The 461,373-nt window shown below is 64.2% G+C and carries 336 protein-coding genes, 3 tRNA genes and 1 pseudogene (1 of these 340 only partly in view); 164 read left to right on the top strand and 176 right to left on the bottom strand.

The annotated features are described in order from the left end of the window. The 7 genes from rfbB to H7A19_07235 all read left to right on the top strand — a co-directional run. Positions 1 to 882, top strand: the 3' portion of a protein-coding gene (gene rfbB, locus H7A19_07265; GenBank protein MCP5474629.1) for a dTDP-glucose 4,6-dehydratase. Its footprint begins 186 nt before the window's first position; only the last 882 of its 1,068 coding nucleotides appear in the window; the start codon falls outside the window, past its left edge; the stop codon is at positions 880 to 882. Then, positions 879 to 1,763 carry a glucose-1-phosphate thymidylyltransferase RfbA gene (gene rfbA, locus H7A19_07260; GenBank protein MCP5474628.1) on the top strand — a complete coding sequence of 295 codons (885 nt, stop codon included), beginning with the start codon at positions 879 to 881 and terminating at the stop codon, positions 1,761 to 1,763. The genes rfbB and rfbA overlap by 4 nt, the downstream gene beginning before the upstream one ends. Continuing rightward, complete coding sequence (gene rfbC, locus H7A19_07255; GenBank protein MCP5474627.1) at positions 1,760 to 2,311, top strand: dTDP-4-dehydrorhamnose 3,5-epimerase; 552 nt, start codon at positions 1,760 to 1,762, stop codon at positions 2,309 to 2,311. Before rfbA ends, rfbC begins: the two co-directional genes overlap by 4 nt. A 3-nt stretch (positions 2,312 to 2,314) precedes the next feature. Further along, a complete protein-coding gene (rfbD, locus tag H7A19_07250; protein ID MCP5474626.1) occupies positions 2,315 to 3,277 on the top strand; it encodes a dTDP-4-dehydrorhamnose reductase in 963 nt (320 codons plus the stop codon). Next, a complete protein-coding gene (locus H7A19_07245) occupies positions 3,271 to 4,683 on the top strand; it encodes a mannose-1-phosphate guanylyltransferase/mannose-6-phosphate isomerase (protein ID MCP5474625.1) in 1,413 nt (470 codons plus the stop codon). Before rfbD ends, H7A19_07245 begins: the two co-directional genes overlap by 7 nt. A 94-nt stretch (positions 4,684 to 4,777) precedes the next feature. Further along, positions 4,778 to 5,467, top strand: a complete 690-nt coding sequence (locus tag H7A19_07240; GenBank protein MCP5474624.1) for a response regulator transcription factor — start codon at positions 4,778 to 4,780, stop codon at positions 5,465 to 5,467. Positions 5,468 to 5,475: 8 nt separating this feature from the next. Then, the gene (locus tag H7A19_07235) at positions 5,476 to 5,763 is read left to right on the top strand and encodes an Hpt domain-containing protein (GenBank protein MCP5474623.1); all 288 of its coding nucleotides are present in this window, start codon (positions 5,476 to 5,478) and stop codon (positions 5,761 to 5,763) included. 127 nt (positions 5,764 to 5,890) lie between these two features. Here H7A19_07235 and H7A19_07230 read toward each other — a convergent pair whose 3' ends face one another. Genes H7A19_07230 through H7A19_07215 form a run of 4 tightly spaced genes read right to left on the bottom strand, consistent with a single transcriptional unit; the run spans position 5,891 to position 9,278 of the window. Further along, on the bottom strand, positions 5,891 to 7,354 hold the full coding sequence (locus H7A19_07230; protein ID MCP5474622.1) for a hypothetical protein: 1,464 nt from the start codon (positions 7,352 to 7,354) through the stop codon (positions 5,891 to 5,893). A 5-nt stretch (positions 7,355 to 7,359) separates the two neighbouring features. Next, entirely contained in the window at positions 7,360 to 8,043 is a 684-nt protein-coding gene (gene mtnC / locus H7A19_07225) for an acireductone synthase (GenBank protein ID MCP5474621.1), read from the bottom strand. 60 nt (positions 8,044 to 8,103) lie between these two features. Further along, on the bottom strand, positions 8,104 to 8,649 hold the full coding sequence (locus tag H7A19_07220; GenBank protein MCP5474620.1) for a cupin: 546 nt from the start codon (positions 8,647 to 8,649) through the stop codon (positions 8,104 to 8,106). Further along, on the bottom strand, positions 8,646 to 9,278 hold the full coding sequence (locus H7A19_07215) for a methylthioribulose 1-phosphate dehydratase (GenBank protein MCP5474619.1): 633 nt from the start codon (positions 9,276 to 9,278) through the stop codon (positions 8,646 to 8,648). Before H7A19_07215 ends, H7A19_07220 begins: the two co-directional genes overlap by 4 nt. Before the next feature lie 181 nt (positions 9,279 to 9,459). On the opposite strand from H7A19_07215, the gene H7A19_07210 reads away from it, so the two are divergent. From H7A19_07210 to H7A19_07200, 3 genes are all read left to right on the top strand, one after another. Further along, entirely contained in the window at positions 9,460 to 9,807 is a 348-nt protein-coding gene (locus H7A19_07210) for a high-potential iron-sulfur protein (GenBank protein MCP5474618.1), read from the top strand. A 100-nt stretch (positions 9,808 to 9,907) separates the two neighbouring features. Then, positions 9,908 to 11,389 carry a DNA recombination protein RmuC gene (gene rmuC / locus H7A19_07205; protein ID MCP5474617.1) on the top strand — a complete coding sequence of 494 codons (1,482 nt, stop codon included), beginning with the start codon at positions 9,908 to 9,910 and terminating at the stop codon, positions 11,387 to 11,389. Positions 11,390 to 12,223: 834 nt separating this feature from the next. After that, complete coding sequence (locus H7A19_07200) at positions 12,224 to 15,457, top strand: hypothetical protein (GenBank protein MCP5474616.1); 3,234 nt, start codon at positions 12,224 to 12,226, stop codon at positions 15,455 to 15,457. A 460-nt stretch (positions 15,458 to 15,917) separates the two neighbouring features. Here the strand turns inward: H7A19_07200 and H7A19_07195 are convergent, their stop codons facing one another. From H7A19_07195 to H7A19_07185, 3 genes are all read right to left on the bottom strand, one after another. Further along, positions 15,918 to 17,081, bottom strand: a complete 1,164-nt coding sequence (locus tag H7A19_07195; GenBank protein MCP5474615.1) for a collagen-like protein — start codon at positions 17,079 to 17,081, stop codon at positions 15,918 to 15,920. Positions 17,082 to 17,237: 156 nt separating this feature from the next. Next, positions 17,238 to 17,579, bottom strand: a complete 342-nt coding sequence (locus H7A19_07190; GenBank protein ID MCP5474614.1) for a hypothetical protein — start codon at positions 17,577 to 17,579, stop codon at positions 17,238 to 17,240. Between the two features lie 86 nt (positions 17,580 to 17,665). Continuing rightward, positions 17,666 to 20,368, bottom strand: coding sequence for a proprotein convertase P-domain-containing protein (locus H7A19_07185; protein ID MCP5474613.1), 2,703 nt, complete (start codon positions 20,366 to 20,368; stop codon positions 17,666 to 17,668). A gap of 201 nt (positions 20,369 to 20,569) precedes the next feature. Here H7A19_07185 and H7A19_07180 point away from each other — a divergent pair, with 201 nt between their 5' ends. The 4 genes from H7A19_07180 (at position 20,570) to H7A19_07165 (ending at position 27,825) form a co-directional block, all read left to right on the top strand. Continuing rightward, positions 20,570 to 21,148 (top strand): sigma-70 family RNA polymerase sigma factor, encoded by a 579-nt coding sequence (locus tag H7A19_07180; protein MCP5474612.1) that lies wholly within the window; start codon positions 20,570 to 20,572, stop codon positions 21,146 to 21,148. Further along, a complete protein-coding gene (locus H7A19_07175; GenBank protein MCP5474611.1) occupies positions 21,145 to 23,622 on the top strand; it encodes a serine/threonine protein kinase in 2,478 nt (825 codons plus the stop codon). The genes H7A19_07180 and H7A19_07175 overlap by 4 nt, the downstream gene beginning before the upstream one ends. Positions 23,623 to 23,928: 306 nt before the next feature. Then, on the top strand, positions 23,929 to 26,580 hold the full coding sequence (gene gyrA, locus H7A19_07170) for a DNA gyrase subunit A (protein MCP5474610.1): 2,652 nt from the start codon (positions 23,929 to 23,931) through the stop codon (positions 26,578 to 26,580). Between the two features lie 252 nt (positions 26,581 to 26,832). Continuing rightward, positions 26,833 to 27,825 (top strand): TerC family protein, encoded by a 993-nt coding sequence (locus tag H7A19_07165; GenBank protein MCP5474609.1) that lies wholly within the window; start codon positions 26,833 to 26,835, stop codon positions 27,823 to 27,825. 111 nt (positions 27,826 to 27,936) lie between these two features. On the opposite strand, the gene H7A19_07160 is transcribed toward H7A19_07165, so the two are convergent. From H7A19_07160 to H7A19_07130, 7 genes are all read right to left on the bottom strand, one after another. After that, on the bottom strand, positions 27,937 to 29,754 hold the full coding sequence (locus H7A19_07160) for a wax ester/triacylglycerol synthase family O-acyltransferase (protein ID MCP5474608.1): 1,818 nt from the start codon (positions 29,752 to 29,754) through the stop codon (positions 27,937 to 27,939). A 314-nt stretch (positions 29,755 to 30,068) separates the two neighbouring features. Further along, positions 30,069 to 30,512, bottom strand: a complete 444-nt coding sequence (locus H7A19_07155) for a hypothetical protein (protein ID MCP5474607.1) — start codon at positions 30,510 to 30,512, stop codon at positions 30,069 to 30,071. 78 nt (positions 30,513 to 30,590) lie between these two features. Then, positions 30,591 to 32,993 carry a serine/threonine protein kinase gene (locus H7A19_07150; protein ID MCP5474606.1) on the bottom strand — a complete coding sequence of 801 codons (2,403 nt, stop codon included), beginning with the start codon at positions 32,991 to 32,993 and terminating at the stop codon, positions 30,591 to 30,593. Positions 32,994 to 33,667: 674 nt separating this feature from the next. Then, positions 33,668 to 35,440 carry an acyl-CoA dehydrogenase family protein gene (locus H7A19_07145; GenBank protein MCP5474605.1) on the bottom strand — a complete coding sequence of 591 codons (1,773 nt, stop codon included), beginning with the start codon at positions 35,438 to 35,440 and terminating at the stop codon, positions 33,668 to 33,670. Positions 35,441 to 36,023: 583 nt separating this feature from the next. Further along, positions 36,024 to 37,208 (bottom strand): cupin domain-containing protein, encoded by a 1,185-nt coding sequence (locus H7A19_07140; GenBank protein ID MCP5474604.1) that lies wholly within the window; start codon positions 37,206 to 37,208, stop codon positions 36,024 to 36,026. Then, a complete protein-coding gene (purB, locus tag H7A19_07135; GenBank protein MCP5474603.1) occupies positions 37,205 to 38,566 on the bottom strand; it encodes an adenylosuccinate lyase in 1,362 nt (453 codons plus the stop codon). The genes H7A19_07140 and purB overlap by 4 nt, the downstream gene beginning before the upstream one ends. Before the next feature lie 304 nt (positions 38,567 to 38,870). Beyond that, on the bottom strand, positions 38,871 to 39,167 hold the full coding sequence (locus H7A19_07130; GenBank protein MCP5474602.1) for a hypothetical protein: 297 nt from the start codon (positions 39,165 to 39,167) through the stop codon (positions 38,871 to 38,873). Between the two features lie 559 nt (positions 39,168 to 39,726). On the opposite strand from H7A19_07130, the gene H7A19_07125 reads away from it, so the two are divergent. Next, on the top strand, positions 39,727 to 40,155 hold the full coding sequence (locus tag H7A19_07125; protein ID MCP5474601.1) for a DUF3011 domain-containing protein: 429 nt from the start codon (positions 39,727 to 39,729) through the stop codon (positions 40,153 to 40,155). Between the two features lie 224 nt (positions 40,156 to 40,379). Here the strand turns inward: H7A19_07125 and H7A19_07120 are convergent, their stop codons facing one another. Continuing rightward, positions 40,380 to 41,159 carry a GntR family transcriptional regulator gene (locus H7A19_07120; GenBank protein MCP5474600.1) on the bottom strand — a complete coding sequence of 260 codons (780 nt, stop codon included), beginning with the start codon at positions 41,157 to 41,159 and terminating at the stop codon, positions 40,380 to 40,382. Between the two features lie 155 nt (positions 41,160 to 41,314). Here H7A19_07120 and mtnA point away from each other — a divergent pair, with 155 nt between their 5' ends. Then, positions 41,315 to 42,358 carry an S-methyl-5-thioribose-1-phosphate isomerase gene (gene mtnA, locus H7A19_07115; protein MCP5474599.1) on the top strand — a complete coding sequence of 348 codons (1,044 nt, stop codon included), beginning with the start codon at positions 41,315 to 41,317 and terminating at the stop codon, positions 42,356 to 42,358. Positions 42,359 to 42,530: 172 nt separating this feature from the next. Here mtnA and H7A19_07110 read toward each other — a convergent pair whose 3' ends face one another. The 4 genes from H7A19_07110 to H7A19_07095 all read right to left on the bottom strand — a co-directional run bounded on the left by H7A19_07110 (position 42,531) and on the right by H7A19_07095 (position 46,654). Continuing rightward, positions 42,531 to 43,541, bottom strand: coding sequence for a hypothetical protein (locus tag H7A19_07110; protein MCP5474598.1), 1,011 nt, complete (start codon positions 43,539 to 43,541; stop codon positions 42,531 to 42,533). Between the two features lie 70 nt (positions 43,542 to 43,611). Further along, the gene (locus tag H7A19_07105) at positions 43,612 to 44,541 is read right to left on the bottom strand and encodes a triacylglycerol lipase (GenBank protein ID MCP5474597.1); all 930 of its coding nucleotides are present in this window, start codon (positions 44,539 to 44,541) and stop codon (positions 43,612 to 43,614) included. A gap of 251 nt (positions 44,542 to 44,792) precedes the next feature. Beyond that, positions 44,793 to 46,304, bottom strand: coding sequence for a hypothetical protein (locus tag H7A19_07100; protein MCP5474596.1), 1,512 nt, complete (start codon positions 46,302 to 46,304; stop codon positions 44,793 to 44,795). Beyond that, the gene (locus tag H7A19_07095; protein ID MCP5474595.1) at positions 46,301 to 46,654 is read right to left on the bottom strand and encodes a 4a-hydroxytetrahydrobiopterin dehydratase; all 354 of its coding nucleotides are present in this window, start codon (positions 46,652 to 46,654) and stop codon (positions 46,301 to 46,303) included. Before H7A19_07095 ends, H7A19_07100 begins: the two co-directional genes overlap by 4 nt. A 128-nt stretch (positions 46,655 to 46,782) precedes the next feature. On the opposite strand from H7A19_07095, the gene H7A19_07090 reads away from it, so the two are divergent. Beyond that, entirely contained in the window at positions 46,783 to 47,370 is a 588-nt protein-coding gene (locus H7A19_07090) for an NfuA family Fe-S biogenesis protein (GenBank protein ID MCP5474594.1), read from the top strand. Between the two features lie 100 nt (positions 47,371 to 47,470). Here the strand turns inward: H7A19_07090 and H7A19_07085 are convergent, their stop codons facing one another. From H7A19_07085 to H7A19_07060, 6 genes are read right to left on the bottom strand one after another with little or no spacing between them, the layout of a single operon-like run. Continuing rightward, the gene (locus H7A19_07085) at positions 47,471 to 48,001 is read right to left on the bottom strand and encodes a Slp family lipoprotein (protein MCP5474593.1); all 531 of its coding nucleotides are present in this window, start codon (positions 47,999 to 48,001) and stop codon (positions 47,471 to 47,473) included. Between the two features lie 53 nt (positions 48,002 to 48,054). Further along, positions 48,055 to 50,049 carry a DUF3488 domain-containing transglutaminase family protein gene (locus tag H7A19_07080; protein ID MCP5474592.1) on the bottom strand — a complete coding sequence of 665 codons (1,995 nt, stop codon included), beginning with the start codon at positions 50,047 to 50,049 and terminating at the stop codon, positions 48,055 to 48,057. After that, complete coding sequence (locus H7A19_07075) at positions 50,030 to 51,004, bottom strand: DUF58 domain-containing protein (protein MCP5474591.1); 975 nt, start codon at positions 51,002 to 51,004, stop codon at positions 50,030 to 50,032. The genes H7A19_07080 and H7A19_07075 overlap by 20 nt, the downstream gene beginning before the upstream one ends. A 43-nt stretch (positions 51,005 to 51,047) precedes the next feature. After that, the gene (locus H7A19_07070) at positions 51,048 to 51,995 is read right to left on the bottom strand and encodes a MoxR family ATPase (GenBank protein MCP5474590.1); all 948 of its coding nucleotides are present in this window, start codon (positions 51,993 to 51,995) and stop codon (positions 51,048 to 51,050) included. Between the two features lie 39 nt (positions 51,996 to 52,034). Continuing rightward, a complete protein-coding gene (gene maf / locus H7A19_07065) occupies positions 52,035 to 52,625 on the bottom strand; it encodes a septum formation protein Maf (GenBank protein ID MCP5474589.1) in 591 nt (196 codons plus the stop codon). Then, positions 52,621 to 53,133: a hypothetical protein gene (locus tag H7A19_07060; GenBank protein ID MCP5474588.1), complete on the bottom strand. Its 513-nt coding sequence runs from the start codon at positions 53,131 to 53,133 to the stop codon at positions 52,621 to 52,623. The genes maf and H7A19_07060 overlap by 5 nt, the downstream gene beginning before the upstream one ends. A gap of 238 nt (positions 53,134 to 53,371) precedes the next feature. Here H7A19_07060 and H7A19_07055 point away from each other — a divergent pair, with 238 nt between their 5' ends. The 24 genes from H7A19_07055 (at position 53,372) to H7A19_06940 (ending at position 78,933) form a co-directional block, all read left to right on the top strand. Continuing rightward, complete coding sequence (locus tag H7A19_07055; GenBank protein MCP5474587.1) at positions 53,372 to 53,878, top strand: DUF177 domain-containing protein; 507 nt, start codon at positions 53,372 to 53,374, stop codon at positions 53,876 to 53,878. Between the two features lie 33 nt (positions 53,879 to 53,911). Beyond that, complete coding sequence (gene rpmF / locus H7A19_07050; GenBank protein ID MCP5474586.1) at positions 53,912 to 54,112, top strand: 50S ribosomal protein L32; 201 nt, start codon at positions 53,912 to 53,914, stop codon at positions 54,110 to 54,112. Positions 54,113 to 54,165: 53 nt separating this feature from the next. Next, positions 54,166 to 55,140: a ketoacyl-ACP synthase III gene (locus H7A19_07045; GenBank protein MCP5474585.1), complete on the top strand. Its 975-nt coding sequence runs from the start codon at positions 54,166 to 54,168 to the stop codon at positions 55,138 to 55,140. A 26-nt stretch (positions 55,141 to 55,166) separates the two neighbouring features. Further along, positions 55,167 to 56,111 carry an ACP S-malonyltransferase gene (gene fabD, locus H7A19_07040; protein MCP5474584.1) on the top strand — a complete coding sequence of 315 codons (945 nt, stop codon included), beginning with the start codon at positions 55,167 to 55,169 and terminating at the stop codon, positions 56,109 to 56,111. Continuing rightward, positions 56,111 to 56,845: a 3-oxoacyl-ACP reductase FabG gene (gene fabG / locus H7A19_07035; GenBank protein MCP5474583.1), complete on the top strand. Its 735-nt coding sequence runs from the start codon at positions 56,111 to 56,113 to the stop codon at positions 56,843 to 56,845. The genes fabD and fabG overlap by 1 nt, the downstream gene beginning before the upstream one ends. A 57-nt stretch (positions 56,846 to 56,902) precedes the next feature. Beyond that, positions 56,903 to 57,142, top strand: a complete 240-nt coding sequence (gene acpP / locus H7A19_07030) for an acyl carrier protein (GenBank protein ID MCP5474582.1) — start codon at positions 56,903 to 56,905, stop codon at positions 57,140 to 57,142. Positions 57,143 to 57,244: 102 nt separating this feature from the next. Further along, positions 57,245 to 58,489, top strand: coding sequence for a beta-ketoacyl-ACP synthase II (fabF, locus tag H7A19_07025; GenBank protein MCP5474581.1), 1,245 nt, complete (start codon positions 57,245 to 57,247; stop codon positions 58,487 to 58,489). A 320-nt stretch (positions 58,490 to 58,809) separates the two neighbouring features. Beyond that, positions 58,810 to 60,150 carry an aminodeoxychorismate synthase component I gene (locus H7A19_07020; protein ID MCP5474580.1) on the top strand — a complete coding sequence of 447 codons (1,341 nt, stop codon included), beginning with the start codon at positions 58,810 to 58,812 and terminating at the stop codon, positions 60,148 to 60,150. Continuing rightward, positions 60,147 to 60,932, top strand: coding sequence for an aminodeoxychorismate lyase (gene pabC / locus H7A19_07015; GenBank protein MCP5474579.1), 786 nt, complete (start codon positions 60,147 to 60,149; stop codon positions 60,930 to 60,932). Before H7A19_07020 ends, pabC begins: the two co-directional genes overlap by 4 nt. After that, the gene (gene mltG / locus H7A19_07010) at positions 60,929 to 61,966 is read left to right on the top strand and encodes an endolytic transglycosylase MltG (GenBank protein MCP5474578.1); all 1,038 of its coding nucleotides are present in this window, start codon (positions 60,929 to 60,931) and stop codon (positions 61,964 to 61,966) included. Before pabC ends, mltG begins: the two co-directional genes overlap by 4 nt. Positions 61,967 to 62,180: 214 nt before the next feature. After that, positions 62,181 to 63,185 carry a DNA polymerase III subunit delta' gene (holB, locus tag H7A19_07005; protein ID MCP5474577.1) on the top strand — a complete coding sequence of 335 codons (1,005 nt, stop codon included), beginning with the start codon at positions 62,181 to 62,183 and terminating at the stop codon, positions 63,183 to 63,185. Beyond that, positions 63,182 to 63,541: a PilZ domain-containing protein gene (locus H7A19_07000; protein ID MCP5474576.1), complete on the top strand. Its 360-nt coding sequence runs from the start codon at positions 63,182 to 63,184 to the stop codon at positions 63,539 to 63,541. The genes holB and H7A19_07000 overlap by 4 nt, the downstream gene beginning before the upstream one ends. Positions 63,542 to 63,666: 125 nt before the next feature. Further along, the gene (locus H7A19_06995) at positions 63,667 to 64,191 is read left to right on the top strand and encodes a hypothetical protein (protein ID MCP5474575.1); all 525 of its coding nucleotides are present in this window, start codon (positions 63,667 to 63,669) and stop codon (positions 64,189 to 64,191) included. Beyond that, complete coding sequence (locus tag H7A19_06990) at positions 64,191 to 66,698, top strand: EAL domain-containing protein (GenBank protein MCP5474574.1); 2,508 nt, start codon at positions 64,191 to 64,193, stop codon at positions 66,696 to 66,698. The genes H7A19_06995 and H7A19_06990 overlap by 1 nt, the downstream gene beginning before the upstream one ends. A gap of 62 nt (positions 66,699 to 66,760) precedes the next feature. Next, a complete protein-coding gene (gene rpoE, locus H7A19_06985; GenBank protein ID MCP5474573.1) occupies positions 66,761 to 67,426 on the top strand; it encodes an RNA polymerase sigma factor RpoE in 666 nt (221 codons plus the stop codon). A 5-nt stretch (positions 67,427 to 67,431) separates the two neighbouring features. Continuing rightward, positions 67,432 to 68,067, top strand: a complete 636-nt coding sequence (locus H7A19_06980) for a sigma-E factor negative regulatory protein (GenBank protein MCP5474572.1) — start codon at positions 67,432 to 67,434, stop codon at positions 68,065 to 68,067. 40 nt (positions 68,068 to 68,107) lie between these two features. Then, positions 68,108 to 69,001, top strand: coding sequence for a MucB/RseB C-terminal domain-containing protein (locus H7A19_06975; GenBank protein ID MCP5474571.1), 894 nt, complete (start codon positions 68,108 to 68,110; stop codon positions 68,999 to 69,001). A 135-nt stretch (positions 69,002 to 69,136) separates the two neighbouring features. After that, a complete protein-coding gene (gene lepA, locus H7A19_06970; protein MCP5474570.1) occupies positions 69,137 to 70,930 on the top strand; it encodes an elongation factor 4 in 1,794 nt (597 codons plus the stop codon). Positions 70,931 to 70,955: 25 nt separating this feature from the next. Continuing rightward, positions 70,956 to 71,780 carry a signal peptidase I gene (gene lepB / locus H7A19_06965; GenBank protein ID MCP5474569.1) on the top strand — a complete coding sequence of 275 codons (825 nt, stop codon included), beginning with the start codon at positions 70,956 to 70,958 and terminating at the stop codon, positions 71,778 to 71,780. 4 nt (positions 71,781 to 71,784) lie between these two features. Then, a complete protein-coding gene (locus H7A19_06960) occupies positions 71,785 to 72,165 on the top strand; it encodes a DUF4845 domain-containing protein (protein MCP5474568.1) in 381 nt (126 codons plus the stop codon). Further along, positions 72,165 to 72,839: a ribonuclease III gene (gene rnc / locus H7A19_06955; GenBank protein MCP5474567.1), complete on the top strand. Its 675-nt coding sequence runs from the start codon at positions 72,165 to 72,167 to the stop codon at positions 72,837 to 72,839. Before H7A19_06960 ends, rnc begins: the two co-directional genes overlap by 1 nt. Then, on the top strand, positions 72,836 to 73,732 hold the full coding sequence (era, locus tag H7A19_06950; protein MCP5474566.1) for a GTPase Era: 897 nt from the start codon (positions 72,836 to 72,838) through the stop codon (positions 73,730 to 73,732). The genes rnc and era overlap by 4 nt, the downstream gene beginning before the upstream one ends. Positions 73,733 to 74,102: 370 nt before the next feature. Beyond that, on the top strand, positions 74,103 to 74,795 hold the full coding sequence (recO, locus tag H7A19_06945; GenBank protein MCP5474565.1) for a DNA repair protein RecO: 693 nt from the start codon (positions 74,103 to 74,105) through the stop codon (positions 74,793 to 74,795). A gap of 190 nt (positions 74,796 to 74,985) precedes the next feature. Next, positions 74,986 to 78,933 carry an Ig-like domain repeat protein gene (locus H7A19_06940; GenBank protein MCP5474564.1) on the top strand — a complete coding sequence of 1,316 codons (3,948 nt, stop codon included), beginning with the start codon at positions 74,986 to 74,988 and terminating at the stop codon, positions 78,931 to 78,933. Positions 78,934 to 78,977: 44 nt separating this feature from the next. On the opposite strand, the gene H7A19_06935 is transcribed toward H7A19_06940, so the two are convergent. Then, the gene (locus H7A19_06935) at positions 78,978 to 79,232 is read right to left on the bottom strand and encodes a DUF4282 domain-containing protein (GenBank protein MCP5474563.1); all 255 of its coding nucleotides are present in this window, start codon (positions 79,230 to 79,232) and stop codon (positions 78,978 to 78,980) included. Positions 79,233 to 79,283: 51 nt separating this feature from the next. Continuing rightward, complete coding sequence (locus H7A19_06930; protein ID MCP5474562.1) at positions 79,284 to 80,096, bottom strand: hypothetical protein; 813 nt, start codon at positions 80,094 to 80,096, stop codon at positions 79,284 to 79,286. 89 nt (positions 80,097 to 80,185) lie between these two features. Here H7A19_06930 and rlmD point away from each other — a divergent pair, with 89 nt between their 5' ends. From rlmD to H7A19_06895, 7 genes are all read left to right on the top strand, one after another. Next, positions 80,186 to 81,484 carry a 23S rRNA (uracil(1939)-C(5))-methyltransferase RlmD gene (rlmD, locus tag H7A19_06925; protein ID MCP5474561.1) on the top strand — a complete coding sequence of 433 codons (1,299 nt, stop codon included), beginning with the start codon at positions 80,186 to 80,188 and terminating at the stop codon, positions 81,482 to 81,484. Positions 81,485 to 81,518: 34 nt separating this feature from the next. Further along, positions 81,519 to 81,992 (top strand): CYTH domain-containing protein, encoded by a 474-nt coding sequence (locus H7A19_06920; GenBank protein MCP5474560.1) that lies wholly within the window; start codon positions 81,519 to 81,521, stop codon positions 81,990 to 81,992. Beyond that, positions 81,989 to 83,008, top strand: coding sequence for a beta-N-acetylhexosaminidase (gene nagZ, locus H7A19_06915; GenBank protein MCP5474559.1), 1,020 nt, complete (start codon positions 81,989 to 81,991; stop codon positions 83,006 to 83,008). The genes H7A19_06920 and nagZ overlap by 4 nt, the downstream gene beginning before the upstream one ends. Then, positions 83,005 to 83,544 (top strand): hypoxanthine-guanine phosphoribosyltransferase, encoded by a 540-nt coding sequence (locus tag H7A19_06910; GenBank protein ID MCP5474558.1) that lies wholly within the window; start codon positions 83,005 to 83,007, stop codon positions 83,542 to 83,544. Before nagZ ends, H7A19_06910 begins: the two co-directional genes overlap by 4 nt. Further along, positions 83,541 to 84,290 (top strand): S-methyl-5'-thioinosine phosphorylase, encoded by a 750-nt coding sequence (locus tag H7A19_06905; GenBank protein MCP5474557.1) that lies wholly within the window; start codon positions 83,541 to 83,543, stop codon positions 84,288 to 84,290. The genes H7A19_06910 and H7A19_06905 overlap by 4 nt, the downstream gene beginning before the upstream one ends. A gap of 60 nt (positions 84,291 to 84,350) precedes the next feature. Then, a complete protein-coding gene (locus H7A19_06900) occupies positions 84,351 to 85,940 on the top strand; it encodes a wax ester/triacylglycerol synthase family O-acyltransferase (protein MCP5474556.1) in 1,590 nt (529 codons plus the stop codon). Positions 85,941 to 86,367: 427 nt separating this feature from the next. Continuing rightward, a complete protein-coding gene (locus H7A19_06895) occupies positions 86,368 to 87,744 on the top strand; it encodes a proprotein convertase P-domain-containing protein (GenBank protein ID MCP5474555.1) in 1,377 nt (458 codons plus the stop codon). An 81-nt stretch (positions 87,745 to 87,825) separates the two neighbouring features. Here the strand turns inward: H7A19_06895 and H7A19_06890 are convergent, their stop codons facing one another. Next, the gene (locus H7A19_06890; protein ID MCP5474554.1) at positions 87,826 to 88,674 is read right to left on the bottom strand and encodes a hypothetical protein; all 849 of its coding nucleotides are present in this window, start codon (positions 88,672 to 88,674) and stop codon (positions 87,826 to 87,828) included. A gap of 155 nt (positions 88,675 to 88,829) precedes the next feature. Beyond that, on the bottom strand, positions 88,830 to 91,019 hold the full coding sequence (locus tag H7A19_06885; GenBank protein ID MCP5474553.1) for a TonB-dependent receptor: 2,190 nt from the start codon (positions 91,017 to 91,019) through the stop codon (positions 88,830 to 88,832). Positions 91,020 to 91,345: 326 nt separating this feature from the next. Between H7A19_06885 and H7A19_06880 the strand changes: the two genes are divergently transcribed. Then, complete coding sequence (locus H7A19_06880; GenBank protein ID MCP5474552.1) at positions 91,346 to 91,789, top strand: phasin family protein; 444 nt, start codon at positions 91,346 to 91,348, stop codon at positions 91,787 to 91,789. Between the two features lie 55 nt (positions 91,790 to 91,844). Here the strand turns inward: H7A19_06880 and H7A19_06875 are convergent, their stop codons facing one another. Then, a complete protein-coding gene (locus H7A19_06875; GenBank protein ID MCP5474551.1) occupies positions 91,845 to 92,483 on the bottom strand; it encodes a TetR/AcrR family transcriptional regulator in 639 nt (212 codons plus the stop codon). A gap of 22 nt (positions 92,484 to 92,505) precedes the next feature. Beyond that, on the bottom strand, positions 92,506 to 92,769 hold the full coding sequence (locus H7A19_06870) for an acyl-CoA-binding protein (GenBank protein MCP5474550.1): 264 nt from the start codon (positions 92,767 to 92,769) through the stop codon (positions 92,506 to 92,508). A 203-nt stretch (positions 92,770 to 92,972) separates the two neighbouring features. Here H7A19_06870 and H7A19_06865 point away from each other — a divergent pair, with 203 nt between their 5' ends. After that, a complete protein-coding gene (locus H7A19_06865; protein MCP5474549.1) occupies positions 92,973 to 94,964 on the top strand; it encodes an SDR family oxidoreductase in 1,992 nt (663 codons plus the stop codon). 263 nt (positions 94,965 to 95,227) lie between these two features. Here H7A19_06865 and H7A19_06860 read toward each other — a convergent pair whose 3' ends face one another. The 4 genes from H7A19_06860 to recC all read right to left on the bottom strand — a co-directional run bounded on the left by H7A19_06860 (position 95,228) and on the right by recC (position 105,616). After that, on the bottom strand, positions 95,228 to 96,751 hold the full coding sequence (locus H7A19_06860) for an aminotransferase class V-fold PLP-dependent enzyme (protein ID MCP5474548.1): 1,524 nt from the start codon (positions 96,749 to 96,751) through the stop codon (positions 95,228 to 95,230). A 275-nt stretch (positions 96,752 to 97,026) separates the two neighbouring features. Then, a complete protein-coding gene (gene recD / locus H7A19_06855) occupies positions 97,027 to 98,742 on the bottom strand; it encodes an exodeoxyribonuclease V subunit alpha (protein ID MCP5474547.1) in 1,716 nt (571 codons plus the stop codon). After that, on the bottom strand, positions 98,739 to 102,260 hold the full coding sequence (gene recB / locus H7A19_06850; GenBank protein MCP5474546.1) for an exodeoxyribonuclease V subunit beta: 3,522 nt from the start codon (positions 102,258 to 102,260) through the stop codon (positions 98,739 to 98,741). The genes recD and recB overlap by 4 nt, the downstream gene beginning before the upstream one ends. Next, positions 102,257 to 105,616, bottom strand: coding sequence for an exodeoxyribonuclease V subunit gamma (gene recC, locus H7A19_06845; GenBank protein ID MCP5474545.1), 3,360 nt, complete (start codon positions 105,614 to 105,616; stop codon positions 102,257 to 102,259). Before recC ends, recB begins: the two co-directional genes overlap by 4 nt. A 451-nt stretch (positions 105,617 to 106,067) precedes the next feature. Between recC and H7A19_06840 the strand changes: the two genes are divergently transcribed. Next, positions 106,068 to 107,585, top strand: a complete 1,518-nt coding sequence (locus H7A19_06840; protein MCP5474544.1) for a glycosyltransferase family 39 protein — start codon at positions 106,068 to 106,070, stop codon at positions 107,583 to 107,585. A 140-nt stretch (positions 107,586 to 107,725) separates the two neighbouring features. On the opposite strand, the gene H7A19_06835 is transcribed toward H7A19_06840, so the two are convergent. The 8 genes from H7A19_06835 to H7A19_06800 all read right to left on the bottom strand — a co-directional run bounded on the left by H7A19_06835 (position 107,726) and on the right by H7A19_06800 (position 125,236). Further along, positions 107,726 to 110,821: an efflux RND transporter permease subunit gene (locus H7A19_06835; GenBank protein ID MCP5474543.1), complete on the bottom strand. Its 3,096-nt coding sequence runs from the start codon at positions 110,819 to 110,821 to the stop codon at positions 107,726 to 107,728. A 34-nt stretch (positions 110,822 to 110,855) separates the two neighbouring features. Further along, positions 110,856 to 111,962, bottom strand: coding sequence for a hypothetical protein (locus H7A19_06830; protein MCP5474542.1), 1,107 nt, complete (start codon positions 111,960 to 111,962; stop codon positions 110,856 to 110,858). Further along, a complete protein-coding gene (locus tag H7A19_06825; protein ID MCP5474541.1) occupies positions 111,959 to 113,419 on the bottom strand; it encodes a TolC family protein in 1,461 nt (486 codons plus the stop codon). The genes H7A19_06830 and H7A19_06825 overlap by 4 nt, the downstream gene beginning before the upstream one ends. A gap of 76 nt (positions 113,420 to 113,495) precedes the next feature. Next, a complete protein-coding gene (locus tag H7A19_06820) occupies positions 113,496 to 117,227 on the bottom strand; it encodes an AAA family ATPase (GenBank protein MCP5474540.1) in 3,732 nt (1,243 codons plus the stop codon). Then, entirely contained in the window at positions 117,227 to 118,450 is a 1,224-nt protein-coding gene (locus tag H7A19_06815; GenBank protein ID MCP5474539.1) for an exonuclease SbcCD subunit D C-terminal domain-containing protein, read from the bottom strand. Before H7A19_06815 ends, H7A19_06820 begins: the two co-directional genes overlap by 1 nt. 246 nt (positions 118,451 to 118,696) lie before the next feature. Beyond that, positions 118,697 to 119,611 carry a glutaminase gene (locus H7A19_06810; GenBank protein MCP5474538.1) on the bottom strand — a complete coding sequence of 305 codons (915 nt, stop codon included), beginning with the start codon at positions 119,609 to 119,611 and terminating at the stop codon, positions 118,697 to 118,699. Between the two features lie 277 nt (positions 119,612 to 119,888). Then, complete coding sequence (locus H7A19_06805; protein ID MCP5474537.1) at positions 119,889 to 124,067, bottom strand: hypothetical protein; 4,179 nt, start codon at positions 124,065 to 124,067, stop codon at positions 119,889 to 119,891. 158 nt (positions 124,068 to 124,225) lie between these two features. After that, positions 124,226 to 125,236, bottom strand: a complete 1,011-nt coding sequence (locus tag H7A19_06800; protein ID MCP5474536.1) for a LysR family transcriptional regulator — start codon at positions 125,234 to 125,236, stop codon at positions 124,226 to 124,228. Positions 125,237 to 125,320: 84 nt separating this feature from the next. Here H7A19_06800 and H7A19_06795 point away from each other — a divergent pair, with 84 nt between their 5' ends. Then, on the top strand, positions 125,321 to 126,070 hold the full coding sequence (locus H7A19_06795; protein MCP5474535.1) for an SDR family oxidoreductase: 750 nt from the start codon (positions 125,321 to 125,323) through the stop codon (positions 126,068 to 126,070). A gap of 469 nt (positions 126,071 to 126,539) precedes the next feature. On the opposite strand, the gene H7A19_06790 is transcribed toward H7A19_06795, so the two are convergent. From H7A19_06790 to H7A19_06775, 4 genes are all read right to left on the bottom strand, one after another. Beyond that, positions 126,540 to 129,698, bottom strand: coding sequence for a hypothetical protein (locus H7A19_06790; protein ID MCP5474534.1), 3,159 nt, complete (start codon positions 129,696 to 129,698; stop codon positions 126,540 to 126,542). A gap of 214 nt (positions 129,699 to 129,912) precedes the next feature. Continuing rightward, positions 129,913 to 131,115: an alginate export family protein gene (locus H7A19_06785; protein MCP5474533.1), complete on the bottom strand. Its 1,203-nt coding sequence runs from the start codon at positions 131,113 to 131,115 to the stop codon at positions 129,913 to 129,915. A 252-nt stretch (positions 131,116 to 131,367) separates the two neighbouring features. After that, positions 131,368 to 131,739 (bottom strand): hypothetical protein, encoded by a 372-nt coding sequence (locus tag H7A19_06780; protein ID MCP5474532.1) that lies wholly within the window; start codon positions 131,737 to 131,739, stop codon positions 131,368 to 131,370. Continuing rightward, complete coding sequence (locus tag H7A19_06775; GenBank protein ID MCP5474531.1) at positions 131,723 to 132,292, bottom strand: sigma-70 family RNA polymerase sigma factor; 570 nt, start codon at positions 132,290 to 132,292, stop codon at positions 131,723 to 131,725. The genes H7A19_06780 and H7A19_06775 overlap by 17 nt, the downstream gene beginning before the upstream one ends. A 297-nt stretch (positions 132,293 to 132,589) precedes the next feature. On the opposite strand from H7A19_06775, the gene H7A19_06770 reads away from it, so the two are divergent. The 6 genes from H7A19_06770 to H7A19_06745 all read left to right on the top strand — a co-directional run bounded on the left by H7A19_06770 (position 132,590) and on the right by H7A19_06745 (position 137,884). After that, entirely contained in the window at positions 132,590 to 133,018 is a 429-nt protein-coding gene (locus H7A19_06770; GenBank protein MCP5474530.1) for a hypothetical protein, read from the top strand. Then, the gene (locus H7A19_06765; protein ID MCP5474529.1) at positions 133,015 to 134,523 is read left to right on the top strand and encodes a hypothetical protein; all 1,509 of its coding nucleotides are present in this window, start codon (positions 133,015 to 133,017) and stop codon (positions 134,521 to 134,523) included. Before H7A19_06770 ends, H7A19_06765 begins: the two co-directional genes overlap by 4 nt. Before the next feature lie 535 nt (positions 134,524 to 135,058). Next, positions 135,059 to 135,589 carry an FMN-binding protein gene (locus tag H7A19_06760; GenBank protein MCP5474528.1) on the top strand — a complete coding sequence of 177 codons (531 nt, stop codon included), beginning with the start codon at positions 135,059 to 135,061 and terminating at the stop codon, positions 135,587 to 135,589. Further along, positions 135,589 to 136,485, top strand: coding sequence for an FAD:protein FMN transferase (locus H7A19_06755; protein MCP5474527.1), 897 nt, complete (start codon positions 135,589 to 135,591; stop codon positions 136,483 to 136,485). The genes H7A19_06760 and H7A19_06755 overlap by 1 nt, the downstream gene beginning before the upstream one ends. Continuing rightward, entirely contained in the window at positions 136,485 to 136,943 is a 459-nt protein-coding gene (locus H7A19_06750; GenBank protein MCP5474526.1) for a DUF4405 domain-containing protein, read from the top strand. Before H7A19_06755 ends, H7A19_06750 begins: the two co-directional genes overlap by 1 nt. Before the next feature lie 11 nt (positions 136,944 to 136,954). Then, positions 136,955 to 137,884: a transporter gene (locus tag H7A19_06745; GenBank protein MCP5474525.1), complete on the top strand. Its 930-nt coding sequence runs from the start codon at positions 136,955 to 136,957 to the stop codon at positions 137,882 to 137,884. Between the two features lie 18 nt (positions 137,885 to 137,902). Here the strand turns inward: H7A19_06745 and H7A19_06740 are convergent, their stop codons facing one another. The 6 genes from H7A19_06740 to H7A19_06715 all read right to left on the bottom strand — a co-directional run bounded on the left by H7A19_06740 (position 137,903) and on the right by H7A19_06715 (position 149,085). Next, positions 137,903 to 139,537 (bottom strand): hypothetical protein, encoded by a 1,635-nt coding sequence (locus H7A19_06740; protein ID MCP5474524.1) that lies wholly within the window; start codon positions 139,535 to 139,537, stop codon positions 137,903 to 137,905. 184 nt (positions 139,538 to 139,721) lie between these two features. Further along, positions 139,722 to 141,638, bottom strand: a complete 1,917-nt coding sequence (locus tag H7A19_06735) for a hypothetical protein (protein MCP5474523.1) — start codon at positions 141,636 to 141,638, stop codon at positions 139,722 to 139,724. Then, positions 141,631 to 142,347 carry a response regulator transcription factor gene (locus H7A19_06730; protein ID MCP5474522.1) on the bottom strand — a complete coding sequence of 239 codons (717 nt, stop codon included), beginning with the start codon at positions 142,345 to 142,347 and terminating at the stop codon, positions 141,631 to 141,633. The genes H7A19_06735 and H7A19_06730 overlap by 8 nt, the downstream gene beginning before the upstream one ends. Beyond that, entirely contained in the window at positions 142,344 to 144,416 is a 2,073-nt protein-coding gene (locus H7A19_06725; GenBank protein ID MCP5474521.1) for a VCBS repeat-containing protein, read from the bottom strand. The genes H7A19_06730 and H7A19_06725 overlap by 4 nt, the downstream gene beginning before the upstream one ends. 254 nt (positions 144,417 to 144,670) lie before the next feature. After that, positions 144,671 to 146,281: a hypothetical protein gene (locus tag H7A19_06720; protein MCP5474520.1), complete on the bottom strand. Its 1,611-nt coding sequence runs from the start codon at positions 146,279 to 146,281 to the stop codon at positions 144,671 to 144,673. Continuing rightward, complete coding sequence (locus H7A19_06715; GenBank protein ID MCP5474519.1) at positions 146,278 to 149,085, bottom strand: hypothetical protein; 2,808 nt, start codon at positions 149,083 to 149,085, stop codon at positions 146,278 to 146,280. Before H7A19_06715 ends, H7A19_06720 begins: the two co-directional genes overlap by 4 nt. A gap of 245 nt (positions 149,086 to 149,330) precedes the next feature. On the opposite strand from H7A19_06715, the gene H7A19_06710 reads away from it, so the two are divergent. Both H7A19_06710 and H7A19_06705 read left to right on the top strand, forming a co-directional pair. Continuing rightward, a complete protein-coding gene (locus H7A19_06710) occupies positions 149,331 to 151,019 on the top strand; it encodes a molecular chaperone HscC (GenBank protein ID MCP5474518.1) in 1,689 nt (562 codons plus the stop codon). Between the two features lie 5 nt (positions 151,020 to 151,024). After that, positions 151,025 to 152,707 carry a hypothetical protein gene (locus tag H7A19_06705; GenBank protein MCP5474517.1) on the top strand — a complete coding sequence of 561 codons (1,683 nt, stop codon included), beginning with the start codon at positions 151,025 to 151,027 and terminating at the stop codon, positions 152,705 to 152,707. A 45-nt stretch (positions 152,708 to 152,752) separates the two neighbouring features. Here H7A19_06705 and H7A19_06700 read toward each other — a convergent pair whose 3' ends face one another. The 3 genes from H7A19_06700 to H7A19_06690 are packed head-to-tail and all read right to left on the bottom strand — an operon-like array spanning position 152,753 to position 154,913. Beyond that, complete coding sequence (locus H7A19_06700) at positions 152,753 to 153,496, bottom strand: nitroreductase (GenBank protein ID MCP5474516.1); 744 nt, start codon at positions 153,494 to 153,496, stop codon at positions 152,753 to 152,755. Beyond that, on the bottom strand, positions 153,493 to 154,371 hold the full coding sequence (locus tag H7A19_06695; GenBank protein MCP5474515.1) for an alpha/beta fold hydrolase: 879 nt from the start codon (positions 154,369 to 154,371) through the stop codon (positions 153,493 to 153,495). The genes H7A19_06700 and H7A19_06695 overlap by 4 nt, the downstream gene beginning before the upstream one ends. After that, positions 154,368 to 154,913: a TetR/AcrR family transcriptional regulator gene (locus H7A19_06690; GenBank protein MCP5474514.1), complete on the bottom strand. Its 546-nt coding sequence runs from the start codon at positions 154,911 to 154,913 to the stop codon at positions 154,368 to 154,370. The genes H7A19_06695 and H7A19_06690 overlap by 4 nt, the downstream gene beginning before the upstream one ends. A 526-nt stretch (positions 154,914 to 155,439) precedes the next feature. On the opposite strand from H7A19_06690, the gene H7A19_06685 reads away from it, so the two are divergent. Both H7A19_06685 and H7A19_06680 read left to right on the top strand, forming a co-directional pair. Continuing rightward, on the top strand, positions 155,440 to 156,615 hold the full coding sequence (locus H7A19_06685; GenBank protein ID MCP5474513.1) for an acyltransferase: 1,176 nt from the start codon (positions 155,440 to 155,442) through the stop codon (positions 156,613 to 156,615). 114 nt (positions 156,616 to 156,729) lie between these two features. After that, a complete protein-coding gene (locus H7A19_06680) occupies positions 156,730 to 157,539 on the top strand; it encodes a hypothetical protein (protein ID MCP5474512.1) in 810 nt (269 codons plus the stop codon). Between the two features lie 102 nt (positions 157,540 to 157,641). Here H7A19_06680 and H7A19_06675 read toward each other — a convergent pair whose 3' ends face one another. Together H7A19_06675 and H7A19_06670 are read right to left on the bottom strand one after the other, a co-directional pair. Further along, the gene (locus H7A19_06675; protein ID MCP5474511.1) at positions 157,642 to 159,573 is read right to left on the bottom strand and encodes a VWA domain-containing protein; all 1,932 of its coding nucleotides are present in this window, start codon (positions 159,571 to 159,573) and stop codon (positions 157,642 to 157,644) included. Between the two features lie 154 nt (positions 159,574 to 159,727). After that, positions 159,728 to 162,124 carry a hypothetical protein gene (locus H7A19_06670; protein MCP5474510.1) on the bottom strand — a complete coding sequence of 799 codons (2,397 nt, stop codon included), beginning with the start codon at positions 162,122 to 162,124 and terminating at the stop codon, positions 159,728 to 159,730. Positions 162,125 to 162,563: 439 nt separating this feature from the next. Between H7A19_06670 and H7A19_06665 the strand changes: the two genes are divergently transcribed. Both H7A19_06665 and H7A19_06660 read left to right on the top strand, forming a co-directional pair. Next, positions 162,564 to 163,115 carry a sigma-70 family RNA polymerase sigma factor gene (locus H7A19_06665; protein MCP5474509.1) on the top strand — a complete coding sequence of 184 codons (552 nt, stop codon included), beginning with the start codon at positions 162,564 to 162,566 and terminating at the stop codon, positions 163,113 to 163,115. Further along, entirely contained in the window at positions 163,112 to 165,703 is a 2,592-nt protein-coding gene (locus H7A19_06660; GenBank protein MCP5474508.1) for a serine/threonine protein kinase, read from the top strand. Before H7A19_06665 ends, H7A19_06660 begins: the two co-directional genes overlap by 4 nt. Before the next feature lie 264 nt (positions 165,704 to 165,967). Here the strand turns inward: H7A19_06660 and H7A19_06655 are convergent, their stop codons facing one another. Further along, on the bottom strand, positions 165,968 to 168,022 hold the full coding sequence (locus H7A19_06655) for an amidohydrolase family protein (GenBank protein MCP5474507.1): 2,055 nt from the start codon (positions 168,020 to 168,022) through the stop codon (positions 165,968 to 165,970). A gap of 306 nt (positions 168,023 to 168,328) precedes the next feature. Here H7A19_06655 and H7A19_06650 point away from each other — a divergent pair, with 306 nt between their 5' ends. Further along, the gene (locus H7A19_06650; protein ID MCP5474506.1) at positions 168,329 to 169,537 is read left to right on the top strand and encodes an FAD-dependent monooxygenase; all 1,209 of its coding nucleotides are present in this window, start codon (positions 168,329 to 168,331) and stop codon (positions 169,535 to 169,537) included. A gap of 21 nt (positions 169,538 to 169,558) precedes the next feature. Here the strand turns inward: H7A19_06650 and H7A19_06645 are convergent, their stop codons facing one another. The 4 genes from H7A19_06645 to H7A19_06630 form a co-directional block, all read right to left on the bottom strand. Further along, a complete protein-coding gene (locus tag H7A19_06645) occupies positions 169,559 to 170,197 on the bottom strand; it encodes a hypothetical protein (GenBank protein MCP5474505.1) in 639 nt (212 codons plus the stop codon). A gap of 217 nt (positions 170,198 to 170,414) precedes the next feature. After that, positions 170,415 to 171,257 carry a phytanoyl-CoA dioxygenase family protein gene (locus tag H7A19_06640; protein ID MCP5474504.1) on the bottom strand — a complete coding sequence of 281 codons (843 nt, stop codon included), beginning with the start codon at positions 171,255 to 171,257 and terminating at the stop codon, positions 170,415 to 170,417. Between the two features lie 259 nt (positions 171,258 to 171,516). Continuing rightward, complete coding sequence (locus H7A19_06635) at positions 171,517 to 172,959, bottom strand: peptidase (GenBank protein MCP5474503.1); 1,443 nt, start codon at positions 172,957 to 172,959, stop codon at positions 171,517 to 171,519. Positions 172,960 to 172,970: 11 nt separating this feature from the next. Further along, a complete protein-coding gene (locus H7A19_06630; protein MCP5474502.1) occupies positions 172,971 to 173,411 on the bottom strand; it encodes a hypothetical protein in 441 nt (146 codons plus the stop codon). Positions 173,412 to 173,690: 279 nt separating this feature from the next. On the opposite strand from H7A19_06630, the gene H7A19_06625 reads away from it, so the two are divergent. Then, entirely contained in the window at positions 173,691 to 174,143 is a 453-nt protein-coding gene (locus tag H7A19_06625) for a GNAT family N-acetyltransferase (GenBank protein MCP5474501.1), read from the top strand. 53 nt (positions 174,144 to 174,196) lie between these two features. Here the strand turns inward: H7A19_06625 and H7A19_06620 are convergent, their stop codons facing one another. Then, positions 174,197 to 177,508 (bottom strand): hypothetical protein, encoded by a 3,312-nt coding sequence (locus H7A19_06620; protein ID MCP5474500.1) that lies wholly within the window; start codon positions 177,506 to 177,508, stop codon positions 174,197 to 174,199. Between the two features lie 233 nt (positions 177,509 to 177,741). On the opposite strand from H7A19_06620, the gene H7A19_06615 reads away from it, so the two are divergent. After that, complete coding sequence (locus tag H7A19_06615) at positions 177,742 to 179,058, top strand: APC family permease (GenBank protein ID MCP5474499.1); 1,317 nt, start codon at positions 177,742 to 177,744, stop codon at positions 179,056 to 179,058. On the opposite strand, the gene H7A19_06610 is transcribed toward H7A19_06615, so the two are convergent. Further along, positions 179,043 to 179,333 carry a hypothetical protein gene (locus tag H7A19_06610; GenBank protein MCP5474498.1) on the bottom strand — a complete coding sequence of 97 codons (291 nt, stop codon included), beginning with the start codon at positions 179,331 to 179,333 and terminating at the stop codon, positions 179,043 to 179,045. The genes H7A19_06615 and H7A19_06610 overlap by 16 nt on opposite strands. 451 nt (positions 179,334 to 179,784) lie before the next feature. Between H7A19_06610 and H7A19_06605 the strand changes: the two genes are divergently transcribed. Both H7A19_06605 and H7A19_06600 read left to right on the top strand, forming a co-directional pair. Further along, complete coding sequence (locus tag H7A19_06605; GenBank protein ID MCP5474497.1) at positions 179,785 to 180,156, top strand: hypothetical protein; 372 nt, start codon at positions 179,785 to 179,787, stop codon at positions 180,154 to 180,156. A gap of 3 nt (positions 180,157 to 180,159) precedes the next feature. After that, the gene (locus H7A19_06600; protein MCP5474496.1) at positions 180,160 to 181,002 is read left to right on the top strand and encodes an MBL fold metallo-hydrolase; all 843 of its coding nucleotides are present in this window, start codon (positions 180,160 to 180,162) and stop codon (positions 181,000 to 181,002) included. A 155-nt stretch (positions 181,003 to 181,157) separates the two neighbouring features. Here the strand turns inward: H7A19_06600 and H7A19_06595 are convergent, their stop codons facing one another. The 3 genes from H7A19_06595 to nhaC all read right to left on the bottom strand — a co-directional run bounded on the left by H7A19_06595 (position 181,158) and on the right by nhaC (position 184,711). Continuing rightward, positions 181,158 to 181,895, bottom strand: a complete 738-nt coding sequence (locus tag H7A19_06595) for an HAD family hydrolase (protein MCP5474495.1) — start codon at positions 181,893 to 181,895, stop codon at positions 181,158 to 181,160. Beyond that, positions 181,892 to 182,827 (bottom strand): aminotransferase class IV, encoded by a 936-nt coding sequence (locus tag H7A19_06590; protein ID MCP5474494.1) that lies wholly within the window; start codon positions 182,825 to 182,827, stop codon positions 181,892 to 181,894. Before H7A19_06590 ends, H7A19_06595 begins: the two co-directional genes overlap by 4 nt. 396 nt (positions 182,828 to 183,223) lie before the next feature. After that, positions 183,224 to 184,711 (bottom strand): Na+/H+ antiporter NhaC, encoded by a 1,488-nt coding sequence (nhaC, locus tag H7A19_06585; protein MCP5474493.1) that lies wholly within the window; start codon positions 184,709 to 184,711, stop codon positions 183,224 to 183,226. A 275-nt stretch (positions 184,712 to 184,986) separates the two neighbouring features. On the opposite strand from nhaC, the gene H7A19_06580 reads away from it, so the two are divergent. Together H7A19_06580 and H7A19_06575 are read left to right on the top strand one after the other, a co-directional pair. Beyond that, positions 184,987 to 185,904, top strand: coding sequence for an N-acyl homoserine lactonase family protein (locus H7A19_06580; protein ID MCP5474492.1), 918 nt, complete (start codon positions 184,987 to 184,989; stop codon positions 185,902 to 185,904). A gap of 188 nt (positions 185,905 to 186,092) precedes the next feature. Continuing rightward, a complete protein-coding gene (locus tag H7A19_06575) occupies positions 186,093 to 187,703 on the top strand; it encodes an amidohydrolase family protein (protein ID MCP5474491.1) in 1,611 nt (536 codons plus the stop codon). 24 nt (positions 187,704 to 187,727) lie between these two features. On the opposite strand, the gene lepB (H7A19_06570) is transcribed toward H7A19_06575, so the two are convergent. After that, complete coding sequence (gene lepB / locus H7A19_06570) at positions 187,728 to 188,549, bottom strand: signal peptidase I (GenBank protein ID MCP5474490.1); 822 nt, start codon at positions 188,547 to 188,549, stop codon at positions 187,728 to 187,730. 179 nt (positions 188,550 to 188,728) lie between these two features. Here lepB (H7A19_06570) and H7A19_06565 point away from each other — a divergent pair, with 179 nt between their 5' ends. Next, positions 188,729 to 190,078 carry a chloride channel protein gene (locus H7A19_06565; GenBank protein ID MCP5474489.1) on the top strand — a complete coding sequence of 450 codons (1,350 nt, stop codon included), beginning with the start codon at positions 188,729 to 188,731 and terminating at the stop codon, positions 190,076 to 190,078. A gap of 134 nt (positions 190,079 to 190,212) precedes the next feature. Here the strand turns inward: H7A19_06565 and H7A19_06560 are convergent, their stop codons facing one another. Then, a complete protein-coding gene (locus H7A19_06560) occupies positions 190,213 to 190,776 on the bottom strand; it encodes a DNA-3-methyladenine glycosylase I (GenBank protein MCP5474488.1) in 564 nt (187 codons plus the stop codon). Positions 190,777 to 190,831: 55 nt separating this feature from the next. Beyond that, a complete protein-coding gene (locus H7A19_06555) occupies positions 190,832 to 191,773 on the bottom strand; it encodes a helix-turn-helix transcriptional regulator (protein ID MCP5474487.1) in 942 nt (313 codons plus the stop codon). A 52-nt stretch (positions 191,774 to 191,825) separates the two neighbouring features. Here H7A19_06555 and H7A19_06550 point away from each other — a divergent pair, with 52 nt between their 5' ends. Next, on the top strand, positions 191,826 to 192,605 hold the full coding sequence (locus H7A19_06550) for a CPBP family intramembrane metalloprotease (protein ID MCP5474486.1): 780 nt from the start codon (positions 191,826 to 191,828) through the stop codon (positions 192,603 to 192,605). A gap of 93 nt (positions 192,606 to 192,698) precedes the next feature. Here H7A19_06550 and H7A19_06545 read toward each other — a convergent pair whose 3' ends face one another. From H7A19_06545 to H7A19_06535, 3 genes are all read right to left on the bottom strand, one after another. After that, entirely contained in the window at positions 192,699 to 193,061 is a 363-nt protein-coding gene (locus tag H7A19_06545) for a hypothetical protein (protein ID MCP5474485.1), read from the bottom strand. Next, positions 193,058 to 195,598 (bottom strand): serine/threonine protein kinase, encoded by a 2,541-nt coding sequence (locus H7A19_06540; GenBank protein ID MCP5474484.1) that lies wholly within the window; start codon positions 195,596 to 195,598, stop codon positions 193,058 to 193,060. The genes H7A19_06545 and H7A19_06540 overlap by 4 nt, the downstream gene beginning before the upstream one ends. Before the next feature lie 335 nt (positions 195,599 to 195,933). Further along, positions 195,934 to 197,994 (bottom strand): S9 family peptidase, encoded by a 2,061-nt coding sequence (locus H7A19_06535; protein ID MCP5474483.1) that lies wholly within the window; start codon positions 197,992 to 197,994, stop codon positions 195,934 to 195,936. A 340-nt stretch (positions 197,995 to 198,334) separates the two neighbouring features. Between H7A19_06535 and H7A19_06530 the strand changes: the two genes are divergently transcribed. Both H7A19_06530 and H7A19_06525 read left to right on the top strand, forming a co-directional pair. Then, a complete protein-coding gene (locus H7A19_06530) occupies positions 198,335 to 198,700 on the top strand; it encodes a YciI family protein (protein MCP5474482.1) in 366 nt (121 codons plus the stop codon). A gap of 3 nt (positions 198,701 to 198,703) precedes the next feature. Continuing rightward, entirely contained in the window at positions 198,704 to 199,972 is a 1,269-nt protein-coding gene (locus H7A19_06525; GenBank protein ID MCP5474481.1) for an RNA polymerase subunit sigma-70, read from the top strand. Here H7A19_06525 and H7A19_06520 read toward each other — a convergent pair. From H7A19_06520 to H7A19_06505, 4 genes are all read right to left on the bottom strand, one after another. Beyond that, positions 199,934 to 200,686 carry a DUF4197 domain-containing protein gene (locus tag H7A19_06520; protein MCP5474480.1) on the bottom strand — a complete coding sequence of 251 codons (753 nt, stop codon included), beginning with the start codon at positions 200,684 to 200,686 and terminating at the stop codon, positions 199,934 to 199,936. The genes H7A19_06525 and H7A19_06520 overlap by 39 nt on opposite strands. A gap of 144 nt (positions 200,687 to 200,830) precedes the next feature. Further along, a complete protein-coding gene (locus H7A19_06515) occupies positions 200,831 to 201,304 on the bottom strand; it encodes an SRPBCC family protein (protein MCP5474479.1) in 474 nt (157 codons plus the stop codon). Positions 201,305 to 201,322: 18 nt separating this feature from the next. Continuing rightward, complete coding sequence (locus tag H7A19_06510) at positions 201,323 to 201,676, bottom strand: DUF1428 domain-containing protein (GenBank protein ID MCP5474478.1); 354 nt, start codon at positions 201,674 to 201,676, stop codon at positions 201,323 to 201,325. Between the two features lie 38 nt (positions 201,677 to 201,714). Further along, a complete protein-coding gene (locus tag H7A19_06505; protein ID MCP5474477.1) occupies positions 201,715 to 204,774 on the bottom strand; it encodes a diguanylate cyclase in 3,060 nt (1,019 codons plus the stop codon). A gap of 192 nt (positions 204,775 to 204,966) precedes the next feature. Between H7A19_06505 and H7A19_06500 the strand changes: the two genes are divergently transcribed. Together H7A19_06500 and H7A19_06495 are read left to right on the top strand one after the other, a co-directional pair. Next, positions 204,967 to 205,749 (top strand): sulfite exporter TauE/SafE family protein, encoded by a 783-nt coding sequence (locus tag H7A19_06500; protein MCP5474476.1) that lies wholly within the window; start codon positions 204,967 to 204,969, stop codon positions 205,747 to 205,749. Beyond that, the gene (locus tag H7A19_06495) at positions 205,746 to 206,174 is read left to right on the top strand and encodes a protein tyrosine phosphatase family protein (GenBank protein ID MCP5474475.1); all 429 of its coding nucleotides are present in this window, start codon (positions 205,746 to 205,748) and stop codon (positions 206,172 to 206,174) included. The genes H7A19_06500 and H7A19_06495 overlap by 4 nt, the downstream gene beginning before the upstream one ends. 81 nt (positions 206,175 to 206,255) lie before the next feature. Here H7A19_06495 and lysM read toward each other — a convergent pair whose 3' ends face one another. The 6 genes from lysM to H7A19_06465 all read right to left on the bottom strand — a co-directional run bounded on the left by lysM (position 206,256) and on the right by H7A19_06465 (position 215,378). Next, complete coding sequence (lysM, locus tag H7A19_06490; GenBank protein ID MCP5474474.1) at positions 206,256 to 206,852, bottom strand: peptidoglycan-binding protein LysM; 597 nt, start codon at positions 206,850 to 206,852, stop codon at positions 206,256 to 206,258. Between the two features lie 82 nt (positions 206,853 to 206,934). Then, a complete protein-coding gene (locus H7A19_06485) occupies positions 206,935 to 208,137 on the bottom strand; it encodes a hypothetical protein (protein ID MCP5474473.1) in 1,203 nt (400 codons plus the stop codon). An 82-nt stretch (positions 208,138 to 208,219) separates the two neighbouring features. After that, positions 208,220 to 209,797, bottom strand: a complete 1,578-nt coding sequence (locus H7A19_06480) for a GNAT family N-acetyltransferase (GenBank protein ID MCP5474472.1) — start codon at positions 209,795 to 209,797, stop codon at positions 208,220 to 208,222. Between the two features lie 75 nt (positions 209,798 to 209,872). After that, on the bottom strand, positions 209,873 to 211,429 hold the full coding sequence (locus H7A19_06475) for a hypothetical protein (protein ID MCP5474471.1): 1,557 nt from the start codon (positions 211,427 to 211,429) through the stop codon (positions 209,873 to 209,875). Between the two features lie 97 nt (positions 211,430 to 211,526). Then, the gene (locus H7A19_06470; GenBank protein MCP5474470.1) at positions 211,527 to 212,426 is read right to left on the bottom strand and encodes an aldo/keto reductase; all 900 of its coding nucleotides are present in this window, start codon (positions 212,424 to 212,426) and stop codon (positions 211,527 to 211,529) included. Between the two features lie 84 nt (positions 212,427 to 212,510). After that, positions 212,511 to 215,378, bottom strand: coding sequence for a diguanylate cyclase (locus H7A19_06465; GenBank protein ID MCP5474469.1), 2,868 nt, complete (start codon positions 215,376 to 215,378; stop codon positions 212,511 to 212,513). Between the two features lie 172 nt (positions 215,379 to 215,550). On the opposite strand from H7A19_06465, the gene H7A19_06460 reads away from it, so the two are divergent. Next, positions 215,551 to 217,383, top strand: coding sequence for a hypothetical protein (locus H7A19_06460; GenBank protein ID MCP5474468.1), 1,833 nt, complete (start codon positions 215,551 to 215,553; stop codon positions 217,381 to 217,383). Positions 217,384 to 217,431: 48 nt separating this feature from the next. On the opposite strand, the gene H7A19_06455 is transcribed toward H7A19_06460, so the two are convergent. The 6 genes from H7A19_06455 to H7A19_06430 all read right to left on the bottom strand — a co-directional run bounded on the left by H7A19_06455 (position 217,432) and on the right by H7A19_06430 (position 228,193). Next, entirely contained in the window at positions 217,432 to 219,825 is a 2,394-nt protein-coding gene (locus tag H7A19_06455; protein ID MCP5474467.1) for a hypothetical protein, read from the bottom strand. A 461-nt stretch (positions 219,826 to 220,286) separates the two neighbouring features. Further along, a complete protein-coding gene (locus H7A19_06450; GenBank protein MCP5474466.1) occupies positions 220,287 to 222,755 on the bottom strand; it encodes an ABC transporter permease in 2,469 nt (822 codons plus the stop codon). 512 nt (positions 222,756 to 223,267) lie between these two features. Beyond that, the gene (locus tag H7A19_06445) at positions 223,268 to 224,890 is read right to left on the bottom strand and encodes an NAD(P)-binding protein (protein ID MCP5474465.1); all 1,623 of its coding nucleotides are present in this window, start codon (positions 224,888 to 224,890) and stop codon (positions 223,268 to 223,270) included. After that, a complete protein-coding gene (locus H7A19_06440; GenBank protein MCP5474464.1) occupies positions 224,890 to 225,897 on the bottom strand; it encodes a pyruvate ferredoxin oxidoreductase in 1,008 nt (335 codons plus the stop codon). The genes H7A19_06445 and H7A19_06440 overlap by 1 nt, the downstream gene beginning before the upstream one ends. A gap of 468 nt (positions 225,898 to 226,365) precedes the next feature. Next, positions 226,366 to 227,619 (bottom strand): pyruvate ferredoxin oxidoreductase, encoded by a 1,254-nt coding sequence (porA, locus tag H7A19_06435; protein MCP5474463.1) that lies wholly within the window; start codon positions 227,617 to 227,619, stop codon positions 226,366 to 226,368. Then, the gene (locus H7A19_06430) at positions 227,612 to 228,193 is read right to left on the bottom strand and encodes a 2-oxoacid:acceptor oxidoreductase family protein (protein MCP5474462.1); all 582 of its coding nucleotides are present in this window, start codon (positions 228,191 to 228,193) and stop codon (positions 227,612 to 227,614) included. The genes porA and H7A19_06430 overlap by 8 nt, the downstream gene beginning before the upstream one ends. A 217-nt stretch (positions 228,194 to 228,410) precedes the next feature. Here H7A19_06430 and H7A19_06425 point away from each other — a divergent pair, with 217 nt between their 5' ends. From H7A19_06425 to H7A19_06400, 6 genes are all read left to right on the top strand, one after another. Beyond that, positions 228,411 to 229,403: a hypothetical protein gene (locus tag H7A19_06425; protein ID MCP5474461.1), complete on the top strand. Its 993-nt coding sequence runs from the start codon at positions 228,411 to 228,413 to the stop codon at positions 229,401 to 229,403. Between the two features lie 148 nt (positions 229,404 to 229,551). After that, positions 229,552 to 230,058: a hypothetical protein gene (locus H7A19_06420; protein ID MCP5474460.1), complete on the top strand. Its 507-nt coding sequence runs from the start codon at positions 229,552 to 229,554 to the stop codon at positions 230,056 to 230,058. Beyond that, positions 230,045 to 230,632: a hypothetical protein gene (locus H7A19_06415; protein ID MCP5474459.1), complete on the top strand. Its 588-nt coding sequence runs from the start codon at positions 230,045 to 230,047 to the stop codon at positions 230,630 to 230,632. The genes H7A19_06420 and H7A19_06415 overlap by 14 nt, the downstream gene beginning before the upstream one ends. Further along, positions 230,629 to 231,093 (top strand): hypothetical protein, encoded by a 465-nt coding sequence (locus tag H7A19_06410; GenBank protein MCP5474458.1) that lies wholly within the window; start codon positions 230,629 to 230,631, stop codon positions 231,091 to 231,093. Before H7A19_06415 ends, H7A19_06410 begins: the two co-directional genes overlap by 4 nt. After that, positions 231,090 to 234,194 carry a hypothetical protein gene (locus H7A19_06405; GenBank protein ID MCP5474457.1) on the top strand — a complete coding sequence of 1,035 codons (3,105 nt, stop codon included), beginning with the start codon at positions 231,090 to 231,092 and terminating at the stop codon, positions 234,192 to 234,194. Before H7A19_06410 ends, H7A19_06405 begins: the two co-directional genes overlap by 4 nt. 70 nt (positions 234,195 to 234,264) lie before the next feature. Then, positions 234,265 to 235,392 carry a zinc ribbon domain-containing protein gene (locus H7A19_06400; protein ID MCP5474456.1) on the top strand — a complete coding sequence of 376 codons (1,128 nt, stop codon included), beginning with the start codon at positions 234,265 to 234,267 and terminating at the stop codon, positions 235,390 to 235,392. Between the two features lie 257 nt (positions 235,393 to 235,649). Here the strand turns inward: H7A19_06400 and H7A19_06395 are convergent, their stop codons facing one another. Beyond that, positions 235,650 to 236,246 (bottom strand): hypothetical protein, encoded by a 597-nt coding sequence (locus H7A19_06395; GenBank protein MCP5474455.1) that lies wholly within the window; start codon positions 236,244 to 236,246, stop codon positions 235,650 to 235,652. Then, complete coding sequence (locus tag H7A19_06390; protein MCP5474454.1) at positions 236,246 to 236,803, bottom strand: hypothetical protein; 558 nt, start codon at positions 236,801 to 236,803, stop codon at positions 236,246 to 236,248. Before H7A19_06390 ends, H7A19_06395 begins: the two co-directional genes overlap by 1 nt. 269 nt (positions 236,804 to 237,072) lie before the next feature. On the opposite strand from H7A19_06390, the gene H7A19_06385 reads away from it, so the two are divergent. The 3 genes from H7A19_06385 (at position 237,073) to H7A19_06375 (ending at position 239,618) form a co-directional block, all read left to right on the top strand. Further along, a complete protein-coding gene (locus H7A19_06385) occupies positions 237,073 to 237,549 on the top strand; it encodes a hypothetical protein (GenBank protein MCP5474453.1) in 477 nt (158 codons plus the stop codon). 13 nt (positions 237,550 to 237,562) lie between these two features. Beyond that, a complete protein-coding gene (locus H7A19_06380) occupies positions 237,563 to 238,573 on the top strand; it encodes an aldo/keto reductase (GenBank protein ID MCP5474452.1) in 1,011 nt (336 codons plus the stop codon). A gap of 550 nt (positions 238,574 to 239,123) precedes the next feature. Then, positions 239,124 to 239,618 (top strand): hypothetical protein, encoded by a 495-nt coding sequence (locus H7A19_06375; protein ID MCP5474451.1) that lies wholly within the window; start codon positions 239,124 to 239,126, stop codon positions 239,616 to 239,618. A 645-nt stretch (positions 239,619 to 240,263) separates the two neighbouring features. On the opposite strand, the gene H7A19_06370 is transcribed toward H7A19_06375, so the two are convergent. The 5 genes from H7A19_06370 to H7A19_06350 form a co-directional block, all read right to left on the bottom strand. After that, positions 240,264 to 241,661: an insulinase family protein gene (locus H7A19_06370; GenBank protein ID MCP5474450.1), complete on the bottom strand. Its 1,398-nt coding sequence runs from the start codon at positions 241,659 to 241,661 to the stop codon at positions 240,264 to 240,266. Between the two features lie 10 nt (positions 241,662 to 241,671). After that, positions 241,672 to 243,057 carry an insulinase family protein gene (locus H7A19_06365; GenBank protein ID MCP5474449.1) on the bottom strand — a complete coding sequence of 462 codons (1,386 nt, stop codon included), beginning with the start codon at positions 243,055 to 243,057 and terminating at the stop codon, positions 241,672 to 241,674. Positions 243,058 to 243,151: 94 nt separating this feature from the next. After that, positions 243,152 to 244,846, bottom strand: coding sequence for a hypothetical protein (locus H7A19_06360; protein ID MCP5474448.1), 1,695 nt, complete (start codon positions 244,844 to 244,846; stop codon positions 243,152 to 243,154). 150 nt (positions 244,847 to 244,996) lie between these two features. Beyond that, positions 244,997 to 245,932 (bottom strand): SDR family NAD(P)-dependent oxidoreductase, encoded by a 936-nt coding sequence (locus tag H7A19_06355; GenBank protein ID MCP5474447.1) that lies wholly within the window; start codon positions 245,930 to 245,932, stop codon positions 244,997 to 244,999. Positions 245,933 to 246,566: 634 nt separating this feature from the next. Then, positions 246,567 to 247,370: a cadmium carbonic anhydrase gene (locus tag H7A19_06350; GenBank protein MCP5474446.1), complete on the bottom strand. Its 804-nt coding sequence runs from the start codon at positions 247,368 to 247,370 to the stop codon at positions 246,567 to 246,569. A 307-nt stretch (positions 247,371 to 247,677) separates the two neighbouring features. On the opposite strand from H7A19_06350, the gene H7A19_06345 reads away from it, so the two are divergent. Next, the gene (locus tag H7A19_06345; GenBank protein ID MCP5474445.1) at positions 247,678 to 250,137 is read left to right on the top strand and encodes a hypothetical protein; all 2,460 of its coding nucleotides are present in this window, start codon (positions 247,678 to 247,680) and stop codon (positions 250,135 to 250,137) included. Positions 250,138 to 250,679: 542 nt separating this feature from the next. On the opposite strand, the gene H7A19_06340 is transcribed toward H7A19_06345, so the two are convergent. Next, positions 250,680 to 253,439: a hypothetical protein gene (locus tag H7A19_06340; protein ID MCP5474444.1), complete on the bottom strand. Its 2,760-nt coding sequence runs from the start codon at positions 253,437 to 253,439 to the stop codon at positions 250,680 to 250,682. 274 nt (positions 253,440 to 253,713) lie between these two features. Between H7A19_06340 and H7A19_06335 the strand changes: the two genes are divergently transcribed. The 7 genes from H7A19_06335 to H7A19_06305 all read left to right on the top strand — a co-directional run bounded on the left by H7A19_06335 (position 253,714) and on the right by H7A19_06305 (position 267,197). Beyond that, complete coding sequence (locus H7A19_06335; protein ID MCP5474443.1) at positions 253,714 to 254,391, top strand: ABC transporter ATP-binding protein; 678 nt, start codon at positions 253,714 to 253,716, stop codon at positions 254,389 to 254,391. Between the two features lie 187 nt (positions 254,392 to 254,578). Then, positions 254,579 to 256,444, top strand: coding sequence for an HlyD family efflux transporter periplasmic adaptor subunit (locus H7A19_06330; GenBank protein ID MCP5474442.1), 1,866 nt, complete (start codon positions 254,579 to 254,581; stop codon positions 256,442 to 256,444). After that, positions 256,441 to 257,649 (top strand): hypothetical protein, encoded by a 1,209-nt coding sequence (locus H7A19_06325; GenBank protein ID MCP5474441.1) that lies wholly within the window; start codon positions 256,441 to 256,443, stop codon positions 257,647 to 257,649. Before H7A19_06330 ends, H7A19_06325 begins: the two co-directional genes overlap by 4 nt. Next, entirely contained in the window at positions 257,646 to 258,872 is a 1,227-nt protein-coding gene (locus H7A19_06320) for an ABC transporter permease (protein MCP5474440.1), read from the top strand. The genes H7A19_06325 and H7A19_06320 overlap by 4 nt, the downstream gene beginning before the upstream one ends. Positions 258,873 to 259,140: 268 nt before the next feature. Next, positions 259,141 to 260,949: a hypothetical protein gene (locus H7A19_06315; GenBank protein MCP5474439.1), complete on the top strand. Its 1,809-nt coding sequence runs from the start codon at positions 259,141 to 259,143 to the stop codon at positions 260,947 to 260,949. Then, the gene (locus H7A19_06310; protein MCP5474438.1) at positions 260,946 to 261,428 is read left to right on the top strand and encodes a hypothetical protein; all 483 of its coding nucleotides are present in this window, start codon (positions 260,946 to 260,948) and stop codon (positions 261,426 to 261,428) included. Before H7A19_06315 ends, H7A19_06310 begins: the two co-directional genes overlap by 4 nt. Positions 261,429 to 261,959: 531 nt before the next feature. Next, positions 261,960 to 267,197 (top strand): hypothetical protein, encoded by a 5,238-nt coding sequence (locus H7A19_06305; GenBank protein MCP5474437.1) that lies wholly within the window; start codon positions 261,960 to 261,962, stop codon positions 267,195 to 267,197. 57 nt (positions 267,198 to 267,254) lie between these two features. On the opposite strand, the gene H7A19_06300 is transcribed toward H7A19_06305, so the two are convergent. Further along, positions 267,255 to 267,932, bottom strand: coding sequence for a GNAT family N-acetyltransferase (locus tag H7A19_06300; GenBank protein MCP5474436.1), 678 nt, complete (start codon positions 267,930 to 267,932; stop codon positions 267,255 to 267,257). 216 nt (positions 267,933 to 268,148) lie between these two features. Between H7A19_06300 and H7A19_06295 the strand changes: the two genes are divergently transcribed. Beyond that, positions 268,149 to 268,442 (top strand): hypothetical protein, encoded by a 294-nt coding sequence (locus tag H7A19_06295; protein MCP5474435.1) that lies wholly within the window; start codon positions 268,149 to 268,151, stop codon positions 268,440 to 268,442. Between the two features lie 68 nt (positions 268,443 to 268,510). Here H7A19_06295 and H7A19_06290 read toward each other — a convergent pair whose 3' ends face one another. After that, complete coding sequence (locus H7A19_06290) at positions 268,511 to 269,797, bottom strand: PD40 domain-containing protein (protein MCP5474434.1); 1,287 nt, start codon at positions 269,795 to 269,797, stop codon at positions 268,511 to 268,513. Positions 269,798 to 270,014: 217 nt separating this feature from the next. Continuing rightward, positions 270,015 to 270,845, bottom strand: coding sequence for a calcium-binding protein (locus H7A19_06285; protein ID MCP5474433.1), 831 nt, complete (start codon positions 270,843 to 270,845; stop codon positions 270,015 to 270,017). 115 nt (positions 270,846 to 270,960) lie between these two features. On the opposite strand from H7A19_06285, the gene H7A19_06280 reads away from it, so the two are divergent. Continuing rightward, positions 270,961 to 271,386, top strand: coding sequence for an MAPEG family protein (locus tag H7A19_06280; protein MCP5474432.1), 426 nt, complete (start codon positions 270,961 to 270,963; stop codon positions 271,384 to 271,386). Positions 271,387 to 271,721: 335 nt separating this feature from the next. Here the strand turns inward: H7A19_06280 and H7A19_06275 are convergent, their stop codons facing one another. Together H7A19_06275 and H7A19_06270 are read right to left on the bottom strand one after the other, a co-directional pair. Continuing rightward, positions 271,722 to 273,092, bottom strand: a complete 1,371-nt coding sequence (locus tag H7A19_06275) for a hypothetical protein (GenBank protein ID MCP5474431.1) — start codon at positions 273,090 to 273,092, stop codon at positions 271,722 to 271,724. A gap of 168 nt (positions 273,093 to 273,260) precedes the next feature. Further along, the gene (locus H7A19_06270; GenBank protein MCP5474430.1) at positions 273,261 to 274,181 is read right to left on the bottom strand and encodes a hypothetical protein; all 921 of its coding nucleotides are present in this window, start codon (positions 274,179 to 274,181) and stop codon (positions 273,261 to 273,263) included. Positions 274,182 to 274,372: 191 nt separating this feature from the next. Between H7A19_06270 and H7A19_06265 the strand changes: the two genes are divergently transcribed. Continuing rightward, entirely contained in the window at positions 274,373 to 276,982 is a 2,610-nt protein-coding gene (locus H7A19_06265; GenBank protein ID MCP5474429.1) for a winged helix-turn-helix domain-containing protein, read from the top strand. 475 nt (positions 276,983 to 277,457) lie between these two features. Here the strand turns inward: H7A19_06265 and H7A19_06260 are convergent, their stop codons facing one another. The 4 genes from H7A19_06260 to H7A19_06245 form a co-directional block, all read right to left on the bottom strand. Next, positions 277,458 to 277,988, bottom strand: a complete 531-nt coding sequence (locus tag H7A19_06260; protein ID MCP5474428.1) for a hypothetical protein — start codon at positions 277,986 to 277,988, stop codon at positions 277,458 to 277,460. A gap of 329 nt (positions 277,989 to 278,317) precedes the next feature. After that, positions 278,318 to 280,600 carry a penicillin-binding protein 1C gene (pbpC, locus tag H7A19_06255; protein ID MCP5474427.1) on the bottom strand — a complete coding sequence of 761 codons (2,283 nt, stop codon included), beginning with the start codon at positions 280,598 to 280,600 and terminating at the stop codon, positions 278,318 to 278,320. A gap of 640 nt (positions 280,601 to 281,240) precedes the next feature. Further along, positions 281,241 to 286,208, bottom strand: a complete 4,968-nt coding sequence (locus tag H7A19_06250; protein MCP5474426.1) for an alpha-2-macroglobulin family protein — start codon at positions 286,206 to 286,208, stop codon at positions 281,241 to 281,243. Positions 286,209 to 286,994: 786 nt separating this feature from the next. Continuing rightward, a complete protein-coding gene (locus H7A19_06245) occupies positions 286,995 to 287,480 on the bottom strand; it encodes a DUF1566 domain-containing protein (protein ID MCP5474425.1) in 486 nt (161 codons plus the stop codon). A 334-nt stretch (positions 287,481 to 287,814) separates the two neighbouring features. On the opposite strand from H7A19_06245, the gene H7A19_06240 reads away from it, so the two are divergent. Further along, on the top strand, positions 287,815 to 288,306 hold the full coding sequence (locus H7A19_06240) for a DUF1579 domain-containing protein (GenBank protein ID MCP5474424.1): 492 nt from the start codon (positions 287,815 to 287,817) through the stop codon (positions 288,304 to 288,306). Positions 288,307 to 288,398: 92 nt separating this feature from the next. On the opposite strand, the gene H7A19_06235 is transcribed toward H7A19_06240, so the two are convergent. The 10 genes from H7A19_06235 to H7A19_06190 form a co-directional block, all read right to left on the bottom strand. Continuing rightward, a complete protein-coding gene (locus H7A19_06235) occupies positions 288,399 to 288,935 on the bottom strand; it encodes a hypothetical protein (protein ID MCP5474423.1) in 537 nt (178 codons plus the stop codon). A gap of 16 nt (positions 288,936 to 288,951) precedes the next feature. Beyond that, the gene (locus H7A19_06230) at positions 288,952 to 289,587 is read right to left on the bottom strand and encodes a hypothetical protein (protein ID MCP5474422.1); all 636 of its coding nucleotides are present in this window, start codon (positions 289,585 to 289,587) and stop codon (positions 288,952 to 288,954) included. A 316-nt stretch (positions 289,588 to 289,903) separates the two neighbouring features. Further along, on the bottom strand, positions 289,904 to 290,464 hold the full coding sequence (locus H7A19_06225) for a GrpB family protein (protein MCP5474421.1): 561 nt from the start codon (positions 290,462 to 290,464) through the stop codon (positions 289,904 to 289,906). Beyond that, a complete protein-coding gene (locus H7A19_06220) occupies positions 290,457 to 290,888 on the bottom strand; it encodes a GNAT family N-acetyltransferase (protein MCP5474420.1) in 432 nt (143 codons plus the stop codon). Before H7A19_06220 ends, H7A19_06225 begins: the two co-directional genes overlap by 8 nt. 141 nt (positions 290,889 to 291,029) lie before the next feature. Further along, complete coding sequence (locus tag H7A19_06215) at positions 291,030 to 291,716, bottom strand: hypothetical protein (protein ID MCP5474419.1); 687 nt, start codon at positions 291,714 to 291,716, stop codon at positions 291,030 to 291,032. A 152-nt stretch (positions 291,717 to 291,868) separates the two neighbouring features. Next, entirely contained in the window at positions 291,869 to 292,390 is a 522-nt protein-coding gene (locus H7A19_06210) for an FHA domain-containing protein (GenBank protein MCP5474418.1), read from the bottom strand. A gap of 3 nt (positions 292,391 to 292,393) precedes the next feature. Continuing rightward, positions 292,394 to 295,561: a hypothetical protein gene (locus H7A19_06205; protein ID MCP5474417.1), complete on the bottom strand. Its 3,168-nt coding sequence runs from the start codon at positions 295,559 to 295,561 to the stop codon at positions 292,394 to 292,396. Positions 295,562 to 295,880: 319 nt separating this feature from the next. Continuing rightward, positions 295,881 to 297,611 (bottom strand): hypothetical protein, encoded by a 1,731-nt coding sequence (locus tag H7A19_06200; GenBank protein ID MCP5474416.1) that lies wholly within the window; start codon positions 297,609 to 297,611, stop codon positions 295,881 to 295,883. Between the two features lie 231 nt (positions 297,612 to 297,842). Continuing rightward, complete coding sequence (locus H7A19_06195) at positions 297,843 to 299,600, bottom strand: hypothetical protein (GenBank protein ID MCP5474415.1); 1,758 nt, start codon at positions 299,598 to 299,600, stop codon at positions 297,843 to 297,845. 174 nt (positions 299,601 to 299,774) lie between these two features. Then, positions 299,775 to 301,511: a hypothetical protein gene (locus H7A19_06190; GenBank protein MCP5474414.1), complete on the bottom strand. Its 1,737-nt coding sequence runs from the start codon at positions 301,509 to 301,511 to the stop codon at positions 299,775 to 299,777. A 156-nt stretch (positions 301,512 to 301,667) separates the two neighbouring features. On the opposite strand from H7A19_06190, the gene H7A19_06185 reads away from it, so the two are divergent. From H7A19_06185 to H7A19_06175, 3 genes are read left to right on the top strand one after another with little or no spacing between them, the layout of a single operon-like run. Continuing rightward, on the top strand, positions 301,668 to 302,945 hold the full coding sequence (locus H7A19_06185; protein MCP5474413.1) for a hypothetical protein: 1,278 nt from the start codon (positions 301,668 to 301,670) through the stop codon (positions 302,943 to 302,945). Between the two features lie 21 nt (positions 302,946 to 302,966). Then, a complete protein-coding gene (locus H7A19_06180; GenBank protein MCP5474412.1) occupies positions 302,967 to 303,485 on the top strand; it encodes a sigma-70 family RNA polymerase sigma factor in 519 nt (172 codons plus the stop codon). A gap of 34 nt (positions 303,486 to 303,519) precedes the next feature. Further along, a complete protein-coding gene (locus H7A19_06175; protein MCP5474411.1) occupies positions 303,520 to 306,351 on the top strand; it encodes a serine/threonine protein kinase in 2,832 nt (943 codons plus the stop codon). A 220-nt stretch (positions 306,352 to 306,571) separates the two neighbouring features. On the opposite strand, the gene H7A19_06170 is transcribed toward H7A19_06175, so the two are convergent. The 4 genes from H7A19_06170 to H7A19_06155 all read right to left on the bottom strand — a co-directional run bounded on the left by H7A19_06170 (position 306,572) and on the right by H7A19_06155 (position 314,831). Continuing rightward, a complete protein-coding gene (locus tag H7A19_06170) occupies positions 306,572 to 309,094 on the bottom strand; it encodes a M4 family metallopeptidase (protein MCP5474410.1) in 2,523 nt (840 codons plus the stop codon). A 559-nt stretch (positions 309,095 to 309,653) separates the two neighbouring features. Next, entirely contained in the window at positions 309,654 to 311,930 is a 2,277-nt protein-coding gene (locus H7A19_06165; protein ID MCP5474409.1) for a M4 family metallopeptidase, read from the bottom strand. A 912-nt stretch (positions 311,931 to 312,842) separates the two neighbouring features. Beyond that, positions 312,843 to 313,742 (bottom strand): dienelactone hydrolase family protein, encoded by a 900-nt coding sequence (locus H7A19_06160; GenBank protein MCP5474408.1) that lies wholly within the window; start codon positions 313,740 to 313,742, stop codon positions 312,843 to 312,845. A gap of 105 nt (positions 313,743 to 313,847) precedes the next feature. Beyond that, a complete protein-coding gene (locus H7A19_06155; protein ID MCP5474407.1) occupies positions 313,848 to 314,831 on the bottom strand; it encodes a hypothetical protein in 984 nt (327 codons plus the stop codon). A 117-nt stretch (positions 314,832 to 314,948) separates the two neighbouring features. Between H7A19_06155 and H7A19_06150 the strand changes: the two genes are divergently transcribed. After that, positions 314,949 to 315,815 (top strand): alpha/beta hydrolase, encoded by an 867-nt coding sequence (locus tag H7A19_06150; protein MCP5474406.1) that lies wholly within the window; start codon positions 314,949 to 314,951, stop codon positions 315,813 to 315,815. Positions 315,816 to 316,014: 199 nt separating this feature from the next. On the opposite strand, the gene H7A19_06145 is transcribed toward H7A19_06150, so the two are convergent. The 3 genes from H7A19_06145 to ppa form a co-directional block, all read right to left on the bottom strand. Beyond that, positions 316,015 to 317,508 (bottom strand): DUF4403 family protein, encoded by a 1,494-nt coding sequence (locus tag H7A19_06145; protein MCP5474405.1) that lies wholly within the window; start codon positions 317,506 to 317,508, stop codon positions 316,015 to 316,017. A gap of 300 nt (positions 317,509 to 317,808) precedes the next feature. Beyond that, entirely contained in the window at positions 317,809 to 319,284 is a 1,476-nt protein-coding gene (locus H7A19_06140; protein MCP5474404.1) for an anthranilate synthase component I, read from the bottom strand. A 611-nt stretch (positions 319,285 to 319,895) separates the two neighbouring features. Beyond that, positions 319,896 to 320,444 carry an inorganic diphosphatase gene (ppa, locus tag H7A19_06135; protein MCP5474403.1) on the bottom strand — a complete coding sequence of 183 codons (549 nt, stop codon included), beginning with the start codon at positions 320,442 to 320,444 and terminating at the stop codon, positions 319,896 to 319,898. Positions 320,445 to 320,904: 460 nt separating this feature from the next. Here ppa and serS point away from each other — a divergent pair, with 460 nt between their 5' ends. The 9 genes from serS to H7A19_06090 all read left to right on the top strand — a co-directional run bounded on the left by serS (position 320,905) and on the right by H7A19_06090 (position 332,528). Then, on the top strand, positions 320,905 to 322,386 hold the full coding sequence (serS, locus tag H7A19_06130) for a serine--tRNA ligase (protein ID MCP5474402.1): 1,482 nt from the start codon (positions 320,905 to 320,907) through the stop codon (positions 322,384 to 322,386). A 329-nt stretch (positions 322,387 to 322,715) separates the two neighbouring features. Continuing rightward, positions 322,716 to 324,656, top strand: a complete 1,941-nt coding sequence (locus tag H7A19_06125; GenBank protein ID MCP5474401.1) for a S9 family peptidase — start codon at positions 322,716 to 322,718, stop codon at positions 324,654 to 324,656. Positions 324,657 to 325,282: 626 nt separating this feature from the next. Next, entirely contained in the window at positions 325,283 to 327,163 is a 1,881-nt protein-coding gene (gene thiC / locus H7A19_06120; protein ID MCP5474400.1) for a phosphomethylpyrimidine synthase ThiC, read from the top strand. Positions 327,164 to 327,359: 196 nt separating this feature from the next. Further along, the gene (locus tag H7A19_06115) at positions 327,360 to 327,692 is read left to right on the top strand and encodes a zinc ribbon domain-containing protein (protein ID MCP5474399.1); all 333 of its coding nucleotides are present in this window, start codon (positions 327,360 to 327,362) and stop codon (positions 327,690 to 327,692) included. An 18-nt stretch (positions 327,693 to 327,710) separates the two neighbouring features. After that, entirely contained in the window at positions 327,711 to 327,920 is a 210-nt protein-coding gene (locus tag H7A19_06110) for a hypothetical protein (GenBank protein MCP5474398.1), read from the top strand. A 176-nt stretch (positions 327,921 to 328,096) separates the two neighbouring features. After that, positions 328,097 to 329,494 carry a UDP-N-acetylmuramoyl-L-alanine--D-glutamate ligase gene (locus tag H7A19_06105; GenBank protein MCP5474397.1) on the top strand — a complete coding sequence of 466 codons (1,398 nt, stop codon included), beginning with the start codon at positions 328,097 to 328,099 and terminating at the stop codon, positions 329,492 to 329,494. After that, positions 329,491 to 330,174, top strand: coding sequence for a cytochrome b/b6 domain-containing protein (locus H7A19_06100; protein ID MCP5474396.1), 684 nt, complete (start codon positions 329,491 to 329,493; stop codon positions 330,172 to 330,174). Before H7A19_06105 ends, H7A19_06100 begins: the two co-directional genes overlap by 4 nt. Before the next feature lie 324 nt (positions 330,175 to 330,498). After that, positions 330,499 to 331,968 (top strand): hypothetical protein, encoded by a 1,470-nt coding sequence (locus H7A19_06095; GenBank protein ID MCP5474395.1) that lies wholly within the window; start codon positions 330,499 to 330,501, stop codon positions 331,966 to 331,968. 278 nt (positions 331,969 to 332,246) lie between these two features. Then, positions 332,247 to 332,528, top strand: a complete 282-nt coding sequence (locus H7A19_06090; GenBank protein ID MCP5474394.1) for a DUF427 domain-containing protein — start codon at positions 332,247 to 332,249, stop codon at positions 332,526 to 332,528. Here H7A19_06090 and H7A19_06085 read toward each other — a convergent pair. Further along, a complete protein-coding gene (locus H7A19_06085; protein MCP5474393.1) occupies positions 332,518 to 333,687 on the bottom strand; it encodes an aminotransferase class V-fold PLP-dependent enzyme in 1,170 nt (389 codons plus the stop codon). The genes H7A19_06090 and H7A19_06085 overlap by 11 nt on opposite strands. A gap of 37 nt (positions 333,688 to 333,724) precedes the next feature. Between H7A19_06085 and H7A19_06080 the strand changes: the two genes are divergently transcribed. Beyond that, the gene (locus tag H7A19_06080; GenBank protein MCP5474392.1) at positions 333,725 to 334,984 is read left to right on the top strand and encodes an ergothioneine biosynthesis protein EgtB; all 1,260 of its coding nucleotides are present in this window, start codon (positions 333,725 to 333,727) and stop codon (positions 334,982 to 334,984) included. 2 nt (positions 334,985 to 334,986) lie between these two features. Continuing rightward, entirely contained in the window at positions 334,987 to 335,958 is a 972-nt protein-coding gene (gene egtD / locus H7A19_06075) for an L-histidine N(alpha)-methyltransferase (protein ID MCP5474391.1), read from the top strand. 87 nt (positions 335,959 to 336,045) lie between these two features. On the opposite strand, the gene H7A19_06070 is transcribed toward egtD, so the two are convergent. Then, positions 336,046 to 336,465 carry a hypothetical protein gene (locus tag H7A19_06070; GenBank protein ID MCP5474390.1) on the bottom strand — a complete coding sequence of 140 codons (420 nt, stop codon included), beginning with the start codon at positions 336,463 to 336,465 and terminating at the stop codon, positions 336,046 to 336,048. Positions 336,466 to 336,671: 206 nt separating this feature from the next. Here H7A19_06070 and H7A19_06065 point away from each other — a divergent pair, with 206 nt between their 5' ends. Next, positions 336,672 to 337,745 carry a putative zinc-binding metallopeptidase gene (locus H7A19_06065; protein MCP5474389.1) on the top strand — a complete coding sequence of 358 codons (1,074 nt, stop codon included), beginning with the start codon at positions 336,672 to 336,674 and terminating at the stop codon, positions 337,743 to 337,745. Positions 337,746 to 337,786: 41 nt separating this feature from the next. Here H7A19_06065 and H7A19_06060 read toward each other — a convergent pair whose 3' ends face one another. Then, positions 337,787 to 337,945 carry a hypothetical protein gene (locus H7A19_06060; protein MCP5474388.1) on the bottom strand — a complete coding sequence of 53 codons (159 nt, stop codon included), beginning with the start codon at positions 337,943 to 337,945 and terminating at the stop codon, positions 337,787 to 337,789. A gap of 187 nt (positions 337,946 to 338,132) precedes the next feature. On the opposite strand from H7A19_06060, the gene H7A19_06055 reads away from it, so the two are divergent. Beyond that, positions 338,133 to 338,927, top strand: coding sequence for a hypothetical protein (locus tag H7A19_06055; GenBank protein MCP5474387.1), 795 nt, complete (start codon positions 338,133 to 338,135; stop codon positions 338,925 to 338,927). On the opposite strand, the gene H7A19_06050 is transcribed toward H7A19_06055, so the two are convergent. Further along, positions 338,911 to 340,098, bottom strand: a complete 1,188-nt coding sequence (locus tag H7A19_06050; GenBank protein MCP5474386.1) for an MFS transporter — start codon at positions 340,096 to 340,098, stop codon at positions 338,911 to 338,913. The genes H7A19_06055 and H7A19_06050 overlap by 17 nt on opposite strands. Before the next feature lie 316 nt (positions 340,099 to 340,414). Continuing rightward, positions 340,415 to 341,797 (bottom strand): IS1380 family transposase, encoded by a 1,383-nt coding sequence (locus tag H7A19_06045; GenBank protein MCP5474385.1) that lies wholly within the window; start codon positions 341,795 to 341,797, stop codon positions 340,415 to 340,417. Between the two features lie 462 nt (positions 341,798 to 342,259). On the opposite strand from H7A19_06045, the gene H7A19_06040 reads away from it, so the two are divergent. Continuing rightward, on the top strand, positions 342,260 to 342,829 hold the full coding sequence (locus tag H7A19_06040) for an energy transducer TonB (GenBank protein ID MCP5474384.1): 570 nt from the start codon (positions 342,260 to 342,262) through the stop codon (positions 342,827 to 342,829). Positions 342,830 to 342,915: 86 nt separating this feature from the next. On the opposite strand, the gene H7A19_06035 is transcribed toward H7A19_06040, so the two are convergent. Beyond that, on the bottom strand, positions 342,916 to 345,102 hold the full coding sequence (locus H7A19_06035) for a S46 family peptidase (GenBank protein ID MCP5474383.1): 2,187 nt from the start codon (positions 345,100 to 345,102) through the stop codon (positions 342,916 to 342,918). Between the two features lie 318 nt (positions 345,103 to 345,420). Then, positions 345,421 to 346,347, bottom strand: coding sequence for a class A beta-lactamase (gene bla, locus H7A19_06030; protein MCP5474382.1), 927 nt, complete (start codon positions 346,345 to 346,347; stop codon positions 345,421 to 345,423). A 330-nt stretch (positions 346,348 to 346,677) separates the two neighbouring features. Here bla and H7A19_06025 point away from each other — a divergent pair, with 330 nt between their 5' ends. The 3 genes from H7A19_06025 to H7A19_06015 all read left to right on the top strand — a co-directional run bounded on the left by H7A19_06025 (position 346,678) and on the right by H7A19_06015 (position 349,594). After that, complete coding sequence (locus H7A19_06025; GenBank protein MCP5474381.1) at positions 346,678 to 347,652, top strand: NAD(P)-dependent alcohol dehydrogenase; 975 nt, start codon at positions 346,678 to 346,680, stop codon at positions 347,650 to 347,652. A gap of 178 nt (positions 347,653 to 347,830) precedes the next feature. Then, complete coding sequence (locus H7A19_06020; protein MCP5474380.1) at positions 347,831 to 348,361, top strand: shikimate kinase; 531 nt, start codon at positions 347,831 to 347,833, stop codon at positions 348,359 to 348,361. A 351-nt stretch (positions 348,362 to 348,712) separates the two neighbouring features. Continuing rightward, positions 348,713 to 349,594, top strand: coding sequence for a hypothetical protein (locus H7A19_06015; GenBank protein ID MCP5474379.1), 882 nt, complete (start codon positions 348,713 to 348,715; stop codon positions 349,592 to 349,594). Between the two features lie 90 nt (positions 349,595 to 349,684). On the opposite strand, the gene H7A19_06010 is transcribed toward H7A19_06015, so the two are convergent. From H7A19_06010 to ruvA, 6 genes are all read right to left on the bottom strand, one after another. Then, complete coding sequence (locus H7A19_06010; GenBank protein MCP5474378.1) at positions 349,685 to 350,563, bottom strand: VOC family protein; 879 nt, start codon at positions 350,561 to 350,563, stop codon at positions 349,685 to 349,687. A 275-nt stretch (positions 350,564 to 350,838) separates the two neighbouring features. Beyond that, on the bottom strand, positions 350,839 to 351,564 hold the full coding sequence (locus H7A19_06005) for an ankyrin repeat domain-containing protein (GenBank protein MCP5474377.1): 726 nt from the start codon (positions 351,562 to 351,564) through the stop codon (positions 350,839 to 350,841). A 77-nt stretch (positions 351,565 to 351,641) separates the two neighbouring features. After that, positions 351,642 to 351,731 (bottom strand) — tRNA-Ser (locus H7A19_06000). 428 nt (positions 351,732 to 352,159) lie between these two features. Continuing rightward, positions 352,160 to 352,885 carry an rRNA pseudouridine synthase gene (locus H7A19_05995; GenBank protein ID MCP5474376.1) on the bottom strand — a complete coding sequence of 242 codons (726 nt, stop codon included), beginning with the start codon at positions 352,883 to 352,885 and terminating at the stop codon, positions 352,160 to 352,162. Next, positions 352,885 to 354,651 carry an SLC13 family permease gene (locus H7A19_05990; GenBank protein MCP5474375.1) on the bottom strand — a complete coding sequence of 589 codons (1,767 nt, stop codon included), beginning with the start codon at positions 354,649 to 354,651 and terminating at the stop codon, positions 352,885 to 352,887. Before H7A19_05990 ends, H7A19_05995 begins: the two co-directional genes overlap by 1 nt. Before the next feature lie 9 nt (positions 354,652 to 354,660). Continuing rightward, positions 354,661 to 355,263 carry a Holliday junction branch migration protein RuvA gene (gene ruvA, locus H7A19_05985; protein ID MCP5474374.1) on the bottom strand — a complete coding sequence of 201 codons (603 nt, stop codon included), beginning with the start codon at positions 355,261 to 355,263 and terminating at the stop codon, positions 354,661 to 354,663. Between the two features lie 204 nt (positions 355,264 to 355,467). Here ruvA and H7A19_05980 point away from each other — a divergent pair, with 204 nt between their 5' ends. Both H7A19_05980 and H7A19_05975 read left to right on the top strand, forming a co-directional pair. Then, entirely contained in the window at positions 355,468 to 356,493 is a 1,026-nt protein-coding gene (locus H7A19_05980; GenBank protein MCP5474373.1) for a hypothetical protein, read from the top strand. A gap of 258 nt (positions 356,494 to 356,751) precedes the next feature. After that, positions 356,752 to 358,332, top strand: a complete 1,581-nt coding sequence (locus H7A19_05975) for a VCBS repeat-containing protein (GenBank protein ID MCP5474372.1) — start codon at positions 356,752 to 356,754, stop codon at positions 358,330 to 358,332. A 143-nt stretch (positions 358,333 to 358,475) separates the two neighbouring features. On the opposite strand, the gene H7A19_05970 is transcribed toward H7A19_05975, so the two are convergent. Together H7A19_05970 and H7A19_05965 are read right to left on the bottom strand one after the other, a co-directional pair. After that, a complete protein-coding gene (locus H7A19_05970; protein MCP5474371.1) occupies positions 358,476 to 359,138 on the bottom strand; it encodes a phasin family protein in 663 nt (220 codons plus the stop codon). Between the two features lie 128 nt (positions 359,139 to 359,266). Beyond that, a complete protein-coding gene (locus H7A19_05965; protein ID MCP5474370.1) occupies positions 359,267 to 360,589 on the bottom strand; it encodes a patatin-like phospholipase family protein in 1,323 nt (440 codons plus the stop codon). A gap of 141 nt (positions 360,590 to 360,730) precedes the next feature. On the opposite strand from H7A19_05965, the gene H7A19_05960 reads away from it, so the two are divergent. Together H7A19_05960 and H7A19_05955 are read left to right on the top strand one after the other, a co-directional pair. Next, positions 360,731 to 361,690 carry an alpha/beta fold hydrolase gene (locus tag H7A19_05960; GenBank protein MCP5474369.1) on the top strand — a complete coding sequence of 320 codons (960 nt, stop codon included), beginning with the start codon at positions 360,731 to 360,733 and terminating at the stop codon, positions 361,688 to 361,690. 46 nt (positions 361,691 to 361,736) lie between these two features. Continuing rightward, entirely contained in the window at positions 361,737 to 362,474 is a 738-nt protein-coding gene (locus H7A19_05955; protein MCP5474368.1) for a hypothetical protein, read from the top strand. On the opposite strand, the gene H7A19_05950 is transcribed toward H7A19_05955, so the two are convergent. After that, positions 362,447 to 362,725 carry a polyhydroxyalkanoic acid system family protein gene (locus tag H7A19_05950; GenBank protein MCP5474367.1) on the bottom strand — a complete coding sequence of 93 codons (279 nt, stop codon included), beginning with the start codon at positions 362,723 to 362,725 and terminating at the stop codon, positions 362,447 to 362,449. The two genes, H7A19_05955 and H7A19_05950, sit on opposite strands and share 28 nt — an antisense overlap. A gap of 42 nt (positions 362,726 to 362,767) precedes the next feature. Here H7A19_05950 and H7A19_05945 point away from each other — a divergent pair, with 42 nt between their 5' ends. The 4 genes from H7A19_05945 to H7A19_05930 are packed head-to-tail and all read left to right on the top strand — an operon-like array spanning position 362,768 to position 368,336. Next, a complete protein-coding gene (locus H7A19_05945) occupies positions 362,768 to 363,556 on the top strand; it encodes a hypothetical protein (GenBank protein MCP5474366.1) in 789 nt (262 codons plus the stop codon). Continuing rightward, complete coding sequence (locus H7A19_05940) at positions 363,546 to 366,335, top strand: protein kinase (protein MCP5474365.1); 2,790 nt, start codon at positions 363,546 to 363,548, stop codon at positions 366,333 to 366,335. Before H7A19_05945 ends, H7A19_05940 begins: the two co-directional genes overlap by 11 nt. 16 nt (positions 366,336 to 366,351) lie before the next feature. Further along, positions 366,352 to 367,440, top strand: a complete 1,089-nt coding sequence (locus H7A19_05935) for a hypothetical protein (GenBank protein MCP5474364.1) — start codon at positions 366,352 to 366,354, stop codon at positions 367,438 to 367,440. 41 nt (positions 367,441 to 367,481) lie between these two features. Next, a complete protein-coding gene (locus H7A19_05930) occupies positions 367,482 to 368,336 on the top strand; it encodes an FHA domain-containing protein (protein ID MCP5474363.1) in 855 nt (284 codons plus the stop codon). Here H7A19_05930 and H7A19_05925 read toward each other — a convergent pair. Continuing rightward, positions 368,309 to 368,626 (bottom strand): antibiotic biosynthesis monooxygenase, encoded by a 318-nt coding sequence (locus H7A19_05925; protein ID MCP5474362.1) that lies wholly within the window; start codon positions 368,624 to 368,626, stop codon positions 368,309 to 368,311. The two genes, H7A19_05930 and H7A19_05925, sit on opposite strands and share 28 nt — an antisense overlap. A 47-nt stretch (positions 368,627 to 368,673) precedes the next feature. Between H7A19_05925 and H7A19_05920 the strand changes: the two genes are divergently transcribed. Continuing rightward, the gene (locus H7A19_05920; GenBank protein ID MCP5474361.1) at positions 368,674 to 369,531 is read left to right on the top strand and encodes a GNAT family N-acetyltransferase; all 858 of its coding nucleotides are present in this window, start codon (positions 368,674 to 368,676) and stop codon (positions 369,529 to 369,531) included. Here H7A19_05920 and H7A19_05915 read toward each other — a convergent pair. Beyond that, complete coding sequence (locus H7A19_05915) at positions 369,528 to 370,052, bottom strand: GGDEF domain-containing protein (protein ID MCP5474360.1); 525 nt, start codon at positions 370,050 to 370,052, stop codon at positions 369,528 to 369,530. The genes H7A19_05920 and H7A19_05915 overlap by 4 nt on opposite strands. Before the next feature lie 137 nt (positions 370,053 to 370,189). Between H7A19_05915 and H7A19_05910 the strand changes: the two genes are divergently transcribed. Continuing rightward, positions 370,190 to 371,350, top strand: a complete 1,161-nt coding sequence (locus H7A19_05910) for an AAA family ATPase (protein ID MCP5474359.1) — start codon at positions 370,190 to 370,192, stop codon at positions 371,348 to 371,350. A gap of 1,039 nt (positions 371,351 to 372,389) precedes the next feature. Here the strand turns inward: H7A19_05910 and H7A19_05905 are convergent. Both H7A19_05905 and H7A19_05900 read right to left on the bottom strand, forming a co-directional pair. Then, positions 372,390 to 374,156 (bottom strand): ABC transporter ATP-binding protein, encoded by a 1,767-nt coding sequence (locus H7A19_05905; GenBank protein MCP5474358.1) that lies wholly within the window; start codon positions 374,154 to 374,156, stop codon positions 372,390 to 372,392. 135 nt (positions 374,157 to 374,291) lie between these two features. Beyond that, positions 374,292 to 374,930: a heme-binding protein gene (locus H7A19_05900; protein ID MCP5474357.1), complete on the bottom strand. Its 639-nt coding sequence runs from the start codon at positions 374,928 to 374,930 to the stop codon at positions 374,292 to 374,294. Between the two features lie 268 nt (positions 374,931 to 375,198). On the opposite strand from H7A19_05900, the gene H7A19_05895 reads away from it, so the two are divergent. Next, complete coding sequence (locus H7A19_05895; GenBank protein ID MCP5474356.1) at positions 375,199 to 376,476, top strand: dicarboxylate/amino acid:cation symporter; 1,278 nt, start codon at positions 375,199 to 375,201, stop codon at positions 376,474 to 376,476. 462 nt (positions 376,477 to 376,938) lie between these two features. Continuing rightward, entirely contained in the window at positions 376,939 to 379,965 is a 3,027-nt protein-coding gene (locus H7A19_05890) for a hypothetical protein (GenBank protein MCP5474355.1), read from the top strand. A gap of 106 nt (positions 379,966 to 380,071) precedes the next feature. Here the strand turns inward: H7A19_05890 and H7A19_05885 are convergent, their stop codons facing one another. Both H7A19_05885 and H7A19_05880 read right to left on the bottom strand, forming a co-directional pair. After that, entirely contained in the window at positions 380,072 to 382,243 is a 2,172-nt protein-coding gene (locus H7A19_05885; protein ID MCP5474354.1) for a DUF1996 domain-containing protein, read from the bottom strand. Then, a complete protein-coding gene (locus H7A19_05880) occupies positions 382,240 to 382,593 on the bottom strand; it encodes a hypothetical protein (GenBank protein MCP5474353.1) in 354 nt (117 codons plus the stop codon). The genes H7A19_05885 and H7A19_05880 overlap by 4 nt, the downstream gene beginning before the upstream one ends. Positions 382,594 to 382,766: 173 nt before the next feature. On the opposite strand from H7A19_05880, the gene H7A19_05875 reads away from it, so the two are divergent. Further along, complete coding sequence (locus H7A19_05875; GenBank protein MCP5474352.1) at positions 382,767 to 384,233, top strand: HAMP domain-containing protein; 1,467 nt, start codon at positions 382,767 to 382,769, stop codon at positions 384,231 to 384,233. Next, the gene (locus tag H7A19_05870) at positions 384,233 to 384,928 is read left to right on the top strand and encodes a response regulator (GenBank protein MCP5474351.1); all 696 of its coding nucleotides are present in this window, start codon (positions 384,233 to 384,235) and stop codon (positions 384,926 to 384,928) included. The genes H7A19_05875 and H7A19_05870 overlap by 1 nt, the downstream gene beginning before the upstream one ends. A 532-nt stretch (positions 384,929 to 385,460) precedes the next feature. On the opposite strand, the gene H7A19_05865 is transcribed toward H7A19_05870, so the two are convergent. Together H7A19_05865 and H7A19_05860 are read right to left on the bottom strand one after the other, a co-directional pair. Next, entirely contained in the window at positions 385,461 to 385,796 is a 336-nt protein-coding gene (locus H7A19_05865; protein ID MCP5474350.1) for a hypothetical protein, read from the bottom strand. Between the two features lie 122 nt (positions 385,797 to 385,918). Next, on the bottom strand, positions 385,919 to 388,333 hold the full coding sequence (locus tag H7A19_05860) for a hypothetical protein (protein MCP5474349.1): 2,415 nt from the start codon (positions 388,331 to 388,333) through the stop codon (positions 385,919 to 385,921). Positions 388,334 to 388,688: 355 nt separating this feature from the next. Between H7A19_05860 and H7A19_05855 the strand changes: the two genes are divergently transcribed. From H7A19_05855 to H7A19_05820, 8 genes are all read left to right on the top strand, one after another. Beyond that, a complete protein-coding gene (locus H7A19_05855; protein MCP5474348.1) occupies positions 388,689 to 389,051 on the top strand; it encodes a GntR family transcriptional regulator in 363 nt (120 codons plus the stop codon). Further along, the gene (locus tag H7A19_05850; protein MCP5474347.1) at positions 389,048 to 389,932 is read left to right on the top strand and encodes an ABC transporter ATP-binding protein; all 885 of its coding nucleotides are present in this window, start codon (positions 389,048 to 389,050) and stop codon (positions 389,930 to 389,932) included. The genes H7A19_05855 and H7A19_05850 overlap by 4 nt, the downstream gene beginning before the upstream one ends. Next, positions 389,929 to 390,615 carry an ABC-2 transporter permease gene (locus H7A19_05845; protein ID MCP5474346.1) on the top strand — a complete coding sequence of 229 codons (687 nt, stop codon included), beginning with the start codon at positions 389,929 to 389,931 and terminating at the stop codon, positions 390,613 to 390,615. Before H7A19_05850 ends, H7A19_05845 begins: the two co-directional genes overlap by 4 nt. A gap of 209 nt (positions 390,616 to 390,824) precedes the next feature. After that, positions 390,825 to 391,991, top strand: coding sequence for an acyltransferase family protein (locus tag H7A19_05840; protein MCP5474345.1), 1,167 nt, complete (start codon positions 390,825 to 390,827; stop codon positions 391,989 to 391,991). A gap of 79 nt (positions 391,992 to 392,070) precedes the next feature. Beyond that, the gene (locus tag H7A19_05835) at positions 392,071 to 392,535 is read left to right on the top strand and encodes a hypothetical protein (GenBank protein ID MCP5474344.1); all 465 of its coding nucleotides are present in this window, start codon (positions 392,071 to 392,073) and stop codon (positions 392,533 to 392,535) included. A gap of 223 nt (positions 392,536 to 392,758) precedes the next feature. After that, complete coding sequence (locus tag H7A19_05830) at positions 392,759 to 394,168, top strand: B12-binding domain-containing radical SAM protein (protein ID MCP5474343.1); 1,410 nt, start codon at positions 392,759 to 392,761, stop codon at positions 394,166 to 394,168. Further along, on the top strand, positions 394,165 to 394,710 hold the full coding sequence (locus tag H7A19_05825) for a sugar transferase (GenBank protein ID MCP5474342.1): 546 nt from the start codon (positions 394,165 to 394,167) through the stop codon (positions 394,708 to 394,710). The genes H7A19_05830 and H7A19_05825 overlap by 4 nt, the downstream gene beginning before the upstream one ends. A gap of 258 nt (positions 394,711 to 394,968) precedes the next feature. Then, positions 394,969 to 396,249 (top strand): amidohydrolase family protein, encoded by a 1,281-nt coding sequence (locus tag H7A19_05820; protein ID MCP5474341.1) that lies wholly within the window; start codon positions 394,969 to 394,971, stop codon positions 396,247 to 396,249. 316 nt (positions 396,250 to 396,565) lie between these two features. Here H7A19_05820 and H7A19_05815 read toward each other — a convergent pair whose 3' ends face one another. After that, positions 396,566 to 397,072: a helix-turn-helix transcriptional regulator gene (locus tag H7A19_05815; protein ID MCP5474340.1), complete on the bottom strand. Its 507-nt coding sequence runs from the start codon at positions 397,070 to 397,072 to the stop codon at positions 396,566 to 396,568. A gap of 479 nt (positions 397,073 to 397,551) precedes the next feature. On the opposite strand from H7A19_05815, the gene H7A19_05810 reads away from it, so the two are divergent. The 3 genes from H7A19_05810 (at position 397,552) to H7A19_05800 (ending at position 401,195) form a co-directional block, all read left to right on the top strand. Beyond that, the gene (locus tag H7A19_05810; protein MCP5474339.1) at positions 397,552 to 398,082 is read left to right on the top strand and encodes a DUF2306 domain-containing protein; all 531 of its coding nucleotides are present in this window, start codon (positions 397,552 to 397,554) and stop codon (positions 398,080 to 398,082) included. A 106-nt stretch (positions 398,083 to 398,188) separates the two neighbouring features. After that, positions 398,189 to 399,082, top strand: coding sequence for an alpha/beta fold hydrolase (locus H7A19_05805; GenBank protein ID MCP5474338.1), 894 nt, complete (start codon positions 398,189 to 398,191; stop codon positions 399,080 to 399,082). 106 nt (positions 399,083 to 399,188) lie between these two features. Next, the gene (locus tag H7A19_05800) at positions 399,189 to 401,195 is read left to right on the top strand and encodes a serine hydrolase (GenBank protein ID MCP5474337.1); all 2,007 of its coding nucleotides are present in this window, start codon (positions 399,189 to 399,191) and stop codon (positions 401,193 to 401,195) included. 446 nt (positions 401,196 to 401,641) lie between these two features. Here H7A19_05800 and H7A19_05795 read toward each other — a convergent pair whose 3' ends face one another. Beyond that, positions 401,642 to 404,083, bottom strand: coding sequence for a hypothetical protein (locus H7A19_05795; protein MCP5474336.1), 2,442 nt, complete (start codon positions 404,081 to 404,083; stop codon positions 401,642 to 401,644). Between the two features lie 780 nt (positions 404,084 to 404,863). Here H7A19_05795 and H7A19_05790 point away from each other — a divergent pair. Together H7A19_05790 and H7A19_05785 are read left to right on the top strand one after the other, a co-directional pair. Then, positions 404,864 to 405,415 carry a sigma-70 family RNA polymerase sigma factor gene (locus H7A19_05790; protein ID MCP5474335.1) on the top strand — a complete coding sequence of 184 codons (552 nt, stop codon included), beginning with the start codon at positions 404,864 to 404,866 and terminating at the stop codon, positions 405,413 to 405,415. Beyond that, positions 405,412 to 408,177 (top strand): serine/threonine protein kinase, encoded by a 2,766-nt coding sequence (locus tag H7A19_05785; protein MCP5474334.1) that lies wholly within the window; start codon positions 405,412 to 405,414, stop codon positions 408,175 to 408,177. The genes H7A19_05790 and H7A19_05785 overlap by 4 nt, the downstream gene beginning before the upstream one ends. Before the next feature lie 173 nt (positions 408,178 to 408,350). On the opposite strand, the gene H7A19_05780 is transcribed toward H7A19_05785, so the two are convergent. The 3 genes from H7A19_05780 to H7A19_05770 form a co-directional block, all read right to left on the bottom strand. Next, positions 408,351 to 411,677 (bottom strand): hypothetical protein, encoded by a 3,327-nt coding sequence (locus tag H7A19_05780; GenBank protein ID MCP5474333.1) that lies wholly within the window; start codon positions 411,675 to 411,677, stop codon positions 408,351 to 408,353. A gap of 461 nt (positions 411,678 to 412,138) precedes the next feature. Further along, positions 412,139 to 412,489 (bottom strand): DUF2200 domain-containing protein, encoded by a 351-nt coding sequence (locus H7A19_05775; protein ID MCP5474332.1) that lies wholly within the window; start codon positions 412,487 to 412,489, stop codon positions 412,139 to 412,141. Between the two features lie 209 nt (positions 412,490 to 412,698). After that, entirely contained in the window at positions 412,699 to 415,539 is a 2,841-nt protein-coding gene (locus H7A19_05770; protein MCP5474331.1) for a hypothetical protein, read from the bottom strand. A gap of 844 nt (positions 415,540 to 416,383) precedes the next feature. Here H7A19_05770 and H7A19_05765 point away from each other — a divergent pair. Continuing rightward, a complete protein-coding gene (locus tag H7A19_05765) occupies positions 416,384 to 417,010 on the top strand; it encodes a CPBP family intramembrane metalloprotease (protein ID MCP5474330.1) in 627 nt (208 codons plus the stop codon). A 206-nt stretch (positions 417,011 to 417,216) separates the two neighbouring features. Beyond that, positions 417,217 to 417,729, top strand: a complete 513-nt coding sequence (locus H7A19_05760) for a hypothetical protein (GenBank protein MCP5474329.1) — start codon at positions 417,217 to 417,219, stop codon at positions 417,727 to 417,729. A gap of 720 nt (positions 417,730 to 418,449) precedes the next feature. Here H7A19_05760 and H7A19_05755 read toward each other — a convergent pair. The 3 genes from H7A19_05755 to H7A19_05745 form a co-directional block, all read right to left on the bottom strand. Continuing rightward, a complete protein-coding gene (locus H7A19_05755) occupies positions 418,450 to 420,189 on the bottom strand; it encodes an AAA family ATPase (GenBank protein MCP5474328.1) in 1,740 nt (579 codons plus the stop codon). A 103-nt stretch (positions 420,190 to 420,292) separates the two neighbouring features. Beyond that, complete coding sequence (locus tag H7A19_05750) at positions 420,293 to 420,862, bottom strand: hypothetical protein (GenBank protein ID MCP5474327.1); 570 nt, start codon at positions 420,860 to 420,862, stop codon at positions 420,293 to 420,295. Between the two features lie 313 nt (positions 420,863 to 421,175). Beyond that, positions 421,176 to 422,240 carry a hypothetical protein gene (locus tag H7A19_05745; GenBank protein MCP5474326.1) on the bottom strand — a complete coding sequence of 355 codons (1,065 nt, stop codon included), beginning with the start codon at positions 422,238 to 422,240 and terminating at the stop codon, positions 421,176 to 421,178. Positions 422,241 to 424,344: 2,104 nt separating this feature from the next. Between H7A19_05745 and H7A19_05740 the strand changes: the two genes are divergently transcribed. Further along, positions 424,345 to 424,818 carry a hypothetical protein gene (locus H7A19_05740; GenBank protein MCP5474325.1) on the top strand — a complete coding sequence of 158 codons (474 nt, stop codon included), beginning with the start codon at positions 424,345 to 424,347 and terminating at the stop codon, positions 424,816 to 424,818. 387 nt (positions 424,819 to 425,205) lie between these two features. After that, positions 425,206 to 425,607, top strand: coding sequence for a hypothetical protein (locus H7A19_05735; protein ID MCP5474324.1), 402 nt, complete (start codon positions 425,206 to 425,208; stop codon positions 425,605 to 425,607). Between the two features lie 436 nt (positions 425,608 to 426,043). Here H7A19_05735 and H7A19_05730 read toward each other — a convergent pair whose 3' ends face one another. After that, a complete protein-coding gene (locus tag H7A19_05730) occupies positions 426,044 to 428,953 on the bottom strand; it encodes a serine/threonine protein kinase (GenBank protein MCP5474323.1) in 2,910 nt (969 codons plus the stop codon). Between the two features lie 109 nt (positions 428,954 to 429,062). Between H7A19_05730 and H7A19_05725 the strand changes: the two genes are divergently transcribed. Continuing rightward, entirely contained in the window at positions 429,063 to 429,599 is a 537-nt protein-coding gene (locus H7A19_05725; protein ID MCP5474322.1) for an RNA polymerase subunit sigma, read from the top strand. Between the two features lie 44 nt (positions 429,600 to 429,643). On the opposite strand, the gene H7A19_05720 is transcribed toward H7A19_05725, so the two are convergent. From H7A19_05720 to H7A19_05705, 4 genes are all read right to left on the bottom strand, one after another. Further along, positions 429,644 to 431,104, bottom strand: coding sequence for a hypothetical protein (locus H7A19_05720; GenBank protein MCP5474321.1), 1,461 nt, complete (start codon positions 431,102 to 431,104; stop codon positions 429,644 to 429,646). A gap of 26 nt (positions 431,105 to 431,130) precedes the next feature. Next, on the bottom strand, positions 431,131 to 431,385 hold the full coding sequence (locus tag H7A19_05715) for a hypothetical protein (GenBank protein ID MCP5474320.1): 255 nt from the start codon (positions 431,383 to 431,385) through the stop codon (positions 431,131 to 431,133). 730 nt (positions 431,386 to 432,115) lie between these two features. After that, positions 432,116 to 432,580, bottom strand: coding sequence for a hypothetical protein (locus tag H7A19_05710; protein MCP5474319.1), 465 nt, complete (start codon positions 432,578 to 432,580; stop codon positions 432,116 to 432,118). A 162-nt stretch (positions 432,581 to 432,742) separates the two neighbouring features. Beyond that, positions 432,743 to 434,203: a sel1 repeat family protein gene (locus H7A19_05705; GenBank protein MCP5474318.1), complete on the bottom strand. Its 1,461-nt coding sequence runs from the start codon at positions 434,201 to 434,203 to the stop codon at positions 432,743 to 432,745. A gap of 334 nt (positions 434,204 to 434,537) precedes the next feature. Between H7A19_05705 and H7A19_05700 the strand changes: the two genes are divergently transcribed. Beyond that, positions 434,538 to 435,092 carry a TetR/AcrR family transcriptional regulator gene (locus H7A19_05700; GenBank protein MCP5474317.1) on the top strand — a complete coding sequence of 185 codons (555 nt, stop codon included), beginning with the start codon at positions 434,538 to 434,540 and terminating at the stop codon, positions 435,090 to 435,092. Positions 435,093 to 435,155: 63 nt separating this feature from the next. Then, positions 435,156 to 436,322: a DUF418 domain-containing protein gene (locus tag H7A19_05695; GenBank protein MCP5474316.1), complete on the top strand. Its 1,167-nt coding sequence runs from the start codon at positions 435,156 to 435,158 to the stop codon at positions 436,320 to 436,322. A 421-nt stretch (positions 436,323 to 436,743) separates the two neighbouring features. Here H7A19_05695 and H7A19_05690 read toward each other — a convergent pair. Next, positions 436,744 to 436,860, bottom strand: a pseudogene (locus H7A19_05690) (DUF4172 domain-containing protein). Positions 436,861 to 437,026: 166 nt separating this feature from the next. Between H7A19_05690 and H7A19_05685 the strand changes: the two are divergent. After that, positions 437,027 to 438,034, top strand: coding sequence for a hypothetical protein (locus H7A19_05685; protein MCP5474315.1), 1,008 nt, complete (start codon positions 437,027 to 437,029; stop codon positions 438,032 to 438,034). Between the two features lie 572 nt (positions 438,035 to 438,606). Here the strand turns inward: H7A19_05685 and H7A19_05680 are convergent. The 4 genes from H7A19_05680 to H7A19_05665 form a co-directional block, all read right to left on the bottom strand. Then, on the bottom strand, positions 438,607 to 438,903 hold the full coding sequence (locus H7A19_05680) for a type II toxin-antitoxin system RelE/ParE family toxin (GenBank protein MCP5474314.1): 297 nt from the start codon (positions 438,901 to 438,903) through the stop codon (positions 438,607 to 438,609). After that, positions 438,903 to 439,163 (bottom strand): type II toxin-antitoxin system ParD family antitoxin, encoded by a 261-nt coding sequence (locus H7A19_05675; protein ID MCP5474313.1) that lies wholly within the window; start codon positions 439,161 to 439,163, stop codon positions 438,903 to 438,905. Before H7A19_05675 ends, H7A19_05680 begins: the two co-directional genes overlap by 1 nt. Before the next feature lie 626 nt (positions 439,164 to 439,789). Further along, a tRNA-Ala gene (locus tag H7A19_05670) sits at positions 439,790 to 439,865 on the bottom strand. 246 nt (positions 439,866 to 440,111) lie between these two features. Further along, positions 440,112 to 441,197: a ribonuclease D gene (locus H7A19_05665; GenBank protein MCP5474312.1), complete on the bottom strand. Its 1,086-nt coding sequence runs from the start codon at positions 441,195 to 441,197 to the stop codon at positions 440,112 to 440,114. Between the two features lie 45 nt (positions 441,198 to 441,242). Here H7A19_05665 and H7A19_05660 point away from each other — a divergent pair, with 45 nt between their 5' ends. Further along, positions 441,243 to 443,147, top strand: coding sequence for a formylglycine-generating enzyme family protein (locus H7A19_05660; GenBank protein MCP5474311.1), 1,905 nt, complete (start codon positions 441,243 to 441,245; stop codon positions 443,145 to 443,147). A gap of 455 nt (positions 443,148 to 443,602) precedes the next feature. Here H7A19_05660 and H7A19_05655 read toward each other — a convergent pair whose 3' ends face one another. Next, the gene (locus tag H7A19_05655) at positions 443,603 to 443,992 is read right to left on the bottom strand and encodes a YchJ family protein (GenBank protein ID MCP5474310.1); all 390 of its coding nucleotides are present in this window, start codon (positions 443,990 to 443,992) and stop codon (positions 443,603 to 443,605) included. A gap of 100 nt (positions 443,993 to 444,092) precedes the next feature. Between H7A19_05655 and H7A19_05650 the strand changes: the two genes are divergently transcribed. Further along, on the top strand, positions 444,093 to 445,313 hold the full coding sequence (locus H7A19_05650; protein ID MCP5474309.1) for a threonine synthase: 1,221 nt from the start codon (positions 444,093 to 444,095) through the stop codon (positions 445,311 to 445,313). 282 nt (positions 445,314 to 445,595) lie between these two features. Beyond that, a complete protein-coding gene (locus H7A19_05645; GenBank protein ID MCP5474308.1) occupies positions 445,596 to 446,903 on the top strand; it encodes an amino acid permease in 1,308 nt (435 codons plus the stop codon). A 163-nt stretch (positions 446,904 to 447,066) separates the two neighbouring features. Here H7A19_05645 and H7A19_05640 read toward each other — a convergent pair whose 3' ends face one another. From H7A19_05640 to arsC, 3 genes are read right to left on the bottom strand one after another with little or no spacing between them, the layout of a single operon-like run. Beyond that, on the bottom strand, positions 447,067 to 447,597 hold the full coding sequence (locus tag H7A19_05640; GenBank protein MCP5474307.1) for a DsrE family protein: 531 nt from the start codon (positions 447,595 to 447,597) through the stop codon (positions 447,067 to 447,069). Further along, positions 447,594 to 448,073 carry a hypothetical protein gene (locus H7A19_05635; GenBank protein MCP5474306.1) on the bottom strand — a complete coding sequence of 160 codons (480 nt, stop codon included), beginning with the start codon at positions 448,071 to 448,073 and terminating at the stop codon, positions 447,594 to 447,596. The genes H7A19_05640 and H7A19_05635 overlap by 4 nt, the downstream gene beginning before the upstream one ends. Before the next feature lie 59 nt (positions 448,074 to 448,132). After that, complete coding sequence (gene arsC / locus H7A19_05630; protein MCP5474305.1) at positions 448,133 to 448,534, bottom strand: arsenate reductase (glutaredoxin); 402 nt, start codon at positions 448,532 to 448,534, stop codon at positions 448,133 to 448,135. 174 nt (positions 448,535 to 448,708) lie between these two features. On the opposite strand from arsC, the gene H7A19_05625 reads away from it, so the two are divergent. Continuing rightward, on the top strand, positions 448,709 to 449,905 hold the full coding sequence (locus H7A19_05625) for a hypothetical protein (protein MCP5474304.1): 1,197 nt from the start codon (positions 448,709 to 448,711) through the stop codon (positions 449,903 to 449,905). Between the two features lie 37 nt (positions 449,906 to 449,942). Here H7A19_05625 and H7A19_05620 read toward each other — a convergent pair whose 3' ends face one another. Together H7A19_05620 and H7A19_05615 are read right to left on the bottom strand one after the other, a co-directional pair. Next, positions 449,943 to 450,332 (bottom strand): hypothetical protein, encoded by a 390-nt coding sequence (locus H7A19_05620; GenBank protein ID MCP5474303.1) that lies wholly within the window; start codon positions 450,330 to 450,332, stop codon positions 449,943 to 449,945. Beyond that, on the bottom strand, positions 450,329 to 450,952 hold the full coding sequence (locus H7A19_05615; protein ID MCP5474302.1) for an HD domain-containing protein: 624 nt from the start codon (positions 450,950 to 450,952) through the stop codon (positions 450,329 to 450,331). Before H7A19_05615 ends, H7A19_05620 begins: the two co-directional genes overlap by 4 nt. Positions 450,953 to 451,311: 359 nt before the next feature. Between H7A19_05615 and H7A19_05610 the strand changes: the two genes are divergently transcribed. Continuing rightward, positions 451,312 to 451,998, top strand: coding sequence for a glutathione S-transferase N-terminal domain-containing protein (locus H7A19_05610; protein ID MCP5474301.1), 687 nt, complete (start codon positions 451,312 to 451,314; stop codon positions 451,996 to 451,998). Positions 451,999 to 452,231: 233 nt separating this feature from the next. On the opposite strand, the gene H7A19_05605 is transcribed toward H7A19_05610, so the two are convergent. The 3 genes from H7A19_05605 to H7A19_05595 all read right to left on the bottom strand — a co-directional run bounded on the left by H7A19_05605 (position 452,232) and on the right by H7A19_05595 (position 455,865). Further along, a tRNA-Leu gene (locus H7A19_05605) sits at positions 452,232 to 452,318 on the bottom strand. A gap of 731 nt (positions 452,319 to 453,049) precedes the next feature. Beyond that, positions 453,050 to 454,870: an ATP-dependent DNA ligase gene (locus tag H7A19_05600; GenBank protein ID MCP5474300.1), complete on the bottom strand. Its 1,821-nt coding sequence runs from the start codon at positions 454,868 to 454,870 to the stop codon at positions 453,050 to 453,052. Continuing rightward, positions 454,870 to 455,865: a ligase-associated DNA damage response exonuclease gene (locus tag H7A19_05595; GenBank protein ID MCP5474299.1), complete on the bottom strand. Its 996-nt coding sequence runs from the start codon at positions 455,863 to 455,865 to the stop codon at positions 454,870 to 454,872. The genes H7A19_05600 and H7A19_05595 overlap by 1 nt, the downstream gene beginning before the upstream one ends. Before the next feature lie 119 nt (positions 455,866 to 455,984). Between H7A19_05595 and H7A19_05590 the strand changes: the two genes are divergently transcribed. Next, positions 455,985 to 456,662 carry a helix-turn-helix transcriptional regulator gene (locus H7A19_05590; protein MCP5474298.1) on the top strand — a complete coding sequence of 226 codons (678 nt, stop codon included), beginning with the start codon at positions 455,985 to 455,987 and terminating at the stop codon, positions 456,660 to 456,662. Positions 456,663 to 456,775: 113 nt separating this feature from the next. Further along, the gene (locus H7A19_05585) at positions 456,776 to 457,849 is read left to right on the top strand and encodes a M50 family metallopeptidase (protein MCP5474297.1); all 1,074 of its coding nucleotides are present in this window, start codon (positions 456,776 to 456,778) and stop codon (positions 457,847 to 457,849) included. Between the two features lie 240 nt (positions 457,850 to 458,089). Here H7A19_05585 and H7A19_05580 read toward each other — a convergent pair whose 3' ends face one another. Continuing rightward, on the bottom strand, positions 458,090 to 458,896 hold the full coding sequence (locus H7A19_05580; GenBank protein ID MCP5474296.1) for a methyltransferase domain-containing protein: 807 nt from the start codon (positions 458,894 to 458,896) through the stop codon (positions 458,090 to 458,092). 568 nt (positions 458,897 to 459,464) lie between these two features. On the opposite strand from H7A19_05580, the gene H7A19_05575 reads away from it, so the two are divergent. Both H7A19_05575 and H7A19_05570 read left to right on the top strand, forming a co-directional pair. Beyond that, positions 459,465 to 459,857, top strand: a complete 393-nt coding sequence (locus tag H7A19_05575; GenBank protein ID MCP5474295.1) for a DUF952 domain-containing protein — start codon at positions 459,465 to 459,467, stop codon at positions 459,855 to 459,857. After that, positions 459,850 to 461,292, top strand: a complete 1,443-nt coding sequence (locus H7A19_05570) for an NAD(P)/FAD-dependent oxidoreductase (GenBank protein MCP5474294.1) — start codon at positions 459,850 to 459,852, stop codon at positions 461,290 to 461,292. The genes H7A19_05575 and H7A19_05570 overlap by 8 nt, the downstream gene beginning before the upstream one ends. Positions 461,293 to 461,373: the final 81 nt, after the last annotated feature.

Below are 461,373 nucleotides of genomic sequence, written 5' to 3'. Positions count from 1 at the left end.
GACGGCGAGCTGATCGCACGGCTGCTGGCTGAGCACCGGCCGGATGCCATCGTCAATTTCGCGGCGGAGTCGCATGTCGACCGCTCCATCGAGGGGCCCGCGGCCTTTGTGCAGACCAATGTGGTGGGCACCTTGAATCTGCTGCAGTGCACGCTGGCGCACTGGCGCGGGCTCGATGAGTCGGCACGCGCAGCCTTTCGCTTTCTGCATGTGTCCACCGATGAGGTCTACGGCTCGCTGGGTGACTCGGGCAAGTTCACCGAGACCACGCCCTATGCGCCGAACTCGCCGTATTCGGCCAGCAAGGCGGCCTCGGATCATCTGGTGCGGGCCTATCACCACACCTACGGGCTGCCGGTGCTGACCACCAATTGCTCGAACAACTACGGGCCTTTCCAGTTTCCGGAAAAGCTGATTCCGCTGATGATCCAGAAGGCGCTCACGGGGCAGCCACTGCCGGTGTATGGCGATGGCTTGAACGTGCGTGACTGGCTCTATGTGGGCGATCACTGCGCGGCCATCCGCGCGGTGCTGGAAGGCGGTCGGGTGGGCGAGGTCTACAACGTCGGCGGCGATGCCGAGTGCCAGAACATCACGGTGGTGCAGCGCATCTGCGATCTGCTGGACGAACGTCGGCCGCTGGGCGATGGCCGCGCACGCCGTGAGCTGATCACCTATGTGGCCGATCGGCCGGGACATGATCGGCGTTACGCCATCGATGCCAGCAAGCTCAAGTCCGAGCTGGGCTGGAAACCCAGCGAGAGCTTCGAGAGCGGAATCGCCCGCACCATTGACTGGTATCTGGAAAATCAGGATTGGTGCGAGCACATCCGCGATGGCAGCTACCGTGGCGAACGCCTCGGGCTGGTGGCTTCGACATGAAAACCAAAAGCGCACGTCGCGGCATCATTCTGGCCGGTGGCGCCGGCACCCGTTTGCACCCACTGACCATTGCGGTGAGCAAGCAGCTGCTGCCGGTGTATGACAAGCCGATGATCTACTACCCCTTGAGCGTGCTGATGCTGGCTGGCATCAGTGAGATTCTGGTGATCAACACGCCGCACGAGCAGGCGCTGTTCCAGCGGCTGCTGGGCGATGGTTCGCAGTGGGGTCTGAACATCCAGTACGCCGTGCAGGATCAGCCCAATGGACTTGCCGAGGCCTTCATCATCGGTCGCGAGTTCGTGGGTGATCGGCCCTCCTGCCTGATTCTGGGCGACAACATCTTCTACGGGCAGGGCCTGTCGCAGATGCTGGCGCGGGCGGATGCGCGCACCTCGGGGGCTTCGGTGTTCGGCTACTACGTGCGTGACCCCGAGCGCTACGGCGTGGCCGAGTTCGGGGCCGATGGCAAGGTGCTGTCGATCGAGGAAAAGCCGGCCAAACCCAAATCCAACTACGCCGTCACCGGCCTCTATTTCTACGACACCCGCGCCTGCGATTTTGCTGCCAACCTCAAGCCTTCGCCGCGTGGCGAACTGGAGATCACCGATCTCAACCGCTGCTATCTGCAGGACGACAGCCTGCAGGTGGAACGCATGGGTCGCGGCTATGCCTGGCTGGATACCGGCACCCATGATTCGCTGACGCAAGCCGGCAATTTCATCCAGACCATCGAAGAGCGTCAGGGCCTGAAGATTGCGTGCCCCGAGGAAATCGCCTTCGAGCAGGGTTGGATCGATGCCGCGCAACTGCTGAAACTGGCCGAGCCGCTGGCCAAGAGCGGCTATGGCGCCTACCTCAAGAATCTGGTGCGCGCATGAAGGTGCTGGACACCCCGCTGCCGGGCGTGAAGCTGATCGAGCCGGCCGTCTATGGCGACGCCCGCGGCTATTTCTTCGAGGCGTTCAACCGCGGCCGTTTTGGCGAGCACGGCCTGCCGACGGATTTTCCGCAGGCCAACACCTCTCGCTCCGCCCGCGGTGTGCTGCGTGGATTGCACCATCAATGGCCCAAGCCGCAGGGCAAGCTGGTGTCGGTGCTGGAAGGCAGTGTCTTCGACGTGGCGGTCGACATCCGCCGCAGTTCCGCTACTTTCGGACAATGGTTCGGTGCCGAGCTCGGCGTCGATAATCACCGCATGATGTATGTGCCGCCCGGCTTCCTGCATGGTTTCGTTGTCACCAGCGAGTACGCCACCTTTTCCTATCTGTGCACCGAGTTGTATGACGCCAGCTGCGATCGATCGGTGGCCTGGAATGATCCGGATATTGGCGTCGAATGGCCCACGCAGTCGCCGCTGCTGTCGGGCAAGGATCAGCAGGCGCCGCGACTCAAGGATGTGGCGCTGCATGATCTGCCGGAGCTCTGAACCATGCGTATCCTGATTCTGGGCGCCGCCGGGCAGGTGGGGTTCGAGTTGGTGCGCAGCCTGTCGGGCATGGGCGAGATCGTGGCCGCCGACCGCCTGGTCGATGCCGCGCTGGGTGTGGATCTGGCGCTCGACATCGGCGATCTGGCGACACTCAAGTCGCGGCTGCTCGAATTGGCACCGGCCGTGATCATCAATGCCGCTGCCTACACCGCGGTTGATCTGGCCGAGGACGAGCCGGAGATCGCCAATCGCATCAATCATCTGGCGTTGGCGGAGCTGGGTGCGGCGGCGAAACAGCTGGGCGCGCTGGTGGTGCATTACTCCACCGACTATGTCTTCGCCGGTGGCGATCAGAGCCCGCTGCGTGAGGATCACGCCACCGGGCCGGTCAGCGTCTACGGTGCTTCCAAGCTGGCCGGCGAGCGCGCTTTGGCGGATTCGGGCTGCGCCCATCTGCTGCTGCGCACCGCCTGGGTGTACGCCGCGCGCGGCAAGAACTTCCTGCTGACCATGCTGCGCGCCGCGGCCGTGCGCGATGAGCTCAGCGTGGTCGACGACCAGATCGGCTGTCCGACCACGGCGCGGTTCCTGGCCGATACCACGGCCTCGATGGTGCGGCGCTGGCTGGCCGCCGCGGCGGCCGATCGTGCGGCGCTGGAAGGCCCCTGTCATGTGGTGTGTGCGGGTCAGACCAGTTGGTGCGGCTTTGCCCGCGCCATCATCGAGCAGGCTCATGATCTCGGCTTGCTGCCGCGAGTCACGCCCGTGCGCGCCATCGCCACGGGTGAATACGCGGCGAAGGCACAGCGACCGGCATACTCGGTGCTGGATACCCGCCGCTTGTCGGCCATTTTCGAAATCACGCCGCCGGCCTGGCGCTTGGGCCTGCGGCAAACGCTGCTGGAACTGGCGCAGGCGCGGCAAGCCCTGACCGGCGCTGGCTTTGAGGTGAAACGATGTTGATTCCCGTGATTCTGTCGGGCGGTGCCGGCACCCGTTTGTGGCCGGTGTCGCGCAAGACCTATCCCAAGCCTTTCATGCAGATGGGCGATGGGCAGTCGTTGCTGCACAAGACCCTGGCCCGGGCGCAATCGGTGGCCGATGGGCCGGAGGTGATCACGGTCACCTCGCGCGACCATTACTTCATCACCCGCGACGAGTATCGCGGTCGCATTGACGATGCCGATGCGCGCTTCCTGCTGGAGCCGCTGGGGCGCAATACGGCCCCGGCACTGGCGATGGCGGCACTCGACATCGCCCGTCGTCACGGCCCCGAGGCGCAGATGCTGGTGTTGCCGGCGGATCATCTGATTCGCGATCTGGACAGCTACGGCGCTGCCGTGCGCTCCGCCCGGGCGCTGGCGGCCGAGGGCTATCTGGTCACTTTCGGCATTCAGCCGGATCGTCCGGAGACGGGCTTCGGCTACATCCGTGCTGGCAATGCCCTCGGGCACGGTCACAGCATCGAAGCCTTCGTCGAGAAGCCGGATCTGGCCACGGCCGAGGGCTATGTGGCCAGCGGCGACTACTACTGGAACTCGGGCATGTTCCTGTTTGCCGCCGGCACGCTGCTGACCAGCATGGAACAGACCTGTCCGGAACTGCTCAGCGCCGCCCGTGCCTGCTACGCCAAGGTGCCGGCGGATGCCCGGCCGATTGAATTCGATCGCGACAGTTTTGCGCTGTTGCCCGACATTTCGGTCGACTACGCGGTGATGGAAAAGGCCGCACGCCGAGCCATGGTGCCGGCCAGTTTCGACTGGAATGACATCGGCTCGTGGAAGGCCATCAGTGATCTTGATCCCGGCGACAACGACGGCAATCGCACCGTCGGGCCGGCGGTGCTGGTGGATTCGCGCAACTGCTATGTGCAGTCCAAGGGCCGCCTGGTGGCGGCGGTGGGCGTGGATGACCTGGTCATCGTCGACACCGGCGATGCGGTGCTGGTGAGCACCCGAAACAAGGCCCAGGCGGTCAAGCAGGTGGTCGACGAGTTGCGCTCGCAGAATCACGAAGCGGCCAATGTGCATTCGACCGTGCATCGCCCCTGGGGCAGCTACTCGGTGATCGAGGACGCACCTGATTGCAAGGTCAAGCGGCTGGTGGTGAAACCCGGCCATGTGCTGTCGCTGCAGATGCACCATCGTCGCAGCGAACACTGGACGGTTGTGTCGGGCGTCGCAAAAGTACGGGTCGGCGATCGCGAATTCCTGCTCAAGAGCAATGAATCAGTGCATATTCCGGTGGAGACGCTGCACCGCCTGGAGAACCCCACGGATCAGGATCTCAGTCTGATCGAGGTGCAATGCGGCGACTACTTCGGCGAGGACGATATCGTTCGCTACGAAGACCGTTACGGTCGCGTTTGAACAAGAAGCGCTACAGAGTCTTGCCTTCGTTCAGGTAAACTCGCAACATTCATGTACAGTCAGAATCGCGCGAAGCGACGGGAGTGCCAACTAGATGCGTATTGATCTGCTCGAAGATGATCCAGACCAGGCCGAAATGATCAGCCACTGGTTGACGGAGGAAGGTCATGACGTGCGTTGGTACAAATCAGGTGGCGATCTCACCCGTGCCCTGCATCGCGACGTGCCCGATGTGTTGCTGCTCGATTGGGTGTTGCCCGAGTCCAGCGGCATGGATGTGCTGACCTGGGTGCGTCAGAGCTTTCTGGGGCGTATCCCGGTGGTGTTCATCACTGCCCAGGATTCGGAAGAGAACGTGGTGGCGGCATTGCAGGCCGGTGCTGACGACTATCTGGTCAAGCCCCCGCGTCGCCGCGAGCTGATGGCCCGCGTGCAGGCGGTGGGTCGCCGCGCAGGCGCCATTCAGCCGGCCGAAGTGTTGGCCGGATGTGATCCCTACACGGTCGATGTGGGACATCGTCAAATCAGTTTGCGCGGCAAGCCGGTGGAGCTGACCAGCAAGGAATTCGATCTGGCGGCCTACATGTTCGCCAATGCCGGACGCCTGGTGAAGCGCGGCGTGCTGCTGGAGCGCGTCTGGGGTCGCAGCCAGACCATCACCACCCGCACCGTGGATGCCCATATCAGCCGAATCCGCAAGAAGCTGGAGATTGACGAGCCGAATGGCTGGCGTCTGATTTCGGTGTACCAGCACGGCTATCGCCTTGAGCGTTCGGGTACCTGATCGCGGCAATGGCAGATTCCGTTCCTGAACCGCTGCGCCAGCGCTACATCGGCAGTTTTGCCGAGAAGCAGGCCACACTGGAGGCGGGACTGAGCCAACTCAGTGCGGATCCGCTGGGTGCCATGTCGCAGCTGCGCGCCGCGGCTCACAAGATTTCCGGTTCTGCCGGCATGTACGGATTCGAAGACCTCGGGCAGCAGGCCCGGGCCGTGGTGCATGCCATCGACGACGGCAGCGGCTCGGCACTGGTGGTCGAATTGGTGCGTGTGCTCATCGACGAGATGAAGCCCGCATAGGCAAACCTTGTCGCACCTAACTCGGTCTTGTAGCCCAGGTAAGCGCCAGCGCAACTGGGACGATGGGCCGTAGAGCCCCGGGTGCGCCTTCGGCTTACCCGGGCTACAATAGCGCGATCTACCATCGTCAATTGTCCGGCTGCGTCCTTGACGCACACGCCTTATCGTCGCGCTTGCACGCGGCCTTCGCCACTGTCGGCACAAAGGCCACCGCTTTCGCTGGCGCCAGGCTCTGTGCCCAGGCATCCAGTTTCGGGCCGATCAGCGCACCCATCTGCATCTGGGGCTCGGAGGCTTCGAAATCGTCGGCCAGTTCCCGCTCATGCACGCTCTCCCGCGCCAATTCGAAGGCGGCGGTGAGCGAGCGCGTCTGATTCAAGGCTTCAACCAGCAGGGCCCGACCGAAATAGGTGAGTTCGCTGTCGTCGCCGCAGCCGAAGGAGGGTCGATCACGGCGCGCGGCGGTCATCACCAGTGTCATCGGTGAGGCCAGATCGTCCATGAATCCGCCTGAATAGCAGGCCGACACCACGATCACGCGCCAACGGATGCCAGCCGCGTCCAGGGCTTCACGCAGATCGCCGGGGCGGATCCCGTCCAGCGCCAGCGGCTGCAGATCCACGTACAACTCATGGTCGGCGCTGCCGTGGGTGGTCAGGAACAGCACCAGCAGATCCTCGTCTGGATCCATCTTCGTGGCGATGCCGGCCAGCGCCAGCTTCAGATTGCTCAAGTTCGCCAGTGGCCATTGTTCGGTGGTGTCGGGGTGATTGAGCAAGGTCAGCGTGCGCCCGGCCATGCCGAAGCGTTCGGCAAACAGGGTCTGGGCGTAGCTGACTTCATTGCGGAACACGTCTTCGTTGGCGTCGGCGCCAAAGGCCAGCAGATAGGCGTCGGTCTGCCCGGGCACGCCCGGGCGCAAGGCCGATACGGCATCGGCAATCATCTGCGGCTGGCGATAGATCAGCGCTTCGGCGCTGCCGCGCACCCTGCGCGCAGGGGCAGTGTCGGCATCGCTGTAAGCCATGGTTTCAGGGTCGTAGCGGGGATACCAATAGGCCAATGGGTTGATCAGGAAGAAGGGCGCGGTGGTCAGGGCCGCCGCCAGCACGCCGGCACCTGCACGCTTCCACCAGCGCCATTCGGGCAACGCAAAGCCGACGATGCGCAGCAGGCTCAGCGTCCACCACAGGCAGCTCGCCACCACGATCAGCCATTGCGCGTGCTCGTCCCAGTGATCCAGTTCCTGCAGCCCCAGGCGCACGCCGAACAGTGCCAGGCTGATCCATAGACCCGCGGCACTGGCCAGTACCGCGATCGACCAGGTCATCACCCGCTGACCGGACCAGCTTCCGATCAGCGCAGCCGCAGCCAGCGCCAACAGGGCGCTGAAGGCATCGCTCTGCAGACCGTCCAGGTAGAAATCCGCAGCGTCGGCCAGCAACAAGCGGTCACGGCCGATGGAGATGGCCACGCTGAGCAGCAGCAAACCCCAGAAATGCGAAGCCGGGCGCACCCGCAGCGTGGTCGCTGGGCGCACGCCGAAGGCCAGCAGGAATCCCGCGCCCAGCGTGCGCAGCAAGGCCCGCATGAGAATCAGAATCCGAGTTGGTCGAAGCTGCCGACGGCATCGTGCTCCGCTACTGCCGTGGTGCCCTCACGCACGATCTGGACCGTTTTCCAGCCTGCTGCGCGCGCGGCATCGAGCTCAGCCCCGATGTCCGACAGAAACAGGATGCGATCGGCCGGAACGGCGATGGCCTCGGCGATGCGCCGATAGGAATCGACCTCGCGCTTGGGGCCGGTGGTGGTATCGAAATGATCGCGGAAGCAGGGCCGCAGATCGCCGTCCTGAGTGTGCCCGAAGTACAGCTTCTGGGCCTGAATGGAGCCCGAGGAATAGACATACATCGGCAATCCCTCGGTCTGCCAGCGGCGCAAGGCCGCGACCGCATCGGGATAAACGTGGGCAACGAACTCGCCGCTGCGGAAGGCGTTCTCCCAGACCTGGCCCTGCAGGGCTTTCAGCGCGGTGTGCTTGCGATCAGCATCGATCCAGTCGATCAGGGCGCCACTGACGGCGTCCAGGTCGTCGCTGGCACAGCCGATTTCGGTAGCGATCTGCGCTATCCACGGCAGCACTTGCGGGTCCTTCGCGTGCGCCTGCAGATAGCCAGGCAGCGCCTGCCGCGCGTAGGGAAACATCACCTTCTGCACGAAGCTGATATCGCTCGTGGTGCCCTCAATATCGGTCACCAGCGCATCGGGACGTACGATCATGGATGCTTCCTGAGCTGCGGCAAGTGCAAGTTGCGAGGGGCGGGCAGGGGCGTCGACGCCTCAGACCCCGATCCGCGTGAAGCGTTCGGCAATGGGGTCGCCGGTGAATTTGGCCACCCAGCCGGCCGGGTTGGTGAAGATCCGGATGGCCACGAAGGCGGGTTCCGGACCCATGTCGAACCAATGCCTGGTGCCGGCGGGCACGCTGATCAGATCGTCCTTCTCGCACAATACCTCGTAGACCTCACTGCCGATGTGCAGCGTGAACAGTCCGGCGCCGGCCACGAAGAAGCGGACTTCATCTTCGTCGTGGGTGTGTTCGCTCAGGAATTTCTGCCGCAGGGCCACCTTGTCCGGGTGCCCGGGTGTCATGCTGATGACGTCTACCGATTTGTAGCCGCCTTCTTCCATCAGCCGGTCGATATCGCGCTGGTAGGCCGCAAGCACCTGTTCCTGCGTATCGCCGGGCTGAATCTCGGCATCGGCCAGCCAGCGGTCCAGGCGGATTCCGGCAGCCGCCAGGTGGCGGCGGATTTCCGTGAAATCGCTGCTCTCCAGTCGGGCCTCGATGGGCTGGTTTTCATCGTAAACACGCATGTGCGTCATCGTTGCATCTTCCTCAGTTCCAGTTCGCAATTCAGCAAGAACTCGAAGGCGTCCAGATGTCTTCGAGCACTCAGCATATCCTCCCCCCAGGTATAGATACCGTGGCCGTCGATCAGGTAGCCGTGGGTGATGGGCGTTTGCTGCAGGTAGCGATCGATCAGTTCAGCCAGTTCCTGCATGTCCTGACTGTTGGGAAACACCGGTACCTGCATGCGCGCGTCGTGCGTGGTGTAACCGGCAAAAGCCTTGAGCAGTTCATAGCCCGCCAGTTCCAGCTGGCCGGCCTGCGCCCACAAGCGGCTGGCCAGGGTCTGTGCCAGCGAGTGCGTGTGCAGCACCGCGCCGGCCTCGGGGTAGCGCCGGTAGATCTGGCAATGCAGCAGGGTCTCGGCTGACGGACGAGCATCGGTATTGACCGCCTTGCCGGCCAGATCGCAGACCATGATATCAGCAGGCGACAGCTTGCCCTTGTCACGCCCGGAAACGGTCACTGCAAGTCGATCGGCACAGAGGCGCATCGAGAAGTTGCTGCTGGTGGCTGGCGTCCAGCCGCGCTGGGCGAAATCCCGGCCGGCCTCCACGATCTGCCCAGCGCATTCGGCAAATTGGGCGGGGGAAAAATCGGACATGTATCAGGAACTCCTAAACGAGAATGATTCGCGATTCTTCCGCGATCTCCTGCGAAATATAACCGACCGTGCCGACATCTACGTCACTTGAGTTAGGTCATGCTGGCGTTCAGGCTGAACGTGGACAATTATGGTCCAGCATCGATCACCGTATCTGTTTCCACTGTAGAAGGACTTTGCCATGTCGCAACAGGATTTCAATGCCACTCGTCGCCGCTTCTTCGGCCAGGTCGCAGCCGCAGGTGTGGGTGTTGCCGCCGGCGTCGCGTTGACCAGCCAGAGCTTTGCCCAGGGCGCATTGCCGGAACTCGGAGAGACCGAGCCGACCGCAGCAGCACTGGGCTACAAGGCCGACACCACCAAGGTGGATGCGGCCAAGTATCCGAATCACAAGCCGGAGCAGGCCTGCGCCAACTGCAATCTGGTCCAGGGCAAGGACGGCGATGCGCTGCGTCCGTGCGCGATCTTCCCTGGCAAGGGCGTGCACCCCAACGGCTGGTGTGCCGCCTACGTGCCGAAGAAGGCCTGAGCCCACGATAGTCCTGAGACTGCGTGCCCGTTTGGGCATGCAGTCTGCTCCCCGGTTCCCGATGACTTAGACTGCCGCCTTCCTGGTCGTCGGCGTCATCATGTTTGACACGCTTCCGGCGCACTTGGCTGCGCTGATCGGCTTTTTGTCCGGCTGTCTGGCGCTCGGTCTGCTGGCGCTGCTTGCGGGTGCTCGGCTCCTGCGCAAACGCCAGCATGAAGCTCATGAGTCGCGGCAAAGTGAAATTGACGCGCTGACGGATCACAACGCCGAGCTGCGCCAGCAACTCGACTCCCGCGAACAGGAGCTGCTGCGCGAACGTCAGCGCAGTACCCGCTACGAACAGCAGTTGCAGCTGACCATGCGCGAACATGGCGAACTGCGCGGGCGTCTGGCGCGGCTGGAACTCACTGATCAGACCCTGACGCGGCGCGAACGCGAGCTCGACGAGCTGCGCGAGCGCCACAGCAAGGCCTTGGCGCAGATCAGCACGCTGGAAACCCGGTTGTCCGATGAGCTGCGCGCCGCGGCAGAGAAGCTCGACTTCCTTGGGCGCGTACGCCAGGAATTCAGCGACAGTTTCAAGGTGCTGGCCGGCGAAGTGCTGCATGAGCGCAGTCAGGCGCTGGTGGCCGACAACAGCGCCCAGATCGGCAGCCTGCTGAATCCGGTGCGCGAGCAGTTGAAGACTTTTCAGGACGCCGTCCAGCAGGCCTATGTGCAGGAAGCTCGAGAGCGTAGCTTGCTGGCGCGCGAGATCGACGCGCTGAAGACCCTGAACCAGCAGCTCAGTGGCGAGGCCCTGAACCTGACCCGGGCACTGCGCGGCGATACCCGCGTGCAGGGGGCCTGGGGCGAGCTGATCCTCTCACGCATCCTGGAGGCCTCGGGCCTGGTCGAGGGCCGCGAATACACGACGCAAGTCGTGCTCCGCGATGAAGACGGCAGCCGGCCGCGCCCGGATGTGATCGTGCATCTGCCGCAGGAACGCGATCTGATCATCGACGCCAAAGTCTCGCTCACCGCCTACGAACGCTGCGTCAATGCCGAAACCGAGCTCGACCGCGCTGCCGCACTCAGTGAACACCTGGGATCGCTGCGCCGGCATGTCGATGGCCTCAGCCGCCGCGACTACGCCGCACTGCTGGACGGCCGCGCGCTCGATTTCGTGCTGCTGTTCGTGCCGGTGGAATCGGCACTGATCGAGGCCGTGCGTGCCGATCCGGGGCTCTACGAGTATGCGCTTAACCGCAACATCGCCATCGTCTCGCCCTCGACCCTGTTGGCCACGCTGCGCGCCGCCAGTCATCTGTGGAAGCAGGAACAGCGCAACCGCAACGCTCAGGACATCGCCCAGCGCGCCGGCAAGCTCTACGACAAGTTCGTCGGATTCGTCGCCGATCTCGACAGCGTGCGTCTGGCCTTGAGCCGTGCTCAGAGCGAACTCGACCAGGCTTACGCCAAACTCAGCACCGGCAAGGGCAATCTGGTGCGCCAGACCGAACAGCTGCGCGAACTGGGTGCGCGGCACCAGAAGGCGTTGCCGGCGGATCTGGTGGCTGATGCGGGTGACGAGGAGTAGGTTGAGGGTGTGACATCGCCGATCGCTGGCAAGCATGGAGCGGCTTTGAGGAGGGACGCGCGCCTGCGCGGCCGCTCTGGCTCTGCGAGAGGGCAAGAGCGGCGCCGCAGCCACCTGTTTCGGCCCGAAACTGCCCACGGGCGATGAACCGCAAGTTCGCCCGTAGGAGCGACCTCGCGTCGCGACCGGCACCGCGACGACCCCGTCCTGAGGCAGGTCGCGGCAAGAAGCCGGACGCAGAGAACACGAAGGAAAAGCAGAGAGAACACGAAGAAGAGCGTGAACATCTTCGATCTGCCCGGAAAACGGTCGTGCGTAGCCCGTTGTGCCGCGCAGCGGCTCAGCGGAGCGCTTTCGCGTCACCGCCCGCAGAGCGCTGCGCGCACTTCGAGCTACGACAGGCGGATTTGCGCCAAATTCGTCAAATCAACAACTTGCGATATGGGTTCATGGAGAGCGAAGCGAAGCAATCCAGGGACGTGCCGCAAAACACTGGATTGCTTCGTCGCCACGCTTCTCGCAACGACGCATCAATAACTTGTCACATGGGTTCATGGGGAGGCTGGGAGCGTCGGTCGGACGGACCTCGAAGTCGTGGCTCCGCTCGCCCATCAAGCTATGACCAAGGGACGGCTTGGTGGCGAACGCCGCGGATGAGTTGAACAATCGTCATTTTGTGTGATCAGATCGCGACCCCGAGGTCCAGTCGTGTGTCGCATGTCATTTGTCTTGCCGCCAAAAGCGGCTGATTCGAGGTCGATTCCTTGGCGCGCCTGCGGGTTGTTGCTGACGTGGGTGCTTTCGTGCCAGCCGTTATTGGCGTGGGATTCCTCGGTGCCGGTCACGGTCAATGCGACGACTGCTGCGCCAAAGGTGCGGCAGCTGATCGGCGCGGCCGACGGCGGCTATTGGCTGGTCGCGGAGCACGGATCGGTGGTCCATAGCCTGGATCGCTACCGGGCTGATGGCAGTCTGGCAGGTCGCAGCTTTGAGTCAGAGGTGCGCGAATGGACCAGCGGCGACTCGTCATTCGATCGGCTATTCGAGCAGGCCGACGGCACGGTCGCCGCATTGTCCGGAGTTGATGTGTTGCTGAGCTTCGGCGCTGATGCGCAGCCGCTTTGGCAAAGCGAGTTCAGTCGCGATCTGGTGTATTGCCGCAATGCGGTCAAGACGCCCTCGGGCGCATGGTGGCTCAGTTGCCAAGACGACCTCCCGGACGTGGGTTTGCATCGGCATGATCGTATGGGGCGTGATCTGGGTCGCTTCGGGCCGGCAGTAGGCGAGTTCTCTGCGCGTTCCCGGGCTGTCGCCGTACCTGGCAGTGAAGCGGTCTGGATTGGCGGTCAGGTGCAGGGCAGGCCTGCGGTGCTCCAGATCGATGACGGCGGCGGCGAGGTCTGGCGTTGGCAGGCACCCGATGACTGGCCGTTTGGGAGAGTTTCGCTGCTGGAGCGGCGCCCCGCGGGCGGCGTGCTGGCCTTCACCGACAACTTCGGCAGCGGTAGCCACTTGCAGGCGCTGGATGCGGCCGGAATACCGCTGTGGACCATGATCGATGACGCGCTGTTGCTCGGAAACACCCACGCGATGTACGTCAGCCCGGCGGGCGTCGTGGCCTTGCTCACGCAGTTCAGCAACCAGCGGCAGCGGTTGACGTTGGTCGACGCCGCAGGGTCGAGAAGGGGGAGTCTTGATCTGCCCGAGGGCCTGAATTGTGGCGAGAGACTCGAGTCTTGCAGCGTGCGCTTTGGCGACGACGGACAGGTGCGTCTGGTTGCGTCCATCTCGTTGGAGACGGCTCAGCGATTGCGATTGCTACTGCTGTCGCCGACTGCGCAACTTCTGGACGACCAGCTATTGCCGGACATCCTCAATCCGCAGGAAGTGATGACGTCCGCGCCGGCATTTCTGGTTCGTGCAGAGGATCGCGCCTGGCGCGTACTGGATTCGGGGCAGGTGCAGCAATTGCCGGTGGCGCCTGCCGATTCCGCTCAACCCAGTGTCCTCGGTGAGTACCAGGATGGAGATGACCGGATCATCGGCTTGGGCAGGCCGGACGAACTCGTCATAGCCAAGATTGGCGCCGAAGGACAATTGCTCTGGCAGCAACGGTGGGCCGCCGATCCCTGGGTGGAACTGTCTTGGTCGGACCGTGCCGTCCAGATCGGTGGGTCATACGTCTGTGTGGACGACGAGCGCGCCTATTCCCATGAAACCGTGTTGCGTTGTCTGGATCGAGCCACTGGCGAACTGCGTTTCGAACACCATTTCGTCGAAGGACTTCCCCGTGCCTGGGGTGTGTTTGCCAGTGGCGTTCTGGCCTATGTCGATGTCGGCGTCGACGGGCAGCTGTTAGTGCGTCGACGCAACTTGGCGGATGGTTCCGAAGTCGGCGTGCTGGAGCTTCCGCCTTTCGTTGTTTCTGAATACTTGATCTACCCGACGGGGCCGCGGTTGCGCGTAGACCCCTTCGACGGGCAGTCCATGGCTTTGGTGGGCGACGCGAGTGGTTTGCCGGGCACCACCGTTGCCGTGTTTGCTGACGATGACGAAAGCGCACGGGTGCTGAACCTGCAGAAGTCACCCTACGAATTCTGGCCAAAAGGCGAGCGCCTGTTCGCGGTACAGCAAGTGGCGGGCAGTCAAAGCTGGCTTTCTGGCCTTCGAATTCAGGTTGTGAATATTGCGGATGCCACCGAGGTCGTTGATGGCCTTCTGGCCAACGATGTATTCCCGCCGCAGCTTGCATTGCGCAAATCTGCGGGACCGGACCATCTGCACTTGTTGATTGAAGGTGTAGAGGGGCAAGCAGCCGGCGGCGTGGCCTCAGGGACGCGGTTGATCGCCTTGCCCCGCGACGGTTCGAGCATAGCGTGGAGCCGGGACATCCCCACAGTGTCCGGATCGGTGGTCGATCTGGCCTCCGTAGCCTCGCGAAATGCGGCCTTGGTGGTCGGAAAAAATGGCGGCGCCTTGCAGTTGTCCCTGTACGACAGTACCGATGGCGCCTTGCTGGAAACCCGCGCCTACCCTTGCGGCGGCGGTCAGAACTGTTTTGCCCGTGCGCGTTCGTTGAAACCCGTGCAGCAGCGCTATCGGATTCTGAGCAATAGCCTCGCCAGCCAGGGTGGCAGAACACTGATCGCTCACTCGGTAGACCTGGCCGGCAACCGCGACGTCAGCGTAGACCAGAGCGGCATCACCGGCGTTTGGTACAACCCGATCACCTCCGGGCAAGGCTTTCTGCTGGACTTCCTGCCTGACTCGCAGACAGTGTTTGCGCCGTGGTTCACGTTCGCCGACCAGCAGCGCTACCAAGATCAGTCAGCGGTGCGCTGGTACTCGCTCTTTGGCCTGCCCGCGCCCGGTGCCAAGCGGGTGGCGCTGGACATCCTGCGCAACGCCGGCGGCAGCTTCGCGGGTGGGCCCGAAACCACCAGCATTGTCGTGGGTACGGCCGAGCTGAGTTTTCACGATTGTGATCACGCCACGCTGTCGTATCAGTTCTATCCACCCTTCGAATCGGCTCGCATGGGCAGCATGCCGTGGCAGCGGATCGGATCACGCGTGCGCCCCTGCAATCTTGCCGACGGCAGCATTCAATCGCCGCAACTGATCGCACCGGATTCGCAGGGCTTCAGTCTGCGACAGTCAGGCACCTGGTTTGATCCGATCAGCTCGGGGCAAGGCATGAAGATCGAGGTGCTGCCCGCTTCAGCCCAGCAATCCGGACTGCTGTTTGCGGCCTGGTTCACCTACGACCCGCAGACGCCGGGAGACGATGCTGCGGCTCAAGACTGGCTGATCATGCAGGGCGATCTGGCCACGGCGCAGCAGGGAGTGGTCCAGGTGCCCGTGTTTCGTGTTGTCGGTGGTGAACTCGATCGTGTCGCGACCAGCAATCTGTTTCAGATCGGCGTCGCACAGTTCCAGTTTCAGGGCTGCGATCGACTGCGAGTGCAATACCAGTTCGATGTCAGTGCCGAAGCCGCGGATCACGTCGGACTGAACGGCGTGTTGAATCTCGAACGCATTGGTGGCTGTGGGGTGGCGGGGAGCCACTAGCCCGCATTTCTCACACCTGTTGCGGAAGATCGCGCAGGGCTTTGCGACTAGCGCAAGGCGCGACGACGAGGAATGGTGATTCCATTGCGAGGAGGAGCAACGCAGCGATAGTCGCAAAGAACGCGCGAGGTCCGCAAAGCGGGCAGATGCAGCCGTACACTCTCCCATTGCTGTGTGGCCACCGATTCGCCTTGCGCCACAACGGGATCACGGCATCTGCTCGCGCAGGTGTGAGAAATGGGGGCTAGCCTGCGGGTTCCCTGGTAGGAGCGCCCTTGCGGCGCGATCGCTGTTGCGGTGCGCAGCGAGCGGTCGCGCCGCAAGGGCGCTCCTCAAGGCATGTCGATGTCACACGGCTGCTCACGCGGCTGGAAATACGTGCACCAGTGCCGCAACTGCTGCCCGCGAAACCCGTTCAGAGGATCGCTGGCTTGGTTGCGAGGCGGCTGCTACCACGGGCTCACTGCAGTCGTATGACGTTGATATAGGAAACGTCCATGCTTGCCGAGTTGCCGGACGCCGGAGCGGCGGACGACTCAAAGGCCTTCAATGCAAGGCAGGTGCCTGCATTCATGTACAGGATTTCTCTACCACTGACGCTGTAGTAGAGCTGGGAATCCAGAATCATGCTTTCATATGCCAGCGCAAAGCCCGCCGTAGCTGATTGAAGCGCGGTGATGCTGCAGGCAGCGCCGCCCCCGCCACTGCGGGTGAAAAAGGTTGCCAACAGGACGATGTCCGGGTTGGCATCTACAAAGTAGTTGATCGAGTAGCTGATTTCGTAGACTCCGCTGGTCTGCACATTGATGACGGTAAAGCCCGAGCTGTTGTCGGCCGAAAGATCCGGGCTGGTGTCATTGATATCCAGGAATTCGGCCGTTGCCCCGCCGGTGGTTGCGAAGTTCGTGCTGTCGCTACCGCGTATTGCCAAGGCACCGAAGCCGGGCCCGGCCGGTCCCTGAGGTCCGGTCGCGCCCTGCACCCCCTGAGGTCCCTGCGAACCGGTAGCCCCCTGCGGCCCTTGCGGGCCCTGAGGGCCTGCCGGTCCGGTCGCACCCGTCAGCCCCTGCGGTCCGGCCGGACCGGTAGCGCCGATGGCTCCGGTCAAACCGGTGGGACCTTGCGGGCCCTCAGGTCCAGCCGGTCCCTGCGGACCTGCAGGACCCACCGGCCCGATGATGCAACTGACGCTGCCGTCGGCGTTGATCGTTCGGATGGCCTGATCTGCGGCGCAGCTATTGACCACGCGACGCTGTACCTGGTTGCCATCCACGTCCACCGCCCCGACACTGCCGTCGGCAATGCTGGTCGAGCCGATGCTGTTGGGCGACACGCTCACCGCTTCCACCGCCATCCCGGCAATTTGCGCCTGCGGCGTGGGCGTGATTCGGGTCGCGGGGGACAGCAGAGTGTAGCCGCCGGTCGAACTGCCCGGGCGGATGCCGATCTGCAGCTGGAAATCGCCGCTGGTCACGGCCGCACCGAAGTCCAGATCGACCGTGAATACGCCCTGGATGACGGCCACATCCTCAAGCAGCACCGGGCTGCCCACGGCTACCCCAGCTTGAGTCTGCAGTTCGAACTGCAGATCGTAGCTGCCGTTGGCCGCTTGTCCAGAATCCATCAGGCTGCCCTGGTAGCTGAAACTGTTGCTGAGCGCGAGCGCGGGGTTCGACAAACCCAACAACAGCGCCCAACTCATCGCTGCCAAACTGGCTGCCAGTCCACTATTGCGTGTCATCTGAATTCTCCTCACTGAATTGACTGATGGCAAAGTCGGCTAGTCTTCGAAGCCGTTGGCGAACAAATCCTCGCCGCGCGGAACGGATGGGCCATGGAAGCCGCCCGATAGCTGGTAGGCGCCGCCGGTGGCCGCAAGCGGATCCACGGCGGGTTGGGCCACGGTTCCGGTCAGCGCGTATGAACCCCCGGTCGCCAGCCCTGCGCCACCGGCAATCGCCTGTTTGGCGAGTACATAGGGTCCGCCGGCGGGTGGCGGCGAGCCCTGGGCCCAGGCAACACCGCCGGAGAGCGCGATGGCTGCCAGCAGCGATATCCAGATCGGTCGCCGTGCAGGGCGGGCACCCGTCCATGCTGCACGATCACGCAATGCTCGATTCATGGTGAGTTCCTGATTCAAGGTCATCGGCCCATGCAGGCCTGCTGGGTAGTAGCGTGATCTGGTGCCAAACTGGCTCATCCAATCGGCTACTCGAAGCCGTTGGCGAACACGTTGTCGGGTTCGGCCTCGAAGGCGCCGATATCGGTGCCGTCGCCGACATTGGCCAGTGGCAGGTCGATTGGCCGCGCCACGCCGCGTTGATCGGTGAGTACCCCGCTGCCGCCACTGTCGCCGGCATCGACGGCCGCGCTGCTGGCGATCAGTCCATGGGTGGGCGTGGTGCCGCCATTCAGGGCCAGCGGCAGCAACTGCGGGTTGATGTTGTTCTGATCGCTGACCTGATCGAAGAAGCTGCCATCATTGGTATTGCTGAGGTTGTAGCCGCGGGAGCGAAGGCTGGCGACACCGGTGGAGGCGAAGGTACCGAGATTGTTGGGCGCGTTGTCGGTAACGATGGTGTTGCGCACTTCGGCCGTCGCGCTGTCGCCACCCAGGGACACGCTGGCGATGCCGCCGGTGGCGGTTCCGGCGTTTTCGGCCACAGTGCTGTTGATCAGCTCGATGGACGAACTGGCGCCGGCGTCGGCCAGATTGAGGATGGCGCCATCGGTGCCCCCGGCCGTATTGCCGCTGATCGTGGAGTTGACGATGCGCAGCGGCAGCGCGCCGCTGTTGCGCACATAGATGCCGGCTGGTCGTCCGGGGGTGGTGTTGCCGTTGAAAGTACTGTCGAGGAATGTGCCCCCGGCGCTGAACAGGGAGACACCAGCGCCGCCCGCGCCGGCGAAATTACCGAGCACGTGCACGCCGGCCAGCGTGAGCGGACTCTGGCTGTCGATGCCGCCACCAAAGCCATTGACGCTGCCATTCTGCAGCTTGATGCCGGTGAGCGCCGCCACTTCCAGCCCTGAGCTGATGGTGAACAGGCGGAAGAGGGGCGCGGTACTGCCTCGGCGTATGGAGAGCTTGTCGGCGCCAGGGCCGCTGATGGTGATCGCTTTGTTGATATCGGGCAGCGCTGACTCCAGTGTGATCGCCCGGGGGCTGGCGAACAATCCATCGAGAAATACGATGTCGTTGAGTTCGGTATCGGCATTGGCGGCGACAATGGCATCGCGCAGACTGCCGATCCCGCTGTCGTTGGTGTTGATGACGGTGAAAGACCGCATCTCGACGGCGCCGATATCGGCGCCGTCACCGCCGTTCGATGCGGCGGGTGCGCCCCAGGGTCGCGGCCGGCCGCGCTGATCGATGACCGAACCCGATGTGTTTCCGGCATTCAGCGCCGCACTGCCGCCCAGCAGCAAATGAGTGGGCGTGCTGCCGCCCAGCGGGGCCAGCGGCCCGAGCTTGGGATCACCGGTCACATCGGTGCCGAGGGTGGTCAGCGCGCCGTTGTAGTCCTCGCTGAGGTTGAATCCCAGCGAGGTGATGGTGGCCGTGCCGCCGCTGGACACGCCGGTCTGGAAATTGGCGGCCCCATCGTTGGCGACGATGCTGTTGCGGATCCGCGCGCTGGCGCTGCCTGGCCCATCGGCACGCACATACACGCCGTTGGCTTCGCCATTGCCCCCTCGATTGTTGGCGACGGTGCTGTTGATCACCTCCAGGTCAATGCTGCCGTTATCGGTCGCAAGGAAGACACCGCCGGCCGCAAAGGCGTAGTTGCCTGAAATCGTGGAATTCAGGATACGCAATGGCCTTCCGTTGCCGCCAAAGGCATAGATGGCCCCGGCCAGCGCCGGACTGGTGTTGCCGCTGATGGTGCTGTCGATGATCTGGCCGCCGGCGAAAACGAAACCGATACCGGCGCCACCGATTTCAGAGCGATTGCCGCTCACATGCATGCCGGACAGGGTCAACGTGCTCCTGGTGGAGATGGCGCCACCGACACCGCCCACGCGCCCACCGTTGGTAGTCATGCCGCTCAAGCTGACGCCGGCCACGCCTTGAGCAATCTCGAAGATGCGCATGTCGCCGGCCGTGGCGGCGGGTCGGATGGTCAGGAACGCTGCGCCAGGCCCCTGGATCGCGATCGACTGATTGATCACCGGCAGTGGCGTCAGCAGTTCTATTGTGCGCGCCGATGCGAAGAAAGGTGTGGCAAAGCGGATGTAATCGCCACTGTTGGCGGCCAGGAGTGCACCGCGCAGGCTGCCCGAGCCACTGTCGTTGGCATTGGTGACGGTGCGGGTGCTGCCGACGAGGGTCAGATTGAGCGTGGCGGCACTGACGGCGCCGGTATCGGTATTGTAGCCATCCTCGAAACGCAGAATCCACCGGCCGTTGGCAGGCGTCGACAGAAACTGCGTGTTGATCGAGGTGACCGGCGGCGGGTTGCTGACGCCGGCGCCACCCGAGATCACGGTTCGGTAAGACCCGCCCGGCACTGGATTATTGGCCGCACCAATCCACCAATTGCCGGCAATCGCGGGATCGTCGGTGAAGGTGTAGCTGCCATCGAGATCGGAGGAATATCCGAAACTCGACGCGTCGAGCGCCCCGGTGCGGGCAAACAGCAGATGGCTGTTGCCGTTCGGCGCAATCAGCGTGACCCGCAAGTCTCCGACATAGGCATGGGTGGCCGTGAAGCTCACCGTGACTTGCGACACCGTGCGCAGCAAGCCCACGTCAAAATAGACATCTCGCGGTGGGCCATAGCGCTCTAGGCCGGCAGGAAGGCCATCCGGAATCGCGCCCACGTTGGTCCCGGTGTACGACTGCGCCGCACACGGCAGGCTGAGCACGGCGGCCAGGGCGGTGATCGTCAGTATCAGCAGTGCTTTCATCGAATTCCCCATGATTCGTGGCGACAGATACGTCACCAACCTGAGCGGACAAGCGCGATCTGGCGGAAAACTGGCGCATGGACTGTGCTTGACCAGAGATCGGCTGCTAACATCAGGACGACACCTGGGAAATCCCTGACTGGACAACATGACAGAGGCTTCCGCGGAGGATTGCGGGCATTGCGACAGCAGGGCGGCACGGTGAGCGGCGCCCCATACCCTCTCGGAGACAACCCGGAGTCGGCCGCCGAACAGGGCATTTGTTCGGGACAACTGGTGGCGGACCTCTACCAGAGCCTGCGGCGCATGGCCCATCGGCAATTGCGCGGAGAGCATGCCGGACACAGTCTCAACACCACGGCGCTGGTGCACGAAGCCTGGCTCAAGCTGGCGGCAAGCTATCCTGATCTGCGCTTTGCCGATGAGCGCGAATTCCTGGCGCTGTCCGGACATCTGATGCGCCGGGTGCTCACCGATCATGCCCGCCGGTCGCATCAGCTCAAGCGCGGGGGCGATCAGGTGCGAGTGACGACCTTCAACCAGGGCCTGGACGCGCCTTCGGTGGACGTTGAAGCCGAGGAACTGCTCGCGCTCGATCTGGCGCTCACGCGTCTGCAGGAACTGGATCGGCGCCAGGTTCAGGTGGTGGAGTTGCGCTATTTCGCGGGTTTTTCCATCGAGGAGACAGCGCAACTGCTGGACCTGTCGGCGGCAACCGTCAAGCGCGAATGGGCCATGGCCAGAGCCTGGCTGCGCAACAGCTTGCGAGAGGACGCGTGAATCCCGAGCAGTGGTCCCGGGCCAAGGCGCTGTTCGGCACGCTGATCGAGCGTGATCCCTCGCAATGGTCGGAGCTGCTGTCGGGCGAACGCGACCCGGCGATCGCCGCGGAAGTCGAGCGCCTGCTGGCCGCCCATGCCACCGGCGCCGACTTCCTTGAGGTGTCGCCAGCCACCTCGGCGCCGGAAAACGATCCTCTGCTGGGACAATCGCTGGGGCCCTTCCTGATCGAGTCCCTGCTTGGTGAAGGCGGCGGCGGTCGGGTCTATCTGGCGCAACGCGAGGACATCGGCGGGCAGGTCGCGTTGAAAGTCCTGCGAGCGCGATTTGCCAGTAGCGAAGCCCGCCGGCGGTTTCAGGCCGAACAATCCATCCTCGCCCGCCTTGATCATCCCAATATTGCCCGTCTGCTGCAGGTCGGCATCACCGATGACGGCACGCCCTGGTTGGCCATGGAGTACGTCGAAGGACGGCCATTTGCCGAGGCCATGGCGGCCTTGCCCATCCGCGACCGGGTGCGCCTGATCATCAAGCTGCTGGCTGCGGTCGACTACGCCCACCGACAACTGGTGGTCCATCGCGACATCAAGCCCGGCAATATTCTGGTCGATGCACGAGGGGAACCGCGCCTGCTGGACTTCGGCATCGCCAAGCGTCTGGACGATGCCACCCATACCCAGGCCGAATTTCAGCCGCGCACGCCGGCCTATGCCTCACCCGAACAGATCAGCGGTGAGCCGATCAGCGTAGCCAGCGATGTCTACACCATGGGCGTGCTGCTCTACGAAGCCCTGAGTGGCCATCATCCGTGGGTGGACTCGGGCAAGAAGCTGGACGATGCCATCCTGGCCAGCGAGGCAGTGCTGCCATCAAGCTGGCTCAAGGGCCCGGAACGGCGGCAATTGCAGGGTGATCTGGACGCTATCGTGCTGCAGGCCATGCGCCGCCAGCCGCAGGCGCGCTACCCCAGCGCCGCGGCCATGGCCGAGGATCTGCAGTGCCATCTCGATCACCGACCGGTGCAGGCGCAGAAGCAGACCTGGAGGTATCGCTCGCAGCGCTTCCTGCTGCGCAATCACCGGATGGTGGCGGCTGCCGCACTGCTGGCCGTACTGCTGGGAGTGGCGCTGGTGCGCGAGCACCGCCTGCAGGCGGCAGCCGCCCTGGAAGCGCAGAAGGCCAATCAGGTCGCCGAATTCATGCTCGACGTCTTCGCTGCCGGTGACGCGCTGGGTACCGGTTTCACGATCGACAAGGAATCCACGGTGCTCGACCTGATGGCGCGCGGCGTGACCCGACTGGAGTCCTTGCAATCGGCGCCGCTGGTGCGTGCCGATCTCGCCCAGAAGATGGGCCAGGTGTATTGGGGATATTCCGAATACGGTGCGGCGGAGAACTTGTTCAAGCTGGCGCTGACCCTGCGCAAGGCCGAATTGGGCGCCAGCGACCAGACCGCCGAGAGCTACCTGATGCTGGGGAGAGTCTACGAACGCACCGGTCGTTACGACGAGATGATCGTGGCGATGCAGACCTCTTACGACATGCGCTTGCAGGCGCTGGGGCCGGACGATCCCAGGACCATCCACAGCCTGCACCGCGTCGGGGCGGCCTATTACCAGCTCCAGGATCTGCCGCGCGCCAATGCCATCGCGCTGCAGGCGATCGAGGCCTGGCGCGAACATCTGCCGGAAAACAGCCTGGAGATGGCCAATTCCTACACCATTCACGCGCTCAGCGAGCTGCGCATGGGGGGATTCGAGCAGGCGCTGCAAGCCATCGACGAGGCCCTGATCCTGCGCCGGTCGGTACTGCCCGATGAGCACAGTCTGATTGCCGAAGGCTTGACCAATCGCGCGAGGTGCCTGCATGCGCTCGGTCGCAACGACGAGGCCATCGCCAGTCTGCGGCAGTCGATGGCCATCAACGAGCGCATCTTCACCGGGGATCACTGGGATCGGGTGCTACTGTACGAGAAGCTGGTCGCGTATCTGGTGGCCCGCGGAGACCTGGCCGAGGCCGAACAAATCGTCGACAAGGCGCTGGCGATGGCTGGCCGGCTGCACCAGCGCACGCCGAATCCCGAACTGGTCGATCTGGCCAGGCAGGCCAGGATCACGGTGCTGCGAGCCCAGGGACAGTGGCAGCAGGCACTGGAACTGGCCCGTGAGGTGCTGCAGTCGCGCCTGCGGACGCTGCCGCCGCTGCACAGCAATATGCTGACCACACGCAGCGTGCTGGCCGACTTGCTGCGCTGCAGCGGCGAGACCGAGCAGGGGCAGGCCGAGTTGGCCCTGACGCTGGAAGCCTGGCGTCAGCGACCGATGGTCTATGTGCCGGAGCTCGACAAGACCATGCGCGGCTTTGCCGAGGACGGACACTGCGCCTGGTTGAGCACGGCCTGGCCAGAGGCGATACCGCCACGGATGGCGGCGGCGCTCGCCCGCGATCGGCGGCTCTGTGGAGCCCAGGGGTAGGCAAGCCAATGCCAACTCGCCTTGATGGGAGCCCCGCTGGCCCCTGACGGTGCGCTGGTTCGCGTATCAAACCGGGGGCAGGGGACCCACGTCGCGGCACTGTCAGATCATGGTTCGTGATTGGGCGCCGGTCCCTTCCCCTTTGCCCACGCCTGCATCCGCCCGCTTTGCGGCCCACGCGCATGCGCGCGAGGCGGCGTGTTACAATCCCGGGCTTGCTGCGCGGTGGATTTGCGTTGCCGGCCGCAGGCCTGAAGGCAACGGGAACCATCGGCAAACGCCGCTCAAAATCACCGGAGTGTGAGCATGGCTGATCTGGCCAAAGAGATCCTGCGCGTCAACATCGAAGACGAGATGCGGCAGTCCTATCTGGACTACGCGATGAGCGTCATTGTCGGGCGTGCGCTGCCCGATGTCCGTGATGGCCTGAAGCCGGTGCATCGGCGCGTGCTGTACGCGATGAAGGAACTCGGCAACGACTACAACAAGCCCTACAAGAAATCGGCCCGCGTGGTCGGTGACGTCATCGGTAAATACCATCCGCATGGCGACACCGCCGTTTACGACACCATGGTGCGCATGGCCCAGCCCTTCTCGCTGCGCTACATGCTGATCGATGGTCAGGGCAACTTTGGTTCGGTCGACGGTGATCCGCCGGCCGCGATGCGTTACACCGAAGTGCGATTGACGCGTCTGGCGCATGCGCTGATGCGTGACATCGACAAGGATACGGTCGATTTCCAGCCCAATTACGACGACAAGGAGCTGGAACCAACGGTGATGCCTACCGTGGTTCCGAACCTGCTGATCAACGGTTCTTCGGGCATTGCGGTGGGCATGGCCACCAATATCCCGCCGCACAATCTGACCGAGGTGATCAATGCGCTGATCGCGCTGATCGCCGAGCCTGACCTCAGCATCGAAGATCTGATGCAACACATTTCGGGGCCGGACTTTCCGACCGCGGGCATCATCAACGGCTCCTACGGCATCCGCGAGGCCTACCGTACCGGCCGCGGCCGCATTCTGGTGCGCGGCAAGGCCGACATCGAAACCGAGGGCAATCGCGAAGCGATCATCATCACCGAGCTGCCCTATCAGGTGAACAAGGCGCGGCTGATCGAGAAGATCGCCGAGCTGGCCAAGGCCAAGGAAATCGAGGGCATCGCCCCCGATGGCCTGCGCGACGAGTCCGACAAGGACGGCATGCGCGTGGTCATCGAGGTCAAGCGCGGCGAGAACGCCGAGGTGCTGCTGAACAAGCTGTACAAGCAGACCCAGCTGGAGACGGTGTTCGGCATCAATGTCGTGGCCCTGGTGGGCGGACAGCCGAAGACGCTGAATCTGAAGGAAATCCTCGACGCCTTCCTGCGCCATCGCCGGGAAGTGGTGACCCGCCGGACGATCTTCGATCTGCGCAAGGCGCGTTCGCGTGCCCACGTGCTCGAAGGTCTGACCGTGGCGCTGGCCAACATCGACGAGATGATCGAGCTGATCAAGTCGAGCAAGGATGCCCACGAGGCCCGCGAGCGCATGCTGGCCAAGCGCTGGGAACCGGGTCTGGTGCGGGCGCTGCTGGCATCGGCGGGTGCCGATCGCTCGCGCCCGGAGGATCTGTCGCCGGAAGAGGGTCTGTTCGAAGACGGCTATCAGCTGTCGGAGATCCAGGCCAAGGAAATCCTGGAGATGCGCCTGCAGCGCCTCACCGGTTTGGAGCAGGAAAAGCTCACCGATGAGTACCGCACCATCCTGGCCGCCATCACCGAGTTGTTCCGCATCCTCGAAGAACCGGGTCGGTTGATGGAAGTGATCCAGGAAGAGCTGGTAGCGATCCGTGACGAGTTCGGCGACGAGCGCCGCACCCGCATCGAGCATTCGCAGTCCGACCTCGACATCCTTGACCTGATTCCGCCCGAGGATGTGGTGGTCACGCTGTCGCATTCGGGCTACATCAAGCGCCAACCGCTGACGGTGTATCGCTCGCAGCGGCGCGGCGGTCGGGGCAAGTCGGCCACGGCGCTGAAAGACGAGGATTTCATCGAGCGGCTGTGGATTGCCAACACCCACGACACGCTGCTGGCCTTCACTGGCCATGGCCGGGTGTTCAAGTTGCCGGTGTATCAGGTGCCCGAAGCCAGTGCCGGCTCGCGTGGTCGGCCGATCGTCAACATGCTGCCGCTGGAAGCCGGTGAGAAGATCCAGGCAGTGCTGCCGATCCATGAATTCGCCGATAACCTCTATGTGTTCTTTGCCACCCGTCAGGGTGTGTGCAAGAAGACCACCCTCAGCGATTTTGCCAATGTGCGTGCCAATGGCATTCGCGCGGTCGAACTCGATGACGGCGATGGTCTGGTCTCCGTGGCCCTGACCGACGGCAGCCGCGACATCATGCTCTTCGGCAGCCATGGCAAGGCCGTGCGCTTCTCCGAGGACGAGGTGCGCTCGATGGGTCGAACGGCCCGTGGCGTGCGCGGGATGCGCTTCGGCGAGAGCGCCGGCGAGGACGCTCGCGTTGTGGCCATGATCATGGTCGACGGGGATGGCGACATCCTGACCGCCACCGCGCGCGGTTACGGCAAGCGCACGGCGGTGGCCGAATTCCCCACCAAGGGCCGCGGCACCCAGGGCGTGATTGCCATCCAGACCAGTGAGCGTAATGGCGAACTGGTCGGAGCCATTCAACTCACCGATGCCCACGATGTGATGCTGATTTCCGATCAGGGCACTCTGGTGCGCACGCGGGCCTCGGAGATCTCCCAGGTGGGTCGCAATACCCAGGGCGTGACCCTGATCCGCTTGCCGGAAGACGAGACTCTGGTGGGTCTGGAGCGTCTGGATGCGCTAGCCGAAGACGATGAGGATCAGGTCGACACCGGCACCGCGGGTGATTCAGGTGCGACCAACGCGGCTCCCGATGCGCCCCCGGGCAGCGATCCGGAAGCGCCGCCCTCGGCCTGAGCCAGGACTGGCCGCGCGCTCGCGCGGCCGTCTCGGCGTTTGCCTTTGTCGTGGAGCTCCTGGTCACGTAGTCCGCCCGTGCGGACAACGTGATACACCTCAATGGGGTCTTCGGCTTGCGTTGGCGCGGCCTTCACGTGCGCTCCTGAAAACTTCACATCCGCGATGACCGGGCCCCTCTGGCAGTGTGCAATGCACTGCGATGTCGGCATCGAGTGACTCCCATCACCGAATCCGACCCTTGAGGACGCTATGGATGCGCTTTCCTTGTTCCTGTTGAATGATTTTCTGGGCCAGGCCACCTGGCTGTGGCTGGTGTTCCTGACCATCGTCGTCGGCCTGCTGGCTTTCGATCTTGGCGTGTTGCACAAGGATCAGCGTGAAATCGAGGTGGGTGAGAGCCTGTGGTTGTCGGCGGGCTACATCAGCGTAGCCCTGATCTTCGGTGCCTGGATCTGGTCGCATCTGGGCGCAACTGCGGGAATGGCCTACTACACCGGCTTTCTGATCGAAAAATCGCTGTCGATGGACAATGTCTTCGTCATTGCCCTGATCTTCAGCTACTTCGCCATTCCCCGGAAATACCAGCATCGGGTGCTGTTCTGGGGCATCCTCGGGGTGATCGTGTTGCGCGCGCTGATGATCGGCCTCGGCGCTGCACTGGTCAGCGAGTTCAGTTGGGTGCTGTATCTGTTCGGTGCCTTCCTGATTGCCACCGGCATCAAGATGCTGATCGTGGCCGACAACATGCCCGACATCGAGAACAACCCGATCCTCAAGTTCCTGCGTCGTCGTTTGCGGGTGACCGAGCAGTTGCATGGTCAGGATTTCGTGGTCCACAAGCCCGATCCCGTCACCGGTGCGCCGGTGCGCTACGCCACGCCGCTGCTGCTGGCGCTGATGTTGATCGAACTGGCCGATCTGGTGTTTGCCGTCGATTCGATCCCCGCGATCTTTGCGATCACCCAGGATCCTTTCATTGTCTACACCTCCAACATCTTCGCCATTCTGGGGCTGCGCGCGCTGTACTTTGCGCTGGCGGCGATGATCCACCGCTTCCATTACCTCAAATACGCGCTGGCGCTGGTGCTGGTCTTCATCGGCAGCAAGATCTTCCTGGTCAACATCATCGGCAAGACGCCGGCCTGGATCTCGCTGTCGGTGACCATCGGTCTGCTGGCCGCCGGCGTGGGTTACTCGCTGTATCGCACGCGTGGCCAGAACACGCCTGCCGCGGCGCATTGATGTTTGCGAGTGGCTTGCCCTGAAAGTAGGTCACGTTGACCGCAAAGCGGTCTACGTGACAACAGAGAGACCAGGTTGCGCGGGCCCCTGCGGGCCTGCGTGACCCGATACTCAGTCGGCTGTATCCGTCGCCTCGACGGCCACCGGCACGGCGGTCGCCTTGGCTGACTTCTTGCGCGGAGCCTTGGTGGTTGTGGCCTTGGGCGCCGGTTTGACAGCCGCCTTCCTGGCTGCTGCTTTCGGCTTGCCGGCTCTGCCTGTCGTCGCCTTGGGCTCGGCGGCCTTGCGCTTCGCGGTCTTGGGCTTGGGCGCTTCGGTAGTCGCCGCTGCCGGCGCCGCCGATGCCTTCGGTTTGCCGGTCACTTTCCCGGGTCTTGCTGCATCCGATTTCTCGTCGACTGAAGTCGCCGGCTCGGCCTTGCTGGCAGCCTTGCTGCCGCGCTTGGGCGCAGGCTGGGTCACCTTCGCAAGCGTCGCCGTCGCCGCAGCCTTCTTCGCCCGGGATTTGCGCACCGGCGCCGGTTTTTGCGAGGCACCGAGCAGCAGTGTTTCCAGCTCTTCCAGGGCCTTGCCGGTGTAGGTGGCCAGCCGCTGCATGTGCGGCAGGGTGTCGCGGCAGCCGGTAAAGCCAAAGGCCAGATTGCCGGCATAGCTCTGGCAGGTGATGTTCAGCGCCTGCCCGTGGGTCACCAGTGATACCGGATACGCGGCCTCCAGACGGGCGCCGCGGTAGTACAGCGGCTTGTCGGGGCCGGGGACGTTGGAGATCGTGATGTTGAACATCGGCCTGGTGCGTCCGCCGACGCCGCTCAGCAGCGACAGCATGTACGGCGCCATCAGCAGCATGGTGTATTGCGTCATGGCCTTCTTCGGCAGGCTTTGCACATGGTTCTTGGCCCGCCGGGTGGACGCGGTGATGGCCTCCAGGCGCTCGCGCGGATCGTCGATGTCGGTGCCGAGGGTGGAGATGATGAAGGTGATGGCGTTGCCCATGCCCTCGTCGTCCTTGGGCCGAACCGAGACCGGAATACCCGCGGTCAGCGGCTTGTCCGGCAGTTCGCCCAGTTCCACCAGGAAGCGCCGCAGCGCGCTGCCGCACAGGGCCAGCACCACATCGTTGACGGTGGCGCCGCCAGCATCGGCGAGCTTCTTCAGGCGTGCCAGTTCAAAGCGTTGAGTGGCAAAGCGCCGGGCGCCGTGGATGCGGCCATTGATGATCGAGGTCGGGGTGTCGAAGGGAACCTGCAGGGTCTCTTCCTTGTTGCGCAAGGCACCGATCATCGAACCGAAGGCGCGGGCAATATCGGGCAGTGATCCGACCTGATCCCGAACCATGTCGGCCACGCCGGCGATGACCTGGGCCGGCGTCGGTGCCGGCTTGCGCCCGCGCCGACCGCCGCGCTGGGCTGGCGCGCCTGCTGCCCAGAAGGCCGGCAACTTGCGGCTGGATTTCTCGTCGCCGGTCATGGCCCGTTCCAGCAACTTGATGCCGCCGATGCCATCGACCAGCGAATGATGCATCTTCACGTACAGGGCGAATTCGTTGTTGGCCAGGCCCTCGATCAGGTTGCATTCCCAGGGCGGCCGGGTCAGGTCCAATGGCTGGCTGTGCAGGCGCGCGATCAGCTGCCCGAGTTCGCGCTCGCCGCCGGGCTTGGGCAGCGCCGAATGGCGCACGTGGTGTTCGAGATCGATATCGCTCTCGATTTCCCAGGCAGGCATCAGCCCCTTGAGGCTGGTAGCGCGCAGGCGCTGATTCCACGGCGCCGTGAACTTGCGCGAACTGCGGAAATCGGCCATCAGCTTGCGCAGATAATCCGGCGCTGCGTCTGCCGGCAGTGAGAAGCGCAACAAGCCGCCGACGTGCATCGGCGTGTCGCGCGATTCCACCATCAACCAGGAAGCGTCGAGCGGATTCAGCGTCTTGATGGTCATCGGCAGATTCCAGCGTGAGAGTCGTCGACTAGCATGCTATCGATCGGCTGTGGATGCCAGCCCGGGTAGGATGGTTGTCGGTTGTCGGTTGTCGGTTGTCGGTTGTCGGTTGTCGGTTGTCGGTTGTGGTTTGTGGTTTGTGGTTTGTGGTTTGTGGTTTGTGGGAGCGGACTCTGTCCGCGATGGCTGTGGATAGCGATAACGCCACCAGCCGGTTCACGCGGAGACTCGGAGAAAAGCAGGAGCCGGCTTTGGTAGGTACAGACTTGTCTGGACGCTCTTGTGTCGGACTGCGATCGCCTCCAGCCTTATCGCCGTTTGCTGGCCTCACGGGCTGACGCGTGAGCACTTGCAACCAGATCAGTCGGCAAACGTAACCGGGCTATGCTCGGTCGGCCCACTTCCATGCGAGTCATGTCGTAAAGAAGCCATCGGGTTTCCTTGCCGATCGTGATATCGGACCACGGTATACGCAGTGCCGAGTGTCCGACCCTGAAAATCCACATGACATCCAGGTACAGATAGCGATCGTTGTGCGCCACGCGCAGCACATGGTTGTACCCAGCCCAACCCACCATGCCGCTGACACCACTCCGCGCCGAGTCGGGAATCGGGCGCGGCACCGCATAGGCCTGTGCCAGCCGCCGCCAGCCGCTGGCCAGCGCCACGATCCAGATGGTGGCGCACCAGAATCCGACAAAGGCGATGGGCGCCAGTATCAGGATCAGCGTTGTCAGCTTGGTTTCGTCCACGGCCCTGTTTCCGGGGGAGGTGAACCGATGGTAGCGCAGGGGCGATCGAAAAAGGCGTGCAGCCATCCACGGGCGCTTTCAAGGCGTGGCAATCGTCTGCCGAGCCGGCTGCTGCGTAGTCCAGGACGCCACCCTGCCTGCAAGCTGGCTACGGAGTTCAGCCAGCCCGGGCGGTATCCGGTCTTGCGCGAAAGACTTCAGGCCCTGGTCGCTGATCAGGGTCAGCAACCTGCTGCGTAGCGACTTGCCCTCTGCATCGGCGATCACGGCGTCGGTCAGCCAGACACTCAGCGAGATCTGTATCACCGGTTGGGTCGCAGAAGCGGACAGCTGTGTCGCCTCATTGATGGTTGATCTGGCTTGATCCAGTCGGTTCTGGCGCAGGTAGGCGTATGCGAGAAAGCGCTTGATGTTGGCTTGCACATTGAGGTTGCCTTGAAGGTGCGTGGCGGCGATCTGCCAGCAGGTCTGGGCCAATGCTTCCGCTTCCTGCCAATGTTCCAGGCGTACTTCACATCGCGCCGTGTTCCAGGCCGCGTTGTAGGCGTAACTTCCGTAGGTTTCCAGGTTTTGCACATGGCTGAGGGCTTCATGGCCCTTGGCCGCGCATTCGGCGTAGCGACCCTGCCGGAAGTAGAGCGATCCCCAGGTGTCTGCGATCTCGGTTCTGACATAAGCTGGAATGTCTGCTCGCTGGCTCGCGTCTATGGCCGAAATCACCGCTTGCGCTGCCGTCAGCGTGCTTTCCGCGGCTGACATATCCTGGTCAAAGAGCTGGGCAATGGCCAGATTCATGCTGCCCTGCACCCAGCGCAGACTCTCGCGCCCAGCCAGTCTTTCGGTGGCCGCCAGGGTTCTTTCCGCCAATTGGCGAGCCTGTGGCCTGCGGAAGGTAAGTGCTTTCCCCGTCATCTGCCGCAGGACTTCCAGTTCCAGCACCGGAATCGCGTTGTCTTCGGCGAATTTCAGGGCAACGGCGAAAGTCGCTTCAGTCGCAGCGACATCTCCCCGGCGGTACTCCGCCATGCCCTTGATGAGCATGCTGGCCCCCATGCGTTCCCGGGAAAATGCGCTCTCCATTCGATTGGCATCGATCACGGCAATTGCAGCCTGTTCCGCCCGGGGAATGTCGCCGCCCGAGAAGGCACATTCGGCCTCGACTGAAAGGCGATACAACGCCGGGAAATCCAATGCGGACAGGTCGGAATACTCTGCTGGTGATCGCTCGATCATCGCGAGACAGCGCTTGGTGTCGCCAAGGCTGTAGAAAATGGATGCCAGCGTCGCCTCCAGCATGACCCGATCACCCTTGGCCATGGCCGCATCGTCGACCAGCGCGCTCACCGCGCGATCCATCGCCGCAGCCACGGTCAATGGCTCGGCGTCGGCGGGTGCGGGACTGCTGCTGATGCTGAAGGGGTCGGCCTGGGTCAGGGTCTTGACCAGAAATGACAACACATTGGAAGCACGTTTCTCGTTCTGGACGGCAATGTCCCGCTCTGCCGCGAGCCGTATCGTGAAGAAGACGATCAGGGAAATGATCAGTGTCGAAGCCGCCAGCGCCAGCAAGCTGGTGACCAGATTTCTGGATAGAAAATGGCTTAACGTGCTCCGCAGGTTGCCGCTTTCGGCGAGCAATGGACGCCCATCGATGACCCTGGACAGGTCGGCACGCAAATCGGAAACGGCGCGATAACGATCTTCCGGTGCCTGTTCCGTGGCACGCTTCGCGATCGCCGCCAGATCCCGGGACATCAGCCGGCCTCGTGATTCCCCGGCACTGACATCAGGGAGCAGTTCCAGCAGGATCAGCCCCAACTGATAGATGTCCGACAGTGTCGTGATTTCGCCACCCTGCAACTGTTCGGGACTGGCGTAGCCGGGCGTCATGTGGCGGTCTGGCACGCCTTCACAGGCTGGATTGAAGGCAATGCCGAAGTCCAGCAGTCGCGGGTGGCGATGAGCGTCGACAATGATGTTGGCCGGTTTCAGGTCGCGATGGATGATCAGGCGCGCATGGGCATATTCCACCGCCGAGCAGAGCTCATCGAAGAATCTGAGTTGTTCGCGCCAATCGGTGTGATTCTCCGCGCAATAGCGGTCCAGCGGCGTACCCTCGACATAGCCCATGGCGAACCAGAGGATCTCGTCACTCTCCTGTCCCGCTTCAATGAGGCTGACGATGTAAGGGTGATTGAGTGAAGCCACGACTTCCATTTCGCGCTGGAAGCGCTCATGCGCGATGGACGCCTTGCGCACCACCTTGATGGCGGCATGCTGCTCAATTTCGGAATCCTTGCGGACGGCACGGAACACGGTGCCGGAGCCGCCGGAGCCGATGCGTTCGAGCAGTGACCAGGAGCCGAGCCGGGTTCCCGCCGGAAGTTCGACGGCATCGGCAGACTTGTTCAGGAGATCGCTGAACAAGCGGCCGCCAAGTGCACCGCCTGTTTCGAAACTGAACCGGAATTTGCCGTCCACGGTGTCGGATTCCAGAAGTGCGCAATGGGCAAAGACCAAGCCTGCCGAGACAACTCCCCGGTGAGACTGATCATGGACCCATTATCGGCAAGCTTTTGCCGCCATTGATATCGGATTTGGCCAGATGGATGCGACGGCGCACTTGGGGGGATCGTCGGCAACGATGGGTTAGCCCGCATTTCTCACACCTGCGCGTGCAGATGCCGCGATTCCGTTGTGGCGCAAGGCGAATCGGTGGCCACACAGCAATGCCAGAGCGTACGGCTGCATCTGCCCGCTTTGCGGCCCTCGCGCGTTCTTTGCGACGATCGCGGCGTTGCTCCTCCTCGCCATGGAATCACCATGTCTCGTCGTCGCGCCTTGCGCTAGTCGCAAAGCCCTGCGCGATCTTCCGCAACAGGTGTGAGAAATGCGGGTTAGGACCATTTTTCTGCATGCTGGTGCGCGTTACCGCCGCTCTTTGTCAGTTCCCGGATCGGATTTGATCCGGATAAATTGATTGGCGCCGTGCTGACGGCGATCGGCATTGAGGGTGATCCGGACGACCTCTGCGAGTGCGCAGTTCCGGCCAACGCCCGTCACGTAGTCGCTGCGCGACAACGTGACCTACGAAGGCAGGGGAACCGGGCGTCGCTTTTCTCTCCTTTCTTTTCCCCTTTCCCCTTTCTCCGCTTCTAGATCACATCCCAGGGATAGGCGCCGTTGTCGAGAATGAAACCGGCCAATGCATCGCGATCCTCGTCTTCGTTCTTCGCCATGCCGCGCACATTGCCGGCCATGCGGCGCTTGGCTTGCTGGGCGAAAGTGGCGGCGATGGTCACGGCCTGCTGGCCGTTCCTGGCGTCACTCTTGCTCAGGGCATCGGCGCGCGCCAGGGTGCACAGGCCGACGAAAAGGTCGATGGCGACGTCACCCACGCGCTTGAGCTGATATTGCTCGTCGGCGATCTTCTTGCCGTGCATGCGCAACAGCATGTCGCCGGCCTTGGACAGTTCGACCACATATTTCTCGTAGATCTCGGCGGCAGGCTTCAGGCGCGGGTCGAGCTTGGACAGGATCTTGTCGTTGCCGAAGCCGGTGCTCTCGCGCAGGCGCTTGCTGGCGTACCCGGAGAGCACGCCAAAGCCCTTGATCGGGTTGTTGAAGATGTCGCCGACGGCGCTCTTCAGCTCCGACAGGGACGAGCCGACGTCCTTGAGACCGGACAGGGCAACGTATAGCCGCAGGATCTCGTTGGTGCCTTCGAAGATCGACAGGATGCGGCTGTCGCGGGTGACCTGCTCGTAGGGGAACTCCTTCATGAAGCCGTTGCCGGCGGCGATCTGCAGGGCCTCGTAGGCGCTGCGCTGGATGGCTTCGGAGGCGAAGACCTTGCTGATCGCCGCCTCGACCGAATAGTCATCGCAGCCCGAATCGATGTAATGAGCCACCATCCAAACCGCGCTCTCGGCGGCGAAGCAATCGATGGTCATCTGCGCAATCTTCTCGCGCACCAGGCCGAATTCGGCGATGGCCTTGCCGAACTGCTTGCGGTCCTTGGCCTGGGCAGTCGCCAGCTGGATCAGGGTCTTCATGCCACCCACGGCGCCACCACCGAGTCCGGTGCGGCCGTTGTTGAGGATGCCCATGGCCACCTTGAAGCCCTTGCCCTCTTCGCCGAGCATGTTCTCTGCCGGAACCCGTACATCCTGGAAGGCCACAGTGGTGGTTGACGAGGCGCGGATGCCCATCTTGTCCTCGTGCGGGCCGTGGCTGACGCCCGGCCAGTCGGCCTCAACGATGAAGGCCGTCATCTTGCCGTCGGGCGAATCGGTCTTGGCGAACACCGTGTACAGCTGGGCGATGCCGCCGTTGGTGATCCAGATCTTCTCGCCGTTCAGGGTCCAGCTGCCGTCCTCGTTCTTCTTCGCCGTGGTGCGGATCGAGGCCGCGTCCGATCCGGCGCCCGATTCGGTCAGGCAGAAGGCGGCAATCATCTCGCCGCTGGCCAGTCGGGGCAGGTAGCGCGCTTTCTGCTCGTCATTGCCCGACAGCAGGATTCCCTTCATGCCGATCGAGGAGTGCGCGCCGATGGTCAGCGACACCGAGCTGTCGTGGCGGCTGGTTTGCGAGAGCACCCGGGCATAGGCGGCGTTCGACAGCGCCATTCCGCCATGTTCCTCGGGAATGATCAGGCCGAACAGCCCCATGTCGCGCAGGCTCTGGATGAATTCGGCCGGCTGATGCGCGTCCTTGTCCCACTGCTTGAGATCAGCATGCTGCGGCGACAGGAAGTCGTCGATGGAATCGGCCATCATCCCCAGCAGTTCCCGATCGCGCTCGCGCATCTGCGGATACGGGAACAGGTTCTCTTCCAGAATCTCCCCGAAAAACAGGTTCTTGGCCGCGCTCTCGTGGGTCAGCAGAGTGCTTGCTGCAGCGACAGGCTGCTCGGTGGTCTCGTTCATGACACGGCTCCCTCGGAACGCTGGTTATGCCTCCGAGTGTCTCCGGTCTCGGGCGAGTGAGCAAGCAGGACTGAGTGAAGATTCAGCACGGTGGTGACACTGAGGTAGGGCAGAACCCGCCTGCCGTGGATCTACACGAGCGATATCGTCCGAAGGCGGATTCCGCCGATGTGCTTCTGGATTGCTTCCCCCCGGATCAAGTCCGGGGTCGCAATGACGCCGCTTCAACGTCACCGCGCAGGCCAAGCCGCGGCCGCCGGCGCGAACAACCCTGGCGCACATCCCGATCCGCCGCGCGCCGGAGCCGCGCTACCTCACACGCTGGTTCATGGCCTGTCCGCAGTGTCGGGCTGAAACAGGTGGCTCTCCATGAACCCATACCGTAAGTTGTTGATTTGCTGTTGTAGGTCATGTTGCTCGCGTAGCGAGCTACGTGACGCAACTCGATGTCACGTAGTCCGCTGACGCGGACAACATGACCTACGACGGCGGGTTCATGGCCCATGGGCAGTTTCGGGCCGAAACTGGTGGCTCGCAATGACGCCCTGTTTCATGGCCCAACCCTGCGCATCGGCCTGCGCACCTACTGCCAGCTCAGCCAGCCGCGCCGGGTGAGCTCAACCACGCTGGCCCGATCAGCCTCGTCCAGACCGGCGAAGCAGGCCTGATCGATCTGGCAGTTCAGCGCGGTGCACAGGCGCGCCAGTTCGAGCGTGACCGGGATCGATTCGCCATTGCCGTGCAGCGTGGCGCCACCACGACCGGCGGCGTCGGTGGTGAAGTTCAGACGCACGCTGGAGGCCGGCACCAGTACACCTTCTCGTTCCAGGCGGCCGCTGATCTGCGCAGGACTGATGCGGCGCGGCCTCGGCCGTTCCGCGGCCCGATACAGGCTGAGAAAGCGTCCGAACCAGTCGCCGAGCGCAGCGTCGTCGAGCTTCATGGCCTGGCTCAGCGTCTGCCTGAGCCGGGTGAGCGCGGCATGGTCGATGGCGCCTGGGTCCTGAGTAGGCGCCAGATCCGGATCTGCGTAACGCAGTTCCTCGTCCAGCTTGAGGGCCTGCTCGGCAGCAAAGCCGGCGAGCAGTTCGCCGGCGCTGGGTGCGCGCATGCCGATCGAAAAGGTCAGGCAGTCGTTCTCGGCTTCGCCGAAATGGGGAACGCCCGGCGGCAGATAGAGCATGTCTCCGGGATCCAGCAGCCACTCGTGGCTGGCCTCGAACTGCTGCAACAGTCGGATGGGCGCATCGTCGCGAAAGGCCAGGGATGGATTCGGGCGGGCGTCGATCTGCCAGCGCCGCTGGCCCATGCCCTGCAGCAGAAACACATCGTACTGATCGACATGGGCACCGACCGATCCGCCGGGTGCCGCATAGCTGACCATGATGTCATCGACACGCCAGCGCGGCAGGAAGTCGACCAGGCGCAGCAGTGCGCGGACTTCCGGATCCCAGCGATCCATGTCCTGCACCAGCAGGGTCCAGTCGCGCTTGGGCAGCTTGGCGAAGCGGGCCTCGGCGAACGGGCCGTTTTCCAGATGCCAGCGATCGCGTTTGCGATCGAAGCGAACGATGCGACCAAGGGTGCCGTCGATGCAGGCGAGGCCCGCCAGATCATCAGGTGTCAACGGGCTGACGAAGTCCGGAATGGCGCCGCGGATCAGCAGCGGTTGCTTCTGCCAGTAGTGACGCAGAAAAGCCGCCACCGGCATTCCCAGTGCATGCCGTGCGCTGGCGCGCACCTCGATGTCCGGCGCGCTGGTGCTCATGTGCGGCGAGCCAGCGTGGCCGCCAGGCCGATATAGCTGCCAGGGGTCAGATCCAGCAGCCGCTGTTTGGCGTCGGCGGGCAACTCCAGGCCTTCAATGAATTCGCGCATGGCCTGTGCCTCGATGCGATTGCCTCGGGTCAGCGCCTTCAGCTGTTCATAGGGCTGCGGCAAGCCATAGCGGCGCATCACGGTCTGCACCGCCTCGGCCAGGACTTCCCAGGCGCCGTCCAGATCAGCGGCGACGCGGTCTGCGTCAGGACGGAGCTTGCCCAGACCGCGTTCGAGCGAGCGCAAGCCGATCAGCAGATAGCCAAAGGCACTGCCGAGGCTGCGCATGACTGTCGAATCGGTGAGGTCGCGCTGGAAACGGCTGATCGGCAGCTTCTCGGAAAAGTGACCGAACAGCGCATTGGCCAGTCCGAAATTGCCTTCGGCATTTTCGAAGTCTATCGGATTGACCTTGTGCGGCATGGTTGAGGAACCCACTTCGCCCTCGACCTGGGCCTGGCGGAAATAGCCGACCGAGATATAGCCCCAGATATCCCGGCAGAGATCGATCAGCACGGTGCCCAGCCGACTGCAGATGTCGCACAGTTCGGCAACGAAATCGTGCGGCTCGATCTGGGTGGTGTGCTCATTCCAGACCAGGCCCAGCGACTCGACGAAGGCCCGCGACAGGGCCGGCCAGTCGACTTCCGGATAGGCGATGAGATGAGCGTTGAAATTGCCCACCGCGCCATTGATCTTGCCCATCAGCGGCTGCGCTTCCAGTTGCCGGAACTGGCGTTCGATGCGTGCGATGACGTTGCGGATTTCCTTGCCCATGGTGGTCGGCGAGGCGGTCTGGCCGTGGGTGCGCGACAGCATCGGCAACTCGGCGGTGTCCTGGGCAACGGTTCGAAGTCCGCCGAGCACGCGCGTCAACGCCGACACCAGCACGGTCTCGCGCACATCCTTGAGCATCAGCGCGTAGGCCAGATTGTTGATGTCCTCGCTGGTGCAGGCAAAGTGCACGAACTCGGCCACCGCCTTGAGTTCGCCATGCTGCTGCAACTGGCGCTTGATCCAGTACTCCACGGCCTTGACGTCATGGGCGGTGCTGGCCTCGATGGCCTTGACCTCGCCGGCCTTGGCAGCATCGAAGTTTTCGCCGAGTTCGCGCAGGAAACTGATCGCAGCTGTCGACAGTGGCGGAACTTCGGCGATCGCCGGCTCGGCCGCCAGCGCCTCCAGCCAGCGCAGCTCGACCAGCACCCGTCGACGAATCAGACCGGCTTCGCTGAAGATCGGACGCAGGGACTCGGTTTGGCGCTGGTAGCGGCCGTCCAGCGGGGAAAGCGCAGTCAGAGCAGTCATCGGGAATCCGGAAGGCAGGCACAGAGGGCCAGCATGATAGGGGGTTTGCCAAGCGCTTGTGGGTTGCCGTGGCAGAGCCGCGCTGTTGCAGGTCCAGACTGGTCTGGACGCTCTCCTTGCACGGGGAAGAGAAGCTGATGTAGGTCCAGACTGGTCTGGACGCTCTTCTTGTACGAGGAAGAGAAGCGTCCAGACCAGTCTGGACCTACGAAGCCCGTAGCCTTTCCCGTCCCCCGTCCCCCGTCCCCCGTCCCCCGTCCCCCGTCCCCCGTCCCCCGTCCCCCGTCCCCCGTGCACCGCTGCCTCACTGCACTCCGGGGAAACTGTCCACGTACTTGATCGTGAAGTCGGGGAAGGAATCGACGAACTGGATGGTGAAGTCGGGAAAGCTCTCCACCATCTTCCATTTGCCGGGTGCGTCGGGAAAGCTCTCGACCAGCTTGACGTGCAGATCAGCGAAGGACTCGACGATCTTGACCTTGTAGTCGGGAAAGCTGCTGACGACCTTGACCTTGCCATAGAGCCTGCTCAAGTCCGGCTTTTCCGCTCGCGCAGATCGAGGCGCCCCGAGCGCCAGAGCGAGCAGCAGCTGTTGTTGCAGCCAGGAGCGGCGGGTCAACATGGCAGGCCTCCGTGTGCGCCGGATGGTGCAAGCATGCGCCATGCGGGCCGGACGCCGGCTGAAGGCGGGCGCTCTTTCAAGTCCGGAGGTGTCTGGGGGCTCCAGTCGACATCGCGGAGCAGCGAGCTCCGCTGGGTCCAGGCTTGTCTGGACGATCTTTCTGCACGTGGAAGAGCAGCGTCCGCAGAAGTCTGGACCTACCAACGCACTGCGCCCCGTGGATGCTTGCGTTGCCAACCTGCGCCCAGGGACTCGCGTAAGCTACAGCTGAAGCAATGCCCGGATATCCACCGTCAGCCGCGCTGGGTTCAGGCGCGGCTGGCGACACTGCAGTGGTCTGCAACCGAACAGGGCGGCCAGACCTGCTGATGACCCTGCGGGAATCAAGATCATGATGACAGCTGCACGCGGATGGTTTTTGGCCCTGGCGACCCTGTTTTCAGGCGTGGCCTATGCGGATCGTGACTACGATGACGTGTTCAAGTGCGAATCCAAGGATCGGGAGCCCAGCTATTGCCGCACGGAGACACGTGGCGATGTGGTCCTGGTTCGGCAACTCAGCAAGAAGCCCTGCATCGAGGGCAACACCTGGGGCCATGATCGTCGCGGCGTCTGGGTCAGTGGTGGCTGCCGCGCCGAGTTTGCAGTGGTCTCCAGGTACGGGCGCGACCGCGGGTACAACGACGATCGCGCCTACGATCGAGCCCGTGACAACGACCGCGGCTACCAGCGCGACCGCGGCCTGCCCGATCCGAATGATCGCGGCGGACGCGGTGGCAGTCAGCTGGTCAAGTGCGAATCGCGCGATCGCGACTACAACCATTGCAATGTCCGGGTGCGCGGCCGCGTGGAGCTTTCCCGGCAGTTGAGCGATACCCGCTGCGTCTACGGCCAGACCTGGGGCAGCGATCGCGATGGCGTCTGGGTTCGAGGTGGATGTCGCGGCGAATTCGTGGTTTACGACTGATTGGGGCACGTTCAGCAAACATATCGCAAGTCATTGATTTTAGGGCACGAGGGCGAGAGGGCACGAGGGCACGCAAGATCAAGAGCTCGCGGTGAGGCCGCCTTTGCGCGCCCTCGTGCCCTCGCGCCCTTCAAAGTTTGTTGCGCGAACAAGCGCACCGCCCGGGGCGACCGGGACTCCCACAGCGAATGCCGACATCTCGGGCTCCGCCGCGCGGGCGATGCTCAACGCTTGCCTCGCACCAGCACATCGGAAGACGACAGCTTCATGTGGTACTGGAAACGATCCGGGCGATAGCAGGCAATCAGAAAGTCGATCGGTCGGCCGCGCTGGTCGAAAGCCGTGCGGGTGACCTGCAGCAGGGGATCGCCGACCCGCACCACCAGTCGTTGCGCCAGGGTGGTGTCGGCGGCCACGGCGGTCAGCACCTGATCGACACTCTGCAGATGCACGCCGAGCTTGCGGAACAGGTCCAGCCGGCTGTGGGTCTTCAGGGCCTCGTGTTCCATGCCGGTGCCGATCGGGATGGTCCAGCTGGTGTAATGGGCAAATGGCAGGCCTTCGCTGAGACGTACCCGCACCACGCGCTCAACCGCTTGATCGGCGTCCACGCGCAGGGCCTCGGCAACGGCAGCGGGAGGCGTCACCCGGGCAAATTCGATCAGGCGCACCTGGGTCTCGCGACTCATCACCTTGAGGCTGTCGAGCATGTTGTTCAGCGGTGCTCGCAAGACCTTGGGCTCGTACTTGTAGGTGACATGGGTGCCGCGCCCGCGGTGGCGGGAGACATAGCCTTCGGCCTCCAAATCGTCGAGCGCACGTTTGACCGTGATCCGCGAGACATTGAAGAACAAGGCAATGTCCTTCTCGGCGGGAAGAAGAGTGCCCTGGCGCAGATCTCCGCCCTCGATCTTGCGCTTCACCACCAGATAGAGCTGATGGTAGAGCGGGGCAGGTTGATCTGGGCGCAGATTGGCGCGGTCCTCGGCGTTGAACAGGCGCATGGGCGTCGGTCGGAAGCGCTGTGAAACGCCTATAGATATACCATTGCGAGTCCACGGACTGTGTCGGCGTCGTCATGGCACTTGCCAGCCAGATGCGGCAGCATGCGCGTTGGCGGCGCCTTGGCCGTCCCTGCTTCTGAACCCTGACGAGAACCATGTCCCGCGAATTGCTCAAACCCTACGACCGCGTGCGCGCCCTGCGCTTTGATCAGCGTGGTCTGGCCCTGCTCGATCAGCGCATCCTGCCGCAAACCACCAACTGGCTGCAGATGTCCGACGCCGATGCGGTGGCCGATGCCATACGGGCACTGATCGTGCGCGGTGCGCCGGCCATCGGCATTGCGGCGGCCTACGCGCTGGTGCTGACGGCGCGCGTCATCGCCGATCGATCTGAACAAGAGCGCAGGGCTGAGTTTGCAGCCGTCGCTGCACGCCTGCGCGCCGCCCGGCCCACGGCCGTGAATCTGATGTGGGCCATCGATCGCATGCTCGAACGTTGCGGTGCCGATCCGGATCCGGCACGGGTGCTGGCCGAGGCCGAGGCCATCGACGCCGAAGATCTGGCCGCCAATTACCGCATGGCCATGACCGGTGCCGGGTTCATCGGGCAGGGGAGCGGCGTGCTGACCCATTGCAATACCGGCTCGCTGGCCACCGCTGGACTGGGCACCGCGCTGGGCGTGATCCGGGCCGCGTTCGCACAGGGCAAGCTGTCCCAGGTCTACGCCGGCGAAACCCGGCCCTGGCTGCAGGGCGCAAGGCTGACCGTGTGGGAGTTGCTGCAGGACCAGATTCCCGCCTGTCTGATCGGTGACAGCGCCGGTGCCTGGCTGCTGGCGCAGGGCAAGGTGCAATGGGTCATCGTCGGCGCTGACCGCATCTGCGCCAACGGCGATACCGCCAACAAGATCGGCACCCTGTCGCTGGCCGTGGCCGCGCGTCACTTCGGTGCCCGATTCATGGTCGTCGCGCCGACCTCCACGGTTGATTTCGGCACGGCCGACGGTTCCGCCATCCATATCGAGGAACGTGATCCGCGCGAGCTGACCGAATATGCCGGCGTGCGTGTCGCCGCGCCCGGTGTGGCCGCCTGGAATCCAGTCTTCGATGTGACCCCAGCGTCGCTGATCGATGTCATCGTCACCGAACGCGGCGCCGTCGAGCGCCCCGATGCGGAGCGCATGCGGGCCTTGCGCTAGCTCATGGAAACAGCATTTTCGTCCGCAAAGGACGCAAAGGACGCAAAGAAGAGCACGACTCAGATTTGCTCAAAGAGCTTGCGGATTGGAGTCGATACTCACCCCACAACGCTTCTCTTCGCGTCCTTTGCGTTCTTTGCGGACTAGTGATCTTTTCTCGCCTACGAGAAAGTCACAGGCCCCCAACATCCTCGAGCGATCGGATGCGGCGTTGCTCGGCTTCGCTGAAATGCGCGGTCAGATAGGCTGACAGCGCGGCCTCACGGGCGGCGGCCTCGGCGGATTGCCAGCGGGCGCGTTCGCGCTGGTAGGCGGCGACGCGCTGGTCCCACGCGTTGCGTTCGCGGTCGAGCAGTTCCATGCGCGCGGCGGCTTCTTCGCCAAAGCGTTCGCTGCGCAATCGGTAGCGCTCGTCGGGGTTGCTGGAAGAGGTATCGATGGCGTCGGCGTCGGCGATGTCGGCGTCGGTCTTGAGCTGCTGGACATAGGGTTCGCGTGCCGATTCCGGCAGAGCCTGCAGCAGTTCGCGCTCGCGGGCGGCGCGCTCTTCGGGGGTCAATCCGGTTTGCTCTGCCAGATCGCGGCGGTCCAGTGTGTAGCGCTGATAGGCCTCTTCGTCGGCAAAGAAGGCCTCGGCCATATCGGTGCCCAAATGCTGACGCCGCAATTCGCTCAGCGCCGCCAGGCGCTCTCGGAAAGGCAGCTCGTTGAGCCGGTTGGCGGCAGTGTCGACGGCCTTTAGATAGCGCAGATAACGCTCGAACGCGGCCAAGGCCTGAGTCTTGCCTTCGGGCGTGGTCAGTTGATCGAGTCGAGTGGCCAGCAATTGCCTGATCTGGGTGATCGAGAGTTCGCCCACGCTGCTCAGCACCTGATCGAACAGCCGTCGCAAGGACAGGCTTGGGATCAGCTGACCGTTGGCATCCAGGTCCACGCTGCCGTCGATCTCGGTATCCGCCAGCGAAGGGGGTGTGAGAGTCCTGGTGGCCGCTTCAGGGTCTGCCTCGATCTCTTGCGCTGGCGCTTCAGCCGGTCTGGCCTCCGTCATCGAAGCCATTTCTCCAGGCGGTGCTGGGGAACCGTCGTTGGCATCGACCCACTCGGGCACACTGGAAAAGCGCTGCCACACCAAGGCGGCAGCGATCAGCACGACGAGAACGGCCAGTGGCTTACGCAAGGACATGGCGGCAGGCAGAATCTTCGAATCGCGCGGCCTCGCGCCCATCCCGCGCGAGGCCGCCGATCCGGTGAACTCAGAGTCCGGCGTTCTTCAGTCGATTGGCATGGCTGCGATACACCGAGGCCGGGCTGGACGAGAACAGACCGCGCAGGCCGAAGACCTGATTGACCTCGTCGAGGTGGTTCCAGGGATAGTTGTCACGCAGCACCACGCCCCAATGGCTGGAGCACTTCCCCACCAAGCCGTCGTTCTGCTCCCAGCCAAAGAACAGGCTGCCGGCGCCCAGCAGTGCATCGGAGGCGTCGAAGACGTTGGTGAGCACGCTGGTGCCGCCCATGGAGTAGTAGCGCACGCCGTTGACCACGGCGGCGCCCTGCCCACAGGCACTGGTGGGCTTGCCCTGTGGGTGCTGGTTGTTGAAGGCAGCCGAACCGGCGCTGTTCAGAGACGCCAGCGCGCCAAGCGCGTTCTGCGGATCGTTGTCACCCGAGAGCACTTCGATGAACACGCTGAGCGCATTGACGAAGCCGGCCAGGGTGGCCTCAAGCCAGGAGCCGGGAGGCGCCACCGTCGACAGGCCATCGGCAACCTTGCTGCCGGTGTGCGGCGCGCCGATGCTGGTCATGGAGGCCACCAGATCCGGTCGGACCGAAGCCACATAGCGGACGGTAGGCCCGCCATGGCTATGACCGATCAGATTGAATTTGCTGTGGCCGTACGTGGCGCGGAGCTGATCGAGATAGCGGATCAGCTGTTCGCCACGGACCGCGGAATAATTGCTGGACGAGACATTGGCGACATAGACCTTGGCGCCGCCGGAGCGAAGTTCACCAGGCAGGCCGTAAAAGTAGTCATAGATGCCAAGCAGGCTGTCGAACCCGAGCAGGCCGTGGACCAGCACGATCGGATGACGGGTCTTGGTGTAGGTGTCGGCGGCAAGCGCAGGCAGCGCCAGCCCCACGGTGAAAAGGACAACGGCAATACGGAACAAAGAGCGCAACATGACATTCCTCCCCAGGAATCGCGGCTGACCGGCGCACGTCGGACCTGCCTCCCCAGCAGGTAGCGATAGACTATACGGTAGCGTATGGAGTAAGCAATGGGTCAGGTTGGGTTCATATTGGCGCGCTGGCCCGCATAAGGCTTCGCCAACCCGCGGCGGTGCTGATGATGGCGCCTGTCCGAATCCGCATCAGGAGCGCTGTTGTAGGTCCAGACAAGTCTGGACCTACGGAAGCCTGTTGGCGGCGACCCTCACTGCACCTGGAAATAGCGCAATCCGGTCTCTGCCGAGTACAGCCAGTCCGGCGGCAGGCAGCTGATCAGCAGCAGCCCCAGCAGGTAGTGCGTGAGCAGTATCGGCAGCCAGCTGTGGTGCTGCCGGAAGTGACGGGTCCACCACCAGGCTCCGAGCAGCGTCAGGCACATCAGGGAGAAATTCGGCGCATGCGCCAGCCCGAACAGGCAGGCCGCCACTACCGGTGCCTGGCTTGGCGCCAGCGCTACCAGACGTGGCCAGATGAAGCCGAGCAGCAGGGCTTGCTGCAGCAACACAAACGGCAGGTAGCCGACGATGCGTTGCAGCCCGGGCTTCTGCCAATGGGCAGTCAGCGCCGCCACCAGCAGCAGGGTTGCTGCTGCGAAGAGCAACATTGGTATCGCGGCTTTCCAGGCGGCTCGGGCGCCGAGGAAGGAACTGCCGCGCAGGTGCAGACCGGAGAGCTGAAACAGCAGGGCTGCAGTCAGCCAGGCGCGGCTGTCCGGCGGCGCTTCCTCGCCCAGTCCCAGTCCCAGATTGAGGGCCAGAATGGGCGTCAGGCCGATGATGAGGTCGATCAGCGCCGGTGCTCGGACACTGGCTTGGCGACGCCAGCGCCACCAGAGCGCCAGCAGCGTGTAGGCCAGCACCAGCCCCCAACCCGGAGACCAGCCCAATGGGGGCAGGCGTGATTCTGGCGGGGCTTCGGGCCGGCCGCGCCAGGCCGGCCAGAACAGGGTTTCGGCATCGATCTGCCGGAGCTGGTCGCGCAGCGCAAGATTCTGTTCCGGCCGTGTGCTGACGAGGTCCAGCAATACGCCGATTACGGGTCGCCCCTGACCAGAAACCGGCGCATCCGAGCGCAGGCGTGCAGCCGCATCGGCAGTACCCAGCCATTGGATGCCAGCCGGTTCACCGCTGTGACCAGGGCGGCGAAAAAGCACTTGATCGAGAGCGATCTGCAGGCCCGCAGGGCCGGAGAAATAGAGACGGAACTCGCCCACCAGGCCGCTGCTGCCGCCCCAGGGCTGAGGCGCGCCGCCCGCGTGGGGTCTGAAATCGAGCTGGTCCAGTGACAGCTTCAACGAGTTCCAACCGGGCGCCAGGTCCAGGGTGGCGGTGAGCTGATCAAGGCGGCCTGGCTGGTCAAAGATCAGGTGCAGCCTGGCCGCGGTGCTGCTGCGTACACGGGCATGAAACTGCGTGTAGCGGCCGGCGTTCAGTGCCAGGCCGCGCAGGTTCAGGCGCACATTGGCTTGCCCCGAAGGCAGCGTCGCCGAGTAGATGCCGTCGGCCCAGGTCGAATCCTGCGCACCGTTGACATCGCCTCCGATGAGATCGCGCGCCTGATCGAAATCGAAGGACAGACGACTCTCGCCGCGGTCAATGCGCTGCAAATCACGCAAGCCCTGGGCCACCAGATAGTGGTCGAGTGCCAGACCGGCGAGCAAGAAGGCGCTGGCCACCAGCAGGCCTGCGATCAGACTCGATCGCAGGCCGCGGATCACTCGCGATCGGCCCCGGAAGCCGCGTAGAGGGCGTCGGTCTTGGAAGCGCAGATGAAGTCATTCAGCGACAGGCCGCCGACATCGTGAGTGTTGAAGTGCACGCTGCAGCGGCCGTAGCCGAGCTCCAGATCCGGGTGGTGGTTCTCCGCTTCAGCCATCGCCGCTAGGACGTTGACGAAGGCGACCGCGGTCAGGAAATCAGGGAACTTGAAGTTGCGCACGATCGAATGACCGTCGGCGCTCAGTTCCCAGCGCGGCAGTTCGGCCAGCCATCGATGGGTCTCTGACTTGGGCAATCGGTCAGCCTCGCCCTGACGGGCTTGGCAGTGCATCTTGGCTAGTTCGGTCATGAGGGCTCGCGACTCTTTCGATTCAGGGTGCGGAACTGGCCGCGGTGGCATCATACCGAGTCCTGTCGGAGATCCCTGCTGCGACCGGCGGGGAAGACTGCCAACCGCAATTCGAGTTCTGGAATTTCATGATTGATATCAGCGACAGCGCCCGCGACTACTTTTCCAAACTGCTGGCCCAGCAAAGTGTGCCTGGCCTCGGCATACGACTGCTGGCGATCAAGCCGGGCACGCCGGCCGGCGACTGCAGACTGGAGTTCTGTGAGGCTGCAGAGGTCAGAGGCGATGATTTCGTGGTCGATTGCGATGGCTTTTCGATCTACATCGACAGCGCCAGCGCACCCTTTCTCGACAGTCTCAGCATCAGCTATGAGCAGCAGCGCACCGGTGGTCAGTTGACCATCCGCGCACCCAAGCTCAAGGGCAGCGTGCCCGGTGCCGAAGCCAGTCTGGTCGAGCGCGTGCAGTATGTGCTGGATACCGAGATCAATCCGGGCGTCGCCAGTCATGGCGGCCGCGTCAGCTTGGTCGAGATCAGCCGCGAGGGCGAGGTGGTACTGCGCTTCGGCGGCGGTTGTCACGGCTGCGGTCAGGTCGATGTCACCCTCAAGCACGGTATCGAAAAGACCCTGCGCGAGCGCGTACCCGAGGTCACTGCAGTGCGCGACAGCACCGACCATTCCAGCGGCACGGCGCCGTATTACAAGCGGGATTGAGCTTGCGAGGGCACGAGGGCGGGAGGGCACGAGGGCACGCAAAGCCAACAGCCCGCGTTGCTCCGGCTCCTTCGTGCCCTCTCGCCCTCGTGCCCTCGTATCACCGCCGCTCGTGCGGCCGCGCGAGCGGCCACGGATACATCACCACCGGCGCCGGGCCCCACCAGGGTCCGAAGAAGGGGTCGGAGTGAATCCGGATCTGCTCGATCTCCGGCCGTTCCGGCCACAGCAGCAGAGCATCGACGCTGACCTTGGGCATGCGGTAGCTGTAGTCGCCGATCTGGCGTGTCACTTCGCCGTCGACGCGGCCGGTGATGGTGACTTCACGACCGCTGATGAACACGGCAGGATCAAGGAAACCGCTCTTGCAGGCGCGGAAGCGGCCGATGTCGGCATCGAGATCCAGCGGCCTGGCGCTGGCGTCCAGCGGCATCCCAAGCACTTCCAGGCAGGTTTGCCCCGATTCGGGCAGTACGTCGATGACGCGTCCGCCCCAGCGCACGGCCTGTGAGTTGCCATCGGCCTGTGCCGGTGTCGAGGTCGGGAAATCCCCGCGCAAGGGCTCCGGGATGCTGGCACAGCCGGACAGCAGCACCAGTGTCGAGGAAAGCAGCAGTGAAGTTCTGATCATGGCACCACACTCGATCGGACGGTGTCCAAATTAGCATGCCCAGGCCTAACCGATCACGAACGCCGATCACGGCGCGCACGCCGGAATTCGTCCACGGCCGTACGCAAGGAGGCCGTACTTCCCGGACTGGGCGGCGCATATCGGGCCGCTTCGTAGGCGGCAACCACGCGGCCGATGGCGTCGGCCAATGCCGGCAGGGCTGCTGCCGCCCGCCGGCCCAGGTCGGACGCCCCTTCGTTGGCAGCCGAGTCGATGCCAGCGCTGCGCAACTCCCGCAGAAAACGCCCATAGAGGCGCAAGGCCGGATCGCGGGGCTCCCGCCGCCGTTGCAGCAGGAAAACTACGGTGGTCAGCAGCCCGAACAGGATCAGGCCGCCGCCCATCCAGGCGCTCAGCTGACGCCAGTCTCCAGGATCGATGCCGAGGTCGGCAAAGAAACTCTGTTGACTGAGGCTGTCGAAGCGCACCACCGTCCGGTTCCACCAGGCCTGCAGGGCGTCGGCCCGATTGCGGAGCGCGTTCAGCCAGGGGCTGTCTCCGGCCAGGGTCTGTCCGCCGAAGGCAGCGCCGCTCTGGTCGACCCGCTCGGGGGCAATGGCCGCGGTCGGGTCAACCCGGACCCAGCCCCGACCCTCGATCAGGATTTCGGCCCAGGCATGGGCATCGGAATTGCGGATCAGCCAATAGTCGCCGATATCGTTGTAGCTGCCGCCCAGGTAGCCCGTCACCACCCGCGCCGGCACGCCGGCACTGCGCATCAGCACCACGAAGGCGGCGGCGTAGTGCTCGCAGAAGCCCTCGCGGGTCTCGAACAGGAATTCATCCATGCGATGGGCGCCTACCAAGGGTGGCGGCGTCAGCGAGTAGCCGAAATTCTCGGACTGGATGTACTGCAACGCGCGCTGGGCCAGAGCCAGGCGGTCGTCGCCAAGCTCTTCGCGCCAGCTTTGTGCCAAGGCTGCTGTGCGAGGATTGGAGTTTTCCGGCAGACGCAATCCATCGGTTATCTGGGTCGCCGGGGCTGTGCTGACCGGTACCGGTTGTTCCAGCGCTGACGCTGCTTCATAGGCATAGATGTCGCGAACGGGGCGATCGCGCGTGACCACACCCTCGTAGTTGCGGCTGCTGCCAGAGGGAAATCCGGTGGCGAAGTCCAGCGGAAACAGCCAGCGCCGGTCAGTCGCATCGAGCATGACCTGATAGCGCACATCGCCAGGGCTGCCCGTTTGCGGGCCCCTCACGCGAGCTGATGGGTCGCCCCGTTGGCTCAAATCACTTCGTGTCCAGGTTGTGCCGTCGAATCGCCACAGCACGGGTCCGCGCCAATACATCGATGCCTTGGGCGGTGTGCGGTTGGTGAACGTCACCCGCATCACCGGCGTGTCGTCACCCAGCAATTCGGTGATGTCGCCCGGCGACATGCTGTCGGAAATTCCGGTACGCGCGCTGCTGCGGTCGTCGCGCGTGCCCCAGAGTGGCTCGCTGAGTCGCGGCACCGACAGGAACAGGAACGCGGTCAGCGGCAGTACTACCAGCAGCAGCAACAGAAAGTCGCGCCCGAGTGTGCCGAGTTGGGAGCTCAGGCCGCCGCGGGTGCCCGGGGGCGCACTGATCTCGTTGAGTGCCAGAAACACCAGCAGGATCGGCAGCAGCGAGTACAGCGTGATACCGATGCCCTGGGTGAACAGGAATTGCACGCTGATCAGGAACAGCGCCACGACCATCAGGATCAGGCCGTCACGACGGCGTTCCGACTCGATCAGCTTGAGTGTGCACAAGCCGATCAGTGCCGCAGTGCCCGACTGCTGGGCAAAGGGTGAGCCGAAGTGCATCACCACCAGAGTCAGCACGGCAAATACCAGCGGCAGCTTGATCCACACTGGCCAGGCCCGGGCAAAGGCGCGGCGCTGCAACCAGCGCGCCAGCACCAGCGTGGCCAGACCGCCAGAGTACCAGATCGGCAACCACAACCAATGGCCGCTGATAGCCATGACAAAGGCCAGCAGCGCCCAGTCGAACTGGCGTGGGCTAAGTATCGGCGAGCGCATGCAGTGCCAGTGCCTTGAGGGCGCGCAACCGGTGGGCCGGGCCGTGATCAGGTCCCAGACTCTGCCCAGGCAGAATCAGGCGGTAGCGCATGCCGGCGCGCTCGGCCTCCAGTACCCACCGGGTCAGTCGCGATAGCCGCCGTTCCAGGTCCAGGCCCTCGATGCGCGAGAAATCCAGTACCGTCTCACGCGACTGCGGTGCTTCCAGTTGCCGAACCAGCAGTTCGCCGGTACGCGCACTGGCTTTCCATGCGATCAACCGGGTGGCGTCGCCCAACTGGTATTCGCGCAGCGAGCGCAGATCCTCGTCGCCGGGGTCGGTGCCGCCAATGCGCCCGGCATCGGGCGTGCGCGGCAAAGGTGCCGGTGGGCTTTCCGCACGCGGGTAGATCAGGGTACGCACATCCGAGTGCAAGTAGCTCCAGGCGTGGAACAGGCCAAAAGGCCAGACCGTCGAGATCCGCAGCGGCTCCGGCGAAAACCAGCCGCGCCGGCAGCCCGACAGCGAGAATTCGACCTGAGTGGTGCTGCCGGCAGCGATCTCGACGTGACGCAGTTCATCTCCCAGCTTCAGGCTGACGGCAAAGCGCGTGCGGTTGTCCTCGGCATGCAGATGAAAACTCAGGTGCAGAGGCTCACCGGCGTGCGTCGGGTCGGCGCCGACCTGCACCAGACTGAGACGGTCCAGGTTTCGAAAGGTCTGCAGCATCGACACCGCGCCGAGACTCACGGCCAGCAGCCCAACCAGCAGCGCACTGTTGTTGTTGTAGTTCAGGGCGCCGGCGAGGATGGCGGTGATCATCACCGCGAAGAACAGCCCGAAGCCGCTGGGGACGATGTAGACCCGACGCTGGCTCAGCGTGATCGGCAGTGCTTCGAATCGGTGGCGGCGGGTCAGATTGGGCAGGCGGCGATCCAGCGCAGCCCAGGCGCTTTCGCGCCAGCGGGCGAACATGGATTTTCTCGGTTTTGCCGCAGCGGTGGCCATCTGCGCCGTCTCAGGGGATTGCCACCTGCGCCAGCAGATGGCGCGCAATGGATGCGCCATCGCCGCTGGCATCCGGATTCAGCACCAGACGGTGACGGGCGACCGCCACAAAGACCGCCTGCAGATCCTCCGGCAGCACATGGGTACGACTAGCCAGCAAGGCATGCGACCGGGCCGCACGCAGCAGCGCGATGCCGGCCCGCGGCGACAGCCCGATGCGCACCCGAGGCTCGCTGCGTGAAGCAGCGATCAGGGCATAGGCGTAGTCGATGGCGGCCGGGCTGGTGTGCAGTGTCAGCGCCGCCTCGCGCAGTTGCAGCAGGCGCTCGGCACTGAGCAGGGGCTTCAGCTCGGTCAGCAGGAAACGTCGCTCGCGCGCCGCCAACAGGGCTTTCTCGGCACGCTCGTCGGGGTAGCCGACGTTGAGCGAGAACATGAAGCGATCGAGCTGTGATTCCGGCAGCGGAAAGGTGCCACTCTGCTCGAGTGGATTCTGGGTGGCGACCACGATGAAGGGCTCGGGCAGACGGTGGCTGGCGCCGTCGACTGTGACCTGCTGCTCGGCCATGGCTTCGAGCAGGGCGCTCTGCAGCTTGGGCGTGCCGCGGTTGATTTCATCGGCCAGCAGCATCTGGGTGAAGATCGGCCCGGGATGGAAATCGAAGCGTCGGGTTTGTGGGTCGAATACCGATACGCCAATCAGATCGGCGGGCAACAGATCGCTGGTGAACTGCACGCGTCCGAAGCTGAGGTCGAAGGTGGCTGCCAGCGCCTGGGCCAGCGTGGTCTTGCCGACGCCCGGCAAGTCCTCCAGCAGCAGATGGCCGCCGGCCAGCAGGCACACCAGCGTCAGCCGAACTTCCGCCGCTTTGCCCAGCAGTACCTGATTGATCTGGGCTTCGGCGGCATGCAGGGGGGCCATCAGCTCTCGGGCCAGTGTGGCAGCGGCATCGGCCATGAGTCCTTACCTCCGTTGATGTGTGCCATGTCGGGCGAGTCAGACCTTGGCGACGCCCAGATGCCGCAGAATCCGGCACAGCGCCAGCAATGGCAAGCCGATCAGCGCGCTGGGATCTTCGCTGGTGATGCGTTCGAACAGCGTGATGCCCAGACCCTCGACTTTGAACCCGCCTGCACAATCGTAGGCGGGCTCGGCCGCCACGTAGCGTTCGACCTCGGCCGCCGTCAGCTCGCGCAGCTGGCAGACGGTCAGATCCATATGCTCGTGGATCGCGCCGCTGGGCTCGATGACTGCAAGCGCCGTGTGGAAGTGCAGCTCCCGGCCGCTGCAGGACAGCAGCTGGGCGGATTGGGTGGCCGCCGATCCGGGCTTTCCCAGCACTCGGGAATCGCAGGCGGCGACCTGATCGGCGCCGATCACGATGGATCCCGGCGCTTGCGCGGCTACCACACCCGCCTTCAGCACCGCCAGTCGTCGTGCCATGGCCGCTGGCGCTTCGCCGGGCAGGCGCGATTCGTCGATGTCTGGCGCCTGCGAGCGGCAGTGCAGCCCCAGACGTTCGAGTTGCTGGCGCCGATAGCGCGACCCAGAGGCCAGAATCAGTTCGGGCGCACTCACGGCCTCAATGCAGCGTCGGCGGCTGACCGTCGCCGTCGCTGCCGCCGATGCCGTAGGCACTGGCGATCAGTGCCGACACCGGATGGGTTTCTGACGAGGCCTCGGCCAATTCCTCGCCGGCTGCCTCCAGCTTGGTCATGTTCTCCGCCAGCGTTGCCCGCGAGCGCTCCATGTCCTGACGGGTACGGCGCAGCTGCGCCAGCGGCGCGGTGTCGCCGTTGTCGCGCAGCCAGAGCCGCTGCTGCAGAAGATCGCGCAGCGCCTTCTGCACCAGAGGGTCAAGGTTCAACGAGGCCAGCGCCTGGGTCGTGAGCGTGCTTGGCAGCGTCGACACCCAGCGATGCATGGTCTTCATGCGCTCGCGGCAGGCGTACAGCTCTCGCTCCAGCGCGTCGGCACTGTCCATGATCGAGCGCAGCGTGTCCTGGCGTCGGCGCAGCTGCAGCAGGCGCCAGAGCAGGCCGATCACGACCAGAGAGGCCAGCGTGAGCGCCGCAATCAGGAATTTCAGGAGCATGGGAACCTCGTGCCAGATTGACCCCGATTATGCAGCGGGATCGCTGACAGGGCATCAGCGACAACTGAACCACAAAGAGTGTTCAGAATCCGTCGTTCCCGAGCTGCTTCCCAGGGTCTGCAAACGGCCTCCACGGTCTTCCGGCAAGGCCGCAACTTGAATCGCGGCTGGCCGTCTGACGCCGGATTCACGCGTGGCGATTGACAGGGAAGGTCGAACTCCCTACGATTCCGCGGCTATGCTTGCGCCATTGCCTGATCGCATTGATGTTGAGCGGGCGGTGTCGACCGGCAGAATCTACTCCGGTACGTTCCAGCTCGCGGCTCTTACGCGCCTGACGGAATTGTTGGCGGATGGCCGCGGTGAGGTGCGCTACGAACTCAAGTTCGGACGCAACGTCATTGGCCAGAGAATGGTGGAACTGCGCGCTGAAACCGCGCTGCCGCTGATCTGCCAGGCAAGTCTGGACCGATTCGAGTTGCCGGTTCAGATCGACACCCGCATCGGTTTCGTCAAGAGCGAAGAAGATGCGTCGGGATTGCCGGAGGGTTATGAGCCGGCCTTGACCGACGAGGGCATGGTCGATCCGGCAGCGTTGATTGAAGATGAGTTGATATTGGCGGTGCCGGTGATACCCAGAAATCCGGAAGCCATTGTGGATTTACCGGCTGATGAGCCGGAGAGTGCTGAAGCTACCGACCGACCGAATCCTTTTTCGGCGCTGGCGGCACTGAAGCGCAAGTAGTCGAACAAGGACGATTCAGGCAAGGAGTCAGAGATGGCCGTTCAAAAAAGTCGCAAATCACCCAGCAAGCGCGGCATGCGCCGTTCCCATGACGCCCTGAGCGCGGCGACTTTGTCGACCGATCAGACCACGGGTGAAACGCATCTGCGTCATCACATCACCAAGGATGGCTACTATCGTGGTCGCAAGGTGATTGATCGCAAGGTCGCCGAAGTCGAGTCCAGCGAAGGCTGAGACTGCGCCGGGGGCCCCAGGGCCCCAGTCCCCACACGAGCGTACCCAAACTGATGCAAGCACTCTCTGCCCGGATCATCGGGACCGGCAGTCATCTGCCGGCCCACATTCTGACCAACGCCGAGTTGGAAAAACGGGTAGAGACCAGCGATCAGTGGATACGCGAGCGTACGGGTATCGAGCAGCGGCACATCGCTGCTGAAGGCGAGACCACCAGTGATCTGGCTGTAGCCGCTGCCGAGAAGGCCATGGCCACGGCTGGTGTGACCGCGGCCGAACTGGATTTGATCATTGTCGGCACCACCACGCCGGACGTGATCTTCCCGAGCACGGCCTGTCTGGTGCAGCACCGCATCGGCGCCAAGGACTGCCCGGCCTTCGACGTCAACGCCGCCTGCACCGGTTTCCTCTACGCCCTGTCGATCGCCGACAAGTTCATTCGTACCGGCGCCGCGCGTACCGCGCTGGTGATCGGTGCCGAGACCCTGTCGCGCATGCTCGACTGGAGTGACCGCGGTACCTGCGTGCTGTTTGGCGATGGCGCTGGCGCGGTCGTGCTGCGCGCCGACACCCGGCCCGGCATCGTCTCCACCCATATCCATGCCGATGGCCAGTACAAGGAATTGCTGCACAACCCGGTCGGGGTTTCGCGCGGTTTCAAGGACGAGCCCAATCACGGCGTGCGCGTGCTGATGCAGGGCAACGAAGTGTTCCGGGTGGCCGTGCGCACGCTCTCGCGCATCGTTGACGAAACTCTGAAGGCCAACGATCTGGAAAAGGATGCGATCGACTGGCTGGTGCCGCACCAGGCCAATCTGCGCATCATCACGGCCACGGCCAAGCACCTCGGCATGCCGATGGAGCGGGTCATCGTGACCGTCAACAAGCACGGCAACACTTCTTCAGGATCAGTGCCCCTGGCGCTGGATCACGGCATTCGCAACGGGCTGATCAAGCCTGACCAACTGCTGCTGCTCGAAGCCTTCGGGGGTGGATTCACCTGGGGCTCGGCGCTGATCCGTCTCTGATCAGCTGCCAGCGTATCGAGGACCTGATGATTCGCAATGATCTCGCCATGCTGTTCCCCGGCCAGGGCTCACAGTCGCTGGGCATGCTGGCCGCGCTGTCGCTGGCGCATCCGCAGGTGCGTGCCACCTTCGACGAGGCCTCGGCCGCCATTGACCTGGACCTGTGGGCGCTGAGCCAGGAAGGTCCGGAAGCTGAACTGAACCGCACCATCAACACCCAGCCGGCGCTGCTCGCCGCGGGCGTGGCGGTCTGGCGCGCCTGGATGGCGGCCGGTGGCGCTGAACCGGCGGCGATGGCTGGACACAGTCTGGGTGAATACACGGCCTTGGTCTGCGCCGGGTCGCTGTCATTGGCCGATGGTGCGCGGCTCGTGCGCGAGCGCGGACGGCTCATGCAGGAGGCCGTGCCCGAAGGTGTGGGCGCCATGGCGGCCGTGTTGAATGCCGATCTGGATCTGCTGACTGAAGTCTGCGAGTTGGCCTCCTCCACGGACGAACCGGTGGTACCGGCCAATCTGAACGCGCCGGGGCAGATCGTGCTCTCGGGCGCAGCCGCAGCGCTCGATCGCGCTCTGACCCTGCTCGCCGAGCGCGGCGTCAAGCGCGCCATCCGCCTGCCGGTCAGCGTGCCCTCGCATTCGCCACTGATGCGTAGCGCCGCCGAGCGGCTCGGCGCCTATCTGGCCGGTGTCGCCATCCAGCCCCCGCGGATCCCCGTGATCCACAATGCCGATGTCAGCAGCCACGGCGATGCAGATGCGATCCGCGCCGCCCTGGTGCTGCAGCTGTCGGCACCGGTGCGCTGGATCGAAACCATACAGAAGCTGGTGGCCGGTGGGACCATGCGCGCGCTCGAGTGCGGACCCGGCAAGGTCCTGACCGGTATGGCCAAGCGCATCGCGCCGGATTTGCAGATGCAGGCGATCGCCGATCCGGCGGTGCTGGCAGCCACCCTCGCGGAGATGCAGTGATGAATTCGCCCAACGGCATTGCCCTGGTCAGTGGCGCCAGCCGCGGCATTGGCGCCGCCATTGCCCATGAGCTGGCCAGCAACGGCTACTACGTCATCGGCACGGCGACGTCCGATGCTGGCGCGGCCACGATTTCGGAGCACCTCGGCGGTCACGGCTGCGGACGGGTGCTGGACGTGTCGCTGCCTGAGTCCATTGATGCGCTGATCAGCGCGGTCGAGACCGAGTTCGGTCCGATCCGGGTGCTGGTCAACAATGCCGGTATCACCCGCGACCAGCTCCTGTTGCGGATGAAGGACGAGGACTGGACCACGGTGATCAACACCAATCTGGCCTCGGTCTTCCGCATGTCCAAGGCCGTACTCAAACGCATGCTGCGCGAGCGCCAGGGCCGGATCATCAGCATCGCCTCGGTCATCGGCCTCACCGGCAATGCCGGGCAGGCGAATTACGCCGCCGCCAAGGCCGGCATCATCGGTTTCACCAAATCACTGGCGCGCGAGGTCGGTAGTCGCGGCATCACCGCCAATGTGGTCGCGCCCGGCTTCATCGATACCGACATGACCCGGGCGCTGCCGGAAGCGCAGCGTCAGGCCTTGTTGGCTGATGTGCCGCTGGCGCGCTTCGGCGCCGCCGAGGATATTGCCAAGGCCGTCGCCTTTCTGGCGTCGCCGGCCGCGGCCTACATCACCGGCGAAACCCTGCACGTCAACGGCGGCATGTACATGCCGTAGCGGCAGGCGGCACCATTCACTATCATTCCCATTCTTTTCGGCAGGAACAAACAAGCCATGAGCAGCATTGAAGATCGCGTCAAGAAGATCGTTGTTGACCGTCTGGGCGTCAAGGAAGACGAAGTGAAAGCCAACTCCTCCTTCGTGGACGATCTGGGTGCGGACTCCCTGGACACCGTGGAGCTGGTCATGGCGCTCGAGGAGGAATTCGAGTGCGAGATTCCGGACGAGGAAGCCGAGAAGATCACCTCGGTGCAGCAGGCCATCGATTACATCAAGGCGAACGTCAAGGCCTGAGGCCTGACGCAGTTTGCGGCCCGGGGCGCGACTTGGCTCGCGCCACTCGGGTCGCTGTCTGTCGCCGCCTGAGCGGCGGCCGCACAAGTTCGGGAGGATCTTATGCGTAGCGCTCGTCGCGTCGTAGTGACCGGGCTCGGCATCGTGTCGCCGGTCGGTAGCGAAATTCCCACGGCCTGGGACAATGTGCTCAATGGTCGCAGCGGCATTGGACCAATCACGCATTTTGACGCGTCGGCCTTTTCCACGCGTTTCGCCGGCCAGGTGCAGGGCTTTGACGTCAATACCTGGATCTCGCCGAAGGATTCGCGGCGCATGGATCCCTTCATCCACTACGGCATTGCGGCTGGTACCCAGGCGTTCCGGGATGCCGGATTCGATCAGGTGCCGGAGGCGCTGCAGTCGCGTTTCGGGGTCATGGTTGCAGCCGGTATCGGCGGCATTTCGACCATCGAGAAGACCACGCTGACCTGGCGTGATGGTGGCCCGCGCAAGATTTCCCCCTTCTTCGTGCCGGGCACCATCATCAACATGGTCGCCGGGCACCTGGGGATCAATCTGGGGCTCAAGGGCCCGAATCTGTCGATCGTGACCGCCTGCACCACCGGCACCCACAATATCGGTGTGGCGGCGCGTCTGATTGCCTACGGCGATGCCGATCTGATGATTGCCGGCGGCGCCGAACACGCGACCACGCCAACCGCCATCGGTGGCTTCGGTATGGCCCGGGCGCTGAGCGAGCGTAACGATGATCCGCATGCGGCCAGCCGGCCCTGGGATCAGGACAGAGATGGATTTGTGCTCAGCGACGGCGCCGGCGCCCTGGTGCTGGAGGAATACGAGCACGCCAAGGCCCGCGGTGCCCGGATCTACGCCGAACTGATCGGATTCGGCATGAGCGACGATGCCTACCACATGACCGCGCCGCCGGAAGACGGTGCCGGTGCGGCTGCTTCGATGAAGGCAGCGCTGGAAGATGCGGCCATCAGCCCGGAGCAGATCCAGTACGTCAATGCCCACGCTACCTCGACACCGCTAGGCGACCGTGGCGAGATCATTGCCATCAAGACCGCCTTCGGCGCTGCCGCGACCAAGCTCATGGTCAGCTCCACCAAGTCGGTCACCGGGCATCTGCTCGGCGCAGCCGGTGCGGTTGAAGCCATCTTCAGCATCCTGGCGCTGCGCGACCAGACCGTGCCGGCGACCATCAATCTGCACAAACCGGATGAAGGGATCGATCTGGATCTGGTGCCAAACACCTCACGGCAGGCGCCGCTGGATATCGTCATGTCCAATTCCTTCGGTTTTGGCGGCACCAACGGCACGCTGATCTTCAAGCGTGTCTGAGGTGCGGCGACTGGCCGGCCGAGGGTGCCGCGCTGCGGCGTCCCGGCCCGGCTGGCAAATCGATGAAGAGCAGTTGTCCGCAAAGGACGCGAAGGGCGCAAAGAGCTGCAGGTAGGGCTTGCTCAGGTTCGTTCGTATTTCCCCGGACCTGGGTCATTGCGACCCCGGCCTTGATCCGGGGGAAGCAATCCAGGTGCATTCGCGAGTTCCCCTGGATTGCTTCGTCGCTACGCTCCTCGCAATGACGCCTCAAGGACCGGGCAGCGCCGAGGAATGCGGGCTAGACTCCGCTTCCTTTCGCCAAATACCGTCCTGGAACGATGTCGGCCGAGCCCGCACTGGATGCCATCGACCTGCAGAAGCTGCGCCAGTTGCTGGGCCCGGAGCAGGCGCCGGCGCTGTTGCTGAGCGCGGCGGCGGGGCCGCAGGGGCAACTGGATCTGCTGCCGCTGGTCCGGGAAGCGCCGCTGTACGTGCCCTATCCGGGTGCGGCCGGTCACAGTGAGCGCCTGGCCGAGTTCGCCGTGCGGCTGGACCAGATGCCGGTAGGCTCAAGCGGCAGCGGCACCGATTTCTCTTGCGGTGGCTGGCTGGTCTATCTGGCCTACGAATTCGCCTCGGTGTTCGAATCCCACGTGCGCTCGCGCGAGCCCGAACTGGACGAACCGCTGGCCTTGCTGTGGCCGGTATCGGCGGCAGTGGTCCGCGATCGCCAGACCGGCCAGACCACGCTCACCGGCCGTGATCTGGATTGGTGGCGGGATCGCCTGCAGCAGGCGCTGGCGGCAAGGGCTACCGCGCCGGCGGCTCAAGGCGAGGCCAGCGACCTCGTGCTGGAACTGCAGGAGGATGACCCTCAGGCCTTTCTCGACGGCGTGGCGCGCATCCACGAGTACTTGCAGGCCGGCGATGTGTTCCAGGTCAACCTCTCGCGGGCGTGGCGTGGCCAGTCGCAGCAGACGATCGATCTGAATGCGCTGTTCGAGCGGCTGTGCGCCGCCAATCCGGCACCATTCGCCGGGGTGCTGCAACACGGTGACTGGGGATTGGCCTCCTCGTCCCCGGAACGGCTGGTCTCGGTTCACGGCGATCTGGTGCAGACCCGGCCTATCGCCGGTACCCGCCGGCGCGATCCGGACGCCGCGCGCGACGCCGAGTTGCTGGCGGAGCTCACCCGCGATCCCAAGGAGCGCGCCGAACACATCATGCTGATCGATCTGGAACGCAATGATCTGGGTCGGATCTGCGTGCCGGGCACGGTCGAAGTGGATGAGCTGGGTGTGGTCGAGAGCTACACCCATGTGCACCATCTGGTGTCCAATGTGCGCGGTCAACTGCGGCCGGGCACGAGTGCCTGGGATCTGCTGCGGGCGACCTTTCCGGGTGGCACGATTACCGGCTGCCCCAAGGTCCGCTGCATGCAGATCATTGCCGAACTGGAGCCTGTCGGTCGTGGTGCCTATACCGGTGCGCTGGGCTATGTCGGTGCTGATGGCAGTGCCGATTTCAATATCCTGATCCGAACCATGGCCTGCGCAGGCCGACAACTGGTGTTCAGGGCCGGCGCCGGCATCGTTGCCGATTCCATCGCCCGTCGGGAGCTGGGTGAAACCCGCTCCAAGGCCAAGGGGCTGCTGCGAGCTCTCGGAGTGGAGCTGTGAACGCCGTGTCGGGCCTGGCGGCCGACCGCGGCCTGCACTACGGTGATGGTTTGTTCGAGACCCTGCGATTCGTCGGCGCCAGCGCGCCGCTGTGGGACTGGCATCGGCAACGGCTGGCCATGGGCTGCGCGCGTCTGGGCTTCCCAGAGCCCGATTGGCGCCGTCTGCAGCGACGTTTGGCGCGAGCCGCCAGACCTCACGCCGCGTCGATCGCCAAGCTGATCTGGACTGCAGGTAGCGCGCCGCGCGGTTATGCTCGGCCCGATCGCGTCGTCGGCCGGGCACTGATCCAGACTCAAGCCTGGACGGCGATGCCATCGCGGTTGCTGAATCTGCGCTGGTGCCAGACCCGTCTGGCCTTGCAGCCGGCCCTCGCCGGGCTCAAACATCTGAATCGCCTGGAACAGGTATTGGCGCGGGCCGAATGGCGCAGCGCGGACATTGATGAGGGATTGATGCTGGACATGCAGGGCAGGGTGGTCGCGGCAACGTCCGCGAATCTGTTCATCCGCGAGCGCGGCCGTTGGCTCACGCCCGATCTGAGCAACTGCGGGATAGCCGGTGTTGCCCGCCGCTGGATGATGGCTCAGCGCGAGGTCGTCGAAACTGCACTGGATCCCGGGCAAGTCAAGGCTGCAGAGGTGGTGGTGCTCAGCAACGCCGTGCGCGGTCTGCGTCAAGTTGGTGCTCTCGACGAGCGCCGCTGGTCGGCAGCCGCCGAGGTGTGGGATCTGCAATCCACCTGGGAGCGCCAGTTCTCAGCCTCGGCAGAGCTGCCATGAGCTGGGCTCAGCCTGCTGCCATCGGCGGCCGCGTGCGCTGGTTGTTGCTTCTGGCCTGTGTCGCTCTGGCCTTGTCGCTCACCGCCTGGATCGGCTGGCGCGAGTTTCATCGCTTCGAATCCGCCGAACTCAGCCAGGCCGGGCAGGTGGTCGAGTTCAAGCGTGGCATGCGCCTGCGCGACCTGGTCGATGAACTTCAGGCGCGGTCGATCAGCCCGGCACCCTACTGGCAATGGCGGCTGCTGGCCGAGCGCCTGGGCCTGTCGCCGCGGCTGCAGGCGGGTGAATACCGGGTCGATCCGGGCATGAGCCCGCGGGCGCTGCTGCAGGCCATCGCTGATGGCCGCGTGGTTCAGTATCGCGTCACCATCCTGGAGGGCACTCGGTTTCGGGACCTCCGAATTGCGCTGGCTGACGTGCAGCCGCTGGAACAGACCATCGGCGGGCTCGACGATGCCGGCGTGCTGGAACGCATCGGTGCCAGTGAAGTCCATCCTGAGGGATTGTTCCTGCCGGATACCTACTTTTTCCCACGCGGATTCAGTGACCTCGATCTGCTCAAGCGCGCCTACTGGGCGCAAAAGACCCTGCTGGAGAGACAGTGGGAGTCGCGCGCGCCCGAGCTGCCCCTGAGCGATCCCTATCAGGCCCTGATTCTGGCCTCGATCATCGAGAAGGAAACCGGTCGCTCCGGCGAGCGCGCCGAGATCGCCGGCGTCTTCGTCAACCGCTTGCGCCAGGGCTGGCGCCTGCAGACCGATCCCACCGTCATCTATGGACTGGGCGATGCCTTCGACGGCAACCTGCGGCGCGTGGATCTGGAAACCGATACCCCCTACAACACCTACACCCGATTCGGCCTGCCGCCGACACCGATTGCGTTGCCGGGCCGCGCAGCCATCGCCGCGGCGCTGCAGCCGGCCAGAACCGAAGCCATGTTCTTCGTCGCCCGCGGCGACGGCAGTCACGTATTCTCGCGCACGCTGGAGGAGCACAATCGTGCCGTCCGGCGGTTCCAGCTGGGGTTGCAGTGAGGCCGGCATGGCGGCGTGCTGGCGAGTTGGGGTTCCGTGGCGGTGTCGCGGCGCCAGCGCTGCAGGGGCAGGGGGCAGGGGGCAAGGGTCAGGGGCCCAGTATTGCTGCATGGTCGGATCATGCGAAGAGTCTGGATACCTGCCCCCCGCCCCCTGCCCCTCTTTGTCGAGGATGAAAGTCAATGGTTTACCGCATGCTTTCTGAGGCCATCTAGTGGCAGCCGAAACCCCAATCCTCGACCCGCGTCTACTCTTGCCCTGGCACGAGTCGCCGCGCAAGCGCTTCGCCGACAGCCTCGCTCGTGGTCAGGTGGCGCACGCCTTGCTCGTGCACGGCGAGGGCGGATTGCACAAGGTCCATCTCGCGCGTCAGTTGGGACAGGCACTGCTGTGTCAGCGGCCGGCATCGGGCAGCGCCTGCGGGCACTGTCACAGCTGCCTGCTGTATCAGGCCGGCAACCATCCCGACTGGACCGAGATTCAGCCAGTCGAATCAGCGTTCATCCGGATCGATCAGATTCGCGAGCTTTCGGGGCGGTTGTCGATGCGCCCGCAGATCGCGCAGCGTCAGGTCGCGCTGCTGTGGCCGGCGGAACAGATGAATGCGGCCTCTTCCAATGCGCTGTTGAAGACCCTGGAGGAGCCTGCTGCCGATACCCATTTGCTTCTGGTCAGCGATCGGGCCGGTCAGCTGTCGGCCACCATACGCAGTCGCTGCCAGCGCATGCCGATCCCTGGCAGCAAGACCTCGGAGACGGTCGCCAGCGTCGCGCAGATGGCCGGGGTCAGCACGGCGCAGGCGCAGGCGGCGCTGGAACTCAGTGGTGGTGACCCGGAACTCGGGCTGCATTGGCTGACACCCGAACACTGGTCAGCCCTGGTGGCGCTGGCCGCGCAACTGGTGGAACTGGCTCACGGCCGCCTTGATGCCCAGACCTTCGCTGGCAGCTATCGCAAGGAAGGCGTGGCCCTGCTGCAGCGCTGGTCCAGACTCATCGCGCTGATGCTCGGCAGCCCCCAGGTCGAGGCAGGCGCCTTCAAGCCATTGGTGGCACTCGCCGGCGCCGTGCAATACACCACTCTGTTGCCCCTGGCCACGCAACTGGAGCGTGCGCGTGGCATGATTGGCAGCGGAGTTCGAGAAGATCTGATGGTTTACGATCTGGCGCTGCGCTGGTCGGAAGCCTTCACCACACAGGGACGCAGGCGCGAATCATGAGTACCGGACCGGGAATTCCACGTCAGGGCATCTTGTCGCTGTCGATCAAGGACAAGGGCGCGCTGTACCAGGCCTACATGCCCTTCCTCAAGGGCGGCGGCATTTTTGTGCCTACCCAGAAGCGCTATGGCATCGGCGATGAAGTCTTCATCCTGTTGTCGCTGATGGAGGAGAAGGATCGCATGCCGGTCGCGGGCAAGGTGGTCTGGGTCACCCCCAACGGCGCCCAGGGCAATCGCACGGCCGGCATCGGCGTGCAATTCAGCGAAAACTCCGATGGTGAGGCCGTTCGCACCAAGATCGAGACCATGCTGGCGGGTACGCTGAGCTCCGAGCGCCCCACCCATACGATGTAATGAATCCGCCGCCTGGGGCGGCTGCAAGCGCAACACATTGCGCCGATAAGGCCATCGAGCCTTGATCCCGGCAGGATGGGGATGACTGCGGCATATACTCAAGATCAGGCGCTCCGGATCCGATCATGTCTTCATCGGCGACACATGCCTCCGAAATTCTGCTTCGTACCAGCGGCGATGCCCGGGTTCCCGAGCGTCTGTACGACCAGATGCTCGACAGTGACAGCAATCTGGTTCTGATCGAATCGCCTTTTGCCGATGACTTGATGGCTTATCTGCGGCAAATGGCGCAGCGTCGTGGTCATTCGATCTACGCCTGGGATACCGAAGGTGGCCTCGCCAGTCTGCGCGAGCACGGGATCACGGTGGCCGGCAGCAAACGCTTGTCCGAAGCGCTGCGCTTCGTGCTGCAATCGGGGCATTTCGGGGTCTACATCTTTCCGGCCGACAGCGGCGAACTGACCCCGCAGGTGCTGGCGCTGATGCGGCAGATCGCCCGCGGCAAGGAGGGGGGTGACAAACGCGTCGTCATCCTTGGCAGTGCTCTCGATCTGCCTTTGCCGCTGCAGAAACTGTCGAGCTTGATACTGCATCGGCACGGTCCTTCCGAACGCTTGAGACTGCGCGATGGGCGCTGGATCCGAGACTGATGCCTGACACTGTCCACAACGCCGGAGTCCTGATTGTTGCCAGCAACCGCGACGACCGGCGCGTGCTTTTCGACTCCTTCGATGGTGCCGAATTCGAGGCCATCTACACCGCCCGCGATGTCGCCCAGGCACATGCGCTGCTGGCACAGGATCCGGAACTGGCACTGATCTTCGTCGAGTTTCTAGATCCCTATGCCGAAGCCGAGGGGCTTTGCCGCCTGCTGGCTGGTCATCCGCGCTGGCGCCTGGTGCCGCGCGTGGGCGTACTGCCTGCCGGTGCACTGCCGCCCGGTGCTCCGGGCGGGCCCAACGCGCCCGTCGCCGCCTGGGTGCGCAGCCCCATCAATGCCGCTGAAGCGATGCGACAGGCGCGCGAGCTGATTGCACCGCCGGCTCCGGTTGTCGATCGCAGCGATGCCGGCTGGATTGAGCAACTGGAGGTGCCGGCATTGATCGTGGATGTCGGCAACGACAAGGTGCGTGGCGTCAATCAGCGAGCCTGTCAGCTGTTGCGCGGCGATGCCGAGCAGATCACGGGCAGTTCGGCGCGTGCCCTGATCGGGCATCTGCCGCCGGTGCGCGACGAGGGCATGGGTCTGGGGGAGGGACGCATCGAAGCCCACGGCGATCCCCGCCTGGTGGGTCTGGCCACGGTAGGCTATGGCGGCAGCAATGGCCGTCTGGTCTTGCTGACGGCCAGTCCACAGGCTGAGTCGCCGCTGGAGATGCTCGCCGCCATGGCCCGAACTGGGCTCGACACCCAGGGCGTGCAGCCGGTGCTCAAGCGTCTGATCGCCGACTATGGACTCGATTTTTTTTACGTCTGTGTCGAGCGTGGAGGTACCGAGGCCGAGCCGCAGGTCATGGCCGCATTCCCGCGCACCGCGCAGGGCGCCTTGCACGCGGTCTGGCAGACAGAGCTCTATCGCCGGGTACTGGCCGGCTCGGAATTCAACGCCGCGGAGGATGCGGTTGCCCGGCTGAGCGAGCCATTTTTCAAGCAGCTGCGCTTGAACAGCGTTCAGGCAGTCCCGCTCTACGGCGATGGCCAGCGCGCCTTCGGTGCCCTGATCGCAGGTGGGCGCAAGCCGCAGCCGCGCGCGCCCGAACTGCTGGCCGTTCTGCGGCTGGTCGGCTCGCATCTGGCCATGCAGTCGCTGGTGGCGCGCTTTCGCTCTGACAGTCGTTTCCAGGGACTGCACGACTCTCTCACGCGACTGCCCAATCGCTTGTTGTTCAACGACCGCCTGCAGTCGGCTATCGCCGAAGCCGGTCGCAGTGGCGAGTTGTTTGCCGTGCTGTTCGTCGATCTGGACCGCTTCAAGACCATCAATGACAGTCTCGGGCATTCCGTGGGCGATCAGGTGCTGGGCGCCGTCGCCAAGCGCCTGCGGGCCACGGTGCGTGCATCCGATACTGTATCGCGGTACGCCGGTGATGAATTCACTCTGATCCTCAGGCACATCGTCAACCGCGAAGACGTTGCCCGGATCGCCGACAAGATCGTCAAGGTGCTGGAAACGCCGCTGACGCTGACCGATGGCCGCGAGTTGCAGATCACCGCCAGTCTGGGCATCAGCTTCTACCCGGAAGACGGCAAGGACGGCGAAACCCTGCTCAAGCATGCCGATGTGGCGATGTACAGCGCCAAGGGCCTGGGACGGAACACCTATCAGGTGTACGTCGCAGTGCCTGAAGAGTCGCATCGCCAGCGGCTGGATCTGGAAACCAAGCTGCGCGTGGCCGAGCGCAACAACGAGTTGCGTGCCTACTACCAACCCCAGGTGGATGCGCAGACCGAAGACATCATCGGCATGGAATCGCTGATCCGCTGGGAGCACCCGGAACTCGGTCTGATCAGTCCCGGCTTCTTCATTCCGATCGCCGAAGACACCGGGCTGATCGTCCCCATCGGCGAGTGGATCCTGCGCACTGCCTGCGCCGATGCCAAACGCTGGCTGGACATGTTCGACGTGCCCTTGCGCGTCAGCGTCAACCTGTCGGCTTTGCAGTTGCGTCAGCCGAACCTGGTCGAAGTGGTCTCGCGGGCGCTGCAGGACACCGGTCTGCCGGGCGACAATCTCGACCTGGAAGTGACCGAAAGCATCAATATCAAGGACATCCCGAATCTGATGGAAGTGCTTGGCCAGTTGCGCGAACTCGGCTGCCATATCGCCATCGACGACTTTGGCACCGGGCAGTCCTCGCTCGACTACATCAAGCGCTTCCCGGCCGACCGGATCAAGATCGATCAGACCTTCGTGCGCAACATTGGTGTCGATCCGGCAGACGAGGCCATCGTGCGCGCCACCATCAACATGGCCCGCAACATGAACCGCATCGTGGTTGCCGAGGGCGTCGAGACTGAGGATCATCTGCGCTTTCTGCGCGAGTATGGGTGTCAGGAATTGCAGGGCTATCTGTTTGCCCGGCCGCTGCCGGCGGCGAGTTTCGAGAATCTGCTGAGTGAGCGAGCACGACTGCTGGCAGAAATGGCGGATGAATAGGAACTTTCCGCGTTGAGGCTGGTCAGACTCGGCAATCATCGACAATCGAGGATGCCGGGCTCATGGGGTTGAATCTGAGTTGGTCCGCGCCAACGCCGCGGTCGGCACCACCGGCCGCCGGGCTGGGGGCTGCATTCACAGGAGTTGCAGTGGAAGAGGCAGCAATCGATGCGGCCCTGGTGGAGCGCGTCCAGGCGGGCGACAAGCTCGCCTTCGATCTGTTGGTGCGCAAGTACCAGCACAGGATCATCGCGCTGATCCAGCGCTTTGTCCCGGACTGGCACGAAGCGCAGGACGTGGCCCAGGAGGCTTTCATCAAGGCCTATCGCGCCCTGCCGAATTTTCGCGGCGACAGCGCTTTCTATACCTGGCTCTACAAGATCTCCGTGAACACGGCCAAGAACTTCCTGGTGTCGCAATCGCGGCGTCCACCGATGGACGACATCCTGCTGGAAGATGCGGTGCATCACGAAGCGGCCGGGCGCATGCATGAACGGGCCACGCCGGAAAATGAATTCTTGCGCGAAGAAGTGGAACGCACGGTCATCGCCGCGGTCGAAGAACTGCCGGAAGAAATCCGGACGGCGCTGACCTTGCGCGAAATCGATGGTCTGAGCTACGAAGAGATCGCGCAGATCATGAATTGCCCGATAGGAACGGTGCGCTCGCGCATCTTCCGTGGGCGCGATGCGGTGGATCGTCGGATTCGGCCGCTGGTGGAGGGTTGAGAGCGATGAGTGAAGATTTGAGAGAGCAACTGTCGGCGCTGATGGATGGCGAACTGGGCCGGGACGAGCGCGCATTCCTGATGCGGCGTCTGGAGCACGACGCCGAATTGCGGGCCGCGTGGACCCGCATGCATCTGATCCGAGACGTCATGACCCATCGGCCGGGTGGCTCGGCGACGCTGAATCTGGCGGATGGCGTGATGCAGGCGCTGGCGGAGGAAGAGCGGGGCATGCCCAAGGCCAGGGCTGCAGCATCCGGACCGGCCTGGCGGCCTTGGGCGGGTCTGGCGGTGGCGGCTTCGGTGGCGATGGCGGCGGTGTTTGCCGTGGCTCCGGATCGTGCTCTCGAGTCCGGACCGTCGCTGGCAGAGTCTGCCCCGGCGACGCGCGCGGCCTTGCCGGTGGGCGTGCCCGGGCCGATCGTGCCCAGCCTGCAGGATCTGGGCAGTGGCGTGCAGCCGGTGGCCGGTGAGCGTTCACGGGTGTTGAGCGCCTCGCCGATGCCGATGAGTGCCGAGCAGATGTTGTTGATGCGGCACGGACAGGTGGTCGATGGTTCCTGGTGGGTGGGCGGTACCCAGCCGGTATATGCGCAGCCCGAGCAGCGCATGGTCGTGCCGGTGTCGGTGAGCGGCGAATAGTCCAAGGGTGTCCGTGCGCGTGCAGACATCGATATCGAGCATGGGCGCCTGGGTGCTGTGGTGGTGCGCGATTCTGGTTTCAGCTCCGCTGCTGGCCCAGACCAACGGCAGTGAGGACTGGCGTGCCTGGGCGGCGCGCATGGACAAGGCCCAGCAATCGCTGAACTACGATGCCACCATGGTCATCGACGTCGGCGACAACAACTGGGATCTGGTGGAGCTGTCGCAGCGCGTCGGGCCCGGTGGGCCAGAACAGCAGTGGGTCAGCCTGAATGGCGCCGGGCGTCGGCAGCTGCGCACCTCGCAGGGCATTTCGGTACTCGGCCCGGAGGGCGATCAGCGCATCGGTCGTGGCGCGCAGCTGCGCCTGGGCGAGGCCTCGGAGCAGTTGGCGAGTTCCTATCGGATCAGCATGGAAGGCACTGACCGCGTGGCAGGCCGCCAGGCGGTGCGCATGGTCCTGCAGCCACTGCAGCCTGATCGCTATGGTTTGCACCTGTGGATAGACGCCGATACGGGCCTGCCACTGCGGAGTGAGAGAATCGGTGCCAACGACGCCATGTTGGAGCGGCGCATGGTGACGCGTCTTACCGTGCGTGGTTTTGCGGGCACGCGCCCGCCGATGCCTGCGCTCGGCAGCGCCCAGGGGGCCGGATGGAGCCTGCCCAGCGGATTTCGCCTGGTCGGTTCGGCCCTGGCGGTACCTGGTCTCGCTGGCGCCCGCCAGTGGGTGATCTCCGATGGCGTGGCCTGGGTGTCGGTCTATCAGATGACCTTGCCATCGGGACTCACGCTGGACCGTAACGGTTGGCGCCGGGGAGCGATGAGTCAGGTCACGGTGCGTGACGGCGATCACTGGTTCTACGTGCTCGGCGATCTGCCACCGGAAACCCTGATTCGGGTAGGTCAGGCCGCCATTGCGGCTGAACCCTGACCGATGTCCAAACCGTTATTCACCTCCGGCGACGCCTGTTGGAGTCGCGGCTCAGGGGTGGCTCGTGCTTTAATCGCCAGTTTCCCCCAAGCCCCCTGGTTGCCGATCCGACGCGGCCGGCGGAGCGCATGAGCCATGAATCACATACGTAATTTTTCAATTATCGCGCACGTCGATCACGGCAAGTCGACCCTGGCCGATCGCTTCATCCAGATCTGCGGCGGCCTGGCCGATCGTGAAATGGAGGCGCAGGTCCTCGACAGCAATCCGATCGAGCGCGAGCGTGGCATCACCATCAAGGCGCAATCGGTGTCGCTGCCCTATCTCAGCGATGATGGCCAGACCTACGAGCTGAATTTCATCGATACGCCCGGGCATGTCGATTTCTCCTACGAGGTATCGCGCTCGCTGGCGGCCTGCGAAGGTGCGCTGCTGGTGGTGGATGCGGCCCAGGGGGTCGAGGCCCAGAGCGTGGCCAACTGCTATACCGCCGTCGAGCAGGGCCTGGAAGTCGTGCCGGTGCTGAACAAGGTGGATCTGCCCTCGGCCGAGCCCGACCGCGTGCGCCAGGAAATCGAGGACGTCATCGGCATTGATGCCACTGACGCCATCGAGATCAGCGCCAAGACCGGGCTCAACGTGCGCCAGGTGCTGGAGGCCATCATCCAGCGTATTCCGCCGCCGGCCCAGCCTGCCGATACCACGCTGAAGGCCTTGATCATTGATTCCTGGTTCGATAACTACCTCGGCGTGATCTCGCTGGTGCGTGTGGTCCAGGGTGAGATCACCGTCGGCGACAAGATTCTGGTGATGTCCACCGGGCGGACCTGGTATGTCGAACAGGTGGGCGTGTTCACGCCCAAGAGGGTGCGTCGCGAGAAGCTCAGCTGCGGCCAGGTGGGATTTGTCTGCGCCGCGATCAAGGAAGTGCACGGAGCGCCGGTCGGCGATACCCTGACCAGCGCGGCCAAGCCGGCCAGTGAGGCACTGCCAGGCTTCCAGAAGATCAAGCCGCGGGTCTTCGCCGGCCTGTTCCCGACCGAGGCCGACGACTATCCGGCCATGCGCGAAGCCCTTGAGAAGCTGACATTGAACGATTCGGCGCTGCAGTTCGAGCCCGAATCCTCCGAGGCCATGGGTTTCGGATTCCGCTGCGGCTTCCTCGGCATGCTGCACATGGAGATCGTGCAGGAGCGCCTGGAACGCGAATACGATCTGGACCTGATCACCACCGCACCCACGGTGATCTATCAGGTACTGCGCAAGGATGGCTCGATCTTCGAACTCGACAATCCGGCCAAGATGCCGGTGGCCAGCGAGATGGAGGAGATTCGCGAGCCGATCATCGTGGCCAACATCCTGGTGCCACCCGACTACGTCGGACCGGTGATCAAGCTCTGCGAGGAAAAACGCGGGCGCCAGAAGGGCATCAACTATCTGGGCACCCAGGTGCAGATCAATTACGAGATGCCGCTGGCGGAAGTGGTGCTGGATTTCTTCGATCGCCTGAAGTCCGCCAGCCGTGGCTACGCCTCCTTCGACTACCATCTCGATCGTTTCGAGGCAGGTCCCTTCGTGCGTCTGGATATCCTGATCAACGGTGACCGCGTCGATGCGCTGTCGCTGATCGTTCATCGTTCGCAGGCAGACCGAAAGGGCCGCGATCTGGCCGAAAAGATGCGCGAGCTGATTCCGAGGCAGATGTTCGATGTCGCCATCCAGGCCGCGGTTGGCGCCCAGATCATCGCCCGGTCCACGGTGAAGGCGCTGCGCAAGAACGTGCTGGCCAAGTGCTACGGGGGTGACGTTTCGCGCAAGCGCAAGCTGCTGGAAAAGCAGAAGGCCGGCAAGAAACGCATGAAACAGGTAGGTCGGGTGGAGATCCCTCAGGAGGCATTCCTGGCGGTGCTCCAGGTGGATGATCGATAGGCTTCAGGGACGATAGGACGGGAACATGGATTTCGCGCTGATCTTGGTGATCTTGACCGGTTTGACCGGCGTGGTGTGGTTGATCGACAGCCTGTTCTTTCGACGGCGGCGGCTGGCACTCCAGGGCGCAGGTCACGGTACTGCCGGCGAACTCCAGGCCGGTGCAGCCCCGGCCACGCGCGATCCGGTGATCGTGGAGTACTCCAAGTCCTTCTTTCCGGTCATCCTGGCCGTGTTGTTCATCCGGTCATTTCTGGTCGAGCCCTTCACCATCCCATCCAGTTCCATGGTGCCCACGCTGCTGATCGGCGACTTCATTCTGGTCAACAAGTATGCCTACGGGATTCGGCTGCCGGTCATACACACCAAGATCTTCGAAGTCTCGGAGCCCAAGCGCGGTGAAGTGGTGGTCTTCCGGCCGCCGCACCATCCGGACAAGAACTACGTCAAGCGTCTGGTCGGATTGCCGGGTGACAAGATCACCTACATCAACAACACGCTCTATGTGAACGACATTGCCATGCCGCAGACCTCGGTTGGTCGCTATTTCGCGGATGGCAGCAACAGCGAGTCCACGGGCGCTGAACTGCGCACCGAGATGTTGATGGATGTGCCGCACCAGATCCTGTTGGCTGGCGGTCAGGGGCTGGTGCCGGGCGGCACCTTCGTCGTTCCGCCAGGGCACTATTTCATGATGGGCGACAACCGTGATAGAAGTGAGGACAGTCGCGTCTGGGGCGTGGTTCCGGAAGAAAACCTGGTTGGACGCGCGTTTTTTGTGTGGATGCACTGGGACTGGAAAATCCGGGGCTTTGTGGCCTGGAATCGTATTGGCATGAAAGTGGGGTGATGCGATGGCTACTGCAGCAAGACAGCGCGGAATAACCTTGATCGGTTTCATCATCGTTTTGGCGGTCGTCGGATTCGCGATGTTCATCGGCGCCAAGCTGTTCCCGATGTACAGCGAGTACATGGCGGTCAAGGCGGCCATGTTGCAGGTCAAGAACACGCCGGGCTCGGCGCGCATGAACCCCGATCAGGTCTGGAACATCCTGACCCGCACCTTCGAGACCGGATACGTCGAAAGCGTCACCCGGCAGAATGTGCAGCTGGTGCGCCAGAACGGCTATGTGCTTCGGATCGCCTACGAAGTCCGCAAGCCGCTGGTCTACAACCTGGATGTGGTGGCCAAGTTCGATCATTCGGTGGACCTGACCCGGAGCGGCGAGCCCTAGTGCAGTCCAATCCGCTGCGGCGCTTCGGCGTCGATTTTGCCGATCCGGCGCTGCTGGATCGCGCTCTGACGCATCGCAGCGCAGGACAGGCCAATTACGAGCGCCTGGAGTTTCTCGGTGACGCCCTGATCAATACTGCGGTCAGCATCGAGCTCTACCAGCGCTACCCGCGCTCGCCGGAGGGCGATCTGACCCGTCTGCGCGCGGCGCTGATTCGCGAATCCAGCCTCGCCGATCTGGCGCGGGGTATCGGTCTGTCCGACTACCTGCGCATGGGCGGCGGCGAGTTGAAGAGCGGCGGTTACCGGCGTGACTCCATCCTCGCCGACACGCTCGAGGCGCTGGTTGCGGCGGTTTATCTGGACTCGGGCTGGGACCGCTGTCAGGGTCTGATTCGACAGATGTTCGCCGGGGCCATTGACGCGGTTGATATCAACGCGGTCAAGGATGCCAAGACCCGGCTGCAGGAATGGTTGCAGGGGCGCGGCATGCCCTTGCCCGACTATCAGCTGATCGATACCGAGGGCAAGGATCACGACAAGACCTTCAGGGTCGCCTGCCGAATAGCTGATCTCGATCTGTCCGCGGACGCGCAAGGGCGCAGCCGCAAATCGGCGGAGCAGGCCGCTGCGGCTGCGGTGCTGGAACACATAGAACGGAGTCAGCCTCAGTGAATACCGCTGTCAGCCACCGCGCCGGATTCGCGGCCCTGGTGGGTCGTCCCAATGTCGGCAAGTCGAGCCTGCTCAATGCCTTTGTCGGCGCCCATCTGGGCGCGGTCTCGGCCAAGCCGCACACCACCCGTCAGCGGCTGTTGGGTGTGCGTACCTTTGACAGTAGTCAGATCGCCTTCGTCGACACGCCGGGAATCCAGAAGCGTCGCCCCACCGCCGTGCACAAGGCCATGGATCGGGCCGTCGACCAGGCCGTGGCGGAGGTCGATCTGATCGCGCTGGTCGTCGAGGCCGGCATCTGGAAGCCTGGAGACGAGGCCGCGCTGGCGCATGCCCAGGAGACCGGATTGCCGATTGCCCTGATCATCAACAAGATCGATCTGCTGAAAGACAAGACCAAGCTGCTGCCTTTCATCGACAAGGTTGGCAAGCTGCATGATTTCGCTGTCGTCCTGATGGTCAGTGCACGTCGCGAGCAGGGCACCGAGGATGCCTGTCAGCGCCTGGCGGCGCTGTTGCCCGAGCGCGAGCCCCTGTTCGAGGCCGATACCCTGACTGATCGCAGCGAGCGTCACCTGGCGGGCGAGTTCGTGCGTGAGCAACTGATGCGTCAATTGGGCAATGAAGTGCCCTATGCCTGCGCTGTCGAAGTCGAGGCCTTTGAGCTGGTCGGGCAACTGCGCCGCATCGCCGCCACGATCTGGGTCGAGCGCGACGGCCAGAAGGCGATCGTCATCGGCGAGGGCGGCGAGCGCCTGAAGCAGATCGGCAGCGCCGCGCGAATGCAGATGGAAAAACTCTTCGGCGGCCGTGTCCACATCGAGATCTGGGTCAAGGTCCGAGCCGACTGGAGCGACAACGAACGCTCGCTGCGGCAGCTGGGATTCGACTGAGCCGAGGTTGTACGGAGGCGTGCGGGCTCGCCTGGATTCGCTGTCAATGCGCATGTCTTGGCATCAACAGGGGCAGGGGGCAGGGGCCCAGCCTTTCCGCATGGTTGGTGGTTGCGTCGCGGTTCGCAGTTTATCGGTCGAAGTTCCGCCCATGGCGAAGTCAACAGGCAGGCCATGACTAGTGAAAGACTCGGTAGCTCACGTTGGTGCGACTGTTCGCACGGCACGCGAAGCGCAGACGGGAGGCGTATTGCCGTGCTGCGCCGTCTGCCCTTGCAACGGGATAGGACACCTGCCCCCTGCCCCCTGACCCTGGTTTGTACTTCGCGAAACGGCGAAGTCTGGAATCACCGCCGGTTTGGTACCTGCCATGCGCATCAATGACCAGCCCGGCTTCGTCCTGCATCGACGCCAGTATTCCGAGTCCAGTCTGCTGCTGGAGGTGCTCAGTCGCGACCATGGGCGTATCGGACTGATTGCCCGCGGTGCGCGTGGGTCGAAAAGTGCGCTGCCTGCCTTGTTGCAGCCCTTCCAGCAGCTGCAGCTGGATTTCATGGGCACCGGGGAACTGCAGCGGCTCATTCGTGCGGAGCCCCTGGGCGCCGCACTGGAACTGCGCTCCGAGCGTTCCCTGGCCGGGCTCTATTGCAATGAACTGATGGTGCGGCTGCTGCCGCGCGGGGATGCCTGCCCCTCTCTGTATCAGCGCTACGCGGGCGTACTCGAGACTCTGGTGGACTGTGCTGCCATCGCCTGGCCCCTGCGCCTGTTCGAACGCGATCTGCTGGCTGAACTCGGCTATGCCGCAGATTTTTCGGAAGATGCCGAGGGCATGGCCATCGAAGCCGGCGCCCGCTACCGTTTCGAGGCCGACAGCGGCTTCCTGAAGACCAGCGGCCCTTCCGGCTACAGCGGCGCCGCTCTGTTGGCCATGAGCCAGGGCTCCGAGCCGGCGGCCCCGCAGATGCGTGAATTGCGACTGCTGTTCAGGGAACTGATCAGCCTGCACCTTCGCGGCGAAACGCTGCGCTCCTGGAGTCTGCTGGCTGAACTGGGACGCTAGCCCGCATTTCTCACACCTGCGCGGGCAGATGCCACGGTTCCCTGGGCGGTACAGCCTGGGCGCACTGCGGTAGCCCGAGGCATTCAGGCACGGAGCTTCACGGTGCAATTCGACCGGCCGCCTGCGGGATCGTGCGGTTAGGAGTTCACGATCGTTTCGGATAGTAGCTTCCTACTGTTCGAGGTTCGCCGTGAATTCCCTTCGTGTCCTGTTTCTGATCGCTGGATGCCTGCTGCTGCCCACCGCGCACGCAACCGTGCAGTGCGTCAACACCAGCACCGCAATCGTCAATGCCTTTGCGCAAGCCAACCTCGCCCCCGGCGGGACGGTGCAGGAGATCCGGGTACGGGTCGGCACCTATACCTTCGCCAACAGTCTCTCCTTCGGTTCCAGTGGCCCGGACGACAAGACTTTCGAACTCACTGGCGGCTGGAACAGCGACTGCAGTGCGCGCACCATCAATCCGGCCAACACGATCTTCAACGGCTCGGGCCAGGGTGGTACGCAGTTTGCCTTTTCCGGGAATCAGCGCAATTTCCGCATTGAGGGTATCCGCTTCCAGAACTTCGGCAGCTTCTTTCTCTTTGAGAATATCTGCCCATTTGGTCAGTCCTGTCCGGACACCGACTCCGTCAAGGTGCGCTACAACCATTTTCGACTGGGCACCGAGGTGCTGATCGTGGCCAACGATGCCCAGACATACCTGGTGGCCAACAATCTGTTCGAGGGGATTCAGGGGCCGCCTGCCGGCAGCAATTCCGAAGCCACCATCGAGCTCGGCTACGCCAATCAGGATTCCCTGCCACAGGTCGTGTTCAATACGTTTTCGCTCCAATGTGCGGCCAACAAGCCGGCTCTGATGCTCCAAAGTGAGCGCGACAACTCACTCTTTTCGCACAACATCCTGCAGAGCACGGGATGCAACGAGTCACTTCGAATCAGCAGTGCAGGCAACGGCAAGGCCTGGCGCCTGAAGAACAATCTCTATCCGGCGGTGAATACCGGGCTACCGCCGGCAGGTGGCTCCAGCGGAAACCTGGTCGGCATCAATCCGCAGTTTGTAAGCAGCAGCGATTTCCATCTGCGCGAAACTGCGCCAGTTTCGCCCGCCATCAACGCCGGGCAAACCTCGGTACAAGCCTCGCAGGATCTGCTCGCGGTGCCGGCACAGGATCTGGATGGACCCGCCGGTGGTCGACTGGTCGGCAGCAAATACGACATGGGCGCTTACGAATCGGCCGTCAATGACGCCAGCATCATCGTGGTCACCAACAACAACGACTCGGGTAGCGGGTCCTTGCGGGAAGCCATCACCTCGGCCAATGCCGTGCCCGGATTGCAGAAGATTCATTTCAACATTCCCGGCGGTTGTACGACACCAGACATCATCAGTTTGCAGTCGCTGCTTCCGGACATCACCGACAGCCTGGAAATCGACGGCTACAGCGAACCGGATGCCTCGCCCAATACGCTCAGCGTGGGCAGCGATGCAGTGATCTGCATTGTGCTCTTCGGCCTGAACGCCAGCCTGACGCATGCCCTGCAGGTACCCGATTCAGCGTCGGCGGGAACCTCGCTGACGGTCAAGGGCATCGGCTTTTCCTCGTTCGAGAGTGCCGTGGCGATCCGCTTGCGCGGTGGCAGCAACCATCGAATTCAGGGCAATGCCATTGGCGGTGTCGGCCCGGGAGGGCTTGGAAATCTGTTTTCCAATGCCATTGGAATCCAGGTACGTGGCAATGCCCAGAATGCGCTGATCGGCGGACCGGAGCCTGAGGACCGCAACAGCATCGGGGAGGCCACGACCAGTGCGATCAGTCTGCTCGACGCCAGCAGCGGCGGCCATACCATTCAGAACAACTACATCGGTCTGAGTGCGAGCGGATTGGCGGCAAGCCCGATCGGCAATGGTTCAACCGGCAATGGCATCTTCGCCTCCAACAGTCCCGACATCCGCATCCTCGACAACGTCATCGCCGCAGTGCCCGACGGCGGTGCAATCTCCATCAGCGGTAGTACGGCGACGGGCTATGAGATTGCTCGAAATCGAATCGGAACGAGCGCCAGCGGGGTTCCTGCTGCCGCATTTCGCAATGGCACCGGAATCCTGATCACCAACGGTTCTGGCGGGCACCAGATCGGTGGCGTGCTGAATCAGTCCGTATCCAACACCATTACCAACAGCGATGGCCCGGGCGTGCACCTTACATCCAGCGCCGGCACCGGCAACTCGATCAGGCCCAATCGCATTTTCGCCAACGGAATCAGCGGCACTGGCCTGGGCATCGATCTGGGAGATCTGGGTCCCTTGTCGAATGACCCCGGCGACGGCGATGGCGGGCCGAACAATGGCCAGAACAAGCCGGTGCTCAGCGATTCGCAGTTGAATCCGGATGGCACCCGTCAGGTCACTGGCTTGCTCAATTCGCAGAACGGCAGCTTCATCATCGATATCTATCGGTCTCCGGATTGTCCCGCCAGTGGCGGAAACATGCTGAATCTGGTGGCCACCGAGTTTGTCACCAATGTGCTGGGTTCGGTCCCATTCAGCGCCACCATCCCCGGCGGCTCTCCAGGTCTGCTGACAGCGGTGGCAACCCGCATCTCCACCGGCGACACCAGCGAGGTCAGCGACTGCTTGCTCGAGCGCCACGAGACCGTGACCACGATCACCAGCGACACGCCGGATCCCAGCCAGAACGGCCAGACCATCACCGTGAACGTCCAGGTCACCAGTCCCACCGGTGGAACGCCCACCGGCACAGTTGCCATTTCCGGCCCTGCCGGTACTTCATGCAACGCGGTCCTGGGTGTCAACGGCAGCGGCAATTGTCAGCTGCCCAGCAATTCCATCGGCAGTTTTTCGCTCAACGCCGACTATCCGGGCAATTTCGTGTTTCTTCCGAGCAACGCTACCGAGCTCCACGCCTACACGGCCGCCAACTCGGTGACCACGATCCTCAGCGACAGCCCGGATCCATCGCAAGTTGGCGAGCCCTACACCGTGACCGTCCAGGTTCGACGCCAACACGATAGCGCCATCCTCGATGGCGGCACCGTCACCATCAGCGATGGCACAGGCCAGACCTGTCAGACAGCCCCATTGGTGAACAGCATGGCCAGTTGCGAGCTCACCAGCGTCACTGTAGGCAGCAAGACCCTGACGGCGACCTACGCCGGTACCCTCACTAATCTGTCGAGCAGCGGTACCGCCACGCACACGGTGCTCGCAGCCGCCACCACCACCACCATCACCAGCGATACCCCGGATCCGTCCCTGGTGAACCAACCGTATACGGTGGCCGTCACGGTCAGCAGCAACCCCGGGGCGGGCACACCCACCGGTTCCGTATCGGTCAGTGATGGCAGTGGAGCGGGCTGCAACATCATCCTCAGCAATGGCGCGGGGAGTTGCCCGCTCAGCTCGACCAGTGCGGGCCTGAAGACCCTGACTGCCAGCTACACATCCCAGGGACAGGCTTTTGCTGCCAGCTCCGACACTGAAGCTCATACCGTGAACCCGGCACAGCCGGCGGCCACCACGACCTTGATCACCGGTCAGGCGCCGAATCCCTCGGTAGTGGGACAGCCGTACACGGTCAGCGTGACCGTGAGCAGCGCTGGGGGTACCCCGTCTGGCACGGTCACCGTCAACAATGGCGCCGGAGTCGGCACCAGCAGTTGCGAGATCACGCTGGCGGGCGGCAGCGGCGGTTGCCAGATCGCCAGCCTGCACGCTGGCAATCAATTGCTGACCGTATGCATGCAGACCAACAGCAGCTTCGCCGGCAGCTGCGATTCGGCATTTCACACCACGAGCAAGGCTGACACCGAGCTCAATTTCGGGGCGATCACCCCAAGCACACCGACTGTAGGTACTCCAACCACGGTCAATGTCACCGTCAGCGTGCAGGCCCCCGGCAGCGGCACGCCCACCGGAACGGTTCAGATCAGCGCCAGCCCCACGGAAACCTGCACGATCACGCTTCCGGCAAGCAGTTGTGCCCTGAGCTTCACCAGTGCTGGCGTACGCACCCTCACCGCCAGCTATTCTGGCAGCGCCGATTTCAATGCGGCCTCGCGGCCATTCACCTTGACCGTCTCGGCAGACGCCTTGTTCGCCAACGGCTTTGAGTAGGGTGTGCCGCCAGGGCTGCGAGTGGCTTCGCAGCCCTGGCGAGGCTAGCTGCGGTCCGCCAGTCGCTGGATGTTCTCGTTGATCTTGAACAGCACCATGATCAACTCGCAATAGATGCGCGCTCCCAGCGCGGCCAGGGGCACGCCGATGATCACGGTGATCAGGCGCATGCCGAAACCGCCCTGGCCGGCGACCAGGGTAAACAGGCCACCCAGTGCGATCAGCGCCAGGGCCAGCCAGTAGATGAGCGTGACGATCTTGGGGGTGATCATCGAGTCGAAATGCAATAGATCACGCATGGTCTTGCCTCCTTGGAGTGAGATGGGACTAGCAGGTCTTGCCCGACCATCTTAACCCAGGCCCGACTCCAGCAGGTCCGGGCTTTTCGCCGGGGCGGTCTGGGCCCTGCCCGGATGGTCGGCGGCACTGACCGTCGCCGAGGTGCTGTGCTCCAGTGCGGACAGGGTCTGGGCGAGCGTCGTCTCGAGGCGCCGCTGCTGGGCGTCACCGAGGTCATGGCCAGCGCGCAGGGCGGACTCGAGTTCGCTGCTGATACGTCCCAGTCGAACGCAGCCGGTGAGGGCGCAGGCGGCGCTCAGGCGGTGCAGTTGGCCGAGTGAGGCCGGCAAGGCCTGCGGCTGCTGCAGCATCGAGATCCAGCCCTGCGCTGTCTGCAGTTCCTTCAGCAGCATCAGACGCAGCGATTGCAGCGTCTGGATGCGACCACCCAGGCGGGTCAGGGCAGGCTCGTCGCTGAGGATGGCAAGTTCGGCGGCTTGAGCCGGGGCGGGATGTTCGGGAATGGGCGAGGCGCCCGCGATGTTGTCCGCCTCCAGCCACTGCAGCAGCGAGTCCTGATCGACCGGCTTGCGCAGAAAGACCACGCCGTCGGGCATCTCGGCGCCCGAGAGTTCGTCCCCGGATGTCAGCAGGACCGGCCGCGGCAAGGCCTGCGAGCGCTGTTGCAACCACTTCAGTCCATCCCCATCGGGCAGACGCCGGTCCACGATGATCCGGGCGAACTCGCCGTCGCTCAGCTGCGATTCCGCCTGTGCCAGAGAGCCACTGAGTACCGCGACGTGACCGCGCGCACGCAACAGTTCCAGCAGCCAGGTGGCGGCAATGGGGTCGTCGTCGATGATCAGGCAGGCGCGGGCGGGCATGGGCGCAGGATAAACCCCGTCGGCTCAATGTGACAAAAGGTCGCGCGGGCGCGATCAGTGCGCTAGATTCCCGCGATTCGAATAACGGGCTGGACTGCGCCTTGGAACTGCTGATTCAGGATCTCTCCCATGACGGACGCGGCATTGCCCGGGCCGGGCAGAAGGCCGTGTTCGTCTCCGGCGCCCTGCCGGGCGAACGCGTGCTTGCGCACGTGGTCAAGCGCCATCGCCAGTATGACGATGCGGTCGCCGACGAGATCCTGGAAGCCAGCCCTGATCGCATCCAGCCGCATTGCGCCCATGCCCAGATCTGTTCGGGCTGCAGCCTGCAGCATCTGTCGCCGCAGCAGCAGATCGAGTTCAAGCAGAAGCACCTGATCGACAATCTCGAACGCATCGGCAAGGTTAGCCCACAGCGCCTGCTGGCGCCGCTGCAGCGCGATATCTGGGGTTACCGGCGCAAGGCCCGGTTGTCGGTGCGTCACGTCGACAAGAAGGGCAAGGCGCTGGTCGGTTTTCGCGAGGCCAACGGACGCTATGTGGCCGAGCTGCAGAGCTGTCCGGTGCTGGATGTGCGGGTGGGGCCGCTGCTGGGGGCGCTGTCGGCGCTGGTGACGGAGATGGATGCGCGCGCCTCGATCCCGCAGATCGAGGTCGCCGCTGCCGAGCGCGCAGTGCTGGTGTTTCGCCATCTGCATCCGCTGTCGGCCGGCGATCGTTCCCGTTTGCGTCAGTTCGGGCTGGACCATGGGCTCGACATCGTGCTGCAACCGGCCGGCAATGACAGCCTGGTCGATCTCGATGGCGCTGCGCCGGCGGTGCTCAGTTACGCCATCGATGACACACTGTCGCTGGAATATCTGCCGCTGGATTTTGTCCAGGTCAACGACAGCATCAATCGCGCCATGATCGTGCAGGCGCTGGACCTGCTGGCCGTGGGGCCGAACGATCGGGTGCTCGATCTCTATTGCGGGCTGGGTAATTTCACGCTGCCGCTGGCGCGTCGGGCGGCCTCGGTCTTTGGTGTCGAAGGCGATGCCGGTCTGATCGAGCGCGCTCGTGCCAATGCCAGCCGCTGTGGCATCGGCAACATCGACTATGCCGTCGCCGATCTCAGCCTTGATCACAGCGGCGCCGCCTGGGCGCAGGGTGATTACACCCGCTTGCTGCTGGATCCGCCCCGTGCCGGTGCCGAAGCGGTGTTCGACTATCTGCCCGGATCCGGCGTGGAACGACTGGTGTATGTCTCCTGCCATCCCGGCACACTGGCCCGGGACACCGCGGTGCTGGTGCAGCGCAAGGGTTTCGATCTGGTCGCCGCCGGGGTCATGGACATGTTTCCGCACACCGCCCATGTCGAGAGCATGGCGCTGTTCGTGCGCCGTTGAGCCATCCACCGCCGCAGTCGACGAGGACGCCCTCATGGCCATCGAAATCGAACGCAAATTCCTGCTGAAGGGTGACGCCTGGCGCAATCAGGTGCAGCGCAGCGCCTACATGGCCCAAGGTTATCTGGGGGGCACGCGGGCCTCGGTTCGGGTGCGGGTCAGCGGTGATGTGGCCTGGCTCAACATCAAGAGTCAGACCCGTGGCAGCACCCGGCTGGAGTTCGAGTACCCGATTCCGCGCGCCGATGCTGACGTTCTGCTGGAACAGCTTGCGGATGGTCCGGTGGTCTCCAAGACCCGGCACTATGTGGAGATCGACAGCCATGTGTTCGAGATCGACGAATTCGATGGCGCCAATCAGGGGCTGATCGTCGCCGAAATCGAGCTTGGCAGCGCCGACGAGGCATTCCCCAGGCCGTCCTGGCTGGGGCTTGAGGTCACCGATGACCTGCGCTACTACAACCTCAGTCTGGTCAAGCAACCCTACAGCCAGTGGGAGCAGTCATGAGTGCACTGATGATCGGAATTGCCGGTGCCGAACTTGCCGCGCACGAGCGCGAGTGGCTGGCGCATCCGGCCGTGGCTGGCGTGATCCTGTTCAGTCGCAACTACGCGGATCGGGCGCAACTTGCCGATCTCTGTGGGCAGATTCGGGCGCTGGCGCCAGACAGTGTCATCGCGGTCGATCAGGAAGGCGGTCGGGTGCAGCGCTTTCGTGAGGGATTCACGCCGCTGCCGCCGCTCGCGCGCATCGGCGAGCTGCATCGCAGATTGCCCGCCGCCGCGCGGCGGGCGACTCGATTGCATGCCGAGATCATGGCGGTCGAGATTCTGGCGGCTGGACTCGACCTCAGCTTTGCGCCGGTGGCCGATCTGGGCCGCGGCAATCTGGCCATCGGCGATCGCGCCTTCGATGCCGATCCCGAGGCGTGTGCGCAGCTGGCCACCCTGTACGCCGACACCATGCAGGCCGTCGGCATGCCGGCGACGCTGAAACACTTTCCGGGTCACGGCAGCGTGCTGGCCGACACCCACCATGATCGCGCCATCGATAGCCGCACGCCGGCCGACATCTTCGATCAGGATCTGCTGCCCTTCGTGACCGGCATGCTGGCGGGCGCGCGGGCGGTGATGATGGCGCACGTGGAGTACCCGGCGGTCAGTCCCGAGGCTGCCGGCTATTCGCGATTCTGGATTCAGGACGTGCTGCGTCAGGCTCTGGATTTTCGCGGGGTGGTGATTTCCGATGACATCGGCATGGTCGCCGGCGCCGCTCTGGGTGCCGTGGGCGATCGCCTGGGTGCCCATCGCGACGCCGGTTGCGATCTGATCCTGGTGTGCGACCCACCGCTGGTGCCAACCGCACTCGACGCGGCCAGTGCGCTGCGCCTGCGTGCCACCAGCCGACTCTGCCGAGCTCTGCGTGGCCGTCTGCGGGCACCGTTGCGACGCGCTGTCGAAAGCTCGACTTGGCCTGATCGCGCCGCTAGGCTGGGCGCTTTGCTGGAGTTGATGGATTCATGAGCAAACTTGATTACGAGACGGCGCTGGAACGTGCCGATCTGCTGCACGACCGTCCAGCGCTGGAAGCGGCCCTGGATCGCATGGCGGCCGACATCAGCGCGCGCCTGAAAGGTCAGCGGCCGATCTACGTCACGGTGTTGACCGGCGGCCTGATCACGGCCGGCATGCTGGCGCCGCGGGTCGACGTCGACCTGGACTTCGACTATGTGCACGTGACCCGCTATCACGGCGAGACCAAGGGCGGAGAACTGCACTGGAAGGCGCGCCCGCGACATGATTTTGCCGGCCGTCCGGTGATTTTCGTCGACGATATCCTCGATGAGGGCCACACGCTGGATGCACTGAAGAAGCATGCGCTGGGCGCCGGCGCGACCGCCGTCTACATCGCCGTGCTGGTCAAGAAGGAGCACGACCGCTGCGTGCCGGGTGTGGTGGCGGATTTCGTCGGCCTGACGGTGCCCGATCGTTATGTCTTCGGCTTCGGCATGGACTTCGAAGAGCACGGTCGCAGCCTGTTCGGGATCTACGCCATATGAGCCGAGCCGATATCGGGATCATCGGTGGCACCGGCTTTGGCCGTCTGGCAGACCTGCAATCGGTTCAGTCCCTGGATCTGGACACCGCCTATGGCCCGCCGTCCAGTCCGGTGCTGGTCGGCAGCATGGCCGCCGTGCCCGTGGCCTTTCTGGCGCGTCACGGCACGCCGCATCGCATCGCACCCCATCGGGTCAACTACGCGGCCAATATTGCGGCGCTGAAGGCGGTCGGCGTGCGGCGAATCATTGCCATAAATGCCGTGGGCGGCATCGCCGAATGGGCCGGTCCGGGCGTGCTGGCGCTGCCGGATCAGGTGGTCGACTACAGCCATGGCCGCATCAGCAGTTTCAGCGATGTCGAGGGGCAGGCGGTCCAGCACATCGATTTCACCGATCCCTTCACCCAGGCGCTGCGGCTGAAGTTGCTGGAAGCGGCGCAGAGCGCAGCGATCGAGATGCACGATGGCGGTGTACTGGCGGTGACCCAGGGGCCGCGGCTGGAGACTCGCGCCGAGATCGTGCGACTGGCCCGCGACGGCTGCGATCTGGTCGGCATGACCTCGATGCCCGAGGCCGCGCTTGCCCGCGAGGCCGGTATCGACTACGCCGCCATCGCCGTGGTCGCCAATGCCGCGGCCGGCTGCGGTGGCAGCGAAGTCATCGGCATGCACGAGATCGAACAGACACTGGCGCAGGCCATGCATCGGGTGCTGAAGCTGGTCCATGCGGTGTTGCCGAGCCTGTAGTGCGGTGGCGGCTGTGGTATCACTGTCGCCGGATTCACCCGAATTCAGGGCGGTGCAGCGATGACCCAGCATGAGACCATGTCCAAGGTGGACACCGCCTGGCTGCGGATGGAACGTCCCACCAATCTGATGATGATCACTGGCGTGGTCGTGCTCGACCATGCCATCGACGTAGGCGAGCTCAAGCGCGCGGTCGAGGCGCGCTTCCTGGCCTTCAGGCGCTTCCGCCAGCGCGCCGTGGAGCTGGCCGGACAGTGGTTCTGGGAAACCGACGATTCCTTCGACATCAACTGGCACGTGCGCCGCGCGGCGCTGCCGCGGCCGTCGGGCAAGTCTGAGCTGCAGGAATACGTCAGCAATCTGGCCAGTTCGCCGCTGGATACCAGCAAGCCGCTGTGGCAGTTCCATCTGATCGAGAACTACGCGGGCGGCGGCGCGCTGGTGATCCGCATCCATCATTGCTATGCCGACGGCATCGCCCTGGTGCAGGTGATGCTGTCGCTGATGGATACCTCGGCGGCAGGGCGGCACGACAAGCCTCATCCCAAGTCCAGGCTGAAGCAGGCCGGCGGCACCATTTTCGAGCGCCTGCTGGCCCCGGCGCGGCACAGTGTGGAGCATGCGGCCGAGTTTGTGGAATCGGCGCTGGGCATGGCCTTCGAGTGGATGCGGCATCCTGCAGGAGCTGCCGAAACCTTGCTGGACACGGCCCGGACCGGAACGCGTGAGGCCACCGAGATCGGCAAGGAGCTGATCCACGCGCTGACCCTTTCGGACGATCCGGCCACACGCTTCAAGGGGCGCCTCGGGGTATTCAAGCGCGTGGCCTGGTGCAATCCGCTGCCGCTGCCCGAGGTCAAGGCCGCCGGCAAGGCGCTCGGCGCCACCGTCAACGATGTGCTGATGGCCTGCGCCGCCGGTGCCATGCGCGCGTACATGCGCGATCGCGGCGACGAGGTCGATGGGCTGAAGATTCGCGCCACGGTGCCGGTGAACCTGCGGCCGCTGGAGCACGCGCGCGAACTCGGCAACCATTTCGGTCTGGTGTTCCTCGATCTGCCCATCGGTGAGCCCAACCCGGTGGGTCGGGTGCACGCCGTGCGTGCCAGCATGAATGAGCTCAAGCATTCCAAGCAGGCGCTGGTGTCCTACGGCTTGTTGAGTGCGCTCGGTGTCGGTCCGGCCATGCTGCAGCGGCCGGCGCTGGAGATGCTGAGCCGCAAGGCCACCACCGTGGCCACCAATGTACCGGGACCCGCCGCGCCGCTTTACCTGTGTGGCGCTCAGGTGCGCGAAATGATGTTCTGGGTACCGCAGACCGGCTCGATTGCCATGGGCATCAGCATTCTGAGCTACGCCGATTCGGTCTATTTCGGACTGATCTCCGACAGCAAGCTGGTGCCCGATCCCGAGCAGATCATCCAGCGCTTCGGCGCCGAACTGGAGAAACTGCTGCTGATTGCGCTGATGCACGAAGGCGAGGCGCCTATCACGGCAGACAGCGCCGAGCACACGCTGATCGATGTTGTGACCTCAAAGGCATCGACAAAGCCCAAGGCGACAAGGCGGAAAACGGCGACCAAGCCGAAGGCGGCGGCAAAGCCGAAGGCTGCGGCCAGGGGGAAGGCTGCGGCCAAGCCGAAGGCCTAGGTCGCCAGCTCCCTCCGGCGTTGTCTCGGCGAGCTGTTTGGCCTGTCGAGGCTCCAGCGCCTTGTGGAGGGCGCCGCGCCTGCGGCGCCGCTCTTCGGGCTACGGGGAGGTCACGGCAACATCGGCCGCGCAGGCGCGCGTCCCTCCTTGAAGCCCGCAGTTCACGGCCCGTGCGCAGTCTCGGGCCACGCTTCCCGGGTCTCCGTCAGAGGATCAGGCCAGAGCATGCGCTGCGCGAGGAGCCTTTCGCAGCGGGCTCTGCAGGCTTCGTGAGAGAGCGCACAGACGCCACTTCGGGCTTACACTAAGGTCATTGATGGCAGATCCAGTTCCAACCTGCCAAACCACCTGAGCAGTTGATGCTTTGTGCTTGATTCTAAATGCCCTATCCTATGGTGATCTGACCCAGAAGGGCGGGAGGGCCAAAATGGCCGAGAAGATTTTCATTCGCATGAGCCTGTTGGCATCCACTTTGGCGGTGGTACTGGCGTGCGTGCCGCAGTCCGGACATGCCCAGGCGCAGAACTTCCAGATGCGCCTCGACCGGGCCATCGTCTATACGCCACTCTATCCTGCCGGCTTTGCCGACACCGTACCGCCGTACAGCATGTGCCGGCTCAATGGCGATGGAAACAGCGGCATGGCACTGCGCTTTCGGTACACCTGGAACAATACATTTCAGGAGTACATCTACACGGAGCCGGGCTCGACCTTCTATCCCTATTACTACATGCAGGGTGTGAACCCGAACCCGGCTCTGGTGCCGGCGACATCGGGCACCGGGCCGGTCTACAAGAACGTTGATGTCGGCTTGCTGACAGGGCCAGTCAATACCCTCGGCGTGCAAACACTCACCTTCCGTGGACGGACCTCGGGTTTCTTTGGACAGCCTGTATTGACGGCTTCTCTGCCAGTGCAGATCGAGACGATATTCGAACCCTATCCCACGGTTTATCGTGAGGTGCCAGATGGCGCTCTGGACATGCCAACGCGGCCCTGGTTTGCCTGGAGTCAGTCGGGAACGCCCGAAAGCGTGCGCTTCGACGTTGCTCCTTGCAGCAATGCGGCGGCAACAAACAACTCCGAGTGCACGTCAGCGATGCCATTCGCGCCCACGACAACCGCCTGTGGCAGCAGCCTCTATTGCTCGTCGGGTACATCGAATACCTTGCAATTGCCCATCACGCTGGCACGCGATACCGCCTATGAATATCGAGTGATTGGCCGAAATATCTGCGGCCTCAGCGATGAGCTGGCATCGACGCCTTCGCGTCCCTTCTTCCGCACCGCACAGGCTTGTTTCACCACCGGCGGCAGCATTCCCGATGGCGGTGTGGCCAATTTCGATGTGTCCACACTGGGTGTGAATCCGGGATCCCTGGTGCCCAATCTGCGCGTCACCGTGCACATCGATCATGCTCAGGTCAGCGATCTGCGGATTTCACTGACCAAGACCTCACCGGACAGCGCAGGCCCCTTGCTGCTGATGGATCGCCCCAGTGGCGCGAACTGTTCGGGTCGGCGCATCCAGGCGGTGTTCCGCGACGGTGCCATCTCTGCCGTGTCGGCCTGCAAGAATCAGGAGCCGGCCATCAGCGGTGCCATCTCGCCGGTGCAGGCGCTGTCGTCTTTTGCAGCCACCGAGGGTGGTGGCAATTGGCGACTGACAGTCGAGGACACCAATGCCAACGGCAAGGCCGGCTCTCTGCGCGAATGGTGTCTGTCAGCCGATGTGCCGGTATCGCCGACGGCCTTCGTGCAGCCGATGATCTGGGACAACGGCTTCGAGAATTCCGCCCCCTGATTCCCGCGGCCTCTGACTGAAGGCGTCGAAATCAGGCATGCAGCCCGAGTGCGGGCTGCAGGTAGGTGTCGGGGGCAGAGTTCAGTCTTCGAGTTCGCCCCGAGCTTCCTCGATATCCAGCGCCTCCATGGCGTCCGCCGGCTTGATGGCCACCGCGTCCTGGTAGGCCTTGAGCGCGTCGCTGGTGCGCTTCTTGCCGAACATCATCAGCAGACCATTGCCGTACTCGATATGAGCGATGGGCGCCTGCGGCGTCAGCTTGAGCGCTTCCTGAAAGTGCTTGATGCCGGTATCAGTCTTGGCGCCGTAGGTCATGCCCCCAATCAATGCGCCGATCTTGTCGATGATCTCGGCGTGATACAGGCCCATGGCGGTATGCGCCTCGGCATGCGCCGGTGACAGCTTCAGGGTGCGCTCCAGGCTCTCCTTGATCTTGCCGCCCAGACCCTGCGCCAACGCCTTGGTGATCGAGATGCACTGGCTGTAGCGGCCCAGTGCAAAGGCGTGGAAGTAATGGGCATTGGCATCGTCAGGCATGGCCTTGATCGCGGCCTCGGCGCGCTTGGCGCAATGCTCGAAGTGACCGACACGATCGGCTTCCTTGGCCAGATAGGTGGCGTAGATGCCCTCGGCCTTGTTGGCGATGGTGGCTGCGATCACGCCCAGCGCATCGGCGGCCTCGGTGGCCTTCTGGAACTCGCCGCGATGAAAATCACGCCAGGCCTCCTGCATGGCTGCGGCCACCGCGTCGGCGTCACCGCAATCCTTCAGCGCCGGATGCTTCTTCTGCAGTGCCGCCACGTGCTTCTTGTCGGGGAAAGGCTCCTGGTCGCCGGCGTGCAGTCGCGCCCAGGCTTTGCTCAATTTGGCGCCGGCGTAGTCAAAAGCTGCATCGCCGTGCGGAAACTTGACCCATTTCTTCGCAGCCATCCGGATTCCCCGATTGATCAGAAGCACAGAGCATGGTCAATCAGGACGACCGGAGCAAGTGGCCGCTGCGGCGCAGGCGTGCAGGCCGTGGTCCCTGGCCGGAATCGCCGCAGCGTCCGTCGGTGCTGCGGCGAGTGCCGACCCGCCACGCAGGCTCAGAACATCCACGAAATCCCGGCGTACCAGGTCCGGCGATTGGCCGGCTCCAGCCCGGTGGTGAAGGCGCGGGCGTAGTACTGACGATCGCCCAGATTGGATACGCCGCCCAGCAGTTTCCAGTGCGGCGACAACCGATAGTCGCCGGCCAGATCGATCACCGTGTAGGAGGGCACTATCGCCGGGACAAAGCTGTTTCCCGATCCTCGGGGGAGATTGCTGTCCTGCCAGTACTGGCTGTCCACACTCACGGCGCTCAACGACAGCAGGTAGGCATTGTCCTTGCGCCAGGTCAGTCCCGCACGGGCGATGTAGGAGGGCGCAAAGGCGGGCTCGTTGCCCACCTGGGAGCCGTTCAGGCTGCGCGTGAACTCCGCATCCAGTATGGAGACATTGGCAAACAGGATCAGATGACTGCCATCGGCACCGCGCTCACGTCCGGCCCAGAAGTCATATTCGCCCTCGGCCTCCAGGCCACGGTGCCGGGTGTCGCCGGTGTTGACATTGACGACGTCGGTGGCATTGATCTGGCGTGATTCGATGCGATTCTTGAAATTGGTCTGGAACAGGCTGATGTCGTAGTAGAAGCCGGTCTGCGGCCAACCGTGCACGCCCGCCTCGAAGCTGGTCGCTTCTGCTGGATCCGGTTGATTCTGTTCGACATTGAGATTGCCGAAGGGGCCGGCCACATCAAGCCAGCGCAGCGGCCGGTAGCCTTTGGAGATGTTGACATAGGTCTCGTGACCCACGCCAAAGTCATTGCCGAATCCCAGACCCCAGAGTGGCACGCTGCGGCGGTAATCCTGATTGATCAATGGACGGGTCAGGTTGGATGGGCGCACGGTTTCGGAAACGCCCAGCCGCTCGCGCTCGAAACGTACCGACGGCACGATATGAAAGCGCCCGAATCGGAACACGTTCTCGGCAAAGACCGCCCAGTAGTCGTTGCTGCGTTCCTGACGCAGGCGCGGCACCCCGTCGTGGTCGTTGCGCCGCGCCAGCAGGTCGGTATCGATGGTCTGCTTCCACGGGCTGTCGGATTGGTAGACGACGAAACCGGCGCTGAGCGCGCTTCCCTGTCCCCAGCGGTGCAGGACACGCGTGTCCAGCCCGGTGTAATGGAATTTCTGGTTTTCGAGAATGGTCGTGGCGGGCGGCGGCTGCGGTGCCACGAAGGCGCTGGCCGTGCGATGTGCCAGATCCTGATAACCGGTCCAGAGCTTGCTGGTCATCTGGGTAGTGTCGTCCAACTGGCCCTCGTAGCTCAGCGAGACGGTGTATCGGTCTACCCAGGTGCGATTGAACGGGCCTGGTACGGTGTCCTCGTCGGCCAGATATTGCGGCAGGCTGAGGCGACCGGCCTCACCACTGTCCAGGCGATAGGCGTGGACATCCAGGCTGAGGTGTTGTTCAGGGGCAAAGGTGTAGCCCAGGTGCATGTCGCTGGAATCGACATCGTAATCGGCATTGCGGCGCTCGCCGTCGGATTGGCGATGGGCAATGTTCACCAGATAGTCCCAGGCGCCCACCGTGCCACCCAGTTCGTTGAAACTGGACCAGAGTGAGTGGCTGCCGAAGACTTGATCGCTGCGCCCGGCCAGTTCGCGATCGGCCGGTGGCTTGCGCGTGATGTAGTTGACGACGGGACCAGGCTCGGGGCCATAGAGCAGACTGGAGCCGCCTCTGATCAAGGCAATCGACTCGATGGACTGTGGCACAGGCAGATAGTACAGGGTCGGGAAGCCAATCCAGTCGCTCTGGATCGGGATGCCGTCCTGGAGCGAAAGCACGTATTCGCCTTCTTGTGGATTGCCGATACCCCGATAGTTCATGTTGCCCTGGGACGGGGTCTGCTGCTCGGAGATGAACAACCCGGGCAGGCGCGCGAACAGCGCGCGCAGGTTGTTGTCGATCACCTCAGGCTGATCGGCCAGCTTGACCACGGAGTTCTTCTTGGTCACGGTGATCGTGGTGCCATCCACCTCCGGAAGCAGGTGAGCCCGCTTGGTTTCGATGTTGAAGAGCCAGGGGCGCTCCCGAACCGTGATCGCGTCCAGCGTCTGCGCATCCTGAGCGGGATCCTCGGCAGGCTTGGCCGGGGTGGTGCTTGTCGATTCAGCGCCCTGACAGGCGCCTGCGCCAGCCAGCAAAGCCAAGGCCAGGCCGCGGAACAATGGATGAGTCGTCATCGAAATCTCGCCATTCGGAAAAGGAGGCTTGGCTGCGCGTTCCCCGGTGGAAGGAAGGGATCGATTTCCGGGTCGTCAGCGAACTTCGATTCTCGGCAGGGTCAGAGCGTGCGGAAACCTGAGTGGGTCGGATTGCGCGACCACAAATAGGTGGAGTCAGTTCAAGACTCGGGAATGATCCGGGGGCATGAAGCTGAGCTTCTCTAAGCTGAATGCCGCAGAGTGCGCAAGGAACGCTTAGTGTGATTGTTCTATGTGCAGGGCTTACTTTGACTGTCAAGCGCGAGTGATGTGGCGCTCAGTTTCCATCAATGAGGAGTTTTACCATGGCTACGAAAAAGCTCGCCGGCAAGAAAGTGGTGCGCAAGGCCAAGCGCGAAGTCAACGAAGTGCGCGACAACGCGCGTGATCTGCTGCTGGCGTCGATTGGCGCAGTGTCGATCACCCGCAAGCAGGGTGCCAGCTTCGTCGGCAATCTGCTGGAGCAGGGCCAGGAGCTGCGCGGTCGCGCGTTGAAGCTGGCCGAAGGCAAGGTTGCAGACGTTCGCCAGCAGGTCGAAGGCGTGATCGGCAAGGTGCAGCAGCGCGCTGCCGCCAATCTGAGCCAGGTCGAAACCGTGGTCGGCGGTCAGGTGACCCGCGTGCTGGGTCGTCTGGGCGTGCCGTCCAAGGCTGACGTCAAGGAGCTGTCGCGCCGTGTGGCCGAGCTCAACAAGCAGGTCAAGGCGCTGCAGGCTGCGCGCAAGACCGGCGAAGCCAAGGCTGCCTGATCAAGGCAGTGGTCTGATGTCGCCGAAGGGCCGGAGCGATCCGGCCCTTCGTGTTTTAGTTGCTGCCCAGATACTGATCGGCCAGACGCGTGAGATGCGCCCGCTCGGCCGACTTCAGATAGGGCGCGATCAACACCATCACCTGATAGATCCCGCGGCCCAGATCGACCTCCGATTTGGCACTGGTCGCCGGTTTGATCTGCTGGAAATTGAGCCAGAAAGTGGTCAGCACCACGGTGTTCTGCGAAATCGCCTCGATTTCGCGCTGACTGGCCAGCATCGTTCCGGCCTTGACCATTTCCGTGCAGACCGTGGAAATGCTCTCGTGTGCGCGCTTGAGGATGCGCGAGAAATGCATCTTCAGCTTGCGGCTGCGGGTGAGCAGATCGACCAGATCACGGTAGACGAAGCGATAGTCCCAGATGCACTCGAACACCAGGTGCATCTGCAGCCACATGTCTTCGAGGTTGGGAGTTCGCCCCTCCGGCACCAGCAAGGCATCACCAATACGCTCCTCGAAGCGCGCGAACAGTTGCTCGATGATGTCGTCCTTGTTGCGGAAGTGATAGTACAAATTCCCCGGACTGATCTCGAGCTCGTCGGCGATGTGATTGGTGGTGACGTTGGGCTCACCCTGCGCGTTGAACATCTCCAGGCTCTTGGCCAGGATCCGATCACGCGTCTTGACTGGCACCGGTTCAGGGCTCACATCGACCTCAGAAGTTTCCGCCGAGGCGTTTGACCAGGTCGATGTACTTCTGCTTTGCCTCGTCATGGGTAAGACCCTTGAGTTTCTCCCAGGCTTCGTACTTGGCAGTACCCACGAAGTCGAAGAAACCGGGCTTCGGGCCCGAGACATCGCCCTCTGTTGCCTGCTTGAAGTGGCTGTAGAGCTTCAGCATGGTGTCGTTGTCGGGACGTTCCGGCAACTGCTTGGCGGCTTCGGTGGCGGCTTGAAACTGGCTTTCGATGTCTGACATCTGTGTTTCCCCCAGAAATTGTTGGTCAATCCCGGTCGCCACTATCGTTCCGACGATCAGGAATCGCAAGTGTTCCTGCAGCCCCTCTGTACAAGTATCACGTTCGAGTTGCTAGCGGCTCGGCTTCAGGCTGGTTATCTTAGGCGGCAATCCGCCGGTTCCGCGGCGGCCCAAATCTCGAAAACTTCGGGGGAGGAACAGGCATGACTTACTTCGTTACGGGCGCCACCGGCTTTCTGGGGCGATTCCTGATCGGGAATCTGCTCAAGCGCAAGGGCACGATTCATGTGCTGGTCCGGCGCGGCTCCAAGGAGAAGTTCGAGGCCTTGCAGGCCAGGTATCCGGAAGCCGGCGATCGTCTGGTAGCCGTCACCGGTGATCTGACCAAGGCCAAGCTCGGCCTGAGTGCCCAGGCGCAATCGCAGCTCAAGGGCAAGATCAAGCACTTCTTCCATCTGGCGGCCATCTATGACCTGTCAGCCAGCGCCGAGTCGCAGCAGGCGGCGAATATCGACGGCACCCGCAATGCGGTGCAGTTGGCCGACGCGCTGGGGGCGGGCTGCTTCCATCACGTCAGTTCGATTGCCGCCGCGGGCCTGTATTCGGGTGTATTCCGCGAGGATATGTTCGACGAGGCGGAGAACCTCGATCATCCCTATTTCCGCACCAAGCATGATTCGGAAGGCATCGTCCGCAAGGAGTGCAAGCGCCCCTTCCGGATCTACAGGCCGGGCATGGTCGTCGGCCATTCGCAGACCGGTGAGATCGACAAGATCGATGGTCCCTATTACTTCTTCACGCTGCTCAAGCGCATGCGCGAGCTGTTGCCGCCGTGGATGCCCTTGCTGGGCATGGAAGGCGGGCGCATCAATCTGGTGCCGGTGGATTTCGTGGTCAACGCCATGGACCACATCGCCCATGAAAAAGGCTTCGACGGCGGCTGCTTTCATCTGACTGATCCGGCGCCGCGCCGGGTCGGCGAGGTGCTGAACAGCTTCGCCTATGCCGGACATGCGCCGGAGATGACCATGCGCATCGACGCGCGCATCTTCCAGATCATCCCGGCGTCCATCCGCGGAGCGATCGGGATGTTGCCGCCGGTGCGCCGGATCATGGGGCACGTGCTCAAGAGCCTGAACATTCCGGCCGATGTCCTCAAGTTCTTCAACTATCCGACCCGCTTCGACAGTCGTGAAACCGAGCGCGCGCTCAAGGGTACCGGGATCAAGGTCCCTGATCTCGATACCTACGCCTGGCGCCTGTGGGACTACTGGGAGCGTCACCTCGATCCGGACCTGTTTGTCGATCGCTCGCTGTCCAGCCGGGTCAAGGACAAGGTGGTCCTGATCACCGGCGGATCCTCGGGTATCGGTCTGGCGACGGCCAAGAAGGTCGCAGCCGCCGGCGCCCGTACCCTGATCTGCGCCCGTGGACTGGAGGATCTGGAGAAGGCCAAGGCCGAGATCGAGGCCGAGACCAAGAACGCCAAGGTGTTCATTTACCAGGTGGATCTGGCTGACTTGGCTTCGGCCGATGACTTGGTCAAGAAGGTCACGGCCGAACATGGCGCGGTGGATGTATTGGTCAACAATGCCGGCCGATCGATCCGGCGCTCGATCGAACTGTCCTACGATCGCTTCCACGACTTCGAGCGCACCATGCAGCTGAACTATTTCGGGTCGCTGCGTCTGGTGATGGGTTTCCTGCCGGGCATGACCGAGCGCCGCAAGGGGCATGTGATCAACATCAGCTCGATCGGTGTGCTGACCAACGCGCCGCGGTTCTCGGCCTATGTGGCCAGCAAGGCCGCGCTCGATGCCTTCTCACGCTGCGCCGCCAGTGAGTTCTCGGACAAGAACATCCACTTCACCATCATCAACATGCCCTTGGTGAAGACGCCGATGATCGGCCCCACCAAGATCTACGACAACGTGCCCACGCTGACTCCGGACGAGGCCGGCGACATGGTGGTGCGCGGCATCATCGAACGCCCGCACCGTTTGGCGACACGCATGGGCATTTTCGCGGAAATGCTGCACCTGATGGCACCGAAGGTCTACCAGGTGGTGCTCAACACCGCCTTCCAGCTGTTCCCGGACTCCGCGGCTGCCAAGGGCGTGAAGGGTGGTCAGGAAGCGCCGCCGTCAAGCGAGCAGGTGGCCTTCGCCTCGCTGATGCGCGGCGTGCATTGGTAGCCCGCTGAGCAGTATCGCTGGCACGGAAAGGGCGCCTTCAGGGGCGCCTTTTTCGTGAGCAGATCGTGGCCGAGAGCTGGACACAGAGTACGCGAGGGAAAAGCAGCGAGAACGCGAAGAACAGCGTCCAGAAAGCAAGGATGCGCCGAACGTGTTGTTCGAGAAAAAGACCACGCGGACTTGAAAGCGTTTGGCGAAGCCGACGGCCGCATCGGGCGGCTTCATCTTGGTGCGCTGCGACTGGATTCCCGCTTCAGCGCCCTTCAGCGGAGGGTGCTGAACCAGCCGTCGATCCGGGCGTCGACGGATTTCTGTTCGCAGGCGCTGATGTGGGCGAATTCGTTGCTGCGGCCGCAGTAGCTGTAATCCTTGGCCCAGGCATTGTGATTCTCGGCCAGGGTGCGGATCGCATCGACGATGTACTGGGCTTCGGCGTTGGTCATGGTCGGGTGCAGCGACAGCCGCACCCAGCCCGGTTTGTCGCTGAGGATGCCGCAGCTGATCTGGTCGGTGATCGACTTGGAATGCTCGTGCGAGACCTGCAGCAGGTAGTGGCCGTAGGTGCCGGCACAGGAACAGCCGCCGCGCACCTGGATGCCATAGCGGTCGTTCAGCAGCTTGACCGCCAGGTTGTAATGCAAGTCATCGATGTAGAAGGAAATGCAGCCGATGCGCTGGCGCTGATTCGCGGCCAGCACCCGCACATTGGGGATGGCCAGCAGTTGTGGCCAGATCAGATCCAGCAGTTCTGCTTCGCGCGCCAGGATGTTCGGCACGCCCATTGCGTCCTTCAACTGGATGGCCAACGCCGTGCGGATGGCCTGCAGAAAGCCGGGCGTGCCACCGTCCTCGCGGGCTTCCACATCGTCCACGTACTTGTGCTCGCCCCAGGGGTTGGTCCAATCCACCGTACCGCCGCCGGGGTTGTCGGGCACACGATTGCGATAGAGGCGCTTGTTGAAGATCAGGATGCCGCTGGTGCCGGGGCCGCCGAGGAATTTGTGCGGCGAAAAGAAGATCGCATCGAGGCCCGCATCCGGTCGCCCGGGCGGGTGCATGTCGATCTGGATGTAGGGCGCGCTCGCGGCGAAATCGACGAAGCACAGGCCGCCGGCGCGGTGCATGCGTTCGGCGATGTCGTGATAGGGCGTGATGATGCCGGTGACGTTGGAGCAGCTGGTGATGCTGGCGATCTTGATCTTGCGGTCGGCGTATTCGATCAGCAACTGATCCAGGCCGGCCAGGTCAACCAGGCCATCGGCGGTGGCCGGGATCACCCGCACTTCGCAGATGGTTTCCAGCCAGGAGGTCTGGTTGGAATGGTGCTCCATATGGGTCACGAACACGATCGGCCGCTCGCCGCAGGGCGGACGGATCTGCGCCAGATAGTTCTCGTGCACGCGCAGGCCGAGGATGCGCTGGAACTTGTTGACCACCGCAGTCATGCCCGAACCGTAGGAGACCACGGCGTCGTCCTTGCAGGCATTGACGTGGCGCTTGATGATGTCGAAAGCGCGGTGATAGGCGCGCGTCATCGTGGTGCCGGTTTCCGAGGTCTCGGTGTGGGTGTTGCCGACGAAAGGGCCGATCTGGTGGTGCAGCAGATCCTCGATGGGCCCATACAAACGACCGCTGGCGATCCAGTCGGCGTAGACGATGCGCTGACTGCCGAAAGGACTGTCGAAGCGCTGGTCGATACCAACGGTGTGCTGGCGGAAAGGCGCAAACCAGTCCTCCAGACAGATCGATTCATGGGATTGCGGCGGCAGCGGACGTACGGCAGACATGGCATTCTCGATGCAGTGTCGAACGGCCCTAGGGGCACATTCACAGAGGCCGCCATGATACCCCGCGGAGCATGGGGCTGTGCTTCGGGTTGGTGTCGTGCTGTTGCAGGTCCAGACTTGTCTGGACGCTCTTCCGGCGGAGTGCGGGAAGCGGATTGACCCACCGAGAGTTCAAGCGTAGGCGCGCCCTTGAGTCGCGATCATCCTGTCGCAAGACGTCGACAGCGGTCGCGCCGCAAGGGCGCTCCTACAGCGGTCGCGCCGCCGGGGCGCTCCTACGGCGGGCTGTCCTGCGCCTGCGTCAGTCGCTCACGCAAGCCGCCGGCGCGCAGGCTCACCTGGTCGAGCGCTGCCTGCAGACTGGCTGCGCTGCTCCAGATCTCGACGCTGCGCCGGGCGCGGGAGACGCCGGTGTAGAGCAGTTGTCGTGACAGGATTTGACTGCTGGCGTCGGGGGGCAAGAGCACGGCGACGTGGTCGTACTCGGAGCCCTGGGCCTGATGGACGGTCAGCGCGTAGGCCAGATCATGCTCGGGCAACTCACGGGGTGAGAGCATGCGCAGACTCCGTGCGCCGTCGGCATCCAGGCTCTCGAAGCACACCCGCAATTCGCCGCCGATGGGCAGCGTCAGGCCGATATCACCGTTGTAGAGGCGGCGGCCGTAATCATTGTGGCGGATCAGCACCGGCCGGCCCGGATACCATAGCGCGCCACCGAGTTGCTGGCGTCGCTGGGCATCGATCCAGACATTGAGTTCGCTGGCACCATAGCGTCCGGAGCGCAGTGCACAGAGCAGTTGCAGCTGGCGCAGGGCGGCGAAAGCCTGGTGCGGATCGCTGGCGGTGCGCGACAGCTGCGTCTGCAGTGCCGGCCACTCCGGTCGCGCCAGCCAGCGCTGAAGCTGCCGCGCCAGCGCGGCGGGATCATCGGTGGGAAACCAGTGTTGCTCGGCGTCGGCCGCGAGCAGCGCGTGCACTTCGCCGGCCGCGCCGCGACGGATCGCGGCGTAAATCCGGGCCAGAGTGCCGCCCGCACGCCAGACATGGCGTAGCTCGGCGTGATGGCCGCCGAGTGCCGGATCGGCAGCGGCGGCCTTGACCAGATCGGCCAGAACCGATCCGGCCGACACCGATACCAGCTGATCCGGATCACCGATCAGGATCAGCGTTGCGTTGTCGGCCAACGCGTCGAAACTGGCGCGCATCAGCGCCAGATCCACCATCGAGGCCTCGTCGATGACCACGATCTGATGCGGCAGGCGCTGATCGCGATCGAAACGGAAACGGTCGAGCTGCGGCTGGAAGCCGAGCAATCGATGCAGGGTCTGGGCGCTTTCCGGAATGGCTGACAAGGCTTCGGTCCAGCCCTGGCCGCGATCAGCCAGACTGGCTGCCAGTGCCTGCTTGCCCTCGCGCAGCGCCTGCGAGAGCCGCTGCGCGGCCTTACCGGTGGGCGCCGCCAGGGCCATGCGGATCTCGCCCTGGTGCCCGCCGTGCCGTTGCAGCATCAGCAGCAGGCGCAGCACGGTGCTGGTCTTGCCGGTGCCCGGCCCACCGCTGAGCACGAACAGCTTCTTGCCCATGGCCGATTGCACAGCCTGGCGCTGGCCGCCGGCGTGCACCGGATTCATGCCGGCGAACAGCAGATCCAGATCCGCCTGCAGCGCCCTGCTGTCGACGGTCTGCGCTGCACTGATGCGTGCCGAAACTTCGGCGGCAATCCGCTGCTCGTGCCGCCAGTTGCGCCAGAGGAAGAAATCGCCGGCCGCGGTCAGCACGCAGGGCTTGAGTTCGCTGCCGTCGCCGACCCAGGGGTGGATCGCCAATTCACGGAAATCGCCGTCGGCGCCGAGGCGCACGCAGGCATGGCCATCGGCCTCGGCCGCGACCGCCAGCCCGATGGCCCGGGCCAGCACGGCCGACCCCGAGCGTTTCAGCGCCCAGCGCTGCATGGCGGCATCCAGCGCACCGACGCGTTCGGCGGTGTTCATGGCTGCACCTCGGCGCCGTCGAACAGCGCATCCAGAGCCTCGATCAGCGCCACCGGGAAGGATCGGCGCCACAGGCCGGCACCGGGGCCGAGGCCGATCGCGCGCAGGAACAGATACCAGCTCTCGCCCAGATGGTCCTCGGACCGGTAGTCGTCGATGCGCTGTCCCAGATAACGATGCAGGGCCACACTGTAGACCAGCGCCTGCAGGCCGTAGCGATGCTCGCGCATGCTGGCTTCCAGTCGCTCGGGCTGATAGTCGTTCAGGCTGTCGCCCAGCCAGTTGCTCTTGTAGTCGAGCACATGGAAGCGGCCCTTCCATTCGAACAGCAGATCGATGTAGCCCTTCATCAAACCACGCAGCACCCGGCCATCATCGGCGGGCGGCCACCAGTCCCCCAATCCATGTGCCTGCAGCAGCGCGCCGAGCCGACCCCAGCGGGCTGCATCGAGAGCGAAGGCGAATTCGAATTCGGGTCGGCGCTTGTGCGCCGGCAGACGCCCCAGCTTCAGGCCCGGTGCCAGTTCGGACTGCAGGCAGCGGTCGAGCATGGCCGCGATGGCCCTCAGCTGTGCAGAAGCCTGCGCCGGGTCTAGGCGCACGCCTTGTGCCTGCAATGCGGCTTCGATGCGCTCGATCTGCTGGGCAAAGCGGAGCTTGCCGGCATCTTCTTCCAACAACTGATGCATGGCATCGCCGAAACGCGGGCCCTTGAGCCCCGACAGCGCCTGCAGCAGCGGGTGCGCAGGGCCTGCATCCGGCACGGGCACAGCCTCGCCTGGTAGCGTGATCTCGTCCTCGGCGCCACGCGTGTTGTCCCTGGTGCTGCTGGCGCCGTACTGGGTCAGCGAGGAAAAGCTGTGCAGGCCAAAGCGCGGTCGCGGGACGCGGCTGGGCGTTCTGGCCTGACGAACCTGATCGCTCGCTGGTGCTTGCGTGTATTCGGCAGGCGCATCCGCCTCGAAGCTCAGGGCCAGGCCCGGAACCTCTTGCGTCAGTGCTTCCCAGGGTACGCCGTCGTGCCTGGCGCTGGCGCGGGCCAGCGCCGCCCCCAGCAGGATGTCCAGCTCGCCCCTTCCTGGCCGCGCGGACTCGGCGCTGGGCGCCACATCTGCACAGGCGTAGATCTGGCAACGGTACTTGGCCCGGGTCAAGGCCACATACAGGCGCCGCAGGCTTTCCTGCATGTCCTCTTCGGCTTCGATCAGCTTGTGGGCGGTGAAGTTGGCGCTGCCCAGATCGAGTCGGCGCCGATGCTCGCCGTCGTGGAAGACGGCCCAGTCTACACTCGGGATCTTGCGATGGCGCCAGGCCATGGGCACGAAAACCACTGGGAACTCCAGACCCTTGCTGGCGTGCAGGGTGAGCAGTTGCACCCGCCTGGCCTCGCTCTCGATGCGCAGCTGCAGCTCTCGGCTGGCGTCTTCTTCGGTCAGACCTTCAGAACGGGTTGCGATCAGCCAGGCATAGAGTTCCTCCGGCCCGTAGCACTCGGCCGCGGCAGCTTGCAGAACTTCCCCGAGATGGCGCAGATCGGTCAGGGCGCGCTCGCCGTCGGCGGCAGCCAGCAGCCGCGGCGCCTGCTGCAGCACGATCGATTCGATGACGGCCAGAATGCCGCGTCGATCCCAGAGCTGGCGCCAGTCGCCGAAACGTGCCAGCTGTGTTTCCCACAGCGACGGCGAATGCGCCATGGCAGCGAGCTGGCTGGCATCGAATCCCAGCAGGCGCGTTGCCAGCGCCCCACGTACGGCGTAGTCGTCGTTGGCGTTCAGCAGCGCATGCAGCAGCAGCTGCAGATCATCGGCCCAGGGCGTGTCGAGCACGCTGGTCTTGCCGCTGCCGACCACCGGCACCCGGCGCTCGATCAGACGAGCGCGCAGATCGCTGATCTGCCGATTGGTGCTGAGCAGTACGGCGACATGACCAGGCTCGATCGGCTGGCCATCGATCTGCAGGTCGGCGCGGTTGAGCAGGTGGGCGATGTCGTCAGCGCAGGCTTCCAGAATCGCGTCATCGCGATCGTCCAGGTTCTTTCCGGGCGGCGTCACCAGCCGCAGATGCAGCGCCGTGCTGTCCTTGGAGTCATGCCAACGCCCAGGCTCGCCCGGCAGCACCGGCACATAGCTGATCTGGCCGCCGCCGAAGGCATCGTCTCCCGCCAATCGGTAAAGCTCGTTGAGCGCGCGCAGCAGCGCCGGATGGGAACGGAAGTTGTGGCGGATCGAATGAACCCGTTCCGGTGGCAGCGCCTCGCGGGCAGACAGATAGGCGTGGATATCGCCACCGCGAAAGGCATAGATGGCCTGTTTGGGATCGCCGATCAGGATCAGCGTTTGCGCCGCCGGGGCCTTCGCCAATGTCTGGAAGATCTGCCACTGGCGGGCATCGGTGTCCTGGAACTCGTCGATCAGGGCCGCCGGCCAGGCTTCGGCCAGGCGCTCCGCCAGAGCCTCGCCGCGCGCACTGTGCAAGCGACCATGGACTTCCTCGATCAGGGTCGTGTAGGTGATCTGCCCTCGGACCTGCAGCCGGTGACGGATCTGGCCGCGTACAAAAGCGGCACAGGCCAGGGCGGTGGCCTGATTGACGCGCTGTTCGACCCGTTCGAACAGCGCTTGAGCCTGCGCCAGCGTCTTCAGTTCCGGACGTTGCTCGAAGGGGAGCGTGTTGCTCTGTTTCCACTGTCCCCAGAGTTTGTCGGCCTGCAATACATCGTGCAGGTCGGACCACGCCGCGCGACCCGGATCGGCATGGTCGACGGCTTCCAGCAGGCTGTGCAGCGCGCGTCGCAGTCGCGAACGGGCGACATTCTTGAAGGCCCCGCTGTCATCGACCGTGGCCCGCAAGGCGCTGTGATCCTGGGCGCAGAAGGCCTGCCACCAATGGCGCAAACGATCGGTATCGGAGGCCAGAATGGCCTCCGGTTCAGCGCTGAGCAGTGCTCGCACCCGCGCCATCAGCTTGGCCGGCCCGCCATCGAGCACCATCGCCATTTCCCAGGGATCGGGCTGTTCGACCAGGAATCGTCCGCGCCAGAAATCCTCCACGCACTCGCGCAGCAGCGCAGTCTCATCGACCAGTTCGCCGAGGTTGAAAGGCACGCCGGTGTCGAAGGGGAAGTCGGTGAGCACCCGGCGGCAGAAGCTGTGGATGGTGGAGATCGGCGCCAGATCGATCTCGGACAGCGCCAGCCGCAGCCGTGCCTGCAGCAGGGCCTTGGGCTGCGCCATGGCCAGATCGGCCAGCCAGGCACGGAGTTCGGCATCGGCCTCGGCGCCACCCAACGCTCGCTCGGCATCCAGCAGGCGGGTGCGGATACGGGCCTTGAGTTCCTGCGCTGCGGCATCGGTGAAGGTGGTCACCAGAATCTGGCGGACGCCCAATTGGCGCTCCAGCAGCAGGCGCAGATAGAGCAAGGCGATGTTGTAGGTCTTGCCGGTACCGGCGCTGGCCTCGATCAGCGTGGTGCCGGCGAGATCGAGCGAGCGCCAATCGAGTTCGCGGGGGGCGCTCATGCCGCTGCCCCGCGACGGGTCGGCGGATCGAGCAGACACCGCAAGGCCAGCGCCAGCTCGGCAAAGCGACGATGGGCCTCGGTGCCGGCCTCCAGGAAGTCGGCGTTGCCGCCGAGCAGAGTGTTGTAGCCGGGCGCGTAGCCGGATTCACCGGTGCTGGCAAAAGCCCCCAGCCATGCCTTGCGGGCCTGCGCCAGGGCTAGATCGGGGTCATTCGGATGCTCCCGCAAGGCTTGCGCATACTCGTAGCTGGTGCGGGCGAAGTATTGTCCGCTGCGCTCGCTGGCGGCGCCAAAGGTGTCGAGCAACAATCCCAAGCTCTTCTGAAGCGAGAGCGGATCGGCATCGAACTCGGTGAGCCCGTGCAGCACCGCACCGACCTTGTTGTCGCGATGCAGCAGCGCACAGTGGTAGCGGGTATGTGGGTCACTCAGGCTCAGCGCCGCCCATCGCAGGTACAGCGGCAGCAGCTGCCCGAAATGGACTTGGCTGCCACTGTGAACCTGCAGCAGCCAGCAGTCCGATCCGTGCGCATGCAGCGGGCCGATGGTGCCGACCAGCCGGTGCTGACCCACGGCCAGATCCATGGTCCGTGTCAGCGCCACCGGCTTCGCATTGTGGAAAGGTGGCAGGCTGCGTGCCGCGGCCAGCAGGGCCTGCGCCGAGTCGCGAAGCTCCTCGAAGGCCTTGGCGCCCACCGCACCGGCCGCCAGTTGGCCGGCGTGCAGCAGATGTCGCGGTGGCTGCGTCGGTATCTCGTTCCATCCCTGTTGCAAGGCATGCCAGAACAGGTCGATGCCGCTGCGGTCAAAGCGTGCCAAGGCCGGTGTCAGCGCTTCCTGGTCTTCCGAGGCGTCCTGCTCCAGCGCCTCGCGCGACAAGCCTAGCGCGTGACGGCACAACCATTCGCTCGGGCGGGCGTAGTAGCTGCAGATGGCATTCAGTTCGATCTGCGCGCCGGAATCGGTGGCCGGCAGTGCCCCGGGCCCGTCGATGAAGCGCCAGTTGCCGACGCCATCGGCGCGGCTCGCCGCGGCGTACTCGCTGGAGTAGGAAAACAGCCGAGGATCGCCGTCGGCGCTGAAGTAACGGCCATCGAAGGGTTGCAAGGGATGGCGCACGCACCAGGGCCGGTGGCCTTGGTCGTCACGCAGCTCAGCGGCATGTTGCTGGTCAAGAAAACCCAGCAACTCTGCCAGTGGCAATGCCGGATTGCGGGGCTTGCCATCCTGCGGGCCTTCGGCCAGGTAGCTGAGGTGCAGCGCATCGCGCGCGCTCATCAGCGCTTCCAGGAACAGATAGCGGTCATCCATGCGGTTGTCGCGATCCCCCAGGCGCGGATGCTGCTGCATCAGATCCAGCCCGGTGTCCGTCCGCGGCCGTGGATATTCGCCGTCATTGAGCCCCAGCAGCGCGACCACGCGGAAGGGGATTGCCCGTTGCGGCACCATGCCGCAGAAGCTGATGCCGCCAGCCAGGAAGGCCTGACGTTCGGGGATGCCGTCGAGGCCGGTCTTGAGGAGGTCGCGCAGCACTGGCCAGTCGATCTCGGGATCGGCGTTGGCCTGGGCGCATTCGCGGGTGATGCCCGCGACCAGCTTGTCCAGCGCGCGCAGGGCCTCGGCCTCGTCGGCATCGTCGGGATCGCCCTCGAACAGGGCCAGCATCCAGCGCTGCAGCAACTCGATCCAGCGCGTGGCCGGCAGCAGTTGCCGGCTGTGGCTGCGCCAGTCCTGCAGAATGTCGATCAGCGCCGACAGGGCGCCGAGGCAAGCCGCATCCGGACCGTGCACCGGGTCGGCCGGCAGGAACTGGTCCTGCAGCAGCCAATCCGGATCTTCATGGCCGACCAGCAGGCCGGCAGCCATGCGGTCAATGCCGAAGGCAAAGCTGTTCTGATCCACCGGGGCCGCGCCGAAATCGGCCTTCATGGACCCATCCAGGCCCCAGGCCACCTGAACCCGATCGAGCCAACGCGCCAGCGCCTGATGGCGGCTCTGGTCCAGGCCCAGGCGCCGCGCCACGGCCGGCAGTGCCAGCAAGGCCAGCACCTGCGACCGGCTGATGCGCTGCGCCGGCAGATCCAGCAGTTCGCGAAAGGCCTGCAGCAAGGGATGGCTGCGCGCCAGTGCGACATCGGCCAGATACCAGGGCAGGGCACTGTCGCCGCGCCCCGGTTCGCCGAAGATCACGGGCAACAGCGGCGCGTACAGGGCCATGTTCGGCGCCATGACCACGATCTCGCGGGGGTTCAGCGTAGGGTCTGCGGCCAGCCGGTCGAGCAGGGCGTCCTTGAGTACCTCGAGTTCGCGCAACCGGGTGTGGCATTGGTGCACCTGCAGGCTGGCATCGTCGAGTGCGGCGGCCAGATCCACATCTGCCGCCACCCACTCGGGCCGCAGACAGCGCAGGCTGTGCTGCAACCGCTGCAGCAGCGCGGCCCGCGTCGGCAGCGGCGCCTGCAGGTCCAGATCGGCCTGGTCACGGTCGTCCTGGGCACTGTCGAGCGCATTCAGCAGCAGCGTGAAGTGCTGTCCCATGCGCCCCAATGCCGCCAGCAGCGGATGGCCGATGTCGAGGAAGGCGCCACCCGCCAGTTCGCTGCGGTAGACCTCGGCGCGCGAGCGCAGATCCTCCCAGAGTTCGCGGCAGGGATCGGGAAAGTACAGTTGCACGATCTGCCTCTGTCCCAGCTGTTGCAGCGCCATCAGCGCGTCGGGCGGCAGATGGCTGACGCCGAACACGTGCAGCGCCGGTTCTTCCGGGTCGCTGGGCAGATTGCGCAGCTGCTCGCCAAGCTCGCCCATGCGCTGGCCGCGGTGACTGAGGCCAATCTCCGCCACCAGCTGCCGCCACAACTGGCCTTGCCAGTGATCGGCCACCGGGCTGCGCTGCCGCCGCTCCCAGGCAAGCAGCCAGTCGCGGCGGTACACCAGATACTGGCCGTACAGTCCGGCCAGCCGATCGGCCAGCTGGAAGCGTCGGCGCGGCGCCTCTTCGCCCTCCAGATAGCGTGCCACTTCAGCGCAATCCAGCTGCGGCAGCAACTGGTAGATGCGCCAGCGCAGTGCCGGGCGGCGGTAGGGGGCGATGGCGATGGCCTCGGTTCCGAGCACCCGCTGCGCCAGCTGATCCAGCCATTCGCTGGGCAGCAGCATCTGCAGATTGGCGGCGATGCGCGGCAAGCCGGGCAATTGATGCTCGGCCAGTCGCTGGGTCAGCCAGCGTTTCATGCCCAGATGGCCCACGATCAAGGTCTGTGGCGACAGCACCGAGCGCGGCCGCAAGCGCTGCAGCTTGACCGCCAGAATCTCGGCCAGGCGCTCGATACGGCTGCTGCGGAAGACCTGAAGCATCTGGGTAGCAGAGCGCTGGTGGGACCGATAGTCACTCTAGCGTGCCCGCGGGGTGATCTGAAGCGGGGTGTGTTCCGCGGGGCGACATGTGCTGGTCCGTCGCGAAAACCGTTGGCTGCGGCGAGCTCCTGCCAAGAATGCAGGACGCAAAGGACGCGAAGGAAAAGCAGAAAGAACGGGAAGGAGAGCGTTCAGGTCAGGGGTATGCCCTGACGAGATGGTCATTGCGGTAGCCTGTTGTGCCGCGCAGCGGCTCAGCGGGGCTTCTCGCGTCACCGCCCGGCGAGCGCTGCGCGCACTTCGGGCTACACAATGCGGGCCGCTTGAGGAGGGACGCGCGCCTGCGCGGCCGCTGTTGATCTTCGGGTACGCCGAGCCACGTCGCCCTGTTCGCACCCTTGCCGGCACTTTGCGGCATCATGCCGATCCGCCAACAACTCGCCTCGCCGCCGTGGACCACGCCACATCATCCTCGCGCGCCAACTGGCTGGTCGCCGCCTTCCTGCTGGTGATGGCGCTGGCCTTCCAGGGCTCGCGGCCGCTGTTTGATCCGGATGAGGGCCGCTACACGGCGGTGGCGCTGCAGATGCTGGACAGCGGCAACTGGCTGATGCCGCAATTCAACGTCTACCAGGATCACCTGACCAAGCCGCCGATGACCTATTGGGCGCTGGCGAGCAGCATGGCGCTGTTCGGGCAGAACGAATGGGCGGCGCGCCTGCCCAATGCGCTGGCATTCTGGCTGACCGGCTTGCTGGTGCTGCTGCTGGGTCGTCGATTTGTGCCCGATCGACCGTGGCTGCCGGCCCTGGTCTGGGGCAGTGGCGTGGTCACGGCGCTGGGCGCGAACGTGATCAACACCGACACCTTGCTGGCGCTGTTCGAGACCGCGGCCATGGTGGCCTGGCTGCGCAGTCGCGATGCCGATGCGTCGGCGTGGCGCTGGCGCCTGCTGATGTGGAGCGCTTTCGGTCTGGCCTTTTTCACCAAGGGACCGCCGGCACTGCTGCCGCTGCTGCCGATCGTGGTCATCAGCACGCTCGAAGGCGGCTGGCGGCAGGCGCTGGCAGTGTTCGACTGGCGCGGCGTGCTGATCTTCCTGGTGCTCGGCGGCTGGTGGTTTGTGGCATTGATGCTGCAGCGTCCGGAACTGGTCGAGTATTTCCTTGGCTACGAATTGCGCGATCGTTTGCTCAGCGATGTGCACAAGCGCAATGCCGAGTGGTATGGCGCCTTCAAGATCTATCTGCCGATCCTGGCGCTGATGCTGCTGCCGTGGATCTGCATGCGCATCGGCTGGATCAGCGGCATCTGGCGCGGACGTCGGCTCGGCTGGTGGCAGCAGTGCTGGCAGCGCGACCGACAGCGTGTCGTCCTCTTGCTGTGGATCCTGCTGCCGCTGGTGGTGTTCTTCCTGGCCCGATCGCGGCTGTATCTGTACCTGTTGCCGCTGGCGGTGCCGATGGCGCTGCTGATCGGGCGCGATCTGTCGTTGCGGATCCCGACCCCGATGCCGCGACGCTGGCTGATCGGCCTGGCCCTGTGTGGCTTGGTCATTCTGGGATTGAAGGGCGCGGGCAGCACGCTGACCGGCTCCAAGGACGCTCGTCGCTTTGCCGCGCAGATCCAGCAACTGGCGCCGGAAACGGAACGCCTGCTGTTCTCCGATGTCACCGCCCGCTACGGTTTGCGCTTCTACCTGCAAGTGCCGGTGCAACAGGTCGGGCGCACCCATTCGAACAGTCCGCTGGCCCGCGCCCAGACCGAGAACGTGCTCTGCGATCAGGTGCGCGCCTACCCAAAGTCTCTGGTGATCACCCGCGGCCTGGCCATGGGCAAGCGCATGTTGCCCGAAGCCAGGCCCGAGTGTCCGGGCATCGTGTTCCAGTCCTTGCAGCCCGACAGCGGATTGTGGCGCGTGGATTGGGCGCAGTCGCAGGTGCAGCCGGCAAGCCCGACGCCCTGGTAGAGCGGAGCTTGCTCCGCTGCTTCTGCTTGGCTTCTGCTCGGCTTGTGCAGTGGCTGCTTCCGGCAACCTGGAAAAGCCGCAATCCCTGCCGAGCAAGCTCGGCACTACAACAGCCTCGTACGCCGATGCTGTTCGGGTGGTCAGGCGACTTGCGATTTCGCCGCGCCCCTGAACGAATAACGCAGCGCCAGCGCCGGCAGCACCATCAGCGTCAGCAAGGTGGAGCTGACCAGGCCGCCGAGCACGGCGATTGCCATCGGCGCTTCGATTTCATGACCGGCGCGGCCGATGCCGAGCGCCAACGGGACCAGCCCCATGGCCGTCACCAGCGCCGTCATCAGCACCGGTCGCAGCCGCTCGCGGGCGCCGCGCCAGGCGGTGGCCGGCGACCAGATGGCACCTTCCTCGAAGACCAGATGCTCATAGTGCGCCAGCAGCAGGATGGCGTTGCGGGCGCTGATGCCGAAGACGGTGACCATGCCGATCAGCGCGCCGATCGACAGACCGACGCCGCTGAGGGCGATGGCGGCGATGGCGCCGAGCAGGGCGAAGGGCAGATTGACCAGCAGCAGCGGCACATGCACGCGGCGACGGAAGGACATGCCGACCACCATCAGGATCGCTGCCAGCGCCAGCGCGCCGTAGACCCACAGCTCGCGCCGGCCCTGCTGTTCGGCTTCGGCCACGCCACCGAATTCGATGAAGGTGCGTGGTGGCAGCTGGAGCTGTTCGCTGAGGATCTGGCGCAACTCGTCCACGGCCTGTGCGGTCGGTCGGCCGGAGACATTGAAGGCCACCACCACGCGTCGGCGGGCACCGTCGTGGTCGATGCTGTAGCGGGAATCGGCGGGGGTGATTTCGGCCACGCGGGCCAGCGGCACCAGGCTGCCGTCCACGGCCGTCAGCATCAGCTGGCCGATGGATTCGGGTCGCTCGCGCCAGCTCGGCGGCAGCGTCACCACCACGTCCTGCGGCCGATCGAGCACATGGATCTGGCCGACGACGGTGCCGGCATAAGCGCTGGCGATGCTGTCCTGAACGTCAGCCACCCGCAAGCCATATTGCGCCAGTCGCTGCGGAATCAGCGCCAGATTCAGCGAGGGCGTGCCCGACTGGCTGCTGCTGCGCAGATCGACCACGCCCGGGACCTTAGCGGCCAGGCCCATGATCTGACCGGCTAGCTGATCGAGCTGGTCCAGGTCCGGCCCGACCACATTGACCACCACCTGTGCGGTCTCTCCGGTCAGGGTTTCGCTGATGCGGTCGCCAAGGAAGGTCAGCACTTCCGACTGCAGGGCGGGATAGCCCGCGAGGATGTCCCGCAGCGCCGCCTGCGCCGCCATCTGGTCGACGCCGCTGTCTGCCTTGAGTTCGACGTGAAACTCGGAGCGGTGGGTGCCCCAGGTGTCCTCGCCCTGCTGCGCGCGCCCGACCTGCTGCTCGATCGACTGGACATAGGGCAGCTGCAGCACCTCGGCGCTGATCGAGCGACCGGCGGCGAGCATGTCGCCGATCGAGGTGCCGGGCAGGCGACTCGACACCTGCAGCACGAAGTGGCCTTCGCGGAAAGTCGGGAAGAACTCGCCGCCCAGATGCGGCAGGCTGAACATCGCCACCGCCATCGCCAGCAGCAGGGCAGCGATGGTGAGCGGCAGATGCCGGTGGGCGATGTCCATGCTGTCTTGCTGGCGCCGCGACAGCCATTCCAGCCAGCGCGGCGGATCGGCCTCGGCATGGCCGCGCAGCAGCAGTGCACACAGTGCCGGCGTCACTGTCAGCGCCACCAGCAGCGAAGCCAGCACGGCCAGCGCGAAGGCCAGCGCCAGCGGCGCCAGCAAACGGCCCTGGACGCCGCCCATCGCAAACACCGGTGCAAACACCAGCAGCACCACGATGGTGGCGTAGAAGACCGGTCCGCGGATTTCCACCGAGGCCGAGCGGATCACGTCCAGAAAGGGTTCAGGCGCGGCCAGTGCGGCATTGAGTTTGAGCCGACGGACGATGTTCTCGATGCCGATGATGGCGTCATCGACCAGCACGCCCAGGGCCACGGCGAAGCCGCCGAGGGTCATGGTGTTGAGCGTCACGCCGAAGGACGACAGCACGATCACCGCCGCCAGCAGCGACAGCGGAATGGTGACGAAGGAGATCAGCACCGTGCGCCAGTTGTGCAGGAACAGCATCAGCAGAATCAGGATCAGCAGCGAGCCGAGCAGCAGGGCCTGACCCAGATTGGCCAGCGCCAGCTCGATGAAATTGGCCGGCCGATGCAGCGGCGACACCACGCGCACGCCGGCGGCGTCCAGCTGTGGCTGCAGCTCGGCGATCGCGCTCTCCAGCGCAAGCGTGGTGTCCAGGGTGTTGGCGCCGAACTGGCCCGAGACCGCCAGCAACACCCCTGGCTGGCCCTGGATCAGCGCGTCGCCGGCCTTGAGCGCGGCGCCGTCGGCCACGGTGGCGACATCGCGCAGCAGCAGCGGCCGCCCGTTGCGCACAGTAATGACGGTAGCGCCGAGCGAAGCCGGATCGATCGCGGTACCGCGGATGGCCAGCTGCAGGCGCTGACTGGCGAGTTCAATGGCGCCGCCGCCGCGTTGACCCAGCGCCGCGCGGGCGGCGGCGAGGACCTCGGGTACGCCGATCGCCTGCGCGCGCATGCGATCGGGATCGAGCTGGATCTGCAGCTGGCGCACATCGCCACCGAACACGGTCACCCGGGCCACGCCAGGCACGGCCAGCAGCCGCGGTTTCAGGCTGTAGTCGGCCAGTTCGCGCAGGGCGTAGGCATCGAGCTGATCGGAGAGCAGTCCGATCTTCAGCAGATCCATGGTGCTCGAGGTCAGCGGTGACATCTGCGGCAGCGCCACCGCCGCTGGCAGCAGGGCGCTGGCACCGGCGAGGCGCTCGGCGATGCCCTGGCGCGCCAGCAGCGGGTCGATACCGTCGGCAAATCCCAGGCTGATCACCGACAAGCCGGCGATCGATTCCGAACGCATGGATTCCAGACCGATGGCGCCGCTGAGCAGCGATTCCAGCGGCGTCGTCACCTGCACTTCGACCTGATCAGGCGACAGCCCGGGAGACTCGGTCTGAACCGTGACCTGCGGCGGCACAAATTCTGGAAACACGTCCAGCGGAGCGCTGCGCACCGCGTTGATGCCGGCCAGCAAGGTCAGCACGGCCAGCAACGCCAGCACCAGCCGGTGACGGATGCACAGGGCGATCAGTCCGGACATGTCAGCGTTGCCGCAGATGGGTGTTCAGGCGCGTTCAATCCTCGTCGTCCTCGCTGCTGCCCAGTTCCGCCGCCAGCAGCAGGCCGGCACCGTGGACGACGACCGGCTCACCGGCGGCGTAGCCGGCATCGATGAGGTATCCCGAATCCAGCGCGCGTGACAGATCGACCGGGCGGCGCTGGTAGTGACCGTCGCCGGTGTCGATGTAGGCGTAACCCTGGCCTTGGGCCATCACCAGCGCCGAGCGCGGCAGCAGCAGCGCCGCGGCCGCGTCACCTGGAAGACTGAGCTGAACCCTGCCGTGCGCACCCGGCCGCAATCCGGGTGCGCGCTCGGCCAGTGCCAGAAAGCTGCGCCCGGGACTCATCGGATCCTGAATCGGTGCCGGCCACAGTGTGCCCAGCGGCAGCGGCGGATGGCTGCCGTCCAATGGCCAGGCGGCCGCGTCCGGCAGGTGCGGGTCGCCGAATACCAGTTCGCTGTCGATGCGCAGCAGAATCTGGTCGCCCGCCGCCAGCGCATCGGCCAGTGCCTCGTTGCCGTCGGCGGCCAGCGGACCGCCCCATTGCGACTGCAGCTGGCGTGTCAGCAGGCGCACCCGGGCGCTGTCCTGGGTGGCAGTCGATTGCGCCTGTTCCAGCTCCTGCGTCGAGGCGTTGCCCTCGGCTGCATGTAGCTGGCGTGTGCGGGCCAGGACCGCGGAACTCGCGCGCTCGGCGGCGCGGGCGCTGGCGAGGTCGGCCAGCAACTGGAACAGCGGCTGGGGATCGAGCACCACGCCCAGCGCGGGATGCGTCCCTGCCGACGGCGCGGCAGCCAGGGGCGCCGTGACGATGCCCAGTCGCTGGCGCTCGGCCGCGCTCAGGGTCAGGCCTTCGGAGTCGCCTTGATCGGCTTGTGGCGGGAAGTCCGCGTTGGCCGGGATCTGGTCGCGCCGCGAGGGCGCTCCTGCGTGGGCGTCGGGTGGGTCGCGCCGCAAGGGCGCTCCTACGGGAGCCGCTGCCTGGTCGGCTGTTGCAGGAGCGACCTCGTGTCGCGACCCATCGCCCGTAGGAGCGACCTCGTGTCGCGACCCGCCGACCTCGCCCAGCGCCAACAGTGCCAAAGGCAGCAGCGCCAGACCGCGCATCCAGGCATTCATGGTCGTGACTCCGGTTCTTCGGTGGCAACTTCCGGCGCGCGCGCCAGGGCGCTGGCCGGCCACAAGGGTTTCTGCACCGCGGCTTCGAGTGCGCCGATGGCCCGCACCAGTTCGCGCAGCACATCGATGCGACGCTGTCCGGCTTGCAGCGCCTGCAGCTGCGCCAGCAACAGCTCGCGACGATTGATCGCGCCGGCCTGTGCACGCGCCTGCTGGCTGTCGACCTGTTGCTGCTGGATCTGCACCAGCGCATTGGCCTGTTTCAGCGCACGCCGGCCTTCCTGCAACTGCTGCATGGCCAGGCTCAGCGCCGCCAGAGCCTGGGCCTGCAAGGCTTCGACCTGATGGCCAGCCGCGTCTCGTCGTGCCGACGCGGCCGCGATGGCCGGGCCATAGTCGTCGTTGATCGGCAACTCGCCGCCGACGCCGAGCACCCAACGACGCTGGCCGCTGTCGTAGGAATAGCCCGGCGACAGCGTCAGTCCGGGTTGTCGCCGACTCAGCTGCTCACGCCAGAGGCTGTCGGCGCTGGCGTAGTCGGCGAGCGCACTGGCGATATCGATGCGATCGGTCGCGGCGGCGCGGCGCAGCGCCGATTCGTCCAGTGCTGGCTGGCCGGCCAGTGTTTCCACGTCGGGCAGATCCAGGCTCAGGCCTGCCACCAGCGATACCTCGACCCCGATCGCCGCCGCCAGTTGCGCCTGCGCTTCGCGGGCGCGCTGCAGCGCCTCTTCATGGGCAATCCGGGCCTGGGCGCCCTGTTCCTGTGCCGCGAGCCGCTCGCGCAGCGGCAGGGCCCCGAACTGCTGTGCCGATTCGATCGCCGCCTGCAGCTGTTGTTGCAGCGCAAGTGTTCGGTTTGTTTGGGCCACAGCCAACTGCTCCAGTTGCCATTCGAAGGCCGCAGTGGCCAATTGCTGGCGGATCTCCCAGGCGACCTGGGACTGCTGCTGCCATACCAGGTCGGCCTGGGTCTGAGCCTTGTCCACCCGGGCCTGACGCAGCGCTGGCGGCTCGAACAGCTGGCTCAGCAGCAGCGCCGTCACCCACGGGCTGGTGCCGGTTGCCGCATGGCTGATCCACTCCGGGGTCAACGACCAGCTGGGATTCGGGCGACGCCCGGCGGCTTCTACGTCGGCATTCGCAGCCACTGCCAGCGCCCGCATCCGCGCCAGTTCCGGCCGCAGCTGCCAGGCGGCGACGGTCAGCGCATCCAGCGACCAGCGACCGTGAGTACCAGGGTAGGGCAGGCCGCCGCGTTCGAAGGCGGCGCGGATCGATGCCGCTGCCAGATCGCGTTGTTGGATCTGGATCCGGGATCCTTCCCGATCGAAAGGCTGCGACGCCGGAATCGGTGCACAGCCCGCGGTCCACAGCAGGCACAGACTCAGGCCAATGGCCCGCGCCGAGGCGATCGGGCCGGTGTTGAAGCTCTCAAGCTGGAAGCGTGGCGCCAAATCGGTTTCAGGGTCCGGCCGGTGAAGTGCAACCTTAAGGACGGCGTCTTAGCCCAGCGTTAGCCGCCAGCTGGAATCAATCCAGCGCGTTGGCCTGCGCCACCCGCACCCGACTCCTGCCCGGCGCCAACGGCTCCACGCGGATCTGCACGCCGATGCGCTCGGCCATGTCATGCACATGCGAGATCACGCCGACGCGGCGACCTTCGGATTGCAGGCGGTCCAGCGCCTCCATGGCGGTGTTCAGCGTGGCCGCATCCAGGCTGCCGAAACCTTCGTCGATGAACAGCGACTCGACCCGGACCCGCTGCGAGGACAGCGATGCCAGACCCAGTGCCAGCGCCAGCGACACCAGAAAGGTCTCGCCGCCGGACAGGGAATGTACGGTGCGCACTTCGTCGCCCAGATCACTGTCGATCACCAGCAGGCTCAGCGCCTCCAGGCCGCGGCGCAGCCGGTAGCGTGGCGACAGCCGGGCCAGATGCTGATTGGCGTATTCCAGCAGCACTTCCAGGGTGTACTGCTGGGCATAGCGCTTGAACTTGCTGCCATCGGCGGCGCCGATCAGCTGGTCCAGTGCGACCCAGCGCCGGGCGGCGATCCGCCTCTGCTCCAGCTCCGCCAGTTGCTGCGCCGCGGCCCTGCGCCGGCGCTCCTCGTCGCCCAGCTGCTGCTCGATGGCGCCGAGCTGCTGCAGGCACTGATCGCGCAATTCACGGGTGGCCACCAGTTCGGCCTGCACCTCGGAACGATCGCGCGTCGACCCGGCCTGCAGCTGCCACTGCGCCTGCGCCTTGCGCGCCGAATCCAGCTGTGATCTGAGCTCGCTGGCAGCCCGCAGGCGTGTGGCCCAGGCCTGTTGGCGCGCGCTCAGATCAACCGGCAGTTCGGCCAGCAAGGCCCACAGTTGTTCCAGCGGCTGCGGATCCAGCTGGTCGTGCTGCAGTTGTGCCGTCCACTCCTGTTCGAGCTGCTGCATGTGCTGCTCGGCACGCCCTTGCAGCTGGCCGAGCTGTTTTTGCGCTGATTCGAGCTCGGTGCTGGCCGCGCTGAGCTGCTGCTGGCAGCGCGACTGTTCCGCTGCCGCCTGATCCTGCTGTGTGCGAGCCGCCGCCAGAGCCTGATCCAGGGCGCTGGCAAAGGCTTCGGTATCGTCATGGCCCAGTGCCTTCCGACGCTCGTCGATGGCTTGCCGCAGCGCTGCCGTGGCACTCTCACGCTGGCCCCGAGCTAGCGCCGAGGCCTGCACGGCGGCGTCGAACTGCTGCTGCAGCGTCGCCAGTGCCTGTGCAACCTCGCGCAGGGCCTGCTGGGCAAGCTGGGCGGTGCCGCGCAGCTGTTCTCCCTGTTGCCAGTCGGTCAGCACCTGCAGGCAGTCGTCGGAATCCAGCTTGCGGGCGGGCAACAGTTCCCGCAGCGAATCCAGCGCGGCGCGGACATCGGCGTCGATGGCGCCGAGTTCGCCTTCGAGCAAGGTCAGCGCATGCCGTGTAGGCGCGATTTCCGCTTGCAGCTGGTCCAGCGCCGCACGCTGCTGCTGCAGGCTGGCTTGTGCCTGTTGCTCGGCCTCTCGTGCGGCTTTCAGGGCTTGCTGGATCTGGGCGAGCCGGGACTGGGCCAGGTCCAGCTGACGCTGCTCTTCGGCCAGATCCTGTTGCCGCCTCGGCAGCAGATCGGCGATTCCGGCGACGTCGGCGACACCCGGCAGCAGCTCTGCAGCGGCCGCCACCAGCTCAGCCTGCGACTGCGCCAGCATCGCCTCGGCGCGGCGCAGCGGCTCTTGGATGTCCTGCAGCTGCCGGGCGGCGGCGTCCAGGGTGGAGCGCACGTGCTGATCGTCGGCAATGGCCTGCTGGTGCGCTTGCACTGCCGCCGCCGCCTGCGCTGCCAGCGTGTCCAGCAAGCCCCGGATCTCGCCGCTGTGCTGGCCCGCCCGCGGATGCGCCAGCGCGCCGCAGACCGGGCAGGGCTCGCCTTCGACCAACAGCGCCCGCAGTTGCTCGGTGTGGGCATCGGCGACCACGCTGACCCGCTTGAAGGCGGTCTGCGCGGCTTCGGCTTCGGTGGCGCTCTGCTGCAGCTGCTGAGCGGCGGCCTGCGCTTGCTGCTGCAGCGTCTGCCGCGTCAGCTGCAGTTGTTCGGCCTGTGCTTGCAGCTGCTGCAGTCGCTCCAGGCGTTCCCGGTTGGCCGCCAGCATCTGCTGTACCCGCGTCGCCACCCGATCCTGAGCGAGCCACTGGCGCTGGCGCAGCGCCAGTCCGGAGGCATCCAGGTCTGTCAGCTGCTGTTGCGCCGTCTGCAGGTCGACACTGCGCTGCTGCAGCGCGGCCGCGGCCTGGTCGGCGGCTTTGCGTAGTGCCGCCAGACGCTGCTCCTCGTTCGCCAGCGACTGCCGTAACTGCTGCTCGCGGCCGCGGGCAGCGCGCTCGCGCTGGCGATGGCCTTCCAGCAACTGCAGGCGCTGTCCCAGAGCAGCCCAGGCAGCGTCCTCGGCCGGCAGCTGCGGATGCTGGTCCAGCCAATGGCGATGCCGGTTGACCTCGGACTGATGCTGTTCGCGCTCGTGCTGTCGGGCCGCGATGGCGGCCTCCAGTTCGGCCTCGCTGTGCTGCGCCCGGCCAAGAGCGCTGACGGCCTGACGCTCGCCCGCGCGGGCCAGTTCGATCTGCAGGTCGGCGGCGCGCGCGGCCTGGATCTGCGGCTGAGCCTGCGCCCGTGTCTCCTCGGCCCGGGCCACGCCTTCCGTGGCTTTCTCTGCCGCGAGGCGGGCGTCGTCGGCCGCCTTGCGGGCCTGCTCTTGCGACTGCCGCAGCTGTGGCAGTTGCGCATCGATGGCTTGCGACTCGGCGACCGTACGCTGCTGGCTCTGCGCCAGATGACGCAATGCTGCCGCTGCCGCCCAGTAGCGCAATTGCAGGCCCACCGCAGTGTCGGCCGCCAGTTCGGCGTCCAGCTCGGACAGACGGGTCTCAAGCTGCTGCCGTTGCGCGCTCAGCGCAGCGCCCTGTTCATGCCAGGCGGATTCGCTCTCCAGCGCCTGCAGTCGCCTCGCCTGCAGCTCGCGCTGCTCCAGCGTGGCCGCCCGCTGCTGTGTCAGCTCGGCGCGGGCCTCGTCCGACATCGGCGTGTGCTGCCCGAGTTGCTGTTCCAGCGTCCGCAGCTGCTGCTGCTCGCTGTGGTTGCGCTGATGGGCCAGTTTCGAGATCTGGCTGAAGATCTCGGTGCCGGTGAGCGCCTCCAGCAGCCCGGCGCGCTCTTCCTGGCGCGCCTTCAGCAGCGCCGCAAAATCGTTCTGTGCCAGCAGTACCGAGCGGCAGAACTGCTCGAAGCTGAGGCCGGTGAGCGTGGCCAGCTGCTCCTGGACCTCGCGTACCGTGCCGGCCACCGGCTGCTGGTCGGCGATCCGCAGCAGCGAAACCTGGGCCTGCTGCAGGCGGCCGCCGACCTTGCCGCGGGCGCGGGCCACGCTCCAGCGCGCGCGCCAGGCCACGCCGGACTGGTCCTCGAAATCGACCTCGGCATGGCCCTCGCCGCAGCCACGCCGCAGCAGATGGCGTGGATCCTGCGGGGTCAGGGTCTGATCCTGGACGTCGGGGACGGCGATCTGCGCCTCCTTGGCCGAGCGCAGGCGTGGTGTGTCGTGGTACAGCGCCAGGCACATGGCATCGAGCAGCGTGCTCTTGCCGGCACCGGTCGGGCCGCTGATCGCAAATACACCGGCGCTGGCCAGCGGCTCGCACTGGAAATCGACCTCGAAATCGCCCGTCAGCGACGCCAGGTTGCGGCCACGGATCGCCAGGATCCGCATCAGTGCGCCTCCTGTTCGATCTGGTTCAGCAATTCGCCGAAGGCGGCCAGCAGTTCGGGTTCCGGGGCGGCCCCGGTCTGCTCATCGACCAGGCGCTGGAACAGCAGCTCCGGCTTGAGCTCCGACAGCGACAGTGTCGGTCGCTGATTTGCATCGCCAGCCGCCGGATCCTTGCGCCGCCGCGGGTCAATGCGCGCCAGCCGCACCTGTTTGCCCTCCAGCGCCTGATCGACCTGGGCGCGCACCTCGGTGTCAGCCAGCGCCAACTCGATCGGGACTTCGATCAGTGGCTCCAGCCCCGGCGGCGGATCTTCGGGTACTTCCAGGGAGCGCAGTGCGGCGAGCGCCTGCTCCAGCGGCAGATGCCGTTCCGGCACCCGCAGGATCGGTGCCGGCCGCGGCACGCGCACCGCTTCGGCGCTGACCTTGCCGTGCTTGTCGATCCGCAACTCGACCAGTTGGTGCGGATAGCCGATTTCGTTGAAGGACAAGGGCAGGGGACTGCCGCTGTAGCGGATGCGGCCGCCGTTGAAGGATTGCGCCAGGTGCAGATGCCCGAGCGCCACGTAATCGAGTTCGGGCGGGAACACGCTGGCATCCAGCGCTTCCTGTCCGCCGATGACCAGCTTGCGTTCGGACAGCTCCGACAGCTGGCCGCCACGCACGTGCAGATGACCCATGGCGATCAGAGCCTGCCCCGGCTGGCGCAGCGGCAGCGCCGTCTCCAGCGCCTCGCGGTAGACCTCGGCCACGCCCTCCAGATAGGCGGGGGCCTCACGCCGCGGCAGATCCGAGGGCCGCAGAAAGGGCAGGGCCAGCACCCAGGCGCCGATCTGGCCATCGCTGCCGGCAATGGGGATGCACCAGCGCGGGGCCTGGTCGGTCTCGCCGCGGAAATGGCCAACCACGTGCACACCCAGACCCTGCAACAGCGGATGCGGCGCCTCGATCCGTCCGGGGGAGTCGTGGTTGCCGGCGATGACGACGATGCTCAGACGCGGACAGCGCCGCAAGGCCTGGCCGAGAAAAGCGTAGTACAGGCGCAAAGCGTCGGCACTGGGATTGGCCTGGTCGAACACATCCCCGGCAATCAGCAGCGCATCGGGCTGGCGCTGCTGCAGCTCATCCAGCAACCAATCCAGAAAGGCCCGGTGCTCAGCCTCACGGCCGTGCCCGTGCAGGGTCTGTCCCAGATGCCAGTCGGAGGTGTGGAGGAGTTTCACGTGGCGAGTTGCAGTGTTTGGAGAGAGTGTCGTGGATTGCGTGCTGAAGTTGCGGTGGAGAGGTAAAACGTCAAACGTGAAACGTCAATTGGCAAGGGCGCAGCTTCGTCGCACAAGCCTTGCTTTCCCGCGACAAGGTATCCAATGGATACGTGGGAGCAAGAGCTCGCGCTGTTCAAAATTGACGTTTTACGTTTGACGTTTTACTCCTTCGCCGATTCACCTCGCCATCGCCTTGCTACCCCGCTAGAACACCGTCAACCCGCTGCGATCGACAAAAGCGCGCAGGGCGGCGAGGCTGGCGACGGAATTGCCGTGCGTGTCCAGTCGGGGTGACCAGGCGACGATGGCGAGCTTGCGCGGCACGATCGCCAGGATGCCGCCGCCGACACCACTCTTGGCCGGCAGTCCCACCTGGAAGGCCACTTCGCCAGCGGCATCGTAGGTGCCGCAGGTCAGCATCAGCGAGTTGATGCGGCGGGTCTGCAAGGGGTTGAGCACCCGCTCCTCGGTGAAGGGATCGACACCCTCATTGGCCAGAAAGCAGGCGGCGCGGGCCAGATCCACGCAGCTCATCGCCAGCGCGCACTGATGGAAATACAAGTCCAGCACCTCGTCGACATTGCCTTCGATGTTGCCAAAGCTCTTGATGAACCAGGCCAGCGCGCGATTGCGGGCACCGGTCGCCGCTTCTGATGCGGCCACGCGCTCGTCGTAATAGAGGCGCTCGCTGCCGACCCGGTTGCGCATGAACTTGAGCAAATCGGCGCGGGCATTGATGCGACGCTTGGCCAGCAGATCGGCCACCACCAGCGCGCCGGCATTGATGAAGGGATTGCGCGGTATGCCGTGCTCGCGTTCCAGCTGCACCAGCGAGTTGAAGCTGTTGCCCGAAGGCTCGCGGCCACAGCGCTGCCACAAGGCATCACCGCCGTCGCGCAGCGCCATCGCCAGGGAAAAGACCTTGCTGATGCTCTGGATCGAGAACGGTTCGTGGGCGTGGCCCACCGCGGCCAGATCACCCTCGACCGTCACCAGGGCGATGCCGAAACGCTGGGCCGGAACCGCCGCCAGCGCCGGGATATAGGTGGCCACCTCGCCGCGCCCCAGCGTGGGGATGGCGTCGGCATACACCTGATTGAGCAACTGGGACCAGTTCATGGCCGCGATGATGGCGCATGAGGGCGGTCTTGGGTGATGCGGCGCGGCGAAATTCCGGGTGGCGATTGCGGCACGCCCAGGCTCGGCCAGAGCAGCGGAGCAAGCCCCGCGCGACCCAAGCCGCGGCGTACGAGGCTGTTGTAGTGCCGAGCTTGCTCGGCAGGGTGTGCGCCTCCGACGCCACGTGCGGGGCCAAAGCCCGGCAGAAGCAGCGGAGCAAGCTCCGCTCTACCAGAGCCTGCTGACGCGCCGCCCGGCAGGGCGGCGCGCCGATTGCTTACTCGAAGCCGTTGGCAAACAAGGCATCACCGCTGACGGTGAACTGCACCGGCACCGTGTTGTTGGCGGTGTTGGGATCGCTGTAGGGCGCGATGACGTTTGCGGCGGCCGTGGTTTGCACGGAGGTCCCAGGAGCCGTACCGGCAAGAATCACGGCGTTGATCGTGTAGCTGACACTGCCGCCGGCGGGGAGCACGATGTTGTGCGAGATCGCGCCGCTGCCGCTGGCCGGGCAGGTGGCACCGCCGCTGGCGCTGCAGGTCCAGGTCACGCTGCCGAGCTCAGCGCCCAGCGTATAGCTGAAGGTGGTGCTGGGTACGTTGATGATGCTGCTCTGGTTGAGCACGGTGGCGGTGTAGCTGATGGCCTGTCCCGGTCCGGACGGACCGGCGTTGCGCTGGTGGGTGACCAGCAGATCGGCGTAGAGATCGTCATTCATGATGTCGATACTGACTGCGGCCGGTGACAGCTGTACCGCCGGAGCGGCGGTGGTGCTGAGATCGACAAAGAAGCGTTCGTCAGCTTCGGGTACGGTGTCGCCGGTGATCCCCAGCGTGATGGTGCGACTGGCATTGGCGCTGCCGTCGAAGCTGACCGTGCCGCTCGCCGCCACATAGTCCTGACCGGCGATGGCAGTGTCGTTGCGGGTCTGGTAGTTGACCGTGAATCCACCAGCGACCTGGCCGGCCAGTTGCAGCGTCAGTTGCTGCGAACTGGTACCGCTGTCGCCTTCCGCCACCACCAGCGGTGCGGTGGTCACCGTGGCACTGTCATTGTCGGTGATGTTGGCCACGACATTGGCGATGCTGACGCCGTTGTAGCCACCGCCTGATGCGCTGTGGGTAATGGTGCCAGTGTGATTGCCCTCGACCACGCTGTCATCGACGGCACTGACCGTCACCGGCTGCGGCACGTTCCAGTTGCCGGTGTTGAAGGTCAGCATCGACGGATTGACGCTGACCTGGGCGTCCGGGGTCAGGGTCAGCGTCACGTCGCCGCTGGGCAGGCTGTCCAGCACGGCGGTGTAGCTGTCGGTAGCGCCGCCTTCGGTCACATCGGTGCTGCCACCGCTCTGGACCAGCGTGACACCGGGCGTGCCACCGCCGCCGCAAGGCCCGCTGCCGACATTGCAGATGCCCGCCGGCAGAGTCGCCGTGAGCCGCTGTCCTGGCGAAACGCTGGCGCTGTTGAAGGAGAACTGGGTGAAAGTCGTGCCGGTGGTCGCTGCTTGCACACCGATGGTGGCGCTGACGCCGTTGGCGCTGTTTCCGCCGGTCAAGCCGTAGATGTAGCTGAACTGGTTCGATGCCTCGTTGAACTCAATAGCCACATTCACGGTGATCGCGCTTCCGCTGGTGCCTTGCCGCTCGCCGCGCCATTCAATAATCCATTTTTGATTCGGCGCGCTGCCAATCAGATGCTGGTAGATGCCGCCGTTCGTCACTGCACTGGCGGCGGTATCCAGATCGTCGTAGTAAGGCATCAATACGGGCAATGACGCCGGGAAGGAACCCAGGCTATTGCCAGTCCCGGCGCTTGGAAGGACGCTGTTGGCATATTCGGCAGATCCCCCGGTGGCCACAATTTGCAAATTGCCGTTGGTGCTCACGCGCAGCGTCGAGCCGGCGCTGACGGGGGTGCCGTACACCGAGAAATTGAACCCGGCGGGGACAGTCAGATCGACCACGGCATCATCGGCCTGGCTGCCAGCCACCAGCGTGCCGCCTCCGGGAATGGTGGCCCCGGTGCTGCTGGCAAAGCTGTAGTTGCCGCCGGCGGCAGCCTGGCCCACCGGCAAGCTGAAGTTGCTGACATAGGGCGAACCGCCGCCGCTGTAGGTCACCGTCAGCGTCAGGTCGATGTTGGTGAAGCACACCAGCGCGCTGCCGGTGCTGATCTGGAAAGCCGTGGTGTTGCTGCGGCTCTGGCCGGCAGGGATGTCGGCAAAGGAGGCATTGGGCTGACTGATGGTGACATTGGGTGTACTGGTGGACAGGACCGCGCTGACCGCAGTCGCTGTCGCCGTGCCGGTATTGCTCAGGGTGACGGTCAGATCGTTGCACTCATTGGGTTCGATCAGGCCGTTGCCAGTGGTCAGCTGTTGCCCGCTGTTGCCCAGCACCGGCAGGGTACCGCCATTGCCGGTGATGGTGAAATTGACGTCGGAGATGTCGAAGTAGACGTTGTTGTCGGCGGCAATCCGGATTCGGCCCTGCGAGGTCGGTGTGGCGCCGGCCAGGATCAGCGTGGCGCTGCCGTCATTGGCCTCACCGGTGGCCAGCGTCAGCGGGAAGGTGTTGCCACCATCCAGTGACAGACTGATGGTCACGGTGGCCGTATTCACCGGCGGCGCGTTGGTGCCGGCCACATTCCAGGTGATGGTCTGCGGCTGGGTGGCATCAAGCGTGACCGCGGTATTGGGCGAGGTCACGGCAAAAGGCCCGGAAGCGGCATTGACGGTGATCGCGGTCGAGGCTTCGTTGGTGCCGCCGCCACCAGCGCGGTTGTCGCGCGCCGTGACCCGGAAATTCATCGTGCGGTTGGTGCTCGGCAGCAACTCGCCGGTCAGGAAGCCGCCGGTCGTCTGCGGCGGCACATTGGCGTTGTTGAGGATGTACTGCAGTCTGGGAAAGGTGCGCGAGGGGCCGGTCAAGGGCGAGAAATTGCGGAACAGCGGCCCGCCGTTGTCACTCAGAGTGCCGGCCGGCGAGTTGGTCGGTCCCAGGTCGAATTCTTCCCACAGATAGGTCAGCGTGTCGCCATTCGGATCGCTGCCGCTGGCGGTCAGCGTGAACGGGGTCGAGCGCGGAATGGTGAAGGCCGCCGTCGTGGTCACCGTTGGCGGCGTGTTGCCGGTGGCGGTCGCCACGCCGCAGCTGGCGCCGCTGCCGGGGTTGGTGGTGAAGGCCAGCATTTCATTGAGACTGGCACGATGGAAATAGTCGGCGCTGTTGCTTTGCAGATTGTCGGCACCGCAGATGCCGGCATAGGCCTGGATGGTCAGTCCGCTACCCACCTCATAGGCGGTGGAAGCGTTGCGATTGCCCCCGCCGCAGGAACTGTTGGAACTGTTGAAGGTATGGTTGCCGCCGAACTGATGGCCCATTTCGTGAGCGACATAATCGACATCGAAGGGGTCGCCGACGGGCGAGGGCGAACCGGTGACGCCGCGGCCCTTCTGGGAGCTGCTGCAGACCACGCCCAGGCCAGCAACGCCGCCGCCGCCGGTGCTGACCACATGGCCGATGTCGAAGTTGGCATTGCCAATGACCGCATTCAGATTGGTCTGGTTCTCGCTCAGCATCGCAAAGCCGTCGTTGTTGGTGTACGGATCGGTACCGGCGTTGGTGTAGATGATCAGATTGTTGTTGGCGATCAGGGTCATGCGCACGCTGAGCTCGCGTTCGTAGATGCCGACTACGCGATTCAGCGTGGTCGTTACGGCAGCCAGGCCGCCAGCCACGTTGCCGCCATGGAAGGCGGTGTATTCGCCGGTGGCGGCGATGGCCACTCGATAGGTGCGCAAGCTGGTGCCCGAGGACACGTTGACCACCTGGTTGCGCTTCTGGAAGTTCGGCGCATCCTTGGGTAGCTCCTGGCCGGTGACCAGACAGCGCGGTCGCTCGCCCTGCTCCTGCGCATCGCGCTTGCGGTAGACGATGTAGTGGTCGAGATCGCCGGGTTGGTACGGGTCAATGTAGGTGCTGCCTTCCCAGGAGATGATCTGGGCGTGGAAGCCGGATGGCGTGACATCGAAGCGCAGCGTTGCCGTGCGGTCGTCAATGCCCTGGCCCAGATAGGTGCGAATCTCGGGGAACTGCGCCGCCAGGGCCGGCTCCATGACCGGCGCCTCGACGACGCGGAAGCTGCTGAAGCCACCACCGGCCAGCGGCAAGGACAGGATCTTGTCGCTTTCAGTGGCGGGCACATCGCTTTCCAGCGGCAGCTGCGCCAGCAGCGCCGCCAGCTGGTTGCGATCCAGCTGTACGCTGCGATAAGCCAAGGGCACGATCTGTCGCGGGCTGGCGGTGCGGGCGATGCCGGTCTCGGGGATGTCGGTCCACAGGCTGCTGTCGGCCGCAGCGTGGGCCGGGCGCAAGTCGAGGAGGCTGACAAGGGCCAGCAAACAGGCCGGCGCGATCGAGCGCTTCAGCCATTCAGATACAGGGGTCAACATGAAATCGCTCCGGCTGCGGCGGGGGCACATCGCTCGCTAGCATCGCTGCACCGGCCGCGCACGGCAATGGCGGGAAGGTGAAGCTTTGCCCGCGAATCTGCTCACCGAGAACGCCGCGACTGCACTGCGCTGGTGTCTGTCGATGTGCGCCGACTGACCTAAGCGCTCGTCCGGTTTGACCTCTGGCGTGGGCCCGCGGTGCATTGGGCTGATTCCGCACCCACGGCCTCGCACAGGCGTTCCCGGCAAGCGCCATTGCTGACGATGCAGCCGAGCTCGCGGGGAATCTGCTGGATCAGGAACTGACTCAGCGCCCTTACCCTGGCGTTGCCGCGGCTGTCGGGATGGCTGAGCAGCCATACCGGCATCTGCACATCCTGGAGCGGCGCGCTGATCTGTTCGATGGCGTCCTCCTGAGCGGCGGCGAAGCGTGGCAGGACGGCGATGCCGATGCCCGCCGCTACGGCCTTGATCAAGGCCGCCAGCGAATCGCTGCGCAAGGCCAGTCGCACCTGGGGATAGGTCTGGCGCAACCATTGTGCAATCTGCAGATGCGACAGACTGTCGTCGAGTCCAACCCAACGCTCTCCGGCCAGTGCCGGCAGGTCGGCGTGACCGGCATAGGCGCCACGGCGGGCATAGACGGCATAGTCGACCCGCGCCAGTTCACGACCCACCAGTTCCGGCGGCGGATGCGGTGTGGCCCGCAAGGCCAGATCGGCTTCGCGGCGACTGAGGTTGGCGTGGTGGTTGGCCACGATCAGCTCCACATCAATGTCCGGGTGTTCGCTCAGGAAGGCGCCAAGTACGCGGGTCAGCAGTCCGGCCGAGAGCAACTCGCTGCTGGCCACCCGGATCACCCCCTGCAATCGCGTATCGGCGCCCAGTACCTGGCGCTCGGCTTCGATCGCGGCCAGTTCCATCTGCGCTGCGGCCTCGGCCATGAGCTCGCCTTGTGCATTCGGCAGATAGCCCTCTCGCAGGCGTTCGAACAGGCGAGTGCCCAAGCGCTCCTCGATATCGTTGATGCGCCGAAAGACGGTCGAATGACCTACCTCCAGCGCCCGTGCGGCGCCGCTCAGGCTTTGGGCGCGAGCCACGGCCAGCACGGTGCGCAGATCATCCCAGCTCAGGGATCCTGTGCGTTCATGCAATGATGGCTTGCGCATTTTGCGAATTCCTGAGCGTTTGCGAACAGCCTAATCTGTCCTTCAACGCGGGACAAGCGGGCCCGAATCACTCAGGAGGCGACCATGAATCGTTTTGACAATAGATGGATATTGATCACTGGCGGCACCAGCGGTATCGGTCTGGCCACGGCCGAACGCTTGATCGCCGAGGGCGCACGCGTGATCGTCACCGGCTCACGCCAGGCATCTCTGGACAAGGCGCGAGGCGTGCTTGGCGAAGGCGCCCGCTATGTGCGAAACGATGCCGGTGAGGCGGCATCCAGCGCCGCGCTGGTCGAGGCGGTGCGCACGCACACCGGGAAACTCGATGGTATCTATTTCAACGCCGGATTCGGTCGGTTTGCGCCCTTTGATGCCGCTGAAGCCGCCGACTTCGATGAGCACTTCTCGGTCAACGTACGGGGTCCATTGTTGCAGGCGAGAGCCCTGCTGCCGCTGCTGGGTGCGGGCAGCAATCTGTTGTTCACGACGTCGATCGTGGATGACATGGGCATGCCCGGCAGCGCCATCTATGCGGCCACCAAGGGAGCCTTGCGGACCCTGACCAAGGTACTGGCCGCCGAATTGGCGCCAAAGCAGATCAGAGTCAATGCCGTCAGTCCGGGTCCGATCGAAACACCGTTCTTCGAACGCAATGGCATGGCGCCCGAGGCCATCTCCGAATTTGGTGCTCAGATTGTCTCTCAGGTACCACTCGGACGGTTCGGCAAGCCGAGCGAGGTCGCTGCTCTTGCCGCCTTCCTGCTGTCCGACGATGCCTCGTTCATCACCGGCGCCGAGTACGCGGTGGATGGCGGTATGGGTCAGGTCTGAGTTCCGCTAGGAATGGTGTGCAGGATGATGACTGACCAATCCAGAGGCCGAAGGCGGAGTTTCGGCGTCATTGCGGGCCACCTGTATCGGCCTGAAACTGCCCATGGGCCATGAACCAAGAATTTGCCTGTAGGAGGGACCTCGCGTCGCGACCGGCACCGCGACGACCCCGTCCTGAGGCAGGTCGCGGCAAGAAGCCGGACGCAGAGAACGCGAAGGAAAAGCAGAGAGAACACGAAGAAAAGCGTGAATATCTTCGATCTGCCCGGAAAACGGTCGTGCGTAGCCCGTTGTGCCGCGCAGCGGCTCAGCGGGGCGCTTTCGCGTCACCGCCCGCAGAGCGCTGCGCGCACTTGGGGCTACGACAGGCGGTTTTGTGCCAACTTCATCAATTCAATGGCTGGCGAAATGCCTGGTGCAGCATCGACGGTCGAGCTGCGGGAGCGGCTCGGGAAGGCAGGTCCGTGTCTCAATCGGACGATCTGGTCTTCGCGGATACGCCGGGCTCTTCCACCCTGAGCCTGGTCTTGCCGGCACGCTTGAGCTTGGCATTCACGGCAGCCAGATCCACGGTGCTGAGCTGCTCCCAGTTCGTCAGCGAGACCTCGAGCAGCGGCTTCAGCAGGTCCAGGCCCTGACGGGCATCGGCGCTGGGTGCGGCATCGGCTGAGTCCACGGCATGCGCCAGTTTGCCCAGCGCCTGCGCCAGAAAGCTGAAACTGCGCGTGCTCCTGGGCGGAAAGGCCCAGGCGTTCTTCGGGTTGGGCGCCTCGTTGATGCCGGCGAGTTCCATCACGCGATGGTCGAAGTCCTGCAGTGCCGTTTGCAGATCTCCAGTGGCGCTGGCCGCCGCCAGCTTCACGGATTGGTGCAAGGCATTGGCCTCGGCCTGCGCCGAACCCAGGCGCAGCTGGACGCCTTCGATCTCGCGGGCGAACTCGAACTGCGCCTGATAGGCCTCGTTCGACAGATCGATGCGTGGATCGGGCACAACCTGAAGTGTCTGCGTGTAGTCCTTGCCATCCACGCTGAGCACGATCCGATACTCGCCCGGCGGCGCCAGCGCGCCGTCGGCCCAGGCATCGCCATCGGCGCTGAGCGCCGGATAGCGCCAGGGCCAGACAAAGCGATGCAGACCTGGCGCGGCCTTGAGTGTGTGTACCACTTCGGCCCATTCGGCGGCATGGCCGGCGCTCAGCGCATCGTAGGCGGGCGCTGCATCGCTGCTGGAATAGCTGCGAACCCGTTTGCCGGCAGCGTCGTGGATCGTGAGCCGGACCGGCTCTTTCGGGGTCGCTGCCAGGCTGTAATCGAGGTAGGCGCCGAAGGGCGGATTCTCCGACGTGGGCTCGTCCCCTGGCAGCGGCGTACCGGTGAATCCGGCGGGACGCACGCGCACGCTGGGGGCCGGCGCGTACAGCCGGGTCTGGGCCAGGTCGGCCGGATCGATCAGCTGCCGCAGCGCCGACACATCGTCCAGAATCCAGAAGCCGCGGCCGTGGGTGGCGATGACCAGATCGCGATCGTGCACCACCAGATCCCGTACCGAGGTGCGCGGCAGATTCATCTGCAGGCTGTGCCAGTGGTCGCCGTCATCGAAGGAAATGTAGACCCCGAGTTCAGTGGCCGCATACAGCAGCCCCGGTCGCACCGGGTCGGCGCGCACGGCGTTGACGAAATCGCCATCGCGGATGCCGCCCACGATCAACGTCCAGGTCAGGCCGCGATCGCGGGTGCGGTAGATGTAGGGGCGGCGATCTTCGATGCGATGACGATCAACCGCTGCGTAGGCGTGGTCGGCATTGAAGGCCGAGGCTTCCAGACCGGCAATCTTCGCCCAGGGACCAACGCCGTTGGGCGTCACCGGAAACCAGAAGCGACCCTCGTCGTCGGAACGCCAGATCAGCCCGTCGTCGGTACCCACCCACAGCAGTTTGGCATCCAGCGGCGATGAGGCAATCGAATAGATCACGCCACGGCGCGGACCGGTGCCGAGATTGTTGGCAGCGCTGATCGCATCCAGATTGGGCGGAGCACCTGGATCCTCGCGGGTCAGATCGCGACTGATGACGGTCCAGTGCTCGCCGCCATCCTCGGTGCGGAACAGTTGCTGATTGGCCCAGTACAGCACCTTGGGATTGGCCCGATTGAAGGCCAGGGGCAGGGTCCAGGTGCGCCGGTACAACTCGGCCGGTTGTGCCAGCGTGGGGTCGATGTTGCGGCTTTGCTCGGTCTTCAGATCGAGGCGGTCGACGTTGCCGCCATAGATGATGCTGGGGTCGGTGGGATCGGGCGCGATCATGCCGCTCTCGCCGCCAGCCGTGACTTCCTTGAACTGCTGCATGGAGATGCGGGCATTGCCGATGGCTGAACTCGGCAGGCCGACGGCGCCCGAGTCCTGCTGAGCGCCGTAGACGCGGTAGGGGAAGCCCTGGTCGGTGCTGACGTGATACATCTGCGCGGTCGGCTGGTTGTGCCAGCTGCTCCAGCTGGCGCCGCCGTTCATGCTGATGATCGCGCCCTGGTCCACGCCCAGAATCTGGCGGTTCGAGTCCTCGGGGTCGATCCACATCTCGTGGAAATCGTCGCCGGTGTTGTCGCCCTTGTTCGCGGCGAAGCGAGTGCCGCCGTCGTCCGAACGCAGCACGATGGTATTCAGGACATAGACGATGTCGGCATTGGCCGGATCGATGGTGACCCGTCCGAAGTACCAGCCGCGTTGCCACAGGCGGATGTCGGCGCTGCTCCGGCGCCAGTGCGCGCCGGCATCGTCGGATCGGTACAAGCCGCCTTCGTCAGCGTCGACGATGGCGTACACCCGCTGCGGTGCGCTGGCGGAGATGCCGACGCCAATCCGGCCGACCTTGTCAGGAAAGCCGTTGCCGACAATCTGCTGCCAGCTGTCGCCGCCATCGCTGGATTTGTACAGGCCGGAGCCCGGGCCATTGGCGGGTGGATAGATGTTCCAGGGTGTACGCCGGGTTTGCCACATTGCCGCGTAGATCACCCTGGAATTGCCCGGCTCGAAGGCCAGATCGATGGCGCCGGTATCGCTGCCTTCCCCCAGCACCCGCTGCCAGTGCTGTCCGCCATCACGCGAACGGAACACGCCGCGTTCCTCATTGGGTCCGTAGGGATGACCGAGGGCCGCCACATAGACCGTGTCGGCATCGCTTGGATCGATCAGGATCTTCCCGATCTGCTGGCTGTCGGCAAGGCCGACATGGGCCCAGGTCTTGCCACCATCAGCGGAGCGATAGACACCATCGCCCTGGGCGATGTCCGAGCGCATGTCGGCCTCGCCGGTGCCCACAAAGAGCACCTTGGGATCACTGTCGGCGACGGCGATGGCGCCGATCGATCCGATCGGTTGATCGTCGAAGATCGGCTGCCAGGTGCGGCCCGCATCCAGGGTTTCCCAGACGCCGCCGTTGACGGCTCCGAAATAGAAGTGCTGCGGCTGCCCGGGCACGCCGGCCACCGCCAGCACGCGACCGCCGCGATGGGGGCCTATCGATCGCCAGTGCAGATCGCCGAAATCAACCGCGGCTTCGGCGAGGCTGCCGATCAGCGTCAGGCCGAGGACGATGCCTGGGAGAGCGCGGGAGTAGCGGTGCTTGCATGCCATGAATCTGTCCCTGTGCGTCGCGAGCGTTGACCAGGGCGCAACGATAGGGGATTCGGCTGCCGTAGAGACGAAAACTATTGGTGTCGGCGTAGCCTTGCCCGGGATCGCCGACTTGCAGTCGGCGCTTTGGCTCTTCGGAAGTTCGAGGTCAAGAGCGGCCGAGTGCAACTCGGCGATCCCAGCAATCCCGGGATCGCCTACCGGTCGGCGCGCGCTAGATCTTCCACTCCAGCTGCAGCCAGATCTTGCGGGTGTCGCGGGCAAAGCTGTCGGCATTGTAGCTGGCGTACTTGACCAGGGCGCTCACACCCTGGGCTACCGGGAAGCCCAGTTGTGCATCCCACTCGGTGCCGTAGTCGGCGCTGCCGCGATCGGCGCTGAAATCGTGGAAGGCGAGCAGCCAGCTGGCTTTCGCGGCCCATCCATCCTTGGCCAGGGGGCCACCGGCGCTGACGTAGCGATCGTTCAATCCGTTGACCGGTGTGGTCAGGAACTTGTCGTCCCAGCCATTGAAGGCATGGCCGGTGGCAAAGGGTGTCTGGAAGGCGTAGCGTCCGTCGCCGCTGAGCTGCTCGAAGCCCAGCTTGCCGGTGTAGCCGCTCCAGACCAGACCGCCTTCCAGCAGCAGGTAGTGGGCGTCGATGATCGACAGGCCATCGGCATGGTTGTCCTGTTGCGCCAACTCCAGTGTTGCCAGCCAGCCCAGACCGTCGGCCGGTCCGCCCTTGGCCGCATAGCGCAGGCCCAGATTCCGATGCGAGGTCAGCGGCAGCGTCTGGTTGTCGATGAAATGGGCGTAGCCGGTGAGCAGGCCGGAGCCGAGCGCATGACTGGCGCTGAAGAGATGGGTGCTCAGATTCCAGCGGCCGAGATCGCGATTGGGGTGGTCATCGCCGAAGATGCGCTGCACCCGATCGAGGTAACTGTAGCGCAAACTGAAGCCGTTGCCGAAGCTGCGGGTGGCGTCGAGGGCATCGAAGGTCTGCTCGTTCTGGCGCCAGCCGACATTGCCGAAGAAGCGCTGGTTGTCGTAGACCAGTCGCTGCCGTCCCAAGGTAATCCTGCTGGCGGCATCGGGCTGATAGTTGAGGTACAGCTGGTTCAGTTCGGCGTTCTTCGGGTCGGCCACCACCGGGTAGCGGGTGGTGCCATTGCGGGTGTTGTTGAAGGAACCGTCGTTGAAATTCGCGGTGCCCTCGAGTTCGCCGAACACACTCCAGCCCGACCGGGTTTCGCTGCGCCAACCGACCCGAGCCCGCAGGGTGTTGGCATCGGCATCGCGGCTGAAGGCGTCATCGCTGACCTTCTCGTAGCGCAGCCGGATGTCCAGCGTCAGACCCGAGGGCGGAGGCGGGTTTTGGGCGGCGGCCGGCAGGCCCAATGAAAGCAATAGCGCGGTTGCAAGCAGGGATTTCATGGCAAGGCTCCAGGATCGATAAAGTCTGATCGATCCTAGGTGCCGGCCTTTGCGCGACGCACTGACGCCGGTCAAGCGGAATGAAGAGGGGGCACGGGGCAGGGGGCAGGGGGGCACGGGAAAGGCAGAGCACCAAGGAATCCCTGCCGGGATTCATGTGCTGAACCTTGCCTCGTCATCCGAAGACCCGCAGCCTTCCCGTGCCCCGTGCCCCGTGCCCCGCGCCCCGTGCCCCGTGCCCCGGTCCCCCAGCTACACCCCCGCTCCGCGCAGCAGTGAGAGCTGCAGTTCCACGCGCTTGATCTCGCGCAGCATGCGTCCGGTTTCGAGGTGCTGGGCCATGAAGCCCTTGCCCATCATCACGATCTGCACCAACACCAGGCCGAGCGTGGCCCATCTCACTGCGGTCAGCGCATCGGCGCTGACATACACCTGCCAGAAGGCGTAGAAGCTCAGTACCGAGGCCGCGAGGATCACCAGATACACCATCCAGATGACCCAGCTCAGCGGTCCGCGGAACAGGCCGAAGGCTTGGGCGAAATAGCCGGGCTCTCCGTGTCGGGCCAACAGTTCCTGATCTTCCTTGGACAGGGCCTGCATCATCAATTCATCCAGCTTGCTCATTTCCAGCTCCTTCCAGTCGCGCGCGGATCTTGTTCCGGGCATGCATGAGCCGGGTCTTGACCGTTCCCGGCGGAACGTCCAGAGCGACGGCGATTTCGGCCACGCTCAGGCTTTCCAGATAAAACAGGGCCAGCACCGAACGCTGGGCGTCGGGCAGTTTCTGCAAGGCGTCCATGACCTGATCGATGTCGGCGTTGATTTCACCTGCATCGGATTCGCTGGCGATCTCGGCGTCATCGACGATCTGCGCCTCGGCGGCGCGTCGATCCTGGTCCGAACTTCGAAACAGGCGCTGACAACGTCGCGTCACGATCTGAAAGGCCCAGGCCGGAAACGCGGCCAGATCATCCAGACGAGCCAGGCCGCGCAGAATCTCGATCCAGGCTTCCTGCACCGCATCAGCGGCTCTTTCGGCATCGCCGAGCACCCGCCAGGCATGCCGCATCAGCCTCGGTTGCCAGCGCGCCACCAGCCGTTGCCAGGCCGGCCGGTCCCCGGTCAGCGCCGCAGCGAGCAGGTACTCATCAAGAATTCTCTCGCTGTTGCGCTGCACGTTCAGGCCGCTGTTTGGGTGCTGTCACATATTAGGTGCCAGCCAGGCGCAGATCGGTTCAATGCCGGTTCGACCATCGCCCATTTCCGGGCGCTTCGGCGTCAACGCCCGGAGAGCGCTGCGCGCACTTCGGGCTACACAAGCCGATTCCTTTCCAGGCCCAGAGCCGCAGTGCGGGTCTACCCGGGGGTATCTTTAAATCTCGCATTAAAGCGACTTGAACAAGCCGATTTCGGTCCGCCGCTGCCCTACATTCCCTACACAGCGCCGGTTGTCGGCGTACACGGGGGAACTACGATGCAGACCCGCAGGCGCTATCCCAGCATTGAATCGCCTTGCCCCGCCAATTTCTCCATGGCGCCCGACCAGAAGCGCCAGTGGTGCGAACACTGCCGTCGCGATGTGCACAATCTTGACGCGCTCGATCGTCGCGAACTGTCGCAGCTGACCGCTTCTTCGTCGGCCCTGTGCGTGAGCTACACGGTGCGCGTGCCGGTGGCCGTGCTGCTGGCCACCGGTTCGGCCACTGCGTTGGCAGCGGCGGGCGAGGGCTTGTTGCCATATGACGCGGACGAAGAACCCAGTGAGATGGAGATGGTGGTAGTAGGCGGTATCAGCGCCCAGCGCGAGGCCTGGGAGTCGCTGTTCCAGGAATTGGAAATGCCGGACAGCCTGCAGCTCACCCAGATGCAGCCCGCCAGCGAAGATCCGGAGCCGCATCCATGAGCAGATTTGTGACTGGTATCTGCCTGTGGCTGGCCTTGCCCCTGGTGGCGGCAGCCAACGGGCCTGATGCGCTGCGCGTCACTCGCATGATCGATGCGCTGCGCAGTTGCAGCATCGACGATGCCCAGGATCTGCTCAGCGCCGACTCGCGCGATCTGCTGCAGACCATCGCCAGCCTGGCGCTGCATGTGGATGTCGATATCGAGGAAGATTCCGTCGACATGCAACGACTGCTGCGGCGTCTGCGGGCGCGAGCTGAGCCCGCCCCGATGGAGGCCCTATACGCCGATTACTGCGAGGTCTTCCTGTCACGGCGTTCGCGCCTACTGTTGTCCGGCTTTGCCGCCGGTCGCAGTTTTGAGGCGCAGGATCTGAGTTGGGTGGCCTTGCTCGATCAGCGCCGACACTACTTTGGCACCGGCCTGACGCTGGTCTTTGAGAACGCTGCCTGGCGCCTGAATCTGCAGCGCTTTGCGCAGATGGACTTGATCTATCCGCTGGGTGCAGGGCAGGGCTTCAAGCAGGCCTGGGAACAGGCGATCGGCTACTACGGTGGTGTCGGCATCGATCAGGAGGAGGATCCGGTGTGTGCGGTGCCGGCGCCGCCGGAGCCACGCCCCGATCTGTCTGCGGCTATCCGCGCGCAGCTGTCCAGTCATGACGACGAGCCGCGTCTGCCCGGTCCGCGGCATCTGGTCAGCGTGCTCGAACGCCAGGCCGTGGCCTTCTATGCAGCGGGTCGCGAAGCCTCGGCCTCACCGGCAGCGCAGGCTCTGCAGGCCGAAGTGCTGGTGCGATCGGCCTTCTTCAAGGGGGCAGCGCCGGTGGGCAGCAAGGCCTGGCTGTCGCAGATGGATCAGGCATTCGAATTGTTTCGCGCGGCCGACGCCCAAGGCCTGGATCTGGCTCGGGTGGCGCCGATGCTGAGCTGGCTCGGAGAGCAATATCTGGCGCCGGAATTCGAACGTGCGTCAGACCTCGCTCGGGCGCGCATCGCCTTTGAACTCGCGGCTCGACATCAGAATCTGGATGGCGCCGTCCGCAGCGCCCAGTTTCTCGGCTTCGGCCTGGATGGTGCGCCAGCCCAATGTGGGCCAGCACTGGAACTGCTGGCACCCTTCCGCGCCGACCATCAGAACTCGGCGGTGATCACCAGCGCCTGGATCGCCCTGGATTGCGCTGATCCGGCCGGTCGCGATCTCGAACTGGCGCGGCGGTGGATCGGGGACCTGCATCAGACCCGTTTGTGGGAGGACACCGAGATCGCCGCATTGGCGAAACTGGATGCCAGCCTGGCCTGTGCCCAGACCGCAGCAACGCCCGATTGGCGTAGCCAGTGTCCACCGCAGTCCGAGCACGATGCCTTGAATTTCCAGGGCGAACGCAAGCTCGCGCAGCTGTTCAGGCCCAGAAACATCAAGATTCCGGACGAGTTCAGAAGTGCTCCGGCGCCGTCCTATCTGGGAGATTTCAACCCGGCGATGCGGACACTGAGCTGCGATTGAGCCTGTGGGCGAGTATGCGGGAGCGCCTTCAGCCGCGACGGCTCCGGTAGAACCCCAAGGCACCCTGTGGGAGCGGCTTCAGCCGCGACGGCTCTTGCGCGAATCCCGGACGCGCCCGCCAAGCACGCTGCAAGTCTTTCATTTGAGGGCACGAGGGCACGCAAGATCATGAGCTTGCCGTGAGGCTGCCTTTGCGTGCCCTCGTGCCCTCGCGCCCTCCTATGTTTGATGCGCGAACAAGCGCACCGCCAGGGGCGGCCTCTTGATCCGCGTGCCAACGCTCGGCCAAGCCACTCAGCGCTCCGACGGTAACGAATCGCGGCTGAAGCCGCTCCCACCGTCGGGCATGCCTGCTCCGCGGGCAAGTGCTCGACCAGAAGGGGGTCACACCGGCGATTCCCCGGGGCAGACGCCCGGATCCGTTTCATCTGTCCTTGACAGGCGCCCTACAAATGCGAATGATTCGCAAAAACAGGCGGGTCGAATGTGAGCTTCGAACTCACTGGCACTCAGGCTTCGACGACACAGGATTCCCATGCATCAGCAAGCTTCGGTCATCTGGCTGGCTGCCGTTGGCGCCGCCATCAGCCTTCCAGCAGGCGCCACCACCTATTTCACCGTGGCGGAAGTCAGTGAGCAGCTGTTTCCGGCGCAGGAGCTGACGCCGGTGCCCATCGCGCTGACGCCCACCGAGGCCAAGGCGGTGCAGAAGGCCAGCGGCGTGCGCGTGCGAGACCCGAGGCTGAAGCTGTGGCGTGCCGCTGACGGTGGCTGGATGTACATCGACCGGGTGCTGGGCAAGCATGAGTACATCACCTACGCATTGGCACTGGATGCCGCGGGCGCGGTCACCGGCCTGGAAATCCTGGAGTACCTGGAGACCTACGGTGACCAGGTGCGTCACCCGAAATGGCGGGCACAGTTCACCGGCAAGCAGCATGGAGCGACCCTGAAGCTGCAGGCTGACATCGCCAACCTGTCGGGAGCAACGCTGTCCAGTCTGCACCTGACCGAGGGCGTGCGCCGCCTGCTGGCCACCCATCAACTGGTGGTGACCGCGCGCTGATGCACATTGCTGCGCCCGCGCCGACTGCTGATCCCGGGAATGCCACGGTGTTGCCGATGCGGGAACGCATGCGGCCTTTGCTGGGCACCTTCGTGTGCATCCGCGTCGAGGTCGACGCTGCCCAGGCCAACCGGGTCTTCGCAGCCGCTTTCGGGGCCATCGAGCAGGTCCAGGCCTGCCTCAGTTTTCACGACCCCCAGTCGGAACTCTCCCGAATCAATCGCAGTGCCGCGGTAGCAGCACAGAGGGTGTCGCCGCTGTTTGCACGGGTGCTGCGTGCCTCTCTGGCGCTGGCCCGAGCCAGCGAAGGCCGTTTTGACCCCAGCATCGGCGCACGTCTGGTGCGCTGGGGACAGCTGCCGGCGCCAGAAGCGGCAGCTGCCGACGAGCAGGCCGACTGGCGCGACCTCAGTCTGGTCGACGGCCAGACCGTACGCTTCCACAAGCCGCTCTGGCTCGATTTTGGTGGAATCGCCAAGGGCTACGCGGTCGATCTCGCCGTGGCCGCATTGAAAGCGCAGGGCGTGCGCAAGGGTCTGGTCAACGCCGGCGGCGACTTGCGTGTCTTCGGCGCTGATCCGCAGACCATCCACGTGCGCCATCCGGCATCCCCGGCGCAGTCCATTCCCCTGCTTCAGTTGAGGGACAGTGCGGTAGCGACCAGCGCCGGCTATTTCAGCGCCCGCGATGGCTACACCGCTCTGGTCGACACCGCCACCGCGGCGCCGATGGGCGCTGGCGAGTCAGTCACGGTGGTTGCGCGACGGGCCATCTGGGCCGATGCCCTGACCAAGATCGTGCTCTCCGGTCACGCCAGTGCCCCGGGCCTGTTGCGTCGTTTGGGTGCCCAAGCGGCGTGCATCGACAGCCGCGGCCAGACCAGGAGGCTGGGCTGATGCGTGCCCATCAACGCGAACGTTTTCAGATGCCGCGCTGGGTGCGCCTGGCGGTCTACGGCGTTGGCCTGTTGTGTGCCTTCAGTGGTGTGCTCTGGTTGCTGCTGCACCATTTTGTGCAAGTGGAGGGCGAGTTCGGCCCCGAACCTTCGCCTTTCCAGCATCCGCTGCTGGTGCTCCACGGCGTGGTGGCGGCGATGTTGATCTGGCTGTTCGGCCTGCTCTGGTTGACCCACGTACGCCGCGCCTGGAAACGCCGCCGCAATTGGCGCAGCGGTGGCTTCATGGTGCTGTTGCTGGCCTGGCTGGCGATCAGTGGCCTTGGCCTCTATTACCTCGGCAGCGAGCAATGGCGCCAGTACACAGGCATCGCTCACTGGCTGGCCGGAATCATCGCCACGCTTTGGCTGCCCTTCCATATCTGGCGCGGACGCCGCGCCGTCCAGCTTCCCCCCTGACGGAGATCTCCATGTCCTTGCTCAAACCTGCTGGCGCCACGCGCCTGGCATTGCTGTTGGCGGCGCTGCTGACTGTGCCCGCGGCGCACGCTGACGAAGCCCTGTTCGGATACGTCTACGGCGTCGAAACGCTGCCCCAGGGGCGCATGGAATTCCAGAGTGCCTGGACCCATCGCTGGGACAAGGGCCGGGGACGGTTCTCGGCCGATGAAGTCCAGACCGAATTCGAGTACGGCGTGACCGATCGATTTTCCACGTCTGCCTATCTGATGTTCCTGGGGGTTGATCACCGAGGCGCGTTCCCGGCCACCGCCGAGGAGGGCGAAGCACTGTACCCGGATCGTCAGGGGACTTACTTCCGCGGCGCCAAGTTGCAGTTCAAGTACAACCTGGCCTCGCCCTACCTCAACAACGGCTGGGGTCTGGCGCTGCTGCTGGAGCCGCAGTACCACCGCCGTTTTCGCGTGGATGGCGCAAGCACCCGCCAGTGGGAGCTTGAAACCGGGCTGTTGCTGCAGAAGAACTTTCTCGACGACCAACTGGTGCTGGCCTACAACGCGCTGGTCGCGCGCGAGCGCCGGGTGCTGCTGGAAGACGGCAATGCGGTCGAGCACGAGTGGGAATACAGCAACAGCTTCGGCGCTTCCTATCGGGTGGCCCCGAAATGGTTCCTCGGCCTGGAGGCGCGTCATCATATGGATGTGCTGCAGGATCCGGATTCAGGTGATTACGGCAAGAACCAGTACAGCTTCTTTGCCGGTCCAACGGTGCACTACGGCACCCGCGGCTGGTGGCTGACCGCCAGTTATCTGCGCCAATGGCGCGGCAATCCCACCTACGCGCGCTCGGTCGGCGAGGTCATCGGCGGCGTCAACACCGATCTGCATCTGGACGAGAACGAGAAGAACGAGTTCCGCATCAAGTTCGGTATCGACTTCTGATCGCGCAGCCGGACGATCTCAACCGGTCGGTATCTGAGGTGTCTCGAACCCGTCGAAGTACAGCTGGTCGCTCCACTCATCGGCGCCGAGATCAAACGGGCCGCTGTGATTGGGTACGCCGGGAGCGTCGAATCCGCGCTGCTGGCCATCGATGTCCAGCAGGCGCGGCACCGAGGTGGCTGTCGGGTTGTAGCAGTAGTCGATCAGGGGTGAATTGGCGGACAGGCGAAAATCATCCGCGGCCGGATTCACGAACAGTGGATCGGTCACAATGAAGTCGGCGCCGATGACAATGAAGGGCAGCAGGCTGAAATCGATGCAGTCGAAGCTGGACGACTGGATGCTGGAGGCATTGATGGTGCTCAAGCCAGGTGCCTCGTAGATGATCGAGTTGTGTATCTCCAGCGCGCCGAAGCTGCCGCTGATGGCGGTGTTGAAATCCGTGTTGTGGGTGACCGTGTTGTAGTACAGGCGCAGATCCGAGTTGGCCGATTGGATGACCGTTTGCGCCAGGCTGTTGCGGGCAATGATGTTCCCCTGCAGCCATGCGTCGCTGTTGGCCAGGCGAATCGCGCTGGCGGTCACGGCCTGGTTTGCCATGACCCAGGTGCCACGCAGATCCAGCCTGTGGCCGATCATGTTGATGGCGCCACCGTTGCTGCCGGCCAGATTGTCTTCCAGCCGCGAGCAGCGCATGCCGCCCTGACAGCCGTCGAAGGGCACCATGGTCACTGCAGCTGAACTCTGGGCATGGATGGCGCCGCCATCGCGGCCGGCGCTGTTGCTGTTGAGCTGGGCGCCGACCAGGGTGAGTCCGGAGTTGTCCAGCCAGAAGGCGCCGCCATCAAAGCTGGCGTCGTTCAGATTGAAATTGACCAGGAAATGGGCGTCGCCCAGGCCGACGATCTGGCTGCTGTTGCGCGCATAGACACCGCCGCCCGAGCCGCTGGCGCGATTGAAATAGACGCCATCGCCGACGGTTGGCGCGATGATGGTGACAGAGCAATGATCGGCGTAGATGCCGCCGCCGTTGAGCGCTTCGTTGTCGAACAGATTGCCCTCAAAGCGCAAGAGGGTGCCCGCGCTGCTGCTGCAATAGATGCCGCCGCCGGCATCCGTGGCGCTGTTTCCGAAGATCTGGCTGGCGGCATCAATGATCAACCGACCGCTGAGAGTGCCGTTGAAGTGGATGGCACCGCCGCGCCCGGAGCTGTTGCCGCTGAGGGAGACGTTGTTCAGCGTGACCCGGTTGGACCCATCGATTTCGATGCCGCCGCCGAAATCGGCGTCAGGCTCGCCGCCGGTGATGGCGAGATTCTGCAGATAGACATCGCGTACGCTGCCGTCGCCGGCAAGGATCTCGATCACGCTGTCGGCAGCGCCGCCGGCGCCATTCAGGGTTGTGCGGCCACTGGGAACGGTGTCGGCGCAATCGCTGTAGCCGCCAATCAGCCACACGGACTGGTTGGAAATGTTCAGCGCTACGGCGCTGTAGCTCTGGTTTCTGGCGATGTGGATGAAGTCGGTGCCAGGGTTGGATTGGGCCTGGCTGATGGCCAACGCCAGATCCGTATGCGTGCAGGCGGCGTCGGCGCCCACGGCATAGGTGGCGGCCATTGCCGGACCCGCCAGACTGAAAGCGGTGACAGCCAAGCTTGTCCGCAGTGCCCATCGAGCATGAAGACGATATCTGTCCATGACTTCACGGTAGCTCCGCGAGCACGGCCCACCTTGACCCTGATCAATCAGCGCTGCTTCTTCCAGTGGCGGACTGGGAGCCTGCTTCTGCGAAGTCTTCCGAAAATGCCCCGATCACTCTGCGACACTCGGGGAGGCATCAGCCTTCGTCCTCCAGCACCGGCAGCTGCAGGCGCACGCGCGTGCCGGCTCCCGGCTTGCTGGTGATGTCCAGACTGCCGCCCAGGTCAACAGCGCGCTGCCTGAGGCTGCCGAGTCCACGACCAGCGCTCACTTTTTCGACATCGAATCCCCGACCATCGTCGGCCACCTCGATCAGCACGTGGGCTGGCCTGGCGTTTCGCGGATCATCGATACGCTCGCAGGTGACGGCGACTCGGGTGCCCCGTGCATGCTTGATGACGTTGGTAAACAGCTCCTGCAGGACGCGCAGCACCTGCAGGCTGCGCTGGGGTGACAGTCGCGGCAGTTCGGGCATTTCGGTGAAATCCCAGGCCAACTCAATGCCGAGCGCGCTCAGTCGGCGAGTCAGCCTCTCGCGCAGGCGCGCGAGCAGATCGTTCAAGCGTTCGCTATGCACATCGCTGGCGTCGATCAGCAGGCGCAGATCGTCCAGCGCGATCTGAACCGACTCGCGCAAGAGAGCCGCAGATTCGCCGCGGTCGGCCAGGGCCAGCGCCTGCACCAGTTGGCCACCAACCCCATCGTGCATCTCCCGCATCAGCCGATCGCGTTCCTCGAAGCGCGCGCGCTCCCTGTCGATCTCGGCGATACGCCGCCAGTTGTTCTCGATGTGGGCGGTCTTTTCCGCCACCTTGATCTCAAGCTGCCGATTGACCAACTCGGCGCCTGCCAAGGCTTGCGCGTAGCGGCGCAGCAACATCGCGCCGAAGACCAGAAGCACCATGGGCGCAGCGAAAGGCAGGTAGCGGATCGATTGCCAGTTTCCAAGCAGGCGAGTGTCGACCAGCCAATCGCGCACACCGATGACCAGAAGGACACTGGCCAGGGTCAGCAGCGCGCCCGCCTCGCCGCTGAGGTGCTGGCGTCTTACTGCAGACCACAATCTTGTCGAAATCACCGCGCCAACGACCAGTACGCCCGGCACGATGACGTAGAGCGCCGCCACCCGATAACCCGTGCGCAGGTCAATGGCACTGGCGCCCAGGGCAAGGACGCTCGCGGCAAGACCAAAGCCGAGCACGATGCGCTCAAGTTTGTGTGCTCGCACACGCTGCAGGCGCAGCACGAAGAACAGGCCGAAGATGACGAACCAGATCAGTGCGATCAGCACCGCCGGGCGCACCAGCCAGGCCGGGACGCTGCCACCAGAGCTGCGCAGATCGAGCATGGTGTGGGCAGCCCAACAGGCCAGCGCGGCGGCAAACCAGCCGAAGGCGGTGTCCTTGGGGCGCACCAGAAAGAACCCGGCCAGCACCAGCGCCAGAAATCCGATGACCTGAACGGCAAGGCGCGGCCAGTCCTTCTCGATGCGGTTGCGGGCAGCCTTGTAGCGGGCCATGGCACTGGCATCGCCCAGCCAGAGTTCAGCCATGCCGGCGCTGTTGATGCGCGAGCGTACCAGCACCAGGACGGTGTTCTCGCCAGGCTTGAGCAGGTCCGGGCTGAGGTTGTAGCGGAGGTCGTGGCGGTATTCCGGGGGTGGATCGCGCAATACACCCGAATCGGCCAGCAAGGCGCCATTGACCCAGACTCTGGGAGCGGCAAAAGGACGCTGCAACATCAGCCCCCACAAGGCCGGTGCCGGACTCGGCAGCTCGAAGCGAAACCGATACCACGCATGCTGCAGGCTCGAGTGTTCATCGACCGGCGCGTCGTCCGGTAGGGCGACCGGCAGCCAGTCATCGGTCTGTACAGGCTCAGTCGAAAAGGGCGCCAGGCTGCGTTCGGCCTGTTGCAGACGCAACAGCGGCTGTGGCAAGTCCGTATGCGTGCTTCGGTCGAGTATCAGAATCAACAGCAGGCCCGCGGCCAGACCCAGAACCAGGCAAGCCCAGGCGTTGAGCAGACCGTGGGCGGGCACCCGATCAGTCATGACTGCCGTCAATCAGACCCATGCGTCCGGCCTCGAACAGCGCTTCGGCGCGGGAATGAACTTCCAGCTTTTCGTAAATCCTGCGGGTATAGGAAGCCACCGTATTGGCGCTGAGGCCCAGCAGCTTGGCGACCTCGGCGTGGTTGTAGCCCTTGGCGGCGAGGCGCAGGACTTCGATCTCCCGCGCCGTCAGCTCGCTCTCGGGTGGCGGTGGGCTGGCGGGCTGATCCCGCACCAGTCTGCTGACCAGAAAGCGCGCAATGGCCGGACTGATCGGCGCGCCGCCCGCCAGAATCTGCTCGATGGCGTCAACCAGCCCGATGCTGGTCTCGTCCTTCAGCAGATAGCCGCGAGCACCGCGTTCGAAGGCCCGGATCAGTTTCTGCTCGTCACCGAAAACGGTCAGCACCAGGATGGCAAGAGCAGGGCAGCGCTCGGACAGTTCGGCAATCAGGTCCAGGCCGGATCCATCGGGAAGTCCCAGATCGACAATCAGCACATCCGGCGTCAATGCCCGCAGGCTGGCACGCGCGCTGCGCAGGCTGTCCGCTTCGAACAGCAGTTCGAACTTCAGCGTGGCGGAAAGGCGCTGGACCAGCGCCGCGCGCGTGGCCGGTTCATCTTCGACGATGGCAACTCGAATCTTGTTCACATCAGGACGTTTGCCGGACAGCGCTTCGTCATGGACGCCATGGCCATATTCGCTCACTCGAAGCCAGAAGCGAAGACAGGAGAGGCCTGCCAGCGCTGTTGCAGGCTGGAGATGGGCAGGCCTGCCAGGCCGTCCAGGTCCAGTGCAGCCCGCTCACGGGTGATGGCCTCGGCCAGGGCCACACTGCCCAGACTCTCGAAGCGCAGCAGTGCCGATCGCAGCCGGTCGCGCATGTCGGTGCTCACCACCATGGAACCATCGCCATCCACCAGGCTGGCAATCGCGGGCATCCACGCATCCTTGAGCTGCCAGAGCTCCAGGTAGAAGCTCGGGTCGACGAAAGTGGCCTGATACAGATCCAATTGCAGGGACTCATACAGCGCGATGTAGTGCGCGCCACCCGGGCTCATGGCCATGCGTTCATCCCGCAGTCGTTGCAACAGCGTCACTTCAGCCTGAGTGCCCATCAGCAGTGAAGATGTCGGACTGCCGGCGTCCGGGGTGCCGGTTTCGGTGGGAAAACTGCATACACCGATCAGCAGGCAGGCGACATAGCAGCTCGGCCGCAGGTTCCCAATAGGGCTGGGCATGGTCAGCACGGTAGCTTGATTGGCGCTGCCGATGGCGGCTGCAGTGCCCGGGACTGCCTCCAGCAGGTCGATGGTCCAGAACTCGATCTGCTCGGGGTTCGCCGGCACGCTCACGGTTGCGAGTAGGTGACTGGTGCCCGGCTGAATGCTGGCTCCGAAGGGACCAACCAGCCCGGAACTTCCGGAGACTTGCATCCCGAGCGTGGCCGTTTGCTGGATCGCCGGCGACACGTGCAGATAGGCGCCCACCCGGTTACCGACAAAATACCCGCTGGCACCTTGACCGGGGAGCGGCTGGCCCAGGGAAGCGATCGGCAGCAGTGGCGGGCTTGAGGCGGAGCGCCAGAGCTCGTTGTTGGACGCATCCAGGGACCCCAGCCACAGATAGGTGCTGGAGCCGATGCCCGGTGGCAGCGCCGCAATGGTGTGGGCAGGCGGAAGATGCTGCATGGGCGCGGGGGCAAAGTTGATTCCGCTGCGCGCGTACACCTGCGTGCCGCCGATCGACGTCGGCGTACTGCCCTCACTTCGTGCGGCGACCAGATCATCGCTGCCATCGCCGTCGGCGTCGATCCAGGCGTAGGCCCGGGATATGCCCGGCGTGCCGGCGCCCAGGCTTTGACTCAGGGCATAGGAAGGGACACCGTTCTGGTCCAGGCCATCGTGACGGAAGACCAGATCGCCGGTGGCCGCTCCCAGAATCAGGTCGAGGTCGTTGTCGCCATCCAGATCGCGCAGGGCGGCGGCAAACACCGTGCCTATGCCAGCGAATGCCGGCGGGTCGCTTTCGATCATCGGATCGGGACCCGTGCCTTGATGCAGCCAGAGCCGCGTCTGGGTACCAAACAGCACCAGATCGTCCAGGCCGTCGCCATCCAGATCCCCCACAGTCGCGCCTACCGCGCCGGCGTGGGGCAAAGTCTGCACCAGCTCGAATCTGAGCGGGAGATTTTCCGGTTGCACCGTGGCGTAGATCTGGCTGGGGCGACCGATGCCGCGAACCAGGATGAAATCCCGTGCCGTGGGCGCACTCTGTGTCAGGCTGAGGGATGCGACGGCGGCGACCAGATCAGCCGAAAACTGCGATGAATGACGGCGGAAGATTCCCGCAGATCCCTGCTGTGCGCCACCCTGATTCATCCACACGGCAAGCGTGTCGTTGGTCGATTCCTGGGCGACCAGCAGATCAGGATCGCCATCGGCGTCGAGGTCGGCGAGTTCGATATCGACCGGCAGGCTGGTGGGCAAAGTCTGAGCGCTTTCCAGTACGACCGAGGTACTTGCCGGCTGGGGCCGTTGCCACTGGATCACGATTCGATCCTGAGTGCTGCCGCTGCTGTCAAAGCGGATGGCAACAACGTCCGCGCGATCGTCCAGCGTGAGATCCCTCGCCAGCAGCTTGAGCGTTGGAACCGCCGGCAGCAGACTCGAATCGCTCTGCACCAGGATGTTGCCCTGGGAGCAGGCGTGCTCGCTGATGCCGAGCAAGAGCAGCGCGGTCAGCACGCCCTGGCGAATTTGCGCTTTGCGGAACATGGTCGTTCTTCCTGCATTCTAGAGGCCGCTTCAGGCTAGGAGCTGTGGCCTATGCACACACACCTCAGACCGCAGGCTTGACAGGCCAGGCTCAAGCTGAGTACCGCAATGAACTGTGGGCCGGCGCTTCACCCGGTCGAGTAACCCACGCCCGTGATCGTGCGCATCCATTGTTCGTTCCGAGGGTAGGTTCAGGGGGCAAACCGCTGCCGAGTAGCGCGCGTATCGATCATGTCGCAGCGGCGGATACCGGATCAGTCCTCGAAGCCGTCGCTCATCAGCAGTACGCCGCGCCATTCATGCGCGCCTATATCGGGCGTCCCGTCCCGCGGCAACCCGTCCAGATCAACACTGGCCGCGAATGCGGAGTTCCCGGCGTCAACCATCGCTGCCTGCGCTGACGCTGCGCTCAGGTTGCGAGCTGCCACGTCGACGAATCCCGGCATCTGCGCCTGCGAGTTCTGATCGAACCCCGTTTGCGCGCGCCAACTCTCCAACGTACCTGTCTCCGCGACCCAGGACAGCCCCGCTGTGCCGCTGGCGCAGCGCTGGTAGTCGAACAGCGCGAACGCCGCTGGCGTTGTGGTGACCGAAAAGCAGGCCAGGCCGGGGTTGTTGCCGAGTTGGATCGCGTTGTGGCTGATGCGATGCAGCGCACCCTCGTTGCCGATCGCCACACCGCTGCCGCCACCCGATGCCAGATAGATGCTGTTGTTGCGCACGTTCAGCGCCTCCATCACAGCATCGCCGCTGGCACCGCAGCAGACGGGCGCCGCGATGGCGCGCACGGAAAAGGGCTGGGTTGAGCTCAGCACATTGTTCTCGACCACGCAGTTGATGCACGAACTCAGCCCGATCAGCACATTGCCCAGATCGTGCACGCGGTTTCCAGCAATGACGACGTCTTCAAAGCGTTCGGCGGTGCTATAGCCGGCATTGACGGTAATGCCCCAACAGCCCTGAGCCGCAGCCCCCGGATCCTCATGGACCACATTCTGCTCGATGCGCAGATCTCTGAAATTGCCGTGCACCACCAGCGAGGTGGCCTGGCAAACGCCCTGTGCATCCAGCGCCGAGCGGTAGAGCCGATTGCGCAACACGCGCACACCGAGTCCAAGTCCTGCACTGAGGTAGATATTGTGATCGAGGATGGCGCGAGTGCCGTTGGATTCAAACTGACTGTCCAGAATCTCGGTGCCGCTGTCTCCGCCCAGCCAGCCGTGCGTGGAGTTGTGGTGGATGAACGCTCGGCGCAGGACGATGCGCTGATTGCGACCATCGCAGTTGGGATCAGGGCGGCAGGGGTTGGATCCGGCTTGATGCACGCCGATACCAAAGCCATGTATCTCCAGATCGCGCATTTCGACATCGTCGACATCGTTGAACAGGAAGATCCCGCTGCCGTTGGGGCCCGCTCCAATCAAGTGCAGCCCTTCGATCAGATAGCCACCGTCCTGCAGCGCGTTGCCACCGTTGGCCAGGCTGATGGCCGAGTCGTCGACCAGCATGCGCAGGATCGGCGCTCCCTCATCGCCGCTGGACCAGGGTGCGCTGTAGTCACCCAGTACGCAGCGCTGATCGGCGCGGCAGTTGGTGTTGAACCAGTTTCCGAGTCCGTTGCTCTCAAAGGCGCCGCCGCGACACAGGCGCACTTCGTCGCCTGCATTCATGCTCAGGAATCGCGTGCGCGCCGCTGCCGCGCTGCGCCAGGGTTGGTCGATACTGCCGCTGGCGGCGTCGTTGCCGGGCACGCAATCAGCGTCGGCACCGTTGGCGCAATCACAGACATGGGTGACTGTGGCCATGGTCGGAACCGCGGCCGTGATGAGCGCCGCGCCGAGCATCCCCGCCCACAGGCGGTTCATCGGGTCGCTCCAAGCGGAGGACAGCGTTCGAAACCCAGTACAGCGGTCGACAACTCCTGGCCAGATTCGACGGCACCCTTCCACCAGCCACCACCGGCGACGGCCTGCAGCACGCCTAGTGGCCCAGTTCCCTGGAACAGATCGGTTCCAGCCTGGCGCACAGCGGCACACAGGCCCAGCGTGGAATCGTAATGATCTCCCCGCACCAGCAAGCTCAACATGGCCAGCTTGTTCTGGGTGAGATTGTCCGGATCGGGCACCGGGCTGCAGCTTTGGACCTGGGTGAAGCCGGGGCCGCCGAGCTGACAGTTGACCCCGTTGGGCCAGTTGGCATTGACATCGATGTCGCCACCGGCAGTGGTCGGCAAACTGGCCAGAAGGCGGTCTGGAGTGACCGACAGCGCTCGGCGCCAGTCCTGCGCCAATGCCGCCGGATAGGTATGTGCGTAGTTCAGATACAGCCGCTCAAGGATCGGATAGAACCACGCGTAGAGCATGAAGTTCTGGCCCATGAAGCAATTCGGGCCCGGCTCGAACTTGAGCTGACACATCAGTCCGGCGCTGAGCGAGTTCTGGATCAGACGCGTCAGCACCTGGCGTAGTCGTGTATCGCAGGTTGTGCCGACCGCGCCGTCGGCAAATTGCGCACAATTGGCCAGACTCTCGATGTACTGCAGATTGAGGCGGCCGATGGCCGACCAGGTGGTGTCATCGTTGGGATCGTCGATGAAGCGCAGCGCCGCGGCGCTGCCGGCAGCGGCAAGGCGATCACGTTGGGCGACGTTGGGGCGCAACAGGTAGCTCAGGGCCTGATGTCGATTGTAGGTGTAGTCCGCCGAACCAGAATTGGACCGGTGCCACAGGCCGTCACCCGTGCCGCCTGAGCCGAAGCTGTGGCCGGCAATGTTGCTGTTGGCGCCGGCTCCATTCGGGAAAGGGCCGAAGTTGTAGTAGGCGGTGTGCGCCATCAACCGCGCCTGCGGCAGGGCGAACTCCCACAACCAGCGCGGCTGGCCGCTGCGCTGAAACTCGGTCAATTCGATGAGTGCCGGATCCCAGTAGTTGAGCTTGCCCTCGTTGCTGGCCGGGTCCGGATTCTCGGTGAAGCCGAATTGCTCGTTGAACTGGATGTCCGGCCACAGCTGCAAGCCGAAGGTCTGGGCGCAAGTCCACTGGCTGCCGTTCCCGGCTGCGGCATCGATGCAAGGCTCGTCGCCCACGGTCGCCAGGTGCTTTTGCTGCAGATATTGCAGATAGGCCTGTCCGGGCGCCTGCGCCAGCGTGCCCGCGAGCGGCGGCTGCACCTCAGCCGCATCCAGATCCTCCGGCAGGGCTCGCAGGGTCAGCGCGCGCTCGGCGGCAAGACCATTGCGCACCCGCAGCCCGTCGAGCAGGTTCAGCGCCTGAACCTGATCGGTCGCCACCGTCATGGCGACGCGCCCGGAGAACCACAAGCTCTTGGCTTTCCCCACCAAGATCGGTTCGGCGATCAGCTCCAGGGTGAGCTGTCCATCCTGCACGGTCAGCGCCTGAGGCTCGCGATAACGCATCCACGGCATGCTCGCCATGGCCAGCAGCCGGGCACTGCTCCCCAGGGGACGGATCAGCCCCGCTGTTGGCTGGGCGAAGAAGTCACTGCTGCTCAGCACATTGCCGTTCTCGGTCAGCTGAGCGCTGCGCTGCCAGGGCGTGCCACCGCCACGGCGCTGGGCGACGCGATAGGCATTCGCCGTTCCAGGGGCAAAGGTTTGAACGTTGCCGATGGCGGCTGCTATCGCCTGGGTCTGGGCTTCCACACCCCGCGCCAGCGGCAACCGGTATTGTGCGTATTCGAACTCGACCAGGCCATCGTCGGGATTGGACTGCGGGCTGCCGCAGGCGTTGCCCACCTGAAAATCCATGTCGATCGCCGCGCTGCCGCGGTTGAAACGCAGACTCAGGCTGAAGGGGAAGCGCAGCCAGTTCGGATCGCCCTGGCAAAGATCGCCATTGCCGGCGACCGCCAGATGGCCATCCACATGCAGCGCCGCCTGCACCGGCCCGGTGACCGCTTCCCAACGCACCCGATCAACCACCAGCGAGCCCGGCAAGGCTTCAGACGCCTCCAGTATCGGCGCGCCCCCCGGTTCGCGCACTCGCACCGCCAAGCCTTCGTCAGCACTGCCCGCCTGCGCTGAGTAGATCTCAGTCAATGGGCCGCCGGGCGACTGGCGCACGCGGATGCGCCTGATCGGTTGTGACCGCGTACCGTCGACGTCGAACTCCGCTGCGCCGGTGTCGACCAGGTAACGATCAGCACCCAGCGACAGCAGCTGAAGGGCGCCAGGGTCTGAGACGGGAGCTGGGGCGACCGGCAAACGCATCAGCGCCAGCCTGGCCGTCGAGCTTGCGGCGAGATCGACTGCCAGCGCAACTTGCAGCCAGCGCACCGGGGCGGAAGTGTTTGCCAGCGGCTGGCCCCAGCGGGATACCAAGCTGAACTCCGCCGGTCGCCGCAGCCCTTCCGGTCCGATCACGATCAGGCGCTCGAAGTCGACGTCGTTCAATGCCGCCGATCGCGCCATGGGCACGCTGCCGTAGGCCAGTTCATCCAGGCGGGCGGCGGCATCGTTGCCGATCTCGAAGCAGCCCAGCAATTCGGCTTGAGCCAGCGGCGGCAAGGGCAGAGTGTCGCCGCCCAGCGTACCCGACAGGCAGTCGGGCAATACGCTCTCGAAGCCGTCGGCGAAGACGGCATCCTGGGCCCACAGCGGGGCTGTGACCAGCTGGATTGCCATGGCAATGGCGAACAAGTGGGTCTTCATGCGCAACTCCGAAGCTGGCCTGACAAGCTGAGGATCAGCTTGACTCGGACCACATCCGCGGATTGACACCCGAATTGGGCTTGACGGCGGCGTGGTCTGGTATTAGCCCGTCGTCCTTGACAGGTCATCGGCACCCAAGGGCGAGATAGGCATCGGGCGCAAGGCGATGGTTCACCGCAGGCCTTCTATCAAGCACCTTGTCGAGGGCAGACTTGGCGGCTTCTTCGCGGACCGCGGCAGCAGGCATGATCATCGGCATCGATCTAGGCACCACCCATTCCCTGGTTGCACGCTGGACCGAACGCGGCAGTGAGCTGATTGCCAACTCCCTGGACGAGGTGCTCACGCCTTCGGTGGTTGCTGTCGACGCTGCAGGTCGCGTGCTGGTCGGCGCCGCCGCACGTGAGCGCCTGCTGACAGATCCCGCGTCAGCCAGCGCCGCTTTCAAGCGCTTGATGGGGTCCGAGGGCGATATCCGGCTGGGAAGTCGCAGCTTCCGCCCCGAGCAGCTCTCGGCGCTGGTCTTGCGCAGCTTGATTGCCGATGTCGAAGCCACCACCGGCGAGTCGGTGGTCGAGGCCGTCATCAGCGTGCCTGCGTACTTCGGTGATGCCCAACGCCATGCGACGCGCCTTGCCGGCGAACTGGCCGGCATCAAGGTTGAGCGCTTGATCAATGAGCCCACAGCGGCGGCGCTGGCCTACGGATTGCAACAGGGTGCCGACGGCTCGCGCTTTCTCGTGTTTGACTTGGGCGGCGGTACCTTTGACGTATCGATTCTTGAACTCTATGACGGTGTCATGGAGGTGCACGCCAGTGCCGGAGACAATTATCTCGGGGGCGAAGACTTCCTTGACCTGCTGGAAGTGGCCTGCATTCAGGATCTCTCGCTGGATGCGCCAGGACCCGGCGATCGGGCCCAGCTGCGCGCTCGGCTTGAGCGCGCCAAACACAAGCTGACTGTCGAGGAACAGGTCCAGGTGGAGTTGCCGCTTTCCAGCGGAGTGCGCCAGTGGTCAATCAGTGAGGCGCGATTTGCCAGCCTGGCCCAGGGCCTGCTCGGTCGACTGCGCATTCCCGTGGAGCGCGCCTTGCGTGACGCACGCCTCAGTGCGGCTGATCTGGACGAGATCGTGCTGGTCGGAGGCGCCACCCGCATGCCCATGGTGGCTCGCCTGGTGGCGCGATTGTTCGGTCGACTGCCGCTGCGCCACGTGCACCCTGACCAGGCCATTGCCATGGGCGCCGCTGTCATGGCTGGAATGAAGGCCCGTGATGTTGCCTTCGACGAAATCGTGGTGACCGATGTGTGTCCGTACACGCTGGGCGTCGAGGTGTGTGAGGAGACCAGCGCGGGGCGTCTGGTCGATGGCCTCTATTCGCCCATCATCGAGCGCAATTGCGTCGTCCCGGTCAGTCGTGTGCAGCGTTACTTCCCGATACAGAATGGTCAGCGTCTGATGCGATTGGGCGTTTATCAGGGTGAAAGTCCGAGCGTGCTCAACAACGTCTATCTGGGGGTGCTGGAGGTGCCGCTCAGTCCGAGGCCGAGAGCGGAAAACCCGGTGGACGTACGCTTCACCTACGACGTCAACGGGTTGCTGGAGGTCGATGCCACGGTGTTGGCCGACAAGCGTCACGTGCGCCTGCTGATCGAACGCAACTCGAGCCTGTTGTCGCCGGAAATGGTGGCGGCGCGTCTCGAAGAACTGCGGCATCTGAAGGTACATCCCCGCGAGGATCAGGCCAATCTGGCCTTGCTGGGACGAGCCGAGCGCCTGTATGCGGAAGCGCTGGGTGAGCTTCGTGCTGCGGTGCAAGCCGCGATGGTCGCCTTCCGGGCAGTCCTTGATGGTCAGGACCCGCGGCTCATCGCGCAAGCCCGGACGGAGTTCGCCGAGGAGTTGGAAGCACTCGAAATGCGTCTGGGTTGAGATCGATGTCCACAGACCCCTGGCAACTGCTGGGCATCGCCCAGACCCGTGATGAGCGGGCGATCAAGCGCGCCTATGCCGCATTGCTGAAGCAAACCAGGCCGGAGGATGACCCGGCCGGGTTCCAACGATTGCGCGAGTGCCGCGACTGGGCCCTGCGTTGGGCCCGCGCAGCTGTCGAGCCCGACGAGTGGACGGAGATCGGGTCCGACGACGCCGCCGCTGAGCTTTCAACGTCGCCGCCCAGCACGGATCCAGACGGGCTCGACGCGGCCTTGTCGCTGGACAGGCGGTCTGGCGATCAGCCGCCGGAGGCAAGTCCGGCAGTGCAGACACCCGACGACGAATCCCCTTCGCCGTTGGATGTCGTGCTGGATGGGCCCCCAGACACCGATTTGCGCGAGGCGGCTGCCGAACTGGTTGAAGCCCTGGACGACGCCCCGGACGCGGGCACTCTGGAACGCTTGTTGATGGCGAATCCGCTGTTCGAGTCATTGACGCAGCGGACCGTTGTCGAGCGCGCGCTCATCGACCAGGTGCTGGCGCGCCGACACCTGCGCGCCGAGACTCTGGCACTATTGTCCGAGAGATTCGAATGGGAGCAGATCGGGCGCGAGCAACGGTTCCCGCTCGAACTGTTGCGAGAACTGGACAGGCGTCTGGCCCTGGCACGGGCCAAACACAGCTTGCGCAAGGCCAGGGCGGCGCGGCTGTGGCGCAGCAACATACCGCGCCTGGACGTGCTGGCCTGGCGTCTGCTAGGAGGCGACTATGGGCGGCTTGGACGCTGGCTGTCGGTTTGCAGTCCGGGATTGGCCGAGCGAGCCCAGGCCCTCTTGCGCGGCTTGCAGCTGCAGACTCGGTCTGCGCCTACCGAGGTTCTGGCAGCAGAAGCGATCGAGTTTTACGAACACTTGCGAGCGTTGCGCTCACGGCTGCCAGAGGTGGTCGAGGATAATCTGGCCCGATTGGTGGTGTTGCTGGTGGTTGCAATTGGCGTGATCCTGGCGCTGGTGGGTCAGCCCAAGAGTTCTTTCCAGCAGCTGCAGATCGCCATGGGCGTCTCGACACTGGCGGTTTTCGCGCTTCTGCTCAGGACGCTGAGCCCGCGACTGACCCGACCTTTTTCTCGGCCGATCTGCTTGTTCCTGATGTTCTGGGTGGATTGGGTTCGACGCAGTTTTGGCGGGCCGGCCAGTCGCTGCCTGGTGCTGGGATGTCTGGGCTGGTTTGCCGTCCAACCGTCGATCTGGCCGCTGCTGCTGATCTACGCGGTGCTGATCCGGCATCGGCCCGAGCTGTTGCTGTTTGCGATACCAGCCGTTCTCCTCAGTGTGAAATTCTGGGATGCTCCAGCCGTGCTGTGGCTGCTCTGGCCGCTGGCCGTGCTCCTGCTGCTGTCCACTCTGCCTTGGATGGCGCTTAGCGTGCTGAGTTTGCAGGCTGCCCTGTGGGCGACTCCCATCGCCGGTGCGTGGCAGGTCCTGCTGCCCTGGAAGGTCAATACGCCGCTGTTGGCTCTGACCGCTGCTTGCGCGATCCTGGTGCTGGTCGTGGATCGAGTGGCGAGGTGGATGGCACCGCAAGGTGCGACGCCGCAGCAGCTGCTACTGGCCGCTGCGGCAGTCTGGACCACGATGCTGGCGGGCAATCTATGGTTGCTCCTGGCTAGGCTGAAGTTCGTGTAGGGACATAGGCTGACGACGGCTGCGCGGGCCTCGCCGCCAAACCAGTCAGTGCCTCGTCAAGGGAAGCTTCAGTGCCGCCGATGGCCTGCGACCCGGGTTGTAGCTGTTGACGACGTGCTCCGAGGCATATCCCAGCGAGACGCCGCAGACCAGCTGGTACTGCGGTGGTACTTCGAACGCCGCGCGCACCGGGCCGCCCCAGGTGGCGAGCGCGCCCTGGGCGCAGGTGGCCAGGCCGTGGGCCTGGGCGCTGAGCATCAGGCTTTGCAGGAACACGCCGGTGTCGAGCACCGCGAACTCGCGCAGACCGCGATGGGCAAAAAGAAAAATCGCCACCGGCGCACCGAAGAACTCGAAGTTGCGACGCATCTGGCGCTCGCGCGCGGCAGGGTCGTCGCGGCCGATGCCGAGCAGCGAATACAGTCCGAAACCGGTCTGGCGCCGCTGCGGCTGCAGATCGGCGGGATAGGGGAAGTTGGTCTTGAGATCGCCGTCGGGCAAGCCCTTGCGGCCCAGCAGCAGCTTGAGCTTTCCGAGCCAGCCTGCGCTGTGGGCCTGCATGGCCAGATCGTAGCGCTCGCACAATGCAGACGAAATCTGGTCGCGCAACGGGCCGGTGGCAATGGCAAGGCGGTAGGGTTGGGTGTTCGACCAGCTCGGTGACCAATGAGCGTCGTCCAGGATGGCTTCAATCACGGCCGGATCAATGGCATCAGGGCGAAAGTCGCGCACGCTGCGGCGCTCGCGCAGCAAGTCCGACAACAGGGTCTGGGCGCTGGGCTCGTTCATGTCGTCGAGGCCGTGGGTAATTGGGAAAACCAGGCCAGCACCTCATCCCACAGTGGCCTGGCCTCGCGCCTGAAGTAGCCCATATGACCGATGGCCTTGAGACCGTGCTGGCGGGGATCAAGGTCGACGCGCTGGACCGGCGCGTTGCGGTAGCCGGCCATGAAGGCATCCCGCGAGGCCGGTGAAGCCCAGAGGTCATCCACGGCGTTGGCAGCGATGATCGGGGTGCGCACCTGATCGAAACGCCGCGACATGTCCGCGGCGACCAAGGGGTCGTCAAAGAAGTAGCGTGGATAGGAGCACCAGCGCTTCCAGTCGCGATAGACGCCGTAGGGCAGGTCTTCGCCCATGCCGAGCTTGCTCCACGACAGGAAGCCATGCCATCGGGTCAGCAGCGGCGCCAGTACGTGCCACAGGAAGCGCACGCGCAGCTGCTCTCCGGGCGGCATCCAGCCATGCCAGCCGGCGCCGGTGGCAAAGGTGTAGAAGGCTGCAATGCGTTGATGATTGGGCAGCAGGCCGAAGGCGTGTCCACCAAAGGAATGGCCGACCATGTACAGCGGCAGGCCGTCGTCCGGCATGGCGGCCACGGCGGCACTCAGATCCTGGTGGGCCCAATCCAGATAGTCCATGCGGAAACCGCGCAAGCTTTGTGGTTTGGACAGCCCGATGCCGCGGTAGTCCAGCGTTTGCGTGGTGTAGCCGCGTTCCGCTGCATGCTCGGCAAAGGCGCGATAGAAGCGCTGTGGCACACCGGTGGCACCCGCGATCACGATGCGGCCGATGGCGTCATGGGCGCGGTAGCGCAGGGCGGCGATGCGGGTGCCGTCGCCGGCGTGCAGGGTCAGCGCCTCGGGTTCGCGTTGAATGCTCACGGTCTGGACCTCAGTTGGGGGCGAATCATCGAGACCAGCGCGTCGCAGGTATCGGCCATGGCGTTGACGTTGCCCGCGACCCGTGCCTGCAGCAGCGCCCCCTCGTAGGCAGCCACGATCAGCATGGCGCTCTGACGGGCCGCGGTGTCACTCATGCCGTGCTGTTGCAGAGCACCTGACAGACGCTCGCGGATCGCCGCAAAGCCCGCGCTGAGTGCCGCTCTCAGCGTGAGGTCTTCGGGCGTGGACTCGAGCGCGACGGTCGCCAGAGGGCAACCCCGCTCGAAGCCGCTGGCCAGCAGCAGCTTCTGGGCGCCGCTCATCCAGGCTTCCAGCGCATCGGCGGGATCCACGTGTGCAGCCAGCAAGCGATCCAGGCTGGCCAGCATGCCGGCGATCGCGCTCTCGATGGCGGCGATCGCCAATTCGGTCTTGCCGCCCGGAAAGTGGTGGTAGAGCACGCCCTTGGGCGCGCCGGCCTGGGTCAGCAACTCGCTCAGGCCGATGCCGTGGAAGCCACGGGTGCGCAGCGCATCGAGCATGGCGCCGATCAGGCGTTCGCGGGTGGGTGTCTGGGGATCAAGCTTGGTCATGACTGAACTCTATAGACCGGTCGGTCTATTTTCCAGTGTCTTTGGTCATGGTGGGCGCTACGGTTGCACCGGGTGATGGACGAGTCGCGCAACGAGCGTTGGAGTGCGCGAGGGCGGGAGGGCACGAGGGCGCGAGGGCACGCAAAGGCAGCCTTACGGCGAGCTCTTGATCTTGCGCGCCCTCGTGCCCTCTCGCCCTCGTGCCCTCAAATCAGGTAATTGCGGCGTGTTTGGTGTGAGCCAGGATCGAGTTTCATGGTGTATTTGAAGGCGGAACAGGGGCAGCCTTTGCGCGGGGTTGGCGCGCCGCTGCCCGGACGGGTCTTTGGTAGGTCCAGAACTGTCTGGACCTACCAGAGCCTGGGCCACCCGCGCTTGTGGCTGCCCGGACAACAAACTAGATTGCAGGCGCGGCTGCGCAGGCTGGTGCAGATCCGATGCGTCGAACTTCACACTCCGGTATCGAAGCCAATCCATGCCTGCCTCCGATCTACATGACGCGCCCGTGCTGGCATCGCGCAACTCCGCCATCGACGTGCTGCGCGGGCTCTCCATCTTGCTGGTGATCATCCATCACCTCGCATTGCCCTTTCGTTTGCCACTGAGTCAGGGGCCGCTCCCTGACCTGTTCGGCTCGCGGCTGATCAACGCCCTGGGATTCAATGGTTACTCGGCGGTCTATACCTTCTTCGTGATTTCCGGATTTCTGATTGCCGGGCGTGCCATCAGCCGGCACGGCAGCCTTGCCGCCATCGATATCCGCAGTTTCTATGTCTACCGCGCCAGCCGGATTCTGCCGCTGCTGCTGGCCTTGCTGGCGTTGCTGTCGCTGCTGCATCTGCTGGGGGTTCCCGGCTATGTCATTGACAAGCCGGGACAGTCGCTCGGTGGCGCGTTGATGTCGGCGCTGGGGCTGTATCTCAACTGGTACGAGGGCCGCACCACTTGGCTGCCTGCCAACTGGGATGTGCTGTGGTCGCTGTCCATCGAGGAGCTCTTCTATCTGGTCTTTCCGCTGCTGTGCGTTTGGCTGCCGCGGCCGCTGCTGGTAATCGGCTTGATGGTTCTGGTGGTCTCGCTGCCGTGGACTCGCGGTCTGCTGGACGGGCAGGAGATCTGGCAGGAAAAGGCCTATCTGCCGGCCATGTCGGCGATCGCGGCCGGCGTGCTCGCGGCAATGCTGTGGCGTTCGCTGCAACCCTCGCGGGCGTTCGCCCGTTGCCTGTGTGCGCTGGGGGCGCTGGGTCTTTATCTGTCGATGGCCTGGGGCGGGGAGTTGTGGCGGGCCTTGCGCCACAGCAGCCTGCTGTTCCTGATCGGCTCGGTGGTGGTCCTGCTGCTGGGTTGCGCCTGGGGTCGGCTTGGGGCGCCGCGCGGGCTGGGATGGCTGGCCGCTCTGGGGCGTCTCAGCTATGAGTTGTATCTGACCCACATGTTCGTCGTGCTTGCGCTGGTGGCCGCGTACAAATACGCCTTCGAGCAGGATTACTACTGGGCCTTCGCGGTCTACCCGGTGTCGTTGGCGGCCTGTGCCGCGCTGGCCTGGGGGGTGCAACGGCATTTCTGTCAGCCCTGTGAAAGCAGCCTGCGCGCTCGCTACGCGAGGCTGGCGAAACCGATACCGGTCAGTCAGAACGGCGCATCACACTAGGTTACATATGGAAAATGCTTGCGCAGGCGGCAGGGAGTCGGCGGGGCTAGTGTGCTCGCTCTACTGGCTGGCACCCAAGGTGAAGACCACCACGAGGCGTACAGGGGGTCTCTGATGTCACTTGAACTCGCAATCCGATCGGGCCTGGTATCCGGGCTGCTGATGTCTTTCTCGGCATCAGCAGCCAGCACGGTGTTTCCGGTGGCCACCACCCAGCAACTGGTGGAAGCCATCCAGCGGGCCAACGAAACCCCCGAGGCCGATGTCATCACCCTCGAACGCGCGCTCTATGTATTGGATGCTGTCCATGCGCCGGATCAGGGGGCGGCATTACCCGCCATCACCACGGCCATCGTGATTCGCGGCAACGGCGCCGAGCTGAGGCGCTACGCCACCGACAACTTCAGGATCTTCAGTGTCGCCGCAGAGGGGCACCTGCGGCTGGAGCGAATCACCCTCGCCGAAGGCTCCTTGGGAGCGATCCGCAACTACGGCAAGACCGATCTGCGCCATGTACATCTGGTGGACAACACCGCCAACAGTACCCAGGCCATCGTCGAGAACCACGGTGACATGAGCATCGAAAGCTGCGAAATCAGTTTCAACACCGTCGCCGGGGCTCAGCGCGACACCGGCACCATCGTCAACTGGGGGCAGTTGAACCTTTCGGCGACCACCTTCGAGGGCAATCTGCTCTCGCGTCGATATCCCGGCGTCGCCCTGGCGTCGAGCGTCCTCAACTATGGCCATTCGACGATCACCGACGTCGTCATCGCCGAGAACAGCGCCGGTGATGACGATGCGACAGGCGCACCGCAGGCGCCGCTGGTCAATCTCGGTAACGGCCGACTAGACCTCAAACTGGTGCGTGAGCGCGACAATCTGCCGGGTGCGGCGCTGGTGGCGGGAATGCCGGCGGAATAGGGCGGGCAGCCGGTTTGGGCGCGAGCGCCCGTGGGCAGGCAAAGGCAGGATCGGAGCCAGACGGCGGCACGTTCGCGCTCTCGATCCCTCGAACCAACCGCGTCAGAAACTGGCCTCGGTCAGTTCCCCCGCCTTCACGGTCACCGACTCGATGGCCTGCACTGGGCTGCTCATCGTTTCCACTCGATAGCTACCCGCAGGCAGGATGATTTCGGCGCCGCCGATGATGCCGCGGGCCACGATCCGGCCGCCGTGGTCGAGTACCTTGAATGGGCCAGAGATCACGGTGCGCAAGGAGCGCTGCAGCTCATCGGCCGAGTCAGCATCAAAGTAGCTGCCGCCACCGAGTTCAGCCCAGGCCTGGAAGGTGTTCCTGAGGTCGGCATCGTCGATGGCAAAGCCAACGATCGACACCTGCACATCAAGGCCCTTGGCTCGTAATTGCTTGATCACTTCGGCCGGGTCGCCCTCGCAAGTCTCTTCGCCGTCGGTGATCAGAATCACGGTCTTCGGCCCCTTGGCGGCCGCCAGATCCGCCGGCACCTTGGCCAGCGAATCGGCGATCGGGGTCTTCGCCAGATTCATCGCATTGACCTCGGCAATCCGGCTTGCGGCGGCGTGGCGGTCGAGCGCACCCAGCGGAATCTCCAGATCGGTGCGGCATTGGTCGGCGGCCTTGTGGCCGAATACCCGCAGAGCGAAGGCCGTGCCTTCCGGCAACTGTGTGCGCACCAGATCGTCGAGCACCGAGCGGGCGATGTCGATGCGCCTCTGGCCTTCCAGACGCTGCAACATGCTGCCCGAGGCATCCAGGATCAGTTCAACCGCACCGGCGCCGGCGGTCGAGTCGGACATCGTTCGTTGCCCCTCGAAGCGCACCGACAGGCGGCCGGCTGGCTCGATGCGGATCGGGCGCCGCGCCAGCACCGAGGCGCTCTGCGCAGTGCGGTAGCGCAGCTCAAGGTCGCCGTGGGTGGCCGGCAGCTTCAGGTCAACCGGGTTCTTCTGATTCAGGATTGCGACGTAGGACTCGGCTTTGGCGTCGTCAGCAGCTCCCGGCCGATAAACGCCGATCGAGTCGTAGTTGTTGCCAGGGCCAGTCCAGCTCACCTCGATCAGCGTTCCGGCGGTGGCGCGTTCCGGCGCATCCAGCCGGGTATCGACCTTGCCGACCCGCAAGGCGCGGGTGGCCAGTACTGTGCCGTCGCGTGCCGTCTGATAGCGAAGCTCATAGGCGCCCGATTGCTCGGGCAGCCGCATCGGCACCGGATTCTTGCGGCTGACAATCCGTTCCACCTTCACGGGCTTGTCCTCGCCCACGCGGTACAGCGCCAGCTGATCGTACTGGTTGCCAGGCCCCTCCCAGGTGATGTTGATGGTCTCACCGATGGCGGCTGTCTCGGGTGATTGCAGCGCCGCCTCGACCCCGAACAGGGTGATCGGGCGCCGTGCCAGGATGCGTTTGCTCAGCCGGGTCAGATAGCGCAGTTCGAACTCGCCGCTTGTCTCGGGCAGATGCAGTCGCACTGGACTGCGGCCGAGTATGGTGGCCTGAGTCAATGCTTTGGCATCGCCGGGCGCACCGATGGGGAAGAGCTGGATCTGCTCGTAGCTGTTGCCCGGACCAGTCCACTCGATGTCGATGGTTGCTCCTGCCTGCGCACGTTCCGGCGCGCCGAGGCGGGTTTCGACGTCCACTGCCTCGATGCTGGCACGGCCGATAACCGCCTTGCTGGCCCGCGAGATGTAGCGCAACTGATAGCGGCCCGGCGTTTCCGGCATCACCAGTGGCAGTGGATTCTTGCCGCTGGTGATCGACGCGGTGTTGATGGGCTTGTCGCCATCGGCAGCACCGGGAACGGTGACCGCGATCTGGTCGTACTGCTCTCCCGGTCCGGTCCAGCGCACGCTGATGGTGGAGCCGATCGTGGCTTGCGCAGGTGCATCCAGCGTCGCGGATTGTGCCCACGTCAACGGGCTGGCGATGAACAGAAACGCCGCCGCCAGCAGGCGGGAGACAGATCGTGCTGACATGGCATCGGGCCTCGCCGACTTCAGGATTGCGCGACCTTGCCGACGGCTGCGTGGGCTGTCAACCCGACAGCCACGAGGATGGCGCTGCGGGCGTAGCGCGATCGATCAGTCACCGGGCCAGGTCATGACCCTCCACGCGCTCTCCAAATGACCCTTACTCAAAACCATCGGCAAACATCACGTCGCCAAAGCTGTAGTTCACGCAAGCCGAGAACTCGCTGGTGTTGCCATTGGAGTCGTAGGCGGTGGCGGTGATCGGCAGTCCGATCATGCTGAGTCCGTAGACCTCGCTGCTGACGGCGGCGCTGAAACTGGCGCTGCCATCGCTGCTCGCGGTGCCGTTGACGATGAACACACTGGTCTGACCGATGGGATAGCGGCCTTCGCCGTTGCCGCTGCTGTTGCACTCGGCGCTGAGATAGAAATCGATGGTGTGCAGGCCATTGCCGGAGCTGAGCGTGCCACTCACGCTGCCCGACTGGTTGCCTCCTGCGGCGGCCGTGAGTACCGGGTAGTTGTGGCCCAGATTGGCACCGCTGGCGCCAGTATCGGGGTTGTTCGGATTGACGCCGACCGGTGACAGATCGATGCCCAGGTCACCGTTATCGTAGATGCTGTTTCCCGAGATCCAGGCGCGCTGGACTGCGGCCATCACGGTGATGCCATTGTCCTCGTTGTTCGAGATCCGATTGAGCCGCACCTGATGGTTGCTGCCAGCGACCAGTAGCACGCCATCCAGGCCGTTTCCGGCCTGGAAGTTGCCCTGCGCGTTGGCGCTGGGGCTCAGGCCGATGGCGTTGCCCAGCACCTGGACAGCCTGAGAGTTGCCATCAATGACCACGCCCTGGTCATTGAAGCCGATGAAGTTGTCGCGGATCTCATCGTTGCTGCCGCCCGTGACGCGCACACCAATGCCGTTGGACGACAAACCGAAACCGTTGCGGGTAAAGCCGAAGAAATTGCCTTCGACGCTGCGGTCGCCACCGCTGCCGAGCAACACGCCAGCCACGGTGGCGCGGCCGAACAGATTGCGCTGCGCCGGTGTGCTGCCGCCGATGCGCGTATTCGGCGCCCCGACCACGCGGATGGCGTAAAGATCAAAGCCGTTGGCGATCACGGCGGCGCCGGTGCCAAAGACATTGCCTTCGATGATGGCCGAACCGAGCCCGTTGACCTCAATGGCCGCCGTCGTGAAGTCGTAGAAAGCCAGGCCGCGCACGGCGATGTCCTCACCCAGCGTGGGACTCAGGCGCAGGCCGTGCGTGGTACCGCCGCTCAGTACCACGCAATGGGTGCCGTCATAGCTCAGTTCCTGCGTGTTGGCGCTGCTGCCTGGTTGGGTGAAGGCATCGATGATCAGCCCGTCGGTGATATCGGGCAGTGGCGTGCTCAGCAGAATGCTGCGCGGGCAGTTGCCGCTGATGTTGAACTCGATGGTCTCGGTGTTGGACGAGGCATTGGCGTCCAGAATGGCCTGACGCAGGCTGCCAGCGCCGCTGTTGGCGGTGGTGGTCACGGTCAGCGTGGTGGTGTCGCTGATGGCCGTTTCCAGCGCGCCGCGGTCAGGCTTGCTGCCGAACTGACGCGGACCGCCATCCAGATCGCTGACCGGCAAGCCGCCCGCCACGAATGCGGTGCCGGAATTGACGGCCGCCGACGCCGCCGTGGGCAGATAGCTGGCCGAGAGCAGGGGATCGACGTTCAGATTGTTGGAGTTGGTACTGAAGCTGCCGGCGTCTTCGAATACCGTTACACCGAAGATGTTGTGGGTGGCAAAGACGGCGATATCGTCGATCTTAAAGTCGAATTCCAAGGCATCGCGCAGAATGTTGTTCTGCACCCGCGGATTGGCGCCGATATTGCCGCCACCTTGAACAATCAGGCCACGGGTGCCGCCGAGCACGGTATTGAACAGCACGTCCACGGTTACCGGCCCACCCGTGGGGTCGATCACCTGCACCTGCAGACTGGTGTTGAGAAAGCCGCCGCCGCAACACAGTGAGCGATTGTCGACGAACAAATTGTTTTCCACCCGCACATGCTTGGTGCCGCTGTAGATCCCCATGCCGATCGCATTGCGTTCGAAGCGGTTGCGCGACACCCGGATGGTGCCGAAGATGTTGTTGCCGGTGATCGCGTCGGTAATCAGCAGGCCGCCCATCTCGCGGAAGGTCAGCAATTCCACTGTCAGACTGCCGTCAAAAGGCCGCAGCGTGAGGCCATTGTTCTGGAAGCTGTCGCTGCCGATTACGGTGGTCGACGGATTGCCGCCGCGAATCACACAGCCGGACAGCCAGCCGCCGGTCAGATCCAGCGCGCCCCGGAACACGAACAACAGATTGCCGCTGAGCGAGTAATTGCCCTGGACCAGGCGGATGTCGTCGGCCTCCGGGCTTTGCGCCGCCGTGGTCAGCGCCTGGACCAGCGCGCTGCTGTTGTTGACGCAGAACTGCGCGGCAGGCGCAGACGCAGGTATCAGCAGCAGCGCCAGGCACCCGAGCAGCAGGCGACCGCAGAAATTTCGGAGTACAGCCGTATTGGATAGGGTCATTGCAGCGATCCGTCATCGACCCGGTCAGGGCCCTGACTGAGCAAACACCGAAAGGCGGAAAACGGGACCATGGCATGCGCATGGTCCCGTCGCGCGCGAAAGTGTGTGGATCGGCCTATGGGAATGGCTTCGCTGTGGGAGCGGCTTCAGCCGCGATGCTGGTCCTGGTCGCGACACAAGGTCGCTCCTACAGGGAAACGGGGGCTGTCGTAACCCGGGCGCACGGGCCTGGATGTAGGAGCGCCCTCGCGGCGCGATCGCTTGTGAAAGCTTCAGCCGCAATGGGGCTCACGGTCGCGACACGAGGTCGCTCCTACAGAGAACTGAAGATCGCGAGGAAGTTTCGATGCCACTGCAACTCTCAATGCCAACGCGCCCGATTGCCCGCCGCAAGCGCCTATGGCAATGTGCCGCAACACCCCACAGGCGCTCGCGCAGCATGGAGCTGACAGAGTTGATTCGCGCGGCGCGCGGCGGCGGGCAGGCCGAATCCGATCGCTTGTATGCGCGTGTCTACGAGGACCTGCGGCGCATTGCCGCCGGCCAGCTGCGCGGACGCGCTGATCTCGGCGCCACCTCGCTGGTGCATGAGGCCTATTTCCGGCTGGCGCGGCCGGATGCGCTGGCGGTCGAGGATCGCCAGCACTTCTACGCCGTGGCGGCGCTGGCGATGCGCCAGATCGTGCTCAATCACGTGCGCGCACAACAGGCGCTCAAACGCGGGGATGGCGCCGTCGTCACCACGCTCGGCGCTGCCGATCAGATCGCAGACAAGGACGAGGGCGCCGATCTGCTGGCGCTGGACGCCGCGCTGACGCAGTTGGCGCAAGCCGAGCCGCGCCTGGCCAAACTGGTGGAGCTGCGCTTTTTCGGGGGCATGAATCTGGATGAGGCCGGTGCCGTTGTCGGCCTCTCGCCGACTACACTCAAACGCGACTGGCGCAAGGCGCGAGCTTTCCTGCATGCGGCGATTTCGGCCGAACTGCCATGAGTTCGATCCGGGCGCTGAATCTCTTCGACGAGTTGCTCATCTGCAGTCTGGAGCAGCGCCAGCAGCGACTGGCGAGCTTGCAGCGTGACGATCCAGAACTGGCGCAGATGCTGGAGCGCATGCTGGCGGCAGACGCTGCAGAAGAGGGCTTGCTGGATCGCGAGCTGGCCGCGGCCTTGCCGGCGTCAGCGCCAGCCATGGATCGCAGCGGCGAGCAGATCGGCCCATTCCGGCTGGGCGCGCGCCTGGGTCGCGGCGGCATGGGCGAGGTCTACAGCGCCCAGCGTGTGGATGGTGATTACGCCCAGATGGTGGCCGTCAAGTTGCTGCGGCGCGGACTCGACAGCGAGGATGTACTCAGCCGCTTCCTGCAGGAGCGCCGCATCCTGGCGCGGCTGGAACATCCGGCCATCGCCCGCCTGATCGATGGCGGCATGGGTGCCGACGGCTTGCCGTGGATTGCCATGGAACTGGTCGATGGTCAGCCGATCACACGCTACGCCGAAGCTGCCGCACTGGCGCTGGCGCCGCGTCTGCAACTGCTGATTGCAGTCTGCGAGGCGGTCGACTACGCCCATCGGCGATTGATCGTGCATCGCGACCTGAAGCCCTCGAACGTGCTGGTGACCGCCGATGGCAGCCCGCGCTTGCTCGATTTCGGCATCGCCAAGTTGCTCGACGACAGCGAGGACCAGGCGCTCACCAGCACCGGCCTGCGCGTGATGTCGCCAGCTTATGCGGCGCCAGAACAGCTGCGCGGCGAGCCGATCACGGTGGCCACCGATGTCTACGCGCTCGGTTTGCTGGCTTACGAGTTGCTCACCGGCACGCTGCCGCAGCAGCGCGGACGGTCTTCGGTGGCGGCCATCGAAGCTGAGCTCGACAAGGAGATGCAGCGGCCGAGTCAGGCCGCCCGCCGCCCCCAGGAGAGCACGCTGAGCGCGCGATTGATCGATGCCGATCTGGACACCATCGTGGTCAAGGCGCTGGCGCTGGAAGCCGATCGCCGCTACCCCTCGGCAACAGCGCTGGCCGACGATCTAAAGCGCTATCTGGATGGCCGGCCGATCTCGGCACGGCCCGATACGCTGAGCTATCGTGTCAGCAAATTCGTCTCCCGGCATCGTGGCGGCGTGCTCGCCAGCGTGCTGACGGTGTTGGCACTGGTCGTCGGGCTGGGCGCTTCGGTGTGGCAGGCGCGTATCGCGCAGGTGCAGGCGCAGCGCGCCGACAGCGAAGCGCAGCGCGCCAACGAGGCGGCGACGCGAGCGGAAGCCGAAGCCCGGACCGCCCAGGAGATGAGCGCACGCAGCAAGCGCGTCAAGGACTTCCTGATTTCGGTGTTCATGCAGGAAGACCAGTTGCGCCGGGATGCGCGCGGTCCGCTGACCATGGCCCAGGCCTTCGATGACACCCTCAAACGCATCGACAGCGAGCTTGCCGATGACCCCGGCCTGCAATCGGATCTGCTCGATGATTTTGGCGAGATCGTTACGGCCAGGGGCGATCTGGAGCAGGCCCAGGCCTTGTTCGAGCGCGCGCTGGCCAAGGCCGAGCAGGCCCACGGCGAGCATGATCCGGCCGTGGCCGAGACTTTGACCAATCTCGGCGTGCTGGCGGCCTATCGCGGGCGCGCTGCCGATGGTCAACCCAATCTATTGCGCGCCTTGGCGATCACCGAGGCCCAGCCTGCGCCCGATCCGGTGGCGCTGGCGCAACTGCTGATGGCCATCGGTTCGGTGGAGCGCAACAGCGGCGATCTGAATGCCGGTTTGCAGCGGATGCAAAGAGCGCTGGAGCTGTTTGGCGGCCCCGAGGGCGATCATCCCGGACGTCTGGCCGCGATGCACAACATGGCCAGCGTGCTGGTCGATCTGGATCGCCCGCAGGAGGCCGAGCGCTACATCCGCCTCGCCATCGCCGGCACCATCGCCGCTCAGGGCCCCGATGCGACGCCCCTGATCCCCGCCTACGGCATCCTCGGGCAGATCCTCGAAGGCGATGGTGAACAAATCAGCGATGAGGTGCTCAATATCGGCCAGCGTCGACTGGATCTGGTCCAGCGTGCCTTTGCCGACGACCATCCGTGGAAGGCCTCGGCCCTGGCCGACAGCGGCTGGCATCTGATCCAGCGTGGAAACCCAGCTGAGGGCGAGGCACGTCTGCGCCAGGGCATCGCCATGTTCGAACGCCTGGGCTACCGCAGCATGAGCTTGATCGCGGTCTGGCGACGGCTGGCGCTGAGCCAGCAGCGGCGCGGCGAGCTGGCGCAGGCGCAGGCCAGTCTGGATGCGGGTTATGCCTTGTGTGCAGACACCGAATCCGCCGGCAGTTTGATGTGCGCCACGATCCGCGCCAACCGCGCCGAATGGCTGGCAGTCAGCGCGCCAGATCAGGCGTTGGACGAGGCGCAGGCCGCGCTGAGCAGCCTGAGCGAACGTTTCCCCGCCAGCACCGATCCGCGCGCGCAGGCGCTGGAGGCGCGGGCTGCGGCCCTGAGCGCCCTCGGGCGCGACACCGAGGCAGCGGCCGATCGTGCTGAGGCCAGCGCTCTGCGGGATCGGGGCGGCAAGCAGTCGCTGGAGTGAAGCTGCATTCGGGTCATGAACCAGGGCGAGGCGAGCGCAGGCTGAGGCTGCCGCGTTGCAGCGGCAGGAGATCAAGAGCCGCCGCGCAGGCGCGCGTCCCTCCTCTAAGCCGCATGACGGGTCGCCGCCCTGGAGGGCGCCGCGCTGCGGCGCCGCTCACACGTAGCCTGGGTAAGCGCAGCGCACCCGGGGTTCGGTCGCGACATCACCCCGGGTGCGCTGCGCTTACCCGGGCTACCAGATCGGCGTTGAGGCGGTGTCGTTCTATTCGGGCGGCTGTGCGACAGTCGGCAACAGCAACGGCTCGGCAAAGGCGCGTATGCCATAGCGCGCGTGGATCTCCGACGGCGCGTAAACCACGCCATTCTTGACCACCAGTCGCACCTGTTTGAGCACGCCCAGATCTTTCGTCGGATCGCCATCGACGATGAAGAAATCGGCCAGCTTGCGGGCTTCGATCGAACCGAGTGACTGCTCGCTGCCCAGATACTCGGCCATGTCCCAGGTGGCGCGCTTGAGCACCTGCGCCGGGCTCAGACCCAGTTGCTGGAACAGCTCCAGTTCGCGGTGATAGGCGAAGGATCCGCCGAGATCGGTGCCCGGAATCAGCAACACCCCGCGCTCGTGCATCAGTCGCAGCGTGTCCATGAGTTTGACGAAGGCGGCGCGGTAGTCGCTGTCGTCCTGGGCGCCATCAACGGCAAACCAGGCTTGCTTGGCATCGCGCTGATAGCCGATCGGCATGTGCGCCAGATAGCTGGCCTGGCCCACTGGAATCTGGCCATCGCGACCGAGCATGCCGGCCTCGTGGATGGCGATGGTCGGCTCTACCGCAACGCCACGACTGGTGATGCGTTTCAGCGTGGCCTGCACCGGATCGCTCTCCAGATCCAGTTGCACAAAGCGCTTCATCGCGGTGAAGCGCAGCAGGCTGCGGGTGTCTTCGTCGGGTTTCAGCACCCAGCCGAGCATGATCTGGTTGATGTGGGTCAGTTCGTCGTAGCCGGCGTCGAGCATGCCGTCGGCAGTGCCGAAGGCCGGTACATGGCCGGCCACCCGCAGTCCCAGCCGATGCGCCTCGGCGACGATGGCCGGCGCCCAGGCCGGAGTCATGCTGTTGTAGAGCTTGACTTGCCAGTAGCCGCGCGCGGCGTACCAGCGCACGGCATCGATGGCGGCTTCCTGACTGTCGACCAGAATGCCGTTGTTGGAACTGAACGGGCTCTTGCCCTCGATGAAGCCGCTGCGGAACACGCGTGTGCCGGCCACTTCGCCCTTCTCCACACGCTCGATCAGCCCGTCGAGCACGTCATTGGCATTGCCCATGTCGCGCACGCTGGTGATGCCGGCGGCCAGATTCAGCGGGCCCTGTTCCTGCGACAGATGTCCGTGCATCTCGAACATGCCGGCGATCAGCGTGCCGCCCTGGCCATCGATCAGGATCTCGCCCGGCGTATCCGGGCTGTCGATCGGCTGCACGCTGCTGATCCGGTGGCCGCGGAAGACCACCGAACTCGGTGCGCCGAGCGCCAGCGTGTGCGGGTCGAACACGCGCACATTGCGGATGCGCACCGGGGCGTCGAAGGTACGCGCGGTTTCACGCTGCAGGCGTTCCATGCGCTGGGTCGACAGCTGTGCCGCCAGTCCGCGCAGGCGGTTTTCCTCACCCTCGTAGCCGGCGCGCACCAGCACCAGTCGCGGGGTGATGAAGGCGACCAACTGCTTCTGCTCATCGAGCAGCAGATAGCGCGGATTGAGGTCCAGTCCGCCCACCGCATAGCTGCGCGCCTTCAGCAGCGAGCCCTGCTCGCCGAGCAATAGCGATTCCCCTTCCTCCAGCGTGATCGCACCCGCCGGGTAGGCCGGCATGGATGCCTGGCCATCCGCCAGCAAGGCGCGGGCATACAGTCCCAAGGCCCAGGGACTGGCCGATTGCGCGGCATACAGGTGCTGGCCATCGGCAGGCGCGGTGCCGGCGCCGGCGGCGTCCTTCCACTGCGCCTGACCATCGTCGATCTTGAAAGTCTCGCTGACCTTGCTGCCGAAAGTGGTGTTGCCGTCGATCTGCCACGACGTCGGCAACCCGGCCTCGCTCAGCGCGATTCTCTCCTTCAGCGTCGGGCCACGACCATTGTTCTTGTAGTCGAAGTCGATGCTGACCTCGCGGCCATCGATGCTGGCATCAAGGTGGCCGACGTTGGCGCCGGAGATGAGCACCGTATAGCGTTCGACGCGCTCTTGATTGCTGTTGGTTTGCGCCATGGCAAGGGAGCCGCACAGGCTCAACAGCAAAAGGCTGGCAAAGCGAGTGATCGTCATTCGTGTCTTTCCAGAGCGTAGGCAAGCCGGTAACTCTGCGAGCAGCACGGCAGCGGTGCAAGTAGCCAATTGGACCGACGTTCGCCAATGCTCAGGCATCGGTGGATGCCGAATTCTCAAGAGCGGCGATCGACCGCGCAGCGTCGCGCGGAGCAGCCTGTCGGAGGGCCGCGCGCTGCGCGGCCGCTTCTGCTTCGGCGCCTCGGAAAACTGAGGCGCCGAAGCAGGCGCGGTTCCCTCCAGTGGCTGCAGATGCAAGGGTGTGCCCCTCTCCGCCGCGAAGTGCCTGGCGATTATCATTTGCCGATGCGCAAGCCATCCGTACTACGCATCGCCATCATCGGTTACGGCACGGCCGGTCAAGCTGCCAGTCTTTTTCTGCAGCGATCGGGACACGAGATCTCGCACTTCGAGCAGGCGCCTGAGCTACAGCCCGTCGGAGCCGGCTTCTTGTTGCAACCGACAGGCCTTTCAGTGCTGGACGAACTGGCGCTGAGCCAGCCCGCGCGGGCCTGTGGCGCCCGTGTCGAGCGTCTCTACGGCAAGAACGAGCGTGGTCGACCGGTCATGGACATGCGCTACGCCGAACTCGACCCGCGCTGGCATGGACTGGGCATGCAGCGAGGTGCGCTGTTCGAACTGCTGCGACAGGCCGATGCCGGCGCGGGGCGCGTGCAATGCGGAATCACCATCGAAACGGTGGATGCCGTTGCCGGGATGCTCATGGATTCGGCGGGGACTCGCCGTGGGCCTTTCGATCTGATTGTCGTGGCCAATGGTGCCCACTCCAGACTGCGCGCCATCGCAGGTATCGAGGTGCTGCGCGATGCGCTGTATCCCTGGGGCGCGATCTGGTGCCTGGCAGCCGACCCAGACAGGCGATCGGGTGCCGAGCTGCAGCAGCGCTATCGCCGTGCGCGGGAGATGATCGGGGTGTTGCCAGTGGGCTGGCTGCCTGGACAATCCGCATCGGAAGCGCGGGTCAGCCTGTTCTGGAGCGTGCCGACCGGGCAACTGCAAGCGGCGTGCAGCGGCAGCCTCGAATCACTGCGCGCCAGTGTCGATGCGCTCTGGCCGCAAGCCGGGCAGTGGCTGGATGGCATGGTCGATCGCAGCGACTGGCGTGCCGCGAGCTACCGCGACGTGGTGTTGCGCCAGCCCTTCCGCGAGCGCGTCGTGCTCATCGGCGACGCCGCCCACGGCATGAGCCCGCAGCTGGGGCAGGGCGTGAATATGGCGCTGCTGGATGCGCGCGCGCTTGCGCAGGCTCTGGAACAGCACACCACGGTGTCCGCAGCACTGGCCGGCTATGCCAGCGAACGCGCGGCACACTTGCGCATTTATCAGTTTCTGAGCCGCTGGCTGACGCCCTTGTTCCAGTCCGATCTGGACGCCCTGGCCTGGTGGCGCGATCTGCTGTTTCTGCCGATGAGTCGGTTGCCGTTTTCGCGTGCTGAGTCTCTGAGGATCCTCACCGGCATCAAGCGCGGGTGGTTTGGCAGGCTGCAGTTATAGGTCTCGCCGACAGCTATCGGATCAACTTCGTCGCTGGCCGATTGCCAAGGTGCCGGCCGCAAGCAACATCAAGGACATGGTCAGCTTGGCAATCAGTGATTGCGCAGGAACACCATGGGCCGCTTGCAAACTCGACTGCAGGGCAACGTCCACGTCATCGAAGGAGTAATTGGTTGAACCCTGGATCAGCCTGAAGCTCACCGACTGCAGGCCTTCCGGGTCGTGAAAGCCGACAAAAGTACCCCCGATGACAAAGCCGCCCGATGGCAATACGAATGTCTGCGTGCCACCGTTGCCAACGACTGTGGCTTCAAGCGCATCGCCATTGCTGGCATAGATGATGCGGCCCGACCAGAAGGCCGTCCCGGCAGGGAAGTCAGTGAACTCGGGCGGGACCGTCAAGCCGACCGTCAGGCAAGGGCTCAGCAAGCACCACAATCCATCCATGATCTGCGGTTCGCCGTAGAACTTTCCGTTGGCCAGTTGCAGCGGTGAAGCTGGCGTCCCGAGAGGCAGCGCGTCAAAGTTCTCGACGATGCTCGGCAGGCCGTTGGTCTGCTGCTGGAACTGGGTTTCCGTCAGTTGCATGGGCTGCGCCTGCGCGACATTCAGGGTCAGAGTGCTGACCAGAGCCAGTGCGGCTATCGTCCGAATCTTCATGATGGTGTTCCCGGTTCTTGCCGCGTCGACGTAACGAAAAGTATGTGGATGCGGAGAATGGGACTTGGGCGTGCGCAGAAGGTTCCCTCGCTGGGCCAGGTTTTGGGCGAGATCTTCTGTGGGAGCGGACTCAGTCCGCGACAGGCCTCGCCTCAAGCGATCGCGGACGAAGTCCGCTCCCACAGGCTTGCTGCCTCAGTAGTCCGCCCGATCCGGGTCAGCGAAAGCCGCGCAAGGGCAAGGCAGTCTGATCACGCTGCAACCAGTTGCTCGCCGCATAGCGTGTGCGCGCATCGGTCACGTGCAGCGAGTAGGCGTGGCGCGAGCGCGCCGATCGATTCGGCGCACTGTAATGCGGCAGCAGGCCGTGAAAACAGACCAGGGCTCCGGCACGCACTGGCAGCGGCCGTGCCTGCTCGGTGGTGGGCCATGGCGTCTCATCCAGACGCTGCTTGCTGACCTGGTTGCCCTCCCGCACAAACAATTCGCGCAGCGGTCCACGATGGCCGCCGGGTTCCACCCACAGGCAGCCGTTGTCGAGCGTGGCGTCTTCCAGGGCAAACCAGAAGGTGGTGACGCTGACCGGATCGGTGTGCAGGAAGGTGGCGTCCTGATGCCAGCCGACTTCGCCGCCGATGCCGGGCTGCTTGAAGATGTACATGGATTGCCACAGCAGCGGCTGCTCCAGGCCCAGATCCGCAGCCACCGAGGCCAGCGCCGGACCACGGGAGAAGCGGTCGAAGACCGGATCGAGATCGTGCAGCGCGTGGGCGATCTTGTTGATCGACAGCTGCTTGGGCTGGCGCAGGCTGCCGTCGGCGGCAAAGGCTTCTTCCTCGAAGAAGCAACGGATCTGGTCGGCCGAATCGAGAAAATAGTGATCGGTCGCCAGGGCCTGGTCGCGGGTGGTGAAGATGCTGCGGGTCGATTGGGGATCGAAGGCATCGATGTGATGCTGGGCGCGTTCACGCACCGCGGCGATCTCCGCGGCGGATTTGAAATCCTCCAGCACCACGTAGCCATTCTGCTCGTAGTCCTGTTTCTGCTGCAGACTCAGCATCTTGCTTCCCCCAGCTCCAGACCCACGATAACGGATCGGCGAAGCAGGGAGCAATTCTCAGGCAGGAACGGCGTCGCCGCTCTGCGTCTGCACACCCTGTTCGACTGGCAGCTCGGCTGCTAGCGGGCAGCATCGGATACCGTGAGCAATGCCAGAAGTGAAGCCGCGCAGATTCAGCCGCTTGCCCCGTTCCTGACCGCTTGTGCTCAATTCAGGTCGGGTTGGGCGGCAGAATCCGCATTTGCCTTGCTATCGGAGCTTACTCGAAGCCGTTGGCGAAGACCGCATCCCCGACAGATTGGTTGACCTGCCAGCCAATATCCCGGAACAGCGGGATGGTGAGGTCCACGTCGCTGAACAAGCTGGTGTTGAGCGACGGTTCCATCAGCAGATTGGGGAATGTGTCGACAGTCCAGTGTGACACCGACGACCCAGGCTGTACCGGATTGGGCGCATTCATGCGCACATAGCGAGTGCCTCCGCTGAGTTGGGTGCCGGCCAGTGCGGAGCCGTAACCCAAGGTCGCGCTGACGGTGACCGGCAGTGCCAGCTGCGCCCGGATGGCGTCGCCATCGGCCTGACTGATGCCATAGGAAGAAATAGTTACGGTCGGATCGCTGCCACCCATGCCCGGGAGTCCGGATGCCACGTTGTTGTCGATCAGGGCGGCGATGGCACCGGCGTCCTGCGCGTTCTTGACCTTGACCGTAAAGTTGCAGGTGCCGCGTTGCATCAGCGCGATCTTTCCGCTGACATTGGTGACCAGCGGCTCACAACCATCGAGGGCGCTAGCGCCGCCGGTGTCGCTGGCGGCAATGACCTCGCCGCTGATTCCCGCCGGGGGCACGCTGGCACCAAAGGCGGCAGCGTTGGCGGTCTTCTCGCCGGCGATCGCGGCTGGCGCGGTCACGATCAGGGCCGGTGCGGGGCCGAGGAAATTGGCCTGTTCGGCCGTCACGATCGGGCCCTTCCAGATCAGGTTGGGATCGCTGATTGCCGAGGCCTGTCGCACCGCGTTGGAGGCCATGTTGTTCCAGGTAGTACCTGTGACGGCATCCGCCAGGAACAGATCCCAGATTGAAGGCACGCCCGAGGTAAAGGCACCGGTAGAGCTGTTGGTGAAAGTCTGGAAGCCCAGGCCATGGGCCAATTCGTGGAATACCACGGGCAACAGCGGAATGCGACCGGCGGGTGTGGTGTCGGAAGCCAGCGTCGAGTAGTACCAGCCTGCGGTGCCGGTCAGGCAGGTACCGTTATCGATATCGACGTTGAACTGGGAATTGATGTCGTTGCTGCCCGGGCCGTTGATGTCGACATTGGCCAGGGAACTGGCCAACGAAGAGCTGTACCAGACGTTGGCCACCGGCGCGTTGGCAAAATTCTGATGCAAGGTGGTGCCACCGGCAGAGCCGAGCACGGCGCTCGTACCTGAACAGGTCAGGGGATTGAATGCGGCCTGGACGCGGATCTCGATGTTGCTGACGAGCAGGGCACCCCATTGGTTGGCCGCCGTCTGGAATACGTGCAGCCGTTGCTCACCCAGTGTCGTGAACGGGTTGCTGGGCAAGGCAGCGACCGGGGTCGGGTCATTGAAGCCCTCGTTGGGACCGTCGAGATTGACGATGGTGATGGTGGCGGCCGACGCATTGCCGGCGAGCAGGGTGGCGCAGATCGCCGAGAAGAGAGAGCGCTTGATGGTCATCGGAGATCTCCTCAACGCTCGTCACGATGGGCGGCTGCCGTCGGCAAGGCACCTGCGGCACCTGCTTTGGCATCGTGGGTGTGCAGGCCCTTGGCGACATGGTCAGCGTCGTTGCAATAGGTGCGGATGCTGCCGTCGGGCTGCACTGTGGCCACCGTGGCTTGCTGGAAGCGTCCCTGCAGATCGAGCATGATTGAACCGTCCGGCATCTGCACCGGGACCAGATCGGTGGTGTCCTGATTGAATGCGGCATCGGCCGAATTTGCCTGATGACGCTGTTCTGCGGTGATCGGCTGAGACACTAGTTCGCCGCTCTGCGGATCAACATAGACCCGCAATCCAGACTCGGCGACGTTGTTGGTGGGCTCGACCGCCTTCTCGTCGGCATCGGCAACGGTGGCTGCGGCCATCAGAACGGCCGCACTGAAAATGACAGTGGCACGATGTTTCATGAAACCTCCCGGAAGACCCGTCAATCAGGTCGCAATTCGTTCTTGTCCACGATTGGAAACGGCGAAACCAGCTCGAACCGCTATTAATCAATATACAACGGAAAGCGCGAGTACCTCAGATGAGGGGCTTGACGTTGTACCAACCGCGATCATGCGGCGTGCGTGGTCTATCGCGTGTGATGGGAGCCGCGATTAGGCCATTCGACCCGCGCGCAAGTCCGATGGGCTGCCCGTCCGAGGCGATCCAGGATGCGGCCGCTTGCCTCTATGATCAGGCGCATGTGGAGAACCGCAACCCCAGCCGATGACGAGGCCATCGTGGCCTTGTGTGCGGCCTTGAACGATGAGGATCCGGGCGCCGACCCGGTGCCGCCCGAGTACACCCGGCGTACGCTGGACTTTCTGCGCCAGCAGCCGTCCCGCGGACTGGCGCTGGTAATGGAATGTGAGGGAAGAATCGCCGGCTACGCGTTGCTGATCGCGTTCTGGTCGAACGAACTGGGTGGCGAAACTTGTGCCGTCGACGAGCTCTACGTCGTGCCCGACTATCGCGGTCGCGGCTGGGCTGAGCGGTTGTTGCGAGAACTGGCCGAACCCGATCATCCCTGGGCCTTTGGTGCCGTGGCGCTGACGGTGGAAACCACGGCCGACAATCGCGAGGCCCGGCGTCTCTACACTCGGGTCGGATTCAGCGGCAGCAATCTGGCATTGCGTCGGCGGCTGCGAAACTGAATCCGGGCAGGCCACAACGGCCTGCCCGGACATGTCATCAGCTCATTCAGATCTTACTGGCAGATCTGCACCTGCGTACCAAACACCAGACGCTGTATCGCCTTGCTCTGGGTCACGCCATCGACCACATACCCCAGGGTGCCGGTTTCGCCGTTGCTGAAGCTGAGCGTGACATCGCCCACCTCGGGCACCGGGAAGGGCGTGACATTGCCCATCGGCGGCGTGGTGTAGGGCGTGCCTGATGCGGTGCGGTTGAGACGGCCGCTGTAGCTGCCATCGGCTTGTCGGGTCAGCACCGAGGTCAACCACTGTGGCTGCCCGTCGTCGGCATAGGTATACCAGGCCAGGAAGATCAGATTGCCCTGATTGAGGATGCTCAGGCCCCAGCCGCTCTCGTTCGGGTTCCACCACAGATCGGTGAAGTTGGTGGCATTGGTGCGGGGCTCGCTGCTGAAGTTGCAGACCAGCGGGCTGGCCGATAGCGGCAGCGGCTGCAGGGCGCGGCGCTGGTTGGCGGCACCGGTGGGCGTGAAGCCGAAATCGAGCTGGCCGTTGGCGCCGAAGACCAGATCCACTTCGCCCAGCGGCATGTTGGAAGTAGATGCCGGCGATCCGTTGATCTGCGCCAGCGGCGTGCCGGTGTTGAGCAGGTAGTTGCCGCGATAACTGCCATCAGCCTGGCGGGTGGTGGCGGCGGTGTACCAGGTGGGGCGGCCGTCCGGGTTGTAGGTGTACCAGATCGCCACCACGGTGTTGTCCTGATGGGTCACGGCTACGCCGTAGCCGGCGTTGTCCGGGTTGTAGTAGATCGCCGTGTAGTTGGCATTGGCCGGTGCGGAACCACTCAGGTCGGTGCGCCAGACGCTGCGGCCGTAGGTGCCGGCCACCAGGATGTTGGTGGTGGCATTGACCGCCAGCGTGCTGACGCCGGCATTGGGCAATCCGCCGGTCATCCTGGCCCAGCTGCCGCCGCCATCCAGACTGATGAACACGCCGGTGTCGGTGCCGGCGTAGATCTCGTCGGCAGCGCCCGGGTTGATGGCCAGTGCGTTGACCGGCACATCCGGCAGGTTGGCTGAGACATCGGTCCAGCTGGCACCGGCGTCGGTGGTCTTGAAGATGTGCCCCGGCGTTGAAGGCGTGGTGTCATTGAAGCCGGAGAAACCGACATAGGCGGTGTTGGGATCGGTGGGGCTGATGGCGATGGCGCTGGCATAACGCCCCGGCAGCGGTGCCTTGTTGATCTGGGCAAATCCGGCGGCATTGCTGCGCGCCACGCTGCCGTCCGAAGCCACGGTGTAGATCACCGACGTATCCGACCGGGCGATCGCGATCTGGGTGATGTAGGCCTCGGGGTTGGTGGCGAGCGCCGGGCTGATGGCGGTCCAGGTCTGAGCGCCGTCGGCGGTGCGCCATACCCGGCTGGTGCCGGCGTAGAGGATCTCCGGGTTGACCGGATCCATGACGAAGGGCGCAATGAAGGCCACCGGTTCATTGGCTTCCTTGGGCACCTGGGTGATGGCCGCGTTATTGGTCTCGCCGCCGTTGTCGGACTTGCTCAGCGACAGATTGGTCGCTGAGGAATAGACGATCTGCGGATTGGCATGATTGACGGCCGAGTAGCCGCCATCGCCACCGCCGATTTCGGTCCAGACATTGCTGTCGGTGCGGCGGGTGGTGCCGTTGTCCTGGTTGCCGGTATAGAGGATCTCGCGATTGCTCGGATGCAGCGACACATGGTAGGGCTGCAGCGTGGCCAGCGTGCCGCCGATCGAGGTCCAGGTGGCACCGTTGTCGGCCGATCGATAGATGCCGCCATCGTTGCCGCTGTAGATCACGCCCTGGCTGTTGGGATCGAAGAGAACCACATGGTGATCGACATGCAACGGACCGCCGCCGGTGTTGTTGGCACCGACCTGGGTGAAAGTGGCGCCGCCATCGGTGCTTCGATAGGAGCCAACACCGGCATAGAAAACATCACTCACATTGAAAGGATTGACCGCCACGGCATTGTCGTAGCCACATTGCTTTTCGCAATAGAGCTGAAAACTGGCCGCATTGACCTCTTCCGGAATGGTGGTGGCCAGCGGCGTGCTCCAACTGCTGCCGCCGTCGCTGCTGTTCTGCAGCACGACATCGCCGCCGACCTTGCCGCCGATGTAGACGCGATTGCCGTCCGGCGATACGCCGATCGCCAGGCGCTCCACTTCGGCGCCATTGACCGCGCTGGTCAGATGCGTCCAGGTCGCACCACCATCAGTGGACTTGTAAAGCCCGTTGGCTGCACCCACGCCGGTGGCCGAGTGATACATGATGTTGAAATTGGCCCCGGCCACGGCCAGGCCGGAACAGAAGTTGTTCTGGGTCTGAGTAAAGGTCTGTCCGCCATCGGTGGAGCGGTAAACACCGCCAACATCGCCCCTGGGCGAGGCCGAAGCACCGAGAAAATTGCCTGCCAGAGCGCAAGCGACCACGACATTGCCATCCGGCGATACCGCCAGCCCGGCAATGGAACCCCGATTGAACTCGTTGGCGCCGATGACCGTCCAGCTGGCGCCGGCATCGGTGCTCTTGAGGATGCCGACGCCGTAGTAGCTGCCGTTGCCTTCGCCGGTGCCGGCATAGAACACATTGGGATTGCTCGGATCAATCGCCACTGCGCCGATGGCCAGCGAGGGTTGCGAGTCGGTCAGCGCGGTCCAACTGGCGCCAGCATCGCTGCTCAGCCAGACGCCGCCGGTCGCGGTACCCAGCAGCAATCGATTGGAATTGGTGGGGTCGATCGCCAGCGCGCGCACGCGGCCGCTCATCTGACCCCAGGTGGGTTCGATGCGCGAATTGAATCCAACCGGGCCGACCAGCGTCCACGGACTGGCGCTGCTGGCCTTGTCACGACCACGGAACTCGGCGACCTTTTCGGTCTGCGCCAGTGCACGCTGACGGGCCCCGGCCGGAATCTGATCCAGCGGGTAGGCGCGCTGCCTGTAGAACCAGTCTGCGCGTTTGGCCGGACCGCCGGCGGGTTCGCGTCTGGCCTTGCCGGTGGCGGGCGCTGCGCTGGCGGCCGGGGCTTCCGACGCAGGCAGCAGCTGGTTGATCACCGCATCTGTCGCAAATGGCGCGGGCTTCACCCAGCCACCGCCGGCCGAACGGGCGGCCGCGATCATCGACCAGTCCCCCGATGGGCGGGCGGTTGCTGCCGCCAGCGGCAGGGCTGCAACCAGGCCGAGGGTGAGGGCGATCAGCCGCCTGCCGCTATTGCCGATTCGGGTCTGATCAGACCTGGAGAAAATCCCCGTTTGCGGGCTGGTCCCCAGGGCCACGGTCGCTGCCCGCTCATCCTCTGTGTGACGAGGCTTGTTCAAGGCTGATCTCCCCATTCATCCGGCTCGAATTGGCCGTGGAACACCTTAACTCTCCTGGCCATTGCCACCTAGATAACGGGACGATCAATTACATGTGCACGCGGGTGCCGGTCCGCCCAGGCCGATGTTCCTGGTCCCGGAAACCTGACCCTTCGGGTCGATGGCAGTTTGCGTCGCCCCGATGATTGCGCGAGTCTCGACCATCGCGACCGTGCCGAGGGCAACGCCCAGTGATGCGCAGATCAAGCCGCGCCGATGCCGACCAGGAGCCGCTGGCTCGTCAGCTCTCTGTCTGGGGCCTGTGGTTGCTGATGATCAACGGCATGATCGGCGCCGGCATCTTCGGCGTGCCGGCTGCCACGGAATCGCTGGCAGGCGTTTTCAGTCCCTGGATCTATCTGATCTGCGCGCTGCTGATTGCGCCGGTGATGCTGTGTTTCTGTCAATTGGCCAGCGCCTCTCGCGGCACTGGCGGCCCGATGCTGTATGCCCGCGTCGCCTTTGGGCCGATGGCTGGATTTCAGGCCGGCTGGGCCTTCTACGTGGCCCGGCTGACGGCCTTCGCGGCGAATCTGAATCTGCTGGTAGTGTCTCTGGGCTATTTCTGGCCGCAATCGCAGGGGCCCGCCACCCGTCTGGCCTTGTTGCTCGGCATTTCGGTGCTGCTGATCTGGCTCAACGTGGCCGGTGCGCGCGCTGCGATGCGCTCGCTGGGGGCGCTGACCGTGCTCAAGCTGCTGCCGCTGATCGCGCTGGCACTGTGGGGCGCGGTCTCGCTGGATCTGGCACTGATGGAGACCGTGTCGGGGCCGCCGCCGCTGACCGATCTGGGCGCGGCTCTGCTGCTGGTGATCTACGCCTATGTCGGCTTCGAATCCGGGCTGGTGCCCGCAGGCGAAGCGCGCCGCCCTGAGATTGACATGCCCAGAGCCCTGCTCTGGGCGCTGATCACCTGCGCACTGCTGTACGCGCTGATCCATGTGGCTGCACAGCACTTGGTGCCTGATCTGGCGACAGCCCCGCGTCCGCTGGTTCAGGCTGGGCAGGCCTGGCTGGGCCCGGTCGGTGGCGCGCTGGTGATGCTGGGCCTGCTGGCCTCGGTCGGCGGCAATCTGCTGGGCTCGATGTTCTCCACTTCGCGCATCAGCTATCGACTGGGTCTGGATGCTCAGCTGCCAGCCTGGTTTGCCCAGGTGCATCCACGCTGGCAGACGCCTGCCAACTCGGTAATCTGCTACGGGCTGGCCTCATTCGTACTGGCAGCCAGCGGCAGTTTTGTCTGGCTGGCCGTGCTCAGCGTGTGCATCCGCCTGCTGCTCTACCTGCTGTGCCTGTGCTCGATGCCCGCCGCCGAGCGACTGGCGGGATTCGAACCTGGATACCTGCGATTGCCCGGCGGCCCGACGCTGCGCTGGCTCGCGGTTTTCGTGTGTCTGGGTCTGATGACCCAGATCAGCCTGGCTTCGGTGCTGGGGACCCTGGCATTGCTGCTGGTGGGGTCCGGGCTCTATGGGCTGGCCCGGCGCAGTTCCAATCAGAAGCGGGCCTGATCGGCCAGCGGCACTCGCGTCTGGCGCATGAAGGCCTCGAAGGCACCCACTCGCCGGGCGCAGCCGGTGGGCTGTTTCTGCAAGAGCTGACGCCGGTAGGGCAGCAGCGCCAGCAGCGGCAACAGGCCTGCCCAGAACCAGGGTTGAGCCAGCCAACCCACATCAGCCACGATTGCAGCCGGCGTTAGCAGGCTGAGCAAGGCCATGCCGATCCAGATCCGCAAGGCGGCACGCAGGCGCGCCGGCAGCGTCGCAATGCGATCAGGCGTGGTCATGCGGGATTCTCCTCAAGTCCATGGGTTTGCTTGCCCGCGACATCCGTTTCGCGGGCAAGGTCGGCCGAGCGTCTGGGCAGTGGGCAGATGTCTCGGCTTTCGGAGCTGACAAGAGCACGGTTCATGCCAAACAAGATCGCCGTGAATTCGCCGCAGAATCCTGCGTTTTCGGCTTCCCTAGGGCACTGAAGTCCTACGCATCGGTCCGATTGCGGCAGGACCTGACCCTGCGGGTAAGCATCAACAACTGCGAACTGCGGCTCGGTTTCCGAGCGCAGATTCGGTGTCGGAGTCGCCTCGCGGCAGCGCGTTTCGCTTCCGGAAACGGGACAATCCCGTGAAACGTCAGTAAGCTTGCGGCAGCAAGTCGACGCGCCCGCCTACTTTTCGCAGGTGAGCGTTTCCGCCGAAGCTGGATGCAAGGAGACTGGCCATCGCGTCACAGAAACCCATGCAGCTGATCCTGGCACGTCAGCTCGCCAGCTGTCTGGCGATGCCGATCGTGATCGTCGATGCCAGGGGCGCGCTGATCTACTGGAATGAGCCGGCCGAGTTGTTGCTTGGCATCCGCTTCGAGGAAAGCGGCGAGATTCCGGCGGAAGAATGGCAACAGCAGTTCGCCGTGACTGACGGTGACCGCCAGCTGATTCCGCAGAGCGAATGGCCGCTCGTCATTGCGCTGACCCAACACAAGCCGGTGGCGCGAACCATCTGGGTGATCGGGCCGGATGGCACCTGGCGCAACGTCAACTGGACCTCGGTGCCCCTGATTGCCCAGGGAGGCGAGTTCCTGGGCGTGCAAAGCGTGTTCTGGGAGATCTGAAGCGTGCAGATCAAGCTCTGGGGCACGCGCGGATCGCTGGCCACGCCCGGGCCCGATACGGCCCGCTACGGTGGCAATACCTCCTGCGTCTGCGTGGTCGGTGCCGAAGGCACGGTGCTGGTGCTCGATGCCGGGACCGGCATCCGCAGGCTCGGCGCGCGCTTGCCCGAATCGCTTAAACGGGTCGACATCCTGTTGACCCATCTGCACATGGATCACGTGCAGGGCCTGGGCTTCTTCGCGCCACTGTATCGCCCCGGTTTCGATGTGCATATCTGGGGCCCGGCCAGCGCCACGATGAACCTGCAGGCGCGGCTGATGCGCTATCTGTCACCGCCGCTGTTTCCGGTGCACCTGAGCGAACTGCCGTGCGAGCTGAGCTTCCACGAAGTGCCTTGTGGTCGCGTCGAGATCGGCGAATTCCAGGTCGAGTCCGGCATGGTCTGCCATCCCGGGCCGACGGTGGGTTACCGGATCAGGGCTGCCAACGGCAAGGTACTGACCTATATGCCGGACCATGAGCCGGCCCTGGGCAATCCTGATTTTCCCAGCTTGCCGCGTGATTGGACCTCCGGTGCGGATCTGGCGACGGGCGCCGATCTGCTGATCCACGACAGCCAGTACAGCGGCGCCGAATATCCGAGACATCACGGTTGGGGACACAGCTCCTTGATCCAGACCATTCGCTACGGCGCGCTGTGCGAGGTCAACCAGCTGGTGACCTTCCACCACGATCCCGACCACAGCGACGAGATTCTCGATCTGATCACCGCGGAGTCCATTGCCGAGGTCAACCCCGGCTACCTGGTCACAGCCGGCTGCGAAGGTGCGGTGTTTACCTTGTGAGCGGGTGCGCCGCGCAATAAGGTGCATGCCGACCGTGGGTCCAGACTTGTCTGGACGCTCTCACGCGGCTCCACCAAGGTAGGAGCGACCTCGCGTCGCGACCGGTGTAACGCCAGCGTGTCGGTCGCGCCACAAGGGCGCTCCTACGGGTGGCGTCAATCGGCTCGCAACCGGCGTTGTCGCAGACTCGCGTACAGGTCGCTGCACTCGGCAACCACCTGTCTGGCCGAGGCATCCAGTTCATCGCGCCGCACGCGCGGCGCCTCGAATCCGGTTGATTTCCACACCGCTGCATACCAATGCGGCGCCCAGACACCGTCGCTGTCGCGTGGCCCGGCCGGCCACTTCAGCATCCGTGGCGTGAAGTCGATCTTCAACAGCGCGCAAAGGGCGCGCAGATGGCCTTCGGGATCCTTGAGAAACTCGCCCGCATCGATGATCGGCGGCGGTCCGGCCTGACTGGCGCTCAATCGTGCATACAGCTCGGTTTGTTGCGGCAGTCCGATTTCCTCGGCGCTGACCGTGCCGCGAGCACGCAGGTAGGAAGCGACCACTTCGGCCGGGTCGCGGATCAGCAGGATGTTGAACAGGCCGTCGATCCAGTCGCGCTCCATCTGCGGCAGCAAATGATGGCACATATGCTTCTGGTACCAGATCGGTGCGCCCCCTGGCGCCGGTCCGAGCAGATCAGCCACCGCCTTGCGCCAGTCACTTTCACCGGCAGCGATGACTTCGTCGCGGGCCGGATGATCGGCGCCGGTGGCGGCCAGATAGTGCGCATACAGCGGTTCATCGCTGACCGCGCAATCGCCACGGTTTTCCCAGGCGCGCATCATGGCGGTGGAGATATTGCGCGGGCCCGACCACATCGCTATCCGCAGCGAGGCGTTCATACCCGGGCTCCGCGCGCAGCCACATCGCGTTGCGCCAGGTCCCGATACAGAGACTGCAATCGTTGGATCATCGGGCGACCGGCAATCGTGGACGAACCCAGCACTCGACCATCGACCTCGGTCACCGGCACCAGACCCGCAAAGGTGCCGGTCACGAAGGCCTCGTCGGCACTGTAGACCTCGGTCAGGCTGAAGTTCTTCTCGCGGGCCGGAATGCCGTTGTCCCGACATAGCTGCAGTACATGACTGCGGGTGATGCCGCCCAGGCAATAGTCGCCGCTGGAGGTCCAGACTTCGCCGCGGCGGACGATGAAGAAATGGGTGGAATTGCAGGTGGCGACAAAACCATGCGGATCCAGCATCAGCGCTTCATCGGCGCCGGCCTGCGCCGCCTGGATGCAGGCGGTGATGCAATTGAGCTTGCTGTGACTGTTGAGCTTGGGATCCTGCACATCCGGATAGCCGCGGCGGACATGCACGGTAAACAGGCGCAGGCCTTTCTCCAGCGTCTCCGGCAACGGATTCTTGTGCTCCGGAATGATCACCACCGTGGCCGGGCCGACGCACACCCGCGGGTCCTGGTAGGGCGTGCGCTTGAGCCCGCGCGACACCATCAGCCGGATGTGCACACCGTCGTGCATGTCATTGGCCTTGAGGGTGTCGTAGATCGCCGCCGTCAGCGCCGCGCGATCCATGCCGATGTCCAGCAGGATCGCTTTGGCACCCTCGTACAAGCGATCCAGATGCGCATCCAGAAACACCGGATGACCGCCGACCACGCGCAGGCCCTCCCAGATACCGTCGCCGAGGATGAAGCCGGAATCAAACACCGACACCGTGGCCTGCGCGCGCGGCAGCAGCGTGCCGTTGACGTAGATCAGAATCTCCGCATTGCGCGGGTCATCGACAAAATCATGCGTGCCCTGGGCCATGTGCGGAATCCGGTGGGGGAAAGCGTCGAGGATAAAGCAGGGGAACGTGGCACGGGGCACGGGGCACGGGGCACGGGAAAGGCTCGCATTCCTGATGCGTCATGGCGAGCCATCTTTTCCCCCGGTGAAATGCCCACAATCCATGAGCCCTCAATGTCATCCCCGCGAAGGCGGGGATCCAGTCCGCTTCACCTGGATTCCCGCTTGCGCGGGAATGACGCGTCTCCTTTGCCGAGCTTCGCCAACAAGTGGTTCATGGGGAGGAGCACAGCGACGAAGCAACGGGCCATGCCGCGGCCGCGCAGGCGCGCGGCCCTCCTCAAGGCCCAATCACGCGAGCCTTTCCCGTGTCCCGTGTCCCGTGTCCCGTGTCCCGTGCCCCGTGCCCCGTGCCCCCTAAGCCCCAGTCGCCTTGTGCACGACTTCGACCCTCGGCTTCAGGTGCAGAATCTTGAAGCCCGCATAAGCCATGCCGGCGGCGATCAGGGGATTGATCAGGTTGAAGAACGCATAGGGCAGATAGTCGACGGTGGCCACGCCCAGCGTGGCGGCCATGTAGGCGCCGCAGGTGTTCCACGGCACCAGCGGCGAGGTCAGCGTGCCGGCATCTTCGAGGGCACGGCTGAGGTTGACCGGATCGAGCCCACGCCGCTGGTATTCCGGCTTGTAGATCTTGCCGGTCAGGACGATGGCGAGGTACTGGTCGGCGGCGACCACATTGGTGCCGATGGCGGTCGCCAGCGTCGCGCTGATCAGGGCACCGGTCGACTTGGCCGCGCGCAGCACGCTGCGGATGATGCGTTCGAGCAAACCAGCGCGTTCCATCACCGAGCCGAAACTCAAGGCGCAGAACACCAGCCAGATGACATTGAGCATGCTGGCCATGCCACCGCGGTTGAGCAGCTTGTCGACGGCCTCGCTGCCGCTTTCACCCGAGTAGCCGGCAAACATCGCCTTCCAGGCACCGGCCAACAGGCCGAGACCCTGTCCAAGCTGCTCGTTGCCAGCCAATCGTAGCGTGGCCTCAGGCTGGAAGATCACGGCAAAGACTGCTCCGACCAGCGCTCCGATGGCGATCGACGGCAGGGCCGGCACCTTTTTCCAGGCCAGGCCCAGCACGATCACCAGCGGCAGCAGCAGATGCAGGCCGGGATTGAACTGCCCGGCTAGGTCCTCGCTCAGACTGCCGAGCACGACATCGCTACTGCTGCCCACGCCACCAATGCCCATCAGCGTAAACAGGACCAGGGCAATGCTGATGCTGGGCAGCGTGGTCCAGGCCATATGGCGGATGTGCGCGAACAATTCGCTGCCAGCGGCCGCCGGTGCCAGGTTGGTGGTATCGGACAGGGGCGACATCTTGTCGCCGAAATAGGCACCGGAAATGATGGCGCCAGCGGTGATCGCCGGGGACATGCCCAAACCACCGGCGATGCCCATCAGGGCCACGCCCAGCGTGCCGGCAATGGTCCAGGAACTGCCGATGGCCAGCGCCACCAGCGCACAGATCAGACAGCTGGCCGCGTAGAAGACCGATGGATGCATCAGCTTCAAGCCGTACTGGACCAGCGTCGGCACCGTGCCGCAGAGCATCCAGGTGCCGATCAATGCGCCCACGGCCAGCAGGATGAAGATCGCACCGGTGCCCACCGATACGCCGTGCACGATGGCTTCCTGGACATCGTCCCAGGCCATGCCCTGGCGCAGGCCGATCAGCGCCGCCATGCCCATCGCCAGCAGCAATGCGATCTGGTTGGGGCCGTAGGATGAATCTTCGCCGAAGATGTGGACCGACAGCGCCAGCATCAGCATCAAGGCGAGCAGCGGCATCCACGCCAGCCACAAGGGCACCTCGCGCAGATTCAGTTCTTTGGCATCCTGCATGGTGCGCTCCCCCGGTTTGGATGGGTCCGAAGTCTAGCCCGCCTGTTTCACGAGGTCGCGGGGAAATGATCTGCGCTCATCGCGCAGACGGGCAGAGTCGTGATCCTGTCCACGCAGGAACGCTGCACCCTCCGTTTTTCACCAACGCGGTCACCGCCCGGGCGATGCCACAGGGCTCGAAGTGCCCGACCGACGCCTGCCGTGCCATTGATTCTCGTAGGATCCGCCCACGCCTGTGCGCGCACGCTGCTGTCCCCTGCTGCCGGAGAACCTCGATGAGAATTGCCTTTCTGCTGTCTGCTTGCCTGACGCTGGCTGCCTGTTCCAGCTCCGAGGATGCCGCCCAGGCGCCGACCGAAGCGCCCAAGGCCGACGTTGCTGCGACCGAAGTGACCGTCCCAGCGGCACCGACCGGTCCCGCGGTGCAGATCTACGCCATGAATTGTGGCGACATGGCTTTCTCGGACGTTGATCTCTTTGCCGACGATGGCTCGATGAAAGGCGTGACCCGTGACTTCGTCGATCCGTGCTACCTGATCCGTCACCCGGCTGGTGATCTGATCTGGGATACCGGCGTGCCCGAAGGCATTGCCGACATGCCCGATGGACTGCGTCCGGAGGGTTTTCCGGTACATATCGTGGTCAAGAAGAAGCTCAGCGCGCAGCTGGCCGAGCTCGGTCTGACTCCGGCCGACATCGAATTCCTGTCCTTCTCGCACCTGCATTTTGATCACACCGGAAACGGCAGTCTGTTCGCGGCTTCCACCTGGATCGTCGATGCCGACGAGCGTGCCGCGATGTTCGACGACGCTGCCCGCGGCAAACCCGAATTCGCCGCCTACAGCGCGTTGGAAAACGCCAAGACCCTGCTGATCGAAGGCGACGACAACTTTGACGTCTTCGGTGACGACAGCGTGGTGATCTACCAGACACCCGGGCACACGCCGGGCTCCACCACCTTGCTGGTTCGGACTGTTGGCAGCGGCAACGTGCTGCTCACGGGCGACATGTGGCATCTGGCTGAATCGCGCGAGAAGCATCTGGTGCCGTCGTTCAACTTCAATCGCGAGCAGACCCTGGCTTCGATGGACAGCGTCGAGGCACTGGCCACGCTCAACGATGCCCGCGTCGTGCGTCAGCATGTGCCGGAGGATTTTGCGGCGATGCCGGTGTTTCCGGCAGCGCTGCAGTAGTCAGGCGCAACGGAAGCTCAAAGGCAGAAGCGCCGAGTACAACTCGGCGATCCCAGGGGGCTGCCGAGATCGCCGACCTGCAGGCGGCGCTGTGGTTTTGGGCTTCTCCGCGGCCGGCAGCGCAGGGTGCCTTGCGATGGATGCTGAGGCATGATCCACGGTCGATGGCCGAATGCGGAGCGGATCGAATGCGCGGGATGACGATGATGCTGGGGTGGCTGTTGATGGGATCGCTGCCGCCATGCGATGCGGTAGCCGCCAGCAACGATTCGAAGCCACCGGCGGTCACTCCGGCGCCAGCCCGCGCCGAGGGCGAAGGTCCCTACACCCAGCTGATCCTGCGTGGTGTCATCGTGATCAACGGCACCGGCAGTCCGGCCTTCGGACCGGCCGATGTGGTCATCGAAGGCAATCGCATCGTCGCCGTGCAATCGGTGGGCGCGCCGGGATCGCCGATCAAGGCTGACAATCGTCCGAAGTTGAAAAGTGGCGGCCGCGAAATGGACCTCGGCGGCCATTACGTCATGCCTGGACTGGTAGATCTGCACGGGCATATCGGTGGCGAGGAGCAGGGCGTGCCGGCCGAGTACGTCTACAAGCTGTGGATGGGCCATGGCATCACCAGCATTCGTGATCCCGGTTGTTTCAACGGTATCGACTGGTGCGTCAGCGAACAGCATCGCAGCGAGAAGAATCAGATCACGGCGCCGCGAATCTTTCCCTATGCCTACTTCGGTCAGGGGCGCGAGGCGCCGATGACCACGCCTGAGCAGGCGCGCCAGTGGGTGCGTGAGGTCAAGGCCAAAGGCGCGCTCGGCATGAAGTGTTTCGGCTACCGCCCCGACATCCTCGAAGCGGCCTTCGACGAGTTGAAGAAGCAGGGCATGCAAAGCGCCTGTCATCACGCCCAGCTCAACGTCTCGCAGGTCAACGTGCTGACCACCGCACGCTGGGGCCTGACCACCATGGAGCACTGGTACGGTTTGCCCGAGGCGCTGTTCGATGACCGCACCGTGCAGGACTATCCGGCCGCCTACAACTACAACAACGAGGCCGATCGCTTCGGTCAGGCCGGACGTCTGTGGGCCCAGGCCGCACCGAAGGGCAGCAAGAAGTACGAAGCGGTGATGCAGGAATTGCTGGATCTGGATTTCACCCTCGATCCCACCTTCACCATCTACCTCGCCGCGCGCGATCTGATGCGCGCCCGTCGCGCCGACTGGCACGATCAGTACACGCTGCCCTCGCTGTGGGAGTTCTACACGCCCAATCGCGACAACCACGGCAGCTTCTTCTTCGACTGGGGCACCGAAGATGAAGTGGCCTGGCGCCGCAACTATCAACGCTGGATGGAATTCGTCAACGACTACAAGAATCGCGGTGGACGGGTCACCGTCGGCTCGGACTCGGGCTTCATCTATCAGCTATACGGTTTCGGCACCATCCAGGAACTGGAACTGCTGCGTGAGGCCGGCTTCCATCCGCTGGAGGTGCTGCGCTCTGCCACGCTCAATGGCGCCGAAGTGCTGCGCGCCAGCGATCGCATGGGTTCGATCGAGCCCGGCAAGCTCGCCGACATCGCCGTGCTCGAAGAGAATCCGCTGGCCAATCTGAAAACGCTCTACGGCACCGGCCACATCCAGCTGGATGACGAGGGCAAGCTGCATCGCGTTGGTGGCGTGCAATACACCATCAAGGACGGCATCGTCTTCGACGCCCGCGCGCTGCTCGCCGACGTGCGCAAGATGGTGGCCGACGAAAAGGCTGCACGCGGGATCACGGTGTTGCAGCAGCCGTAGCCGGTTCAGATTTCACTGCCACTATCATCTGCCTTGTTTGGCCTGGGCGGCACCGGCAAAGGCTTGGCCTTGATCGAAGCCGGGATCGATTCCGGTCCGCTCGTCTCGTTGCGCATGGATGATCCATGTCGGGAAGGCCCTGATGTTCGCCACGGGAACTGGGCCAAACACGCGCCCATCCTCAGAGTTGTCGCGATTGTCTCCCATGGTCAGGACAGTTCCCGCCGGCACAACCACAGGCCCGAAGTTTCGGAAGTTCACGGCGCGTGGTGATCGGTGTGTAGACAGATAGGGCTCATCGATACGGACGCCGTTGACCCAGAGGACCCCATCGATCAACTGCACGCGATCACCTTCCAAACCAACAATTCTCTGGACGTAGACGATCGAGGGCCGATGCGGTGGAACAAGGACCGCTGCTCGGCCTCGCCGGATCAGACCGGCGTGGATTGGGCGGTCATCGGTCAGGATCAGATCGCCGGGCAGCAAGGTGGGCGCCATGGACATGGATGGAATGGTGTAAAGATTGAAGCCGAGCAACAATGGTCCGAGGAAAACACGCAGTGCCAGGTAAGCTGGAATAGCCAGCAGCATGATCCAGCCATGCGCATAGGGCCGGGAGCGACCGCGGGATCTGAAGTTGAGGATCAGTGCGTCGCCTTCGATAACAAGCAGCCCGAACACCATTACGCCTGCCATTGCCAACAAGCCAGATGGCTCATGGATCACGCCGCTCCAGCCCATGCTTGCAGCTGCAGCCAGCAGCCCGCCTGCAAGGATGCACCCACGCAAGGCATGGCCTATCCAGAGATGCGCCAGTGGCGGAAACAGGGTCAGCAGCAGCAAGAGCCAGGGATTGCGGCGTTGAGGCGAGACGGGAGAAGTCGACATCGGAGCTTCGATCGTGCAGAAGCCTCAAGTCTATCCGGTCCTCGGCGTCCGGCCGCGGAAAAGGTGTATCGGTGCGCTCGCGGGCAATCACGCTGGCGGTCTTGCGCCTGACGTCCGAGTAGCGACAATGGGGCATGGATCAACCTGCCCCCCTTCCCATCGACGATCACCATGTGCTGCTCTCGCCGCAACTGTGGAAGCGGCGGATCGCGCTCTGGTGCGGCGCGGTGCTGGTGGCGCTGGCGGCCATTCTGTTCGCGCGTGCCAGCGACTACAGCTACGAGTGGTTCAAGCACCTGTTGGCGCAGTCGCGCTACTGGCCGCTCATCGTTACTCCCATCGGCTTTGCACTGCTCGCCTGGCTGACCCATGGCGCGCTACGCTCGACGCGCGGCAGTGGTATACCGCAGGTCATCGCGGCCATGAATCGCGATCACGATGTACCTTTCCGCGATCGGCTGGTGGCATTGCCAGTGGCCGCGGGCAAGCTGGTGCTGACACTGGTGGCGATGATCGTGGGCGCTTCGGTGGGTCGCGAAGGCCCCACGGTGCACGTCGGCGCCGGCATCATGGCCTGGTTGGCGCAGCGCTTCGGCTACCGCGATCCGGCCTCGATCTCGCGCTTCGCGCTGGCCGGCGGTGCTGCCGGTATCGCTGCCGCATTCAACGCGCCCTTGGCCGGGGTCATGTTTGCCATCGAGGAACTGGCCTCGGCCTACGAGCACCGCTTCAGCGGCGCGCTGCTGACGGCGGTGATGATCGCCGGCGTGGTGTCGCTGGGACTGGTGGGCAACTACGCCTACTTCGGACAGATGTCGATCAGTCTGCCGCTCGGGCAGAGCTGGTTCGCGGTGCTGCTGACGGGCATCGTCGGCGGTCTGGCGGGGGGCTTGTTCGCCAGTTCGATCCTGCGCGTTGCCAGCGGACTCCCCGGTATCCTGGGGCATTTTCGAATCGCTGCGCCGGCCACCTTTGCCGCTGTCTGCGGACTGTTGCTGGCCTTGATCGGCATTGCCAGCGGCGACTCGGTCTACGGCACCGGCTATGAGGAAGCGCGCGCCATCCTCGCCGGTGACAGTTCGATCACGGTCTGGTTCGGCCTGGAGAAATGGTTGGCCAATGCCGTCAGCTATGCGGCGGGCATACCCGGCGGCATCTTCTCTCCGGCTCTCGCAGTGGGCGCCGGGCTGGGATCGAATCTGGCGCAACTGATGCCTGGCACCGATCCCACCGCCGTGATCCTGCTCGGCATGTCCGCCTATCTGGCCGGCGTCACCCAGGCCCCGCTGACCTCGGCCGTGATCTCGATGGAGCTCACCAACAACCACAACTTCGTGCTGCCGATCATGGCCTCCTGCCTGATCGGCCGCGCCTTCTCCTCGGTAGTGTGCAAGACGCCCGTGTATCGAGCCTTTGCCGAGCGGCTGGTGGCCGAGCGCAAGCAGGAGTTAGTGTTGGCGGAGCAGGTTCCAGCGAGCAAGTAGGTCACGTTGGCCGCGCAGCGGCCTACGTGACACGCAGGCTGCGACTTGGCCCGCGGTGCCGCGTAACGGCTCATCGGGGCTATCGGCGTCATTTCCCGGACAGCGCTGCGCGCAGTTCGGGCTACAACGGCCACTCAATCGGAACGGTAGCGATGGCAGCCCAGCATATGGTCATCGACCATGCCCACGGCTTGCATGAAGGCATAGATGATGGTGCTGCCGACAAACTTGAAGCCGCGCTTGCGCAAGTCCTTGCTCAAGCGATCTGACAGTTCCGTTCGCGCCGGCACTTCGCTGCTGCTTTGAGGTCGATTGACGATGGGCTGGCCGCCAACGAAGGACCACAGGTAGCTGTCCAGACTGCCCTGACTGGCTTGCAGCGCCAGCGCGGCGCGCGCGTTGCTGCGTACCGACCAGACCTTGAGGCGATTACGGACGATGCCGGGATCGAGCAGCATCTGCTCAAGGGTGTCGTCGTCGAGCGCGGCAAGCCGCGGCAGATCGTAGTCCAGAAACACTCGTGCATAGCCCGCGCGCTTGGCCAGCACCGTGCGCCAGCTCAATCCCGCCTGCGCGCCTTCCAGCGTCAGAAACTCGAACAAGGTGCGCTCATCGTGCACTGGTACGCCCCATTCGCGATCGTGGTATTCGGCTTCGAGATCCGAGTTTGTCGCCCAAATGCAGCGTTGGATGGTCATGGGGGTAATTGGGAAAACGGGACGACGATCGATACTAACGCCAACCCGTTGCTCGTCAGAGATCGGGTTTGCTGGCTGCATCCGTCGTCGTGTCAGCAGCGGGTGGCGCGATGCCTGGCATCGGCACCGATCTCAGCGTGGCATCACCCCGTTGCTTGGCGTGCAGATACTGGCCAGGCGTGATGCCGGTCATGGCCCGAAACTCGCGGATGGCGTGCGGCTGGTCGGCGAAAGGGATGGGCTGGTCAGCAAATTCATCGCCTTCCCAGGGTTGGGCGTGCAGCTGCTTGAGCATGCGATCCACGCGTATCGCGCGTTGATAGCGTTTGGGACTAACGCCCAGGCGCTGCTCGAACACCCGTCGAAACTGTCGCTCCGACAATCCCGCAATGGCGGCCGCATCCGCCACCGAGCGGCCTTCACCGGTGGCGAGCACGTTCAACGCAGCGCTCAGGGCATCGTCTGGCTGCAGCGCAGGCTTGAGGTAGTCGTGCAGATGCTCGGCTGCGCGCTGGCGCCAGGCGTCAAAGTTCTCGTCCGGTATCAGGGCCAACTGCTCGGCCAGGCCGCGGTGATGCTCCCGCAGATCGACCACCTGATTGACCAGTTCAGCGGCAGATCCGGGCCACAGGGCGCGCAGACCCGTTGGCGTCAGGCCCACGGCGTAAACCCGGATGTGGCGCTCGATGTACCCGTAGGCCCAGTTGTAGCGCGGTCCCCAAAGCCCGATGCGAGGCAGGCTGCGCCACGCGGCGCCCTCCGGGTTTTCGCGCACGAAGCACGGGTCGGCCAGAAAGATCTGGATCGACATCCTGGGTTCGGGCAACCAGCGCACGACCTGACCGCCCTGGTGGTCGTTGCGATGGACGAATGCAAAGACATGCCGAGCCAGTCGTGCTGGCGGTGGTTGGATCACCAACGTCGATGCGCCGTCATCGCAAGTGACAGGTTCTGGTGATGGCAGGTGCGGCATGGTCTTGATGTCCGAATTCTTCAATCCCGGATCCCTTCGAGTGCCTAGCATTCAGAGATCTGCCCAGGAATCCAACATGAAAGCTGACCCGACTGTATCCGTGTTCGAACATCGGTCGCTGGCGATCGCGCTTGCGGTCACTGCGTCGCTGATCTACTCCACCATCAGCGGATCACTATGGCACTCGCCGCTGAATGTCGAATGGGTCACGCAGGTACCCTACCTGCGTTCGGCACTGATTTCGCTCAGCGATATTCTGGTCATGGTCGTGCTGGTCAGTGTGGCAGCGCGCTGCAAGCCGTTGACGGTGCTGAAGCTGGCGGGTCTGCATGCACCGATGCGCATGCCCCTGATCTGGGCGCTGGGCCTGTTTGTTCCGGCCTTGCTGATCAGCCTCTACGCCGCACCGATGGCCAGCGACCTCGGCGCCAGGGATTTCGTCTGGCCGACCATTCTCGGCCCGATCAGCGAAGAGATCCTCTACCGTGGCCTCGCTGTCGGCGTGCTGATTCGCTGTTGCGGCTGGCCCTTGATCGTCGCCTGCCTGTGGCCGGCCGTGTTCTTCGGCGCGGCTCACACCTGGCAGGGCGCGGATCTGGAAAGCCTGATCGGCGTGGTCGCCATCACCGGTCTGGGCGGACTCCTGTTTGGCTGGCTCTACGCACGCTGGAGCTACAACCTGTGGCCGCCGATCCTGTTGCACATCGGGCTGAACAGCCTATGGACCCTGTTCGACCTGGGCGAGAACGCCATCGGCGGATGGTTCGGCAACGTGTTGCGGATGACGATCGTGATTGCAGCGGTGTGGTTGAGTCTCAGGATGGCGCCAACGCAGAGCCCGCGCGGCGAGGGATGACCCGCCTTTGGAGGGCGCCGCGCTGCGGCGCCGTTGTTGCTGACCAACAAGCCCAGGACCTTGGCTCGCGGCACCAACGCCAAAGGCAAGCATTCAGCGCGGTTCCTCGTTCTCGACATCAGGGTCGTAGTAGTACGACACATTCTTGTACCAGTAGTAGAACCCGAACTTGAAGTCTTCAGTGGCGTCCGAGTCCATATCTTGAAACACGATCGTGGTCGCGTTGTGCGACAGCAAGGTGATGTCTGCGCTTCCAGTCGTCTTGACTACCACATCGCCGAGGCTGAAACCGGCGGCTGCCGAGTCCGGTGCCAGGGTGTACGTGATGATGGCTGGATTTGGTGTGCCGCTGTCTTGGCGCATGTCGACTACATTGGGTGCAGACACCGAGAACGGCGAATCTGCGCCTGAAATAGTAATCGTTGCCGAAAGTTGTGCGAAGTTCGTATCGCTCATTGACTGGACTCCATTGGGTTGGGAGGGAATGAGGCGCGCAGCTCCCGGATTCGCGCGCCGACTTTGCTGCGATTAGTTTCATCTGAACGAGTGTATTCCTGCAATGATTGTAGCAACAAGAGATCGTAGAGACTCAATTGTGGGACTGTACGATTCCCGATCAGATTCCTTTCCATTGCCGAAAACTGCGAAGCCGAAATGGTGCCCGGAGTGCGACGGGCAATGGCCAATCCAAGTTCGATGCCGAGCTTGGGCAGGATCGAGTCCTGGGATGCAGAAGTCTTCGCGTCCAATATTCTTGGCCAGATCGTGTTCTGGCAATTCAATATCACCTCTGGATCCAGGTCGATAGTGATTTCCGCCAGGCACGCCAGGATTTCCAAGGTAAGCTGCTCGTCTGCATTTATTTCCTCGTGCCGCAAGCTCGCCATCGCGTTTTTTGCGGTCGTCATTGCGGATTTATTTGCTGCTGCCGACGTCTCCGCAATTCGCACTGATTCGAAGGCAATGCGAGCCAGCAGCGCTTGTCGGCGCGGCTGAGTCGGATCGCTCGCCACATCCGCTTTCGCGAGGGCCAGCGCATTTTCCAATTCCAGCCGCGCGCGCTCAGTATCGCCGCGATAGACACTGTACATGCCAAGCAAATAGCGAAGGGTGGTCTCTCGCTGCCGCAGTTGGCCATCGTCCTTGATTCTTCTGAGTTCACCGATCAAAACCAGCGCTTCTTCCAGCGCAACCCATGCCGATGCCGGCTCTCCCAGATAGTTGTGTATCCGGGCAATCCAGGACAGCGAATTTGCGAGGTCGAGGTTTGCACGATCAGCGGGGCCTGTCGCCAGTGCTCGCCTGATCGTGGCCGCCTGCTCAAAGTATCCGAGCGCTTCCCGAAACTGATTCCTTGCCTCAGCCAGAGTCCCCAAATTGTTGTACGCCGAAGCGAGTTCGGTTTCGGCGCGTTTGTCGTTTGGCGTGATCGTTTTCATCCGCCGAGCAGCGGCCAAGTATTCGAGCCAATAGTGCTCGGTCTGATCCAGTTGCGTAAGTCGATATGCGCTGAGCCCTCGCCAAAACGCAACTTGCGCCACCTCGAAATATACATCGGAAGCCAAATCTCCCGCCTTCTCTTGCCACGGCCCAAGCATCGCTTCGGCCTGCCGGAGTGGTTCTGCGGCCTGGTTGAATTGCTGGCGGGTGACTCGGACTTCGCCGAGGGTGCGTAGGGCGCGGGCGCGGGACAGGGCGCTGGCCGCGGTGTTGGCGCCGGTCTGACTCGTGAGGTATTCGAGGGCTTGTTGTCCTACGCTGTCGAGCAGATCCAGGCGTCCGATCGGCCTGAGCTTGTCGGCAAAATCCCCGAGCATGAACTGCACCAGTTGTTCGGCGTCGTCGCGGCGTTTTTCCGCCAGGGCCTGGGCGTCGCGGGCCTGATTCTGGCCGTGCAGGGCCATGAGTACGCCGATGAGCAGGGCGATGACAATGGCGGCGCTGGCGGCGGTGGCGAGGCGATAGCGGTTGACGAAGCAGCGGGCGGCATACCAGCGACCGCCGCCCATCGCGCGTACTGGGCGCTTTTGCAGCCATTGGTCGAGGTCGTCAGCCATGGCGGCGGCAGAGTCGTATCGGTCGTCACGGTCAGGAGCGAGGGCCTTGATGGCGATGGCGCGCAGGGCTTCGGGGATGGACTTGAGCTTGCTGGCTTGAGCTTCGTTCCCATCATGGCTGGCTGAGGCCGCTCCACCGCGACTGCGCTCCAGTCCCTCACGCAGCGTCGTGCTTTCGAAATGGTCGTGGGCGGTGTCGATGCCGGCTTTCAGGTGCAGGCATTCTGCGAAGACAGCGCCGAGGGCGTAGACATCGCTGCGGGCATCAATGCCGTCGGCGCCGGGATTCTTCTGTTCGGGTGACATGTAGGCCGGCGTGCCGGCGGCCTTGCCGGCACGGATCGGTGCCGCCGTGCCGGGCAGGGCGCCGATGGCAACGCCAAAATCGATGATCTTGGGCAGCGGCTGACCATCGGCCATCTGCACCAGGATGTTCAACGGTTTCAGGTCACGGTGGATCAGGGCCCGCTGATGGGCGTGGTGGGCGCCCAGACAGATCTGCCGCATCAGTGTGGCAATGGCGGCAAAGGACAGCTCATGCTGTTCGAGAAATTCGTCGAGCGGCACGCCGGGCACGTATTCCATGGCGAAGAACAGCGCGCCATCGGGCAGGCGGCCGGCATCGTAGATCTGGGCGATGGAGCGATGCGAGAGCTGCGCCAGTGCCTGGCGTTCAACCTCGAAGTAGATCTCGGTGAGCGGGTTGTTCTGCCCGCGCGGCAGCAACTTGATCGCTACCTCGCGCTTTAGCGGCTGCAGCTGATCGGCCAGCCAGACCACGCCCATGCCGCCCTTGCCCAGTTGCCGCTTCAGCACATAGGGGCCCAGACGCTGCCCCGCAGCCCAGTCCGCCGAATTGGCGGGCAGCTGCCCCCAGTCTTCCGCGAGTGTGGCGGGGCGGGTGTGGTGATGGGTGTCAGCGTCGCTGGCAGGCATGGCAGTGTGCAGGGCGCAAGTGACCCGGACTATAGCGGGTGGCCTGACCACGGCAACCGAAGCGGTGGGAGCGGATTCATCCGCGACGGGCCTGAAGCCGCAATCTCCAAACACACTGCAAGGTATTGGTTCTTACGGCAGAGAAGAAGGCGAAGGGGGCAAGGGGCAGGGGACCCACCCCGCCGCAAGATCTGACGTTGCAGCGGGGTTGGGCCCCTGCCCCCTGCCCCTCGCCCCCTGTTTGTCGCGCGAACAGGCGCACCGCCAGGGGCTGCCGGGATTCCGACAAGAGCGATCGCGGCTGAAGCCGCGCCCACAGGCGTGGCGGCTGTGGGCTACTCCTTGTTGGTCTCGGCTGCGTTGGGTTCCTGGCGCCGATGTTGCTCGAACCAGCCCGCGGTGATCAGTACCTGGGCCAGCATCTGGCTGGGACGGCGGTTGATCGAGTGCGAAGCGCCGGGGACGCGCACCAGCGCGGTATCCACTTTCAGCAACTTGAGCGCCTGGTAGTACTGCTCGGCTTCGGAAATGGGTGTGCGGTAGTCGGATTCGCCGCTGATCAGCATGGTGGGGGTGGTCACGTTCTTCACGTAGCTGATGGGTGAGCGTTTCATGTAGTGCTCCTGGTGATCCCACGGGTGACCGGGGAACCAGTACCGGCTGAACACCGCATAGGCATCGGAGGTGAGCACAAAGCTGTACCAGTTGATCACCGGCTTGGCGACCACTGCAGCCTGGAAGCGCTGCGTATGGCCGACGATCCACGCGGTGAGCACGCCGCCGCCGCTGCCGCCGGTGACAAAGAGATTGCCTTCATCGACGAAGCCACGTGAGATGACGGCGTCGACGCCGCTGATCAGATCGTCGTAATCCTGTCCCGGATAGTTGTGGTGGATCAGATTGGCGAACTCGTCACCATAGCTGGTGCTGCCGCGTGGATTGCAATACAGCACCACATAGCCCTTGGCCGCGTACAGCTGGATCTCCGGCGCAAAGCGCGGCCCGTAGTTGGAGAAGGGGCCACCGTGTATTTCGAGCAGCAGCGGGTATTTCTTGCCGGGGTCGAAGTCCGGCGGATACACCAGCCAACCCTGCACCTGACGTTGGTCGAAGGAGGATGTCCAGCGGATCTCCTCCACCTTGCCGAGCGTGCGCGCATCCAGCAGATTGTCGTTGAGCGCGGTCAGCACGCGCGATGGCTTGCCGCGAGTGGTGACGGCGATGTCGGCCGGTCTATAGGCGGTGCCGCGCGTGTAAGCCACACGGCCGGCGCGCACATCCATGCTGCCGCCGGCGTAGGGCCTGCCCATGGAGGTTCCGCCGAGATCGCTGGCCACCGTCTGGACCTTGCCGCCCGAGGCCGAGATCCAGCCGATCTTGCTGTCGCCGTGATCGTCGAACTGCAGGTAAAGGCCGCGATTGCCGTCCCATTCGGCACTGTCGATGCTGCGGTCGAAGTCGGCGGTCAGCACCCGTGTGCTGCCGTTGCGCAGATCCAGCAGGGAAAGTTGGCGGTTGTGATAGCCCATCAGGCGATCATCGAAGCCGATGTAGGCCAGCCAGCGACCGTCAGGAGAGATGGTCGGCTGCGCGTCCGGGCCATCGCGCTCGGTCAACCGTGTCAGCTTGCCGTCGTCGAGCTCGACTCGGTAGATATCGCTCTCGATCGGATCGTATTCGGCATCGGCGACCGGATTGGCCGATAGATACAGTGACCGCCCATCCGCGCTCCACGCCAGTGGCCCACGGAAATTGTGATTGCCCCGGGTCACTTGCCGTGGCGCTCCGCCATCGGCCGAGATCACGAAGACATGGACAAATCCGGGTTCGACATAACCGCTGCCGTCGGCGCGGTAGAACAACTCATCGATGACCTTCACCGGTGGCGCCCATTCGGCATCCTTGGGTGGTTTCGGCATGCCCTTGGCCGGCGCCGCTGCCTCGCTGGGCAGACGTTGGTTGAAGGCAAGCAGACGTCCATCGGGTGACCAGCTCAGTGAGCTCGGGGCGTATTCCAGCTGCGTCAGGCGCGCACTCTCTCCGCTGTCCATCCAACGCAGGAAGATCTGCGCTCTGCCATCGTCCACGCCCACATAGGCCAGGCGCTTGCCGTCCGGTGACCAGGTGGCCTGGGTGTCATTGCTGTTGCCCGAGGTCAGCGGGCGCTGCTCGCCGGTCTTGGCATCCAGCCACCACAGATTGCTGCGCCGGCTATCGGTCTTGTTGTCGAAGAAGCTGCGCTGATAGACGATCTGGCGCCCATCCGGCGACAAGGCCGGCGCCTCGGCCCATTGCAGCGCGAACACGTCGGCGGGCGCAAAGGCGGGTGCCGTGGCCTGGGCGGCCGCAGGCATGAGGGCGGCGAGGTAGAACAGCTGTGAGCGAAGCGGCAGCATGCGGGGCTCCAGAGCACGGTTTGTGGTCGCTCCATACTAGTCAGTACAGCGGCCGTTGCCTTGTGCATTCAATATTCTCGGTGATGGAAGGATCGATGGAGGACGGAATGTGGACGCGTTCAGTGACCCGCGGTGCCGGTCTGGTCATCCAGGGATCCCTCGCTGTGCTTGAATCAGCGCTCGGTAACAATGGGGAGTGCGGGTGCCTGGCGAACGGCGGAGCGTCTGCCGTAAATAAATTTTCTGACCAAGGTCGATTGTGGGCCCGCTCGCGCATCTACAGGTCAGGAGCTGCAATCCGCAGGCTCCGGATTCGTTCATCGTTGAACAGGAGAAACGCATGCAATTCATGTTGATCTTTCAGGAACCCGCCGAGACCTTTGCCCAGCGCCATCATCCGGAACATTCCCAGGCCTATTGGGGGGCCTGGAATGCGTACATCGGGGCGATGTCGCAGGCCGGGATTGTGGTCAGCGGCAACGGACTCCAGCCGCCGCATACCGGCACCCAGGTGCAGATCCGCGACGGGAAACGCATCATTCACGACGGTCCCTACGCCGATACCAAGGAGATGCTGGGCGGCTACTTCATCATCGATGTGCCCAGTCTGGACGAAGCCCTGGAATGGGCTGCACGCAGTCCCAATGCCACCACGGGCACCACCGAAGTGCGCCCGGTGCTGGTCATGGGCCCGCCGGCAAACTGAGTGATGGACCAGGTCGCCGCCGCAAGGCGTTCTGCCGAAATTGCGGCGCGCGACTCCTTTGGTCGGCTGGCCTCCTGGCTGGCCTGGCAGTGGCGGGACATCGCCGCTGCCGAAGATGCGCTCGCAGACGCCCTGGTCAAGGCGCTGGAGCTCTGGCCCGAACAGGGAATACCCGATTCGCCGGACGCCTGGTTGCTGCAAGTGGCCAAGCGCCAGCTGTTGCAGGTGGCTCGTCATGAGCGGGTTTGCCGGGACCCGACCATCACCATCCTGTTCGATAGCGAGGAAGCGGTGGTTCCACCGGAGATCCCGGACCTGCGGCTGAGGCTGATGTTGGTGTGTGCACATCCGGCGATAGACGAAGGTATCCGCACGCCGCTGATGTTGCAGACAGTCTTGGGACTTCAGGCTCAGGAAATTGCGCCAGCCATGTTGTTGGCACCAGCCACGCTGGCGCAACGGCTGGTGCGAGCCAAGGACAAGATCAAGCGCGCGGGTATCCGCTTCGAGGAACCGGAAGCCAGTGAGCTGAGCAGCCGATTGCAAAGTGTGCTGGAAGCGATCTACGGCGCCTTTGGCCTCAGCGTCGATGCGGATCTCGGTGGTGACGGGCGGCTGCGGGATCTGAATCAGGAAGCGCTGTTTCTGGGCCAGCTGGTGTGCCGATTGCTTCCGGAGTCCGCCGAAGCAGCCGGGTTGCTGGCCCTGATGATGTTCAGGCAGTCCCGGCAGCCAGCGGAATTCAATATCGCCGGAGACTTTGTGCCCCTGTCGGCGCAGGACTGCGCCCTGTGGGACAGGCAGACCATCATCCGCGCCGATCAGCTGCTCTGGGACGCGGCTCGACTGCGCCAACCCGGGCCATTTCAGCTGGAGGCTGCGATCCAGTCGGCCCACTGCCATCGATTGTTTTTCGGCCACACGCCGTGGCGCGCCATCGCCGCCCTCTACGGCGAGCTGAACAGCCACTTTGGAACCATTGGCTCCCGCGTTGCGGCCGCGGTCGCCACCAAGGAGGCCGGCGACGTGGGTGCGGCGCTGGGCATGCTGGATGCCATGGACGCCAGCGCGGTGCGGGAGTTTCAGCCCTACTGGGTGGCGCGTGCAGATTTGCTGAGATCGGCAGGCAGGCCGGTCGAAGCTCGCCAGGCTCTGGATCAGGCCATCGAGCTCACGCGGCGACCGCTGGTGCGGGCATACCTGCGGTCGCTGCGAGAGTCATCGGGCATGGAGCTACTTGCCCTTGCCGAATACCCGCCCGAGCAGCGCTGAGCCGGTGGCCATCGGGTTCTTGCGTATCGATTTTTCCTGTTCGGCGATGTAGTAGAAGAGCCCGTCCATGGCCTTGTCGGTGACATAGCCATCGAGGTCCATGGAATCGCTGCCACCCATCAATCCACCGAGACCGCCGCCTTTCTTGCTGAGTTTCTTGTAGCTCTTGGTGACCCCGGTTTCGCCGGTGGCCTTGCTGACGATGGGCAGAAAGCTGTCGCGCAGCTTGTCCTCGGTGACCCGGCGGAAGTACTGGGTGCCGGCATCAGGCTCGCCACGGACGATGCTGAGCGCGTCCTTGACCGTCATCTGCCGGATGGCGTCGGCAAAGATGTCGGCGGCGGCCGGTACCGCCTTTTCGGCGGCGCGGTTCATCGAGGTCTCGAATTCGTCCACATATTTGCCCGCGCCGAGCTTGCTGGCGGTATCGGCCAAAGTGCGCATGGATTTGGGCACAGCAATGCGCACCACCTGATCCTTCAGAAATCCGTCAGTGGTACCGAGTCGCTTGATTGATGCACTGACGCCCTGCGCCAGCGATTCCTTGATGCCGGCGCTGGCATCGGTTTCGCTGATGCTGGCGCCGGTACCGGCGCTGGAACTGCTTTCGGTCCTGGAGCCGCCGGTGAGCTGGTTCAGCAGATCCTTGGGCTTGTCCTCGGCCCAGAGCGGCGCGCTGACAATCAGCAGGATGGCGATGATCAAATGGCGCATGTCAGGGTCCTCGATGCGGGTAGGCACTCGATTGTAGGCTGTGAGGACCGGCGGCGGTGTCATGCTGCTGCCGGATGGGTGCGCGGACCTCCGTCCGCATTCACCAAGGTCCCTTCTGCCAAGGCTTGCCTCACATGGCCAGACTCAGATCGTACGGGCGAGATCTTCCAGTTGTTGCGCCGCTGCGGCCCAGCCTTGGTGGAAGCCCATCTGCTCGTGCGTCTGTCGGTCTTCCGCCGACCAGTGGCGGGCAACGGCGCGGTACTGGGTGCGGCCCTCTGCGGCATCCTCAAGCGTGATTTCCGCGACCATGAAGGCCTTGCCGGAAGGCAGCCAGGCGTCATCGAAGGCATCGGTCATCACCAGCTTTCGGCCGGGAATCACCTCCAGGTAGACGCCGGGATTGGGCGCCTGTTCGCCGTTGGGGCCTTCCATCAGCACGTAGCTGCGCCCGCCCGGTCGCACATCAAGTTCTGCCTGGGTGACGCGCCACGGCCTGGGGCAATACCACTGCATCAGCAACGCCGGTTCGGTCCAGCAGCGCCAGACCTTGTCCCGCGGCGCATTGATGATTCGGCTGAGCGTGAGTTCGTGCGTCGTGGGTGTGGCGCTGCTCATCGGCTTCGCTCCTCTGGCTCAGGCCTGAACGATGATCTGGAAACCCCCAAAAATCATGCGCTTGCCGTCAAAGGGCATGCCGTTCTCGTCGAAGCTCATTCTTGCATCCTCCATCGCGGCCTTCATGCCGGTGTCTCTCGCGGCTTTGGAAGGCCAGATGATCCACGAGAAGACCACGGTCTCGTCCTCCCGGCATTGCACGGCCATCGGGAATGACGTCAGTTTCCCCGGAGGGACATCATCGCCCCAGCATTCGACAACCTGCAGGGCGCCGTGGTCCTTGAAAATCTGCGCTGCGCGTTGGGCCAGATCCAGATAGGCGCTGCGGTTCGCGTTGGGGACGGCCAGCACATAACCATCGACATAATTCACTTCAGACTCCCGATTCCAGTCAACCGTGACGGTCGCGTTCAGTCTAGCGCCGATGGTCCGCGAGGGCTTTTCGTGTCTGCTGTTCGGACGCAATTGCGGCCGTCGGCCTTGGCCTGGTAGAGCGCGTCATCGGTAGCCTCCAACAGGGCGGCGGTGTCCATGTCTCGGGTGGGTGTAGTGCTCAGTGTGCCGACGCTGATGGTCAGCGTCTGACGGTCATTGCCTATGGTTCGCGGCGGCAGCGCCTGAACCAGCAGCCGCATGCGTTCGGCGATCTGTTCGACCAGTGTCGCGTCGGCGTCGAGCAGCAGGCAGGCGAATTCCTCACCCCCAAAGCGCGCGACCAGATCCTGCTCGCGCACGGCACTGCGCATGGCCTGGGCCACAGCTCCCAGAGCCACGTCACCGGCGAGGTGGCCAAACCGATCGTTGTATTGCTTGAAGTGATCTACATCCACCAGGATCAGTCCGATCGGCTTGCCTTGTTCAATGGCCCAGGCAATGGCGGCGTCCATGGCTTCGGTCAAGCGGCGGCGATTGGCGACGCCGGTGAGCGCGTCCTGGTAGGACAGACGCGTCAGTTCCTCGTTGGCGGCGTTCAACTCGGCAGTCTGGTTGGCGACCAGGCGCTTGAGCTGGCGTTGGCGAGCCCGCAGCCCACGGTTGTAGATCAATACCGCCACGCCCACCGTCAGCAGGCCCAGCAGTGGTGCCAGCGCCGAGGCCCAGGCGCTTCGCCACCAGGGTGCGAGCACTCGCAGTTTCAACAGCAATGGCCTGGCCATTGTGCCGTTGTAGTCCCTGGCTTCGATCTTTAGTTCATAGTCCCCGGGACTCAGGCGACTGAAGCTGCGATCGGCTTCGCGGCTCCACTCGCCGGGTGCGTTTTCTTCGCCCCGCAATTGGGTACGGTATCGGTTCTCGGATTCGCGCATGCCCGACAGCAGCGCGAACTCGACCCGCAATTCGCGGTTGCCCGCAGGCACGGAAATCCATTCCGGATAGGGTCCAGGCAGGAGCTGGCCGTCGATCCGGATCTCGGTCAATCGCAGCGGCTTGGGGGCGCTGTAAGCAGCGGAGGTTTCGGCGCGCGGATCGAACAGGCCGAGGCCGCCGAGCGTGCCCACCCAGTAGCGGTCGTTGGCGTCGACCAGCTGCGAGTTGGTATTGCATTCGTCGTGAATCAGACCATCCCGGCGTCGGTACACCTGTTCGCTGTAGCTGCCGTCCGGCCCAGGCGTCAGCAATTGCACGCCGTTGTTGGTACAGACATAAATGCGCCCCTGGCTGTCGGGAAGAATGCTGTAGACCACGGCGTCCGGCGCCGGCGGCACCCTGGTGTCGCTGACGGCCAGTGGTGCCAGCGGGTCGCTGACGTCCAGTCGAACCACGCCCCGAAGCTGCGTACCCAGCCACAGGATGTCCCGGCCAGACTCCGGTATCAGGGTGATGCCGCGCAGGCCGTCGCTCAGCCCCAGGCTGTCTGGCAGCAGCGACCATGATTCGCCGTCAAAACGCGCGAGCCCATGGGCACTGGCCGCCCATAGCCAGGCACGACCCTGCGCGTCGACCTGCTCGGCGAAACCGAACACGCGCCAGGTGGGTGAGCCCGCCGGATCGGGGAAGTGCCGCCATTGCCCCCCTGAAAGGCGATAGACCCCGCCCTTCATCAAACCGAACCACAGTTCGCGACCAGGCTCAGCGGTGCGCGCATGCATGCCTAGCACCCCCTCATCGCTGTCCTTGCTCCAGGGCACGACCATCGCCTTGAACTGGAACTCATCGTCGATCCGCAGCAGTTCGCCGCCCATGAGACTCAGCAGTCGCCAGTCCCGACCATCGGGCCCGGGCAGGCGCCGTATCTGACGGATGTTCTTGAGGCGCAGACCGGTCTGCGTTCGATCAAAGATCCGCCATTGGCCGTTCTGCAACAAGGCCAGCCCTTCCGCGGCCGAGCCAGTCCACAGACGCTCGCCGCCAGATCCGTCAGCTTCCACCAGAACGCCGAAAATGCCGTTCTCGCGGGCCCCATGCAGCGACACCGATTGCCACTGGCTCTGGCTCAGAACGGCGCGAGCAACGCCGTTCTCGGTGGCCAGCCAGAGCACATCGAGTTCGTTGATCTTCTGCAGGCGGACGCGGCGGACGGCGTTGGACGGCAAGCCGTGACGGCGATCAAACACGGTGACTTGATCGTCACGGATGCGCAACAGGCCAGCGCGGGAGGCCACCCAGACTGTGGTCACACCGTTGTTGTCGGTGCTGGCCTCGAGGTCATAGACGGCGTCGGTAGGCAGCTCGCCGGTCGCTGCGCTCCAGACTCGTATGCCGTCATCGCGAATACGGAATACGCCGATGCCATAGGCCGTTCCCCACAGGGATTCGCCATTGCGATCACGGGTGCTCAGCAGGTCGTTGGTGTTGGTGTAGCGGAGCTCGGGTGCCGTGAACTTCAGCCATGGTTCGGGAGTCGAGCCGGCGACCACACGGCGGTAGAGCAATCCGGTATCGGCCTCGTTCCGACCCAGCCATTGCCGCTGTTCACCGAACAGGGTCCGGGTCTGTTCCATGGCGCTGACATTGCCCTCGGGCAAGAACAGATTGCCGCCATCCTCGAGCCATCGACCGTTGACCAGCCGCAACAGCTTCTGGTCGCGTGTGAGCCAGCGATCAGTACCACCATCGGCTCGCAGCGTCTGCGAGAAGCCATAGTAGTACCGGCGCTCCGCGCCCAGTTCCCAGTGCTCGTTGTGGTAGCGGGCCAGGCCGCCGCGTTCAAAGATGGCCCATAGGTCGCCGGACTCGTCCGTCAGCAGACCGCGCGTGAGCCCGATGGGCGCTGGCATGGGCCAATCGAGCCAGCGGCGGCCATCGAAGCGGGCGATGCTCGAGGCCGAGCCCGCCCAGACAAATCCCTGCCCGTCAAAGCCGATGGAATTCCAGATCTCGTCGGACAAGCCGTCATCGGTGGTGTACACCGAAAAGGTCGGTGCCGCGATATCGGCGACGTTCAGTGGCGCAATCGCCGTGGCCCGGCTCTGAACTGGTGCCGAGACCATCCAGCAGTAGTACGTCAGCAGGGAAAGCGCGCCGATCATTGACGGTCGGAATGGATGGTGGCCTTGCCAACGAGTATGCAGTCCCGGTTTCGGGAATCGACTCAGCGCAGTGTCGTTTTTTGCACCGCTTGCATTTTACATTAGATATAACTAAAGTAATAAATCCTGTGATAGCCCAGATCAGCTAGGCACCATGAACAGCTCTTGTCCGATGCGGTGCCGGAATCTGCCATGTGGATCGTGATCGCCGGTGCTCTGGCCATCGGGCTGTCGCTGGGCCTGCTCGGGTCGGGGGGGTCGATCCTGACGGTGCCGATCCTGACCTATGCCGTCGGTCAGCCCGACAAGCTGGCCATCGCCGGTTCGCTGGCCATCGTCGGCAGCATCGCGCTGATCGGTTCCATTCCCTATGCGCTGCGGCGAGACGTGGTCTGGCGCAGCGTGCTCTGGTTCGGATTGCCGGGCATGGCCGCCACCGTGGCAGGTTCGCAGCTTGCCGCATACCTTCCCGGAGCGCTGCAGCTGACGATCTTCGCCTGCGTGATGCTGGTCGCTGCTGCCCGGATGCTGCGTGGCGGCGCCGCACCGACGGCGGCGGACACCTTGACGCCGCTGCCGCAACGTCGCCGCTACATCGTGCGCGACGGGATGGCCGTGGGCCTGCTGACCGGCATCGTCGGCATCGGTGGCGGCTTTCTGATTGTGCCGGCGCTGGTATTGCTCGGCGGACTGGCCATGCGCCAGGCCATCGGCACCAGTCTGGTGGTGATCACGCTCAACGCCTACAGCGGGTTCATCAAGCACGCGCTGCAGTTGGCGGCGCTGAACCTGAAACTCGACTGGATGGTGATTGCCCAGTTCGTGGTGATCGGCGGCAGCGGCGCCGTGGTCGGCAATCTGCTTGGGTCGCGCCTGCCGCAACAAAGGCTCAAGCAGGGCTTTGCCCTGATGCTGGTGCTGATGGGAGCGTTCATGCTGTGGCGCGAGGCGCCAAGACTCTGGGGGGCATCGTGAAACCGGCCAATTTTCTGCAAGTGGAGCCCGGGCTTTATTCCAGTGGACAGCCTACCGAGCTGGAGTTCGCTGAACTGGCCCGATCGGGTGTGCGCACGCTGATCAATCTACGACCACCGAGCGAGTTCAATGACTTCGACGAGCGTACCGTCGCGACCCGCCTGGGCATGGACTATCTGCAGATGGCGGTCGCCGGTAGCGCTGATCTGACGCCAGCCCTTGTGCGCGAGTTCGATGCTGCACTGAGTCGCGCGCGGGCTCGTGGTGAGGTGCTGATCTACTGTCGATCAGGCAACAGGGTGGGCGCAGCGATGGCGCTGGCGGCGTCCTGGATTCACGGCACCGGCAAGGCCGAGGCCCTGGCCTTGGGAAAACGGGCGGGACTGACCGCGATGGAAGCTTCGATCAGTCAGATGCTGGGGTAATCACCAGAGACAGTGACCAGTTCGCTCCCCATGCGCAAGGACGGCGGAATCGCCACAAGCGATTCCGCCGTCCATTGCTGATCAGTCTACCGGCTTGCCATCCTCTCCCAGTGCCGGAATGCGCAGCACCTGGCCCGGGTAGATCTTGTCCGGATGCGAGAGCATCGGCTTGTTGGCTTCAAAGATGATCGGATACTTGCCGGCGTTGCCGTAGACCTCCTTGGCAATCTTCGACAGGGTGTCGCCCTTCTGCACGGTGTGCGTACGCGAACTCCATTCGTGCTCGGCGGCCTGCTCACGGGTCGGCAACTGCTCGGCTTCGAGCGGGGCCTCGACCGTCACCGTCGCAGGTGCTGCGTCACCTGCCGCGGGCACCAGACCATCCGCGGCCTTGGTCAGGGCGGCTGGCGGCGCACCCACGACCAGCCGGTCTTCAACCTTGTCCACGCCTTCGACATTGCCGACGGCGATGATGACCTTCTCTTTCGTTGGCTTGTCGTTGACCCAGCCGGACACCACCATGACCTCGTCTTCCAGCCAGTAGTGGATGTGCTTGTCCGGCAGCCCGATTTTCGCGACGTGATCGCGGATCAGCGACTGCAGATTGGGGACTTCCGAAGGCTTCTTGCCGCCAAACAGCTTGGATCCGGCAGACGTCAGAAAGCTGAAAACGCCCATGGCTTTGCTCCTTTGATCGTTGGGTACGGGCTGATCCTACTCCGATCGGCTTGCAGATCGGAGGCATCGCGATCCGACGGTGTCAGCGGGGTCTCGCGGTGACCAGCAGGCCCACAGTGCCATTGTCGCCCACCATGATCAGTTCGCGGCCGAGATCGTCTTCCTTCAGCCAGGCGCGTCCCTGGTAGGCGGCCAGCGCCGGTCTGGAGCGATCGGTGGCGCTGAACTCCAGCAGTCCGTACTGACCTTCCGGAGCCAGGACGGTCCCTTCGAACTGGCAATTTTCAGGGTCGGCGCCATTTCCTGGCCCCATGCAAAGATTGCCGTTGGCGTCGATCACGACGGTCGCAGGAAATTCAAAGAACTGCCCACGCAAGGTGAAGTCGTACGCACCCTGCAGCAGCGCCAGATCAACCGGAGCCACCCGTCGCGAGCCGCTCAGGCCCTGTGGTCGCCAGGTCTGCACCCCGACATTGTGGGCAGCAGCGTCGAACTGTCCGCGCAAGCCCGTGCCGGTATCGGCGCGCCAGCTTCCCGAGCCGTCCACGACATCCAGACTGATTGGTCCCCAGAAGGCGTGCGCTGAATACAGGACACTGCGGGCGCTGATGACACTACCTTCAACCGCAACCGGCTCAATTCGTATCACCCGCGGCGAATAGGCCCCCACCCAGGTAGGCCCCGGAACAGGCAAGGGTTGCGTGGCCTCTCGCAGCCTGCGTTCGAAACCCCACAGTCGGCCCTCGCGGTCGACGATTCCCTCAAGCTCCGTGGCCGGCCGGGTGTCGCTGGCCTGCATTTGGCCCTCGAAGGACTCAACCGGCAAGAAGTTCTCGGGCGGCAGATCGCAGCTCTGTCCTGCAGCCTGCGTGAGTCTGACGACCGTCATCTGCCCTGCCGGAAATCCGGTCTGGGTGCTGGTCCAGCGCAACTGCGCCTCGTTGCAGCTGGCAAACTCGATGGCAGCCTGTCCCCAGACCGGCAGCTGCAGCTGCGCCGGATCAAAGCTGCCGAAGCGCATGCCCTTGGGGGCATAGACCGGACCGCTGAGCAGACGTCCATCCAGCCGTCCGTCGATGTACAGGGTCATCGGTTGCCCGTCGGCGTCGAAAACATGCCAGATGGCGACGGCACGATCTGCCGCAAGCACCTCCAGACTCAGGCCATGGCCGGACTGGGCCGGGTTGTACCAGGTTCCGCTCATGCTGCCGGGCAGGCCGGCGATCGCGGAGTTGGTGAATGCCAATGCAGCCAGTATGGCCAGATCCCGCAGCGTCTGTTTCATCGATTCTCCGATCGTCATTGCACGCGACCCATGTCGCGCACAATGAGACGGAAGGTAAAGCCGGAAGTTCCCCAGCTGCCGCCTATTCGGGCGTGGCCTGATGCTTGCGCCAGTTCAGCTGGTACAGATCATGGCGTCGGTCCTTGAGGTTCTGCACCGAACCCGAGGCCCGTGCCTGCAGCAGGGCGTCGATACGCAGATCGGCGAAGGCCACCGCCTCCACATTCGGCGTGGTGTCGGCAGCGACGCCTTCGGGCGCGAAATGGAAATCGCAGGGGGTCAGGATGCAGCTCTGGGCGTACTGGATATCGAAATTGTTGACGCCGGGCAGATTGCCGACATTGCCCGACAGCACCACGTAAACCTGATTCTCGACCGCCCGGGCGGCGCAGGAATAGCGCACCCGCAGATAGCCCTGGCGCACATCGGTGCAAAAGGGCACGAACAGCAGCAGGGCACCCTGATCGGTCAGATGCCGGCCGAGTTCCGGGAATTCGCTGTCGTAGCAGATCATGATCCCGATCGGTCCGCAGTCGGTCATGATGGTCTGCGCGCCTTCGCCGCCGCTGATCTTCCACCAGCGCCGCTCATTCGGCGTCGGATGCAGCTTTTCGCGGACGTGCAGGGAACCATCGCGCAGCGCCACATAGCAGTTGTTGTGGATATCGCCGTCGGGCATGTGGGTGGGATGGGTGCCGCCGATGATGTTGATGTTGTAGCGCACCGCCAGGCGCGTCAGCATTTCGCCATAGACCTGGGTGTAGCTGGTCAGCGAGCGTATCGAATCTGCCGGCGACAGCGGCGCGTTTTCGACGCTCAGCAGTTGCAGCGTGATCAGCTCCGGGAAGACCACAAAATCGGCGTTGTAGTCGGCGGCCACATCGACGAAGTACTCCACCTGTGCAGCGAACTGGTCGAAGCTGGCAATGCGCCGCTGCTGGTACTGTACCGTCGCTACACGAACCACGTCGGGCAGCCTGCCGCCATCCTGCACCCTGGCGATGGTCGGGTGTTCAGCGCGACCGGGATTGCGCCAGACCATGTGCGCAGCCCAGCCCAGCGACTCGCGATCGGAGGGCAGGTAGTTCTTCAGCAAGCCGATCAGACTGTAACCGTTGCGCAGCTGGAAGCTCAGAGTGCCATCGCGCACGCGATCCTGGACCACAGCCTCGACATACGCTTCGGCGCTGCCGTACTTCTTGATGCGACGTGACAAGCCCGGAAGGCGCCCGCCAAAGACGATGCCCTTGAGACCGAGATTGGTACAGAGTCTCTTGCGGGCGTCGTACAGGCGTCGACCCAGGCGTAGTCCGCGGTGGGCCGGGTCGACGCAGACCTCCATGCCGTACAGCCAGTCACCTTCAGCGTCGTGTCGCGAGGCGAAGCCACCGCCGGTAATGGAGCGCCAGGTATGCGGGCTGAGGGCGATCTCCTCACTGACACGAAAGGTCGCGCAATAACCGACGATCTTGCCTTCGAGTTCGGCGACGAACTGGCCCTGCGGAAAATGCGAGAGCTGGCCATGGACCATTTCGCTGGTGTAGCAGAATTCCTCGCTGTAGACCCGGGCCGACAGCGCCACGATGCCGAGCACATCGGCAGCGCGTGCAGGGCGAATCTGGAGCGTCGGTTGAGCAGCAGCGGCAGTCGTTTTTTGCATGGATAGTCCTTGTATCGGCGGAGCTCAATGCCCAGCCTGACGGAAGCGGGTGTCTGCAGCAGGTGAAGCTGATGCTCAGTCCTTGCGTTCGATCAGGGCTGCGAGCATGGGCTTCTCGGGTGTCTCGCTGGACACGAACACCAGCGAGTATTGATCCTGCGGCAGCGGCATCGGATAGATGCCGTTGAATCCATCGCGGGGCGATGCCAGGTTGATCAGAAAAATGAATCGGCAGGGGTTGTCCCCCCAGGAAAAGGGACTGACGGTGTCACTGACCGGAACCGGCGAAAACAGACGCACCCAGTAGGCGAAGGTGGTGCTGATACACTGCCCCGCCGGTACCTGTTCGGAAAGTCCAGATGCTGCCAGCGAACTGGCCAGATGCACCTGGGCGATGAAGGTGGGGTCTTCCGCACCCAGCACCGAGGCGTTGCGGCTGAAGGGACGCAGTTCGACCTCCGCGCTGCGGATGGAGGGCTGGGTCAGCTTGGAGAGCGTCATCAGCATCGACAGCATGATGACAAGGGCGCCGCTGCTGATCCACACGATTCCCGGAGTCTGCTTGGGATCCGTGGAATTCCCGGAAGTGACAGCGCGAATGACGGCCACCAGCAGCAAAGGCACCAGGGGACCGCTGAGCCTGTCCAGATAGCCGGGAAATGGCCAGATGGCCAGGATTGCCAGTGTGGCCAGCACAAACAGCGTATCCAGACTCGGACTGCGGCGCTCACGCCAGGCGAGACGGGCAAACAGCAGTAGCAGGGCTGCGCCCAGAATCAGGCGCAGTGGTTCCGGCAGTGCCCCGGGAGCGAGCGATCGGACCAGGCTGGTCCCCTGGGTCAGTGCAAATTCCAACCATTGGCCCCCGGCGCTGGCCAGTTGCGTCTGCAACTGCGCCAGATAGGAGCCGCCAGCGCCCTCCCCGGGCGGACCCTTGAGAACTGACCAGATGACAGTGGGCGCAGCGGCGACGACGCCAGCCAGTATGGCCCGCGGCCAGGAGCGGCGCGCCAGCCACCAGACCAGCGCTGGAATCAGCACCAGACCCATTGATCGCACCAGACAGGCGACACCGAGCAGCAAGGCAGCCCAGAGCCAGGCACGGGGAAGGCGCTCGCTGCCCGCGATCAGGCAAACAGCCAGCAGCAGCCCGGTATAGAGCGGTTCCGAGAACAACTCGAAGGACCACGGCGTGATCATCGGGTGCGCCAGCGTGTACAGGGTCACGAGCAGCACTGTCAGACCTGATCCCGTGCGACTCCAGACGTAGGTGCAGAGCAGCCCGGCCATCGCCAGAACGGCAATGATCTGCGCCACATTGGCGCGCCACAGCCCTTCGGCGCCCGCGCTGGCGCCGAAGGCCGAGAGGTAGATCGGATAGCCGGGCGGCAAGCGTCCGTGGAACAGCAAGTGCGAGCCGAAGGCGGCCTCGGGGCTGGACACGCCATGACTGAGCGCATCAGCCATCCACAGGTAGCTGAGAGCATCGAAGGAACTGCCAACCATGGTCCACGGGTAGCCGATGGTCAGAAAGGCCAGCAGCCAGGCCGCCAGCAGTGCCAGCGACAGAGCCTTGATAGCCGTGCACAGACGGGCCAGAGTGGCGGGTGTCAGCACATCACTACGGCTCATGTGGCCCTTGCCTCAGGAGGGAGGTCAATCTCAGCGCACGCAAGGCAAGCCGGCGACGCCGACGTCCATGCAGCGGTGCCTGATTCGAGGAAGAAGATTACAGCAAGGCCTGCAGCCGCTGCCGCTGTTCGGCTGTCGGCAAGGGGGACGATGCCGCGCCCAGACTGTCGGCCAGATGTTCGGCATCGCGGGTGCCCGTGAGCACGCAGGTCACCGCAGGCTCGGCCAGTATCCATTTCAGGAAGACCTGCGCCCAGCTCTGGCAGCCGAGTTCCTCGCGGGCCCAGCGCGGCACACCGCGGTTGTTGACGGCATCGAAGAGCTGGCCCTCGGCAAAGGGGCGATTGATCAGTACCGCGATGCCGAGCTCGGCCGCCAGCGGCAGGACTTCGGCGCCGGCTTCCGGCTCCTGCAGGGAGTAGTTGACCTGGATGAAGTCGGGTCGCTCGTTGCGCATCCAGCGCATCAGGTCGCCGTGAGCACTGGCGCGATAGTGCGTGATACCGATGTAGCGCACCCGCCCGGCCTCTTTTTCCGCCCGTAGCGTCTTCAGATGCACGCCCGCGTCGAGCAGGTTGTGAACTTGCACCAAGTCCAGTTTGGGACGACGCAAGTGCTTGAATGACTGGGCCAACTGCTTCTTGCCCTCGGCCGCGCCGGTGGTCCAGATCTTGGTGGCGACGAACAACTTGTCGCCCAGATCCTCACCCAGGCGTCCCACCGTTTCCTCGGCGCGTCCGTACATCGGCGAGGTATCGACCACGCGTCCGCCGAGTTTGACCAGTGCTTCCAGTGCCGCCTGAGCCTCGCGTGTGCTCTGGCCGCGACGCGGCACATCAAAAGCGCGCCACGTTCCGAGACCAACCGCAGGCAGCGCCTCGCCGGTGCCGGGAATCGCGCGGGTCAAGGGTTGTGGGGTGGCTGCCAGCAGCGGAAGTGCGGGCAAGGCACCTGCTGCGAGCATGAACTGCAGCAACTGACGTCGATGATCGTTCATGGCCTCATGATAACGGCTGGGGCCTGATCCGTCATGTTGACGGCGGATTCGCAGTCTTGCCTCGGGTTGCTCGCAGGGCAATTGCTATGGCTGGAGGTCCTCGCCCGCCACACAGTCGCGTCCTGATTTCTTGGCGGCGTAGAGAGCGGCGTCGGCGCGGCGGTACAACGTATCGGGTGTTTCGGAGGCCTTCGAGCAGGCATGCCCGATACTGATCGTTACCAGAGCGCCCAAGGGCGAATCGGGATGCGTCATTCCGCGGCTGCGCAGCAGATCGCGGACTCGATTCGCCAGAGCGTTCGCGGCGTGACTGTCTGCGGCCGGGATCAACAGCGCAAATTCCTCTCCCCCCACTCGCGCCGCCAAATCGAGTTCGTGCCGCACCGCGTGGTTCAGAATGGCGGCCACTTCGCGCAGGCACTGATCGCCGGCCTGGTGTCCCAGCGCATCGTTGTAGCGCTTGAAGTGATCGACATCCATCAGCAGCAAGGCAGGTTTCTGCCCGGTGTCCAGCAATCTCGCCAGACTGGCGTCGAAGACCCGGCGATTGGCGAGGCCGGTCAGAGCATCGGTAGACGCCAATCGCTCCAGGGCCAGGGTCTTGTCGGCCACTTCCTCCAGCAGGCGCCTGCGCTGGCCGCGCAGTGCGCGTATATGCGCCAGCGGCAAGGCGGACAGGGCCAGCAGTGCCGTCAACAGCGCCGCCAGCTGCACGCTGCGGCGTTCGATCAGCCGCGGCTGAATGGAGAACTCGTGCTGCGCAAGAGCCGTGGGCGTGCCGGTGCCGGGCAGATAGGCTTCCACCTCGAACTGGTAGGAGCCCGGGCCCAAAGCTGGAAACAAGGCATGGCGGCTTTCGCCGACGTCCACCCAGTTATCGATCAAGGGGCGCAGCCGGTATCGGAAGCGGGCGTCGCCCCCGGCCGATGCGGGAAGTGCGGTGTAGCGGATGCCAACTCTTCGTGCGCCCGGACGCAGGCTTCTTGCCAGCCGCGTCGACAGCAGATCGTCATCGCTCTCGACGCCGGTAATCAGCGCTCTCAAAGGTGCCTGCTGGATGCGGAGTTGTCGCGGATCAACGGCGCTGACGCCGTTGGTGGTGGCGAACCAGAGCTTGCCTTCACGATCCTTGATCGCTGGCGATTGCCCGCCGCCGTTGAACTCGGTACTGGTGAGGCCGTCGCCGAGTTCGAAGCGACGGGCGGCTGGCTCGGGCGCCAATCCGGCCGCGAACCGTTGAAGTTCGGCAACGTCGAATCGGAACAAGCCGACATTTCCCGGCACCCACAAGCCTCCCACATCGTCCGCCAGCATGGCATGCAGGCCGCGTCCATAGGCGCGCTGGAACGCGGTCAACGGGTGCAGTTTGCCATTGGTGTCAAGCCACCCAAAGCTGGATCCGGCAATCCAGCGCCGCCCATCTGGATCCAGCCACATGCTTCGCTGGAGCGTCATCTGCTGCTCCGCGAGCTGCTGGAAGCCGGCCTCATCTCGTCGCCAGACGCCGTTGCGCTGGGTCAGCAGTACCAGTGCATCGTGATCGGGATATAGCGCCACGATACGGTCGCTGGCAGGCCAGGGCAGATTGCCCACGTCGATGGCCCTGTCGCCTTCAATCCGGTAAAGGCGATCACCGCCAGCCCAGGTCTGACCGATATCATCCCTGTTCAGTGACCAGATCTGGCGATCACGGGTCGACTCGTACAGTCCGAAAGCCTCGCCATTCCAGGAAAAGAGCCCGCCTTCGGTTGCCACCAGCATGCTGCCGTCGGCCTGGTCGAGCAACGACCGCACGACAGCTCGATAGCCGGGTCCCACCGCTCCGATGACCTGGCTGCGGCCGTTCTGCCGATAGGAAATCCCGGCATTGGTGCCGGCCCACAGACGGCCCAGACGATCCTCATGGAGGGACCAGACGAAAGCGCTGGCCAGGCCCTGATCGGCGCGCCAAGCGCTGAAGGCGCTGGGCCGCAGTCGCACCAGACCTGTTCCCGGTCCTGCTGCCCACAATGCCTCGGTGTCGTCCAGATGGAGCCAGTAATAGGTATCGCCTTGCAGGCCGTTACCCGCATTGGCCACGGCGTCCACTTCGCCCTGGCGCAGATGTGCCAGACCACCGCCCGAGGTGGCAACCCAGATTCCGCCGCGGCCATCGTCAACCACCTGCCGGGCAACATTGTTGGGAAAGCCGTTGCCAACGTTGTAAAAGCGCCATTGGCCAGATTGCAGTCTGGCGAGGCCGTTGCCCCGGGTGCCGACCCACAGCGCGCCTTTGGGGTCCTGATGCAGGGACCAGATGTAGGTATCAAGTCGGCCCTCGTCCACGCGCACGTTGCGACCACTCTGTCGCCAATAAAGGCCGCGATCGGTGCCGATCCACAGGCGTCCTGTGGGATCCTCCATGAGGGCGGAGACGGGCAACTGTTCGAAATCACTGGTCGGCGAGCGGACCATGCGACCTCCCAGCGGGTCCTCAATGGCATATAGCCCTGAAGAAGTGCCGACATGCAGCGTGCCGCTGCGCCCCACGGCCAAGGCACGCACATCCGGCGGTCCGTCGTTCGTGGGCAGGGTGATTGCCAGCAACTCGCCATTGCCATCCACCCTCACCAGGCCGCGCTCGCGCGTACCGAACCATAGGGCGCCATCCTCAGTCTGCAGTGCCACGCTGGCACCCCGAAGAATCTCGATGTCCTCACCCTCAATGGGCAGCGGAGAGAATCCGAAACCGTCGAACAACGTCGGTTGCTCGTAAAAGCTGGTGACCAACAGGTGGCCGTCCTGCAAGGGCAACACCATGTTCAGCGAGTCACTGGGCAACCCGGCTCGGCTGGTCCAGGTATCCACTCGCCAGTCGGCCGCCGGGAAGGACAGGCTCGACCAGCCCAGCAGCATCAGCGCCAGCGCCGCGCACTGCCTTTGCCTGGTTGCTGGTCTGGTTCCCGGTGGCATCGGCTCCTCCGGCGGAAGGTGCCATGTCTGGATGGCGGACCCGAATAGCATCGCATGCGTGCTGTCGTGCCGGTACCAGCTGCAAAGTTTCGTAGCGAGGACGCAAGCGGATTCGATCGGATGAAGATGGCTACTATGCTCAGACCTTGATGACTCCACCTGGATATCGCGCATGCGCTCATGGCTACGACTACGCTGGCGCGCACTGCGCCGCCTGCTGACTCCCGATGGCTTCGCGCTGGCCTCGATCTGGGTGCAGCTGGCTGCCATCTTCGTCGGCAGTGGTCTGCTGATCCTGTTCATGTCCTTGCTGATCGGCGATCTCTCCACCAGTTATCGCTGGTTCGCCGATCCGTCGAGCTACGCGGACGCCGAGGGCTGGGCACAACTGGTGTTTGGTCTGGTCCAGGTGGCGTTCGGGCTGATCCTGTTCTCCTTCATCATCTCGGTGCTGTCGGCCTCTCTGGAACAGCTGATCGAACGGATCAAGGGTGGAACCCTGCCTTACCGCAAGTCCGGGCATCTGTTGATCGTCAACTACAACGTCAAGCTGCCGCTGATCCTGGACGAGATCAATCTGCGGGCGCAGCGCCTGGATCGCACTGAAGATGTGGTGCTGTTGTTTCCCGATAGGGCCACCGTGGATCAGTTCTGCGAGCACCTGGAAGCCGAGCGCTGGCGGCAGTTGCAGATCTACGTACGCCAGGGAGATCTGCTGCACTGGCACACCTACGAGAAGCTCGGCGCGCTCAAGGCGCTGGGCCTGGTGGTGTTGGCGCCCGAGGACGAGGTCGACGAGTTCACGCGCGACAATCGCAACCTCAAGATCCTGACGGCGCTGATCAACGAGCAAGCCTTCATGCACCATCTGCTGGAGCGACAGGCGGCCAAGTCGCCAGTCAAGTGTTCGATCGAACTCTCCAACCAGACCTACAGTCGCGACATCGCCCTGGCGCTGACAGCGGTTCGGGGTGGCTCCCTGTTTGCCGTGACCACGCCTGGCGATGTCATCGGCAGCGTGCTGGCCCGATCAATGGTCGACATCGTCTACTACAAGGCCTTCTTCGAGCTGCTGTCATTCCACGGCTGGAATGTGCAGTTCGTCGATCCGGCTGCCGTGGGACTGGAGCAGCGCGCCCCCGGAGTGGCCTTTGAGCAACTCATGCTGGGAATTCAGGGCGGCACCCTGGTCGGCTACTCGCGGCTGGATCGCTACGGACATTTTGATCTGTCCTTGTGCCCTTTCGGCGAGCCGATGCAAGCGCATGACTGGTTGATCGTGGTCACCCGTGATCAGCGCAAGCTTCGCTACGTGCCGCCTGCCGCGAGCGTCGAGTCCCATGCCGACATCGCTGCGATCCAGGTGCCCAGCGAAATCGTCCATCGGCGCCTGTGCGTGATCGGCAGCACCTGGCCGGTGGCCGCGCTCGAACACTTCATCGACCAGCCCAGTCGCGATTTTCTGCAGGCCGCGCATTTCGATTTCGAGGACCCGCAGCGCTACTTCGAGCCGGAATTCGTGGCTTCGCTGCGCATCGAGGACTATGACCATATCGTCATCAACCTGCCCGATGAACTCGGTTTCCGCCTGACGCTGCTGCTGCTGTCGGCCTCCGAGGCCGATGATCCCTTCCTCGAATCCATCATCACCGTGCTGACCGATCCGGTCATCGAGGAGTTGCTGAACAAGAACGTGCGCTACCGCAATACCGTGCTGTCACACAAGCTGGCCGCCAAGTACATCGCCCAGCTGTCCTTCCAGAAGAATCTGGAGAAGTTCTTTGCCGAACTGGCCATGCCCAGCGGTGTGGAGTTCAACCTGCTGAACATCGGCGAACACATTCCGGTCGAACTGGTCACCGACGAACCGCGCCTGCGGCGCCTGCTGGCGGCACGCAAGCTGGTCTATCTCGGCGCAGTCGGCGCCAGCCGGCATGTCCATTTCGACGACGGCCATCTGGCCGGGGCCCGCCAGCTGCTGGTGCTGGGGCATGGGACGGTGTGAACTGGGCAGCGCCGAGCACTTTCGCCGATGCTACAAGGCTGCAGCGGCCTATTCGAAGCCGTCACTGAACAGCGGCATCTGGGAGCAAACCGGCACGCCGGAGACTGGATGCGTGTACGGCGCAGACGAACCAGATTGCCAAACATGGTTGCCATCCGTTCCGCCGACAAAGTCTGCGGTCAGGGTTCTGTTGCACGCCGTATTCCATTGGATACTGCATTGTGCTTGCGACGTGGTTGCGTTGATTGGCGTGAGCGTCAGGTCTGTGCAGGAGCCGCCCGGTGTGCCGGTGACCGTGACGTGGCCTTTGGTTGGCGCAGTGGTAGCGCTGACTTCGACGGTGATCTGCACCAATTGCCCAATCGCTGATGAGCTCGGTGAGGTCTGCGTGATGACGGTCTGCGTCGAAAGGGCGGGTCCGTAGGCGATGATAAAAGGGCTCACCTGGCTGCCGGCACGCGCAAATGCTCCACCTGCGATCAGCTGTCCTTGATAGCTGATGAGATTCAGCGGGACATATTCGAAGTTCTCGCCGAACACGCTCCATTCGCTGCCATCCCAACGCCAGACACGTCTGGTGTTGCCACTCCCGCCAGACGCCAGCAACTCGCCGTTGTGGACCGCAAAAGTGTAGACGGCTTGGCCCGCCAGCCCATTGCCAAGCAGGCTCCAGCTTTGCCCATCCCAGCGACGAATCTCATAGCTCGCGTTGTTCGGGTAATTCCGCCACGCTGACGCAATCAGTTCACCGTTGTACACCGCAAGTGAGGTGACGATGTCGGCCTGATCACCGCCCAATGGTAGCCAATCCACTCCGCTCCAGCGATAGATTGCCGCGTCGCCATTTCCGGCGATGATCAACTCCTGGTTGAACACAACCATCTTCCGGACATCGTTGAGCGGCAATGTGCCCATTGCCGTCCAGGCGCCGCCAGTCCAACGCGCAACCCGCTCGACGGGAACTCCGCCTGCAGTTGTGAAGCCCCCGGCTGCAACAAGGTCATTGTTGAACTCACCAATGGCCCCGATTGCGCCATTCATGCCGCTGCCCAGTGCCGTCCAGGCATTGCCATTCCACTTTGAAACCTGCGAATCGCTGAAACTGGATAGATAGCTGGCCGCTACCAATTGGCCTGAATGCTGAGCCAGTTCGATGACCCTACCAGGGAGACCGTCACCCAACGTCGACCACTGGCCACCAACCCAGCGGGCAACATAGTTGGCAGAAAGCCCCCCCGCATTGCGAAAATTGCCGCCGACCACTAGATCGGAGCCCAGGATTGTGCTGGTCAATACGGGAGCGTTGATTCCACTGCCCGTTGGTGCCCAGGACAAACCGTCCCAGCTTGCAAGATACGCTGCGGGGGTCGTGCCGGCGATCCGGAAATTGCCGCCGGCATAGAGCCGGCCGGCATGAGCGAGGAGGGTTTGAATCGGACCGTCGGTATTCTCTGCCATGGGATCCCAGTTGGCTCCGCTCCATCGCATGAGATAGCCGTTGGGGTTGTTGCCGCCGACAATCAGATCGCCGTTCCAGACCGCCAGGGTATAGGCGCGGCCCTGCAAGGTTCCAGGGCTGGTCCAGGCATTGCCGTCCCAGCGCGCAATCGAATTCTGTCCGACCATCAGACCGTATCTGCTTCCGGCGACCAGCTGACCCTGATGAACAGTGAGGCTGGTTACCCAACCGTTCAAACCGTTGCCGATCGGCAGCCATTGGCTACCGGTCCATTGGGCAATGAACCGGGCCTGGACTCCGCCGGCAGTAGAAAAGTTACCACCCGCTACCAGAACGCCATTGAAATCAACCAGTGCTGAAATGGGCTGCTCCATACCGGGGCCGAGTTCATCCCAGCTGACGCCGTTCCAGCGCACCACCACGTAAACAGAGGATCCAACCGGGTTTTGCGCTGGGAGCGCTCCCACCAAGGCACCCTGGAATATCGCAAGCGCCGCGGGACTTGGCTGGTTGCCGAATCTCCGCCAGCGTTGACCATTCCAGCTGGCAATTCCGTTGACAATCAGGCCACCCGCAGTTTGGAACTGTCCACTGACAATCAGCTCATCGCCAAACGGCACAATCTGGCTTACTGGGCCGTCCAGTCCAGTCCCAAGCGGACTCCAACTGGTGCCATTCCAGCGGCCGATGTAGCCCATTGCGATGCCGCCAGCTGCCGTGAACGGGCCTGACGATGAGGTATTGCTTGCACCGGCATAAAGGGCTTCGCCACTGCCATCGTCCCACATGGCGAGCGCCTGAATCGACCCTTTGGGTCCGGCATTGTCTGCAAAGGTGGCGTTCCACTCGGTAATGGTGCCTGATGGAGCCGATGATCCATTCGCGTGGGCAAGCAGCGATACACCTGACATGGTCAGCAGCATGAACAGAGAGATGGCGAGGCGCCGAAAGGAGAACAGGGAGTCAGATGTCATATGGGTCATCAATTAACGGAGCAACGAATGTCTATCGACGCAGTTTCATGCATCGCATAGGGATAGGCGCGTTGCAGCCATGCAGTGCGTGGTCCCTAGTGAGCGGGGGGCTACTCGGCTGCAGGCGAGCGAATTGGGTGACGCCCCATTGGCCTCGGCGACAATGCTCGCAAGCGAGAGCTAGGTAACGCAAGCTAAATTATGTTTGACGCAAGGTAACGCCCGGTCATTCGGCCCTGGTGTAGCAGGCGGCCGATGCACGAGCCCTCGGCGAACCTGCACCCGTTCCCGGGTCTAGCTATGCACCGCAGAGTGCCGACTCGCGGAATGGTGTGAGGGACTCGGCGGAACTGGTCGGATCAACTCAGAGAAGGCTTGGCCGTGGCAGCGGATTCATCCTGATCGGCGCTTCGGGAATAACCGTCCGTCGTGAGCGGCGTCCGTTCCCAGTGGAGCAACACGGTGATCGTTCACTCCTGCCGCAAAGCCATCAATGGCTGCGTGGCTGCGGCTCTGTGTGCCGTCAGCCAACAGGCGAACAGGGCCACACCGCCGAGCAGGGTCGTGACGACCATCAGGGTCAGAGGGTCTGCGCTGCTGACGCCGAAGAGCTGCGACTGCATGAACCAGGACAGGGTCAGCGCCCCGATGATGCCGAGCCCCAGTCCATAGCCGACGATGCGGGCACCCTGGCCGAGCACCAATCGCTGTACGTCGGCGGCATTGGCGCCGATGGCCATGCGCACACCGATTTCGCTGGTGCGCTGCTGCACCATGTGCGAGAGCACGCCGTAGATGCCGATGATGGACAGCACCAGGGCAACCAGCGCAAAGATCAGTATCAGCACCATGGGCGCGCGGCGACCTTCCATCGAGATCGCGATACGCTGATCCAGGGTCTTAATGTTGTGGACGGGTTGCAGCGGGTCCACTCGGAGTACCGCATCACGTACGGCGCCGACCAGGCTGTCGGGCGGCAGCTGTGTCTTCAGCACCAGGAAGCCCTCACTGGGTGCCTGCTGGCGGTAGCTGAAGTAGTAGCTTTCCTTGGTGACCTCATCGGTCAAGTTGATGTTCTTGATAGTGCCGACCACACCGATGATGGTCCAGGCTTTGGCCTCGCCGCGCCCACCCCAGAGAATGCGTTGGCCCACGGCATCGCCCTGGGGGAAGTATTTGCGCGCCAGTACCTGGTCGATCACCACCACGCCATTGGCCTCTGCGCTGTCGGCGACCTCGAAGGTGCGACCCTGCAGCACCGGGATGTTCATGGTCGCGAAGAAATTCTCGTCGACGATCCGGGTGTATCCATGCGGAGAGGGTTGACCCTCGCCAACTTCCCGGCCATCGATGTTGTAGGACGAGGTCCAGTTGCTGTTGCCGAAGGGTAGATTGCTGACGAAGGCTGCGCTGCTGGCGCCGGGGATAGCGCCGATTTCCGCCAGGGCGCGCTCGAAGAACTGGCTGCGTTGCGCATCTTCGCTGTAACGCTTTTCGGGCAGATCCACCTTGGCCGTCAGCGTGTTGTCCCTGGCGAATCCCGGATCCTGGGCCTGAGCACTCCAGAAGCTGCGTATCAGCAGGCCAGCGCCGACCAGCAGGCTGACCGCCAGACCCAATTGCGCCACCACCAGGATGCTCCGGGTCATGCGTGCACCGCGACTGCCGCCCATGCTGCGGCCGCCTTCCTTGAGCACTTCGTGCAGCCGGGTGTTGAGCGGCGACAGCGCCGGCATCAGGCCGAAAAGCACGCCGGTGGCGGTGCTGAGCAGCAGGGTGAACATCAGCACGGACGGATCGATGTTGATCTGGTCGGCCAACTTGTTGCCGGCGAGGTTGAACACGTCCAGCAGATGCAGGGCGAGATAGGCCACGACAATGCCGATGCCACCGCCGATCAGCGACAGCACCGTGGCTTCGGACAGCAGTTGTCGGGCGATACGCCAACGGCCGGCTCCCATGGCGGTCTTTACCGACAACTCCTTCTCACGCGCATAGACCCGCGTGAGCATCAGGTTGGCCACGTTGGCACAGGCAATCAGCAGCACCAGTGCCACCACCGATTGCAGCAGGAACAGCACCGGCTTGATCTCGCCTACCCACTGTTCGCGCAGGGATTTGGCAGCGCCATAGAAGCCGCCATCACGAATGAAGCTGGCATAGCCAGCCGCCCGTTCATCGGGGAGGCCGGCAATGCGCTCGGCCAGACTCAGGGCATTGGCGCGCAACTGTGAATTCAGCTGCTCGACCGTCGCGCCCGGGGCCAGTCGACCGACCGAGCCCGAATACTCGTTGCCGCGCTCGTCGTCACTGCGTTGTTCCGGGGTGAAGGCGAAGGGCACCCAGAACTGCGCGTCCTTGTTGGGGAAGGCAAAACCCTGCGGCATCACGCCGAGAATCTTGTAGCTCTCGCTGTTGAGTTTGACGTCCTTGCCGACGATATCGGGATCACCGGCAAACAGGTTCTGCCAGGCGTTGTGACTGATGACGGCCACATGATCCTGGCCGATGACTTCAGCCTCCTCGCCGAAGGTGCGACCCATCGCGGCATCCACGCCCAGCGTGCTGAACAGGGAACTGGTGGCACGAATGCCGATGAGCCGCTGTGGCGCACCTTCATCGCTGAGATTGAAGCTGGACGGGCTATACAGTGCCAGGTCCGCCAGCGCCGCGACCTCACGCTTGCGGTCCAGATAATCGGGAATCGAGGTGCCGGCGTCGAACAGGTTCATCTTCGGGTAGACGTTGTAGACCTGCACCAGGCGTTCGCCATCGGCGTAGGGCAGGGGTTTGAGCAGCAAGCCATTGAGCACGCTGAACACGGCCGTGTTGGCGCCGATGCCCAGCGCCAGTGTCAGGATCGCAGCGATGCTGAAACCGGGACGCGCGATCAGCGCACGCAAAGCGAATCGCAGGTCGGAAAAGAATCCTGAAAACATCGTTGCTCTCCTGCGCTGTGCTGCGTGCCGGACCAGGTGCCAGAGCCCGGTTGCCGCGCGGCAGCGAAGTGGCTGTCAGCCACAGTGGTGAAAGTTCTGTGGTGACGCTGAGCAGGATGCGTGCCAGTTGCCGCAGGCGGCGCAGAGCAAGTTCGAAGTAGACCGCCTCAGTCAGATCTGCATGGGCCCAGTTTGAGTCCATGTGCATGATTTGTGGACTTTTGTTGCGATGGTCGATAGCGGTCGGAAGCGGCTGTCGTCGGCGTTGGGATGTCCACGGCCAAGGTAGATAGCTGACCCATGCAGATCAAGATTGTGCGTATTCGAACAAGACGTGCGGGATCGGGCACAGCTGCGGCAGTCGCGCCGCAAGGGCGCTCCTACCTGTGGGAGCGGATTCATCCGCGACCGGCGCTTCGGGAATCAACGGCTATCGCGGACGGAGTCCGCTCCCACAACCCACAACCCACAACCCACAACCAATAACCAACAACCAACAACCAACAACCGCTCTAGCCCCCTTCCGGCACCATCTTGATCGCGCCGCAGGGGCACTCGCTGACACAGACACCGCAGCCCTTGCAGTAGTCGTAGTTGAAGGCGAAGCGCTTGCCGGGGCCGAGCTTGATCACGGCGTTGTCGGGGCAGACGCCATAGCAGTTGTCGCATTCGAAGCAATTGCCGCAGGACAGGCAGCGGCGGGCTTCGAACAAGGCGGTCTGCTCGTCGAGGCCGCCGCTGACTTCGTCGAAGCTGGACTGGCGCCGGATCAGATCCAGCGTCGGCCGCAGCTGTTGCGGCGCTTCGGAGTAGTACCAGGGATTGATCTGCTCGAACTCGGCAAGTTCATGCTTTTCCGCTGGTTGATAGCGGCTGCCGCGCAACCAGGCATCGATGTGACGCGCGGCCTTTTTCCCATGTCCGACAGCCACGGTCACCGTGCGCTCGGAGGGCACCATGTCGCCGCCGGCGAAGATGCCGGCGTGTCCGGTCATCATGTTGCTGCCGACGTCGACCACGCCGTCCTTGATCGCCAGGCCGGGCACGTCGTCGAGCAGCGACAGGTCCACGTCCTGACCCAGTGCCAGCACCACGGTATCGGCCGCCAGGGTTTCGAATTCACCGGTGGGTTGCGGGAAGCCCTCGGCATCCAGCGCCATCTTTTCGATGGTGATCTCGCCCTCGGCCGCCTGCTTGATGGTCGATAGCCATTTCACCATCACGCCTTCGGCCAGGGCGTCCTCGATTTCGAAATCATGCGCCGGCGCCCGGTCGCGGGTGCGCCGGTAGACGATGATCGGCTCGGCGCCCAGGCGTTTGGCGCTGCGTGCCACATCGATGGCGGTGTTTCCGCCGCCGTAGACGATCACGCGGCGGCCCAGCATGGGTTTGTCCTCACCTTCCATCGAGCGCAGCACCGAGACCGCATCGACGATGCGTGCAGCGGTGCCGGCCGGGATGTAGGCGCGCTTGCCGATATGGGCGCCCACGGCCAGGAAGGCGGCGTCGAAGCGACCGGCCTGCATGGACTCCTGGATGCGGTCGACCTTGGTATTCAGGCGCAGCGTGACGCCGAGATCGAGGATGCGCTGCACTTCGGCGTCCAGCACCTCGCGCGGCAAACGGTACTTGGGAATGCCGAAACGCATCATGCCGCCGGCCAGCGGGCCGGCTTCGTGGATCTCGACGCTGTGCCCGGCACGGGCCAGATGGTAGGCGGCCGACAGACCCGACGGGCCGGCGCCAACGATGAGCACGCGCTTGCCGGATGTGGATTCCGGTTTGGCAAAGGCCCAGCCGCGTTTGATCGCTTCATCGCCGAGAAAACGCTCGGTGGCGTTGATGCCCACCGCCGAATCGACATACTGGCGATTGCAGGCGTTCTCACAGGGGTGGTAACAGACCCGGCCCATGATCGCTGGCAGCGGGTTGTCCTCGGTGAGCACGCGCCAGGCCTGCTCGTAGTCGCCGGATTCGGCGTGGAACAGCCAGCCCTGGATGTTCTCGCCGGCCGGACAGGCGTTGTTGCACGGCGGCAGCTTGTCCACGTACACGGGCCTGAACGTGCGCCAGGAACCGGTGTGATTGGCCAGCGAGGAACCCGGATCGAGGGTAATGGCAAAGGGTTTGTCCATCACACACCCTCCAGCAATCGATACTTGCGGATATTGCGATCGGCTCTTGCCTGCAACTGCACCAGCGGTGCGGGATCGGCACCCGGTTTGAACAGATGGGCATAGCGCTTCTGCGGCTGCAGATAGTCCTCCACCGGCATCTGCTTGCGGATCTTGCCGACGCTGGTGATCTCGCCGTGCTCGGCTTCGAACACCGGAAACAATCCGGTTTCCCTGGCCAGTCTGGCCATGCGGATGGTGTCGCAGGAGGCACTGCCCCAACCGAGCGGGCAGGGCACCAAGATGTGGATGTAACGAGCGCCGCGGATGCCCATGGCGTGCCTGACCTTGGCCTCCAGGTCGCGCAGGTCGGCGACCGTGGCCGTGGCCACATAGGGGATCTCGTGGGCCATCGCGATGCAGGGCAGGAACTTGCCCTGGCCGAAGACGTTGCCGGGTGCCAGACCCACTGCCGGGGTCGTCGCCGTGCGCGCGGCGGCGGGCGTGGCCGATGAGCGCTGCACGCCGGTGTTCATGTAGCCCTCGTTGTCGTAGCAGATGTACAGCACATCATCGTTGCGCTCGAACATGCCCGAGAGACAGCCAAAACCGATGTCGGTGGTGCCACCGTCGCCGCCTTGGGCCACCACGCGCACATCGCCACGCTCGCCCTTGGCGCGCTTGACCTTGATCGCCGCGGCAATGCCGGTGGCCACTGCCGCGGCATTGCCGAACAGCGAGTGGATCCAGGGCATCTGCCAGGAGCTTTCCGGGTAGGGCGTGGAAAACACTTCCAGGCAGCCGGTGGCGTTGGCGGCAATCAGTTGGCCCTCGCAGGCGGCCATGGCGGCATCGATGGCATAGCGCGCCCCCAATGCCTCGCCGCAACCCTGACATGCCCGATGTCCGGAGTTGATTGAGTTGAAGCGTTTCTCACTGGACTGGATGCTGCGCTGATCGGGCTCCAGCAGGCGATTGCCGACCGTGAAGGTGCCGGTCTGATAGAACTTGACGGGCTGAAAGCTCATGAGGGTGCTCCGGATTGTGCTTTCGCGGACTTGGGGCCGCGGCGCGGGGTGTCATGAAGAGCGCTGGCCGCGAAGGGCGCGAAGGGAAAGCAGAAAGGACGCGAAGGGACGATCTGACCGTCTGCGGCTTTGCGTAGCCCGATGTGCGCGCAGCGCTCTCCGGGCGGTGACGCGAAAGAGCCCCTGTGAGCCGCTGCGCGGCACATCGGGCTACGTGTTGCATCACGTCCATCGGTTGGCGTCATTGCGACCCCGGACTTGAACCGGGGGAAGCAATCCAGATGCAGAGTCGCAAGGCGCTGGATTGCTTCGTCGCTGCGCTCCTCGCAATGACGCCTCAGGAATCGGTTGGCGAGTGAAACTGGAGCTGGCATCCGATCAAATTCCTTCGCGTTCTTTCTGCTTTTCCTTTGCGTCCTTCGCGGCCAACGCTCTTTCTCCGGCTTCGCCGAAGTCGTCGGTCTGGCCTCAATAATTCCGCGCCGCCACCACGCCGGCATCGCGCAGCAGGGCTTCGGCCACTGGGCCACTGCGGCGCTGGGCTTTTTCGCGCTCCAGTTGCTTGTTGACCGCCTTCCAGTCGAGATCGAGAAAGGTGGTGCTCTCGAGCTGATCCTGTTCGGCCTGCAGCAACATGGCGCGCAGCGAGCGTTTGGTGATGGCGCGGCCACCGAGGCCGGCAATGACGGTGTAGCCGAGCAGACCCATGCCGGTGACGGCCATCCGCACGTTGACGGCGAGGATGCCGCCGACGCCCACGGCCAGGCTCTTTTCCAGGACCACGAAGCGCTTGCAGTGCGCCAGAGCCGAGGCGACTGCGGCCATCGGGAAGGGTCGGAAGCAGGTGATGCCGAGCACGCCGATGGCGTGACCGGCCTCGCGCAGTTCATCCACGGTGTCCTTGATGGTGCCGAGCACCGAGCCCATGGCGATAATCACGGTCTCGGCGCCATCGAGTCGGTAGCTGTGCAGCAGGCCGCCGGATTCGCGTCCGAACACGGCCTTGAATTCGGCGGCGTAGCCGGGCAGCAGTTCCAGCGCCTGCATCTGCTTGGCATGCGCCAGATAACGCACTTCCATGAAGGCCTCGGGGCCGACCATGGCGCCCATCGACACCGGATCGTTGGGGTCGAGTACCTGGCGTGGCTCGTATTTCGGCAGATAGGCATCGACCTGCGCTTGCGTCGGCATGTCCACGCGCTCATAGGCGTGGGTGAGGATGAAGCCATCCATGCACACCATGATCGGCAGGCTCAGTTCCTCGGCCAGTCTGAAGGCCTGGATGTGCAGGTCCAGCGCCTCCTGATTGGTTTCGGCAAACAGCTGCAGCCAACCGCAGTCACGCATGGACAGCGAATCGGAATGGTCGTTCCAGATGTTGATCGGTGCGCCGATGGCGCGGTTGGCCACGGTCATGACGATGGGCAAGCCCAGCCCCGAGGCGTTGAACACCGCTTCAGCCATGAACAGCAAGCCCTGCGAGGCAGTCGCGGTATAGCTGCGGGCGCCGGCGGCCGAGGCGCCGATGGCCACCGACATCGCCGAAAATTCGGATTCGACATTGATGAACTCGCATTGCTGCAGCGAGCCATCCTTGACCATCTCGCCGAGCGCTTCGACGATGTGGGTCTGCGGCGAAATCGGATAGGCGCAGATGACTTCGGGCCGGCACAGGGCCACGGCTTCGGCGACCGCACGAGAACCTTCGATCTGCTTAAGCATGGCTCACACCCTCCAGGGCCTCGCGGACCCGCTGATAGGCCTCGGTGGCGGCGGCGACATTGCCCTCGGCCACCTTGCCGGCGAATTTTTCTCGGATGGCCTTGCACACCGATTCCAGCTGGATCACGCCGGAGATGGCGGCGAAACCGCCGAGCAACGGCATGTTCGGCAGCGGCCTGCCCACGTGTTTCAGCGCCAGGTCGGTCGCCGACACGGTGCACAGGCGCTCGGCCCGATGCGCCGCCAGAAAATCGGCCAGGCCGAGCTCGGCAAAGCTCTTGTTGGTGTTGATCAGCACATAGCCATCGGCCTTGAGTCCGGCGAAGCAATCGATCTGATGCAGCAGGGTGGGATCCTGGATGATCAATGCATCGGGTTCCATGATCGGCTCGCGCAGGCGGATTTCCTTGTCGTCGATGCGACAGAAAGCCACCACCGGGGCACCGGTGCGCTCGGAACCGAAACTGGGAAATGCCTGGGCATGCCTGCCCTCGTCGAAAGCCGCGATCGAGAGCATTTCCGTGGCGGTGACCACGCCCTGTCCGCCGCGACCGTGGATGCGTACCTGGAACACCGCCACCTCCCCGACCAGCCTGGTTCGAATGCGCGCTCCCGAGTTCGGGAACAGCCGCTTGCACCCAGTCTAGGCCGCTGAGAATCGGCGACCTTGATCAGGATTCAGGTCTGCTCAGTCGCACCATTGCCGATGTCGCCGGTTGATTCTGGTCAAGGTGCTGCGGGGCATTTGCGCCTTAGATGGCGGCGGACTCCCTCGATGCGAGGTGATCGCCATGACAAATCATCGCGCCGCCGCAGATGCCCTGGTCTGGGAGATCGAGGTTCCCCTGCTGAACAACCGGATGATCACCGGGGCGCTGGTGAAGGTGTTTGCGCTGTCCAGCGCCATCGGTGCCAGCATGCTCAGTCTGGTGTTCCTGACGAGCGGCGAATACCAATCCATCGGCATGATCTGGCTGGCATTCGGCGCTGTCGGTCTGGGGCTGATGCTGCTGTCGCTGCTGATCATGCTGCTGGTGTTCGGCAACCGCATGCATTGCCGCATCCGCGTCGACCACAAGGGCGTGGTCTTCGAGACCATCGACCGTCGCGCCAGAACCGGCAACTGGCTGTTGCTGCTGTTGGGCATGCTCAGTGGACGGCCGCAAGCGGCGGGCATGGGCATGATCGCCGCGTCCGATGAGCGGCGCAGCCTGAGCTGGCGCGGGGCCTTCCGGGCCGAGTATCAGCCAGATCGATTGGCGGTGGTGTTGCGCAACCGCTGGCGTCGGCTGCTGATCATCTATGCCACACCCGACAACTACGACGCCGTGGCGGCACGCATCGGCGCCGAAATGGCAGCGCATGGCACCGAAGCGCGTCTGCCGACCCGGTCGCCCCTGCGCGGCTATCTGCTGCAGAGCGCCTGGGTCGTGCTGGCCTGCGTTCCACTGTTCATGCTGGTCGAGGAATTCGATGTCTCGCTGATGCTGCCCCTGCTGCAGCTGTGTTTCGGGCTGGCCACCGTGTGGCTGATCGGCCTGTTCGGCTATGTCCTGTTGGCGCTTGATCTGGTGCTCGTGGTGGTGTTGCTGACGGAAGCGCTGAGCGTGCACGAATCCTGGTTGCATCGCGGTGAGTTCTACGCCAGCTGGACCGTGTATTCCGATGCCGACTGGGTGCTGCTCGCCTTGTCGGCGGCAGCCATGGGCGTGCTGGCGGTGATCGGCTGGCGCGGCGCGCGTGGGCGTGCGCCCGGCGTGCTGATTGCCGAGACGCAGGAGTGAGTGGGCGATGACGCAGAACCGTTTTTGTGAATCCTGCGGTGCTCCATGGGTGCCGGGAGCCAGATTCTGCGAGCGCTGCGGTGTGCCCATGGCAGAGCCCGCTCCAGCCAGGCCCCCGATTGCGCCTCTGCCGCCGGAGCCGGAGCCGTTGCCCGCGGCCCACCCGGCGCCGGCATCAACGGCCACCCCCAGTTCCCATGCCAGCAGGCTGGGCGTGCTGGCGCTGGTCATTGCGGTAGCTGCGGCGGGCTTGGCGCTGTGGCCACGGGCCTCTGAGGTACCGCCGGTGCCAATGTCGGCGAATGCCCCGACGCAACCCGATTCTGCCGTTGCTCAGCCTGCGGTGCAGCCCTCACGCGCACCGGTGACACGCCAGACCATCGAGGCGCTCAAGTCCGCCGTTCAGGCCGCCCACCGCGCCGAAGTCGCTTCAATCCTGGCCGGCGGCGAGTCCTCCCTGGAGCAGCGCAGCGCATTCAACGATGCCCTGGCTCAGCTCGGTCAGGGGCTCTATCGCCACCACGTCGATGATGGCAATGGTGATCTGCAGACGGCGCAGAGCGAGATGCGCGACTTTCTGCAAAGCCTGGATGACAGCGGCCTGGGCTTGTCGGAGCCGGTGATCGATCTGGGAGTGGCCAGTGTCGCGCCCTGAAGCCTTGACTGCGCCAGCCTCTGCGCCCGGCGCCCGGCCGGGCTCGGTCTGGCTGTCGGCACTGTTTGATCCAGCGGGTTTGATCGCGCGCCATCTGGACGGTTTCGGTGTGCTCCCGGCCTTGGCGGTCTCCGGGCTGGCTTTCGGCACGATTTCGCTGCAGGCGGCACTGGATCTGGCGCGCACCAGCAGCTGGGACAGTTCGGCGCTGGCGTTGCTGGTAATGCGGGGCACTCTGCTGGGCACCGCAGGGGTGGCGCTGGTGGCAGTGGCGGCATGGCTGCTGTCGCGCCCGTTTACTGGCAGCCACGGTCTGGGCTGGACCGTGCGTGCCTTTGGCGGTGCCTATGGCAATGCCCTGATCTACGGCTTGTTCGGCCTGGCGCTGAACCTGTTTCTGGGGTGGAACACGGCTGTTTCCTGTGGCGTGACCGGACTGTTGTGGGCGCTGGGGCCGCTGTTCGTCGCTGTGCGCGAATTGGCTGGCGGCCGCGGTGGTGTTGCGGCGCTGCTCTCGGGCATCAGTGGTGCCTTGCTGCTGATCGGCTGGGTGCAGTTTGGAGTCGGTCCATGAGCGCCGGTTCGCGCCTGATCCGGGTGGCCAGTCTGGCAACGCTGGGTGCGCTGACCGGCCGTCACCTGGACACCAGCGAGGCGGTATTCGCGGCAGCTGGCGCGGCGCTGATTCTGGGCGAGTTTGCCATTCTTCTGCTGCGCGCGCTGCTACATGCGGGCAATGGCTCGGTGCGCGCCGAACACGGAACCCAGGTCGTTCGTGCTGCGGTCGATGAGGGTTTGCTGATGCTGCTGCCCTTCGCTGCCCTGGCCCTGTTGGCGGAGTTGGGTTTCGGTTGGGAATCGGTGCAGGCATTCGCTACAGCCGGCTTGCTGACGGCCGCTTCGCTGGCCGGCAGTACGCTCGCGGCCAAGGGCGGCTCAGCCATCTACAACGCGGTGGTGCCGGTGGCGGTGATGGTGCCGACCGCGGCTGCCTGGGCGATGCTGGCGACGCTGGCAGCCGGAGCAGCGCCGTGAGCACCGCGGGACGCTGGCGCTGGATGCTGTTGCTGCTGAGCCTGGCTCTGTTGCCAACGCGCAGCCTTGGGCAAGATGAGGATGGCCGTCAGAGCGACGAATACCACGCGCTGCGATATGTGTTGCAGCAATTCGAAGTGCGCAAGGTCTCGCGTGGCCATCTGGGTGAATTGCCGGCGCTGTACGTCAGTGGCGGACCGTTGATCTACGATCGCGGCGGCATCGTCCTGCAGGGCATGGAATCGCAGAAGGACAAGGGCAGCGACAGCATCCAGATTTCCGTCTACGGCCCCGGCGCCGATGGCTGGGAAAACCAGCGCTTCTTCGCGGCGATCCAGCGCATGACGCAGCAGACCCAGGCGCCCTGGGGCGGCACTCTCCATGCCGGGTACACCGCTTTTGTGCCGGAGCCGGAGACGCGCGGTCCGTTCAGTGAGGGCGGCAATCCGGCCAACATGATCTGGTACTGGTCCTATCCCAGTCATCTGATCGAGCTCAAGCATTACTGGGGTGAGGCGACCAGTGAGGACGTGGCCCGGCGCCGGGTGACGCAGTTGGCCGAGGCCCTACATCGCGGCTTTCTGGAGGATGGTCTTGCCGGGGGCACAGCGCCGGTGGCCGACAATTTCCGTGCCGTCATCCGCGTCCCGCCACTGAAACCTGGCGATGTGCTGTCACCTTCGGTCGATGTGCTCGACAGTCGTGGTCGCCCGGCCCAGGACATTCGCGGCGTAGCCTGGCTGATCAATGGCAAGTTCGCCAATTCCGTGGTCTGGGATGGCCAGCGCATCTCCATCGAGGTTCAGGTCAGTGTGGCTGGCAAGGCGATCACCGAGCAGATCGTCATTCCTGCCTTTGATCCTTCCCGGCCGATGGTGCCGGCAGCGCCGGTGCCCGGGCTGGGTCAGGTCGGCCCCTTGCCGGGACCGGCGAGTACCCGGCAAACCCTGGTGGGCGTGCTGGGCCCGCCCTTGATCGGATTGCTGGGAAAACTGTTGTCCGGCTTGGGTGGCGGCAAGCCGCCGCCGATGCCGCCGAGAACTTCGCCGCCGAAGCCGGCGAAGAAGCGCCGCCGCTCCCGCGCACAGGATGGCCCCGATTCCGACAGCGCGAAGGACGGAGCCGAAGCGGCCAAGGCGGAGGCCCCGGTCGACAGCATCAGCCGAACGCTGGCGCATCTGAACCAGGTGGCGCAGACCACCGGCAACCAGGAACTGGCGCAGGCGGTTGCTCAGGCGCAACAGAACGTGATTGGCCCGGATGGAAAGCCCAATCCAGAGGCCTGGAAAGAAGCACAGAAAGACATACGCAACGCCCTTGAGAAGCTCGACAAGGACATTCCGAAGCCCAACTCGGCCACCTGGGACGCCGGCGGCGCCTTGCTGGGCGCTGGTGGCGAGTTCCTGGTGGGCGTGGGCAAGGGCGCCGTGGGACTGGTCAAAGGCATCGGCAGTTTCTTCGGCAACGCCTGGGATGGCATCAAGGCCATCGGTGAGGCCATTCTCAATCCTCGGACCTTCGAACTGGGATTGCGCGAATCCTTGAAGGAATGGGGCGCGAAGAATCTGCAGGCGGAGAACAAGGCCATTCGCGAAGGGCTGCGGGATGGTCGCTATGGGGACGCGCTGCTGGGTGTAGGCCAGGCCATGCTCAAGACCGCGTGGAATCCGGTCGAGAAGCTCTGGCATTTCGTCAAGACTGAAATCCTGCCCTGGGACGAACTCAACTCCTTCCGCGATCCGCATGCCTCGCTGGAAGAAAAGCTCTGGGCAGTGCCGGCAGCCGCGATCAAGATCGCCGGTATTCTGGTCGGCCTGGAACGTCCCACCACCAAGCCCTCGACCCGATGGGGCACGGCGCTGCACGATGCCGTCGATCGCCAAGCGGCACGTACACTGGCGAATGCATCGGCCGAGACCGCGCGAACCGTGGCCCAGATCGAAAAGCGCATCAGCGATCTGGAGCGCGCGGCTCAGGCAAAGCCCGGCAACGCGACCGTGCAGCAACTGCTGGACCGCAGTCGCAAGGCGCTGAGCCATGCCCAGGAGTTACAGGCCAGTACCCGGCTGGCGCATGAGGCCGAGTTGCTGGCGCGCAAGGCCATGCGTGGTCAGCCCGCCTTCCAGAATTTCCAGCAGGCGCAGAAGCTGCTGAAGGACAATCCGGAGCTGGCCGCGGTCATCGACGACGCCATTCGTGCCAACAACGGCGGCACGGCACTCTATGAGCTGCGTGCCCGCGGATTGATCAGCCAGGACTCACATGCCTTGATGACCGCACGCAAGCTGCAACTGCAGGATCAGGCCGTGAATCAGGCCAGCCGCCGGGTAATCGAGCAGGAAGCCCGGGCGCTGCAGGCGGCAGGGCAGCCGGTCCCGCGGCGCTTTGACACCTTCAATGCCACCCAGGGCAGTCGCTCACGTCTTTCGGGCTCCAATATTCAGGCGGATCTGGACCAGACCGTGCTGGGTCTGAAGCACGTCAGTCGCGAGGAGGCCGAGCGCATCCTGCAGCAGGAATGCAGCAATCTGGGCATGACCCAGGAGCAGTTGGACATCAACATCTACCGGCCGAGTCAGGGCCTGATGGATGCACGGGGCGCCGCGCCCAATGCCCAGATCACGCTGGAGAACATCGGCCAGAGCACCGGCACAGCCGGGCACCATCCGGTCTACGTGGGCAAGGATGGCTCCATCCGCGTCGGCGACCACGTCGCCACCGCGCAGGGCCGCGAGGGTGTGCTGGCTGGCCGCCGCAACCTGCAGCCGCCGCCGGGCATGACCCAGGAACAGTGGTTGAACGAGGGCGTCTGGGAAGGCCACCAGGGTGGCGCCGTGCAGATACCGGTTGAGCAGTGGCCGCAGGTGCGCGCAACCCAGGTCGAAGGCATTACCCACGCCTTCGAACGTGGTGATTTGAACCAGATGGTCAAGTACGCCAATCGCGGACGGGCAGTCGGGCTGGGCATGGACGAAGCCACGTCTCGCATCGTGCGCGCGGTCGCCGGACAGAAGGATCCGGCCATCGCCGCGCGCATGCTGCGCGAGGCCGGCATCCACTCGCCCGCCGATCTGATGCAGCGGCTGGGTTTGCAGCACTGATGACTGGGGGACAGCGATGAGCGTGAGCACGAGGGAGGAGATCGGGCACAGGGTCCTTTCGCGGCGGGCCTTGAAGGCACTAGCCGAGCTCGGCGAGCTGAACGGTGGTCCCTTGTCGCCCTTGGTGCGGGTGTCGGCGCCGGCCGGGTCCGCCGACCGCGACGGATTGATCGCCGCACTCGAACGCATGGATGGCGCCTGGGAGTCCTTGATGCCGGCGCTGCTGGATCCGGGACTCAGCCTGGGTGTGATCGTCGTCGATCGCGACGACCAGCGGCTGGGACAATATCTGTGGATCGACCCGGCGGGGCTCGGACCCGGATTCCAGGTGTCGATCGCACCGGAGGAAATCGTGCTCCAGGGACCGCTGAGCCTGGAAGATGTGGAACTTTCGCTGCTGGATGCGCTGGCCCTGGGCGGCGTCGCCGAGATTCCGCCGGAACGCTACACGCTGAGCGCGGATCAGTTCTGGGTGCTGCTGGCGATCATCGATGCGCTGGGCACCGCTGCAGCCCTGCGTCAGGCGGCGCGCGTCAGCGGACCGCCGCCGGGGCTGACGATCGCCGATGTTCTCGACAGCTGGAAAGCGGGGCTGACGCAGTCCAACCCGGGCTGGGCGGTCTCGCTGCTCCGGCTGCTGTCGCCCGAACAGGTGCCAGCCGACTTCCACGCCTCTCTGGACCGGGTGCTGTCCGAGCTTGAAGCGGCAGGTCTGCTCAGCCGCCTCGCTGGCAACACCGGCGCCGCCGGCGATCAGATGATCCTGTTGCGCGAGGGTCTGCAACTGCTCTGCCGCGGACTGTCTGCCGGTGGCATCGGATTTGGCTTCGTCCGCTCCGAACTGGTGGCATCGAATCAGGTCGAAGTCACGACGGTCGCCGGCTGGCGCACAGCCGGTGGTTTCGTCCTCGCCGACGTCAGTGCGCTGGCCGAGAATCGCGTGTCCCTGTTGCTGATCGGACCGGCCTATCTGGCGCAGCTGATCGGCGATCTGCTGGGCACTCGCGCAGCAGCGCAGGCCGACATGCCCAGAGATGTCGAGCTTGGCACTGCCGACTTGATCGAGCGTCTGCGTGGCGCAAGACCGGCGGGGACACGACGCAAGAAATCGACCAAGGCAGGCGGCTGCCCGGCCTGCGGCGCTCCCACACGCCCAGGTGCCCGCTTCTGTGGCCAGTGCGGCAAGCCGCTGAGCTAGCCCGGCACTACAAGAGCCTCGTACAAGGCGGCACTCGTGGAGCGGAGCTTGCTCCGCTGCAGTTGTTGTTCGGTATTTCCTGCCGAGCAATCCCGGCACTACAAGAGCCTCGCATACCGCGGCTCTTGTAGAAGAGCAGAGCCTGCCCCGCTGCTGTTGCTGGCGTCGTGCGCTTGGGCTGGCTTGCAAAAAATCGCCGGCGCTGGCCGCCCGCGAACAGCAGGATAGCCAGATTTCGGTGCCATCATCCGCCGGCGTCAGTACGACAGCCGGTCAAACTCGCGGATGTTTTCCAGCAGTCGGTACACGTTGTGCTCGACCTCCGGGCGTGACTGCGCGGTGGACAGCTTGCGCATGCTGTTGACGATGGCGATCCACCAGCGCATGTGACTGGCGCTGAGCTGGGCCGCAACTGGAACCAGATCGCGCGCCAGCGCCAGTGTTTCCATGCTTTCCTGCTTCAGCGCCAGCATGTTCGGCAGATCGATCTGCACCAGTTGCATCTCGCGCATGAAGCGGGGAACGATGCCGACATCGCGTTCCAGCTGGCCCGGGGCGGTGGGTTCGGCATTCGGCGGCAGGAAAGCGATGTCCAGATTCGACAAGATGCCGCGCAGCGAGCCGCGCAGGCTCTGCCACAATTCCTTTCGCCGCGCCCGCTCGCGTGAATTCTGGATCAGGGTCAGCAGCCCGACCAGGAAGAAGCCTTCGATGCAGAAGCCGATCAGCTCAGGCAGCAGGTTGTCGTGAAACGGACCCTCCTGTCCGGGCGTGAAGAACAGAATCAGCAGGCAGATGCCGCCGATGCCAAAGATGGCCATCGGTGCAATCAGCATGGCACGACCGGAACGCATCAGCCGTCGGTGCTCCGATCGGCAGCCAGCGCCTCGATGACCCGGGCAATCTTGCGCGCTTCCTGCTGGGTCAGGTCCAACGGGAGATTCTGCACAAACACGCTGCTTCCCTCGCGCAGCGGAATCGACACGATACCCGGCGCCCACTCGCTGGTGGCCAGCGTGGTGTTCTCGAGCGCTCGCACCTCCTGCAGATGCTCTTGCGTCGTGCCGTCACCGCGGGCACTGCGCTTGACACGGTCTCCGCCCACCGACGAATAGGTCTTGGGGTCCTGCACCCAGGCCAGGTAGTCGACCAGCGTGGCTTTCAGGCGCTTGTTGTAGAGATCCAGTACCTCGGGTCGCACGCTGCTGTCGCCGATCTTGTGCAAACGCCCGCAGAGCTCGTCGACGTCGATCAGCCGCAGATCATTGCGCTCGACCACCGTCAGTTCGTCCTGCACCTGCTCCAGGGCTTGCCCGCGGCTCTTGGCGACCGCCGGATTCAGCAGCCCGGCCACCGGCGCCTGGCGCAGGAACTCGTGCAGGCGATCGAGCGTGTAGGGATTGTCCGACATCGTGGTTGTCCTGAGGGGTCAACTGGCCAGCAACGCGCGAGCCGTCATGGCCCGGCGATTATGGCCGGTTTGCTGCGCGAAGTGCCGGGCGGGCGCGACGTGGGCGTTGTGCGCCCTGGCGCTGCTGCTTGGGCATGAAGCTTCGAGAAGTCACCAACCTGTTCATCGCCAGCATGGCCCGATGCGCTGCGGCGACTGCATTCGCGCGATATCCTGCAAGGCCTGATTCCCGGAGTGCTGCCGTGAGCCCACACTGCCCGAACTGGGCCTTGCGCGAGGCCGAGGCCGGCGACCTGGCTTTGGTGCAGCGGCTCGGCTCTCAGATTGACGCCCTTACCCATTGGCCGGAGTCGAAGGCCTTGCGCAAGTGGGCCGGTCAGCAAGGCTGGCGGGCACCGTTCTTCTTTTTCCGATCGGCCTTCATGGCGCAGATGCTGGAATCAGAGGCGAAGTTTGATCGGGCCATTCGCCACAGCGGCATTCGCATCAAGCTACCCAAGGTCGAGCACACTTTCTCGGCGCGTGAACTCAAGAACCTGGATGACCTCTATGCCGAACGAGCGCACTGGAACCTGCTGGTGCAGGAACTCCGCGAGATCCGCCGTGCGGCGGAGGCAGGCGTGGTGATCACTCTCGGGTCCGAGAGCCCGATCAGGGATTGGCAGAGTTTCTACAACTGGGCGCACCGGCGCTATCCCATGCTGGAAGAGGGCGCTGATCATTGGATAGGCGACGACAACTCCTGACTGCAGGGCAACCATGACCACTGACTCGATCCATCAACCCCATCCCGACCGCTACCAGCAAATCGGCTATCGGCACGCTGGCCGCAGCGGCCTGCAGCTGCCGGCGATTTCGCTGGGCTTGTGGCACAACTTCGGGGCAAGCCAGAGTATCGCGACCGCCAGGGAGCTGCTCTGTCATGCCTTCGATCGGGGCATCACCCACTTCGACCTGGCCAACAACTACGGCCCGCCGCCAGGGTCTGCGGAAGAGACCTTGGCTCGCGTGCTGCATGGTGCGCTTCGTGGCTACCGGGACGAATTGATTCTCTCGACCAAGGCGGGATACCGCATGGGGCCTGGCCCCTATGGCGATGGCGGATCGCGCAAGTATCTGCTGAGCAGTCTGGACGCCAGCCTGCGGCGGATGCGCGTCGACTATGTCGATGTGTTCTACCACCATCGACCGACGCCAGATACGCCGCTGGAGGAGAGCATGGAGGCGCTGGCCCACGCCGTGCGCAGCGGAAAGGCCTTGTATGTGGGCCTGTCGAACTATCCGCCAGAGCTGACGGCGCGGGCCTGCGCGCTCCTGCGCGTAAGCGGCACGCCTTGCGTGCTGCACCAGCCGCGCTACAGCCTGCTGGAACGGCAGCCGGAACAGGGCCTGCTGCAGACGCTGGAGGCCGAAGGCGTCGGCTGCATCGCTTATTCACCCCTGGCCCAGGGTCAGCTCAGCAACAAGTATCTGGATGGCGCCATTCCCAGCGATTCGCGCGCGGCCATACCGGGCGGATTCCTGCCGCCCAAAGTGCTCACCGCGAAACGATTGGCGCATCTGAATGCGCTGAATCAGATTGCCGGGCAGCGTGGTCAGACGCTGGCGCAGATGGCGGTCAGTTGGCTGCTGCGCTGGCCGACGCTGACCTCGGTGCTGATCGGCGCCAGCCGGATCGGGCATATCGACGAGGCGGTGGCGGCGGCCGGGGCAGCGTCGTTCTCCGACGAGGAATTACGAGCCATTGATGCGCTGGACCATAAGGGCTGAGCGCGTTGCGCTGGGGTGAGAGTCCCGGTCGTCCCTGGCGCTGTGCTTGTTCGCGCATCAAACGGCGGGGCAGGGGGCGGGGGGGCAGGGGACCCACTTTGCGGCACGGTCTGATCACGCGTCGAGGTTGGACCACTGCCCCTTGCCCCTTCTTCTTGGTTCAGTAGAGCAATGGGTCATGACATGGTTGGTAAGCGATGTCTTGAAAGTGAAGCGTCGCGGCTGAAGCCGCTCCCACAGCGAGGGGCATCCTGTCCCTTGGCCCAGTCACGCTCCGGATCTTGTCCGCCGTAATCCCACGCCCCTTTCGCCGCGAGCCCCGAGTCTTGATCCGAATCCCTCTCGCGACGCTGCTGAGCGGCTTCAGCCGCGATCAGGGATCCTGGAGTTGGTCGGCGGATCGATCGCGGACGGAGTCCGCTCCCACAGGTACACGGCCCGTGCGCACTGTCGGGCCGAAACAGCTGCCTCGCGAGGCTTCGGTCTGCGATATGTTTAGGCCTTGCCGAGATCCGGAACAGGGTCTGGCTTTCATCGATCGGAAAGGCTTATGCAAACTTCAATACGCTTCAAGCGCCACTGGCTAGTCTGTCGCGCCCTGTTGCTGGCTGGCTTGTGCGGGCTGCCCTTGATGGCCAGCGCTGCCGAGCGCGGCGTCGGTCAGGCCTGTTTTGCCGATGCTCTGGTGGATCCGGTGGGTTCCAGCCTGTTTCCCATGCTGGCGCTGACCGACGAACTGGTGGGCATCGAGTTGCAGGATGGCGCCAGTCCGCAGTCGATCTATCTGTTGACCCGGCAGATGATGCTGATCGAGCGCATCCTGCGCCGTTCGCTGGGGCGCGGCACCGATTGCGGCGCCATCGTCGACAGCATCGGCAGCGAATTCGTCACCCTCAAGCGCAACTACGAGGCCTTTGCCCAAGGCAGCCCGGAACTCGGCATCGAAGCCGTGGCCTCAAGGCGCTCGCAGGCCTTGTTGCAGCAGATTCGGGCCCAGTTGGCCTTGGCGGATCAGGCGGTGTTGAAGCTGCTGCGCAAGCCTTGAGAACGGGGCACGGGACTCGGGACTCGGGACTCGGGACTCGGGAGAGCGTCATTGCGAGCCACCTGTGTCGGTCCGACACTGCCCACGGGCCATGAACCACAAGCTGCCTGTAGGAGCGACCTCGCGTCGCGACGGGCGAGACGCACGTCCGAAGCAGCGGTCGCGCCGCAAGGGCGCTCCTACGGGTGAACAAAGCAAATCAAAGACTTACGATGTGGATTCATGGAGAGCCACCTGTTTCGGCCTGACACTGCCCAGGGGCCATGAACCCTGGCAGGCACGAAGCGGCTTTGAGGAGGGCCTCGCGCCTGCGCGGCCGCTCTTGATCTCCGCTCAGCGCAAAGCGGCGCCGCAGCACGGCGCCCTCCACCACAGCGACCCGATACGCCCGGCGCCCGGCGCTGGAATGCGGATCATGGAGAGCGTGGCGAAGCAATCCAGCGACTTGCGACCGCGTATCTGGATTGCTTCCCCCGGATCAAGTCCGGGGTCGCAATGACGCCGGTTCATGGCCTTTGTAGGTCCAGACAAGTCTGGACCAATCAACAGCCCGAGGCCCGCAGCCTTTCCCGTGCCCCGTGCCCCCACAACCCACAACCCACAACCCACAACCCACAACCCACAACCCACAACCCACAGCCGCCTCTACTGCTCCTCGAATTTCCCGAATTCCTTGAGCTCGGCCACCACCGACTTGTCGCCGACGACAATGATCGATTGGGCCTTGGGGTCGAAGTACTTCTTGCCCATGGCCTGCACCTGTTTGGCGTCGACGGCGCGGATCTTCGGCACATACTCGCCGAGGAATTCCGGCGGCAGGCCGACCAGCCAGTTGCTGGCGAGTGTGGACGCCACCGAGGCCTGTAGCTGGTTGCTGATCAGATAGCCACCGGCAACGTAGCGCTGGTTCATCTGCAGTTCGTCGGCGCTCACCGCCTCGTTGCCGATGCGCTGGTATTCGTGCAGGAACTCTCCAATCGCAGCGCCGGTGACTTCATTGCGCACATCGGCCGAGGCGATCATGCCGCCGCCCGAGAGCCCGGCGCGATAACCGACGCCAGCACCATAGGTATAGCCCTTGTCCTCGCGCAGATTCTGCATCAGCCGGCTGCTGAAACCGCCACCGAGGATAGTGCTGGTCAGGCGCAGCGGGACATAGTCGGGATGCGAAGCAGGAATCGACGGGCTGCCGATGCGCACGCTGGACTGCACGCTGCCACTGCGATCCAGATGCACGAAGGAGGGCTTGGCCTGGGTGCGGGCCATCGGAATGGCTGCAGCGGCCTTGCCCTCGACCTTCCAGTCGCCGAAAGCCTCGGTGGCGTATTTGAGTGCTGTCTCGGCATCGATGCGGCCGGTGATCACCAGCAAGGCCTGATCCGGACGCAGTCGCTGGGCGTGGGCCGCCTGCAACTGCTCGCGGGTGATGGCCTCGATGCTGGCCTCGGTCGGCTGGGTGCGGGCGTAGGGATGATCGCCATAGACCGCGGCCGAGATGGCGCGCTCGGCACGGAAACCGGGTTGCGCTTCGGCAGCTTTCAAGCCCTGCAGGGCATTGGCCTTGGCCAGGGTGACTTCGTTCTCGGGAAAGCTCGGCGTGCGTGCGACCTCGGCCAGCAGTGCCAGCATCGGCTCGGCCTGCGAGGCCAGCGCGTTGGCAGCCACGGTCAGGCCGTCATTGCTGGCATAGGCGCCCACCGAACCGCCATAGGACTGGGCGGTTTCGGCAATTTCCCGCGAGCTGCGTTTTTCGGTGCCCTCGTTGAGCATCGAGGCCAGTGTGGAGGCAAAACCGGGCATCGAGGCCTCGTCGGCGGCAAGACCCGCGCCCTTGAAGCTGAGCACGAAGTCGACCCGGGGAATGCCCTCGCGCGGCACCACCCAGACGCTCAGGCCGTTGTCCAGCGTGGTCTGGGAAATCTCCGGTACCGGCAACGGCTTGTCGGCGCCGTAGGGCGGCAGATCCTTGGGCAGCGCGGTGTTGGCCTGGGCCACGGGGCTCAGCAGCGCGCCGATCAGCAATGCAATCAATGTTCTGGTCATGGCGGGCTCCTCAGTTCTGGGTCGCGGATTCGGCGTCGAGCATCGCCGCCGGCTTGCGGTCTATGACCGTGCGATTGGCTGCGGTCAGGTACTTGGCGGCGACGCGCTTGAGATCATCGGAACTGACCGCTTCGATCCAGCCCGGCACCTGGTTGGCGACCCGGGCATCGCCCCACAGGGCCTGGAACTTGGCCAGATCGTCGGCGCGACTGAGGAAGCTCTCCATGCCATTGTTCCAGTCCGACAGCATGCTGGTCTTGACCCGCCGGAGTTCCTCGTCGGAGACACCGTCCTTGACCACCGCCGCGATCAGCTGATCCATTTCCTCGATCAGATCGTTCGAGCTGATGTTGGGCTTGTACAGCGCGAACAGGGTCAGCAGGGTAGGGCCGTCGTATTCGAAGGGTCCGGTGAGGCCGAACAGGAAGTCCAGGTTCAGGGCCATCTCCTTGCCCTTGACCAGGCCCTGATACATGCGCGAGGCATCGCCGCCTGCCAGCACTTCGGCCAGCACCGCAAACGGGGCCTGATCATCGCTGCCGCGGTCGGGGATCTTCCAGGCTACGGCCACGGCCGGCACCTGCGCCAGCGCATCGGACTGGGTGATGCGCTTCTCTTCGGTGTTGAGCGGTTCGGACACATCCGGGCGCGGCGGTGTCGGCCGCGCCTCGATGCCGCCAAAGTACTTCTCGACCAGGGCAAAAGCCTGCTCCGGGTTGACGTCGCCGGCCAGGCCGATCACGGCATTGTTGGGGCCGTAGTAGTCGCGGTGGAAAGCACGCACATCATCCAGGCTGGCGTTTTCCAGGTCGACGAAACTGCCGTAGCCGTCGTGATTGTTCTCCCATTTCTGGAAGGCCTGCTGGCTGATGTCGATCCACATGAAGCCGCCATAGGGCTGGTTCTTGACGTTGACCCGGATCTCTTCCTTGACCACGTCCTGCTGGTTCTTCAGGGTCTTGGCATTGAAGTCCAGCGTCTTCATGCGATCGGCTTCCAGCCACAGGATCGATTCCAGCGCCGAGACCGGGGCCACTTCGATGTAGTTGGTGTAATCGGGTCGGGTGGAGCCGTTGTTGCGGCCGCCGCCGCCGGTGATGACCTTGTCGAACACGCCTTCGCCGGCGTTGGGTGTGCCCTCGAACATCAGGTGCTCGAACAGATGGGCGAAGCCGCTGCGGTTCTTCGGCTCCAGCCGCATTCCCACCTTGTAGACCACGCTGACGCCGATGACTGGCGCGCTGTGGTCCTCGGAGACCACGACCGTCAGGCCGTTGTCCAGGGTCTTGACGGCAATCGGGATTTCCCAGTTGTCGCTGTCAGCTGCCAGCAGCGGCGTGGCAAGAGCAAGGCTGACCAACGCGGTCAGCAATGAGGGCAGGCGCAGGGTGGTCATGGGCAGTGATTCGAACCATGGCAGGGGCGAGGGCACGTAGGCTACCCGCGCCCCTGATTCGCTGCCATGGCCAGAAGTCAGGTGTGCCACCTGCTCAGTATTGGTCGAAGACCTCCCGCAGCAGGAAGGTGCCGACTTCGTTGTACTCGCCGAACTCGATGCCCAGGCCCAGGCCGACCGAAGCGGTCACGCCCAGCAAATGTTCCTGTCCCTGCTCGGGGCTGTAATAGCTGTACCAGATCGCGCCGCCGACACTGACGGCGCCGCTGACCGAGGCAGCGACGCCCTGCGAGTACCCCGTTTCAAAAGGTCCGTTCCAGATGCCAACCGTCAATGCCGAATCGATCCCGGCGGCGATGCCCTTGGAGATGCCGGCCGACTCGTAGGGTTTGACCTTGCGCTCGACCAGGTCGATGGCGATGCCGGCTTCGCCGTTGCCCCCGGCGATCAGCTGGAAATCGCCCGACCAGCCCACCGTGATCGAATGTTTGCCGGCTTCACGCGCGGTTCCTTCGAGCGCCCGGTAGGCCGGCATCTCGCGCAGCAGGGCATAGACGTCGCGCCAGCGTTTGGCCTTGATCAGCTGCTTGAGGTTGCCCTGCCGGTCCGCCTTGATGTCCTTGACCAGTGCCTGCGCGAGTTGCGTCATGTAGGTGCCGAAGACGCTGAAACCGGCTTGGTCGCCGCGGGCCGCGGCCTTGAGATCAAAGGGCGGCGCACAGACCTTGGCCGAAGACGCGCCGATCAGGTTCGCCAGCGGGTTGTTCTCCGGCGGCTGCTTGGCCACCCTCAGATTGCCGGCGCAGCGGTAGTCGGGCTTGCATTTCATGGCGTCAACGCCGGCCACCTGGATGCGCGTGGTATGCGCAGGACATCTCATGCAGCTGCCGCCGCCCAGTGCCACATGGAACTGGCCGCTGGGGCAACCCCAGGCTTGCTGGGTGTAGCGCGCGGGCTTCCAGGGGCCGGTCAACGAGCCGCGTTTGATGCAGGCCTTGGGATGATCCATCTTCCGGGTCGGCGAGCTTCGCCGATAGTCCTTCGGACAGGTCCAGCAGGAACTGCCTCGGATCGACGAGAAATAGGACTGCTTGCCGGGGCAACCGAGTTTCTCGGCCTTGCCCACATACTGGGCGGGTACGATCTCGCAGGGCTGCTCACCGATGCCGCCGCAGCCGCGCGGGCTGGGTGACGGCCGCGGATTCGGGCGCGGTTTGGGCGGCGGAGCTGGGGTGATTCCTGGCGGCGGATTCGGTGTCGGCCAGGGCGTTACCCCTGGTGGCGGTGCCGGCAGCGAGGCACCGAGTTCGCGCTGGTAGGCGTCCGGATCATCCAGCTGCACGGCGATCAGCTGATAGCGAACCGGTCCGAAGGCTCCGGCCACGCTGACATCCATGGCGCCGGGCTGCAATTGGGCGCTGAGGCGACCCAGCAGCGGCAGATCATCACCACCATAGCGGCCTTGATCCACACGCTGGATGTTCTGGATCACCACCATGTCGGGCTGCACTTCCAGCAGTCCCAGATGCGCCCAGGCATCGACCGCATACGCACGCCCGGCCTCGATGCGGATGCGCTTGCCGAGGGTGGAGATGGTCCAGATGCCGTCGATGGCGCTGGGTGCGCCGGGCGCCACTTGTGCCTTTTTCGGCAGCAGCGCCGGGGGCAGGCCGCTGGGCTGGAAAGCATCCTGGGTGTAGGCCTTGGACGTTGCCAGGACGAAAAGCAGGCTCGTCGTGAAAATGCTCAGGCAGCGAAGCCAGCTGAGAGGGTGGGCAGCGAGGGTCATCGTTGCTGGCACTCCGTTTTCAGGGAGCCAGTACCTTAACGTCTCAGTTTTGAATTGCCGACAACGGCGGGGCAGCGGCCGCGGCCCTTCATGACGATTTCCCCGTTCGCCGGCGCTCGCCCCGCGTTCCATGCGCACAGCCGCACTGCCTCATGCAGCCTGCGCGTGTGCTCTCAGGAATTCGACCAGATCATCGGCGCTGGCGGCGGGTTTGCGGGTAAACCCAAAAACGTGTTCATCGTCCAGCACCCGGTCCAGCCAGATCCCTTCCGCCGCCGGTGCCGGGCGCGTGCTGCCAAGCCAGAGCGCGGTGTCGGCGGCCTGCGCTGCCGTGCGCAGCCTGCGCTGCAGCGTCGCCCGGAACCAGGGCAGCGAGGTCTGTACGCCTTCGGTATCGACCCAGCCGGGATGCATCACATGCACCTTCGGGCGGCCCTGCCAGCGTTGATTCCAGTAGTGGGTCAGCACCACCTGGGCGCGCTTGTGCTGGGCATAGGCGGCCATGCCGTCATAGTCGGCCGCATCCCGGGTCAGTGCCTTGAGGTCCAGCGCGGCGCCGTACATGCCGCCTGAACTCATGTTGATCACCACGCCCCCGGACTCGATCGCGTCCGCTTCCACCAGCGTTTCGGTCAGCAGATAGTGACTGAGCAGATTGCTGACCAAGGACGATTCCAGGCCCTCCTCGGTGCGCTGATATTGGTTCAACAGCACCCCGACATTGTTGACCAGCACCGAGACCGGCGATGTCCGGGCGATCAGCTTGGCAGCGAAGCGGCGGGTGTCGGCCAACAACGAGAAATCGACCGGCAGGACCTCGAAACGTGTCGAGTTTCCGGCCTCCGCCCGCAGTGCATCGAGCTTTTCACGGTTGCGGGCAGCCGCCAGCACCGTCGCTCCGCGCTCATGCGCCTGCAGCGCAATCGCCCGGCCAATACCGCCGCTGGCGCCGGTGATCAGCCAGGTCTGGCCGCTCAGGTCCTGGTTGTAGGGCGTCCAGTCCGCGCGCCGCCGCTGGAGCCCGGCGACGCTGAACTGACCATAGAAGCGGGCGTAGAAAAACAGACTGGCGAGGGCTCTGAGCATGGGGCCAGCATACGCAGACGCCGCGAAAGCGATGTCTGCATCAGGATTCGTCAGCGGCCTCGAACTGAAGCTGCCCCCTGGACCATGAACCCCCGGGGTCATTGCGAGCCACCTGTTTCGGCCTGAAACTGCCCACGGGCCATGAACCCGCCGTCGTAGGTCATGTTGTCCGCGTCAGCGGACTACGTGACATCGAGTTGCGTCACGTAGCTCGCTACGCGAGCAACGTGACCTACAACAGCAAATCAACAACTTACGATATGGGTTCATGGAGAGGAGCGCAGCGACGAGGCAATCCAGGATAGCGCTGCACACTCCTGGATTGCTTCGCTACGCTCTCCATGAACCGCATTCCCGCGCCGGGCGCCGGGGGTATCGGGTCGCTGTGGTGGAGGGAGCCGAACTGCGGCGCCGCTTTGCGCTGAGCGGAGATCAAGAGCGGCCGCGCAGGCGCGCGGCCGTCCTCAAGGCCACTTCGTGCCTGCCAGGGTTCATGGCCCGTGGGCAGTTTCAGGCCGAAACAGGTGGCTCGCAATGACGCGTGATGACGAACCTTCGGGTGTCGTGGAGTGGCGGCCGCCCCGGCCTACAGCTATGTCGGCAGGCTTCGGCCGGACCCGCTGCAACTCCCGGCTTACTTGATCTCCGACAGCAGACTCGGCTCGGTGACCAGCGCGCGCACGCCGTGGGCGTGGTCCTCGTCAAACGCATTGCTCTCGCACCAGCGGCCGACGCTGTTGATGTCCAGCTTGGCGCACATCGGACGCACGCTCCACGAGACCTGCAGCGGTGAACACACCGATTCGTTGTACTTTGGCCCGGTGGTGGAGCCCAGGAACTGCACCGGGCTGCCGGTGCCCTGGGGCAGTGCCTTGGCCTGGTGGTAACCGTTGACGATGGTATTGCCGTAGTCGAAATCGTTGAAGTTCATCGCCGAGGCGTCGTTGACCAGCGTGAACACCTGGGTTTCCACCCGCAGTTGCGGGTTTGCGCAGCTGTCCGACAGACAAGCCCCCAGGGTGGCGCCGGGTTTGACCTCGCAGGAGGAATAGACCCAGTGTACTTCGATGGTGTCACCCGGCTTCAGGCCATGGCAAATCTTTCCGGTCGGTTGCGCCAGTTCCGCGGCCGACAAGGACGTGCTCATGTTGCAGCGATAGCCGCCGCCCACACCGTTGTCGCCAGGGCCGGCGTAGATTGAAAAATCCTTGGCCTTGTGCTCAGCATTCTGATGAAAATGCACATTGCACAGATTCAGATTCGGGTAGTCCGGCGCCATCGAGAACAGGCGCTGGTTGCTGCCGCCGGTTTGATCGATGTCTCGCGGCGTCTGTGGGCCGAAGCCGGTGCAGATTGCCCCGTCAACGCTGGCTGCGGGCGCAGACTGCTCTGCCACCGTGGCAGCGGGCCGGGTCGGCGCAGTGCTGCACGCGCCCATCACCAGCGCGGCGGCCAGTAGGGTCATGGTTCGACAGGAATATCGAGTCATTGTCATTGCTCTCCTCGCGCCTCGGATCTCGAGGCCTTGATTGGCCAACATGGCGAATATGGACCGGTGTATCCCAGTGGCGGGAAATTGACGAAGGACTTGTTTCGGTTTTGTGTGTATGGAGTGGTGCTTGTGTGAAAACATCGAAAAGAACGCGTGAGAGGTCGAAATCCGATGGCTCAGATGACTATTTTGGCGTTGACACGGGCGATCGGCCGCGGCTTGAATAAGACTGCTCACCATCCCCGGGATTGTCATGAAATTGCGCTCGCTGTCAATTTTCTCGATCACGCTCACCGCCATGGTCTTCACTGCCGGCGTGGATGCTCAAGTGGTTCCGGATGATGAACCGGATGCGCCGGTAGCCGCTCTGCGCGGCCGTGGCATCGACAAGGAACAGTATCTGCTTGAACGCGCCCGGCAGATCGGCGCCATGCGTGGCGTCGAGGAGGGCAAGGCCATAGATCCGAAATGGCGCGTGCAGGCCGTCCGCAGCCTGGACGCGCAGATGCGCAGCGTGAGCGGTGGGCCGACCTGGACCGAGGTGGGTCCCATGCCCATTCCCAACGGTCAGACAGTCGGCACCACCACGCCGGTCTCCGGCCGCGTGATTTCGATTGCCATCCATCCCAGCAATCCCGACATCGTGTTTGTTGGTACGGCCAGCGGCGGGCTCTATCGCTCCAGCAACGGCGGCACCTCCTGGGTGCCGTTGATGGACAACGCCCTTAGCCTGTCGATCGGTGCGCTGGCGATTCCGGCGACGCAGCCGAACACGCTGTACGTCGGCACTGGCGAACACAACTTCTCTCTGGACAGTTTCTTCGGCGTTGGCGTGTACCGGATCACCAATTCCACTTCGGCCAATCCGACGATTTCCGGGCCCTTCAACCTTGACGGCAGCGCTCAGGATGTCTTCACCGGGCGCGGCATCAGTGAGATCCAGGTGCATCCGAGCAATCCGGACATCATTTTCGTGGCCACCACGTCCGGCGTCGCCGGCATTGGCGCCGCCGCCAATCCAACCCTGCCGTCCAGAGGCGTCTACCGATCGGTCAACGCCACATCGGCCAATCCGGTGTTCGAGAAACTCACCGGACTGGCCGGAAACGCGAATTCGAGCGTGCGCGACATCGTGCTCGATCCGGGGAATCCCGATCTGCTGATCGCAGGCGTGGTGGCCTCGGGCGGTGTCGGCGGTCTCTACACCTCGACCAATGCGCTCTCCGCGAGCCCGACCTTCACCCAGACGCAAGTCTTTCCCGGCTCGGGGACCAGTGATCTGACCTCCGAATTCGCCATCGGCCGCGTCTCCGGCAACCCCAACCCGGTGATCTACGCCGGCGTCGGCGACGGCGGCGGTCGGGTGCTGATCAGCAATGACAACGGTGCCACCTGGACCCAGCAGATCGACAACAATTTCTGCACGCCGCAGTGCTTCTACAACATTGCCATCGAGGTCGATCCAGTCGATCCCACCCGCGTCTACATCGGCGGTGCGCCGTCCACGCCTTTCGCCATTTCCACCAACAGCGGCACCTCGTTCGCGAACAGTGACAACGGTCTGCACGTGGATTCACACGTCATCGCCGTGTCCCAGTCGGATCCCAACGTGGTCTATTTCGGTTCGGATGGCGGGATCTACCGGTCGAACAACAAGGGCGTGAACTGGACACCGCTCAACAACAGCAGCTTCAGTGCCACCCAGTTCATGAGCATTGCCACGCATCCCACCGACACCGAGCTGATGATCGGCGGTACTCAGGACAACGGCACCAACCAGAAGCAGAGCAATGGTTCCTGGCTGCGGGTGGATGGCGGCGACGGCGGCTTTACCGGTATTGACCAGACTGCCGCCGACAGCGTCAACGTGCGCATGTACCACACCTATTTCAACGCCGGGAACCTTCAGGGTTATGCCACCCGTTCCACGGTCAGCTCGTCCTGGGGATTTGTCGGCTGCCAGTCCACGAACGCGACCGGCAACGGCATCACCTGCAACGGCTCGATCCTGTTCTATGCGCCGCTGGTGCTCGGCCCTGGCTCGCCCAATACCGTCTACTACGGTAGCGACCGACTGTATCGATCGGCCGACGCCGGCAGCAACCACACCGTGGTCAGTCAGAACCCGATTCGCTCCGGTGTTCCGATCTCGGCCATCGCCATTGCTGCCAATGACGACAATCTGCGCGTGGTCGGTCTGCGAGATGGCGGTTTGTACCGCACGCTCACCGGAGCGACGACACTGGAGGAGTTCGACACCGGCAATGCCATTCCCAACCAGTACATCGGCCGGATTGCCGTTGATGCCAACGACAACAACGTGGTCTACGTGGCGCTGTCCGGGTTCGCCGGAGCTGGCCAGAATGTCTGGAAGTCCAGCAATTTCCTGTCCGCCACGCCCACCTTCAGCGCCGCCGCCAGCGGAATCCCCAATGTGCCGGTCAACGCCCTGCTGATTGATCCCGCCGACTCCGCCACCGTCTATGCGGGTACTGACATCGGCGTCTATCGCAGCACGGACAGCGGCGCCACCTGGAGCCCGCTGGGCAGCGGTCTGCCGCGTGTACCGGTCTTCGGTCTGGCTTTCAACGGCCCGAGCAATCCGGGCGGTCGCGGGCCGCTTCGCGCTGCCACCCACGGTCGCGGCATCTGGGAAATCAATCTCACCGTGGCTGGGCCCAATATCTTTGCGGATGGATTCGAAGGCCCCTGAGCACGTTGATTCGAGTTGGCGACCGTGGACCGTCGCCAACTCCAGCGCGCCTTGAAGGACTGCGCCGATCAGGTAGGCGGCGCGTACTCGTGGAGCCTGCCGGGTCAAGCTCGTGACATGCATGCCGTCGGAGCCGCGGTGCCCTCGCCATTGGCCATGAACCCCGGCGTCATTGCGAGCCACCTGTTTCGGCCTGAAACTGCGCACGGGCCATGAACCACAAGCTGCCTGTAGGAGCGCCCTTGCGGCGCGACCGCCAAGCCTCACGTTCGAAGCAGCCGTCGCGCCGCAAGGGCGCTCCTACAAATCAACAAATCAAATCAACAATTTGCGACATGCGTTCATGGAGAGCCACCTGTGCCCACGAGCGATGAGACCTCTTGCGCGTAGCCCGTTGTGCCGCGTAGCGGCTCAGCGGGGCTCTTTGGCGTCACCGCCCGGTGAGAGCGCCGCTCGCGCCGCGGGCTACCACAGGCGGCCTTTTGCTCGTCTTGGAGTGGCCCAAACGCCCCGGCTTACGTGTGCATCCTCGACCCGCGGGCCTATTCCATTCCCCACTCGAACAGGCTGTCGCCGCTGAGGTCGACCGTCATCAGCTCGTTGTCGGCCTTGGGGTGGCGGGCTGCGAACACGGCTCGGGTTCCGGCAATCATGAATGGGAACGTACCGTCCGATAGCCCGGATTCGGGGCCAGCGATGGTCACGGCCGGATAGTAATTGCCGCCTGACCACAACACAGGCTCGACGCCTTCTTCCAGCCCCAGATGGGCAGCAAAAAGGATGCCGATGCCGGGGACCACCGTCAGGACATCGGGCCTGGCGCTGGCTGGTCCGGGACGGAGGGCCTGGGCCACCCTGTGCGTTCCCGGCACGGTGCCGTCGCTTTCCCAGAGTTCCAGGCCTTCGGCATCGTCGTGGAAGGGGAAATACACTTTGTCCTCGAAGAGCACCGGAGCGGCGCTGAAATAGGCCAATGACGGGCGCTGCGCTGTCGCCAGCACCTGCGCGCCGGTGGCATCGATCCGGAATACCGCCGCGATTCCCTCTCCGGGCTGGCCATCCAAGCGGTTGAGTACCAGGATGCCGAAACTGCCGGCACTGGCATAGCTCGGATAGATCTGCGCAGAGTCCGGATTCGGCAGCACACTGAGATCGGAGATCTGTTGCGTGCCAGCGGGGGTGCCGTCGGTCATCCACAACGCATAGGGCGCTTTGGTCAGAATCAGCGCGCGCTGACCGTCCATGGCGATGGGCACCGGCGTTGAGGATCCACTGCCTGGATTAAGGTCGGCCAGCATGGCGGCCGAGCGTGACTGGATGTCATAGACCCAGGGCTCGGTCCCCAGCATGGGCAAGACGCAGGGAAACACGATGCGGTCGCCCACCAGAATAATCCTGTCCCGACTGTCGAAATTGCTGGGATCAGCCTCGGCACAACCGGTGTTTCTGACCTCCGAGCCCGACGCCGTGCCATCCGTCACCAGAAGGCGTACCGTGGTGTCGCTCTGGCGAGCGCCGGCGATCAATCCGCCGCCGTAGGGGAAAGCCAGCCCGAGCACGGTGTCGGCAATGCCGGGGTTCAGGTCTCCCAGCGAACGCGTGGTTTCGGTTTGGGCATCGTAGTACCAGGGTTCGGTGCCGGCGACCGGCAGTTGCACCGAGATCAGCCCGCCGGTTGCGGTGACCGGTCGCAGCGTGGGTTGGTTCGTCAGCGCTGCGGGCAGCAGTGGCCGCAATGGCCTCCAGAGCCCGGGCCGGGCTCCACCGAAGATCGTTTCGTATCCTGATCCCATGAGCGCTCCAGCCACGATGTTCTGGCCGAAGGCACCGCTCAGACCGGCGTTGCTTGAACTGTCACCCCGGGTTTCCATCACCACATGATTCTGTGCCGGATTCCCGTTGCTGAAGAGCAGACCAGAAGGACTGGTTCGAAGCAGCTGACCGTTCGGCACGGGAGTGGCGACCGGGCCAGCGAGTGGACTTCCCAAAATGGTGCCGGCCGCCAATATCTCAGTTCCCGCAAAGCTTCCGTCGGTCTGGTAGACATGCGTCGATGTGCCATCGCCAGCCTGGAACACAACTCGCACACCGCTCAGCGCGGGAAAATCCATCGGACCCTCAATCGAGGATACGAAACTCTGCCCGCCCCCCGGCACTCGCCAGACTTCTTCAGTGCCAGCCGGCGTGCCATCCGTGCGCATCATGACCACCGCAGAGCTGGATAGCCTCGCGCTGAACAGCAGCGTGCCATTGGCCATGACGGCATGCCCGTCGTCGTAGCGGGAATCCTCGATACCCGGATTGAGATCGCCGAGCGAGGTGGCTGTGATGCCATCGACGGCCAGCGGCTCCATGCCGGTCGATGCATCGCGGCGCCAGGCAACCAGGCGTCCGTTCACCTCAGCGACCAGCGCCAGATCGGCCGAAGTGGCGACCTCGGTGTTGGCAATGGCAACGAGGGTTTCGGTCGCCACATCGAGCCGGTAGATCTGGCACAAGTTGGTCATCGGACACGCGGCAAACCAGGCTGTGCCATTGGCCCCGACCCGGAAATCATAGGGTTCCGAGCCATCCGTGCCGGCTCTCAGTTCGGTCAACACATGGGTGCCGGCGGCGCTGCCATCGCTGATCCAGGGTTCGACGCCGGTGTTGCCGTCATTGCCGGCGAAGACAATCCGGCCACCGGAAACCACGCCGCCGCGATAGTCCACGCCCGACCCGCCGGGGTTGAGATCCCTGATCAGGGTCAAGGAGTCGCAGTCCGACACATACAGCTCGGCGCCGGAGTCCGGATGCTCCAGGCGCAGCACGGTCTGATTGCCGAGTTGGCCGAAAACCTCGAGCCAAGGGCTCGAGAATCCCCGGAATCCGGGGACCAGATCGCGCACCATCCGCGTGCCCTGAATGGTGCCGTCGCTGCACCACAGTTCCTTGCCGAAAGATCCATCGTCGGCCAGAAAGGCCGCTTGGCCATTGACGGGCACGAGGAAAGGTCCGCCGCCGAACTGCGGTCCGGGGTAGATGTCCGCCAGCCGGTAGGTGCCGGCATCGGTGCCGTCGCTGCGCCAGAGATCGCGCGTGACATACAAGCTGATGGGTACGCCGCTGCCGCCTTCCAGCACGCCGACGCTGTTGGTTCCGCTATCTTGCCGATACGCTGGCCACTCTTCGGTGCGCAGATCCGCCAGCAACTGCGGACGCAGCGGTCCGATCGGGGGCGCCGCCAGCGCCAGCGGGGCGGACAGCAGTGCGCTGAGCAACATCAGGCTCAGCAGCAGGAGTGAGCGGTGAGCGGGTGTCATGGGAATGCTTGTTGAAATTGGTAACAATTGATCATAGCCTCCTCACCTGCGTCGGTACAGGGTCGCAGCAGGTCGGCTTTGCTGCGCACCGCAATGTAAGGTAGTTCGATGTCACACGCCCGCTCTTGCGGACCACGCGACCTACGACGGCGGGTTCATCGTTCGGGCCGACATGGCTGGCGCGACCCGACGGCATGGGTCACGCGCTTGCCGGAACTTTGTCGGCGGCGTGCTATCCAAGGCCCCTTGTTCAGCCAGATGGCCTCGATCACGGATGATTGAACTCAAGTCGCTGACGCGCCGCTATCAGATGGGCAGCACCACGGTGATGGCGCTGGCGGGCATTGACCTCCGTATTGGCGCGGGTGAGTTCGTGGCCATCACCGGGCCCTCGGGTTCGGGCAAGTCCAGTCTGCTGAATCTGATCGGTTGTCTGGATCGTCCGAGCAGCGGGCACTATCTGCTGGATGGCACCGACGTGGCCACCTTGGCCGATGACCGCGTCAGCGGCTTGCGTAATCGCCAGATCGGCTTTGTCTTCCAGAGCTTCTTTCTGTTGCCGCGCTTGAGCGTGCTCGAAAACGTGCTGCTGCCATTGCGCTTTGCCGATGCCCCGGACCCGCAGGCGGAATTGCGGGCCCGGGCCTTGCTTGATCGGGTGGGCTTGAGCGAACGCCTGGGGCACCGGCCGAGCGAGTTGTCCGGTGGCCAGCAGCAGCGCGCTGCCATTGTCCGGGCGCTGATCCGGCAACCGGCGGTGCTGTTGGCTGATGAACCGACCGGCAACCTCGATTCGCGCAGTGCGGCTGATGTGCTGGGCCTGTTTGACGAACTCCATGCCGAGGGCCAGACCATCGTGCTGGTGACTCACGACGCCGAGGTCGCAGCGCGGGCGCCGCGGCATGTGCAACTGCGGGATGGATTGATCGAGAAGGATGATGCGCGTGTCTGAAATGCGTGAGCGCAGCCTTGGCGTTTGGCGATGGCTTGCCTCGCGCAAGCAACAGGGGCAGGGGGCAGGGGGCAGGGCTCCAACCTTGCCGCATGTTCGAACGACGGCGCATGGCGGGTCCCCTGCCCCCTGCCCCCTGCCCCCGCCCTTCCGTGGGAGTGGACTTGGTCCGCGATGGCTCTGGCTGATGCTCCTGCTGAGCGGCGCGGTCATGGCCGAGCCGTCCACCCGCCCGGCCGTCATCAGCGGCGAAATCCACGCCGTCGACGCGCAGCCCATCCTGACGCCGCCGTCTGATTCCTCGCCGGTGGTGTTGCGCAGTTTCGTGGCTGAAGGTCAACCGGTGCGCAAGGGCGATGTGGTGCTCAGCATCGACGGCGGTCAGGCTGCCAGCAACACCCGACAGTTCAAGTCCGAGCGCTTGCAGGCTGCGGCCAGGGCCGACAAGGAAGTGGCTGCCCTGGAGGTGGCCGCGATCGACGCCGAGCGCAAGCTCCGGATCTCCGAAGCCACCCTGGACAAGGCCAGGATCGACGCGGCGATTCCCAGGGAACATCTGGCAGCACTGGACTTCGATCGCTATCGCGGCGCCTTGCAGCAGGCCGAACGCGAGCTGGAGGTCGCGCGCAATGAATGGACCGCTGCGGTCTCAGCGGTCAACCGTCGACGCGAGGATCGCCAGATCGAGCTGGCCCAGTTCGACGAGAAGATCGCCTACTGGGAAGCGCAGGCGCACGCCTCGGAAGTGCGCGCCGAGCGCGACGGCGTGGTCGTGCATGGATTCGACAAGTGGCGCGGTAGTCGTTTCGACGAGGGTTCCTCCAGTTATCCCGGGCAACGCGTTGGCGATGTGATCGGCGCGGGTCAGGCGCGTCTGGGTGTGCGTGCCTACGCCCTGGAAGTGGACCGCCGTGCCTTCAACGTCGGCGATCCGGTGCAGCTGTATTTCGACTCGGCGCCCGGGCGTGTGCAGAGCGCGCAGATCTCGCGGATCGCCGGCGCCCCGCAGGCCAAGGCCGAATGGGGCGAGGGCCGCTATTTTCAGATCGACATCGAATTGCCGGAGAATTTCGATCTGCCGTTGCGCTCCGGCAGCAGCGTGCGCGTGGTCAAGGGCGAGACCTCGCCCACGCCGGTTGCGTTCGAGTTGGCAGCCACCCGCCGATTCGAGGGCGAGATCGTTGCGCTGGAATCCAGCGCCATCTCGCCGCCGGCCATCGAGAATCTGTGGCAGCTGACGCTGACTCAGCTGGTGCCGGATGGCAGCGTGGTGACCGAGGGCCAGGTGGTCGCCGAGTTTGATGGCAGTGATCTGATGCGGCAGCTGGCCGAGAAGCAGGGCAGTCTCAACGAGAAGCGCTCGCAGCTGGAGCGACTGCGGCTGGAACTGGCCGAACGCGAGCGCACCGAACGCATCGCCACGGCGGAGCAGGCGGCGGCGCTGGAGAAAGCCCGGCGCAAGGCCTCCCAACCCGCCACGCTGCTGTCGGCCATGGCCTATCGCAAGCTGGCGATCGAGCGGGTTCAGGCCGAAGCGGAGATGGACATCGTGACCAGACGCGAGGTTCTTGCAGCGCGGCAGCGCCAGGCCGAGCGCGAGGAACTGGAAGCCGGTGTCGATCTGCTGGAGCAGGAGGTGGCCACACTCAGCGAGGGCCTGGGGGCGCTCAGCATCAAGGCGCCGCGTGCGGGCGTGATGCTGCACCTGAGCAACTGGCAGGGCGAGAAATTCGATGTGGGTTCCAGCGTGTTCCGCGGCATGGCCGTCGCCCAGATTCCCGATCTGTCGCGGCTTGCGGTGAGCATGCAGGTGCCCGAGCGGCAGATTGAACGCGTGCAGATCGGGCAGAGAGTGCAGGTGAGTGTCGAGGGTGGGGCGGTGTCGGCGCTGTCAGGCACGGTCAGCGAGATCGGCCGGGTGGTGCGTTCGCGCTCACGCGCCAATCCCATTCCGGTGGTCGATGTGCGCATCGATCTGGATCGAATTCCGGAAGGTGCCAAGCTGAAGCCCGGGCTGCCGGTGAGAGTGGATCTGGAGGCCAAGCCGACATGAGATGTTTGCTGAAGATCGGTGTGCTGTTTGCAGTTGCGGGACTGGCCGCGTGCGCCAATAACCCCGACACGGCACCGCCGGTCGAGACCGTGGTGTCAGCGCCGCTGGAATTGCGGGTGGAAGCGCAAGGTGAGCTGCGCGCTGCCAAATCGACGCCCTTGAACGTGCCTGGCACCCAATGGGCCAGACGTCAGTTGTTGTGGATGGCGCCGGAGGGCAGCTTCGTCAAACAAGGGCAGACCATCGCCCGCTTCGCGGCGCCCCAGGGCAAGCTCGATCTGCTGGAAGCGCGCGCCAATCTGCTGCGCAATGCGCTGGCGCGGCAGGGCAAGCTGGCCGAACTGGCGACCGGATCGGCCAGGATCGATGCCGATTTGGCGCAGGTGGATACCGATCTGGGCATCGCCTCGCGCTATGCCGACGCCGACCTGGATTTCTTTGCCCGCAATGAATTGCTGGATGCGGTGCAGGATCAAGCTTTCCTTGGCGAGAAGAAGGGCTTCCTCGGCTGGAAGCGCGATCAGACCGGCGAGCGCGGTTCGGCCGAACTGGCGGTGCTGGACAGTCAGCGCGCCAGCCAGCAGCAGACGGCCCAGGTGCGCGAAGCGGATCTGGCGGCACTGGAACTGGTGGCACCGAACGATGGTGTGTTCATGCTCAGTGCCGACTGGTCGGGAGAGAAGCCGCGGGTCGGCGCAGCGCTCTGGGCCGGCAATGACTTCGGCAGCCTGCCCGATGCCAGCGAACTGGAAGTGCAGTTCGCGCTGACCCAGATTGATGCCGCTGGCGTCAAGGTGGGAGCCACGGTCGAGCTGTATCCGTTGGGCCGGCCCGATCAGACCTTCAGCTCCGAGGTCAGTTGGGTGGCGGCAGCGGCGCAGGCCATCAGTCGCCAGAACCCGATCAAATATCTGCGCATGCGCGCCAAGGTGCCCAAGGATCAGGTCGCCGCATTGGGTCTGGTGCCCGGCCAGTCGCTCGTGGCACGCATCTATGCGGTACGCACCGAGCTTGGCATTTCGGTGCCGAATATTGCGCTGCTGACCGAAGGTGGCGAGAACCAGGTCGAAATCTGGGAGGACGGCCAGCGCGTGCGCCGGCCAGTGCGCCTGGGCGAGCGCGGCCTGGCGCGCAGCCAGATCCTGGAAGGACTGGAACCCGGTGATGCCGTCATATTGACGCCGAAGAGCGAGCCCGCCGCATGAGTGTCTGGCGTGAGGCACTGGATGAACTGGGACGGCGCAAGCTGCGCACCGGACTGACCTTGCTCGGTCTGATCTTCGGCGTCGGCAGTATCGTCGCCATGCTCGGCGTTGGCGAGGGCTCGCGCCAGGAGGCGCTGTCGCTGGTGGAAGGCCTGGGTTTGCGCAATCTGATCGTGCGCGCGCTCCCCCAGGACAGCGAAGCCTTGCGCGAGGTGCGCCTGCGCAGCCTGGGTCTGACCCGGGCCGACGCCGAGGCGGCGCTGGCGGTGGTGCCCGGTGCCGAGGCCATCGCCGCCGAAAAGGAAATCCGCGCCCATCAGGTCTACAGCGATCAGGGCAGCGGTGATGTACAGGCCAGTGCGGTCTCGGCCAACTACTTTGACCTGGCCAGCCTGAAGGTGGACCAGGGTCGAGCGCTCGACAATGCCGATGAGGAGGCTCTGGCCGCGGTGGCGGTGCTCGGCTATCAAGCAGCCCGCAGCCTGTTCCCCCGGGGCGATGCGGTGGGGCAGTGGGTCAAGATCAATCACGCCTGGTTCGAGGTGGTGGGCGTACTCGCCGACCGTGATCTGGCCAAGGATCAGTTCGAAGGCGTGCAACTGGGGCTGGAGGCCAATCGCGTGTTCGTGCCGCTGGCCAGCGCTCGCGAGCGTCTGCGTTTCCAGCCAATGGAGGACGAAATCGATCGCTTCTGGTTGCGCGTGGCCGATCCTGAGCAGATCGTCGGCGGCGCCCAGGTGATGGCGGCTTTGCTCGATCAGCGTCATGGTGGCATTGCCGACTACAGCCTGATCGTGCCGGCGCAGCTGTACCGCCAGCATCAGCAGACCCAGCGCATCTTCCGGTTCGTGATGGCTGCCATCGCTGGCGTCAGCCTGCTGGTGGGCGGTATCGGCATCATGAACATCATGTTGGCCAATGTGCTTGAACGCCGTCGGGAAATCGGTCTGCTGCGCGCCATCGGCGCCCGCAAGCGCCACGTCATCGATCAGTTCCTGCGCGAAACCGCCTTGATCTGCGGTATCGGCGCCCTGCTGGGACTGGTCTTCGGCGGCCTGCTGGCCTACCTCATTGCCACCTTCGCCGGCTGGCCGGTGGCCTGGGCGCCGATCCCGGTGCTGCTGTCCGCCGTCGTCTGCGCGGCGGTGGGACTGGGTTTTGGTGTTTATCCCGCCCGCCAGGCGGCAGAGCTGGATCCGATTGCGGCGCTGCGCAGCGATTAGGCTGGTTGCTGGTTGCTGGTTGTCGGTTGTCGGTTGTCGGTTGTCGGTTGTCGGTACGAGCGCCCGGGAACCGCTGCGCGGTACCCGCGGCCTACGCAAGCGAAGAGCTCGGCTCTTGTAGCCCGAACTGCGCGCAGCGCTGTCCGGGCGGTGACGGGTCAAGGTGACCTCGGTCAAGGCGTGCGATGCGTGATCCGCAACCGCGTTCGGGGCGATCCAGATCGCGGCAGGTATGATCCGTGGCAAGCTCTTGGAGATGGACTGACGGATGCCCCTGTACTTGGCAACACCGAAGGATGCACGCCGGAAATCCTGGCGCTGGCGGTTGTTCCCGGTCGTCGCCGTGTTGTTCCTCCATGGTGGGCTGGCGCCGTTGGCGATCGCCCAGAACCCACAATCGGCGGCAGACCCATCGTGGTCAGCGAGCCGCAGCGATTATCCCTGGAACTACCCGGGCACCCTGAGCCGCAGCACCCGCGGCGCCGTGATCAGTGGCGCCTGCGCTGCGGTCGCGGCCGTGCCGCGGGTACTGATTGCCGGCGACAGCTGGGCCCAGTTCATGTGGGATGACGATGCCCACAACCAGATCTTCGATCGCTTCGGTCAGGCCGACAAGCTGGCCGTGAGCCGCTCGCTGGGCTCGAATCCGGGCGCTGGCTACAGCGGACCGGAGTACGCGGTGTCCGGCAGCGAGGCTCGCGAATGGGTCAATACGGCGAGCTATCCATGGATCGCCAATGTGGTGTCCGAGCTCAATGCACTGCCCAGCATCGACACCGTGGTCTTCAGCCTCGGCGGCAACGACGTGCTCGCCGGCAAGTCCGGCGGCGGCTGGTACAAGGACATGGATCTGGATGTGCCGGGGTCGGAAGCGGCATTGTTCCAGCGCATCCTGGCCGACAGCGGCAGCATCGTCTCGGCTTTCACCGCCGTGCGCCCGAACCTGGATGTGCTGGTGTCCAGCTACGAGTACCCGAACTTCAACGTCTCGCCGCTGTGGTGCTGGATCTATGCCTGTCCCAAGCGCAATGATCTGAGTCGTGATCCGGCCAATGCGCTGGTCACCGACACTGAATTGAACGCCCTCAATCTGGCGGTCGAATCGCGCCGCATCGCCTGGACCAACAGCCACCCGCGCCTGTATTTCGACCATGGCGTGGGCGAGATGCATCATTACTACGGCGACGGTCAGACCGCACCCGGGCTGCTGCCGCGCCCGGGTCAGCTGGCACCGGACTATCTGCCTTTTCCGGGCGGCAATCCCAACCTGCCCAGTCTGCGTGAGAATTTCCGGGTCAGCTCAGGCATTCCGGCGGATCCGATCCATCTCGATCCGGAGGGCTATCAGTACAAGGTGGCTGTGCAGGCCGAGAACTACTTTTTCCCGCGCTTTCGCGGCGACGTCTCCCTCAGCTTGAGCTCGCAGGGCGGTGTCTTCGATGGCTGGACCGATGGCGTGGCTTTGGGCAACGACAGCATCCAGGTGGGCGATGACGGCAGCCGCCTGCGCTACGGTATCGTGTCGATCGACACCAGCGCCATTCCGCCGGGCGCCGAGATCGCGTCAGCCAGTCTGTACCTGCTGCAGGAGAGTCGCAGCGGCAGCAACCCCTTCGTGAGCGGCAGCCTGGGCGCGCCGCGCGTCGATGTTGCCGCCAGTTTCGGCTCGCCCGAACTGGAGTTGACCGATGCCGCCGCACCGGCCACGGCCAGCGATGTCGGCTGTGCCATCGGCTCGGCCAACAATCCCTATGACGCGCTGCGTATTGACCTGACACCCGCCGGACTGGCGGCCATCAATCGCGGCGGCATCACCCAGTTCCGGATTGCCTTCACGCAAGTCGATCCCGGCGTGAACCGGGTGCAGTTCAAGGATGGCGATGCCGTGCTCGCCGCTGCCGAACTGCGCCAGACCACCCACTTTGTCGATGAGTTGCAGCCCGACGGAACGATTCGTCCTCGCGCGGTGATGGGCGGCGCGCTGGTGCATCGTGGGCTGGCCGAAGTGACCGGCAGTGCCAAGCCCTTTCTCGATGTACGCTACGCTGCGCCGCTGTTCCAGGATGGATTCGAATGAGCACGGGGTTCTGGTCCAGAGACCGCAACATCATGGGCGGTGCCTGCGCCCTGGTGGGCTTGGCAACCGGCGCGTGGCTGGCGTTGGGCAGCGCCGGTGACGGCTACTGGATGTTCCTGATCGCGGCGCCGCTGGCCGCATACGCCACGGCTGCCTTGTGCTGGTGGTCGTTGCTGGAGCGACCGGGCATTCATAGCCGGAAGCAGGCCGCCATCGCCGGCGCGTTGGCGGGCGTCGCTGCGCACTATCCCTGCTGGTGGTTGCTGATGCTCGGAAACTACGTGTTTTCCTTCGTGTCGACCGGGACCATCGACACCTCCGATGCTGGCCCCATCGGACCTCTGAGCGCCTTCTGGGCGGCCGCGGTGTATTCGATGTTCAGCCTGCTGTTCGTCGGTTGGGTGACCGCGCCGGCGGGTGCAGTGATCGGAGCGCTGGTGGCGCACTGGCGTCTGGAGTCGGCGGAGCGGGCCGCGTAGTCGTAGGCATGGGCCCGTCTGCAAGACTGGTGTTGGCCAATTCGGGAAGCCACCGGAGCTTTCCACGACCTGGCTAGATTTCCCAAGGCGATCGCGGACCCGCCTTGTGGAGGGCGCCGCGCCGCGGCGCCGCTTTGCCGTGACGAAGATCATACAGCGGCCGCGCCGGCGCGCGGCCCTCCTCGGAGCCATAGTCAATGGACCACTCGGCACATGCCGCCCCTGTGGGAGCGGCTTCAGCCGCGATTGCTTTTCACCACACCGCCCGGACGCGCGGTTCGGACGGCGGTTCCAACAACCAGCAAGCAGCCCTCTGCGCGCCGCGGTGCTGCGCATGGAGCCGTTGTTCTAAGGGACAGCCGCACCGGCGCAATATTTTCTTGTTGCAGGCATGTCTGGGGGCGAATTTCGCCCGGGCTTCGGGACTACACTGACGCTTCGCGGCCAGGCCTTGCTGGTCATCCAGGCTGGTACGTGATCAGGCGCTGTGCTGCCCGAAGCGAATCGGGTGCCCATACATTGGGGGTCGGTGTGAACAAGTGGATTTGTGGTTTGCTGGCGTTGTGTCTGGCAAGTGTCGCGTTTGCACAGGATGCGCTCGAAGATTCGGAGCGCGTGGCCGACAAGGGTGCGCAGTCCGAGCCCACCGCGGTTCCGCAAGCGCCGGCCCTTCCGCTGGTGAAGATCAGCGAGGCGCAGCGGGCGCTGCTGGCAGAGAAGGCCCGTGATCTCGGCGAGCGCCGATTCGGCGATCCTGATCTCGCCGAGCAGTTCTTCGTGAACAGCCGCACCGGACCGCTGATCACGCGCGGCGCCAATCGCAGCGTGGGCGTGGGCACGCTCAGTCCGCAGATGTACTTCCCGGCGCTGCAACAGATTCGCAAGATGCCACGTATTTCCAGCGCCACCGGCCAGCGGTTTTCGGCGCTGTCCGGGGCGCAGGACCCTCCGGTTGATCCCTTCGCCGGAACGCCCATCAATGCCCTGGGCACCTGGTCGAATCTGGGGCCTGCCAATCAGGGTGGACGTACCCGCGCGATCCTGATCGATCCGGGCAATCCCAACATCATGTATGCCGGCGGCGTGGCCGGCGGAGTGTGGAAGTCCACGGATGCCGGCGCCAACTGGATCACGACCACCGATCAGATGGCCAATCTCGCTGTGGTCACTCTGGCATTTGATCCGGGCAACAGCAGCGTGATCTACGCCGGTACCGGCGAGGGTTTTGGCAATGGAGACGCGGTACGCGGCGCCGGTGTCTTCAAATCGATGGATGCCGGTGTGACCTGGTCGCAGCTGGCCGCCACCAACAACTCCAATTTCAATTTCTCGAACAAGCTCCTGGTGAGCCCGCGCAACAGTCTGCGGATCTGGGTCGCGACCAGTATCGGCGTCTACCGTTCGACCGATGGCGGCACCAGCTTTTCCCAGGTGCTGAATGCCAGTAGCGTGGGCGGTTGCACCGACATGGCCATGCAGCTGCAGGGGGCGTCGGGCTTCCTGTTCGTGTCCTGCGGGCGAACCTCATCTCAGGGCACGGTCTATCGAGCCGACGACAGCGATGTCTCCACGCTCAGCAGCGTGCTCAGCCTCACCGGGCAGGGTCGAAGCTCGATTGCCATCGCGCCCTCGAACGAGAACGTTGTTTACGTGATGGCGTCGCAGCGCAATGCAGGCGGCGGTCCCGGGCAATACGGATTGCACGGCATCTATCGATCGACCACCAGCGGCGCCTCGGGCTCGTTCACTACCCAGCGTCAGGGCAATATCGCGCCAGCCAATACGACCCAGAAGATCAATCAGTTGCTGCTCAGCAATCCGGTCATTGCGCTACTCACCGAATGTGGCTTCGGAACGTCCAGCTTCTCGAACCAGGGCTGGTATGACAACGTGCTGGCTGTAGATCCAGTGGACCCCGACATCCTCTGGGCGGGCGGCATTGACCTCTGGCGCTCTGACAATGCCGGTGTGGACTGGGGCACCGCCAGCTTCTGGTGGTTCGACAAGGGTGTCGATCCCGAGTATCACCATGCAGACCAACACGCGCTGGTATTCCATCCGCAGTACAACGGCACCAGCAATCGCATTCTCTTTGCAGGCAGCGACGGTGGTGTCGAGCGCACCGACAATGCCCGCGCGCCGGTGAACACCACCCTTGCCCAGATCTGCGGTGCGCCGGTGGCGGGCGGCGCGGCCTGGGTGGATCGCAACAACGGTTATGTCACCACGCAGTTCTACGATGGCGCCGTGTATCCGGACGGGCTCACCTATTTCGGCGGTCTGCAGGACAACGGCACCCAGCGCGGTGTCTCTCCGGGCCTGAACTGGACCACGTTGCTCGGCGGTGACGGTGCCTATGCCGCAGTCGACACCCTGGGCGATGCCAATCCGGCCAACGATGTGCTGCTGGCGGCGAACACCGGAAACTCGATGAAGCGATCCACCGATGGCGGTGCCAACTTCGTGGCTGCCAATACCGGCATCACCGGATCGGGTTTTCTTTTCATTGCGCCGTTCACCATGAACGAGAGCAATCGCCAGCAGATCTGGACCGGTGGCTTCGATATCTGGCGCAGTGTCAACCAGACCAACGCCTGGTCGCGGGCGACCGGGTCCAGCAGTACCTGCGGAGCTGGATCTATCTCGGCCATCGCCACGCATCCACTCGATGGCAATCGGGTACTCATCGGCATGTCCGACGGTTGCTATCACTACAACACGGCAGCCTTGTCTGCGCCCAATTCAGGCAGCTGGCCGGGGGGTGGTTCGATCGTCAGCGGCTACATCTCCTGGATGGCCTGGGATCCAACCGACGTCAATGTCGGATATGCGACGGTTTCGGCGTTCGGCATCAACAATGTGTTCAAGACCACCAATGGCGGCGTCAGTTGGTCGCCCAGCGTCGGTAGCGGCCTCACGGCGATGCCGCAGATTCCGGCCTTGTCCGTGGTCGTCAATCCCAACAACTCCCAGCAGGTTTTTGTCGGCACGGACCTCGGTGTGTTCACGTCCATAGACGGCGGCGCCAGCTGGAATGTCGAAAATTCAGGTTTTGCCCGCACACCGGTTGAGTCCCTGAAGCTCAACCAGGCGGGGACACAGCTGTATGCCTTCACCCACGGCCGCGGCGCCTGGGTCACGTCTATCTGCAATCCTTGTAGTTACACCATTGGAGGCACGCTCAGCGGATTGGCGGCAGGTCGCACCGTGACCCTGCGCAACAACGGCGGCGACGACCTGGTGGTGTCCGCGAATGGCAGTTTCAGTTTTGCCACCGCGCTCAGCGATGGTGCCGGCTATGCGGTGACGGTGTTCGCGCAGCCGACCAATCCCAACCAGGCCTGCGTGGTCAGCAACGGCAGCGGCAACGTCGCCGGAGCCAACGTCAGCAACGTGTCGGTGGTCTGCACCACCAACACCTACACCATCGGCGGTACGCTGAGCGGGCTGGCAGCGGGTCGCAGCGTGACCTTGCGCAATAATGGCGGCAATGACCTGGTGCTCTCGGCCAACGGAGCCTTCAGCTTCACGACGCCGATCACCGATGGCAACGCCTATGCGGTGACGGTGTTCGCGCAGCCGACCAATCCCAACCAGACTTGCGTGGTGTCGAACGGCAGCGGCAATGTGGCCGGAGCCAACGTCAGCAACGTGTCGGTGGTCTGCACCACCAACACCTACACCATCGGCGGTACGCTGAGCGGGCTGGCAGCGGGTCGCAGCGTGACCTTGCGCAATAATGGCGGCAATGACCTGGTGCTCTCGGCCAACGGAGCCTTCAGCTTCACGACGCCGATCACCGATGGCAACGCCTATGCGGTGACGGTGTTCGCGCAGCCGACCAATCCCAACCAGACCTGTGTGGTGTCGAACGGCAGCGGCAATGTGGCCGGTGCCAATGTCAGCAACGTGTCGGTGGTCTGCACCACCAACACCTACACCATCGGCGGCACGTTGAGCGGGCTGGCAGCGGGTCGCAGTGTGACCCTGCGCAACAACGGGGGCGACAATCTGGTGGTGTCAGCGAATGGGGCGTTCACCTTCGCCACGCCAGTCAGTGATGGCGGTGCCTATGCCGTGACCGTGTTCGCGCAGCCGACCAATCCCAACCAGACCTGTGTGGTGAGCAACGGCAGCGGCAATGTGGCCGGAACCAATGTCAGCAACGTGGCGGTGGTCTGCACCACCAACACCTACACCATCGGTGGCACGTTGAGCGGGCTGGCGGCGGGTCGCAGCGTGACCTTGCGCAATAATGGCGGCAATGACCTGGTGCTCTCGGCCAACGGAGCCTTCAGCTTCACGACGCCGATCACCGATGGCAATGCCTATGCGGTGACGGTGTTCGCGCAGCCCACCAATCCCAACCAGACCTGCGTGGTGTCGAACGGCAGCGGCAATGTTGCCGGTGCCAATGTCAGCAACGTGTCGGTGGTCTGCACCACCAACACCTACACCATCGGTGGCACGCTGACCGGGCTGGCGGCGGGTCGCAGTGTGACCTTGCGCAACAACGGCGGCGACGATCTGGTGCTGTCGGCCAATGGATCCTTCACCTTCGCCACGGCGCTGAATGACGGATCTGCCTATGCCGTGACCGTGTTCGCGCAGCCGACCAATCCCAACCAGACCTGTGTGGTGAGCAACGGCAGCGGCAATGTGGCCGGAACCAATGTCAGCAACGTGGCGGTGGTCTGCACCACCAACACCTACACCATCGGTGGCACGTTGAGCGGGCTGGCGGCGGGTCGCAGCGTGACCTTGCGCAATAATGGCGGCAATGACCTGGTGCTCTCGGCCAACGGAGCCTTCAGCTTCACGACGCCGATCACCGATGGCAACGCCTATGCGGTAACGGTGTTCGCGCAGCCGACCAATCCCAACCAGACCTGTGTGGTGAGCAACGGCAGCGGCAATGTTGCCGGTGCCAATGTCAGCAATGTGGCGGTGGTCTGCACCACCAACACCTACACCATCGGTGGCACGCTGAGCGGGCTGGCAGCGGGTCGCAGCGTGACCTTGCGCAATAATGGCGGCAATGACCTGGTGCTCTCGGCCAACGGAGCCTTCAGCTTCACGACGCCGATCACCGATGGCAACGCCTATGCGGTGACGGTGTTCGCGCAGCCGACCAATCCCAACCAGACCTGTGTAGTCACCAACGGCAGCGGTAATGTGGCCGGGGCGAATGTCAGCAATGTCAGCGTGGTTTGCACCACCAACACCTACACCATCGGCGGCACGCTGAGCGGGCTGGCGGCGGGTCGCAGCGTGACCTTGCGCAATAATGGCGGCAATGACCTGGTGCTCTCGGCCAACGGAGCCTTCAGCTTCGCGACGCCGATCACCGATGGCAACGCCTATGCGGTGACGGTGTTCGCGCAGCCGACCAATCCCAACCAGACCTGTGTAGTCACCAACGGCAGCGGTAATGTTGCCGGGGCGAATGTCAGCAATGTCAGCGTGGTTTGCACCACCAACACCTACACCATCGGCGGCACGCTGAGCGGGCTGGCGGCGGGTGCCAGTGTCTCCTTGCAGAACAACGGGGGCGACACTCTGGCGCTGTCGGCCAATGGCGCTTTCAGCTTCGCGACGGCCCTTGCCGATGGATCCAGCTACAGCGTGACCGTGTTCGCTCAGCCGGCCGGCTCATTCCAGCAGGTCTGTCAGTTGTCCTCCGGCTCGGGCACGGTGACGGGCGCCAATGTGACGACCGTGGCGGTCACCTGCGTCAGCGAGAACCTGTTCAGCAACGGCTTCGAATAGCCTCTTCGCGGCTCGCCCTTCTCCAGCAACACGGAGGAGGGCGCGCCAGCGGGCTTCTCAACGCCTGGAGATCACTCGAACCACCACTTCGCGATAGTCGACAAATCCCATCTTCACATACAGCGCATGGGCGCCGGTGTTGGCGCTCATGACGTGCAGGAAGGGTGTCTGCCCGCGCTGCATCTGGATACGGATCAGCTTGCGCATCAGGCGACGGGCGTGTCCGCGCCCCTGGAAATCGGGGTGGGTGCAAACGCCGCTGATCTCCCTCAGTGTGCCGGCGTGCATGCGTTCGCCGGCCATGGCGATGAGTCGCGAGCCTTCGAAGTAGCCGTAATACTCGCCGAGTTCAATGGTGCGCAGGCCGAAGGGCCCGGGCTGGGTCAGTTGCGCCAGCGCCATGGCCTGTACGGCGTGTTCGACGCCGAGGGCGATGGCATCGGGCGCCTCGTCGGTCTCCGGTGTCGGCCCCTCCCAGGTCATCTTGCGCATGCGTGATTCGACATCGATCTGCCAGCCCTCCGGTGCCGTACCGGCCCAGCGCTCGACGTAGAAGTGCTCATCAGGCTCGCAATAGGGAAGCAGGTCGGGAAAATGCGGATGGTCAGGGTCGGCAAAACCGACGATCGGCGAAAAGCCGCGGGTATAGCGACGCGCTCTGCTCGTGCCGACGGAAAAGCCCTGCTGCGGGCCTGACAGCGAATTCCAGATGATGTTGTCGAGCAGGTGTTTCATCGGTCGGGGCGGAAGCCTCGGGCGCACATCTGCGAAGACTACGCCAAGCCATGCTGCGCTTCGTGCCCTGGGTGATCGATGGCGCCCGTGGGGTGGTTCCTGCCGCCTTACTGATTGGTAACCCGCCCGCCAGTTCCCGGTAAGCGCGCCTGGATCAATCTGCACTCACCGGCCAGCGAGGCTCGCCGGACCCAACAAACCCCGAGGATAGAATCCATGAGCACCAAGACCCTGAAACTCACCGCCACCCTGGCCGCACTGGCGTTGAGCGGTATGGCGATGGCTGCAACGCCGGCGCCGATGGCCAACCAGGCCCGTTGCGATCAGCTGAGCGCCCAGTTCGACAGCGCCAAGGCTGCCCACGCCACGGCACCGAATCTGGCTGCAGCGACCGCAAGTCGCGACAAGGGCGTCGCCGCCTGCAAGGCCGGTGACTTCAAGAACGGCACCCACGAGTTGAACGTCGCTCTGCATGACCTCAATGTCAAGCCCAGCGCGGTCAAGAAATAGCCGGTACCGGCTTCTCGGCAACCCCGGCGCGCGCCTACGGGCGCGCGTTGCGTTTGCGCTCTGCGTGATCAGCGTTGGACGCGCCAGACTTCGAAGCGCGTGCCGACCCGGCGGTGGAAATACAGTGAGCGCTCGTCCGGCGACAACGCCGGCGCTTCGATGTAGTCGTCCACGATCCGAACCCGCTGGGGCGCTTCGAAAGCGGCGTCATCGCGCCAGCGCGTGCTGCGGTAGATCGCGAATTCACCATTGGCGTAACGGGTGAAGTACAACTCCAGGCCGTTTCTCGACAGACAGGGCGCGTATTCAAGATCGGCGCTGTTGATCGCCGCCAGCAATTCGCTGCTGTTCGGCAGACGCGCAAAGCCGTCGCCGTCGCGCGAGGCGATCACCAGATCCGCGGCATCGGGAAAAGCCGAGCCGCTGAAGGCGCCATCGACGAAGACCAGGGTCTGGCCATCGGCACTGATCTCGGCATCGAAATTGACCTGCCCCGGGACGCCGCGACTCACCCCAGCCACCAGACTGATTCCGGTGACGCTGCCCTGATCGAAGCGGCCTTGGTACAGCGTGGATAGTGTCTGCGCATAGGACTGGGTGGATACGAAATAGAAGCGCTGCTCGTCGTCCATGCTGGCCACGCCATCCAGCGCCGGCGAATTGGCGCCGCTCACCGGGCCGCGATAGTCGAACAGGACATCGCTGACCCGCTCGGCGTATTGCAGATCGGTGTTCACCTCGGGCGCATTGGAGTTGTTGAAGAACAGATAGCGGCCATCGCGTGAGATGAAGGGCTCCATGGCGTCTTCGGTGTAGCCGCGAATGCTGACTGCCTCGGGATGGCCGAAAGCCAGATACTCGCTGCCGGCCGGCGCGGCATCGCACCGGCCCTGTTCGCGCACGCCGGCAAACTGCAGCAGCTGCGAGACCTTGGCACCATCCAGCCCGCTCAGCGTGGCCAGCCCGTGGGTGCAGTCGTCGAAGCGCAGGCTCAAGCTGCCCCAAGCCTCGACGTTGGCGAGCGGCTGGGTGAACACGCCGCCACTGCCACGAAACAGGTTGAGCGTGATGGGCACACCCAACTCCACGTTGCCGGTGAAGGTCTCGCTCACCAGCCACAATCGCTGACCCTGGGCGTCATAGCCGTACCAGGTCACTACCATCCCCGATTCCGCCACCAGCACGAAATAGCCCTCGCCATTGCTGGCCGGGTCGTACCAGGCACCGGACAAGGCCTGAGGCTGCGACAGCGGCAAGGCCGCCAGCGAGCCGGGCACAATCGCGGCACACAGGATCAACGCGCCGATGAGGTGTCTGATGGGGCTGGCCAGTGGCGATGACAAGATTCGGCTCACCGAGTCCTTCCGTCCGTTGCGCTGAACGGGATGGTTTCACAGACTGATCAGCATCGCCATCGCCATCGCCATCGCCAATGCCACTGTAGGAGCGACCTTGCGTCGCGACCCGGTTGCCATGGTTCTGGCGATGGTCCGGTCGCTCAGGCGGTCATTGCGGCTCGGGATTCCCAGGAAGGGTCGGACCTCCGGCAGCGGTCTGCCCTGCGGGCCAATGTCAAAGTGGGTTCTGGCTCTGAGCAGACTTCCCGCCGAGCAGCCTGGCGACACTGAATTCAGGCAGGACCAGGCGCAGATCGTAGGGGCCGCCCTGCTCGACCCGATGGGTGGCGCCAGAGTTGCCCGCCGCAACTGGGCCGCAGGAGCCGCGGCAGCCCCAGAACTCGCCGCTGTTGGCCTCGATGTTGACCGCCAGCGGCTTGAGGTCGGCGAGGTAGCTGGCCATCGGCTGCTGCATTTCCGGTGGGGCATAGCTGGGTCTGGCTTTCATGGCGTGGACGTTGCCGGTCAGCACCAGCAAGCGCCGGTCGGGCCGCTCCTGACGCGCCGCGCGCAGAGATTCGGCCATCATCTTGTCGCGCGAATGATGGTCGTGCTTGGTGCCCGGCGCCAGGTCGTAGGCGAGCACTGCGATGTCGCGACCCGACGCGCGGATCTGCCGGACGGCCTCGAGCAGATCGAGCATGTCCTCGCTGCGGCGGCCATCGTGCTGGTCATTCGTTACTTGCCAGTACGACGAGGCCCGCAGCGCGGCGCGCGCCGCCGCACCGCCATCGGAATCCAGAAAGCGCTCGAAGGCCGATTGTTCACTACAGGGGTACTCCAGTCCCAGGGTCAGTGCCTGATCTTCCGGCTGGGCGCGAAGGAAGTCGGCCACGAAGCGCGGAATTTCCCGCGTGCCGTGTTTCTCGCCGAGCAGCATGAATGGCGCATCGCCGCCATGCGCGTTCAACCAATCAACGGCGGACTCGGTTTGACCGCCCGCGGATTCCGCGGAACCGACATGACAAAACAGCAGCGAGAGACAGATCAACGCAATTCGGAGCATGGACCAGCACCGGCATCGGGGAAGACCTGGCTGTGAGGCTCAGGACGCAACAATTCAAGCCCGCGACCCGGCGCTTCGTGATTCAATAGGCTTCCCAGGATCTTGCGGGTGGTTGATGGGCGCCGGTCAAAACGCGATGCTGCTGCCGATCCTGACGCAGATCCTGCTGGTGCTGGTGATGTACGGCGCGCTGCAGATCGCCAAGGCGCGGGCCAGCAAGGCCGGCCTGGTCGACGACGCGCGGCGTGCCCTCAATGAAGACGCCTGGCCCGACTTCGTGCGCCAGATCAACAACAACATCCGCAACCAGTTCGAATTGCCGGTGCTGTTTCTGGTGCTGGCGCTGATCCTCTGGCGGCTGCAACCCGGTGGCCTGCTGCCGCTGGTGCTCGCCTGGGGATTCGTGGCGACGCGGGTGGTACATGCCTGGATCCACACGCACAGCAACCATGTGCCGCATCGACGACTGGCCTTCACGCTGGGTGCGGTGCTGGTGTTGCTGATGCTGCTCGATGTGCTGTGGCTGATCCTTGCCGGGTAGAGGCCGATGTCGGTTATCGCTGGCAGTGTCGGCAAGAGCGCGCTCACGCGAAGGCGCGGAGGTCGCAGAGAAAAAAGGGCGGCAGCCACTGTGCGAGCGGACTCTGTCCGCGATCAAGGCTACGGTGTGACGCAATCTTCGATCGCCGACGCAGCCGTCTCCCACAGGAAAGATTGGGCCGCGAGATCGCTCTCGAAAACAAATTGCCTTTCTTCGTGTTCTCTCTGCTTTCCCTCTGCGTCCTTCGCGTCCGGCGTTTGGTCGGTGCCGCCAAGGTTCGGGGTTTGCGCGACGCGGCGGTCGCGACGCGAGCTCGTTTCTACCCGGCAGTGCGCTCACTCAAAGCCACTGACAAAGATCAGCTCCGCGCGCACCTCGACGTTGCCGAGGCGGGCGATGCCGAAATCCTGTGAGCCGAAGAAATCGCTGGGCAAGCCGGGGCCGCCGACCAGCAGATAGCCTGCCGGGTCGAAGGTCAGGGCCTTGCCAATATCACTTCTGCCTGTGAACGGCGCGCCCTCGTAGCTGCCGACGGACAAGCCGTTGACGCCGTAGGCGGGATCGCTGGCGCCGTTGTTGAGCAGGCGCATGGTGTAGAACCAGTTGCCGCTGAAGTCGGCGCGTTCCGCGGCGCCCACCAGCACGATCTTGCCGTTGGATTGCACCAGCAGATCGCCCGGGGATTCATTGAGTCCGAAACCGAGTACATCTTCGACTTCGATCAGCAGAAATCCGCCGCCCTGGCCCGGGATCGTGTTGAAGCCGAAATCGCGCGTGCCGTTGGTGTTGAACCGGGCTACAAACAGATCGAAATCGAATTCGAAGGGATCGTGATTGCTGCCCAGCACTACCGGACGGTCGCTGGCATCGATGGCCAGGCCGCCGGCGCGGGGGTCGGTGGTTCCGGCGACTTGAGCCGCACCGCCGTTGCCAAAGCTGGTGTCCACTGCGCCATTGCTGCCGAAGCGAAACACGGTGACATGGAAATCGGTGTCGGCTTGATGGCCCAGCACCAGGATGCGCCCCAGACTGTCGAACTCCAGGTCACGGGCTTCCATGTCCAGGGTGGGCGAATCCAGGCGCACGCTGCCCTGGGTCCCGAAGCTCACGTCCGGCTGCAGCTCAGCGGTGAATCGCGACAGCAGCAAGGACAGGCGGCCGCCGATCCGACGCACATGGCCGGCGACGACGATGCGGCCCTGCGGGTCCACGGCAATGGCCTGATAGATGGACTCATCCTGTTCACCGACGCCGACCGGGCGCTGATACTGGCCGTCTACCTGGGTGCCGCTGGTGCTGAAGCGGAACAGCATGGCGCGAAATGAGCCAGGCGCCTGACGCCTGGCGGCAAACAGTAGCCGGCCACTGGCGTCGATGGCCGAGTCACTGGTGAAGAAGGATTCGTTGCCCGCTTGCGCGATCAGATCGGTCAGGATCACCGTGCCGGCGCCGCCGGCGCTGGGCGTGGGTCCGTAGCCGGTCAGCGTGCCGCTGGCGTCGACTTCGGCGGCGCAGAGGGTTGGCACCACCGTGGCTGCACTGGAGATACCCTCGCAGGTGCCGGCCATCAGCAGATGCCGGTTCGGCTTCAGATGCAGGCCGACGAGATCATCCTCGCCAGACAATCCGATCAGGCGTCGACCGCCTTGGGCAAAGCTGGGGTCATAGCCCCCATCGACGGCCGTGGCGATCAGTGGCAGCGCCATGAGTAGCCATCCGCACAGCCCGCTCAAACGCAGCCTGGTCGAGCGAATGGCCGTATCGGTGACTTTCACGATCCTGATTCCTTCAGATGTGCCGGTGGATCGGATCGTGGCTTGAGAGTCGGCGATCTGCCCGGACGTGGAGTTCATGCTTTTTTCGTGAGCGCAGGTTCAGAACTCGCCGTCCTCGAAACCGCCATCGAACATCCGATCGCTGTCGAAGGCGGCCTCGCCGCTCAGCATGCTCAAGCCCGGCACGGTCACCGATGCGATCAGCGTCTGGACCGATGACAGATCGCCGCTGGCGGAGTAGTCGACCAGGACCAGACGTGCCTCGTTGAGACAGCACAAGGTGCCGAGGGCATGGCCCCGGCCGGTGGGCGTCAGCGACAGATAGTTCTCGCCCGCACCACTGTCATCGCGCTGACTGGCGATGACGCCGGGTGCAACCGGGTCGACCAGGCGGGCACGGCCCAGGCCGGCGATCAGCAGCTTCTGGCTGAAGTCGTCCCAGGCCAGGCCGGTGGCGAAGGCGGCCGACTGCAGTCGCACCGTGCTGTTGGTGTTCAGATCCAGACGCCCGAAATCGCCGTTGAACGCCTCGGTGCCGGTGGTGTAATAGACCTCGCCCAAGGGCGTGAAGGCGACGATGGTGAGGTCGGTATCGGCACCGCTGAGCGGCAGCAGCGTGCCATTGGCGAAGGGCTGCAGCGGTACTCGGCTCAGTCCCGAACGCCAGCCGCAGTAAAGGTTCGTGCCCGTCGGGTCGAGGGCGCAGGCATTGGCATTGTTCAGCGACTGCACCGTGCTCAGCTGACGCGTACGCAGATCAACCTGACTGACCACGCCGGCGCCGGTGACGTAGACCCGATTGCCAGCAAAGCGCACACCGCCGCCATTGCCGGTGGTGACGATCAGTTCCGGCGTGGCCACGCTCAGTGTGCCCTGACCGTCCCAATTGAATGCCACCCGATAGAGTTTCTCGGTTTGCAGTTCGGCCAGATAGACCGCCGCCTTGATCGGACTGCCCGCTGCCAGTGCCTGCATCGAAGTGATCAAGAGGGCGAAAACCGCCGTCCGACGAAAGCGCATGGTGAACTCCAGGCCCGGGGGTCGGTTGCTGATGCTAGGCAGCAGCGGTCTCGCCGGCCCGGATCGTTCCTTCATGTTTTCTTCGTGGCGGATGCTGAAGGCCTCTGGCCCGAGATCGCGCGATGGCGAGGTAGGCGTGCCCAAGTGCTGGCAGAATCACCGTCAGTCACGATTTCAGGAGCACGCCAGCGGTGCGCTATCGCTTCGAGGGATTCACCCTGGATTCGGTTGAACGTCGCCTACTGGACGCGCAGGGGGCCGAGCGCGGTTGTGCTCCGAAGACTTTTGACGCCCTGCAGCTGCTGGTCGAGAACGGTGGACAGCTGCTGCGCCGCGAGCAATTCCACCAGCGTCTGTGGCCGCGTGCGGTCGTGGCCGACGAGACCCTGGGCAAACTGATCTGGCAAGTGCGCAAGGCGCTGGCGCCGGAGGGCGAGACTCTGGTTGAGACCGTACCCCGACACGGCTACCGTTTGCGCGCGCAAGTCGAGATCGATTCCGCGCCGCCTTCCGCTGGACTTCCCCAGACTGCTCCAGCGCTTGCCGCGCCAGAGCCGCCTGCGGCGGAATCCTTGCCCACACCCCGGCAACGCCGGATCTTGCCTGGCCTGAGCGGGCTGGGCTTGCTGATGCTGCTGCTGGCCGGGCTCCAGTGGTGGCCCGCCGAACCGGATCTGGCCGTGCCGGGAGAGGACCGGCCGCTGTCGGTGCCGACCGCGCTGGCTGCCGCCGAAACCGATGCCGATGTGCCGCCCTGGGTGGCCGAGGCCCTGAGCGCGGCCCTGGCTCTGGAGCTGGGCATGAACGAGCGGCCGCGCGCGCGGCTGGGTGAGGGGGTGAATCAGACGACGCCTGCGGTTCTGACCCAACACCTGAGCAGCGCAGGTCCGAATCGCTGGCGCTGGCAGATTGGTCGTCCCCACGGCGAGCTGCAGGTCACGATGGTGCTCGAAGGCGATGCCGATGTGCGCACCCAGATTCAACAGACCGCCGACGCCGTGCGCGCCTACCTGGGCCTGCCGGTGCCGGGTCTGGCGCAGAGCGCCAGCCGCGAAACGCTGCTGCCACAGCAGTGGCCCAGCCTGCGCGCCTACGCCGAGGCCGACAGCCTGCTGATGCAGCGGCGTGGCGCGCAGGCCGCGGCGCTGCTGGAGCCGGTGGTTGCTGCAGAGCCCGGCTTTGTTCCGGCGCTGAGCCTGCTGGCCCGTGCCTACTATCTGCAGGCCCGTGATCCCGAGGCGGCGCGGGTGGCGCGGCAGGGCCTGGCACGTTCGGCCCAGCTACCGCCGGAATTGCGCCTGACCCTGGAGTCACAACTGGACGAAGCTGAAGGGCGCTTTGATGAGGCCTATGAGCGCGCGCAGGCCCTGCACCAGCTGCTGCCCATGCGTTATGTGCCAGCGCTGACCGCTGCACGGCTGGCCGGGCACACTGGCCGCAACACGCGTTTCGACCAGTTGATCGAGGTGGCGCGCGAACTCGGCGCCGGGTATCCGGAAGTGGACCTGCTGGATTCGGTCATCAGTCTGCGACGCGGTCAACACGAGCGGGCGCTGGCCGCTGCCGAGGCCAGCGCCAACGCAGCCGAAATACTGGGTTGGAACTCGATCGCGGCCGAGGCCCGCCTCAATGCGGCGCGGGCGCTGGGCCAGTTGCAGCGATTCGAGCCCGGGCTGGAGCAACTCGGGCGCGCGCGGGCCTTGGCCGACACCGACGATGCCAGCCTGCAGGCACAGCTGAATCTGGTCGAGGGCACCCTGCTGATGGACCTCGGGCGCTTCGCCCCTGCGGCAGAGCGTCTGCAGCAGGCCGCGGACTGGTTTCGCAGCAGTGGGGCGCTGTTCGAGCTGGCATCGGTGCTGGACATCCAGGGTCAGTTGGCGGAAGCGCAGGGGCAGCTGGGTCAGGCGCGTCGGCTGGCCGATGAGTCGCTGCAGGTGGCCGAGGCCAGCGGCGATCGGCATGTTGCCGTCGCCATCTGTCTGCGCATGGCTCAGGCCTATCTGAATGCCGGCGAGATCGACGTTGCCCGGCACTGGCTGAGCCAGGCGGTCAGCCGAGTCGAAGCCATCGGCAACCCGGGGCTGCTGGCCACGACGCTGACCGACTGGGCGCTCAGTGCCTGGCAGGCCGGAAGCGAAGACGAAGCCCTGGCGGCCGCAGGTCGCGCACTGCCGATTTCCTTGGAGGACCAGGACTGGGAACTGGCCAGCACGCTGTCGGGCTTGCTCGGCGATCTGGCGCTATCCAGTAATAAGGTGGACGAGGCCCGGCAACGACTCGATCAAGCGCGCGCCTACGCCGAGCGCAGCGACCAGCCGCTGGCGCTGGTGCAGATCGAGCGCGAACAGGCCCGAAGGGCAACGCAGTGCCGCGATTATCCAGCGGCCGGCGTTCATCTGCAGTCCGCGCGCGCACAATTGGCCACCGCCAGTGCCGACGGACGCCATGTCCAGCTAAGACGCGAACACGCGCTGTTGGCACTGATCGCAGCCGAACTGGCGCTACGCGAGCAGCGCCTGGAAGATGCTGCAAACGCTATTGAAGAGGCCGGGCAGCAGTTGGATGGCCGCGCGGACCGCATGCTGCGCGTGCAGCTGGCTCTGATCGGTGCCCGTCGCCTGTATCGATCTGGCAATCCAACCGGCGCCCAGGATCGGCTGCGCCAACTCGGCGACCTCAAATCCGCCGGCCTGGCGCGCAGCGCTGCGGCCCGCGAGCGCCTGCAGCAGGCGATGTCACACGGCGAAGAGGCCGCCATCGACCCACCGCAGCCACCCTGGTGCGCGAAGCTGCGCTAACCCGCATTTCTCACACCTGCGCGAGCAGATGCCCCCAAGCTTCTAGTGAAAAAAGGGGATTCCGAGGCACGCACCAGTCACAGAGTGTTTGGCTGCATCTGCCCGCTTTGCGGACCTCGCTGGTTCTTTGCGACTATCGCTGCGTTGCTCCTCCTCGCAATGGAATCACCATTCCTCGTCGTCGCGCCTTGCGCTAGTCGCAAAGCCCTGCGCGACCTTCCGCAACAGGTGTGGGAAATGCGGGCTAACCTGTCCTCGACCACGCCTGTGGGCGGACTCCATCCGCGATCAGGGTTGCATCGCAGTGTGTCCTGACCGTCCTGATGTTGCTCGGTCGGGCCCAGGGCATGGTGCGTTCGGCCCAGTCAGCTGGTGCGGGAATTGCCGCAGTCAAGATGGGCTTTGCACGTCGGACAGACTGTGCGCAGGCGCCAGTGTCCAGATCGAACAGCCTGCAATGGCGTGACTTCAGGGTTCAGATGGCATCGGCATCACAACGCTGCTTGAACTCGTCTGCGGCATGCGTCTCTCGCCTGCGCAGGCGTTCCTTCTCTCCTTCGGGTGTCAGTGACCAGATGCCGTGCGCCACAGCCGCCGCCGTCGCCAGGGTCAGCACATTCTCCTCCAAGGGGCTGATTCTCCCGTCGCGCGCTGCTTCGGCCTTTAGCAGGCGCAAACGGTCGGCATTGAGAGGTCCCTTGTCCACGCTCAGCAGCTCGCTGACGGCCAGCAGGTCGACTTTGGCGGCGAGCGCCCGCCGGGCTGCCAGTAGGGAATCGACGTCCGCACACACCGACCGCATCGAGACCAGTCTGCAGTTGCCATCGTCCTGGCAGCGCAGAATCTCGGCATAGGCGTGCTGGCTTTGTGACCAGGCGAATTCGATCGCATCGATCTGATCTTCTCGCAGGGGCGTCTCGTTGCTTCGCAAGTCTGCTGCCGCACGGAGGATGGTCTGTGCATACAGCAATCGATCGGTTTCACCGTCGATGATCTTGAGCGCCATCTTTGTGTCGTCGTGAGAGCAGCCAACAACAGACCAAGCCAGCAATGCAGCGGCTGCGTGCCGCACCGATGCATTCCATCGATTCACGCCTCAAGCTCCAGCTCGTGTGGAAGACACCCTGCGCCACCGCCTCAGTCGTGGCGACCGAGCCGCTGGGTCAGTCATCGGCAGTCTGAAAGCGCGGGCGATTCGGGTCAAGACTGGGAAGCTGGATCAACCTCACAGAAGGCGCTACGCGGCAACGCGGTGTCTCCGGCCACCACCGCGTGACCATGGGTTGACGGAGGAAGTCTCCTAGGGTTGCTTTGACGGTCGCGCGCGAGGCGCTGCTACTCGATGGTCAGTCTGAGTCTGGCGTAGCGGCCGTGGTCGCCGATGGCGAGCACGTCGATCGGGCCGGTTTGTTCAAAGGTGTGATCGAAGCGGGCACTGGCGGGCAGGGCTGCGGCCAGTTCGCCGTTGATCAGCCAGCGCACCTGACCTTCGCTGCCGCGGGCCTGGAGTACGGCGCGGGGGCCGCGGCGGCTGCCGGGGAGCGAGCGCAGATGGGCGTTGTCGGGCAGCCCGTCGATGCGCATGGCTTCCAGTTCGTCCAGGCCGTCGGCGAGGCAGTCGGCGCGGCGGGCGGGCATGGTCTGGGTGCGCGCCAGGGCCGGGTCCAGCCAGGGGCCAAGTTCGGCCGGCCAGCGCGCACGTTGCATCAGGGTGCCGCTGCCCGGGGCACAGCCCAGGGTCAGGCGGCGGCCGCTTTGCGGATCGACGCGGATCTCCACCAGCGGCAGCCAGCCGGGGTTTTCTCCGGGCGCGGCCAGGGTGGGCGGAACCAGCCCATCCAGCACCAGCGCATTGCCGCGGCGCGCGCACAGCTCCGGAGGTGTGTCCGTCGCCGCGCGACCGGTGGGCCAGCAGATGTCGACTCGACTGACGCTGCTCGGCGGCAGTTCGCGCGGCGTGTGTCTGGGCATGGCCAGCAGGATCTGGCGCAGCAGCGGCAGGGCGGTATCGGCGCCCATCGAGCCGGGCAGGGGCGTGCCGTCGGGCCGGCCGACCCAAACGCCGGCGCTGTAGTCGGGCGTGCTGCCGACCGCCCAGGCATCGCGATAGCCGTAGCTGGTGCCGGTTTTCCAGCTGAGCCAGGGCTTGCCGCGGTCGCGCAGCATGTCGCGCACGATGTACGCGGCGCCGGCGCTGAGCACCTGGCGCTGCTCGACGGGGTCGTCACGCAGCAATCGCGGCTTGAGGCTGCTGCCGCCATGCGCCAGCGCCGAGTGGGCGCGCACCAGGGCCTCCAGATTGGCGGCGCCACCGCCCAGCGCCAGACTGAGATTCGGAGTGCCGCCGGCCGGCAAGGCCAGCGGCAAACCCGCGTGTTGCAGGCGTGCGGCGAACAGATTCGGCGTGATCCGATCCAGCAACTGCACCGCGGGCAGATTCAACGAGCGCTTCAGCGCCAGACTGGCGGCCACCGGTCCGGTGAAACGGCGATCGAAGTTCTGCGGGGTGTAGCCCTCGAAGTTCAGCGGCACGTCCAGCAGCAGGCTCTCGGAGTGGATCAGGCCCTCGTCCAGCGCCAGTCCATAGATGAAGGGCTTCAGGGTGGAGCCGGGGCTGCGCTGGGCCTGCACCAGATCGATATGACCGGCGCGCTTGGGATCGCCGAATTCGACGCCGCCGAGATACGCCAGCACAGCGCCGTCGCGATGGTCCATGACCAGCACGGCGGCCGACACCCGGCGATCAAGGCGCCCGAAGTACTCGGCGACCCGCGCTTCCAGGCCCATCTGCAATTCGATGTCGATGGTGCTGTGGATGACCGCCTCGCGCGGATGCTGGCTGCGCAGGCGCTGCGCTAGGTGCGGCGCCCACATCGGCACCGCAAGATGCCGCGCTTCGACCGGTTCGCGCATGGCGGCAGCCGCGGCGTCGGCAGTGATGACTTCCAGATCGACCATGCGCCTGAGCACCTTGTCGCGGGCCTTTCGCGCGGCCTCCGGATGGCGATCGGGGCGCAAGCGCGAGGGCGCCTGCGGCAGCGCCACCAGCAGCGCGGCTTCGGCCAGACTCAAGCTGCGTGCCGACTTGCCGAGGTAGGCAAAACTGGCCGCTTCGACGCCCTGCACGGTGCCGCCGAAGGGTGCGTAGTTCAGATACAGGTCCAGAATCTCGCGCTTGCTCAAGCGCCGCTCCATCTGCAGCGCGCGCAGCATCTGCTTGAGCTTGGCGCCGATGGTGCGCGGCTGCGGCGACAGGATGCGCGCCACCTGCATGGTCAGGGTCGAGGCACCGCTGACCACCCGCCCCGAGGCCAGCGCCTGCCAGCCGGCGCGAACGACCGCCGCCGGGTTCACCCCCGGATGGCGGAAGAAATGGCGGTCCTCGAAGGCAAACAGCGCCTGCAGATAATCCGGGGCCACCTGATCGGCCGTGACCGCAAAGCGCCACACGCGCTTGCGCGAGGCAAAGGCGCGCAAAGGTCGATCGTTGCGATCGACCACCACTGTGGATAGATCTTCCGCCAGCGTCGGCAGTGGCGGCGGGAAGCAGGCATCCAGCGCCCAGACCGTCAGCACGGCAAGGATCAGCGCGAGCAATGACCAGCGCAGGCGGGTCATGGCCAGCTACCTGCTTCGGCCAGGAATGGGCCATGGGCCATGAAGCGCCCACTGTAGGAGCGCCCTCGCGGCGCGACCGGTGAGGCGACGATCAGGCCCTGAGGCAAGTCATAGAGAAGTGCCGGACGCGAAGGACGCGAAGGAAAAGCAGAAAGTACGCGAAGAAGAGCGTCTGGATCGTCGCGTTGCTCTGTAAGCACGTTCATCGAGTGCCGTTTGGGTGGGCCAGGCGTTGCCCGCGGGTCGTTAGCGGTCTCGCTGGATCGGCGCGGCTTTGAGGAGGGACGCGCGCCTGCGCGGCCGCTGTTGATTTTCACAAGGCGCAAAGCGGCGCCGCGGCGCGGCGCCCTCCACTGCGCCCGACGCAGAGCCGCGGCTGCCGGCGCGAATGCCCTGGAGGCGCTTCCCCAAGCCCATGCGCGCCGGAGCCGCGCTACCGATGCCTTGATCGAAGCGGACTTCCGGAGGGCCGCGCGCCTGCGCGGCCGCTGTTGATCTTCCGCGAGCGCAAAGCTGCACCGCAGCGCGGCGCCCTCCAGAGCAGCAGTGAGAACGCCCCAGCGAGCTGCTGCGCGGCACACCGGGCTACACACACCAAGCGAGTTCATGGCGGGCGCCAGCGCATCGGTTCGGCTTCACCTCACTCCACCTTCAACCGCGCAATCACGGTGGCGCCCTGGCCCTTGACCTGGGGACGGAACATGTCCTCGATGAACGGCGGCGGCACCACGTAGTCGCCCGGGGTCACGGCGCGGGCGATGTAGAACAGATTGATATTGTCGCCGTGCCAGGCCGAGAAGTCGATGGCGGCGAGGTAGCGGTCGTCCTTGTATTCCTGACGCCGCAGCGTGGCTCCGTAGGTGTAGTCGGTGACCGGGCGGCCTTCGATCTTGACCGCGGCCAGCTCGCTGAAATCGCCCAGATTCAGGTTCTCGACTTCCAGCCCACCGGGCTGCAGGTCCACCAGTACGGCGTCGCGGATATCGCGCTCGGCCTGCACCCGCAGATGCACCAGCAGGCGATCGCCCTGTTTCAGGTCCGTGCCGGTCCAGGCGGCGCCATCCAGGGAGTAGTACTCGCGGCTGATGGCGACCTGACTTTGATCAGCGGGCGGCGGCGTCTTGCTGAAGCCGACGCTGTTCCATTCCACGTACAGCGTGCCATTCGATTCCAGCGCGGCAGTCGTGCGCGCGAGGTCGGCCGCGGCGAATTCGACGCTGTACTGGCGCTTGCTGGCGATGGGCTGGCGGCTGTCGCCACTGCTGAAGCTGCCCTGCAGCGGCTCGGCCGGCTGCTGCAGCAATTGCACGCCCAGACGCACCAGCGCGACGGCCTCGTCAAGGCTGAAATAGCTGCCCTTCCAGCGCTGGTCGCGACTGCGTCCGGTCAGATTTCGGCCCAGCGGCAGCACCTTCGCTTCCCAGGCCGGGTTCATCAGCTTGTGCTCGACCAGCAGGGCATGGGACCACGCCAGATCGCGCTCCGTGGAGCCATAGTCGCCGATGCCCCAGGCGCTGTCCCACTTTCCGTTCAGCGCCAGGGCGAGGGCCTGATCGCCGAGGTTCTTGTCGCCCATGGTGCGCAGCGCCAGGCCCAGTTGCACCAGCGGGAGCAGGGTCCTGGCGTCCTTGGCGTGCTCGTTGTAAAGCGTGCGCAGGGTACCGATCGGGGCGGCGTTGGTCAGCGACAGCACATAGGCGGCGTACGCGTTGTTGGCAAACTTGATCGCTTCATGATGCTCGTGGGCCAGATAGGCGTTGCCGCCGTTCTGCAGGTCCTGTCGCATCCGCGCCAGTGTGCGGTTGAGGGCTGCATCGTCGATCCGGAAGCCGGCCTGTCTGGCCTTGATCCAGAACTCGGCGACATAGGGCGTCAGCTGGGTATCGATCCAGCTGTCCTTGCCCCACATGAAGAAGTGGCCCAGCGGCGTCTGTTGCGCCACCGAGTCGTCAATCACCGATTGGATCAGCGCCTGCCGCGAGCTCTCGTCCAGCGTGCGCACGCCGAACAGCTGGCGGTTGTGGCTGTCCAGCAGCAGATGCACAAAGCCGCGCTGCACATTGAGCTTGAGGTAGGAGTACCACCAGAGTTTCTCCGTGACCTCCTGGGCCGCGCCGGCCAGCGGCAGCAGCGGTCGATTGCTGACCGTGAATTGCAGCTTGGCGCCCGGCAGCAGGCCGGCGACCAGACTGGCCGGTGGCTTGATGGTGATGGGCCCGGTCACGCTGCTCTGCTCGATGCGGCGTACCGGCGCATAGGCCGGGCGAACCACGGTCGACACGCTGCGACTGACCCTGCCTTCTGCCGAGCTCACTTCGACACTGATCGTCGCCGGGCCGATGCCGAGTGCGTCCAGACCCATGATCTGCACCTGCTTGGCACCGTCCGCCAGCGCCAGCGGTGCCTTCGGCAGATCGCGCAGCTGGATACCACCCTCGCTGTCGAGTTTGATGCCGATGTCCTGCGCGCTGCCGCTCATGTTGCGCACATCCAGCGCCAGCGTGGAGACATCGCCCGGCGCCAGCGCCCTGGGTGCCGATAGCTGGGCCACCACCGGCGCGCGCACGATCGGTTCGGACGTGGCCTTGCCGAAACGGTCATCACTGAACACCAGCGCGGTCACATCCAGCGTGCCGTCGAAATCGGGTGCCACGAGCTTGATCGTGGCGTGGCCCTTGGCGTCCAGCATGATCGGCCCCTGATACAGATCGATCAACTGCACCTTGAGCTGATCGCGCGGCATCTCCGGCAACTCTGGCGATTCGCCATCACCGCCGTAGCGCAGCCCGGCGCGGGCACCGGCGTAGTTCTCGACCACGCGGCCATAGATGTCATAGAGGTCAAGGCCAAAACGGCGCTGGCCGAAGAAGAAGCCAGCCGGATCCGGCACCTTGTAGCGGGTGATGTTGGTGATGCCCTGATCGACGGCGGTCAGCACCACGGAAGCTTGCTGGCCGGCGAGTTGCGGCGCGTCGATCTGAATGCGCATGTCGGCACCGGGGCGGCTCAGTCTGGGCACCTTCAGGGCCACGGCCAGACTGCGTTCAGAGCGATCCAGCGGCAGATGCAGCATGCCCACGGCGCGCGAAGGCACCAGCGCGTCCTTGCTGCCATCGGGGCGCAGCACCACGGCACTGATGTAGATGTCGTGGCGCTGATAGCGCTCGTCGATGGGAATGCTGACTTCGGCATCCGGTGTGGCGTTGATTTCGGCGTAGAACAGTTGCTGATCGCTCTCGACCACGACGAAACCCGGGCCTTCATAGGGCGCGTGGATGCTCAGTCTGGCGCTGTCGCCGACGCGATAGGCGGCCTTGTCCAGCTCCAGCTTGATCTGGTCGGGGCGCGGTTCGCGCGCGATCTGGCTGTCGCCACCCCAGCTCCAGCCCGCCTGGAAGTGGTACCGCGTCACCACGCCGGAATCCGGGTGGATCAGCTCCACCCAGTAGCCGCCCCATTTGATCGGCACCTGCAACTCGAAGGGCCGGCCGTCGGCGCTCAGATCGATGGTCTGGGTGCTCTCCACGGTGGTCGAGCTGATGATGCTGACGTCGAAACTGTCGTTATTGCGGTAGTACCAGCTGTAATCGCGCCAGTCGCGCAAGATGCGCACCTGCACGCCGCTGACCGGATGCCGCTGGCCGCTGACGTCACTGGCGATCACATCGAGCTTGGCGGTGGTGTCACCCGGAGCGCTGTCGTCATCGAATTGCGGGCGCAGGCCCAGCAGCACCGGCGCCGGCCAGATCACCCGTTTCAGGATCTTGTTGACGGCGCGACCGCCGCTTTCCTGCACTTCGCCCAGAATCTTGACCTCGACAGGGCCCTTGTCACGGGCGACCCGCGACAGATCGATTTCGGCGCTGATCTCGCCCTGTTCGTCGAAGACCTCGTCCAGCACTTCGGTGGGTGTCGAATCAAATCGTGCGCTGGCGTCGCCGAAATGGAAGTCCTTGTAGAGCTCGACCGGATGATCGGCCGGCGCCAGCACCATCGAGGCCACGAAGCGATTGCCGCCGGCCGGAGCGCCGTAGAGATAGGCTGATTGCGCCTTCAGCCGCAGGTTCTCGCCCGGCGACAGTGTGGCCTGGTCGCTGCCGAGATCGATCTTCAACCGTTCCGGCAGGAATTCCTCGACATGCAGATCCATGCTGAAGGGCGCCTGCTCGCTGTTGCCATCCGTGGACAGGCGCAGCAGATACAGTCCGGTAACGGCGTTGTCGGCCAGCTGGTAGCTGTAGCTGGCATAGCCGCCCGGGCCGACCTCAAGCGCACGGTTCTCGACCTTCTCACCCTCGGGATTGAGCAATTGCGCGATCAGCGGCGTGTTCTGCTGGCGCAGGTGGCCGTCGTGATCGCGCACCAGCAGATGCACGCGCAGGGTTTCGCCTGGGCGATAGAGATCGCGGCTACCCCAGCTGTAGATGTCGAAAGGCTGTTGCTGACGACCCGTGATCGGCAGGGCTGAAAGGTCCACGGCCGGCTGATTGAAGGGCAGCATGGCCACGTCGTCGTCGTGCTCGCCGCTCAGCAGCAGCAGCTCGGTGCTGTCGGATTTGGGTTGCGGCGTGCCATCGTCGTATTGGCCCGAGCCTTGCGGCTGTACCTGGATCAGGGCATTGCCCTGGGCGTCGGTGACAGCCGAGCCCAAATCCTTGCCGCCGTCGCCGCGGGCCTGGATGCGGGTGCCGGGCAGTGGCTTGCCGGTCTTCAGCGAGGCAGCGTGTACCCACACCGAATCGCCATAGCGGCGCGCATGCAGGCCAAGGTCGGTGACCACGAAGTAGGCGCTGTGCCAGCTGCCAGGAAAGCTGTTGGGCTGCTTCATCACCGCCATGTACACGCCGGGCGCGCGCAACTCCTTGATCCGGTGCACTGGCAGATAGGTCAGTGCCTGACGGTCGCCCGGATGGTCCAGCGTGAAGCGCTGCTGGTACACCGATTCGGTGAAATCGGTGATCCGTTCCAGCTCACTCTTCCAGTGGTATTCCTCTTCAGAGTCGCCGCCAGCGCGCTTGGCCTGGCGGCGCACACCCGGCCAGCGCCCGTAGGGCAGCTCGTAGCCGAGAAAGAAGCTCGGGTAGTTCGCCGGGTTCACCCGCAGGAACTCCACGTCCACCGATGCCATATTGGTACTGGCAATCGGCAGTCCCTGATGGGCATGGCGCGGAATCACGCTGCCGTTGCTCAGAAAGCGGGCGCTGCCGGGGAGCACCTGGGTGCTGATCTGCTGCTCGAATGCGCCGACAAGCGTGCTGCCGTCGGCTGCGCGCAATCCTGCGTCGACCCTGATCCGGTAGGTCGACAGTGTCTGCAGGAAGGGGAATTCGAGCGTGCGCGCATCGTGTGCCAACATCCACGAACCATCGACCTTGCCGCCTTCGGGAGTGCTCAGGTGAACCAGTGCGTCGAAGACCTGACTGGTGTCCAGCGGACGGTTGAAGCGCAGCACCGCGGTGGGGCGGCCATTGGTGTTCTCGTTGCTGACCCCGATCACCGCGAATTCGGTGGTGGGCGCGATGACCTGGGCGACGGCATACAGGCCGAGAAGACTGGCCAGGACGATGAAGGCGACGCGAGACCAGAGGGCAGAGCGATGCTTGGACATGGCGAGTCTCCGGGAATTTTTCCGCAGACTAGCAGTTGCATTCAGGCACATTGAGACGACCTGAGGCCGAATTCGGGCGCGGCTGGAAAAAGCATGGCCGGGGGCGGGCAGCGCGAGAGGGAAGGCGGAATGCGCGACGGAGCCGCCGCAGTTTCCTCAAGATACGTTATTGCGAGCCACCCATATCGGACTGACACTGCCCACGGGCATGAACCCGGTGTCGTAGGAGCGCCCTCGTGGCGCGACCGGCGCCATCGGATCGCGACTGCCGGCGATTCTCGCTCAACGGTGGACGAGAGCTTTAACGCAGAGAACGCCGAGGACTGCAGAGAACGCAGAGAAAAGCCCGTCCAGGACGGCTCTGCTTCTCTCCGCGCACTCTCTGTTTTTCCTCCGCGTTCTCTGCGTCCCGCTTCTGATGTCGACCCGCCCTGATTATGGATTATGGCGGGTAAGGGTCGCGACGCGAGGTCAATCCAGCTCAAGACGCCGGCTGTTGGGCACACCGCGCCCAGCGCAAGCTACGTCTGGCGACTGCAAATCAACAAGTGACGATACGGATTCATGGAAAGGAGGGTAGCGACCAAGCAATCCAGGAACTTGCGACCCCGCCTCCGGATTGCTTCCCCCCGGATCAAGTCCGGGGGCGCAATGACGCCGGCTCAGGCTCTTGTAGGTCCAGACTTGTCTGGACGCTCTTTCGGGACGTCGCCAAGAGCGTCCAGACAGGTCTGGACCTACAACCGCCCGAAGGCCGTAGCCTCTTCCCCGTGCCCCGTGCCCCGCCTACGGATTACGCACGCACAGCGCACGCTTGCCCTGGGTGTTGGTCATGGCATATGAGTACTGCTGGCCGTCATTGAAATAAACGTAGAAGGCCTCGGTGGCGCCGTTGCGATCGCTGCTCCAGGGCGTCAACCCGGACAACAGGATCAAGGGCGTGACCCTGCAGGTGAGCTTGCCGATGCAGTCCTGGATCTGATCGTCGCTGGGATAGTAGATCTTGAGCAACTCGGCGCTGCTCGGCACGCGCCAACCGCCGCCTTGCGACTGACAGTAGTTCTGCGCGCCCTGCCAGTCGATATCGCCACCGTTGTCCTTGGAGGCCCAGAGCAATCCGGTCTCGTTGTCGCGCACGCTGCCGTCTTTGGTGACTTCAAAACGCTCTTTCGGAGGCGGCTGAGTGTCCTCGTACTGCGCGACTGCAGGCACTGTGGCCGACGCCAGCAGCAGCGCCACGGCCAATCGTAGAAGGTTCTGAGAGTGGCTCATCGCTGGATCCCTTGATAGATGACGGCTCGGCGGCGTCAGTCTAACAACCGCCCTACCTTCAGTTGTAGCAATGCCAAGCAAAAATCGCAATCAGGTCGTTGTGTGCCGCGGCGAGGGCGTCGGCTTCAACAGGGAAGTCCGAGGAATGAGCGGCGCCGTTGTTGCTGCGAGTCGGGGCCGGCCTGAATCGCGCTGCTGACAGGCTTTGTCAGCAAGGCCACCGCCGACAGGCGACAGCGACATGCGACTCAGGTACACCGTATTTCAGTCTCGGCGCGCTGGGCGTTGCGCAGGCGCGTCGACCACTTCCATGCCTGTCGGAGTCAGTCAATCGATGAATACCCAAGCAGCGTCCACGTGTGCATCAGATTTTGATTTCATCATCGGTGATTGGCGCGTGCGCCATCGCCGGCTCAAAGAAAGACTGGTGGGCTGCGCCGAATGGCAGGAATTCGAGGGAATCTCGTCCACCCGCAAGATTCTGGGCGGCCGCGGCAATGTCGAGGACAATCTGCTGCACCTGCCCGATGGCCCCTATCGCGCGGCCGCTGTCCGCTCTCTGGATGCAGCGAGTGGCCAGTGGGCGATATGGTGGCTGGATGGTCGATCGCCGCACCAACTGGACACACCGGTGGTGGGGCGCTTCGACCAGGGGCAGGGCAGCTTCTATGCCGAGGATACCCTGGCAGGGCGTCCGATCCGGGTGCGCTTCCTGTGGTTGCCCGTGACTGCCGACGCGGCACGCTGGGAGCAGGCCTTCTCTGCCGATGCCGGGCAGACCTGGGAGACCAACTGGACCATGGATTTCGTGCGGATTCAGCCTTGACGCAGCGCTGTCTTGGCAAATCCAAAGGGTCCCCGCAGGGACCCGCTCGTGGATCTCAGGTGCCTGCTCCGGTCATGAATTCGCGCCAACGCTCATGGCTCTTCGCCGCTGCCCTCGTCATCCTGGGTGAAAATCAGAATATCCGGACGGTCGGTGTAGGCGCGAAACTCGGCCTTTTCGGCTGGCGGGCTGTAGGATATCGCAGAGGCATTGGTCGGCTCATGGGATTCGTGGCTGCCGCCGATCACGAATCGCTGCAGCAGAATTCTCTGCTTGCCGTTAGCGGGTTTCAGGCGATAGACGTAGACCACATCGTTGTTGCCCAGGTAGCCCGTCATGTAGTGATAGCCCTGCTTGACGCCGGGGAACGGGGGTTGCTCGCAATGCAGCTCCGCCTGATGTCGAACCACGTCACTGCTGCCTTGGGTGATGACCAGATCGGCATATCGGCCCTTCAATCCCTTCGACGTGATCATGATCTGATCGTCGTCTGCCAGCAGCTGAGTGCCCATGATCCACTTGGCGCGCCAATGGGTCTTTCCGGCAGGCGGAACCAGATCAGCGGCGCTGTCAATGGATTCACAAGCATGCTTGTTTCCGTGGACCAGCCAGAAATCAAATTTGGACATGACATTGACCTCCTGTTTACTTTGCCGAAAGGACGGCATTGATCCAGGCTTTCGCCCGGGTGATCGGAATATGCAGCGAGACAATCTTGGGAGAGTCCTTGTAACCGCATATCGCGTGTTGAACGCCCATCAGACGCCCGAAATTGGAATCGGCTTCAAACAGGCCGCCCCCGCTGTCGCCGGGAACGGGTGTCAATACGCCCGCTGCGCCTGGCCATTCGCAGACCAGACTGCTCGTCCAGGTTTCTGGGTGCACCAGGATTCCTTCCAGCAAGCTGGGGACACATCCACTCTGGCCACCGAGCACACCCGTATGGGTATAGGTCATGCCATCGACCCAGTCGACCATGGACGGAAATCCGGCATTGGCCATCGGTTCCGACAATCGAGCGATCGCCAAGCGCTCCTGCAGACCGTCTATCGGCTTGTTCGGGAAATAGGCGAGGAAATCTGAAAACGGAATAGCTTTGGATTCGCCTTCCTCATAGATTTCGATGACACGTCTGGACGGGGCGGCGGTATCGATCACCGACTTGCAGAAATAGTCCTTCGAGCGCGGCGAGCCCACATGCTGGCAGGTCAACACCAGATCGGGTGCCACCAGAATGCCGATGCCCGCGGAGGTATTTGCGGAGCAACTGTGAAACTTCACCAGGAAGCTCAGCGATTCTTGCACTTGCGGTGCTGTACAGACACGCCCGCTCAGACCGGTGTTGCGCAAGAGGGTTGGTTGGGCCACCGTCATGACGTAAAGGCTCCCTTGGTGATGGGTGGGTGCGGTCTGAACGCCGGTTCACCGGCCAATGCTGCAATTGGTGCTTTCATAAGGAGTGCCCACCGCGCAAATTGTCGCAGTCGGCTGTCTTGAGCGGCGGGCCAGATGCAAATCGACCGCATCCGGCCCCTTGGATCTGGCGGCGGCTTGCGTTGGAGGCTCGATGGACTTGGCCGACGGTCGGTGCTGTCAATCAGTTCGGGGCCGGTGTCCAGGCACACTGCGCGGCCCAGGCCTGCGCCGCCAGATAGATCAGATCGACAGCCGGATCCTTCACTTCCGGGTAATCCTTCGGATCCGCTAGGCTGGCGGCAAGTCGGCGCTTGAGTTCCGCGTAGGCCTCGGCAGTGGCCGGGTGGGCGCGCAGGTAGTCGCGAAACAACAGCGCATAGCGCTGGTTGCGGCGACCGGCCACGCGGACATGCACATGGGCTCTGCGTTCGCTCTCGGGCGGCGTGAACAGCAGCTTGGACCACTGGTCGCAATCGGCGTTTTCACCGGGGGGAACATGGTCCACGCGGACGTCCCCGCGCTGCTCGAATCCGGCAGGTCGCAATTCCAGTGCGATATCAGCCGAGAGGACCTCAACAGTCACCTGAATGTCGATGACATCCTTGGCGCTCAGGCCGGGCACGGCGGTTGAGCCGATGTGATCGACGCGCAGCGCGCGCTGCCCGAGGGCCGCGCGGAGCAAGCCGGCGAGGCGTTCGAAGTCCGCAGGCCAATCGAGCTGGTAGGGAACGATCTCAAGCATCTGCGGCGAGATAGACCCGTGGGTCATGACGTTCCATGAAGCGCTCCGGCGCCGCCAGCGCCTGGAATCCGAATTTCTGGTAGAGCCGGTGTCCGTCGCGGGTGACCAGCATCAGGCGCCGCAGGCCCTGCAGGTCGGGCTCCGCCAGCAGTGCCTTGATCAGTCGTTGCGCCAGCCCACGGCCGCGATGGGGCTCCAGCACATAAACATCCGCCAGATAGGCGAAAGTGGCGCGATCGGTCACCATCCGGGCGAAGCCGACCTGCTTGGCACCGCAATAGGCGCCGACGCAGATCGAATGCGCCACGGCCTTGGCCAGCGTGGCTTTGGGAATGCCGGGCGACCAGTAGGAGCTGGACAGATAGGCATGCATGGCATCCAGGTCCAGACGCCCGGGATCGTTCGAGATGTCGTAGGTGTCCATGGGCGAGGATGCTCGGGTGGTGTTCCGTCATTAGCTTGCAGAGATCTCTGATGGATTTCGCAGGCCACCATCAGGAAGCGATGTTCGCCGGGCTGCGAAGTGTGTCCGAGCCGTCAGTGCTGCGGGCGGTGCCCGTCACTTTCACTCGCATACCGCCTCGCCGCCGTGGCACCACCCAGAATCCATGTTGTACAGGATCTTCATGCTGGCCTCATGATTCATCCGCGAGATTTGGCTGGCAAGCGCCATCTCTTCGGCGCTCATCCCGTCCGCACAGGCCCAGGATGCCTCGCAGCCCGTGGCGGCCGGTGCCTCTCGACTTGCGTGCGAGGTCGCGTCGAGCACGTCGGGATCGACGCCGGCATAGACCACCAGCGGCAGCAGAGGCCCGCCGAGCTCGACGAAATCGCGATCACGGGCCGAGAACATCATGTGCACGAGGTTGCCCCGGGCACGGTCGACGTTGGTGTAGCTGGCCAGGTATCCGAATTGCCCCGATTCGTCGAGTCGGTGCAGGCGGTACAGTGCGCCGTGCTGCCAGCGCTCTTCGGCAAGCACGGCCGTCACGCCCTGAGCCGGCAGGTTCAGCTGCACCAGAACCGCATCTGCGAGGGCGGCCGGCGCCGGTGAGCGCTCGGGATCGATTCTGATGGCGAACAGCGCCAGAGCCGGCGAATCCTCGTCGTCTGGGTCCTCGGTCAGGATCAGGCTGGCCTCGTCCTGCTGGCGCTGCCAGCCGAGCGGCAGGTTCATCGTGTGACCGGCAATGATCTCGGGCTTGAAACGCGGCAGGCCGGCGGCGCTGGCCACCAGGCCGGTGAACGCCAACAGAGCAGCAAGTGAGAGCACGCCGACGCGTCGGCAACAGTGTCCGGACGGCTCAGTCTGTCCCCCGTTCAGGTGACTGGACTCGGGCACATGCTGGAACGACGAGCCTGGATGTTCGCAAGCCTGGGCGGGGGGCGTTGTCAGAGTATGGCTCACGGCATTTGCTCCATGGTGGTCCTCGGCCCTGTGGGCTTTCGCGCGGCGTGCACATCACGTTCCGCGCGGCCGTCAATGACACACGCGGTTTTCGGCAACTCGCGCTGCTGGTCGAACTCGAGCGCGACGGCGCCCACGCGAAGATCGAAATCGCCGGTCAATGCAACGCGCTGGATCCTTTTCGAATCCAGCCAGCTTCCGTTGGTCGAGCCGAGATCACGAACGATCACACCGCCCTCGGCCAGGATCTCGATCTCGGCATGGCGGCGCGAGACGGTCGGATGCGTGAGGCAGATTGCGGATCGGTGGTCCCGCCCTATCGCATGAGATCCGGGGCTCAGAAGCCAAGGTTCGGAATCTCCAGGTTCGGCCAGCCGCACCTGGTAGCGTATATCGCGCACCTGGCCCGTGGCAGAGGGCTGTGGCCCGTCACCGCGCCGACGCGAGGCGTTCTCGCCACCGTTCTTCCGGGCGCGCTCGGTTCCATCGTCGATCTGAGTCATGCGATCGGTGCCCATGGTTCACTCGAAGCCATTGGCGAACACGGGGTCAGGCAACCCTCCCGTCGGCGTTGCGATGGTCTGGGTATTGTTTGACAAATTGGGATCACCCACCCCCATGCCACCCGGCAGGCTGCTTGCCAGCACGATCTGCCCGACCGGCGGCGTGGCGCCGGCGTAGGACGCCCGAATGATCCAGACATTGGCGGCGCCGTCGCCCAGCAGCGGCAGGGTGTCGCGCACGAGCTGCTGGCCGTTCGTGAAGCTCACGCCGCCGCATGCCGATCCGGCACGCGCGCAGGACTCGGAGGCGAAGCTGTAGCCGGCCGGCAAAGTCAGCGTGTGCGCGCTGTTGGGCGTGAACGAGGGCCCGTGACTGGCGAAGGTGGCGACGATCTCGATCTGGTTGCCCGGCACCACCTGCGCACTCAGGGCCTCTGCCCGCAGATCGGCGAAATGGATCGGAGCCAGGCTGTGGGTGCTGCTGTTGTTGCTGACGATCGGGTCGGCGCTGCTGCCGCCGGTGATGACGGCCAGGGCCGTGGTGTCCACGGCCTGCGAAGGCGCCAGCGCGGCACCGATCGTGGCCGTGATGTTGAACTCGACCATCGCCCCCGCGGGCAGGGACAGCTCGGATTCGAGGGTGCTGCTGCTGCAGGACAGCGGACCGCAGAAGGGCGGGTAATTGCAGGTGGCGCCGCCGGTGGCGGTGCAGCTCCAGGACACATCGGTGTAACCGGCGACCGCCCCTGAAGGCAGTGGCGCCGTGAAACGCACCGGCCCCGAGGCCTGCGGCCCGAGATTGCGCACCTGGAAGCCGAAGAGCAAAGGCGTGCCGGCGATGCCGCTGGTGTTGCCAATGGTGGTCACCTCGATATCGGCCTCCAGCACGGGCGTGCTGGAGCAATCGACTTCGATAGACCAGTCGTTGAGCTGGCCGACATCGCCGTTTGCCAGGTCACGCACCACCAGGCGCCAGGTCCCGACCGTGCTGCTGCCGTTGTTGTCGGTGCTGCGGCGCGCGATCAGCCCGGAAAGGGGCTGCACCGGTGCGATGTACCCGTTGAGCGCCGGACGATCCGGGATCAGTCCACAACTGCGGTCCGGCCCGACCGGGGAATCGTCCCAGAAGATCGCTTCGATGTCGTCGGCGCCGCAGGAGCCCGACGTCCCGTTCACTCCGTTGCGGGTGCGATCGAGCAGCGTGACATTGCCGGGGCCGCCGAAGCTGTCGAAATTCGGATCCTGCAGGACCACGCGCAAGTCACCCACGTAGGGATGGTCGATGTCGAGGCCTACACGCACGCGACGAATGAAGTTGCACTGGCCCGGGACAATGTAATTGAGTGGCAGCACACTGGTGACACTGCCGGAATTGTCGGGAATCGCGGCCATGCAGTTCGTGGCGCCGGCCACCGCCGAGCAACGCGTGCCGACCAGGCTGGTCGAAGCGGTCGTGATGACGAAATCCGCGCGCTGCCGAGCCCCGAGGGCGTCCCAGCTGTTCTTGGCGCGCAAACCACCGACGAACAGCGACACAAGCTGCTGCGCGCCCTGCGTGGCGGGCGAGCGACCGCGCACCCGCACGAAATCGCCGTTGCCTACAAAGGTGGGCTGGCTGCGCCAGCCGCCCGAGTTCACCTGATACTCGCCGCCGAGCACGAACAGCGGCACGCGCGCGCCTGCTGCCAGGCCGAAGATCGCCATCAGGTCCGACGTGGCCATCACGTTCGGCGACACGCTAGCGGATCCCGGAACGAGGCCCGAAGGATCCGGATCGAGATCGATGATGGAATTGACGATAGGGTCGCCGAGGAAGCGCATCACGTTGATGCCGTTCTGACCCGAAGAGCGCCGCGACAGTATCGTGATCCGACCGTTGCGCGACACCGCCAGGTCACGCACGATCGGGAAAGGGGTCGCGCCGGTCTCGGGCTGGCCGGCGGGGCGATGGAGGTAGGCGTCCTGGTTGAAGCCGACCACCGGGAAAAAGCTGCTGTCCAGGCCGTTCTGATCGACGCGCTGCAGAAACACCCGGGCCTGTGCCGGGCTCTGCCCGCTGCGACGCCAGCTGCCGGCCACGATCATCTGGTCGTTGGGAAGGAGCACCGAGGCGCCGTACAAATGACCATCGAGTTCGCCCTCGGTGTTGGGCCAGGCCAGACCGCCCCAGATCCCGGTTGTGGAGCCGGCGGGATTGCTGAGGTCGGCCTCGTAGCCACCGACGTAGGTGTAGGCCCGGTTGGGCGGCAACTGCTGGTACACGAACTGGTAGCCTCGACGGATCTTCGCCGTCGCGGCAGCGTGCAGCTCGCCCCAGCTGCGGGTCCAGGGCAGGTAGAAGGCGGTGTCACGCGGGTTGCGCAGATGTACCCGTGTGCCGCCGGGCGCGTAGCTCATCACGTAGTCGCGATTGATCGTGTCCATCAGCCCATCGGGGCCCGAGATGCCGAGTCCACCGGCCATCACCACGCGACCGTCAGCGCCTTCGGTCAGGCTGGCGACGCGAGGACTGAAGGTCCCGGAAAATCCCGGCAGGTCGACCGCAGTCTCTATCAGTCCGGTCCCGGCAAAAGCCGTGTCCAGCGTGCCGGACTGGGTCAGCACGGCGATGAATCCGTTGTCCTGCGGACCCTGGTTGGAACTGCCGCGGCGTCCGCCGATGACGATACGGGCATCACTGGTCTGCTCGATGGTCTCGCAGATCGACAAGGGGCCGAAATCCCCGACCACGAAGCCTTGCCCGGCGAAGGTCGCATCAAGGCTCAGGTTGGCATTGAAGCGCGCCACCAGCCAGCGGTAGTCGGTCTGGCTGACGTAGCTCAAGCCACAGGCGAGCACCTTGCCATCGGGCAGCAACAACAGATCCTCGAAGCGCGCCTGGGGCAGCAGGGTCAGCCCGCTGCCATTGATCTGGGTGGCAATGCTGCCATTGGTGTTGAGTACGCCGAGAAAGCCCTCCTCCAGGCCTGCGCCGCCGTTGGCGCCGCCAGCGATGTAGCTGAGCTGGGCAGACGAGACAGCCAGCGCACGGCCGTCGAGACGAGTGACCAGATTCGCGCTCACAAAGGGATCCAGACGATCGCCACTGCCTCCGAAACTGGTGTCGAGATCGGTCGGCGCCGCGTAAACGGTCGCTGACAGCAGCAACCCAGTGACCAGCGCGTACCTATCCAGGGATCGATTCATCGAGGGGCTCCACGGACAACGAAGATGCCCGTGCTCAGCAAAGCCCGTGCCAGCGCGCGGAGCGCGCCGTGACGGCCTTTTTCGGTGATTCGCGTACAAGAATGCGAACGCGGACCGGAATTTCGGGGGACCCAATCGTTCGCGATCGCGAACGCACAGATTGTGCTCGACGTGCGCCAGCCCGCGCGTCGTGCAAGCGCATCCGCTACCGCCGCGAGGGCCTGGAATCGGCGGTGACCAGCGCGATTGCGCGCCCGACCGCCACCGGATCGGTCGCGCTGCCGGCCAGGCACGCCGAAGGTCGGGTCACCGCTGTCGATCAGGGTAGGCTGGCCTCGAAGCCGTCGGCGAACTGCTGGTCGAGCATGCTCGCATCGATCACGATGTCGGCTGATGTTTGGGTGACCAGCCGCTCCCAGGGCTCGCCATCGCTGTTCTGCACCCAGTTCTTGGTGACGGCTATCGCTCGCCATGCACGTCGGTAGTAGATCTGAGCCTGGACGCGAATCGTCTGTCCGATCTGTGCCGTGGCCGGCAGGGCAAAGGTGAACCGGGCGAAATCGGTGGCGCCCGGGGGAATCGTCGTGTTGCTGAACACAGACTCGGCATCAATGAACGGGACCGGCTTGAGCAGTGCGCCTTGACCATCGATACGTCCTTGCAGCACCTTGGCGTAGCCGCGACCCGCAAAGCCAGCGAAATCCCCGGGTTGCTTGCCGGGTATCGCGTCGTCCACCCAGAATGGCAGCTGATCGCCCTCCAGCTGATTCATCGGCACAGAGTCCAGCGTGGCCTCAACCAGCAGAAAGGCATTGCGCACATCCACGCCGGTCGGGAAGTTGTGCCCAAGCACGCGATTGACGACGGCCGCGTCGACTACCAGCTCACCGGCGACCAGCTCGGCGGTCAGGCCTAGATCAACCGGCTGCACCAGGCGACCGGAATAGACTCCGGGAAAACTGTGGTCATGACGCTGCGTTCCGGGTCGGATCGGTGCCTGACCGACACTGGCCAGCCGCCCCGGGCTCGTGGCGATCGGCATGTGGCAGTCCTGGCACTGCTGCCCCGAAGCGGCCGCGGGTGAGGTCAACCACTCGCTGTAGGTTTCCTGGCCGGGCGCTCCGCTGTCCGGATTCTCGTATTGATGGCAACTGGCGCACAGGCGGGAAGTGGCGAACATTGGCGCGTAAGCCGCGCGCATCTGCGGAAACTGTACGTCATCCAGTGGCCCCCAGACGTGTTGGTGGGTCAGGCTGGCCCCGGAGCCGTTGATGGAAGCGGGAAACGAGAACGCAGCATTGCCGAGCAGATGGATGGCTTCGATGTTCTCGTTGACCTCGTGCAATTGGTGGCAACTCGTACAAGTCACGCCCTCATGTCCGGCCGCCGTGCTCACCTCGTTGAAGCGCACCGATGCCGGATCGGACGGATATTCGTTCGGTGCATGACAGGTTGCGCACAACCCGGTTGCCGGTGCCGCGTGATTGTCCAGAAACACATAACCATCGCCACTGGGGCCCGTCGCCAAACCGGTGCCATCGCCTGAGTACAAGTCGCGCACCAGCGCATTGACGGCAGCATGGGCATGATTGCTGCTCAACCACTGCGCGTATTGCTCAGTGTGGCAGCTTGCGCATGCGCCTTCGGCGGCAATGGGTTGATAGCTGTTGTTCTGCAGCGTTGGAATTCGGCGCAAGGCAATGGCCAGCGTGGCGCCGGGTGAGGCCGAGACGGCGGTAGTTTCGTAGTTGATTGCCGCCGCACTGTCGTAGGCGAGTGCCGCCGAAACCTGAAAGCTGCTTCCCGAGCCCTGATCGATCGCAAGTTCAAAGCGGCCATCCGCACCGGTGACTGCGACGGCGGTATTCGGGGACGCTCTGACATGCACGCGCACACCCTCGAGCACAGCTCCGCTGGCGGCGTCAGTCACCACGCCGGTGACCGGCGCCACCTGGGCCATGCCCGATGCCGAGGCAAGCATCAGAATGCTGGCGAGCCAGAGGATCTGCCTTACCCGCAGCGCCAGCGGTGGTTGTAGGGTCGCATTCATATGAGCACTACCTACATTAGTACAATGCATTATATGGCGACTGATCTTGACCGCCGCGTTGATCGAAATCAACTCAGGCTGTGATCTGATCCGGTAATCGCGCCCACTGCCGCGACCAATCCACAGCGCCATCGGCGCTGCGGTGGTAGCACTCAGCCGATCCCGTCGCCGGAGCCGGGAAAGGCAGTTTGCACCGGGAAGCAGCGCCTCGCCGCGGCCCAGGCGCCTCTCTCAGAATGTGGACAGGACGATCCGCGCCTCGTACGGGCCCAGATCCAGCGTGCCGAACTGATTGGGCGCGGCGGCGATGTCGGCGGGGCGCACTAGGCCGTCCTGGTCGTTGCCGCGCTGGAACACGCCGCAGCTGCTGGCGATGTCGATCCCCGGCGAAGGAACCGGATCGAAACGGAACTGACCCGGGAACAGTCGGTAGTTGTCGTTCGCGATCGACATGAATCGCGGCGTGCCCTGGAAGATGCTGGTGTTGCTGGGCAGCTGACTGGTGCTGGGCACCAGCACGAACTGCGCAGTCAGGTTGCCGTTGCCCTGGCGGATGATGCCGGCCTGATTGACGATGGCGCAGCGCAGATCCAGTTGCGGCGCACGCACGACGGCGCTGCCGATGCTGTTGCCGGTGATGGTGGTCTGGGCAATCCAGACCTTGTCGTCATCGCCGGTCTTGATCAGCGCATCGCTGACGGTGTTGGCGAAGATCAGCGACTGGGTAATGGCGTAATGATTGTAGTGCTGGCGGTAGTAGATCAACGAATGGCCGCTGTTGCGGTCGATCTGGGCGTCCTGGATGTCGGCATCGGCGACAAAGCCGGTGGGCCAGGCACAGCTGAAGGGAAAGTTGCAGCCGGTCGGCGAACTCCAGTCGTAATAGAAGGCGGCGCCATCGCCCGGTGAGCTGCCGGTGGCGCGGGAGGTGTTGCCGGTGACGCGATTGCAGTTGATGCCGCTGGCGCAGGCCACCGCGGTGATCGGGGTTTCGGCGTCGCGGTTGCGAGCGCTGCGCAAGCGGATGCGTGGATCGCTGGCGGTGCTGGAATAGACCCAGCCGGCGCCGCCGGTGCTGGCGGCATTGCCCTCGATCAAGGTATCCCACAGGGTGATCGACGAGGCGTTGCGCAGGGCAAAGCCACCGCCGTTGTTGGTGGCCCGGTTGTAGGCGATGCGGTTGGGGGCGTTGCTCTGGGTGCTGTAGACCTTGATGACCGAATCGGTGGCGCTGAGGCCTGCACCGTTGTACGAGGTGTTGCCATAGAGTATCCCGGCATTGAACGGACCGTTGCTGGCCAGTTCGGCGTTGCAATGGCTGAGGCGTAGTCCGCCACCTTCGTTGAGTGCGTTGTTGTTGAAGAAGCCGGTTCCGCGGGCGTTGGCGTACACCGAGCCGTCGCGACACCAGGCGCCGCCGCCTTCGTACATGGCCGAATTGCTGTACACCAGCACATCGTCGCGCAAGGCCAGTTCGGTGCCGCGACCTTCGATGGCGATGCCGCCGCCGTAGCCGGCGCGATTGTCGTGGATGGAGCTGGCGGCGATGACCAGCAAGCCACCATGACGGGCATAGACGGCGCCGCCGTATTCATGGTCCTCGGCATCGCCGCCGACAATCTCCAGGCCAGCCAGTCGCACCGTGGACGGATAGTTGCCGACCACCGCAATGACCGTTTGCGGGATACCACCGCTGCCGTCGATGCGGGTGTAGCCGGCGTCGGGCAGGGTGTCCGTGCAGCGGGCGTAACCGCCGCGCAATTCCACGTACTCGCGATCGTTGATGCGCAGTGCCTGCTGGGTGTAGCTCAGCGTGCGAGTGATCTTGATCAGGGATGGAACTGGCCCGTCATTGGCGGCGGCGTCCAATGCTGACTGGATCGTGGCATGGGTGCAGCCCGGGCCAGTGCCTACGCTGAATTCGTTGTCGGCAAGGGCCTGGGTGCAGAGGCTGGCGCAGAGCAGCGCCAGGGGGATCGTGGCTTTCATGATGGTCTCCTGGTGGGTGGGACAAGCACCCGCGCGTGCGGGTGACTCCGTGCAAGGTGGCTGGCGTCGTGGCGCATGGCCCTGGTAGGAGCGCCCTTGCGGCGCGACCGTTGCCTCGCGAGAGCGGTCGCGACGCGAGGTCGCTCCTACAAAAGGCTGCTTCTCGGTCCGGCGCTAGCAGCTGAAACAGGGTTCAAAGCCGTTGGCGAAGAGCGCGTCGGCCTCGGACTCGTAGGCGCCGACATCGATGGGGCCGAAGGCGTTGGGTACCTGACTGTCGTCGACCGGGCGCGGCTGGCCGAAGATGTCGGTGTTGTAAGGCGGTGCCAGAGCCGCTGAAGACGTCGCGTAGTCGATCGCCAGCGACCCTGGGCGCAGGTGCAGATCGCTGGCACTGACGAACAGCGGGTCGGCCTCGAGGTTATTAACCGTGGGTGGAATGCCGCTGAGATCATTCGCGATCAGGTAGCCGCTGAGCACCGAGCCGCCGCTTTGCAGCAGCAGCGGTTTGCCTGGCTGGAAGGCGGCGACATAGCCGAGTACGGTCTGCAGATCGAATCCACGTATCACGGCGCTGCCAGTGAGCGTGTTGCCGGCGATGCTGACGAAATTCAGGGTCATCTTCTGGCCATAGATCAGTGCGCCCTGAGGGTCGGTCTGCTGGTTGCCGAACAGCGCGATATTGATCAACTCCATCTGATTGAAGGCGCCTGCGCTGGGGATGAAACTGTGGATGACGCGTCCGCCCTGGTTGCCCTCGAAGCTGGCGCGCTGGATGTGGGCGCGACCGGCACTACCGTTTTCCAGTCGGTAGGCGATGGCGGCGGCGCCATTGCTGACCACCCCGCCCACGGAGCTGCGGTTGTTGATGTAGCGGTTGCAGATGCGCCCGATGGGGCAGGCGACAGCAGCGGGAGCAACGCCGCTGGAGGCAATCGTCAGATCATTGTTGATGCTGCCGCTGCTGCCGCGCATCAGAATGGCGCCGCCATCCTGCGCGGAATTGTCGACCACTTCGATGTTCTGGATATCCACGCGGGCACCATCAGCGGCGTACACGGCGCCGCCACCGACGGTGGCGTTATTGGCGTTGAGCCGGGTCAGTGCATCGCTGAACAGCGAGTAGATACGGGTGCCGCCGAAAGCGCCGAACACATATATGCCACCGCCGTTGCGCACCGCCTGATTGTTCCAGAGCGCTCCCAGCGCATGGCCGCTGGCCAGATCGATGCCGCAGTTTTCGGCATAGACACCGCCGCCGTCGCGGCCGCTGGTGTTGGAGTTGATGATCAAGTTCTCGGTCACCAGCGACAGACTGGCGCTCCGGCAATAGATGCCGCCACCGTCGCTGCTGGCCTGATTGCCGTAGATGCGGCTGTCGCCCTGGAAGGTGACGCTGATGGTGCTGACGCCCGTGGTCACCGCCATCCCGGCGCCGCGTCCAGCGTGGTTGCTGGCCAGCTGGACATTGTTCAGCGTGATCTGATGCGGCCCGTCGACGATCGCCAGACCGCCGCCATCGGCATTGGCCGGCGCATCGCCGCCTTGCAGCACCAGATTGCGCAGCGTGACGTTGCCACTACCCTGAATGCGCAGCACCGGGGCGGCAGCCCCGCCGGCGCCCGAGAGCACCGTCGGATTGTTCGGGTCACCGGTAGCGCTGCTGCAGTCGGCAAAGCCACCCTGGATCACCAGAGTGTCGTTCTGTGCGACCAGGGCCTGCGCCGTGTAGCTGCGGTTGCGGGCGACATTGATGACATCCAGGCCGGTGCCATTGGCGAGCCCGGCCGTGATGGCGTCCTGGATCGAGGCATGGGTGCAGGCGGCGCCCGAGCCCACCGTGAATACATCGGCATGGGCGCTGCTGCCCAGGGCGAGCAGGCCGCAGAGTAGCAATCGACAGGAATACATGCAGGTAGCTCCGGATTCGGGGATTGCCTGCACAAGCGCTGTCAGGTGACCGATTGCGACATCGCCGCCTGCGATCGGTCTGTTTTGTGCGCCATGTCGCATTTGGCCGCCAGACAGCGCTTGGGTGGACTGGTCAGATCGAATCGGAGTGTCGCCATGCGCCCAAGCCCACACAGCCTGCAATTTGCGGCAATGCTGCTTGCCCTGATTTCGGCCGCGCCGCTATCGGCAGCCACGCTGGACTGGCCCGGCCCATCGCCGTGCAACAGCACACTGATGAGCTGTATCGATTTCGCCCAGCCGGGCGACACGTTGCACATCGTCAGCAGTGCCAGCGTCAGCGAGCGACTGCAGATCTTCAAGCCGCTGTCGATCATCACTGCGCCCGGCGTGTCACTGAGCCTGACATCGACCGAATCGCATCTGATGAGCATCAACAGTGCAGTGCCCTGGGCGGTGACCGTCAGCGGTGTGCAGATCGTCGGCGGCAGTTGGTTCTTTGCGGTCAACGGGGCGCAGGCCGGTGAGCTGACGCTGCAGCAGTTGTCCTTTCGCGGCAACGCGACTGGCGCTTCCACGCAATTGCAAGTCAGCATGAATCAGAGCGGCGGCGCGCGATCCCAGGTCCGCATCCGTCGCAATCAGTTCGAAATCGGTTCCGACAATGCCGCGCCCAATTCCGTTGCTGCTGTCGGCAGTGGCAGCAGTGGCGGCCAGATCCTCGTTGAAGACAACCGCTTCCGCCCGGAGGACGTGGTGATGGTCCAATCCGCGCACAAGGCGCTGTTCGGCAGTCTCGGGGGTAGCGGCACATGGGAGGCGATCATCCGTCGCAACCAGATGCTGCCCGCTGTCGCCACGCCGTCGCGTCGATATGCCAGCGGCGTCGAAGTGGTGAGCGTTGATTCGGCCAGCGTCAACCTTATGCTGCACGACAATCTGCTGCTGCTGGATCAGGTCGCGGGCGCCGGTCGCTACGGCATTCTGCTTGGCGGGTCAGGGGGGCAGATGAGCGCGCGCGTGCTCAACAACACCATTGTCAATGCCTATACGGTGCTCGGCTTCTATGCCAACAGCAGCGGCCAGTTCGACAACAACCTGGTCAGCGGCGGCTTTCGCTTTTACGAGGGTGCAGCGCCGGCCGGCAATTTCCTGCAGCGCGGCAACCTGATCCACGGCATGACCGAACCGTCCAGCTGGCCTGTGGCGCCTGGCACCTTGACCTTGGATCCGATGCTGTCGACCCAGGGCATGCCACTGCCGGGTTCGCCGGTCATGGACGCCGGCAGCGACACGGCGCGGGGCGAATCGGGACCCGGCGCGCTAGGCGTGCCGGAAGCGCTGGACGCCAATCACCTGCGCCGCCTGGAAGGCGCGCATGTCGATATTGGGGCGCTGGAAGGTGAGCGAGTGTTCTACGATGGCATGGAGTGACACCGCGAAATGGAGACCCGCATGAGCAGCGCTATCCCGGACGACGCCAACGCCCTGTTCAGCCATCTGTACCAGGATCTTCGCAGCATCGCCAAGGCCCAGATCGCCCCCAATGACACCCTCAACACCACCGCACTGGTGCATGAGCTGTATGTGCGCGTGGTTGAACGTGAGGATCTCAAGTTTGCCGACCGACGGGCCTTCTTCGCCTACGCGGCGCGCGCCATGCGCCATTTGTTGGTCGATCGCGCGCGGGCGCGTCTGCGCATCAAGCGCGGCGGCGGGGCTCAGGCGATGGACTGGAACGAAGTGCGCGATGACGCCATGTTCGTGCACGTGGACGCCGCCCTGGAACTCGATGAGCTGATGCGGCAGCTGGCGGTGGAAGACCCGCGCAGTGCGGAGGTACTGGAACTGCACTATTTCGGCGGACTCACCGGTGAGCAGATCGCCGAAATGTTGAGCCTCAACCGACGCACCATCTTGCGCGATCTGGAGTTCGCCAAAGCCTTCATCAAGGCCCAGTGGCAGGTGCGATGATGCGTGAGCTGTGGCTGACTGCGGAGTCGTCGACGTGAGCAATGCGCCCCTCAATCTGCGGCAGCTGTTTGACGCTGCCATCGAGCTGCCCGAGCACGAACGCACGGCCTGGTTGGACCAGCACTGTCCGGACGCGGCCCTGCGAGAGCGCGTCGACCGGCTGTTGCGTGCCCAGGAGCGCTCGCTCGATCCGCTCGCGGTGCATCCGCAAGAGCGCCTCGCAGCGCTGGATGCCGAGCTTGACCGGCCTGCTTCGGAACGACGCAGCATCGGCGACTTCACGCTGATCAGGCCGGTGGGGCAGGGTGGCATGGCCACCGTCTTTCTGGCCGAACGCAGCGGATTCGCCCAGCGTGTGGCGGTCAAGCTGCTGCATCGCACGGTGCTCTCGGATCTGGATCGGCGTCTGTTCGAGCGCGAGCGCAAGGCGCTGGCCAGTCTGGAGCATCCGAATATTGCGCGTCTGATCGATGGCGGCGTCAGCGAGCGCGACGAACCCTATCTGGTGATGGAGTACGTCGAGGGGCTACCCATCACCGACTATGTGCGCGAACACGGTTTGCTGCCGGCTGCGCGCATTGCGCTGTTGATTGAAGTCTGCGACGCCGTGGCTACCGCCCATGCCCAGCTGATCGTGCACCGCGATCTCAAGCCTTCCAATGTGCTGGTCACGTCCGAAGGTCGCTGCAAGCTGCTGGATTTCGGTGTCGCCAAGTTCCTGAGCGAGGAAACCGAACTGACCCGCCAGGGCGGTGCCGGTTTCACCCCGGAATACGCCGCACCCGAGCAGTTGCTGGACGGCGTGATCAGCACCGCCACCGATGTCTACGCGCTTGGGGTGATGGCGCTGGAGTTGCTGATCGGCAGCAAGCGCCCGGAGTTGCGCAAGGGCAAGCCCTCTCAATCGGCATTGCAAGTGCATGCCGACGACGCCACGCTGGCGCTCACCCAGCGCAGCGTGGCGCGCTATCTGCGCGGGGATCTGGACAACATCCTGCAGAAGTGTCTGATTGATGAGCCGCATCGGCGCTACCAGAGCGCCCAGGCGCTGGCCGACGATCTGCGCCGATTCCTGAGCCACCAGCCGGTCAGTGCGCACCCACCATCGCGCTGGTACCTGATGCGCAAGTTCGCGCTACGTCATCGTGGCGGTGTCATCGTGACCGCGCTGCTGACCATGGCCACCCTGGCCAGCCTGGTGCTGGCGCTATGGTTTGGGCAGCAGGCGCGCGTCCAGGCCGAGCTGGCGCAGGCCCTGCGCGCCGACGCCGAGCAGGCACGGCAGCGCGCCGAGACCGCGCTCAAGGTGTCCGAATCGGTGCAGGATTTTCTCACCGGCATGTTCGACGAAGCGGTGCCCAGCGTGCCCGAGGAACAGGAGCCCAGCGTGCGCGATCTGGTCCTCGGGGCCGAAAAGCGGGTCGAGACCGATCTCGCCGATGCCCCGGAAGCGGCTGTCGAGCTGTATCGGCGACTGGCGCAGATCTATCAGCTCATGGGCGATCAGGCCGCCAGTCTGCGCTTGAGCGCCACGGCGGTACGCTATGCCGCCCAGCACCTCGGCACATCCGGTGCCAGTTACCGCAAGATCGCCTTCGCCGATGCGCGCCTGCGCGAGCGCGCCGGCGACCCGCCGGCTCTCGCCGACATGGAGCAAGTGGTCAAGGACACGCCGACAGACGATCACAGCACCGACGCGATCGACCGCAGAATCACGCTGGGTGCGGTGCTCAGTCAGCATGGTCGCGGCCCGGAGGGCATGGCGCTGCTGACCGGGGCGCTGCCGCTGCTGCGCCAGAACTGCGATCGGCAGGAACTCGAGGCCTGCCGTCTGTGGGCGACCACGCTGACCAATCTGGCCGCTGCCCAGATTTCCTTGCGGGACTACGAGGCCGCACGTGCCCATGCCGCCGAAGCGCTACCGCTGGCGCGGCGCTACTACAGCCCGGAACACCACGAGACGGCGGCGGCGTTGGGCAATCTGGGCATGGCCGAGTTCTACCTGGGGCATTTCCAGGATGCGCTGGATCACACCAATGCCAGCATTGCCCTGCTTGAACGTATCGAAGGTCCCAAGGGCACCAATGCCAACTATCTGCGCCAGATCCTGGCCAATCTCTATGGTGCGAGCGGTCGCAAGCTGGAGGCCCTGGCCGTGCATGAGCGCGTGCTGGCGGATCTGCCGCGGCAGACACAAGCCAGTTTCGGTGCCGCGGTGTTCAGGCTGAACTACGCCAAGGAACTGGTTCAGGTCGGACGCCATGCACAAGCACGCGAACAGATCGAGTTGATCCGACCGCTGTGGGAGTCGGATGCCGAGCACAACCCCGGCAACCTCGCGCGCATGCATGAGGCGCTGGCGGTGATCGCTTCCGAGGGCGATCACGATGTTGACCGCGCCCTGTCGGAGATCGATCAGGCGCTGGCGATACGCCGCGCGCAAGCCGCGCCGACGCCGCAGGAGCTGATCATGACCCTGCTGACGGCGCATCGCGCGGCGACGCTGGATGGCGTGCATCCGAAGGCCGAGGCGTATCTCACCGAAGCCCGAGAGTTGCTGGCAGGCGTGGCGCAGCCGCTGCCCTGGTTGCTGCGCAACTTCGAACTGCGCGAAGCCGAATTCGCCGCTGATCATGGCGATGTTGCGACCTCCCGCCGGCATCTTCAGGCGCTAGCACGGGTGCTGGGTCCCGAGCGCCCGGATCTGTATGCGGATTGGGCGCAGTACGTGGAGCTGAAGCTGGCGCGCGTGGAGCACCGCAAGCCCACCGAGGCGGAGCGGGAGTGGCAGGCTGGCCTCGCACAGCGCTGGGGTGCAGATGCGGAAATCGTTCGAGTCAGCGGGCAGTTGACTGGGGCGAACTGAGGTCTGAGTTTGGAGGTCCATCGGGCGAAGAGCGTCCAGACAAGTCTGGACGCACCAAGGCGCGCGCTTTTGTGGGTCCAGACTTGTCTGGACGCTGTTCAACAGTGGATTGATCCGCTCGGGACTGGTTTGCCTTGTTGCGGAGCGCGGGGTTCCGAGGCCCAAAAAAAAAGAACCCCGGCCGAAGCCGGGGTTCAAGGTCTTGCCCTGAAGCAATCGATCAGAACTCGATGGCCCAGTTGTTCAGGGTGCCGACGTCACCGCGTGCGGTGTCCTGCACACGCAGATTCCAGGTGCCGTTCAAGCCCTCGGTGGAGAGGTTGACGGTGTAGGTCTCGATCACGTTGGCCCCGTTGTCGGAACCGCTGGAGGCCTTCAGCAGATAGGCGCTGCCATCCGGTGCGTACAGCGTGATCTTGAGATCACCGCGATAGGTGTGGGTGATGTTGACGCTGACCTGGCTGTTCGACGGTGCATTGCCGGTGCGGCCCGAGACCGTGATGTAGCTGTTGATGGTCTTGCGGTCCGGAATGGCAACCGGGGTGTTGTTGGTGTAGACCTGAGTGCCACCCGGGGCGCTGGCGACCGTCACCGACTTGGTGATGTTGGCTGAAGCGCCGTTGTTGTCGGTCACCGTCAGTTTCACCGAATAGGTGCCGGCAGTCGCGTAGGTGTGGCTGGGGTTGGCACTGGTCGAGCTGCTGCCGTCACCGAAGGTCCACGAGCGCGAGGCGATGCTGCCATCGCTGTCGGTCGAGGTATCGGTGAAGCTGGCGCCGAGACCGCTGACGCTGAAGCTGAAGTTCGCCACCGGCGGATTGTTGGCCGACGGCGCGGTATAGCTGCCGGTCAACGAAGCGCCGCTGAAGGCACTGTAGGCTTTCAGTCGCACGTAGTAGGTGCCGGCCTGGGCCGTGGCGATGTTGCAGGTTTCGTTGTTGCCACTGAGGTACGGACGGCAGTCATAGGACGAGTCGGTCGGCGCGCTGCCGAATTTCACGTACATGTCGGCATCGCCGGTGCCGCCGCTCATGACGAACTTCAGGCCAGTCGCGCCTGCCGGCACGGCCAGCGTGTAGTTGACCGACTGACCCGCCGTCGGCTGGTTGATGCCGGTCACCGCCACGCCATTGCTGAGCGGGCCGCCGGTGCTGGCACCACCGCCGCCACCGCCACCACCCGAGCAGCTGACGCCGACCGAGGAGAAAGCCGAGGTGACGCTGGCGACCGACAGGCCGAGATCCGATGCCGCCGTCTCGACGCCGCAGGCGCCGCTGTTGAAGGTGCTGCTCGGCGTCCAGTACAGGCTGTTGGCACGGGCAAACACCTTGAAGGCGTTGATCGTGTTCCAGCCAGACGAGGTGGCCAGCAGGTAGAAGGCCTTGTTGTAGACGCCCGAGGAGTAGTGCACATCGAGGCCGCTGGTGTACTGGGAGGCATTGTCGATGGAGCGACCATCCTGCGGCGGATTGTTCATGTAGCGCAGTGCGCCGGAAGCCTTGAAGATGTCCGGGCCGACCAGGAAATCATTGCTGCCCTTCCAGTAGTACTCGGTGGCTTCGCCGCCCATGTCGGAGAAGGCCTCGTTCATGCCGCCGGACTGACCGGAGTAGGTCAGGTTCGAATGCTGCTCGGTGAAACCGTGCGAGACCTCGTGGCCGGCCACGTCGACGCTGACGAGCGGGTAGAAGGTCGAGGCGCCATCGCCAAAGCTCATGGTCGAGCCGTTCCAGAAGGCGTTTTCGTAGTTCGAGCTGTAATGCACCCGCATCACCAGCTGGAAGGTCAGTGCCTTCACGCCCACATAGGAGGAATACATGTTCTGGATCACGCCGCCGAAGAAATGGGCGTCGTTGATCGGCGAGTAGGCGCCGTTGATGGCCTTGTAGGTGTTGTTGGGGCAGGTGTACGAATAGGCGGTGGTGCTGGTCGTGCCGCCGTTCAAGTTCACCGACTTCACATCGGTGTTGTTCATGGTGCAGGTGCTGCCGCTCTGGGACACATCAAGGAAGCCATAGCGACCGCCCGAGCCCCACTGGTACTGGCCGGTCTTGCTGTTGCCACCCGGGCCAGTGCCGATGTTGGCGGTGGTCAGGCCTTCCCAACGCTTCAGCACCACGCCGGTGCGGGCGTCGACGATGACGAAGGGACGCGTGGGTGCGCCGCCCTTGGCGGTGTCGGCGAAGAATGAGGCAACGTAGCTCAGACGGGCATGATCATTGTCGTCCACGTAGATCATCAGACGACTTTCTTCGTTCTGCGGCAGCAGCACACTGTCGCTGCTACCGATGGCGGCGGCGCGGGCGATATTCAGCGCAGCGTCACTGGAAATCGAGGCATCGGTGCTCGGAATCTCTGCGGCCAGACCACTCACGGCGCGCCCGAACAGACTGCGGATGCTGCCATCGGCGAGCTCGCTGACGACCACATGCTCACCCCAGACGGGCACACCGCGGAAGCTCTGCTGATAGCGGAAGTGCTGCGTGCCGTTGGCATCCTTGAGGTAGCCGATCTGGCTCAGGCTGGAGTCGGCGTCCAGGCCCAGGAATTCGGCATGACGCTCGGTCGTGTTCGGGTTCTGCCCGGCGGCGCGTGTGGCGGCCTGGTAGGCGCTGTTCAGTCGTGCGACGTCGTATCCATGCAGATCAACTCGGCTGGCGGCGTGTGCCGAACCGGCGGCCATGGCCAGTGCCAGAGCCGATGCCACAATAGTCGCCAGAGGGCGCTTGGAATGATTGCTCACGTGTTTGAATCCCCAGTGTGGTCAAGAAATCGTCCGGGTGAAGGCCAGGACGGGCTTCCAAACGGAAACTGGAGGCAACAGTCGGCCGTGAGCCGAAAATCTCCGGCTCAGCTTGCTGGTCTGCGCTATCAGTTTCCCCAGTGCGCGCGTCGGGACTCCCCTCCCGATCGCGGCGGTGAACCGTAACACCCGCATTCCCGTCAAGTATTGTTGCGACGCAGCATGGCCGGATGCCGGGATTTTGTACGGACGTATTCACGCTTCATGCACAAAAGCGACTGTTTTTGTTCGCTTTCTGTACGGGGAAATTGTCAGCTGCGGCGCCGACGCGGAGCAGTCGCGGTCATCCGGCCAAGGCGGGATCCGAACAAGGTGCAAAACGTCACGATGCTATAGGCAATCGACGGGGAGGCTTGTTTGCCGGGGATACTCATGGCTCGCCGGCAAGCGCTGGTCGGGGGTGGCTCAGCGTGCCTGGCCCGATTCCTGTATGGCGCGGAGCCCCAAAAAAGAACCCCGGCCGGAGCCGGGGTTCTGTACCAACCGAACTTGCTGTTCGTCAGAACTGCAAGCTCCAACTGTTGAGCGTGCCTGTGTCACCGGAAGCTGTGTCCTGAATGCGCAGTTTCCAGGCACCATTCAGGGCTTCTGCCGAGAGATTGACCGTGTAGGTGGCGATCACGTTGGCGGCACTGTCGGATCCGCTGGATGCCTTCAACAGATAGACCGATCCATCAGGTGCCAGCAGATCGATCTTGAGGTCGCCGCGGTAACTATGCGTGATGTTGACACTGACCTTGCTGGTGGTCGGAGCATTGCCGGTGCGCCCGGAGACGGTGATCGTGCTGCTCACCGTGCTTCGGTCAGGAATCGCCAGGGGCGTGTTGTTGGTGTAGGTCTGGACCCCACCGCCACCGCCACCGCCACCGCCGGCGGTGTAACTACCCGTCAGGGAGACACCCGAGAAGGCGCTGTAGGCCTTGAGGCGCACGTAGTAGGTGCCGGTCTGCGCCGTGGCGATATTGCAGGTCTCGGCATTGGTGCCGCCGTTGGAACGACAGTCGTAGACCGAGTCGGTCGGCGCGCTGCCGAACTTCACATACAGGTCCATGTCGCCGGTGCCGCCGGATGTGACGAACTTGAGGTTGGTGGCGCCGGCCGGCACGGCCAGCGTGTAATTGACCGACTGGCCCGCCGTCGGCTGGTTGATGCCAGTCACGGCCACACCATTGGTCAAGGGGCCACCGGTGCTGGCACCGCCGCCGCCGCCGCCCGTGGAGCAGGCGACGCCCACCGAGGTAAACGCGGCGGTCACGGCAGAGGCCGCAAAGCCGAGGTCGGTGGCAGCGGTTTGCACGCCGCAGGCGCCGCTGTTGAAGGTGCTGCTGGGTGTCCAGTAGAGCGCGTTGGCACGGGCAAAGACCTTGAAGGCATTGACCGTGTTCCAGCCGGCCGTGGTGGCCAACTTGTAGAAGGCCTTGTTGTAAACGCCCGAGGAGTAGTGCACGTCGAGGCCACTGGTGTAGTTGGCAGCATTGTCGATGGAGCGACCATCCTGCGGCGGGTTGTTCATGTAGCGCAGTGCGCCGGAGGCCTTGAAGATCTCCGGTCCCACCAGGAAGTCATTGCTGCCCTTCCAGTAGTACTCGGTGGCTTCGCCGCCCATGTCGGAGAAGGCCTCGTTCATGCCGCCGGACTGACCGGAGTAGGTCAGGTTGGAATGCTGCTCGGTGTAGCCGTGGGAGACTTCGTGGCCGGCCACATCGACGCTGACCAGCGGGTAGAAGGTCGAAGCGCCATCACCAAAGCTCATGGTGCTGCCGTCCCAGAAGGCATTCTCGTAGTTGCTGCTGTAATGCGTGCGCATCACCAGCTGGAAGGTCAGGGCCTTGGCGCCGGTGTAGGCCGTGTACATGTTCTGGATCACGCCGCCGAAGAAATGGGCGTCGTTGATCGGCGAGTAGGCGCCGTTGATGGCCTTGTAGGTATTGTTGGGGCAGGTGTACGAATAGGCGGTGGTGCTGGTGGTGCCGCCATTGAGGTTCACCGACTTGACGTTGGTGTTGTTCATCGTGCACGTCGTACCGCTCTGGGTAACGTCCAGGTAGCCATAGCGACCGCCCGAACCCCACTGGTACTGACCGGTCTTGCTGTTGCCGCCGGGACCTGTGCCGTTGGCCGTGGTCAAGCCTTCCCAGCGCTTGAGGATGGCGCCGGACTGGGCGTCGACGATGACGAAGGGGCGCGTCGGAGAGCCGCCCTTGGCGCTGTCTGCGAAGAAGGAGACGACATAGCTGAGGTGGGCGCTGTCGGCGTCATCCACATAGATCATCAAACGGCTCTCTTCGCGCTGCGTGATCAGCGTGGCATCGCTGCTGCCGATGCTCGCGGTCTTGGCGATGCCGAGTGCCGAGGCATCGGTGACGCGGGCGCGGGTGCTGGCGATGTCTGCGGCCAGTCCGCCGACGGAGCGACCGAAGAGGCTGCGCACGCTGCCGTCCGTGTTTTCGCTGACCACCACGTGTTCGCCCCATACCGGGATACCGCGGAAGTTCTGCTGGTAGCGGTAGTGATTGGTGCCGTCGGCATCCTTGGCACTGCCGATCAGGCTGAGTGTTGATTCAGCATCCAGGCCGAGGAACTCGGCATGGCGTTCGCTGGCCGAGGCCGCCGGCCCCGAAGCCCGGGAGGCTGCCTGATAGGCGCGGTTGAGATTGTCGATGTTGTAGCCGTGCAGATCGGCGCGTGTTGCCGCCTGCGCGCTGCCTGCCAGTAATGCCAGTGCCAAAACCGAAGTTGCAATCGGCGCCTTGCGGCGCATGTTGATCGTGATCACAAAAAGGTACCCCAGGCTGCAATGTGACGCCCGGACGGATGTCCAGACGGGATTACCTCCGGCACACAACAAGCCGCTCCTCCTTGCGGTGGAGCCGCAGCCATGCTTTTAGTTGGCAAAAGAATCGACAACCCCGGAGCGCACGGCGGGACTCCCCTCCCGACGGCGACGAGCCAAGCTATCACCGCGATTGGTCGGAAGTATTGTTGCGGCGCAGCATCATTTTCATGGCGATCGTTTAACTTCACATTCACGCTGCGTAAACACAATTGTCTTGTTTTACGCGAGCTTGCATGTTGCTGCCCGGGGGCGTCGACATTGTCCGGTCAAAGCCGGATGCCTGGACTTGCCTGGGGTAGATTCAAACTGATTCGAAAAGTCACAACTCTTTGGTCAGACACGCCAAACGCTTGATTTGTTGCGGTAGAAACGGTTTATCGAGCGCGGAAACCCAGCCTGGATCCGGACTCCGGGACGCCACAGTGAAGCTCGCCGGATGCGCAAGTCGGGAGCCTCGGGTCCTGCAAAGGAGGGCGACCCGTGCCAGGACGGATGAGGCCAGGACTGTTGCGAGTGCCGTGGCCAGCCCGTTCATGCAGTCGCTCGTTCAAGCATTTCATGGTGCGCTGCACCATGATTAATTGGTGACCTTTATGCAACCAAAATAAATTATTATTCGTTGCCCGTGGAACGATTTTTCCCCGCGGGCCTCCGCTACGCGATGCGCATTGGAAACCCTCCGAACAAATCGGAAACCGTCATTCCCGCGAAGGCGGGATTCCAGGCTTGGGTTCGTGCCTCAAATGCTGGATTCCCGCCTCGCGCCTTCGCGGCGGCAGGCTATTCGGGCGAATGACTGTCGGCTCGGACCTTCGCTGGCCAGCGAAGGCCCAGCCACGCATTGGCATCGCCTCAGGACCTGAGTGTGCGCTTGAACAAGGCGAGCGTCTGCGCCCAGGCCAGCTTTGCGGCGGCTTCGTTGTAGCGCGGGGTGGTGTCGTTGTGGAAGCCGTGTACGGTGTCAGCAGGTTGCAACAGTTGGTAGCGCGTGCCCGCCGCTTTCAGCGCCGCCTCGTAGTCGGGCCAGCCGCTGTTGACACGTTCGTCGTTGGCGGCGAGCACGACCAGCAGTTCGGCCTTGATCGCGGGCACCTCCGACAGGGTGGGTGCACTGCCATAAAAGGGCGCGGCAGCCTTCAGCTGGGGCAGGCGCGTGGCCAGAAAATTGCTGATCCCGCCACCGTAGCAGAAGCCGACGGCGCCGAGCTGGCCGTTGCCGCCTTCCAGTGTCTCCAGCCAGGCCGCGGCGGCCAGAAAGTCCTCGCGGGTCTTGGCCTGATCGAGCTGGCCGAAGAGCGCCCGTGCCGAGTCCTCGTCGCCTGGATAGCCGCCCAGCGGAAACAGTGCGTCCGGGGCGAAGGCGATGAAGTTTTCCAGCGCCAGGCGGCGGGTCACGTCTTCGATGTGTGGATTCAGGCCGCGATTCTCGTGGATCACCAGCACCACCGGCAGCGCGGCTTCTGCTGCACGGGGCTTGGCCAGATAGCCACGCACGCTGCCGTAGCCCGTCGGTGATGGAATCTCCACATACTCGGTTATCAGGCGGGCGTCATCGGCCGCGACCTGCTGGGCCTCGGCAAAACGCGGACTCAGCGCGGCCAGCAGGCCGGTGGCGCCGGCAGCGCCGACGGCGAAGCCGGCAGCCCGCTTGAGGAAGGCGCGACGGTCGATGATCCCGTGCACGTATTCGTCAAACAAGCGCATGACCGCCGGATCAAAATCCGCGGCCGTCAATCGGGGTTTGTCGCTCATGACTTGCTCCTGGTCTGATACCGGTGGCGCACCCAGGCCCAGGCGGCTTCGCCCACGCGCGTGCTGCCATAGGGTGAACCCGGCCCGGTGGGCAAAACGTATGCGTCAGCGCCAGGAAAAGTCGGCTATCACCGGTCGATGTTCGCTCAACGGGATCAGCGAGTCGCGGCGCAATCCGAGCCGGCTGCGCTGGCGCGGGGCCATGGTCTCCGGGTCGAAGACCAGGGCATGCAGCAGCGTCAGCCCTTCGTTGTGCAGGATGAAATCCAGTGGGCGAGACGGAAAGGGGGTGCCGCGGCCATCCCAGGTCCAGTCGTCGATGCCATTGGCATGCGCCGCCGGGGCAACGCGCAGATAGGAGTCGCCACTGCCAGGATCACCCTGAACTGGCAGCAATGGCTTGCGGCCACGTACCGCGTTGAAGTCGCCAGCGACGATCACCGCATGCACCTGCCGTTGCGACCAGGCCCGATCCAGTGCCGCCCGTACTTCCGTGGATTCCACCAGTCGCAGACGTTCTTCCCAAGCATCATCGCTGTCGCCGCAGCAGGTCAGGTCTACCCCGACCAGCAATGCCCGGCGTTTGCCGAAAGTAGCCTCCACGCCGAAACTGGCAACGCCGCCATCCAGCTTTTGCTTCATGCGGAGCTGCTTGTCGGCGTTCGTGAGTGGCGCCAGCACTTGCTCGCGGGCGTTCTGCGGATAGGGTAGAAAGGCGAACTCCGGCAACGCCTGCACGTGTCCACGCGCTGCAAACACCGTGGTTTGATTGTAGCCGCTGCTGCCATAGGCGATCTGCCAATCAGGTTGGCGGCGGGATTCGATCTGCGTCAGCACGGCTCGCACGTCTTCAGTGCTGCGACCCACAGGCATTTCATCGAGTATGAGCAAGTCGGCATCGACAGCACTCAGCGCCTTGATGTAGCCCTTCTGGTGCTCGAAAAACTGTTCGCCCGACACATTCCAGACCAGTACCCGCAGATCGGTACCGGGTGCGCGCGGCAGCGGCCGCGCAGCGGACGCCGCGCTGGCGAGCAGCATCAGGCACAGGCACACACTCCAACGAATCCAGTATCGCTTCACGATCATGGTCTCCCTCGCGAGCCCGGCAGCTGGCTCATTGGTTGTCAGAACTGTCGGCTGGCGCGGCAGCCCTGCCGCGCTGGTCCTACTCTGGGATACTGCCAGCGAATCCTGGTGCGGAGCATGATGGTGAGTGACTTGAGTGCAGCAAGCTGGCAGTCGACAGGGCAGCTTCTGGATTGGCGGGGGCACAGGATCTTCGTGCGCAGCAGCGGCCAGGGCGATCCGGTGTTGTTGATCCACGGTTTTCCGACCGCCTCCCGGGATTGGCAACCGCTGGTCTCGCGGCTGGAGAACGAGTTCACCTGCATCAGCTTCGATCTGCTGGGTTTCGGCTGGTCGGACAAACCGAAGACCTTCGACTACACCATGGCTGCGCAAGCGGATCTGGCCGAAGCCGTGCTCGCGCATTTCGGCATACGGGCGTGCCGGGTGCTTGCACACGACTACGGCGATACGGTGGCGCAGGAGCTGTTGGCGCGGCAACTGGAAGGCAGCCAGGTGTGGTCGATGCAACAGCTGTGTCTGCTGAATGGTGGATTGTTCCCTGAAGCCCACAGCCCGCGCCTGATCCAGAAGCTGCTGGCCTCGCCCCTGGGCGGATTGATTGCGCGAATGACCCGCTTCCCGCGCTTTGCCGCCACCATGAACGAGATCTGCAAGCGGCCATTGGGCGAGGCCGAACTGCGCTCGATGTGGGAGTTGATGGAACACAACAACGGCCGCGCCGTGTTGCCCCGGTTGATCCGCTACATGGCCGAGCGCCGGCGCATGCGCTCGCGCTGGGTCGGCGCGCTCGAACAAAGCCGCATCCCGATGCGCCTGATCGACGGCATCGACGATCCCATCTCCGGCTCGCAACTGGTGCGGCGCTACCGCGAACTCGTGGCCAATGCCGATGTCGTCGAACTGGCCGGCGTCGGTCATTACCCGCAGCTGGAGGCCGTGGACGAGGTGGCGGCGGCGTTCCGCGAGTTTGCCCGCGCGTGATTTGGAAATGTGGCGGAGTGGAGCAAAGATTTTTCGTCCGCAAAGGACGCAAAGGACGCAAAGTAGAAGCGGAAATTTGATTGGCCGTCGGGCCGGCGATGGACTCGATGCCATCCCTGGAAAGGCTCTTCTTTGCGTACTTTGCGTCCTTTGCGGACAAAGATACTCTTCCCTGTCACCGCGAAAGCCAGCGGATTTGTCAGCGAAGTTCCAGCGCCAGTTTGCCGCTGAGGGACACCCGCAGCATCAGGGCGTCATCACCGGGTGCCAGATCGAGCAACTGCAGATCATCGATGCTGGCGGCCAGATGCAGATGTTTCGCCAGCTTTTCGGCCTGCCCGGATGCGTTGTCGCGGTCACGGACCGCGCGCTCCACCCATTGATTGAGCTGGGTCTGGGCCGTTTCCTGCACCTGCGTGAGTCGGTCGCTGAGGTCGATGCGCGCCGCTGCAGCCAGCTGCGCTCTGATCTGGTCGCGCAGCAGCTCTGATGCCGCTTGCAGCAGCGGGTTGTCGCTGACGCTGACGAAATCGATGTTGGTGATGCTGAGCGTTCGGGTCTTCGGGTCGAAACCGGGGCGGCCGTGCAGATAGACCCAGCCCTTGCTGTCGCGCAAGCCCAGGCCCTCGATGCGCAGGCGCGCAGCTAGCACCAGATCGGGTGCCGAGGGATACACCCGGAACTCCTCGAACTGCACGATTGCGCTGCCGCCAGCGTAACTCACCGTGCGCGATTTGCCGCCCAGCGCAGCCTGCAGCGCCTCGGTCATCGCCGCGTACTGGGCCTGGACATCCAGGTTCAGTCGCAGCTGCGAATCCTCGGGAGCCTGCAGGCTGAGCGCCGGCAGCGCCGTGGCCTCGCGCGCGTCAGGCACGGGTCCATGCACCAGTTGCAATTTCGCCTTGACGCCCAGCAGCAGCTGCAGGCTCTCGTCTTCGGTGCGCGGCGGCTGCCAGTAGACGCTGGATGGATCCACCTGCAGCCACAGGGGGGGCTGGCTGGAGAGCACGAACGGCTGCTGCAGTCGCGTCCACCACTGTTCGGCGCGGGCACGCAGGTCAAGCTTCTTCTGGATCGACTCGGCCCAGCGCTGTTCGAGTTGATCGAGCCGCGGTTGCAGCGCCCGATCGGCTTGGCGCCGTAGCCCGACGTCGATGCCAAAGACCCGCGTGCTCGGCGCCTGCAGCCAGCGATAGTCCAGCTCGATGTCCGGTTTGACCGTCCAGTCGGCTCCGACCTGAAGCGTGATCCGTGCATCGATGGCCGCGCGGCCACGGACGGTCTTGCGCCGTCCCGCCAGTTCCGCGCGCAATTCGGCATCGGCGTCGGTGCTGACCCACAAGGCGCCGTCGTGCGCTCGCACCGTGGTCGACGACAGCCAGACATCGCCCTCGGTCTCGATGGACACACTGCCGAAGCGGAACTTCTTGCGTTCGCGCCGCGGCGGAATCGGCATGTGCTCGGGTAATTGATCTGCGATCTCGGCGAGAGCGGCGGCCTGGAGCTCGATCGGCAACAGCAGCAGCGAGTCCGGTACCGGCGTTTGCGGCAGGGTCATGCCCAGCGGCGGTGGCGCCTCGACCGGCGTCTCACCTGGACCGGGCAGGTGGGTACGCAGGCTCAGCGCCAGCAGCGCCAGCGCCAGCAAGCCCGAAGCAGCGAGCAGCCACCGACGTGCGGACCTTACAGCCATTCCCAAATCCCGTCGCCACCGAATCGGGCCTCAGTGTGGCCGGCGAAGTTGTAACAGGGACTGATCGGGGGCTCTTGTAGCCCGTTGTGCCGCGCAGCGGCTCAGCGGGGCTCTTTGGCGTCACCGCCCGGACAGCGCTGCGCGCAGTTCGGGCTACAGGAGCTATTGTAGCCCGTTGTGCCGCGCAGCGGCTCAGCGGGGCTCTTTGGCGTCTTTGCTTTTCTCCGCGATCTCCGCGCCTCCGCGTGAGACAGCTCTCTCCCACACCAGCAACCAGCAACCAGCAACCAGCAACCAGCCTCAGAGCCCGCGCACCGCCTCGGCGACGGCGCGGAACACGGCGCGGCCCTTGTTCATGGTTTCTTCCCATTCCATGCCCGGATCTGAATCGGCCACGATGCCGGCGCCGGCCTGCACGTGCAGGGTCTGGTCCTTGATCAATGCGGTGCGGATGGCGATGGCGAGGTCGGCTTCGCCCTGCCAGTTGATGTAGCCGACGGCGCCGCCGTAGAGATTGCGCTTGATCGGTTCCAGGTCCTGGATGATCTCCACCGCCCGGATCTTGGGCGCGCCGGAGAGGGTGCCGGCCGGGAAGGTGGCTCGCAGCACATCGATGATGTCGAGTTCCGGGCGCAACTGGCCGACCACCTGGGAGACGATGTGCATCACGTGCGAATAGCGTTCGACCACCATCTGGTCGGTGAGCTGGACCGTGCCCGATTGCGCGACCCGGCCAACGTCATTGCGGCCGAGGTCAATCAGCATCAGGTGCTCGGCGCATTCCTTGGGATCGCTGAGCAGGCGCTGGGCGTTGGCATCGTCCTCGGCGCTGTTGGCGCCGCGCGGCAGCGTGCCGGCGATTGGACGTACCACCACCTCGCCGGCCTTCAGCCGCACCAGGATCTCCGGGGACGAGCCGACCACATGCAGGTCGCCGAGGTCCATGAAATACATGTACGGTGACGGGTTGAGCGAACGCAGCGCGCGGTAGACATCGATGGGACGTGCCCGGAAGGGCACCGACAGGCGTTGCGAGATGACGATCTGAAAGGCGTCGCCGGCGAGGATGTACTCCTGGCAGCGACGCACCGCCGCCTCGAATTCCTCGCGGGTGAAACCGGACACGAAATGGGCCTCGTCCAGTGCCTGGGGGTCGAGCACTTCGGGATAACCTGGCGCCGGTGCGCGCAGCCGATAGGTGAGTCGATCCAGCCGGCGCTCGGCCCGTTCGATGGCGCCCGTCTCGTCGGTGGCAGCGTGCACGATCAGCGACAGCCTGCCCTTGCGGTTGTCGAACACCGCCAGTTCCTCGGTGCGCAGCAACACGATTTCCGGTGTGCCGAGTTGATCGGGACGATCATCGCGGGCCAGCTTGGTCTCGATGTAGGCCAGGGTCTCGAAGGCGAAATAGCCGACCCAGCCGCCGGCGAAGGCGGGCAGACCTTCCTGCATCGGCACCTTCTCGCTGTGGATCAAGGCCTGGACTTCGGCCAGCGGGTCAGCGACCTCGCGCTCCTCGACACAGACGCCATCGAGCAGGCGCCGCCATTGCCGGCCGCGCACCTCGATACGCTCGCGCGCCGGCAGGCCGATGATCGAATAGCGCCCCCAGGTGTCGCTGCCTTCAACCGATTCCAGCAGATAGGCATCGGTACCATCGACCAGCTTCAGGTAGGCCGACAGCGGCGTATCCAGATCCGCACGCACATGGCGTACCACCGGCACACGGGTGTAGCCGGCCGCACGCAGCTCGGCGAGGTTGATGGCATCAATCATGGTGGAGGGAGAGTCCGAAAGGGTTTCCGCGGATCATAGAGGGGCTGGTTGCTGGTTGTCGGTTGCGGGTTGCGGGTTGTCGGTTGTCGGCAGAGCCCGCACGTCGACGATCGAGTCCTGACGCGGGTCATGATCGGAAGCGGCCGGCGTCATCGCGAGCGTAGCGAAGCAATCCAGACGCACCTCCTCAGAAGCACTGGGTTGCTTGGTCACTGCGTTCCTCTACATGAAGCCATATCGTAAGTTATTGATGCGTCATTGCGAGGAGCGCAGCGACGAAGCAATCCACGGTAGCGCCGCACGCCCCTGGATTGCTTCGCTACGCTCGCAATGACGCCGGGGGTTCATGGCCCGTGCGCAGTGTCGGGCCGACACCCGACACAGCTGGCTCGCAATGACGCATCAACAAAGGCGCGGATTCATGAAAAGCCCAGCGAAGCAAGCCAGCCGCCTCGCCGTGACGCCCGGCGCAGAGCCGAAAAGCGTCCACACAAGTCTGGAGCCACAGAAACTTCACCGGGCACAAGTCTGAAACCATCGCCGCACCAGACGCCGGCCCCACGAGCCACGGCTCTTCCCTTTTCCCTTTCCCTTTTCCCCTGTCCCGCTCTTCAGTATCCCGGCTTTACCGGCAGCGCCTCATAGCGCTCTACGGATTCGACGATCTCGCGTTTGGCGGCGGCGGCGTCTTCCCAGCCACGTACCTTGACCCACTTGCCCTTCTCCAGATCCTTGTAGTGCTCGAAGAAATGGCGGATGCGGTCGCGGGTGGGTTCGGCCACGTCTTCGAGTTTGCGGATATGGGCGTAGGCGCTGTAGATGCGGTCGATGGGCACCGCGATCAGCTTGGTGTCCTCGCCGGCCTCGTCCTCCATGGCCAGCAGGCCGATCGGACGCACGCGAATGACCGAGCCCGGGATCAGCGGCAGCGGCATCACCACCAGGACATCGGCTGGATCGCCATCTCCGGACAAGGTGTGCGGGATGTAGCCGTAATTGCACGGGTAGCGCATCGGCGTGGTCAGTACGCGATCGACAAAGATGGCGCCCGAGTCCTTGTCGACTTCGTACTTGACCGGTTCGGCGTTCATCGGAATCTCGATGATGACGTTCACTTCATCAGGTACCTGGCGTCCGGCGGGTACGCGTTCCAGTCCCATGGTGCTGTCCTTTGCTGAGGCGATGAGATCGGAGTATGCCCGCCGCAGGGGGCGAGGAGCGAGGAGCGAGGGGCGAGGGGCAGGGGTCCAACCTCGACGCATGATCTGACCGTGCCGCGACGTGGGTCCCCTGCCCCCCGCCCCTGTTCGATGCGCGAACAAGCGCGCCGCCAGGGGCTCTGATCTACCTAATTGTGTGGCATTTGACGCGAGCGGGATCGGGAGTCTCCTTCTCCGCAATGGACGCTAGGGTGTCCCGGTGCTTTCCCCCTTTTCGTCCATAGCCATCTTTGCGTCCTTCGTGTCCTTTGCGGATAACTGCTGTTGTTGCTTCCGACGGATTTCTGGTTGATTTCAGGTCGCCGGCCATGATCTCGAACAAATTCATTGCCCGACGAAGCGGCCACAATGTGGCGGCTGCATAATCCCGAGTCTTTGCCGTTCTCTGCGAGGTGTACTCATGCTCGACCCTGCGCTGTTCCGCCATCACCTGGAAGCCACTGCCGAAAGCCTGAAGCGTCTGCGCGGTCTGGACCTGCCGATGCAAGACCTCGAAGCGCTCGAGACCGAACGCAAGCAGGTGCAGACGGAAACGCAGGAGCTGCAGGCCAATCGCAACCGACTGGCCAAAGAGATCGGCATGCGCAAGAGTCGGGGCGAAAATGCCGATGATCTGATGGCCCAGAGTCAGGCGCTCCCCGATCAGCTCAAGCAGGCCGAAGATCGTCTGGCGGTACTGCAGGAGCGGCTGTCGGCGATCGTGCTGCGCATCCCGAACATTCCGCACGCCAGCGTTCCGGTCGGGGCCGACGAGACCGGCAACGTCGCCGTGCGTCGGGTGGGCACTCCCCGTACCTTCGATTTCGAAGTCAAGGACCATGTCGAACTCGGTGCCCGCAACGGCTGGCTCGATGGCGAAGCTGGTGCCAAGCTCTCCGGCGCGCGCTTCACCGTGTTGCGTGGTGGATTGGCCAAGCTGCACCGGGCACTCGCGCAGTTCATGCTCGATGTGCACACCACCCATCACGGCTACACCGAGGTCAACGTCCCGGTGCTGGTGACCAGCGAAACCATGCAGGGTACCGGTCAGCTGCCCAAGTTCGAGGAAGATCTGTTCGAGGTGCCGGTGGGCACCCGCTATCTGGCGGTTGACGGCAAGGCCAAGGACGCGCTCTACGGCGCCATCCACCGTCGCGATCAGGACGATGCGCTGGCCCTGATCAACGGCATTGCCAGTGACCTCGGACTGCAGACCCTGGGCCGCATGCCGGCGGCACTGTGGGACGATCTGCACAACTCCGACGCCATGGTGGCGACGCTGCATCGCTGGTTGTGGCGCCGCATGTACCTGATTCCGACGGCAGAAGTCTCGTTAACCAATCTCTATCGCGACGAGATTGTCGAGGCCGACACGCTGCCGCAGCGGCTGACCGCGCATTCACTGTGTTTCCGCGCCGAGGCCGGGGCTGCCGGACGCGATACCCGCGGCATGATCCGCCAGCATCAGTTCGAGAAGGTCGAACTGGTGCAGATCGTCAAGCCGGAAGACAGCTACAACCAGCTGGAGGAAATGACCGGCCACGCCGAGAACATCCTCAAACGCTTGCGCCTGCCCTATCGCACCATGCTGCTGTGCTCGGGCGACATGGGTTTTGCCTCCACCAAGACCTACGACATCGAAGTCTGGCTGCCGAGCCAGAACAGCTATCGCGAAATCAGCTCCTGCTCCAATTGCGAAAGCTTCCAGGCCCGGCGCATGCATGCGCGCTGGCGCAATCCGGCCACCGGCAAGCCCGAATTGCTGCACACGCTCAACGGCTCGGGCGTGGCCATCGGTCGGGCGCTGATTGCGGTGATGGAGAACTATCAGAACGAAGATGGGTCCATCACCATCCCCGATGCGCTGCGACCGTACATGGGCGGGGCAGAGCGCATCGCCTGAGGCTGGTACTGCGTGTCCCTCCTGTAAAGGGCGCCGCGCTGCGGCGCCGTTTTGCCTAGTCGGCAGATCACGAGCGGTCGCGAAGTAACCGATCTGTGGGAGCGGACTCTGTCCGCGATCGAGGCTTGCACGTGCCGGGAGCCCGGTATCGCGGCGCAAGCCGCTCCTACCGGGCCGGATTCATGGCCCGACCGAGAGTCTGGCGTCGCCGGCAGCGCCGCTTGGGGGCTCGTGCGGTCATGGGCTCATGGCCCCTGATCGGCGAGTCGGTTTCTTCAGCCCATGCCAGCTGCTAGTCTCGCCGCCATCTTTGTGATGGATCGTAACTAATGACTCCCTTGATATTGGCGTTGGCGCTCAGTGCGTCGGCCGCGCCCATTCCGATTTCGGATTTTGCCAAGCCGTCCTCGGTCGACAACATGAAGCTGTCGCCCGACGGCCGTTATCTGGCCATGGTGACGCAGCAGAGCGACTACGAAACCATGCTGGTGGTGCTGGACAGCACCACGCTCAAGGCCGTGGGCGGGCTGCGCTCGGCGCAGCGCCGGCTGGTCGGTGATTTCTGGTGGGTCGCGGGCGATCGGCTGGTGCTGGCGGTGTCGCGGCGCTTTGGCGGACTCGACGAGCCGCTGTTCACCGGCGAGTTGATTGCCGTCGATGCTGACGGCAAGCGCGTCCGCACCATCTACGGTACGTCCGGCGCCATGCAGGCCGGCACGCGCATGAAGACCCGGGCCAATGACACCGGTTTCGCGACCATGGTCGAGCCCCTGCCAGCTGACGACAGGCACGCGGTGATCGCCGTGTGGTCGGGGGCCCAGGACCTGCCCTTTACCGAGCTCTATTCGGTCGATGTGGTCAGTGGCAAGCGCACCAAGCTGGCCAAGGCGCCCATCGGCGGTGCTGATTTCCTGCTGGATGCCAAGGCCAATCCGGTCTACGCCTGGGGCGCGACGCCGGAAGGCTGGCATCAGTTGTACCGACGCACCGCCGATGAGCAATGGCTGCTGGTCGATGACGAGCAGCAAAGCGGCAACGAACTGACGCCGCTGGCCATCGCCGATGACGATGGCAGCGTCGCCATGCAGATCCTGGGCCCGAAAGGCCCTGGGAAAATCGTACTCTGGCACCCTGACAGCGGCGTCGGCCAGACTTTGCACCAGGCCAAGGTCGCCGAGCCGCTGGGCGCGCTGCTCACCGCCGACGCACGCAAACTCTACGGCGTGATCACCGCCGACGACCGCAGCGACGTGGTGCTAATGGATGCCGATGCTCCGGAAGCCCGCATCCAGGCGCTGATGGCGAAGAGCTTTGCCGGCTCGCTGGTACTGCCGGTGAGTTGGTCGCTGGGCGCCAAGCAAGCGCTGGTCCATGTCGAGAGTGATCGCAACTCCGGCGAGTATTATCTGTACGACCGCGATACCGGCAAGGCCCGTTTTCTGCTGGCGCGCGACGAGTGGGCCGATCCGGACCTGATGCGTCCGCGCCAGCCGATCGAACTCAAGGCCCGCGACGGCTTGACGCTGCACGGATATCTGACCACGCCACAGACCGCAGAGGGCGTAAAGCCGCCGCTGGTGGTGCTGCCCCATGGCGGCCCGCACGGCATCCGTGATGATTGGTCGTGGGAACTGTGGTCACAGCTGCTCGCCAGTCGCGGCTATGCCGTGCTGCAACTGAACTTTCGCGGCTCCGGCGGCTACGGGCAGGACTTCGGGGTGGCCGGTTATCGCCAGTGGGGTGGTGCCATGCAGGAAGATCTGGCGGACGCCGTGCGCTGGGCGGCCGAGCAGGGCCATGTCGATGCCGAGCGCGTGTGCATCTTTGGCGCCAGCTACGGTGGTTACGCCGCCCTGATGAGCGCCGCGCGCGAGCCCGACATGTACCGCTGCGCCATCAGCTACGCCGGCCTCAGCGATCTGTCGCTGATGTACAAGCGTGGCGACATCAGTGATTCCGCCTACGGCGAGAATTACCTGAAGCTGGCCATCGGCAAGGACGAAGCGCAATTGAAGGACTATTCGCCGGTCCATCATGCGGCCGATATCAAGGCCGCGGTGATGCTGATCCACGGCGGCGAAGACCAGCGCGTACCGCCGATCCACGCCCAGCAGATGAAAGCTGCCCTGGAGAAGGCCGGGAAAACGGTGGAATGGATGTACGAAGCCGATGAAGGCCACGGCTTCTACCGTCAGGCCCATCGCCAGGAACTCTACGAGCGCGTGCTGAAGTTCCTGGATGCAAATCTGGCGACCAGGGCCGGAGATTGAAAGAGCGGGAAAAGGGAAAACGGGAAAGGGAAAAGGGAAGAGCGGCTGGTCTTGGGCAAGCCGCGGCTACTCTGGATCGCCGAGTTGTACTCGGCAGCTCCTGAGTTGTTGATGCGTCATTGCGAGCCACCTGTATCGGCCAGAAACTGCCAACGGGCCATGAACCCGCCGTCGTAGGTCATGTTGTCCGCGTCAGCGGACTACGTGACATCCATTTGCGTCACGTAGCTCGCTACGCGAGCAACGTGACCTACAACATCAACGGCGCGCAGCCTTTCCCATGCCCCGTGCCCGCGCGCCTGCGCTACAATCGCCGCACTGAAGCGGGGGTGCCGGGCGCAGGCCGGGCTGAGAAAGACCCTTCGAACCTGATCGGTTGGTGTGCTGCCCCGCAATCAAAGTGGAGGGATTTCCAGAGGATTTCAGCCCGAGGCAAGGCGCGAGGAGGAGTCATGGCAGCACCATGGCGACAACGAGCAACGCAGCAGTCGGGTTGAAATACGCGGAAATCGCCCAGGTTGATTGCGGGGCAGCACACCCTGACCGGTGTAGGGAAGCTTCGGGTGTGCCGCCACAGCAGTGCATCCGCCGCCGCCGCTTCGTCCTTCCCCTGCTGGAGCGCGACGATGAATGCGGTGACCGACGACATGATGCAGCAGGCCGAGCAGCTCTCGGCTGATTTGACCCGCCCGATCCCCGGCTCCCGCAAGATCTACGCGCATGGCTCGCGAGACGATCTGCGCGTGCCCATGCGCGAAGTGGCGCAGGCCCGCACGGCCAAATCCTTTGGCGCCGAAATCAATCCCTCGCTGGCCATCTACGACACCAGCGGGCCATACACCGATCCCTCCGTGAACATAGACCTGCGCAAAGGCCTGTTGCCGATGCGCGCCGCGTGGATTGCCGAGCGCGGCGATACCGAGCAGCTGAACGGACCGACCTCGGTGTTCGGACACGATCGCCTGCAGGATGCCAAGACCCGACATCTGCGCTTCGAGCATCTGCGCGCGCCGCGGCGCGCCAGGGCCGGTGCCAACGTCAGCCAGATGCACTACGCCCGCCGCGGCATCATCACGCCGGAGATGGAATACATCGCCATCCGCGAGAACCAGCTGATCGACCAGATTCGAGAAGGCTATCTGCTCCGGCACCACGCTGGCGAGAGCTTCGGTGCCAGTCTGCCCAAGATCGTCACTCCCGAATTCGTGCGCGACGAAGTCGCTCGCGGCCGCGCCATCATCCCGTGCAACATCAATCACCCGGAACTGGAGCCGATGATCATCGGCCGCAACTTCCTGGTGAAGATCAACGCCAACATCGGCAACTCGGCGGTGTCGAGCTCCATTGCCGAAGAAGTCGAGAAGATGGTGTGGTCGATCCGCTGGGGGGCCGACACCGTGATGGATCTCAGCACTGGCAAGCACATCCACGAAACCCGCGAGTGGATCATCCGCAACTCGCCGGTGCCGATCGGCACGGTGCCGATCTACCAGGCGCTGGAGAAGGTCGACGGCAAGGCCGAGGAACTGACCTGGGAGATCTTCCGCGACACCCTGATCGAGCAGGCCGAGCAGGGCGTGAGCTACTTCACCATCCATGCCGGCGTGCGCCTGAAGTACATCCCGCTGACCGCCCGGCGCGTCACCGGCATCGTCAGTCGCGGCGGCTCGATCATGGCCAAGTGGTGCCTGGCGCATCACAAGGAGAGCTTCCTCTTTGATCGCTTCGAAGAAATCTGCGAGATCATGAAGGCCTACGATGTGTCCTTCTCGCTGGGCGATGGGCTGCGTCCGGGCTCGATTGCCGACGCCAATGATGCCGCCCAGTTCGGCGAGCTGGAGACCCTGGGCGAGCTGACCCAGATCGCCTGGAAGCACGATGTCCAGACCATGATCGAGGGCCCGGGCCATGTGCCCATGCACCTGATCAAGGAGAACATGGACAAGCAGCTGCGCGAGTGCGGAGAGGCGCCCTTCTACACCCTTGGGCCCCTGACCACCGACATCGCCCCCGGCTACGACCACATCACCAGCGCCATCGGTGCCGCCATGATCGGCTGGTACGGTACTGCGATGCTCTGTTATGTCACGCCGAAAGAGCACCTCGGCCTGCCCAACAAGCACGATGTGCGCGATGGCATCGTCACCTACAAGATCGCCGCCCACGCCGCCGATCTGGCCAAGGGCCATCCCGCCGCTCAGGTGCGCGACAATGCGCTCAGCAAGGCACGCTTCGAGTTCCGCTGGGAAGACCAGTTCAACCTCGGCCTGGATCCGGAGAAGGCCAAGGAATTCCATGACGAAACCCTGCCCAAGGAAGCCCACAAGGTCGCCCACTTCTGCTCCATGTGCGGCCCGCATTTCTGCTCGATGAAGATCACCCAGGACGTCCGCGACTACGCCGCCCAGAAGGGTGTCGCCGACGAAGCCGCCGCACTGGAACAGGGCATGGCCGAGAAGGCCGCCGAATTCCGCGAGGCTGGGCTGGAGATCTACAGGCCGGAATAGGACGCGGCGCGGGACCGGCGGGAGCGACCTTGCGTCGCGACCGGTAGGGCGAAGACCCGTAGCCCGGTTTGGCGCGTAGCGGCTCACCGGGGCTCTTGCCCGTCACCGCCCGGACATCGCTACGCGCAGTTCGGGCTACGCGATGCCGGCAGCTTGCTAACATTCAGATCTTTCCCGCAGTGGTGATCCTGAATTCATGGACGTCAATGCTGACGACAGCCGTGACCTGGTCAAGGCCAAATCGGATCTGCGGCGGGCCAACAGTGAACTCGAGCAACTGCGGATCGATCTCGACCGGCTGTCGCTGGTGTGTAGAGCCATGTATTCCCTGCTGCAAGAAAGCGCAGGGCTTAGTGATCAGGATCTGCTGCGCCGTGTGGACGAGATCGACGCCCAGGATGGTTCATTGAACGGTCGGGTCCGGGCTGCGGTGCGGCCTTGCCCGGGTTGTGGTCGGGCCTGCAGCCCCAAGCAGCGCTTCTGCCTGTATTGCCAGCATCCGCTTGAGCGCCTTTCAGCTTTCGACTAGCGGCTGGTGTGCCGCTCGATGCGGTCGTTGCTTCAGGACACCAGCGGGCTGACCGAACACGATCTGATCAAGCGCATGGAAGAGGTGGATCTGCAGGACGGGAAACGGGATGGTCGCGTCCGCCCGAAGCCGGTGGTGTGTGGCTCCTGTGGTCGCAACAACAGTGGACGTCACGCTGCCTGTCTGTACTGCGAAATGCCCATTGAGCGCGAATCGGCCTTCGACTGAGGTGCAAAAGGCGCCGGGGAGCCGCTCCGCGGCACCCTCGGCCTACGCTCGCAATGTCAATTCACGGCGCTTGGTGATGTCGGGTGGCGGCTTAACCTTCACGCCCGGTGGCTCAGCCAGTGCAACTTCACGCTCGCACCCGCATCATCCCGGCATCGCTTTCCACGCCATCGATCATGCATATCAGCCTCGAAGCTTTCATTCTGCGCAAGGTCGCCATCTGGGGTTTTGGCCAGGAGGGTCAGGCGGCTTTGCGCTTCCTGCGCCCGATCTTCCCGGAAAAGAAGATCGGCATCATCCTGACGCCGGAAGAGGCCGCGTCCTGGGATTTCTCGGGTGATCCCAAGATCGAGGTGGTGGCCGAGGAGATTCAGGCTGGCACCTTCGGGCCTTACCAGATCGTGATCAAGTCGCCGGGTATCAGCCCCTATCGCCACACGCGGGCGATGGAATGGGCGCATTTTCGCGGCACTCGCTTCATTTCTGGCACCTCGATGTGGTTTGCCCAGCACCGCCACGACAAGACCATTGTCGTCACCGGCACCAAGGGCAAGAGCACGACCAGCGCGCTGACCGCTGCCTTGCTGCGTGCCACCGGTGCCAAGGTGGTGTTGGCCGGCAATATCGGACTGCCGCTGCTGGATGTCATGGAGCCGGATCCGGAGCCAGACTACTGGGTGATCGAGCTGTCCAGTTATCAGGCGGCGGATTTCATCGGTCATCCGGCGATTGCCGCGGTGCTCAACCTGTCGCCGGAACACCTGGACTGGCACGGCGATGAAGAAACCTATTACCGCGACAAGCTCAAGGTGATCAGCGATGGGCACGCTGATCTGGCGGTGTTGAATGCCGCCGATGCGCGGCTGATGGCGCATGTAGAGGGCGTCGAGCGCCGCACGCTGTTCAATCATCGCGGCTTCTGGCATGCCCGTGGCGCCTCGGTATGGCACGACGAAGAGCATGTGATCGATCTGTCGGACACCCATCTGGCCGGTGCCCACAACGCCAGCAATGTGGCCGCCGCTTTCACCATGGTCGAGGCCTTCGGCCATGATCCCAGGCAGTTGCTGCAGACCGTGCGCGACTTCAAGCCATTGCCGCATCGGCTGGCCGATGTCGGCACGCGCGACGGCATCCGTTTCATCGATGACAGCATCGCGACCACGCCCGAAGCCACGCTGGCGGCGCTCGGCAGTCTGGCACCCAGGCCCACGGTGGTCATCGTCGGTGGCTTCGATCGTGGTCTGGACTGGGGCGAATTCGCCCGCGCCATCAGTGTCGAAGCCCCGGCCGGCATTGTCGCCCAGGGCCAGAACGGTGCCCGCATCCACGCCCAGATCGAAGAGGCCATCGCCCAGCTGGGTGATCGTCGGCCTCAGTTGAAGCTGGTCGAGGATCTGGAAGCCGCGGTGGCGGCTGCCACCCAGATGGTGCCTGCCGGCGGCGTGGTCTTGCTGTCGCCGGGCGCGCCCAGCTTTGATCAGTTCCGCGATTATTCCGAGCGTGGTCGGCGCTTCGCCGAGTTGGCAGGCTTCGAGGTGCGCGACGAGCGCATCGAGGGCATCGGCCTATGAGCACTGAGCAGCAGCCACGGCGGATCCGCATCTGGGATTGGCCCGTACGCCTCACTCACTGGGCACTGGTACTCTGCATTCTGGCCCTGTACGCCACCGGCGAATACGGCTGGCTGAGCATGGACTGGCATTTCCGCTTCGGCTACGCCGCGCTGGCTCTGATCCTGTTCCGATTGATCTGGGGTGTGGTCGGCAGCGAACACGCGCGCTTTTCCGATTTCGTGCGCGGGCCCAGAGCCATCCTGCACTATCTGGAGTCCTGGGGCAGAGCCGACTACCGCCCGGCGCTGGGCCACAACCCGCTCGGTGCCCTGGCGGTGCTGGCGATGCTGCTGCTGATGCTGGCGCAGGCGGTCAGCGGTCTGTTCAGCAACGACGAGATCCAGTGGTTCGGACCCTTGTCGGAGCGCATTTCGACCTCGGCCAGCGCCGACTGGACCGACTGGCATCATCTGGGACAGAAGCTGTTGCTGCTGATGATCGTGCTGCACCTGGCGGCGATCAGCGTCTACCGGCTGGTCAAGCACGAGGATCTGGTGCAGCCGATGCTGACCGGCCGCAAGCAACGCAGCGATGGCCGAGACGCCCGCTGGCGTTCACCGTGGCTGGCGCTGGTCTTGTTTGCCCTGTGTGCCGGTGCGGTCTGGGCGATCACCGTCTGGGGCCCGCCGCCTCTGTAGAGCGGAGCTTGCTCCGCTGCTGCTGCTCGGCTTTTTCGCTCTGACGGCAGGCCTAAAACGCCGCACACCCTGCCGAGCAAGCTCGGCAGTACAAGAGCCTGGTACACCGGCGCTCTCGTAGAGCGGAGCTTGCTCCGCTGCTGTTGCTCGGCTTTTTCGGCTCTGACGCCAGGCGCAGAGAAGCCGCACATCCTGCCGAGCAAGCTCGGCACTACAAGAGCCTGGTACACCGGCGCTCTGGTGGAGCGGAGCCTGCTCCGCTGCTGTAGCCGGGCTTTGCGCTCTTGACCTTTGTCTCGATCACCCTGCGATAGCATTTGCGACATGACTGATTGCCTGCGCCTCCGATGCTGCACGATGATGCTCTGCGGGCTGCTTGCGGCCGGCTCGGTGGCTGCCTGCCCGCTCAGCTCCGCCGAGGTCATCCGCGCCGACAGCTTCGAAAACTGCGCCCGTGTGCTGTCGAGTTTTCAGAAGCTCGGCGATGATCTGACCATCAACAATACCGCGCCGCAGATCGTGCTCACCCGAAGCTTCAGCCTGCCTGCTCCAGCGCAGGTGCTGGCGATCGCCGATGGCCGCTATTACCCCATCGATGCCCCCGCCGGTTCGGTACGCATCCGCATTGACGGTGCTGAGGACCAAAGCTCCTATGCGATCACTGACTGGGGATCGTCGGCCCACCCGGTGATGCATGGTTTCAACGTGCTGGCCGATGCCCGGCTGGATGCGGGGCAGCACACCATCGAACTCATCGCCAGCGCCCATCCGACGCGTCCCGGGCGTTTCAGCGTGGGGTCGTCCAGTGCGTTGTCGATACTGGTGCAGCCGCTGTCGCAGATCACCACCGCGGCACTGCCGGGAGAGAGTCCGCAGATCAACCTCACCACCTATGCGCCAGCGCAGGGTATCGATGTGCGCGAGGGCGACATGAACCGGCCGGTATTGCCGCTGCTGGGCTACAGCGTACGCAATCGCAGCGGCCGTCCGGTCGATGCCATCACTCTGGCCTCGGGGCGCGGCTACTACCTGTGCAACAGCGGCATCGACAATGGCTTCGGCGATGCGTTGCTGGGACTGTTTGCCGACGGGCTTTGCCAGAGCACGCACAGCGCCTCGTGGAGCGTCAACGATCTGCATCCGGATGCCGAGTTGCAGGCGGGCATGATGCTGCACGGCGTGCATCGACTGGGCATCGGTCAGCAGCGCAGTCTCAGTCTGGTCGGCAGCGAACTTGCCTTCGGCAGCGATCAGGCGGGTTCACCCAGCGGTGCGCACGAGAACGGGGTGTGCTGGGGTCTGGGCAGTGCGCGCATGCTCACCGCCAGCGCCGGTGCCGTGACTGGTGCTGCGGTTTCCGGCCCCGACACCGCTTGTGCCACCTACACCTGGCGTTGCGTGGCCACCACCCTGGGTCAGGCCGGTTGCCCGCAGGCCGGCACCGATGTGGTCATTGGCAGCGCCCAGGTGCAGATCCCGCTGGGCCACGACGGCATCGTGCTGTTCAACGCTCGCACCCGCATCCAGGCGGGCAACGACGACGGTTTCGCCACCGTGATCCTGGGCATCAAAGTCGATGGCCAGCCGGTCAGTGCGCTGGGCCTGCAGCAACTGGCGGTGGGCGCCGGTCAGGCCAGTCGCACGCTCAGCGCCTCGTACCTGAGCGCACCGGGAACGGCGACCGGGCCGCTGTCGGTCGGTACCCACACGGTGGAGGCCTACATCAACGTCAGCGGCAATCCGCTGCGCTTTCCCAGCGTGCCCAGCGATGTCAGCCTGACCTGGTTTGATTGAGCTCGGGGCTTGTGTGGGTCCAGACTTGTCTGGACGCTTTTTCGGTCGTGCGTGAGGAGCGTCCACGCGAGTCGGGACCCTGTCGACATCCGTAGAGCGAGGGTGCGCGCCGCTGGCGCGTGCCGTACCCAAGAGCGCCGGGGAGCCGCTGGGCGACACCCGCGGCCTGTTTCCGGGGGCGGACTGACGTGTTCTTGCAGGACTGGCTCGGCTCACGCCAGCTTGCTGCTTGCGGTAGTACCGTTTCCAGCTGGAGATCTGCAGGAAGGAAAGCCGAGATGAAAGCTGTGTGGAATCAGGTGGTGATCGCAGAGTCCGATGACACCGTGGTGGTGGAGGGCAACCACTATTTTCCCGAGAGCGCGCTCAGGCTTGAACACTTTGCGCCCAGCACGCACACCACGGTCTGCGGCTGGAAGGGCGTGGCCAACTACTACAATGTCATCGTCAACGGCGAGACCAACGCCAACGCGGCCTGGTATTACGCCGAACCCAAGTCGGCCGCCGCCGAGATCAAGGGGCGGGTGGCTTTCTGGCGCGGCGTGACCGTCAGCCCCTGAGCCGGTCCCACGCTGGCCCGAGCGCCTGCGCCAGTCGCCGGGCATCGGCACTGCTGTTGTGCAGGTGCGGCGACACCCGAATGCCGGCGCCGCGCGCCGCCACCACGATGCCCTGATCGAGCAAGGCCTGGGCCAGGGCTTCCGACTGCGCAGCGTCTGCGCCCGGCGCCCAGACGGCGCTCAGGTGCGGTGCCTGGGCAGTGACGGTCCAGTCGGCCAGTCCGGCCGTCGATAGCGCTGCCAGCAGTTCGGCTTGCCAGCAGCCCAAACGATCGCGCACCGCAGCGATGCCCCAGTCCTGCAACTGTGCCAGTCCGATCTCGGCCATCGCCAGGGCCGGATGGCTGTAGATGCCGCTGCCGTCAAAGCGGGCAGCACCGTCGAGCAGGGGTGGTGGGCCGTCCTTGATGATCGCGGCGCCCAGTCCGCCCACGCGTGACCAGGCGCTGTGTTCGAGTGGTTGACCGCTGCGGTGACGCTCGGCCACGTACAGATAGGCCAGTCCCGGTGCTCCGAGCAGCCATTTGTGGCCGGCGGCGACTACAAAATCGGCGTCCAGCGCGTGCAGATCCAGATCGATCACGCCCAGCGCCTGGGTGGCATCGACCACCAGCGCCGCGCCGCGCGCCTGCACTGCTGCCGCCACCCGATCCAGGTCGAGCAGACTGCCGTCATGCCAGTGGCAGGCCGGCACCACCGCCACCGCGAGTTGATCGTCCATCGCGGCGAGCACCGCGTCGGTCCAGTTTACGGTCGGCGCACGCGGGACCAGCCGCAGCTGTGCAGGCGTGGATTGCCAGACATGCAGGCCGGAGGGGTGTTCGTCGGCCAGTGCCAGCACCGTCTGACCCGCACGCGGCTGCAGTTGCTGCGCGGCCACGGCCATGCCGTAGGCCACGCTGGGCACCAGTGCCAGCGCCTGGGCCTTGCAGCGCAACAGAGCGGCCGCCAGTGTGCGCACGCGCTCGGGTCGGGCAAGCCAGTCGCACATCGACTCGCGCCAGGGCTGCGCTGATCGGCGCAAGGCGTCGGCGCCTGCCGCCAGCGCGGCGCGCAGTCGCGGCGTCTGTCCGGCGCTGTTCAGATACAGCAGATCGGCCGGCAGCTCGAATGCTGCCAGCCCCTTGGCCATATCCCGGTCTGGTTTTCGATCGCTCACGGTTTTTACTGTCGTTCAACTCTGCTAGGGTCAAATGATGAGCTCAGTCCATGCCCACCTGCCGGTCGCGCCATCGCTGCTCAGCGACTACGCGCGCACTCGCCAGGCCAGTGTCGAACTGGTGGCGCCTCTGACGCCCGAAGATACGACAGTGCAGTCCATGCCCGATGCCAGCCCGAGCAAATGGCATCTGGCGCATACGACCTGGTTCTTCGAGGAATTCGTGCTGCAACAGCTGCCGGATTACCGGTTTTTCGACGAGCACTGGCGATTCCTCTTCAACTCCTACTACCAGTCGGTTGGACCGATGCACACGCGCGGTCAGCGCGGTTTGCTGACCCGGCCGGGACTGGACCAGGTGCTGGCTTATCGAGCGGTAGTCGACGAAGCGATGGCGCGATTGATCGAGCGCGGGCCGGATGACGATCTGGCCGCGCGCATCGTGCTGGGCTTGCATCACGAGCAGCAGCACCAGGAGCTGATGCTTACCGACATCAAACATCTGTTGTCGTGCAATCCGCTGCTGCCGGCTTATCGCGGTGATCTGCCAGCCTCGCGCCGGGCAGCGCCTGCGCAGCGCTATGTCGATGGCCGCGAGGGCATCGTCGAGATCGGTGCCGATGCCGATTCCGGATTCGTGTTTGACTGTGAGACTCCACGCCACCGCGCGCTGCTGCAGCCGCACGCGCTGGCGCGACGGCCGGTCAGCAACGCCGAGTATCGGGACTTCATCGCCGACGGCGGCTATCGCACCCCGCAACTCTGGTTGAGCGAGGGCTGGGCCACGGTCAAGGCCGAAGGCTGGACCGGCCCAATGTACTGGGATGCGGGCGCCGTGACCGAATTCACCCTCGGTGGCGTGCGCGAGATCGATCCGGGCGCGCCGGTGTGCCACATCAGCTATTTCGAGGCCGATGCCTACGCCCGCTGGGCCGGTGCGCGCCTGCCCACCGAGGCCGAGTGGGAGCACGCGGCCGCCAGCCACGATCCGGCTTCTGGCCACTACGCCGATGCTGGCCTGCTGCATCCGCAGGCGGCCGCTGACCGAGGTGAGTTGCTGCAGTTGTTCGGCGATGTCTGGGAATGGACCGCCAGTCCCTATGTCAGTTACCCCGGCTTCAAGCCCTTGCCGGGCGCCCTCGGCGAATACAACGGCAAGTTCATGTGCGGGCAATGGGTGCTGCGCGGTGGTTCCTGCGCCACGCCCTCACGCCATGTGCGCGCCAGTTATCGCAATTTCTTCTATCCGCGAGACCGCTGGCAATTCAGCGGCCTGCGCCTGGCTCAGGATCGCTGACCATGTCGAGCATCATCGCGCAGCGACGATCGGATACCGTATCTGAATCCGACTTTGTCGTTGATGCCTGGTCTGGCCTGTCGGGCCGGCCAAAGTCCTTGCCCTCCAAGTACCTGTACGACGCCCGCGGATCGGAGCTGTTCGAGCAGATCTGCGACACCCCCGAGTACTACCTGACGCGGACCGAACTGGCGCTGATGCACGAATGGGTGGCGGACATGGCCGAGGCCCTGGGTCCCGACATCCGTCTGGTGGAATTCGGCAATGGTTCGGGCCTCAAGACGCGGCTGCTGCTCCAGGCGCTGGAACATCCGGTCGGCTACATCCCGGTGGAAATCTCGGCCAGTGCGCTGACGGGCAGCTGTGCCGAGCTGCAGCGCGATTTTCCCGCGCTGGAGATACTGCCGCTGCAAGCCGATTTCACCGTGCCCTTGAAGCTGCCCACGACACGGCGGACGCCGCGGCGAACGGTGCTCTATCTTGCCGGCTCCACGCTCGGCAATTTCCCGGAACCCGAGGCCGTGGTGCTGCTGCAGCAGATGCGCCGCGCTGCCGGCGTCGATGGCGCTCTGCTGCTGGGACTCGATCTGAAGAAGGATCAAGCGCTGATCCACGCGGCCTACAACGATGCGGCCGGCATCACCGCGGCCTTCACGCTGAACCTGTTGACACGCATGAACCGGGAACTGGATGCCGACTTCCAGATCGATCAGTTCCTGCATCGCGCCCGCTATCAGTCGATCGTCGGTCGGATCGAGACCGACATCGTCAGTCGTCGCGCCCAGCGGGTGCGCGTTGCCGGTCGGGTTTTCGATTTTGCCGCCGATGAACCGGTGCGGGTCGAGGTCAGCTGCAAATACGATCACAGTGACATGCAGCGCATAGCCAGGCAGGCCGGCCTGCACCTGCAGCAGATCTGGACTGACCGTCAGGAGCACTTTGCGGTGGTGCTGATGTCCGCAGGTGGCGGGTAAATCATGGCCGATGGCTGGCTCTAAGCCAGCGTGCATGGCTGAGTCCTGGCTGGGCAGCAGCGCGGGGGGATCTGCCGCCGGGCGACTTCAGCCCGGAGGCGGTGACGGCGGCGTTGTCTGGCCGTTCTCGATGCGGCGTCGCGCGCGGGTGAGCTGGCGCTCGGCCCAGCGCTTGAGCACGCGGGCCCGGCGGGCGCCCTGGGCGGGGTCACTCACCGCCACTTCCACCTGTGCCAACAAGGCATTCAGTCCATCCTGATGCTTGCTTCCGGCCTTCTCTGCCGCTGACCACGGATCAATCCATTCGTCACTACGCTTGCCCCAGCGCAGCACCTGATGGAAATAGCGCGGCGCCTGCTGCTTGGACATCGCCAGGTCCAGCAATGCCGCACCGAGCGCGATGGGGCTGAGGATCACATCGCGCAAGGCCTCGACGAACAGCTTGCACTGCAGGATGAGGACATCGCGGATGATGGTGTTGCTGTGCTTGGCGCTATCAGTATCCATGCGCGCAGCATAGCCGGGCCGGGCTTGTGGCGTGATGGGGTGGAAGTCATGACTGCGGGCGCCTTGCGCCGTTTTCAGGTTGCAGCTGGCTCCGCGGCTTCCACTCCGCTTCGGCATCGGCGCTTCCCGCCGGCCCGAAGGCGGTGCTGCCTGTTACCCTTGCCGCGCCAACCACCGCCGCCAGGCATCCGGAATCGAGAGCTGTCGTGCGCGTTTTTCGCTGTGAGAATTGTCAGGCGCTGGTCTATTTCAGCAGCGTCGAGTGCGTGAACTGTCATGCCCGGCTCGGTTTCATTCCCGAGGAGCGTGCCATGGGCGCCTTCTTCGCCCGGGATGACGGCTCGCTGCGGCGCTGTGTGGATTCGCCGATGTCGTGGCGGTATTGCGCCAATGCGCAGAACGCCTGCGCCTGCACCTGGCTGGTACGCAGCGACGATGCCAGCGCGCTGTGCCTGTCCTGCCGTCTGACTGCCACGATTCCCGATCAGAACTACGCCGACAACCAGCAGGCCTGGCGTGATCTGGAAGCGGCCAAGCGCAACTGGCTGGCGACGGTGCTGGATTTGCACCTGCCTGTGCGCTCGCGCAGCGCGGATCCCGAGCATGGCCTGAGCTTTCATTTCCTGCGCCAGGTCGATTTCTCGCGCCCGGTACTGACCGGACACGCTGCAGGCGAAATCACCATCAACGCCGTCGAATCCGATCCGGTGCAGCGCGCGCGCAGCAAGCAGGCGCTGATGGAGCCCTATCGAACCCTGCTCGGTCACTTCCGGCATGAATCCGGGCACTATTACTGGGATCTGCTGATCAGGAACTCGCTGCTGATCGAGCCTTTTCGTGCGCTGTTCGGAGACGAGCGGGCAAGCTACGCCGATGCGCTGGCCCAACACCATGAGTTCGGAACGACACCTGGCTGGGAGTCAGCCTACGTCAGCGGCTACGCCACCATGCATCCCTGGGAGGACTGGGCAGAGACCTGGGCCCACTATCTGCACATGGTCGATCTGCTCAATACCGCGCGCTTCTGGCAGCTCAGCATAGGCACTGTCGAGGAGGTGCGCATCGAGATTCAGCTTCCGGGCCAGGTCCCGCTGTCCGCCGAATTCGTCGCCATGGTGCGCGAATGGACGCCGCTGACCCTGGTCGCCAACAGCCTCAATCGCAGCCTGGGTCACGAAGATGCCTATCCCTTCGCCTTGCCCTATCTGGCGCTGCGCAAGATCCAGTTCGTGCACGAGGTGATCAAACCCTTTCATCCTGGCGCCGACATGTTGGTGTAGCTCCGCGCCGGGCGGACGCCGCTGACTTGCCGGTGCCTGGCTCAGGTCGGATGCGAGACCGTGCCCAGACTGCTGCAAACCCGTCGCAGCGATTGTTCCGCGGCATCGGCGACCGCCTTGACGGCTGGATCGCCCACCAGGCCCACCATGATCTGCGGATCGAAGGAGATGTCAGTGAGCGTCGTGGTGAATCCGTACATGGAATGAGCCCTCGCCGTCGGGTGTGACAGATCACGAGTGTAACCGGGACCCGTCATGGCTTCGGTTCGCGGGAACACCAAACGGAAGCTGGCGGCACGGAAGTCTGTGCCTTGCTCAGGTCACTTGCACGTCGAGGGCCGTATCCTGTGGGACCTTGCATCCGACTGCACCCGGGAATACTCCTTGATGAGCACTTCCAACGCCGACCAAGCCTACGCCGACTACATGCTGCACTGGGTGCAGACCCTGGAATGGCCATCGCTGCCCGTCGCCGAGCACGCCTTGCCGCAGATCCAGGCCTTTTGGCGCGATCGGGCTGCCACCGATCTGGAGGCGGTCGCTGATTCATTGTGGGCGTGGGTAGACGCCAACGGCGGCCAGGCGCGCTCAAGCGACAAACGCATGATTCTGGCGCGCATGCTGATCTGCCTGGCCAACCCGGAGAATCGGGAACTGCAGCAACGCGGCTACTTCGAGGAGCTGCTGGATCTGTACGGGGTGGCGACGGAAGACATCCTGCGGGTCATGGAGGAGCGTGGCTTGGTCTCGGGTGCCGACGCCGATGCACCTCAGCTTCCGGATTCCGAATCGGTTGTCTCGGATGGCCAGGCGGCTCGTGCCGGGCATCTGCAACGTCTCAAGACGCAGGTGCTGGCGGCCTTCTTCGCCCTGAGTTTCGTCTCCGGCGCGCGGCCGCTGAACACGCCTTCCGCACCCACGATCGAAACCCTGCTGATCTTCAGCATGGCTTTGCTGATCTTCCTCTGGTACCGCTTTGATTCCGACCAGCGCGGTTATCCACGCACGCCGATGCTGAACTTCGCGATGATCATGGTGGCCGCCATTGCCATGCCCTACTACCTGATCCGTTCGCGCGGTCCTGAACAGGGTCCACGCAGCGTGTGGAGGGCATTCGCCGTGTTTCTCGGCTCGGTGTTGCTGTCGATGATCGGCATGAGCTTGTTCAACGCGCCTGCTTGAGCCGCGGACCGATTGCCAGCAGCAGCACCATCAACGCTGCCATGAGCCCGAGCGCGCCCCATTGCAGCCCGTGCCAGCCATCCAGCGTGGCGGCGCGGCCGGCGAGCAGTGAGGACAACACCATCGCCGAGAACATCAGGGTGTCGTGGATGCCCTGGGCCAGGCCCTTCTGCTCGGGGGAATACTGCAGCGTGAGCAGCGCATTGCCGCCGGTGAACATCAGCGCCCAGCCCACGCCAAGCAGCGCCAGGGCGGTGACGAAATGGGCCACGCTGGTGCCGACAAGGGCGACGCCGGCGCAGGCCGAGATGCAGACGATGCCGATGCCGATGGCCATGCGCGAGCCCAGACGTTCGATCAGCCAGCCGCTGAACAGCATCGGCGTGTACATGCCAACCATATGCCACTGCAGCGCCCACGAGGCGTCGCTGAAGGGATAGGCGCAGGCCTGCATGGCCAGCGGACTGGCGGTCATCAGCAGATTCATCGTCGCCCAGGCGCCAGCGGAACTGGCCACCGCCAGCCAGAAGCCCGGTCTTCCCAGCAAACTCCTGAGCTCGCCGCTCTGACGCACCGCCGGTCGCGCCGGCAACGCCGGGAAGCGCACCAGGCGGGTCACCCACAGAAACAGCAGCACCAGCCCGATCAGGCTGAGATAGGTGGCCAGATAGCGATGACTGGCCAGATCGATGGTGGCGCGGCTCAGGGCCGGACCGAGGAAGGCGCCGAACAAGCCGCCGGCCAGTACCAGGCTGATCGCCCGGGCCTGTTTGCCCGGGGGCGAGAGATCCACCGCGGCGAAGCGCAGATATTGTCCTGCGGCATTGTAGAAACCGATGATGAAAGTGCCCAGGCACAGCAACCAGAAGGATCCACGGGACACCGCCAGCGCCGTCAGCATGGCCCCGATCACGGCCGCCAGACAACCCAGAGCAAAGCCGAAAGCACGCCCACGGCGCTGCATCAACAGGGACATCGGCAGCGTCGACAGCGCGCCGCCGAGCACAAAACAGGTCACCGGCAGCGTGGCGATGCGCACATCCGGTGCCAGCAGCAACCCGGTCAGCCCGTTGACGCTGATCAGCATGGCATTGCCCGTCAGCAACAGGCCCTGACCCAGCGACAGCAGCGGGATGGCGGAACGCTGTTCGGGTACGGCGGTCGTCGTCATCGGCTGGTCAGATCAGGGGACAGAGCTGGAGCATAGGGCCACCAGCCTGATCGTCCGTAGCCGAAATCGTGGCGTTGTGAAGTACCTAGCCCGCATTTCTCACACCCCCTCGCTTCAACGGTTGCGGGACGTTGTTTCTTGCGGTGGTTGAAGATCGTTCGTCCGCACCGGCGGCAGAACGGCGCTTGGTGTTCGATTTCCGCTCATTTTGGCGCGGGATGCCGTGGCTTTTCTTGCTGATTTGTTTGACTTTATTGCCCGCCGCCGACGGCCGTAGCCCCGGAAGGGGCCGTTGACGCAGGATCGCTGGTTTCAATCAGCCGCTGTCGGCAAGACGAGCGTAGCTGGCGCTCCACAAGTCCTGGTACGGGAAACTCGACGCCATCGCGATACGAACCCGACGAACGCTCCGAACGACCCAGGCGCCGATCTTCAGCAACTTCAAACGCAGCGTGCCGCAGGTTGCCTGAGCCAATTCAGTGCCGGCGAGTGCTTTTCGCCGCAGCGCGTCCATCAGGACATAGGCAAACGACGACAACCACAGACGCAACTGGTTGCCGAGCATGGTGGCCGTCGACGTGCGATCCGCGAACAGGTCCCCTTGGCATTCCTTGATGCGGTTCTCCATCTCCCCGCGAGCGCAATACAGATCTTCGTACAGCGCTCGCGCTGACCACGTCTCGGATGTCAGCGAGGTCACCACAAAGCGCGGATTGCTTAGACCCGGTAACTGTTCTGCCTTGCCCACCACGCGGCGCTCACGACTCCAACTCTTGCGCGTCGAATAACGGAAATCCGTGAACTCCCGCTCCGCCTTTCCGCTGCGCGCCTGGCGCGCCTGAGCCCGCGCCAAAGCCGGCTCGAGCACCTCGATCAAACGCGCGTTCTTGGCCAGTCCAAACACGTAGTCAACGGCGTTGCTCTCGCACCACGCCATCAGCTCCTCGCGTGCAAAACCGCTGTCCGCCCGAAGCGTGATCCGCACCTTGGGCCAGCGCTTGCGGATCTGTCCCACCACCCGATCCATCTCTTCAACCGCGCCCGCGCTGCCGTCGATGTTCGACCGGCGCAGCTTCGCTGCCAGCAGATGCTTGCCGCAAAACACGTACAACGGCAGGTAGCAGTAACCATCGTAATAGCCGTGAAAGAACCGCCCCTCCTGATCCCCATGGAGCGGGTCGTCGGTCGCATCCAAATCCAGAACGATCGACTCCGGCGGCGTCTCGTGCGCCTCCAAAAACAAATCCACAAACAACGACTCGATCTGCTCCGGATGATGCGCAATCTTTCGATAACGCTCACCCGGCGTCGCCTTCGGCGCATGCTCCAACCGATTCAGCGTTGACTTGCCCGCCAACGGCGCACAGTCCTTGCGCTGCGCTTTGAGCTTGCCCGCCAGCACCGCCAACACCGGATCGTGCCGCAACTGATCGTGATCGTTCAGATCCTCGTAGCCCAGTGCGATCCCAACCACACGCTGCATCACCAGCGTCCGCACCGAATGCTCGATCAACTCGGGATCTCGACCATCTTGAAAGCACCCGGCCAGCCGATCCATGAGCTTGATCGAATCATCGACGCGACCCAGAAGCAGTGCGCCCGCATCCGACGTGATCTCGCCGCCATCAAATCCGGCAACCACCTGACGACCATCCACTTGCTCAAAAATCGTGCTCGTCGCGCTACACTGTGTCGGCATCGGGGTTCTCCGCAAATCTCAGCTAAGTTGTTCTCGCAACTCAACTTTATCTGATTTGAGAACCCCGGTGCACTACTTAGTGTGAGAAATGCGGGCTAGCCTGATATGTCCGGCGCCGCTGCGTGTCGTCTATAGCAACTGGAGACCGCTGTCTCCTGATGTCAAGACGACAACCTGCGACGCCCGTTCGAGGAAGGGCGGCGTGGCGATCGGAGCCAAGTGCGGGGTAAACATCCAAATTGAGCTAGAGCCAGCGCTATGCTCGCCTGACGCCTACATCAGCAGCGACTTCAGATCATGCGAGACATCTCGCTTTCCCGGCCCGTATCGCGTGCAGCTCTGACAGGGATGTTCTGTATCTGGTCCTGCTGTGCGGCCAGCGCCGAGTCTGCCGCGAGTGCCGCCATTCATGACGGGAATTCCGGTGCCCCGAGATCAACCAACGGCGGCGAGACTGCACAAGTGTCCGCCGAGGATCAACTCGTCGCGCTGCCGGGCGAGGATGCTGCCGGCGTGCTCACGGTCATCGGGGATCGCGCTTGTCGCCTAAGTGTCGATGACCGGAGTCTGGGCGACTTGCGAGCCGGGGAAGAGCGTAGTTTTCCCGTGGCTGTTGGCGAACATTGGCTCCAGTGTGACCCAGACGGCGAGGCAAATTCCGACGTGCCGTTCCGCGTCAACGTTTCGGAATCCGGCGGGGTCGTCATCACTGTTCCCAATGTGTTGCCTGATGGAACGCAAACGACTCAGTCCGGGAACAAGTTGTTGCGAACAACGCGGGCGGCGCGCCCGCATTACCCTGAGTCTCTGTTCGATCGGGGTGTGGAAGGCGTCGTCTGGATCCGAATGCTCGTGCACTGCAACGGCAGTCCAATCAAGGTCGAGATCGAAAAGTCGAGCGGTCACCTGGAATTTGACGAAAGTGCTCTGGCAACTGCGCGCGAGTTCATTTTCCTGACGGCACTTCCGGATCGTGAAGGCGATTGCGGTTGGGCTCTGTTTCCGATGGATTTCCGTTTATCTGAGAACTGATCAACAACCAGCCCAGGCAAGCCGCAGGCGCACCCGGGACGGCGTGCGCCAGAGCCCCCAGGTGCGCTGCGCTTGGCTGGGCTACATCAGAGTTCGCGCTCCACACCCAGCTCCCGCAGCAGTTCGTCGGCATGCTCCACGCGATCCAGCAGCCACAGCAGATAGCGGATATCGACGCTGATATTGCGTGACAGGGCCGGATTGAAGCCGAAATCGCCGGCCACGTTCTCCCAGACCCGATCGAAATTGATGCCGACCAGCTCGCCCATGGCATTGACCACCGGGCTGCCGGAATTGCCGCCACTGGTATCGCCGTCGGCCAGGAAATTGATCGGCAGATCGTTGAGATCCTCTTGCAGCCAGCGCTTGCCGGGTGTGCGCGCCGCTGTTCTGACAGCCGCCGGCAGATCGAACGGATCCTTGCCCGTGTGTTTCTCCAGAGCGCCCGACAAGGTCGTGAACGGCGTATAGCGAATGCCATCGCGCGGCACATAGCCCTTGATGTGGGCAAAACTGATGCGCAGGCTGCCATTGGCATCGGGCGCGATCGGCTTGCCGGCCTGTGCGCGCACCGCGCGGCGCCAGATCGGCCTGTGAATGGCACTGCGGCTGGCCCATTGGTGTTCGCGCTCGCGCAAGGCGCGCAGATCCTGATTCCAGTCGATGGCGAAATCGAGCAGGGCGTCGCCGCGGGCGCGCAGCGCATCTTTGCTCTCCGTCAGCATCTGTTCGCGGATGTCGGCATCGAGCAGTGCGCTCTGTTCGTAGAGTTCGGCAATCCGAGCTTCGATCCGGTCCTGGCTCAACTTGCCGAAATGACGGTCCACGGCAGCGATGCGTTGATCCTTGGGTAGCGCCAGCGCGCGTCGCACCAGTGCTGCGAACAGCTGTTGATCGGCGGGCCCGTAGTAGTTCTGCTGTTCGCGCCGCAGGCGATCGCGCAGCTTCTGCTGGTCAGCAGTCCTGAAGCCCTCGGCGCGCGCTTCATCGGCCAGGGTCTGTTCGATGGCGTTGTGCGCCAGCGTGGCGCCGAAATACAGGCTCTTGGGCAGCGGCGGAATGCCGCCGGCGACCGACTCCACACCCATGGGAATCAGATTCAGCAGAAAATCGCGCTCCCAGCTCTGTTCGCGTTCGGCCAGCAGCGCCCGCAGTCCCGCGCGGGCATCGAGGGCACCGGCGTGCTCACGGTGCTGGCGGGCCCAGGCTGCGACGGCATTGTCGGCGGCGAGCTGCTTCTGCACGATCTGCCCGCGATCCAGTCCGGCAATCTGGCCCTGGGCATTCTTGTGCCTGTTGAGGATGCTCTTGACGTTGGCGGCCACGGCGATGGATCCGGCAGGATCGCCGGCGCTGGCCTTTTGCAGGATCTCGATCCATTCGCCGAAGATCTCTTCCCGGCGAACGAAGAAGCGCTCGCGACGCTCTCGCATTTCTTCGGCCAGCAGCGAACGCCAGGTGATGCCGGGATAGCCCAGCAGCATCACGAAATCGCCGGCGACCACACCGTCGCGCGAGATCGGGAAGATGAATTCCGGGCGGTAGGGCTGGTTGTCCGGGCCGTGATCGGCAGGCTTGCCATCCTTGCCGGCATAGGCTCGGGCAATGGCGAAATCGCCGGTGTGACGTGGCCACATCCAGTTGTCGATCTCACCGCCGTACTCGCCGATGGCGCGCGGCGGCGCATACACCAGGCGCACATCGCGCAGTTCCATCGATTCGATCAGCGTGTAGCTCACGCCCTCATCGAAAACGGCGACGGTGCACTTGGTGTCCGGCTGCTTTTCGCACTGCTGGATCAGCGCCTTCTGCTGCGCTTCGATGGCGTCCATACGCTGCTCCGGCGTGGCCTCGGCAGGCACCGCCTTCAGGATCGCGCTGCTGACGTCGGTGAAGCGCCGCGGAATCTCCACTCGCAGCGTGCTGCCGGCCAGTTCCTCGCCGCGCTTGCGCGCCAGAAAGCCGTCGCTGATCAGATCGCGCTCCGGCGTGCTGTGTTCCTGGATCAGCGGAAACAGACAATGGTGATTGGTGACGATCAGCCCCTCGGACGAGACAAAGGCACCCGAGCAGCCACCGATCTTGACCGCGCCCGTCAACAATCCGGTGCCACGCTTCGCATCCCACAGCTGTTTGGGCGTGAGTTCCAGACCCTGATCCTGCAGCCAACCCGGATCAATTTCCAGAACCTGTGAGGGCGTCCACTTGCCATCAAGCGCAAGGGCCGGCGAGGCAGCCAGCAAGGCTGCAAGCGTGAGCGAGAGGGTTTTCATGCCGCCGAGTATAGGCAAGCGGCGCCGAAGACTGGTGCTGGTTGCTGGTTGGCAGCCCCTGTGGGAGCGGCTTCAGCCGCGATGATCGGCTCCGGGCACACCGCAGCCCCGGTCGCGGACGAAGTCATCTCCCACCGTCTGGCCCGTGGTCGAAGTCCGCTCCCACAGTCTGGCCCGCGGCCGAATCAGCAGGCTTGAAGGGAAGATCGAGAGAATTCAGGCCGCTGTTCTTCGTGCCCTTTCTGCTTTTCCTTCGTGTCCTTCGCGTCCCGCTTCTTGACAGTGGCTGGACTCAAGCCCCATCAGCGCGAAGCAAAGCTACGCCGCAGGCGCGTTTGCCATCCACGCTGCCGCAATCCGACCGACCTCGGCCAGTACGGCCTGATCCTGATCGCGCATGTTTTCGAAGTAGCCACTGGCCTCGTGGTAAGCCGCGATCACCACCGGCTTGCGCCCTTCCGGCCAGATCACGGCGACATCGTTGTACTTGTTGGCCATCATCGGGGCGATGCCGGTGCCGGTCTTGTCGCCGGCTATCCAGTCGGCGGGCAGTCCGGCGCGGATGCGGCGCGCGCCGGTGTTGGTGGCGATCATCCACTGCTTATGTCGCGCCTGCGACTCTGCTGACAGCCAGTTGTTGGTGTAGAGGCCGGCGACCGTCTGGGCCATGGCGCGCGGACTGGTGGTGTCGCGCTCCTCACCGGCGGGCACCAGATTCATCTCGGGTTCCATGCGGTCCAGACGGGTGACCGTGTCACCCATGGCCCGCAGGGCGGCGGTGATCTTCTCCGGCCCACCCAGTTTCTTGATCAGCAGATTGGCGGCGACATTGTCGCTGGTGGTCTGCGTGGCTTCGGTGAGCGCATCGATCGACATGCCGCCAGCGGCCAGGTGCTTCTCGGTGACCGGCGCGTACGGGACCATGTCGGCCTCACTGTAGGGCAGCACCGTTTCCAGCGACAGCCGGCCGGCGTCAACCTCGCGCAGCACGATGGCGGCCAGCAGCAGCTTGAAGGTCGAGCACATGCCGAAGCGCTCTTCGCTGCGCCACTCCAGGCGCAAGCCACTGTCGCTGTCGAGCACGCACACGCCCAGGCGACCACCGGATCGGCGCTCCAGTTCGGACAGCGTCATCGCAGTGGCGCGCAGTGTCGGGCTCGCCGCGTGCAGACCTGCGATCGGCAGCAGGCTGCCGCAGGCCAGCCACCGCAGTGCGCGGCGACGGTGTGGATCGGGGATCTGCATCGGGCTGGCCTCGGTGTCGGTCTTCGATACCTCGCTACGCTATTTCAGAGTTGTGGCAGGGTTCGGGCGCGGTGGTGGCGATCCGCGGCGGTCGTGCCCGGGCTGAACGCCCGGCAACTTGTTGCCTTCGGTCCGGGTGGTTGGAATGAGCAGCCGCGCTCATAGTCGAAGCCCGTGACGGAAGCGTGGAGAGCAACGATGAAATTGCGCTACAAGATTCTGGGTGGGCTCGCGGCCATGTTGGCGGTGGCGACCATCGCCTTCGGTCTGGTTCTGAGTCATGACTCCGCTTGCGTCGAAGCCCCAACGCTCCCGGAAGGAACGCCGACCATGCAGGCCGCTGCGCATCGCTGTTATGGCTCTCCGGACGTGGTCAAGCTGGAGTCGGTCGAGAAGCCGAGCGCGGTGGAGGATCAGGTGCTGGTGCGCGTGCGCGCCGCTGCCGTCAACCCGCTGGACTGGCACTATCTGCGCGGCGAGCCTTTTGTCATGCGGCTGTCCACTGGCCTCGGCACGCCCGAGGATGGCCGCCTTGGAGTCGACTTTGCCGGCGTGGTCGAGGCCGTGGGTCCCAAGGTCACACGTTTCAAGCCGGGTGACGAAGTCTTCGGTGGCCGCAGTGGGGCGCTGGCCGAGTACGTGCTGGTGTCCGAGTCCCGCAATGTGCTGCACAAACCCGCCAACATCAGCATGGAACAGGCCGGCTCGGTGGCCATCGCCGGCGTCACCGCCCTGCAGGCTCTGCGTGACCGCGGCCGGCTGCAGGCCGGGCAGCGGGTGCTGATCAATGGCGCGTCGGGCGGCGTCGGTACCTTTGCCGTGCAGATTGCCAAGTCCCTGGGCGCCGAGGTCACCGGCGTCTGCAGTGGTCGCAATGCCGAACTGGTTCGATCGCTGGGGGCCGATCAGGTGATCGACTACACCCAGACCGACTTCACCGAAGGGCCGCAGCGCTACGATTTGATTGTCGACATGGTCGGCAACCATCCCCTGTCCAGACTGGAGCGGGTGTTGAGCGATCAGGGATCGGTGGCGATTGTCGGTGGGCCCAGCAGCAATCGCTGGATCGGCCCGCTCTCCGGTGCCCTGTGGGCCGAGTTGCGCGCACCGTTCAGCAAACACGAGATGGGCTTCATGCTGGCGGAGCTGAAACCGGTAGATCTGCAGGCGCTGGCCGATCTGATGCAGAGCGGCCAGTTGACGCCGGTCATCGACCGCAGCTTTCCGCTGAGTGAGGTGGCGCAGGCCTTGCAATATCTGGAGACCGGCCGCGCCCGGGGCAAGGTCGTCGTCACCATGAATTGAAGGCATGCAAAGCGCCCGGTAGCAGCAAGAGCACAAGCCCAGCCAGAGCAGCGGAGCAAGCTCCGCTCTACGAGAGCGTCGGTGTACGAGGCCTTTGTAGTGCCGAGCCTGCTCGGCAGGGTGTGCCGGCTTGTGCTCTCATCGGATCAGTCCGTTCTGCTGCTGTTGGTGCCCCTCCATGCGCATCGCCATCCTTGGAAACTCCGGCTCAGGCAAATCCACGCTGGCCAGGCGCCTGGTGCAGCGCATGCAGCTGGAATGCCTGGACCTGGATACCATTGCCTGGGAGCCTGGTCAGATCGCCGTGCCGCGCTCGCCGCATGCGGCCGCCGAGGATGTCAGGCGCTTCTGTACCACGCACCGGCGCTGGGTGATCGAAGGCTGCTATGCCAGCCTGATTCGGGTGTCCTTCGAGTTTCAGCCGCGACTGGTCTTCCTCAACCCAGGCGAGGAGCGTTGCCTGACGAACTGCCGGGAGCGTCCCTGGGAACCGCACAAGTATCCAAGCAAGGCTGAGCAGGACCAGCGCCTGCCTTTTCTGTTGTCGTGGGTCAGTAGCTATTACCGCCGCGATGACGACATGTCGCTCGCATCGCATCGTGCCTGCTTCGAGGACTACACCGGCAGCAAGCAGGAACTGAGCAGCGTGCTCAGCGAGGACATCCCCGCTGATCAGGAACTGGGTTGGCCCGAGGCCGAGCTGGGCTGAGTTCGGCGTCGGGGCACGAGGGCGGGAAGAAGCGAAAAGGCGGCTTGCGCCGACCATCTATTACCCTCTCGCTCTCGGTGGAACATGACATGGCTAGCGCTTAGCTCCCGCCTTCAGGCCGGCCGTCTCGATGTACTCTCCTCGAACTGGCTGACTTGCTGCCAGTCGGTGTATTCGTGATCGCCTGAGGTGTCGGTGGCGCCGCCTTTCTTGCGAGCGATCCGGCGCATGAGCATGCACTGGCAGCGACACCCCATGATCAGACACAGCACTTGCCCTGCCCCTGACTTTCGACACTATTTAGTGATGTAGTTAACTAGCACACTAAAGTCCCACTCGAGGAGTACGGCCATGAAACGCAATCTGCTGTCGATGTCCCTGATGCTTGCCAGTCTGTTTGGTGCCGCCCAGCCCTTGCTGGCGCAGGAGCCGGCCCAAGTCCGGGCGATCTCCGCATCGACGTCCATTCCCGATCCGGCTGTGCAGATTCGCGCGGCCGCCACCTTGCTTCGCAACAATGACCTGATGGGACTGTTGCGCGCCACAGTGCCGCCGTCCCAGTTGCAGCTGCTGCGCCAGGGATATGACGAGGGGCGCTCGCAACCGATCAGCGATGAGGACCGTGCCGAGTTCGAAGAGGCCATCGCCAAGTTCACCGCGCCCGATGCCGTCGAGCGCCTGATGCAGGAAATCGAACCGAAATTGGTCGAAGCGCGTCCGCAGGCACCCGGCGCCATCATGATGGGTCTGGGTGCCATGCAGATGGCGCTGAGTTCGCCCGATGCCGAACTCACCGAGGAACAGCGCGCGGCTTTGCGGCAGGCCATGCCGGGTTTGCAGCGCTGGCTGACCTCGACCGACTTTCTGAGTTCGCTGTCGATGCGCCAGGCATTGACCCTGGTCACCGACGCCATCCGCGGCACGGGTCTCGACAGCATCGACGAGCTGCGCATGCTGTCGTTGGAAGAGGCGCTGGCGCAGGCCGGCTCGGTGCTGGCATCTGCCAAGCAGGCGGTGCGCATCTACGGCCTGGATCTGGATGCCATCGCCGATACCCTGGCGGTTGAAGTGCTCGCGATCGAGGGCGATACCGCCCGCGTGCGCACCACCATCACGGTGTTCGACGCCCCGATCTCCAAGGAAGTGGAGCTGGTGCTGGTGGAGGGTCGCTGGTACGGCAAGGATGCGGTGAAGCATTTCGACTTCAACATCGACCACCATTCGGACAGCTGAACCCGACAGCGCCATCCGATCCCGTCACCTAGCAGGCGGCGGGAGCGGATGGATTCAAGTGCCGGCCTGTCCACCGACCGACGAGAGCACTCAGGGTGATCGGTGGAACTCCAGCCAGATTCCGTGGGCGGCCTCGGGCGGCAACAGGTCCCTCTGCGCCTGATCGCCATCCGGCGATTCCATCTCGATCGACCCGGACCGTTGTTGAATCAGGCTGAGATCAGTGACGCGAAATTCCGCGCCGATCACCGGGCGTCCAGGGCGCAACTGATGGCGCTCGGGCAACACCACGATGCGACCGTTGCGCACCCGGTAGACATCGGTTTCGATCGAATCCGGAGCGAGTATGGTCTCGATGTGGTGATCGGCACCGAGCGCGAGCAACAGCCGGTTGATGCCGGCGCGAGCGCCGTCGCCCAAGGCCAGCCACACGCCGGTCATCGCGAACGCACCATTGTCGTGCCTGAAATGCTCAGGCTGGTCGGTCGCAGAGCGGTTGTCCTGAACGAAGAACAAGAAGTCGAGATCCGGGTCCTCCAGTGTCAGCAGGCCCTCGTCGCGGAAGCCGAAATCTCCTGAGCGCAGCATCGATTGCAGCGCCGGCCAGTCCCGCGCATGAAGTGAGAGAAAGGCCGGGCCCTCACCCTGAGCCAGCAGTTCGACGTAGTGCCGCGCCAGATCGTCGACCGCTACAAGCGGTGGCGAAATCAGTTCGATGCCCGAGCCATCCGGAAACTTGACGTGGCTGTTGCGCAGGCCGTTGTCGTGAGCTCGGCCCGGCTTCAGCGCGAATCCCAGTTGTCGGTAGCGAGCCGCAGCCCAGTCCAGATTGCCGACCACCAGCGGAATATGATCGATGCCGATGATCGCGGTCGGTGCCGATGCATCCGCGAGCTCCGCGCCGAAGGATCCCCTCGGTGCCGACAACAGCACCCAACCCAGCAGCCCGCTGAGGAACATGGCTTTCATGGAATTCGCCTCTGACCAAACCTGCCACAAGTATTTGAATCAAAGACATTTTCCGCAAAGGACGCAAAGGACGCAAAGTAGAGCGATACCAAGATTTCGATTGGCGGTATCGCCAGAGACCACGCGCTCAACCGGACAACCATTGAAATCTTCGCGTCCTTGGCGTCCTTTGCGGACAAGAAATGAAACCCCGAGATCGCGGACAGTTTGATGCACGAACAAGCGCACCGCCAGGGAGCGAGCGGGACTCCCAAGGGGTCGCACCGGCTGCGCTCTCAAGCTCCAGCCGAGCGCGCACCCACGCTCGCCAGCCAGGACAACAGCGCGGCATCACCACTCTTGCGCGCGGCATCGAGCGGCGTCTGCCGCTCGTAGCCCAGCCAGTTCAGGTCAGCGCCGCGTTCAAGCAGGTACTCGGCCACCGGCCGCTGCCCACCTCGGCAGGCGTGCCAGAAGGCGTTGGTCAATTGCTCCGCCGTGGGGCCCGGACTGGCGGTGGCGAATTGCTGCACCTGCGCGAGTTGTCCCAATGCCGCCGCCTGCCAGATCTCGGTCCGGGCACCGCGTTCCGCCAGGCGCCTGGCAGCCTTCCACTGGGCGAAAACCACCGCATCGGACATCGGCGACCCCCCGGTGAATACCGCACCGGGCGCTTCGATATTCGCGCCGGCATCCAGCAGCGCATCGAGCACGGCCACATCATCGCTGCTGGCAGCCCAGTGAAGCGGAGTTTCGCGCGCGGGGCCGTTGATGACAACGGCATCCAGATCCGCGCCCGCCGCCGCCAATACCGCGACACACTGCGCGCCGTTGGGGAAATGACCCGGCCAGTCGGCCACGAGGTGCAGCAGCGAGCGAGCGACGCCCTTCTGGTCTACGACCTTGGCCCGGGCGAGACCGGGGGTGTCTTCGAGCAGCTGCCGAAGGCCGCTTGCATCACCTTGGCGAATGGCTCGGACCAGGTCCACGGCAATCGGATCGTTCTCGCGTAGGCTCAGCATCTGGCGGGATTCCTTGCAGCTCGCGTTTGAGCATTCCGCACGCATTCGACGGCGCCGGTGTCCGCCAGCGAGCGACATGGCGGAGGGAGTGGGATTCGAACCCACGGTGGTATCGCTACCACGCCGGTTTTCAAGACCGGTGCATTCAACCGCTCTGCCATCCCTCCGTTGTTCCGCACTTGCCTCCGGGGCCGCGCGCTGTCGCGCGTCACGCCGGTGTTACTCGGCCCATCCATGGGCCTCGCCCTTCGGGCTGCGCGCGATGCTTCGCATCGTGCTCGTGTTCGATTGCTCCCGGCAATCGAATCAAGACCGGTGCATTCAACCGCTCTGCCATCCCTCCGTTGTTCCGCACTTGCTTCCGGGGCCGCGCCTTGCTTCTTGTAGAGCGGAGCTTGCTCCGCTGCTTTGGCTTGGCTTTTCTACCCGAAGCAAAGGCAGCGGAGCAAGCTCCGCTCTACAATTGCTAGAGCAGCGGAGCAAGCTCCGCTCTACACCAGCGTTAGAGCAGCGGAGCAAGCTCCGCTCTACACCAGCATTAGAGCAGCGGGGCAAGCTCCGCTTTGCAAAGGGCCCTGAAGCTGCGCGCGGCGGATTATGGCGCATGCGCGGCGGCTTGTGGGCTCAAGCGTGCCAGATCGGTGGCCTTGAGTTCACGCAACTTGCCCTTCGCCAGATCGCCCAATACCAATCCGCCGATGCCCACGCGGATCAGTCGCAGGGTGCCGATGCCCTGCGCCTGCAGCAGGCGCCGGATCTGGCGATTGCGGCCTTCGTCCAGAGTGATGGCCAGCCAGGCGGTCTTGCCGCCGCTGCGCAGCAGTTCCACCTGGACCGCGCTCAGGTGTTCTTCGCGGTCGACGACGCCGACGCGCAGGCGCGCGAGTTGGGCCTCGTCGGGTACTCGGTCGATCTGCACGTGGTAGTGCTTGAGCACGGCCTGGTCGGGATCGGTGATGCGGGCGGCCCATTCGGGATCGTTGCTGAGCAGCAGCAGGCCCTCGCTGGCCTTGTCCAGCCGACCCACGGGTGCCACCCAGGGCAGGTCCAGGCCTTCAAGACAGCGGTAGACGGTATCGCGGCCTTGCTCGTCGTTGGCGCTGGTGACCAGTCCGCGGGGCTTGTTGAGCATCAGATAGACCCGGCGCGGCGGCGTCAGGGCGGCGCCGTCGATCTCGATGCGGGCCCTGGCCGGCACCGGGCATTCGGGGTCAAGAACGGCGCGACCATTGATGCTCACGCGCCCGGCACGCACCCACTGCGCGGCGACGCTGCGCGAGCACACGCCAAGCTTGGACAGGTGTCGCGCCAGCCCACTCATCAGAACGGCCAGATGCGCGGGATCAGCTGGGTGGCGATGGCCATGAACAGCAGGTTCAGCGGGATGCCCACCCGCAGGAAATCGCGAAAGCGATAGCCACCAGCGTTGTAGACCATCAGATTGGTCTGGTAGCCGACCGGCGTCGAGAACGCGGTGGATGCGGCGAACATGACCGCCATCACGAAGGGCATGGGATCAACCTCGAGCGAGCGCGCCATCGAAATGGCGATTGGCGCCAGCAGCACGGCGGTGCCGTTGTTGCTCATGATCTCGGTCAGGATGGCCGTGACCATGTACACCAGGAACAGCGCCACCCAGGGTGAATCTGCGGCAAAGCCCTGCACCACATAGCTCACCAGCACCGTGGCCAGGCCGCTCTTCTGCATCGCCAGCCCGAGCGGGATCATCGCTGCCAGCATGGCCACCACGCGCCAGTTGATCGAGGCGTAGGTTTCGTCCAGCGTAAGTACCTTGGTCATGACCATCATCAGGATGCCGGCCAGGGCGGCGATGGCAATCGGCACCCAGCCCATGGCCGCGGCGATGACCACGGCGGCGACGATGCTGAGCGCGGTACGGCCCTGACGGGCGGCGGCGGGGCGTGCCGAACGCTCGACCAGGATCAGGTCGCCCTCGCGGCGCAGGTCCGGCAGTTCCGCACGGCGGACCAGCAGCAGCAGGGCGTCGCCGATGGCGATCTCGATGTCGCCGAGTTTCTCGCGCACCGAGGTGCCGCGTCGATGCAGCGCCAGCACCAGCGCGTTCTGGTGCAGTTCCATGCGCAGTGCGGCGATGGTTTCGCCGATGAAGCGTGAATTCGGCGGGATCAGGGCCTCGACCACCTCGATGTCGCCACTCTCCAGCATCTCCAGCTTGGGCACGAAGTGCGGGGTCATGGTCAGCCCCAGATGCTCGCGGAAGGAAAACAGATTCCGCGCCGAACCCTTGACCAGCAGGATGTCGCCGGGTTGCAGCACCAGATCGCCCGGGGCCAGCAGCTTTTCCTCATCGCGCATGACTTCAACGATGCGCACGCCGTGCTGTCCCTCTACCGCGGCCACGCGCAGATGCTGGCCGGCAACGCGGCTTTCCAGTCCCACCCGCAGCTCCGCCAGATAGTCGGTCAGGCCGTATTGGGTCATGACTTCGGTGCCACGGCGACCGGGCAGCAGCATCGGCGCGATCAGCAGCAGGTACAGCAGTCCTGCGCCGAACAGCACGATGCCGAGCGGCGTCGGCGTGAACATCTGCAGCGGCTCCATGCCGGAGGAGACGGCAATCGAGGACACCAGCAGGTTGGTGGAGGTGCCGATCAGCGTGCACACGCCGGCAAACTGGGTGGCATAGGACAGCGGAATCAGCAATTTGGACGGCGAGATCTTGTGGCGTTCGGTGGCCTCCAGCAACAGCGGCAGAAACACGGCCACGGTGGCGGTGTTGTTGATGAAAGCCGACACCGGCCCGGCGGTCAGGGCGGTGATCGCCGTCAGCCGGAAACGGGTGGTGCCGAAGCGGATCAGCCAGCGCCCCAGCCAGGCCAGCGCGCCACTGCGCATCAAACCGGCGCTGAGCACAAACATGCACGCGACCGTGATCGTGGCTTCGTTGGAGAATCCACCGAGTGCTTCGGGAACGGTCAGGATGCCGCTGACCGTCAACGCAATCAGGGCTGCGCAGGCGATGCCCTCGGGTGGGTAGCGATCCTGGATGAAGCCCACGGTGGCGCTCACCAGAATCACCAGAACGATGAAGGCATCCAGTGTCATGGGCGCCCGTCAGCCCGTGCGCAAAGCGCTTTTCAGCGCCTTGCGGATGATGGTTTCGGCGCTGTCTCCGGTTTCGGCGACGGCTTGCACCAGCTTGCTGACTTCCTGCGGCTTGTAGCCCAGCGACTGCAGGGCCACGCTGGCCTCGGCCACCGGATCATTGGGTACGGCCGCGCGCGGTCCGCCCAGGTTGGCCGGGCCGAGCGCAGCACCATCCACCTTGTCCTTCATCTCGACCAGCAGCCTTTCGGCGGTTCTCTTGCCGATGCCCGGCACCCGTTGCAGCGCAGCCAGATCACCGCGCTGGATCACGCGGGCGAAATCGTCCACCGAGATGCCCGACAGCACCGACAGCGCAGTCTTGGCGCCCACGCCCGACACCTTGATCAGCGCCCGGAACAGCGTGCGCTCGCTTTCCTGGGCAAAGCCGTAGAGCGAATGGGCGTCTTCCTTGATGGCCAGATGCGTGTGCAGCGTGACTTCGCGACCCACCTCCGGCAGCTCGTAGAAGGTGCTCATCGGCGCTTCGATCTCATAGCCGACGCCGGCGACGTCCAGCAGCAGGGCAGGGGGTTGTTTGACGGCGATGACGCCGCGCAATCGACCGATCATGGGCAGTAGGATTCCAGAACAATGCCGCAGACGCTGCCCGGCATTTGTCGGGGAGTCAATGGGCGGGTGTGATTGACAATCGGCTCTGCGCATCCAGCACCGGGCCCGAACAGGGCGCTGGTGCCGGGTCCGTCGCCGCGGATGGTGGCCGGCTTTGTGAACGATTATGCTGATGGACTCGCGGCAATCCGGGGCTTGTGCTTGATGAGAATCCGGTCCGGCAGCGCCTGGTGGTTCATCCTCGTGCTGGCGCTCATCACCTTGCTGGGTTGGCGCTACCTGAGCCGCGAGCCCGTCGATGCCAGATCGGCATCCGATCTCCCCGATGCGGAAGGTCATGCGACACAGCCGGTGGCAGACAGCGCAGTGCCGGCGGACCCGCCGACTCCGGGCGAGGCAGGCCAGGAAGCGATGTCGAATGACGGCCCGAACATCGCCAGCTACGCCATCGAATCCAGCGATGCCGCGTTGCCGCCGCCCGGCGCTGCGCTCGCGCAGACCTATGTCGAGCTCAAGCGCCGCGCGCAGGCGGGAGACAATCGCGCCAGTTGCCGGCTGGCAACTGACATCGGGCGCTGTGCGCGGCTTGAGCGTGAACGCTCCTACCTCCAGTCCATCACCCGTGAAGCCAGTATCGCCGAGCGTGATTCGGCCATTGAAGCCGAGGCCATCGCTCGTGCTGCCAGACAAACGCGAGATCTGGAGCAGCTGGAAGCCATCTGCAAGGGCTTTACGCCCGAATCGCCACATGAGGCTTGGGACTTCCTGCTGCTGGCGGCCGAGCGCGGCGATGTCCGCGCCATGGTCGGGCTTGCCGCTCGGCCACCGCTGGATGAAAGCTACTTTCTGCGCGATCAGGCGCAGTGGCAGCGCTATCTGCAAGTGCGGAGACCCTACTTGCAGCGAGGCGTCGAAGCGGGCGAGCCCTTTGCCTTGTACCTGCTCTGGTGGGATCTGGCAGGCCTCCCGACCGTCGGCGGCTATGGTGGTTTTCCGCCTGATCCCTTTCAGGCACGCGTCCACGCCTACGCCGTTCTGATGGTGGGCGATAGCCACACGCAGGCGACGATGCGACGCTGGCTGCTGCGCACCCAGGATCAGCTGACACCCGCGCAAGACGCGCAGGCTCAAGTACAGGGGCAAGCCCTGGCTCGCCGTTACTTTGCCAAGGCCAAGCCGGAGCGACTCTCGAACATTCCCGAGCGCCTGGTCGATTGTTCGTTGGAGTGATGGCGGCAGCAGTCTGGTTCGACGCCAGCCAGGAGCTCGACCGGTAGCCCGGGCAAGCCGCAGGCGCAGCCGGGGCGTGGCGCGTGGTTCCCGGGTGCGCTGCGCCTACCTGGGCTACGAGGGCTGAGGCTTGCCCATCCCCGGATTCGGGACTACAAGATCGTCAATCTGTGACCGGCTGCGGATGGGCCCTATTGGCCATGTGCTGATCCAGGGGCGACACTTGCCGGATACCGTCATCTGGAGCCAGCTGTAATCATGGGCCTGCGGATTCTGCCGATCCTTCTGCTTTTGGCGACGCCTGCCGCGGCCCAGGTCGCCACGCCACAGCTGCAGTTTGCCTACGGCGGTTGCAGTCCGGGCAGCTGCCAGACCGGCTGGTACAGCGGCCCGGCGGTGGCCGATATCGACAACGATGGGGCGCTGGAGATCGTCTGGGGCAGCTATGACGTGGTCGCACTCAGTGTGGATGGCACAGTCGAGTGGCGCGCTGCCAACGCGCAGCGGGTGTGGCCGGCCATTGCCGTGGCGGATTTCGATACGGCCTCGCCGGGACTGGAGAGCGCCGTAGGGCGAGGTGGCAATCAGCTGACCCTGTACAGCGCCAGCGGCAACATCCTGTGGACACGCAGCCCCTTTGCCAACGGTGAGGTGCGCAGCCTCGCGGCGGCCGATATCGACGACAACGGTGATCTGGAAATCGTGGTCGGCCGGGCCTCCAGCGGTGGCGACCGTCAGGTCAGCGTCTACGAGCACGACGGCAGCCTGCGCGCGGGCTGGCCGGCGCGCCGCAGTGGCGAACCTGGCTTTGGTGCCGGCATGTACAACGAGAATCTGGCGGTGGGCGATCTCGATGGCGATGGGCAGAGCGAGATCTATGCGCCCACCGATACGCACTACATTACCGCGCTGCATCCGAACGGCAATCAGTTGCTGGCCAGCACCTTGTACGGATTGAGCGGCGGTCTGCAAAAGACCTGGGCTCAGGTCGGCGTGCATGTGGATCAGGCCGCCGATCTGCAGGGCTTTGCCAACTGCGGCGTTCAGCATCGGCCCAACTTCGCCAATGCGGCGCCCGCCATCGCTGACATGGATGGCAACGGTACGCTGGAGTTGATCGTGCCTGGCGATGTCTACGACTGCAGCATCGGTGATCCGGCTGGCGATCTCTATTACCTGCCGTGGATCCTGAAGCGCGACCGCACCCGCTGGAGCAATGCCAGCGTCGACTGGACCGTGATCCCGGCACCCGGCCAGAGTGGCGGTCCGCTGATCCAGGGCCAGTTCGCCACCATCGAGGACGCGGTCGTCAACGCCGTGGCCGCCGATCTGGACGGCGATGGCCAGCGCGAAATCCTGATGCAGAGCTACGACGGCAAACTGCACGCCTGGTGGCTGGACAAGACCGAGAAGCACAGCTGGCCCTACACCATTCCCGGCAGCGGCTTCCGCTTCGGCGCCGAGCCGGCGGTGGCCGATCTGGACGGTGACGGCCATGCCGAGGTGATCTTCACCACCTGGCCGCAAAAAGGCGGCAATGCGGTCGGCAAGCTGATCATTCTGAGCTATCAGGGCGTGCTGCTGACCTCGGTCGATCTGCCGGCACCACGCGGTGGCAACTGGAATGGTGGCCTGGCCGCGCCGACCCTCGTGCAACTGGACGCCGATCCCAACTGGGAAGCTGTGATCGGCACCAGCCAGTCGGGTGTGGTGGTCTACGAACTACAGGGCTCGGCGAACACGCGCATTCGCTGGGGTACCGCCCGCGGCAATCTGCTGCGCAACGGGCAGCCGCCGGTCAGCACCGCCGACGCCTTGTTTCGCGATGGGTTCGAGTAGGGTCACGCGGGAAAAAGGTGCCCGCCAGCCGGCCGGTCGGGGAGGGCGATCGGCAGAAAACGTTGGCTGGCGGACATGGAAATGGGGCGCAGGGATTGCGCCGCAGGTCGGCGAATTGCTCGCCGACCTGATATCAGCCTGGATCAGGCGGCCGGCTTGGCTTCTGCAGCCGCTACCACGGCTTCAGTGACCTTCGGGGCAGCAGCCTTCTTCGGCGTAGCAGCCTTCTTCGGAGCAGCAGCCTTGGGAGCAGCAGCCTTCGGAGCAGCAGCCTTCGGAGCAGCAGCCTTCGGAGCGGCAGCCTTCGGAGCGGCAGCCTTCGGAGCGGCAGCCTTCGGAGCGGCAGCCTTCTTCGGTGCGGCGGCGCGGTTGCCCGCATCCAGCGAACGCACGGCCTTGCTCAGTTCGTCCACTCGCTTGGCCAGTTCTTCCAGCTCTTCGCGACCCGGAATGCCGAGCGTGCCCAGCGCCTTGGACACGCGATTCTCGAACACCTGCTCGAGGCGGTCCCAAGTGTCAGAGGCTCGTTCCTTGACCTGTGTAACGGTGGTTTCGACCATGCCGCGCACTTCCTCAACTTTGTTGCCGGTCAGCTTGCGCGTTGCCTTTTCCAGCACTGCGCCTTCCTTGACCAGCGTCTCGTAGAACTTGCCGCTCTGCTCCTGTGCCTTGGAGAAAGCGCCCAGGCCTGCCAGCCAGATCTGCTCGGCTTGTTCCATGACGGCCTTGGCGGTGTTCTTCAGCGAATTGTCGCTGGCGGAATCCTTGCCCTTGGCCTTGAATTTTGAACCCTTGGAAGTTTTCATCTTGACCCTCTGCTCGTTCCAGCCTCGCCCCGCTTCGCCAGGTGCGAAGCGCAGGAATGTGGGGGCATGGTGCGGCCCGGGGCTAGAATATTCACACTATGCAAAGGCCATTTGACGCGGTTTTTCGCTCAAATCGCGCTTGCATTCTCAGTGAATTGTTCGATATGGGCGGTCTTGCGGCGTGAAATGGGCGCGCGCTTGCGGCCTTCCTGCAGGCGCCGAGTCCGTTCCAACGCTCGGGTGAGTTCGTTGAGCGAACGGTCCAGGCGTGACAGCAGGGTCGAGTTCGGCGGCCGGGTGCCTTCCAGTCCGTCCCATACCGTGCGCTCGGTGTCTTCGAGGATGTCCTCGCGCAGGCTCAGGCCATGGCGCTCCAGCACCGGTGTCAGCTGTTCGCGACGGGCTCGCAGATCGGCCAGCGTGGTGGCATAGGCGTGTTCGCACAGTCGGCGCCGACTGCGGAAACTGAAGACGTTGGTGAAGAACATCTCGGCGTCATCCAGATCTGGCTGGAACAGCACCAGATCGGAGTGATCGTAGGCCTTGTCATACTTGCCGAAGCCCACCCGCATGCGCGAATACAGCATCGCCCGGATGGTTTGCGAAATGACTCGGGGAAAGCCGCCATCGACCAGGCTGGCCGGCGGTTCATCGCCGCGATCACGCATGCGCGAAGCGTCGAAGGGCACCAGGGGGTTCAATGCCAGCAGCAGGTCGATGTCCTCATCCAGGGCAATCGACGCATGCAGTGTGCGTTGCAGGGCGCCGTCGACGTAGTAGCGACCATTGATTTCCACCGGAGGATAGAAGCCCGGCAGCGCCGAACTGGCCTGGACCGCCTTGGAGATAGGCACGGTGTTGTCGGTGCCCGTGCCAAAGCGCACGGCGTGGCCGGTGTCGATGTCCACGGCCACGACATACAACGGGCGATCCAGCTTGCGGAAATCGTTGCTGCGGCCGGGTGCATTGAAGATGCCGCTGAGATAGCGCTCGATCCCCTCGTTGTCGAACAGTCCGGTGGGAATGGCCGCGCCCAGACGGCCCAGGGATTCGCTCCAGCGTACCGAGCGCGGATGCAGGGCCAGATCAACGAGCCAGTCGGCCAGGATTCCCGGCACCGAGCTCAGGCGCTTGATGTATTCGTAGAAAGCCGGCCTCAGGAAGTGCTCAGGACGGAACTGATGCTCGGGTGATTCCTCGGTGATGAACATGCGGCACATTTCGGCCGAATCGACCCGGTTTGCAAGGCCTGCGGCGAGGAAGGCGCCCGAACTCACACCGACGTAAACGTCCAGCCGGGTCAGGTCCAGCCCGTCTATGGCCTCGTCCAGCGCCCGCAGGGCGCCCATTTCGTAGATGCCGCCGATCGGGCCACCGCCGGCCACCGCCAGGCCTATCCGGTGGGGCGTGCTCAATGAACGGGTTCGACGCGCTTCCTGCAAATGCAGCATTCTGGTGCATCCCTGATTCTGATCGCGCCCGATTGTAGTCGTGCCGGCTTTGACAGTTCGCTCGGCGTGCGCGCTTGTTTACCTTCTGCATGCTGCCGCAGGTGGAGTGTGCGATCTATTGCGCTGGCGCAAACTATGTCCATGAACGATCGAGAATTTTTGCCGCCGCAGGCGCGTCGCCCCACGCTGAAGTGGGCTCTTCGCTGCGTCTGGCTGGCGCAGCTGGCAATTCTGGTGTGGGTGGCGCAGACGCTGCATGCCCATGGATGGACCTGGTTCGGCGCCACGTTGGGCGTGGTTCTGTTCTGGGTGCTGCTGCAGGGATCGCTGCTGGCCTTCCCCTACCTGTTGAAGTGGTGGTTGGGAGATTGGCCCTCGACGATCCGGGGATCCTGGCGGCAGATGCTGCGCACGCTGGGTGTGGAGGCCGCTTGGATGACGCGCTTCTACCTGATCGAGCATCCCTGGCGACGGGCGCCGATGCAGCTGCACCCTGGGGAGCAACGCCTGCCGCTGCTGCTGGTGCACGGATTTCTCTGCAATGGTGCCGTCTGGAATCCGCTGGCAGCGGATCTGAGGGCGGCGGGGCGAAGTTTCGCCAGCGTTTCCCTGGAGCCGAGCTACCGCGAGTTTGAACAGCAGCTGCGCGATCTCGATGCTGCGGTGTCGATGTGGCTGGCCGCCACGGGCGCCTCGCGATTGATCCTGATCGGGCACAGCATGGGCGGGCTGCTGGCACGGGCCTACGCTGATCGCCATCCGCAGCGCTGCGCAGGCGTGATCTGTGTGGCGGCGCCGCATCACGGCACTTATCTCGGCGACTGGTTCCACGGGCTGGAGGGCGGTCCGCCGTCGCCGCGCTGCCGCTGGTTGCAGGCGTACAACGCCGGCAGCCAGGAGAGAATCGCCGTGCCGGCCTTGAATCTGTGGAGCGCCGACGACAGTATCGTGCTGCCCGCGAGCAGCGCGCAGCTGGCCGCCACGCCCGAGGATGCTCTGCATGGCCACGGCCACATGGCGCTGATCGCCGCGCCTGCAGCGCGCGCCCGGTTGTTGCGTGCGCTGGGCGATATCGAAGCCAGTCTGGAGCCAGCGCCGTGAGATCAATCGCCCCACCATCGATGCCCGCAGACAAGGCGCCGCGGCCATGAGCGCCATCGGTGAACGCCTGCGCGCGCTGCTCAACCGCTTGCAGCAGCAACACCAGCGATCCGGTGCCGATCCCGACGTGGCCCGGCGCCTGGCGGCGTTGCGGGCCTGGCAATCGCGCCGATTGGCGGCCAGCTATGCCGACATCCGCCTGCAGCCTCGATTTGCTGCGGCCTGCGAGTTCTTCCTGGCCGATCTTTACGGCGAAGGTGATTTTGCCGACCGTGATCGGGCGGTCGAGCGCGTCGTGCCGATCATGATGCGGCTGTTGCCTGAAGGTGTGCTCGCCAGTCTGGCGCGCGCGATCGAGCTCAATGCGCTCAGTCAGGAGCTCGACTACGGCATGGCCGCAGCACTGCCTGGACATTGCGTCCACGCCGATGCCATCACCGATGTTGATTACGCCGCCGCCTATGCGCTGTCAGCCGAGCGTCAGGCGCGTCGTAGGCAGCTCGCCCTGCTGCTGGTGCTGGGGCGCGAGCTCGACCGGCTGGTGCGCAAGCCGATGCTCTCGGAATTGCTGCACCTGTGCCGATGGCCGGCGCGAATGGCTGGTCTCGGGGCGCTGCAGAGCTTCCTCGAGCGCGGCTTCGACGCCTTCGGCAAGCTCGGTGGCGCGAATGTGTTCCTGGGGACCATCCTGCTGCGTGAGCGTGCTTTCATGCGCGCCATCGACCGCGTGCTCGACGGCAATGCCCAGCTGCGACTTCAGGATCCGAATTCCTGGTCCAGGTAGCGCCCGATCTCCTGCTCGATGGCCGACTTGATCGGCAGCAGCAACCAGCTGATGTCGGCATGCACTGACACCGAATCGGCCTCCACCGCGATCTCGCCCTCCACGCCCGTGCGCGAGAACTCCAAGGTGTTGCGATTCCATCGAGCGTCGATGTCGAACTTCTCGCGAATGTGTCTGGCGACCTTGTCGACGGCCTTCTTGGCCTTGGTGACGCCCAGTTCGTGCTGCCGATGCATGCGTATAGTGGCCATATCGAGCCCTCCCTTGCCCGGATCAGGTCAGGGTTGATTATGATGAAAGCCAAGTCCCGTGGGGAGCATTCTGTGCGCATCTGTCTTGCTGTGTGGTTGCTGGGGGCCGCATGGCCACTTCTGGCACAGGATCAGCCGCGTCCGCAGCCTGCTGCGGCGGTGACGGAAATCAGGTCAGGCCAGGCAGCGGCAAGCGCCGCGGGCAAGGCTGAAGCGACGACGATGACGCTCAGCGGGCAACTGTCGCTGAGCAGTGGCGGCCGACCGCTGCGCAGTGAAGAAGCCCAGGACGCAGTTGTCTACTTTCGCCCGGACTCGGCCATCGCCCCCATCGTGCCGACGACACCCTTCGTCATTGCCACCGAGCGCAAGACCTTTGTGCCCCGAGTGCTGCCGATACCGGTCGGGGCCAGCGTGCGTTTTCCGAACAATGATCCGATCCTGCACAATGTCTTTTCCAGCACCCGGGAGGCGAGTTTCGACCTCGGTCTTTACGGGCGCAGCGAAGGCGAAAGCTATCACTTCACTCAGCCAGGGGTGATACGGGTGTTCTGCAATGTGCATCACGCCATGGTCGCCTACGTATTGGTGCTCGACACGCCGTTTTTCGGCAAACCCGATGCCCAGGGGCGATTCAGCCTGAAAGGAATTCCTGCCGGCCCCGGTGAACTGTTCGTATGGCATGAACGTTCGCAGCTCTGGCGGAGTAAGATCAGTGATGGTGCAGATACCGAGGTCAAGGTGCAGCTGGATTTGAGCAAACGGCGGGTGCCGCCCCACCTCAACAAGACCGGTCAGCCCTACCGGAGGACGCGTGCTGATGAGTACTGAACGCGGATTCAGGCTGCCTCTGGCCGCGCGCATTTTCTTCGCGAGCGGCATCATGGTGGCCATCGCCGTGGCGCTGGCGGCGCTGGTGACCTTGCAGTACGGCCGCAAGGCCGGAGAAGACGCCGTCGATCACAGCCTGGAAGCGGCCAACAATGCCCAGGAACGATTCGAGGCATTGTCTTTCCAGAAGCTCGACATCGTGGCCAAGACAATCATCAACGATGCCAGCTTCGTTCGGTACGTGGCCACGGCGACGGTGGGCAGCAGCGGACTGAATGAGCTTGGCATCGCGTCAGCGCCGGACGCTCCGGCGGTAGCGGCGACGGAACCCGATGAGTCAGGGAGTACCGAACAGCCCGCCAGCCTGCCGCCCCCGGAGCCGGATGCGGACAGCGCATCGGTCAAGGATCTGCTGACGCAGTTCGGCGACAGCTATGACGTCAGCTTTGGCATGGTGCTCGACGCCGACGGTCGGGTGGTCGCCCGTACCGACGAGCGCGAGGCCTTTGCCGATGATCTTTCCGACGATCCCCTGTTCGGCACCATGGTCAAGGACATCGTCGGGGTCACCGGCTACTGGCGCAACGGTCTGGCCTTGCTCCAAGTGTCGGCGCAGCCGATGGTGTTGCAGGACGAACTGGTCGGATTTCTGGTCATCGGCGTGCCGGTGGATGCCAGCGTGGTCAAGCAGGTCCGCGAAGTCAGCGGCGGCGAAGTCGCCTTTTGGGTGATGGATGAGGACAAGTTGCGGTTGATCGCCACCTCGGTCGACGACAACGCGGCTTCCCTGCTGAAGGAATCCATTGCCCGCATCGAGCCGAAACTGGTGGAGGCCTTGCAGGCCGGCCGTTCGTTGCCGAGGGTGCGCGATCTCTCGTTGGGAGCCAAGACCCTGGCAGCCAGTCTGGCTCCCCTGTTCGGACAGCCCGGGGATACCGTGGGCGGCGTGATCACCATGACCTCCATCGACACCGCGATGGCGCCGTTCCAGTCCATCCGCAACGCCGTGCTGCTGGGTGGACTGATTGCGCTGCTGCTGTCGTTGGCGGTGTCCTGGTGGCTGGCGCGCCGTGTGTTGCGACCCGTCTCTGAATTGATCGAAGCCGCTGAACAGGCGGCTGGGGGCAACTATCACCAGCAGCTGACCATCGAAGGCAACGACGAGGTGGCGAGGCTCGGTCGTGCCTTCGACTCCCTGCTCAGCGATCTGCGTGAGAAGAAGGACATCGAAGGCTACGTCGGCCATCTGTCGCGCTTCCTGCCGGATCCGGGCGCTGAAGTTCAGGTGCTGTCGGCGGCGCCGGCTCCCAAGCCCGTCACCCGGCGCGAATGCGCGCTGGTGGGTCTGGAGCTGCGGCGTTTCCTGCGTGCGCCCCCCAAGGGTGAGGAGGCGATCACGCTGACCGCTCTCGGCCAGTTGATTGAAGAGGCGGTCGCCCGTGCCCAGGCGGCGGGTGGCGAACTGCTGGAGCAGGAAGGCCCCAGATTGTTGTTCGGCTTTGGTGGCGAGTCCTCCGAACTGCGGGCGCTGGCGGCGGTCAGCGCCTGGTGGGAGGGCCGCATCGGTTCCAGCGACAACGGCGCGGCTGCAGCGCTGGCGCTGGGCGAGATCGTCCATGGCTCATTGCCGGCGCGACCGGAATCGAGCGCCACCATCGGATTGCCGGTGCTGCAGGTCGAGCGTCTGCTGGCCGAGACGCCGGTGGGCCAGATCTTGCTGTCGCCAGCCTTTGGCGAGCGCATCAAGCGCATCGGCCAGACCGGCGTGCTGCGTGCTGCACAGGGTCAGAGCAGCGGCAAGCGCTTTCTGTCGATTGATCGTCCCAGCCTGGGCGAGGTGGCGCGGCTGGCGCCCGGACTATCCCAGGCCACGGTCATGCTGGGGGTGGATGGCGCCGCTACCCAGGTCGCTGGCGCTGCCTCTCCGATGGCCGCGGATCAGTCTTCGACCCGTCTGGCCCTGGGTATGCGCTTCGCCGGTCGTTACGAGATTCTCGCCGTGCTCGGCGCCGGTGGCATGGGCATGGTCTACAAGGCGCGCGACACCGACCTGTCCGATGTGGTGGCGCTGAAGATGCTGCGCCCGGGGATGGTCATTGATGCCGAGCAGTTGGACGCGCTCAAGGTGGAGCTCAAGCTGGCGCGCAAGATCACCCATCCCAATGTGCTGCGCACCTATGACTTCGGCGAGTTTCAGGGCGTGCCCTACATCTCGATGGAATATGTGCGCGGCCTGACTTTGCGCTATCTGCTGCAGCAGGCCGGCAGACTGCCGTTTTCGGCGGCCTTGCGCATTGCCCGCCAGCTTTGCATGGGCCTGGACGCCGCGCATCAGATGGGCGTGATCCACCGCGACATCAAGCCGGAGAACATCATCATCGAGCAGAGCGGCAATGCCAAATTGATGGACTTCGGCATTGCCCGCTCCGCCGGGCGCTCGGATTCCAGGCATACCCAGCCGGGTACCTTCCTCGGCACACCCAACTACGCCTCGCCCGAACAGCTGTCGGGTTCGGATCTGGATCAACGTACCGACATCTATTCCACCGGCGTCATGCTGTGCGAGATGTTCTGCGGCAAGCTGCCCTTCACCGGCAGCAACACCATGGAACTCTATGTCGCCCATCTGCAGCAGCAACCGATCAAGCCCTCCGAAATGTGGCCCGACATTCCGCGGGCCCTGGAAGAGGTGATTCTCAAATGTCTGGAGAAAAGGCCCGAGGATCGATACGCTTCGTCTGCGGACCTGCTGGTGGCCTTGTCCGGACTGCGGGCCTGAGGGGGCACGAATGCGAATGTCGAGCTTGGGCGTCATTCTACTGGGCATCGGTCTGGCCGGCGCTGCGTGCTCGGCATCGGCGCAGTCAGCAGGGGTCGAGGATGAGCGGGCACCGGCGTCGGCCGTGGTCGACTGGTACGGCGACCTGCGAGTGCGCGGGGAACGAACCACCGACATCCCCGGGCGTGCCGATGATCTGGAGCGCGTGCGTGCCGCGGTGAGATTTGGCGCTCGCTTCATCAGCGACAGCGGCTGGGAGTTCGCCGCCGCCGCAAAGCTCGGCGCCGGCAGCGACAGCAACGATGACAACCGCCGCAATCTGGACAACGAGAAGTCCAACGGTGCCGGCCTTGATGAACTGTATGCCGCATACAGTGCCGGCGAGAGCACCTTGTTCAGGCTGGGCAAGGGCCGCATGCCGCTGGTGTTGACGCCGCTCACCTGGGATCGGGATCTGCGCCCGATCGGCGCCAGCATCGAGTATTCGGCCACGGTGCGCGATTTCGATGCCTTCCACCTGACCGCCGGTTATTTTGCCGGCGATCACCTCTACGGAGACGAATCACGGATCGGCGCCCTGCAGATCGGATATGGCTGGCTGGAAGGCGGTGAGACCGGCTTCAGCACCTTTCTGAGCTACCTTGATTTCACTGACATCGACGTGCTGGCGCGCGAGGGCCTGGGGCGCACCAATCGGCGCATCGGCAATCGCTTCATCAGCGACTATCGTTTGCTGGATCTGCAGTTCATCGGCCGGGTGCAGGCCTTCGAGTCGCCGCTGGTGGCGCGGCTCGATCTGGTGCGCAATCTGGGCGCAGACGATCAACGCGATGGCGCCCGCTTCAGTCTGATCTGGGGCGATGCCGACCAACTCGGCGGCTGGGAACTCGGCTATGCCTACCAGCGTGCCGGGCGCGATGCCGTGCTGGCCGCCTTCTCGGAAGACGACTGGTGGTTCCACAGTTTCGCGCGCGGATCCATGCCCTGGGTGGCCTATGGTTTCAGCGAGCGCCTGACCCTGCAGGCCTCGGCTTTCATCGAGCGCCGCGACGGAGTCAGCGACTATACCGATCGTTGGCTGCTCGACCTGCGCTCACGCTGGTAGTCTTCGCCCATGACCCACTTCCAGAGCCCCTGACGCAGCCGATGAAGATCAGCTTTCCCGGCGGAGAAAGACAGGACTTCCAGGCCTCGGAAGGCGTGTTGCGCGTGGGTTCGGCGGCCGACAACGACATCGTGCTGCCGGCCGCCAAGCAGGTGTTGCCACATCACCTGGAGCTGCGGGTCGAACCCCGGCGCGGCATCACGCTGAGTGTCAGCGATGCCAAGGCCTCGGTGCACGTCAATGGCCGACCGGTGCGCGAGAAAGCCATCCTGCGACTGGGAGACATGATCGGCGCCGGCGATGTGCGCATGGTCATGCGCCCCGATCAGGACCGCACCGAGAAGCCGCCCAAGGCCGCCTCGGACAACGAAACCCGGCAGCGCCACACGCCGCCTCGGGTGGTGCTGCGCGGCGTCTCCGGCGGCTATTTCGGCAAGGTCATTCCGTTGCGCTCGAAGACCGTCATCGGCCGCGGCAGCGATTGCGATCTGGTCTTGAACGAGCCGGAAATGAGTCGTCGTCATGCACTCATCGAGAACACGCCCGAAGGCCTGTTCCTGCGCGACCTGAGCTCTGCCAATGGCACCTTCGTCAACGGCACCTCGGTGCGCGACACCGTGCTCAAGCCCGGCGACCAGTTGGCCTTTGACCAGAACCGATTCCTGATCGAGGCGCCGGGTTACCTGGTGCAGATGCCCGGCGATGAACCCATGAATGCCGGCCAGATCACCCAGGTGCAGCGGCCGCTGGTGATTCCGCCACCTGCGGCGCGCGCCCAGGCGAACGAAGACGATGGCGAGAACAGCGCGGTGGACTGGATCATCATGACCGCCGCCGTGGTCACCTTGCTGGCGCTGGCCGTGCTGGTCTACCTGGAGTTCGGGCGCGCCGTCTGAGTTTCTACACCATAGCTGCGCTCGATCCGGGTGATCTCGACTCGATATCGGCGATACCACTCACGTCGGCCCCGTTCCTGGGCCTGCACATGCTCGGGGTGAGCACGCCAGCGCGCCAGCGAATCGAGATCAGGCCAGTACGACAGTGCAATTTCCTCACTGCCTTCGGTCAATGCGTGAAACTCCAGACAGCCGAATTCGTTCAGCGCCAACTGCCGCATCCGGTCCGCCGTGGCGCTGTATTCGGCGTCGAGCTGATTGATCTCTGCGCGGAAGATCACGACGTACATCGCTTGCCCCCGAGGGCCACAGGCCCTGACATTCGGAAGACCCGATCATGCCTGCATTGACCCTGATCCAGCAGCCAGAAAGCGCGCAAATGGCCACCTTCGAGGGCTATGTGCGGCAGGTGTTCCCGCGTGCCAGCTTTGCCGCTTGGATGGATTGGGGCGAGTGGAATGAGGACTATCGGGCGCTGGCTCTGGTGGCCGACGCCGAGATCATCGCCAACGTGTCTCTGACTCGAATGAATCTGCATCTGCAGGGAGAAACCGTGAGAGCGTGGCAGTTGGGTGCGGTTGGTGTGCTTCCGTCATGGCGCGGCCGAGGATTGTCGCGGCAGTTGATGGAAGCGGCCTTGACGATGACCTCCAGCGATCCCGTGCTCCTGTTCGCCAATGCCAAGGTGCGTGACTTCTATCCACGCTTCGGTTTCGCTCCCTGCACGACGGCGACCTTCGTGGCCGACCACGCGTGCGATCCCGACGACTGCCCGGCCCCTTCGCTTCCGGCCGAGGCGCCCACGACGCGCGAACTGATCCACCATCTGGCCGAATCGGGCGTGACCAGCACCGGGCGTTTTGGTGCGAGCGGATACGGGCGCACGCTGACCTGGTATCTGGCCAATCGATGGGTGCCCGATCCGCGGCAGCTGGATCCACAGACGCTGGTGTTTTGTCGGACCGAGGGGGATTGCCTGGTGCTTGACGACATCCTCGCAGCGAAGCCCTTTGATCTCGGCGCAGCGCTGCCGCGCCTGATCAACGCGCCCATCCGCAGCATTCGTTTTGGCTTCACGCCAGAACTCTGGTGGCGGCAGGACTGCAAGGTAGGTACAGACGACGACGCCCATCTCTTTGTCAGAGGATTCGCGCCGGCCGCGCCGCAACGCTTCCCGGTTCTGGCGCGAACCTAAGCCCAATCGCGATCGCTGCAGCGGCTGCGACCCTGACGGAGCGCCTGCTGCAGAGCGTGATGCGCGCGCCTGAGCAGCCGGTTGGATTCCAGTTCGTCGCCGCTGCCGGTGGCCATGCCGATTCGGGCGCCGGCCTGCACCGGCTTGCCGCCCAGCTGCAGGGGTTCCTTCAGCGCTTCGAGCATGCGATCAGCCAGGCGGTGTGCAGCGAAGGGGTTCTGCATGTATTCGGCAATGATCAGCCAGGTCGAGTCCTTCAAGCGATCCACGCGATCACTGCGCCGGGCGCAACGGCGAACACGTTCCGCGAAGGCTTGCAGCGCCTGTTCGCTGGCCGCTACGCCGAGGGTGGTACGCAGACGTTCCGCTTCGCTGAAATCCACGCAGAGCACGGCAAGCGTGACCGAATGGGCGCGGGCGCGATTGACGGCATCGTTCAGATGCGCGCGCAGCGATTCCTGCGCGGCCAGCGCGGGTACCGGATCGAGCAGGCTGGATGGGCAGATCGGGGAACTGAGCACGGGCGACAACATTCCGCTTTTCGCGACGGTGGCGCAGGATAGCAATCTGCGGCGCCAACGCGCGCCACTTGGCGATGCGCTGCCCGTGCTTCCTTGGCAACGCCTGGCCCCATCGAGGAAGGAACGGGTACGGATCCATGTTGACTACGCTGGCCATCGCCAACTATCGCTCGCTGCGTGACCTGACCCTGCCGCTGCAGGCACTGACGGTGATCGCCGGGGCCAATGGCAGTGGCAAGTCCAATCTCTATCGGGCATTGCGCTTGCTGGCTGAGACCGCGCAGGGCAATGTCGTGGGTGCACTGGCGCGCGAAGGAGGGCTGGCCTCGACCTTCTGGGCCGGTCCCGAGCGCTTCAGCCGCGGCATGCGCGCCGGCGAAGTGCCGGTGCAGGGCGGTCCGCGGCAGCAGCGACAGCGTCTGTTGCTGGGCTTCGCCTCGGAGGATTTTGGCTATGCCATCGACTTCGGCATACCTCCCGCCGGTGTCAGTGCCTTCAACCTGGATCCGGAGATCAAGCTGGAATGCCTCTGGGCGGGCCCGGTGCTGCGCAGCGCCAGCGTGCTGGTCGAGCGTCGCGCCCGGATGGTTCGGGCCCGCGCCGGCCGCGACTGGCGGGTGCTTGAGGCGCATGTGCCAACGGGCGAAAGCATGCTGTCGCGCGCCTTTGATCCCCAGGCTGCGCCGGAGCTCCTGGCCCTGCGCGAACGCTTGCGCAACTGGCGCTTCTACGATCACTTCCGCACCGATCCGGATGCGCCGGCGCGGCAAAGCCAACTCGGTACGCGCACGCCGGCGCTGGCGCACGATGGGCGCGATCTGGCAGCTGCCCTGCAGACCATTCGCGAGATTGGCGATGCCTCGGCACTGGAGGCTGCCGTCGAGGACGCCTTTCCCGGAGCTGAACTTCAGGTGCATTCGCAGCAGGGGCGCTTCGAGATCCGCTTGCGGCAGTCGGGCCTGCTGCGGCCGCTTGGCGCCGACGAACTCTCCGACGGGACCTTGCGCTATCTGTTGTGGATCGCCGCGCTGTTGACGCCGCGGCCACCGCCGCTGATGGTCTTGAACGAGCCCGAGACCAGCCTGCATCCGGATCTGCTGCCGGCGCTGGGCCGCCTGATCGCCGATGCCGCCACGCGCACCCAGGTCTGGGTGATCTCGCACAGCCCCCGGCTGATCGCCGCGCTGGAACGCGGTGCCGGCTGCACCACGCTCACCCTGGAGAAGGAACTCGGCGAGACCCGCGTCGCCGGCCAGGATCTGATGGACGTGCCGGCCTGGCGCTGGCCGGAGCGCTAGCCCGCATTTCTCACACCTGCGCGAGCAGATGCCCCCTGGCGTCTGTCAAGCAAGGGATCGGCGGGTCTCCGATTGCATGCACCCACCCACATCGTGAGCTGTTGATGCGTCGTTGCGAGCCACCTGTGTCGGGTGTGGGCCCGACGCTGCGCACAGGCCATGAACTGCAAGTTCGCCCGTAGGAGCGACCTCGCGTCGCGACCGGCACCGCGACGACCCCGTCCTGAGGCAGGTCGCGGCAAAAAATCCGGACGCAGAGAACGCGAAGGAAGAGCAGAGAGAACACGAAGAAAAGCGTGAACATCTTCGATCTCCCCGGAACACGGTCGTGCGTAGCCCGTTGTGCCGCGCAGCGGCTCAGCGGGGCGCTTTCGCGTCACCGCCCGCAGAGCGCTGCACGCACTTCGGGCTACGACAGGCGGTTTTGCGTCAACTTAGTCAATTCAATGACTTGCGATATGGGTTCATGGAGAGGCACCTGTTTCGGCCTGAAACTGCCCAGGGGCCATGAACCACAAGCTGCCTGTAGGAGCGACCTCGCGTCGCGACCGCCAAGCCGCAGATCCGCAGCGGTGGTCGCGCCACAAGGGCGCTCCTACCAGTGGACGAAGCCGTCGCTGCGCTTATGGGGACGACAAATCAATAGCTTACGATATGGGTTCATGGAGAGGCACCTTTATCAGCTCCACACTGCGCGCCGGCCATGAACGACGTTGCGCAATCGGAGCGGCTCTGAGGAGGGATGCGCGCCTGGGCGGCCGCGCCTGATTGCCTCGCAAGGCAGAACGGCGCACTCGCCTGAACGACTTTCACGGCAACCTGTGCCTGTCGGGTCGCGACACACGTTCGTTCTCGTCCAATGGTGGAAGGGGGGCTTCAACGCTGAGAGCGTCGAGGACCGCAGAGAACGCAGAGAAAAATCCAGGAATGCTCTGCTCTTCTTCGCCTGTTTTCTGCTTTTCCTTCGCGTTCTCTGCGTCCTGTTCTTGTTGTCGGCCCGCTCTGATTCTGAGTGTTCGCGGTCGGCCACGCTGCGCTCTCAGATCTCGCCCGTCTGCAAACGCCACAGCCTGGCATATTGACCGTCGCGTGCCAGCAACTCCTCATGGCTGCCCGATTCGATGATGCGGCCGTGATCGAGTACGTGGATGCAATCGGCGTGGCGCACGGTCGACAGCCGATGGGCCACCACCAGCACGCTGCGGCCCTGGGCGGCGCTGCGCAGCGAGTGGGCAATGGCGGCTTCGGTTTCGTTGTCGATGGCGCTGGTGGCTTCGTCCAGCACCAGGATCAGCGGATCGCGATAGAGGGCGCGGGCCAGGGCGATGCGCTGGCGTTGCCCGCCCGACAGTTCCGAGCCAGCTTCGCCGACCGCATGCTGATAGCCGCCGGGCAGGGCGACGATGAAGTCGTGGGCCTCGGCGGCGCGGGCAGCGGCTTTGATCCGGGCAGGGTCGGGCGCGCCATCGCCGTAAGCGATGTTGTCGGCCACGCTGCCGTCGGTGAGAAAGGGCTCCTGGGCCACGAAAGCGATGCGCTGGCGCAACTGACCCGGATCGATGCCCCGGATGTCCGCGCCATCCAGCCGGATGTGTCCGGACTGCGGGTCGAGAAAGCGCAGCAGCAGCTTCAGCAGTGTGCTCTTGCCGCTGCCGGTGCTGCCAACCAGAGCCACGGTGGCGCCGGCAGGCACGGCAAAGCTGACACCCGCCAGCGCCGGGCGCTCGCCGTAAGCGAATTCGACGGCCTCGAACTGCAGCTCGCCGCGTGCAGGGGTTGGTAGCTGACCGGTCGCGCGCACAGGCGCCGGTGTCGCCAGCAGGTCCAGCACGCGATTGACCGAGGCCATGGCACGGTTGTAGAGATCGGTCATGTCGGCCAGTCGGGTCATCGGCCACAGCAGCCGCTGGGTCAGATAGACCAGCGCCGAGTAGCTGCCTACACCGAGTTGGCCCTGCAACGTCAACCAGCCGCCGTAGAGCAGCGTGGCCACGAAACCGATCAAGATGGCCAGGCGGATGACCGGCGTGATCGCAGCGGAGAAGCGGATGGCCTCGGCATTGCTGGCGCGATAGCCGTCGGAGGCTGCGCGCAGATGGCCGGCCTCGAAATCCTCGGCGGTATAGGCCTGGATGGTGGCCATGCCGCGCAGATTGTTGTCCAGACGCGCCGACAGCGTCGCCGCCGCCTCGCGGGCGGCGGCATAGCGTGGACCCAGTCGGGCCTGAAACCAGAAGGCGCCGATCACGATCAGCGGTATCGGCAGGATCGCCAGTACCGCCAGCGTGGGTGTCATCACGAAGAACACCGCGCCGACCAGCAGGGACGACACGAACACTTGGATCAAGTCGTTGGCGCCGGTGTTGACGAAGCGCTCGACCTGATTGATGTCCTCGTTCATCAGCGCCATCAGCCGCCCGCTGCGGGCGCGGGCGATGGTGTCGGGTGGCAGCTCTTGCAGATGCTCGTAGGCCGCCTGCCGCAAGCCATGCTGCAGATCCTGCGCCAGCCCGCGCCAGTTCACCGCGTACAGATACTCGAACAGCGATTCCAGCGCCCAGATCACGATGGTCAGCGCCGTCAGCCACAGCAGCTGGGTCATCGGTTCGACAATGCCCAGGCGCGCCAGGAAGGACTCCTTCTGGTTGACGACCACGTCGACGGCGACGCCGATCAGGATCTCCGGCAGCACGTCGAAGACCTTGTTGAGCGTCGAATACAGGCTGGCCCGGAAAGCCCGCGCCCGGTGCGGCGCGGCGTAGACATAGAGGCGTTTGAGCGGGTGCTGCGCAGCGCTGGAGTTCATCGGCCGGAATCGTCAGGAATTGCCGCGGACACTGCCTGCATGCGCCGTCAGCGGCAAGATGTTGAACTGCGGATTGACGGGCGAAATGCTGGCGCTACAGCCACCGCGAAGCCAGTGGACATCCCGCGGCCAGGGCTACTCCGGCGCCAGTTCGATCAACACCTCATTGCGGCGAAACGGCGGCAATACCCAGGGCGCGTTGTAGCGCGCGGTCCAGGGATCGCCTGCAGTGGCGATTCCGGCAGTTTCCAGCTGCCGCCTGAGCTTGGACTCGGCCTTCGCGAACTGGGCTTCGGTGCCGCGACCAGAGAAGCGGATCGCGGCCACCCGTCGCGGCGCGATGCTGCGCAGTTGCACTCGTGGATCGTCGGGCCGCGGCAGGGAGGCGATGCTGGAATCGGCCGGCATGTAGAAACTCATCCGCCAGCGTCCCTCGCCCTCCGGTTGACTGCTGATGGCATCGGCCGCCTCCGGATAGGGGCGGGAGTCGGGCGCCATCGCCACCGGCGCGGTCATGGCGATCTTCTGCCGGTCCTGATTGCCGCCGAAGATGTAGTTGGCCAGACGTTTGAATCCGGCATTGCCCGCATCCCGGAAATCGCCGCCATCGACGATCGTCTCGGCGACGATGACGCGGTCGTAGCGGCGGACTTCGGCTTGGTCGCCAAGTACCTGTTCGACCTGGTAGGGGACTTGTTCGGTGGCCATGAGTTTCTCCGCCGGCAGCGCCGCCAGGGTGAGCAGCAACATCACTGATCCCTGGCGGGCACTCATCGTTCACTCCAGAAGGTCGGGCATGGATTCATCGCCGTCCTCTTTGCAGGCCGGGGCCGGCCGGCCTCTTTCCGCGGACATGCGGTTCATCAGGGAAGAGTATCGATGCTGCGCTGTGCAGACGCGGTCAGTGCCCGCCATCGGTGCTCCGCCGGCCGACGAAAAAATCCTTGGCGGAGTGATGAAAATTGCGTGAAATCCGGCGTAGCATCGGCGCGCCTGCGGGCCCGTCGTGGGCGCGCCGAAGACGCGTTCGAGGACAGCCGAGATGGCCTCTGGCAACAAACTGACGGTGTACATCCTCATCGCGCTGTTGCTGGGCGCGCTGACCGGTCTGGTGATCAACGGCAGCGTCGCCGATCCGGGAGCCACCGTGCCCTGGTTCAGCATGGTCACGACGATCTTCCTGCGCCTGATCAAGATGATCATCGCGCCGCTGGTGTTCGCGACGCTGGTCGTGGGTATCGCCAAGATGGGCGACGTCGGCACCGTTGGCCGTGTCGGCATCAAGGCGCTGGTCTGGTTCGTCGGTGCCTCGCTGATGTCCCTGCTGCTGGGCCTGGTGCTGGTGAATCTGTTTCAGCCCGGTGCACACATCGGCATCGAACTGCCCGGCGCCGAGGCTCAGACCGACATCGTTGCCACGGGCATGAGCCTGCAGGATTTCATCACCCATCTGGTGCCGAGCAGCATCGTTGACGGCATGGCCAGGAACGAGATCCTGCAGATCGTGGTCTTCGCCGTGTTCTTCGGCGTGGGCTGTGCCGGTGTGGGCGAGAAAGCCAAGGTGCTGGTGGATGCGCTGGAGGGTTTGTCCTATGTGATGTTGCGGATGACCCTGCTGGTGATGTGGTTCGCGCCTTTTGCCGTATTCGCCGCGGTCGCGGCGGCCATTGCCAAGAGCGGCGCCGAGGTGTTTCTGGTCTATGGCCGCTTCATGGCCGAGTTCTACCTCGGCATCGTATTGCTCTGGTGCCTGTTGTTCATGGCCGCCTGGGCAGTGATCGGCAGGCGCGCGGTGGCCCTGTTCAAGGCCGTGCGCGAGCCCACGCTGCTGGCCTTCGCCACCGCCTCCAGCGAAGCGGCCTATCCGAAGACGCTGGCGATGCTGGAGAAATTCGGTTGCAGCAATCGCGTGGCTTCCTTCGTGTTGCCGCTGGGCTATTCCTTCAATCTCGACGGCTCGATGATGTACTGCACCTTCGCGGTGATGTTCATCGCCCAGGCCTACGGGATCGATCTCAGCGCCGGGCAGCAGCTGACGATGCTGCTGATCCTCATGGTGACGTCCAAGGGCATGGCTGGCGTGCCGCGGGCCTCGCTGGTGGTCATCGCCGCCACGCTGTCGCAGTTCAACATCCCCGAGGCCGGATTGCTGCTGCTGCTGGCCGTGGACCACTTCCTCGACATGGCGCGCTCGGCCACCAATGTCATCGGCAACAGCGTGGCCACCGCGGTGGTGTCGCATTGGGATGGTCAGCTGCGCAGCGAGGCCGAGGTCAATGCCGAGTTGTTGCATGCCGTGGGTGAGGATCAGCCGGCGTAGCGGAAGCAGCGGAGCGAGCTCCGCTCTACCAAAGCCGCGGTGCGCGAAGCTGTTGTAGTGCCGAGCTTGCTCGGCAGGGAATGCGGCTCTTCGGCCGGGATGGAAAGCACAAGACCAGCCAAAGCAGCGGAGCAAGCTCCGCTCTACGAGAGCCGCGGTGTGCGAGGCTGTTGTAGTGCCGAGCTTGCTCGGCAGGGAATGCGGGTCTTCGGCCGGGATGGTAAAACACAAGACCAGCAAAAGCAGCGGAGCAAGCTCCGCTCTATCAGAGCGGCAGTGCGCGAAGCTGTTGTAGTGCCGAGCTTGCTCGGCAGGGAGTGCGGCACTTCGGCCGGGATGGTAAAGCACAAGACCAGCCAAAGCAGCGGAGCAAGCTCCGCTCTACCAGAGCCGCGGTGCGCGACGCGCCGGCGCCTCGTCAACGCGGTAGCCTAGTCCCCTCTCATGGCATCGGGCGGAAACATGCGCGCATCCTGCATCGCGGCTCTGGCGGTCTACAGCTCGGCACTGGCGGCCAATCCGGTTCCCGACACGGCGCTGAATGATCTGGACTGGCGTCTGGTTGGACCTTTTCGCGGCGGCTGGAGCACCGTTGCGGTCGGCGTGCCCGAGGCGCCCGATACCTATTACTTCGGTGCGGCGGGTGGCGGGGTCTGGAAGACCACCGACAGCGGCAAGAACTGGCACCCGATCTTCGATCAGCAGGCCGCATCGGTGGGTGGTCTGGCCATCGCGCCGAGCGATCCGCAGGTGATCTATGTCGGCACCGGTCAGCCGCAGGCGCGCTACGACACCGCGGCCGGCGATGGCGTCTACGGCAGTCGCGATGGCGGACAGACCTGGAGCCATCTTGGTCTGTCGCTGACGCGTCATGTCGGGGCGATTTCCGTGGATCCGGCCGATGCCAATACCGTGCTGGTGGCGGCGCTGGGCCCGCTGTATGCACAGAGCCCCGATCGCGGCGTCTATCGCAGCAGCGACGGTGGCCGCTCATGGACACGCACGCTTGCCATCGACGATGCCACCGGCGTGGTTGATCTGGCGCGTGATCCGGTTCATCCGCAGCGCATCTACGCGGCTGCGTGGGAATGGCGCAACTATCCGTGGATGAGTTACTTCACGCCCATGGTCGGCAAGAGTAGTGGCATCTACCGATCCGAGGACGGTGGCCTGAGCTGGGCGCGACTGCAGGGCGAAGGCTGGCCCGAAGGCGCTCTGGGCCGCATTGGTCTGGCGGTGGCCGCCCACGGCAACTCCACCCGCATCTACGCCGTGGTCGATTCGGAGGAATCGGGCGGCCTCTACCGCTCCGATGACGACGGTGCCCATTGGCAGCGGGTACAGGCCAATCCGGAGTTGGGTTCGAGCTACATCGGCCGGGTGACGGTGGACCCGAATGACGCCGATACGATCTACATCATGGATCGCTCGATCCGCGTATCGCACGATGCCGGCATGACCTTGGGCTGGCTGCGTGGTTCGCCCGGCGGCGACGACTATCACGACCTGTGGATCAACCCGCAGCACCCGGAACACATGATCGCCGCCAGCGATCAGGGCACGGTGGTCAGCAGCAACGGCGGCCAGACCTGGAGCGACTGGTACAACCAGCCTACCGGTCAGTTCTACTGCCTGCACGTGGACCAGCGCTCTCCCTACTGGCTGTATGCCGGCCAGCAGGACAATGGTTCGGTCGCCATCACCAGCCGCTCAGACTACGGTGCCATCAGTTTCCGTGACTGGCATCCGGTGGGCGCCGACGAGCGCGATTGTGATGTGCCCGATCCGGACGATGCCAACATCGTCTACGGCAGTGGCCTCGGCGGCCGGGTAGGGCGTTTCGATGCGCGCACTGGCGATGTGCAGAACATCGGCCCTTCGCTCATCAACACCTACGGCCGCGATCCGCGCACCATCGAACACCGCTGGGCCTGGATGACGCCGCTGACCATCAGTCCGCAGGCGCCACACGCGCTCTATCTGGGCGCCCAGATCCTGTGGCGCAGCGATGACCGCGGCCAGAGCTGGCGCGTGATCAGTGGCGATCTGACCGGCAAGACCCGTGAGGCTGCCGATTGCCAGGGCGAGGTCGCCCAGGCCGATGCCAAGGCCTGTGGCTTTGGCGTGATCTACACCATTGCCCCTTCCCCGCACGACGCCGAGGAAGTCTGGGTGGGCACCGACAGCGGTCTGCTGCAGCGTACGCGCGATGGTGGCCGGAGCTGGGACAATCTGACGCCCGCGGCCGTGCCCGAATGGGGCATCATCAGCCGTATCGAACTGTCGGCGCTGGATCGGAATACGGTCTATCTCGCTGTGGATCGCCACCGGCTGAACCAGTTCGCGCCGATGATCCTGCGCTCCCATGACGGCGGTCAGAGCTGGACCGACATCAGCACCGGTTTGCCGCCGGGCGAGATCAGCAGTGTGATCCGGGCCGATGCCGAGCGGGCGGGTTTGTTGTTTGTCGGCACCGATCGCGGCGTCTACACCTCCCTCGACGATGGCGCGCACTGGCAGCCCCTGAACAGCCAGCTGCCGGTGGCCTGGGTACGCGATATGCGCGTCGTCGGCACTGATCTCGCCATCGCCACCCAGGGTCGCGGGCTGTGGATCCTGGACAACATCAGCCGATTGCGGGCGTTGGCGCAGGATGCCGACCTGGGCGCGCCGCGGCTGTATCCGCCGGCGCCGGCCACCCGTTTGCGCCAGAACCAGAACAAGGACACGCCGCTGGCCGCGGAGATTCCGCTGGGGCGCAATCCGCCCACCGGCGCGCTGATCGAGTACTACCTGCCGAAGCCGGCCGGCAAGGTCGAGCTGCGTATCCTCGCGGCCGACGGCAGCCTGGTCCGCCAGTTCAGCAGTGAGGATCAGCCCGAGGATCTGCCGTCGGAGCAGTATTTCTCCGACCTCTACCGGCGACCGCGTGGCGCCTTGCCGCTCACGGCCGGCAGCCATCGCTGGGTCTGGAATCTGCGCCATCCGCGACCGCTGGCACTGAACTACGACTTCACCATCGCCGCCGTACCCGGCATGGACACCGAACGCCTGCCGCAAGGGCCGCTGGCTCTGCCCGGCAGCTACACCGTGGAGCTGATCGTCGATGGCCGCAAGCAGAGCGCACCGCTGTCGGTGCAACTCGATCCGCGCCTGGATCTCGATGCATCCGAGCTGCAGCAGATCCTGGCCTTCAATCAGCAGATCGGGCGAACCCTGGCGAGCGCGATCGAGCGCATCCGCCAGCTCAACGCCGATCTGGACGCGCTCGCGAAGGCGCCGGCGAAGACCAACATCGAGGCGCATATCGCCGCGATCAAGGCCGAACTCGACGGCAGATCCGGACAACGTGGCCTCAAGGCCTGGGCCGGCATTCTCGCCGACTTGGCTACGGACGCGGAGAGTGCGGAGCGTTTGCCCACCGCCGCGCAACAAGCCTTGCTGAGCACGGCGATCAAGGCCCTGGACGCCAGGCTCGCGAGTGGCTGAGTGATTCGGGCGGCGGATGTGCCAGCCCGGGACCTTCTCCCCGCGGCCGGGGAGAAGGTGAAGCCGGCGACGCTGAGCGTGGATAGGTCGACCAGCCGTTGTGGCCTCAGTCGCTCAGGCGCGAGATGGGCGTCGCTTGCCGGGCCCAGCGGGTGGCGTCCGTGGCTCGCATCAGGGCATGGACGTCGATGCTGCTGGCCGCGGCCGAATCAGACAGATGCAACTGCAGCGTTCCCGCGGCAAAGGACTGCAGCGGCGTGGTCGGGCAGCCCGGACACGGCCCGCTGAAGCCGGTCAGTTCGATGGCCGGAAGCAGGCCGGCTGCAGTGGCCTGGGTGCTGCCGATCAGCCAGCGTCCCTGACCGTCGTTGTCGTAGGCGTAGAGCACGGCGGCCGCGACCACGGCGCCGGGATTGGCGCCGGTGGCCAGCGACAAGCCCCAGCCGGCGTCGTCCGGACTGAACCACAGCCCGGTGTAATCGGGTAGTGCCGCTGCCTGAGCATATTGGATGGGCTCGACGCACCAGCTCACCCGGCGTTGGTCGATCACCAGGTCCAGCACCGCCAGTTCGCTGGCATCGCTGCGATCGGTGCCGTCGCGGCAACTGGGATGAGATGCCGCGTTGTCGAAACGCAGCGTCAGCAGCGTGGCGCTGTCCGGCAGTGAGCGCTGCCTCGGCGCACGGGTCAGCGCGTAATCGTAACGGTGCAGTTCCGGCGCGAATGCCTGACCCAGCATCGCGGCCGTACCGAGGTACCACAGCGGGGCGCCATCGCCGCCGTAGGTGTACAGGATCAGCGCGTACTGATCGTCGGCCCGTTGCAGATCGAAGCCGTGCCCTGGCCGCGAACGGTCCCACCACAAGCCGCGTGTGGGTGCAGCGGTGGTCATATGCTTGGGCCCCAGGCCCTCCGCGATGACGTCGGGGAGATCTCCCCTGCCGTCGGTGGTTCCGGACAGTCGATAGCCGTTGGCCAGGTTGCCGTCGTGGCAGTCGAGACCGCGCTTGACGCAGGAATCGAGCACGGTCTGCAGCACTTCATGGTGCCAACCGTTCATCCAGTCGCCGTGCAGCGACAGGCCGCCGGCGTCGGTGGCCGTCACCGTGTACATATCCGACGCCAGTCGCCAGCCACGCGAGCTGCGGGTGGTCGGATCGGCGTTCTCGGGGCGCACGCCAAAGGCATAGTGATAGCTCACGCGCAGGATCGGCACCGGATGCGTGTCAGGGCAGAGCGTGGTCTGCCCGACGGTGATTGGATAGGCAAGGTGGCTCTTGTGGTCAGCGCTGTCGAGATCGACACCGTTCCAGCAGCTGGGGAAGAAGATGTCGAAGCGCAGCCGGTCTGGCGCCACGCATTCGGGAATGGTCGCCGACCAGCGCGGATTTCCGGCATCACTGGAGTTCCAGGACTGGCAGTGCCAGCGCACGATGCTGCTTGATTGCGGCGTGCCGCCCGGCATCACCCGCATGTCGCCGGCAATCATGCGCAGGCCGGTCGGGATCGGCTGGATCGCGCTGAGATCGTCGATGCCGGCGGAGTAGTAGAAGACCTCGTGCGCCTCCTCGTCATTGCCGACCACCGCCGGGACCACAGTCCAGGCCGGCTGGCCGCGCTCGTCAAGTGCGCGCTCGCCGTTGGTGTACAGCGGCGCCAGCAGGGTCGGTACCCAGTAGGCGCTGCGATTCAGGCGGTTGCCCTGGCAGCTGGATACGTGGCCATCGTGAACGTCCTCGGCGGCGTACAGCGACTCGATGGTGGTGGCGTAGCTGAGACCCAGAAAACCGTAGAAACTGTGCTGGTGGGCGGCATAGGCCTGGCCCGGAAACACGATCGGATCGTCGTAGGCACTGTGGGCAAAGGCGCAGTTGATGCGGAAGATGCCGCGCCAGCTGTTGGGCGCTGCAGCGGCGGGTTGTTGCGTGGTGGGAATCAGATCACTGTTGGCGCCGGCATACACGCTGGTGACCGTCCAGCTGTGGGTGATGGCCGGTCCGCGCTGACCGTCCAGGGTATAGGCACGCACGGCGAAACGGTGGCTGCCCTGCGCCAGCGCCAGCAGCGTATGCGGGCTGCTGCAAGGGGCGAACGCGGCATCATCGAGCGCGCACTCGTAGCCCTGCACAGCGCCGGCGCTGAACTCGAAGCGGGCGTAGTCGTCGCTGCTGGTGTTGGCCGGCTCATGCACGAGCACGGTAACCGGCGCCGACTGCGCCTGGGCCAGGCTGGCGGTCAGGAGCAGCAGGCAGCCAGGCAGAATCCACAGGCTTTTCATTGCGCTGCTCCCGGCTTCTGGGGTCGCTGCGGCCGATCCGGTCGTGGATGCGCTTGCCGCCAGGCCTGCAGGCGCTCGAACTGCGCCGGTGACAACAGTGTGGCCAGTTCGCGATCCAGCGATTCGCGTCTGGCCATCCGCTCGGCGCGAGTCGATCGTCTGCTGGCTTCGCGGTCAGCGCGTGCCTGCTCGAACAATGAGCGCACCGGTGCCTGCTGCTCCGGCGTCAATTCCAGCGCCTGTACCAGCTCGTCGAGGGCCGGTCGTGGAGCCGCTGGTGCAGCCCAGCTCATGGAGCTGGCGAGCAGCAGTGCAGCGAAGGTGTGCAGCCTGTTTGCGGAGTTGAACATGGTGATGTCCCTGCTTGGGCCGGCGATCTCCGGCAAGCAGACGATCGGCAACTTCTGTGCTTCGAATTCGAGCACGCGGTGAGGAAATTGTGGAGTTTGCTGACGCCGCCTGTTGCGCAGAGGAACAAGTGGTTACTGTCTCGGCAGGCGAGAACCGACCCGGATACCGATCGATGCGACTGCGCGTATGGCAACGTCTGTTCCTGGTGCTGACGGCGCTGGTGCTCGGCAGCCAGCTGCTGACTCTGTGGGCGCAGCAGCGGGTGTTTGGACATGGCCTGCTCGATTACGTCAATGGTCTGGACCGGAGCCGGGCAGAGGCCGTGGTCGAGCAGCTCTCGGCTTTGTACCTGCGAGAGGGCAGCTTCGAATCGCTTGCGGGCACCCAGGGACGTTTTCGCCGTCAGGTACTGCGTGCGGTAGCGGGCAGCGCGGCGGAGGGCGAAGCCCCGATGGAAGCACCCGCGCGGCAACGCGATGGCCGCCGGCCGCCGCGGGCTGAGCGTTCGCCAGGGGCCGGGCCAATCCGTCCGCCACCGCCGAAGTCCAGCGCCATCGATTTCTTCGCCCGACTCAAATTGCAGGATGGACAGGGCCGTGACATCGCCGGAAATCTGCGCCTTGCAGGCGGAGAAGCGCTCGCTGTCGCAGTGAATGGAGCCGTGGTCGGACACCTGGTACTGGCCGCTCTGCCGCAGCTCAACGACGCTGCCGATCTGGCCTTTGCCCGGCAGCAGACTCAGGCCATGACGCTGACGGCCATCGGCGTCGTGGCGCTGGCCCTGCCGCTGTCGCTGCTGCTGGCGCGGCAGTTCACGCGTCCGCTGCGATCGGTGGTCAAGGCCGCGCATGCGCTGGCAGCCGGGAATGACGCGCCGCCGGTCGAGGTGCGCGGGCGCGACGAGCTGGCCGAGCTGGCCCGGGACTTCAACCGGCTGTCTGAACTGCAGGCGCGCAACCGCCATCTGCGTCAGCAGTGGATGGCCGATGTCTCCCACGAGCTGCGCACGCCGCTGACGGTCATCCGTGGCGAGCTCGAAGCGCTGACCTGCGGCGTGCGCGCGCCTGATGCCGATGCGCTGCGCTCGCTGAGCGCCGAGGCCGAGCAGCTGTCGGCGCTGATCGATGATTTGTTTCAGCTTAGTCTGGCCGATCTTGGTGCGCTGGAATATCGCTTCGATACCATTGACCTGCGGGAACTGCTGGGTGATGCCGTGGCCGCGCACCAGCGTGCCCTGGACGAAGCCGGGCTTGCCGTGTCCTTGAGCGCGGGGCCGGAACGGCTGCCGGTGCGCGCCGATCCCAGGCGCTTGCGACAACTCTGCGACAACCTGCTGGTCAACGCTTGTCGCTACAGCGATCGTGGCGGCCGCATCGAAGTGTGCGCCAGTCGCGAGGGCGGCTGGGCCCGGCTGCGCATCGACGACACGCCGCCGGGCGTGGAGCCTGAGCAACTCGAACAACTGTTCGAGCGCTTTTTTCGAGTCGAGCGTTCGCGCAGCCGTGCCGGCGGCGGCGCCGGACTGGGACTGGCCATCTGCAAGGCCATCGCCGAAGCACATGGCGCGCGTATCGAAGCCTCCGCCTCGCCGCTGGGCGGGCTGCGCGTGGAGCTGAGCATTCCGCTGGAGCCTGCCTGATGAAAAGCGCTCACATCCTGATCGTCGAAGACGAAGCCAAGATTGCCTCGCTGTTGCGCGATTTTCTGAGCAGCGAGGGCCATCGCGTTAGTGTGCTCAGCGAAGGCACTGAGGTCATCGCCTGGATCCGCGAGCAGAATCCCGATCTGGTGCTGCTCGACCTGATGCTGCCGGGACGCGATGGTTTGTCGATCTGCCGCGAGCTGCGGACCTTTTCCACCGTGCCGGTGATCATGATCACCGCCCGCGTCGAGGAGATCGACCGCCTGCTGGGGCTGGATCTGGGCGCTGACGACTACATCTGCAAACCCTTCAGTCTGCGTGAGGTTGTGGTGCGGGTTCGCGGGCTGTTGCGCCGGGCGTCTGCTGGATCGGCAGCCGAAACCGAATTCATGCTCGACCCTGTGCGTTTCGAGGCCAGTTTCCGCGGGCAGCGACTGACACTGACCGTCGGCGAATTCCGATTGCTGTATGTACTGGTTGAGCAGCCGGGGCGGGTCTACAGCCGGGCGCAACTGCTGGATCTGCTGTACCTCGATCATCGTGTCGTCACCGACCGCACGGTTGACACCCACATCAAGAATCTGCGGCGCAAGCTGCAGGAAGTCGCGCCGGAGGCCGATCCGATACAGACCGTGTATGGAGCCGGCTACAAGTACGCGATCCAGGTGACTGGAAATAGCGATCGCAGTTGAAGCTGCGCCCGCCAAAAATATCGCAAGCAATTGAACAATAAGATTTTCCACAAAGGACGCAAACCAGAGCGACCACAGTATCGTCTGCGTTGCGTCTGATCAGGACAGTTCAACCGTGATCTTGCACGCGCAATGACCACCCGGGGCCACATCCCATTCCTGGCGTTTCGCTGCGAACGTGGATCCAGGTGATCCTCACGCTGTTCCTGCTATGTCGGGCCAAGCCGACCTGGCCGATTCGACCCGCTGAGCGCCACCCTCACCGGCGACCCGCGCACGCAAGAGCTGGGTGATCGGGCCTGCGCTCATGGCGGTGATTCGTTCTTCCAGGATTGCCCCGATTGTATCTGCGGGCCGATGCGCCTTGCATCGCCCGAAACCGGGCGAGGCGATGGCGCATCTGGATCAGCACCTTGCACGAATCGTCTGCGCTCACTTCAGGATGGGGACGTTCGATGCTGATCTGGGAAGATCAACCAACACCTGCGGCCTGAGAGGCGCTGGTCCATCGTCAGTCCCCGGCTGGATCGGCCTATTTCCGCTCGGTCACCGAGAGGTCGACGCCGCCTGCGGAACTGGGACGGGTCAGGATCCGATAGGCCTGTTTCCGGCTGCAGCCCTGGGCGACCCAGGTCTCTTCCACTTCGCGGATCGCGCCTTCGGCAGTGCGTTCGACCCGTTCCACCGACATGGTGATGTGTTCGGGCGCGCACTCGAAGCTGGATTCAAAGGCCACCGCGACCTGGAAGTAGATGTCTGACAGCAATGCCCCGTCGGCCTTCGTCTCTCCGCTCAACTCAGGGATCGCCGGTTCCTGCTCGGTGCTGGGCTGGGCAGCAGGAGCGGGCTTCTGGTTATCGGCATGCATGAGGACGCCGGATGTTGGCGATAGCCCCTTCCGGACGCCATCCAGCGCCTGTCGGCCCCTTGGCCTGCCTGCTGCCGCAATCGGCCCGGAAGCGTTCCCCGGCGTTCACAGGGCGTTGTCGATCAGCTCTCGAATCCGTTGCTGAAGAGCGCATCGGCGAACTCCACGGTGCGTTCCCAGAAACCGTGCCCCCAGGTTGCAATGATGAGGTCCACATCATCGGGGCCCGTGGAGTGGATCTGCATGCCCCGCACCTTGACGACCGCTGGCAAGCCGTCCATGTAGCGGTACCAGTTGCGGCCACTGTTGTCCGACCGGAAGATGCCGGCCTCGGTGGCGAGGAACAGCTGACGGTGGTCCAGGGGGTGGGCAAGAACTTGCCAGTAGTTGACGTTGGGAAGGCTCTGCGCGAGGTCGCCGGTCACGTCCCACCAGGCACCGCCCTTGTTGGTGCTGAGATAGGCGCGCGATGGCCGACGGCTGCCAGTGGCAAAATAGACATAGGATCCGTGTTGAGACGATCGGTCGGCGAAGGCCCAGCCGCCGGTGGGCACGTCGGGCACGAATGGCCCGCTCGGGGTGCGATCCTCCCAGTTCATGTCACCGAGGGTGCCGGTGACGCCCTCCTCCATGACATAGAGCGCGGTGCCGTTGCTGACAGAGTTCCAGTCGGTGATGTAGATGACCAGCGGGTCGATGCTCCCGGCCTCGATGCTCTGGATGCTGATTCCGGCGGGCAGGGGGTGGTTGGGGTTGACGTAGCGCCAGTTGACGCTGCTGCCCTCCCAGGTCCAGCGCCAGTAGACATAGCGGCCGTCATGGGTGAACACCACCGGCAGATTGATGATGTGGTTGTAGACCATGGTCGGCGTGCCGCCGCCCGGGAGGTTGACGTTCATGCCGACCTGGGGACCCTCGCCCTGCCAGAAGTAGCGGTTGTAGGCGAAGCCGCTGGTCATCGCGAACTGGGTGTCGTTGTTGGGGTGGATGCTGACCTGACCGCCGTCGCCGCCGAAGAGGTAGCGATAGCGTTCGGTCGTCGATTGCCGGTCGATGCGGATGTTGCCATTGTCCTGCAGGCCCGCGAGAAGCCGGTCCGGATTGCTGAGTGATCGATCAAAAGTCGGCGGGTTGTAGGTCTGGGAAATGTTCAAGCCCCACTCGTTGTAGCGGTCGTCGTGGCTGTCGGCGGACCAGTCGTAGGCCGTGATCCCGCCATCGTTGGTGATGAGCACCTCGGTGTTGCCGGGGGCAACGCTCTGCGGGATGAAGGCCATCGAAGTCTGGTCGACGTGGCCGGCGTCGAGACCGGTGGTGTCGCAGCCCGAACCGGTGACGCCGACATTGCGGCGCCAGCAGATGTTGCTGGTATTCGCGGTGGTCGCGTTGAGGGTCATCTGCGCAGCCGCCAGACCGACGATGACCCGGTTCGGGTCGGCCGGGTCAACGGCGATGGCGTGGGTGTGATGGCCCTCGTTCCAGGCAATGGGGTCGGTCGTCGGGCGCGGGTCCATGTCGACAAAGCTGGCGCCGGCGTTGGCGGAACGGTAGATGCCGTTGAGGTTGCGCGGCGGTCCGGTCACCAGAGCGTAGACCCACGAGGGATTGGCTGGCGAGACGGCGACCGAGACGCGGCTGATCTCGCCGACGATGCCCGTCCCAACCGTGCAGGTGTGAAACAGCGAAGTCAGGATACTGCAGTGGACGACACCGGTACCCGGTACACCGAGAATCCACTCGGAAGACGCGGTGGCCCGGATGATGTCGGTGACGCCGCCGCCGGCTGGCCCGTCGTAGACGAAAGCCCAACTCTGGCCGAAATTGGAGGAGATGAAGACGCCCTCCGATGTCGCCGCCAGAACGCGTTCACCGCTCAGGTCCGAGGGATCGGCGATCAGCTTGAAGAAGTGCGATGGCTCCGGGTTGAGACTGACGTGGATCCAGGTGGCGCCGCCGTCGTCGGTGCGGTACAGGCCGGTGCCCTCGTCGCCGGATCGGCCCCAGTCCCCGGTGCCGACGAGAATCCGGTTCGAATTGCCCGCGCGAACCAGGAACGCGCCCACAGAAGGCGAACCCGGCAGGGTATTGCTCACCGGCACCCAAATCCGCCAGGCGGGGATGATCGGGTTACGGCCGAGGAAATAGAGTCCGCCCGAAGACGCGCCGGCCCACAGGGTGGTCTCGGCGAGGCCGTTGTGCCAGGCCCAGGCGGCGCTGCGGACCCGGCCGACCTTGTCGTGCTCGATCGAGGTGTCGATGATGGTTCCGCCAACCCGCGACCACTGAGTGGCGGCCCGGGTGGTGCCTGTGAGCTGCCAGTCCGGAATCTTGAGCGCCGCCTCGATCCCGTCTCGAATCTCGGCTGAGCTCCGGGGGGTTTCCCACATCTTTTCCATCAGGAAGCTCGATTCCACCGGGTGCGTAGGCACCTCAGCCCAGCCTGGTCCCGCCGTTCCGATCAGCACCGTCAACAGCAAGCCGGGCAGGGCGGTCGTGACCGCCCGAGTCTTTCGCGCACGAGTGAATGCTTTGATCATTTCAATGCTCCCGTTGGGCCTCGGCGACGAGCTTGAGAAGCGCAGTCCGCTGAGTCGGCCCGGGATGCCTTGCGCCGTGATTCCACCGCCAGGCATCGGTGCGGCGGCTCCGACCTTCGGAATGCGCCCGAGTGTTCCCGGCTGGCAACGCAGTTCGCGGAACTTGTTCGGAGGATCTCTGGATTCGTTTTCAGCCTAGGCGCGTCTGCCTTGACCACCTTGACCTGCGTCAAGGACGGTCTGGACAAAGCGGTGCTTGCATCAGCGACCGCCAGCTGTGCATACTGTGCATACCAAATATGCACAGATGATCGTGGACGCAAAACTCTTCCTCTCCGCCAGCAGTGGCGCGCCCATGTACCAGCAGGTGATCGATCAGATCACCATGAAGGTCATGGCGGGCGACTGGCCGGCCGGGACCGCGCTGCCATCGATACGTGAGTTGGCCAGCCAGAGTCAGGTCAGCGTGATCACGGTCAAACGGGCCTACCAGGAGCTGGAGCGCGCCGGGGTCATCGTGACGCGCCAGGGCAAGGGTTCATTTGTCGCCGACTCTCCGGACATGCAGCGGGCCCTGCTGCACACCGAATTCGTCGAACACCTGCGCGCCCTGCAGCTGACCGCGGCGAAGCTGGGCCTGGGTATCGAAGACATCAAACAACTGCTCGACGAGTCCGCAACCGTCGACTCCAACGCAACACCTGAGGAAACGCCATGAGCAACGCTTTTTCGGTTTCCGGCATACACAAGCGCTATCCGCATTTCGCGCTGCAGGACATCGACCTGTGCCTGCCCGAAGGCCAGATCATGGGCCTGGTCGGCGTCAACGGTGCCGGCAAGACCACCTTGTTGCGGATCCTGACCGGGCTGGCACAGCCGGACAGCGGTCAGGTCGAAGTGCTGGGCTATGCCATGCCCGCGCAACAGGTGGCGGCCAAGCGCGAGATCGGTTTCGCCTCCGAAGACATGCGCCTGTACAAGGGCCGCAGCCTGCGCTGGCACATGGATCTGGTCGCCGCCATTTATCCGGGTTGGGATGAGACCTACGCCGCCGAACTGGTACGCCGATTCGATCTGCGCCCCGAGCAGCTGATGGCTGGCCTTTCCCATGGTCAGCGGGTGAAGTCGCTGTTGTTGCTGTGCCTGGCCCGGCATCCGCGTCTCTTGTTGCTGGACGAGCCGACCACGGGGCTGGATCCGGTTGCGCGGGCCGAAGTGCTGGATGCGCTGGCCGATGTGCTGCGTGACGAGGCCCGCAGCGTGCTGTTTTCCTCGCACAACACCCATGACATCGAGCAGCTGGCCGACAGCATCACCTTCCTGCACCAGGGCCGGGTCATTGCCTCCGAGGACAAGGAGCACTTTCTGGACAGCTGGCGGCGCATGGTGTGCCAGGCCGATGCCGATTTCGATCGGCAGGCGTTTCCGGAGGTGGCCATGGTGCGTCGCAACGGATCGATGCTGGAACTCAAGATCAAGGGATTCAGCGAGGAACTGGCGCCGCGTCTGGAAGCGCGCGGTCTGGCCATCAAGAGCTCGCATGCCATGAGCCTGGAAGACATTTTCGTGACCACAGTTCGCGCCGGAGTTGCCGCATGAAAGCCTTCGAACCCAATCTGCCCATCATCAAGCTGCTGATCACCAAGGACTGGCAGCTGTTCGAGAAACAGCTGGCAGCCTATGTCGTGGCCGGCATCGTGGCGCTGTGCCTGCTGGGAATGGCCACGCCGGTAAGTTTCTACCTCGGCTCCCTGCTGCTGATCATCGTCATGGTGGCGGCGGCCTGTTTCTCGATCTCGACCTCTTTGCTGGTCGAGCGCAAGGAGCAGACCCTGGGCTTCATCATGAGCTTGCCGGTATCGCCGCTGGACTTCTATCTGGCCAAGCTGCTCGGCAATCTGATCACCTTTCTGGCGCCGTTCCTGATCATCTCGCTGGGCACGCTGGCCGTGATCCTGCTCACGCCCTTGCCTGATGGTCTGGTGGTGCTCGCCGTGCTGGTCTTTGGCCACATCGGTCTGGCCTACTGCGTCTCGCTGGGTATGGCGATGGCAGTGGAATCGGAAGGTTGGAACACCTTCGTGATGATCGCCAGCATGGTGCTGATCAATCCTTTCCTCATGGGCATCGGCCAGATCCCCGGCTTCGAGGCGCAGTTCAAGTCGGAACAGATTGTCTGGAGCGGACCGGCCATCGCCATCCTGTCAGCGCAGTTGCTGTTGAGTCTGGCCATTCTGGTGCTGACCGGCTGGGTACACAGCCGCAAGCGCTCGTTCTATTGAGCCCGCGCGCAGCAACGCGATCCGCTTCGCAGGCCGTAGGAGCGCCCTCGCGGCGCGACCGTCGGGCGGCAGGTCGCGACACAAGGTCGCTCCTACCCGGCGACCCACCCGCACCGTAGGAGCGCCCTTGCGGCGCGACCGTTGAGCGGTGGGTCGCGACACAAGGTCGCTCCTACCCGGCGACCCACCCGCACCAAGGATCCTCATCCATGCCTGCCGCCGAGCGTCTGCATTACCTCGACAACCTGCGCGCGCTGGCCATGCTGGCCGGTGTGCTCTTCCACGCCGCGTTGGCTTACAGCCCGCTGGCGCATCCGCTGTTTCCGACCGCCGATCGCCAAAGCTCTGCACTGGTCGATGTGCTGGTCTGGTTTCCGCACCTGTTCCGCATGCCGCTGTTCTTCCTGATCGCGGGATTCTTCACCGCCTTGCTGGTCCAGCGCCGCGGCCTCGGCGGCCTGTTCCGCAATCGCTTGTTCCGGGTCATGCTGCCTTTCCTGCTGTTCTGGCCGCTGGTCCATCTGTGCCTGTCGGCCAGCACCCTGCATGCGGTGGATACGGCTGAGCATCCATCACCGTTACTGGCCTTGATCCGTCAGTTCCAGCAACAGGACGGCCTGCCGCCGATGCCGCCCGGCACTTCGCACCTGTGGTTTCTGTACTACCTCATGTACTTCTACGTGCTGGTCTGGGCGGCGCGCGTGTTCGGGGTCGAGCGATGGGCCGCCCGGATGGCGCAGATACGCCCGGTGCTGCTGTTGACCTTGATGCCACTGGCCATCGCCCTGCCGCTGGCGACGGTCAGCGCACCGCATCCGGCACCGGAAAGCCTGCTGCCCCAATTCTGGGCACTCGGGTACTTCGGGGCCTTCTTCGTGCTCGGCTACGGCCTGCAGGGCCAGATCGAACGGATGGATGCCTGGCGAGTGCATCTCCCCAAACTGCTGGCGGCCAGCATCGCCTGCTATGCCCTGTGGCTGTCGCTGGTCGTGACGCAGGTCGATGGCGACATCCTGCACGGGACTATCCAGCTGCTGCAGGCCGGCCTGGCCGCTGCCATCAGCGTCTGGATGACTCTGTCCTGCCTGTTGGTCGGTCGCGCTCTGCTGAACCGTCGCAGCCGCTGGCTGGGCTATCTGTCCCAGACGTCCTACTGGGTCTACCTCGTGCATCTGCCGATCCTGTTTGCCATCCAGTACCGGCTGATGGATGCGGAATTGCACTGGACCGGGAAACTCGCGCTCGCCGTGGCGGCAACCTTCGGCCTTTCGCTGTTGGGATATGAGGTCCTCGTGCGGCGCTTCGCACCTTTGGCGCGCATGCTCGGCAGCGGTCGGTCACTTGTGGCCAACCCTGCCGGGTCACACCACCCATGATCCTGGCGCACAATGCCGGACCCTGCTCGCTGGCCATGCGGGCAGCAAGTCCGATGCCACACCGATGGGGGAGGTTCTGATGTTGCGCATCTGTTTCTTGTCGATGGCTCTCATCGGTGGCACGGCTGAGGCCGCGGACACCATCCGCCCGGTCATGTCCTGGGACGACTACTACCAGGCGCTGATCGAACGCGGCCAGTCGGGTGCGCAGGCCAGGGCAGACATCGCCGAGAGCCTTGAAAGCCTGCGCGACATGGACCGGGAAGCTGGCGCCGATCGCGTGGGTGTGGCCGCGCCGCCGTTCAAGTTCGATGCCTGGATCAACTCGGCGCCGCTGACACTGGAAGACTTGCGCGGCAAGGTGGTGCTGGTGCGCTGGTGGACGGATACCTGCCCCTTCTGCGCTGGCGGAGTAGGCGGTCATGCCAGCAGACCCAGTAGCGCGGCTCCGGCGCGCGCAAGGATCGGGCTGGCCAAGAGGTCAATCGCGCCGGCGGCCGCGAGCGATCTTGACTCGCAATGCGGCTCACCCGACTCGTTTTGAGGGTCCTGCTTGTCCTGAGCGTCCTGTGTCATCACATGACCAAGGGCGTGCCGAGCGTCCTGCAGTCACCCGATTCGCTTGCGGGTGACGCACGGCAAGCGTTGGCGGTTCCCCTTGGCTGACTGTCCTGCCACCATCGCAGCGCCTCTGCGTCGCCCCAACTGGTCCGATTTCGGCCCGACTGTGGCGCAAACTGTGCAACAACAGGGATCAGCATGGCCTCATGCGTATCAAGTTCATCCTGCCGGCATTGACCGAAGCGACCAGCCCCTTCTTCCGGCCGGTCAAGTATTCGCTGTTTCCGCCTTTGGGGCTGGCGACCCTCGCGGCTTATTGCGAGCCGACCGATGAACTGACCCTGGTCGACGAGCATGTGGAAACCCTGCGCTTCGACGACGATCCGGAACTGGTGGTGATCCAGGTGTACATCACCAACGCCTATCGGGCCTACGAGATTGCCGATCTCTACCGCGCACGCGGTTGCAGGGTCGCCCTCGGTGGCTTGCATGTGACCTCGTTGCCCGACGAAGCCGCGCAGCATGCAGATACCGTGTGCCTGGGGCCGGGTGAGGAGATCTTTCCGCGCCTGCTGGCAGACGCGCGCGCCGGTCAGCTGCAGGCTCGATACACGGCCCAGACACGCACCTTGCTGGGGGCGCCACCGATACGGCGTGATCTGATCCAGCGCTCGCGCTATCTGGTACCGAACTCCATCGTGGTCTCGCGCGGCTGCCCGCACCACTGTGACTTCTGCTACAAGGACGCGTTTTTCGCCGGAGGCAAGGGTTTCTACACGCAAACGGTGGACGCCGCGCTGGCCGAGATCGAGCGTCTGCCGGGTCGGCATCTGTATTTCCTGGATGACCATCTGCTCGGACATCAGCGCTTTGCACAAGCCCTGTTTGCCGGCATGCGCGGCATGGGTCGGCTGTTCCAGGGCGCCTCCACCGTGGATGCGATCCTGCGCGGCGACACCATCGAGCACGCCGCAGCGGCTGGATTGCGCAGCATCTTCATCGGCTTCGAAAGTCTGTCCGATGCCAATCTGGCGGCCTCGAACAAGACCCAGAATCTACGACACAGTTACGCCCAGGCGATCAACCGGCTGCAGCAACTGGGAATCGCCATCAACGGCAGCTTTGTCTTCGGCCTCGACGACGACCGAAGCGAGGTGTTCGAACGTACGGTTGAATGGGCCGTGACCCAGGGCCTGACCACGGCCACCTTTCATGTGGCCACGCCCTATCCCGGCACCGCATATCACGCACGCATCGAGGCCGAGGGGCGCTTGCTGCATCGCGACTGGTGCCGCTACGACACCCGCCAGGCGGTGTTCGCACCCCGCTGGATGAGCGCCGAGGCCCTGGAGCAGGGTTACTGGCGCGCCTATCAAGACTTCTATCGCTGGTCGAATATTGCCCGCGCAGCCAGCCATGGCGGCGCGCTGTCGCACCGGCTGCGGCGTTTCGCCTACGCGGCCGGCTGGAAGAAATTCGAGCCGCTGTGGGATGTGGTCATCCGCACGCGGCGGCTGGCGCGGATGCTGCCGCTGCTCGAGAGCATCCTGGATCGACCTGCTCCGCAAGCGCCGACGGCGCTCGTGCACCCCAAACCGACCGGAGGCGAGGCATGAACAGAGTCGGTGATCTGGCCTGCTGTGTCCTCAGCGCACCGGTGCTGCTGCCCTTGTTTGCGCTGATCGCGCTGGCCATCCGGCTTGATGATGGTGGTCCGGTGCTGTTCCGACAGGAGCGGCTGGGTTTGCATCGAAGTCGGTTTCTGATCTTCAAGTTCAGAACCATGCGCGATCAGCAGGTGACCCGGAGCGGAGCCTGGTTGCGGCGCACCGGCCTCGACGAAACCGCGCAGGTGCTCAACGTGCTGCGTGGCGAGATGAGCTGGATAGGACCGCGGCCCTTGACCGAGGCCGATGTGCAGCGACTGGGCTGGACCGGCCGCCAGCACGACCCGCGCTTTCGCATCCGCCCGGGCATGACCGGATTGGCGCAACTCTACGGCGGCGTCGGCGCCGCCTGGACGCGGGGCATCGATCGTCTCTACCGAAGCCGGCGCGGACTGGCGCTCGATCTGCGCATCGTGTGCTGGTCGGTCGCCATCAACCTCTTCGGCAAGGCGCGTGTGCGCCGTGCCTTGCGCTCGGGTCGAGCACCGTGAATCGTGGTAGTCCGGGCAAGCCAGATGGGCACCCGGGGCCTTGCTTCGGGGGGCCAGGTGCGCCGCGCTTGCCTGGGCTACGGCGAACCCGACGTGCGGATTCGCTTGCCAGACATCCCGATAGTGCAGGGCATACGACGCCGTGGTGCTATTGCAACAATGCGTGCCCATCCGCGGGGATTCCTCGGGGCGGGGTGTTAGGCTCCCGTGTTCCGGGCCCGCAAGATGGCCCAGTCGAAGCCGCCTGGAGCTGCTCAAGTGCCCAAATTTCTCGTCCTCTTGTTCCTTGCCTGCCTGCCACTGGGCGCTGACGCGCGCCCGCTGTTGCTGAAGGCCGATGCCTATCTGGATGTGCAGAGTGGCAAGCTGATCAAGCCTGCAGAGATTCTGGTCGATGAGGGCAGGATCGTGGCCATCAACCGCGAGCAGTGGCCGGACGAGGTCGAGACGGTGGCGCTGCCGGGGAAGACGCTTTTGCCGGGTCTGATGGACATGCATGTGCATCTGGACCTGGACTTCGACAAGGCGAATTTCGGCATCGTGGTGACCGAAAGCGGTGCCGAGGCCGCGCTTCGCGGCGCCAGGAACGCCGAACGCACGCTGATGGCCGGGTTTACCACGGTGCGCAATGTCGGACAGGTCCATCCCTCGCTGGACTTGATCGACGTGGCTGTGGCGCATGCCGCCGAGCAGGGCTGGATCCGGGCGCCGCGGATCATTGCGGCTGGGCACATGATTTCCATCGTCGGCGGGCACGGCGATCTGGCGATGGCCGAAGGCCTGGCTGAAGGTCGGCTGGAGCTTGGTCCGGAGTATGGCGTGGTGAGCGGTGTTGACGATGCGATCAAGGCCACCCGCTTCCAGATCAAACATGGTGCCCAGGTGATCAAGATTCACGCCACCGCCGGCGTGATGTCGCTGGAGGCCTCGGTGGGCGCGCAACAGCTCAGCAATGAGGAGATGGTGGCGATCGTCAGCGAAGCCAATCGCCACGAGATCCCGGTGGCCGCGCACGCTCACGGCACCGAGGGCGTCAAGGCGGCGATTCGGGCAGGCGTGTCGTCCATCGAACATGGCTCCATGCTCGACGCCGAGGCGATCCAGATGATGGTCGATCGCAATGTCTTCCTGGTCCCCACCAATGGACTGATGGATCTGATCAAGTTCGATCTGCTGCCGGCGCAGAAGCGCGCCAAGGCCGAGTACGTCAGTCCAAGGATGAACCAGTCGTTGTCAGAAGCCATCAAGGCCGGGGTCAAGGTGGCACTCGGCACCGACGCCCCACTGATCCCGCACGGTCAGAATGCCTACGAGATCGTCAAGATGACCGAGCGCGGCATGACGCCACTGCAGGCTATCCAGTCCGCCACGATCGTCGCCGCCGAGTTGCTGCGCATTGACCATCTCGGCCAGCTCAAGCCCGGTTGGCACGCTGACATCGTGGCGGTCGACACCAATCCGCTGGAGGACATCAAGGCAGTGCAGTCGGTGTCCTTCGTGATGAAGGCCGGGGAGATCGTCAAGGGTGGGCCGGGGTAATGGCAACCAGCCTGCGTGAGGTCGAACGCGCCCCGGGATTCTTCCTGTACCCCTGCAAGCCCGCACCCTGTGGGAGCGGACTCTGTCCGCGATTCCACTGTCCACCGGGCCGCGATCGCGGCTGAAGCCGCTCCCAAAGGCTGTAGCCGAGGCTTGAGTGCCCGCGCGACTGCACCCTGTGGGAGCGGACTCTGTCCGCGATTCGAGTGTCCACCGGGCCGCAGTCGCGGCTGAAGCCGCTCCCACAGTACGGCTGTAGCCGAGGCTTGGGTGCCAGCGCGACTGCACGTCGATGGAGCGGACTCCGTCCGCGATCCTATGCTTCCGGATTCGCCTGCAGTACCGCTCGCATCGCCTTGCGCTCAGCCTCATACACGGCGGTGTAGAAATCCAGAATGATGCTCGCCATCGGGTTTCCGGCCTGTTTGACCTGTTCCTGCCGAACGCCATCCAGTGCCAGTTCCATCCCGTCGATGGCGCGCCTGATGAGGGTGCTGGCTTCGGTGGGTCCCAACGACAGCGAGAAGACCAGACCGGCGATGCGGTCGGAATACACGGATTCTTCGGAAGACAGGGCATCGGCTATCCGCGACGCCAGTTCTTCGCGGCCTTTGGCTGTCAGTGCGAAGACCTTCTTGCCCGGACCTCGCTTGGCATCCTCGCGCTGCGACGTCAGGCAACCATCGGCCTCAAGATCCTTGAGCGCCTTGTAGATGGTCGAGGTGCCGATCTTCGCCCACAGGCGCATTCGAGCGCGTTCGACGAACTCTTCCATCGCCAGTCCGTAATCCCGCCCCTGCGCAACAAGGGCCAGGACGATCATGCGTGGCTCCTGCATCTGCATCCCCCCGTGACCAATCGCCTATTCTACTCCCCGATGAATTAGTCCATCATAGAATAAAACAACGACAGACAATCGAGGAGAGCGCACCATGCATCCGAAGGCGTCGCGCACAGATCTTGTGCTGACCTGGCTTCTGAGTCTGGCCTTCCTGGCTGCAGCAGGGGCAAAGCTGGCTGGCGACCGCGCTGCCGTCGAGGCCTTCGAACGCTTCGGCTTGCCCCATGTCATGGTCTGGGTGACTGCTGGGGTGAGCTCATTGGTGCTTTGGCGTTGCATTGGCGAGCCGGTCTGTGGGGCCTGTCCGGTCCGGCCATGCTGGCAAGCACGATGGCGGTTGCAGTCGGTCTGCACCTGGCCCACGATCCGCCGGCCCTGGCCATGCCGGCCGCCGTTCTGCTGGCGATGTCTGCCAGCCTGCTTGGCTGGCGCGGTCGCAGGCTGATGCGAGGTGGCGCTGCATGAGCGGCTATCTGGAAACCTGGAGCCACCATCCGGTCGGTCTGTTACATGTGGGCTTGGCAATGCTGGCCCTGTTGACCGGGCCTTTGCTCTTTCTGCGGCGCAAGGGAACGCGCGCTCACCGCGTGCTCGGCTATGGGTACGTTGTGGCCATGGTCATTGCCAACGTCGCCGCGCTTGCCCGATACGGTCTGACAGGTGGGTTCAACCTCTTCCACGCTGCTGCGCTGGCCAGTCTTGCCACCTTGATCCCGGCTTCCTACTGCGCCTGGCGAGCGCGAGTGGAGGCTAGTCGAGGCATGCGCGTCGCGCACGGCATCTTCATGAGCTGGACCTACTTCGGACTGGCCATCGCCTTCGTAGCAGAATTCGTCACCCGTCGAATGCCCCAGTTGCTGCACGGCGACGGCGCCTGGATCCGGTTCTCGGTCTTTCTCCTCCTGACGATGCTGCTCGCAGGATGGATGACGCAACGATTGATCAACCTGCGAATCCTCAAGCGCGGCAGCGAACCACCATCAAGTCAATGACAGCCGGGAACTGGAAGATGCCCTCCAATCCTGGATTTTCCGCGCTCGGCGGTCCCGATGTTTCGGACGCTGCCCTGGGTGCATCCGTGATTCAAAAGGACCAGACATGACAGCAGACTGGCGCTCGGCTTGCCTCCTCGCCTTCGCATTACTGAATCCTCCTGTCGTTTCGGCGGAGGCGACGCCCGTCACCTGCGCCGGCGAATGGCGGGTGGACAGCAGGGCTGATGGTGCGAAGATCACCTATCAGATGTTTGCTCCCGAGTCGGCCAACGGACGGGCTATCGTCATTGTTCACGGATCTGGTCAGTCATCGAGATCCAACGCCTGGTATGCGCGTCTGTCGCAGGATCTGCTGCAACACGGATATCTGGTTGCACTGCCTGACAAGAGAGGGTCGGGGCGGTCTGCGGGCGATTGGAAAACGGCCTCCTTCGAGACACTCGCCGGCGACACCTCGGCGGTGATCTTCGACCTGTCGAATCGGTGCGCGCTCGACTTCAGGAACGTCGGCGTGGTGGGTGTGAGCCAGGGCGGACAGATCACGGCGATCGTCGCGAAAGACCACCCCCAGCTTGGCTTCGCAGTCAATCTCGTGGGTTCCACCACGCCGCTGCATGCCGCGCTCAAGCATGAAGAGCGAAACAACCTGACTGGGCGCGGCGTGCCAAAGTGGCTGGCGCGCCCTGGCGCGGCGATATCGGCATGGACGCTGCGCACTTTCCGACAGCGAAGGTTCTGGAAGGCCGTCGGGAACTTCGATCCCGCGTCCTACTGGAAGAATGTGCAGGTGACCTCACGGGTCGTTCTCGCGGAACTGGACCGCAATACACCCACCGAGGAGTCGGCCCGGATCATTCGTTCCCTGGGAAACCCGCGTGTCACTGTCGAAGTCATACCCGGTGTGGCGCACGATCTGCTGATCGTCGACGAAGCGGGTGCGCCTCGAATGCATCCTCGCGTGCTTGAGATCATCGATGACCTTGCTCGCGTTCGCTAGCCGTTCGGGCAAACAGGGCGGGAGGCAGCCCGATGGCGTGGGCGCGCGCTCTGGCGACGACCTCTGTCCTGACCATCGAATGAGGGCTTGCAGGCCGGCCACGAGGGTGCTTGCCGCGCTCTGCGGTGTTTCGATCAGCCTGTCCGTCTGCTGCAGCGAAAGCCAGGACCCGATCCAACTGGCCATCACCATCGATGATCTGCCCTGGGTCGGGGCCCCACCGGTTGATGGCACGGTTGTCGACGCGGTGGGCCGGATTGCGACGACCTTGAACGTGCACGGCGTACCGGCGACCGGCATGGTGGTGTGCGATAGCGCCAGGCGCCATCCCGGCGTCGTCGAGCGCTGGGTGGATGCGGGCTTGTCGGTCGCCAACCACACTCAATCGCATCGGGATCTGCATGGCAGCGATACCTCCCGATGGCTGGACGAAATGCTGCAGTGCCACCAAACCTTGAAACGGTTGGGCAGCGCCTATCTGCCACTGCTGCGATTTCCGCTACTGCATCAGGGACTGGGCGAGGCACAGCATCGAACCGTGCGGCGTGCACTTGCTGCCGCGCAAATCCGGGTGGCGCCGGTCAGCGTGGACACCTCCGAGTGGCTGATCGCCGCAGCCTATCCAGCGGCCGCAGGGCGCGCCTCGGATCGTCTGCGCGCGGGGCGAATGCTGAGCGCACATGTGCTCGCTGCCCTTGATCATGCCGATCGCTTTGCCCGCGAGCGTTTCGGTCGGCGCCCCGCTCAGATCCTGCTGCTGCATGCCAACGCGCTCCTGGACGATCATCTGGACCGCCTCTTGCTGGATCTGCGCGAGCACGGCGTGCAATTCATCTCCCTCCAGGACGCATTGCAGGACCCGCTCTACGCGGAGCCCGATGTCTATCGCGGCACCAAGGGTCTATCCGCGCTGTATCGGGTCGATCCTGACGGTCATGGCGCGAGCTTCGATGACGCCGAGGCCACGAGGATTCGCACGGAGCTGGCATCCTTCGCTACGGAAGGCGCTGGCGCGGCCGCTGTCGAGCGGTCGATTTCATCGATGCCCGTGGGCGCCGAACCAGGCTCGAAATCCATCCGCATTGCAAAGTTGGCGGGCACATCGAGAAGGATGCGCAGCCTTGTTGTCGCCCAGCATGGCTGTTTGTTGCTGGAAGCCTATTACCACGGTGCGGACGCCGGTCTGGCAGCCAATCTGAAATCCGTGACCAAGTCGCTGTCGGCGCTGATGGTTGGCGTCGCGATCCGGCGCGGCTTGCTTCCGAACGAAGACACGGGCTTGACCGAGTGGTTGCCTGCGACAACGCCCGGGCTGGCGAATGTCGATGGCCTGAGTCTGCGCGCCCTGCTGACCATGTCCAGCGGACTGCCACCGGTGGACTATGGCCTTGTCCAGTCCAGTCAAGATTGGGTAGCCAAGACCCTGGAAAGGCCGCCGGAGGATGAGTGGACAGGTCGATTCCGCTACGACACACCCGTGCTGCAGCTGTCATCAGCGGTATTGAGGAAGACCTTCGGTCAATCGCTGGACCAGGTGCTGAAACAGGAGTTTCCGGTCGAGGTCGGACAGGGGCTGAAGTACTGGCGCCGGGATCCCGGCCTGAACGTGCTTGGGGGCAACGATGCCTACCTGACGCCTCGCGCCCTGTGGGCGGTGGGTGAACTCGTCCGTGCCGGCGGGCGAAACGGATCAAGACAGGTCATCGACGCCGGATTCCTGCGCCGAGCGACGGCGGTGCAGATTCACACCGATTCGAACCTCGTCAATCATGACACGCTGACCACGCGGGGCTACGGTTATCTCTGGTGGCTGCTCGAGGTGGCCGACGTGACGGCAGTCGCGGGTCTGGGTCATGGAGGCCAGATGCTGGTCGTGTTTCCAGCGCTCGACGCGGTGGTGGTGATCACCTCGCGCTGGCCGGGGCCTTCGGCAACGGACCACTACGAGCATCTGGCACATCTGCTGGAATCGGACATCGTCCCCTGGCTGCGGGACGCAGAGCGTTCGGGGATCGAACGCGCCGCCCGCGGCGAAGTACGCTGCAACGGTTCGCCGCAGGCCAACACTGTGGACGCATCAGGGTCAGTTGCGCCGAAGCGTCCCGCCCTGTGACAGCGGACTCTGTCCGCGATCCTGGCGTCCGCAAGCCCCAATCGCGGCTGAAGCCGCTCCCACAGATCGGGTGTAGCCGAGACTCGAGTGCCAGCGCGACCGCACCCTGTGGGAGCGGACTCTGTCCGCGATTCGAGTGTCCACCGGGCCGCGATCGCGGCTGAAGCCGCTCCCACAGGCGGGTGTAGCCGAGGCTCGAGTGCCAGCGCGACCGCACCCTGTGGGCGCGGACTCTGTCCGCGATTCGATTGTCCACCGGGCCGCGATCGCGGCTGAAGCCGTCCGCACCGAGTTACCCCATGGAGCAGCGAACTCGACGTGGCGGCGATCTCGCGCCTCGCAATCCCGAGCCCATCCAAAGCCCCCAAGAAGAAAAGGCCGCCCAACGGCGGCCCTTGCTTGCGGCGCTCGATCGAGCGCCAGGCCTCGCGGCGCCGGTCCTGCGATTACTCGAATCCGTTGGCAAAGAGGCTTTGGGTCTGCCCGATCTGGCACAGGGTGAAGGCTGTGGCGACATCCGGATTCACCGCAAAGTGGTAGCCATTTGGCGAATACGTTCCCGGGCAGTTGCTGCAGGTAGTCGCGTAGTCGCCGATCCAGTTCTCGTTGCCGAACATCAGCCATGCCCCGAACAGCGTGTCGGCTCCGGCTTGCTGGGCCAGGAAGCTGTTGCCGAGATCGACTTCCATCTGCTCGCGGTTGAGCTCGAAGGTGCTGGCGATTTGCGGGACGACACCGGCATCGCCATCGGACAAGAGGTCGGCAAAGCAGGCGAATTCGTCGAGATCCTGTCGTCCATTGTTGTCGATGTCACCATCGCGCAGGCCGGGAGCCAGGCTTGCCGCGAGCGCGTTGTAGGGCGTGAGGAAATCGACATTGATGCCGTTCTCGTCTGCGGCCAGCGGATACTCACCCATGTGCGCGGGATTGATGCGGGGTGCGCCCACCGCGACCTGCGGACCGACCACGTCCACGTAGTCCCCATTGGCGAAAACCCTTCTCATGCCGAAGGTTTGAGCGGGGCGCCAATCCGTGACCATGCCGGTGGTGACATCGAGCGCCGCCACATTCGATAGCGCCACGCCCTGGACGGTGCCCAGACCGGTGCTGGCGGCCATGTACAGGGTGTTGCCACGCTTGGCGATACTGGGGGCATTGGCCGGGACGATGCTGATGACCGGGTCGGTCGCCTGCCCCGTGAAGGCATCCACCACGGCGATGGATCCGCGCGGCTGACCCCCGATATTGGTGAATTGCCCGGACGCGTAGACCTTGCCATCGCTGACGAGCAAGTCAGAGACGATCGCGACGCTCGGGCCCACGTTGGGGTCGAAAGGCAGGACCGCTCCGGTGGACCCGCGCACCAAAGCGAGCTTGTTGCGGAACTGATTGTTGATCTGGGTGAAGTCGCCGCCGAGATAGATGAAGTCACCGTCGATATCGATCGCATACACCGACCTGTCGGCACCCGGATTCCACGTGCTCAGGCTGCCGGTGAGGGCGTCGAACGCGGCGATGTAAGAGCGCGGCTCGCCGTTGGCGCTGGTGAAGAAACCCACGGCATAGAGCGTGGTGCCGGCCCTGGCCATGTCGCGGGCCGATGCGTTGAGGTCGGCGACGAAGGCCGTGGCATTGTTGGTATTCAGGGTGACATCGAGCGCGGCAAGTCGGGAGCGGGCCTGTCCGCCAATGGTGCCGAAGGTTCCGCGCGCGTACAGCGTATTTCCATCCAGCAGCAGTCCTTCTACCGTGTTGTCGGCGTCGGGCGCCCAGTCGGTGGCCGCGCCGGTGTGCGCATCCAGTGCTGCGATGTTGCGTCGGTTCACCGCTCCGTAACCGTTGAACCCACCACCCAGCATCAGGCGGCCGTCAGCAAAGGCGATGGTGTCCACGACCGGTATGATCCCCGCGAATTGGATCGGCGCGTTGAGCCGAGGATCGTTGGCGCCGACCGAGGCATCCACAATGTCCACCTCGGCATAGCCGCGACGCACGGCTGCGCCCATGAGGGTGAATGCGCCGCCGGTATACAAGGTGTTGCCGCGAAGCAGCAGCGCCCCGATCCGGCCGTTCGGCAAAGGGTTCCAGCCGGATGCGGTGCCGGTGTTGGCGTTGACGGCGGCGAGATAGGGTCGGGACTGGCCGCCGATCGTGGTGAAGTCGCCGCCCACGTACACCGTGCTGCCGGAAATCTGCAGCGCGCGCACCATACCGTCGGGTGCGGGGTTCCAGGCAAACACGACCTGCTGGGTCGTGAGGTCGTAGGCCTTGAGGACGCTGCCGCCGTAGTACACGGTGGTGCCGGCGTCGTTGGCGGCGATGGCTTCGACCGTGAAGCCGCCGTCGAGCGTCTGCACGGCTCCGGTCATGGCATCGGCCGCGACCAGGCCGCCAGCGCCCAGGAACACGGTGGTGCCCGAGAGCAAAACGGCATTCACCTGGAATGATGCAACGGCCGGTGCCCAGGGCGTGAGCGATCCTGTCGTCGTGTCGATGGCTGCGGCGTTGGAGCGCGGCTGGCCGTCGATTGCGCCGAACTCGCCGACCACGTAGAGCACGCCGCTTGGGGACAACTCGAGACCCCGCACGATGGTGGTGCCGACCTGGCCGATTCCGAACGAGAACGAAAAGTCGGGGTCCAGCCGGCCATTGGGCAGGATGTGCACCAGTGGTGCGGTCGCGACATCGTCGACGAACTCGAAGCGTCCGCCGAGATACCAGCCGCCGGCGCCATCCGACACCGCGGCGTGCACGGCGATGCCCTTGACCTTCGACAGACGCGGATTCGGCACGCCGCTGGCGGCATCCATCAGCAGGGCCGAGCCCGTGAACGGCGCGACGGTGTTGAAGGTGCCGCCAAGGTAGATCGTGTCGGCCGATCGGGCCACGGCTTCGATGCGGCCGTCGGTGATCCACAGATCATTGCGAGGGTAGTCGTTCAAGGCCCAGGCCGTGCCGGCCAGGCCCTGCAGCAGAAGGGCGACGAAGGCCAGCCAGATCTGACGGGTCTTCGATGCGTGGGTGTGGGGGCGTTCGGACATGGCAGGTTCCCGGTCATGAGGGGTTCCCGGATGCCAAGCGCAGGTTCGCGCGAAAATCGGTCAAGGACGTGGGGATTGGGGCTGGGCGGGCCCGAACTTCGCTCCCGGGGCGTCTGAACTACCGCATTCCGGCGCCGGGCACCGGGGGTTCGGGTCGCTGTTGTGGAGGGCGCCGCGCTGCGCTGGGCGGCGATCAAGAGCGGCCGCGCAGGCGCGCGTCCCTCCTCAAGGCCGGTTCGTGCCTGCCAGGGCATGCCGCGGCCGCCGGCGCGAACAGCTCTGGCGCACATCCCGATTCAGCGCGCGCCGGAGCCGCGCTACCTCTCGCTCTGGCTCAGGGCCGGGGCGCAGTGTCGCGCCCAGGTCATTGAATTCCCATATTCCGGCAAGAGCCGGCTCTTGTAGCCCGAAGTGCGCGTAGCGCTTTCCGGGCGGTGATGCGAAAGGCGCCGGGGAGCCGCTGCGGGGCACCCTCGGCCTACTTCCGTTCCGCTGGTTCATGGTCCGTCGGCAGTGTCGGGCCGAAAAAGGTGGCTTGCAATGGCGCCGGGAATTCGTTCAGAGGGTCTCTGGTCGGGCTAGACTGCTTATGGGGCCTTCTTTCCTGAGCAAGCTTTGGCGCGATCCATGCGATCTTCGGTCGACATCACCCAATGTCTGCAGCGCTGGAAAGCCGGCGATCGCGCGGCCCTCGATGAGCTGGCCGTGCTCGTGCAGGGGCAGCTGCGTGAGCTCGCCGCAGTCCGTTTGCGCAGTGAGCGGCAGGTGACCCTGCAGCCCACCGCGCTGGTGAACGAGGCAATGCTGCGCATGCTGGGCGGCGATGTGGACTGGCGCGACCGCGCCCATTTCTTCGCCTTCGCGGCGCTGCACATGCGCAGCGTGCTGGTCGACCAGGCCCGCGCCCGGCAATCGCAGCGACGCGGCGGCGACCTCGTGCAGGTGACCCTGGGTGAGGAACTGGTTGACCCCGATGCCGACCTCGGCATTCTCGAGTTGCATCAGGCGCTGGAGCGGCTGGAGGCTGTCGACGCCGATTCGGCGAAAGTCGTCGAGCTGACCTATTTCGGCGGACTCGGGCGGGAAGAGGTGGCCGAGGCGCTCGGGTGTTCGGTTTCCAGCGTGTTTCGGGCCCTGCGCTTCGGCCAGGCCTGGCTGCGTCAGGCGTTAAGCGAGTGAGCGGCGGAACGGCGCCTGGGCTGCGCGAGAGTTTCGATCGTCTGATCGAGATGGCACCCGATCAGCGTCACGCGGCGCTGGCGGAACTCGATGCCCAGCACCCTGAGTTGGCCGAGCAGCTACGCAAACTGCTGCCCTCGGGAGGCACATCCGGTGAAGCCGACGACCCGGTCGCCGAGCGCCTGCTGCGCAGCCTGGATGGCGCGCCACCTGTGCACGGTCAACTCGGCCCTTATCGCTTGCTGCGCCTGCTCGGCGCGGGTGGCATGGGTTGGGTCTATCTGGCCGAGCGCGACGCCGACGGGGTGCGCCAGCAGGTGGCCCTGAAGCTGGTGCGCGGCGCCGGTGAGTCCACCGCGAACGATCTGTTTCAGCGCGAACGCAGCGTGCTCGCCAGCCTGCAGCACCCCAATATTGCGCGTTTTCTCGATGCGGGCACGGTCGCGGGACAACCGTATCTGGTCATGGAGTACGTGGACGGCCAGTCCCTGGCAAGCTGGCTGGAAAAACGTCAGCCCAGTCTGCAGCAGCGGCTGGATCTGGTTGCGGCGCTGGCGCGGGCGGTTGACCACGCGCACGCCAACCTCGTCGTGCATCGCGATTTGAAGCCGGCCAACCTGCTGGTGCGAGGCGATGACAGCCCCGTTCTGCTCGACTTCGGCATCGCCAAACTGCTCGACGCCGAGGACGCCAACCGGGTGACCTCTACGCGTGTCTACACCCCGACCTACGCCGCGCCCGAACAGATTGCCGGACGTCCGGTCACCGTGGCGACTGACGTGCATGCGTTGGGTTTGCTGCTGTTCGAACTGTTGTGCGGGGAACCGGCGCGTGGCGAGCAGGACGAGACACCGAGAACGCGACCTGGCGACATCGCCCGTGCATCCAGCTTCCCCTGGGTTCGCCGCGACGCCGACGCCATCAACGTCGAGCTCGATCGCATCGTGGCCATGGCCGTGCGGGAAGAGCCCGAACGCCGCTATCGGTCTGCGGGCGATCTGGCCGCGGACATCCAGCGCTGGCAGCGAGGCCTGCAGGTTCAGGCCATGCCCGACACCGTTCGCTATCGCAGCCGCAAATGGCTGCGCCGTCATCGATGGGGCGTCACGGTGGCGGCCGCGGCGGTGCTGGCCACGGCCTTCTTCGTCGTACAACTGCAGGCATCACTGCAACGCGCGCTGGCAGCCGAGCAGGAGGCCCAGCAGAAGGCGCGCACCGCGCAGGCGGTGGCAGATCTGATGACCGACCTGTTCAGCGGTGCCGACCCGCGCGTCGCCCGCAACGCCGACGTCAGCGCCCGCGCGCTGCTCGAACGCGGGGCCGAGCGCCTGACCACGCACCGCAGCGGTGATGCCGCGATCGACGCCCAGCTGCGTCTCACCATGGGCGTGCTGCTTGCGGGCATAGGCGATCCCGCTGCAGCCGTATCGCAGTTCGACGCCGGCCTGGCCACTCAACCACCCGATCCGCTGATGCGGGCTGAACTGCTGCATGAGCGCGCCCGGGCGCTGACGCGACAGGGAAACAATGTCGAGGCGGAACCTTCCGCGCGGCAGGCATTGGCCTTGCGAGAGGCGAGTCTGGGCCCCAATGCCCCGGCGGTGGGGCATGCACTGAATTCGCTGGGCGTTGCGTTGCAGAATCAAAACCGTGAGGACGAAGCCGAAGCGCAGTTTCTTCGCGCCGAGGCCATCTTCGGCGCGCAGCAGCCTCCGGATCTGGAGGCGCTGGCATCGTCGCGTCACAACATGGGGCGGGTCGCCCAGAAGCGCGGCGACTTGCCGTTGGCGATCCGTCGTTTTCGGCAAGCCATCGAAGACAAGTCATCGCTCTATGGGGCCGACGATCCGCGCACGCTGCTCACCATGATGGTGCTGGGTCAGGCGCTGGCGAGCGCCGGAGACTACGACCAAGCCATCGAGTGGCTGCAGCGCGTGGTCGAAGGACGCCGCAAAGCGCATGGCGACCGAAGCCTGGAAACGGCCTCTGCGCTCAACGAGCTCGCCGCCCACGAGTTTGGCCAGGGCAACCTTGCCCAGGCGCAGGCGCACTACCTGGAAGCGCTTGAGATGACGCGCCAGGTCGATCCTGACTCCTCCGATGCGGCGCTGCTGCTGAACAATCTCGGTGCGCTGCAGGAGGTACGCGGCGATCTCGAAGGCGCCGAGCGCAACATGCGCGCATCGCTGCAGCTGCGTCAGCAGCTTTTCGGTGCAGAACACGCCAACACCGTGCGCGTCGAGCACAACCTCTGCCGCGTGCTGGTCGAGCGGGGCAAGCTCGCCGAGGCGCGGTCCTGCGCCGGGAATGTCCTCAAGCGCCGCCGCCAAGCGCTGGGTGATGGGCACCCGGAGGTCGACGACAGCCGCGCCCTGCTCGAAGGACTGAGCCCGTCACCCGACAGAGCCTGGTTGGTTGATCGCTACGATCACTATCGGCAACGAGGTGCTGCGGACATTGCGCGCACCATGCGCTTCGCCTGGCTGCTCGCATCCAGCGAAGGCGACGCGGATGATCTCGGACGCTTGACGAGCCTGGCGCAGTCACTGCGTCAATACCAGGGAACGCGCTCGATCCGCGCCGCGTTGACGGAACTGCAGCTCGCTCGACTTGCCACGCAACTGGGTCGAGCCGACGTGGCGGTCCAGGCGCTGTCGCGTGGCGAGGCCGTCCTTGACGATGCCTTGGTGCCGCAGTCGCCAGATCGAAAACTGATGGGTGAGCTGCGCGCGGCGCTCGCCGCACCTGCCCGCGCGAAGTGATCCATGGCAACCTCGCAAACGTCTCACCGAAACTGATGAAGCCGCTGACGAATCCGTAACCGTGCTACAGGACCATCGGCGGCGCAACGCAGGTCTTGGCCATGTATTCGGTAGGTTCGGGCATGACAGGAACGCCGATCATGGTCAAAGGGAGACGCAGGTCGCGCGCAGCGCTAATTCAATCGCCGCCCCGGGCCGAGCATGCGACCCTCGAAAGTCAGGATGACGGTCTTGAGCTTGCTCAGGTCCAGCCATTGATTGCCGTTGATGTCGAAGTCGATGCGCCAAACGGCAAATGGGCTGAGACCGATGTAGCCTTGATCGCCTTCGCCCAGATTTCCACCCGCGACATTGGTCTGGTCCTTGTAGTCAATGCGGTAGGGGCGGATGCGTGGTCTGTGGCTGAACTGGTGGAGCACGCCGGGTTTGTCCAGATTGACATCGCTGTTGAGCAGTGCCTGTCCGCTGTGCACCAGATTGACGAACAGCACATGATCGCCGCCATCGATCTCGGGGAACTCCAGCCGGAACTTGCGCGCAATCACATGCGACATGTTCATGAATCCGGGCTCATCGCGAATGCGCAGTCGAAAGGCCAGGGACCGCGAGGCAAGCATCGCTGCGAATTCGTTGGGGTAGCGCTCGGCGGAAATCGTCAGCTTCTGGGTGAAGTCGGAGAATGCTTCGTTGTCTTCGCGGAAGCCGTCGATTTCACTGATCAATCGTTCATGGGTGGCAGCCAGCGTCGCGATGTTCAGATCGCTGGTCTTGAGCTGTCGATCGCGCAAGGCCCAGTACTGGTAGGCACGATTCTCCTGATAGATGTTGCGCAGCAGATTGCGCTGCAGGTCTTCGTAGGCGTCTTTGACAAAAGCGGTGTAGATCGGCAGCACATTGTCCTGATGGCGCGCGACCTCGGCATTGAGGTGCTGGATGGTGTCGTAGACCTGGTCGTGCTGCGTCTTCAGATTCAATAATTGCGCCACCAGCGTGGTGTAGTTGTACGCCGCCATGTTGCGGGCCTGAACCAGTTCCAGGTAATAGTCCATCGCCGTGCGCAGCTCACCGGCGGCATCGAACTTGCCCAGATACTTCTTCAGCAAGGCATCGAATTCCTCGCCATCCACCAGGATCTTTGCCGCGTTCGGGTTGCTCTCGTCCAGGTAATCCTTCACGGTCGAATAGGCCTTGCGCACACTCTCTATCGTCGCCTTGGCCTGCTTGAAGATGTTCACCACACTGGACACTTTCTTGCTGAATTCGGTGGCCTTCTTCACCGCATCAAAGGCCGTCTTGATACCGCCGACTCCGCTCACCACGCCACCGGCACAGCCAATCACGGTGGCCAGCATGTCGAGGAACTGCTCAAAACCCAGGCCTTCTTCTTCCTGCAAGAACTTGATCAGCTCGTCCTTGAACTTGAGTTCTCCTTCCAGCAACACGGTACGCTGGTAGCGAAGATCTTCGGAATAGTCCCTGACCTCGGTCTCGAAGTCTTCGATCTGCGGCCTGAGCTTGTCGATCTCGGTCAGGAAATCACCCAGCTTGCGATCGATGTTCTGCTTGGCTTCGATGAACGAGCGCATGCGCGCCTTGTCAGTGGCAGCCTTGTCCAGATAGCGGTTGTACTGGTCCTCCACCACCTTGCCCAGCTGGATGAGTTGACCCGTGCGCGTCATCAGGTTTTCCAGATTGAGCACCGGCGTCCAGTTGTAACTATGGCCGTAGAAGTCCAGCCCCTGCTGCAGGCGCATCAAGGAAATCACCGCGCTGTTGTGAATGCCTGCGCGTACCTTGCTCTCAGGCGCACCCACGGCTTGCGCCGCAGCAGCGTCTGGATCGGCAAACCGGGCATTGATGCTGATCAACCACTCATAGCCGCGCGCCACGGTATTCAAGGCGGGCTCATTCGCAGCGTTGAGGAAATCGAGATCGGTCGCGTTCTGAGTGATCATCAACTGGCTCAGGCTCAAGTACGGCGCCAGATCGGAAAAGCCAAACGCCGGCACTTGGGCGCCGCTGAAGGCCTTGCCGTTGAGATGCAGCGGCTGTCCCGCAGCGCCTTGCGGGCCGGTGTTCCCGTGGCCTTGAGCGACGGGGCCCTGCGGGCCATCGTGGCCATTGGTCGCTCGTCTGTCCTCAAGCGCCTTGCCAGTCCTGGCATCGACCATTCTGGTCATGGCGCCCTTGCCTCCGAGCCCGCCGGCACCTGGCTCGCCGGGATTGGCGGGGCCGCCACCGTCGCCACCGTCAACGCTGTAGATCAGCGCAAACTCGATCGGCTCAATGACATTGACTTCAATCTGTCCACCCCTGCCGCCCGGACCTGATCGCCCCGGAGATCCCGCGCGACCGCCCACCTGTCCGTCCTTGCCGATGGCTTCTTGTGGAAAGCCAAAGTTGCCGTTGGTCAGCACGCCGGTTCTGTTGCTTTGTGCTCCGTCGGCGCCCGATTCCCCGCGCACGCCGGCGTGGCCATCCTGCCCACGCCCGCCGGGGCCACCCCTGGCCAGCAGACCGAGTGTGGCGCCGTGAATCTGATCAGCGAAGCGCTGCAGCAACACGTCGATCAATGGCGCGCGCACATGTGCCTGTATCTGCTCGCGCACCGTCTGCTGCATGGCGGGCGACAAGTCGCCGCTGACCACGGCAGCAGACAATCGAATGGGCGCCGTCATGATCAGCGAGGAATCCAGTTGCACCGTCCCGATCTTGCCATCGCGCCCGATCGCCGCGGATGCGATCAACCGGCAGCCAAAGGACGAGCTGACAATTCGCATGCTGCCGGAAAACTTCGTGGTCCCGGTGAGCTTCAAGGCCGGTAGCTCGAAGGACAAGCGAATCCGCCGAGAACTGCCATCAAATCCCACCGATGCCAGCACAAGCTGCGCAAGTCCTTCGATGAGGCCCTGGTCGAGGGTCAACGAGACTTCATTGGGGCCGAACATCCTGGTTCGGGCAAACTCGAAGGGTGCCAGCTTGCTGACATTGTCGATCCTGGGCGGATGGTCGGAAAGGAGCTTGGCGCCGATGGACGCAAGATCGCTGGCGGCGAGCTTGCCGCTCGCTGACGGGAGGCGTACCAATCGCTGTGCGCAGATCCGTATTTTCCCGGCGTCTCCGCCTTGCGTGCCATCGGCGCCATCGGTGCCGGCCGCGCCGGGTGTGATGTCCTTCTGAGTCGCGGGCTCACCCGGGGCGAAGTCATGGGCCGCATCGGCACCCGAGGTATCCAGCGAGATCACCCCGTCGATGATGATCTCGCGCGCGTGAAGCTCGATGTCGCGCCCCGGATTCTCCAGCGCGCCGCTCAATCGAATCTGATCGGCATACACCGAAAAATGCTTGCGTGACCCCAGTCGTTTGCCAGCCACCGCCTGATAAGGCAGGTGTGCCTGAGTGAGATCAATGCGATGGGTGTGGATACTGAGCCGATCCTCGGTGTCGTCGATGATCTCTCGATTGGGCGTCGAACTTGCGCTTTGCGACTTGCTGCTCATGGGGCTCTCACCTTGGGCGGTTGGCATGGCGATCTAGCCCGCGCTTCGTCGTCCGGGCTGTGACAAAGGAAGGCGAATGTTCGCTGCAAACCCTACCTTCCCGTCACCCACTTGCAAACCCTCGCGTAGCCAAGGGCGAACCTTGACCCGATTCCGCCGCCCGCTTACCCCCGGCGCCACCTGGTTCTTCACCCTCAACCTGGCGCAGCGCCAAGCAAACACCTTGCTGATCGATCACGCCGAGGTCTCGCGCGAGTCGCTGCGCCGGGTCAAGCAACACCATCCCAGTCGCATTGGCGCCTTCGTGGTCTGGCCCAAACATCTGCACGCCGCACTCGACATTCCATCGACACGTCGAAAAGGGATTGTGCGGAATCGACTGGGGCAGTACGCCACGCCAGGAGCTCACCCGCGTTCGCGAACAGCCGCAGTCCACGAGTACCACGGCTCCTCGCAACTGCTCAGCTGCGGAGCACCTTGTCCATGGTCTTGCCTTTGGCCAATTCATCCACGAGCTTGTCCAGCATGCGGATCTTCTTCATGAGTGGGTCTTCGACTTCTTCGACACGAACGCCACAGACAACGCCAGTGATCAAGTGGCAGTTCGGGTTCATGGCCGGAGCGTCGCTGAAGAAGGCCCTGATGTCTGCCTTCCCTTCAATCTGCTTACGCAGACCTGCTCGGTCGTAGCCGGTCAGCCAGCAGATCACTTCATCGACTTCGTCCTGGGATCGACCCTTCCGTTCGGCCTTCTGCACGTACATCGGGTACACAGAGGCGAAGGCAGTCTTGAAGATTCGGTGCTCGGACATGACGCTGCTTCGGCAGACCAGAGGGAGTTGCTGCGAGGCCCAGGGTTCGAGTTCTGCCGTGCGCGACGGCAAGGCGATTGGCCCTGGCGGAGAATGATAGACAACAGCGTTGCACAGGCCCAAGTGTCCTGCCGTACATCCTGCCGAGAACCCACCTTGTACGTTCAGGGCTCAAGCGGGTGTCCTCCGCGACAGATCGCTGGTCTGGCTCACTCAAAGTCATCCATGAACAGTTCCGCACCAACGGCGACGGCGACGTTGTTTCCGGGATCGCGGTCCAGATAGTCAAAGGCGGGCCAAGCGTAAAGGCTGGCCTTGCGCATTTCGCCAGGCACTGACTGAAGCCAGTGCACGACGCATTCGGTCGTGGCGCCCGGTTCGAGATCGAATGCCCCGCGGGCGCCGTAAACACGGATCTGCGCGCCGGCCATCATTTCGGGGCTGCAGTCGATGGATTCGATAGCGCCCTGCCCAGACACGTCCACCGTCCATTGAACATCGGCTGCGAGCGCGTTCGATTCATTGTGCAATCGAAAGCGGGCTCCGTTCGCAGCGGGGGCGCCGGTGACACGCAGGTCTCCGCTGATGCTGTCGATGGGTTCGCGAATGCGTCCGACGGCCGCGGTCGTGTACGGACGTGCGCCAGCTGCAGGCCCGGTGAACGCGAATCCCAGCTCGCCCTCGGCGCGAAAGCTGCGGGTGGACGGGCCGTCCTCGCGAAACAAACCACGCAAGGTGTCAGATTCGATGGCGAGCCAATGCACCCCGCGGAGCTCGCCCGTGGTCGGGTTCATGCGGCGCACATAGGTTTGCGCGTTGGCGACGGCGGAGAACTCCAGTGCAACTTCCCCGTAGCTTTCGGCGCACAACAGGTCGCCGTTCGAGGCCATCGAGAACTGTCTGCAACCAGTGCTGGTGCGCGGGGCAAAGGACTGGGACTGGTCCCAGACGGTTGCACCGGTCGCGCCGTCCAGGCGCAGTGTACGCGCGACGGTGTTGCTGCTCGACGACAGGACATTGCGCAAGGTGAATGCGAGCGATCCATCCTCCAGCTCGGCGTTCGCGAACACGATCGCCGGATTGGGCGTGGTGCTGACAATTTCGCGAGACCAAACCAATCCGTGCCCTGGCGTTCGCCGTTGAACCGTAAAGATGTAGACGCCGCTCGGATTGCGACGGACGGTGATCATCCAGAGATCCCGATGATCGACACCCACGTCGCTAGCAACATTGATGCTCGCATCACCCTGCCAGGCGCCGAGTTGGATCAGGCTGCCATCGACGGCGTTCACGGCGGCGAGCGACGCTTCTCCAGGTGTTGGGTTGATGACTACCAGCTGGCGACCTCTGTCGGTTCGGGTGAGCACGCTGACGTCTGCATGCACGACGTCCCAAGCCGGTTGCCCGCTGGGTGCAAGACCGATGGCATGCATGCCGCCCGAATTGGAGGCCGCATAGATCAGGTAATTTTCAGGGGTGAGCGTGACGCCGAGAAAGCTCGTTGAGCTGAAGGTCGGCGGTGGCGGCGACAGCTCGCGCGTATCCAGAAGAACATCGGCGCCGGTCAGCGCATCGACGACCTGCGCTCGCAAGCGCCAGCGTTCCGGCGCCGTCAGGCGCTCGCCTTCCGCAATCAGCACACGCTGGTCATTGACCTGGAAGTTCGGAAACGAATCAGGCGATTGTGCAGCCACATTGCGTGCCCAGATCCGCTCCCCCGTTGCGCCGTCGACGCCTTCGATACGACCCTGCCAGGGCAGTTTGGGGGTCAAGGTGGTGCCGAGAATCAAACCCTTCCCGGATCTGCCGAGAATCGAGACATCCGCGGAAACATCGATGTTGTTGGGTTCGATCGGATCGCTGGCGGCGCCGGTATTCGCATCGATAACGTGCGCGACAAAGCCCAGTGAACGAAATCGATCCGAACGGCCATACTGGACCGCGAATACACTGGTGCCGTCACTGATCAAGTTCGGAAGCTGCGCTCTCGCCGGAAACGACTCGTCGACATCGCTTGGAAAGTCGAAACCTTGCCGGTAGAGCTGAGCTCCATCTGCGAGCCTCAGCCCGGTCACTTGCACCTGACCGACCTCGGGTCCTTGGCTGAGGTAAGCGGCCACGCTGCCGGTGCTCGCCAGGCGTTTGGGGATCGCCGTCAAGGGGATCTCCCGTTCAATCGCGCCAGCTTGCACATCGGCGATGGCCATGATCTGGACAGGACCAGACTTGTGGCCGGTAAAGACCAGGCGTTCCGGTCCCGCCATTTCCAGAAACCCATCCGGGGTGCAGTCGGAAATCAGTGTGTCCCAGACTACTTGGCCCGTGGCCGAAACTCGGAGCAACTGGCAGTCGTGAAAGGGCGGAATCGCGCTGAGTCGGTCCACGAGCACGAACAGGCCGTCCGACGTAGCGGCCGGCTGAAACGCTCGGGCAACGATGGAAGAATCGGCAAACAGATCCCGCCAGGGCATATAGGCGCGGGTCTGCATATCGGTCGAATTCAGCGTCTGCAACGCGTAGTCATTCGCGACATACACGTTGTCCTGGCCGATCCAGGCGGTGAATGGCACGCTCGAGTAGATTCCGGCGGGTTGGTTGACGAGCCCCTCCGAACCCAAGTCTGCCCCAGACGTTTCAGCGTAGGCCTCGATTCGTCCATCGCTGCGGCGCACCCGAACCGCCTGCAGCCAGCCGTTGTTCACGAGCGCAACCAGATCGCCGCCGGCGCTCAGTTCGGCGACGAAACCCGCCCGTGCGGCGCGATCGGACTGCGTGCGCAGGCCGCCGATCGGGATCGTCCAGCGCAACGCTCCCTGGATGTCCATCAGTGATAGATGCGCACGAAAGAGTCCGGAACTCGACGGTTGCAGCTCGAGATCGACACTCAGGATGGCCGTCGACCCATCAGCCAACTGACGCGCCGCGAGCGGTTGCGCCATGAATGGCATCGGTATTGAGGTCGACGGCACACCCGCCGAGTAGCGAACCAGACCCCCGTGCGCGGAGGTTTGCGCCAGCAATGTCGGAAACGGCGTGGCGCCCTGGATCACCAGAGCGCCCTGAGGATCTGGGCAAAGCACCGATTCCGTAGCGAAGGGCGAAGTAACTCGTCCGAATTCAACGCACGCGTCCGGCGCCAGCGACACTGTCGGCTCGTGGCGCCAAACGACGGCGCTATCCGCGAAGGCGGCTCTGCACGTCAGCGCAACGACCCACAGGAATCCCAATCTGATCCGCATCCCTTCCATTGCGCTACTGACGATCCCGAGGTCAATCGTTCGAGCATAGGATCTGGAAGATGCGCTGTCGCGGCATGCGCGATTTCGATCCGCCGAGCACCCAGTTGGCGTGCACAATTCACTCTCAACCGGGCGGTTCGACAGGTCGTCGAAAGGGCGACCCATCCACGATGAAATCCCAACCGCGCTACACCACCCACCGGCGGATTCCACCATCGGTGTAGCCACAAGGCCAGGTCAGGCCCCCTTCGCGGCAAGCAGTGGAATCCGCACGACCAGGCTGCGCGGGTTCCACTCTGCCGAGAACCCACCAGACGCGTTCACCGTCATCCCATTCGGTGATCGCACCTTGCGCGGGTTGGCTGTCGGCTCGATCGTCCGAAGCCAAGTCATGTTGATCGCATGACGATTGGCGCTTGAGATCGATTCCGGGGATCGCGTTCAATGCCGATCACGAAGCGGGAGAGCAGTCTTGAACGGACCTATCCTTGAGCTTGGCGGTCCAGATCGGGCGACAGCGCAGCGCCCTGTTGAACCACCAGGCGCAAGTCGCTGGCAATGGATCCTGCTTCTCGTTCTGTACGTGTTGACGCTCGCGGCGCAGTTCACCAGTCTGGCGTTTGGGCGGATACAGCCGGAGCACGACTTCGCTACGATGCTGCTGCCCAGCCTGCTGTTCCTGAGCGTGCTCACCCTTCCTGCGTTGTGGATTGGGCTGCGACTGGGGCCTGCGCTTGGTCTGGGCGCACCGCGATTCGCAGCCCTGTTGGCGCGTCAGCCCGGCGCGATGCGGGCGCTCGCTCGCGACTGGGTTGTGGCGGGAACTGCCGGAGCGCTGCTGGGTGCCATCTTCCTGTCCGTACGCTACGCGGCCCAACCCTATCTGCCAGCCGCTCTGCCCGAACCGGGCTTCCGCGGTGTCCTGGGTGGACTCGCGGTGTCATTCGGCGCGGCCGTCGGCGAAGAGGTCTGGTTTCGGCTGGGTTTGATGACCTTGCTGGTATGGGCAGTGACCCGTCTTGCCGGCAAGCGCAAGCCGTCCAGCGTCGCCGTCTGGAGCGTGATCATCATCGCCGCGTTTGGCTTCGGGCTGGCGCACGTCCCGCAAATGGTTGCCTTTGGTGCCGCATCGCCGGTTGCTGTGGCGTCAACGGTGCTGGGCAATGTGTCGGTCGGCGTTCTGTACGGGTGGTGCTACTGGCGACGCGGATTGCTCGCAGCGATGATCGCCCACTTCTCGGCCGACATCGTGCTGCATGTGTTGCCGGCGCTGGCGGTGTAGCGGCTGCATGAACAGAAATCGGAGTGCAGCATCGATCGACCGGCAAGCGCGCACGAAAACCGCTGCTCGGCCGCAGCCTCCTTGACTGACCGCCTCCCAGCGCCCGCCCACATTCGCGAAAAACCGCAGACGACGAGCAGGATGACGGCGAGCAAAGGGAACCGAATCGATCGAGAGAACGTGATTCCGATCATCGCGACTGTGAAATGACATCAGAGCAATCAAATAAGACAAGAAGCCCGCCGCTTAGCGGTTTCGTTAATCTGTCGCCACAGTATCGACGAGCGGCCGCCTGGTCTCTCGGCGCAGTATCGGCTTTCTTCATCGGATTCCCTGTGGCGATCATGACCCTTACAAATCCAAAAGACTGGCCGTCATCGCTTGGAATTGCTGCCACATATTTTGTGCCACTATTCATTTTAATCCACGTGTTGGCTCCATATTTTGGCGAAAAGTGCAAAGACTACAAGGCTGCAGGATTCATGTTTTGCTGTCTTGCCACTTGGATATCAACTGTGTCATGTTTTGCACTTAATGCTTTTGTCAGCCCAAGAAACACTTTTGCCGGTTACAGCGAAAGGCTAGCAACCAGTTCCCCTTCATTGCTCCTTGCTCTTGCCTTGGGGACACTCATGGCATTTATCGCCGGGGTATTCTTTATCGGCTCCTGTGAGCGTGTAGTGGAAGCTTCCGCTACCTTGGAGCATCCGGACTCCTAGCAAACGCGCGTGAGGTGCAACAATCTAGAAAACGTGATTTTGATCATCGCGACAGATGCGGTTCGCTGCGCTCACCGTCATCCTACTCAGCTACCGCACCTTACGCGGGTTGAGTTAGGCCGGACCGCGCAGCGGCTTGGCGAAGTGGTACACGATACCGCGTTACCCGAGCCGCGAATCGGTCTCGGCTTGAACGAATTGTTAGGCAGCAGCCTAAACGTGTGTGAGCATAAGACAATAGCCATCGGGATCCGTGAGGCGAAATTCTCCCTGAGGGCAATAGAACGGGTACGCAATCTCTCCGACGGGCAAGCCCTTATTCTTGAACTCCGTATGTGCAGCCTGAATGTTCTCAAAGTACAAATAGAAGAGGATGGCTTGTTGCATTGGATCGATGGGATCGGAAGCCTTAGCCAGCGTTAGATGCGCATTACCTGAATCCATATGAGCCCACACGGGATCAGCTCCATCCTCCGGAGAATGAGAGTTGGTTGCAGTGAATCCAAGATGTTCATAGAACGCGATAGAGCGCCCCACGCCAAATACGTAGGCCATTGCAACCAGAGATTTTCTGAGTTCGCCACAATATTCTCCTTCTGCTTAACGCCGCATTAATCCGCCGCGGCGCGGCAGCTGGTTTGTGCGAAGAGCTCGATCCGCAGTCGGCTTGAATGCATAGTTAGATTTCGCCGAACCGCGCATAGGGTGCGTTTTCAATGATCATAATTGTCCGTGTTTTCCCAGGTGCACGCGTTCAACGAAAGCTCGCAATTCACTAAGTCGTTCATCACCGAGCGGAACACTAGCCAACAGCTTCGTAACAAATTTCGGACCGTGAGAACCAATCTGGGGACAAAACGCTTCTATTTCACCTACGGGGATAAGATAGATTCCGACTCCCTCAAGAATATCCCTCAGCGCGTTGTAACTCTGTTGAGCATCTCCCTTTGGAATTGCACGCGTTCCGAACCTCTTCACCTCTGCCCAAGGTTTGCCCTGTTTCAGTGCCTCGATGATGTCACTTTTCGGAAGCTCGTTTTCATCGATACTCCCAAGTATGCCTATAATTTCCTTCTTTATCTCGGGATTGTCTTTTGCTTTAATACCCTTCCTCACTGCAGAGTCCACTCTCGACCAAAGTTTTTCCACATCTTCCCAGCGGCCCCCGAATGCTTCAACCGTTGACTCAACCAATGACCGTTCGGCCAAAAAGTCGAGGTCAAACACAGCTTTTACTGGAACACCGATTCGGCGCAACACGGTTGCGACCTTCGGAACTCCATGTTTGCCCCCAGTTGGCACGTAGGCAGTATCTTCCCATTGCTTTGTATCCCCGGATGCCAAGTGATCCGCAACTGAGTTTATTAACCTGCAGTCACTATCGTCCTCGCAGATTATTGTTTGTTCATGAAATATCCCTTCTAGTGCGTTGGAATAACGCAGCTCCGGCTTCTCCCAAAGTTCCCGGATCACCGTTGGTTCTGCCTCGGCCACCAAATTGACGCTACCCTCTCGGCGGATGCGCAATATCCTTACGTTGCCCTTTGTTCCCTCCAAGAATCCACGCAAAATGTCACTACTGTGCGTTGCCACGAGTAACTGACCATCGACTTCGGAGGCCAGCGTCTCGCCCAATCTTCGCATTTGGGGCGGATGCAGGAAGGCCTCCGGCTCATCAATCAAAGTAACGTTCCTATTAGCGACAACGGCTTCAAACAGGATTCCAGCGTAGCTCTTCATTCCGTCGCCTTGCTTGTCAAGGAGTGGGTTCTCCCGAACAGCCGCGACATACGCGTTACTCACCCGATCGATGCCCACGCCAGGACCCGGAATCTCTCCCACATGAATTGGGAGACGACTTCCACCTCGGAAGTCAAACATGAGATCCTTTCCAAATGCGCGCTTAAACAACGCGCTAATTCTGGACATCAGTGCTTCGTCATCATACAGAATGTGCTGTGGCTTCGATTTTTGGTCTCCAGGCGCAATGCTGCCTTGCTGTTCACACACCTTCAGTCGATCATCCGCCGCAATCTTTTTGAAAAAACCGTCCACCAGCGTGTGTTGAAGATCGGGCTGGCTCCAGAATTCAATGTGGTTTTCAGCAACTGACCAGTCGGTATATTGATATACGCCCCTTAGATATGTCCCGTTTCTTTCCAAGAATCGTTTTAATTCCTCTTTTGTCCCGGACTTAAACAGTCTTAATTCGGAAACTACTAGCGGCCTTTCCTTTTTTCCACTCCTGGCGAGTGCTATTATTTCCCTAAGTGATTGGGATTTTCCGCTATTGTTTGGACCGACTATAATCACTTTTTCCTTCGGGCCCAATTTAAAAGCATGGCCGCCGGAAAATTCGATTGATTCGATGGATGCAGAAGGCTTCAATTTTTCTCTCTTGTCTAGTTGCTCACGCTTTGCAGCGTTGAAGGTTGGAAAATTCGTGATCCTGATCATCACGAGTGATGTTGCCCGCTTCGTCTACGACATCCTGCCCGATTGACGGACGTTGCGCACGTTCGGTTAACGCATCTTCCGCAGGTTTACATGCCTTGTGCGTGTGTTAAGGATTTTTGTCCAGTTCCTCTCCCAAAGAAGGGATTCTCCGGCGCTTTGTTTCATCATCTCGCCTAAGTTCAATGAATATGTGACGCGGAATGTCGGGAGATTTGATTTCATGCCTTACCTCTGGCACATAGCCGTTTTTGTGGCTCATCTCCCTCAACTTCTCTGAAATAAACAAAGTCTTTTCGTCGATGATTTGTCTAAAGAAGTTTGAAAGTTCGCCATATAGTCTGGACTTCCGATAGGCATCTCCAAACGGATCCATGATGGTCTTTTTGAGTACAAATAGTGCAGCGGCCGCTATTGTGCCTTCCAATACAATAGAGCCTGTTGATACATTCGTGATACGCAGTCGCTCGTGTCTCAGGTTTCGTATTCGTTCCTTAGCAGCATCGGCGATGATTGGCGGAATACGAAGCGATTGTGACGCTTGCTCAATGTCTCTTCGATCGGAATTGTAGAGCACGTTTTCAATTAGGTCTAATGCATCACGAAAATTCAGGCTTTCGGTGCCTTCATCGCATGCTAGGCGGACGTGTAGAACGATGTCATGAGGTCGGTATTTCATCTGTCTTTTCCTCGCGTAGCGCCACATTATTTCGTTGGGGTGTCTTAAGCTGGTTGGGCAAGGGGCTCGTAGTAAAATTGGCTTCACTGCGCATCTTAGGTGTTTCAACCAGTTGACAACAAAGTTCGCGCTGAGATGGATGGTACCGATGAAAGGCTACGTATACGGAATTCCCGGCAGAGCAGATTCGGCATCGGTGATTTCTCAGGGCCAAATCTGTTCCAGTTCGCGCTAGGAAGTTGAATCCGTACGATGAAGCCACGGGGGTTCCGCCCCGTCAGGAACCCATCCTTCCCGTTGATGCAACGCATTCTCACACATTCACGTTTGCATCAATGCCGAATTGCTTTAGATATTCGAAGCCATTGTTATTGATTTCGCAATTATAGAGTCTCGCGACATGGCGGTTAATATGCCCGTCGGAGGTGGCAATGTAATTTTGCGCTGCTCTATGCAATATTCGTACCCTTCTTTGATGATACTGCGCGCTAGCTTCAGCTATCAATTTTTCCAGTATTTTTGTGAGGCTTATGGAATCCAGCGCGATGCCATCTAAAGATCGCTCGATACTAATTTTATCTTTCGAGGCATCTGCAAGATCAATTGAAAATAATGACTCTTTGTATTTGCCCAGGGTTCCCCATGCTTTCTTCCACGAGTTTCTGTATCTAACTTTTTCAATAAGCTGCTCATTTGGATTGTCAAGAAATGCTCTTAACTCCGTAAGCGCAGATCGAAGAGGAGAGAATTCATCTCTAACTTCAAGTGCATTTTTTAGGAAATCCTCTTTTCGTGTGCTCCGCTCTAAAACCATCAGAGGCACAGGTGGAATAGGGACGGTATAGTATGGTGCTAGCGCGAGTCTGTGGCTCCGCCTAAGTTGCTGAAGTACGTGTGAAAGATTCTTGTGCTGAAGAATAAGATTGCAAAACGTGTGCTCCTCCTTTACACATGCATATTTTTCGTAGATATGTCGCTGGCGCAATAGGGGTAATGAGGAAAGTCCCGTTTGTTCCTCTGCGCCTATCAGGCGGGCTGTTTCGAACCATGAATCGATGAGTGTAGACTTTGCCATTTGTGGATTTCTGGGGACGTACTTTGTTGCATGTGTTGCTTCCGGCCTTGGACCGACGTCCGCCGGTTGACTGTTGACTTCTTGTTTGGATATTACCCCAGCTGCTGTCAATAGTCGTACTTCTTGCTCCCATTTGCCTTTGAGCTTGTTTCCTATGGGAACCAATTCGTCATACAAAATAATCCCTTCAAGAACTGTGCAGAAATCTAAAAACTCGAGCAAAGAGAAACTGCCTTGCACATCTCCAATTGTTTTTCCGAATCCACTCCAATCGACTAGGGCCTTACTGACATATCTACTCATCGTGTTCTCTGCAAATTGGATAGTTGTTCGGTGGGTCCGCTTAGATTTGGCAATTTTTGTGTGGTTCGGTGCGCGCAACAAACCGGGTCGATCGGACAACGGGATTCGGATCATGAAGGTAGATCCGAGTCACAGCGCGCTCCGGATCCTCGGTTATTACACGTTACACAGTTTGTTTGATTGTCGCGCATTACTCAGGTGATCCTAATCGTAGGTCCCGAATCTTGCGGGCTTTGACTTCATGGTCAGCTTTCCTTGGATGTGCGCGATATGAAGAGGTGTTCGCGATTCTTCTTGATCGCAGTACTGAGCTTCTCCTGCAGTTCCTGATGTTTACTAAAAAAGTTTACGTTCATGGGGATGTCAAAATAAACTTTGGTGTGCGTTCCAGGTTTCCTAACGCTTTCTTTACTTGCTGCCTATATGACGGGCCGCGGCATTGCCTCCGCGTATCCCGCCTGAAAATAGCAAGACTAGCGCTCGTCAGTGAGGTCGGCGATTACGAATGTAGCGAGTCCAAGTTCTTTCCTGATTCTTCCGACTAGATCTTCGTGGGCGTCCTCTTGGTCAAATCGTATGGAGACTCCGCCTGCATCTGCGACCGTTTGCTCGATTGCCACGAATCGTTCATCAAACTCGCGGGAGATCACTTGGTGTCCTTGTGAGCCGTGTTTTTTGCCTCGGGTTTGCATTACAACAAACATGCGGGGAAGCTTTCTCGCTAATATTTTCTCGGCACGTTCGCGAAACGTTTCTTGACTGATTTCGCGTGCCCTTGATTGTTGCAGAGAGTGGACCTGCCTTTTTGTCCCACCTTTCGTGTGTCTCATAAATCCTGAGTTCCAACTCCTGATACGACTGCACCTTCTTGGCCCATTTTGCCGTAATAATGCCGCTCGAGACAAACGTAAGAACGACCGCCGATAGGACTTGTTCTTCGCTTTTATTTGGTATTTGTTTCCGGTCTCCCGATAGTGCCGCAATAGCATGAGAGGGCACGCCCGTACCTCCAATATTAATGCTAATAATAATCATGTTTCAGTTTGTCCGCGTAAAAGTTGCGCTTGACCTCATTAGTGAATTGCCCTCGGATGGCACATTGCATTTTCGCGAATGTCTGCTCTGTCGGCATCGCCACATTTCTACTGCTCCACGTCGGACGCGGTACGAAACTGGGACACTCAATGCCGTTCGCGCGGCTTGACGGGTATCGGCTGACATCAGCGTTTGCTTCATTGACTTGGGATGAAGGGTAGTTTTGATGTGAGGCAGGAGGTCGCGGGGGCGTGAGTCGTCTCAGCTGTTCCGCAACTTCCCGACGAACGGTATAGGCCTTCGTGCGCGTAGGCAGTTGTTTGCGCGAATCGCCGTGCGTTGGGGTCTAGGGCTGGCATGGTTGAGCTTGCAGCCGGGCTGAATCGGCTGGTGGGTGCCTAGTCTTGCCGGCGTCGGCTACCTGCCCAAGATGGGTTGGGTCAGGTGCGGGATCGGTGGTGCCAGCGGCGCTGAGTAGCGACGTTTGGCTTCGACGTGCTCACTGGGATCCAGCAGGTGACGTTTCCCGCCAACCGCCACCGCTGCTGTCGCAACGGTCGTTGTGCAGCCACACTCACGCATGTGCGTTTTGGATGCAGCGTTGTATCGCCCGGCACTGATCGATGAACCCTGCGCACGTCAGCCGTGAATCGCTGTGGTGCACGCGTGTTGGCGAAACGTGCATCGTTGTATGGATTCCCGTTGTCGGTCAATCGCTGGGGATGCACGCATGTGTTCGCGCACATGCATCGTTGTATGGCGGGGGGTGATCGGTGCACCTTGGAGGTGCATGCGTGTATCTCCGTCACGGATCGATGCGTTGAAATCATGGATCGACTTGGTCGCTGGGCGCGTCGCTGTGTGCTGCGAGTGGGCGCGGCGCGATGGTCGGCTCGGGCGTGCTGGGCGGTTTTGGCGGTCGGGATCACGCGAGACAGTTTGTTGCACTTTGTTCGGTTGCGTCTCAGCCTGTGAGATTGGCGGGGTGTCAAATGCTTCTCGTGCCGAGTGGCACACCTGTCCGGCGAGGGCGTCGGGTGGGTCATTGATCGATATGGAGAATGAAACGATGAATCAGAACCTTGCTACCTTGAACCTCAGCGATGCGCAGTTGAACGCCATCGATTCCGCCTTGACCGAGCTGGAGACCCAGCTTTCGGGTTTGGTGGCTCTCACTTCTTCCAGCAAGCTGCGTGCAGCCAAGCTGGGTGAGAAGTCTGAGTCCTTCTGCCGTCAGGCACTGCAGATGTTGAGTGAGAATCCGCAGATCATTCCGCCTAACCTGAATGTGGCAGAGGCGGTTGCCGATCTGGCAGCGCGTGACCGTTTGCGTCCGCGTTTGATTCGGTTGTCGCGCTTGTTGGCGCGTGGCAATGACACCGACTTCGCCCTGGGCAGTGATGCCATGGCGGTAGCGGTGCAGGGTTATGGCTTGCTCAAACTGGTGGGCCGCAGCGAGGGCCTGGAGCCCATGCGCAAGGCCTTGGGTTCGCGTTTCAGCAAGTCGCGTCGATCCGCAGCAGAGGAGAAGAAAGTGGCGTAGCCGCTACTCGCCTTCGCTGAAGGACAGAAGGCCGCCGCAAGGCGGTTTTTTTGTGGGCGGAATTTGACCTGGCTGCGGCTGGCGCAGCTTTGACGCGCGGGCCATTCACAGACAGCGCGGTTTTCGTCGGCTGGGCCAGAATGATCGCGTTCGGGTGGCTGTTTGGGGGCAGGGGTTCCAGTGTCGCGCCCGATACTCGCGCTCGTGCACAGGGACACCGAAGCGCTGACCAGACACGATCTCGACGCCAGCGCGCAACCTGCGGACAAGTGGCCGCATCACCGGGCATAACCGGCGCGCCGTCCGATGTTCAGACTGTAGTGGACGAGTGACCAGGCGCCTTCTGCCTGGCTCGCTCGCCCCATCAGTCCCTGAGGAGGTACCGCCATGAGCCCGTTTTTTCGATTCATCATCACTGTGCTGGCCCTCGTTGCAATTGCGCCGCCCGCCAGCGCCGGAATAGCCTTGGAACGCGCTGTCTGCAGCGTGCGATTGTCACCCGGCATGTCGGAGGGCTTGGGGCGCTTCGGTGGTTTGGTGATTACCACCAAGGCCAGCTATGCGGACTGCACTGACCGATTCGCGCCCTTGCAGGTGTACATGCTGTGCTCAACAGCGGCGACCAGTTCGTCTTGCACGGTCGACTCCCGTTTCCTTTACACCGAACTGGCCTTGCTCGCTGTTTACAACGCGCTGGTTGACGCCCGCCACGCGCTCGACCTGGTCGATGTCTTCTTCGAGGGCGTCCAGGACAATCGAGGTCAGCAGATTCGGGTCGGGAGCGGCTAGCCGCCGCAACCTGCGGCTTGTGTACGCCACGCAGGTGCGTTCCCCGGCACCTGCAGCACCCGAGAGCGCCGGGGAATCGCTGCGCTCTCCATGAACCCATACCCCAAGCCATCGGATTTCCGTTGGTCGTTTGTCCTGGCCCGGTGCGCTGGTAGGAGGGCCCTTGCGGCGCGAACGCTGTGCTTGGGTGCGGCTGCTGGTCGCGACGCGAGGTCGCTCCTACGGCGAAGAGCGCGGGGGAGTCGCCTCCGGGGCGTCGGGTTGCTGCTGTGGAGGGCGCCGCGCTGCGGCGCCGCTGTGCGGTGAGCGGAGTTCAAGAGCGGCCGCGCAGGCGCGCGTCCCTCCTCAAAGCCGCTCCGTGCCTGCCAGGGTTCATGGCCCGTGGGCAGTGTCGGGCCGACACAGTGGCTCGCAATGACGGTTGTTCGGACGCTCCTCACCGCGATGCCTTGGGATCGCCTTTGCTCAGGGTCCGCGCCCGCATGATCCAGGGCATCCGTGTCGCCAACCGGGGCAGTTCCACACCGGCCGCTTCCAGCGCGGCCAGCTCACGCGCCCATTGCGCGAAATTGGCATCGCGCCCGAGCACGTCGAAGATCTCAAGGTGCGCGTTGATGACCTCCAGGCGCACCATCCGATCGATTGCCGGATCCTGGGCGCGCTGCCACCACGGCGCGAGACGGGCGAGCGCGTTGTCGACATCGTGCCCGGCGCGCACCTCGCAGGTCGCCAGCAGGCGCGCCAGCACGTCGCCAGGTATCGCTGGATTGGCTGCAAGCCGCGATTCGATCGGCCCGATCATCTCCAGCACGCGGTCACAGCGACGGGGGCGGAGAGTCCAGCTCAACCGAAACAAGGTCATGTCGCGGCCTGCCTCGGTGAGTTCGGTATCCGCCAATGCTGCGGCGAGGGCGGCCTCAGTCGCCGCAATCGCCTGATCGTAGCGGCCGTCCCGTTGGTTCAGTGAGGACGTGATCATGTAGACCCGCAGCGCCAGCGGCGCGGGAAGTTCAGCGCGATGTTGGTACAGCGCGTCTAGCCGAGCGTGCGCGGCAGCCGCGCGCCCCTCGTTGAACTCCAGCTGCGCGATGCTGACTTCGGCCCAGATGCAGTCCTGGACGACGCCGCGTGCGGCCTCACAGATTGGGGCTTGCGCTGCCGCGACCTCGTTTGCCGTGACACCGACACCTGCCAGGAACCCACTCTGCTGTGCCGCCTGCATCATCAGCCGCAGCCGGGGCCGGCTTCCCAGCGGCATCGCGCGCGCCACCTCGACCAGTTGCCGCTGCAGCGGTGGATCGATCAACCCCTGCAAGCCCGCCAGCTGCAGACCCGTCGTGATCTGCGCCGCGATGGTGGGATGCGCGTATCCAAGGCGCGGGATCTGCTCGTCGATCGTCGCATGCAGCCTGGCGCGCCACTCCGAGCGGCCAGCAAGGGCATCGGACAGGTTTTGTGCAACGACGCGCAGCGCCGCCAGAACCGGGTGATCGGCGGGCAGGCGCAGGGACAGCCGCGCGTAGGCCTCGCTTGCCTCTGCCGCCAGCCGGCGCGGTGCATCCGGGCCAGCGCCACCCGTCGCTATCGCAACAAGTTGCGTCAGGTGCAGGCCGATCTCGATCTCGGCATCCAGCGTGGCGTCGTCGATTGCCGGCGCAAGCGCGGTCGCCCGCGGCCACAGCGCACGCGCGGCGGCGAGCCGCGCGGCAGCGGTTTGATCGCGGAACTGGGCGGTCGCGATCCCCGAAGCGCTGATCAGCGATCCGGCGTGGAGCAGCGGGTCGGCGAGCACGTGCGGATCAGCCAGCAGCGCCTCGGCCGCGCGTGCCGACTCGGCGATGTCCACATGCTCGAACGCGACCATGAGGCGGCGCAGCTCGGCCTGTGCGCGAGCCCGCCCAAGACCGAGTTCGGCGGCGATATCCGCCGCCGCTGCAAAGCCATCAATCGCCGCCTGATCGTCGCCGATCTGCGCCTGCGCCAGCGCCACCGTGTATTGAACCGGCAGGCGGATCTGCGGCGGCATATCGGCCAGCTGCGTCGGCGCCGCGCGCAGCACCTCCCGGAACGCCACCTCCGGTTTGCCCGCAATCACCGGATTGCCGGCCGCGAACACGCGGCCCAGCGCCTCCTGCGTGCCGCGAGCCTGCGCCAGTGCAGCCTCGGCGCGGTCGCGATCGCGCGCGGCACCGAACCCGAACATCAGCGCCAGTGCGCTGCCGATCAGCAAGCCACCCAGCGCCACCGCAAACGCGGCCACTTGCGCCGGCTTGCGCCGCGCATACAGCATTGCGCGCCGCCACGCCGATGGCCGCCGCGCGCGGATCGGCTCGGCGGCCAGATAGCGCCGCAGATCGTCGGCGAGCAGCCCCGCACTGGCGTAGCGCTGCTGCGGACTCTTCGCCAGCGCGGTCTCGACGATCACCTCCAGATCGCCGCGCAAGCTGCGATCGAGCCGCGACAGCGGCGGCGGCGTGGCCTCGCCTACCTGTCGCAGTGCCTCCAGCGGGGTCAGTCCCGCCACCGGCAGCGGCAAGCGGTCGGTCATCAACTCATAGGCGATCACGCCCAGCGCGTAGACATCGCTGCGCGCGTCCGGCCGCGCGCTGCCGCTGGCCTGCTCCGGGCTCATGTAGGCCGGCGTGCCGAGCAGCATCCCGGTCTCGGTCAGCGTATGGCCCTCGCCCAGCATCTGGCCGATGCCGAAGTCGAGCACTCTGGGTTGGCCGTCGCCATCGACCAGGATGTTCGAGGGCTTGAGATCGCGGTGCACCACGCCGCGCGCATGCGCATGTTCGACCGCATCGGCCACGCGCGCCAGCAGCGCCAGTCGCTCATCGCGCGACAGCGTGGCGCAATGCGTGGCGAGGTCGCGGCCTTCGACGTACTCCATGACCAGATACGGCCTACCGTCGGTCTCTGCATCGACCTCGACGATGCGCGCGATTCCCGGGTGAGACAGCCGTGCCAGCAATTCCGCCTCGCGCCGGAAGCGCGCCAGCGCTGCAGCGCCGCTGGCGCCCGCCAGCAACTTCAGCGCCACCAACCGCTGCGGGTTGGCTTGCTCGGCGAGATACACCACACCCATGCCGCCGCGGCCGAGGGTGCTCAGGATGCGGTAGCGACCGATGTGCCGACCCTCAGCCGTTTCGTGCTCGGAATCGCCGGTTTCGGCGCCGAAGGTATCCGCATCGGCGTCGGCCAGCATCGCGACCACCGCGGCGCGCAGCGCTTCATCGATCGCCTGCGCCGTCAGCCACGCCGTGCGCTCGGCGCGCGGCCGCGCTGACGCCGCTTCGAACAGCGCCTTCACCTCGGGCCAACGCTCGCGAAGCGGATTTTGCATGGGCGTAGGCTAGCAGCCTGTCGGACTTGAAATATCGAAGCGAAAATCCCTGCCTGCTGTGCCGCTATGCTGTGGCCGAAGCCAGCCCTTGCTCCGCCGAGCCCTGACCATGATCACCCAACTGATCCACCGCGCCGCCACCGGCGACCGCGCCGCTTTCGATGCGGCGTTCGCGGCGATCCAGCTCGAACTGCGCGGGCTTGCGGCGCGCCGACTCGCCGCCGATTCGCGCGCGACGCTGTCGCCGACCATGCTGGTCAACGAAACCTGGCTCAAGCTCGCCGGCAGCGTGGTGCGCGCCGACGATCGGGCGCATTTTTTTCGCATCGCCGCAATGGCGATGAAGCAGATCTGGATCGACCGCCAACGCTCGCGCGCGGCTGAACTGGAGCGCATCCGCCTGTACGTCGACGGCATGCCGGAAATCGGCGGCGAACCGGTCGCTTCCGCGGACTGGACCGAACTGGTCGACTGGGACGCGGCGATGCGCACGCTCGAACGCGACGATCCGGAACTGGCCGAACTGGTCGCGCTGCGCGTGTTCTCCGGCCTCGACCTCCACGAGGTCGCGGCCCTGCAGGGCGTGTCGCTGCGGACCGTGCAACGCCAGTGGCGCACGGCGCGGGCGTTCCTGCTCAACGTCTGAGCACATCACAAGCCGCACCATCGATGCGCCACTGGGGTCCGCCGCTATTCGAAGCCGTTGGCGAACATCGGCGCTCTGATCATGCGCAGCACGAACGGGTCCTCGTCGGTGCCCTGGAATTCCCGGTTGCCGGCGATCAGCAGTCGCGTGATCGTGGGGCGCGTATCAAGCAGCAGTTTGCGGCCGCGATGCATCGGTGTCGTGTTGCCGGAGGCGGTAATCAGCGCAGGAAGGTATGAGAGGTCGGCCGCCAGGTCGGTGTCGCGGAAGCGCAGAAGTTGCGGAGTCGAGGTGTCGAGGAACAGGTTGCCGGTCGCCAGCGTGGTGAGCACGTAGATGGACTGTCCCGAGTATTCGAAGGCTTCGACGGTGTTCGTCGTCACCGGCGGAATCGAAGCGAAGCTGAATGTCGCGAACGTGCGAGTGCCACAGCGAACCGCGGCAATGGTGCCGGTGGCCGTCACGTTGAACTGCATCAGCCAGTTGAATTTCCTGCCACTGGCCACTGGGGTGGCGCTGATCGTTGATGAGCCCGCAACATGCACGCGTCCGAGGCTGTCAACGTGGGCCTTGTCGACCGTACTCGAGCTGCCCAGGGGGCAATGTTGACCGATCGCGATCGTGGCAATGCTCGGCTGAGGATTCAATTGTGTCGTCGCGTACTGCAGCACCTCCACCGCCAGGGGCTGGTTGTCCTCGTTGAGTTCGTTGATGAAAACCACTTTCCCGTCGTCCTTGCCACCGCTGCCCAAGGTCCGGGTCGTCAGCGAACCGGAGGGGGAGATCAGTCTGGCGAATCCCAGGGTGCCCCCGGACATGGGCCCCTGCACGATTTGATATCCGGTCCAGTCGCCGTCGGTGATTCCGAGCCACATCGCGGCGTTGAATCTGCCACTGAAGCAGTTCATTTCGGCCACCCGTTCGAAGCGACCTGCGCCGTAGGCAAATCGACCGTCGCTCGCGCCGAAGGCCATGTCCTGGACGCCAACGGCGCTGTACTTTCGGAACTCGATTCCGTTGCCCTGGGACGAAGTCGTGTGCATGCCGAGCACGAATCCGCCACTGGCCGGATCCTGGCAAGCCGCGTTGACACCCAATACATTGAGGTTGACGGTATTGCGTGATTGCACACCGGTCGGTGTCACACGAACGAAGGTCGGGCTCACGCCACCGGATGCGTTCGCGGTTTCGGCGACGACGATGTAGTCGCCAAAGTCGATCGGGAAGATGGCGACCGTGCGGTCCTGGTTGTTAGAGCCCGGGGCATCGTTCGGTGCGTAGACGGTGCCGTTCAAGCCAAACCCGACGTCCAGATCGATCGGTTCCGCCGCGCACGCGGCGCTGGCGATCAAGGCTGCGACGCCAAGGCTGTGCAGGCCGAGCCGCTTGGGGCCCGCAAGTGAAGCTATACGACGGAACCCGTCGGTCAGGGCGGCCATGGCGATGTTGGAACGGTCGTTGAAGTGCGGGCCGGCGAGGGCAGGTGTGATCGGGGACAGACGCATGGGAATCTCCAGGAGAAGCCAGGGAATCAGGGGGTTGGAAAGCCGTTGCGGAACAGGCTGGGCCTGCAGGTCGCGGCGCTGGCCTTGAGCCCATGGCGACCGTCGGTGGAACTGGTCTGGTGCTTGCGCAAGACCTGGCCGAGCGCGGCATGGCGCCCGATCGCGCTGAGCGGACGGTTCTCGATCGATGCGGTGGCACGGAAAAGCTCGCGGTCAGTCGCCTCCGCCGCTGGCGCGGCGACACATCGCCACAGAATCCGGGGTGTGATTTGGAGGCGCATGTTGGGCGTCGCTCTAGGGAACTCCCATACATCTACGGCGCCGAGTGCGAAACGCGACAGAACCTGCAGTCAGCCAGCCAGACCACTCGCGCAACCTGCGGCGGCCTCGCAGGATGACCGGGCCCCATCGGGTGATGTCCTCGCCATCGCTGGAGGAACACCCTGAACGAGCATCACGGGTCCATGGAGAGCTGCCCGTGTCTGCCCGACACTGCCGACGGGCGATGAACCCCAAGCGTCATTACGACCCCGGGCTTGATCCTAGGGAAGCAATCCAGGGGTGTGCGGCGCTACCCGGATGGCTTCGTTGCTGCGCTTCTCTCCATGAACCGCATTCCGGCGCAGGCCTCCGGGGTTTCGGGTTGCTGTTGTAGGTCACGTTGCTCGCGTAGCGAGCTACGTGACGCAATTCGATGTCACGTAGTCCGCTGACGCGGACAACATGACCTACGACGGCGGGTTCATGGCCGGTGGGCAGCATCGGGCCGAAACAGGTGGCTCTCCATGAACCCATATCGTAAGTTGTTGATGCGTCATTGCGAGGAGCGCAGCGACGAAGCAATCCAGGGTAGCGCCGCACATCCCTGGATTGCTTCGCTACGCTCGCAATGACGCCGAGGGTTCATGGCCCGTGGGCAGTTTCAGGCAGATACAGGTGGCTCGCAATGACGCATCCACAACTTGCGTCTGGCAGAGCCTGCACACCCACCGATTGCGCCTTAACTCGGCGTCATAAGGTCAGGACTACGTCGCTTTGGGCTGCTCCGCCTTCCGCGGCGGGGTCTCGACGGAGGGTTACAGAGCGCTCGCCAAGTTCGCTCACTTCTCCGTCCAGCAACCGGTCGCCCTGCTTTGCCAGGAAGGACTTCTGATATCGCTTCGCCTGGAATTGAGCGACGAATCCGTCCCTGGTCCTGAAGATTCCGGCGAGTGTGATTTCGTCGATGCGTGCGCCCGCAAGGGTCTCGGGGCGCGTTGGCTCGGGTGACGGAGGCGTGGTGGTGGTGCCGACTCCAGCACCTTGGTCATCTGCAGGTGCAGGGGCATTGGCATGTGCAGGGGCAATCGTTGCGCTTTGGTCATGATCTGGCCGACCGGTTTCGACCGAGCCAAGCTCATCGAGGCTGCCCGTGTAATACCAGGCGCCACCGGCGGCAGCCGCTACCAGGATCAGACCTATCACCTTGGCTTTCACGATCTGTGCTCCAATTTCAGTCGAAGGGAAGTGTTGTGGAACAGGCCACTCGCGGGCTCGACTTCGACGAGGATTTCCGCCATCGACGCAGTGACTCCTTCTCGCGGCGCGATCATGGCCCGAAGGCTCCATCGCTATCGAGCTGTGCCGGTCTGCCTGCGCTCATCCCTGGGACCGGCGAAATCGCCACCACAGGACCAGCATGCACACAAAGGCACCGCCGGCCGGAATGGCCGCCAGCAGGGTCAGCAGCAGGCGTTTGGCCGTGCCGTGCCCGAGGGTGCCGCTGCTGCGGAATACCCCGAAGGCGCCGATCGCGGCAAAGGCAAAAGCCAGGGCTCGGAAAGTGGCGGTGGACAGGCTGGTGGCGAACATCAGCAGGACGAAGACGGCGACTGCACCTATGGCGGTGGCGATCAGGCCGATGCTGTCAGCGGCGCCGGTCACAGAGGGAGCGCCCGAGGCGCTCGTCGGCGCCGTGGCATTGCCAATGCGCCTGGTGCTGTTGCGATTCGCGTGTGGTGTATCAGGCAAAGCCCCGCTGGGTGCTGAGCCGGGCGCAGCACGACGCACCTGGGTGCGGCGCTGCTCGAGTACCGGCCTCAGGCTGCCGGGCTCCTTGATGGCCATGACCAGTTCGGCATAGTCATTGCCGGCGACGATGCCGAAGTTCCTGGCTTCGCGCACGCCACGCATGACCGCGAGCATCGACAGGGCGTTGGCCAGTGCCAGATCCTGCGGTAGCTGCTCACCCTTTCGGTAGGCCTGCGCCAGCATCAGCGCAGAAAATCCGTGGCCGGCATCAGCGGCGATGGTGAACCAATGCAGGGCCTGCTGCGGGTCCTGGGGCATGCCGTCGCCGTTCTGACAAGCCACGCCCAGATTGTAGGCCGACTGCACATGGCCCAGCTCGGCAGCGCGCCGGAAGGCAGCCACGGCCAGTGCGAAATCCTGCGCGGCGCCCTCGCCGGTGATGTGCAGGCCTGCCAACTCGTACCATGCTTCGGCATCGCCGCTCTCGCCGCGTCGTCGCAGCTCGTCCGGGCTGCGCGGGCTCAGCGCTTCGAGCGATAACCGGCTGGCATCGGCGCTGGGCTGAGTGGGCGCAGCTGCCGCTTTCGCCGCGGTGGACGTGGTTCCGGCAGCAGCAGCGGCGCCACTGCCGCCACCGGAGTCATTCCCGGGCTTGCGCGCCTGTTGCCACTGGGCATAGCGCCGGTCGAGCAGCGCGGCCAGCTGCTGAAAGTGATCCCAGGTGTCGGGAATGCCGCAGAAATCCGCCGTGGGGTGACCGGTATCGGGGAATTTCCCCTGGAACACCCGCTCATAGTCCTTTACAAAGTGGCGTTGGTAATAGGCCTGGGTGAAGGCGTTACCGACATCGCTGAGATCATCGTCGGTCAGCTTGCCGTCGCAGTGGTCAAGCAGCACCCTGCGCCCGGTGATCTTGCGTGCGCGCAACTGGCCCAGCAGCGCTGTGGCTTCAGGATCGTTCAATTCCTCCCCGGCGAGGCCGCGGGTCATGGCCCAGGCCAGATACATGCCGATGTGGGTGGCCGCATCATCGTTGTCGCGGTCGGTCTCGAAGTTCAGGAAGTAATATTCCGAATCGTCGTATTTCATGCTGTTGTTCGCGATCTCGACACCGGGCCGCCCGAGACAATATTCCTTTGTCGATGGGCCCGACAACGGCCGTCCGTTTCCGCGCTTCCCCGACTCGCAATGGCTGCCTCGCAGGCGAGGACGATGCCGTGTTCCTGTCGGACACTGCCGATAGAAGAGAAGGCATGGATGCGCTTCAAATGAGTTCGATCACCTATCGCACCGCCTCCGGTCGTGGCCATGCAAACGCCGCCCAGCGATGCCGGTGCGCTGGAGGGCGACGCCGCCCGCGTTCGACTTGAAATGATACAGAACGGTCTATATCATTCACTGCGATTCCAACGCCGGAGTAATCATGAGCAAGGTCCGCGAGCGCATCCTCGACGTCGCCACCGATCTGTTCTATCGGCAGGGGATTCAGGCAGTCGGCGTAGACGCCATCATCGACGCCGCGGATGTCGCCCGCATGAGCTTCTATCGGCATTTTCGGTCGAAGGAAGGTCTGGCCTTGGCGGTGCTGGAGCGGCGCGACGAACGACTCTGCGCCTGGTTCGAGCAGGAGGTCGAGCGTTTGGCGCCCGACGCCGAGCTGCGGCCGCTGGCAGTGTTCGACGCCCTGGCGAACCACTTGGCCAACCCCGGCTACCGCGGATGCGCCTTCCTCAACACCATCGCCGAGACGCCACCGCCCGGCCACGCGCTGCATCGCGCTGCCGCTGCGCACAAGTGCCGATTCGAGGCCTACTTCGCCCGCTTGTTGCACGCGGCCAGGCTGGACGAAAGCGCGGCCGGCGATCTTATGCTGCTGTTCGACGGGGCCGTGGTTACCGCGGTTCGCGAAGGCAATCCGAGCTCCGCCACCAGAGCCAAGCGTATGGCGGCGCGGGTGCTTGGCATCGCGCAGCCGTAAGCAGTGATGCCTGCGCAAGTTGTGACGCAAGACCCGGTCGCTGCTGGCGAACGGTTATTGCACTTGGATGTGCTACGCGGACTGGCCTTGTTCGGCGTGCTGCTGGTCAATATCGGTTACTTCTGCGGTGCCGATTTGGCACAGGAGGCAGGAGTTGCCTATCCGCCGGGAAACTTCGGTAGCGTGGCCGGCGAACTCGTTCGGGTGCTATTGGAGAACAAGGCCGCGGCGCTGCTGTCGATCCTGTTCGGTGCTGGCCTCGCCATCCAGGCCGAGCGTGCGTCGGTCAAGGGTCAGTCGCGCTGGCCCTTTGCACTGCGTCGCAGCGGGGTGCTGGCTCTGCTGGGTAGCGTGCACACGTTCTTGCTGTGGAACGTCGACATCCTGCTCGACTACGCACTGATCAGTTTGATGGTTCTACCTTTTCTGCGGCTGTCGGCTGGCCGGGTGCTGTGGGCGATCCCGGTGGTGCTGATCGCCTCGGCGGTGATTGCCGCGCCGATGCTGGCGCTGGCAACAGATTTGCCGCCCGCGCAAACCTACTCCCAGGCGCTGCAGCACTACGGCCAGGGCGGGTGGCTCGACGCCCTGCAATACCGATCGTGGGAAACGCTGCATGTGATCGGTCCAGCGCGTATTGCCAATCGCTTCGCCATCCTCGCGCCGTTCTTCATCATCGGCGTAGCGGCCTGGAAGGCAGGATGGCTTTCGGCGCCAGGCGCACACCGGCGCCGGCTGCGGCAGGTGTTCGTGCTCTGTTTCAGCTTCGGGTTAGTGGCCAACGCGGTGCCGCAAGAGGCACTTCACGCGTGGGCAAATCAGCTTGCACTGCAGCCGCTGCGGGTGTTGATCAAGGCGAGCTTTTTTTTCGCCAAGTTCGCACTGACCCTGGGCTATACGGCCGGCATCCTGTTGCTGCTGCAGCGATCGCGCTGGCGCGTGTGGCTGGGTGTGTTCGCGCCACTCGGTCGCATGGCGCTGACCCAGTACCTGCTGCAGTCGCTGGTCTGCACCTGGATCTTCTACGGCTTCGGCCTGGGCCAATACGGACGGATGCCGCTCGACCTGGCGCTGGCGCTGGGCGTGCTTCTGTTCGCCCTGCAGGTGGTCAGCAGCCGCTGGTGGCTGGCGCGCTTCAGCATCGGTCCGGTGGAGTGGCTGTGGCGACGATTGAGCTATGGCGACATCCTCAGGCATCGCACATCGTCTATCCGGTTCTCGACGAGCTGACACTTTCGTCCAGGTGGAATCTGTCGGCCAAGACGCTGCGGCAATGGCGCAGTGAGGGAATCGTGCCACCCCGACACAGCACATGGACCATGGACGCAGCCGGTGTGGGAGCGGCTTCAGCCGCGATGCTTGCCTTCGGACAGGCACCAGACCCAAATGCGGACAAAGTCCGCTCCCGCAGGGGCCAGGTTCGTGGCCCATGTGCAGTGTCGGGACTGCACACGCGACTGGAACTGACGCACCGCCGAGCCACGGGTTGGAGTTCCGGATTGAATTCTGAGTGCCCCTGCGTCGTGGTGTCACGCGTCGTCGAGATTCTGCACCAGACAGGCGAGCCCCACGGCAATCATGCCAATGTCCAGAAAACGGCCAGGCAGCGATCGGGCAGATCGTAAGCCCTTGTGAGCCGCCGCATTGGCGGTCAGCGGCTCGCCAGTTCGTAAGCCGTGCTCCGCCCGCCGCCGGTCGCCCTGGTCAATACGCCCAGATCCAGCAACTGGGTGATGTCGCGCAGTGCGGTATCGGGCGAGCACATGGCCTGTTGCGGGTCGCGCGACAACGCATGGGTAGTGTCGCGATTCCGGAATCGGCTTTCGCTGGACGTGTCTGCTTGCAGCGACCTCCGCCCGACTGGCACACTGCCTCGAAGGAGCCGTTAAACTTCCGATGCGCCCACGCCACCCGCGCCGCAGGGGGGAGATTCCATGAAACGATCGTCGACCGCAGCGCAACTGCTTGTTGCAGGATGCATCGGGCTCGGTTCGTTCGATGTGGTAGCCCAAGATGTCGCGCTGCACGCCACACCTTCCATGGACGCTTTCTGCCGGGCTGCCAACTACACCTTTCCGTACTATCCGGAGGTCTGGTGGGATCACAATCTCACGGGCGCCAATCCGAATGGCGGGGCGCGAGAGGGGCTTACCGGTTTCTGGGAATACGACCGCATCGAGGTGCCGCCGTACACCGACTGGAGAATCAACCGGATCGAAATGGTGGTTCAAGCCTACGGTGGCGGTGACACTCCTCAAGCGCAACAACGCGCCTATGACGTTGCCCTTTCGTCATTTCTCGTCAGCCCGCCTGTGCGAATCTACACAGGCTCGGCTACCTCGCCTGATCTGGATGCGCCGAGGATCTACAACCAGGGTGCTGCCGGCCAGCCGGTCAATCCCGTGCCAAGTGAATGCACCGTGGGTCCGTCACAATTCGGGCTGGGTCAGACCTACCACGGCTTCACGCTTCCTCCTGGGCCGGCATTCGGACAGAGCGGTCCATTTGCCTATTGGAACTTCCTTCTTTACGTGGATCTTGCCACCCTTCCTCCGGTGCTCAAGAACGAGACAGCGCAAACAGGGTACTTCTGGATATTGCATCAACCCATTTTCGGCGATTCCCCTGCGTGGATTGGCATGTCCGAGATCGCGACCGACACCACCAGTGTAGCGAGTTGCGAATGGGTGAATAATTTTGTGGTGCCGGCGACCAGCGTCGATTTCGAGCCCTACGGCTTCGGGTATTACAATGTTCCCAACAGTTCGATGACCGGTTCCTTGGGGATCCCTGCGAACAAGGCCTGCTGGGACCTAGACGACAATGTGTTCAGGGGGCGTCCGGTCGCCTCCTTCGTTAGCAACCCCCGGCTCCAGCGGCATCGACGCTTGATCGGCGTCAGTACGCCCAATCGTTTCGCCGACGGGTTCGAGAGTCCGTAACTTGCACCCGTCACCCCCGCGGAGGTCAGAGTGCATGTGCGGGTTCAGCGCCAACGCTCTCTGACCTCTCCGTAGCACCGGCCTAACCTCGTGCGACTGCAGAAGTCTTGCCGGTTCCAACCGGCGCCGGTGGGTGAGGGCAAGTGGAGAAGAGAGAGAAAAAGGGAGGCGAACCGGGGCGGTTTCGGGCGCGGTTCCCGGCCCTCGTGGCACCGGCAGAACCGCGCGAGTTCCGCGACGACACGGGATTCCGGGCAACAAAAAACCGGCCTTGAGGGCCGGTTCTTGTTGGTGCATAGGTGGCGGAGCGCACCCCAGGACCAGACTCGCGCTCGTGCGTCGCCCTTCGATCCCGCGGAAGTCCAACCATCCATGCGCAGTTGGGCGGCAAGATATGGTGGGCCCGCTGCATGGTGCGATCCGCCAAATCCTGATTTCGGCCGGCACTCGCCGTAGGCCCTGCCTCATTGCATGGCGGGTCGTCGAGCTGGCTTCGGTGGTCCTCCCGGCCGTATTGCGGTGCACCGACGACGGGAGGAAACGCGATGCCGGCGACTAGCGAGCGGAAACGCTCACTGATCCTCGCTGAGCACGGTGGGCAAGTCGCGAGCGCCGTGCAGGACGCGGACGACTTCAATGACGTCCGGTAGCGCGTCGAAGAAGATCACGAAGTTCCCATGCGCGCACGAGCGCAGACCCGGAGCCAGTTCTGGACGCTCGCGGTATCCGAGCGGATTGTCGGCGATACGCATGCACTGCTCGCGCAACTCGCCCACGAAAGAGACGGCGCGCGTAGGGTTGTCGCGCGCGATGTAGTCGCCAATGACCTCAATGTCTTGTTCGGCGAGCGGCTTGATGACGAGGCGCATCAACGCGCCTTGCCCATTGCCGCGTATTTGGCTTCGAGCCGGTCAAAGACCTCTTCGGCGGGCTTGGCGGGGCCGCTGGCGCGGCCAGCGGCGATTTCCGCTCGCAGTGTTTCCAGCTCCAGTTGCTTGCGGTTCTCGGTGTCTTCGAGCAAGCGAAGGCCGGCGCGGACGACTTCGCTAGCATTGTTGAAACGCCCGCTTCTTACCTGATCGCGGACGAATGTCTCGAAGTGCGGGCCCAGGGCGACGCTGGTAGGCATGACGGTTCTCCTATCTGTTACTAACAGATAGTAGGATCGGCGCCCGCCTGGGTCAATTTCCGGCGCGGTTGAGCCGGACCATGATGAGGCCGAGCGCCGCCTTCCAACGCCCGACCCGAATCGCTGGTCGAAAGCGCAGGCCGATGTGTTCCGGGCGCCTTGGGAATTCGAGGGCAAAGACCGCAGGGCCGAGGGCGAGATGCAGCGCGCCGAACGCCGCAGCAGCAAGCCCATCGACGTGTTCAAGAACTGGGCAGCGCCGCTGCGCGTCTACAAGAGCTTGGTCGTTAGCAACCAGAAGGAAAAGGCCTATGCCGGATGCCGTGCGCGGCCCGGTGACCGCCGCCCTCGGTTCTCTCAACCCGATTCCTGCTCCAATCATCGACTACTACCGATCTCCGCGACACCCGCGTAACCTCGCGCCACTGCAGAAGTCTTGCCGGTGCCAACCGGCGCCGGTGGGTGAGGGCAAGTGGAGAAGAAAGAGGAAAAGGGAGGCGAACCTGGGCGGTTTCGGGCGCTGTTCCCGGCGCGCGTGGCACCGGCAAAACCGCGCGGGTTCCGCGCCAACACGGGATTCCGGGCAACAAAAAACCGGCCTTGAGGGCCGGTTCTTGTTGGTACATTGGTGGAGCGGAGGAGGATCGAACTCCCGACCTTCGCATTGCGAACGCGACGCTCTCCCAGCTGAGCTACCGCCCCACGTCAAGCACTCAAGGATAGCAGCACTGGCTCGGCCGAGCCAAGGGTGCCGGACAGCCGGGACTGCGTGTGGCAGCCGTGGAGAGCGCCGCGCTGCGGCGCCGCTTTGGCTGTGGCATTGGATCAACAGTGGCCTCGCAGGCGCGCGGCCCTCCGCATGGCCGCGTCTGGTCCGTCACGCCGATCGTGTTGCAAGTGTGCTGAGGGGCTGGCTCAGGCCAGCGGCAGTGACGCTCGGCCCTGGAGCTACAGACCGAGCACGCCTTCGCGCCAGCCGCGCAGGTCGTCGGGCAGTTGGTCGTGGCGGGCCCAATGTTCCAGCGCACGTCGCGGCAGCAGCGAATCGGCGCTGATACCCAGGCGCTCCGCTTCCTTGACCACGGTTTCCCGCAGGGACTTCGCGCGGGCCTTCTCGGCCTCGGTGAGCAGGCTCTGCAGAGGTATCGCGAGCTCTTCTGCACTGGCTTCCGCGTGAAGGATGGTTTCCAGTTTCTGCGCCAGGCGCGGACTGGGTTTGCCGTCGGCGGCGACTGCAGCCTCCAGGTCGGATCGACTAGGGCGCTCCAGCAGCGCGGCTCGGATGGCGACCGGGTTGTCCAGAATCCAGCGCTTGGGGCGATTGCGCTGCATCGCTTCGGCATCGCGCCACATCAGCAAGCGCCACAAGCGTTGTTGCTGGGCCGCGCTCATGCGCTCGATGGCGCGTACCTTGAGATGCGGATAGGGATCGCCCGGCGCGCGGGCCCTGGCGACGGCGCGGGCGCAGTCCTCATCCAGCCATTGGCGTCGGCCGAGTTCGCGCAGTTGCCGATCCAGGCGCTCGAACACCGGGTGCAGGTGCTCGACGTCCTCCGCCGCATAGCGCAACTGCTCGTCATCGAGCGGACGCTTGAGCCAATCGGTGCGGGTGGCGTGCTTGTCGAGCGCGATGCCGAGTTCAGCCTGCACCAGCTTCTGATAGCTGGGCGGCATCTCGTAGCCGCAGAGCACGGCGGCGATCTGAGTATCGAACAGCGGTTCGGGCACCTGGCCCAGGGCATGGCCCAGCACTTCCAGGTCTTCGCTGGCGCTGTGGACGATCTTGATCGTGCCGCTGGCGGCCATCAGCGGCGCCAGATCGGCCCCAATGCCCTCGATCAGCGGATCGACCAGCGCAATGCTGCCCGGAACGGCCAGCTGAACCAGACCGAGTTCGGCATAGTAGGTTTGGGTGCGAATGAACTCGGTATCGAGCGCGACTGTCGTATGGTTGCAGGCGCCGGCGACAAACCGGGCAGCGGCGTCGCGGCTGGCAATCCAGAGTGGCGCTGGCGCCGGGTGGGTAACTGACACTAGAGTGGATCCTTTCGATGGTGTGGCAGGTGCAGAACGGGACCGATGGCTTCTGATCGTCAATCCAGACTGAGCTTCGTGATCGCACTGGCGATCATACTGGGCAGCGCCTGGATCGGTTGGTGGCGTGAACAGCGCGAGGACGCGCCGACGCCCGGTGGCGTGAACGCGCCGATGCTGGCTCAGCAGGAGCCCTACGAGGAATCGCCAGATCCGACCGAGATGGAGCCGGATGAGGCGCTGGACGATAGCGCGACGGCCGCTGTTGAGGGTGCAGAGCCCGCCGAGGAGAGCCCGCCGGTGGACGTCAGTGCCGAGGAACTGGCCGCGCTGATTGCCGCGATGCGCTCGGAGATCAAGGAAGGACGCCTGCTGGAGCCCATCGACAGCAGTGCCTTCGCCCAGGCCAGTCGAATCCTCGTGGTGGATCCGGCCAATGAGGAGGCGCGCGAAGTTCTGCAGAAGGCGCTGACCGAACTGCGGGACGCGAGCAGTCCGGTGGTGCCCGATGATCTGCTGAAGACTGCCGAAAAGGCGCTGACGCTGTTGCCCGAGGGTGTGGCCGAGGATGCCGTGGCAGTCGCGCTTCGCGCCAGCGTCGACACCACCCGCAAGATGCGCAATCTGATTGCACGCGCTGAACGACTGAGCGCCCGCGAGGGTGCTGGCCCCAAGACCTTTGCCAGTGCCGCCGAGGCCTTTCGCGGTGCGCTGGCGATAGATTCAGCCAACGCTCGCGCCCTGCGCGGCATGGAAGATCTGCAGCGGCGCATGATCGAGCGGGCGCTGGCCTCGGCCTACGATCTGCGTTTCATCACCGCCGGCAAGCTGCTCGATCAGGCCGAGGAACTGCAGACCGGCACATCCCGCGTACTGGATGCGCGATCGCAGGTGATGGCTTTCAGGGCTCAGGCTGAAGCCGAGAATCTGACGCGATTCAAGGATGCACTGGCCAGCGCCGATCTGGAGCAGGCCGAGAGCGCGCTGGCGGTGCTGCGCAAGTTGTTGACCGACGACAATCAGGTCCGTGACCTGGAAAGCAAGGTCGTCAATGTGCGCCTGTACGGCGGTTTTGCGCCGGGCGAGCGCTTTGGCGACAGCCTTGCCAATGGTGGTCGTGGTCCGCGCATGGTGGTGGTGCCGGTGGGTCGTTTTGTCATGGGGTCGGCCGAGTCCGAGGAAGGGTCCAGCAACAGCGAACGCCCGCAGCGGCGAATCGAATTCACGCGCGGATTCGCCATCGCCCGCAACGAGATCACGGTCTCGGATTTCCGCGATTTCGTGCAGGCCGCGGGCTACACCACCGACGCCGAGCGCAGCGGATCGTCCGCCATCTACGACGAGAAGACCGGGCGCATGACCAAGTCTCGACGGGCCAACTGGCAGCGCAGCTACAACGGCAGCCGGGCGCGCGACAATGATCCGGTGGTGCATGTGTCCTGGAACGATGCCCGGGCCTATGCCGAATGGCTGAAGGCGCAAACCAGCAAGCCCTATCGTCTGCCGACCGAAGCCGAATTCGAGTACGTGCTGCGCGCCGGCACGCGCACGGCATATCCCTGGGGCGATGGTGATCCGCCGCGGGTGCTGGCCAATGTGGCCGGGGCCGGCGAGCTGTCCAAGGAAGGTCGGCGCTGGAACCAGGGCTTTGTTGGATACGATGACAAATTCTGGGGCGTAGCGCCGGTGCGCAGCTTCGAACCCAACGCCTATCGCCTGTACGATCTGGACGGCAATGTCTCGGAGTGGGTGGAGGACTGCTGGCACGACAACTACCTGCGCGCGCCCGATCAGCCGGTGGCCTGGGTCAATCCCGGGTGCGAATTGCGGGTGATCCGCGGCGGCTCCTGGGGGAGTTCGCGCGACCAGGTGCGCAGCGCCTGGCGCGGCAGCGCATTGGCCGATTCCAGCGGCGCCCGTGTCGGCTTCCGGGTGGTGCGGGAGTTGTAGGAGAGGGCGCGAGGGCACGTAAAGGTAGCCTCACGACAAGCTCTTGATCTTGCGTGCCCTCGCGCCCTCGTGCGTTTGATGCGCGAACAACCGCACCGCCAGGGGCGACCGGGACTCTCCGTTGCGTCCTGCTTTGGACATCGACCCGCCGCAGTTTCCGGTTTTCGTCGGCGTGCCGGTCGCGACGTGAGGTCGCTCCTACCGGCGGGCATGTCGTTCATGGCCCGTGTGCAGGGTCGGGCCTGTGCACATCCAGCCGAGCCGCGGCCGCCGGCGCGAACGACCCCGGTGCATTTCCCAAAGCTCCGCGCGCCGGAGCCGCGCTACGTCGAGGCCGGTTCATGGCTCAGGGGCAGAGTTGCGCCGAAACCCGTGGCTCGCAATGACGCGGGCTCGTGGCAGGCAGGCAATGTTGGTTTGGCCCTTCGTGCCCTTTGCCTTGACTCGTTCTCAACCTACTCCGGAAACTCGCCATCCACGTAATACCAACGACCATCCTCGCGCACGAATCGGCTGATCTCGTGCAGGCGTTGCGCCGAGCCGCCGCCCACTCGCGAACGGGCGACGAATTCCACCAGCGCATGATCGTTGTCGATGATCTGGTGGCGCTTGATGCTGAGGCCCAGCCAGCGCACGCCTTCGAGGCTCTGCGCATCCAGGCTCGGTGGTCGGGTGGCGGGGTGCCAACTGGCCAGCAGGTATTCGGCGTTGGCGCGCACGTAGGCAGCGTAGCGCGAGCGCATCAGTGCTGCGGCGTCCGCCGGCACCGCGCCGCTGTGATAGCGGCCGCAGCAATCGCGGTAGGCCTTGCTGCTGCCGCAGGGGCAGGGCTCAGACGGTGACATGGCCAGAACTCCGCATGATGGGGCGTGCAGCCGATCGCGGCAGCGCAGGTTGGCGCGACTGCCTTGAGCATCAGCATAGGGTCATCGGCGCTTTGGGACTATGCTCTACCTCAGCAAATGGTGGGAGCTGCCCATGCGCGCCGCTCAGTTTGTCAGTCATCTGGAGTGCGCACTGACCGGTGAACGCTTCAACGCCGGCCAGCTGCACACGGTGTCCAGCGCCGGCAAGCCCCTGTTGGTGCGCTATTTCCTCGATCAGATCGAGCGTGCGGTCGAACGTGCGGAACTGGCGCGGCGACCGTCGACGCTCTGGCGCTATCGGGAACTTCTGCCCTTGCCGGGCTCGCGCCAGCCGATCTCGTTGGGTGAAACCATCACCCCGCTGATCGATCTGCCGGCGCTGCGAGCAGAGCTGGATCTGGGCGCTCTGTGGGTCAAGGATGAGGGTCGATTGCCCACGGGCTCGTTCAAGGCCCGCGGTCTGGTGATGGCGGTCAACATGGCCAAGTGGCTGGGTGTCACGCGCATGGCCATTCCCACCAATGGCAATGCTGGCGCGGCGATGGCGGCCTACTGCGTGCGTGCCGGCATCGAGGCGATCTGCTTCTGTCCGGCCGACACGCCGGAAGCGAATCTGCGCGAGATCGAACTGCAGGGGGCGACGCTCGTGCGTGTCGACGGCATGATCGACGACTGCGGCAAGCTGGTCGCCGAGGGTGAACGGGACGGTCGCTGGTTCTCGTGCGCGACGCTGCGCGAGCCCTACCGGATAGAGGGCAAGAAGACCATGGGTCTGGAACTGGCTGAGCAACTCGGCTGGACGGTTCCCGATGCCATCTTCTACCCGACGGGCGGCGGTACCGGACTGATCGGCATGTGGAAGGCCTTCGCCGAGTTGGAGACGCTGGGCTGGATCGGGGCCAAGCGACCGCGCATGTTTGCCGTGCAGGCTAGCGGCTGCGCGCCCATCGTGCGTGCCTTCACTGCCGGCGAGGAATTCGCCCAGCGCTGGGAAAATGCCAGCACGCTGGCGCATGGCATCCGCGTGCCGGCAGCGTTGGGCGATTTCATGATCCTCAGGGCCGTGCGTGATTCTGGCGGTGCAGCGATCGCCGTGAGCGATACCGCGATCACGGCCGCCTGGCGTTCGGCCGGGCGTGACGACGGCATGTTGCTGTGCCCGGAAGGTGCGGCGACGCTGGCCGCCCTGCGACAGGCGCGCATCAATGGCCTGGTGCGCAGCGGTGAACGCGTGGTGCTGTTCAACTGCGCCACCGGGTACAAGTACCCCCTGCCTGAATCCGATGCGGCGAGATCGTAGCGCGGCGCTTGCTCCGCTGCTCTGGCAAGCCTTTGGAAGGTCCAGACTTGTCTGGACGCCCTTGCTTGGGTTCAGCACACCCTGCCGAGCAAGCTCGGCACTACCACAGCCTCGCACACCGCTGTTCTGGTGAGACATTGCTGGCGCCGCCGTGGCGGCGCGGCAAGTTCACACTGGGTCTGACACGGCGGGGTGGTTGAGGCGTAGGATCGGGCGGTCACGACACCTTGATGCGATGCGCGGTGGTCGGCGGCAGGCCTACCGAACCCAAGGGACAGTGTCATGCCGGCTACTCGAAAAACCGTGCGCAAGGTGGGTCCGGTGCTGGCAACCGCCCTCGTCGCGGGGAACATGATCGGCTCCGGTATTTTCCTGCTGCCGGCATCGCTGGCGGCGATTGGTTCATCGACCGTCATCGGTTGGGTGGTTTCCCTGGCCGGTGCGCTGCTGATTGCCGGCGCCTTTGCCGTGATCGGCGCAACTCGCCCGAACCCGAATGGTTTGGTGGAATGGCCGGCAAGATCGATTCATCCGGTCGCTGGCTTCGTCTCCTGGCTGGCCTACTGGATGACCGGCTGGATCGGGAATGTCGCCATCGCTCTGGCCGCGGTCGGCTATCTTGGCTCCCTGATCCCGGCGCTGCAGACGCCCACGGGCACTCTGGCGGCGACGCTGGCCTTGATCTGGTTGCTGACCCTGGCGGCCCTGTTCGGTGCGCGAGTGGTCACGCGCATCAGCGGGATGACCTTGATCATCGGTTTGCTGCCGGTGTTTCTGGCCATCGTTCTCGGGCTGTCGCATTTCTCGGCGACGGTTTTTGCCGCGTCGTGGAATGTCACGGGTGAGCCGCTGTTGCAGACCGTGCCGGCGTCGCTGCTGATCATCTTCTGGGCCTTCATCGGGCTGGAGAGCGCCAACATCGCCGGTGCCGTGGTCGAGAATCCCGAGCGCAACGTACCGATCGCGGCGCTGGCCGGCGTGGTCGTCGCAGGACTGATCTACATCATGGCCAGCGTGGCCGTGATGGGCGTCATTCCTGCCGTCGAACTGCAGACTTCCGCTGCGCCCTTCGCTGATCTGATGGCTCGAGTGGCCGGCACCGGTGCCGGGGCCTTCATCGCGGTTTGCGCCATTCTCAAGGTGTGCGGAACCCTGGGTGGCTGGTTTCTGGTGACTGGCGAATGCGGGCGCAGCGGCGCGGCCGCTGGATTCCTGCCAGGATTTCTGTCGGAATCCGATCCGGAGCAACTTCCGAGTCGCGGCCTGGTGGTACTCGCGATCATCATGAGCGTGGTGGCGATGAGCACGGTATCGCCCACGCTCGTGGCGCAGTTCAATCTCTTGCTCAACACCACCGTGGTGCTGATCATGGCCGGATATGCACTCATTGCGCTGTCGCTGGTACTCGATCGGGAGCAGCGCACAGAGAGCCGGGCACTCGGTGCCGCGGCCCTGCTGTTCTCGATCTGGGTGGTTCAGGCCTCGGCCTTTGCCGACACCTGGCCCGGATTGCTGCTGCTGCTGGTGATCGTGTTGATCGGGGGGCTCAGATACGCGCTGGTGGGCCGCAAGCTGGCGCAAAATCCATGAACCCGGCGCTTGCATGCTTCTGTGGGTCCAGACTTCTCTGGACGCTTTTCGCACGTTGATGCAGTAGCGCCCAGACAAGCCTGGACCCACGGACAAGCGGCTTGCCGTTCGCCCGAAAGTTGCAGGCAAATCAATTGCTCGCAACCAAGTTTCATGGAGAGAATCAGAAGGGATTGAGCGTGTAACCGGCCTGCTGCCATTGCGCGTGCAAGGTCATCGCCGACAGGCCCAGTTGCACGCCCGGCAGCAAATCATCGGCGCCGATATCGCGATAGACCGCGGTCTGTCCGCAAAGGCCGATCTTCACGCCAGCGGCGCTCAGTGCAGCAATCAGCCCGGCGTTGGCGTTCTCGCCGCCGTACTTCTCGTCATTGACCAGATCCATGGCGGCCGAGCCGTGGACGACAATGGCCAGGTGCAAGTTTGCACTGGCCACGCCGGCCTCGGCGTGCATGTTGAGGAAGCGCGCGGCACTCTCCAGCTGGCGATTGAGTTTGCCGTTCTCGGCCGCCTCCGAGACATCGAAGACCACCTTGAATTCGCTGTCCGGCGCCAAGGCCGGCGCGTCTGCGACCGTGGCCACGCGGCCGTAGTCGGCAATGATCTTGCCGGCGTGGAAGTCGGTCGGCGCGGCGCCTGCGCCGGAAGCCAGGCAAGATGCAGCCGCCCAAAGCCAAGCATGAATTCTGCTCATCCCGGATTCTTCTTTGCCAGCCTGGCGTGTTGCTCGTTCACCATCATCAGCGCTGCCGAACCGTAGTAGTTGTGATACTCCGCCACCATTTCGCCCGACTCGATCACCGGGTCGGTGGCGACCAGCGCCTTGGCCTCGTCGATGTCGGATACCGCGAAGATGAACATGCCGCGCCAACCTTCCGCGCCATCGAAGGGGCCGGCCACCGCGAGTTTGCCTTCTTCGGCCAGCCGCTTCATGTTGGCAAAATGGCCCTTGAACATTTCGCTGCGCTCTGGACCCTCGGGCATCTTGTTGGGCCCGGTTTTCAGAATCACCATCACATAGCTGCGCATGCCGTATTCGTCGGCGCCCACCGTTTTCGCCAGAGCCTCGTCGTAGCTGGACGGCGGCGTGGCCGACTCGGCCATCGCAGGGCTTGCTGCCCCGAGTGCTGCCAGGCCCAGTACCGCCAGCATGAGTGCTGATCTGATCATTGTCTGCTCCATGAACGGCAAGAGTATGAGGATGGTAGCCCGGATCCGCCGGGTGGCGTCTATCCGACGACCTCGCCGTCTTCCTTGGTGAAGGGCCCGGGAAAGGGTTGCGGCAGAATCTCCAGCACGACTTCGGAAGGCCGGCACAGGCGTGCACCGAGCGGGGTTACCACAATCGGACGGTTGATCAGGATCGGATGCTGCTCGATGAAATCCAGCAACTGCTCATCGCTCCACCTGGAATCGCCCAGACCCAACTCATCAAAGGGCGTGCCCTTCTGGCGCAGGATGTCGCGCACGCCCAGACCCATCCGCCCGAGCAGGGCCTTGAGCGCCTCGCGACTGGGTGGTTCCTTCAGATACTCGATCACCGTCGGCTCCACGCCAGTGTGACGGATCATCGCCAGCGTATTGCGCGAGGTGCCGCACTTGGGGTTGTGGTAGATCGTGATCTCGCTCATCGGGGCCTTCCTGATCGGTAAATATGTCTGGCAAGCCCACGGAAAATACACGCAGATGCGCGGGGATGAGTCCGCCAGCGTGGTGCATCATCGTCTGCAGCTGGAACTCCCACGAGCAGCTCCAGTCCGCGAATCCAGGCCTCAACATGCGTACAGCCGCCGATGAGTGAAAGTCTGATCTCCAATCTGCTGGTCATCGGGTCGTTGACCGCGGCCGCGCTGCTGCTGTTCCATCCGAAGGTGTCAGCCAATGCGACCTGGCGAGCCACGGTCACGCCGCTGGCCTCGATCATCGGCAGCGGATTTCTTGTGCTCGCGCCCCTGCTGGTGCGGCATTTCGGCACGGCTGCGGTCTGGGTCATGGCGGGTCTGTGTGCGGTTGCCTATGCGGTGGGCGCCGCCATCCGCTGGAACATCCTGGTGCTGGATGAGCCCGAACACCGGTCGGCGCTGGCAGCGCAGCGCATCGAGAACCTGGCCTCGTGGGTGCTGGCCTTCGCCTATGTGATATCAGTCTGCTACTACCTGAACTTGTTCGGCGCATTCGCGATGAGCATGACGCCCTTCGATGGCGTCACCGAAGGCAAGGTGATGACCACCGCCGTGTTGCTGTTCATCGCCTTGCTCGGCTGGCGAGGTGGCCTGAAGAGCCTGGAACGGGCCGAGACCTACAGCGTGGGCATCAAGCTGGCGGTGATTGCCGGCTTGTTGGCGGGGATGGCCTATTACGCCCACCTCTTGGCAGGCAAGGGTCAGATTCAGCATCACGCGGGTCAGTTCGACTGGGACAGTGTGCGCCTGGCCTTCGGGCTCATCATCACGGTGCAGGGCTTTGAAACCTCGAGATATCTCAGCGAGGGTCATGACGCGCGCACCCGCGTTCGCACCATGCGCTACGCCCAGTGGCTGGCCACGGCGGTCTATCTGATCTACATCGGCCTGGCCGGGGTGAGTTTTCCGGTGGATTCCGTCGGAGAGCGCGAAACGGCGGTGATTGGCATGACCGCTGCGATTTCTCCCTTGCTCCCCGTGCTTCTGGTAGTCGCTGCACTGGCCGCGCAATTCAGCGCTGCGGTGGCCGATACCAACGGTTGCGGCGGCCTGACCCAGGAAATGAGCCAGGGCCGCATCCACTCGCGCCTGGCCTATCTGCTGCTGGTGGCGATGGCGCTGCTGCTGACCTGGCGCGCCAACATCTACCAGATCATCAGCTATGCCTCGCGCGCCTTTGCCCTGTACTACGCCCTGCAATGTGCACTGGCTACCTGGACCAGCCATCGTCGTTCCGGATGGAAGCTACGCACACTGGCCTTCGCTGCGTTGACCGGCCTGATGCTGGCCGCAGCGGCGCTTGGGGTGTCGGTGGAATAGTCCCGAGCCGCGGTCAACCTGGCTGAACCCTGCCGGATCAGGATTTCCGCTCAGGGTGTGCGCGGAAGAACTTCCCCGCCAACACTGCCGGCGCAATCTCGTCCACATAGGTCCAGGCCGAAAATTCCACCGGATGCTGCCCCTCGACCACCGGATCCTCGCCAAACATGCGGTAATTGCGGATCAGCTCGTCCACATCCCTGGCCTGTGACAGCGAGCCCAGGGATTCCAGCAGTGAATTTTCGACTACATCGCGAGCCACCTGAAGCGCCGCCTCAGCCGACGGGTAGGGCCCCTTCCGGTAACTTTCGCTCTCGTCCATGTAGTGGAAGTTGTCGTAGACCCTGACGTACCACTGTTCGGTCATTTCGACGGCTGGCCGGCGGCGGAAGAATCCGGCCAGACGGGTGATCCAGCCTTCGCTCATTCCAGCCCCCGGCGCTCCTGTGCGCCCGCCAGGGAATGGATTCGTGCGACGGTCTGTTCAAAGGCCCAGGCCATCGGTGCGCGGCGCGCGCTGAGGATGTCGCTCAGCGAATGGTAGTAAGCCAGCGTGCCCTCACGCCCGGCGGTGAAGCGTTCGAACACCGTCGGGCCGACGTCCGGGTGTTCCAGATCGCCCAATATGGCGCGGGCGTTGTGCAGCTTGTCGCAACCGGACACCAGCAGGGTGTGATCCGGCTTGTCCCGCAATTGCGCCAGATAGGTCAGCTTGCGCCGGCGCCAGTTTTCCAGCTTGCTGCCGGCGGCTTCCGCCGCCGCCTTTTCTTCGACGCTGCCATCGGTGCAGGCCCGCACGATCTCGATGACCTTCGCACCAAAGCGGGTGCGAATCGCAACTTCATGCTCGGAACCGCAGTCTTCCAGTACATCGTGCAGCAGACCGGCGATGGCCTGATCCTCATCGCCGCCGTGTTCCAGCACCAGACTGGCGACCCCGAGCAGATGGTAGAGGTAGGGAATCTGGGTGCCCTTGCGGTACTGCGCAGCATGCGCGTGGCGGGCGTAGTCAACGGCTTCGGTAAATCGTGGACTCAGAGCAGTCATGGTGCGCACCCAGAATCAAGGACGATGCCGCTACGGTAGCCGAAATTGCAGCGTGCGGGTCGGCCTCACTCATCAAACGTGCGCTAACCCATTGATCTATTGACCTGGCCAAAAAGGGGCACGGGGCAGGGGTCCAACCTCTTCGCATGATCTGACCGTGCCGTGACTTGGGTCCCCCGCCCACGGCCCCCTGCTTGATGCGCAAACAAGCACACGGCCAGGGGCGAGCGGGGACTTCCGCAGGGACCCGGGTTCATGGCCCGTGTACCGTTTCGGACGCCACAGGTCGCAGCGCGCAGCAACTCCCCGCATTGTCCGCTGCCCGCTATCCTGCCCAGTGCCCATTTCAGGATTCGATCATGAGCGAACGCGTGCTGTACGATCTGGTGGCCAGCGATCCCAGGGATCGCTTCAGCCCTTTCTGTTTTCGCGTCAAGCTGGCGCTGGCGCACAAGGATCTGAGCTTCCGCAGCGAGCTGGTCAGTTTCACCGACAAGCAGAAGATTGCCTTCACCCAGCAGCCGCTGGTGCCGGTGCTGGTCGAGCCCGATGGCACTGTCGTCTGCGACAGCTTCAGGATTCTTCAGCACCTGGAAGAACGTTATCCGCAGGCGCCGCTGCTGGCGCCGGGCGACGCGTCACTGGCGTTCCTGCGGGCCTGGACCGATCGCAGCCTGCTCGCCGCCACCTTCAAGATACTGGCGCCGAAGATCCATGCGCTGTTGCAGGGCGCAGACCAGGCCTATTTCAAGACCAGCCGTGAACAACGGATGGGTGTGACACTGGAAGCGCTGGCCCGCGACGAGGGCAAGTACCGCAACATCCTCAGCACCACGCTCGAACCGCTGCGTACCCTGCTGAACGCGCAGCCCTGCGTGGCCGGCGCCCAGGTCGGCGCTGGCGACGTGCTGATCCTCGGCAACCTGCTCTGGGCCGAAGGCGTGCTCGGCGAGCCGCTGCTGCCGCCGGGCGATCCCATCAGCGCATGGCGTCAGCGCATGGAGCCGTGGGTGCAGAAGGCGCTGGCGATGGCGTCGGTGCTCTGAACTCGGCGACTCCGGTCTTCGTCGGCGGACGCATTCTCCACAGCACAGTTCAGATCCTGAGCACCAACATCCGCCTAAGGGGCCTCGTGTACACGATCAACTTTCTGGCAGTGCTTGGACTCTGGTCGCGACTGCTTGTGTTCTGACAGGCACTGAGCCAGAAAGCCGCGGGCCTGGGTCAAGTTGCCAGACGCGCGCCGAAGCCAAAAAAAACCGCGCAATGCGCGGTTTTTTGGTGCCGAAGGTGGGACTCGAACCCACACGCTTTTAAGGGCGGCGGATTTTGAGTCCGCTGCGTCTACCGATTCCGCCACTTCGGCCAATCAAGCCGTGAAGCATACCTGAGGTTGGGGTGGGGATAGAAGGGATGGCGGAGGGTGTTCGGTGGCAGGGGCTGGTAGCCGAGGCGCTGGTATCGGAAGTGAGGCAGGGTGTTGGGGGACAAAGCCTCGCGGCGGCGTCGGCCCGGCACGGTGTCTTCGCAAGGAGCGTGTCCCATGGACCCATATCGTAGGTTGCTGGTTGGATTGGTTCGCCTGTAGGAGCGCCCTTGCGGCGCGACCGCTGCTTGGGACGTTTGGCTTGCCGGTCGCGACGCGAGGTCGCTCTTGCAGGCAAGCTTGTGGTTCATGGCCCTGAGCGCAGTGTCGACCCGACACACGCGGCTCTCCGTGAACGCATATCGCAAGTTGCTGATGCGTCATTGCGAGGAGCGCAGCGACGAAGCAATCCAGGGTAGCGCCGCACGCCCCTGGATTGCTTCGCTACGCTCTCCATGAACCCATATCGCAAGTTGTTGATTTGCTGTTGTAGGTCACGTTGCTCGCGTAGCGAGCTACGTGACGCAATTCGATGTCACGTAGTCCGCTGACGCGGACAACATGACCTACGACACCGGGTTCATGGCCCGTGTGCAGTTTCGCGCCGAAACAGGTGGCTCGCAAGGACGCCCTTGTTTGACGCGCGAACGAGCGTGCAGGGAGGTGCGACAGGGTCTTGCGCAGAGCTTCGCAGGGTCATAATGATCTGGAACGGAAGGCGGCGATTGTGGCTATTGGGCGAGTCTGGCGAGCGTGTCGAGTTGGTCGGCGTCGTCCGGGCGCTTGTCGGTGCGCCAGCGGGTGATTCTGGGAAAGCGCACGGCGATGCCGGATTTGTGGCGGGTTGAGCGATTGACGCCTTCGAAGGCGAGTTCGAAGACCTGTTCGGCAGCCACGCTGCGCACTGGGCCGAAGCGCTCCAGGGTGTGGGCTCGAATCCAGCGGTCGAGTCTGGCGATTTCGGCGTTGTCGAGGCCGGAATAAGCCTTGGCGACAGGCACCAGCTGACCCTCATGCCAGAGTGCAAAGGTGTAGTCGGTGTAGAGATTCGAACGGCGGCCGTGGCCGGCCTGGGCGTAGATCAGCACGGCGTCGATGGTGAGCGGGTCGATCTTCCATTTCCACCAGTCGCCGCGTTTGCGCCCCACCTGGTAGCGCGAATCGCGACGCTTGAGCATCAGTCCTTCGACGCCGAGATCGCGTGATTGCTGTCGCTGCGCGGCCAGTTCGGCCCAGCTGTTGGACTTGAGCGTGGGCGAGATGGCCAGTGCCGGGAGCTTGGGAGGAGCGGCGTTTTCGGGAGCGAGATTCGGATGCTCTGCACCATCACCGTTCCGGCTCACGAGGCTCTGGTAGTGCCGAGCTTGCTCGGCAGGATCTGCGGTTTCTTGGCCCACATCAGAGCCAGAGCCAAAGCCCGGCAGAAGCAGCGGAGCAAGCTCCGCTCTACCAGAGCTGCGGTGTGCGAGGCTCTCGTAGTGCCGAGCTTGCTCGGCAGGATCTGCTGAGCTTGGAGACAGCAGTTTTTCGAGGGCTTGGCGACGCTCGCTCAGCGGCCGCTGGCGCCAATCCTGACCCTGCCATTCGAGCAGATCGTAGGCCATGAACACGACCGGACAGTCGGCCAGAGCCTTGGGTCCAGGTTTGAGTCGGCCGATGCGCTTCTGCAGGCGAGCAAAGGGCAGTGGCGCGGCCTTGTTCCAGCCGAGGATCTCGCCGTCCAGCACCGTGCCCTCGGGGAGTTCGGCAGCAGCGGCTTCGATCTCGGGGAAACGCCCGTCCAGGCGTTCCTCGCCGCGTGACCACAGTCGGGTCTGGCCCTGGCGCCTGAGCAGCTGGGCGCGGATGCCGTCCCACTTCCACTCGGCTTGCCAATCGCCGACCTCGCCGAGCGCGTCGGGCGAATCTTCCAGCGGCGATGCCAGGAAGAAGGGATAAGGCTGGTCAGCATCGGACGCGGTTTCCTTCGGATCGATCAATGCTTGCCAGGCGCTTGCTGAGGGCCTGAAGTCACCGCTCAGTCGATGCGCCAGCAACTCGCCCGAGAGCCCGGTCAACTGGGTCAGGGCCTGTATGACCAGTCGTTGTGAAACTCCCACGCGCAGCGCGCCGGTGAGCAGTTTGTTGAGCACGAAGCACTGTTCGCGTGGCAGTTCGGTCCACCACGTCCGCACGAGCGGACCCTGTGCATCGGCCGTCAGCCGTGCCAGCGCGCTGAGCTCGAGCTCGATCCAGTGCTGCAGACTGGCTGAATGCCCGACGTTTGCGGCCTGCGGATTGGCCACCAGCAGCGTGATGGTCTCGGCCAGATCGCCGACATGGGCGTAGGTGTCCTCGATCAACCAGATCGGGTAGCCGCTGGCCTGCACCAACCAGCTGCGCAGATCGCCGGAGCGCACCAGCCGCTTGATCTTGCCGCCCGCCAGGATATGCACCGCCCAGGCGGCATCGGCGGCCGGCGCTGTCGCGAAGTAATCGCGCATCGCGGTCACCTTGTCGCTGGTGGCCGTGGACTGATCCAGGCGCGTGTACAGTTCGGCGAAAGCGCGCATCAATCCTCTCCACCGAAATCGGTGCGCAGCGTTTCTGCGGTGATGCCGGTCTCGTTGAGGTGGCGCACCAGGGCGTCGGTGTTGCCATGGGTGGCGAGCACCCGGCGGGCGCCGCTGGCGCGAATGGTGTCGATCAGGGCCGGCCAGTCGGCATGGTCTGAGAGTGCCAGTCCGCGGTCGTATCCGCGGCGCCGACGATTGCCGCGGATCAGCATCCAACCGGAGGCAAAAGCAGTCGAGGCCTGGGCAAAGCGGCGCATCCACGGCGAGCCGGCAGCCGAAGGTGGAGCCAGGATCAGCTCGCCGGCGAAGTCGCGGGCGCGGGCCTGCTCGCTGACCGCTTCGGTGGGCAGCATGACGATCCCGGCAGCGCGGTAGAGCTCGACCAGTGCCAGCATGGCGCCATGCAGATAGACCGGGCGGTTGACCCGCTGTGCCAGTTCCGCCAGCAGCCGCTGGACCTTGCCGAGTGCGTAGCAGAACAGCACCGCCGGTACCTGATCGCGGGCGCATTGATCCCACCAGGCCAAGATCTCGTCGACGGTCTGCTCGATCGACGGCCAGCGATAGCAGGGCAGGGCAAAGGTGGCCTCGGTGATCAGCGTGTTGCACTCGACCACTTCGAAGCGCTGACACGTGGGATCGGTCTCGCGCTTGTAGTCACCCGTGACCACCCAGACCTCGTCGCCTGCTTCCACCCGCACCTGAGCGGAGCCGAGGATATGCCCCGCCGGATGCAGCGAAACCCGGGCCGCGCCGAGTTCGAAACCGGCCCCATAGTCATGGCCCACGATGGCCGCATCAGCGCTCAACCGATGCTGCAGCAGCGAGGCTCCCGGCGCCGCACAGTGGTACAGCTGCGAGCCGCTGCGGGCGTGGTCGGCATGACCGTGGGTGATCACGGCGCGCGGCACGGGTCGCCAGGGGTCGATATGGAAGTCGCCGGCCGGGCAATACAAACCCTCGGGGCGCAGGACGATCAGATCTTCGCTCATGGCCAGATTGTGCCGGGAAATCCGACAGCGGGGCGTGAGCGCGCCGCTGTGACCTGTGGCCTATTCATGCTATTCAAATGTGCGCTAGCATTCAGCAAACATTGAATGGTGAGTGAGGAATGAACAGAAAGCTGGCGGCACTGAGCCGCAAGGTCCCCGAAATTGCAGAGGAGCGCGCGATCACGCCGCGGGAGCTGAAGCTGCTGGCAGAACCGACGCGTGAGTTCATCTTCAATGCGCTGGTCCCCGAGGCCCGCACGGCCACTGAGCTGGCACAGTTGCTGGAATGCCCAACCACGCGCCTCTATCACCATCTCAAGCTGATGGAGAAGCACGAACTGATCGTGGTGGTGGCCGAGCGTCTAGTCTCGGGGATACTGGAGCGCCGCTACCGCGCCACGGCGCGGCGCCTGCGACTGGATCGCAGCGTGTTTGGCGATGACGTGCTCGGCAATGAACGGCTGGAAACCCTGCTGGCCTACAACTTCGATCAGGCCCGCGCCGATATCGTGCGCAGCCATGCGGCCGGACTGATTGATCTGGGTCTCAAGCCACCGGCGGCGAAGGCCCTGATGGCCTACCGCCATGTGCTCAAGCTGACGCCGGCAGATCGCGATCGCTTGCTGCAGCGCCTGCACGATTTCTATCAGGAGTACGAACGCCTCAGTCATCAGCCGCCGCCCGAGCAGGGCGAGTTTGTCGGCCTGATGCTGGCGGCCTATCCCACCGAGATGCGCGCGGCCGAGACCCCCAGGGCGCGCGGTACGCGGGTGCCAATGAAGCGGCGAGGACGATGACGATGGATGTCGACGATGTGGCCGCGAAGGCGCCGCTGAGCCCCGCATCAACGGGGGACACTCCTGCAAGCCCGGCTTTGCCGAACAAGCCGAGAGTAAGCCCTCGCGCAGCCATGATGTTGGTCCTGCAGATGCTGGCCGGCGGCGCCTTCGGCTTCTTCAGTGTCAGCTGGGCGCTCAAGGGCGGCATGCAGCTGGCGCCAGCCGAAACCGCCAAACCATTGCTGTTGTTGTGCCTCTTGCTGGCTCTGGTGGTGGCCTTGCCGCTGCATCTGGCTGTTCACGAGCTCGGCCATGCGCTGGTCGGGCGCGCCCGTGGCGGCTTTCTACTGCGATTCGTGGTGGGGCCCTGGCGTTGCCAGCGCTTCCGATCCGGCTTTCGCTGGCGCCGGGTGCGCTCTTTGAAGGGTATTGGTGGATTCGTGCAAACGCTGTTGCCGCCGGGCGAGGGTTACCGCCTGGCTTTGAGCTGGATGCTGCTGGGCGGTCCACTGGCCAATCTGCTGTTGGCCGGGGTAGGCGCCTTGCTCATGTGGTACGCGCCCTGGTGGCCCCTGCGCCTGTTTGCCATTCCGATCGTGCTGTTCGGGCTGATGCTGGGCCTCATCAATCTGGTGCCCTTCAGGGTGGGCGGCTTCCTCACCGACGGCGCTCATCTATGGCGGATCTGGACCGATCCAGCGGCGCTGCAGCAGTCGCAACGGATGGCGCGGATTGCCAGGGCCAGTCTTGATGGGTTGCGACCGCGCGAGCTGGATGCCGTTGACGTCGCCGCGCTGGATCCCGATCAAGCCACGGGCGCTGAGCGCTTCCTGGCGCTGGTGATACGGGCGTCGGTGGCCGAGGATCAGGGCCAGCTTGAGGAATCGCGCGCGCTGATCAATCGGGCCCTTGCCGATTGGGAGCAACTGCCCGATGGCTTCCGCCAGGTTCTGGCCCTGGCGGCGGCCCATGCCAGCGCCCGTCTGGATCGAGACGCATCATCCGCGCGCGCGTGGTTGGCCAAGGCCGAGGGCGGCCTGCTGGAGGATTTCCACATCGCCTGGGTGGAAGCGCTCATTGCGGACATCGAGGGTGATGCGCAGGCCCGGGCGCAGGCCCTGGGGCGGGTGCGCGAGGGCATCGATGACACGGTCTATCGCGGCGACGAGAAGGTTTATCGCGAGCGACTGGCGGCGATGGCGTGATGCCGTGGCGGCCGCAGTGTGCGAGGCTTTGGTAGTGCCGAGCTTGCTCGGCAGGGTGTGCAGGTTTTCGGCACAGGCTTGAGAGCACAAGCCAGGCCAGAGCAGCGGAGCAAGCTCCGCTCTACGAGAGCGCCGGTGTGCGAGGCTTTGGTAGTGCCGAGCTTGCTCGGCAGGGTGTGCAGGTTTTCGGCACGGGCATGAGAGCACAAGCCAGGCCAGAGCAGCGGAGCAAGCTCCGCTCTACGAGAGCGGCGGTGTACCAGGCTGTTGTAGTGCCGAGCTTGCTCGGCAGGGTGTGCTGACATACAAACAGGTGTCGTATTCGAACGCCACTTTGCCGTTGGCCGATGTCGCGTCAAACAACGCCTGCAGCGCATCAAGCATCGGCAGGTGCTGGGAATGACCCGGCGCCGGCGCATACGAGGACGACAACAAACGACCCCGGAGCCCCTCGAAGTCGAAATGCTGGGCGTGATCGAATCGGTACTCGTCGTGACCGTCCTCCCCAAAATACAAGGCCAGCGCCTGGCTATCGGCGTAGCGCTCCGAAACCGCGGCGTAATCGGTGCCGAAGCGCTGCAGCAGTGCCTCGTAGCCGTCGAGGAAGTCGCTGCCCGTGGTGCGGCGCAGATTCCAGAGCACGGCGCGGTGCCCGCCCGGGCGCAGGATGCGCTCGGATTCAGCGGCCACCGCGGCCACATCGAACCAGTGAAAGGCCTGGGCGGCGATGACCAGATTGACACTGTGATCGGCCAGCGAGGTGGCTTCGGCTCGGCCGTCGATACTGGTGAAGTTCTGACGGGAAGACAGCAGGGCCTCGGCGGCCTGGCGCATCTCGGCATTGGGTTCCACGCCATACACGCGATGACCCGCATCGAGGAATCCCAGCGCCGACAGGCCGGTGCCGGATCCCAGGTCAGCAATATCAACCGGGCCGGTCCAGCCGCAGTGCTGGCGCAGTGTGTCGACCACGGCCGGCGGATAATCCGGCCGATAGCGCACATAGTCGGCAACACGGTTGGAAAAGCGCTGGGTGGGGTTGGGCATGGCGGGAGTTCAGTGGATGGGGCGAGCCCTATCCTAGCGCGCCCTGTGGGAGCGGACTTCGTCCGCGAAGCGGTTTGCTTCTACCGGTCGTGTGGATCGGATATCAGTGGATTCGGCGAGAGAATTCGCGGACAGAGTCCGTTTTCACCAAACATGCCGCAAGTATTTGAATAAAAACATTTTCCGCAAAGGACGCAAAGGACGCAAAGTAGAGCGATTCCAAGTTGTCAGCCGGTTGTGTCGCCACAGATCGCCGCTCAGCCGACCAAGCCTTGAAATCTTCGCGTCCTTTGCGTCCTTTGCGGACAAAAATGGGCCTCCGAGATCGCCGACAGCTTGATGCGCGAACAAGCGCACCGCCAGGGGCGAGCGGGACTCCCAATGTGGCTGGCAGTGGTGGCTGTCCGCCGTTTATAGGAGCGACCTTGTGTCGCGACCGGGCATGATCGCTTGCGGCACGGCGCTCGCGACATGAAGCCGCTCCTACCGGTGGCCCAATGTCTTCACGTGACCCCAATAGGCTCCGGTGCGATGCTTGGGAGCAATCCTCATCGAGTTCTGCCTGTCGATGTCGCAGCCATCCATTTCGATTCCCGCAAGGACAGATCAGCTGCCGCCGCTCGCCGAGCACTGGATCTACAAACTGGTCGCCGCGCGTGAGTGGCAGGCGGCTGAAACGGTAGGGCGTTACCCAGGCTCGATGGATGATCGTCGCGACGGCTACATCCATCTGTCGACCGCCGCGCAGGTGGAAACGACGCTTGCGAAGTATTTCAGTGAGGTCGATGACCTGTTGCTGGTCGCAGTGGATCCGCGTTTGCTCAGCGCGGATCTGCGCTACGAGGCCTCGCGCGGTGGCGCCCTGTTCCCGCATCTCTACGCCGATCTGCCGATCGCTGCCTGCAAGGTGCTGGCGCATCGGGCGCTGGCCAATGCGCCCTGGCAGCTGGCGGATGCTTGAGTACGCCATCATTGGTGCTGGTTTTGGCGGCATTGCCATGGCCAGGGCCTTGCACGATGCGGGTGTCGCCAACTTCCGGGTCTTCGAGAAGGCGGCTGAAGTCGGCGGCACCTGGCGAGAAAATCACTATCCCGGCGCCGCTTGCGATGTGCCTTCGCACCTGTATTCGCTGGCGGATGCGCCGAATCCGGACTGGACCCGCTTGTTTCCGCAGCAGCCGGAAATCCAGGCGCATCTGCGGCTGCTGGGTGCCGAACTGGTGGCGCGCGGGCAGATCGAGTTCCGCTGGCAGCTGAGCGCGGCCAACTGGGACGCACAGGATCAATCCTGGTTGCTGGAGAATGCCCAGGGAGAGCGCTGTCGAGCGCGCATGCTGGTGCTGGCGCTGGGCGGTCTGCATGTGCCGGCCTACCCGGAGATTCCGGGTCTGGGCAGCTTCAGCGGCGAGAGCTTCCACTCGGCGCGCTGGCGCCACGACCTTCCGCTGGCGGGCAGGCGCGTGGCGGTGATCGGTACCGGCGCCAGCGCCATTCAGTTCATCCCGGCGATCGCCCCGCAGGTGGCGAGCCTCAGCGTGTGCCAGCGCTCGCCGGCCTGGCTGATGCCACGCACGGACATCGAATTCTCACCGCGCCTGAAGCGCGCGTTTGCCCGTTGGCCGTGGCTGCGCAAGACCCTGCGCGGCAGCATCTTCACCTTGCTGGAGCTGTTGTCCTCGGCGCTGATCCACCGGCGCACGGCCTTCTGGGCGCGCGCCATGTCCAGGCGCCATCTGCGCAAACAGGTGGTCGATCCGGCGCTGCGGGCACGTTTGACGCCGGATTATCCCTTCGGCTGCAAGCGCGTGCTGATCTCGTCGGACTACTACCCCGCGCTGCAGTTGCCGCAGGTGGAATTGATCGATACGCCGGTCACTGCGGTCGAGCCGGAAGGCCTGCTGCTGGCCGACGGCCGCCGTCTGCCGGTGGACGTGCTGATCTACGGTACCGGCTTCAAGCCGCTGGATGTACTGTCAGGGCTGCGCATCGTGGGCCGAGACGGGCGCCAGCTCGATGTCGACTGGGCCCGTCGCCCGCAGGCGCATCTGGGGATCAGTCCACACGGCTATCCCAACCTGCATTTTCTGCTCGGTCCCAATACCGCGCTGGGGCACAACTCGGTGCTGAACATGATCGAGAGTCAGGTGCGGCACATTCTGGCGCTGCGCCGGGCGATGGCCGAGCACGGCGCGCGCAGCGTCGAGGCCACGGCCGCTGCGCAGCAGGGCTATCTGGACCGGGTCGATCGGGGTTTCGGCGACAGCGCCTGGGCCGGCGGCTGCCACAGCTGGTACCTGGACGACAGCGGCCAGAACATTGCCCTGTGGACCGGCTCCTGCGTGGGCTACCGCTGGCTGACGCGCAAGGTGCGGGCGGGGGATTATGTGTTTGGATAGCCGCCTTCCAGGCCCATCGCCCCAGGAACAATCTGTCTCACGCGGAGACGCGGAGGGCGCGGAGAAGGGGCGACAAACGCC

The sequence above is a fragment of the Rhodanobacteraceae bacterium genome (genome assembly GCA_024234055.1).
GTDB lineage: Bacteria > Pseudomonadota > Gammaproteobacteria > Xanthomonadales > SZUA-5 > JADKFD01.
Note: the sequence above shows the minus strand (reverse complement) of the source record. Positions and strands in the feature narration are given on the sequence as shown.

Excerpts from the sequence above, each read along its gene's own strand:
- rfbA (MCP5474628.1), top strand. The coding sequence starts at position 879 with ATGAAAACCAAAAGCGCACGTCGCGGCATCATTCTGGCCGGTGGCGCC.
- rfbC (MCP5474627.1), top strand. The coding sequence starts at position 1,760 with ATGAAGGTGCTGGACACCCCGCTGCCGGGCGTGAAGCTGATCGAGCCG.
- rfbD (MCP5474626.1), top strand. The coding sequence starts at position 2,315 with ATGCGTATCCTGATTCTGGGCGCCGCCGGGCAGGTGGGGTTCGAGTTG.
- H7A19_07245 (MCP5474625.1), top strand. The coding sequence starts at position 3,271 with ATGTTGATTCCCGTGATTCTGTCGGGCGGTGCCGGCACCCGTTTGTGG.
- H7A19_07240 (MCP5474624.1), top strand. The coding sequence starts at position 4,778 with ATGCGTATTGATCTGCTCGAAGATGATCCAGACCAGGCCGAAATGATC.
- H7A19_07235 (MCP5474623.1), top strand. The coding sequence starts at position 5,476 with ATGGCAGATTCCGTTCCTGAACCGCTGCGCCAGCGCTACATCGGCAGT.
- H7A19_07230 (MCP5474622.1), bottom strand. The coding sequence starts at position 7,354 with ATGCGGGCCTTGCTGCGCACGCTGGGCGCGGGATTCCTGCTGGCCTTC.
- mtnC (MCP5474621.1), bottom strand. The coding sequence starts at position 8,043 with ATGATCGTACGTCCCGATGCGCTGGTGACCGATATTGAGGGCACCACG.
- H7A19_07220 (MCP5474620.1), bottom strand. The coding sequence starts at position 8,649 with ATGACGCACATGCGTGTTTACGATGAAAACCAGCCCATCGAGGCCCGA.
- H7A19_07215 (MCP5474619.1), bottom strand. The coding sequence starts at position 9,278 with ATGTCCGATTTTTCCCCCGCCCAATTTGCCGAATGCGCTGGGCAGATC.
- H7A19_07210 (MCP5474618.1), top strand. The coding sequence starts at position 9,460 with ATGTCGCAACAGGATTTCAATGCCACTCGTCGCCGCTTCTTCGGCCAG.
- rmuC (MCP5474617.1), top strand. The coding sequence starts at position 9,908 with ATGTTTGACACGCTTCCGGCGCACTTGGCTGCGCTGATCGGCTTTTTG.
- H7A19_07195 (MCP5474615.1), bottom strand. The coding sequence starts at position 17,081 with ATGGATTCTGGACAAGCGGCCAACGGCAGCTACGATCTGCAGTTCGAA.
- H7A19_07190 (MCP5474614.1), bottom strand. The coding sequence starts at position 17,579 with ATGAATCGAGCATTGCGTGATCGTGCAGCATGGACGGGTGCCCGCCCT.
- H7A19_07185 (MCP5474613.1), bottom strand. The coding sequence starts at position 20,368 with ATGAAAGCACTGCTGATACTGACGATCACCGCCCTGGCCGCCGTGCTC.
- gyrA (MCP5474610.1), top strand. The coding sequence starts at position 23,929 with ATGGCTGATCTGGCCAAAGAGATCCTGCGCGTCAACATCGAAGACGAG.
- H7A19_07165 (MCP5474609.1), top strand. The coding sequence starts at position 26,833 with ATGGATGCGCTTTCCTTGTTCCTGTTGAATGATTTTCTGGGCCAGGCC.
- H7A19_07145 (MCP5474605.1), bottom strand. The coding sequence starts at position 35,440 with ATGAACGAGACCACCGAGCAGCCTGTCGCTGCAGCAAGCACTCTGCTG.
- H7A19_07140 (MCP5474604.1), bottom strand. The coding sequence starts at position 37,208 with ATGAGCACCAGCGCGCCGGACATCGAGGTGCGCGCCAGCGCACGGCAT.
- purB (MCP5474603.1), bottom strand. The coding sequence starts at position 38,566 with ATGACTGCTCTGACTGCGCTTTCCCCGCTGGACGGCCGCTACCAGCGC.
- H7A19_07120 (MCP5474600.1), bottom strand. The coding sequence starts at position 41,159 with ATGCGCCTGTTCAACGCCGAGGACCGCGCCAATCTGCGCCCAGATCAA.
- mtnA (MCP5474599.1), top strand. The coding sequence starts at position 41,315 with ATGTCCCGCGAATTGCTCAAACCCTACGACCGCGTGCGCGCCCTGCGC.
- H7A19_07110 (MCP5474598.1), bottom strand. The coding sequence starts at position 43,541 with ATGTCCTTGCGTAAGCCACTGGCCGTTCTCGTCGTGCTGATCGCTGCC.
- H7A19_07105 (MCP5474597.1), bottom strand. The coding sequence starts at position 44,541 with ATGTTGCGCTCTTTGTTCCGTATTGCCGTTGTCCTTTTCACCGTGGGG.
- H7A19_07095 (MCP5474595.1), bottom strand. The coding sequence starts at position 46,654 with ATGACCGAACTAGCCAAGATGCACTGCCAAGCCCGTCAGGGCGAGGCT.
- H7A19_07090 (MCP5474594.1), top strand. The coding sequence starts at position 46,783 with ATGATTGATATCAGCGACAGCGCCCGCGACTACTTTTCCAAACTGCTG.
- H7A19_07085 (MCP5474593.1), bottom strand. The coding sequence starts at position 48,001 with ATGATCAGAACTTCACTGCTGCTTTCCTCGACACTGGTGCTGCTGTCC.
- H7A19_07080 (MCP5474592.1), bottom strand. The coding sequence starts at position 50,049 with ATGCGCTCGCCGATACTTAGCCCACGCCAGTTCGACTGGGCGCTGCTG.
- H7A19_07075 (MCP5474591.1), bottom strand. The coding sequence starts at position 51,004 with ATGTTCGCCCGCTGGCGCGAAAGCGCCTGGGCTGCGCTGGATCGCCGC.
- H7A19_07070 (MCP5474590.1), bottom strand. The coding sequence starts at position 51,995 with ATGGCCGATGCCGCTGCCACACTGGCCCGAGAGCTGATGGCCCCCCTG.
- H7A19_07060 (MCP5474588.1), bottom strand. The coding sequence starts at position 53,133 with ATGCTCCTGAAATTCCTGATTGCGGCGCTCACGCTGGCCTCTCTGGTC.
- H7A19_07055 (MCP5474587.1), top strand. The coding sequence starts at position 53,372 with ATGCTTGCGCCATTGCCTGATCGCATTGATGTTGAGCGGGCGGTGTCG.
- rpmF (MCP5474586.1), top strand. The coding sequence starts at position 53,912 with ATGGCCGTTCAAAAAAGTCGCAAATCACCCAGCAAGCGCGGCATGCGC.
- H7A19_07045 (MCP5474585.1), top strand. The coding sequence starts at position 54,166 with ATGCAAGCACTCTCTGCCCGGATCATCGGGACCGGCAGTCATCTGCCG.
- fabD (MCP5474584.1), top strand. The coding sequence starts at position 55,167 with ATGATTCGCAATGATCTCGCCATGCTGTTCCCCGGCCAGGGCTCACAG.
- fabG (MCP5474583.1), top strand. The coding sequence starts at position 56,111 with ATGAATTCGCCCAACGGCATTGCCCTGGTCAGTGGCGCCAGCCGCGGC.
- acpP (MCP5474582.1), top strand. The coding sequence starts at position 56,903 with ATGAGCAGCATTGAAGATCGCGTCAAGAAGATCGTTGTTGACCGTCTG.
- fabF (MCP5474581.1), top strand. The coding sequence starts at position 57,245 with ATGCGTAGCGCTCGTCGCGTCGTAGTGACCGGGCTCGGCATCGTGTCG.
- H7A19_07020 (MCP5474580.1), top strand. The coding sequence starts at position 58,810 with ATGTCGGCCGAGCCCGCACTGGATGCCATCGACCTGCAGAAGCTGCGC.
- mltG (MCP5474578.1), top strand. The coding sequence starts at position 60,929 with ATGAGCTGGGCTCAGCCTGCTGCCATCGGCGGCCGCGTGCGCTGGTTG.
- H7A19_07000 (MCP5474576.1), top strand. The coding sequence starts at position 63,182 with ATGAGTACCGGACCGGGAATTCCACGTCAGGGCATCTTGTCGCTGTCG.
- H7A19_06995 (MCP5474575.1), top strand. The coding sequence starts at position 63,667 with ATGTCTTCATCGGCGACACATGCCTCCGAAATTCTGCTTCGTACCAGC.
- H7A19_06990 (MCP5474574.1), top strand. The coding sequence starts at position 64,191 with ATGCCTGACACTGTCCACAACGCCGGAGTCCTGATTGTTGCCAGCAAC.
- rpoE (MCP5474573.1), top strand. The coding sequence starts at position 66,761 with ATGGGGTTGAATCTGAGTTGGTCCGCGCCAACGCCGCGGTCGGCACCA.
- H7A19_06980 (MCP5474572.1), top strand. The coding sequence starts at position 67,432 with ATGAGTGAAGATTTGAGAGAGCAACTGTCGGCGCTGATGGATGGCGAA.
- H7A19_06975 (MCP5474571.1), top strand. The coding sequence starts at position 68,108 with ATGGGCGCCTGGGTGCTGTGGTGGTGCGCGATTCTGGTTTCAGCTCCG.
- lepA (MCP5474570.1), top strand. The coding sequence starts at position 69,137 with ATGAATCACATACGTAATTTTTCAATTATCGCGCACGTCGATCACGGC.
- lepB (MCP5474569.1), top strand. The coding sequence starts at position 70,956 with ATGGATTTCGCGCTGATCTTGGTGATCTTGACCGGTTTGACCGGCGTG.
- H7A19_06960 (MCP5474568.1), top strand. The coding sequence starts at position 71,785 with ATGGCTACTGCAGCAAGACAGCGCGGAATAACCTTGATCGGTTTCATC.
- recO (MCP5474565.1), top strand. The coding sequence starts at position 74,103 with ATGCGCATCAATGACCAGCCCGGCTTCGTCCTGCATCGACGCCAGTAT.
- H7A19_06935 (MCP5474563.1), bottom strand. The coding sequence starts at position 79,232 with ATGCGTGATCTATTGCATTTCGACTCGATGATCACCCCCAAGATCGTC.
- H7A19_06930 (MCP5474562.1), bottom strand. The coding sequence starts at position 80,096 with ATGCCCGCCCGCGCCTGCCTGATCATCGACGACGACCCCATTGCCGCC.
- H7A19_06920 (MCP5474560.1), top strand. The coding sequence starts at position 81,519 with ATGGCCATCGAAATCGAACGCAAATTCCTGCTGAAGGGTGACGCCTGG.
- nagZ (MCP5474559.1), top strand. The coding sequence starts at position 81,989 with ATGAGTGCACTGATGATCGGAATTGCCGGTGCCGAACTTGCCGCGCAC.
- H7A19_06910 (MCP5474558.1), top strand. The coding sequence starts at position 83,005 with ATGAGCAAACTTGATTACGAGACGGCGCTGGAACGTGCCGATCTGCTG.
- H7A19_06905 (MCP5474557.1), top strand. The coding sequence starts at position 83,541 with ATGAGCCGAGCCGATATCGGGATCATCGGTGGCACCGGCTTTGGCCGT.
- H7A19_06900 (MCP5474556.1), top strand. The coding sequence starts at position 84,351 with ATGACCCAGCATGAGACCATGTCCAAGGTGGACACCGCCTGGCTGCGG.
- H7A19_06895 (MCP5474555.1), top strand. The coding sequence starts at position 86,368 with ATGGCCGAGAAGATTTTCATTCGCATGAGCCTGTTGGCATCCACTTTG.
- H7A19_06890 (MCP5474554.1), bottom strand. The coding sequence starts at position 88,674 with ATGGCTGCGAAGAAATGGGTCAAGTTTCCGCACGGCGATGCAGCTTTT.
- H7A19_06885 (MCP5474553.1), bottom strand. The coding sequence starts at position 91,019 with ATGACGACTCATCCATTGTTCCGCGGCCTGGCCTTGGCTTTGCTGGCT.
- H7A19_06880 (MCP5474552.1), top strand. The coding sequence starts at position 91,346 with ATGGCTACGAAAAAGCTCGCCGGCAAGAAAGTGGTGCGCAAGGCCAAG.
- H7A19_06870 (MCP5474550.1), bottom strand. The coding sequence starts at position 92,769 with ATGTCAGACATCGAAAGCCAGTTTCAAGCCGCCACCGAAGCCGCCAAG.
- H7A19_06865 (MCP5474549.1), top strand. The coding sequence starts at position 92,973 with ATGACTTACTTCGTTACGGGCGCCACCGGCTTTCTGGGGCGATTCCTG.
- H7A19_06860 (MCP5474548.1), bottom strand. The coding sequence starts at position 96,751 with ATGTCTGCCGTACGTCCGCTGCCGCCGCAATCCCATGAATCGATCTGT.
- recD (MCP5474547.1), bottom strand. The coding sequence starts at position 98,742 with ATGAACACCGCCGAACGCGTCGGTGCGCTGGATGCCGCCATGCAGCGC.
- recB (MCP5474546.1), bottom strand. The coding sequence starts at position 102,260 with ATGAGCGCCCCCCGCGAACTCGATTGGCGCTCGCTCGATCTCGCCGGC.
- recC (MCP5474545.1), bottom strand. The coding sequence starts at position 105,616 with ATGCTTCAGGTCTTCCGCAGCAGCCGTATCGAGCGCCTGGCCGAGATT.
- H7A19_06835 (MCP5474543.1), bottom strand. The coding sequence starts at position 110,821 with ATGTCCGGACTGATCGCCCTGTGCATCCGTCACCGGCTGGTGCTGGCG.
- H7A19_06830 (MCP5474542.1), bottom strand. The coding sequence starts at position 111,962 with ATGAATGCCTGGATGCGCGGTCTGGCGCTGCTGCCTTTGGCACTGTTG.
- H7A19_06820 (MCP5474540.1), bottom strand. The coding sequence starts at position 117,227 with ATGCGGATCCTGGCGATCCGTGGCCGCAACCTGGCGTCGCTGACGGGC.
- H7A19_06810 (MCP5474538.1), bottom strand. The coding sequence starts at position 119,611 with ATGAACTGGTCCCAGTTGCTCAATCAGGTGTATGCCGACGCCATCCCC.
- H7A19_06805 (MCP5474537.1), bottom strand. The coding sequence starts at position 124,067 with ATGTTGACCCCTGTATCTGAATGGCTGAAGCGCTCGATCGCGCCGGCC.
- H7A19_06800 (MCP5474536.1), bottom strand. The coding sequence starts at position 125,236 with ATGCGCAAGCCATCATTGCATGAACGCACAGGATCCCTGAGCTGGGAT.
- H7A19_06795 (MCP5474535.1), top strand. The coding sequence starts at position 125,321 with ATGAATCGTTTTGACAATAGATGGATATTGATCACTGGCGGCACCAGC.
- H7A19_06790 (MCP5474534.1), bottom strand. The coding sequence starts at position 129,698 with ATGGCATGCAAGCACCGCTACTCCCGCGCTCTCCCAGGCATCGTCCTC.
- H7A19_06785 (MCP5474533.1), bottom strand. The coding sequence starts at position 131,115 with ATGAAATCCCTGCTTGCAACCGCGCTATTGCTTTCATTGGGCCTGCCG.
- H7A19_06780 (MCP5474532.1), bottom strand. The coding sequence starts at position 131,739 with ATGAGCAAGCTGGATGAATTGATGATGCAGGCCCTGTCCAAGGAAGAT.
- H7A19_06770 (MCP5474530.1), top strand. The coding sequence starts at position 132,590 with ATGCAGACCCGCAGGCGCTATCCCAGCATTGAATCGCCTTGCCCCGCC.
- H7A19_06765 (MCP5474529.1), top strand. The coding sequence starts at position 133,015 with ATGAGCAGATTTGTGACTGGTATCTGCCTGTGGCTGGCCTTGCCCCTG.
- H7A19_06760 (MCP5474528.1), top strand. The coding sequence starts at position 135,059 with ATGCATCAGCAAGCTTCGGTCATCTGGCTGGCTGCCGTTGGCGCCGCC.
- H7A19_06755 (MCP5474527.1), top strand. The coding sequence starts at position 135,589 with ATGCACATTGCTGCGCCCGCGCCGACTGCTGATCCCGGGAATGCCACG.
- H7A19_06750 (MCP5474526.1), top strand. The coding sequence starts at position 136,485 with ATGCGTGCCCATCAACGCGAACGTTTTCAGATGCCGCGCTGGGTGCGC.
- H7A19_06745 (MCP5474525.1), top strand. The coding sequence starts at position 136,955 with ATGTCCTTGCTCAAACCTGCTGGCGCCACGCGCCTGGCATTGCTGTTG.
- H7A19_06735 (MCP5474523.1), bottom strand. The coding sequence starts at position 141,638 with ATGACTGATCGGGTGCCCGCCCACGGTCTGCTCAACGCCTGGGCTTGC.
- H7A19_06725 (MCP5474521.1), bottom strand. The coding sequence starts at position 144,416 with ATGTTCCGCAAAGCGCAAATTCGCCAGGGCGTGCTGACCGCGCTGCTC.
- H7A19_06720 (MCP5474520.1), bottom strand. The coding sequence starts at position 146,281 with ATGAACCGCCTGTGGGCGGGGATGCTCGGCGCGGCGCTCATCACGGCC.
- H7A19_06715 (MCP5474519.1), bottom strand. The coding sequence starts at position 149,085 with ATGAAGACCCACTTGTTCGCCATTGCCATGGCAATCCAGCTGGTCACA.
- H7A19_06710 (MCP5474518.1), top strand. The coding sequence starts at position 149,331 with ATGATCATCGGCATCGATCTAGGCACCACCCATTCCCTGGTTGCACGC.
- H7A19_06705 (MCP5474517.1), top strand. The coding sequence starts at position 151,025 with ATGTCCACAGACCCCTGGCAACTGCTGGGCATCGCCCAGACCCGTGAT.
- H7A19_06700 (MCP5474516.1), bottom strand. The coding sequence starts at position 153,496 with ATGAACGAGCCCAGCGCCCAGACCCTGTTGTCGGACTTGCTGCGCGAG.
- H7A19_06690 (MCP5474514.1), bottom strand. The coding sequence starts at position 154,913 with ATGCTCGATGCGCTGCGCACCCGTGGCTTCCACGGCATCGGCCTGAGC.
- H7A19_06685 (MCP5474513.1), top strand. The coding sequence starts at position 155,440 with ATGCCTGCCTCCGATCTACATGACGCGCCCGTGCTGGCATCGCGCAAC.
- H7A19_06680 (MCP5474512.1), top strand. The coding sequence starts at position 156,730 with ATGTCACTTGAACTCGCAATCCGATCGGGCCTGGTATCCGGGCTGCTG.
- H7A19_06675 (MCP5474511.1), bottom strand. The coding sequence starts at position 159,573 with ATGTCAGCACGATCTGTCTCCCGCCTGCTGGCGGCGGCGTTTCTGTTC.
- H7A19_06670 (MCP5474510.1), bottom strand. The coding sequence starts at position 162,124 with ATGACCCTATCCAATACGGCTGTACTCCGAAATTTCTGCGGTCGCCTG.
- H7A19_06665 (MCP5474509.1), top strand. The coding sequence starts at position 162,564 with ATGGAGCTGACAGAGTTGATTCGCGCGGCGCGCGGCGGCGGGCAGGCC.
- H7A19_06660 (MCP5474508.1), top strand. The coding sequence starts at position 163,112 with ATGAGTTCGATCCGGGCGCTGAATCTCTTCGACGAGTTGCTCATCTGC.
- H7A19_06655 (MCP5474507.1), bottom strand. The coding sequence starts at position 168,022 with ATGACGATCACTCGCTTTGCCAGCCTTTTGCTGTTGAGCCTGTGCGGC.
- H7A19_06650 (MCP5474506.1), top strand. The coding sequence starts at position 168,329 with ATGCGCAAGCCATCCGTACTACGCATCGCCATCATCGGTTACGGCACG.
- H7A19_06645 (MCP5474505.1), bottom strand. The coding sequence starts at position 170,197 with ATGAAGATTCGGACGATAGCCGCACTGGCTCTGGTCAGCACTCTGACC.
- H7A19_06640 (MCP5474504.1), bottom strand. The coding sequence starts at position 171,257 with ATGCTGAGTCTGCAGCAGAAACAGGACTACGAGCAGAATGGCTACGTG.
- H7A19_06635 (MCP5474503.1), bottom strand. The coding sequence starts at position 172,959 with ATGACCATCAAGCGCTCTCTCTTCTCGGCGATCTGCGCCACCCTGCTC.
- H7A19_06630 (MCP5474502.1), bottom strand. The coding sequence starts at position 173,411 with ATGAAACATCGTGCCACTGTCATTTTCAGTGCGGCCGTTCTGATGGCC.
- H7A19_06625 (MCP5474501.1), top strand. The coding sequence starts at position 173,691 with ATGTGGAGAACCGCAACCCCAGCCGATGACGAGGCCATCGTGGCCTTG.
- H7A19_06615 (MCP5474499.1), top strand. The coding sequence starts at position 177,742 with ATGCGCAGATCAAGCCGCGCCGATGCCGACCAGGAGCCGCTGGCTCGT.
- H7A19_06610 (MCP5474498.1), bottom strand. The coding sequence starts at position 179,333 with ATGACCACGCCTGATCGCATTGCGACGCTGCCGGCGCGCCTGCGTGCC.
- H7A19_06605 (MCP5474497.1), top strand. The coding sequence starts at position 179,785 with ATGCAGCTGATCCTGGCACGTCAGCTCGCCAGCTGTCTGGCGATGCCG.
- H7A19_06595 (MCP5474495.1), bottom strand. The coding sequence starts at position 181,895 with ATGAACGCCTCGCTGCGGATAGCGATGTGGTCGGGCCCGCGCAATATC.
- H7A19_06590 (MCP5474494.1), bottom strand. The coding sequence starts at position 182,827 with ATGGCCCAGGGCACGCATGATTTTGTCGATGACCCGCGCAATGCGGAG.
- nhaC (MCP5474493.1), bottom strand. The coding sequence starts at position 184,711 with ATGCAGGATGCCAAAGAACTGAATCTGCGCGAGGTGCCCTTGTGGCTG.
- H7A19_06580 (MCP5474492.1), top strand. The coding sequence starts at position 184,987 with ATGAGAATTGCCTTTCTGCTGTCTGCTTGCCTGACGCTGGCTGCCTGT.
- H7A19_06575 (MCP5474491.1), top strand. The coding sequence starts at position 186,093 with ATGCGCGGGATGACGATGATGCTGGGGTGGCTGTTGATGGGATCGCTG.
- H7A19_06565 (MCP5474489.1), top strand. The coding sequence starts at position 188,729 with ATGGATCAACCTGCCCCCCTTCCCATCGACGATCACCATGTGCTGCTC.
- H7A19_06560 (MCP5474488.1), bottom strand. The coding sequence starts at position 190,776 with ATGACCATCCAACGCTGCATTTGGGCGACAAACTCGGATCTCGAAGCC.
- H7A19_06550 (MCP5474486.1), top strand. The coding sequence starts at position 191,826 with ATGAAAGCTGACCCGACTGTATCCGTGTTCGAACATCGGTCGCTGGCG.
- H7A19_06545 (MCP5474485.1), bottom strand. The coding sequence starts at position 193,061 with ATGAGCGATACGAACTTCGCACAACTTTCGGCAACGATTACTATTTCA.
- H7A19_06540 (MCP5474484.1), bottom strand. The coding sequence starts at position 195,598 with ATGCCTGCCAGCGACGCTGACACCCATCACCACACCCGCCCCGCCACA.
- H7A19_06535 (MCP5474483.1), bottom strand. The coding sequence starts at position 197,994 with ATGCTGCCGCTTCGCTCACAGCTGTTCTACCTCGCCGCCCTCATGCCT.
- H7A19_06530 (MCP5474482.1), top strand. The coding sequence starts at position 198,335 with ATGCAATTCATGTTGATCTTTCAGGAACCCGCCGAGACCTTTGCCCAG.
- H7A19_06525 (MCP5474481.1), top strand. The coding sequence starts at position 198,704 with ATGGACCAGGTCGCCGCCGCAAGGCGTTCTGCCGAAATTGCGGCGCGC.
- H7A19_06520 (MCP5474480.1), bottom strand. The coding sequence starts at position 200,686 with ATGCGCCATTTGATCATCGCCATCCTGCTGATTGTCAGCGCGCCGCTC.
- H7A19_06515 (MCP5474479.1), bottom strand. The coding sequence starts at position 201,304 with ATGAGCAGCGCCACACCCACGACGCACGAACTCACGCTCAGCCGAATC.
- H7A19_06505 (MCP5474477.1), bottom strand. The coding sequence starts at position 204,774 with ATGATCGGCGCGCTTTCCCTGCTGACGTACTACTGCTGGATGGTCTCG.
- H7A19_06500 (MCP5474476.1), top strand. The coding sequence starts at position 204,967 with ATGTGGATCGTGATCGCCGGTGCTCTGGCCATCGGGCTGTCGCTGGGC.
- lysM (MCP5474474.1), bottom strand. The coding sequence starts at position 206,852 with ATGGGCGTTTTCAGCTTTCTGACGTCTGCCGGATCCAAGCTGTTTGGC.
- H7A19_06485 (MCP5474473.1), bottom strand. The coding sequence starts at position 208,137 with ATGAAACAGACGCTGCGGGATCTGGCCATACTGGCTGCATTGGCATTC.
- H7A19_06480 (MCP5474472.1), bottom strand. The coding sequence starts at position 209,797 with ATGCAAAAAACGACTGCCGCTGCTGCTCAACCGACGCTCCAGATTCGC.
- H7A19_06475 (MCP5474471.1), bottom strand. The coding sequence starts at position 211,429 with ATGAGCCGTAGTGATGTGCTGACACCCGCCACTCTGGCCCGTCTGTGC.
- H7A19_06470 (MCP5474470.1), bottom strand. The coding sequence starts at position 212,426 with ATGAACGATCATCGACGTCAGTTGCTGCAGTTCATGCTCGCAGCAGGT.
- H7A19_06465 (MCP5474469.1), bottom strand. The coding sequence starts at position 215,378 with ATGCCACCGGGAACCAGACCAGCAACCAGGCAAAGGCAGTGCGCGGCG.
- H7A19_06460 (MCP5474468.1), top strand. The coding sequence starts at position 215,551 with ATGCGCTCATGGCTACGACTACGCTGGCGCGCACTGCGCCGCCTGCTG.
- H7A19_06455 (MCP5474467.1), bottom strand. The coding sequence starts at position 219,825 with ATGACCCATATGACATCTGACTCCCTGTTCTCCTTTCGGCGCCTCGCC.
- H7A19_06450 (MCP5474466.1), bottom strand. The coding sequence starts at position 222,755 with ATGTTTTCAGGATTCTTTTCCGACCTGCGATTCGCTTTGCGTGCGCTG.
- H7A19_06445 (MCP5474465.1), bottom strand. The coding sequence starts at position 224,890 with ATGGACAAACCCTTTGCCATTACCCTCGATCCGGGTTCCTCGCTGGCC.
- H7A19_06440 (MCP5474464.1), bottom strand. The coding sequence starts at position 225,897 with ATGAGCTTTCAGCCCGTCAAGTTCTATCAGACCGGCACCTTCACGGTC.
- porA (MCP5474463.1), bottom strand. The coding sequence starts at position 227,619 with ATGCTTAAGCAGATCGAAGGTTCTCGTGCGGTCGCCGAAGCCGTGGCC.
- H7A19_06425 (MCP5474461.1), top strand. The coding sequence starts at position 228,411 with ATGACAAATCATCGCGCCGCCGCAGATGCCCTGGTCTGGGAGATCGAG.
- H7A19_06410 (MCP5474458.1), top strand. The coding sequence starts at position 230,629 with ATGAGCGCCGGTTCGCGCCTGATCCGGGTGGCCAGTCTGGCAACGCTG.
- H7A19_06395 (MCP5474455.1), bottom strand. The coding sequence starts at position 236,246 with ATGCGTTCCGGTCGTGCCATGCTGATTGCACCGATGGCCATCTTTGGC.
- H7A19_06390 (MCP5474454.1), bottom strand. The coding sequence starts at position 236,803 with ATGTCGGACAATCCCTACACGCTCGATCGCCTGCACGAGTTCCTGCGC.
- H7A19_06380 (MCP5474452.1), top strand. The coding sequence starts at position 237,563 with ATGACCACTGACTCGATCCATCAACCCCATCCCGACCGCTACCAGCAA.
- H7A19_06375 (MCP5474451.1), top strand. The coding sequence starts at position 239,124 with ATGCAAACTTCAATACGCTTCAAGCGCCACTGGCTAGTCTGTCGCGCC.
- H7A19_06370 (MCP5474450.1), bottom strand. The coding sequence starts at position 241,661 with ATGACCAGAACATTGATTGCATTGCTGATCGGCGCGCTGCTGAGCCCC.
- H7A19_06365 (MCP5474449.1), bottom strand. The coding sequence starts at position 243,057 with ATGACCACCCTGCGCCTGCCCTCATTGCTGACCGCGTTGGTCAGCCTT.
- H7A19_06360 (MCP5474448.1), bottom strand. The coding sequence starts at position 244,846 with ATGACCCTCGCTGCCCACCCTCTCAGCTGGCTTCGCTGCCTGAGCATT.
- H7A19_06355 (MCP5474447.1), bottom strand. The coding sequence starts at position 245,932 with ATGCTCAGAGCCCTCGCCAGTCTGTTTTTCTACGCCCGCTTCTATGGT.
- H7A19_06350 (MCP5474446.1), bottom strand. The coding sequence starts at position 247,370 with ATGGGCGCGTGCAGCACTGCGCCGACCCGGCCCGCTGCCACGGTGGCA.
- H7A19_06345 (MCP5474445.1), top strand. The coding sequence starts at position 247,678 with ATGAAATTGCGCTCGCTGTCAATTTTCTCGATCACGCTCACCGCCATG.
- H7A19_06340 (MCP5474444.1), bottom strand. The coding sequence starts at position 253,439 with ATGACACCCGCTCACCGCTCACTCCTGCTGCTGAGCCTGATGTTGCTC.
- H7A19_06335 (MCP5474443.1), top strand. The coding sequence starts at position 253,714 with ATGATTGAACTCAAGTCGCTGACGCGCCGCTATCAGATGGGCAGCACC.
- H7A19_06330 (MCP5474442.1), top strand. The coding sequence starts at position 254,579 with ATGCTCCTGCTGAGCGGCGCGGTCATGGCCGAGCCGTCCACCCGCCCG.
- H7A19_06325 (MCP5474441.1), top strand. The coding sequence starts at position 256,441 with ATGAGATGTTTGCTGAAGATCGGTGTGCTGTTTGCAGTTGCGGGACTG.
- H7A19_06320 (MCP5474440.1), top strand. The coding sequence starts at position 257,646 with ATGAGTGTCTGGCGTGAGGCACTGGATGAACTGGGACGGCGCAAGCTG.
- H7A19_06315 (MCP5474439.1), top strand. The coding sequence starts at position 259,141 with ATGCCCCTGTACTTGGCAACACCGAAGGATGCACGCCGGAAATCCTGG.
- H7A19_06310 (MCP5474438.1), top strand. The coding sequence starts at position 260,946 with ATGAGCACGGGGTTCTGGTCCAGAGACCGCAACATCATGGGCGGTGCC.
- H7A19_06300 (MCP5474436.1), bottom strand. The coding sequence starts at position 267,932 with ATGAAACACCTGCTCGACAACATCATCTGGAATTCGCTGTCAGGCCCG.
- H7A19_06295 (MCP5474435.1), top strand. The coding sequence starts at position 268,149 with ATGAGCACCAAGACCCTGAAACTCACCGCCACCCTGGCCGCACTGGCG.
- H7A19_06285 (MCP5474433.1), bottom strand. The coding sequence starts at position 270,845 with ATGCTCCGAATTGCGTTGATCTGTCTCTCGCTGCTGTTTTGTCATGTC.
- H7A19_06280 (MCP5474432.1), top strand. The coding sequence starts at position 270,961 with ATGGGCGCCGGTCAAAACGCGATGCTGCTGCCGATCCTGACGCAGATC.
- H7A19_06275 (MCP5474431.1), bottom strand. The coding sequence starts at position 273,092 with ATGGCGCTGCCACTGATCGCCACGGCCGTCGATGGGGGCTATGACCCC.
- H7A19_06270 (MCP5474430.1), bottom strand. The coding sequence starts at position 274,181 with ATGCGCTTTCGTCGGACGGCGGTTTTCGCCCTCTTGATCACTTCGATG.
- H7A19_06260 (MCP5474428.1), bottom strand. The coding sequence starts at position 277,988 with ATGGCGCTCAAGATCATCGACGGTGAAACCGATCGATTGCTGTATGCA.
- pbpC (MCP5474427.1), bottom strand. The coding sequence starts at position 280,600 with ATGACCCGCCTGCGCTGGTCATTGCTCGCGCTGATCCTTGCCGTGCTG.
- H7A19_06250 (MCP5474426.1), bottom strand. The coding sequence starts at position 286,208 with ATGTCCAAGCATCGCTCTGCCCTCTGGTCTCGCGTCGCCTTCATCGTC.
- H7A19_06245 (MCP5474425.1), bottom strand. The coding sequence starts at position 287,480 with ATGAGCCACTCTCAGAACCTTCTACGATTGGCCGTGGCGCTGCTGCTG.
- H7A19_06240 (MCP5474424.1), top strand. The coding sequence starts at position 287,815 with ATGAATACCCAAGCAGCGTCCACGTGTGCATCAGATTTTGATTTCATC.
- H7A19_06235 (MCP5474423.1), bottom strand. The coding sequence starts at position 288,935 with ATGTCCAAATTTGATTTCTGGCTGGTCCACGGAAACAAGCATGCTTGT.
- H7A19_06225 (MCP5474421.1), bottom strand. The coding sequence starts at position 290,464 with ATGCTTGAGATCGTTCCCTACCAGCTCGATTGGCCTGCGGACTTCGAA.
- H7A19_06220 (MCP5474420.1), bottom strand. The coding sequence starts at position 290,888 with ATGGACACCTACGACATCTCGAACGATCCCGGGCGTCTGGACCTGGAT.
- H7A19_06210 (MCP5474418.1), bottom strand. The coding sequence starts at position 292,390 with ATGGGCACCGATCGCATGACTCAGATCGACGATGGAACCGAGCGCGCC.
- H7A19_06205 (MCP5474417.1), bottom strand. The coding sequence starts at position 295,561 with ATGAATCGATCCCTGGATAGGTACGCGCTGGTCACTGGGTTGCTGCTG.
- H7A19_06200 (MCP5474416.1), bottom strand. The coding sequence starts at position 297,611 with ATGAATGCGACCCTACAACCACCGCTGGCGCTGCGGGTAAGGCAGATC.
- H7A19_06195 (MCP5474415.1), bottom strand. The coding sequence starts at position 299,600 with ATGAAAGCCACGATCCCCCTGGCGCTGCTCTGCGCCAGCCTCTGCACC.
- H7A19_06190 (MCP5474414.1), bottom strand. The coding sequence starts at position 301,511 with ATGTATTCCTGTCGATTGCTACTCTGCGGCCTGCTCGCCCTGGGCAGC.
- H7A19_06185 (MCP5474413.1), top strand. The coding sequence starts at position 301,668 with ATGCGCCCAAGCCCACACAGCCTGCAATTTGCGGCAATGCTGCTTGCC.
- H7A19_06180 (MCP5474412.1), top strand. The coding sequence starts at position 302,967 with ATGAGCAGCGCTATCCCGGACGACGCCAACGCCCTGTTCAGCCATCTG.
- H7A19_06160 (MCP5474408.1), bottom strand. The coding sequence starts at position 313,742 with ATGAGCGACAAACCCCGATTGACGGCCGCGGATTTTGATCCGGCGGTC.
- H7A19_06155 (MCP5474407.1), bottom strand. The coding sequence starts at position 314,831 with ATGATCGTGAAGCGATACTGGATTCGTTGGAGTGTGTGCCTGTGCCTG.
- H7A19_06150 (MCP5474406.1), top strand. The coding sequence starts at position 314,949 with ATGATGGTGAGTGACTTGAGTGCAGCAAGCTGGCAGTCGACAGGGCAG.
- H7A19_06145 (MCP5474405.1), bottom strand. The coding sequence starts at position 317,508 with ATGGCTGTAAGGTCCGCACGTCGGTGGCTGCTCGCTGCTTCGGGCTTG.
- H7A19_06140 (MCP5474404.1), bottom strand. The coding sequence starts at position 319,284 with ATGATTGATGCCATCAACCTCGCCGAGCTGCGTGCGGCCGGCTACACC.
- ppa (MCP5474403.1), bottom strand. The coding sequence starts at position 320,444 with ATGGGACTGGAACGCGTACCCGCCGGACGCCAGGTACCTGATGAAGTG.
- serS (MCP5474402.1), top strand. The coding sequence starts at position 320,905 with ATGCTCGACCCTGCGCTGTTCCGCCATCACCTGGAAGCCACTGCCGAA.
- H7A19_06125 (MCP5474401.1), top strand. The coding sequence starts at position 322,716 with ATGACTCCCTTGATATTGGCGTTGGCGCTCAGTGCGTCGGCCGCGCCC.
- thiC (MCP5474400.1), top strand. The coding sequence starts at position 325,283 with ATGAATGCGGTGACCGACGACATGATGCAGCAGGCCGAGCAGCTCTCG.
- H7A19_06115 (MCP5474399.1), top strand. The coding sequence starts at position 327,360 with ATGGACGTCAATGCTGACGACAGCCGTGACCTGGTCAAGGCCAAATCG.
- H7A19_06110 (MCP5474398.1), top strand. The coding sequence starts at position 327,711 with ATGCGGTCGTTGCTTCAGGACACCAGCGGGCTGACCGAACACGATCTG.
- H7A19_06105 (MCP5474397.1), top strand. The coding sequence starts at position 328,097 with ATGCATATCAGCCTCGAAGCTTTCATTCTGCGCAAGGTCGCCATCTGG.
- H7A19_06100 (MCP5474396.1), top strand. The coding sequence starts at position 329,491 with ATGAGCACTGAGCAGCAGCCACGGCGGATCCGCATCTGGGATTGGCCC.
- H7A19_06095 (MCP5474395.1), top strand. The coding sequence starts at position 330,499 with ATGACTGATTGCCTGCGCCTCCGATGCTGCACGATGATGCTCTGCGGG.
- H7A19_06090 (MCP5474394.1), top strand. The coding sequence starts at position 332,247 with ATGAAAGCTGTGTGGAATCAGGTGGTGATCGCAGAGTCCGATGACACC.
- H7A19_06080 (MCP5474392.1), top strand. The coding sequence starts at position 333,725 with ATGAGCTCAGTCCATGCCCACCTGCCGGTCGCGCCATCGCTGCTCAGC.
- egtD (MCP5474391.1), top strand. The coding sequence starts at position 334,987 with ATGTCGAGCATCATCGCGCAGCGACGATCGGATACCGTATCTGAATCC.
- H7A19_06070 (MCP5474390.1), bottom strand. The coding sequence starts at position 336,465 with ATGGATACTGATAGCGCCAAGCACAGCAACACCATCATCCGCGATGTC.
- H7A19_06060 (MCP5474388.1), bottom strand. The coding sequence starts at position 337,945 with ATGTACGGATTCACCACGACGCTCACTGACATCTCCTTCGATCCGCAG.
- H7A19_06055 (MCP5474387.1), top strand. The coding sequence starts at position 338,133 with ATGAGCACTTCCAACGCCGACCAAGCCTACGCCGACTACATGCTGCAC.
- H7A19_06050 (MCP5474386.1), bottom strand. The coding sequence starts at position 340,098 with ATGACGACGACCGCCGTACCCGAACAGCGTTCCGCCATCCCGCTGCTG.
- H7A19_06045 (MCP5474385.1), bottom strand. The coding sequence starts at position 341,797 with ATGCCGACACAGTGTAGCGCGACGAGCACGATTTTTGAGCAAGTGGAT.
- H7A19_06035 (MCP5474383.1), bottom strand. The coding sequence starts at position 345,102 with ATGAAAACCCTCTCGCTCACGCTTGCAGCCTTGCTGGCTGCCTCGCCG.
- bla (MCP5474382.1), bottom strand. The coding sequence starts at position 346,347 with ATGCAGATCCCCGATCCACACCGTCGCCGCGCACTGCGGTGGCTGGCC.
- H7A19_06025 (MCP5474381.1), top strand. The coding sequence starts at position 346,678 with ATGCAGGCCGCTGCGCATCGCTGTTATGGCTCTCCGGACGTGGTCAAG.
- H7A19_06020 (MCP5474380.1), top strand. The coding sequence starts at position 347,831 with ATGCGCATCGCCATCCTTGGAAACTCCGGCTCAGGCAAATCCACGCTG.
- H7A19_06015 (MCP5474379.1), top strand. The coding sequence starts at position 348,713 with ATGAAACGCAATCTGCTGTCGATGTCCCTGATGCTTGCCAGTCTGTTT.
- H7A19_06010 (MCP5474378.1), bottom strand. The coding sequence starts at position 350,563 with ATGAAAGCCATGTTCCTCAGCGGGCTGCTGGGTTGGGTGCTGTTGTCG.
- H7A19_06005 (MCP5474377.1), bottom strand. The coding sequence starts at position 351,564 with ATGCTGAGCCTACGCGAGAACGATCCGATTGCCGTGGACCTGGTCCGA.
- H7A19_05995 (MCP5474376.1), bottom strand. The coding sequence starts at position 352,885 with ATGAGTGGGCTGGCGCGACACCTGTCCAAGCTTGGCGTGTGCTCGCGC.
- H7A19_05990 (MCP5474375.1), bottom strand. The coding sequence starts at position 354,651 with ATGACACTGGATGCCTTCATCGTTCTGGTGATTCTGGTGAGCGCCACC.
- ruvA (MCP5474374.1), bottom strand. The coding sequence starts at position 355,263 with ATGATCGGTCGATTGCGCGGCGTCATCGCCGTCAAACAACCCCCTGCC.
- H7A19_05980 (MCP5474373.1), top strand. The coding sequence starts at position 355,468 with ATGAGAATCCGGTCCGGCAGCGCCTGGTGGTTCATCCTCGTGCTGGCG.
- H7A19_05975 (MCP5474372.1), top strand. The coding sequence starts at position 356,752 with ATGGGCCTGCGGATTCTGCCGATCCTTCTGCTTTTGGCGACGCCTGCC.
- H7A19_05970 (MCP5474371.1), bottom strand. The coding sequence starts at position 359,138 with ATGAAAACTTCCAAGGGTTCAAAATTCAAGGCCAAGGGCAAGGATTCC.
- H7A19_05965 (MCP5474370.1), bottom strand. The coding sequence starts at position 360,589 with ATGCTGCATTTGCAGGAAGCGCGTCGAACCCGTTCATTGAGCACGCCC.
- H7A19_05960 (MCP5474369.1), top strand. The coding sequence starts at position 360,731 with ATGAACGATCGAGAATTTTTGCCGCCGCAGGCGCGTCGCCCCACGCTG.
- H7A19_05955 (MCP5474368.1), top strand. The coding sequence starts at position 361,737 with ATGAGCGCCATCGGTGAACGCCTGCGCGCGCTGCTCAACCGCTTGCAG.
- H7A19_05950 (MCP5474367.1), bottom strand. The coding sequence starts at position 362,725 with ATGGCCACTATACGCATGCATCGGCAGCACGAACTGGGCGTCACCAAG.
- H7A19_05945 (MCP5474366.1), top strand. The coding sequence starts at position 362,768 with ATGAAAGCCAAGTCCCGTGGGGAGCATTCTGTGCGCATCTGTCTTGCT.
- H7A19_05940 (MCP5474365.1), top strand. The coding sequence starts at position 363,546 with ATGAGTACTGAACGCGGATTCAGGCTGCCTCTGGCCGCGCGCATTTTC.
- H7A19_05935 (MCP5474364.1), top strand. The coding sequence starts at position 366,352 with ATGTCGAGCTTGGGCGTCATTCTACTGGGCATCGGTCTGGCCGGCGCT.
- H7A19_05930 (MCP5474363.1), top strand. The coding sequence starts at position 367,482 with ATGAAGATCAGCTTTCCCGGCGGAGAAAGACAGGACTTCCAGGCCTCG.
- H7A19_05925 (MCP5474362.1), bottom strand. The coding sequence starts at position 368,626 with ATGTACGTCGTGATCTTCCGCGCAGAGATCAATCAGCTCGACGCCGAA.
- H7A19_05920 (MCP5474361.1), top strand. The coding sequence starts at position 368,674 with ATGCCTGCATTGACCCTGATCCAGCAGCCAGAAAGCGCGCAAATGGCC.
- H7A19_05910 (MCP5474359.1), top strand. The coding sequence starts at position 370,190 with ATGTTGACTACGCTGGCCATCGCCAACTATCGCTCGCTGCGTGACCTG.
- H7A19_05905 (MCP5474358.1), bottom strand. The coding sequence starts at position 374,156 with ATGAACTCCAGCGCTGCGCAGCACCCGCTCAAACGCCTCTATGTCTAC.
- H7A19_05900 (MCP5474357.1), bottom strand. The coding sequence starts at position 374,930 with ATGAGTGCCCGCCAGGGATCAGTGATGTTGCTGCTCACCCTGGCGGCG.
- H7A19_05895 (MCP5474356.1), top strand. The coding sequence starts at position 375,199 with ATGGCCTCTGGCAACAAACTGACGGTGTACATCCTCATCGCGCTGTTG.
- H7A19_05890 (MCP5474355.1), top strand. The coding sequence starts at position 376,939 with ATGCGCGCATCCTGCATCGCGGCTCTGGCGGTCTACAGCTCGGCACTG.
- H7A19_05885 (MCP5474354.1), bottom strand. The coding sequence starts at position 382,243 with ATGAAAAGCCTGTGGATTCTGCCTGGCTGCCTGCTGCTCCTGACCGCC.
- H7A19_05880 (MCP5474353.1), bottom strand. The coding sequence starts at position 382,593 with ATGTTCAACTCCGCAAACAGGCTGCACACCTTCGCTGCACTGCTGCTC.
- H7A19_05875 (MCP5474352.1), top strand. The coding sequence starts at position 382,767 with ATGCGACTGCGCGTATGGCAACGTCTGTTCCTGGTGCTGACGGCGCTG.
- H7A19_05870 (MCP5474351.1), top strand. The coding sequence starts at position 384,233 with ATGAAAAGCGCTCACATCCTGATCGTCGAAGACGAAGCCAAGATTGCC.
- H7A19_05865 (MCP5474350.1), bottom strand. The coding sequence starts at position 385,796 with ATGCATGCCGATAACCAGAAGCCCGCTCCTGCTGCCCAGCCCAGCACC.
- H7A19_05860 (MCP5474349.1), bottom strand. The coding sequence starts at position 388,333 with ATGATCAAAGCATTCACTCGTGCGCGAAAGACTCGGGCGGTCACGACC.
- H7A19_05855 (MCP5474348.1), top strand. The coding sequence starts at position 388,689 with ATGTACCAGCAGGTGATCGATCAGATCACCATGAAGGTCATGGCGGGC.
- H7A19_05850 (MCP5474347.1), top strand. The coding sequence starts at position 389,048 with ATGAGCAACGCTTTTTCGGTTTCCGGCATACACAAGCGCTATCCGCAT.
- H7A19_05845 (MCP5474346.1), top strand. The coding sequence starts at position 389,929 with ATGAAAGCCTTCGAACCCAATCTGCCCATCATCAAGCTGCTGATCACC.
- H7A19_05840 (MCP5474345.1), top strand. The coding sequence starts at position 390,825 with ATGCCTGCCGCCGAGCGTCTGCATTACCTCGACAACCTGCGCGCGCTG.
- H7A19_05835 (MCP5474344.1), top strand. The coding sequence starts at position 392,071 with ATGTTGCGCATCTGTTTCTTGTCGATGGCTCTCATCGGTGGCACGGCT.
- H7A19_05830 (MCP5474343.1), top strand. The coding sequence starts at position 392,759 with ATGCGTATCAAGTTCATCCTGCCGGCATTGACCGAAGCGACCAGCCCC.
- H7A19_05825 (MCP5474342.1), top strand. The coding sequence starts at position 394,165 with ATGAACAGAGTCGGTGATCTGGCCTGCTGTGTCCTCAGCGCACCGGTG.
- H7A19_05815 (MCP5474340.1), bottom strand. The coding sequence starts at position 397,072 with ATGATCGTCCTGGCCCTTGTTGCGCAGGGGCGGGATTACGGACTGGCG.
- H7A19_05810 (MCP5474339.1), top strand. The coding sequence starts at position 397,552 with ATGAGCGGCTATCTGGAAACCTGGAGCCACCATCCGGTCGGTCTGTTA.
- H7A19_05805 (MCP5474338.1), top strand. The coding sequence starts at position 398,189 with ATGACAGCAGACTGGCGCTCGGCTTGCCTCCTCGCCTTCGCATTACTG.
- H7A19_05790 (MCP5474335.1), top strand. The coding sequence starts at position 404,864 with ATGCGATCTTCGGTCGACATCACCCAATGTCTGCAGCGCTGGAAAGCC.
- H7A19_05780 (MCP5474333.1), bottom strand. The coding sequence starts at position 411,677 with ATGAGCAGCAAGTCGCAAAGCGCAAGTTCGACGCCCAATCGAGAGATC.
- H7A19_05775 (MCP5474332.1), bottom strand. The coding sequence starts at position 412,489 with ATGTCCGAGCACCGAATCTTCAAGACTGCCTTCGCCTCTGTGTACCCG.
- H7A19_05765 (MCP5474330.1), top strand. The coding sequence starts at position 416,384 with ATGCTGCTGCCCAGCCTGCTGTTCCTGAGCGTGCTCACCCTTCCTGCG.
- H7A19_05760 (MCP5474329.1), top strand. The coding sequence starts at position 417,217 with ATGACATCAGAGCAATCAAATAAGACAAGAAGCCCGCCGCTTAGCGGT.
- H7A19_05750 (MCP5474327.1), bottom strand. The coding sequence starts at position 420,862 with ATGAAATACCGACCTCATGACATCGTTCTACACGTCCGCCTAGCATGC.
- H7A19_05745 (MCP5474326.1), bottom strand. The coding sequence starts at position 422,240 with ATGAGTAGATATGTCAGTAAGGCCCTAGTCGATTGGAGTGGATTCGGA.
- H7A19_05740 (MCP5474325.1), top strand. The coding sequence starts at position 424,345 with ATGAATCAGAACCTTGCTACCTTGAACCTCAGCGATGCGCAGTTGAAC.
- H7A19_05735 (MCP5474324.1), top strand. The coding sequence starts at position 425,206 with ATGAGCCCGTTTTTTCGATTCATCATCACTGTGCTGGCCCTCGTTGCA.
- H7A19_05730 (MCP5474323.1), bottom strand. The coding sequence starts at position 428,953 with ATGCAAAATCCGCTTCGCGAGCGTTGGCCCGAGGTGAAGGCGCTGTTC.
- H7A19_05725 (MCP5474322.1), top strand. The coding sequence starts at position 429,063 with ATGATCACCCAACTGATCCACCGCGCCGCCACCGGCGACCGCGCCGCT.
- H7A19_05720 (MCP5474321.1), bottom strand. The coding sequence starts at position 431,104 with ATGCGTCTGTCCCCGATCACACCTGCCCTCGCCGGCCCGCACTTCAAC.
- H7A19_05715 (MCP5474320.1), bottom strand. The coding sequence starts at position 431,385 with ATGCGCCTCCAAATCACACCCCGGATTCTGTGGCGATGTGTCGCCGCG.
- H7A19_05705 (MCP5474318.1), bottom strand. The coding sequence starts at position 434,203 with ATGAAATACGACGATTCGGAATATTACTTCCTGAACTTCGAGACCGAC.
- H7A19_05700 (MCP5474317.1), top strand. The coding sequence starts at position 434,538 with ATGAGCAAGGTCCGCGAGCGCATCCTCGACGTCGCCACCGATCTGTTC.
- H7A19_05685 (MCP5474315.1), top strand. The coding sequence starts at position 437,027 with ATGAAACGATCGTCGACCGCAGCGCAACTGCTTGTTGCAGGATGCATC.
- H7A19_05680 (MCP5474314.1), bottom strand. The coding sequence starts at position 438,903 with ATGCGCCTCGTCATCAAGCCGCTCGCCGAACAAGACATTGAGGTCATT.
- H7A19_05675 (MCP5474313.1), bottom strand. The coding sequence starts at position 439,163 with ATGCCTACCAGCGTCGCCCTGGGCCCGCACTTCGAGACATTCGTCCGC.
- H7A19_05660 (MCP5474311.1), top strand. The coding sequence starts at position 441,243 with ATGGCTTCTGATCGTCAATCCAGACTGAGCTTCGTGATCGCACTGGCG.
- H7A19_05655 (MCP5474310.1), bottom strand. The coding sequence starts at position 443,992 with ATGTCACCGTCTGAGCCCTGCCCCTGCGGCAGCAGCAAGGCCTACCGC.
- H7A19_05650 (MCP5474309.1), top strand. The coding sequence starts at position 444,093 with ATGCTCTACCTCAGCAAATGGTGGGAGCTGCCCATGCGCGCCGCTCAG.
- H7A19_05645 (MCP5474308.1), top strand. The coding sequence starts at position 445,596 with ATGCCGGCTACTCGAAAAACCGTGCGCAAGGTGGGTCCGGTGCTGGCA.
- H7A19_05640 (MCP5474307.1), bottom strand. The coding sequence starts at position 447,597 with ATGAGCAGAATTCATGCTTGGCTTTGGGCGGCTGCATCTTGCCTGGCT.
- H7A19_05635 (MCP5474306.1), bottom strand. The coding sequence starts at position 448,073 with ATGATCAGATCAGCACTCATGCTGGCGGTACTGGGCCTGGCAGCACTC.
- arsC (MCP5474305.1), bottom strand. The coding sequence starts at position 448,534 with ATGAGCGAGATCACGATCTACCACAACCCCAAGTGCGGCACCTCGCGC.
- H7A19_05620 (MCP5474303.1), bottom strand. The coding sequence starts at position 450,332 with ATGAGCGAAGGCTGGATCACCCGTCTGGCCGGATTCTTCCGCCGCCGG.
- H7A19_05615 (MCP5474302.1), bottom strand. The coding sequence starts at position 450,952 with ATGACTGCTCTGAGTCCACGATTTACCGAAGCCGTTGACTACGCCCGC.
- H7A19_05610 (MCP5474301.1), top strand. The coding sequence starts at position 451,312 with ATGAGCGAACGCGTGCTGTACGATCTGGTGGCCAGCGATCCCAGGGAT.
- H7A19_05600 (MCP5474300.1), bottom strand. The coding sequence starts at position 454,870 with ATGCGCGCTTTCGCCGAACTGTACACGCGCCTGGATCAGTCCACGGCC.
- H7A19_05595 (MCP5474299.1), bottom strand. The coding sequence starts at position 455,865 with ATGAGCGAAGATCTGATCGTCCTGCGCCCCGAGGGTTTGTATTGCCCG.
- H7A19_05590 (MCP5474298.1), top strand. The coding sequence starts at position 455,985 with ATGAACAGAAAGCTGGCGGCACTGAGCCGCAAGGTCCCCGAAATTGCA.
- H7A19_05585 (MCP5474297.1), top strand. The coding sequence starts at position 456,776 with ATGATGTTGGTCCTGCAGATGCTGGCCGGCGGCGCCTTCGGCTTCTTC.
- H7A19_05580 (MCP5474296.1), bottom strand. The coding sequence starts at position 458,896 with ATGCCCAACCCCACCCAGCGCTTTTCCAACCGTGTTGCCGACTATGTG.
- H7A19_05575 (MCP5474295.1), top strand. The coding sequence starts at position 459,465 with ATGTCGCAGCCATCCATTTCGATTCCCGCAAGGACAGATCAGCTGCCG.
- H7A19_05570 (MCP5474294.1), top strand. The coding sequence starts at position 459,850 with ATGCTTGAGTACGCCATCATTGGTGCTGGTTTTGGCGGCATTGCCATG.